The following is a 461373-nucleotide window of genomic DNA, read 5'->3' on the forward strand; positions in this document are numbered from 1 at the left end:
CGTATTTAGGCGCTTGACTCGATTTTTCAGGATAGATATAATAGCTACATATGTAAATGATGGCAAACCGGAACTTACGAATAGCGAGCACCCCGCTTGGGGTGCTTTGTTGCTTGAATAAACGATCATACGGATGGACGGAAAGGGGACCATGAGGATGAATTATAAAAATATATTGGCGTCACAATTGATAGCTCAGCTCGAGGGAATAACGGAGGAAGCGATTGCGGAATTGATCGAATATCCTCCCAATCCGCAGATGGGCGACTTGTCGATGCCTTGCTTCAAATTAAGCAAGCAGTTTCGGAAAGCGCCGCAGGCCATCGCCGAGGAATTGAAGCAAAATTGGCAGGGACATCCGGCTTTTCAACGGGTCGAAGCTGTATCCGGGTATTTCAATGTGTTTTTGGAGCCGGCCTATTTTGCCAAGAACGTGCTTGGCGAAGTGCTGGAGCAAAGAGAGCGGTACGGCGCGCAAAATATCGGACAAGGCCGCAACATCGCAATCGATTATTCGTCGCCTAACATCGCCAAGGCGTTTCATATCGGACATTTGCGCACGACCATGATCGGGAATGCGATTTATAAGATCTTCGAATTCCTAGGCTACAACTGTATCGGAATCAATCATTTGGGCGACTGGGGCACCCAGTTCGGCAAGCTGATCGTCGCTTACAAGATGTGGGGAGACAAGAGCGTCGTCGAAGCCGACGGGATCGATGAGCTGCAGCGGCTGTACGTAAAGTTCCATGACGAAGCGGATGTGAAGCCTGAGCTGGAGGATGAAGCCCGCGCATGGTTCGTCAAGCTGGAGCAGGGTGACGAGGATGCGCTGCAGCTGTGGAAATGGTTCGTGGAAATCAGCTTGAAGGAATTTCAGAAAATTTACGATTTGCTGGGCGTGAAATTCGATTCCTATGCAGGCGAAAGCTTCTATAACGATAAGATGGCGGCCGTAGTGGACGAGCTGAAGCAGAAAAACCTGCTTGAAGAGGACGAAGGAGCCCTGCTCGTACGCCTGGACGACTACAATATGCCACCGGCTCTGATGATCAAGAAGGACGGCGGCACGTTGTATCATACCCGTGACGTAACGGCAGCGATTTACCGTAAGAACACTTACGATTTCGACAAGTGTATTTATGTTACCGATGCGGGACAAAGCCTGCACTTCCAGCAATGGTTCAAGGTGATCGAGCTGATGGGCTATCCATGGGCTAACCAGCTGGTACACGTGCCGTTCGGCAAAGTAAGCCTGGAAGGCGCGAAGCTGTCTACACGCAAAGGGAATGTCATCCGCCTCGAAGAGCTGCTTACGCAGTCGATTGACAAAATCAGAGACATTATTAATGAGAAAAATCCGAATCTCGAAAATAAGGACGAGGTTGCCCGTCAAGTCGGCGTCGGCGCGATTATTTTCAACGATTTGAGCAATAACCGGATCAAGGACATCGTATTCTCTTGGGAAGTTGCGTTGAACTTCGAAGGAGAAACCGGTCCGTACGTCCAATATACGCATGCCCGTGCCTGCAGCGTACTGCGCAAAGCGAACGACGGGGCATCGATTGAGTTCGATGTACAGCCTGAGCAATTGGATGCTTCCTTGTTGAATAATGTGGAAGCTCAAGGACTGCTGAAGCAGCTGTACCTGTTCAAGGAGCGGGTAGAGCAGGCCGGCATGAAGCTGGAGCCTTCCATCGTCAGCCGTTATCTGGTTGACCTGGCGCAAAGCTTCAACCGCTTCTATCACGAATGTCCGATTCTCGTTGACGATGCGGCACTTCGCCAAGCACGCCTGGCGTTGGTTAAAAGCACCCACATTACGCTGCGCAATGGCTTAGCCCTGATCGGTATTGAAGCGCCGGAGAAAATGTAACGATAAACCGAAAAACCGAACACCCGATATCCTTTTTTAAGGATAGGCGGGTGTTTTTATTTGTGTCTCATATGCAGGAAAAATAGGCCGGGTTTCGGCAAAATGGCGGAATTGGAGGGTTGGACAGTTCTGAATCTGGACAAAATAGTAAATGCAGCTTAGATTGCAGGAGGTGCGGACGATAGCAAAAGCGGATGAATTGGTGAAATATGTAACAGAGCAATTTGTTATTTATATGGAAACACCGCGGGAGGTTCGCAAGCAAACGAAAGCAAGCATAAGGCAATCCCGCGAGCAGTGGCAGTACCGCTGGTTCGGCATGCTGCCTATAGCCGCGCGAATGTGGGTAGACGGGATGCGCTGGAATAAAAAAAAATGAAAAGCTTCTCTTCCTCAAGCCGGCACGATCTCCGGACTCCAGGGCGGGGAAGCTTTTCTATATAGGGAGAGGAGGAGAAAAACCTAAGGGAATACGCTGCCCAGCTTCATGACGGTGTCGTAAGGAATGGCTCTAGTCCCTTCCTGATCCAATAGCAGGAACACGCTATCGTCGCTCCATCGCTGAAGGCCGGTAACTGCAAGCGGGACGGTAACTTTACGGTCATAAAGCTCCGTTACGAAGGTCAGCTTCCGCTCCTTAGTGAGAGCGGTTTCAAGCTCTTCAAGCGAGCTAAAGACGATCGGCTTGCCTGAAACCCAGGGCAGTCGGTCGTACGGATCAAACGGCTCGATCTGTACGGTGGATAAGATGGAATGCTCCGGCTGTACGGAGGGCGCAGACGAGACGGATAGGCTGTCTGCTTCCGGCAGCTTATCGGAGAGGACCGGCAGCAGCTCGCCGGTTTTGGCATCAATGATATATTGGCTGGTCCCGGACGTAACCTTCCATACGGCATAGAACGGACCGGAATACCATCGCTCTGCTTGATAAGAAGTATCGATAAGTTCTAGCTGCACCAACGATCGGTACAGCGTATTCAAGCTGAAGAGCGGCGTATTCCCGCGGCCGTATTCCGCAAGGCGGTATTTGTTCGGATTGCCCGGGTCATCGGCATACAACACCATATAGCCGACTTCAGCCCCGCCGGATTTGAGCAATATGATCCATCCGTGGGTGCCGGGACCGAGGGGATAGCTGGTCCAAGTGGCTTGCTTCCATGCTTCGTAGCCTTGTTCATTGGAAATTCGCTTCATCCATTGGTTAACCGCATCCATAAAAGAAGGGGTGATCACCGCGGAATCGGTGGAAGCAGGCAGTAGCGCTTGAGCGGGAATCGGCGGATTGTCCGTAACCGCTGCACTGGAGAGCGGGTGGGCAACCAGCAGGCTTGTCCAAAGAAGCAGGGCGGACAGCCATAAAATCGAAGTTCTCATCCATTCACCTTCTCACTTCTGTTAGTCGGGCACGGATGCTGTCACACAATGCAACTGCTATGCCCTTATTGTATAAAATATGCCTTGAAAAGTTTGTTAGAACCTGTAGCCGGGCAAAAAAAAGTTTGCTTCTATTTTTGCTGTCATTTAGCGGAATTCGTCAGTTCATAGCCGGATTCCCCGCTTGAAGATGGAACAATCCGCAATTGATGACGGTTACTTCGATTCGCGGTCGGAACTGCCAGTCGATTTCCTGCCGGCGGTTCGCATATTGCGCTTCGAAATCCGGCTTTTTGTCAAGATCGGCACTCTGAATTAACGATTCATAATAGGAACGGATCCGGTTCAGCTCGTCCTGGAGCCGAAATTGTGCATCCTCCGCCCACGAATGATCGTAATCCCTTAGCTTCCTCTCCAGATACTCTTCCAAATAAATAACGGCACGCGGCAAGGTAAGCCTATCCGGGATCATATAGACCTGCGGCGGAATTCGGGGGGACAGCCTCCGCGTCCTCAAAACATCCTGAAAGTGCTCCCGTATTTCTCCTGTAACCATATGGATGCCGAGCGAATGGATTTCGCTGCGTTTCATATCGCATGCCATCTCCACCTTGTAATTCACCTGCATCCACGTTTCGTAGGCAAGCGTAGACATAGGGGCCGATTTTTGCTGCTGCTCGGGCTTGAATTGCTCATATAAATGGACGAACCGTCCTTTATTGCGCACGGCCTCGAATATTTGCCCCAGTCTGCGGCTTCCGAAGGTCACCTCGTCTTTGGGGACGCGCGCCGTCATTTGGGTCGGCACAAAGCCGAAATAACGGCCCAAAATGCTGTCGGCCGGAGCACCGGGAGGCATAGGCGCGCCTGCGACGTTATTCCCTGCCGGGGATGGCGCAGCTTGACCTGCCGGTCCTCCGACAGGTGGTGCACTAACTGTTTGCGATGCCTTATATTCCTCGGGATCGAAAATAAAGGTGCATGTCATCGTTTCCGGCGTAACGCCGGTCCGCTCCACAAAGCTCCAATAATAGGGGCGATAGTTCAGCTCCTTATCGGCGGAAGGGGACAGCTTCACCGTGACATAAGCCGGATGCTTCTCCAGGATGTCGCACTGCTCCGCTTCGAGATAGCGCATGACGAACGTTTGAATTTGATCGGTTTTCATGAAGATACCTCCGCATCGTTCCTCGGTATCGTCTGGCCTACGGCATCGAGCATCGCGTTAACGCGCTGCATTTCGCCCGTGTCCGTATCGCGCGTAAGCCCCGTGCGAATCTCGCTGAACGAACGGCCCAGATCGTCCATTTGCCGGCGAATTTCATCCTCATTTTTGGAGCTTAGAATCATTTGCGCCAGCTGCTTTTCAAGCGAATGAGTCTGTTCGAACCGTTCGAGTATTGTATCGAGCTCACCGATGACCAGCTCGAACATATTGATTTTTTCGTGAAGAAGCGAAAGAATGTACTCTTCAATCGTTCCACGGGTTGATAAATTGTATATTTTTACATCGTCCTGCTGCCCGAGCCTATGCACACGCCCGATTCGCTGCTCAACCCGCATCGGATTCCAGGGCAAGTCGAAGTTGATCATGTTGTGGCAAAACTGCAGGTTGATCCCTTCGCCGCCAGCCTCTGTCGCTACAAGCACCTGTGCGCGGTTGCGGAACAAATCCATCATCCAGTCTTTTTTGCCGCGGTTCATACCGCCTCGGTACGGGACGGCTGTAATTTTGTGATCCTTCAAAAACTGGAGCAAATACTCCTGTGATGCACGGTACTCGGTGAATATAATTACCTTGTCGTTAATCTCCTGAACGAGCTCCATTACCTTCTCCGCCTTAGTATTGGACTTGATGCTGCGGATCAGCTCGACCAGCTCCCATATACGCGGCCGAAGCGGGGAGTCCTCCGGCGTCTTCTTGAACATATTCACCAGCGTAATGAATACGGCGTCGCGGCTGCTGCATACTTCGCGCTGCAGGGTGACAAGCGACAGAATGCTGCTCAGATCGCCTCCCGCCTCCTCGTAGCGCCCCTTGACGAAATCGGTCACCCCATTGTAAAGCGCTTGCTCTTCAGGAGACAGCGCTAAAGGAATGTTGCGCACGATACGCTTGGTGAAATTGACATTTCCGTCGCTGCGGCGGTTGCGGATCATCACCTTGGAGAGCTCTTGCTGCAGCTGCTCCTCGTTTTTGGGAATTCGCTTGTCGACGACGTAATTCGCCTGGAAGCTGTTCTGCCCGCCCAATTGACCCGGCTTCAGCAGCGTGATCAGATTGTACAGCTCTTTCAAATCGTTCTGCACAGGCGTCGCGGTCAGCAGCAAGCAATATTTTTTACGAAGCTCGTTGATGAATTGATAGTTTGTCGTCTTCTTGTTTTTGAGCTTATGGGCCTCATCGACGATCAGCATATCGTATTCCATACCGAGAACAATGTCGCGGTGCGGGTCGCGCTTGGCCGTATCCATGGACGCAACGACAATATCGTTCTGCACCCACATATATTCTTTCTTCTGCGCAACGGCAGGTATGCCGAATTTCTGGTTCAGCTCGCGGACCCACTGCAGCACGAGAGAGGCGGGGACAAGAATAAGCACTTTTTTGACAAGGCCGCGAATGATATACTCTTTTAATATAAGCCCTGCTTCTATCGTTTTACCCAGTCCAACCTCGTCGGCCAGAATAGCTCTGCCCCGCATTTCGGTCAGCACTTTTTTGGCGGTTTCGATCTGATGGGGCATTGGCGTCAGCTGCGGAATGTGAACGAGCGACTGGAGCTGATCAAAGCTTGATATCAAGCTCGCTTGCTCCGCCTCGAAGGCCAGCTGGTACAAAGTCCAATCGTCCCAAGTGCCGTTACGCAGCGCCTTGTCGTGCAGCATTTCGAACCATTCCCGGTCGTAAAGAATTTGTACATGTTCGTTGAACGGACGGACGTGGTGTTTTTTATCGTTAGATTGCATGGCATGCCGCTCCTTTGGAGCCTTCCTTCGGTAAGGAAAGCTGGCATAATTAGTTTGGTGCGTACGACGGTAGTTCAGATAGAACTAGAGTTAGCTTTTAGTATGGACGAAAAAGGGGTCTTTCATAACCCGAACAGGGCTTTACAGGGGTTATTCATGTATGAAGGGGGAACGATGCTTTTTGAAAAAGTGGCTCCTAGCGCTGGCTGCTTTGATTCTATTCAGCTTAGCACTGTTCGAGTATGTTTCCCGGGGCACCCATCCGCAGGAAAGCGGGACCGGGGTTGGAGCAGCACATCCAACTCGGCTGACGACAGGGGGCGGCGGGGATTTGCTTGTAGCGGATGATTATCACGTATTCAGCGTCGACAGTAAAAGCGGGGGCAGCGAGCGGATTCTGGATACCGACGGTCCTATCAGCAGCATTAGCTATTCGGCCGACCATACCGTGGTTACCGTATACAATCCGAATGACCAGACTTCGTTCCGGGGCTTGTATATTCAGGATAAGCAGTCCAAGAGCTTCACGCCCTATCCGACACCGCAATGGGCTCCTGGAAGAAGCTATGCCTTCGGGGATTTGCTGTTCGTTGCTTCTGCAGACCGTACCGTTCAGCAAGGCAATGAAATGACCAAGGTAGGCATTTTTCAGCTGAAAGAGCATCGGTGGGTGAAGGAATGGCTTGTGCCTGGAGGTGTGGAGGATGTGGAAGGCGCAGGCAAGGACGTGTACTTCGTCACTTCCAACAATGCAAGCACGAGCTCCAATATATATAAAGCTGATCTGGTCACCGGAGAATGGGGGAAGCTGATCCAGGAAGCGAGAAGATATCCGCTGGATCAAGTCAGCGTCGATACGAACGGCGATATTTATATGATGATCTCCCAGCGCCATAAGAGCGAATGGTCCAATAAAATTTATAAATTCAACTCACAGCAGGTTCCATATGAGCTTGCCAACAATTTCGTCTCCAATACGAAGCCGTATTCCTATTCCATGGAGGCTCTGCAAGGAAAAATGCTGATCAACCGCTACGATGTGTCTCACAAAACCGTGGATCTGGAAAAACCGCTGGCGCTGCTCGATTTGAAAAGCCGCAAGCAGGTGCAGCTGGCGTGGGATCACCGGCCTGTCGACGTGGCGGCGATGGGAGACCGTTTTGCGGTGCTTGGAGAGGATGGGGCTGTAGCTATTGTAGCTACAGATGCATCGGAGCAGCCGAGCAGGCAGTTTCAGATTGAAGAACTGACGGAAGCAAGAACGATTTGTGCCAAAAAATAATGGAACCGAGATCTCGGATGATACACGGGATGGAAGGAAAGGCAGGAACAGCATGAATACAAAATGGCGTTTTCTATCTACTGGGTCGCACGATCCTGCATACAATATGGCGGTAGACGAAGCGATTCTGATCGCTCACAGCGAGGGGGCGGTTCCGCCTACCGTGCGATTTTACGGCTGGCAGCCGCCGACGTTGTCCATCGGCTACTTCCAAAAGTCTGAGGAAGTCGATTTCGAACGGCTGGAGCAGGAAGGACTGGGCTTTGTCCGCAGACCGACAGGCGGCAGGGCCGTGCTGCACGATAAGGAGCTGACCTACAGCATTATCGTAGCGGAGAGCTATCCAGGCATTCCGAGCGGAGTGACCGAGGCTTATCGCGTGCTGAGCGAAGGGCTGCTGCTCGGGTTCCGCAAGCTTGGGCTGGATGCGCAGATGGTGCAGCTTGCAAGCGAGGAGGACAAGAGCAAGTACGCCTCCATGGGCTCGGCTGCCTGCTTCGATTCGCCGTCCTGGTACGAGCTGGTGGTAGAAGGCCGCAAAATAGCGGGCAGCGCGCAAACCCGCCAAAAGCAGGTCGTGCTGCAGCACGGATCGATTCTGCTCGATATGGATACGGAGCAGCTGTTCCGCGTCCTGCGCTTTAAAAACGAACGGATTCAGGAGCGGCTGAAGCAGCAGTTTTCGCAAAAAGCGGTAGCGATCAACGACATTTGCCGTGAGCTGGGAAGGCCGACGGTTCAACTGGCGGAAGTGGAAGTCGCATTCCGTGAAGGCGTCGCCGAAGGGCTCGGTGTTGAGCTGGAGGAAGGAGCCTTGACGGATTACGAGCAAACGCTGGTTCAGCAGCTTATTGCGGATAAGTACGGCAATGAGGCTTGGAACTTGCGGAGATAATGTTCTCTTGCGTGGCAGGTTCTAGCCAATGAGCTAGGCCTTAGACACGCGTTATCTTTCTTACTTCAGCTTTGACACTTATACGCAGTATATAGTAAAACCTTCGGAGATGATCTCCGAAGGTTTTTGGGTTATTCAGCTTAAGGCTGCACCAAACGTGTGAACGCTTGTTGAAGCTTGCGCGTCACCGGGCCTGGAGCTCCTTGTCCTACCGGTTTATGATCTACGGAGATGACAGGAGTGATTTCCGTAGTCGTCCCCGAGATGAACGCTTCCTCGGCCGAACGCAGCTCGTCCAATGTAAAGGCTTCTTCCCGAACCGGAATGCCGGCTTCATGAGCAAGCCGCAGAACGACGGCTCTCGTAATGCCATGCAGGATGAGGTTGTTGGCCGGATGCGTACGCAGCTCTCCTTGGGACACCATGAACAGATTGGAGGCGCTGCATTCCGTTACAACCCCGCTGCGGTGCAAAATGACCTCATGGACTCCTTGGTCCAGTGCGTGCTGCTTGGCAAGGACGTTGGGCAGCAGGTTCAATGTCTTCAAATCGCAGCGAAGCCAGCGGATATCGTCCATCGTAACGGCTGTGATCCCTGTTTCCATTGTAGGCAGCGGTCGAGCCATTTCCGTGCAGTAGGCCATCAGAATGGGATCCGTTTCTTTGGGAAAAGGATGCGTTCTTGGCGCCGCTCCCCTGGTAATCTGCATATAAACGGTGCCTTCGTTCAGATGATTGAGCTCGATCAATTGTTTTAACAGCTCGTCGAGCCGCTCTATGGAGTAAGGGAGAGGAATCCGTACGTCTCGTGCGCTGGATTCCAGTCTGCGGTAATGTCCCTCCGCCTCGAAAAGGGCTCCGTTGTATACCCGAAAAACCTCATATACGCCGTCCCCGAAGTAGTAGCCTCGATCATCGGGAGAAATAAGCACCTGGTCTTTCGGATAAAACTCGTTTTGGTACAAGTAGTACATAGCAATAACCTCCTAAAACCGCTGGTATAGCGAAATGCGAACATATGTTTGATTTGTTCTTTTATTTATGATATGCTCCTATCATATGGAAAGCGATACCCTCTAACCCGAGCCTTCTATATTTAGGTTACCAATGTTCGGGACGGATTGTCAAAGGTGTGCATTGAGCTGTGTGCTGAGACACAAATAACTAGTACAGCCAATAGGTCTCGAGTCGCTATATGTCGGATTTTCAATGCTCAAAAGTACTGATTTTTGTCGAATAATATGAAGATTCAATGAGCGAAAAAGCTTGAATACCGGAGCAAATCAAAGCAAATGGCAATACGTCTTGTCCTGGCTTCCAATTTCCGCTATCCGCTCATTAGAAACACAATATGTAGTAAGTTATAATGGATTATGCATACCATATATTGTGATTTTGTTGTAGTCTATTTTTCGGGAGGTTGTTGTAATTGAACACTGTAAACGGCTCTAAACTCGAAGGATTAAGCGAGAAAATATTCCTGGACCGCTATGCGATGAAGAATGCGGATACGAGCCATACGAAGGTCGGAGATACCGTCCTCGTACTGACAAAGGATGACCCGAAATTTCCTGCGAAGGAAGTAGGCGAAGTGATTTCGCGGCAAGGCAAGCAAGTCCAGATTAAGCTTCGCAGTGGAGACATCGTAGAATCTTCGGTCGAGAAATTGACCTTAACATTAGAGAAAACACCGGAGCAGCTGTGGGATCGGTTGGCAGGCGCGATGGCATCGGTAGAAGCAACCCCGGAGAAAGTACAAGAATGGACGGATAAATTCAGATATATACTTGATGACTGGAAGCTGGTTCCCGGCGGGCGTATTGCCGCAGGAGCCGATGCAAGCGACGAGCTGACGCTGTTCAACTGCTACGTTATCCCGTCTCCTCACGACAGCCGCGGCGGAATTATGAGCACCCTGTCCGAAATGACGGAGATTATGGCGAGAGGCGGAGGAGTTGGCATCAACTTGTCTTCCTTGCGTCCTAGACGCGCAGTCGTCAAAGGAGTCAACGGATCTTCAAGCGGCGCCGTATCGTGGGGCGGACTGTTCAGCTATACGACCGGCTTGATCGAGCAGGGAGGAAGCCGGCGCGGTGCTTTGATGCTGATGATGAACGACTGGCATCCCGATGTTGTCGATTTCATCACCGTTAAGCAGACGATGGGACAAATTACGAATGCCAACTTGTCCGTATGTGTCAGCAACGGTTTTATGAAAGCCGTGAAGGAAGATTTGGACTGGGATCTCGTGTATCCCGATACGACGGATGCGGAATATGACGAGCTCTGGGACGGAGATTTGGACAAGTGGAAGAAGCTTGGCAAGAACGTGAATGTATACCGTACCGTAAAAGCTCGCGAGGTGTGGCATACCATCATTGAATCGGCATGGAAGTCAGCCGAGCCGGGCGTCGTCTTTATGGAGTATTACAACCAGATGTCCAACAGCTGGTACTTCAATCCGATCATTTGCACGAATCCGTGCGGCGAGCAGGGATTGCCGGCTTGGGGCGTATGTAATTTGTCCGCGATTAACTTGTCCAAGTTCTATGATGCCGAGAAGCATGACGTGGATTGGGATGAGCTGGGCAAAGTGGTTCGTTATTCGACTCGTTTTCTGGACAACGTTATCGATAAGACGCCTTACCATTTCGAAGAAAACCGGATCAACCAGCAGGGTGAGCGCCGCGTAGGCCTCGGAACGATGGGACTTGCCGAGCTTATGATCAAGCTGGAAATTCGTTACGGCAGCCCCGAATCCCTTGTATTCCTTGATCAGATCTACGGCTTCATGGCCAAAGAAGCTTATCTTGCTTCTGCCGAGATCGCATCGGAGAAAGGAAGCTTCCAGAAGTTCGAAGCGGACAAATTTTTGCAGAGCGGCTTCATGAAGAACATGACCAGCGTATATCCGGAAGTGGGCTCAGCGATCCAAAAGAAAGGAATGCGCAACGTCACGGTTATTACCCAAGCGCCTACGGGCAGCACGGGTACGATGGTTGGCACGTCTACCGGTATCGAGCCTTACTTTGCTTTTGAATATTACCGTCAAAGCCGTCTTGGCTTCGATAAGCAGTATGTTCCAATAGCTCAGCAATGGAAGGATGCTCACCCGGGCGAGGAGCTGCCGGAATATTTCATAACGGCGATGGATTTGTCGGCCGAGGATCATATTCGCGCCCAAGCCGCTATTCAGAAGTGGGTGGACAGCTCCATCTCCAAGACAGCGAACTGCCCTGCTGATTTCACCGTAGAGGAAACGAAAAATTTGTATGAGCTTGCGTTCGACCTGGGCTGTAAAGGTGTTACGATCTATCGCGACGGCAGCCGCGACGTACAAGTGCTGTCCACGGACAAGAAAGAAGATAAGGCCGATGCACAGACTAAAGGTGAAGCTGTGAAGGCGGAATCGAGTAAAGAGGATAGCACGAAGCAGGAGAGTCTTGCGGTAGCTACTACAGCAGCAACGGTTGCAGCTTCTTCCGAAATCAAACCGGGAGCGGTATTGGATAAGGAATACAAACGCCGTCCGCAAATATTGCGCGGTGCTACTTATAAATTCAACACACCGTTTGGCATGGCTTATATCACGATCAATGATATGAACGGCACGCCTAGCGAAATCTTTTTGAATGTCGGCAAAGCCGGCTCCGACGTATTCGCCATGTCGGAAGCGCTCGGACGCGTCATCTCGCTGTTCCTTCGCTACGGAGATCATGGCAACAAGGTACAGCTGCTGACCAAGCATCTGAAGGGCATCGGCGGTTCCGGCGCGATCGGCTTCGGCGCTAATCGCGTAGAATCTATCGCCGATGCAGTAGCGAAGGCACTGGAGATGCACGGCGACTTCTCCGACGAAGCGGACGCTTACGTGACGGCGACGCAGGAAGTCGTCATGGAGTCAACGGCGAAGTACGCTGTGACTCGCCAATCGGCTACGTCGCTCGACTTGTGCCCGTCTTGCGGCAGCGCCTCGCTGATTAACAGCGAGGGATGCAAGAACTGCACCAACTGCGGCTACAGCCGTTGCAGTTAAGATAAAAGAGAGGGGGGAGCCCCTCTCTTTGTTGTTGTTTTGTAATATTCCACAATTAATTAGACTTATTTCATAATTTGTTAGACGGTTGTTCCAAAATCTGTTAGAAAAAAGTTGTTTATGCAACGTGGTGAAAAAAAATCGCAAAGTGCTGACCCCAAAAGGGTCATCTTCCTCGAATATGATCGTTACTTCTTGCGGATTTAGGTCAAAGGGGATTTTTTTCAGTAAATTATGGGCAAAGGAAAGCCGCCCGACCTCTAAGCTTGCTCTTGGTAAGCCGTGAAACGGGGAGTACCTAAAACCCCAAGGTGGTTGTCGAATCACAATCATAAATAAAAGCTCTGAATCTGTAGTCTTGAAACTTAAAAACCCGCAGGAAGGACACTTTTCATTAAAAATGCCTTCTTGCGGGTCACCGTTTAGATTCGGGGTTATAATACACCTAGTCCCCGACTACCTACGATGTTTGTGATCTAGACCCTTGATTTGTTATTTCTTCGACGAAGTTTCCGTTTTGTGTTCAATAATTTGCAATACTTTTGGTTCAACAGCTTTTAACAGTTGTTCATTGGAAAGATTGCTTTTTGGAACATCGCCACTATTTTCGCCTTGAATTTGTAAATCTACCTGTGTTTTTGCAATGACATCAACCACTTGTTGTCTAGATACATTTTTAGATGCAGCAATTTCCACAACCGATTTACCTTTTGCTAATTCTTGCTTTAATTCCGTTGGGCTAATTTTTAGTAAAGAAAACAGTTTTTCATCATTTAAATACGCATCAGCAAAATAATCAGGCTTACCATTTGTAGAGAAGAAACCTTCTACTTTAATGTTTAATGGTGTGGTCTCCCCTCCGATCAGAGAAACACTGATTGTATTGCCCTGAACAAATACCTGGTAGAACGGTGTTTTTGATCCCTTTTTGGTGTAATTCAACATAAATGTTTTATGAACCGGGTTCTCCATTTGCTCCATAGCAAACTCGTATTCTCCGATGTCGCCATACATTTTATCAATGAGATTATCTACCCTCGACTTGATTTCCTGATCGGTTAAAGCAGTGAGCGGCTTCTCCTTAGGCTCCCAATTCTCTTGATTCACGTGTTCAATTGCACCCGTAATACTGTTTGTATGAAGGGTAATCTTTTTGCCGATTCCTCCTTTTTCGTGCAATGTGATGCTTGTTTGGACGCCTTGAACGCTGCTTGCATCGATAATCTCAAACGATTTTGTTTCGGGAAATGCGCTATACAGCTTCTCAAGTATTGCTTTGCCAACCTCATCCACCTTGACTTGCTCAGCCGTCATTGGTGCTCTAGTAAGCATTTCAATCAGGGGAGGGGCCGCAAATGCTGCGGTTGGAATCAAAATCGCGGCAGCAACTATTCCGCCAATTAAACGTTTTTTCATGGTTATTTTGCTCCTTTTTCGTTGCAAATAATGAGAATAGGATTGTTCTATTCGTTTGGAAATGGTTGGAGGACACGCCATAGTTTCTCCCTCTTTGTGCAGATGTTCACGAATTTTGCGTTCGATAGTCATTGATATTTTCCATCCTTTCCGGGGGGAGATTCCATAAGTTTTTTCGAAGCGACTGAAGGCCAGCATGATATCTGGACTTGACTGTACCCAGTGGAATATCGAGCAAAGTCGCAATTTCCTCAAGAGTATAGTCGTGAAAAAAGCGAAAGATAATCACTGTCCGCTGTTTATCGGTCAGATTTTGGATTGCCTGCGATATCATTTGGTTCGTCCCATCCATCAACACAGTAGGCTGATCCCAATGAGGCTCTTCCCGAGAGAAGGCACGAATGCGTTCAAAAATTCGGAATCTCCGCCAGTTCTTGACCCGAAATCTCTGTACTTGACGAATTACCAAGCCGTGTAGCCAGAAGCGGAAAGGTCGGTTCGTATCGTAGTTGACAAGCGAGGTCCACATTTGCATATAGATCTCATTCATGATATCTTCCCGATCCTGCTGATGATTCACCAGAAAGGAGACTGTCCGGTAGATGTCCTGATAGGTGGCATCATACATCATATGAAACGCCCGTTGATCACCATCTTTCATTTTTATAAGTAATTGGTACATGTATTCACTTTGCATTCAGAAGGCCCTCCTGAGTAAGCTGCTTACACACTATATTGTCTTTCTATCGGAATAAGGTTCGGTTCTCTTCTTATTTTTTTGAAAACGGTAGAGTGTGCAAAAGGCTATCGATCCAACCAGGAGTACCGCGACCCACATGGATTTAGGATTTGTATTCAAGACAATCCCTCTACTTAGGGGAAATCGAAATCAAATGCACTCAAAGGAAAAGGAGTCTCTGCAGAAAATAGCGCTTAAAGAAACCTAGTCATTATCATACAATACACATTGTATCAAGTCCTCGCGGATCGGGGCTGGATGTAATAAGCTTTTTCATGATCAAAAGTCTGTGAATATATGTATATACTGTAAGAGGCTAAGATTTTTTTTCTAACAAATTCTGAAACAAACCGCTATTTTCGTCGCAGCGTACTTCAAATTCTAACAAATTCTGCAACAACAAAAAACGAAGCCGCGCGGGTTTGTGGGCTCCGTTTTCTAATTAATTCGTAAATATCACACTTTTTTTAGCAGCAGGTAGACCCCATCTATCCGCCTTAATCTCGCATTTTCTTTGTAATTTCGTTTGTTTTTTGCTAGAATAGGTTGCCAAGGAATGGCATGGCGGATACCATTTCCATAATAGAATCGAGAGAGGGACGCTTCACACAGAAGCATCCTCTTTCGTTTTTTTGCATGTATAAAAATGGATGTCATTGCGAGACTAATTATATTTGGATTGAAGGAGCGGAACATGGAGGTAAAGGGCAGAATCCTCGTGGTTGACGATGAAATGCTGGTGCGTCAAGGAATTATCCATCTGTTGAACTGGGAAAGCGAAGGGTTTCAAATCGTCGGCGAAGCCGCCAACGGCAAGGAGGCGCTGGAGCTGGTTCATTTGCACCGGCCGCATATTATTTTGACCGACATTGTGATGCCGTTGATGGACGGTACAGAGCTGACGAAAGTCGTGAAGGCGATGTATCCGGACATTGAAATTGTAGTGTTGAGCAGCTTCGGCGAATTTGAATATGTTCGCTCGACCTTTCAGAGCGGCGTTGCCGATTATATGCTGAAGCCGAAGCTTGATGCCGCTTCTCTGTTGGCAGTGCTGCATAAAACGGCTCAGCGCATCCCCGAACTGCGGGGTATGGAGCTGACCGGAGAAAGTAAGCATTCCCTGGACTATATTCTCGATAAGCTGATTTCCGGCTATTCCATCCCGTACGACCGTCAGGAGCTGGAAAGCGCTCTTCCTTACACTGACTTTGCTCTATTGATCGCGGATGCGCAGCTGGGTTCGGCAACATTGCAACGCAGCGAAGAATGGGCCGAGGCCGTCATCGGAGCCACTGTGCAACATATGCAAAGTCCAATGACTGTGCGGCTGCTGTCTCTTCAAGACGGGCAAATCCGCTTCTTGCTGAACCTGGATCCGGAGGCCAAAGCGGCCGCCGCTCGTTTGGTCAGACAGCTTGCGGAAACTGGGGCCAGCTCGGGCATGGGCTTGTTTTTCGCGCTTAGCCGATTTTTTACAGACATTGAAGCCATGCACGAGGTTTATACCAATGAAATTATGCAAATCGTCAACCACCGCTTCTTTTTGTCGAACCGGCAGTACTTGATTTTGGATGAGCTGAATGAGCAAGGGGAAAGCGTCAGTTTTGATATGGAAGCTTTTAATGCCGGGCTGAATCGCCAAGAGTATCCTCAGGCATTTGGGCGGCTGCGCAGCTATGTGCAGTCGATGCCCGGGCGGATGGACATGGACATGTTCGCGTTGAAATCGTCTTTAGGCCACTGCCTTTTCAATATTATCGTTTCCCTGCTGCATTTTCATTATGAGGCGGCTTCCTTGGATGAAAGCAAGTATGAGTATTTTCGTTCGATTCATGAGGCGGATCATATTACAGACGTGATTGCGCTGGTAGAAAAATTTTTGAACGAGGCAATGGAATGCGTCACTGGCAAAAAAGCCGGCTCGCCGGCCTTTCAAAAAATTTTACAGTATATCGACGAGCATCTTTCGGAACCGCTGACATTAACGGAAGTGGCGAAGCTGTTTCATTTTAACGCCTCGTATTTGTCCAATTATTTTACCGTTCATAATAAAGAAGGCTTTAACGAGTACTTGAACCGCATTCGCATCGATAAGGCGTGCGAGCTGCTGCGTGATAACTCGGCGCTTTCGATCGCAGAAATAGGCAGCCTGGTCGGCTATTCCGACCACAGCTATTTTACTAAAGTGTTTCGCAAGCTGAAGGGGATTTCGCCCAGTCTATATCGTAAAAATTAAATGAGGGGACAATCGGCTGCCAATGGGAATCCGTCTACGGAAAATCGCAGAACAAAGCTTATTTAGCAAAATTTTTATCGTCATGGTAATCAGTATTATTTCCATCACGATCTTAACCTCATGGGTGACTTTGCAAATGTCTAAAAAGCTGTTTGTACAAACGTTCAGTATCACAAATTCGAAGATTATCGACCAGATCAAAAGCGGTTTGGAATCGTTCCACTACTCCAACGTAAACATAGCGATTAATACAGCGCAAAGCGCTGCAATTAAAAATTATTTGACCTGGCCGGATATGGACTCTCTGACGAACAACAGGACTGTTTACAGCATGGAGGATCAGATGAACCGGATCCAATCGCGAATCGGCACCAAAAGCATTGGGATCTTGCTGCTCGGCGTAAACGGCAAAAGCTATATCAGCAACCGTGCTTATTGGACCGGCTCTCCGCAAGACCTTCAGCAAAATCCGATTACACAAAGCACGCTCAGTCAGCCTGGAAAGCTGCTATACAGCTTTATGAAAGATAAGGCTGCGAGTTCCGGCGAGCCTTATTTGGTCGCTTCGAAAGCGCTGTACATACCGGGAAGCGAGCAAATTTACGGCACGCTGTACATGATGATCAGGGAAAGCGAATTTAGCGGCAGTTACAACAGTTTTACGAGTACCGGCAATGATGTGATGATCCTCAATCAATCCGGAGTCATCGTCTCCAGCAATCGGAGGGAGCTTGTCGGGACGGTGTCAGACCAGCTGTTGGATAGCGCCAAGACGCTACAGCAAACGGGAGGGGCCAATCTGGAGATGGAAATAATCGGCAAAGACGTTATCGTGCTTGCCGATTATTTGCCGTTGTTTGATTTTTACATTGTGAATGTGATCGATAAAAATATGGTGCTCGGCCATATGCTCAACACGCAGGCGATCGTGCTTATTTGTACAGGCATCGTGGCGGCTGCAGTACTGCTCGTTTACTTCATAACGCGCAGGCTGACCAAATCACTGCGAACGCTCGTCAAGAAGATGTCGAACGTAACCAAAAACAATTTTAACAACTACATGACGGTCTCCGGTACCTACGAAACGAGGGAGCTAAGCAATTCCTTCAATTATATGCTCGACGAGCTCAATGATTATATCAGCAAACTTGTTGAAACCCAGAAGGAGCAGCGAAGGGCGGAGCTGGCTGCGCTGCAGCAGCAAATCAACCCTCATTTTCTGTATAATACGCTCGCTTCCGTGAACATATTGGTCCAGCGGGGCAGCAATGAGCAGGCTACAGAGACGATTCATGCGCTCATCTCGCTGCTTCAAAATACGATCAGCAATGTCAAAGAAACGATTACGGTTGAGCAGGAGCTGCAGAGCCTGAAGCATTACGTGTTTATTAACCAGGTGCGCTATGGCCACGGCATTAAAGTCGATTACTTCGTCTCGCCGGATTGCCTGATGGCGCAGGTGCCCAAGCTGATGCTCCAGCCTTTTATCGAAAATGCCTTTTTTCATGCTTTTCATAAAAAACATACAGGTTATATTTACGTCATCATCACCAGAGACCGGGAAACACTGGTCTGCGAGGTCGTCGATAATGGCGACGGAATGGAGCAGGCACCTTATGAGGAGACAACCACGAATCCGACCCATGCGAAGCAGCCGTTCACAGGCATCGGGATCCGCAACGTTCACGACCGCTTATTGCTGCTGTACGGCAAGGAGTACGGCGTTTCGATGGAGAGCGGATTGGGCCAGGGCACAAAAATTACCATTAAGATTCCGTGGATGACCGATCAGCCGGTATAAACACCTGCAATGCTAAAAAAAGTACAAATTCTAAAAATAGTACAAGTTCTAAAAAAATATGAGAATAAAAACGGATGCAACTCCAAAGAATAACACTAATTGATGAAAAGTAATTCCTAACAGGCCGTTTTTGAGGGATGTTATGATTACTTTGTAAGCATTTTCATAATCAATCAAACAGGGGGAGCAATATGAAAAAGAAACTTTCTGCAGTCCTGCTGTCGAGTCTTTTGCTGTTATCGGCATGCTCGAGCAATTCTGGCAACACGACGAAGCCTTCGGATCAAGCGTCGCCCGGCACCAAGGAGATTACAGTCTGGGCATGGGACAAAAATTTCAATATCGCAGCGATGAAGCTGGCGGAAGAAGCGTACGTAAAGGATCATCCTGATGTGAAAATCAACATCGTGGAATACGCCCAGGATGACATTATCCAAAAGCTGAATACCGGACTTAATTCCGGCACGACCTCGGGTTTGCCTAACGTAGTATTGATCGAGGACTATCGCGCCCAGAGCTTTTTGAAAGCGTATCCCGATTCTTTCCAAGACCTGTCGTCTTCCATTAAAGCGTCTGATTTTGCCGATTACAAAATCGGATCGACCAGTCTAAACGGTAAACAGTACGGTCTTCCGTTCGATTCCGGCGTAACTGGATTGTATGTCCGCACCGACTACCTGCAGCAAGCCGGCTATAAAGTCGACGATATGAAGAACATCGATTGGGACAAGTTTATTGAGATCGGCAAAGCGGTAAAAGCAAAAACAGGCAAAGATATGCTGACGCAGGATCCGAACGACCTTGGTTTAATCCGCATGATGATTCAGTCGGCAGGCTCCTGGTATCTGAAAAGCGACGGCTCTACGCCGGATTTGAAAGACAATGCAGCGCTGAAGGACGCTTTCCAAACTTACAAAACTTTAATGTCCGCCAATATCGTGAAGATTACTTCCGACTGGAACTCTTTCCTGGCTGGCTTTAACAGCGGCGCTGTCGCAACGGTGCCGACAGGCAACTGGATCACGCCGTCAGTCAAGGCGCAAGCTGATCAATCCGGCAAATGGGCCGTCGTTCCGTTCCCTAAACTGAAAAACACAGCCAACTCGGTCAACGCTTCGAACCTTGGCGGAAGCTCCTGGTATGTGCTGAATAGCCCTGGTAAAGAGCTTGCGGCGGATTTCCTCGGAAAAACGCTTGGCTCCAATATAGATTTGTATCAAAAAATGCTGACCAATATCGGAGTTATCGGCACCTATAAGCCTGCGGCTTCGGGCGACGCTTATACGAAAGCGGACGAGTTCTTCGGCGGCCAGAAGATCAGCTCTGATTTTGCAACATGGACGACTCAAATTCCAAAGGTCAACTATGGCATGCATACGTATGAGATCGAAGATATTCTCAAAGTCGAAGCGCAGAGCTATTTGAAGGGTACGGATTTGAATAAAGTGTTGAGTGACGCGCAATCTCAAGCGGAGTCGCAAATTAAGTAACCCGTTACATTTCCGATCAACGCTGACCTTCGTTTTGCCGAATTGCACATGGCGAGGTCAGCGTTTCCATTTTTCTGAAGGAAAGGTTTGGTAGCCTTGAACTATACAATGAAAAACCGAGCAAAGTTGACGGGATGGCTGTTTATTGCGCTTGCCGTAATCTTGATCTGTATCTTTTACTTTTATCCGATGATTCAAGCCTTGCTGCTCTCCTTTAAGACCGGAGCCGGAGCAAACCTGCACTTCAATGGAGTCGACAATTACAAACGGCTGTTTAGCGATAAGACGTTCTTCACTGCGGTCAAAAATACGTTTATCTATTTGATCATTCAAGTGCCTATCATGATTTTGCTGGCCATGATCATCTCCGTGTTGCTTAACGACAGCAATCTGCGGTTCAAGGGATTTTTCCGCACGGCGATTTTTTTGCCATGTATCACTTCGCTTGTCGCTTATTCAGTCGTGTTTAAATATTTGTTTGGCAATGACGGTTTGATCAATCTGGCGCTGCTGAAGCTGCATATTCTCGCGCAACCGATTCAATGGATTTCCGATCCGTTCTGGGCGAAGGTAACCATTATTATTGCGATTACTTGGCGCTGGACCGGCTATAATATGATTTTTTATTTGTCGTCGCTGCAAAACATCGACAGCTCGATCTATGAAGCCGCTCGCCTCGACGGCGCTTCCTCGGTCCGGCAGTTTTTCAGCATTACGGTGCCATTATTGAAGCCGATCATTTTGTTTACCTCGATTACTTCGACGATCGGAACGCTTCAGCTGTTCGACGAAATTGTTAATATTACAAAAGGCGGACCAGGTAATGCAACCCTTTCGATTTCACAATACATCTACAATCTTTCGTTCAAATACTCTCCCGACTTTGGTTATGCCGCTACCGTCTCCTATTCGATTGTGGTCATGATCATCGTGCTGTCCGTCCTTCAAATAAAACTGGCAGGTGAGAATAAATAATGAACAAGTTGAAAAAGACCTTCATCTATGTGTTTTTGACCGCTGTAGCGATCATCTCGATATTCCCGTTTATTTGGATGGTTATCAGCTCGACGAATCTTTCCGTGGATGTCACCCAGGGGAGAATGCTGCCGGGAAGCCATTTTGTGCAAAATTTCACCAAGCTGGTGAACTCGGTCAACCTGTTCCAAGCTTTCGGCAATTCACTCAAAATCTCTTTATCGACGACAGTGCTGGCACTGGTGATTGCCTCGCTGGCCGGTTACGGCTTTGAAGTTTACCGCAGCAAAGCGAAAGATGTCGTGTTCAACATTTTGCTGCTGTCGATGATGATTCCGTTCGCGGCGCTGATGGTGCCGCTTTATCAAATGTTTTCCAAACTGTCGCGAACGGCTCCCGCGTTGGGCGTCAATACGATCGTGGCGGTCGTGCTTCCGACCTTTACGACTGCGTTCCTCATTTTCTTTTTCCGTCAAAGCACGAAAATGTTCCCGAAGGAGCTGCTGGAGGCCGGACGCATGGACGGCTTAACCGAGCTCGGCCTGTTTTTCCGCATCTACGTGCCGACGATGAAGACAACTTTCGCCGCCGGGGCGATAATTACATTTATGTCCAGCTGGAACAACTACTTATGGCCGCTGATTGTGCTGCAGACCCCGGATAAAAGAACGATTCCGCTCTTAGTCTCGAACTTGGGCTCCAGTTATTCGCCGGATTTCGGTGTGATTATGACGGCTATCGTTATTTCCACATTGCCGACTGCACTGGTTTTCTTCCTTATGCAAAAACAATTTGTTGCCGGAATGGTCGGATCTGTAAAATAGAGTAAAGTACAAAAAAAGAAATTTTTAGGAGACGAAACGAATGGGTCATACGAAACCAAGCCTGGATTGGCTTCAGGATGTCAGCATTTTTAGAGTGAACAGGCTGGATGCTCACTCAGACCATCGCTACTATAGCTCGATGGCGTCCGCCACCGCCGGATTGCCGATGGACATGCACCACAGCTTGAACGGCAGCTGGCATTTCAGCTATGCGGTTAATCCGGCAAGCCGGATTTCCGAGTTTTACGAAATGGATTACAATTGCTCCGCTTGGGAGCATATTCAGGTGCCGGGCCATATTCAGCTTCAGGGCTGGGGCCAGGCGCAGTACGTAAACACGATGTATCCGTGGGACGGGCTGGCCGATCTTCGTCCGCCGCACATTTCCCAGGATCATAATCCGGTGGGCAGTTATGTGAAGCATTTTGATCTGCCTGCCCATATGCAGGACAAGCCAGTTTATATTTCTTTTCAAGGCGTCGAATCGGCTTTTTACCTTTGGCTGAACGGCGAATTTGTCGGTTACAGCGAGGACAGCTTCACGCCTTCCGAATTCGATTTGACCCCGTATATCCGCGACGGGTCGAACAAGCTGGCTGTCGAGGTATATCAGCGCAGCACCGGGAGCTGGCTGGAAGATCAAGATTTTTGGCGCTTCTCCGGCATTTTCCGCGACGTGTATTTATTTACGGTTCCGAAGCACCATGTTTGGGATTTGCGCGTCAAAGCCGAACTGGATGACCGCTATGAAAACGGCACCTTGAAGGTGGATTTGGCGCTGCGCGCAGATCCCTCCGCTCCCGTTCATGCGCTGCTCGAATTGAAAGACGCCGCGGGCAGGACGTGTCTTACTGAAACGAACGAGTTCCAAAGCGGCAGGCTGGAAGTGGTTGCTGAAGCAGGCCGCGTGCATCTGTGGAGCGCAGAGAGCCCGTATTTGTATTCACTGCTAATTTCGATTTTGGATGAGCACGGGGAACTGGTCGAAGCGATCGTGCAAAAGGTCGGCTTCCGCCGTTTTGAGATGAAGGACAAGCTGATGTGCCTTAACGGCAAACGGATTTTGTTTAAGGGCGTAAACCGCCACGAGTTCAACTGCCGCAGCGGGCGGGCGATCACGAAGCAGGACATGCTGTGGGATATCCAGACGCTGAAGCGCAGCAACATCAACGCCGTCCGGACCTCTCACTATCCGAACCAAACGTTGTGGTACGAGCTGTGCGACGATTATGGTGTCTACGTTATCGATGAGATGAATTTGGAAACGCATGGATCCTGGCAAAAAATGGGCGCCGTCGAGCCTTCTTGGAACATCCCTGGCAACGATCTGCAGTGGCAGGACATCGTGCTCGACCGTGCGCGCTCGATGTTGGAACGGGATAAGAACCATCCTTCCATCTTGATCTGGTCGTGCGGCAACGAGTCTTATGCGGGAGAGGTCATTTTGAACGTGTCGAATTATTTCCGCGAAACCGACCCGAGTCGGCTTGTCCATTACGAGGGCGTATTCCATAACCGCAAATATGATGCGACCAGCGACATGGAGAGCAGAATGTACGCGAAGCCGGCGGATATTGAAGCCTATCTTCAAAGCCAGCCAGCTAAACCGTACATCAGTTGTGAATATATGCATGCCATGGGCAACTCTGTCGGTGGCCTGCATAAATATACGGAACTGGAAAACAAGTACCCGATGTATCAAGGCGGCTTTATTTGGGACTATATTGACCAAGCGTTGGTGAAAAAAGACCGTTTCGGCCGCGAATATTTAGCTTACGGCGGCGATTTCCAGGATCGTCCGTCCGATTATAGCTTCTGCGGCAATGGCCTTGTATATGCGGATCGGCAAATCACGCCGAAAATGCAGGAGGTTAAATTCCTCTATCAAAATTATAAGCTGGAGCCGACCCGTACGCATATCAAAATCGTTAATGAAAGCTTGTTCACAGGAACGGACCATCTTCTATTAGAGTATAGCCTGTATCGTGATGGCAAGCAGATACGGATATGGCAAACCAATGTCGACGTACAGGCGCAAAACCAAATTAGCATCCCGATAGAACTGCCCCATATGGAAGAGGTACCCGGTGAGTATTGTCTGCAAGCTTCGCTGAAGCTTAAAGAGGCGCTCCTGTGGGCCGAGGCCGGATTTGAGGTCGCTTTTGGCCAAAAGATTGTGGCAATCCAGACTCCATCCGATCGCAGTCTGCCATCCGGAGCTCTTAAAGTGGTCGAAGGCGATGTAAATATCGGTGTCATGGGCAAGGACTTTTCCGTTCTATTTTCCAAGCAGGTCGGATCGCTGGTATCAATCAGATACAGTGGTCGCGAAATGATCGCCGTACCACCGACGCCGTTATTTTGGAGGGCCACCACCGATAATGATAAAGGGACGTCGCTCAGCTTCACGGCAGGCGCTTGGTACGCAGCGAGTTCAGCGAGAAAATGGGCAAAGGTTGAACTACAGCAAACGTCGGAAACGGCAACCGTCTCGTTTGAGTACACGTTCAGCATCCATTCCGAAATACGTGTTAGAACGGCCTACACGGTGTACGCGGATGGAGTCATCCGTGTGCATACCTGCTACAAAGGAGCCGAGGGGCTTCCGAATCTGCCTATCGTTGCTCTATCTTTCAAGATGACGTCTGAGTATAACCAATCCGAATGGTACGCAATGGGTCCTGAAGAAAACTATATCGACCGCGCTTGCGGGGCGCGCTTAGCTGTTTTCAGCAGCCCGGTCGATCAATTGCCTTCGCGTTATCTCGTTCCGCAGGAATCGGGCAACCGCACTGGCGTCCGAAGCGTGAAAATAACCGATGCGAATGGACTAGGGCTTATGATCAAAGCCGATCCGCTTGCTCCAGTAGAGTGCAATGTATCTCCGTATTCCGCTTTTGAGCTGGAGCAGGCTAATCATCATTGGGAGCTGCCGGAGGTGCATTATACGGTCGTAACCGTGGCGGGCAGACAAATGGGAGTAGGCGGAGACGACAGCTGGGGCGCACCTGTACACGATGAATATTTGATACCGTCAAACCAGGATTTGGAATTCGAATTTTATATTTGCGGCATTACTGTGAAGGAATGACAGGCATCGAAAAAATTTGCTTCAGTAAATGAATCATTGGGGCTGCCGAGAACTGCGAAAAATCATTTTGAGTTAAAAAGAGCGAGACTATGGGGTTAGATTCCCCGCCCATCTCGCTCTTTTCCTTTCACCATGGTCCATTTGAGGAGAATCTATATCGTAATTGGAGTGAGGGAGAAGCACTATGAATATCTATTATAACGAAAATCAGCAGATGTTCCATCTGCAGTCTACGGATATGAGTTACATCATACAACTGGTGAACGGATATCCGTCTCATGCATACTGGGGAAAGAGACTGGATCAGGATGGGAACTTAGACGATATTCTGATGTTGCAGGAGCGATGCTCGTTCAGCCCTAATCCGGTGCCGGACGACAGGAGTATCTCGCTCGATACATTGCCGCAGGAATATCCACAGTATGGAACTAGCGATTTCCGCCATCCGGCTTATCAGGTACAGCTGCAGGATGGGAGCCGGATTACAGAGCTGTTATATAGAACGCACCGAATCGTAAGGGGCAAGCCTGCGCTGGATGGGCTGCCGGCTGTCTATGCCGAGTCGGAACAGGAAGCGATGACACTGGAGCTGGAGCTGATCGACACCTATTCCGGATTGCTGGTTATTATCAGCTACACGGTTTTTAAAGCGTTCAGTGCCATAACACGATCCGTACGATTTGTCAATAATGGGCACCAAGCTCTGAATCTGCGCAGCGCGTTGAGCGCAAGTGTCGACTTTGCCGATGCCGAGTACGACTGTTTGGTTTTAACAGGCGCCTGGGTAAGGGAAAGGCACATGCAAAGAAGTCATCTCACTATGGGTGTCACTACAAAAATTGAGAGCCGTCGCGGCTCCAGCAGCCATCAGGCGAACCCGTTCATCGCCTTGCTCCGGCCGGACGCAGGCGAAGATCAGGGGGACGTGTTCGGGTTCAGCCTCGTATATAGCGGGAATTTCGCTGCTCAAGCCGAAGTGGATCAGTTCGCTACGGTGCGGGTGTCGATCGGCATCAATCCGTTTGATTTCGTTTGGCTGCTGGAGCCGGGAGAATCGTTTCAAACGCCGGAAGCAGTGCTTGTCTATTCGTCCGAAGGCTTGGGAGGCATGTCGAGAACGTACCATAAGCTGTACCGTACAAGGCTGTGCCGAGGGGTTCATCGCGATAAGGAACGGCCGATTCTGGTGAATAACTGGGAAGCGACATACTTTGATTTCAACGCTGACAAAATTGAAGCGATCGCAGGCGTTGCCGCTGAGCTTGGGATTGAATTGTTCGTGCTCGATGACGGCTGGTTCGGCAAACGCGATGACGATACTACTTCTCTCGGAGATTGGACGGTCGACCGCAAAAAGCTGCCGAACGGTCTGGAAGATTTGGCTGCGCGTGTAAATAAGCTTGGACTTCAGTTCGGTCTATGGTTTGAGCCGGAGATGATATCGCCAGAGAGCGAGCTGTATCGCCTTCACCCGGACTGGTGCCTGCATGTGCCGGACCGGCGCAGAACGGAAGGACGGTGCCAATTCATTCTCGACTATTCTAGACAAGATGTCAGGGAGTATATTTTTGACGCGCTCAGCGACATCTTCCGAACGGTCCCCGTCGCCTATGTCAAATGGGATATGAACCGTAATATGACGGAGATTGGTTCCGCTGCACTGCCGGCGGAACGCCAATCCGAAGTAGCGCACCGGTATATGTTGGGACTTTATGGGCTGTTGGAGAAGCTGAGCGGAACATTTCCGAACATCCTTTTCGAGAGCTGCTCCGGCGGAGGAGGCCGGTTCGATCCGGGAATGCTCTACTATATGCCGCAGACGTGGACAAGCGACGATACGGACGCAGTCGAGAGGCTCAAAATCCAATACGGAACCAGCATCGTCTACCCGGTCAGCGCGATGGGTTCGCACGTTTCTGCGGTACCGAATCATCAGGTGGGCCGCATCACGCCGCTCAGGACCAGGGGCGACGTGGCAATGTCCGGCAACTTCGGATATGAGCTGGACCTGACCAAGCTATCTGAAGAAGAGAAAGCGGTCATAAAGCGGCAAGTGAGCGATTATAAAGAGCTTCGCGGGCTTGTTCAGAGCGGCGACTTGTATCGGTTAAAAAGTCCGTTTACCGGAAACGAAACGGCTTGGATGTTCGTTTCGGAAGATAAGAAGAAAGCAGTCGTGTTCTATTTCCGGGTGCTGGCGGAGCCCAATGCTCCGCTGCGGAGGCTGCAGCTTCGCGGTCTGAATGCGAACTTCGATTATCGCGTCAGCCAGCTCGGCACCAGCTACCGCGGAGACAGGCTATTGCACTTCGGGCTGAATCTGCAGCAGATCGACGGCGATTATGCCAGTGTTTGGTTTAAGCTGGACGCCGAGTAACGATACGTTTAGTCTCAGCAAATGTGATTGGTTGTGATTGATATTTATGTGGTAGTAATTTCCCCCCGAACAGAGCTAACAACTGTCTCGGGGGTTCTTTTTTTCTGTCATCAAGAATGCCCCGCCCCGTCAAACCGCAGAAAACCGCTTTATAGAAGCCGTACCGTGTCCAATGGTCCGCCGAAGCCCGCTGTAACGCGGAAATACCTCGTTATGTCCTGGTGCTCGATATTCTCAAATTCGAAACTCCGGCGCGGGCATGAGTATCCTGCACGATCACCCAGCAGTCGGACAGTCCGTTAAAAAAGCGGATTTAGGTAAATAACAAAAATCATACAGAAAGACCTAAAGATTCTTAAGGCCTGGAATGGAGGGATCACAGTACAGTGTAAGCATCCATGGAACGAAGCTCTTAATGGGAATGAAAGCGGTTTATTGTGAGCGATCATCTCCTGTCTGCCAAAAAGCTCCACATAAAATTCCCTAATGGGGCCGCATCTATTACCGTGAAGGTGAACAACGTTGCCAAGTTTGCGGTTTGCGGTATTCGGCGTCGATCAGGCGGCAAGCCCGCTAGCTCCGAAACCGACGGTCAACTTGAGTGACCTGGCGGCACACTGGGCGGAGTCCGATGTCAAACAAGCGATTGACCTGGGAATTGTCAGCGGTTATCCGAACGGTACGTTCAATCCGGATCGATAATCGCCAACGCCCTGGGCCAGTCAGGCGAAAAGGCTGCAACCACAGAGTTTGCTTCGAAAGGTAGTATGAGGAAACGAGAAAATGAGAGCAGTTTATGCAACTCATCAGGACTGAAGGGGGGTGCTTCTACAATACATACCGCGAGTAATCTATTGGCTTCTCCAGGTGAGTACGAACGCCATAGATAACAGGATGATATGATTCCAAGGAGGATTGTACATGGTCAAAAAAAAATTCAGACATCTGCTGCTTTGTCTCGTAGTGCTGCTGATGCTGCCGCAATGGAGCGGAGTGGCTGCGGCGGCAGAGCCGACGCCAGCTAAGCAGGATTCGGCGTCTGCGCAGGAGGGAAAGAGTGTGTCGGATTTCTACAATGTAATCATGCAGACAGGAGCCGATCCCTGGGTTTACAAGCACACGGACGGCTACTATTACAACGTATTTGTCAACTCCAGCGGCATCATGATCCGCAGAGCGAAGACTATCACCGGCATTGAGGGGGGCGAGAGGAGCCTGGCCTGGACGCCGGTTAAGGGCACCATGTACAGCTCCAATGTTTGGGCGCCGGAAATGCACTATCTTAAGGATACCGACGGCAAATCCAAATGGTACATTTACTTTGCAGCCGACAACGGAACCAATGCAAACCACCGCATGTACGTGCTGGAGAACGCCAGTGAAAATCCGTTGACCGGCACCTGGGAGTTCAAAGGGAAGATTACCGATTCTACCGACCGTTGGGCGATCGACGGCACTGTGCTGACTGTAAATGAGAAACACTATTTCATCTGGTCCGGTTGGGAAGAAACCGACGGGAGCTTCCAGAATTTATATATTGCGCAGATGAGTGATCCACGGACCATCAGCTCGGAACGGGTATTGCTCTCGACGTCTGAATATGACTGGGAATCGTCCCCGGCCAGAATCAATGAAGGCCCCGAAGTCACGATAAAGGGCGACACCATCAATCTGGTCTATTCCGCAAACGGAAGCTGGACAGACAGTTATTGCCTCGGGCTAATCACGGCCAAGATCGGCGACGATTTGATGAATCCCGGCTCCTGGGTGAAAAAAGACATGCCCATCTTCTCCAGTGCCAATGGCGTTTACGGCCCGGGCCACCACAGCATCGTCACGTCTCCTGACGGCACAGAGGACTGGGTCATCTATCATGCCGCCCGCTGGCCGGGATCGGGATGGACTCGCAAAGTCCACACGCAGAAATTCACCTGGAACGCAGACAACACGCCGAACCTGGGAGAGCCCGCCGATCCGAACACACCGATTGCCACGCCTTCGGGCGAGCCGGTGCGGAAGCGCTATGAAGCGGAAAACGCGCTGCTGGTTAAGGATCCGGGCGGTGAAACTTCTCCCGCCGTCCGGCTGGAAAGCACTGCTTCCGGCGGGATGAAAATCGCCAACATCAAGAACGCCAAAGATTATGCCCAGTTTACAGTAAACGTGCCGGAGGCGGGATTTTATATGCTGTCCGTGCGCAATGCCAACGGCTCGCCCAATGCGGCCGATGCCTCCCATATCTTGTCGGTCAACGGGAGCTCCGGAGCCAATTTGAATATCGTCTATTCCGGCCTGAATCGTTGGGGGCTCTCCACGGCGAAAGTCTATCTTAGGGGAGGCAGCAATATCCTCCGCTTCTCGAAGGGGAACAACCTTGCCGAAATCGACAGCATAGATATATTTAAGCTGGATGCATCGGAAATGTTATTCGATGCCCCGGGCTACACGTTAGGGTTGGGTGAAACCCGCAGCTTGCCCCTGTATACCGTAACAGGCACTACCTATACCGCTGTTGACACAGGAGCAATCTTCAGTTCTTCCAATACGAAGGTCGCCGTTATTGACGGTGGGGTTAGGGTTAAGGCTGTAAGTGCGGGCAGTACCACAATCACCGCCACATATAACGGGAAAACGGCCACAGCCACGGTTACCGTTGCTGCGGAGCCTAAAGCTGTGCAGTCCGTTGCCTTCGGCGGATTGGACCGCATCCTGACCAGCGGGCAGACAAGCGGACCATTGCAGGTAACGGCACACTATAACAACTATGAGGTTCAGAATGTGACAGCGGCTGCCCGGTATACCAGCAGCGATCCTGGGGTGGTCGGGATTGATTCGGATTCTGTGACCCAATCGGTATATGCGGTTAAACCGGGCACAGCTCTTATTACAGCCGAATACAACGGCAAGAAAGCAGAGCTCAACTTGACCGTTATTGCAGCATCTGATGCGGTTCAGGTTACTTCCGTAGTGAAGATTCCTTCCGGAGTGGCCCCTAAGCTGCCTAGCGTTGTTGATGTTGTCTACAACAGCCAGTCGAAGAAGGCAGAGGTTGTCAGCTGGGAGCCGGAGGGACTTGACTTCAACTCCCTTGGCACAGTTCAGGTGCCTGTCACCCTGAAGCTGGATGGCCGTGATTTTCCTTCCACCGTTGCCGTAAACGTTATTCCGGGATGGGGCCTTGATGAGATTGTGAATCAACTCCGCAACAAGCTGGCCAACATCTCCTACCCATTGGGCGATGGGCTGGGCAACTATAGCCAATCCAAGTATGATGCCTTCGTGGCCGAAGTGAACAAGGCGGAAGAGATGGCCGTAATCGCCGATCTGAGCAAAGAGCAGTTTAACGAGGAACTGGATAAGCTTGCTCAAGCGGAAGCAGCTTTGTTAGGTTCGCTGAACAGCATTCAGGACGGCGTAATCTATAACGCTTACCGGGATTTCTCCGGCGATACGGTTGGCAAGTACCCTTATGGCATTACCACCGAAGGTCTGACCAATGGCGCTACCGCCACTGTACAGGAAGAGGCCGGAAATAAATTCCTCCGGCTGACCACAACCGCTACTTCGGGCAAGGCAAACCTGCTCCTGCCGTATGCAGGCGAGGTAAAGGCTGAGGCGGATCAGCGCGTCGTCATCGAATACCGCGCCAGACTAAACACCAGCTTCCAGTACGCCAATGGCGCCATGATGCGAAATGACAGCGGCACAGGCAATTATTCCATGGTCACGGCTTTTGATATGGGTAAAATTATAGTCCAGAATGGACCGTCCAATAAGGTCAAAGTCAAAGACTTTGAGTACAATACATGGTACAAAATCAAAATGGTGGCAAACTGGGACGCCAAGACTTATACCGTCTACATAGACGATGTTGAGGCGGCCACTGACTACAATTTCCGCCATACAGGCGGCGATAAGCTGGTCGGCCAGCTGTTCGGCATCGATGGCTATGCCAACGCCTCCATCGACTTTGACGATTTCAAAGCGATGGTTACCGGAGGACCGAGGGCTGCGCCCGAGGGGCTCAAGCACACCAATGAAACAGCGGTTGGGGCCAATGATGGACGCATCACCGGGGTCAACCCTTCCATGGAATGGTCCTCCGACTATGGGAGCACCTGGTTGAGTGTCGAAGGGGATACCATCGCAAATCTTTCTCCCGGGACTTATTGGGTTCGTTACCCTGAGACGGATACCCATAAAGCCAGTCCCCATGTGGGGTTAACCATTGCAGTCTATACTCAGCCGGTGCATGTCACCGGGGTGAGCCTGAATCAGACCGCCGCCCAATTGTATACCAACCATGGGAATTCGAATGTCCAGCTCACCGCAAATGTGGAACCCGTTGACGCAGCTGACAAAACCTTGACCTGGACCACTTCTAATCCGGCTGTAGCTACTGTGGATGAACGCGGTCTTGTGAAGGCTCATGCCGCAGGTACAGCCGTTATTACGGTAACCACTGAAGACGGCGGTTACACCGATACATGTATAGTGACCGTAAGCTTGTACACGGACTCTGAAAATCCGGGGACTCCACCAGTCCATGTGACGGGTGTAAGCCTGAATCAGACCACTGCCCAACTGTATACCAACCATGGGGATTCGACTGTCCAGCTTACCGCAAATGTGGAACCCGCTGACGCAGCCAACAAAGCGGTGACCTGGAGCAGTTCCAATCCGGCTGTTGCTACCGTGGTGGGACATGGGCTCGTGACGGTTCATGCCGCAGGTACAGCCGTTATTACGGTAACCACTGAAGACGGCGGCTCCACAGCTTCTTGTGTTGTAACTGTGGGTGTATATGATAATGACAGCGAACATGATAACGATAGCGGTGAAAGCGACGGAGATCCCCAAATTGGCGGCAGCAATCCCGTCGTCCCGACTACGCCGTCTACTGGGGTCAAAAACGGGGATGGCAGCACGACCACCAGCATCACCGATCAGACAACCGGTACGGTGACGGAGACTACTGTCTGGCCGAATGGCGACCGTGAAGTTATAACGAAAGAACGCAATGGTACAATTACCGAGGTTGTCACCAAGCAGAATGGAAGCAAGCGTGAGACCGTGAGCAAGCCCGATGGAAGCAGCCGCTCCGTCACCACAGATACACAGGGAGTCAAGGTGGAGATCACCACGACTTCTCTGGGGGGAGTAACAGCCGCTGTCCATCTGCCCGAAGGCGTTGCGCAAGCGCGGGTCACAATTCCATTCAAGAATGCTTCTGCTTCCACGGTAGCCTTTGCGGTTCGGGAAGACGGAACCAAGGAAGTGATCGGAACGGTTATCACCGAAGCCGGATTGAGTTTTACAGCTAAGGGCAATATGACGGTGAGGCTGATCGACAATAAGGTTGTTTTCCAGGATGTTCCCAACAGTCATTGGGCTGCGGAGTCGATTGCCTTCACAGCAAGCCGCGAATGGCTGCTCGGAACGGAGCAGGGAATCTTCGCTCCCGATGTATCCTTGAGCCGCGCCATGCTATTTACCGTTCTGGCCCGTTTGCATGGCCTTGAGACCGAAGGCGGGGAATATTGGTACAGCAAGGCGAAAGACTGGGCTACCGCTTCCGGAATCAGCGATGGCAGTAGCCCTGAAGCTTCCATTACCCGGGAACAACTGATTACTGTCCTGTACCGTTACGCCGGACAGCCTGCTGCAAGCAGCAATGGCAAGAGCTTTGCGGACAGCGGCGAAGTGTCAGCTTGGGCAAATGATGCCATCGATTGGGCTGTATCGGCAGGTATTCTTAACGGCAAACCGGGGAACCTTCTGGAGCCTGCCAGTGTTGTCTCCCGGGCGGAAGTATCCGCCATGCTCGCGCGCTTTATAGCGTGGCGCAGCAACTGAAGCGATTGAGTGGATCACAGGTAAAAAACCAAGGAGCAAAGCGGGAACATCCGCCCGGCTCCTTGGTTTTTTGCATCCCGCATGAGCGGGCCACTCCCTATGCGGGGGGGATTTGTCAGGGCGCAGGCTTTGCGGAGGGGAGATGTTGGTGGAACGGTATTCCAAGCGGGCGCTCCTGCAGGTTTGAAGGAGAAACAAAAATCGCACAGAAAGACCTAAAGATTCTTAAGGCCCGGAATGGACGAACCGCGGTACATTATAAGCATCACATCCAACAAATACTTTCAGCAGGAAAGAAGGGGAAGCCATGAAAACAACGCCTGCCGCCGTAGGAACGGATAGAGCACCGGCAGCCAAAGAGGCTTTTTACCAGACAAAGCGGTTTCGGCAAAATATTCCGCTATTTGTCATGCTTATACCGGGAGTGCTTTATTATCTGATATTCCGCTACTTGCCTATGGGCGGTCTTGTGATTGCTTTCAAGAACTACAATTTTCACGATGGCATATGGGCAAGTCCGTGGGTGGGCTTGAAATATTTCGAGATTTTATTCCAGTCCAACGTCACGCTGCAAATTATCTGGAATACCCTTACCCTGAGCGTACTGAGCCTGATCTTCGGGTTCCCTGCGCCGATTATTATCGCCATTGCCTTGAATGAGGTCCGGAAGAGCTGGCTGAAGCGCTGGATTCAAACCATTATTTATCTGCCTCATTTTTTGTCCTGGGTTATCGTTGCAGGCATTATCCTGACCCTGTTCTCCATTGACGGAGGGACCATTAACAAGCTGCTGGGCCAATTGGGGATGGAGCCGGTGCCTTTCCTGTACCGCGCGAACTCATGGACCGCCATCTTTATCGGCTCCGGCATGTGGAAGGAGATGGGCTTCAGCGCTATTATCTATCTCGCCGCTATCTCCGGCATTGACCCCAGCCTGTACGAATCCGCGGGGATGGACGGTGCAGGCAAGCTTAGGCAGATTTGGCATATTACACTGCCGGGCATCCGTCCTACGATTATCCTGCTGCTGATTCTTGGAATGGGCCGTCTGATGGAGGTAGGATTTGACCAGGTTTACAATTTGCAGAATCCCACTGTCCTGCAGAAAGCGGAGGTCATCAGCACCTACGTGTACAAAGTGGGGCTGCAGCAGGCCCAATTTGGCCTGACTACAGCCATGGGCTTGTTTGAATCCTTTGTCGGTCTGGTGCTTGTGCTGTCGGCCAATGCATTGGCCCGTAAATTCGATCAGGGTTTATTCTGAAGAAAGGAGGGAAATCCTCTTGAGGGAATCCACAGGCGGAAATATTTTTGTAATCTTTATTCACGTGGTATTGATCATCATTTCGCTCACCTGCATCCTGCCTTTCCTGCATCTGATTGCGCTGTCCGTAAGCTCGGGGCATGCGGTTGACCTGGGTCAGGTCTGGTTCTGGCCGGTGGGGATTGATTTCACCGTTTACAGATACTTTTTTGAGAATACGCCGGCCTTGCGCGCCTTTACCAACAGCGTGATCATTACCTTATGCGGTACGGCCTTGAGCATGCTGGCCACGGTGCTGACGGCCTATCCCTTATCCCGCCGTTACCTTTACGCCCGCAAGCCGATCACAACGGCCGCATTGTTCACCATGCTCTTCAGCGGAGGCATGATCCCTACCTATCTGGTCATGAATAGCCTTCATTTGACCAATACTTACTGGTCCCTATGGTTTGGCGGGCTGATCAGTACCTATAATATGCTGATTATGAAAAGCTATTTTGAGAGCATCCCGGGAGAAGTGGCGGAATCCGCCCAGATTGATGGCTGCGGCGAGGTCCAGCTGCTCATGCGTATCATACTGCCCTTGTCTCTTCCCATGCTGGCTACGCTGACGTTATTCTACGGAGTGGGCTACTGGAACATGTTCATGAGCGTTATTCTTTACATCAATAAGACGAATTTGCAGAATCTTACTGTTATCGTTCAGGGGATGCTGCAAATTCAGGGGAACTTCAATATGTCGGCCATGGATATGATGCAGCAGCAGGAGATGGTATCCGAAAAGCTGAAAGCGGTTGGGGTTATGGTTATGGTTGTGCCCATGCTGGTGGTATATCCGTTCCTGCAGAAATATTTTGTCAAAGGCATTATGCTTGGCTCTATCAAGGGTTAGCTGCAACAATAAAATCAATCATAGATTGAGGGGGATTCCATATGTTTGGACAAACATCCGCACCAAAAATGAAGATCACGTTGGCGCTGGGACTGTCGGCGGTTATGGCAGCAGGGGCAGCTGGTTGCAGTCAAAAGGAAGAGGGGACAAAGGGGCAAGCCGAAGGAAAAGCCATAATTACCGTTTCCAACTATGACAGGGGTAATATTCCCGCAGCGGAGGGAACGGTTGAGGACAACCGTTGGACCAAGTGGATCAATGAGCATTCTCCCGTTACGGCCAAGTATGTGCCGGTGGCCCGGGCAGAGGCAGTCAAAAAGCTGAATGTCTTGTTCGCATCGGGCAGTGCGCCGGATATTGTCAATGATTATGATACGGGGTTCCGGAATTCCCTGTACCAGCAGAAGCAATTAATGCCTCTGGACGATTACTTGCAATATGCGCCTGAATACCAGAAGCTGCTGGAGAAGTACCCCCAGCTTCGCAAAATAGGCACCAAGCCGGACGGCAAGCTTTACGAAATCGGCAAAATTAATGAGCCCCATCTGCAGAGTGTAGCCTTTATCCGGATGGATTGGCTGAAAAAGCTGAAGCTGGAGGTTCCGAAGACCACCGACGAATTGCTTGTCGTTCTAAAAGCATTCGCTGAGCAGGACCCTGACAGCAACGGGAAGAAGGATACTTATGGAACCAATATGAGCTACACCTCGGACGGCATGGTGGATTCCATGTTCGGCTCGTACGGCTGGAAAATCTCCAATGATGACAAAATTATCAGGACTTGGGATAATTCGCTGGAGTCTCTTAAATTCAAGAAAAGGTTATTTGAGGAAGGGCTTATCGATAAGGATTATCTGGCGGACAAGAATGGAGCCAAAGCCAAGCAGGATTACCTGAACGGAAAAATAGGCGTTTATCTTCCTCCTGTTGTCAGCAACTGGTTTGAGAGTACGGTAACGGACGTCAAAACGCTCCGCAAGGTTGTTCCAGAGGCGGAGATTGCGCCGATGGCGCAGCCCAAGTCTTCCATGGGGCAATTCGTTCATCATGTGGTCAACCCGGTTCAAATGACCACGGTGATCAATGCTGCGGCCAAAAATCCCAAGGCTGCTATGGAATATATTAACTTCATTATCAAGCCGGAGAACAGTCTGATTCTGAAAAAAGGAATGGAAGGAGAGCATTGGAAAAAAGGTGCGGACGGTTTTCCCAAGGTCATTGATCCTGCGAAGAATGCCAAGGAACTGGATTGGGCCATGGACTACTCCATGTTCTACTCGATCCCGGAGAATCCGCTTCTGATTTCCACCACTGCGTTCGACGTGAGTGATCCTGATCAGAAGGCCGGTCTGGACATGCTGAAGAAAGCCGACGAGTTTCTGCTTAATCCCGAGGCCCAGTATCCCGCGCTGAGTCACTACGAGCATATGCCTACCCTGTCGAGCGAGTTGGTAGTGATCAATACCAACATCGACAAGGAAATGAAGGACATCTATACCAAAGGCATTATCGGCGGGGCCCAATATACCCCTGAGCAGGCCATTGCAGATGCCAAAGCTGCCTGGGAGAGAGGCGGCGGCAAACAGATCGAGGAATTCATGAATACCTGGTATAAAGAAAATAAGGACAGAGCCTTCCTAGGTAAGGATATCCTGGAGTTGGTCCGCTCCCAACACAAGTAGGGGCTGAAGGGCCTGGAATAGGATAAATGCGGACTTGGTTCGGCAAAGGCCGGGCCAAGTTTGCTTTCGGAACATTAGATATGAGAAGGAGTATATGAATCATGACAAATGAAATGCTGCTTCAAAAAATCGGACTGGTAGTGGACAAGCTTATGAATCTGGGCGGCAGCGACTATGAAAAGGACAAAACCGTGGTCCAGGCCGACACAAGAAAAGGAATTGTCCAACGGGATTTCGGAATTGAAGAATGGGACTGGCCCCAGGGCGTCGGTCTTTATGGTCTGTACAAACTGCAGAAGTATTACAGCGATCACCGCTATATGGAGTTTTTTCAGAACTGGTATTCCCGCAATTTGGAGGTCGGTCTGCCGTCAAAAAACATTAATACGACCGCCCCTTATCTGGCTCTGGTTCTGCTCCTGGATCAGCTTGAGCCTTCCAACCAGCTGGAACAGCTGTGCCGGGATCACGCGGACTGGCTCGTTCATGAGCTGCCCAAAACCAAAGAAGGCGGCTTCCAGCATACAGTCACTGCCATTGGTAACCGGGATGGAATCCACTTGCACAATGGGCAGTTATGGATTGATACGCTCTTTATGGCGGTTCTGTTTCTGAACCAGGCCGGCCGCAAGTTCAACCGGCCGGAGTGGGAGCAAGAAGCAGTACACCAGATTCTCCTCCATATCAAGTACTTGTACGACAAACATACCGGACTGTTCTTCCACGGCTGGAGCTTCGAGCGCAATGATAATTTCGGCAGCATCTTCTGGTGCCGCGGCAATTCCTGGTTCACCTACGGCCTCGTCGATTACCTGGAAACTTGTCAGGATACGATGAACCCGGGTATCCGTCAATTTCTAGTTGATACGTATAAGGCTCAGGTCAACGCTCTGGTTCCGCTCCAGGCCGCTTCCGGTCTATGGCACACCGTCCTGCAAGACCCAACCAGCTATGAAGAGGTATCTGGATCGGCCGCAATTGCCGCGGGTATCCTAAAAGGCATAAAAGCAGGTATTTTGGATTCCTCCTATCAGGCTGTTGCCGACAAGGCCATCCAGGCGGTTTGTCAAAATATCAGCGGGGATGGAACCGTGCTGAATGTGTCGGCCGGAACCGGTATGGGAATGGATAAAGACCATTATAAAAATATTACCATTATGCCAATGGCATACGGACAGTCCCTTGCTCTTATTGCCTTGTATGAAGCTTTAAAATAATACGGGCAAACCGGACCGGAACGTGACGCGCTTCCTTCCTATGTAGACAGGTAAAATGTAAACCTTGTTTGCTTGGAAGGAAGCGTTTTATAATACAATATGAAATTCAAAGGGGGAGGGGAGCCGACTGCATCCGACAAGCTGGCCGGGGTATATAGCCGGAAAAATAAAGGGCAGCTTCAAGATCAAACTGATCGTGCTGCTCTCGTGTATGGTAACACTTGCCTTTGCCTTGGCAGGCTGGATGGTTTACCGGTCAAATATCCAATTAATGGAGGATGAAATCAGCAAGCAGTTCTCCATCGCCAACGAACAGGCTTTGGCCAGACTGGAGATGTCCTTCCAGGAAATCAACCGCGTATCCCAATCCATTATCCTGAACCCGTCCATCGAACTGTTCCTCAGGGAGAACATCGTTCCTGTAAGCGATTCCTATACCCAATTCAAGAACCGCAAGTATGTGGAAGAGCAGTTGAATATGCTGCTGGTGGATGCGCCGTCCATCCGCTCCGTTTTCCTGTACAATGAGAACGGGGAAATGACGGTTCTCTCCAAAAGCGGTGCGTCGGGAGAGCCGGGAACGGATGACTTGACCAGGATGATGGAAAAGCTTAAGCCCCATCGGGGGAATATGGTCTGGGGCCGGGCCGAGGCGGCCAGCACCATTGATCCGGACGGCCGCAGAACGGTTCTGGTTGCTGCCAGACGGATGCTCAATGAGAAGCTGATCCCGTACGGTACCATGGTGATGGTGATGGAGGAAAGCCTGGTATCCAAGGTGCTGCGGGATCTTACGGAGAACGGCGGCAAGGTGCTGCTGCTGGAGCCTACAGGAGGTATGCTCTACTCCAATACCGACCAGAGCGAGATGGAGCAGCTCTTGAAACTGACAGAGGCAAATTATCCCCGTTATGTCAAAATGAATGGCATCACCTATCTGTTTGTCCGCCACGAGCTGATTCCGGCAGGCTTTACCCTATACGGAGGGGCTTCCTTGCAGGAGATACAGAGGAAAAATAAAGACATCATCCAGGTATTGGCATTTGCCGGAATCGGCGTGATCCTGCTCAGTGCACTGCTTATTACGATTTCCACCCGGACGCTCCTGACTCCTCTGGCCCATTTGATGCAGGGACTGCGTACGCTGCGTTCCGGCGATTTCACGGTCCGTGTCAGAGTGGATTCCGGCGATGAGCTGGGCTACATTGGAGACAGCTTCAACAGCATGGCGGAGCAAGTGAGCGAGCTGATCAATAAGGTATATTTGGCCCAGATCAGCCAGAGGGAATCGGAGCTGAAGGCCATCCAGGCACAGCTGAACCCCCATTATCTGCACAACCTGTTCAATGAGCTGTATTGGAAGCTGTACAGCAACGACCAGGAAGAGGTGGCGCTTCTGATCAACGCCATCTCGGAGATGTTGAAGTATTCCCTTAAGCCTGTCCAGACTGATACGACTCTTGGCGAAGAGCTGCATCAGATCCGCAATTACATCAAGATCCAGACAGAGCTGTTCACCGGCGAGATTGAAACCATTATTCAAGCTGAAGAGTCCCTGCTGAATCTGCGGATGATGCGCTCCCTCTTGCTGCCGGTGGTGGAAAATGTTTTTGTTCACGCATTCCGTGATATGGAGAAAGACCGGGTGCTGCGGATTAAAGCGTTCCTGTTAAATGATGCGCTGCATATCGAGGTGGCTGACAACGGATGCGGCATGGATAAAGAAACCATTAGAACCTTGACAGAGGCGGAGGCTGTGCTGCCGGACGGCAATAAGACGGGAATCGGCTACAAAAGTGTGCTGCGGCGCATTCAGCTGGTATACGGACCCGCATATGGAGTGGAAATTACGAGCAGTAAAGGGAAAGGAACGGTTGTTCACATGACGCTTCCTACTATTAAATCTGGGACACTGGGGAGTCATGAGGAGGGGAACGGATGAGAGGCAAGCTGTTTATTGCAGAGGATCAGCCCAACTTCCGCAAGGGGCTGCTGAAGCTGGCGGGAAAGCGGTCCGCCGAGTGGGTGGTGACGGGGGAAGCGGCCAATGGCCGGGACGCCTTGATAATGATGGAGCAATGTGTCCCGGATCTCTTGCTGACCGATATCCGGATGCCCCATATTGATGGTCTGCAGCTGGCAGAAGAAATCAGAAGCCGCGGCTGGCTGACGAAGATTGTGATTGTAACCGGATTCAAGGATTTTTCGTATGCCCAGTCCGCCGTCAAGTTCGGGGTGCTGGATTTTATCACGAAGCCTTGTGTGGAAACGGATATATTAAGCGTACTCGACCGGATTTATGTGCAGCTGATTGAAGAAAGCCAGTCCCAGCTTTTGGTGGAGGGCTGGAAGCGCCAGCATGAAGACAGCGAGCTGCGCTCGGCTATTATGGGTATGCCCTGCAGCGGCGAAGAGGTGGAGGCTTTGCTGAAGCGAATGAAGCAATGCGAGCTGCATTTTTTCCGTTTTCCTACGTATTTCCCCCCGGAGAAGCATTATTCCGCCCAAGATGTGCCGCTTTTGCAGTTTGCTTTCGCCAATATTGCCGGGGAGCACTTGAATAAATGGTTTCACGGCGGCTTTCGCCTGTTTCCCTTGAACGCATCAGAGTGGGCTTTATTGGTGGACCGGAGTGCTTCCCGGCCGGATACACCCCCCTCATGGCCGCAGATACTCACCGATTCGGTCCATCATTATCTGAAGCTGGCTCTTGAATGCAGCGGACAAGGGCTATGCGCCAGCACGGAGGAATTGCGCCAAGGCTACAGACAGTATTGCCGGGAAGGGGACAGGGACCACGGTTCTGCCAATGAATCACTGCTCAACCAGACGGCGCTTTACGAGAAGGAAAAGGAAATTATAACGTGGCTTATGTCGGAGGATAACAGCCGACTGAGCCGGGAGCTGCAGGAGCAAGCCGTCCGGATCAGCCATTTGCCCCCGCAAACCGCCAAGATCGAAGCGCTGCTGCTGGCTGCAGCCATTCTCCGGCTGGTGCAGGTCCAGTTTCCCGAATGGCAAATGGCCGTGCGCCCCATAGAGTGGGATTCTGTCTACAAATGTGCGACGCCGGATGATATTGCGGTATGGCTGCAGGGATACATCCATGAATTCCTGAAGTCCCACAATAACTGGCTTGCCAGTAAGAATGATAACCCGGTCAAGCAGGCCATCCGGTTTATTGAAGAATCATACATGGGGGTATGCGGCTTGGCCGAGGTGGCGGCCCATGTCCATCTCAACCCCAGCTATTTCAGTAATCTGTTTAAAAAGGAAACCGGGGAAAGTGTAACCGGCTATATCCAGAACCTGCGCGTACAGAAAGCGAAGCTTCTGCTGAAAAGCACAGATATGAAAATATTCGAAATTTCCGAGGCCACCGGCTTCAACGACTCCAATTATTTCACGCATATGTTCAACAAAATAGCAGGAGTCTCCCCCAAAGAATACCGCAAGCAGATGGCCGGACAGTGACTCTTTCAGGAAAAATGTCCATTTGCACCGTGCCCAAACCGGTTAAATAGGAATCTCTGAGGGAACTTCATCCACTGGCAGACAAGCATCGCCAGCCGAATCATGGGGAGTGGAATTATGGGAATCCGTTTTGTCAAAACGGCGGCCGCCGTGTATCTATCTTTCCTGGCCGCCAATCTGTTTTCCTTAAAGCAGGTGTTTTATGCGTACTAGCGGCTTTGACCTTCTGAAGGACCAAGAATTGATAGAATTATATTACCTTGTTTTGAAACTTGATATTGATAAGGAGTTTCAAATGCTAATCTACGGAGAGTTAAAGGCAAGAGGATTCATCCGCTCTAAATATAAAAACACTCAACTGCCAAGCAGTCGTCGGATGCAATTCAACAGTAATACTCTTAAAGTACTTAGAGGAGCTAAAGATTGATTAAACTAACGGATACGATCGATCGCTTAATAAAAAACGAAAGATGCAGCTGCCAGCTCTGCACCGGCAGCTGCTTTATATTATTGCGCAAATTTGCAAGGTAATTATATCTAAAAAAGGAAATTGGTATGTTCTGGCACCTGATAATCCGTTCTAATGATTATGCCCTGATTATGGACTTCCATTAAGCCCGTCTCTATAATAGGAGAAACATTAGATGAAACGGCTTACGAGGGAGATGCCATGAAAATTCGTTCCAGCAAATATTTCACCCGTCTCTTGATGTACAGTCTGCTGATCGGTTCTATTCCAGTTATCATCATTGGAGTGATCTCATATTACAAAGCCTATTCTATAGTTCAGGATAAGGTCAACTATAGCAGCATGGCGACACTTCAGCAGACCCAACTTCGTGTGGAGCAAATCCTCAAGACGATCGATCATTCGGTTACACAGTATATTGGCTCGCCTCTTGTAGTGAATGCTATGTCGCTCCCTTATTCAGCAGCCCATTATCAGGTGTATAATGAAATGTACCAGAGTATGGTACGCAGCCAAACCTTCGAGCTGACAATAAACAATATGACGGTACTGAATTTAAAAGGTCAATGGGGCGTCGACAACAACAATATTTTTACATTCGACGATGTTAAGAATCTGGATCAGCTTCTCCAGTATGAGAAGCTGCCTTCATTTTCCCTTTGGGTAACGGATGAGGACAAGAGTTCGCCAAGTATACATCTTGTGAAGAAAATCCCTCTGAATTCACTGAAAGCCGACGGACTGGCCATCGTGAGCATCGCCGAATCACAGCTGGCGAGACTTCTTGCAGCCGACAGCCGGATTGGCAGCATCATGGTCATGGATAAGGATTACCGCCTGTTGTCTCGAAGCGATCAGAAAGTGCAGCAATCCGGCTTGGAGCAGCTGGTTGCCGAGATGCAAAGGCGAAGTGAAACGGAAGGACAATTCAATGTAGAGCTTGAAGGGGACAATACAAGCGTCATCATGCGCAAGTCAAGTTATAATGGCTGGATTTATGTGTCCGCCATATCCATAAAGGATATTACCCGAGATTCCCGCTCTATAGGCTGGGTTACTCTGATTGTATGCCTGCTCATGGTTCTGATAACCGGCGGACTGGCACTGTTCGGTTCCCGGACGTTCTACCAACCGGTTCGCAAATTGGTCGCGAAAATGGGAGACAGATTCGGAGAACCGCCAGAAGAAGCCCGTGCCGATGAATTTGCCTTGATCGGTTATCGGCTGCAATCCATGCTGCAGACGGAATCCCGCCTCTTGGATCAGCTTACGGGACAAGTACGGGAGCTGAAGCAGTTTTTTGTCATGAAGCTGATTCGTGGCGAGGAAAAAGAGTCTCAGCTGCCGGTCAGATGGAAAGAGTATGGCTATCAAGCCAATTGGGAGTGGCATGCCATACTCGCTATTCAGATCGATTCTCTGGAGAAGTCCCAGTATAATGAAAATGACCGCGATCTGCTGCTCTTCGCCATCGCAAATATCGTTGGAGAGCTGATCCCCGCCGAGGAACGGTTAGATCCGGTGATGCTGGAACAATCCCAGATTACGGTTATCGGAGGGGCGGGAGCTACGGATGAAGAGTACAAGAACCGGTTGTTTGCCATGGCGGAGCTTATCCAGAGAACCGTGCTGCATTACCTGAAGCTGCAAATTAGCATCGGCATCAGCCGTCCTGAGAAGCGGCTCATCGATATTGCTGTCTCTGCCGAGCAAGCGCTAGAGGCGCTTCGCTACCGGATTCGTTACGGCCCGGGATCCGTTCTGTTTATCGATGATGTTCAGCCTGAAGACGTAGTATCCAGAGTGTTCCCGCACCGTGCGGCCAAAGAACTCTACGATGCAGTTAAGCTGGCGGAGCGGACAAGGGCTGACGAACTGTTGGAACGCTGCATTGAACTGATCTTTCAAGAGCAAGCCGACTGGCGCCAATACCGAATGGCATTGGTGAGGCTGTACACGATGCTTACCGAGCTTGGACAGTACGAGATAACACCGGATACAAGGAAAGATACAGAGATAGAATTACCACCTGATCAGGAAAAGCTGCTTTTTGACAGACTGCTCGATCTCAGATCCCAGGAGGAAATACGTTATTGGTTTAGCGATACCGTCATTGCCCCGGTCATGCGCAGGATGGAACAGCAGAGCAAGTCTCATACCAAGAAAATATCGGACCAGCTGACGGATTTGATCCACCGGAGCTTCGACACCGAGCTTACCCTTGAGGCTTGCGCGAGGCAATTGAACTACCACCCCAACTATTTGGGTCCGCTGTTCAGTAAGGAAAAAGGGATCAGCTTCAGTGAGTACCTGCAAAACTACCGTTTGCAGATGGCGAAGCGATGGCTGGTCGAGACAGATATGAAGATCGCGGATATCGCGGAAAGACTGACCTATACTAACCCTCAGAATTTCATCCGCTTTTTCCGCAAGATGGAGAATATGACGCCCGGACAATACCGGGAATTGCACGGCCATCATAAAATATGAACATAACAAATCGAGACTCCTTGCGATAGGCTCCCAACCTGTCATTGGGGGTCTTCTTTGATGTAGACATGATTATTCCACACGTGATGATGATTATAGCCCCTACAGCGACAAACTCCCTTCCTAATGATTATACCTCGATTATAGACTTCCGCTTGTCGGCCGCTTATCTTGAAGATACGCACAAGACAAGAAACACGAAGGTGGAGTCGAAGATGAATCAAATCAAAGGAAATCTTGCGCTTGAAATGTCTGTAGCTGGGCCGAAGAAGCAAAGCTTCTGGGGCCAGATAGGGAGGAACAAATGGCTGTATGGGATGCTGGCCCCTGGAGTCCTTTACTTCCTGTTGTTCAAATACGCCCCCATGTGGGGACTTCTTATGGCTTTCAAGGATTATCAGCCTTATCTGGGCTTTTTCGGCAGCAAGTGGGTTGGCATGAAGCACTTCGAGCGGCTGTTCCATGATCCGGTGTTCTGGATGCTTCTGAGGAATACCTTGGTGATGGCCGGGTACAATATTATCTTCTTTTTTCCCGCACCGATCCTGCTCTCTCTTATGATTAATGAAGTACGCCGTGAGAAATTCAAACGGGTTATACAGACTGTCATCTACGTACCCCATTTTGTCTCCTGGGTCGTGGTGGTCGGCATCGCCTATACCTTTTTTACCATGGATGGAGGACTGGTGAATGAAGCCATCAAGGCAATGGGCGGGAACAAGATCAACTTTCTTGCCAGCGCAGACTGGTTTAGAACGATGATCACACTGGAAGTCATTTGGAAGGAAACGGGCTGGGGAACCATTATATTCCTTGCAGCCTTGGCAGGAGTCGATCCCCAGCTCTACGAAGCTGCAAAAATGGACGGTGCGGGTAGGCTGCGACAACTATGGCACGTGACGCTCCCGGCCATCCGCTCTACAATTATCATTCTTTTCATCCTCCGGCTAGGTACCTTTTTGGACACGGGCTTTGAGCAAATCTTCCTGATGCTGAATCCGATTAACCGAGAGGTCGGGGAAGTGTTTGATACTTATGTGTATACGGCGGGGATTACGCAAGGGCAGTTCAGTTTCAGTACCGCAGTCGGACTTTTCAAGTCGGTTGTCGGATTTGTACTGGTCATTGGTTCCAACTGGATGGCCAAAAAATTCGGTGAGGAAGGGGTGTACTAGTCTATGAATCAACAAAACCGAAGCTGGGGAACCCAGCTCTTCGAGTGGACTAACATTGCCATCCTGATTTTGGTGGCGGCTGTGATGCTCATCCCGTTTCTATATATCCTATTGATTTCCTTCGCGACGGAGCAGGAGGTGTTGGCCAAAAGCTTCCTCGTATTTCCAACCCAATTCTCGTTGACGGGCTACCGTTACATCTTCTCTACTCCCATACTGCTTCGCAGCCTGGCAGTCACCATTGGGGTAACGGTGATAGGGACATTTGTGAACCTGCTGCTGACGGTGCTGATGGCGTATCCGCTTGCCCGCAGAGATTTGTACGGACGCCGTCCCATCATGCTCATGGTTATCTTCACGATGGTGTTCAACGCAGGCATAGTGCCTACCTTTTTGATTGTCAAAGCGCTGCACCTCACCAATACCTACTGGGCGCTTATGATTCCTGGCGCGATCAGTGCTTTTAATATGATCATCATCAAAAATTTCTTTCAGCAGCTGCCTGACGGTTTGGAGGAATCCGCCAAGATCGACGGCTGCAATGACCTTGGGATTTTATTCCGTATTGTCATCCCGCTATCTCTGCCTGCTATTGCGACATTTGCGCTATTCTATGCAGTAACTCATTGGAATACCTTTCTGAGCGCTATTTTGTACATCAACGATTCAAAGAAATGGCCTATTCAGGTCCTGTTAAGACAGATCGTGATCTTGTCGGAGAAAGGGTTGTCCGATATGAACGAGGCGCCCCCTCCGCCGTCCAAGATTATCAACATGGCGGTTATCGTGTTCTCCACCGTCCCGATTCTGTCGGTTTATCCCTTTTTGCAAAAGCACTTCGCCAAGGGAGTGCTGCTAGGTTCAGTTAAAGGATGACCTGTTCATCTTTTGATACAATATCTTCAATATGATGAGGGGGAGTAAGACATGAAGCAGTTAAACCACAAAATGTCCCTAACGGGTCTTGCAGTCATTTTGACGGCCGCCAGTTTATCGGCGTGTGGCGGTAATCAGGAAGCGAAAAACACAAACACAACATCAAACGGACAGTTTACATTCACGATGATGAACCAGTATTCGTCGACAGAGCCTCCCAAGGCCGACAATCCGATAATTAAGCGGATCGAGGAATACACGAATACCAAGATCAATGCCACTTGGGTTCCGGCGTCCGCTTACAATGACAAAGTTAACGTCTCCATCGCCTCCAATGATCTGCCTCAGGTACTGATGATTGCGGATACCAAGTCCTCATCCATCATCAATGCAGAGCGGTCGGGCATGTTCTGGGAGATCGGCCCCTATATCAAGGAGTTTCCCAACCTGAGCAAGTACAACGCTAGTGAGCAGGTACTGAACAATATCTCCGTGGATGGCAAGATTTACGGTTTGTACCGCGCCAGAGCGCTGGCCCGCCAGGGTGTCGCCTTCCGGCAGGATTGGTTGGACAATCTGGGCTTGCGGCAACCCAAGACCATCGATGATCTCTACAAGGTTATCCAAGCATTCGCTTTAAACGATCCGGACAAAAACGGCAAAAACGATACCTTCGGGCTAGTGGAAGCCGAGGATTCCGGAGGCGCCGGCGCCATGGGACTCACCGGCTTTCAGACCATCGCCTCTTTCTTCGGAGCGCCGAACCAATGGGCTATTCAGGATGGCAAAGCAGTTCCCCTATTTATGACTAAAGAAAATATGGAAGCGATGAAGTTCTACAAGAAGCTGTATGACGAAAAGCTGATTAACCAGGATTTCGCGGCAACCAAAGTCAACAAACAGCAAGAGCAATTTTATCAAGGCAAGGCTGGCATGCTGTTCACTACCCTCGACTTCGTGATCACCGGGGGAAACGAGCTGAAGAAAGCCAACCCTGCTGCCAAGATCGATATTGTCAGCAAAATTCAGGGACCTAAGGGTGAGCGGGTGTTTGCAACGACCGGATATAACGGAATGTTCGTGTTCCCGAAGGCCACCGTCAAGTCGGAGGCGGAGCTGATGCAGCTTCTTGGCTTCTTCGACAAAATCGTCGATGACCAAATGATGTATACCTGGACGTGGGGGATCGAGGGTGTCCATTACACCAAAGGAGCGGACGGAGAGCCGGTCATCTCTGACCAGACGGCGTATGCCAACGAGGTATCTCCTCTCAAGCAGCTGCCCACCTATGACGGTGCGCTGATGATCTGGAAGGGGAAGGGGGAGGCGGACAATAAATTCCGCACCATGATGAAAACCAACGAAGCCATTGCCATATCCAATCCGGTAGAGCCCTTGATCTCACAGACGGCTGTGGAGAAGGGAACGGAGCTGAACAAGATCATTGCCGACGCCCGTGTCAAATTCATTATGGGAACCCTTGATGAAGCTGGTTTCAATAAAGAAGTGGAGAAGTGGCGCTCCCAGGGCGGTGACCAGATGATCAAGGATTATACGGAGCTGTATGCGAAGCAGGCTAAGAAATAATGCGGCTAGGTAAAGAAAATGAGGTGCGTTACGAGTTAGTTGCCGGAGGACAATGCATTTGTTCTGTGGGCTTGTCTTGTGAAGCCACGCATTTGGGAGGTCTAAGATATGAATAGTGAGTCATTTGATTTTGATATCATTATAGCCGGCGCGGGTGTCGGAGGAATAAGCGCTGCGTTAGCTGCTGCAAGATTGCAGATGAGAGTGCTGCTGATTGAGCAAGCCAAGGAGGTGGGGGGGACAGGTGTATTTTCCAGCGTATCCTTGATATGCACCTTCCGGGATTCCCGGGGAAGACCGATTACCAGCGGCATTCACCGAGAGCTATTTCCTGCTTCATATACGCATTACAATGAGAAGCTTGTTCCTACTTATGATGAGCAGGAGTTGAAAGCTGCATACGAGAGGCTGCTCACTTCCGAACCGACCCTTACGCTATGGACCGACTGCAAGGTGATCCAAGCGGATAAGCAGAACGGACGAATTGTCCGTCTGCATATCCAGGGCAGCCGAACGGTAGCGGTTACCGCCAAAATATACCTCGATGCCACTGCCGACGGCAATCTTTCCGCGTTGGCGGGATTGGAGTACAGACTGGGTAGAGAAGGCGACGGCAGGCTGCAATCCGCTACGGCGACCTTTAAGGTCAGCGGCATAGACTGCTCCCTGCTGAAGGAGCCGGATATTCGGCAATGGTCGGCTATCCATTCGCTGCGCAGGGAGCTATTACCTTATTATCTCGACATGAAAGCGGCAGGCCGCACCGGCAACCCCCGACAGGGCATCACTTGTTTCCCCTACCCAGACGGCAAAGCCCTGCTCTTCAATTCTACTTCGGTGCTGGATGTAGACCCTACCCGCCCAGAAACGGTTATAAGAGGCAGGGAAGAGGGAATTCGGCAGGTGCAGGAGTTGTTTGAGGCCATTCGGCAGCATCCTGCTTTCCATCATGCGAAGCTGGATTACATTGCCCCCAAGCTGGGTGTCCGAGAGGGGCGGCGAATTGTCGGAGAATATGAACTGACCGCAGAGGACTGCCTGCAGAGCAGGCGCTTTGATGATATGGTGGCGGCATGCGCCTACTCCTTGGATATTCATAGTCCGGATGGAGGCGCCACTAGGCTGGAAAGCATTCCTGAACCAGGCTATTACCATATCCCATACCGTTCGCTTATTCCCAAGGGCTGCGCCAATCTATTACTCAGCTCCCGATGCATCAGCGGCACCCACGAAGCCCACAGCTCCTACCGGATTATGGCTTCGGTCAGCGCCATTGGGGAAGCGGCGGGAACGGCAGCTGCGCTCTGTGTGTTCCGGGGGCTTGAGGATGTCCGTGAGGTCAAGCCCTCCCACATCCGGTTCATTCTCCAGCTGCGGGGTCAATTTATAGAAGGAGAGGTGGAGCGGATTCCGATGCCTGCAAGCGCTGCTTGGGCAGCGGAAATGAATTAATCTGGGAGGTACGGCATACTGAGCCATTCATTGTTCCGCCATCCAGGCGGTTGAGTAAGCCGCATGGATGCAGGGACAAGAGCGACAGAAAGTCGGTTTATGCATTCGCAGTGATCTGTCTTTTAGAAAACGTGGTGAAAAAGTGACCGGAGAGTCAGCAGGGAGTTAGAGAAGCAATTGAAACCCCCTCAACCGCTGGCCGGGCATGAATTCATCACACACTCTTTAGAATTCCATTGATAGGCGACTAAACCCCAAAAAGGTAACCGCTTACAAAATGAAATTGGATTTTAGCCCAATATAAGGGAGTGAACGTGATGTTCGTGAAAAAGTGGATGATCCGTTTGATGCTTGTTTTGCTTGTATCCGTCAGCGTACTTGGGGGGATGGCGCCTATGGCCATAGCTGCCCATCCGCAGGCCGTGGCAATCTTGAGTTCGCCTCCGGTTTACAGCGGTATCAACAAGGCTTGGCCCGGTGACGCGGACAAAGATCCGGCGCATGCCGCGACGACCAAGAACGGCATGGCGTGCTGGACGACATCACAAAATCCGCTGAACCCCTACGTCTACGTTGATGTCGCAAGCTCCGTAAAACCTGCAGGCGCGACGTACGCGGTTGTGTCTGTTGATTACTTTGATGCAGCGGCGACGACCATAGCCATAGAGTACGATGGTCAGAGCAACGCTTTTCAGGCCACCCCGTGGATGCCTACGAGCGGCAGTCAGACTTGGAAGAACCAGATCTTTGAACTGAGCGGAATCAAGTTCGCCAACGGTACGAACGGCGCAGATTTCCGTCTTCGCGTTCACAGCCTCAACGGCGTCATCCCAGAAATCTGCTTCGCACGAGTCCAAGTGACCTTTGCAACGACTCCAGCGCTGTCACTGATGAACCCGAGCCTACTCTTCACAACCAATTCCGCAACCCTGGATTTCGGTACGGTGGGTGATTCAGTTTCATATGCCATTTCAGATGATCAGGGCGTAAGTCTTCGCACGGGATCTACCCCCGTAGGCACTGACGGACATGCTCTGCTATCCGTACAGGACCTCGGGCCGGGATTCTACAACCTGACTTTCTCAAGTGTGATTGATGGCCAAACACTAACTCGCACCACAACGTTTGGCATTGTGACCCCCACGCCAGCAGGCGCCTTGAGTCCTGACTCCTTCTTCGGGATCAGCACCCATTTCGGTCACTACAAATCCCTCGAAGATGGGCTCATGAACTCTTTGGCGACCATCGGCTACGGCCACGTTCGAAGCGATGTGAACTGGTCCCTAATTGAAAAGCAGCCCGGCGTATACAACTGGGCCGGGTATGGCTTTGAAGCGAAGTCCCAACAGTCTCTTGACCTCGGCATGACTCCCCAGGGTGTCCTGGCCTACAACAACGCCAATTATGATAACGGGAAAACGCCGAGCTCCGCGGCTGGTCTAGCTGCATTTGGTCAGTTCGGGAAAGCTGCTGCCGAGCACTATAAGGGCAAGGTCCGCGATTTCAACATCTACAATGAGTTCAATGGCACCGGCTTCAACAACGGCGCTTGCGGGACAACAGCAGCCTGCTACGTGCAGATGCTTCAGGCCATGTACGGCCCCATTCACGAAGGAAACCCGGACGCGAACGTTATAGGCCCGATTCCGTCCACCATTGACGATAACTGGAACAATGCCTTTTTCGCAGCAGGCGGCATCAACTATATTGATACTTTCGCGACAAATGTCTATGGTTACGCCCTGGAGGGTGCCAACACCCCGCCCGAGCATACATTGCTGGTGTCGAAGCTTCCTGCTTTGGTGCAGCAGGTGAAGCAGGCAGCAGGAACTCGGGATGTCCCGGTATGGATTACGGAAAACGGCTGGCCGACGTATGCCGCCGCCTCCACAGAGCCCCAGCAAGCGGACAATCTGGTGCGTGCTCAGGTGCTGGCAATGGCAGCAGGTGTGGACGTCTTCAGCTGGTACTCGGCTATGGATGACGGTAAGGACCCCAATAATAGGGAGCATCACTTTGGGCTATTCAGACAGCCCGTTGATGGTGTAGCCGGCGTAGCTCCGAAGCCGGGAGCTGTCACAAACGCTGTGCTTATTCGCGCGGTGACCGGAAAGACCCTTGGTGCTCGCGATGACCTCGGCTCCGCTACAGCTTACTCGTATCCTTATACGGGAGGAGGCTCGACGACTCGGGTAATGTGGTCCACCGGCTCCGAGACCATTGCTTTGCACACTACCGAGCCTCTTATTATCACTAATGAGTTTGGCTCAACGCAGACGGTGAATCCGACAGACGGTATGGTCGTTCTGACACTTACCGGCAGCCCGATCTACGTCACCGGCAACGTTGACAGCTTGGGTGTGACGCAGTCAGCGGTCACGATGAAAGTCGCCGATCGGTCGATCCAAGGAGATACGGTTCTTGTTACGGTGACTGCAGACCGATCGAACCGCAAGACGGACCTTCCCAATGAGTTGACACTCACTGCAAGCGGGACACAGCCGGTTAAGCTTCGCACTTCTCCAGGCAAGGTAACAAGTGCAGCCATTAGCATTCCCGCAAGCACGCTCCTCGGCCAGCGGACTGTGTCCGTCGATGTAACGAAAGTGAAGCCGGGGAAAGGAGACAATGACAAGCACAGGCCGAGTCTTGTAGCCGGCTTGAGGACGACGACAAAGGTCGTCAAGCCGTTCGAGATCAGCATCCAACCGACGATCACGTCGGACGCTGCGTCCAGAAATTACTTTCTCGACCTCGCGCTGAAGAATAATCGGGGCAGTATCCTCACGGCGACCCAAGTTACCTACCAAGTAGGGCCGGCATCAGGGACAGTGTCAGATAGGGTGTATGTCCCTGCAAGTGGAACCGCTTCGATGCGGGTTCCGCTCTCTGACATTCCGTTGTTTGACTCCTTGAGCTATAGCGTGGCGGTCGACAGCGCCAGCGGTTCGGACGTTTCATCCGGCTCGATTTCGTACGCCCCCATCGAGCCCGTGGACCACCAAAGCTTGCCGGCAATCGACCTGGCGACGCAAGCGACCTGGGTATCGATATTAGGGACGCGCAGCGGGAACAGCGACCTAAGCGGGCAGTTGCGTATCAACTACAACAATGAGGGGCTCGTGATCGACGCCACGATCACCGACGACAAACATTTCGGTGCACGCACACCGAACACCATGTGGCAGACCGATTCTATCCAGTTCAGCACCTACGACCGGGTGCCTGGGCAGGCCGGAGGCCAGCGTGTTGAATTCGGTGCAGCGCTTCTCGACAGCGGACCGTCGGTTTACACCTTCGCAGCACCTGCTGGCCAGCAGGCGGGACCAACCCCTGGAGCCCAAGCAAGTATCATTCAAAGCAGCAGCATCATGCACTACGTCATCTCTGTGCCGTGGGCCTCGCTTGGGTTTAGCGGGCCGCCGGCGCATACCATCGGAATGTCATTCCTCGTAAATGACGATGACCGGGGCTCCACGGGCGATTCACGCGACGGTTTCTTGCAGTGGGGATCGGGAGTCGGGACGACGCCGAAGGATCCCACATTGTTTCGCGATGCACAGTTAGTGCAGTAAAGGATGGATCTGACCTCAGTATCAGGCTGCTAACATAAAGGGAGCATGGCTGCTGGAGCGAAAATCCAGCAAGTAAGCCTTCGTAACCTTGCTCCTACAAATGCGCCCGTTTGACTATTCCCGTATCGCAGCCTGCCTGTACTTGGTGGGCGACATACCGGTGTGCGCTTTGAACTTTTTGCAAAAGTAACTGCTCGACGAGTAATCGGCCGAGTGAGCCACTTCGTCTATGGTGAGATTCGTTTCGATCAGCAGCTTCTTAGCAGTCTCCAACTTTTCTTGCGATAGCTTTTGCTTGAATGTCATTTGGAATTGTTTTTTCATAAGACGGTGCAGATGGCGTTTGCTGACCATTAGTTCGACCGCCATTTGATCCAGCGACATATCGGGTGTATCCGAGTTCATGAGAGCATCGAGCAGATGCTCTCTTTTTTCGTTTAACGTTTTGCGGGGCAGTGCATAATCAGCTTTATTCTCGCCACGGTAGCTGCGAACGGCGTTAACAATGATTTGCGATATATAGCTCCGGATATTGTGGTAATAGCCGACCATTCGGTTGTCCAATTCATCCATAATTTTCTGGAACAGCTCGATGCTTCGGTACTCGTCCTCCCCGAACCAAAACCTTGTGGAAGATAGCGCTTCGATCATTTCGTCGGTTTCAATGCGGATGAACTCGTTGTACTGCTTTCTTTTCTTCGTTACAGTGATATCGAAGTTAATGCAGCATTCCGCAAGCGGATTATCGGGATCGGTCATTTGCTCATGATAGATCATGGGGCCGGTTAAATAAAACGTATTGGGCGTAATCTCGTAATGGTTTCCATCGGCAATGAGCTGTCCGAACCCATACGGGATGAAATGCAGTTCGTAGCCACCGTGCGCATGCTTCTTATTCGTTCGAAGGGAGGCAGGAACGAAACGAATATACCATACGTTGATTTGTAAATGTCCCATCTGAATCCGCAAGTCCAGATCGTCATAATCCCGTCGAAATTGAATGTTCATACTATGTTCCCCCCCATTTTGTATGATCAGGCCATTTTTATTGAAATATTGTCCATTATGTCTATTTTAAACCAAATACACATTTGGTACTATAACGAATTGTAAGGGTTTACATTAAAAGGTAATTGATGTTAGGCAAGTCTTTAAAAAAAGAAAGGGAGGTTAATGCCTTGGTTCATCAACTTGTGAGAAAAACAGCGGTAGCATTGATGCTCGCCGCAATAACTGCTTCTTGCAGCAACACAGGTAACGCACCTATGGCCTCAAAAACCGAGGCGCCGCCGGTCACTCTGAAAATTTATATGTGGGACGCGATTTTCCAGGATGATGTGTTTCAGAAACTGATTGCCGAGCCCGTCAAGAAAAAATACCCGAACATTACGCTGCAGCAGGTAGTGCGCGGACCGAACATGCAGCCGGATAGCATCGTAACAAGCGGTGACAATGAAGTCGATATCATTATGGCCTGGAACGACGTGCTGGTACAATTTCAGGATTTGAAGCTCCTTAGCGATATTACGGCGGATGTCAAGAAAGCGGGGCTGGACCTCGGCCGATTCGATGATCAGGTGCTGGACGGGATGCGCGACAGGGATAAGAAAGAGACTTTGTATGGACTGCCGTTCGCGCAAGATTTCTATGCTTTGTTTTACAACAAAGACTTGTTCGATAAGTTCGGCGTAGCTTATCCGAAGGACGGAATGACCTGGGAAGATGCGATCGAGCTGGCAAAGAAGCTGACGCGCGAAGATGGAGGAATCCAATACAAGGGACTCGATCCGGAAGGGCCGGAGAAGCTTGGCAATTCGCTGTCATTACCATTTGTTGATCCGATAACACAGAAGGCGACGCTTGATACCGAAGGCTGGAAAAGAGTATTCGAAACGCTGAAGCAAATATACAGCATCCCCGGCAACCAGAATACGATATCGAATCACGCGGGAACGGTAAACCGCTTCGCCAAAGATAAAAATGTGGCAATGTACGCATCCCATGGTGTTGTAAGCAGCCTTATGCAGTCCGATGTAAATTGGGATATAGCCCAATACCCGAGCTTCAAAGATAAGCCGAATTTATACGGTATGGTGAAGGCTTATGCGCTCTGCATTACGACGACAAGCAAACATCGCGAGCAGGCGATGCAGACTCTTCAGGTGATGACTTCTGATGAAGTGCAGCTTGCTTATACGAAATCGACTGCGATGCTGTCCGGGCTGAAAAATCCAGAGATGAACGAGCATTTCGGCCAAGACCTGCCGCTGCTGAAAGGCAAGCATATCGAGGGGATTTTCAAGAGCAAGCCAGCTCCCTTCGTTGCGCAATCAACGTATTCGGGTAAAGCGCGTCCGCCGTTGGAAGCAAAATTTAAAGATGTGATGGCCGGCAAAGATATCAATACAGCGTTACGGGAAGCACAGGAAGAAGCCTCCAAGCAAATCGATGCGTTGAAAAAGTAAGCGGAAACCAAATCGAATCGGAAAGGCGGATGGTCTTGTGAACAAAATAACACAGGCAATTTCCTTGACAGTGGCGGGGCTGCTGTTGTTCGGTCATCATGTGCTGGCATTAACGCCGGGACAGCAGATCGGTTCCGTTATGGGAGGCGGCAATTTCACGAACGGAAGCGTTACGCAAATCAATCAGTTTCTCGCGCTTCAGACCATAGGGGCCAGTATGGCTCGTATGAACGTATACCCTCAATATTATTATGCGAACGGACAGCCGACACCGGAACGATTGGACAGCGTGATGCTGCAAGCGTACCAGAGCGGAGTGACCCCGATATTGTTGTTCGAATATTACGGTTCTTATGCGAATAACGGGCAGCCGCTCGGCGATTACAACTATTGGTATAGCATCGGCCACGATTTCGCAGAACGGTTCCGGCCTGGCGGCGTCTGGGCGCAGGCGAATGGCATACAAGACTGGGGAATAACGGTATATACGGCAATGAATGAGCCTGACGTAGAAAATTTAATAGACAAAACCGCGTACCGCAACGCGCTCGAAGGGCTAGCTGACGGCGTTCATGCTGTCGATACCATTTTGAAAGTGAATCCTGGCGGCTTTGCTCGAGCTAATTCGAACAGTGATTATTCGCTCCGAGGCTACGGCCCCGCCATAGCCGAGCTTTACAACACCGGCAAGCTTGACGGAATCGATCTTCACACCTATTTCGATGTTCAGTATAGTCCCATGGACGGCATGTACAAATTTTCCGCGCAAAGTAATTTCGATTCGGTCAAGCGTGTGTCCGGCATTACAGCGGACGTTAATTTTTACTCGACTGAATTCAATTTCAAGAAGCGGCTCGTTACCGAAGAGGAAGCTGCCAAAGGCTTTCTTACGGCAATTTGGGATCATCTTGGCGTCGTGAAAAACGACGGGGTAACGTCCGCCACCCAATTCGCGTTTCCTTGGAGCCTCTTTAACTCGACGGCAGTCGATACGAATTACGGGATGAATTCGAGTTTGGCCCCTTGGACGCCCACCGCACGCGGCATCACGCTGCAAACCGTTCTGGACAAGACAAGAGGCATGTCGTTTGTGTCCATGGATCCAAAGCAGACCGGAGAATACAAACTGAGCGGCAGCGGCAAGACCATGTGGGTATGGCAAAACCGGCCTTTTTGGACTAATCATGCAGGAACTTCTTATACCGTTACTGGCATTCCCCCGGGTGCTTACAAATTGGAAGTAATCGGTTGGGACGGCGTTCGACAAACCATTCCGCTTATGGGGGAAACTTCGGTGACGATCAACCAACTGGCAGAAAAGGAGACCTACATGTTCGTTGCCTATACGGACACGATCCGTGCAGAGGTTAGTAACGGCGAGGCTGGCGAAGCGGGAAATGAGCTGACGCCATAGTTAGTGCAGTATGTACCTTTACTAGGGAAAGCACTACTTCGATGAACCGATTTCGGAAAAAACAGTGCTATTTCTCTGCACGCCTTACTTAGGTTGCATGTTCTTTAAATAAAGGGATGAGAAAATAATAATTCTCTGCGAAATCAAGTGGATCACTACTATTACTGGAAACGTGAAGCTTTGGTTTACCGTTCAGGGATACTGAATCAATTGCCCTCTGGTATTAGGGCGCCAAAATGCTATGCAGTGGAAGAGGATGCTCATGGCAATATGTGGATTTGGCTCGAGGATATAGCTATTGAGTCTAACCAATGTGACTGGTCCTACATGCACATGAGTAAAATATCCTACTTGCTCGGAAAATATAATGGTGATTATTTATTAGGAAATCCTCTCCCGACCGATTCTTTCTTTTGCCGCACTTGGATGCGTTCTTGGGTAGAGATTTGTACTGCATATGCCAAACCCATAGAAGAACAAAAAGTAATATGGGATAAACATTTGAATGAATTTCATGGTATGAGTGAAACATGGGAGAGCTATTTTCACAATAGATCAAGAGTAAATAGCTTACTGGAAACTTTAGAATTTCTGCCCCGTGTATTTGCACATCAAGACGTACACTGGGATAACATTTTTCTGGAGCAAATAGATGAACACGATTCACTAATGGCGATTGATTGGCAGTTTGCAAGTATCTCAGGCGTAGGAGAAGAGCTCGGTCGGATGTTTGGATATGCATTATTAAAAAGGAAAATTCCAGTTAACATGGTAGAAGAATATAAGGAAGAGTTATTTCTTAGTTATATGCAAGGGCTTAGAGCTGCAGGGTGGGACGGAAATTCAACATTTGCTCGATTCGGTTTTACTGTGTCTGCGGCGCTTAGGTTTATCATGGTTATTGATAAGTTGCTTATCAACTTAGAAGCAGGGAATGGAATAAGTCAGAAAGAAAAATCGAGTCATCTGTTGTTGGTCTCTCAGGCACTTCTAAGTATGGCAGATGAGTCTTGGAGCATTAGGAGTGAGATAAAGCAGTACTTTCATAATATTTACGAGTGTTGCATTAGTCGCCATTCCTCAGCTGCCCTCCTTACTCATTACTAGAGCAAGAAGGATAGCGCCATTTGATCTGAAAATCAATAATGTTCCCATAACGATCCGACTCAATATGGCAGCAGCCGGTCAGTAACTCCTTTAACATCTCACGTCCACGCTGTACTCTTGATTTTGCACCAGAATAGGAGATGCCAAGCCGTTCACTCAATTCTTTCTGAGACATTCCTTTCAACATGGAGAGCTCCACCGCTTCCTTATATTTTTCCGGCAGTTGTTGGATTACCGATTCGAAACAGGCAATGACCTCTTGGGCTAGATCCGGCTCTTCGTATTCGTCAGTTATCTGTAATTGTGCTGGCAGCTCGTCATCCCATTTCTTCTTACGAAAATAATCTACCATACTGTTTCGAGCGATTTGATAGATCCACGATGACAACTTTTGCTCATCTTTCAGATCGTCTATATGATCGTTTATCTTTATGAAAACATCTTGTACAATGTCTTCTACATCCGCTTGGTTCTGGATTCGATTCGCGACAAACCTTTTGAGCCGTAGATAATAGTCACTCCATAACAGGGAAATTTCTACTGTCATTTATTTGATCCTTTCAAATAATTTTTGTCCAATTCTGCGTCCATTATCAGATTTCTCCGTCTACCTATCGTAACACATTTTTATTCCAAGGAGATGACTGAAATGGCTAAGAAACGAATTTTGATAATAGGTGATGATCATCTTGGGGCTTGGCACCCTCTCGAGCTTGTACAGAATGAATTGGAAAAGATATTAGGCGGAGAATTCCGTCTGACTGTAACCCGGAACTATGATTACTTATCGACACTCAATACAAGCGAGTATGCGGCAGTTATCTCGTATGCTGATATTTGGACAAGAAAACTTACATCCGGGCAAATTGCCGGTTTGCTGAGGTTCGTTGCAGGGGGAGGCGGATTGCTTGCCATTCATAACGGTATTTCATTGGCGGGCAGCTACGAGCTGCTGCAGGTAATCGGTGCCAAATTTGTTACCCACCCGCCCTATCAAAAGCTTCATTTTTATAGAATTATGAACGAACATCCACTCTTAGAAGGAGTGGCGGACTTTACGATCGAAGAGGAGCCATATCAGTTTGAATTTGATCCCTTCACCCCCCGTACAGTTCTAATTGAGTACGAATACCATGGGAAAAGATGGCCTTCTATGTGGGAACACAATTATGGATTAGGTAAGGTAGTATATTTACATCCGGGTCATAGGGCAGATTCTTTCAAGCCGGAGGCTATCCAACGGCTCATTCTAAATAGCGTTCGCTGGATAGCTGACTCCAGCGTTTAATGGATAGTAAATGAAGGTACTCGTCACTGACTTTTCGAATTTTTGCAGCCACGTTACGCTAACGGGTACGATAGTATAATTATCAGAACTGGAGCAGGCGCCGCGACGACCTGCTCCAGTTCTGATGATTGAAGTAACGGCAGCTTGTTTCAAAAAGGTTGGATAAGTATCATGGCATTTTGAAAGGAAGCATACTCTTATTGTACAGGCGGTTTTTGTAGGAGGGTTTCCTTTGAGATTGTTTATTTTACTTTTAGGTGCATTAATACTGACTTTGGTATGGACTAATCCGAGTACCGCTGATTTTGAAAGACATATTCGTAAAGAGTATTACAAACACAAAACAACCCAAATCTTGAACACGTTATTGTAAGAAGTAGAAGTTACCTCGTATTTTCGTATCACGAATTCTATGCATCTTATAAAAGAGAAGGACAAATAGTGGGGAATGTAGGCTATGCAGGATTTGGATTGTTTAAAAACTTTATCTTAGCTTCTTCACCTATGGTAGAGGGGAAAAAGTCACCTGCCACGTGGTGGGAAGGTTAAGCTAACGGGTACGATAGCTGAATAAACCCACGACGGCAGCCGGTTAGCGAACGGCTGCCGTTTCCTCAATTAACGGGCAGGATAGCGTAATCACTTCACGAATAACATAGGTGTGACGGATTTTTACTAAGTTCGCAAAAAGACGTTATCAGAAATCTATGCCAAAGGACGAATGATAGAGAGTGGAAATGATCATTTTTGTAGTAATAATAGCTACAAACATTTCATTACATCAAATAAAATATTTTAATCAATACAAGAACCTCATTAATCGACTTACCGCTTTTGCTTTCGTAACTTGGTTTGTAGTTCTAATTGTATATGGAATCATTACAGGAAAAGCAAAAACAAGTTTTATTGATTTGAAAGAAGATTGTCCCATATATTTAATTGTCTTTATCGGTGCAATAACTATCCAACTGCTGTTTGCTCGAAAGTCTAAAGATAATAAAGATACAAGGTAAAACAGAAATACCATTTTCACGCATTGGGCATTCGCCCTTCATTAAGCTAACGGGTACGTTAGTTCAAATAAACCTTGGAGCAGTTCGCCAACGCAACTACCCTGAGATCCATATCACATAAAGATACGACTAGGCTTGGGTGTTGAAATTTTTCGCCTACGCTATTTTCGTTATAATTCGGGAAAAGATGGAATAATGAATTCAAGAAAGGGTGAGTCAGAATGCAGCAACCTTTACTTGAAAAGCTGGAGCAACTTATTTCCGATCTAAAGCAGAAAGAACAGGCAGCTGTCTACACTGTCCCAGACGAGGTTATAGTCAGCATTAATAAGGCCAAAAACTTGGAAAGATTATTGCTTGAAATACTAAATACAGTTCAAGGGAGCGGTGGGGTCGACATTGTCAATATTTTGCGCAGGGAGTTTGGCATAAGCAAAAATTTAACCGACCGATTCGCCAAGTGGGCTGCGCACAGCAAGGAGCAATTTGCGGACGCGCTTCACGACGCCATCGACCGGGCTGAAATTCGCGCCGGCAAGCAGGGGTTGTTCTTCGCGGGTTCCCCCGGTAAGCAGGAAGCTACAGAAGCTCTTGGCCTGCTGAAAGAAATCGCTCATGCTGCGGTGAGGCGGCAGTTTAATCCGCGTTACGCTGGGCCGGACGTCTATGTTGACATGCAAGACAAGCTGCTTCGTTTTCATGAGCTTCCGAACACGTTTCCGGGTAGCGGTACCGTGAAGTACAGAAGTCTGCTATCAGAGAACCGGTTCTATGCTATGTCCGGGGAGGATCAAGAGATTACAGAGGCTTTGAAGGCGAGTACTCGGGCGTGGTACCAGCGTTCATCTTTTGATTTTCTGGAAAGCAGGGAGTGGTACCCGGATTACGGTTATGTACAAGCTTATTTATATTTGTTAACGGTGGAACAGCTAGACCGGCTCCGTGATGATTTTATCCGCTATATCGGTGAGGAGTTCACGAAACTAAAGGTAAAGCCGGAGCTGTATAGGGCCGAATCTTTGAAATCAATGCTGGAGACGGCGCTCAGCTGGAAGGTATGACGTCGAGAAGGCTATTAATGAAGCTTTAAAACACTTAAAATCTATTCCTCCAGAAGATTATTCGGATTGCACTAAAGGGTACGTTAGATCAATTTCATCCAGGAGCAGTTTGCCGCCGCGGCAGCTGCTCTTTCTGTCATTAATGTAAAGGGCAGGATTGCAGAGTAATATGTGGAATATATTGTGATATAAGGGTTGAGGAGGAATTTTTATTAATTTTCAAAGGGACAAAATACATAAAATCAATTGCCGAATGGGATCCATGTGTCATCTGCTTCTTAATCCGATCATCTTGGGTGGGGGTAAGCGAGCATTGCCCGACAACCTCCGCATGCGGCTCGAACTGCTCGGTGAGCGCCGCTTCCGAAGCGGTGTTGTTCATCTTCACTACCGCGTGACCGTCTGACCGGCGCTGTGATGCAGCCACAACAAGCTATCGCTTGGCAGATTTATAGGTAGGCATGGGAAGCCCCACCCACCCGTCAAGGATATAAACGATGCGCGCCCTTGACGGGTTTACAGCAGTGCGCATCAGATCTTGAACAGTGAGCATAGTCAGTTTTTGGACTTTTTGAAGCCGCTAATACAGGTTATACCATTCGGTGCGCAGTTGGTCAAAGACGGGAGATTCGCTTTCAGGCTTACTATATCAATTGAAATTACGGAAGCCGGAAGTTATGACCGGCTTCCATTTTTAACTTAACGGGAGACATTTGTTGAATTTGAATGCCAACAGCGGCAGTCTAAGACTTTATTTTTCAAGTCTTGGTCCGCCGCTGCTTTTTTTAATGGATCAGTCTAAAACTTATTTTTCAAAAGTTGACGATTCTTCAAGATAGTCTGTAAACAAGAATCGAGAAATAGCTATGATTATGTTCTAAATCAATGTTAGGGTCTAGGATCTGAGTCTGTTATTGTTCTCATTCTTCCTAAAGATCCTCTGGATCAATAGAGGAACTAATTAAGATTATAAAATTACTACTTTGGTTCAAACGTGGTATTTGACGGGAGACTTTAGCATAATAAAGAAAACTCGGCAGCCGGCTAACTGATCGGTTGCCGCTTTTCATTGAAAGCGCAGTATTGTTCAAAAACGCTGCCGATTACAATCTTGCAGCTTTTGATGTATATGCTATGAATTCGTATCGTTAACGATTATCGTTAAACGTAAATCGGCCTGCTCCTTCTGTCAGCACGGCTATGACGCGGTGGGTCATTTCTTCCACACTTATATCCTCATAAGCTTTGCTCCATTGTACCGCGGCGCCGAATATCGACCAGCTTGTCATGAGAGCCATCGTATCGACACGGATGGTCCAATCGGCCTGGTCTGCCCGAAGCCGTTGTAGCCAGTGTTGCAGTAATTCGGCGAGCTCGTCACGGACCGAGCTCTCGAATAGCGGGTTGACCGTATCGATCGGGTTGCACCGACCGTATAGCGAGCGAACGTGTTCCAGTACTATTCGGACCAGCACGCGCAAATGCTCGGGATTCCAACCTGCATCCGGTGGAAGTTCACGCCCTAGTATATGGCGAAATTTATCACGAATGGACTGCTCCAGCAGCCCGAATTTGTCCGGAAAATGAGCGTAGAACGTCCCCCTGTGTACATCTGCGCGGTCGGTGATATCCTGGATTGTCATCGCGGTAAATCCCTTTTCCCGCATCAGTTCCGCGAACGATTGCTTCAGCAGTAACTGCGACCGCCTCCGTCGTCTATCGGCTTCATTCCTCTCAGTTTTCATCGCTTATAACGCTCCTCGCTTGACGTCAACGGAGCTCAAGAGCCGACATCCCGACAAAATCGTCGATTTGTCAGGTAAACGACTTGCGGGCTGCATTGTCCGTTGTTACCAGTCTTCGATTTTATTACTATTGTAATGAACGTGGCCCGTTTATTCAATGAAGCGAAAGAGGGATAAATGATCATGGCGATGGAAATACCTCAGAAAATCAAAGCGATCCGTTATTTTACTTACGGAGGGCCGGACGTGTTGCGTTGCGAGGAAGTGCCCGTTCCGGCGGTAGGTGAAGACGAGGTTCTCGTCCGCGTTCATGCAGTCGGCGTCAATCCAGGCGATTGGCAGATCCGTTCGGGTTTGGCTGGTGATCGGTTCAGACTTCCTTATATTCCTGGCTGGGATGTATCGGGAGTGGTTGCCAGTGTGGGGGCTGAAGTAACGAGCTTTCATCCGGGCGATGCCGTTTACGGGATGACCGTCAACAGTGGGGGTTGCGCGGAATATGTCGTTGTACCGGCGGGGCATTTGGCATTCAAACCTGAATCGGTTGATTTCGTCGAGGCGGCGGCTTTGCCTCAGTCTGGTTTTACCGCTTGGCATGCGCTGTTCGTACAAGGAAAACTAGAGACGGGAAAAACGGTACTGATCAACGGTGCCGCCGGGGGAGTCGGCCACCTTGCGGTCCAACTCGCCCGATGGAAAGGGGCGCGCGTCATCGGAGCCGCTTCTGCCCGTAACGAGCCATACTTGCTCGATCTGGGCGTCAATGCGTTTGTCGACTATACAACCAGTCTACCGGCAGAGATCGAACATAGCGTGGACATTGTCCTCGATACAGCGGGAGGAGAAAACGTAGACTGGCTTCTGAATACCCTGAAGCCGGGAGGTCGCCTCGTACCGATTACGTGGGGGCGCTATTCGTCCGATATCGCGGCAAAGGCGTCTGTAACAGTCCAGGAGGTACAGTACCCGCCGATCGCTACTGCTTATCTAGACGAATTGACCCGCCTAGTTAACGGAGGACAATTGAACATAACGATTGACTCTGTGTTCCCCTTAGAGGAAACTGCCAAGGCACATGAAAAAAGTGAGAGCCGCCGAGCGCGTGGTAAAATTGTCATCCGCGTGCTGTAGCGGTGAAGCCAAGAGTTTCTACATTTCAAAATAGGGTCAATGTTTTATGGACAATTCACCTGCCTTCTTGCAGCATTTTGTCCAAAACAATTTGAGACGCCTTCAGACGGATTACATCGACCTGTTCTACATTCATTATCCCGATGAGCATACACCAAAGGCCGAAGCAGTCGGTCCAGGAGCAGTTTGCCGTCGTGGCAGCTGCTCCTTCTGTCGTTAAGCTAAAGGGCAGTTTAGCGTGGAAAAACTAAAGAGGCTCCAGCGGAATTCTCATCCCTTGGGCTTTGCCCGGGAGGTGGAGATGGCGGCCATTACGAAAGCCGCTCTGAGGGAGACCGGCGATGAGAAATCGAAGGAACCGTCACGATCGGTGACCTCTTGGATTTAACAAGCCTTGTCATTGATGTGTGGTTGCTCCTAGTATCTTTGCCAAAAAAAGGCGCCCTGGCTATGGGCGCCTTTTTTTATATTTTTCCTTGCCGGAAATAACAAAGATATCGTCAACCTGTACTTTTTCAAAACGGATATGATGGAAGCCTGGACAATTCAATCAATAAATGTAGGAGGCTGCCAGTCTGGCAGCCTCTTCAATTCTGATTTGTTAGTAGTTAGTGGGGAGACGGACAATGATTGTATTATCCAAACGGAACGTTACGGTTCTTTTTTGTGCCTCAACTTGATTACGCATAACTCAATGAAATAAAAGCCGGCTAGACATTTTGCCGGCTTTTATTTTATATTTCTCCAACGGATTTGAAATTAGTACTGATCTTAAGGTTACTTTTTTTAACAGATGTTTATATTTTTATATCACAGCTCCGTGGCGAGCGCCGGCGAGAACTCTATAGACGATTTTTCTAGTGCTTATTAGCGGCGGATCTCTTTTTTATACGACGACCTCATTGCTTACCCGTATCTTTTTATGGATTTTTATCGTTAATAGATTGAAAATGAAGTTAAAGGAGAGTGTTTGATCAACTATGGAAAAAATCGTCTCGTTTGTAGCTAGTATTTTTATTCCGGTAACCGACATTGCACATTCGGAGGAGTGGTATGTTCGAATGTTCGATCTGGAAACGATTGAGAAGACCGATTATCGAGTCGCGCTCGCGTTCCCTAACGCTCAAACATTGGTTTTATTATGGAAAGTGGAGAAACCGCAGCCTCTCCAATTCGACACTGGCAAACATTCGATGCCATATTTCAATTTCACCTCGTACGATATTAACCATTCGTATAGAGAACTTAAGGCAAAGGGAGCGAAATTAAGCGAAATCTATGTAGAGGAAGGACACACGTTTTTCAAAGTATTCGATCTGGACGAAAATCCCGTTGATATTGTGGAAGAGACGGGGCAAACGCCGTATTTTGCTCACAAAAATATTTTTAGGAAGCAGCAATAGTGCCGCAAGGGGACCGTTCGGACGCAGGATATGAGACGTTTGCGGAGATGACGCTTCCGCTGCAAAGTGATCTAAGACGTTATTGTTTAGCTAAGGCAGGCTCAGCGTGGGATGCGGACGATTTGCTGCAAGAGTCTCTGATTAAAGCTTATCGTTGGCATATCCGGTTTCCGAACAGGGAAATTACGAAGCCTTTCTTGTTTCGAATTGCCGCCAATGCGTGGGTGGATATTTGCCGCAGCCGCAAATTGCAGCCGCAGGTCGGACAGCTCGAGGAGCAAATTGGTTCCTATGACGAATGGAGCAAATGGGATGTACGGGAGGCGCTCGAGCTGTTGTCCGATCGGCTCGAATCCAAGCAGGTCGTGCTTATTTTGCTGATCGATGTATTTCACTTTACCGCGAAGGAAACGGGAATGCTGTTCGGACAATCCGAGGGTTCGGTTAAGGCGGCTCTGAAGCGGGCGAGGACGAGGCTGAAGACAGCCGTTGAACGCCATCCCGATTATTGGGATGATTCCGTGCTTACTGCTACGCGCGGCGGACTTAGCATCGAGGTATTCGAAGCGTTAGTCGACGGTTTTCGCCGTGCAGACCCTTTTGCGATATTCCAATCGTACCAGACAATGATTGACGAAGGCGCTCTGGTGGATCGGATTGAATTGCGCGGAAACACGCTTTATTTTACGATCAGAGATCCCGACGGAAATATATTGACGATAACCGAGAAGTTGCCATTGTAAGATGGATAGTATCATTCGAAATTCGAGGAGTGATTGCAGTTGTTGAACTTGTTGCAGCAACAGTTCGATTGGGTCAGATCCATTAGACAAAATATGTTTGCATTCTTGGAAGAGCTACCTCCTCAAACCTTGCACCAACCGGTTCCCAAATTTGGGCGAGGAACGATCATTCGAACTCATCTTCATGTCGTTGACTGTTATAGGTGGTGGCTGGGATCTTTCGCGTTTAAGAAATTAAATAATCATAGGGATGTTTTCGTACATGTGACTGCTGATGTGAAGTTCGTCCGTGAGAGATTTGCGGAAGTGGATGAACTGGTGCAACGGTTCTTACACGAATACGACGATCGTTGGTCTGAACCGATCGAGCAAGACGAGAGCTGGCAGGGTTACCCGAAAGCACCCACTCCATTGCTGTTGTTAACTCATACTGAGACACACGAATTCCATCACAAAGGTCAAATCGTGTCGATGGCAAGACACCTGGGTTACCCGGCTCCTTCCGATGATCGTTTAGGCGGACTCTTTACCTAAATCTCCAGAAACCAAGAAGAGGTGAAGCAATGATAGCTCTAGGATCCATGAGTATTAACGTCATTACATTGTTCGTCGAAGATCTACACGCCGCGAAGTCCTTCTATCAAGAGATTTTCGATCTTTCTACCGCTTATGAGGATGAGAACTCCGCCGTATTTGACTTTGCCAACATGAGCATTAATTTGCTTGATGTTGCTGCAGCGCGGGACCTCATCGCTCCTGAAGCGGTCGCAAACCAAGAGGCAGGGTCACGGTTCCAATTCACCATTCGAATAGACGATGTGGATGCTGTCTGCGCTGGACTAAATGCACGTGGCGTCACCTTAATCAATGGTCCAATGAACCGGCCATGGGGAGTGCGCACTGCAAGCTTCGCCGATCCGGGCGGGCATATTTGGGAGATAGCGCAACAACTAACCTAAGATAATACGCGAAGAGGGAAGTTTAACAAAATCGCAACTTGTTTTCTGGCTGCAAGAGCTTAATGGATAGGAAATATAAAGAAGGTATTGGCAGCCGGCCATGTGATTATCCAGGATAAAGTTGATGGCACGAATCCCGGGAAAAACACAACAAACAAGGAGCAAGATATCTGTGGATCTTGCTCCTTGTTTGTACATGAGAGAAAAAAGAGTTCTATATGGGGGAAATAAAAAAATCCTCTAATAAGGCAGCCGAAGGCAGCCCTTTGTTGTGTAGGGTTGCCTCTTTATATTTTAATTACGTAAAACGTTAATTTGGCGAATTGTCAGTATGAGTAAGGACAAACTTTCTCCGAAAAACAAATAGAACGCCCAGCATAGCATTTAGAAAATAAGTAAACACAAATAAATAATGTCTGGTGACAAGAACATTATCTCATTAAGAGCCGCGTAAATCGCGGCTTTTGTGTTTTATGGGATAAAGTTCTTGTCAAAATTCAATGACAAGAACTTTATCCCATTCCCGAAATTGCCAAGAACCTTATCTCATTCCCGACGGATGGCGGGGAGGGATTTGTGGATTGGAAATCGGTCAAGGGAATTTGAGGAACGCAGCCCTAGCGAAGGCATGGAAGTGTCCTTTTTATTGAACTGATGGGCAGAATTGTTTAATTTACCATCCTTCGTTAAATTAAATTTGTATTCGGTCAGGCCAGGACTGTGCACGGAAGCTGAAAAACTCTCTAATCCCTCGTGCTTTCGATTCGTCTTAGGTTCTCAGTGTCCCGAGCTGGAGATGAACCGAAGAAGCGGGAGTACTCTCGATTAAACTGTGAAGGACTTTGATAGCCAACATGAAATGCGGCACTGGTTACTGAATAGCCCTCAAATGCAATGAGGTTTCTAGCCTCCAAAAGCCTTAATTGCTTTTGAAATTGAATAGGACTTAAACCGGTTGCCCTTTTAAACTGACGGTGAAAGGTATTTACAGCCATACCAGATTTTGATGCCAGATCACCAATGTCTATTGGCCTCATAAAATTTGCGCGAAACCATTTTACAATCTGGGAAATCATAGATAAATTACTTTCCTGCAGACCAAATTGCCTCAGATTCCATCCTTGTGGTCCCATCAGAACGCGATAAAGGATTTCGCGCTCATAAGCTGGTGCAAGAGCTGGAATATCTTTTGGTGTCTTCGATAATCGCAATAAGCGCAGCCATGCCGCCATAAATTCAATGTCTATTTCACAAGCTGCGAAATGCTCGGAAGCAGTTGGGATTAGATTCTCAGGCAGATCTCTTAATAAACTCTGAAGAACATCCTGATTTAACCTAAGACCAAGGGACATGTAAGGACGGCCTTCATGATCTGGGTGTACACTCGCCGTTGCAGGAACATGTACCGGTAACACGTAATAGGATGGCCCTTTGAGGTCAGTGCAACGCTCCCCGATGGAAAGAATCTTTGTTCCTTGAACCGTAAAACCAATCATCGGCTCGTAGAGCGCTGCAAGCTGATGTGCGGGAATGTCTCCCTTAATCATACTTAGCCCGGGTACTCCGCTTTCAATTGGTCGAGTGCCTGCACTTTTCATTAGATCAATAATTTCATCAAGGATTTTATTCATACACTTATTTTATTACACGACTTCTTATTCCTCAACACAGCTCCATAATACTTCAGCCATTTTTAGGCTCTTCACATAACAAATATAAAGGATAATCCGTGTTACTCCAAAAGTAACGTGGTGTTTTTAGGCAATAAGAAGGCATGATTAGATCTATATTATCTCAGCAGATACGACTAAAATTAAATCCAGATCGAACACAAAAAGGAGAGAACTTATGAAAATTGCAATTGTAACAGGCGGAAGTAATGGCATTGGAAAAGCGACGGCTCTTGGGCTTGGCCAGCGCGGAATTAGCGTCATTCTCACATACAATTCCTATAAGGACCGGGCGGAAGCTGTCGTTAAGGAAATTGAGAAGAATAGTGGCGTTCGGGCAGTAGCACTGAAGTTGGATCTGACTCAACTATCATCATTCGAGGGTTTCGTTCTAGAAGTGAAAAAGAGCCTCCAAGACATTTGGAACAGAACGACTTTTGATTACTTAGTTAATAATGGCGGTGTCGGTGGGCCGATGATGTTCACTGAGATGAGCGAAGAATACTTCGACAAGATTCTTAATACGAACTTCAAAGGACCGATTTTTTTGACACAACAACTTGTCGGATTCATGGAGGATGCTGGAGCTATTGTAAATACCACGAGCTCATCCAAAAACCAATCATTTCCAGGCTACTCCGTCTACGGCTCGTTAAAAGCAGCATTCTCAACTTGGACTCGCTACATCGCCAAAGAACTTGCACCTCGCCAAATTCGGGTCAACGCAGTTTCGCCCGGTCCTACGCACAGCAATTTTGGCGATGGAGTATTCGATAAACATCCTGAATTCATTAAGCCGCTGGCTGAGCAATCAGTATTTGGCAGAATCGGCCAACCCAAAGATATGGCGAAGGTCATTGTGAACTTATTGTCCGATGATTTCGGCTGGGTTACAGCCCAGGATATTGAAGTGTCTGGCGGACATTTGCTTTAAGAAAGCTATGTTCCCCATGTGAAAAAAGTCAATAAATACACCTTCTTTACGATTCGAAAGATTATTTAATGCGCAGACTGCTGTTTAGCCTGGATAAAAAGGGGTGACCCATCGTCATTATCATGACTTATGGGACACCCCCTTTCTAAGTTGAAATTATAATGTAAAAAAGGCACGCGAAAACATCATCGAATAAACGATGGTGTTTTCTTTTTTTTTCTTTTTTTCGTTCCAATCGGGAATGGGATAAAGTTCTTGTCATTTATGACATCAAGTTCTGTCAATCGACACTTATAAGAAGAAGAAGCCATCATGAATATGAAGTAATAACGGAGATTAATAATTGTCGGGTGACAAGAACTTGATCCCATTCCCGAAATTGACAAGAACTTGACTCATTCCCGATGGGCATTCGGCGGATTAAGCTAACGGGTACGTTAGCTCAATAAATAAATATAACGCAGCTGCCGGCATAGAACGGCAGCCGCATTGCCTTTCATGACATCAAAATTTAGTCTATGACCCTGCATATATTAATAATTTTCCCCGCGATAATAGCGCTTAAGTTTTTCTTCCAAATGAACGAGCTGTGCTTCCTTCTCCTCAATATCTTTCAGCAGCTTTTGCTTTTGATCTTCAATCAGTTTGATTCTCTCTGGCAGGGTGGAGGCTCCTTCGTTCACCATATCATAATACTTTTTGATGTCCTCCACACTCATCCCGGTTTCACGAAGACATTTGATAAAAACCAGCCAGCTCAGATCATCATCCGTATAAAGACGGTTATTCTGCTCACTTCGGGCAGCGGGTTTCAAGAGTCCCTTTCTTTCGTAAAAGCGGATCGCTCCAATATTGATTCCGACTTCCTTCGCCACTTCTCCAATCGTTAACATACTAACCCTCTTTTATAAAAAATTAATTGTTGACCTACACTTAGTGTAGCATAGTAACTTATAAATCGTTAAAGAAAAATCAATTTAGGGAAAGAAGGATTCGCATGAAAATGACCGCCTTTGTAACCGGAGCAAATAAAGGAATCGGAATTGAAATCGTTAAGCAGTTAGGTGAAGCAGGCTGGAAAGTCCTCCTTGGCGCACGCAGTGTCGAACGGGGTGAAGCAGCCGTTTCCGAGTTAACTTCCAAGGGGTTAGACGTAGAATTAGTACAAATCGACATGGGTGACTTGAAAACCATCGAACAAGCAGCCGATATGATAAACAGGAATTATCCGGACTTGAAGCTTCTGATCAATAACGCTGGCATGCCGGGCGCTTTCTCCCGTTCTTTTACGGATACCAAAGAGGAGGATCTACGGACTGCCTTCGAAGTTAACTTTTTCGGGACCTTCCGTTTGAACCAGCACTTGTTCCCGTTAATCAAAGATAACGAAGGCACAATCGTCAATGTATCGACCGACATGGCTTCTCTGAACCATATGCAAAATGCTGAATTTACTTTAAACGCGTTCGATTATAACTCATCTAAAACGGCCAACAATGCCATGACACTTTCAATGGCTTATGAAGTCAAAAACAGTGGCGCTCAAGTATTCGCGGTAACGCCTGGATTCACCTCAACAGATCTTAACGGAAATGCCGCCGGCGGTAAATCGAAAGAAGCCGCCGCTGCGATTATAGTGGGTTATGCAACAGATGGCAAACGTCATAATGGCGAATTCTTGGATGAGAAGGGCGTTTACGCCTGGTAACTCGCAACTGCCGAAAGCAAAAACTCTTGCTGCCCATATCGTGGATAAGAGTTTTTTGCGTACAAGATTCTAGGCAAACTAAATTAAGCATATCGGGGTTGGGGTTAACCCACTATTAAACTAACGGGTACGATAGTAAGGAACTGTCCTTATGATAGGACGGGCAGGATAATTGAGTAAAGTAACGAAATACATACAGAAAATAATGGCGGTGGGATATCGTGGATAAAGTGATTCAAGCATTGAGAAACATTACCTTAGATAGTCCTTTTCCGTACAGGGACACTGATATAATTCAGAATGATTTTCATTCTGTTTTAATAAGTTAAGCGAAGATAAAAACTCATTAGTTGGTGATTTTAACACGTACTGCATGAATATTGCGGGAACTTTAAGTTTTATTTTGGCTGATAAGACAAAAGAAATCCCTCAACAACAAATCGAAAAACTAGAGTTATCATTCTTCTGTTGGTTCCCTCAGTATAAGTTTCTCGAGGAAAGTGTTTGCGAGTACAAGGAGTTTTACATGGAGTATAGGAACTTCGAGCTGGCTCGAATACTGCTGTTAAAATACTTAATGGACTGAATACTGATTAAGCTAACGGGTACGATAGTTCTATAATGATATGACACAGCCGGTCGGCATGATCGGCTGTTTTTTCATTAAAGTAACGTGGCAAATATGATAAAATGAGGGAAATTGGTGTGTGTGGCAACTATGAAAGTAGGTGTTACTTGGAAACGTTAATTTTTCTGACAATCTTTTTTGCTGCTGGATTTTCATATGGAATTATAGCGATTGCAAATCCGATTTGGGCATGGAAACATGGATTCCGTACAAACCCTAAAAAGGTTCGTGAACCAAACAGCGCGGATGTGCTTATGACAAAGGTTATGGGAATTTTTTTAATCGTTATAATGATTGTCATTTTATACTGTTCTTAGCTAACGGATACGATAGTTCAATGCCATCCAGGAGCAGTTTGCCGTCGCGGCAGCTGCTCTTTCTGTCATTAAGCTAAATGGCAGGATCCTGCAGCTTCAATGCGCGGTTGTATAACTTTGTATGTGTAGCATGCAGCATACAGGTAACAAACCACTACAGTAGGGGCATTAGTGGTAAAAGAAGGGTTTCAGCTCCTGTTGGCGAATTCCCTTGCTGGAGGTGTTATGGTTGAATTTTTCAATCGAATTAGATTATACTCCAATGTCTCCACGTACTGATCATCCATTTACCGAATCAAGCTTTGTGCGATCATCTTCGAATTATTCATTTCACACAAATGAGATAGGTATCGCACTTGTAGATTTATGGAATTTCGGATGGGAAGATGGCCCAGTAGCTGATCCATTAGATTGGGAGCTCAGTACGGAAAGAGGAGTTTCCCATGCCCTTAGGAAAAAAGAGATCATCATAAAACAAATTGCTCCTGCCATACACGAATTGCGTGAATTAGGTATTCAAATATTCCATTGTAATCATACTACTTTTTTAATGGATTACCCTCAGTGGATTAGTTCTACAACAGAGGAAGAACGGAAGAATGCAACTGGCCCCAAAATGATAGGAGAAACCGTGCAGGGTGGAGAAATTAGCTCGTTTCCCGATTTAGAATGGAGAAAAACCTGGATGGCAAGGCATGCGGACGATGTCTTTAACCTTTCCTGGTCAACACAGCAGGCAGAAGCATACACACAAATAAAGATTCCAAAAGAAGTAGAGCCTAAAGGAACAGATATGTTAATTTTTTCAAAAGGGCAGTTCCACCGGATTCTTCGTAATAAGGGGATTAAAGTGATCTTTTACATGGGATTTGAAACAGATGAGTGCGTAATACATAGTGAGTACGGAATAATTAATATGCAGTCTTATGGATATATGACCAATATCGTCCGTAATTGTACGACTACCTATGAATCGGCTGAAACTATGGAAAGGTTATGGAGAACAAGGGTATCAATTGAACAAATTGAAAAACGTTGGGGTTATTCTATAAGTTCAAATGATTTACTGAATTCGATCAAACGTGGGGCTCGTTGAGCTAACGGGTACGGTAGTTGAATAGTACATTGAAAAGCAGGCACGCAGCGGTCTGCTTGTTTTATTTAGCCAACGCTAAGCGATGTTTAAAACATAAAATTGTCTTCAGTTAATATACATAGAAATTGCATGCATTAATTAGGGGGAGCGATGTGTATTGTATATCAGCAAAAAACCGTTTGTAATTTTGTTTATCGTCATTGTTCTGATTTTCTCATGCATTACCGTGTATGCGGCTGCAAAGCCCGATTTTAGCGGTCAAACTATCTATGCGTGCGCTAAAGACAGCGGCCAGATCACATTGACAGATGGAAGCACATCATGCGGAAACAATGAACAGAAAATTTCATGGAACGTTGTGGGGCCGCAGGGACCGATTGGACTAATGGGTCCGCAAGGGCCAGCGGGCAAAGACGGTGTTAACGGCAAAGATGGAGCCGATGGCGCTGTCGGGCCTGCAGTTTACGGAACTGCTGTTAATAACTACGATGTATATATGAGAATAGGCGGCGTTAAAGGGGAGTCGAAAGATGCAAATTATGAAGATTGGATTGTACTCTCTGGTGTTCAGATTGATGCTTCTCAAACGGTAACGATAGAAAGCGGCGGCGGAAGCGGCGCTGGGAAAGCCGAATTCAATGAGTTTGTGGTCAAGAAACTATTCGACGCCTCTTCAATCCCTCTATTTATGGATATGCTAAAAGGAACACACTTGGCCGATGGCGAGATTGTGTTCGTATCTCGTGGTCCATCCCCCGCGCCCATTTTGAGAATTAAGTTAACCGATGTGTTGATCACCCGTTATAACTTTGACAATACGAACGAAGCCATTATTTTGAATTTTACAAAGATAGATTTGACTTACTCAGGTATAACGCCTCCGATTCAAGGCATTTTTGATATGAAATTGAATAAATAACTCTAATAAAAGAATAATCCCTTGCCTAGGTTCAGGAATTTTTTTTTTGACAATTCCAGTGAGTTCTCTGATGATCTCGAAATAAACAAAATTGAAATAAATGATAAGAATAATCAAGTTATTGAGGATAATATTATTCAGACTAATTGGAATAGAATATATTTCGGATTAATTGAAATGAATGAATTGAGAATTAATGTTTATGACAAGAACAATGCAATCCTGTTGGAAGTACCGAACAAGAGCAAGAATTAGATTGTTACTCAAGGCTATCAGGTTACTTCTGAGAAAACCGTATTCATGCTACAGAGCTAACGCCCACTGGTCCACTCAGGCATTCCGTGTTGAACTAAACGGGAGACGTTAGCTCGATAAAACAACAAAGACGCAGCTGCCGGAATGAACCGGCAGCTTTATTACGCTAACTGGCAGTTTAACGCAATTTTTTCATACAATAATGGTAAAATACGTAATAAAGGTGGTGTTAAGAATAAGGAATAATCGGTTTGCTTCTGATTATCACGGTTGTTGTACTTGGAGGTTGTACTGACGGGTCATACACATCTACAACTTCGTATTTGAAGGTTACAGATAAAAAATATTCTGATGATTATAAGGAAGCTTGGATTATGGCATATAATCCATACGACTCGGAAAAGAAGAATGTTATAAAGATTGTTGTTGAAGAACCTGTGGTTTGGAATTTAATTGAAAAGGACAGGGAGTATTTTTCATCATATAGTAAAAAAGGGGAAGAACCTTGGGTATTAGAACAGATTGCATTTCCAAGTGATGAAAAAGCATTAAGATAGAATGTAATCCGACTTTCAAATTAAGCTAACGGGTACGATAGTTTAATAAACATGATTTTAAAGTAGTTAGTTAAACAACAATATAAGAGGTTTATTATGGGATTATTTGAGGAACGTTTAGAAAGATTTATTAGTTGTTCGAAAGAGCTACTTACCAATGAGGGAATAGCAGCAATAATGCATTATTACTGTCATGATGAGTACGAAATGGCTTATGAGGGCTTGTTAATCGAGCTTACGATTGTGGGACATTATCCATCTCAATTTGTATTTATAGATTGGAAAGAACTTGGGGAACATTATGGACTTGATAAGGAGACTGTATTTGATGAATTGAAATGGGAAAAGTTCATGCAGTGGGGCAAGTCTTTTTCCGCACGAAACTTCTAAACTAACGGGTACGATAGTTCACCTAACCTGAAGGAGATGTAGAAAATTAAGAATAGATTCGAATTTACTGCGGTTGTTTTAATAGGAAATGGCGAATTAACAGACGATTTTACCATCGAAACCGCACAAATTGCTGACCGTTTAACCGAACAACTGGAGATCGCGAAGAAAGAGCTGCAGACCATTGTGGAGAGTACTGAACATGGTAATGAGGCAGCCAAGACAATAGCCGCAGGAGCTCTGGAAGCAATTATAAAGCCCTAAAATAACCTATGCACCATGCAAATCTTCTCGAGCATTCACAATTCTCGAATAATGTTGAGATCTGAGACGTTAGTTGAATAGCAAAACAGAACGAAGCTGCCGGCACAACCTTCAGTTAAGGAAATGATGGTAGAGCTGGCGAAATCCATAACGAACTCTCCAACAGGGCTGCCGCAGGAGCGGCGGACAGCTTTGTTACGAAGGGCGTAATAGTTGTCGAAACGTATATTTAAACTGTCAAACGGTTCAACGGTTCAGCTTAGGAGGGGCCGCATATATGAATCTTAAGCCAACGGATAGCTATCCAATGCCAATGCATCCCCAGGCTGGGCCGAAACAACAAAAATATACCGAATCACTTCGCAGGTTGTGGCTTCAAGGGTCCTTTTGCAACAAATCCAAGTTAAAAATATAAATAAGTACCGAAAACACCATCGGTTTATTCGATGGTGTTTTTCGTATTTGTTTTCTTTTTTTTGCGAGCTGTCGGACGACACAACATTGTCCTTTTCATGGTCACATATATTACGGCTTTTTTTAATAATGGGACAATGTTCTTGTCGTGAGCTAACGACACAAACATTGTCCCATTTTCGACATGTAATCAGGAAGTACTTGTACATGAATAAGGTAGTTGAAGTATCATAGATTATACCAAGCAATTTAACGGGGATGATGTGCAACCCCGATCCCAGAAAGAACTGAAAAAGTGATGAAGATATTGTTTCAATCGAAAGCAATAATTGATATGAAATCGTGTTATATACGAGATGTTAATGCTTATTCCATAATGGTAATGCCATCCCGCAAAAGATGGCCATCTCAACAAGCTACATCGTTGCGCTAACGGGCAGATTAGTGGAAGTAATTGTCTCAAAATCTCCACTATATTCCATTCAATTTTATGTGATAATTTACATGGAAAGCACTTACATAATACTGAGGATGGGGTGGGAAAATTGGCACATAATCTAGCGGCTGGAATCGTGGTTTTAAAAGGTGATGCAGTTCTATTAGTAAAAGATAAATATGGCTGGGGTTTGCCGAAAGGTTCGAGCGAAATCGGTGAAACTTTCTTACAAGCTGCTGAACGGGAAGCGCATGAGGAGACTGGGATTAAAATATCTGCTGAAGATGTTGCTTTCGTTACGGAGTATACTTCAGAGAAATATGGACAGTACCTCCAAGTTTATTACTCAGGAAGGTTGCTGCCAGAGCAAAACGAAATAAAAGATCCTGACCAAGATGTTATTGAGGTTCAGTTTGTGAATATCAGTGCATTACGTGATTTTATTACATTTCGCCCTTGGATAATACCATTGGAAAATTGGATTCAAAAAAGGGAGCTGAAATACCATTCATTCGATTTAGATGTTGAAGGATTTCATATTTCTTAGAATTATTTTCACAGCCTCATTAAAGTAACGGGTACGATAGCCCAATAAAACAACAGGAAGGCAGCCGATCAATCGAACGGTTGCCTTTTTCAATAAGGAGGATAGTCAAACCGCTTCCGAATATCTTAGATATTGGAATATTTACCAATTCCGTAAATTAGAATAATATCTAATAGCGAGAAATCAAAGGAGTGACTATGAAACACATCGCCTCCATACGCTTTAATCTATGCAGAAAAAACGATGAGTGATAAAGGTGTGATTACAGTAAGTAGCTTCCATCCGAATGAGTATGCCAGATTTAGAATTATGGCAAGTAATAATACATCTAAGGAAGAGGCAAAAAAATTAGTGGAGGACTTTATCCGAGCATTTGAAGGCCGAGTAATAAACAAAGAAAAATTCTATAAAACCCATGAAATAATGTTTGATATTAAATCAGATGAAGATGGAAGAATTCTATTTAGAGGTAAAAAAGAAAATCAAGAAATTTGGTGGCAATTCTAGAAAGTCGAGGCATAACGCATTCGGCACTTTGAGTGGTGGTTAAGCTAACGGGTACGTTAGCCTAATATAAACAACGAGGAAACCCTCGCCACATTTTATATAAGAATTTTTGATTTTAACGTTTTTTTACCACTTCGGTCATGAGCATAACTCTTATAATAAAAACTCTTACCCTGTGTTTAGATGGCGATATAGCATTATGACCAATAAAAGGAGGATGAAGGTATGGCTATAATTAGCATTGAAGGTGCGAGTGCTGTTGGTAAAACAACTACATCTTCAAAATTAGCATCGGCCAGTGGAACATTTCATATCCCAGAGATTAATACTTGGTGGAAACAACGCCCTGTACCAGAGTACCGAGAATGGTGGTTCGAACGTCAGGCTGACCGATGGGAGATTGCAAAGGAAAATGAAATAAAACATAGTTTTGTTATAATTGACATCGACTTATTCCAACCATTTTGGTACAATTGGGCTTTTGATTTCACATTATTTGGGAATCAATCATTTGAATTCGTAAGCGATTATTATCGAGAACTTATTTTACAAAAAAAGATTGGATTCCCTGATAAGTATTATCTTTTAACTACCAATGAAGCGGAGTTAAGAAAACGAAAAATGAATGACTCCACAATAAGACGTGGAGGGTTTGAAATGAACTTGCAATTTATTGAACCTCAGAAACATTATTTTAAAGCACTGAATTCATTTGTTCCTAGTCTTGTAACTTTTATTGAATCAGTTGATGTTGATATGAACATTAATACAATAACAAATACCATTCCAACAAAAACACAGGATCATACTTATTCAATAGAGCTATTTGACTATATGGTGGATTGGCTCAGTAGTCATAAGGCTTCAGAATTTCAATTAAGCTAACGGGTACTATAGTGCAATAACCACAGCCACAGGTCGAGGTTTCTAGTACTGTCGGTAGCAATTGGAGAGAGGTTATTATGGGCTTAGACGTCTTATTGTACGATATAGACAATAAACTCATTTCTATGTATGAGTTTGATAAGGAATTACATAAAGAAATATTTTCATCCAATAAACGATGGGCGAGTTACTCATTTCTTAGGAAAATACACGACCATTACCGTACCAATAAGGAATTTAGTGGGAAGGAACTTGAAGGCTTTATTAGTGACTTGAGAAACTATAAGCCCCTGATACCTGATAAAAGCCATACATCCTTTGAGTTATTGTTAGATGTTATATCAGATACAAAGGTTCAAAAAATTCGTATTAATGGTGATTAGCATTAAGCTAAAGGTACGATAGCTGAATAAATAACCACGACGCGGCTGCCGGCACAAACCAGCGGCCTTTGTTATACTAACGGGCAGGATAGTTTAAATAATACGATGCTTGTCCATATGTTATAGGAAAACTATGGTAAAATTAATTCATCAACTATAACACCGTGGGAGGCATAATAATGATTACTCGAGAGACAATTATAAAAGATATTGTTTCAGATCTGGGCAATGAAGAATATGTCTTAGCCCTCTGGCTAGAGGGCTCGGATGGCACAAGAAATTTGGACGAGTATTCCGACATTGATTTGGTATGCTATACCAAAGAAGGCTACACTGAAGATGCGTTCAGAAGATTGGATGAATGTCTGGGTGAACTAGGAAAAGTTGATATCGCTTACGAACAACCTGGTCGACGACCAAATAACCGCTATATAGTATACCACCTTGAAGGTACCCCGGATACTCTCTTTATTGACGTCACTATCCAAAGTGAAAGTTATCCTGTTTCATTTATTAAAGAAGACAGAACCGACGTCCCAATGGTATTGGTAGATAAGGCAGGTATTGTGAAGTATCAAAACGTTGATCGCGAATCTCATCATTCACAACTACATGCTCAATTGGTGAGAGCCCAGGACATTTATCGTCAAAGGAGTAGGGCAGTTAAATATACAAAACGAGGACTCTTTTTAGAGTCTTTAATTTACTATCAAAAGTATGTTTTGAATCCACTCGTGGATGTATTTCGGATAATCTATACTCCATTTCAAGCTAACTGCTTTCTGGTTCATGCGTCTCGAGACTTCCCCACCGAGGTAGTGGTAAATTTGGAGAATCTATATGCTGTAAAAAACGTAATGGACATAGCAGAAGGAATCAATTTGGCTGACGAATTGTTTCGTAAAGCCGTTAATGAGGCTTATTCCATGCTCTCACAGTCTTAACTAGGAGATTCTACACGAAGGGTGATATTTATTTTGTTGTGCTAACGGATACGATAGTGGAGGAGCTTAATTGCAGAGCTCCTCTTTTGTTATTCATTGAAGTAACGGGAGTAAATAGTATTACCATTTAAACCATAATAAGGTATATTTATTTTGAGATATTAACCTATTCAGCATAGAAGCATACTCGTCGCAAAAGCCATTAACTATCGTTATTTTCTAAACTTTTTTTGGAAGGAGCATCTCATGAAAAAGTTTTTATTTGGTCTTACCCTCGGAGTTATACTTTCTATTACAAGTGTAACCTTTGCTACTGAGTCCAACAAAATTGAAGCCCTCATCTTTAAGGCAAGGTATTTGTTTAATGGTAGTGAAAAAGACCTGACATTGGATTATAAAACCTTAAATATTGACGGTAATACTTATGTACCAACACGTTTTATAGTCGAAAATATGGGGTCCGCCATTGACTATGATGCCTCAAGTCAAACTATAAGCATTAACTATTCTCCTATGGGAGCTATAAAATCGGAAGTAAATTCAAGTGTAGAAGATGACAATTTCATGCTGTCATTATATTCTGGAAAGAAATTGTTCAAACAAACTGATTATTTCGATATATGGTCTACTCTAAGATATAAGGGGCAATCAGGCATTAATCTTACACACAATTACAATATTATTTCGTTTTACATCATAGATGAAAAAGGAAATAAAGCCGAACTTGGGAACCCCTATATGACGAAAAAATCAGATATTAACAAAGGAGATGAATTTAGGCGCATTTTTTCTTCATGGTTGATTCAAAATTATAACATTTTTTTTAGTAACCAAGGTAATTTAATGGAATCAGCCTCAAGAACTTTACCTCCAGGTAAATATAAAATTGGAATTACAGCCTCTTACTTGAAGAATTCTGACACATATGATAAAACGGGTGACTATGACAGTGAAGAAACTACTTTAAGTACTGAAATACCAATAGCAATTGAGTAGCCAATGTTATTTATAATGTATAAGAATCCCTAGTTATATAATTTCTACTTATACTTGGGATTCTTCAAAAGATCTAACACATATTAGCATTAAACAAATACGGGGTAACTGTGTTTGAGCTAACGGGTACGGTAGTTTAATAAAGTTAGTCTAAAACCTTCCGTAAGAAGCAAACTAGATTTAATAGCTCTTATGGGAGGTTTTATCTATGATTTTAAGTGAGTTATGGCGGCTGTATGAAACAGATAAACGAATCCAAGGTTTTAGTCAGAGTATATTGAAAGCCTACGCCCTACAGCTCAAGATGCTTATAAGAGAACTTGGAGACTTAGATATTTCTGAGGTTACGTTGAACTTGCTAAAGGAATACTTGGCAAAGCAGTCCGATCGGTTGAAGCCCCGCAGCTTGGGACATCGTATTCGTTTTGTTCGTTCCCTATTCCGCTTTGCATATGAAGAAACACACGTAATATCAAATCCTTCTTTGAAGTTACACGAACCCAAAATGGACAAGCGTATTCCTAAGTTTTTGATCGAGGAGGATGTCATTCACTTGAAAATCTCTTGCCTGTCTCTGAGAGAAAGGGCTCTATTAGAGTTTCTCTATAGCACCGGCTGCCGGGTTGGAGAAGTGGAGAAGTTAAATATCGAAGACCTGAATTGGGAGAACTGCTCAGCAATTGTAAATGGTAAGGGCTCAAAACAAAGAGAGGTCTACTTTACAACCGAGTGTAAAGTTTGGTTAAAGAAGTATCTCTCGAGTCGGAAGGACTCCTGTAAGGCACTATTTGTAACCGATACAAATCCTATAAGACGGATGGCTATTCCGACGGCATTAAAGCGGCTTGCTGATCGGGGAGAGCTCAAAGCAAATGTATATCCACATCGCTTTCGTCAAACCTATGCATGCCAGCTCCTTGATAACGGAGCGCCATTAGACTTTATTCAAGGCATGTTGGGGCATGAAAAAGCATCAACCACTCAAATTTACGCCCAGCTGCGAGGAGAACGCCGACGAGAACTCTACCGTCGTTACTTTTAGATTTGTAGCGGTAGTTGTTTGAAGCCACAGCTCAACTAAAGGGCAGCTTACGTTAACAAAAATATCTCGCAAAAGGAAATTTATGGATATCTATTGAATAAGGTTTACATGATTTCTACTTAAAAGGAGAGTGTAGACTTTGGAAATGAGAAATGAAAAGGGAGAAGTATTAGCAATTCTGAATGTCGATTCACTTCAAGAGGAAAACACCATTGATATCGTTATTCGCGAATTAAGGCCTGGTATGGGAAAAGGGATATACCTTGCGGATGATAAAAAAATCAGTCAGCAAACAAATTACGCACCAGTGAAGTGGTTGGATGGTCTCGACAAATTAAAGGCAAAAGCATCGTCATGGGAGCCCGTATTTCCTGCTAATGCAGAAGTGATGGATATTCAGGTTTACTATGGATTTGACAATTTGACACAGGAAGAAATCAATGAAATGGCTATTGAGAGTGCAAAAACCGGTAAGGACGTTGTAAGAGATCTTAAACCAAATGATACGTTCGTTGGTGTAAGTCTGTTATATCGTAAAGAAGAAACCACATTTGAATTCCGAATTTTTGGAACCACAAAAAGTCGAATTCATGTGCCTGATGTTGAGAAACACACTATTGAGCACTTAACAATTCGTACTAACGAAGCAGTTTACGTTGGAGACAATGAAATACAGCAATTGATCTGGGCGGAAGTGGGACCAACTATGGGTAAGGCATTACAGTATGAGGTATTGGCTGAGCGTAGCAACCGTGATTGGCTAATTTCTATTTCCGAGTCTTTAAGCTAACGGGTACGATATTTCAATAATGATACGCTGCAGCCGATCAGTACGATCGGCTGCTTTTCATTAAGAAACAGGCAGGATACCCCAAACTCTTGTGGAATTTTATCGGTCTTTTTTTTCCGAAATACTCCACTTTTTATTACATGTTCAATAAGACTAAAGATGGGTGGGAAGTTTCGAACAATGAGAATATAGACGAGTCTAGTTTGTTTTTCAGAAGAATTAAGGGTGGACTATTTATTTTAGTTGGACTATTTTTTTTATTCGGAGCTATCTCGAAATAATCCATGACGAAGTATACGAAAACCCAAAAATGAAGGACGTCTGAATAAAACACCCGATTTCGTGTGCATGTCTATAAGAAAAACCTGCTCAGAATCATAAGAAAGGCCCTACAATCCATTTCACAAAAAATAATAAATTACTTAGAGAACTACTAGCGCATTAAACCCAATTGATTGAACTAACGGGTACGATAGTTCAATCTGAGCAGGGAGCAGACCGCCGCGGTGCTGCTCCCTGTTTCGTTAAAGTAACGGACAGATTACGTTAATGCGAATGGGGAGAATTTTATTCTTGACTTTAAAGCAATGTGGCGGGTATTATTACCATAAATTGATGATTAAGGAGAATATACGATGTTTATTTTGACATTAAAACAATCTCACCATCATGAAAAGCGTTAATCCATTCCTCAAAAAATTTGGGATGGGTTAACGCAATTCGCGCTTCCCATCCTGCGATATGCAACGCGCAGGACTTTAGGGTCTAGCGCGTTTTTTATTTTTGTTACAAAAGAAACGGAGGATTAAAAATGGCAATCATGACAGACTCAAGAGGTAATATTTTTTTGGAGTTTATTAACATCGAGTATGATAAGCTCATTACAATTGAACTGGATGCTCCACTAACACATGTCTAATAGTGGTGAAGTGCCAAGGAAAGTACCTTTTCTTGCATAATAAGTGGAGAAAGAACTGGGAACTACCAGGAGGTTGAAGATTAATTCAGCTGAACCGTATCACAAATAACAGCGAAAATTTTAATGTAAGGATGAGAATTGGGCGACAGCATACAAGGACAAGCTGGGAGAATGGGGACTGAAAAACAATAATCCACGGCTGACCAAGCTGATTAAGAACATCTCCAAAATCTTGATCTCCAGGGGTATGAAGGGATGCTTCTTGTAATGTCGTGACCCCGAGATCCGGGATTATCTAAAGGCTCAATTAAGTCGGACTATGTTGCTGGATACCACATACTCTCCCTAATAGAGGGAGACTAGTGCTAGCCGCAAAATCAACCGTCCGACGGTGCGTACTTCCCCACGTCCGGCTCGAATGCCGCTCCACTCGCCAGGTCCAGCTCCACGTGGGTGGTTCCGCGGTCGTCGATCAGCACGATCATTCGTGACCCGACGACGGGAACGCGGTCGGCGCTGGTGCACATGTGCGCTGAGACGACACGAGGAGTACCGTCGACGATGTAATTTACCTCAACCGTGAACATCGGGAAATTAAAGAGCCAACTGTTAGTAAAGTTCACAGCGGTCAACGTCCCGGTGCAAGATGAACCCTCCATGCGGAGTCGCTCGATGTCCGCCTGACGCCGCCGGGCGTGGGCGATAGAGCCGGGCAACCGCAGGAGCGTGATGGCGGCCCAGAGGCCGAAGCTAGCTCCAACGACGGCGCCGAGCTCTGGCGGGATCGTCGGCGATGTGGCTATGGCCTTGAGGTCAAAGGGGCGCGACGGATCGCTTGTCAGTGACCAGAACAGGAGGACTCCCGCGACTGCTGCGAGTCCTCCTGCTATCGCTAGCGCCACGAACAGGCCGGCGACCCTGGTCTGTCCGAACTGCTCGACCGCTCGCGAGTACACTCCACCGGTCGTACCGATCGCGACGAACAGCAGCAAAACGGCGACGCCCACTGTGACCGGATGACCGAGGAGCATGCTGATCGTCGGTGTCGGCGCCATGCCGAGCAGTGCGCCGAACGGCACGGAGCCTGTCAGCGCCCACAGTGCAGCAGCTGTGAGCAGCCAGGGCATCAGCGGAGCCGCGCGTCCGACGCGACGTCCCGGCCGGAGCATAGTCATCCGTCCGTTCTTATCCGTGGTGGAGAACAGCGGCAGTGTCTCGACATGTTCTTGCTGCCCGTGCTTCTGCTGATCCTCCGCAGCATCCCTCATTGGTATCGCCCTCCCGAGGAAGATACTCGTACCTTGAGCGGCGGAGGGCGATTCCCCGCGGCGGGGTCGGGACGATCAACTATAATACGGAGGAGTCTCTTCCCTTTTTCCCCCTCATTATTGAACGTTTTTATGTAGGTGTTATGATAGTCTAGGTGCCGTAATAAAAAGTTCAACTTCCTATTATCTTTGTAATCAGCCATACATACCTTCACCTCCAATATTTCTTATTTATACTTTACCATTATAAGGTTGTACGCTGTAAATACCCCCGAACGAAACAAGCAGATCATCGCGCAGCAGCTGTTCCTTTCGCATTTTTCGCCGATAGCATCGTTAAGCTGAACCGTACCACAAGTAGCTTCGAGTTTTCGAATTGCGTGCAAGTTTGCTTTATTGATTATAGAGTTCGACCCTCATCCAGTTCCAGTTAAGTCATACAGTCAGGCGACGAAAGGTCAGGGTTTCCCAGTCCCCATTAGCTTAGAATTCCGATATGGGTTACATTACAAGGTGATGAAATCCTGCGAATGAGTGAGTATATGTGAGATAAACCCTTAAAACCGGACGGGTACGATAGCTGAATATAAACAACACAAAGGCAGCCGGCCAGTACGATCGGCTGCCTTTGCTCAATTACCGGACAGGATAGTGGGGCAAACAAGCTGGACTAAATACATATGAGGTTCTGCTGAAAAGTACTCTTCAATCATGGATTATAATTAATCAGTAACATGAAAATGAAATAATTTCTCTTAAATTAACTGTATATGGATTCCATCTTCCTCCGAAAAATCTATATCCTAAAATCGATGTCCTTCCGACAAAAGTCAGATAAAACCAAAAGCTATCCCCATTATTGAGCCATATGAAAGTGTATTGATCCAAACAACTAGAAATTGTCCCAAGGTCAACAGCATATGGAGACATTTGAGGTACATATGAGGGTGGAGGAGAAGTTGGACCTTCTTGCGGTATAAATCCCATTCGATTTATTCACTCCTTTAAACTGGGCATCTAACTAATTGTATGCCAAGATAAGTATTAAGGATTGGATTGATGCCCATATCTATCTCGCAAATAAGTATGGGATATTTTTGTGTTCCGACATCCCTAACGGGCAGTAATGCAAAGTAACATGTCAACTCTAGAGAAATTTAATGAAAAATATTGAATTCAATATTTAATCACTCATAGAAAGAAGGACTAAAGTGGGAAAGGTCGCGGGTTTGAGTTAAATAGTCAAGACACCGACAAAGAAACAGAATTTTATTCTAATGTATTTGGTTGGGAAGTTAGTGAACCCAGCAGGGGTTATTGCACTGTCAGCACAGGAGGAATCTCTGGAGGTATCACTAAAGGTCCACATGATTTGGCACTCGAATACAAATTGAAGTCAATTTTATTGATGAAACGATTTCAAATGCTAAGAATTTCGGTGCTTTGGTTGTACGAAAGAAAATGGAATTGGATGATTTTTTCCAAGCATACTTGGTTGACCCTACTGGACTTGGATTAGCCCTTATTCAAAAAATGAGTCGAACTAGCGATTACGGGCAGGATAATACAGCTCGCAGAATACCCATTTTTTCTGATACCATTCTGGCTAAATCAATCTAATATGATAAACTTAGGATAAATCTAGTAATTAAAGGAGAAGAAGCCCTTATATGTCGGAAAGCTTATTGTCGTTACTCGAACAGATGAAAACAGCCAGAACAGAACTAAATCAAGTAACTTCTTTGGCAATTAATGTTCGAAAATTAGCTATCCAGTTGGAAAATGAGGTAGCTTTAGCAACAGATGCAGCCGATGATGCAACGCAATATTTAACCCATGTTTCAGACAATCCTTCCTTGTTACAAGTGGCTGAAATAATACGGAATGAGGCTGTTCAAAAGCTTATTAAAACATCTCAGCTAGCCGAAGAATCATTAAATAGGGCTGATGAGGCTGATGCAGCTGTGGCTAAAGCTTTTATTATCGTGAAAGAAGCTGCTGAAAAACTTTCAATTGCACTTAAAAATGCCACAACCAAGGAAATGGATATGTAAGAAATGTTAATCACTTTACTGTTAAGCTAACGGGGTACGATAGTTTATTGAATTACTAAGACGCACCTGCCGGCATGGATCAGCAGCCGCTTTATGCTAACGGGCAGGACGGAATCGTACATACCTGAGAAAAGGAGTTGAAGAGGTTGTACGAATACAAATATGCTGAAACGACTTTAGGCGGATTTTTCTCATCGGCTACACATCGAGAGCTAATTGATGAACATGCTAAAGACGGATGGAGACTAGTACAGGTATTACCAACACATTATAATGGACATGGAAAACCTACGAAATACGAAATTATTTTTGAACGAGTAGTTCAAAGTTGAATTAAGAACTTGTTACGCTAACGCGTACGAGTTCAATAAAACAGCGGCAGACTAAGGATTGATATGCTCCCCATACGGTAGACAGGCGAAATAATAAAAGCCTAACTACTGTAAGGGGAGCTTTTCATGTCTAGAGGAAAATATAATGCTTTGGAGAAACTTGCCATTCTCGAAGAAGTATCGAATGGGGAAATTGGTTTTCTGGCTGCTGCGAAGAAATATGGGATTAACAAGACAACCTTAATGAAATGGTAGCGTCGGTACAAAACCCATGGATATGAAGGGCTAGAGCGCCGTACGCATAGATAGAGAATATTAATGCAAGGTCCAATAACTAAACAATAAGATACCCTTCGATATCGACTCCTTCCCGAAAATAGCCGTAATAGTCATGCTGCAAATTCAAGGAGAAATCGGCAGTAGCATTCAATAGGAAGGCAAACAGGGAAGTGATATAATACTCCGCATGGGTCAGGCGTTTGGGCATACCTAGGATGATCATGATCATTACCGCTATAGTGATTCCTAATGGTAGCATGGGATGAGCTGCTCCTAGCCTGAGTGGATTAGTACCAGCTTTATCCCACAATATGATTTCTATACTTAATAAACGCAGAATAGCTCGAAAGGAGCGAAAAAAATTACCGAAAAACAGAAAATGCTCAGCGGCGAGCTTTATTTTGCCGGAGACCCCGAATTAGTGAAAGAGAGACAGCATGCTCGAAGGCTTACCCGATTGTTCAATCAAACTGTTGAAACCGATGATAAGGAAAGGATCGAGCTCTTAAAGGAGCTGTTCGGCTCCACAGGAAAAAGCCTATATGTGGAACCGACTTTTCGATGCGATTACGGCTATAACATTCATGTAGGCGACAATTTCTTCACGAACTTCGATTGTGTTTTCTTGGATGTATGCGAAATCCGAATAGGGGATAACTGTTTCATTGCCCCTGGAGTTCATATTATACCGCAACCCATCCGATCCACGCCCCCGAACGAATCAACGGAGCGGAATACGGTATTCCTGTCACCATCGGCCATAACGTTTGGATTGGGGGCAGAGCTGTCATCAACCCAGGAGTGACGATTGGCAACAATGTGGTCATCGCCTCCGGTGCCATCGTAACGAAGGATGTTCCTGATAACGTAGTTGTAGGCGGAAACCCGGCAAAGATCATCAAGTCCTGCTAGGATAAGTCTTCATAGGACGTATTCGGTTGAACGGATGCGTCCAGCAAGTTGCCGTTTACGGCACCGCAGCGAAGGTCATTCTGCAGACGGGTTAGCAAGGTGACGGAGGAGGCGGCATTCAAGCCACAGCGAAGGCGCTTCCGTCCTTGCTCCGTTCTTACGGTATTTCCAACGACTCGCGTTTCTCTTGACGTACCCGTAAGAGCGATTCCGTCATACGTTCCTTCCCCGTTCTGACCGGCGTTCGTAACTGAATTATTGGTTACTGCAATGCCCTTGGAATTGTTGATTTGCACACCATGGAAGTTAACGTCGCGGATGAGGTTGTCGGCAACAACGATGTTCGTGCAATCCGTCATATAAATGCCGTTTTTCTTGACTCCCTCCAGGATATTGCCGGTAATCACGCAGTGGTTGCTGCGAAGGCTGATCCCTTGCCCGTCCATTTGCTTAATAATATTATTAGCAATAATAACCTTTTCCCCGCTTCCTTCAGCAAAGCCCTCGACATAAATCCCGTTATTCGTCCCGGTATCTATGATATTGTGCTCCACGATGATCGTGCTTGCAGGCTGCACCGGATGGACGACTCCTTGATCATCCTTTGAGGAAGCCGAAGTTGCGGACGGGGTGGAGATGAAGATGCCGCCGTTTACCCTCTTCATATGATTGCCGGCGATGACGGAATTGCGCCACTTAAAGGGACGGATCGCCCAATAAGTAGAGTTCTCCATAACATTGTCACGAACAATAATATGGTCGAAATACGCTCCGGGATAAGCCCCATGCGCCCCGACACCGCATGGCCAAGGGACCGTTCCCGGTGTACCGCTTGGACCGAAATAGCAATGCTGTACGGTCACATGATGGGTAGGCGTATGATCGGCGGCCTGCCCGACGAAGCCTGCCTTCAAGGCGGGCTCCAGCTGAATGGCTTCGGAATAGTTCTGAGTGGTAAACATAAACCCTACAAAGCGGCATTGATCGAAAAGCACATGCCTAACACCCGTCAGTTCTATGCCATGGCCGCTCTGGGTATCCTTGATGGTCACTTTGCGCAGCGTAATATGCTCGGCATGAGCGAGGGCCATCCCGTTGCAAACCCGGGTGAATTTCACCCCATTGCAATCAACCACACCACCCTCAATGGTAATGTTGCCGTTGCCCTCGTATTGGTAGAACACGTCCGTTGTCCTATAGTTCCGGAACACGTTGCCGTCGTGGCTGCGAAGAATCGTCGTTTGCTCGTTCATTACCAGGTGCGTGTTTTTAAACAAATACAGCTCCTTCGTCGTACGGTAGGTCCCTGCCGGTACGATGACCTTCACACTCGGCCATCGGAGCGCTTCGCTTAATGCGTTCTGGATGGCTGCGGTATCATCTGCGGAAGCATCCCCCTTCGCGCCGTACCACTTGGCGTTCACCGTATAATTGTCCACCACCCTCTTGAACCTTGCCCCGGAAGCGTTCACTAATATCGTTCCGGTATTATCCTCGGAGCTGACGTCAGATGGGTCATAGAGGAAAATGCCTTCCTGCTCGCGATCGTTAACGTAATATACCAGGTTATTCTGAATTTGGGCATTGCTTCGAAGCTCGGCAATCGTCGTCGATACCACATAACTTAAGTTCATCAGCTCGCGCGGCAGCAGCTCCGGCTTGCCGTAGGTGGCCTCCGTTACCGACTGCACAGCGGCGCTTGTACCATATGCGGTTACCAGAGCGGCGGCGCCGGCCATACCTAAGGAAGCCAGAAGCTTTCTTCGACTTATCATTCGCTCTCCCTTCATGGAATCCGGTTGTTCTGACGTAAAATCGGTTGTCACGGGCGTAATACCTCCTTTATGGATTGCGCAATTATGCTCGAATACATATGCCTGTAGATGCATGGGGTCTACCTTCACTGTAGTTCGTTGGCTGTGTTTCGTCGTTGGATAAACCAACGTTTTTATGTAAATATCTACGATAATAAATTGTCTATATGAAGATATCGTAAAGGCTTTGACAATGCGCTTTCCCTTGGCATAATCTTGAAGAGAATGGCTGCGCGAAAATGAACATAAATAAGCAAAAACGAATCAGTGAAGAATCATCAGACCACCGCCGCTGCGTTGCAGGAGAGGAGCGTACCATGATGAGATGGGGTCAGCCTTTATCTATCAAAAGGAAAATGCTTCTGTACTTTATTGTCCTGTTTTGTCTCCCGTTTTTGTTATTCAGCCTGCTCTGGTATGCGAAGTCTGCCGAAACTATCGAAGATAGCGGCATTTATTATAACGAGCAGCTGATCGGCAGGGTTCATGCCCAGCTGGACGAGTATTTCGCGGGAATCAAAGCCGATTCCATGGCGCTTCCCGGTCATCCACTGATTCAGGAATTTATTAAAGCGGATCCGTATAACACATACGAAATGTACCGCCTTAAAGGACGGATCTCGAACGAGCTTCTCCCCAACATGCGAAAGGACATGTACGGCTTCTCCCTCCTCTCCCAAAAAGGAGCAAGCTTCGGCGATTATTCGACGGCCGTTATGCCTCTATTTCAAGAATCCTTCAAAATCTTGGGGATCGAGGAGAAGGCCGGCGTATCTGTCATTACGGTTTACAGAAAAATTATTGATAATGAAACCTACGAGCCCCTTGGAGCCATCATCATGTCTCTATCCTTAAAGCAGCTGCTCAAAATCTCCGATCTGAAGCCCTATGGGAAGAATGGCTCCATGGTCGTAGCGAACGAATCGGGCCAAATCTTCTTCCATACGGATAGGGAAAGAGTCGGAGCTTTTCTTCCTTCCTCATGGTCCGATCGGATGAACGGGGACAAGGGGAGGTTCGAGCTGGAGGGAAGCGGCGGCAAGCGGTTGATGGTCTATCAAATCTCTGACCAAACCGGGTTTCGAATAATATCCGAAACCTCCCAAACGGAACTGCTTGGCGGCTTGCTGCGCCTGCAGGTGCTTACTCTCTTCATCGGTGCCCAAATTCTCATTCTAGGCTTCGCCGTCTTCTATCGAATGTTCAGGGAAATCAAGAAGCTGCTTGGGGAAATTCACAGAACCCAAATGAGCGAGAAGGAGCTCGAGCTGAAGCATAGAGAGTCGCTGGTCTCTGCGATGCAGTCCCGGATCAATCCCCATTTTCTATATAACACGTTAGAAATCATCAATGCCCATGCGGTGGTGTTCAATATCAAGCCGATCAGTCAAATGACGGTGCATCTCTCGAACCTGTTTCGTTACAGTGTCGGGAACCCGGAGCAGGTCGTAAGTCTGCGCAAAGAGCTCGATCATATCATGAGCTATATCTGCATTCAGGAGCAGCGGTTCGAGGGCTTCAGTTTTAACATGAATGTGGACGAAGAGATGCTGGATCAGGTTTATTTGTTCCGCCTTACCCTACAGCCGCTCATTGAGAATGCATTTCAGCATGCTTACGAGAAGCAGGGGATTTCGCCGGGAAACGTATCGATTATCGGCTGTGCTGAAGAAGACTGGTATTCGATGTATATACACGATGAGGGAAAAGGGATGCCCCCGGAGCTCTACCGTAAATATAATCAGGCCTTCGAATCGATGACCGAGGTGAAGCAGGTTCGTGCCAGTATGAGTCCTTTCCACGGAATCGGATTATGGAACGTACATAGTCGTTTGCGACTTGCCTTTGGAGAGCCCTATGGGCTTCGAATATGCGATTCGAATGAGAAGGGTACGCGGATCCAAGTAAAGCTTCCTTACCAGAAAGGAGTCCTTCAGGATGTTCAAAGTGCTGATTGCGGATGATGAAAGAATGGTTCGTTTGACGTTAAGAACGATCATCGAACGCGATGCTGAGAACTTCGTCGTCATTGAGGAGGCGAAGGATGGGGAGCAGGCGCTGCAAAGGTCGCTTGAGCTGAAGCCGGATTTGATCGTTACGGATGTCAGGATGCCGGGTTTGTCCGGGCTTGAGCTCATTCGCAGCTTGACCGACAGGCAGCTGAAGAGCGAATACGTGGTGGTTTCCGGCTATGGGGATTTTGCTTATGCCCAGAGTGCGCTGCGATTCGGGGTAGCGGACTATCTGTTGAAGCCGATCGACCCTTCGTATTTCTTGTCCGTGCTTACGAAGATCCATGGAAAGCTTCAGTCCCGAATTGGCAAGCAAGACTTACCCAAGGACTGGCTCTGGTCATGGAAGGTTCATGCCGAGCGTGCGGCCAAATCAATATGGCACATGAACGAAGGCGAGCTGGCCGAAGAGCTGGAGCGCATTCGCAATACATTGAACCCGGGCCCTGAGCTTGTGAAGCCGGAGCATCTGGAGCAGCTGACGTACTATTTGATTGTACTGAACGGGACCCTGCAGGAAGTAAGCCAGAACGGCTTGCCTCTTCCAAAGGCGCAGTTCCCTGAAAATGAAAGCTTAGCCACCGCCGAACAGCTGTACGACTACATACATGCTTGTTTGCAGGGATTGATCGAGCACATCCGGTTCAGCCGCAACTGGTGGAGCTACAATCGGATGGTCAAAAGCGCGAAGGAGTATATCGAGGAGCATTATAAGAAGGCGGATCTCAGCCTCAAGGATGCTGCTGTGCACTTTGCGTTGTCTCCGAATTACTTCGGCAATATGTTCAAGAAGGAAACGGGCGTGTCGTTCAACCAGTATGTAACCCAGGTCCGAATGGAAAAAGCCAAGGCGTTCCTTCAAAATCCGTTCGTCAAAGTGTATGAAGCGGGGGAAGCGGTCGGCTACGAGGATTACGCGTACTTCTCCAAAACCTTCAAGAAATATACCGGCTTCTCCCCCTCGGACTACCGAAAGTATGAAAGCATCGAGGTTCCTGATTCGATATAAGCTTTATACAAGTTTTCGTTGATAATTCCATAGTGACCTTCAGAAGCCCATCCTATAATGGATATTGGAAAGGCTAATGGATCAGGATGAACATTCGGAGGGGATCGCGAGATGGCATTCAAGTCGAAAAAAACATTCATCGCATCGACGGCCAGCATAGTGCTGGCAGGAACGATGCTGGCCGCCTGCGGAGGCGAATCGGGCGGATCGGCGCCGGGAAGCGGCGATTCGGGAACGAAAGCGGCCGCCGGCAAGAACATCAAGGTGCTGCTGTCCCACAACAACTCGGGCTTCGCCTCGAAGGGACCGGATGAGAAGAAGGACAAATACTTCAAGGAGCTTAGCAGGCTGTCCGGCTACAACGTGAATTATGAATTCCTTGGACACGACATCGATTTCCGGCAGCAGCTGGCGCTTCGCTTCGCGTCGGGAGAGCTTGCCGACTTGGTGCGGACCGGAGGCATCGATTGGGAGGTACACAAGGGAGCCGTGGATCGAGGTGTCTTCCATGAACTGGGTCCCTTGATCGATAAGTATGCTCCGAGCCTCAAGAAGAAAATTCCCGAGGTGGCATGGAATAGTCCGAAGGTAAGCCGAAACGGCAAAATCTACGGCATCCCGGTATTGACCGGAGCCGCCGCGGACCGGGTAATCTTCTATCGTCAGGACATTCTCGACCAGCTGAAGATGGAGGTTCCGAAAACACTGGACGATTTCCTGAAATTCGCCGAAGCGGTGAAGGTGCAGGATGTCAACGGCGATGGAGATCCGAATAATGAATGGGCGCTCTCGTTAACCGACGGCATGTCCTGGAATGATGTGTTCACCGGCTCCTTCGGCGTCAGACCGGGGACCTGGCATCTGCGGAGTGGAGTTATGGAACCGGATATCATTCAGCCGCAGATGAAGGAAGCGATCGCTTTCTACAAGAAGCTCTATGACAACGGTTACATTGAGAAAGATTTTATTACCAAGAAACAGGGCGACCGGGGAACGGACATTGCGAAGGGCCTGGTTGCGGCCTGGGGTGCGGCTACCTATCAATATGCCGCCGTCTCTACGCAGCAGTATCCGAATCAGCCGAAAGCGGCGATTACCATGGCCGTTCCACCGAAGGGACCGCGGGGTGAGAACTTCCTGCAGATCGGCACGGATCAGTTGTACTTCGTTTGGGTGATTCCGGCGAGTGTCAAGAATCCGGAGGAGATCGTCAAATTCCTGGAATGGGCTTGGAGCAGCCCGGATGCGGATAAATTTTTCGCCTACGGCATCAAGGACCATAACTACACGGAAGAGGGCGGACAGGTCAAATTCGACCCGAAAAGTCCGAACAATGCCGGCGAGCTCAACGAGAAGGAGTTTTTCCAGCTTTCCATCAACGTTCGGGAAAATGGCCTGAATAATCCTATGGCGCTTAAGGTGCTGCCGAACAGCGATGTCATCCTAAAGGGCTACGAGGATTCCAAAACAACGATCATGAAGAACAATGCCGTTTATATGCCGGCACTTAAGTCGCTGGACGGTCGTCCGGAGCTGAATGTAGGCTTTGTCGCCGGCAGCCTCTTCTATGATGCCTTCGTCAAGCTGGTTGTGGGCAAGGAGGATTTGGATAAAGGCTTTGACGCCTTCGTTGCGGAATGGAAGAAGCGCGGCGGGGACGCGGCTATTAAAGAAGCTACCGAATGGCATAACACCTTCAACAAGAAATAACGAACTTCATAGGGACCCTCTCTGGAGCACGGTTTGCTTGAGGGTCCCTTTGTCTTCGCTGGAAAGGAGGGAAAGTCCTTGTTCGGAAAATCCGTAAGAATTGATTCATGGGTTCTCTTGTTAATCGCATTGCCGGGTCTGGCCCACTTCCTCATCTTTAAATATATCCCGCTTGCGGGCAATATCATTGCCTTTCAGGAGTACAATTTATTCGCCGGCATTCTGCACAGCGAGTGGGTCGGCTTGAAGCATTTTCAATTTATGTTTGACTACGCCGAGTTCATGCTGGTGCTTAAGAACTCTTTGAAATTCGGTCTTTATTCCATTTTGTTCGGGTTCCCGGCCCCGTTGCTCCTGGCCCTTCTGCTGAATGAGATTCGGGTCAGCTTGTTCAAAAGGACGACCCAGACGCTGCTTTATTTACCGCATTTTCTCTCCTGGGTCATTGTCGGGGGAATCTTCACTGAGCTGCTATCCAAGGACGGACTGGTTAACCAGCTTATCCATTCCCTTGGCGGAGAAACCGTCTCCTTCCTGACCGAGCCCAAATACTTTCTTGGCATGGTCATCAGCTTGGGCATCTGGAAGGAGGTCGGCTGGTCCATGATCATTTACTTGGCCGCTATCACGGGGATTAATCCGAATCTGTATGAGGCGGCCATGGTCGACGGCGCTTCCCGGTTCCGCCAAGCCTGGCACATTACACTGCCCTCCCTGCTGCCGGCAATTATCGTTCTTCTTCTGCTTCGCATCGGCCACTTGCTGGATGCGAATGTCGAGCAGGTGCTGTTCTTCTTAAACCCGCTTGTCCGGGAGGTCGGCGAAGTGTTCGACACTTATGTATATCGGGTGGGACTCATGGGCGGTCAGTACAGCTATACGACGGCGATCGGTATTTTCAAGGCGCTGGTTGGGGTCATTCTCGTCGTCGGACTGAATAAACTGAGCCGCCGAACGACCGGTGAGAGCATTTATTAGGAGGATGTAAACCATGAACATCATGCCGCGATCGGAACGGGCGTTCCAGTGGGTGAACGGCGTTTTCTTCACCGTGCTGTGCTTCACCATGATTGCTCCTATGATCCACTTGGCGGCCGTCTCGCTCAGTAGTCCGGTCTATGCCAATAGCAAAATGGTTGTCTTGTGGCCGAAGGGCTTTCAGCTCAATGTGTATGAGGCGCTCTTCGGGATGAAGGATATGTGGAGAGCGATGGGAGTGAGCGTTTACATCACGTTAATGGGTACGCTGCTTTGCCTTATTTTTACATCGACCTTGGCCTATGCACTGACTCGTCCGATGATGCCGGGGAGAAAGCTCATTACCAGACTCATCCTGTTTACTTTTATTTTTCCCGTACCGCTCATTCCGAGCTATCTGGTCGTAAAGTCCCTTGGCATGATCAACACGTTGTGGGCGTTAATAATCCCGGGAGCACTAGGGGCTTACAATGTGTTCATTATGAAGACCTTCTTCCAAGGCATCTCCAACGAGCTGGTGGAGGCTATGAAAATCGACGGGAGCGGGGAGTTCGGAGTCTATGCGCGATTGGTGCTGCCCTTGTCGGCCCCGGTGCTTGCCACGATTGCGCTGTTTCATTCCGTTGGGACGTGGAACGCCTATTTTGGGGCACTTATCTATATCCGCTCCAAGGATTTGTTCCCGCTGCAGCTGAAGCTCAAGAACATGGTCGCGAGCAGTGCCACCGACTCGGGTCTGGATTCCATTGCCGTTGATTCAGGAATCTTCAGCAGTCCGGAAACCATCAAGGCTGCCGCCATTCTTTTCACTACGCTGCCGATTCTGATCGTATACCCTTTTCTGCAGAAATACTTCGTTAAGGGCGCCATGCTCGGCTCCTTGAAAGAGTAGTTCCAGCCATACAATAGATGAAAGAAGGTCTATCCTATGAACGTGAATGTGTTCATCAATCTGCTGCCGTATATGCACCGTGTCGACGATTGCAAGGAGCTTCTGGACCGCTGGTCCGGGGGCCTGGAGATTTCCATGGACGGGCCGAATTGGCATGAGCCGGTGAATTGGCTTGCGGAATTTCGGAGGTTTCAGAATCACCCCGGTCCGCTGAGCGTCCATTCCCCGATCTGGGAGCTGAATCTGGCCTCCGCCCGGTTCCCTATGGTGGCCGAATATTCGTATGAGGTGTACAAGGAATGCTTGGCTTGGTCGGCCCATATTGGAGCTGAGCAGATGGTGATTCATCCGAGCTTGTATTCTACGCCGCTGTTCCTGCGGAAGGCATCGCAGCTAAGAGCGATCGATAATCTCAAGCGTCTGGGGGACGAGGCGCAGAAGCTGGGCATTGATCTGGCTGTGGAGAATGTCGGGTTCCGCGAGACTGCCTTGTTTGACCAAGAGGAGTTCGTCCGGCTGTTCGAGGAAATACCCACGATATCCGCTCTCGTGGATGTAGGGCATTCGTTCATTAACGGCTGGGATACGGCGGAGCTGATCAGGACGCTCGGCACGCGGCTCAGCGCCGTCCACCTCCACGATAATGACGGTGTGGATGATTTGCATCAGCCGATTGGGGAAGGTGCTATAGAGTGGGAGCCCATCTGGAGTGCCTTGCGGGGGCTTCGACATCCGTATCGTTCCATCCTGGAGTACCAATGGGATACGTCGGTCGAGACGGTGCTGGAGCATGCCGCCATGGTAGAACGCGAGCTGTTGAAGTGAAGGTATTGCCGGAATAAGGAATCAAACCGACCTGGCCTCTGGCCGGGTTTTTTCTATGTGGTTGGTTTGGAATGTATTTTTGATCCAAAAGAGACGCTCATAACGTGACCAGTAAGCCAGTTCGGGAAATGATTCTCCAAAAACGAAACCAAACAGAGGAACCGGGGCTATTTATTTCAGAAAAACAGGGGAAACGATTAACAAGAAGAGCCGTGGAATTAATTATTGAAGAGATCGCAAAAGAAGCAGGTGTCAGGGCAAATAATTATAAAAAAGTGACGCTGTCGGGTGAGAAGAACTTAATCTCACTAAGAGCCGCGTAGGTCGCGGCTTTTTCGTTTTATCATATAAGGTTCTTGTCAAAACCAAATGACAAGAACTTTATATCATTGCCGATTTTGACAAGAATCTTATATCATTCCCGATTGACCGTCGGCGGATTAAGCTAAAGGGCAGGATAGTTAAAAAGCTTTCGCGAATACCCTACATATGGATTTACGAGTATACAAAATAAGTACCAATCTAGGTACACGGAGGGGAAATATGCTATACGGACAACGAGTAACATTAAGGCGTGTTGTTGAAGAAGATTGGGAAAAGCGATATGAATGGCTGTCCGATCCTGTAGTTAACCGAACGTTACCATCAGGAAGTGGTATGCCCCTAACACCGGAAGTGGTCAGAGAACGTACACGGAAGTATGCGCAAACAGATCTATCATCTGTCTATTTTACCATAATAAAAGAAGACGGCATCCCGATTGGAAATACCCAATTGTTTAATATCCATCCTTGGTCCAAGCATGCTGAATTTGGTATTTGGATTGGGGACAAAATGGTATGGGGGCAAGGTTATGCTACAGAAGTGACAGGTGTTGTCCTGGATTTTGCATTCGAGCGTTTAAACCTTCATAAAGTGTATTTGACGGTAGATGCTGATAATCCTGGTGCTATTCGGAGTTATGAAAAGGCTGGTTTCAATAAGGATGGCATACTAAGAGACGAAGTCTATAAAAATGGTCAATATGTCGATCGTATAATGATGAGTATTTTGAAGCATGAATACTTAAAACTATCTAGTTGTTCCAAAAAACAAAGCATATAGGAAAACCATTCTGGAAGAAACTACGAAAGATAGTGTGCTTTCTCGAAAAATTGAATGTTAAGCTAACGGGTACGATAGTGCTAATCACCATGACAAAGCTGCCGTATTATTGAACGGCAGCTTTGTTATGTTAACGAGCGGGATTTCTGGAAATTAACGGCGCTTCTATAAAACGAATCTAGGCTCCGAACTATTTATTTCAGCTCATAATGTGCAGTTGGTTGCCGGCCAAGTCCGACTTGCCTTCCCTATATTCCGATGGGGTCATTCCGATAAGCTTACGGAACACTTTCCCGAAATAGCTCAAATTATCGAAGCCGGTTTCGACAGCTATCTGTGACACAGGGATCCGGGTATGCTTCAGCAGGTGAGCAGCCTTCTCCAACCGGACGAGCCGCAAATATTCGACAGGCGACGCCCCGACATGCTTTTGAAACATTTTGCAAAAATGATTGGGGGAAACCTTCGCGACTTCCGCGATTTGAGATAAGGAGATGGACTCGTGAAAATGCTGTTCCATAAACTGCTTTCCGATTTGAACTGTTTCCGGCAAATGCCGGTCGGTGCGAACTTCTCCTTCCGAAAAGCGGAGCAGCGATAATATCCATTCATAAACGCGAAACGATATATCGTGTTTCTGGTGCTCAATCTTCTTGTTGGCAATACTGTTGTACAAGCTCCATAAAATCAAAATCGGCTCTGCAGAAGAGGGGACGAAGGCGACATGTCCGAACCGATCGATGAAATGGTTCCAATATAGCTTCGATACTTCGGTAGCATACAGCTTAATCCATATAAACTCCCAATTATCAGCGGATGAAGGGTCGAAATAATAGTAATGATCGCTTGGAATATGGACGAAAAACCCATGATTTTTCGGTACCGAGAACGTGTTCGGTCCGATGCTCAGCTTTCCTTCTCCGGACAGCGTGTATTGAAAAAGGAGCCCCTTGGTCCTTTCCTGCCCGTCAAACCGATAGCACGGATCTTGGGTCGATTCATGACCGATCGTCAAAATAAGATGTAGAGGATGTGACGAAATGTCTGGATAAGTTAGAGAACGGAATCCATGGATTGAAGGCATAATATTTTACCATCCTTGATGAAATATTACTGTTGAACTTTATACCGCCAATAAATAGAATAAAATTACAACTCGCCTTTATACCAAATTATACCACAAGGATAAGATTAGAAGGAGGGTGAAGAAGAGAAGTCTGCTTTTTTTCTGCATCGCGAATGACAGCAGGCCTATTGATATTTTGTTTTTTTGTATGCGCTTACAAACTGGGAGGGATTGCATTGAACAAAAAAACGCTTGGCGGATTGCTGCTTGGCACAGCCGTCATATTATCCGGCTGCGGTGCGGACCAAGGGGCACCGGCACCCGCAAACGAAACCGCTGTGAGCAAGAAAGACCCTGTCGAGCTGACTGTATTTTTTCCGTTTCCGGCGGATTGGCCCGAAGAGGAGTTTACGAAAACGTTCGCACAGCCGATTATGACCAAATTCCCCCATGTTAAGATCAACTATATCGCCGGGGGCAAGGTGCAGGAGCTGCTGACCGCAGGACAGAAGATCGACATCGTGTTCGCTTCCATAGGAGCAAGCCCCGCTCATCTGATGGAAAACAAGTTGGAATACGACATTACGCCGTTGATCAAAAAATATAACTTCAGCTTGGATCACCTTGAGCCAACGATGGTTGATACGGCCAAAAAGCTGGCGAACGGCGGCATGTACGGCTTGCCGGTGTACACGCCTCCTTCGGCGATTTACTACAACAAGGATATATTCGATAAGTTTGGTGTGCCTTATCCGAAGGACGGGTTAACTTGGGATGATCTGTATGAGATGAGCAAAATCTTGACCCGTATGGACGGAGGCGTACAATATTACGGACTTGGCTCCTCTTACGGCCACTTGAGCATGATGAATCATTATTCGATTCCACTCGTCGATACCGAGACGAGGAAGTCTACGTTCGATACCGATGAGAGGTGGAGGCTATTCGCCGATAACTTGATCCGATTCTATAAGCTGCCGGGCTACGAAACGGTCAAATCGAATCAAATATCGGAGCCGCACGAGAGAAACCGGTTTTTCAAGGACCGGAACGTAGCGATGTTTTTGGCGACAACGGCGCTGCACACTGCGCAGGAGATTGGAGATATGAACTGGGATTTGGCCTCCTTCCCGGTGTTTAAAGACAAGCCCGACACCGGTCCGCAGGCGTATCCGACCTACTTTTATGTGACGTCGATGAGCGAGCATAAGGATCAGGCGTTTGAGGTGATCTCGTACTTGACGACCGAGGAATACCAGTCACAGCAAATTAAGGACGGCAAATTTTTGACTTCCTTAAGAAATCCATCGCTTAGACAGATGTTCGGCCAGAACAACCCGATGTACAAAGGTAAAAACGTCAAAGCTTTCCAGCCGGATAAGTATGCCCCCGCCGGCTCGGTCAACAAATACAACGGGAATGTCAACGCGGAATTTAACACGATCGTAAGGGACGTCGTATATAACGGCAAGGATACCAATACAGCGCTTCGTGAAGCGGCCGAGCGGGCCAACAAAAAAATTCAGGAGATGGATGCCGGTACCAAGTAACGGCAAGAGGCTCCATTTATAAAAGGGAGGGGTTTTCCGTGAATGCAGCAACGAAGGCCATGAGGCAAGCTGTTCAGCCCAAGCGACTCATGGCTCTGATGATCATGATTACCTTGCTTTTCGGTTATGTTCCGGCAGCTTCCGTACAAGCGGAGCTGGTAACGAATGCCGTTCCAGCAGGGCCGAATCTGCTGGTTAACGGCAGCTTCGAGTCGGTGACAGGCGGATTACCGTCCAGCTGGAGCCGATGGGTTGCCAGCGGTACGCCGCAGTACGTTATCGATGAGGCGGTGTTCAAGGACGGCGGCAAATCGATTCGGATCCAAGCGGATGCTACCGCACGAAACAGCCTTACCCAGTCGGTTGGTGTGGAGCCGGGGGCAAGCTACCAGCTTAGTGCTTGGGTGAAAATGGATAACATCGTATCGACCGACAGAGGGGTTGTCATCCGCTACCAATTTTACAATTCGTCCAACCAGAAGATCGGCACGGACTCCTTTGCCGGAGCGCGTAAGGGGACTCAGAATTGGGAGCAAATAACGCAGAAGGTTACGGTGCCTGAAGGAGCCGTCCGCATGCTGTTCGAGCTGTTTCTTTGGAACGCTACAGGAACCGTATGGTTCGACGATGCCAAGCTGAGCAAGGAGGTGTCCATAACGGACATGATTACGACGCAGCACCCCCGGCTGCTGGCGACAGCCGCCGACTTTGCCGCCCTGCAGCAGCGTATACAAACGGACGTGCGGCTTTCAGACTGGTACGGCCGCCTTACTGTCAAGGCGAATCAAATTTTGACGGAGCCGGCTTCCCAATATGAAATACCCGACGGTGTTCGACTGCTCGCGGTCAGCCGTAAAGTGCTGGAGCGCATTCTGGCGTTGGGCATGCAGTATCGGATTAGCGGTGATTCACGCTACGCGGAGCGGGCGTGGACGGAGCTGGAGGCGGCGGGAAATTTCAAGGATTGGAATCCGAGCCACTTCCTGGACACGGCTGAAATGACGCATGCCTTCGCAATCGGTTACGATTGGCTGTACGATTATTGGACGGAAGAGCGGAGAGCGTTTCTGCGAAATTCCATTATAACGAAAGGTTTCATCCCGGCTTTGGCGGGATACAACAAACCCGAGTTTTGGGTCAACACGACGAACAACTGGAACTTTGTCGTCAACGGCGGCATCGGCATGGGCGCGCTTGCATTGGGGGATGAGCCCGAGGTAAAAGCCATGGCCGAAGACCTGCTGCAGCGCGGGTTTAACTCACTGCCGAAAGCATTGGGCCAATGGGCGCCTGACGGCGGCTGGTACGAGGGACCTGGCTATTGGCAATATTCGATCCAATATATCGGGGTTTACTTCAAGGCGCTTCAGACGGCGCTCGGAACCGATTTCAACTTGTCGCAAAGCCCGGGCTTGCCGCAAAACGGTGATTTCCCGATTTTTATGTCCAGTCCGGTCAACCAAATATTCAATTTTGCGGACGCCGGCTCGGGTGTGCCTAACTCTCCGTCGCTGCATTGGTTCGGAGAGCAGTTCAACAAGCCGGAATACGGCTGGTGGCAGACGCAGCGTGTCAACATGAACCCGTCTCCGCTCGATCTGCTCTGGTATATGCCGAATAACTATGCGGGGCCTCGTGCAGCCAATGTTCCGTTAGACAAATACTTCCGCAACGTGGAAGCGGTCACCTTTCGCAGCGCCTGGGAAGACCCGCAAGCTTTGTATGCCGGCTTCAAGGGCGCCAGTGAGCAGAAAAACCATCACAATCTCGACGCCGGAACGTTTGTATTCGATGCTCTTGGCGTAAGATGGGCGCAGGAGCTTGGCGCAGACAACTACAATTTGCCCGGCTATTTCGGCAATCAGCGATGGAACTACTACCGGATGCGGGGCGAGGGGCAGAACGTGCTTGTCATTAACCCCGGGCAAGGACCGGAGCAGGACGACTCGAAGAGCATTGTGATCAACCGGGTCGAATCGACGCCGCAGGAAGCGCTCGCAGTTGCCGATTTGACCGCAGCTTACGCAAGCGAGGTTCATAAAGCCGAGCGCGGCATCCGGCTGCTCGATAACCGTCGGCAGATGCTCGTACAGGATGAAGTGCATGCGAAAGCGCCTTCCGACTATTGGTGGTTTATGCACACTTCGACCGATATTAAGGAAATCGCGAAGGACGGCAGCTGGGCTATGCTGTCCAAGGACGGCAAAAGGCTGTGGGCGCGCATATTGTCGCCGTCGCAGGCTAAGTTTGTCATGATGGATCCCGAGCCTCTGCCGACATCGCCTAATCCGGATGGGCAAAATCCGAACAGCGGCATCCGCAAACTTGCTATCCACGTCGAGGATGTGCAGAATTTGCAATTATCGGTACTGATGGTGCCTTTACGCGAGGGAGAAGCCCCGCCTACACAGCTTCCGGCGGTACAGCCGCTGTCCCAGTGGCAGACAAACGCCGCAACGGCTCCACTGCTGAGCGGTATATCGCTGGATGGCGTTCCGCTGGCCGGCTTTGAAGGCAGGACCTTCACATACGATGCGGCACTGCCTCTAGGGACGACGAACGCTCCGATTGTGACGGCGACTGCGGCCGATGCTGGCGCGTCTGTAACGATCTCGCAGGCGGACAGCTTGCCTGGTGCCGCATGGATCGATGTATCGAAGCCCGGCGGAGGAAGCGCACGGTATGCGGTGTACTTCCCTGGAAAATCCAATGCAGGGCAGGCGGGCTTGCCAATTGTCGCCGTGACGGCGAGCGGAGATGACGGGAACGTTCCGTCGAATACGATTGATGACGATTTGGGAACCCGCTGGTCAGCTCTTGGGGACGGACAGTGGATAAGCTATGACCTGGGTTCCGCCCAAACGGTGCGCAGCGTGTCCATAGCCTGGTACAGAGGAATGGAACGCACCTCTTCGTTCGATATCGACGTATCGGCTGACGGCACGAGCTGGGCACGTGCATTTAGCGGCAGCAGCTCCGGGAATACCGACGAGCCGGAAAATTACAATACTGGCGAGCAGAACGTGCGCTATATTCGAATCGTCGGACACGGAAACTCGCAGAACGAATTTAACAGCATCTCGGAAGTCCGTATTTACGATCAGGTAGTTCCCGGTCAGACCAAGCCGCCGAGCTTGAAAACAGTAGCTCTCGCGTCCGACTTGACGGAACTGAAGGTGACGCAATCGGCGCAGCTCCACCTTACCGGAAGGATGACGACGGGCGAACCGCTCGATAGGAGCCGGGCGACGGTGGAATACGTGTCCACCGACAAGGACGTCGTATCGGTGAGCGGATCAGGGCTTGTGACAGCAAATGGGGTGGGGACGGCCAAAGTAGCGGCATTCGTTGAGCTTGACGGCTATCTCAAATTCGCGACGGTCGAATTTCAGGTCATCGATCCGCTCAGCCTTAAGCTTCTGCCGGTCAAGGACGCTTTCGTGAGGAGCGGTGACTACGCCGATACGAATTATGGAACCGCCACCAGCCTGACGGTCAAAAAGAGCACACCCAACTTCGGACGAGAGACTTTCTTCCAATTCGATTTGAACGGTATAGCCGGCGATTTGAACTCGGCTGTTCTGTACCTATATGGGGTGACGAACGATACAGCCGGAACGGAAGTAGACAATACGGTCCGGGCGGTAAGCAACGACAGCTGGATGGAAAAGGAAGTGACCTGGAACAACAAGCCTGAAACCCAAGAGCCGCTCTCGACGGTTACCGTCGACAATGTGGCGGGGTGGCGCGCGTTTGACATCACGTCTTATATCGCCGGGCAGCTATCCGGAGATAAGACGGCGAGCATGGCGATTGTTCAAGATGTATCGTCTGGATTGGCTACCAATTTCAATTCCAGGGAGAATGGCAGCTTCAAGCCCTATCTGGAGCTTAAGCTGACCGATAGCACCGCCCCTGTCATCGGCGTCTCAGGTGTAACAGAAGGCCTTAGCTACCCGGTAAGCGCGTCGCCCGTCGTCACGGCGAGCGATGTTGAGACCGGAGTGAAGAGCTTGATCGTCAAGCTGAACCAGCAGCCCTTCGTGTCAGGAACGGCCGTAACCGCGCTGGGGCTTCACACCTTGAGCGCATCGGCAACCGATTTTGCGGGCAATCAGGCGAGCGAGTCCGTCACGTTTGCCGTCTATGATCCGGCGCGTGGCCCCGTTACCGTAGCAGGGTGGTTCCCAGAATCGACTGCAGGCGATACGGTTACGGGAAACACATACGGCAAAATCCATCTTACCGGCAAGCTAGGCTATGGTGGCAGCTACTTACCCGAAGGAATGGGGATACATCTCCAGTCGAGCGGACTTAAGCTTGTGATGAGCAGCTTTCAATATCTTGTCATTGACGATAATCGCGTCATCGTAGAAGGATCAGCGAGAGGTGCGGACAATGAACGGTATGTCGTCAGGTTGACTTTGACAAAGAACGAGTCCGGAAGCCCGAGACCGACGACGACCGCTTCCTTTGTTTTGTGGAAAGGAGATGAGACCGTCCCAGTCATGACTGTAACTGATCAGCCTCTTACCGGTGCCGTGACGTTCCATAAAGCTCCTGAATAAATTTTATTTTCTTCAGACATCAACCCAATACCAAAACAATAGTAGGGACTCATAATTTGGAAAGGGGTCCCTCTTTTATTGAAGTAGTTTGTCATTGATAGCTTTATAAAAAAACTAAGACGCGGCTGTCGGCATGAATGATATGCTCCCCTTGCGGTAGACAGGTGAAAAAATAAAACCTGTTTATTGTAAAGAGGAGCTTTTTTCATGGCTAGAGGAAAATATAATGCGCTAGAGAAACTCAATATTCTCGAAGAAGTGTTAAGGGGAGAGATTGGTTTTCTAGCTGCTGCTAAGAAATATGAGATCAACAAAACAACTTTGATGAAATGGCAGCGGCGCTACAAGCTTTATGGGGCTGAGGGTCTGGTGAGCCGTACACATAATCAAAGTTATACCGCTGAATTTAAACTCCAAGCGGTGAAGGATTATCTTGAAGGGGGATTATCCCAATACCAGATCATTGAGAAATACAAGATAGCTAGTACGAGACAACTTTCCGACTGGATTAAGAAGTATAATGGTCATAGCAGCTTAAATGCCTATAAAGGGGAACCAAAAGCTATGACAAAGGGTCGTACTACTACGTGGCAGGAACGGATAGAGATTGTTCAGTATTGCTTGACCAATCAGCATGACTATCAAAAAACAGTGGGACAATTCCAGGTCTCCTACCAACAAGTGTATCAATGGGTGAAGAAGTTTGAAGATGGTGGTCAAGATGCGTTAAAAGATGGCCGGGGCAGAAAGAAAGCCCCGGAAGAGTTAACGGAGGCTGAGCAGCAGAAACTCAAGATGAAGCAGATGGAGTATGAAATTGAGCGCCTACGGGCCGAAAATGCATTTTTAAAAAAGTTAGAGGAACTCGAAAGAAGGCGACGCTAGGTCATATACGACAAGAAACGGTTTACCTTGCCATTCGAGCGCTTCACAAGGATGAATCAATGAGTATTCAGCATCTCTGTGAAATTGCTAGAATTGCACGCTCAAGCTATTACAAGTGGTTAAATCGCGAACCCAGCTCTCATGAGTTAGAGAATGAGCAGCTGATGCAAGTGATGATGGACATCTACGAGAAAGTAGAGCGTACTTTTGGGTATCGTCAATTAACCCTGCATATGTGCAAACAAACCGGAAAAGCGATCAACCATAAACGTGTATATCGGTTGATGAAGCTAAAGGCAATCCAGTCCGTAATCCGTAGGAAGAAACCAAAATATATGCGTTCTACTCCACAACAAGTGGCAGAGAACCTGTTAAACCGTGAGTTTCAAGCAACAGCGCCTAATGAGAAATGGGTAACAGATGTTACCGAATTTAAATATGGCCATGGTCAGAAGGCTTATTTAAGTGCCATTCTCGATCTTCATGATAAATCTGTCGTCTCCTATGTTATGGGACATTCCAATAACAACCCATTGGTATTTCAGACTTTGGAGCGAGCCTTACAAGCGGCCCCTGGAAGCAGGCCTATGCTGCACAGCGATCGTGGTTTTCAATACACATCGCTGGACTTCAAGAAGATTTTGGATGAGAACAAGATGTCTCAGAGCATGTCTCGGGTTGGGCGATGCATCGATAACGGCCCAATGGAATCGTTCTGGGGAACTTTAAAGTGCGAGAAGTATTACTTACACAGGTACGAAACTTTTGATGACCTCAAGAGAGATATTGAGGCTTATATCTGTTTCTACAATAATGAACGATTACAAGCAAAATTAAACGGCCTTAGTCCGATGGAATTCAGGAACAAGGCCGCTTAACTGTTTTATTATTTGTACTGTCTACTTGACGGGGTGCTGTTCAGAATCGGCAGCCGCGTTAAGCTGTTAACAGCAGGATACTTCCAATACGTGCTATTATTGAATTGTTTTTGGAGCAGGAGCAGGCACGGCATCTGCTCCAATTAATTGGGGAATCCTGTCAATCCAGAAGATTTCTCTTAAATTTTTTTTGCTTTTCTGTCACACTTCACATCCCTTGCCCGTCATACAGGTAAAATTTGAAAGGGATGATGAGCGATGCAAAAGGTTGACGTGGTCGTGGTTGGTGGAGGGATTGCGGGTTTAACCGCAGCAATTTACGCAGCTAAAGCCGGGAAACAAACCATGGTCGTTGAAAAACAAGATCGCTTAGGCGGCCGAGCCATTTCCAACAAGAAAAAAGGAGCTTACTTCAATTTGGGCGCGCATGCCTTGTATACGGGAGATGCGTACGCGACTTTCCGGGAATTGGGACTGACCCTGCAAGGAAAGCAACCTTCGAGTGATGCGTATGGCATTTGGAAAGGGAAATTGAACACCTTGCCTTCGGATATGAAATCCTTGTTTACGACCCCGCTGTTGTCTTGGAAAGGAAAGATGGAGTTTGCTTCCTGTCTTACGAAACTTTTAAAAATGGATACTCGTCGATTTGATCGGATCAGTGTCCGCGAATGGGTTGAAGGGAATTTGCGAGATCCCATGGTGCGCAATATCTTTTATTCGTTACTTCGTGCCGCCAGTTATGTGGCCGGGCCGGATTTGCCAGCCGCGGGTCCTGTATTGAAACAACTGCAGAATGCCCTTAAAGGCGTGTTGTACCTGGATCGTGGCTGGGGTGAATTGGTCGAGGAATTGCGGCAAAAGGCAACCGATCTGGGAGTGCGGTTTGAAACAAATACCAAAGTCTCGTCCATCGATACCCGAGGCGGGATTGTGCGGCAGGTTCTCTGTGAAGACGGAACGAAAATCGATACGCTCCATGTTGTCCTTACCACATCACCTTCTGTCGCAAATCAGCTGGTGCCCTTTGCAGAGGAAACCGCCCTTCATACCTGGAAAGAACAAGCGATTGAGATCACAGCGGCTTGCCTGGACGTGGCCTTGAAACGACTTCCCAAGCCTAAACAACAATTTGCATACGGGATCGATCAGACCGTGCTTCTTACCAATCAATCGCGTGCCGCTTATTTAAGCGACGATGGCGCGCAAGTCATATCGCTCATAAAGTACCAAGGGAAAGAAACGGACCCGGATAAAGATTTGCATGAACTGGAAGGCGTGCTGGATTTGATGCAGCCGGGATGGCGGGAAGAATTGATTGTCAAGCAATACCTTCCTAAACTGACGGTTTGTCACGACTTTATGCATATGAAACGTCTTGAGAATCCCGGACCCGCTGTCCCGGAAATACAAGGATTATATGTAGCAGGTGAATGGGCGTCGCACGGTGAAGTATTGGTTGATGCCGCGACGGCAAGCGCCAAAAGAGCCATACAACACATGCTCTCCCTTGAGAGCAAGGAGAGGAATGCCTCCTATGAGCATAGAGGAATTATATAAACGTTATAAAACGGAGCTGTTTTCGTTAGCCTATCGAATGCTCGGCAGCGTCATGGATGCGGAGGATATCGTACAAGATGCTTTTTTGAGCTATGACGGACTGTCCGACGTCGGGACAATCCGAAACGAAAGGGCATTCCTATACAAGATCGTAACGAATCGTTGTCTGGATCTGTTGCGCTCGTCAGCCAAAAAGCGGGAAATGTACGTCGGTCCATGGCTTCCGGAGCCCTTGATTGAAAAAGGGGCTACTGACGACGATCCATCCAATAGGTATTTGCGATCGGAGTCGATTTCCACGGCTTATCTTCTGCTTCTGCAGCAATTGAGTGCATCGGAAAGGGCGGTTTTTCTTCTTCGAGAGATTTTTCATTATTCGTTTGAAGAGATTGCCGATATAGTCGGGAAAAGCAGTGCGAATTGCCGGCAAATTTTCCACCGCGCCAAAAAAAGCATCCATTTCGACCCGGACCAACAACCGCCGGTTTCCATTGCGGAGGAGAAGATTAAAGAGTTTGTGAATTCGCTGTTGCAAGGAAATACGACGAAGCTTCTTGAACTCGTTAGTGAAAATGTTGTGCTCTACTCGGACGGCGGAGGCAAAGTAAGCGCGGCACAAGTGCCTGTTGTCGGGTTTGAGCAAGTGCTGAAGCTTCATCACAATGTGATCAACATGCATGCGGGTAAATTTACGTACTCGTTCCTCATGGTGAATGGGCTCCCCGGAATCTGCATTCGTTTGGATGAAGGGATTCAGTATGTTTATTCTTTTGCTTATCGAGATCATAAGATCGAAGCGATTTATACCGTCGCAAATCCGGAAAAGTTAAGACATCTATAGAATCACTACTTAAAAAGAGCTGTATAGTAAAATTCTACAGAGGAGCTGCCGAGGCAGCTCCTTTGCCAAAGTCCGAGGCGAGGCAGGTGTTGATTCGTCGCCCGTAGCGGATTAAGAAGCTCGCCTGCCTTCGCGGGAGACAGTGGTGCTGCGGCTGATGGCGCTAGGGCTGGCGAACAAGGAAATCGCGGCTCGGCCTGTCATTACGGGAGGTACCGTCAAGCTGCATCTGCACCGCATATATGGCAAGCTGCAGGCGAGTGGCCGCGTTCAGGCGTTCCGCGCGGTGGAGCGGTTGGGTCTGCTGGGTAAGCGGGAAGACGGTTAGCCAAACATATATCTCCCCCCTATATCGTTCGATAGACGCGCTTGCTCCCCGCTGCGGGTTACAATCGATGCAGTCGGATCATAGGGGAGGAGATTTTCAATATGAAAAATAGCTTTGACGTCGTCATCGTGGGTGCTCGCATCGCCGGGTCGGCACTCGCCTGGGAGCTTGGCTGCGTGGGCTACAACGTGCTGCTGCTGGATCGGGCACATTTTCCGAGCGATGTGTTGTCGACTCACAACTTTTTCAACAATTCGGTTGCGATGCTGCGGGAAATGGGCGTGCTCGACCGGCTGCTGGCTACGGGAACGCCGACGTATCGGAGGGCGTACATTCGGATGGAGGATACGGTGATCGACGGGGCGTTTCCGGAAATCTCGGGGGAAACTGAATGCCTCTGCATCCGGCGCACCCACCTTGACCGGATCTTATTCGAACACACCGCCGCGCATCCGAACGTTACAGCGCTGGAGGGTTTCCGTGCAATGGGACTACTGTGGGACGGCGATACGGTCATCGGCGTCGAAGGGGTCGGGAAGGACGGGGAAACGGCGGCTTTTTACGCCAAGCTCGTCGTCGGCGCCGACGGGAGGCGGTCGCAAGTGCGGCAGTGGGCCGGAAGCTTGCGAAAAAGGGCCGTACCGACGGATTTCGCTTCGTATGTCGGCTATTTCGAAGGCTTCCGGCAGGAAGGCGAACGGTGCACGGAATTTTACAAAATGGGCGAACAGTTGGCTATCGTTTTCCCGACTAGCGACGAGCTGCATGTCGTCGGCCTTATGTTTCCGCTCGCCTGGAAGGCGCGGCTCGATAAGTTCGCTAGGGAGGCGGAAGCGTGTTTCCGGGAAACGATCGAAGCCGGTCTTGCCGCCACGTCGTTTCCGCGGCGGTTGCGCGACGCCAAGCTGGTCGGGCCGATCAAAGGGCTGCACGGCTACGATAACGACTGGTACGAAGAAATGGGCCGCGGCTGGGCGTTGACGGGAGACGCGCTTGCCTTCAAGGACCCGGCGGTCGGACAAGGCCAGCACGATGCGTTGTACGGAGCCCGCGTGCTGACGAAGGTGCTCGCCTCACACGATTCCTGGGAGGCGCACTGGGGGACGATGGCGAACGAGTATGCGGGCGAGCTGGAGCACAAGATGCTGTCGCGGTTTTATATGGCGTGCCATTATACGAAAAACGTGCCGTTGTCACCGGAGCAGACGGCTGTCAACCGGTTGCTCGGCAGCGTCCCGGAGGCAACGAGAGCTTTTCTCGGCATATACAACCATGCATACGAGCCGCACGAATTGGAGAGCATTGTTTCGGATATTTTGCAGCGGTAACTTTTTTCGGATGCAATGGGGAGATTGGCATTGATGGAGCGTTTGATGAGGGGGGGCGCGATAAACATAGCCGCCGTTGTCGTTTCTTACCGCATTCGTTTGGAACAGGTGGTAGCTGATAGTGGAAGACAACCTAAGGGTAAACGCTAGAGCGTTTACCTTTTTTCATTACAAAGTGAAGCCGTTTTGATGTTACTTGCTCCAATTGGTTTGAAAGTGTAGCTCTCTTCGTCGATTCGGATGGACAACTCGCTACCATAGAGTTGCAAATCAAAAAGTTCATATGAAACTCAGTTTTTACTTGGAAAATAAAAAGCTGCCAATGGCAGCCCTTAATCTACTTAAAAATATCGAACCTATTGTCTTTTAATCCAGTGGTTAGACCAAATTTACTATTAAAATGCCAAGTCATTGGATAGTATGTTACATCATTATAAACTAAAAATGGATATTCTTCATTCGCATTATCCACCCATACATCATTGACAAAAATATTGAATGTTGGAAGGTGCGCATACATGTTTGTAGGCTGAGTAGAGGATGCCTTAATACGCTGGAAATGCACACCCTCCCCAATCTCTGTGTCAGTTTTTCTTAATGATAAGCCCACTTCATTTGACCAAGTGTTTTCAATGGTAAGAGTTGAACACATATCATAATTCAACGGTGCGTAGATGATATCATTGTACAAAAAAAATGGGTATTCTAAAGTAGAGTTTTGAGCGTCTGAAGCTCCAGTTTTATAGTTAATATAAACCTTAAATGTCGGAAGAGTAACTTTAACATACCCATAAGGAGTAGTTTCTTCAACATCAGATGTAGAGGGTGTAGGTTCATTCGTTGGGATATCTACGCCTATGAAAAAGCCACCACCCTTATGATAGTGATACTCACCATCCTTTAAACCCCATTTTGCGCAATTAGTCCGGCAAGTATGACCACCTTTAGAATCAGTCCTTCCCGGATGGGCACTTGAAATTGATGCAAAAGATAGACTAAGTAGTGCAACAGTAAGAATTGCCTTTTTGAGAATCATGGTACGACCTCCTAGTATGATTCAAAATACCTAGTAGATATTACCATGGGAATTAAATTACAGCAATTATATTTTCTATAACTGCTGATGGTAAACTTCAGTTTTCAGCAGACCATGATGAAGCTGTTTTACTTCCAAATGAAAACATTCTCGCCCTAGGGGTGCAAGAAGGGCTTTTTCGGGAATTTACCAAAACATCAGCAAGGGTGATGGCGTTAACAATTAGAAATGCCATTGACGGGTTGGCCATCTAAACAATCTACATCGTTGCGCTAACGGGTACGATAGCTCAATAAAATCGAGAAGACGACAGCTGATTAATATAGCTGCCGTCTTCTCAACTAGCTTGCAGTTTGATATGGTAGAATGGACTTGCATGACGGACATCGGGGGAACAGATAATGAACAAAACCGAACGGCAGCTCGCCATAATGCTTGAGCTACAACGGAGCAAGTTATTGAGAGCGGAAGACTTGGCGTCTCTGTTTGAGACAAGCGTGCGGACAATATATCGAGACATACAGGCTCTTAGTGAAATGGGTGTTCCGATCCTTGGGGCTCCCGGGCAGGGTTATTCCCTAATGGATGGATATTTTCTTCCACCGATCGGGTTTTCTGCTGAAGAGGCCGTAACCTTGCTTATGGGTGCTGACTTTATCGAGCAGCGGTTGGATGGTGATTACGTAAATGTATCTAAAGCGGCTCGACGCAAAATTGAAGCTATCCTGCCTGAACCAGTACGAGACGAGTCGACGCGCGTTCGGGAAACAATGCGGCTTCTTCAGGCTGGCGAGCCGGTAACCAGCTGGAAGGAAAAGGACTATCTCGGACAAGCGAGGCGGGCGATTATGGAACGCCGCAAATTACGTATCACGTATCTGAAAAAAATGCCGGAAACGGACGGCAATCGGAAAAGCACGCGTGATGTCGCTCCATACGGATTGGTGCTGGTTCAGGGAAATTGGATTTTGATTGCACGCTGCGACTTGCGGCAGGAAACTCGGCATTTCAGGCTGTCACGGATGATGGGGCTTACCGTGTTGGAAGATCGCTTTCTCATTCCACATGGATTTAACCTTAACAATTACCGTCAGCCGGACGACCGTAACGAACGGGTGCTGGTTCGGGCTAACCCCGAAATCGCGGACAAAATCGCTGAGACTTGTTATTTTTATATGGAATCGATTGAGGAGCGGAAGGACGGTCTTTTAGTCAACTTTCTTGTCCGTCAGCCGGAGGAACTGCTGCCTTATCTCCTCGGCTGGGGCGGGGATGTCGAGGTGCTGGAACCGGAGACTTTCCGACATCGGATTCGGGAAGAAGCCGAAAAAATTTTAAAACGCTACTGACACACTGTTGTCAGGAGCGTTATTTTATATTGGGATTATATTCAAGAATAAATAATAAGGAGTGGATTGATTCATGAGAAGTACAGCGGAAGCATCACAGGCATTTGAAACGATAGTAGAACGTTATTTGATCGAACTGGAAGGCCTCGATATGGAGCAACTGATAAAAAAACCGAACGAGGAGGAATGGTCGATTGGTCAAATGTATATGCATTTGATTCAATCGGCTCAATTCATGCATTTAAACAATGTAGATCAATGCTTGGCTGGAGGTAATGCAACGATAGATGCTATGGAGGAAAAAACGGAGAGGGGCAAGGAAGCCTTTGAACTGGGAAGCTTTCCGCCCGTTCGGATTCGGGTCCCCGCTTCACCGCAATACACCCCGAAACAGCCGGAGAGTAAAGAGCAGCTGGCAGAAGGTATTCGTGGTGTAGTAGTGCGTATGAAACGTACTGAATCCGCTCTGAGTAAAGTGCACGAAAGCAAAAAAATTCTTCATCCCGGATTCGGTGCACTGAGCGCCATTGAGTGGTATTTGCTTGTAGAAATGCATTACAGGCATCATCTATTGCAGCTGGAGACTTTGAAAACTTTTATAGGAAATAACGCATAAATGACTACGAAAGAAGGGGGCGAGGTGATGCAGAGTGCTATTGGCCAGCATGGCCGATGTAGGATTGGCGTTGTGCTTCTCATGTGGATGTCGAAACATTAATATTTCACTTTGTAGTACTTGAGTCCGTGCCGTCTGGCTTAATATAGTATTTATTTATATTTTCTTCTACCCAGGTAATCTGAGATCCGAGATCTGCAGAACAGCTTTCTAGAAATGATATTACACCCTGGCCGGACAGGGCGTCCCAGTCGATGATCCGGAAGCTGTCCCTGCCGCACGCCAGCACATTGTTGTCATTAAGGTCGTTATGAACAACATCGCTCACGGGGTGTAGAAATGCAGGTGTCTGCCACCTTGGGTGGACCGAAGGCGAATGTCCCGAAGCGTCTTTTGTGGCACAAACGATTATGCAACTTTGTTTGTGTCATCTTACATTGTCGTTATCTAACTCCATAAAGATTGAGATGATCTTCTATTGTATTTTTCATGATCCCATCAATTACAATCTTTCCGTCAATTTCACGATTATGTAGATAATTTACTATATCTTCTATGGTTACGATGGCATTGGTTTGAATGCCATAGTCATCATTTAGTTCCTGAATCGTCGTCTTATTACTCAGTCCCCTCTCTAAACGGTCAACTGAAACGATTAAATTTGTAATCTTTACATCTGCTGTGTTGTTCAGTAAATTTATACTTTCTCTTACTGCTGTACCCGCAGTAATCACATCTTCAATGATTGCAATACAATCGTTATTTTGAGGTATATACCCTATGATTTGTCCTCCTTCACCATGATCTTTCTTCTCTTTTCTATTAAATGTTATCGAGATGTCTCTATTATATTTATTGTATAAAGCAGCAGAAGCAGCTACCGCCAACGGGATGCCCTTGTAGGCAGGACCGAAGAGAACATTTACGGATTTATCCAAGTTTGAGTGTAAACAATCAGCGTAGTATTCGCCTAAAATAGTAATTTGCTTCGCAGTTTGAAAATTCCCTGTATTAATCATGTATGGTGTCTTTCTACCACTCTTAGCTACAAAGTCGCCGAATATAAGAGCATTCGATTTAACCATAAATTCAATAAAATCTCCTTTTTTACTCATTTCAATACCCCCTAAAATATTAAAACTTCTCTCGTATATTAACATATTTAGGAACTAAACTGCCCGTTAGTTTTTGTGTCGTGATATAAAGCGGTTCCTTTTATTTGCATGATATTGCATCACCTGCTATTGCCGTTATGACCTCAGATAGCTTGAATACCTAATTCGTGCGTTTGGATGGGAATGATCCTTCCCTTTATAAATGCGTAGCGAAGACAATTTTGAGTAATATTAGAGTAAAAAGTAGCATAGCTTTTCCTTCTTTTGGAATGTATACTATATTGTTGTAAGCGCTTATAACTGGGAAGCTCGGGTTGGAGACGATGAGAAAAACCCTTTCCTGCTGATCCATTTCTTTCAATGAAAGAAACAGAAGCAGAAAACTGGGGGTGATTCATGGTCTTTTTTTGCGTTCAAACAAAGTGACAGGATTCTTTAATTAGTACAAAAAACCGCAGGGAGGCAAGTTATGAAGAGGACGCAATCCGTTCGCCGCACGATAAGTTTCTTGTTAGCTATCACGCTGATCATTTCCTGGGTAACCCCGATCGGTCCCGTATATGCACAGGCAGCCGCTGCCGTAGGAAGCACCACCCCGCATCTGCTGATTACGGAGCTCGTTCCGGATACGTCCAACGTTAACGGCGCCGACGGCTATGAATTTATAGAGGTATATAACAATACGGACAAGCCGATTTCGTTTAAGGATTATAAAATCATATACCGCTATTTGGAAAGCGAATCGACGTGGGCCTTCGAGCCTGATAATGTCGTTGTGCAGCCACGGGATACGCTGTTGTTTTGGATTATTAACACGTACAACCCGCACCTGACCGTGGCGGACTTCAACGCCCACTTCAAGACAAATTTGGTGGAAAATCAGGACATAGTACTCATCCATTCGGGCGGGATGGCCAATACTCGGATGCGTGAGGTAGTCGTTGCTACGAATACCGGACATGAGATTGTGACCGCTTTTTATAACGAAGGCGAACAGATCACGGCACCGGACAAGGGGATTTTTTACAGATATCCGGAAGATGGCAGCAACAAAATGGCGCTGACCAGCGGAGGCCAACTTCCAGCTACACCGGGAGTCGTCGATCCTAGTCAAGTTCCGTCAGAGCCGCTGCATATTGTGGATACGACGGCTCCTGTCATCCGCAATGAGACAGGGGCATCGGCTGATCCCGCTCAAGGTGTGGAGATCATCGCCGAAGCGCAGGACGATACGTGGGTTAAGACGCTTACTTTGATGGTCAGGACTGAGAAGAGCGGAAGCTTTACACCGTTTAATATGAAGCTGAGCCGCCAGGATTCCAAATACCATCATACGATAGGGCTATTGGACCTTATCGGCAATGCTTACCTGGACTACTATTTCGTAGCTACGGACGGTGTTCATGAGACGACAAGCGATACGTATCGCATCGATCTCGACGGCAACGATGCAAGCCCGCGATTGAATGTTGCGGAGGGCAGTATCCTCAAAGGACCGACGCTGCTTAAAGCGTCTGCGAAGCATACGGACCCGCTTCAGCTGCAGCTGACTATTGATGGATCGGTCGTAAGCGGAACTTATCGCGCATTGGAAAAACCGGCTTACTTCGTTTTCGAAGCCCAGGGAATGAACGGCAAAAACGCCGTGACCTCCGGCAGTGAAATTTTGTACATGGCCGATCAGGCGGTCAATGATTTCGGCTCGGTCATCGCCCCTATTGATCCATCTAAGCTGCATGAGGGGGACAATGTCATCGCAATCCGTGCAGGCAGCAGTGTAAGGCCGTATTTCGAAGATAATCCGGAAACGAACCTGGACGACTACGATGTGAGAAATGTCAGATTGCTGCTGGCGGATGGAACGGAGATTCGGGCTAACGGCTATGAGGACCCGACAAAACTGCTGGATATCGGGGATAACGGGCGGTTCCTCCCGGTGGTGTATTTTACGTTCCCTATTCCGTCCGAGAAGCTGACTTCCCTTGCTTATCCGTGGAATACGGCTGCCGCAGCGGACGGCGACCATCAGATTAAGGTGAGCGCTCCGGATCAAAGCCAGGCAACGGTTCGGGTAAAGGTAGACAATACCGCACCGGAAATCCGTACGAGCGTAGAGGAAGGGAAGGCGTACAAAGGCGCCTTTACGATTGAGGCAGCGGCCGTCGACCCGGTAGCCGGCGTCAAGACGGTGGAGGTGCAGCTGGACGGGAAGAGAATTCAGACTCCTTACGGGGCTTCGTCAGCAACGCTCTCGCCCGGCAGCCATGAGCTGAGGATCGAAGCGGAGGACCGCGTCGGCAATCGTGCGGAGAAGAGCGTGCGGTTTACGACACCGGTGGAGACACCTGACGAGCCTGCAGTAGCAGCACCTTCGGACGGGGCGGTCGGCGTCGATTTGAACCCTGCACTCCAAGTGCGTGTCAATGACCCGACCGGCGACGATATGAAGGTTACTTTCTACAAGGGCTATAAGTACGGCGCAGCCAACCGCGACAGCGTTCGCTTCTTTACGAATGCGACAGACTGGGAGCCGCCTTCCGTATTTCAGCCGGCAGGTGAAACCGAGCTGACGGAGGAGGAAGCAAGCAAGCTGTTGGCAGTCGACGGCCAATATGCGAAGGTAGACTCTACTACACAGTTCCCATATTTGCGTATGCAGGTGAAGCTAGATGAGGGTGTAAGTAATGACGATCAGATCGAGATTGTATGGAAAGGCCATTCGTTGGCCGGACGCAAGGTGACGATGTATGCATGGAACCATGCGCAGGGCCAATGGACGGACGCCGCTTCCTTCGTCCCGTCGACGGAGGACGATTTTACCTTGCGGGGCAAAGTGACCGCCGGTGACTATGTCAGGGATCGGAAGGTTGATGTCATTGTACAGGACCAGATTCCGGCGCGCGGGGATTATGACTATACGTTTGTCTGGATGTCGGATACCCAGTTTTATTCCGAGCTGTACCCGCACATCTATGAATCGCAGGTGAACTGGATCAAAGACAAGGCTAGCGAGATGAACATTCGCTATGTCGTTCACACCGGGGATCTGGTGAATGAGCCGACGGCGGCATACCAGTGGGATAGAGCCAGCGCCAACATGAAGGTTTTGGAGGATGCCAACATCCCTTACGGCGTACTCGCAGGCAATCATGATGTCGGGACGACCGACAGCGATTATACGACCTATTACAAATATTTTGGAGCGGACCGCTTTGAGCGGCAGCCTTATTACGGAGATTCTTACAAGAACAACCGCGGTCACTACGACTTGATCTCCGCGAACGGCAACGATTATTTGTTCTTGTATATGGGCTGGAGCATTGGCAGCGAGGAAATCGCCTGGATGAACAGCATATTGACGCAGTATCCGGAGCGCACAGCCGTCATTTGCCTGCATGATTATTTGCAGCCTAACGGGACCCGGTCCGAGACGGGCAATACGATTTATCAAGAGGTAGTTCTCCCGAATAGCAATGTCGTTGCCGTGTTCAGCGGCCATTATACAGGCAGCGCGCTCCTAACGGATCAGGTGGACGACAATGGCGACGGTCAGCCCGATCGTAAAGTATATCAAATGCTTAACGATTATCAAGGCTTTGAGGAAGGCGGCCTCGGGTACATGAAGCTGCTGCATTTTGATACGGAAAGCGGCAACCTGTATGTCAATACGTACTCTCCTTACAAGAACGATTATAATTACTATGAACCGGATCAATATCCGGGCAAGGACGAAGTGACGTTAACGTTGAACTTGACGCCGAAAGAGAAACGGGTAGCGACTGACTATATCGAAGCAAAACTCCTGACGAACGAAGCAATCGGCTCCGTTGCTAAAGTAGCCAGCGGGCAAATCGCACAGGTGCATTGGAACGGTCTCGGAGAGCTTAAGACTTACTCCTGGTACACGGTAGCGGAGGATGCGTATGGCGGCCGGATCAGCTCGGACGTATGGCAATTTACAACGAAGGATGCCATTACGGCCCCTGGCGGTCTGCGCGCCGTTACCGTTACCGATACGTCGGTGGAGCTTGCGTGGCCGAGGGTGACGGATGCCGGCTCGGGACCAATGAATTACGATGTCTGGATGAACGGCAAGCTACATGCAACGGTTACGGATACGGTATACGGGTCGGTTACGGAAGCTGTGTATAACGTGACCGGACTTGCGCCGGACACCTCGTATTCGTTCCACATTGTAGCCAAAGACGGCAAGGGCAATACATCGGACCCTAGTCCGGTGCTGACGGTCAAGACGCAGACCAATCTATCCGTTGTCCGGCAGGCCGTTCAGGATCTTGTGGCTTCCGGGCAGCTACGGGCTCCGTTAGCATCGCAATTGCAGAATAATTTGATGCAGGCCGAGCATCAATACGATAAGGGATCGCTCCGACAAGCATCCAAGCATATTGAAGACTTCCTGAAGCATTTGAACAACAAAGCGATGGAGAAGCATATATCGGCAGAAGGGAAAAGCTTGCTTCAGCAAAAGGCAGACGCTTTACTTGTGGTATGGAAAGCTATTTAAAGCAAGGGATTGTATAAAGCGTGTGCTTGTTGAATGCACTGTAAGAGCCGATGGAGCCGGTGAGGCCGCTTCCATCGGCTCTTTTTTGACTATAGGACGGGGTCAGCAAAGTATGTAATAACGGTGGTTTTAAGAATAAGGAATATCGGTTAGCTTCTGATTATCACGGTTGTTGTACTTGGAGGATGTACTATTAACGGGTCATATACATCTACAACTTCGTATTTGAAACGGGTACGTTAGGTCAATTCCATCAAGGAGCAGTTTGCCGCCGCGGCAGCTGCTCTTTCTGTCATTAAGCTAATGGGCAGGATAGTTCAATTATTTCTCGAATATTTTCTGAGTTGGATAATTTTATAAACCTTGTGAATAAACGTTATGTGAAATCATAGTGTGATATTTAATGAAAGCATCTAAAGGAGCCCTGTATGAAGACAATTATCTATATGGTTAGGCATGGAGAATCACCATACAATGAAGGAAATGAAAGAACAAGAGGGCTTACCCCAAAAGGAAAGATCGATATTGAAAAAGTAACGAAGTTACTTATAGGTGAAGGAATAGACATGATTATATCAAGTCCTTATAATCGAGCAATTCTTAGTGTTGAGGGATTGGCCGAGCACTTAAAGTTAGATATTAAAGTATTTGAAGATCTTAGAGAACGTCATTTTGCATCTAATACTATTGAAAATGTAGAGTTAATGTCTAGTATCAGAGAGAGTTTTAATGACCCTAATTATACCTTGCCGGGTGGAGAGTCTAATGCTGATTGTCAGAAAAGAGCAATCTCAGTTCTAAAGCCCATACTAAAAGAGCACAGAGGGAAGAAAATAGCAATCGGGACTCATGGTCTTGTAATGACTTTGATGATGAACCATTTTGATCCAGCTTTTGGCTTGGAGTTTTTGAATCAATTAAAGAAACCAGATATCTATAAAATGCAATTCGAGGACTTAGAATTAGAAGAAGTAACAAGAATGTGGAATGATTAAGCTAACGGGTACGATAGTCTAATGTGTCTTCATGCCAATTTTCTGTGAAGGATGCTAACGCTAAATTTCGACGGATGACTTACTATTGAGTTGAGCTATTTATTGTATATCTATTTTAGATACATATGTACATTTGAGATGTAACTCAGGGGGGAATAAGATGAATCTAACTGACTTCAATGCATTCATTAAAAGCTCCTTTGGCAACTTAGTTGATCAATTTAAAGAGAATGATGAGTATGGTTTTAATAACCCACTATCACAGGAAATCATTCGAGTTGGGTTCACAACGAATCTTACTCCAGACGTGATTCGCAGAGCAGCGGACAATAAAGTTCAGTTCATTATTACTCACCATGACGCTTGGGGGTTTCTCTATGGCGTAAAGGAACAATGTATGAGAGACCTGAGAGAAAATGAAATTTCACATTTTTATATACACCTCCCTTTGGATTTTGTTGAATTTGGTACTTGCAATTCGTTATTACAAGAAATCGGGATAATAAAAAAAATTCAGCAGACACACTATAAAAACAACAAAGAAATCATTGGAATTGGTGAGTATTACGAATCCATAACTTTTGAAGAGCTAGTGGAAAGAATCACCAATTCATTGGGTGAGGATGTAAAGACGTGGAAAAACTCCAACTTGCCTATTAAGAGGGTCGGTGTACTTACAGGTGCTGGAAATTCTACGGACTTAATAAGACAAGCAAAAGAAGCGAAATGCGATGTGTATATAACGGGTGAAAAATCTTTGTACTCTGTTCAATACGCAAAATTCATTGGTATGAATCTGATTGTTGGAAGTCATACATTCACAGAGGTCTTTGGCGTTAAAGCTCTTGTGGAGAGGCTGAAAACTCAGTTTAACGAGATTGAGACCATATATCTTGAAGAGGAACATGTAGAGTAACCCCACTTTAGCTAAGCACTTGCCATTCAGACGGCTGAACTGGGATGCAATCCGGCCAAGCCGAGAGTTGGAAGTTAACGGAATTGGAAACACCACGCACAGGATTGGTGCGTGGTGTTTTTTATTGAAATTAATAAGTTTATTTAAAACCGCGGCAGATTGGAAAGGTTATTATCCGGGTTCCCGTCGGGATAAGATCTTAGTGTTTTTTGTCCCTCGCGGTTTTTACCTGTATTAACATCTTCAATGAGACCCATTTCCGCTAATGCGATAGCCGATGCAATATCCGCAACGGAACCGTCCTGAAACTGAACTGCACTTATGCCTCCATTTTCATAATGAACTGCTTGGATGATCGCTTTGTTAGGATCAATGGTATGCGGACCTTTGCCGTACTGTGTCCCGTCCCGCATAAAAGTACCGTACTGCACCGGTTGACCAAGCTTGTTATAACCGGAATATCCGCCTTGGTAGCCTACATTACGGGCATCGGCATTATTAATTCCCGTATTTCGCTGCCCATAAACGGCATTAGGATCGCCAGTTGATCCCGGGACAGGCATTCCGCCTTGGAACGTCTGTGGGTTACCTTGTGCTTGTGCTATAAACCTCGTGCTTTCCTGTGAGCTAATTTGAGGAATCGGCATTCCATTCCAAGCAAAGTTTTCATTATGAGTTGGCGCAACCGAATCCGACGGGCTAAGTTGATTCTGATTCATTTGTGCTTGCCATCTTCTACGTCTGGGCATTAGTAAGTCAGCTCCTTTTCGATGATAAAAATAATATAATTATCTTTTACAAAACGGTTAAACCTATACAGCATAGAGAAACATTCCTTTTCTCGAAACAAAATATCAATGAAGTGCAAGGGAGAACCGATATGACAAATGAAATCAGTGAAGCTATCCGCAGGCTAGCCCTGAGCTTGTCCGATAAAGAATCATATAGTAGGCTAATCGATCGTATGGGGGAAGCGGACTTTGTGCTTCTTGGAGAGGCATCCCACGGCACTTCGGAATTTTATAAGATTCGTACGGAGCTGTCTAAACGGTTAATAACCGAAAAAGGCTTCCGATTCATTGCTGTAGAAGGCGATTGGCCTTCCTGCTTTACCTTGAATCGATACGTGAAGGGATATCCGGATGCCGGTTCGAACGCTAGAGAGGCACTACAGGATTTCAACCGTTGGCCCAGCTGGATGTGGGCGAATGAAGAAGTGCTCCATCTGGCGGAATGGCTCCGCGAATTCAATCTGGATAGGCCGGAGGAAGAAAAAATCGGTTTTTATGGAATCGATGTATACAGTTTGTGGGAATCCATGAACGAGCTGGTGAACTATTTTCATTCGAAAGATCCGAATAATCTCCAGGCAGTCAAGAACGCACTGAAGTGTTTCGAGCCATACGGTCAGAGTGAGCAGTCGTACGGAATTTCCGCGTCGCTGTACGGGGAAGGCTGTGAAGACGAGGTAATCGAGCTGCTTAAACGGCTGCAGGATCGATGGAAGCAGATTGAACCGAACCAGCGGGAAGAAAAAGAGCTGACCCTAAGCGCTGAGCTTAATGCATTGGCGGTACAAGGTGCGGAAGCCTATTACCGTACTATGATTAGGCATGATAATGAATCATGGAACTTAAGGGACCGGCATATGGTCAACGTGTTAGAGAAGTTGATAGAGTTTCACGGAGACGGGGCAAAATGTATCGTATGGGCTCACAACACACATGTTGGCGATGCTCGCGCAACGGATATGGTGGAAGAAGGCATGGTCAATATCGGTCAGCTGCTGCGGGAAAAGTACGACGGGCACGTCTACGCTGTTGGCTTAGGGACGTACCAGGGCTCGGTCATAGCCGGTAAGGAATGGGGAGCTCCGCTGGAAGTCATGACAGTACCGCCTGCGATTCCCGGCAGCTGGGAGGAGCTGCTTCATCGCATGGGCGGGGATGATCTGCTTCTTATGTTCGACACTCATTCGTCTTGGTCTTGGCCAAACCAGAAGCCCATCGGTCATCGGGCGATTGGCGTCGTATATCATCCACGTTGGGAAAGAGGGAATTACGTTCCTACACTTATTGATATGCGATATGATGCTTTTATTTATGTCGATCGTTCGAGAGCGCTAACGCCGCTTGAGGTAGAGCAGCTGTTTGTTTAATCTCTTGTGAATTTTGTTATCTCGATAGAATCCCTCCGGACTAACGGAGGGACTTTTTATTACTTGCAAATGACTCTCAGGAGAGACATCGACGACACGTACTAGGCTCGTTGCATGGACAAAATGCTATAAAAATATTATGTTCTTGCCTGTGAAATAGTACATGGAGCGTGTATCCAGCCCTCCCATATTTTTCTATGATAAATTTTATAAATAGATTCATCCGAGTAGAAAAGGTGAGAATGCGATGCTGCCACCCAATAAGAAAATATGGTATGGAAAACCGACCGACCCGTTTCATATCGAATTCTCGAATCGAACCGGACATTTCACCATGAATCGGTAATCATATCCATCATCATTATGAAATTTTGTACTTAATCTCCGGGGCTCGCGGTTTTTTCATTAAAGACCGGTAATACACGATTCACCAAGGCGACCTTGTGATTATCGATTCCAATGAAATTCACAAATCGTTCGACATCGGCGTTCCCGATTCTGAAAGAGTCGTCGTGAGCACTACACCGGCCAACAAAAACAGCTGCGATCGGGGCAAAGGAAGCACGTTCGAAGTGGTCTAGGTGGGTTTAAACGAAGCTGGTGAGGGAATCTTGGCTAGTAAACAGCCTGCCGCGTAAAAGTAAACTATTGCTTTAGGGAAGAGCAGGACTAAAATAATGGCTTTGTTTTCTTTTAGTGTTGATATTTGAATACTTAAAAGACCGCTGAATGAAAAAGCGGTCTTTTAATGGCTGATAATCTAGCTTTGCTATTAGCTTCATTCCTAATGGCATAAACATTATAAGATAAGTACTTCGTGTTAGTGCTAACTTCCTTGACGGATTTGTATAATCCTGCACTAGATTTAATTGCCGCTTTAATAAACTCTTTAGTCAAGTCAATAACTTCGGGATTTTCCAATATTTCAGAAGCTGATTCAAACTTAATGCCTGAAATTTCATGGATATCCAAAGCATTTGTCTCACCGACAAATAATCCATTTCGAATACGACATATATTCCTGTTTCAATAGAGTTACCTACTTGGCGTACACCGCTTCGAACCCCAATTATTCTTGTTGGTACAGCAGATATACCAGTTTCTTCCTTAAGCTCCCTTATTACAGCTTCTTCTAGTGATTCACCTGCTTCAACAATTCCACCAGGAATCATCCATAACCTTTCTGTTTTCTGTAACAAGGTCTCATTAGAGAAGATTAGTGTTTGAGACATTAACTGAAAATAGGCAAGACGTAACCAACATATTTTTCTTGTTTGATGTTGTGTTTTCGTGCTCTTTGCTATCTAAGTAACGGAACCAAGCCAAATAATGTTGTAGATACTTGGTCGCAACGCCATTAAATCGGTCAATCCAGCGTTTCAAGCGACTATGATAGCTGTTTACATTCTGAATGTGATAAACGCCTTTGACACGCTGTTTACCATCGGATTTGAATCGGTAGTGGGTTAATCCCTTTGTGTTAGCATAGGAACTGAACGCCCTCCAAGAATCGGTACAAAGCACATTCGACTCGGTTAGGTTACAGCCGATAGCTTCATTTAAACGATACGACCACGCCCAAAAACGCCAGAAAAAGTCATCTTCTGACGGTCACGAGCAACCAATACACATACTTGGTCGTTACTAATGCCACGGTATTTGGCTTTACCACCACGTTTACGGGACTTCCGTTCAGTGATATTCCTTTTGCCCTTTTCAGAGAACAAGAAGTAGGTCTCATCCATTTCGACGATTCCCTGGAAGTTTCTGATTGGGATTTGTTTTAGAGCAGAAAGAATTTTATGTCTCCAATAAAACAGAGTTACGTGAGTAACCTCATTACGCAATAACTCCGCACATTTCAGCGTAGTAGACTATAAAGAACTATCATCAGCCAAGCGCTTCTCCGTTGTCGTCCTGCTTTGCGTTCATGCTACAAGCGGTTGTAACACTAAACTAGCTGAAAATCCGTTGTATAGCGCATATTTCCACATCCTTTTGCAGAAAAATGACAAATGCAAAAATGTGCAAATTACCTTTATTGCGAAAATCACAAAAATATGGGCTTGTTGGAAAGGGCTCTCTCCGTTAAAGTTCAGGACATCGAAGCGATATTTTCACACCATCCATTCAAGCTTCTGCACAATGCCAATACGAAATGAAACGGGAGGATCTGTATGCAAAGAAATTGGGGGAAGAAAAAAAGGTTGACGATCTCGACGATCGCTATGGCTTTAATGAGCATGGCCGCATTGTCCGGCTGTGGACAAAATCCGGCGCCGGCTGCATCCGGGAGTGACAGCAGCAGCGGCAGCAAGCCGACGGAAATCAGCATTATAAGCGCATTTACAAGCGCGAATCCGCCGGATCCTAACGGCGAAACTCAAAAAGCGATTGAGAAGGCAACGAATACAAAGCTAAATATTCAATGGGTTTCGGCGAATAACTATAAAGAGCGTTTGAACGTCAGCATGTCCTCCGGGGACATTCCTGATGTAGTGATGATCGACGACCCGTTCTCCACAATGTTCCGCTCTATGGCTCAGCAGGGGGCATTCTGGGACATCACTTCGCTGTACAGCAAATATCCGAATATCAGTAAGCAGATCCCGGCCGAGGCTTGGAAAGCGACAAAGATGCAGGACGGCAAAAACTATGGCGTTCCGCGGCCTCGCGGAGCCGAGGGCGCCCGCTTCTTCACACTGCGAAAGGATTGGCTGGATAAGCTGGGTATGCAGGTGCCGACGACGACCGACGAATTGTATAACGTAATGAAAGCCTTTAAGGAAAAAGATCCGGATGGCAACGGCAAGAACGACACCATCGGATTTGCCGGCAACGTAAATGCTGCGGATATGGGTACGCTCGGTATTGTCATCAACAGCTTCACCGGTGCGACGGGAAACTGGAAGGATCAAAACGGAAGCCTGGTTTATACCGATATGATGCCGGAGACGAGAAGCGCGTTGGAGTTTTTAAACAAAGCCTATAAGGAAGGCTTGATCCCTGCCGACTTTGCTTCGCTGAAACCGAGCCAGGTGGATGATTTGTACGCCTCCGGTAAAGCAGGCATGATCGCCGATAAAACTGGGAACATGCAGGAGATGATCAGTAAGCTCGGTAAGGTAGATCCTTCCGTTCACGATCACCAGGCGTTCTATCCGGTAACGTCCATCAATCAGTTTAATCCGAAGGGCCCAGGCTTCCTTGGTATGCTGGCTATTTCCAAGCAGGTGCCGGAGGAGAAGCTTAACAAAATTATGGAGATGATCGATAAATGGATGACTCCGGAAGTATTTGACCTGCAAACCTGGGGCATTGAAGGTACCCACTATACGGTCAAAAGCGGCAATAAAGAGCTGATTAAAGATAAGTACACCGCTTCGGGTATCGACAACTACAACCAGATTGTATATGTTGCTGACCCTTATGCGAACACGCTCCACCGTAACTTCCCGAAAGAAAGTATCGATCTGTACACCAAGCTTCAGGATGAGCGTGCCAAAACAAGCAAGGCTGATCCAAGTATCGGTCTTTATTCGGAGACGTTCCAATCCTATGGTCCCGAGCTTGCGAAACAGGCGCAGGATGTGAAAACGAAGGTCATTCTTGGCGTCAGCCCGATCACCGCGTGGGACGATTTCGTGAATCAATTGAAATCGAATCCGCAAATGACCAAAATTACGGCGGAAATCAATACATCTTACAAACAGCGTACAGGGAAATAACATCAGAAGAGGGGCCGGCTCCTTGAAGAAATTCGAAGGGGCTGGCTTCCCCGTCATTTACAGCATCTGAAGAAGGAGGTATAACAGCATGTCCAATTATGCCGCGTATTCCGGAAAGATGACCAAGGCGCACAAAAAAAGCAGCTTAACACATATCCGAAAAAGGCTGCTGCGCGACAAATATTTATACTGCCTGGCGATCCCCGGCTTTTTGTTTTTCTTGATCTTTAAATATATCCCGATCTGGGGCGTTGTCATCGCCTTCCAAAATTATTCTCCTATTGCCGGTATCCTTCACAGCCCATGGGTAGGCTTCGATCATTTTCAACGCTTTTTCTCGGACCCCCAATTCGGGCTGCTGTTTAGAAACACGATGATGATTAACCTGCTCAGCCTTGTGTTCTTCTTCCCGCTGCCGATCGTACTGGCACTGCTGATGAACGAGCTGCGCAGCGAGATTTACAAACGGATCGTCCAATCGATCGTTTACCTGCCCCATTTTCTGTCATGGGTTATTATAGCGGGCCTGACCTTTATGCTGCTGTCCGTTTCCAGGGGCTTCGTGAATGAATCGCTGGCGGTGTTTGGCATGGAGAAAATCCAGTTTCTGAACGATCCCAAGCTGTTCTGGATCATCCTGACCGTGCAATCGATCTGGAAAGAATCTGGCTGGGGCACGATCTTGTTCCTGGCGGCGATTGCGGGAACCGATCCCCAGCTTTATGAAGCAGCCCGGATGGACGGAGCGGGCCGTTTTCGCCAAATGTGGCATATTACCCTGCCTGCGATCCGCAACGTCATCTTTATTCTGCTGATCCTCCGGTTGGGTCATATGATGGACGTCGGCTTCGAGCAGGTGTTCCTGATGTATAACGGAGCGGTTTCGAATGTAGCGGAAGTGTTCGATACTTATGTATACCGGCTTGGTGTACAACAGGGGCAGTTCAGCTTCAGCACGGCGGTCGGACTGTTCAAGTCGGTTATTGGTCTGATGCTGGTCATAGGTGCGAATCGTCTTGCCAAGCGGTTTGGCGAGGAAGGAATATATTAAGAGAGAAGGAGAGGGAGAAAGCTATGGAGCACAGCCGCAGGAACCGAATATTCCATGGAGTTAATGTACTTGTTCTGGGTATTGTCGCTTTGGTGACTGTTTTTCCAATTTATTATGTGTTTGTCATTTCATTTACAGAAACAAGTGAGTATTTATCGAAGACGATCGTACTTTTTCCAGAGCATTGGTCTTTGGAGTCTTACCGGTATTTGTTAAGCAATCCGTCCATGATTCGCTCGGTAGGCGTCAGCGCCTTCTTGGCAGTCGTCGGCACCTTATGCAGTCTGGTTGTGACTGCGTCCTTGGCTTATGCTTTGTCCAGAAAGCGGCTGCTCGGAAGACGGGTAGCGCTCATGCTTATTTTATTTACGATTTTATTCAGTCCGGGCATCATCCCGAATTATATGCTGGTACGCAGTCTGGGGCTGATTGATAATATTTGGTCTTTGATATTGCCGGTGCTGTCGAGCGGTTGGTATGTGGTACTGATGAAAGGTTTTTTTGAAAATATTCCGGAAAGCCTTGACGAAGCGGCCGCAATTGACGGCTGCAACGAAGTGACGGCCTGGTTCCGTATCGTGCTGCCTCTGTCGATGCCGGCGATCGCCGCTTTTGGGCTTTTTTACGCGGTAGAGTATTGGAATTCGTACTTCTCGGCTTTGCTGTACATGAACGACTATCAGAAGTGGCCGATCCAGGTGCTTCTGCAAAATATGCTCGCCGAAAATCCTTTGGCGGAAGCGGACCCGCTGCTTCAGCCGCCGCCGGCCGAAATGCTGAAGATGGCTGCGGTTGTCATAGCAACAATCCCGATTCTGTGCGTCTATCCCTTTTTGCAAAAGCACTTTGCCAAAGGGGTTATGGTCGGCTCCGTCAAAGGGTGATTCGTTTCGGTGGAAGGACACACTGTACCTGATCCCGAATGTTATAAAGAGAAATTGGGAGGAGGGTGCTTGTGCTTTCAGATAACCGCAGCGTAACGAACGCACCTAACGAAACCCCTATGCAGAAAAAAGGACGTTTTTTCCGGCGGAGCTTGATTATGGTCATTATCATTGCCAGCCTGCCGGGGCTTTTTATCGGTACGGGCATCTACTTTGTCGGCAGCGAGCAGATTGCCAACGAAACGAACAGACTTCATCAGCAGCAGGTCGAGCAGACACAGAAAAGCATCGACGACCAATTGTTCGGACTGGAATCGTCGCTGTCCCATTGGGCCTTCGATCCGCAGTTCGACGATAAGCTGAAAAAGCTTGATTTTGTTTACGGTTACAGTCAGGTGCATGATATTTTCAAAACCTTGCTGGTCATGAAGCAGTTGAACCCGCTGATCGACAAGGTTACCTTATATTTGAAAGATCCGTACCCTCTGCTTTTTACGGAGGAAGGGTATTATCCGCTGAATCCGACGCAACAGCCGAAATTCGATGCTCTAATTAAGCAGCCTTACCAGGCCATGTGGAGCAATTTCACAGGGGACGAGGAGGAACAAGAGCAGGCGGACCAATCGTCGAACCTGTCGTTGATTCATAAAATACCCGGTGGGAGTCCTCGCCCATTCGGTGTGTTTCTGGTCACGGTCAATGCGGCCAAGCTGAAAGAAGCCGTCACGATTTTGACCCCGCATAATGAGGGAACTTCCTTCCTGATCCAAGGCAGCGGCCAGTGGATTGCGCCATTCGGACAGGGGGGAGCGGGGCATGAGCTGGATGAGGCACTGCGCAAGCACGTGCTGCAGGACGGGGGAAATCAGGAGCACTTCATGTTCTCTTGGGGGAAGGAAAAATATTCGGTGTCCTCCGTGACCCTAAATCGGCTCGGCACCGACTGGATTTATGTATCGGCTACGCCGCTTACCGCACTGACGGGCCCGCTCGTCTTCATTTCCAGGGTTATCATCGGCTTCAGCTGCTTCGGCATTCTTCTCGCCGTCGTGCTGTCCTGGTTTGCCTCCCGCCGTCTGTATCAGCCGGTTGAACGGCTTGTTCAGCTGCTGGGCGGCAGGAACGATTCCGCCCATCTGGAAGCGGGGGATGAATTTGAAATGATCGAAACGGTATGGAACCGGGTCACGCGGGAAAGCCAGACGCTGCAGACCCGCCTGGAAAGTCAGCTGCCCCAAGTCCGCCAAGGCTTTCTGATGCAGCTGTCGCAAGGATATCTGTACTATTTGTCCGAAGCGGATTTGCAAGAGCAGATGGCCAATCTGGGCTGGGAGGTCAGGGATCATCAGTTCACAATGATCTTTATGCAGCTGCTTGGTTTTTCCAGCCTGGAGGGGCGATTCTCCGAAGGAGACGAGGTGCTGGTGACGTTCGCCGCGGCGAACATTGTTCAGGAGCTCGCTTCCGGCGCATTCGAACAGGCGGATTCGATTAATTTCCAGAACCTTACGATCGGTCTTTTGATCGGCACGCCTGCCTCAGAGCCGCCCGAGCGGACCCGGGAACGTATTCATGCGCTGCTCCAGGATATGACGTACCGGCTGAATCTGCTTCTACACCTGCGGGTGGCGATAGGGCTGGGCCAGCCAGTAGCTCAGATCAAGGAAATTCCGGCTATGATGGAGGAAACGAGACAAGTGCTGCGGTTCCGCGACCTGCAGGAGCATAACCAGATTCTCGATCTGGACGAATGGGTTTCGGAAAGCGAGAAAAGCTCCGAATATCCGTTTCACCTTGAGAAGGAAGTGCTTCACGGAATCCGAATGGGGCAAGAGGAGGAAACGACGGCAGCTCTCTCCCGCTTTCTACATGAGCTGCGGATGAATGCCGGCAAGGAGTTATGGGTGCAACAGGGCATGCTGCATCTGCTCGCTTCCGTGCTCAGGGCCATTATGCAGATGGGCACGAGCCTGTACAGCCTGTATGAGGGCGTGAATCTATACGATCAATTGTGTCAGATCAAGGAGCCGGAGGAGATTGAAAAATGGTTTCTGGCCCGTGTTATTCACCCTTTCCTGCGTGAAACGAGGCGCAAGCAGGACATTTACTTACAGCAAGCCGTGGATCGGATTGTCACGGTCATTCACGAGAAATACATGGAAGAGCTTTCTCTTGAATCGATCGCCGAGGCGGAGCATATGAGCTCGTATGTTTTAAGCAGAATGTTTAAGCAGCTTGTCGGTATTAATTTTATCGATTACTTAACGGAAATCAGGCTGGCGAAAGCGAAGGAGCTGCTGCGCAGCACGGATATGAAGCTAAACGAGGTTGCTGAGCGGGTTGGGTATCAGCACAGCTACTTTAGCCGGATTTTCAAGAAAAATGTAGGCATGACGCCGAGCAAGTACAGGGATAACGCGAAGGAATAAGTCTTTTTCATTGTGCGGAAAGAGCTGTCGTACCGGCGGCAAGACCGGGAGTTCGGGTTCGGCGGTCAAAACCCGCAGCGCCGGGAAAAGCAACAATAATGGATAGAAGGTGAAGCAGGGTGATCAGCAACGATCGTTTTCAGTTCCCACCAGCCGAATTCCGAGTTCATCCCTTCTGGTTCTGGAACGGTGAGATGGAAGAAGAGGAGATTGCAAGGCAGATCGGCGAAATGAAGGACAAGGGCGTCGGCGGGATTTTTATTTGCGCGAGACAGGGGATGGATTTGCCCTATCTATCGCGGCTGTGGTTCGATCGGGTGAAATTTGCCGTGAAAACCGCTCAGCAGGCCGGCTTGAACGCATGGCTGTACGACGAGTATCCGTATCCTAGCGGCATGGCAGGCGGCGAGGTTACGCTGGAGCATCCCGAGGCGAAGCAGCGGATGCTGTCCAGAACGGTCCAGGCTTTTCAAGGCGGGGAGGATGCGGACATGGATCTGCCTTGGGGCCGCGTACTGTGGGCCAAGGCGGTTCCGTACACGTCTGACGGCGTGAAGGACTGGGAGCAGGCGGTAGATGTAACGCCTTGGATCGGCAGCTTCCAGGATGAGACTGTGTTTCAGCAAACGGGATCGACTAATTACAGCCGGAAGCGCTATTTTACTTACCACACCGTCAAAAGATTGAGGTACGAGCTGCCCGCAAGCGCCGTGCAATGGGAAGTTATCGTCATAACGGAGCAGGAAGTGGACGATTTTAAATATTTCGGCACCTTTGTCGATCCGCTGCATCCGGAGGCCGTGGATACGTTTATGCAGATGACCCATGAGCGGTACGCCGAGGAAATGGGGGAATACTTCGGGGGAACGATTAAAGGGATGTTTACCGATGAAGTAGGCCTCCGGGCCGGCAAGCTTCCATGGTCCCCGCAGATCGTCCCCTTCTTCCAGGAACGCTGCGGCTATAATCTGCTGGATAAGCTTCATATGCTTTACGAGAATGCTGGCGAAGAGACGGCCCGGGTACGTTACGACTTATTTCAGTGCATTCATTTGATGCTAAGAGAGCGTTTTCACAAAAAAGTGGCGGACTGGTGCGACAAGTACTGCATGGAATATGTCGCTGAGGTGCCAAGCGTGCGCATGACGACGCAGCTGCACAGCCATATTCCCGGAGGAGATAGCGCTCATGAGAAATTGGGGCGCACCCTGCCGGAGATTATGAAGCGCTATGCGCACAGCTTGCGTCATAACCCCAAAATGGGCAGTTCGCTGTCGAGACAGCTGGGGAAGCAGCGCGCGCTGATCGAATGCTTTCACAGCATCGGCTGGTCGATGACGCTGCAGGATGCTCGCTGGATGATCGACTGGATGGCGGTTCTCGGCACCAACATGTTTAACTTTCATGCGTTCTTCTACTCTATTGACGGACTTCGCAAGCATGACGCGGCGCCTTCCCAGTTCGAGCAGAACCCGTATTGGGAGCATTTCGCCCTGTTGGGCGACTATATCGGCCGATTGAGCTGGCTGATGAGCGAAGGCGCGGCCAAGATCGATATTGCCGTCTTGGACCCGACGACTTCTCTCTGGACGCATATGGGCAACCCGTTCCATCAATTCGGCTTTGCCGGAGTCGGCGAGCGGGAGAAGAAGACGCTGGAGCAGCTGAAGTCCAGCTGGATCGAGATTCAGACCGCGCTGCTGACGAACCAGCGGGATTACGACACGCTGGACCCGGAAATGCTGATGGAAGCCTCGGTGGAGGAAGGCATGCTGAAGCTTGGCGCCGCTCAATACCGGGTGCTGATTATCCCGCCGGTATCGAACCTGGAGGCGGCCGCTTGGGCGAAACTTCGCTCGTTTATGCAGGCGGGAGGTACCGTTATTTCCGTCGGTTCGCTTCCGTACGAGACAATCGAACAGGAAGCTGATACGGTCACGGATATGGCGGACTGGTTTCTCGGCGGCAGTGGAAACGGAGCCTCTGACGGTGCCGGCGTGCATCAGGCTGGAGAAACATCCGCTTGGCGGCAGGGCAAGCATGGGGCGTATTTCGTTCCATATGCTGACGGTGCCGAAGGAGCTCCGGCCATTGGGACGCTGCTTGCACTGTTAGACCGGACGCTCGCTCGCACAGTCGAGCTCTATTCAGAGGATGGCCTGACGGATACACTGCTAATGCAGCACAGACGGATCGACGATCAAAGCGATGTCGTATTTATCGCCAACCACGGGAGGGCGGAGAAGCAGGTGCAGGTCTATTTGGATGCAGCCTATTTCGGCTCCGACATCCAGCTGGTTTACCGGGACCTAGAGACCGGCGGCCAAGCTCCGCTTCAGGCGGAAAGGGTGGAGGAAGGAAAAGCGGTCTTCAAGCTGACATTTGCACCGTACCAATCCCATCTGGTGGAGATTGCAAGTAAGGATGCCCTGCCTGTGGTATTGCCCGTGTCATCCACCGCTAGAGAACAGACGGCGCCTCTCTCGATCGAGGTCCATACCGACACTGCGTGGGATCTGGAATTAACAGAGCCGAACCTGCTGAGGATCGGCAGGTTTCAGCTTGCAGTAGATGAGCAGGATGTGGGGCTGGAACAGGGATGGCCGCAGAATCAGGTAGTGACCACCGATCAGAAATGGTATGAGGTCGACGCGAAAACATGGATCAGCCAAACAGCCGACCATGCCAGGGAGTGGAAACATCCGCTTACGTACCGAACCCACTGGTTCGGTACGCCGTTCAAGCTGAACATCGAATACCCGGTCGTATGCTGGTATAAGGCAGTATTCGAAGTCGAACAGCTTCCTGAGGCAGCCGAACTGACGATGGATCAAGAAGCGATACTGGGAGAACACAGCCTGTTCGTTAACGGCACGTTATGGGACGGAGGCTTCGTGCCACTTGTGCAAGGCTTGAATACGCTGATGGTTCGCGTCGTCATCCGGCATGCTTACGAAGGCGTAGTTGACCCGATTTATTTGCGCGGTACATTCGGCGTCCGCTTCAAGGCTGGCGGTCGGCCGGTCATTACCGACGCACCGGTGCAGGGGAATCCGAACCATGCTGTCATCGAAGGCTGCCCGTTTTATTCGGGCACGGCCCTCTTCAGGCAGCAGTCTGTTGCTCTGACTGCTGATCCTGCTGCGGCGGAAGCTTTTGAGCTGACGCTGTCCGGCTTAAGCCCGCACTTCCACGATTGTGCGGAGGTTCGAGTGAACGGTCATTCGCTCGGTGTTCGCGCCTGGACCCCGTATCGCTGGTCGGGCCGTACGGAATGGCTCCGTCCCGACGGCAATACCATCGAATTAAGGGTGAATAATGCGTTGAGTCTGCGGCTCGACGGCACTTATTTTGATTATGAGGCCCATCAGATCAAGGAAACCTCGTCATATGTTTACGACTTAAATTCATAGGGGGAACTGAAATGAGAGTAACGGATATCATCTGCTATTTTGCCCAGGGGCTATTTTATATCAAAGTGGAGACGGACGAAGGGGTCAACGGCTTCGGTGAATGCAGTCCGATGCAGGTGGACGCGATCGTACCGATTATCCGGACGGTCATTAAGCCGCAGGTGATCGGACAAAGCGTGTTCGATATCGAGAAAATCGAGGAGCAGGTGATGCGGAAAAATTACAAAATTTCCGGTCAGCTGCTGGCGATGGCCTTCAGTGGAGTGGAAATTGCACTCTGGGACGCCAAAGCGAAATTTCTGAAGCAGCCCTTGTACAATCTACTGGGCGGGCTATATAGGGATCAGATTCCGCTCTACGGCTCCAGCATGAGCCGGGATCTGGAGCCGGAAGAGGAGGCTGCCAAGCTACTGGAGGGCATCAGCCAGTTCCAATTCAAGGCAGTCAAAATCAAAGTAGGGCCGCGTTACGGTTCCGGGCTGCCTGTCAATCTGGACAAGGATACGCTCAAGGTCCGTACCGTACGTGAAGCGATCGGACCCGATTGCAAGCTGATGGTCGACGGCAACAGCTCCTATACGTACATCCAAGCGGTTCAGTTGTATGAGAAAATTAGCCAATATAACCTGCATCATTACGAGGAGCCGTGCCCGTATTATGACATTGATGCTTATATCAAGCTAGCCCAAACTCTGCCGGTGCCAATCCATGTGGGTGAACAGGACTGGAACCTGTTTACGTTCCGCGATTTTATCGCCAAGGGAGCCTGCCATCTGTACGCCGCCGATCCGATCAAATGCGGCGGAATTTCGCAGGCCAAACGGGCAGCGGTCCTTTGCCGCGCCTTCGGCATTCATTACGTGCCTCATAATACGACCCGCGGCGTTGGGTTTGCGGCGGCGCTGCATCTGGCAGCGAGCACGCCGGAATGCAACAGCTATTATGAGTACTCCATCGAGAAGAACCCGTTAAGGGAACAGCTTGCGCCTAAGGAATTCATAGTAGAAAACGGCTTTATCCGTGTGCCGGAAGGGCATGGGCTTGGTATTCAGCCGGATGAAGAGAAGATGAACCGCTTATTGACCAGGGTATAATCCCATCGTGGGACGGGTCCAAATCACTAACGACGAATGATACGTTACAGCCCTCCCGCTTCTAGACAAGAAGTTTGGAGGGCTTGGCTTCGTTAAAATACGGCGGAACACACTCGTGAGATTATGGTGCTTAAATCTAGCCCAGAGACGGCTTCCAGTATAAACCGGCAGCATTATCAGGCTAACGGAGAGAACAAGGAGTTTTTGATGAAATCTAGAATACCATCATGGATGTTATACATAAGGGGTGCTACATTGAAAGAGGATTTAATTCAATCGCAGTTTCAACTCACCCAAAGAATTCAGCAAAATCATATAAACCAATACGCCTGTATTTTGGATTCGCGTTATAAACTAGGTAAGCAGCATCTATGTACACCATTAACACCTATACCCGAAGATACGGTGTGTCTCCATCGTGGAGGACGTCATGTTTTCCTCCTGATTTCGACGGCATCACCATCCATTAAATTATATTTTATTACCTTGATCTGTTCGATTTTGCCCAAAATAACAGTGTTTGCAGTACCATCCCATTCAAGTGGTTAGTTTAAATATCTGATCTTAACCAAATAGACCCAAGTAAACTGGACATTTGAGTTTCAAGAAGGCATACCGAAAACGACGGACTTAATACAACTGCATCAGAATGATTTGACCTAATGGGGAGAATTCAAATGATGACAAGAGTACATAGGCCATTCTGGAGCTGTGATGTGTAGCCTCAGAAGGACACTTTTTGCACTTTGCTAGCTAACGGAAGGCGATGTGAGGCCTTATTACACCTGAGCCGAGGTCCGAGCAAAGGACATTTTTTAACTGCCGAACGGCAAGTCAATAAATGTCTGTTTCTATCGAGGGGAATCCCTTTTATCATCAAATGTAAGCGGTTTAATTGTGCTTGCCGCCAAATTCAAACTTGATCATTTGAAGGGAGAAGAAGATGCAGGTGACGTGGAAAAAGCGAATGACCGCTCTGATGTCTCTGGGTTTGACCGTCTCTATGCTGGCAGCATGCTCCGATGGCGGAAGTGCGCCGGCGGCGACTAGCGGCAATCCGTCATCCGGCAAAGACGAGCCGCTCAAGCTTACGATGGCTTGGGGGCTGTATAACGAGCTGCCGGATATGAACAACGCTTTCTGGATGGAGCTCAAGAAAAGACTGAATGTGGAATTGGACATTCAATGGATTCCGAGTGCGAATTACCAGCAGAAGCTGGAGCTGATGCTGGCAACGGGCGATATCCCGGAGATTGTGATGGGCGTGGGCTACAATGTCCCTACCTTTTACAAAGCGATTGAGAACGGCATGTTCTGGGATCTGACCCCGTTCCTGGGCGACTTCAGCAAATACCCGAATTTGAAAAAAAATAAGGAAACCGGAGTATTCGACTACAATTGGGTCAACGGGAAAATTTACACGCTGCCGCGGATGCGGTCGCAGGTGCATTCGAGCCTTTTGATGCGCAAGGATTGGCTCGATAAGCTCGGAATCCCTATGCCGACGACGCTAGATGAGTACAAATCGGCCCTGCAGGCGATCGTCAAAGCCAATCCGACCGGACAAAACCCGATCGGACTAACCACGCATAGCGTGCTGAATGGCGCCAAAGACGTCTTTATGCCCGCCTTCGGCGTCTATGACCTGACACACGATAAAGACGGAGGACTGATCCGCGATGTGCTAACACCACAGTATGCCGATATGATCGAATGGTTCCGCGGCTTGTACGCGGATGGGCTGATGCCCAAGGAGTTCTCGACGATGAAGGAGCCGCAGTCTCTCGATTTAATCAGCTCGGGCAAAGCGGCTTCAATCGGGTATGTGGTCCGGGCGGATTGGCAATATACCGAATCGAACCGCAAGCTGGACCCGAACGCTTACGTCAGATCCGCCGTATTGAAGGGGCCGAAGGGATACGCGATCAATCTGCGCTCCAACTTTGCTCCGGGCATGTTTATTTCCAGCAAGGTTCCGGAGGAGAAGGTGAGACGGATTCTCGATTTATATGAGTCCACCGCGACAGCCGATTTCTTGAAGTTCGGGGAATACGGGATTGAAGGAGTCCATTACAATATGGTGGACGGATATCCGAAGATGACCGATCTGGGAAGCAAGGAAATGGTCATTTCCAGCTATGACCCATGGGTACTGACCTATGACAGCGGTTTCAAAATTAGGAATGTCAATGCGCCGCCTGAATTTAACAAAGAAACGGAAGCGATGGTGAAGGATTGGACGGAGAAGGGCAAGCTGAATCCGTTCAGCTATCTCCTGTCGGATAGTTTCAGCGATATATGGCCGAAATACCAGGACGAATACGATACGAAAACGGTGCAGGCCATCATCGGTAAAATTTCCATGAACGAGTTCCGGGCTTATCAGGAGCAGCTGCGAAATTTACCCGAAATGAAAAAGGCGTTCCAGGAATTCGCTAAATCGGAGAAGGAATTTGCTGCAAATAAAGGCAAGTAAACGGGGAGGATGAATCATATGGCTAAAATAACAAGCATTGAAACCTTTGCGACACCATCCGTCGGCATCGTTCGGGTGCGTACGGAGGATGGGCTGGAGGGATACGGGCAGGTCGCGTCCTACCATTCCGATCTGTCGGCCCAAGTGCTGCACCGGCAGATTGCGCCTTACGCGCTGGGTGCCGATTCGGACGATATTGCAGGTTTGGCCGAGCGGATCGTAACCGGCGAGCACAAGTTCCCGGGCTCGTACATATGCCGCGCCGTAGGAGGAATAGATACGGCGCTGTGGGATCTCCGCGGCAAGCGGGAGGGCAAGAGCGTATGCGAGCTTCTAGGCGGCAAGCCGCGCAAGCTGGCGGTCTACGGCTCGAGCATGAGTAGGAATATTAAGCCGGAGGAGGAAGGCGAGCGGCTCAAGCGGCTGCAGGATACGCAAGGCTTCGGCGCGTTCAAAATCCGGATTGCCGACAACTTCGGCAACGATGTCGATCGCTGGCCGGGGCGTACGGAAGCGATCGTGCCGGCCGTTCGGCGCGCGATTGGCGATGACGCCGTGCTGCTGGTGGACGCCAACAGCGGCTATACGCCGAAGCGTGCCATCGAAGTTGGCCGCATGCTGGAGCAGTACCATGTAGGGCACTTTGAAGAGCCGTGCCCGTATCCCGAATTGGAATGGACGGCGGAGGTGGCTGCTGCGCTGACAATGCCGGTATCCGGCGGCGAGCAGGATTGCGACTTGGCCCAGTTCCGTCGGATGATCCGGATGCAGGCAGTGGATATCGTCCAGCCGGATATATGCTATATCGGCGGCATCAGCAGGGCATTGGCTGTTGCCAAGATGGCCGAGGAGGCGGGCCTGCCTTGTACGCCGCATGCGGCGAACCATTCGCTCGTTACACTGTTCACGATGCATCTGCTGGGCGCCATCCCTAACGGAGGCCCTTTCATGGAATACAGCATTGAGGAAACCAAATGGCTGGACGGGTTGTATATGAACAATCCGTTTCAAGTGACGGACGGGCATGTGACGATCCCAGAAGAGCCTGGATGGGGAGTTACGATACGCCCTGAATGGCTGGAGAAAGCTGAATATAGGATTAGCTCCCTCTAGGGGGCTAGCGCGTCAGGAAGGATTATAAAAGCCAAACCTCACCAAGTCTGGAGGGTTCCTAGTGGCAATATGGTTGCGAGAGCGATGGTCGGGCATGATCTCGGGTTGGTCCGATCTGCGGGGTCGTTTTTTTTACCGTCTCATCTGGCTGGGGTTAATTTCGGCTTGCATTCCTATCATATTGGCGGGGACGCTATATTATCAGATTGCGGTCAAGGAAGCCTACCAGAAGGCCGAAGAAGAAAGCCGCGTTTCGCTGAAATTTGTCCAGGACCGGATGGAGTCCTTATTGGCCGGCATCGAATTGGAATCCTATCATCTGGCATTGGATCCCTCCATCGTCCAATATCTGAGCGAGCCGGCGGACGACCATGAATTTCTGAGCAACAAACAGATGCTCGCCGCCCTAGAGCGGAAAAAAAACGCCAACGATTTCATCGGGGAGATCGTATTATACCGGCACGGCGATACCATGCTGAACTCGGTATATTACGGACAGATCCCGCTCGCCAACTATCCTTTCATGAAGGACATCGACTTCGCCTTGAACACGGAGGCGCAGTGGCAGTATTTGCCGCAGGCTGAGCACAGCGGCTACCTGAGCCTGGTACGCAGGCTGCCGCTCATGAGCAACAGCAAAAACATGGATCGGCTGATCTTTCACATCCGTGTCGATCTGCTGAAGAGTCAAATGAATGACAGCTACTTCTATTTTCCCGGGAAATCACTGCTGGTGATGGATGCGACCGGCCGGGCCTTGTTCCATTCTCAAGGGCCTAATAAGCCCGATACCGGAGGCATGGGCACGGCGAACCTGCAGCGGATTGTGGAAGAGCACAAGCCGGCGAATGTGTTTCTGTCGCAGGACGAAGACGGGCGAGAGAAGCTCTATTCCTATCAGAAAACGCCGTCGGGTCGGATCTACATCTCCTTGATTCCCAAGGAGGAGCTGTACAAGCAGCTCGGCTGGATTCGCTGGATGACGGTCTGCACCGTTCTGCTCTTTCTCCTCGTTGCCGTACTGTTAACGGTCTTCAACTCCATGCGGGTATACAGTCCGATTCAGCAATTACTGAATCATGGCAGAGATTTAAGTCTCGGTTCCGTTCAGCATCCCCGCAATGAAATCAGCTATATCAAGGAATGCCTGAACTATTTGAACCGAGAGACGAAGTCACTATCCACCTATTTACGGAAAATGGAGCCTGATTTGCGGGAGCGCTTTTTCCACAAGCTGTTGGAAAAAGGGTATGTGGATCAGGACCACCTGTTGAAGGAATGCTCTGCGCTGGCCATTTCGGTGACCGGTCCTTATGTTGTACTGGCCGTAGAGCAGGAAAACATCCATAAGGAGAAACGGTTTCTTCCCGAGGACAATGCCATCATCGGATTTGCCATGACGAATGTGATGACAGAGCTGCTCGAGGAGTATCCATCCTTAAGCGGTTACACGCTGAATACCAATAGACGCAGCGGGGTTGCCATCGTCAGCTCCAGGGATATGTCGTCTCTCGCCGGTGAGGCCAAGGAATATGCGGCAGCCGTGTGTCATGCCTTGAACCGCTTTCTGAAATTCAAGGTTTCCATTGGCATGGGGAGTGTGTGCGCTCATATTTCCGATGTCGAGTTATCTTACCGGGAGGCGAGAGCGGCGCTCGAATACCGGCTGCTCGACGATACCCGTCCGGTGCTATATATCGAGGAGTTAGAAAACGCGGAGCGGAAAATTCCGTCCTTTTACCCCCACCAGGAGGTGGAGGCGATTGTCGCAGCGCTGGTCAACCATGACGCGGGAGCGGCCAAGTCGGCCTTGAGGTCCTTTTCCCAGGCTGCACGCCTGTCCCAGTCCCACCTGATCACATATCAATCCTATTACCTTCTTCTGGCTTCCGTCATTCATGTGGTGGAGAGCCGGGGAGGCAGCATCTTTCACGTACTGGAAAACAACCTATTCGATCAGCTAAGAGAAAGAAAGACCGCGACGGAAATATGCGACTGGTTCACGGAGGTCTGTTTCCCGCTACTGGATCGCATCATCGCCGAGAACGATCCGAGCCAGCTGGTCAAAGGAAAGTCCGACATCATGCACGTGTGCCAGTACATCCGGGAAAATGTCCAGTCCGACATTTCGCTCACGCAATGCTCCGAGATGCTGTCCATGACCCCGGCTTACGTCAGCCGGTTATTTAAAAAAATCATGGGGTTTACGTTTGTGGAATACGTCGTTACCTGCAAAATCGAGGAAGCCAAACGAATGCTTCTGGAAACGGATCTTACGCTTCATGAAATTGCGGCGTATATCGGCTATACGGAGCGCAACCTGAGCCGTATTTTTCAACGCTACATTCAATTGACACCCGGCCAGTTCCGTGCCAAATACCGCTAAAGCATTCGCCTGCATACTGTATTCACTCCCGGCTTCCGGAAAGGAGATCTCTTCTACATGAAATACCCGACTGAAGTTTCTTCTGCTTCGGCTTTGTCCGGTCGCGTTAGCCGCAATGCCTCTAACCGGCTGTGGAAGCGAATCGTGAAAGGAAAATATATTTATTTGCTGGCTATGCCAGGATTTCTATTCCTGTTGCTCTTTAAATTCGTGCCCATGTGGGGCCTGCTGCTCGCATTTCAGGATTACAGCCCGTTTAAGGGGATTATGGGCAGCCAGTGGGTCGGCTTGAAGCATTTTGCCGATTTAATGGGCGATGCGAATTTTTACCGCATGCTTCGCAACACGTTGCTGATTAACTTGTTTGGGCTCGTGTTTTATTTTCCGCTACCCATTGTCCTTGCCTTGATGGTGAATGAGGTGCGGCATGAGCTGTTTAAAAAGATCAATCAATCGCTGGTGTATATGCCGCATTTTTTATCGTGGGTCATCATTGCCAGTATGACCTTTTTCATCCTGTCCACCGATATCGGGATTGTCAACAAGCTGCTGAATACATTCGGTTTGGCACCGATTCCGTTCTTGACGCAGTCCAGCTTTTTCTGGGGGCTGATCACGGGGCAGACGATCTGGAAGGAAGCGGGCTGGGGCACGATTATTTTTCTTGCCGCGATAGCCGGCGTGGACCCGCAGCGTTATGAGGCTGCCGTGGTGGACGGCTCTTCGCGGTTCCGCCAGATATGGCATATTACGCTGCCCGCGATTCGTCCGACGATTGTCGTGCTGCTGATTCTGCGGCTCGGGCATATGGCCGATGTCGGCTTTGAACAGATTCTGTTGATGATGAATCCGCTGGTCCGGGAAGTGGGCGAGGTGTTCGATACGTACGCCTATACGCAGGGGATTTTGCGGGGACAGTTTAGCATCGGGGTCACCGTCGGTTTATTTAAGGGAGTGGTGGGCCTGGTTTTTGTCGTAACGGCCAATTATATCGTCAAGAAATTGGGCTATGAAGGCATTTACTAAGCAAAGAGGGGAATAAGCATGAGCTTCGTGCATAAGAAAGGTTTGACCCTGTTTGATTATGTCAACTATTCGCTTCTCGGCATCATATCCATTCTGAGTATTTTCCCGTTTATTTACGTCTTCAGCGTATCGCTGACAGACCCGGATACTTACATTCCATTTAAATTTTATTTGTTTCCGCAGGATTTCTCGCTGGCGTCCTATAAGTACATTTTATCGACCAACAGCTTTTTAAATTCGCTGAAAAGCACGGTCTTCGTCACTGCTGTCGGCACGGCGCTCAATCTAGTGTTTACGTTCACGCTGGCGTACGCTTTGACCAAAAAGCATGTGGTCGGCCGAAATTTCATGCTTGGATGCGTTATTTTTACGTTATTGTTTAACGCCGGGATTGTCCCCAACTATTTGCTGGTGAAGGAAATGGGGCTGCTCAACTCCTATTGGGCGCTGATCTTGACCAGCCTGACGAACGCCTGGACGCTGATCGTGGTCAAAAGCTTCATGGACGCGCTGCCCGATGAGCTGGAGGATGCGGCCAGAATCGACGGCTGCAACGACCTGTCGGTATTTCTGCGTGTCGTGCTGCCCTTATCGATGCCCGCGATTGCCACATTCACGTTGTTTTTTGCCGTATCCCATTGGAATACGTATTTCAATGCGCTGATTTACTTGACCGACGCGAAGAAGTGGACGCTCCAGGTGCTGGTCAAAACGCTCGTCATCGACTCGGAATCGTCCGGCATTGCGGTGGCCGGCTCGGCGGAGGATAAGATGATTCCGCAGGAAACGATCCGGATGGCAGCCGTCGTCGTCGCGATGCTGCCGATTCTCATCGTGTACCCGTTTTTGCAAAAATATTTCGCCAAGGGCGTCATGCTCGGTTCCATTAAGGGCTAGGCGAAGCGGCCTTGCCATTCATTTTTGTTCAGGAGGCGCAATTGTATGAAAATTACTAATGTGACTTGTTTTCGAGCCAATGGCGTATTTGTCAAAATCGAAACGGATGAAGGCATTACCGGCTACGGCGAAGGGTCCAGCTTTACTCCGCTGGCTGTGATCGGCATGGTGGAGGAACTGAAACCGTATATTCTCGGCGAGGACCCGCAACGGATCGAATATTTGTGGCAGGCCTGCTTCCGCCGTCTGTTCGCGCGGGGCGGCCCGGTGACCGGCTCGGCAATTGCAGCGATCGACATGGCCTTGTGGGATATTAAGGGCAAAGCGCTTAACGTGCCGGTCTATCAGCTGCTTGGTGGGCTGGCCCGTGAGAAAGTGAGGCTCTACGGGCATGTGACCGGTCATTCTGCGGAGGAGATTGCCGCAAATGCCAAGAAGTTGGCGTCAAAGGGTGTCACCGCGATCCGCTACCGCGGTTTTCACGACACAGACGATATCGACCTGCACGACCATAAGCGTGCGGTCCGGCAACAGATCGAATATACGGAAGCGATCCGCGCTGCGGTCGGCGACGATGTCGATCTCATTCTGGAATGTCACGGCCGCTACGATCCCGACTTTGCGGTCATGCTGGCGGAAGGTGTCGCCAAATTCAAGCCGCTGTATATTGAAGACCCCATCCGCCACGAGAACCCGCAGGCGTTGAACCGGTACCGGCAGCATACGAACATACCGTTGGCCACCGGCGAACGCGGACATAACAAATACGATTTCCGCGAGCTGGTGGTAGACGGCCATGTCGATTATTTGCGCCCTGACGTCTGCTGGTGCGGCGGCATCACGGAGATCAAGAAGATCGCCGCATTCGCTGAGGTGTACAATATCAATGTCGTGCCGCACAACAACTGGGGGCCGCTCGGCACCTCGGCCAGCGTCCATATTTCACTGGCCATTCCGAATATTACGTTGATGGAGGGCTTTTGGGCCGATCCCGCCAAACCGTCGGATATCGTCTCCCCTTGGCCGCAAATCGTGGACGGCTACGCTTACCCGCCGGTCGGACCCGGACTCGGCATCGAATTTAATGAAGAAATCGCCGCATCCTATCCGCAGAAGCCGACAAGGGTGCTACCGAAGTTAAACGGGATCGATGGTTCAGTGCGGGATTGGTAGGGAGCAACTTAACGCAAATGTTGGTCAGATGCTAGCAGTATATGTAATCCATAAGAAAGAACAACAAACCATACCATATAAGAAGGAAGCTAGCTAGCTAGCTTCCTTCTTTGGCATCTCTACTTGTCTAAGTTCAACAGCCGTGTCTGCTGGGTCAATTCTTAGAGGTTGTGGAGAAGAATAAGAAATTAAATAATGCTATTCAACTTATGTCTGAACGTTATAAAGCTGCTGATATACCAGAGCTAGCATCATCATAACCATAACTGGCTGCCAAGCATTTAATTACGTAAAACGTTAATTTGACGAATTGAAATATGCGTTTTTAGTGTTGACGTACTGCATGTGATTACCAAAAAACCAACTCCAAAGGTTAGGGCATGGGAGTTATCCCTTAACTTCGCTAATCGGTCTGGCTGCAAATTGCCGAGAGCCAGACCGACTAGGTAGAAGGGTAGGCTAAGCTGCACATATTCCGTCGTCTGAAATTCGCTCGCTACAACAAACAGCGTAAGTAAAATCGATGGTAAGCGGCCCCATCATCGCTAGCGATGCCATGGTCAGAGGCTCTCCCAGCAGACTGTCGGATGAACAAGAACTAATCCAAGAATAGTCGAAATCAGCTTCCGCCGGTAGGTGGGGGCTATTTGACGTTCACGTCAGGATAAACAACGCCAGCTCGCTTCCTGCCTCTCCACCTCTACTCCACGTTGAACACAGCCATCGCTTCTGGGCTTTCCTTGTAACCGATACGGATCGCCTTGGTTCGGAGAGCTGTTCTGCCCGGCTCCAGCCTCATGGGACCGGTGTACAACCTCCACCGCGGGTTGTCTCCTGCTTCCATCGTATAAGCAATGGACGCTCCTTGGGTGGCACAGTACAGCTGCACGGACAGCAGCGCATGACAAGAACCTTATATCATTCCTGACAAAAGGGTACAAGATAGTTCAATAATGATTCAATGCAGCCTGGTTGTATGTTCTGCTGCTTTTCAAAGCTCGATAAGCTACCGAGAAGGATACTTCGATGATGTATCGAATTACGATAAGTTTGCCGTATATGAGGTGTAATTATGGTCAAATATACTTGCCCATGTTGTGGGTACAAAGCTTTTACGAGGAAGAATATCGCGGTAAGCGCACGTATTTCATTAAAGAAGAGGATTTAGAGCAATACATCAAGGAGAACCCGGATGCCGGTAAGACCGAGACGATATACGACAAGCAGAGTGGGCTGTTCTTATTTTAGCCTTTCGGTAAAGACAGTTTACTGGCCCGCATCGTCGAGTTCAAGAGAGTGAATATCCGTAAAATTGGTGCCAGGCTTAAAACAAACGATGATCAGGTTTGACGTATGAGGAAGCCCTGAAGAACGGTGGACCCCACTCCAATCTATAACGGAACGGAAGCCGGTGGATGGTTATGGTTATGCCCGTTTTGAATTCCCGACGCCATAGTCACTGGATTCCGTAATCTTCAATGTCATAGAAGAATTGTTTAAGCATGCAGGACCGGCGAATATGAGAATCACTCGTGAAGGAAGCATGCTTGCAGTCGAGGTAAGGAAGTCAGTCCTGTTAGGTGTCATGCCGGAAACTCATCCTGATCTCATAGATAAGACTGAAACTCTTTCTGAAATCGGGAGAGATTATCTCCAAATACGATGGAACGCTCATTGATACTGGTTTATCGGCAGTAACAATTTTTATACAAGAAAAAGCAAGCCATCATCCGACAGGCGGAAGCAGAAGACATGTCGCTCCAGGAATGGATCGAGGAACGACTTCTGTTTTCGGAAGGCATGGCTCCTTTCTTAGATTACTCTTTGCCGAACGCCTGAAAACAATTCGAGAATAAGAAAATCGCTTTTGTTTTCAGCTAGTCCAAAATGTAGAAGTGATTAGGAGAGTTTGATGAAAATAGCAGAAAGGGGAACTGTCAAATGGTACATCAGAATCAACGGTTAGAGAATATTTCGCCTGAACAGGCTGGTATTTCGTCGGAGGGGTATTATTGACTAACGGGGTGTCTACGTAGGCGGTCAAGAGAGCGCCATCGGCTGGCGTGATGCTCGAAAGACCTATATAGACGCGGTGCTCAGGAAGTGCTGTTGTGTGTATTTGGGCCTTCCGGGATTCGATGACGCTTTCCAATAGGTCGCGTTCAAGGTAAGACGGGGTTTATTGATGATCCGAAGACAATCTACAACGCGCTCGATCACGATCTTGCTAAGGCTGCTTTCGATACGATGGGTCAAGAAATACCGAAGGAAATTCAGTCTTGGGAGGAGTACTTGCCCACACTTTTGACCTTTTACAAGTATCCTGCACTCATAATCGATCCGGCCATCAGCGTAATCTACGCAGGAGACTGATATTGTATACATTGCTAACTCGAGCTTTAAATTCCATTTCGCTAAACACCGAGTTGTCGTTACTTGGGGAAATAAGAAGTCCAATCCTGCATCTTAACCCTCCAATCTTTTCCTGGATAATCGCCGGGGAGAAGGTTTATGGCATCAGCGTAGGCTTGTTATAGCATGCGTTTTACGGTAGTCACCCGGTGTCATGCCTTTCAACTCACGGAAAATCCGCGAAAATGACTTATACGAACCGAACCCGGTTTCAATCGCTATATCAACCCCCGCCATTCCGGTCGATGAAAGCAAGCTGCAAGCATGTCTAATGCGCACCTCGTGCAAAAAACGGACAAAACCAAGGCCGGTACTCCGCTTAATCTCTTCACTTAAATAGGAGCTGCTTAAGCCGAACTTCTCCGCTGTTGCCGACAGTGTAACCGGCTCCCTGTAACGGGCATGAATGTAATGAATAATGGGCCATACCGGTTTTTTATCGATTGTTCCGTTCGTTTGTACTGAGCTTGGAACACCTTGCCGGCGGAACCGGTCATACCGCGCAAGCGTTTCCAACAGCTTTAGCTTGAGCAGCATGTTTCTCCATAACCCGTTGCCCGCAAATTCGGCAAGCATATCCTCAAAAGCCGCCGATACAGCCGTGTACAGCTCGGGGCTTAAAAAAGCTTGAGGGGGCATCTCCTCCCCGACCAGCAGCTCCGTCAAACCCGGTCCGACCTCTGCTGATTGGTACAGCAAATCCATATCAAACATGCAGTTATACAACCGGAGCGGATTCGCCGATTCCACATAAATTTCATGTACCTGATAAGGCAGCAAAAAAGTAGCGGTCCCCGTAAGCAGAGGATGTTTAACACCGTTAATAACCTCGTAGCCCTCTCCGTCTATTACGAGAGAAAATTCCAAAAAGTCATGGCGGTGAGCAGGAAAATGCCTTACCACTTTGTTAACGGATACATGAAATGGAAAACCCGGGTGAATGTCCGGATAATCGGTTAAATGTTTGTTGGTTGGATATACGGTCATCTTGACGGATCGCTCCTTAACGAAAATATGAGATAGTCTAGCGAAAAACTGTCATACCTCCTCTTCGATTTTATTCTATGATAAGAGCATGCTGCAACCCAAATTGAAGAGGGGAGGAATAGCGAGTGTCTATTCCAATTATTGGACCGCTAAAGTCAAGCCCGGTTATTGCCCGTCATCCTGCAAATCCGGTATTAACCGCCCGTAATGTGCCTTATTCTCCGGCACTTGTATTTAATGCAGGCGTTACCAAATTCCAAGGTCGTTATGTTATGGTATTCCGCAACGATTACGGCGATCCGCAGAAGCAGACGCTGCTGCCTAGCTCCACGACCAATCTTGGTCTAGCCTACAGCAGCGACGGTATTCATTGGGAGGTACAGCCCGAACCTTGTTTTAGCCTGAATGATGATGAGATCATCCGCACCTATGATCCGCGCTTGACCGTTATGGATGGACGCTGCTATATGTGTTTTGCCGTCGATACGAATCACGGCGTTCGCGGAGGCATTGCCGTAACCGATGATTTCGAAAAGATTGAAGTACTCCATATGACAGCGCCTGACAACCGCAACATGGTGTTGTTTCCGGAAAAAATCGGCGGCAAGTACGTACGCTTGGAGCGGCCGTTCCCTGTGTACAGCCGGGGAGGCAAAGACCGTTTTGATATGTGGATATCAGACTCGCCAGATTTGAAATATTGGGGCAATACGGATTTGCTGCTTGCGGTTGAGCATGTGGCTTACGCTAACGACAAAATCGGCCCTGCCGCCCCGCCTGTCAAAACTGCTAAAGGTTGGCTGACTACGTTCCACACCGTTGATCTTGACCCAAGACGAGGAAAAAACGGCTGGGAGGATTCCTGGAAGAAACGGTATTGCGCCGGCATTATGCTTTTGGATTTGGAGAACCCCAAGAAGATCGTCGGCATGTACAAGGATCCGCTTATCGCACCCGAAGCCGTCTATGAAACCGAAGGCTTCCGGAATGATGTCATTTTCCCGGGCGGTATGATTCTAGAGGATGACGGCGAAGTCAAAATTTATTACGGCGCCGCCGATACTGTCGAGTGTCTGGTAACTGCCCAAGTCGACGACCTTGTCCGGTTGTGTTTGGAAGGCAAATAAAGGTCCCCCAAAACGCATCTATACCGCTAATGCAGTAACCAAGAATGGTTGAGAAGGGAATAACGGCTCATGAATCTGGCGTTGCCACTACCCGTCAGGAGACTCTCGGCCTTTAAGGACAACCGGTACAAGCAAGAGTTCGGGGCAGGATTCGAAATCAAAAGGAAGGGGTGAAGGAATTTGACCCTGCAGACGAAAAGAATTGAATTTGAAGCGACAAAAAAGATTTATGAAAGTGCGACCTTGGTATTTCATGGCGTGGAAGGTTTTGATGTCTACAACATTTCGATTCCGTTCATACGGGACGGGAAGCGCTATTTGTTCGGGCGGGTAGAACGTCGCGAAGAATGGGCCCGCTCTTGGGTCCGCCTGTTCGAGGAGACGGGACAGGATGAATGGACCGTGGTGGCAGACAGCATGATTTACACTCTGGAGGATCCTTATATCAGTGAGATCGGTGATGAGCTTGTCATGGGCGGGACTCATGTTCAATATCAGAGTGGAAGATACAGCACGTTTTTCGGCTATTTCTTCCGTGGCACCGACCTCCACAATTTGTACTACTTCACTACCGGACCTAACAAAATGAAGGATATTCGCCTTGTTCCCTTGTCGGATGGCAAGATCGGCGTTTTCTCACGCCCCCGCGGCGCGGAGACGCGAAGCAAATACGGGAGTGAATCCATGATCGGTTTCACGGTCTTTGACAGACTGGAAGAGTTGACTGCGGACGTCATCGAGAACGCACCGTACATTCACGGCATCTTCGGGGAAGGCGAATGGGGAGGCGTTAATCAGGCTTATCTGCTCGATAGTGGCAAAGTCGGCGTAATTGGCCACATTTGCTACCGGGATAAGGATGAGAACGGTGGGGAAGTGAAGGTGTACTTGAACATGGCCTTCGTCTTCGATCCAACCACCCGCGAGTCCGTGGACCTTCATTTGATTGGAAGTCGTCCCTGCTACCCGCCGGGACCCGCTAAGGCACCGCATTTGGTCGACTGCGTCTTTGCTTCGGGCATTGTGATGCGTACGGACGGAAAGGCCGATCTTTACAGCGGCATTGGCGATTGCCAGGCGGGGCGTATTACGATCGACTATCCGTTCGAAGGACATGGGCGTATTGTCTAGAGGAGGAAGATGGGTGGGAATGCTAATCCAGCAAAATGGCACATTGATAACCTGGGGATCGCCCTAGAGATCGGGATCACCGGGTTGGTTGGCGGTATAGTCTGCCTGGAGCGGGAGCGCGGCTACCATCATGCAGGATTCAGTATACGGCTTTTGTACTGCAACGGGAGGAACCATGGTTTCTTCCTGCCAGCAAGAAGACATCCTACATCGTCACGGTCGACCGTGACGGTGACTCCGGGATATCTGAACTATTTTCGGGATGAGGGAATTCGGGTGAAGTCGTTCAGGATGGTCATGCATGAGGAAGGAGCGGTGCACACTCACTTCGCATTGTCCGGTAAGGCGACTTGGCTTTGTTTTTAAGTGGACCGAATATTGTAACCTTTTGCAGAGGCATGGGAAACTTCGCTTCAACAATAATGAATGGGGGAAAAAGAGATGGGAATGAAACGAATGGCCGCACTTTCACTATTATTGTTTGCAACAGCCTGCAGCAGCGGAAATGACGGCAAAGCGTCCGGTGAGAACAACGCCGGTGAAGAGAACGCTCCGCCTCAGGTTTCGACCGAGCCTGTCACGATCAAATTCGGATTGAGCATGGGATGGCTTGGACCTGGCGAGTTCCAGAAATACGTTGAAGAGCCAGTGAAAAAGCGCTATCCGTATATTACGATCGAGCCTATCGATTTGTCCAAGCCGGAAAACGGTTTCGATAAACTGATGGCCGCCGGCAACATACCGGATTTGGTGATGACCGCTTCACCGATCATTTACCGGTTTGTTGGAACCGGAATGGAAGATAATATCGAACCGCTGATCAAAAAATTCAATTTTGATCTTTCCCGGTTGGACCCGATCGCCGTTGAATCGGTGAAGTCGGCAAGCCGGCAAAATAACTTAATCGGTCTTCCATGGACGATGCACTTCAGCGGTCTCTATTATAATAAAGATATCTTCGACAAATTCGGTGTTCCATATCCGAAGGACGGCATGACTTGGGAGGATGCCCGAGAGCTGGCCAAGCAAGTGACGCGCATGGAGAGCGGTGTGCAGTATCGGGGCTTGGAGCCGGATAAATCGACCCGAGTGGCTTCCGTACTGTCATACGGCTTTATCGATCCGGTAACGGAGAAGCCGACCGTGAATAATGATAACTGGAAAAAAATATTTGAATTACTGAAAAGCATTTACGACATTCCGGGAAACAATACCCCCCGTTTGGCCGGTGCTGGTATTGATCAGTTTAAGAAACAACAGACGCTCGCTATGCTCGCTTCAAATAATAACCTGCCGAATTTAAAGGATGCGCAGGATTTAAATTGGGATTTGGCCCAGTATCCGTCATTCAAAGAAAGCCCCAACACCGGCATGCAGGTGGATGAGTGGATTCTTCACGTCACGGCGCAGAGCAAATACAAAGATCAAGCGTTTCAAGTCATTTCCACGATTCTATCCGAGGAGGTGCAAACGGAAGCAGCCCGCAACGCAAGGCTGCCGGTATTGAAGATAAGTAACATAGAGCAGGAGTTCGGTAAAAACCTGCCATACTTGCAAGGCAAGAATTTGAAAGCAGCCTTCAAAACCAATCCAGCGAAAGCGCTTCCTGTGAGTAAATACGATTCGTTCGCGGAAGAATATATAACTCGCGCCATCGAACCGGTCGTCAGAGGGGAGAAGGATATTAACACGACACTAAGGGAAGCGGAAGAACAAATATCGAAAAATATTGAAACAAACCGGCAAAAATAATTGTCAATTTTGTGTGAAAGCGGTTACAAAAATGCGGCTTCATTAACGCGTTAACGGAGAGTACGATCATGTTCAAAAAGAAAGGGCCATCCGGCAAAGGATGGCTTTTAACTATTAATCTATGCAACTGGCTTTGATTTGAATTGATGGAATCCTGTAGATCTGGACTAAAATCTCAGTGCCTGAACATTCACTTTTCAAACATTCCAAAATCCTTTATGCGAACCTTCACATGGCATTTGACTTCGACATCTTGGTATACCTCATGCCAGTTTAAGCTCTTCCATTGTTTGTATCGAAGGGTGCTTCTTACATACTTCCCAATCCCCAAGCTATCAATCATTTCCTCTGCTTAACCCCTCGACTATATTTAGAATACGTACTTCATTGTCCTAACGGGTACGTTAACTCAATATAACAACTAAGACGCGGCTGCCGATCTATATTGGCAGCCGCGTTATGCTATATGGAAGGATTAATCAACATTTCCATCGAATAGGAAGGAGAATAGAAAAGTGGGAGGCGAAAGGAACTGAAAAGGGAAAGATTTGAAGGGATTGACGTCGAGAACCTCAATATTGTTGACAAAGATGGAAACATAAAAATGACACTTTTTAATAAAGAAAACATCCCTCCAGCAATGATGGACGGTGAGGATATTTTGCCCGGACATAGAAAAGATTGGCCGATTTCTGGAATTTTGTTTTATAACGGCGAAGGTGACGAATGCGGTGGATTGATATTCGGGAGTGAGAAAGATGAAAATGGTCATTACAAGTCTTCTGCTTCACTAACTTTTGACCAATATAAGCAAGATGAAGTTGTCACAATGTCTTACTATAATGAGAACGGAGTAATGACTTATGGATTCAAAATAAAGGATAGACCACAAGTTCCACTATCTGAGCAATTAAAAAAACTACAAGAAATCAATGAATCAAATAAAGATAATGAAACAAAAAAGAAAGAGATTGATGCACTATGGGAAGGAAGTACACAACGAGCATTTATGGGAAAAAATGAAAATGGGGAAGTTACGGTTTGTTTGATGGACAGTAAAGGAAAACAACGGATAAGAATGCTAGTGGATAAAAATGATAATCCTATAATGGAATTTCTGGACGGAAAAGGAAATGTTACATATAAGCTACCTCCTGAATTGTAAGGTCGTAGCGGATTGAACTTACGGGTACAATAACGTAATAAATCGCGGCTGCCGGAAGGCAGCTGCGTTGCGCTAACAGGCATAATGACAATAGTACGAAATTCCATATTATTAAAGTGAGGGGGGGTATTCATGGGAGATACGATTAATGAAAAACTGACGTTGCTAAAAAGTTTTAACCAAGAAGAAGGTGGAATCATCGACTTCAATTGGTGTGGTGATTTGTTATATCCATAATTATAAGCATTTCAATGATCCCAACCCTAACTACAAATCGGGTTCATTAATCGCATTCTGGGGACTGTTAATTGAATGGGATGATGGCAGCGGATTCCCATTTTATAGAGGTATGGAGAAATACGATTGCCACCATTTTGATAAGTACTTGGAAGAATATCTGAAGTATACTTCAAACATACATCATCAGTACCCTAGCATTTTTTTGGTAATTAATGAACTATTGATGAACTTGGACAACAGGTATGGATTTGAAGGTATTTTCCCAAACATAGCTGAACGTTTGTTTCAATCTATGAGAAAAATGCTATCTCAGAAATCCGGCGAAACAGAGAGGGATGTTTATCATAATGCTTTAAAGGAAGCAGGTATCTTGTTGAACTAACGGGTACGATAGCGCCATGACAAACAGGCTGGTTAGTTTGGTGGCTGTCTTGAATATATGGTAACAATTCCCGGGAACTTTTTTAGGAGGCAAACCAAATGGGGGTTAATTCAAAGGGGAAACGTAAGTTGAAGCATAACGAAAGATCGTATTATTGGTATGTTCAACAAGACGCCGAAGATTTTGGACGCATCAACCTAAAAATTGTTTCAGAGGATAAGAAGTTTATAATTTCGTATCAAGTAGGACAATCAAATAACGTTCAGACACCACATATAGTAATAGAGGGACTCGAATTTGAAGGATTAGAAGAAGATCTTAAAAGGCTGGGTTGGATAAGGGTACAAACACCTATTTGGAATGATAGCATCATTACACCAAGTCTTGTTAAGACAATATTCGAATGGTGTTTGAAGAAAAAAGATCAACTAATTTTTGTTGATTGGAAAGGGGATATAATGGAGATTGTGGTAACGAAGACTGTTTGAACTAACGGGTACGATAGCTCAATAAAAAACTAAGACGTGACTGCCGGTATAAATCGGCAGTCGCATTACGCTAACGGGCAGGCTATGACTCCGTGGAGGTACAATTGAAGCTCATGAATCTTTAACAGCGGCTGTACAAAGAGAATTCCTTGAGGAAGCTGGAATCAACGTACAGATTAAAGAGAATGCTGGTGTTAGTGATTATTTAATTCCTTATGAACTACCCAAAAGAGGTACTTCCATATTCATCATATTGCCGTCTTTTATTTGGTTCAAATTATCGGTGGTATGCTTGCAAGGACTACTGAAAAGTTCGAAGGACAAGATTCACTAGGTGCATTATGGGTACCGATTAAAGAAATTAGCGCTGATAATTCTTCCCCTCTTGTTCTTCAGGCGATTGAATGGGTAATAACGTGAAAATTATCCGTTGGAGTCCAACGTTTGGATAATTGGGTCGTGTTAAAGTAACAACTCATTAAGCTAAAGGGTACGATAGCTCAATACAAGCATCATGGGGCCGCCGCGGAATTAACCCGGCGGCCTCATTAAGCTATTCGGCAGATTAGGAATAAAAATTTAGATGGATTTTGCTTGAAGCTCTGTTTTAACGAAGGAGATTGACCAGAATTCACACTTTGATATATTATTGTAACGAGGTTGTTTTAGCACTCGATACGCACGAGTGCTAAAACAAGTGCAATTTGGAGGTGTACTATTGAAAAATACCAAATTGATTATGATCGAAGGTATTCCTGGTTCGGGGAAATCTACGACCGCACAGCTTATATCGCATATGCTACACCGTAAGGGTATCGGTCATAAATGGTGGTACGAAGAAGAGAAAGGACACCCTATTTATATTTACGATGACTATAATACAATGCAGACAATCGTTGCTGATTTATCTAATGGAGATTACGAAAAAATTATAGACATAGCTCTAAAGAGATGGTGTGAATTTGTTGCGTCTGTCCAGTCTTCTTCTGATGTTATTATTGTTGATAGTTGCCTTTTTGGGTATTTAACCTGGAGTCTATTTCCATTCGAAGTCTCGAAACAGAAGATTATGGATTACGTCAAAGCTGTAGAACGAATTATTATGCCATTGAACCCATACATAGTTTATTTTTATCAAACTGATATTGGAGCAGCTCTCGAAAAAATATGTACCCGTAGAGGTGAGGACACCGAGAATAATTTCATTCGTGCAGCTACTCAATCTCCTTACGGAAAAACCCGAAGGTTGAACGGTTTCGGGGGCATGGTAACGTATTGGAGAGATTACCGCAATATAACGGATGGAGCTTTTCAAGGCTTGACTTGTCATAAAATCGCCATCGACAACTCTGAAGGAAATTGGTCCGAGTATGGTCGTAAGATATTGGAGTTCTTAGGAATCGATGAATCCGATGAAGTTCCGTTGGTTCAACAAAGTCTACAGCGATTAGTTGGAACTTATGGAGCGGAGTTGGAGGGGAGTCCAGATTGTTTGATTCAAATCGAATCAGGAAACCTAATCGCAGATGGACTTCCACAAGTATGGACAAGATCAATTCTAATTCCTAAATCATCATATGTGTTTGATATTCAGTCATTACCATTTCAAGTAAGATTCGTAGAAGATGATATTTTACGAATGTACCTAACCGGACCAACGTTATTGGGTGGTCCAGTTGATTATAAATTCGCCAAGAAAACTTAACTAAAGGGATACGTTCAGCGATCCAGGAGCAGTTTGCCGTCGTGGCAGCTGCTCCTTCTGTCGTTAAGCTAAAGGGCAGGTTAGTTGTATAAAGGGGGTTAAAAACCATTTAGACCATATTGGTCAAGACCCCAAATAGCGGACATTGAAAAAAGCCCTAGGCTGCATGCTGACGTCGGTACTCTATCGGCGTCAGCTTGTTTAGCTTTCTTTGCGCTCTTTCTTCGTTATAAAAATGAATGAATTCTTCTATTCGCCTTTGTGCTTCCTCGATGTTTCGGATATCATAAGGATAGAGGGCTTCCACTTTCAAATGTGAAAAGAAGCTCTCCATTGAGGCATTATCATAACAATTGCCTCGCCTGGACATGCTGATTTGGGCGCCAACCTTTGGCAGCATGTCGTGGTATGCATGAGACGTGTACTGGCTTCCCTGATCGCTGTGAACGATCAGTCCAGTCACGTCTTTATGCGTTTCAAATGCCTTCGTAAACGTCTCTAATACAAGAGGATTGTCATTACGGTTGCTCATATGGTAGGCTACAATTTCCCCATTCCAAAGGTCCTTGATTGCGGATAAGTAAATGCGATCATCAAATACTCGATATTGCGTCACATCCGTTACCCATTTTTGATTCGGTTCTGTCGCATTAAAATCTCTCTGCAGTAGATTCTCCGCGATCCTTCCATCAGATTTAGCTGCTTCACGCGTCGAACGATGAACATATTTGCGACGAATGATTGCCTGAATCTCTAAATCTCGCATAAGCCGTAGTACCTTCTTATGGTTCACACACAGGCTGTACTGTCGGTACAATTCGTCCTGTATCCGCCGATATCCAACCGTCTTCTTACGTTGATCATAAATAGCAAGAATCTTCTCCTTTAAATCAGCGTCAGGAGCTGCGTATTTGCGTTTCAAGTAGGCGTAGTAGCTGCTCCTAGCGACATTAAGCATGCTGCACAGCTCCACGACTGGATAATGCCCAGCGGCAGCTTCAATGATTCTATACTTTCCGTTCACACCCCCTGTTTCCAAATTTGCAAACACTTTTTTAGAACGTCATTCTCCCGTTTGAGCTTCGCTACATACCGATCTTGATCTAAGTACTCCTCACGACGTCCTCGTTGATCCAGGAGTCCAAACTCACCTAATTGCTTATACCTCCGCATCCACTTCTTGACCCGATCTTTGTCATGAATCTCTAAATGCTCCGTAATCTGCCGATACGACCACTTCTCCTCCATATGAAGGCGAATAGCTTCTTTCTTCAATTCCTCTGAATACGTTTTAAACTTCTGACCTCTTACTGCCATAAAAAATACACCCCCTAGAATTCATCGGATTAACCTAGGGGTTTTTCCAATGTCTATTCTAAGGGGTGCACTTTATATTCACCTAAATGGTTTTTTTTTTGATTTTTTGTACGACTGTACTAAAATAAAAACATGAGTAAAAAAAATGATCCATCTAACCAAAAAAAAATGTCATTCATCGAAAAAGCCCGTAGAGCTCAAATTGTGGAATGTGCGATTGAGACAATCGCAGAAGTAGGTTTCACTCAAGCCTCTTTAGGAGAGATTGCAAAACGTGCGAAAATCAGTAAGGGGGTTATTTCTTACCACTTTGAAAATAAAGAGGAATTATTGGAGCAAATAACTATCGAATACTATATAGCTTGGCAATCATACATTGCTCCGCGAATAGAAGCCCAAAAATCTCCTAAAGAAATGCTTCGAGTATACATTGAATCCAATCTTGCATTTGTAGCTGAAAATCGGAAGCATGTTTTCGCTGTTATAGAATTGGTTTCTAAAACGATAACTGCTAATGGTAAACTTCAGTTTGCGGCAGAACACGATGAAGCCGTATTAGTTCCAATTGAAAATATTCTCACCCAAGGAATGCAAGAAGGGATATTTCGGGAATTTACCAAATCATCGGCAAGGGTAATGGCGTTAACAATAAGAAACGCCATTGACGGGTTCACCATGGAATTAATGAGAAAGCCCCATTTAGATGTTCAGGAATATACGAGAGAACTGGTTACAATCTTCGATATATCAACTAGAAAGCAGGGGGTCACTTAGGAGGGCGGATAACAATGTTTTACTATGAGGTACTTTGTTTTAGTTGTAAAAAAACATTCAAAGCAAACGAAGGTTCGCTAAAATATAAGCAAGCAAAGGAAAGAAAGGTTAAGTATTTTTGTTGCGAAGAATGCGCTGATAAAATACGCATTGAAGCTATATTGAGTTTTATGAACAGGATAAATCGTTTTTAATTTTTGATTTTCTCAACGATTATCGTCAAATATTGCACTAAAACGCCGCGGCAACAATTAAACCGAGCAACTCCGTCTTTACGAATTTTTCTTATGAGAATTAAGCTAACGGGTACAATAGCGTAATACAGACACGGGGGGCAGCCGGCCAAGAAGATCGGCTGCCTTTTTCACTTAGCTGGGTGGCTATCTGAGTTTCCGCAAAAAAGCTCAAAAAGGCCCGGCCGTCTCAAAAGCTGACGTCGGACCTTTAAGTTTATGCTTGGCAAGATATCTAGCAGTTAAGAATCCGACAGATTGTTGTTAAGATTCGTCTCATCTTTGTGCAAATGTACTTAAAGCAGATCCGCCACAGATGTGTGTGTCGGTGTCGGTTGACAAGACTTATTGGAAGAAAAGCCCCCCTCTCCGGCTTCTTTAACTGTTCTAGTAATTGGAGTTGCCCAAAATCTGCTCAAGAAAGGAGACTGCATCAAATGGGTCAGAGATAGCTTGGGGCTTTTTTCCATGTTTGAGGAAATGGACAAGCTACTCCAGCGTGTGAGTTAAAACGAAGGGGTGTATCTGGTTCCGGCATTTGTCGGGCTTGGAGCTCCCTATTGGGATCCGGACGCTAGAGCGGCTATTTAAGGTATGAATCGCGGAACGACCAAAGCGCATATTGTCCGTGCTGCATTGGAGAGCATTGCATATCAGGTGGTAGGAGCAGTGGAGTTGATGCAATCCGTTTCCGGTATCGCGCTTCACCAACTCCGGACGGATGGAGGAGCTTCAGAAAATCCTTTATTAATGCAGTTTCAAGCAGATCTTTTAAACCAACGTGTAGTAAAATCCAATGTGGCGGAGCTCTCGGCAATAGGCTCTGCTTATATGGGTGGTTTGGGAGTGGGGCTGTGGGACTTCGCTGGATGAGATCGCCTCTCTGGATAGCACTTATAATACTTATCTGCCACTATGAATTCCGCAAAGAGAGAACAGTATATGGGGGGATGGAAACAAGCGGTAGCTTCTGTGCTGGCAGGATCCATGCGGGCGGGGGCACAGCAACGGTTCGTATCCGTATGAGGAGCATATATGTTCATAGTGAATGTGATCGCTCTATAAATTGATATTGAGTAAAAATAAAAAAAAGCGGCCGCCCAAAGTGTGGAAAGTCGCCAGTTGGCACGATGGAACAATTCGAGTAAATAGAGCGGAGGAAAACAACAGGATCAGCCTGCAGCCGGGAGAAACAAGACAGGGAACGATTTCATTTGACCACTCTCAAATATTACGGAATCCAGATACCCTCTTTAGAATGCTCGGCCTCGGGGGCAAAAATGAAGACTACCTGCTGGAGATTAAAACCCTATACGCCTATCAAGTGGCGGTCAATTTGGCGTTGTTCATTCCGGGGCTGCAGGATTTGCTAGATAAGAACAACCTCAAAGCCGATGATATCAGCTTTAAGATCACCTTAACCGACAAGACCGGAACGCGATCATGCAATCGGCTCTGACAAGCAGTTTGCCAAATGGTAGAGCCATAAGATGGCGGTTATGATCGATAGATCGTTTGCTCTTGTTTCTGGTAAACGAAATTTGTCGAGCCACTCGCTTGCGGCGTTCGCCGATCGCAAATCGATCTCTTCCTGGACGCAGTATGCAGTCGCCGGAGCGGCGGAGACGGGAATTATCGCCGGTATGGACGGCGGACGTTTTGAGCCACAGCAGTCTGCAACCCGGGCCCAAGCTAGCGGCACGGCAGGAGGAACGGGCAGGATAGTTAAATCGATTCGTGAATACATCTTAATCAAATGTTTTCAAAGTATTGGAACCTTAGGAGAACACCAAATGAAGAAGTCAGTAACGATTCTCTTTTTAGCCATGATTCCGAGTGTTGTAACCATGTTTTTATTAGTCGAATTCTTCCCTTATACAGGTCTTGGAAGAATTGTGAGCATTCCTGCAACAGTATTTCTTAATATTACTTTTTTTATATTGCTTCTAATATTCACACGTAATTTCAAATCGAGGTCATTCAAATGTTTATTGTGGATTGCAGCCATATTATTAAGCATATTATTGGCGGTTGTCTTACATCCCCAGGAATATTTGCCGAGCGTTATAACGCAACTTTGGGAACTGATGGTTTCATAACACATCCATCGTATTAATCTATTAAACTAACGGGTACTATAGTTGAAGGGATTGCTACACGGCAACTCCTCTTTTGTTTATTAAAGTAACTGGAGTTATCTTCAATAACATAATGTTATGTTGTATAATTATGGAAATGCATATTGAGGTGAGGTATTATGGGTAATAGAAGCTGTGCAGCAATTATAAGCAACGATTCAGTTCTTATGGTTCGCCAAACATATAAAGGTGAGACCTTTTGGACATTACCTGGTGGGAGAATCGAGCAATCGGAAACGCCAGAAGAATGTGCAATTAGGGAGACTTTTGAAGAGACGGGATTAGAAATCGAGCTTACCAAAAAAGTCTGCGAATTGTTCAATGAGAGGATAAATGGTAATTATCATTGATACTTAGGTGAAATCATTGGTGGGAACGCTCGATTAGGTTCGGACCCTGAGTTATCAGATGACGCCCAGGAACTACAGGAATTAAAATGGATGCCCATCAAAGAGATGCAAGGGCATCCTGAGGTTAAAAGGTTACTACCTTATTTGTAGCTTTATAGAAGCTGAGTTCATTGAACTAACGAGTACGATATTATAATAAGCAACTAAGACACGGCTGCCGGCATAGATCGGCAGCCGTGTTACGCTAACGGGTACGATTATTTAATAAACTAATGGCAGCCTAGGAATTTTTTTTATTCCACGACTGCCACTGTTTAATAATTGTATATACTAAAAACATATTTTTATGTACGGAGGACGGAAATTAAGAAGGTGCTGTCGTTCAAAACCTTAAGAATTTTGATAATAGGGGCATCCGTTTCTTTTCTTTTATCCCCCAAGTTAGACTCAATATGACTGGTGGATAGTATAATGGTGTAATCCAATCATACTCCCCGTCGATTTTTAAAGTGCCTAATAAAATTTCGCCTTGTTTATCTGCTTTAATAGACCACTTTCCGGAGTACACCAGTTTACCAACATTTTTTGTTACGTAATCTTGAGCAGTGTTGAAATCAAATGTCTGTGATAGAGACAAATCGATCTGCTGACACATCCGTTCATATTTCTCCTCTGCCTGTCTCCACGAAACTTCGGAGTCCCAGATATCAATGAACTGAAATCCTTGAATAGATCCTCTTAATACCTGCATTAATTGGTCGGATACATAAACATAGGACAATAATGTATTTCGATTAGGTAATTTCATTCTAAACATTGGTTGATTCAAAAGATTTTCTTCAACCAATGATAAGGAGTATTCATCATACTCGGCTATATCATCTTTGATATACCTTATGATTTTGGAATTGATTGGATCAATGCAATCCAAGATGTTCAGTACATGAAGAAGATAGTATTTCTCTTCCGAGAAATCTGTTCTAAGCGGCAAGAACTCAATATTGTCAATATTATGTCGAAGCAATATTTCTTTGGTTGCACTACTAACAGCCAAAGCACCATTAAACCTACCTAATATGTCGGATGGTCTGCCTTTATCAACAATTTTTACGTTCACGGCTGACCATTCTTTAGCAAGAGGCTGCTTTTGGGAAAGCAAGTCATTTACTTTTCTATAGTCTTCATAATCATTAAAGTCCAAAGAATTAAATGAAGGATGATAGTCTAGTAACCAAATTTTCAGGTAGATCACTCCTAAGCTTAAAATTATAATTATTGATAGGACTAGTAATAAAGCCTACAATGTACGTTAAACCAACAACTAACAAAGGCTTAAAGAAATAGTTATAATTCCTTGTATGTGCATGTGGTACGCATCTATATTCCAATAATATACATATTCTTAGGAGTTTACAACAACGGGCTGCCCTGCCTAAATTTCTATGGGGAGGTAAACAGATATCTATTCAATAGGGTTCAAGAGTAATGGGTTATGCAGAAATAATCAAGATTCTCAATCATATATATTAAAAGATGACTGAACTAACGGGTACGATAACTCAATAATTATCATCATGACAAAGCTGCTGTGTTGAACGGCAGCTTTATTGCTAGTGACGGGCAGTATTTATTTAATAATTGGAATGCAACATTTAATATCTATTTTTAGTCAAATATTTATAACGAACGATATAAAGAGGTTCCGCAAATGGATAAACTAAAAAAAATTATTATTCCTGTTGTATTTATTGGAGTGTTAATCTTAAGTGGGTGTTCGAAGGATAACGTAGAGAAAAACACTCAGGCACCGGCAGACCCAGCACAAGTTAAAAACAACAATAAACCATCGTATCTTTCTCCGACAAATACTCAAAGTCCAAGTCAATCTGTGAAACTAGAGGCCATAAAATATACGAATGAACAGTTAACACAAATATCAGAACTTGTGGAAAAAGAAGGCCTAGAGAATGTTTACCTGCCTAAATTAGCCGTTGAAGATAATCCACTTACCAATTTGGAAGTTCGGGATAATAAACTTATTCTTCAATACAAATACATGACGTTAGAACAACGCAAGAAGATTTGGGATGAGGTTAAGGATGAACAAATTAAGAAAGTCACGTTAGCTAATGGGGTAACTGGAGAATGGATTAATGGTAAGGACTATTTACCAAAAAACAGATTCTTTAGATTCCAAATGAACGGAATGTATTTCATCCTGGATGATTACAGAAATTTGTCGGAAGAACAAGTACAAATAATTGCTGAATCGTTTGTTTCTCTTGATAAACTGAAAAACAATTTTTTATTAAACTAAAAGGTTCGATAGTGTGGAGCTGCCGCGAGGTCAGCTCTTCTTTGATGTTATTGAAGTAACTGGCAGTTTAATGTGAAAGTTGCCATCTGTGATTTTAATTAGACCGAACATCAGGGCAAAGTTAGGCTGAAGTTGAACTTCCGTTTACCTCCTGTTTACCTGCATTTCGTAAAATAAGGAAACGATAGAACTGGAGGTGATTGGCCATGACCAAGAAGAGAACATGGTGGTTGTCAAAGAAATGGGGATTTGCAGCATCTGTTGCCTTACTTCCATACGCGGTAATAAAGACGCTTTGGGCGAATGGAGTCGTCATTCTCGTTTCGGAGGAAGGAATCGCGGAACTGCACGCCTCTATGAAAAGCGCAGATCCGGTTAGCGCATTTCTATACGCCAAGGGCATCGACATAACCGCTGTGTTGGCTCTCATCGCTTCTACTCTTGCGGTTGCTCTGGTCCAAGATTGGGGACACAGGATCCCGCGCTGGATGCTTCTCGTACCGGCGGGCTTGGGCGGAACATTCTTTATAAGTATCTGCCTCGCAACCTTCTACAAACTGACTGTCGGCACCATTCGCTTGACTGATATGCCGGAGTTTGACCCCTGGGTGCTGCTCCCTGTTTACGGAGGATTTATCGCTTGGGGAATTACGATCAGCATGTCAGCCTTGTCTTATCGGATTAGAACGGGCCGTTACACCCGTTCGGACTTGTAACGGCTTTTTAAAAATGGATTGAAAGAGGTGGCCTGGAATATGAGCAAAATCAACATAAAGGTTTGGCCCAGCTACGTTGGGTGCTTCTGGGCGGTTATCTATGCGGTTTTCGTTCGATTCTATCAAGCTGCGGGCGGATCGATCGGGCTGCCGGGCAGACTCGCCGAACCCGAAGGTTTTCAAATGGCAAGTTATATCGCCGGTGTCGTAGTCATGATCGCCGGCTTCTACTTGTTAGGACTCGTTAAGCCATGGGGGAGAACCGTTCCGTCATGGATGCCGTTGATTAGTGGAAAAGACGTCCATCCTCTTCTCTTATTGGTCCCCATGCTCATTGGCTGCGCCTTCGCGATTGCTCACGGAGTCAGTGGGATCGTCACCAAAATCCTCCATCTGGCAGGGATCATTACCATCCAAATCTCCGGCTGGATCGAGCTTGATGTCCGTAGATTAGTTCTATGGGATCTTCTAGTTTACGAGCCGTGGTTTATCGTCATGGGCATACTGGCGGGTATGGCGGCATGGAACTATGCGAAAGAAACCACATTTTTGCACCCTTTCCTGCGGCGATCTGCTATCCTTTATGTATGCCTGATTATATTGCTCACGGCGTTATTTGTTAGTGCGATTATATTCGATTTCCAAATTTTGAACTGAAATAAGGAGATGTCGGAGTGCGGAATGAATCGATATTAGTGGTCGACGACGAGGCAGGCATTCTAATTATGCTTGAGAATCTTTTTCGTAAAGAAGGATACACCCGGATTACGAAAGCCGGTTCTGCCGCAGAGGCACTTATGGCCGTGAGAACGACACGTTTTGACATGATCGTTCTGGATGTCATGCTGCCGGATATGGATGGATTTTCCCTGTGCACGGAAATACGCAAAACCATTACAACCCCTATTTTGTTTCTAACTGCCCGATCCAGCGATATGGATAAGCTGCAGGGGCTATTCTTAGGCGGAGACGATTATGTAACCAAACCGTTTAACCCGCTAGAAGTTGTTGCGCGGATCCAAGCTCATTTGAGACGAAGCGCTTTGTATGCATCTGATGTCGTAAGCGTGGAGAATGTGTACCGGTATGATGCGTTTACCCTAAATCGGACGACCGGACAGCTTATCGTGGGCAATGTGGATACGCCTTGTCCGGCCAAGGAACTTGAACTGCTGCTTTATTTTTGCAAACATCCGAACCGGGTGTTCACTGCTCAGCAACTATATGAGCAAGTTTGGGGCACCATGGTGCAAGGAGATGAAAAAACGGTTGTGATCCATATTTCCAGACTCCGAAAGAAGCTTGAAGTAGATCCAACCTGTCCCAAACTGATCGTCACATTGCGAGGAATCGGATACAAGTTCGTTCCGCCCACAGGAGGTTAATTCCGTGAACTTGATGCTTCGCATAGCGCTGCAGCTCCTGACGGCTTTTTTTGTTTTGATCGTTTGTATTCAAACGATAGCGATCGTTACGGCCTGGTTGTTTTGGCCACAGTTATTGTCCGGGAATCGTTCGGCTCATTACGAAATCTTTGTGGTGACCTTGTGCGCCCTGCTTTTTCTTCTGACCTTGCTCCTTATAGGTTGGTATCTCGGGAAGCCGGTGTATTTCATGATGGTTTGGATCAGACTTCTGGCAAGCGGACAATATGACGCTCCCCATCGCTGGAATGAGATCCACTCTCGCAAAAGAGGAATGTTGAAATTACCGTATGCGGTCTACAAGGAATTGTTTGAGCATTTACGGATGCTTTCGAGTACGCTTCGACGAAACGAGGAGGCGCTTCAAGAGTCGGAACAAGTGAAACGAGAATGGATTCGGGGGATATCACACGATTTAAAAACGCCGCTAACCTACATATCCGGATATTCCGCCATGTTGATGAATTCGGAGTATCGGTGGAGTGTAGAGGAACAAAAGGAATTTCTTTCTATCATTCATCAGAAAGCGGTTCATCTGCAAGAACTGGTACAAGATCTTAATGAAACGCCTCATGGACAAATTCCTCTAAAAGTCGAGAAAACGGATATCGTGGAACTCGTGCGCAGAACGGTAGCGGATGTTAGCAGCGCACCTTGGGCGACCGGTTATCTATTCACGATGAATCCAGAGCCAGATCGCATTTGGGTAACTTGCGATCCGAAGCTGATGACGCGAGCTATCCGCAATCTGCTCGTCAATGCCGTCGTCCATAATCCTGAGGGTACCAAGATTGCGGTTCGAATCTCGCAGCGTCATGATCGGACGACGGAGATTCAGATCGAAGATAATGGGGTCGGATTTGGCGAGATGCGTGGTCTAAACGATGAAACATCCTCCGCACGTTCAGGCTTGGGATTATCCATTGCCAATAAATTGATAGAAGCCCATGACGGACATTTAGTCGTCCACAGCAAGCCGAGCGAAGGGACAACACTTTCGATCAGACTGCTAGCGGCGCAAAGTTAGGGTGAAGTTGAGCTTCCGTTTACTTCATGTTTACTTACGCTCCTTATACTAAAGCTAACGTTGTATAAGGAGTTGTGATCTATATGAAACCAATAAATTGGAGTGACGTATCCCATGCAACAACGACTCGCTCGAAACCCTCGGCGTTGCGCTGGTGGAGGCGCTGGCCGGAATGGGCACGTTACGCAGCGATTGTTTGGAGTCTCTTCTATGGTGCACTGGGGTTCTATTGGACGTTAGGCGGCTCAGGTTTTCCATTAGGTTTGTTAAACGATCCTATTGCGCAATATTCGGCTTTTAGACATGTAACAGCCTCAACGGCAGGACCGGTCATTGCTATTCTAAGTTTCCTTGGTGCAACAACCCTGTTCATGTTCAAATTCAATACGCGAGGTATAACCCGAACAATTCTGCTGCTTTATGCTTGGAGTGCTGCGACGATTCTATGCTTCGCAATCCCGGATACCCGCGCTCTCATTGGAGTGGCTTATGCCCCCATTTCATTGATCGCGGTTCTTTTCGGTCAGTCGCTCCACTATATCGATTTCTTCACATGGCCGGTGATAAACCAATATATTTGCCTGATCGGCGGGTTGCTTTGGGCGGCGACAGCGTTGTCCTTCCAACGTCAAACCTGTAACTCTTGCGCCTATTGCGGGCGTAAAGGCGATGCGAGCCGTTGGATGGTTTCGAGATCCACGGAGCGCTGGGGAAGGTGGGTGACCTATGTTGCGATCTTTTCACCTGCTTATTATGATGTCACCCGCATTGCCTGGTTGCTGGGAATTCCTCTTGGGATAACAAAGGAATTATATCAAAGCCTTCAGGATTCAGGTGCAGTTTGGGCTGGAGCGGGCCTTTCCCTGGTATCGATTGGCGGAGCCATTCTAACGCATGGACTTATAAAGCCATGGGGGGAGACTTTTCCTCGGGGGTTTCCGTTTTGGGCCGGGAAGCGCGTCCCTGCCGCAGCAGCTGTCGTTCCTGCCGGATTTGTCTCCATCCTGTTAACCGTTTCCGGTATTCAAGTCTTCTTCCAATTTTTATGGAGCTCCGATTTTGATAATTGGGGAGCAACAACCCCGCTGCTGCTTATGCCTATTTGGGGGATTGCGTTAGGGATCGCTACGATTTTCTTTTATTACCGGAGACAGGAGTACTGCAATCATTGCTCGCGATAACCCTGATAATGGCAAATTATCGAGGTAAACAACATTATATATTCTAATGATCGTTTACTGAAAAAGTATATAAAACGAGGTCATTATGCTAACGTGTACGATAGTTTAATAAATAACTAAGACGCGGCTGCCGGCATATCGGCAGCCGCGTTACGCTAACGGGCAGGATAGTTGAATGATTTCGTGAATAACTTAAGTCATGACGAATTTACGAAGTTCGAAAAAAAGACGTTAGCCGAAAGAAGTTCTTAGTTTAGGAGGAGTCTATATGATATTAGAAAAAGTTATAAATAGAATTGTAATACAAAGTGAATATAAGGATTTTGTTGATAAGTATATCGATAATATACTTACCGAATTTAAAGGTAAGATTCATAGCATTTATATGTGTGGCTCGATTCCAAAAGGAACTGCTAAACCTTTTAAGTCAGATGCAGACTTTACTATTGTATGTGTAAATCCCAAAGATATTGATTACGAAAGATTGTCAAATATTAAAGACAGGCTTTTGGAAGAATATCCAGTAGTAACTAAGATTGATACGATAATTTGCTCGATTGACGATGTATTAAGTAAACCAAATGAGTGGGGGTTTTGGGTAAAGATAATTTGTGTTTGCATATATGGTCATGACGTTGGTGAAAAAGTACCACCGATAATTATTTCTCCAGAGTTCATTTTAGACTTAAATACAGAGACCAAGGAGGAAGTAGATCGTATACATAGTTTACTTTCTAATGCTAGTGATAACACAATGAAAACTAGATATATTAAAGGTTACTCTAAGAGATTAATTCGTGCATTATACTCTTTGGTTTTAGAAGATACAGGTGTATGGCAAGATGACATTATTAAGATGAAGAATGCCATATTAAATTATTGTGAGATTGACTCCGCTTTAGTTGATTATCTGTATGCTTGTTACTTGGATAGTAATGTACTTGTTGAAGAGTTTCTGGGAATTGCAGATGAAGTATATAGCTATTTTGAGAACGCCTTAAATGCAATGGCTGCTTCCAGAACTTCCTTCGGCTAACACCATATTGACGCTCCGGGTCACTCTGAGAAGCGAGTGACCACATCCAGCCCCTAAGCCGTCGGGACGTCACTGCATTAGGTGTTCGGCAAGCCTCACAACTATAAGCAGCGACTCTAAATTAAAACATAAGACTATTGAACTAACGGGTACGGTAGTTTAATAAAGTTAGTCTAAAACCTTCCGTAAGAAGCAAACTAGATTTAATAGCTCTTATGGGAGGTTTTATCTATGATTTTAAGTGAGTTATGGCGGCTGTATGAAACAGATAAACGAATCCAAGGTTTTAGTCAGAGTACATTGAAAGCCTACGCCCTACAGCTCAAGATGCTTATAAGAGAACTTGGAGACTTAGATATTTCTGAGGTTACGTTGAACTTGCTAAAGGAATACTTGGCAAAGCAGTCCGATCGGTTGAAGTCCAGCAGCTTGGGATATCGTATTCGTTTTGTTCGTTCCCTATTCCGCTTTGCATATGAAGAAACACACGTAATATCAAATCCTTCTTTTAAGTTACGCGAACCCAAAATGGACAAGCGTATTCCTAAGTTTTTGATCGAGGAGGATGTCATTCACTTGAAAATCTCTTGCCTGTCTCTGAGAGAAAGGGCTCTATTAGAGTTTCTCTATAGCACCGGCTGCCGGGTTGGAGAAGTGGAGAAGTTAAATATCGAAGACATGAATTGGGAGAACTGCTCAGCAATTGTAAATGGTAAGGGCTCAAAACAAAGAGAGGTCTACTTTACAACCGAGTGTAAAGTTTGGTTAAAGAAGTATCTCTCGAGCCGCGAGGACTCCTGTAAGGCACTATTTGTAACCGATACAAACCCTATAAGACGGATGGCTATTCCGACGATGAGGTTGGCATTAAAACGGCTTGCTGATCGGGGAGTGCTCAAAGCAAATGTATATCCACATCGCTTTCGTCATACCTATGCATGCCAGCTCCTTGATAACGGAGCGCCATTAGACTTTATTCAAGGCATGTTGGGTCATGAAAAAGCATCAACCACTCAAATTTACGCCCAGCTGCGAGGAAAACGCCGACGAGAACTCTACCGTCGTTACTTTTAGATATGTAGCGGTATTTTTTGAAGCCACAGCTCAACAAAAGGGCAGTTTAACGCAATGCTGTTTGCTCGAAAGTCTAAAGATAATAAAGATACAAGGTAAAACAGAAATACCATTTTCACGCATTGGGCATTCGCCCTTCATTAAGCTAACGGGTACGTTAGTGAAACGAACCAGGGAGCAGTTTTCCAGCGGGAAGCTGCTCCATTTTCATTAAGCTAACGGGCAGTAGTGTGGTAACTATGGTATAATTTACAACATTACTGTGGAGAAACAAGAGCACCACGAGGAATAGATTTGGGAAAATTAAATTTATGAAGAAGACAAATTATAAGGATGGGAACGGAGTATGACTTCAATCGTCGCGGATAAGCGGGTGTTGGAAGTTTTACCGTATTTGCGGGCTGTTTGCCCCGAGGATTGGGCGGATGCACAGCCGGAAGTGCGTAGATTCAAAGCCAAGTCACGTCTCTTTCAGAGGGAGGAAGCCACGTCCTACGGCATGTTTTTGCTAAGCGGCAGCGCCCGCATCAGCCAAATCGGGGAGGATGGGAGCGAGCGGGTCGTCAATAAACTTATCCCCGGCGAAATTTGCGCTCTCCTCGTGCTAAGTGGACTGAGTGGGCGTGACTATCCCGCCGCCATTGAGGCCGAGACGGAGGTCGAGGCTTTGTTCGTATCCAAACTAAGCTTCCTCCGCTGGGTGCAGGAATACGAGCCGATCCGTAGAACCGTGTTTGGCAGCCTCCTTGACGGCATTATGCGTATGGGCGAACAACTCCAAACGAGGCAGAATAAACCGCTGGACATGCGGCTGGCAGAAGCACTGCTGATTTCCACTTCGGATAGGCAGCCTCTGCTGCGATTGACGCATAATGAGCTTGCCGCTGAGATCGGGACCGCCCGTGAAGTCGTGAGCCGTACGCTGCGACGTTATCAGCGGAATGGGTGGGTAGAGACGGGACGAGGTTGGGTACGGATCACCCACCGCAATGAATTGGAAACGCTAATTGGTGACTAGGTCACAGAAGCGGTGCCGCTCTTCCTGATATAGTGGAAAAGTAAATCATTTTCCCTTGTACAGGAGGAATCTACCGATGATTCGCCATCTTCAGCAGGGCATGATTGCCCCAGCGTTCCGTACCGTCGATCTCTTTGGCAATCCCATTTCGCTTGAAAGTTATCGCGGTCGCAAAGTACTGCTCGCCTTTTTACGTTTCTCTGCCTGTGCCGTTTGTAATTTGCGTGTGCATCATTTTATCGGTCGATATCCGGATTGGCAACGCCAAGGCATCGACGTTGTCGCAGTCTTCGAATCACCGGAAGCGAATATGCGGACATATGTGGGCAATCAAAAGGCTCCGTTCCCGCTCATCGCCGACCCGAAAGCGCACTTATACGATTTGTACGGTGTCGAGACATCCGAAGAGAAAGTACACGCGACAATGACCGATGTGAACACGAAGTCGTTCGTCACTGAGGCGGCCGCTGCCGGCTTTGCTCTTACTCCGGAGGAAGGTTCGAACTTCAACCGGATACCTGCCGAATTTTTGATTGATGAGCGAGGTATCGTACGGCTGGCGTATTACAGCCGCATCATTACTGACCATCTCCCGCTTTCAGCGATCGACAGCTTCGCTGCTGGCGAATAATTACGCATAGCAAAAGGAATGAAACTTGCCACGCGGTTCTCTTGCCTTTTATACGGGGAACCTTAGTCGATCGGTTCGTTCAGCTAACGGGTACAATAGCGTAATAAAGACACGGGGGCAGCCGGCCAAGAAGATCGGCTGCTTTTTTTCACTTAGCTGGCAGGATACTATGGTAAAATGGGAAAATGTAATGTTCACGGGCGCTGAGGTGAAATTGTGAGCGTGTGGGGATGAAAGCTACCGAATTGTTTAATATTCGCTTGGACCTACTCAACAAGAAACAATAGCTTAATGAAACAACCAGGTCAAACAAACAATAAGGAAAGCGTCTATATAGTACATATCAGTTGGAGGTAATGCAATGCGCGTATGGAGGCTTGGATACAAAGAAGAAATATATACTTTTACAGATATGAATGACTATAGAAAGCATTTGAAAAACGGATTTGTTGGCAAATCCATGAAAGAGAATTGGATTCCATTCCCTGTTGAATTGATAAATGATAGAGTTCAATTATATGATTTCACAACATTAGGTAGCCCTTAAGCCCTTATCCAATTTTCAATAAAAAAATTATCGATGTATTAGCCCCCTTTATCCAAAACAAAGTAGAATATTTACCGCTTGAGTATAGTAGTGAAGACTTATACCTGATAAATGTTATCAATATGTTCGAATTTCTCGATTTTTCTCGAGCTATTGTCGAAATTCATCCAGAATATAAGGTTGTAACAGAAATTAAAAAATATGCATTTCAAGAGGAACTTGTAAAAGAAGAAACCTTGTTTAAAATTCCACAATTTAATGGACGGATTTTTGTAACAGACAAGTTTCGAGATTTAGTAATTGAGCAAGGTTTAACCGGGTTTGAGTTTGAAGAAGTTTGGGATTCGTGTGAATCTGAAACTAGAAAAACAGATTCAGCAATAATAATGAAACCGAATTTGGTTGGAAAACCATATAAGTTTGTTGAAGCGTTAGACCTCATAGAAAACGGAATGCAGGCAGTAGCAAGTGATAGGTATGTTCTACAAAATGATAATACGAACAAAACGTTACTAGGTATATTAATGGACACGGGGAACTATGAATGGATAGTCCCTGCTGCTTTTCCGCCAAAATTTGTAGAGATGCAGTGGTATGTAACTGAAAAAATAGAAATTAAATAAAAAGAAAAAGACGGAAACAACTCACCAAGAATAGCTTTCGAAAAAAGATTCGTTTGGTTGGTGAAGGTATAGCGTTACAGGATGGAATAAACTGAATTTTATAACTTGGCTTCGATTACTATTAATGGGTTCGTCACATTAAGCTAACGGGTACTCTAGCTTAATGCAACAAGGAGTGGTTTGCCTGGTGGCAGCCGCTCCTTGTTTTATTGAAGTAACGGGCAGAATAATTTTAACCTATCTTTTAACACTGACACGAGGTTGTCAGTGTTATACGTTTATTATAAAGCTTGTAAAGAAAATAAAGTGAAGTAAAGGAGCTTATACAGGATGACAAAGACGAATGAATCAATAAATCCGATTCCCAAGGGATATACAACCGTCACACCATGGATGATCTCAAGAAACTCTGCTCAACTGCTTGATTTTATAAAAAGAGCGTTCGATGGGGAGGAGATCGCTCGGATCTATACTGAAGATGGTTCAGTGGGACATGCAGAGATTCGGATCGGCAATGCGGTCATTATGATGTTTGATGCGAAAGAAGAGTGGCCGGATACACCAGGCTTCCTTCGACTATACGTGGAAGATGGCGATGCTGTATTCGAGAAAGCTTTACAGGCAGGGGCGACTGCGGTCACTCAAATGACGAATCTTGCCTTCGGCGAACGAGTTGGACGTGTTCGCGATCCTCTCAATAATATATGGTGGATACATCAACGGCTAGAAGAACTAGATTACGAAGAAATGTCCAAACGTGCTGGGAAAAAAGAGTATATCGAAGCCATGAAATATGTTCAAGAATCCCTGAAATTGCGTTAACGGGGGACGAGTGCTCAATAAAGACATGAAGGCAGCCGTACGGCTGCCTTCGTTACACTAACGGGCAGAAATGTTCAATAAAAGCTGGAACAAATCTTGTAAAAAACTTCACCTCTAGCTAAGTGTCCGATAAAAAGAAAACAGAAGAGCCGTTAGCTTGTCTGCTCCCTGATAGGTTGCCTGAGAGGGTATGGAACTTGGTATTGCCGGAAAGAAAACAGTCTGCGTATGATGTCTATGAAGGAAAAACGGGAAACGTATTAAAGCGTAAATACGTGATTTCCAATGGTAATTTTTTGAGGCCGGACCAAACTCCACGAAGCTGTAGCGATCGCCGGGTTGTAGTAAAAAAGAGCGCCGTTAGTTGGGTCCGATCCGTTCAAGGCCGCACGGGCGGCATCATATGCGGATTGATTTGGCTGCAGCCAATACTGTCCGTCGCGGATGGAGGAAAATTGACCGTGCTGAAAAATGACTTCCGGAATGGAATCTGGGAATAGATTGGACTGCACGCGGTTGAGAATAATTGCACCAACCGCAACCTGGCCTTGAAATGATTCACCGCGGGCCTCCGAATAAATGATGCGTGCCATTTGTTCTAATGAATCTTGCTTTGGAGATGCAACCTGCTTAAGCTTGTCAAGCGTTTTAGAATCAGCCTTTCCATTAACCGGAAGACCGTACGAGCGTTGGAATTTCGAAACCGAATCCGTCGTAACAGATCCGTAATAGCCGGTTAATCCGGCATTAAAATATCCGAGACTGCTCAGACGCTCCTGCAAATCAAGAACGTGTTCGCTTTGTATACCATACCCAAGAGTCGATGCAGAAACGGACGGGGCAGCGACGGTAACCCCTATAGCACAAGCAGTTATAGACAACAAGACAGATAATTTCTTCAACTTTATGAAAAACCTCCTTTTTCTTATAACTAAGGTGTCATGCTGACACCATATGCGGCAAACTCTCAAGGCAAACAGGGAAGTGATAAAGATATAGAACCCGTCTATTTTTATATTGTTCGGTTGCAAAGGCCAAAATCTCTCCGTCGATCATAAAAAAATTGAAAGAAATGTATGATGGTTTAATAGAAGATATCCAACTCTATTGGCGCTAAGCTAACGGGTACGTTAGCACAATAAAAGCAGCGGCAGTCTAGGTCTTTCGAGTTCCTAGTCCGTCACTGCTTTATTTACAAGTCTGTCTAATTCAGTTTGTCGGGTGATCATGTCATTTGAGCCTAGAGTAAGGAAAAACGACAAGTTGGACGCAATTGAAGGGCTTAGTGTATATTTTCGTAAAAATGTTGGCGGTACCCCTTACGGTAGGTTAAGGGCACGTAACCAGCTCACTTCGTACATTCTTTTTTATGCAAAATAATGCCCTTCTTCGAGATCGGCGATCAATCCGCGCTGCATCGGTTTCCAGCCCAGAAGCTCCCGTGTAGTCAGACTCGCTTGCTTAGTGTTGTACAAGCTGGTGATGTCGAATGCCGCAATGGTGCCAAGAAAGCCGAAATGGGCGGCAGCTTCTTCAGGTGTTATGCTGACCGCCGGCACGTTCAATTGCCGCCCGATGACCGCGGCGATCTCGCGAAGCGGAATGCCTTCATCGCCGGCGCCAAGCAGCCGTGAGCCCGCCGGGGCGGATTCCAGCGCCAGACGGTACAGAGCCGCCGCATCCAGGCGGTGAACCGCCGGCCAACGGTTCGTTCCGTCGCCAATGTAGGCGGCGAAGCCCTTCGCCCGGGCGATATCGATCATCATGGGTACAAAGCCCTTATCGCCTTCGCCGTGCACGGACGGTGCAAGCAAGACGATCGATGTCCGAATATCCCGCTCCGCCATTGCGAGCACTGCATGATCCACGGCTTGTCCATTTGCGTGAGCCGTGGTAATAAGCGGCTTCCCGGAGCCTTCGAGCGCCGCCCCCATGACTTCAACGGCCCGCAAATCCAGAGCCAGCGCACCTTCAAAGTCGGAAAAATCGTTGGTGAACGCCAGATGAATCACGCCGTCCGCGGCCGCGGCTGCGCTGCGCAGCGTATCTAGATCGTTCAACGCGCCGTACAGCGCTTCGGCTCCCGCCGCCTTTAATCCCGCGGCTTTCTCTTCAGAACGGCAAAGACCCGTCACTGTATGTCCCGCGCCGATCAGTTCCCGGACGACCGCGGAACCGACATACCCTGTTGCTCCTGTAACAAAAACATGCATAATGATATCCTCCTTCATGGGTTGACTGCTTGAACATGTTAAGCATAAACTATGAAGTAAACTCTAGGGCAAGCGATCCAAAGGAGAAATGATTATGAAAATTCAGGAACTGGCGGACAAGATGGGATTAACGATCCATACGATCCGCTTTTATGAAAAGGAAGGCTTGCTGAATGAACGACATGTCCGGCGTGAAAGCAACAATTACCGCAACTATTCGGAAGAGGCTGTCGAGCGGTTGAAGCTCATCAAGAAGTTCCAGTCCATTGGCTGTTCGCTGGCTGAACTGAAGGAATTTCTGCAGGACCACGACGCCAATGCGCACACTAACCTGCAGATTATAGATTGGATTCGCCGCAAGAAAAAGGAGATCGAAAGCAAGAAGGAAGAATATAACCAAATGCTGGACACCCTTAACAAGATGCAGGAGTATCGGACTCTGCTCATGGACGATCCGCATAAAGCTCAAGAGATGCTAAAGGCTTGGCATGCCGGCTCATCCGATTGAGCTGCTTTGAAGCTTCCGCATTAGTCCATGCGGAACAACTGAAACCGCCGATGATGAAAAAACAAAGGTCTCATTGTGACACAGGATGGTGAAGTGTGATGAAAAAGATATTGATAACTGACGATGAAGAAGACCTTCGAAAACTGCTGGCGGATTATTTTGAAGTTAATGGGTATCTCGTATTGACAGCTAAGAACGGCAATGAAGCGTTGCGGCTAGTAGAAATGCAACCGGACATTATTCTGCTGGATATCAATATGCCCGAGGTTAACGGTCTTGAATTATGCAAGAAGATACGGAGTTTCGTGTCTTGTCCAATCCTATTTCTTACCGCTCGTATAGAAGATGCAGATATCATATCCGGTTTTCAAGCTGGCGGAGATGATTATATTCAAAAGCCGTTCAGCATTCATGAGCTAGGCGCCAGAGTGGATGCACATTTACGAAGAGAAATGCGAAATCAAAAGAAATCTACCGTTAGATTCAATGATGATCTGGCCATAGATTATACGGAGCGAGCGCTTTATTGTAACAATATACAAATTAATTTGGCAAAAAAAGAGTTTGATATCATAGAGCTTCTATCTTCACATCCTGGTATGGTTTTTGATAAAGAACGTATTTATGAGCGAATATGGGGGACGGAGGGAGAGGGTGACAGCTCCGTAATAGCTGAGCATATAAGACGCATTCGATCCAAAATGAAAGAGCATGGTTACGAAAACAAGGTAGAAACCGTCTGGGGTGTAGGATATAAATGGCGAAAATAATAAGCCGTCTTCGACTGAAGAATATGACCATTCTGCAATCCTTCATCGCATTGAATTGCGTATATTTGGTCGTTGTTTTAACCGCAATTGTGTTCGAATTCGAATGGTCCGATCAGATTCGACAACGCTTTGCCAACCATCCTTCCGGAAACGATTGGGTTCTATACGCTCAGATTATCGCGATGCTGTTGACGATCGGAATCGGATTAGTTCTTATGGGCAGCCTCTTTTATAAGCTAAAATTGAAAAAGCCTTTGGAAATCTTAATGAGTGCATCGGAGAAAATCTCGGCAAATGATTTGGGATTTCATGTTACCTATGATAGCAGTGATGAAATGAGCGAGCTGTGCCGTGCATTTGAAAAGATGCGCAGTCAACTGGAAGGCAACTTCAAAGCCCTTTGGCGCTCGGTAGAGGAACGCAATCAGCTCAATGCCATTTTTGCTCATGACTTGAGAACGCCGCTTTCAATCATGAAAGGATATTGCGATTTTGTAACTACCTATCTGCCGGAGAACAGAATCTCCGAGGAAAAGCTTCTGGACACGATCAAAACGATGCAAACCCATATTTTGCGTATGGAGCGTTATGTAGAAGCCATGAACTCGATCCAGAAGCTGGATGATATGCCGATAAACAAACAGATGATTGAATCAGACCCATTTATCGCCTTACTGGATAACACCGCTAGCAAGATCGTAGACCAAAGCGGCAAAACATTTGACTCAAACAGAACTGCCGATTCCACATTGCTGTCAGTCGACACGGATCTCGTCATGCAGGTTTTTGAAAATATAGTGGCAAACGGGGCTCGCTATGCTACCAATGAGCTGAAAGCCGAATACCATGTTGCCAGCGGCGTATTTACTATAACGGTCACGGATGACGGCCCCGGGTTTTCCTATGATGACTTGCAGAAGGCGATTCTCCCTTTTTATCGTGGAGAGATGCCGGAAGCGAACGAGCACCAGGGGTTAGGGCTTTACATTTGCAAGGTTCTCTGCGAAAAGCATCAAGGCGAACTACAAGTAGCAAACGGATTCCATAACGGTGGAAAAGTAACCGCAAGCTTTTTATGCAGTGTTGATAAATAGTTGAAAGTTATGGGTTAGCATCTCCATATTACATGATAAGGAGTGCTAATATGACTATTGCTCGCAAAATATTGCCCATTTTCTTAATCTGCTCGCTTCTGACTCTGTTTATTTCCGCATTACCCTCTGCCGCTGCTGATATCAAAAGCAAAACAGAGATTGTGACAGAAATTGATGAGTTTGTTAAGAAAAACATGGCAGTCAACCATATTTCCGGTGCATCTTTATCAATCGCGTATGGGGAAGATGCATTTTATACGCAAGGCTACGGTGCATATTCCAATGGAGAAAAAATAACCGCCACGACTCCCTTACCAATTGCATCATTGAGCAAATCCATGACGGCGCTTGCGGTATTGCAGCTCGTGGATAAGGGATTGATCGACCTTGACGCTCCGTTCATTTCCTACTTTCCCGACATCACCGCCGCGGACGATCGCATCGATCGGATCACGGTTCGGTACATGCTCAATCAGACAAGCGGCCTTAACGATAAAGTGAATCCGGACATGACGAAATCCGATCAATTTCAATCATTACAAGAGATAAAAAAATCTTTGGAGCTTGTTGTACTTGCTAATGATCCAGGTGAAACATACAGATATCACAATCCAAACTACCAATTTTTAGCATTACTTGTTGAACAGGTCAGCGGGCAGCGGTTTTCTGAATATCTCCATGACCGTATCTTCGAACCACTAGGAATGAATGACACCTATAGTGTCAGCACCACGCAGCAAATCAATGAGAATTCAATGATACCGCAGGGACATTATTTGCTGTTAGGCAAGCCTATAAGTACAGCAGAACCGTCATGGTTTATAGATGGTCCGGCCGGCGTGATATCCACTGCCGAGGATATGGCAAAATGGATGCGTGCGCAGTATATATCCCGGCTTCTCTCCCCGAGTCTCATGGAACAGTACCATGCTCCCGGGCAACATAGCTCATACGGCATGGGGTGGCTTGCATCCTCTGATAACGTTTGGGGCCGGACAATCTCCCACTCAGGAATATTATGGAGTTACAAGGCTGAAGAAACCGTATATTTGGAGAAGAAGCTTGGGATTACCATGATGTTCGATACAGGTTTGAATGCCTTCGTTGATTATTCCACGTTTACGCGCGGAATTGCACAAATCATGGATGAAGGAAAAACCGAAATTTCCATCATGAACAATCGGAACATGGAAGCTATTATGATTCTGCTGTTAATGAGCACGATCTTCTGGAAAGGGTTTTCGATCTATCGGTTGAAAAAGAGCAAGAAACGGCTTATTGCATTTCGCCGGAAGCTGATCTTTACTTCAGTACTTACTTTAATCCCTGTACTGGTTCTTTTGTTTCTACCGCCAATTTTGTCTTTCATCGGGGGCGGGAGGGTTCTGCCTTGGATCGGAATATGGATGATGATGCCATCTTTTCTATTATTATTAGTCATACTTTCTTTGGCGAATATCGTAAGTTTCATTTGCCATTGCCGCATCTATAACGCAAAAAAAGTGAGAGCCTTGCCCGACGAAAGCGGATCATTTCGCTAACGGGTATGATAACATAATAATCAAGGAGCAGTTCACAACAGCGGATTATTGAAAAAACCGTATACCGCATCGCTTTCAACATACTTATGCACTCCAACTCCTTGATAACGGTGCCCTTCTGAATTTCACCCAAGTATGCTAGGTCAATCCAATCATTCTACGCTCAGCTCCGCAACGAGCGCCGTAGAGAACTTTATCGACGGTTTTTTTCCACTTATTAGAGGCGAAATCCCCTTTAAAATTCCGCCTCTATTCAACTATTCCAGGGTATCCGGAAGGTTTGAGCCTATTTCAGTCTGACTTTCTATCGTATAGCGAATTTAAGCCCCTCCAACTAGCCGGTAGTCGACCCCCTCAAGGATTGGGAACCGGATCGCGCCGGTGATCGGCATGAAAGCGAAGTCGGTCCTCAAGCCGGAACCAGCCTCAATAACTTCCAGCGTCTCCGGATTCCAGCCCTCATTGTCATTCGTAATCAGGGAGGTTCGTTGGCCGTCGGGGTAGCGGAAGAGGTAGACGGACCCGTTCCCGGCTACCGGATATACCTCCGCAAAGAGCCGTTCGTCCGATAAATCTCGGACGACGAGCACACCCTTGCCGCCGATCCACACCGGAAGCTTATCCAGCGGCAGAGCGTAATCGGGCAGCACGGCAGGACCTTCGTACATTTGCCCGGTCTCATAATCGATCCAGGTGCCTTCGGGCAAATACACATCCCGCGTCGTAACCTCGGCATAATCGCTCCCATAAGCCGGCGTCGCCAATAGGGAAGGGCCGAGCATCCATTCGTACTGCTTCGTCCTTTTGTTAGCCAAGGCGTACGTATTACTATCCTCCGGGTAAGCAATCGGCAGAGGCGTCATCGTGTGCGGGTAGCCCGTAGCATAGCTCTCCTGTGCCGCGCTGTACAAATAAGGCACCAAAGAGGAATGGAAGTCGCACGCCTTCTTCACCACCGCTTCATAGGCCTGATCGTTCAGCTTCCAAGGACCAAGCCCTACGGACATCGCCGGGAACACGGCTGCGAACATCGCATTCCGGACAAAATACAGCTTCTGATCCTCCGTCAGCGGAGCATTCATGTATTTGCCCGCCACAATATCCGGATAGACGTTCGGGGCGCCGCTCGCTGCGTAATTCAAGCCGTTCAGAGCCGGACGGTCCTGATCGAAGCCGTACATCGTGTCCTCCAGACGCAGAATGTCGCCGGGTACGGAATAAGCGCTGTTGCGTACCATTGTGAGATAGCCGGCCTCCATCTTCTTCACATTCGTTCCGTTGCACTTGGCATCGTTGCGGAGGACGAGCCCATCCTTCAGCATCGTATCCTCCTTGAAGCCGTCCGCCTCCCACAATCCGGCCAGTGCCAGGTACCATGTGACCGCCTCAGGCTTGCGGGCGTCGAGCAGATAGACCGCGCCTTTAGGGAATACAACCCGGAAGGTCAGAGGCTTCCCCTCGGCATCGGAGACGAAATAACCTCGTTCCAAGCCTTCCAGCACATAAGGGCCGTCATGCTCGGGCTCATAATGTCCCCCATGCTCGCGCAGCGCCTTGAAGCTAATGCGCAGACCGAGGATGAGCTTCAGTCCGCGCGAGCGGAACCACGCCTTTAGCGCCTTCTGGTCAGGGTACCTGGGATTTGGGAGACCGTCGGTCCGGCCCTCTTGCCGCTGCTCATCCCAGATCCCGAAGCTCGTTGTCGCTCCCTGTTCATTCACCTTCCGGTCGCCCTTCCAGAAACCCGAGCCGATAACGCTCCAGCGCAGCCGGTAGCCCCGGTCGAGAAAAGCTTGAAGATCGTCCAACACCGATTGCTGGTACGTATTCCATCCCAAAGAGCCGAACGCCTCATACCCAAGCTCGAAAAAGTCGATCTTTGGCTTCGCGTCCGCGTATCCCTCACGAAGGCGGGCATGCTTGTAATCCCGGTAAATCTCCTGCATCGTGCCGATAAAATAATATAAACCACCCACCTCGCGCACTCCGGCCGCACCCAAGGCATTCTCCGTTTCGTGGATCCGGACACGTTTCACACCGTCCTCGAACAGCACCTGTGCGAAGCCGGCGGCCGGGAAGACGGCAAAATTCGAGACGAAGCGCTTGCCGTCGCTTGCATTACAGAAGGCATCGTCAGAAAAGCCGAACAGATTCGCATTGTCCCCGTAGCCTCCATGGTCGCCAAGGCCGAAGACAGGCTGGAGGGGAGCAGTCCTCGCATCGATGGCATACCGGCCTTCGGCCAGCGGAAAGACCTGCAGCTTAACGCAGCAAGGGGAGGGCTCGATCTGTACCTCCGCCTGATCGCCGTGACGGTTGCAGACAAGGAGGCGAACCTGGGTATCGTCGCTTGATATGTGCGAAGCGGTCACCGCGTCATGAAGCTCTTCTCCGTCTGGAGAAGAGAACCGCAGGCCGGAGTCTGGATGTGCAGCTGCGATTACAGATCGTTCAGGTGAGTGGAAAGAGAACCGGAAGCCCGTTTTAACGATGTGCATGACATAGCTGCCCGCCGTAATGACGAGCTCGTCGGGTGTTTCTTTCAGGGTGAAGCATGTCACATTAAGCATGATGCTGGGATCCACATCCTTATTGAAATTTATCCTTAGTTTCAATATAGAGGAATTTCTTTTCTTTTAAAATGGACTGTATTAATATATGTTTAATACATTATTTCATTTATCGAGTCGCCTGAGGGAGGGCCGGTCACCCGTGCAATGTTTATGGAATCTGAATCCCCGCATGAGCCAGTGTACATATTGGTTTCAGAAGCAGCAGTTTTCTTATAAAGAAGATATATATGACGAATGGGTCATATTTGCTGTGGAGGACGGCTCCTTTCACTATGAGATCGGTGATCAGGAAGGCATCGCATCGTTCGGCGACATCGTTATATGCCCGCCTGGCACCACGTTCTATCGGGATATCATTACACCGCTGTCGTTCTATTATATTCGGTTCCAATGGGTCGACGGCGGGGGCGGTCTTGTGCATACTCATGAATCGATACCGGTAGGGAAGGTGAAGTTCAAGGATACACGGAGGCTCGCTTCGAATTACTTCCGGATGAAGAGCTTGGCCGGTTCTCCGGATCCCTTCTATTTGAGCTGGATTGCGGTGCACCTGCAAGACATTCTTTATTTGCATTATGCCGAGTCCATTCATTCGGAGCCCAAGGAAGATGTCCGCCGAGATCCTCTCATGGAGCGGGCATGCCGTCTGATCGAGCAGAAGGCGTACGAGGCGTTCAGCATGAAGGCGCTGTCCGATGAGCTGGGACTAACTCCTGTGCAGTTCACACGCCGGTTCCAATCTGCACAAGGCATGACCCCAAGCGATTACCTGACCGGTCTACGGCTGAAAAAGGCATGCACTCTTCTCATTACCGGCGGAGCGACTATCGAAGAGGTGGCGCATCAATGCGGCTACGAGAACGGCTATTACTTAAGCCGGCTGTTCTCGAAGAAATTGCAAATGAGCCCTTCAGCGTACCGAAGGACTCATCAGGTATAAGCTCAAGATCATTGAGTGCTGCCCTGGATCATCTTGTTAATCTCTTCATCGAGGCGGGAGAGCGCGGTATTGACATCGATCTTGCCCGTCATGTATTCGGTGAATTTGTCGCGAACCATGCTCTCGGCCTTTGAGCGGTACTTGGACGCCACCGGATATTTCACCGGTTTGCTCTTAAAGATGCCCTGCACATTTTTTCCTTTCAGCACATCGCGTGATTTACCGAATTCGGTCTTGAACATTGGTTCCTTCAGCGGCGTGACGCGGCCCTTCCGGGCGCTCTCCAGCTGCACCGCATCCGAGACCGCCGTCTGGATAACCTGAAGCGCCTGCTCCTTGTGCTGGCTCGTCTTTGTAATCATCAGCATATTGACACTGGCGTTGCCATAAATGTTCGGCTTCTCCGGATAGCTCGGATACTGTACCATATCCCAGTTCAAGCCGTTCGCAGCAGCGAGCTCCAGGTCGTTAATGATGCTGAGATCGGTGTACATGGCAAGTAGCTTATCCTTAAGGAATGAATCCTTCGGCGTCCCCTTTGGTTCGTTCCCCGGAATGGAGTAGAACGACTTCACCATCTCAAATACTTTTTTCCATTGATCATTATTCATGGTAGCCTTTTCGGTCTTCGGATCGACTACGGCGATGCCAAGCGGCTGGGATACCCAGATGACGCTGTTGCCCGGATCGAAGCCACGGATCTGCATACCGCTTGAATCCACACCGGTGACCTTCTTGGCTAGCTGCAGCACTTGATCCCAAGTCATGCCGTCGGTCGGGTAGGGCACCCCGAATTTATCGAAGATGTCCTTGTTGTAGTAGAGCGCGTGGTAATTCAGACTAAGCGGCAGCCCGTAGATTTCGTTATTCGCAGCTCCAATCTTGGAGTCTTCCAGAATGCTGGGGTCGAAGCGCCCCAGGTCGACGTTCATCTGCTTCAATAAGGGTGTCATGTCGTATAAAATGTCGAGGTCCTGATAGGAAGCAATTTTACCGTTGTAAGTGAGTACAATATCCGGAGGCTGGCCGGCTATGATAAGCTCCTGCAGCGTAGTCCCCTTTACCGCCTTGATGAACTCTACCGTGATGTTCGGATGATCTTTTTTCAATTGCTCTTGAATCTGTGTCATTAAATCTTCGTCAAGCGTTGTATCCATGCTGATCTTGATCGTGACCGGCTCCAAGCTGGGAGCCGTGGTGCTGGCTGTATTCCCCGGTGTTGGCTTCTCATTGGAACAGCCTGCAATCATGATAGCGCTTACGGTAGCGGCGATAAAAAATGTTTTACACGGTTTCATCATAAGACCCCTCCGTTACATTTCATTAAGCATACTCTCTATTTCAATGTACACCATCCCAAATTACTTTAAAATGCACAATTTTAGCACTTGTCTTGCACACTGTTTCACGAGGCATAACAGGTTCAATAATATGGATCTAATCTATCCCTTGAGGTAATTTGGGTTGATGAATCATATGTCTTTCGCCGACTTCGTGCGGCAGATTAATGGAGAAGGGCGCTGTTTGGTCAGCGCCGAGGATTCTTTTAATGTAACGGAGGCGTGCCTGCGGACGCTTATGTCGGCGGATGAGAAACGGGACGTTCGTTTTGAATAAATAGCCATAAACATAACCTCTGGGAAGTACCCGGGGGGGCAGTGGATTAACAAAAAATGGGTGTTAATCGCAGGGAGGGTGTTTCAGGGGCTTGGCGCATCCAACTACTGGAGCCATTGCATTGCAGTTTTTTTTCAGTTATCCATTTTGGATAAAAAAGGATGACAATGTGAATAGTAACAGTAACATTTTACTCCATTGAAGAAACTGAAGAGGTACAACTCCATGCTACTACTAATTCATTCCATAGCAGGAGCGGCAGCGCTGCTGTCGTTGGTTTACTCTGCACGCCGTCTTCATCCGCTGGAAGCCGTTCTAACCTTTATGTTCGCTTCTTCTGCGGTACAAAATATCGAAATTATTTTGAGTTCTAATATGAAGCTATTGAAAATACCCACCGAAGTTAATGTCTATTTAACTTTTCACCTCGACAGGATAGTCGTTTACCCTATGGGTCTATTCTGGCTATCCTTTTTCTTGAGGCACAGCCGGTATTCGTTAGTCATGAAAATTTCTATTGCCGTTCTAGGGCTCTTCACGTTGACAGCAGGACAGTATTGGGAAAATCACCTAACCGTCATTACTATGCAAAAATGGGGAATTGCCTATTCATTATTGGAGTGGGGAGCCCTCCTGGCAGTCACTGTAGGGTTCAGCCTCCTCATCCGTAAAATGTTAATGAAAGTGAAGGTGAATTCAAGCATATGATATTGCCTTTACCGCAAAAGTTTGACGCAAACGAATGGTTTATTCTTCTTGCGGCCCTCTTTGTTATCTTGCCTTCCCTTCTGTTAGCGAAGAGGTTCCTTGCCATCGAGACAGTAACGATTTTCCTGTTTAATTTTTTTGTGGCGTACACCGTTGATTCGATCATTTCAGTAAAGCCGCTTGATTTATACGACATTAACGATGTCAAAGAGTATGAATTGATGGATCTGCTCATCTATCTGATTTGCTATTGCCCCGCATTGTACCTTTTTCTATACTTCTACGACAAGTGGAAGCTGAGGGGGTGGAAGACGATCATATATATTGTCGGTTGGTCCTTGCTCACAGGAGGGTTGGAATATTTGGCGCATCTGGCGCAAGTATATAAATACAATAAATGGAATACTGCCTTTTCCGTCGGGGTCTATATCATAGCGTATAGTACTAATATCGGGTTCTTCCATTGGATGAGACAATGGTTGAACCGGCCGTGGGACGGGTTATCGAAGCAACCGAGATCGTAATATCGGCTGGCATCATGTGGCCCCTCCATCTAATGGCACTTTAAGCCATACCATTAATATGACGATAATAATGATTGAAATAATATATGCTCTTATTGGTTTAAGATGGTGAAGCCTCAGCATGGGAAACATCATAATGTCAAATAGAACAGAATGCCAGAAGCTCCATCCATGTTGATAGGAAATTCTTCCACATAATTCCAGAATCCCCTCGGTGGATACAAAAATACTGATCCAGAGGAGCAGGAAGACGACTTGCTTCGTCCATGTTTGGGGATAGCATGATAAAAAGATAAGGACGCAAAGCGGCATCGTTATAACGGCATAAATAAGAACAACCAGGGATTGGTTGTATAAGAAATCAGGATGAAATACCCAGAGGGAGTGATTTTTAGTAAGAAACTCGTAAAGCAACCCTCCTGAAGTAATAAAGAGCATGGTTGGATGGTAATTCCTCCAATTTTTCCTATCCGCCCATCGCCATGCGGAAAAGATTGTAAATAAGGCTATCGCTATGTGCATATTCTCACCGTAATTATTTTTTCTTACTATTTCCTCAGAGCCCAATCCATAATCATCAAACTCCAGAGAGATATTGCTAAAGAATTGGAAATGAAAACGAGTTAAAACAGATCGTGTCCAAAAATGAAGCATAAATGAAGCCGTCATTGGAGAAAACTAGAAGAAGATAAATAATCACTTTGAAGAGGACTCCATGGGCATTTTCTCGAAAACGCAAAATAATACCGATATTTCGTTAAATCCGAGTACTGAGTTTCTCAATGTAAGCCTCGTAATCAACCTTCAAAAGATTAGGGACGCATTCGGGGAAAGCACGGATATTGTTATCAAGGAATTTATCTTGGGGAAAGAAGGCCGAGGGGGATTACAGGCAGGGTTTATTTATACCGAAGGCTTGGCCGATGCAGATGACATTCTAAGTTCGTTGATGATGGGTTTAAGAACGGCGGATTTGGATCTGGATGTGGCATCCAGCCATCAGCCTAATCGCATATTGAAGGACTTTGCCCTTGCTGTTGGCGATGTAAAGGAAATTTCGGATTTTAATTCGTTATATACCGCTGTATTATCCGGGGATACCGTCATTTTGCTCGATGGACAAGCCTGTGGTATTGTTGCCAGCAAGAGAGGGTGGAAGGACCGCGGCGTAACTGAACCGTCTGCTCAAACAGTGATTCGAGGGCCAAGGGAAGGCTTCAGTGAAACGCTTCGTATTAACACGGCATTAATTCGTCGGCGAATCAAAGATCCGAATCTATGGCTGGAGACCAATCCTATTGGCCACATCACCAGAACCGACGTATCGATTATGTATATTCGAGGAATTGTCAACGAACAAGTGTTGAATGAGGTCCGGAATCGTTTGGACCGAATCGATATCGACGGGATTCTGGAAAGCGGTTATATCGAGGAGCTTATTCAGGATGAAACGTTTACCCCGTTTCCAACCATTTTTAATACAGAGCGCCCCGATGCAGTTGCTGCGGGACTCTTGGAAGGCCGGGTAGCAATTTTAGTAGACGGAACTCCTTTTGTTCTCATGGTTCCTGCATTATTCTCGCAATTTTTTCAAGCAAGTGAGGATTATTACCAACGGTGGGATTTTGCCACACTCCTTCGCATTCTTCGTTTTTTCTCTTTTTTTATCGCGCTGCTCGCCCCATCTTTATTCATTGCTATCACGACTTTTCATCAAGAACTGCTCCCAACGCCGCTTTTGATCGGTTTGGCAGCTCAACGTGAAGGCGTACCTTTTCCTGCTTTTATTGAAGCGGTAATGATGGAAATCACCTTTGAGATATTGCGTGAAGCCGGCGTAAGAATGCCAAGAGCGATCGGACAATCCGTTTCCATAGTTGGTACGCTGGTTATAGGTCAAGCGGCGGTTGAAGCCGGTTTGGTTTCACCGGCGATGGTTATCATCGTGTCTATCACAGCGATCTCCAACTTCGTGTTTCCTGCTTTTAATATGGGAATTTCCATTCGGATGTTACGTTTCGGGTTAATGGGACTTGCTGCATCCTTCGGTTTATTTGGAATTACCGTCGGGCTGGTTGCCATGGTTCTTCATTTGTGTAGTCTACGGTCCTTTGGCATCCCGTATCTAACGCCTTTTGCACCTTTCATTGTAAATGATCAGAAGGATTCGATATTAAGACTGCCCCGATGGATGCTGCTCTCACGTCCCAGACTGATCTCAAAAACCAATAAAATTAGAGGGAAGCAGAGCAAACCTGAAAAATCAAGGGTTCCGTAAACGAACGAATGAATCGAGAGTACGCTTGCAAAGGAGGGTCTATTCTTTGAAAAGAATTGTATTCTTGATTGTCATCCTTGTAATAGTAATTGGGATAACCGGATGCTGGAACCGCCAGGAATTAAATGAAATCGCTATTACGGTAGCGATGGGGCTCGATAAGAGAGGAAACCAGTACCAAGTCTCCGTTCAAATCGTGAATCCAAGCGAAGTATCCGCCAAAAAAGGAAGCGCTAGCAAAGGTACTCCGGTAGCTACCTATTCAGAAACAGGAAAAACGGTATCGGAAGCTCTCCGTAAAATGGTAAACAAAGCCCCAAGAGTCCTATATTTTTCACATTTGAGGTTGCTTGTGATCGGTGAAGGGCTTGCCAAAGAAGGAATCGGAGAAGTATTGGACTACTTGTCCAGAGAATACTCGTTTCGGACCGATTTTTATCTAGTTATTTCCAAAGGTGTTCCGGCGGAGAGAATATTGGAAGTGTACACCTTGCCGCAAGAGGTCATCCCAGCAAATAAAATATTCCGATCACTTCAAAATTCAAGCAAACTATGGGGAGCTGCGACAGAAATTACCTTGGATGGAGTGATTTCAGATGCCACTAAAGATGGAAAACAGCCTGTATTATCTGGTATTTCCATTACAGGGGCCAAGGAAAGCGAATCCATTGAAACCAAGAGCAATGTTGAGCATGTAAAACCGATCGGCAGTTTAACTTTTTCCGGTATGGCCGCTTTTAAGAAAGATAAAATGCTGGGGTGGTTAAATCAACAAGAAAGTAGAGCGTATTACTACATAGAAGATAAGGTGGACAATACCGTTGAGACGGTTTCATGTCCTGACGGAGGAAACATAACTATAGAAATACTCCGATCCAGATCGGATATCAAAGGAATCCTTACAGGCGGTAAACCGGAAATCGATGTACAGCTTCAAGTAGAAGGGAATTTGGATGAAGTCCAGTGTGATCTGAATTTAACAACCGAGGAAAACCTTCAAAGATTGGAGAAAATAACGGAATCACACATACAAGCGAATCTAGAAAAGACGATAAATTCGGTTAAGCGTCAATATAAATCCGATATCTTTGGGTTCGGAGAGGCCATTCACCGCACATTACCAAGATATTGGGTTGATCTGAAAAACAACTGGAACGATCACTTCGTTGAGTTGCCTGTACATGTTTCCGTCGATGTAAAGATACGGCGCATTGGTACGTTGACCGATTCGTTTGTAAGAAGATTAAAGGAGTAGATCCACTTGTGGGCGATACTTAGTATATCTGTAATTACCGCTGTGTTCATAGTCATCGAAATTCCTTCACTGGTAAGGAAACAATGGAGGAGGGAGCTGGTTACTTTCTTCGTTCTCTTGTTCTTAGGAGCAGGATTAAGTATTGCTCTGAGCTTACGGGTACAGATTCCGAACCCGCTGGATTGGATAAGGGTGGTGTTCGGTCCAATAAGCAAAGCCATATTTACATAAGTAGAGGGGGGGATGGAAATCAGCAGGAATGTAAAATTGTCTGTTCGTCAATTTTCCTTGTTGGTGATGTTTTTTACTATTGGAACAACGATCTTGATCATACCGGGCGGACTCGCTTTAGTCGCGAAGCAGGATGCATGGATTGCTGCTGTTGTGGGAGTCATACTAGGAGTGCTTCCAGTGCTGCTATATAATTCGATTGGTAAATTATTACCAGATCTAACGCTTATTGAATGTAATGAAAAGCTATTTGGCAAATGGATCGGTACTTTGTTCTCGATTCTATTTATATTCTTCGCGTTTATAGGTTCTGCTACTCTCTTGTTTTACGTAGGCAATTTTATGACTACCCAAGTCATGCCCAGAACGCCGATTCAATATATCAATATCCTTTTTATTAGCATTGTAGTGATGGGAGTAAGGCTTGGCCTTGAAACGATTGCTCGCGCGGCGGAAGTCTTTTTCCCTTGGTTTCTTGTTTTGTTCCTTGTACTCGTCATCTTCCTAGTCCCTGAGATCGAAATAAAGAACATTCAACCGGTCTTTGATACAGGTGTGAAACCGATCATGCAAGCGGCCTTATCGCTTGTCGGAACAGCATCATTAACTTTAATCGTCTTTTTGATGATAGTACCTGCATGCGTCAACAACCCGAACGAAGCGCGTAAAGATTTTATCGCAGCCGTCTTATTGGGAGGCTTATTTATCATTATCATAACGTTGCTGTCTATATTGATCCTGGGGTCTGATACAACAGCACGCCAATTGTATCCTAGCTATGTGTTAGCTAAGAAAATTAATGTAGGCAACTTCGTAGAAAGGATCGAGTCAATCATGGCGGGATTATGGTTCTTCACCATATATTTCAAGATGACCTTATATTTCTATGCTGCCGTAGTAGGACTTGCGCAAGTATTGAAGCTGAGGGATTATCGACCTCTTTGCTTCCCCATGGGGATGCTGGTCGCTGTGTATTCACTGGTTGTTTATCCTAATGTCGTCTATATGCTGGAATGGGATTCGACCGTATTCATTCCTTATGTCATATCGATTGGATTTATTTTCCCTCTGATCATCCTTGTAACTGCATGGGTAAGAAAAAAAAGGGGAAGTTTGAGTTAATGAACCATCCGGCCAAAATAATAACCATAAAAGAAGATTAATTTTTTCCCAATCAACAGACAGTGCCTTCCCGAGAGTTAATGCGGTCTAAGTCTTTTAACACCTGGACAGAGATGCTGACTGATGTTGCACTAAAAATCACGCCTATCATGCACGACAAGAACTTTATCTCCTGACCAAGGATTTATTGACAGGTAGGAGCCTTAATTATGACAAAGTCGCCTTGATTATGGATAAAACAACATCTCCATAGCAATAATAGTGGGAAAACATGGATTTTCGTAAATCTTCAACTCACAACTCGAAGAATGAAGGGGCCTTGGTCACAACTTGAATGAATCCATAGAGATAATAATAAGAACGATCCTTGCCTATTTATGGCTTTGGTTGTATACGAAGTTGATCGGCATGCGCCTGATTGCGCAGAGCTCGTACCATTTGTTCGTGCTTACGATGATGATCGGGACGATCGGCGGTAATATGGCATTCAATCTCAAGATCAGTTTGATTAATTTCATCTTGAGCTTGTTAGTCGTCAGTGTAATCGGGTATGCGCTGATGAGAATATCGTTGAACAGCAAGAAGGCCGACGCCGCTATTTCAGGAGAGCCGGTAGTGATTATTAAGGACGGCGTACTGTTGCAGGAGGAGATGAAGAAGTACAAATACTCGATGGAAGCATTAAAGCAAGGCCTGAGAGGGAAGGATATTTTCGAACTTGAGCAGGTCGAGTTAGCAGTACTGGAGCTAAACGGAACGCTGTCGGTACTCAAGAAAAGGAAATACCGAAACGTCACTTGGCAGGATCTTGAAAGAATAACGAGGCAGTAGTGTTTTCTTAAATAGCCGCCGAGTGCATTCGTTCCATAAAATGGGAATCCTCCAACTGGGACACAGATACATTAGCTATCCAGGAGCAGTTTGCCGTCGCGCAACTGCTCCTTCTGTCGTTAAATGGCACAATAACTATAAAAATAAAGGAATATTTTAACGCTACTATGTACTTGTAGGAGGGAACTGAATGTTACAAGAATTCAATCATTTAATGGAATACATCGAAACACATTTAACGGAGGAAATATCCGGAAAAGATATATCAAAAATTGCAGGACTATCGGATTATCATTTTAAAAGAATGTTTTCAAACTTGGCTGGAATGTCATTGAATGAGTATAGCAAAAATAGGAGATTATCCGTAGCGAATGTTGAATTAATAAATGGAGCAAAAGTTACAGATATTGCCTATAAATATGGTTATCAATCAATAGAAGGATTTTCAAGAGCCTTTCGTGAATGGAGTGGTTTTCTACCTTCAGAAGTAACTAAAAACAAAATTCAAAAATCATTTCCTAGATTTATATCCTCATCAAGTCTTGAATGTATCCTATGATTTTGATGATGGTTTTTTAGAAGAGAAAGGAAACTTGACTCATATGATTGGATTTGCAACTACAAAAGAAAATACATTCGATGATTTAGAGCAAATTTCTATTGAAGAAAGTTTATGGGCAATTTTCCCTAATCAAGGACCATTTCCTGCTACGCTACAAGAAACTAAAAAATTTATTCTGAATGGTTGCCTTCTTCAGATTATGAAGTAGCAGATATACCTGGAATTTCTTTTACAAAGTACAATGGTACATCGGAAAATGTATATAGCGAAATTTGGATGCCAGTGAAAAAAGTTAGCGATAAACTTGGATGATTATCTTCACAGAAGTGTTTTTCAGTAAATTCTTCATTTACCATAGTAGACCAGTCGGTAGATATTGACTGGTCTTTTTTCAAGTGATATTAACTTTACAGATTTCAAAGGACCTGAAAGAATATCTTCAACAAATAAATACTTCAATGTGGTAGAATATGTAATTATAAACTAGTGGATAAGGTGAAAAGAATGCATACGGATATAAGGGTAAGACTGGCATCAGTAACTGATGCAGAGGAACTCTCTAGGCTAAATCAAGTATTTAACGGAGGTGACAAACGGCCTCCAAATCAAATAATGGAGAGCCTGAAGGTAAACAACGAATTAATTGCCGTGGCGGAAATTATGGGCAAAGTCGTTGGTTTTGGTTGTGCTCAAAGTTTTTATTCATTTTGTTACGAAGAGCCACAGGGAGAAATTACAGAACTGTATGTTGAAGAAGCCGCTCGAAGAAGAGGAATTGCAGGTGCAATCATTTATTGTCTGGAAGAACATCTTAGGGAACGTGGAGTAAAAAGTGTAAAAGTGTTGACAGGCAATAGGAACGACGCTGCAATTAAAACGTATGAACATTGCAATTATGTTATAGACGATGAACTGATGTTGATGAAAAGGATAGGAGACTGAACTTACAGGTACGTTAGCTTAATAAACAATAAGGATGCGGTTGCCGGCATAAATGGCAGCCGCGTTGCGCTAATTGGGAGGATAACGCAAGCACTTCCATGGTTTGCGGTAAAATAAACCATATAGAAAATACATACTGGGGATACCACTATAGTGACAAAGCAAGTTATTGGGCTATGATGTACTTGAATAAAGATAGATAAGAGAAGAGCGAAAATATATATTCTGTTTGTTAGGCTATCGGGACAGATAGCCTAATTGCAAGCAAGAGTAGAAGACGGGAGGGAACTGGGATGAAAATCTATCAAGTTGGGGTTGCTCGCATGATTGATGCGCCGCTTGAGGCCGTATATAGAGTCGTTACTGACATGAATGTGCACATCGGCATCCTGCCCAGACAATTCGAAACGCTTGAGGTGCTACAAGGCGGTAGCGGCTCCGGTACCGTGTTTCGCCTAACTATGAACGTAATGGGTATAAGGTCGTCTTTACAAATGAGGATCACGGAACCAATACCTGGGCGTGTGATTCGGGAGCAGGACGATAAAGCAGGCGTCACGACCACTTGGACGTTAAAGCCTTCCGATGACAGCAAGCATTGCTATGTCGATTTAATGACCGAGTTTCCCAGCAAGCCCGGACTTGCAGGAGTAGTGGAGCGGCTTCTTGTTTCACCTATCATTCGCTCAATCTACCACCGAGAATTGGACAACATTAACGTCTATTTGACGACAGGTATTGCTGCTCGTAAGGACTCTGTTCACTTCAGCTAGCAGGTGCATGAGTTCAAAGTGGCAGGAGAGAAATTGTTTTTGGTAGTTAAGGAGCAATCTGATACCATAGGTTGCTCGGTTCTAATCTAATTTCTGCAGCAAATGATTCAGCTAACGGGTACGATAGTTTAAAAAAGAACTCCCAAAGGAACTATTACTGAAGCCATTTCCCCAGTTAAAGCTACTTGAAATTCTCATTAATATGCACCCAGATATATTAAACCATTGAACTAACAGGTACGAGTTAGTTCAGCTACTTGCGGCTGGACCCGTGCTTGCGAAATTACAAGGAAGTTGATTCTTATTTACCTAAATGGGATGGATTTATTCAGGAGTTTACGTTGGTGATACCTTATGCCCCGGGTAAAACTGATCATTATTACAAAAATGACAGCCAGATCATAATGGCTGTCATGCATAGTATTAATCCCAAATTCGAATTCTTGGTATGCCTGCTGTCCGTAGATAGTCCAATAATTGACCTGTATGTACGGATTCGTGGTATGCAGTACGAAGTAGCATATCCCCTAAGCTTCTTATGTACCCTGAATCAGAACGGTCAATCATAATATTTATCAAGTCTTCCTCAGAAAATATCTTGATTGTGTTAATAAAATCATTCCTGTAGGAATTGGCAAATTCTATTTCTGCATGCACAGATGTGAAAGGCCGATTCTCGAACGGAGAATGGAATACTGATAAACTGCCCCTATTCAAGATGGCTAGGTGGTAATAATGTTCACTTTCTAAAATGTGTCTAATCATCTCTAGACAATTCATTGCATCGTTATCGGGTTTCCAGAAGAGCGTTTCCTCTGGAATGGAAGTCCAAAGCTTTATGCTTCTTCTTCTGACTTCATTAAGGTATACCCATCATAGAATTACCCTCCTAAGTAAGAAAAGACCGTATAAAAAAATTCTACACGGCCATTCAATAAACCTATTAAAACGCTACGTTTGTCAACAGTCCCGCTTCCGGGAGCTTTTAACCTCTCTTAATTAAACTCTACTCTTTTCTCGCATTAACATAATGGCCCCGATCAAAATCAGAGCTATGGCAAAAACCGGACCGCCCAAAACAAGATGGTTAAAAATGGTTCCAAGTGTAAATACGGCAAAGAATAGCAGGGACAGCACCGTTAAAATAGTAATCGGGATCATCAGATACCGGTTGCGGTTGCCAAACCAATAAAATTCAAAAAGACCGGCCGCAACAGCAAGTAGGAAACCGGGCCACATCAATTCCCAGCTGTCAAACAACATGGAGATCTGGCACACAACCCCTGATGTGAAAATAATTCCTCCAGGAATCAACAGCCCTGCGGCTCTAGGGGCTGTCATGGAGAAGTAAAGCCAATGGAAAAACAATCCTAGCGGAATGACGAACAATGCGGGCCAATAATATTCGAAAATCGTTCCAATGTCAATCGGGTTTCCCTGGTTCAAAAATATACCCGCCCCCAGTAGGATAAGGACAGCACCTCCAATATACCTGTTCATATTAAACTCCCTTTCATTAATGATTTCACTATAAATTAAGTTAACATATTTCGGTAAAAACTGTCCCCCAACTTCCGGGTAGTCATTGACTGGACTTAAGTCCAGTCAATGGCAGGATGACTTGAGTTGACCGAGACAGGGAGTAGTTTGCCGGTGCAGCTGCTCCCTGTTTGTCATTGAGTAACGGGCAGATTTCTTTAAAGAAACCAACGCATGTGTGGTAATATTTAGTTATCTTTTAAGGGGAGGTTATTTCAATGAAGTTGCAAGATTTACTTAATGAAAAGCCAACAAAACAGTGGAGAGAACGTATGTTGGAATATGGGGATGATCTATTCACACCTGAACGGCTGGCTTTATGTGATAAGGTTATCGATAAATATATAAATGAATTAATTCTAATACAAGGAGATCTCGACCAAGAAAAGATCATGAAATTCGTTGAAGAATTAGTCATATCTTTTAACGATTTAAATGAAGAAAATGAATACTTCATAGAGACAATGGAAAGAGAAGAATTGGCTGAATTCATTGATAAGGCGGCAAAGTTAGCAGGATTAGAAGTTAAAGCAGGTCAAGACATAACTGAAGAATGGCGAGAATGGTAACTTTAGTTTTTAACACTAATGAGGCGCTATAGCTTAAAGCTTTGGACCTACTTAACACGAAACAATTTATGATGTATTTCGGACTCTTCTAGGGTTGGTGAAGGATAATCGTGGTGATGAGGACCAGCAAAAGACATATATGAGTACGCACGCTGATTTACTTTCATTACCATAATAAACTGAGCAATTTATGAATTTAACACTCCCCTTTATGGACGTTGTATTAGGGGAGTTTTTGAGATAGCTAAAGGTATTGCAGTAGGGGACACTTTCTTGAAAGTTAAAAATCGGCTATCTAATGGCTGTCAAGTTAATGAGGATCGGAAACTTAAAGATGGAGACTTCATCTTTCAGAATGTGAATATTTCATGGAAGAACTTTAGATTTTTTTTCTTTGAACGATCAAATAATGCAAAACTAACGGGGTTTCAGCTCACATTTTAAAGAAAAGGTTAACATTGTTGATTAAGCTAACGGGTACGTTAGCTCAGAAAACATTACGGGGGCCGCAGCGGACTATATGGCGGTCTTTTTCCATGCAAACTGGAGTTAACGTAACACTTACCCAATAAGTTTCGTCTACATATTAAAATGGAGGGAGGACAGGATGAATCAACTACTAGTGAAAACGGTAGGTTATTTGGGGTTGCTGTTGTGCGTAATGTTTTTGTTATACAAAGTGACCTTGTTTTGGAACCCAATAGGCATACAAAAGCAAACCGTCTCGTTCCTGAGAGCAGTTCAGGAGCAAAACTACGACAAGGCTGCGAAACTATTTGGCTGGGAAGGGCAGAAAACCGCGGGCAGTCAGGCAAGCGAATGGAAGCGGCTGGCTGAAGAAGGTGGGGTTCGTCTACTATCCTTCAGTGACGTTCGCGCCGAATATGATGATGGTTGGCATGGGCCATGCGGACCTGGTCTTCGAGGTGAATAAAAACCCTATGCAGGTGAAGTCACTTTGTAATCTTGGGGTGTGAGCTAACGGGTATGATATTTCAATCTAACAGGGGCATACACCGCGGTGCCACTACCTGTTTCTTCTATTGGTAGTCATGATGAGAGGAGTGAAAGTGAATGAGCTTGTATCACTACATTGCATCAAATCACCCTCTGCCTATAGGCGAGAGGGGAGGAAGAAAATCACCACTAGATAAAGCGGGCTAGTACCCCCTAAAGCATTTCATTTCCTATCAAATGATAATTCTTATGTTCTTTTCCCGGGTGATTTCTCATCCTCAATTAGTGAAGATGAAATTGAAGTTTATGAAACAATGGAAGATGCAGCAGGAATTATTATTTATGAATTGGTTCAAGGCGATGAGATGATACGAAAACACTTTAAGCTGCCGTATGTCTATGGAATAGTGCCCAATTTGGGGTAAGTTTTACTTTAACCAAGAAATGAAAAAATTTTTCCCAGAAGAATATTGGGCTTGTGTAAAATGTGTCTCTGTTCTCTTCGATTTGATGCGGGACATTAATGATGATCAGAGTGTCTTTGAATTATACTCATGCTGGATCGGAGAGGAAACACAGGAAAGTAACTCTGACCTTGCAACGTGTATTAGACTCTCAACATTTAAGTTAGGTGATCATTTTGAATTGAAGGAACGGCAATATATTTCAATTGTAAAATGAAGATGGAGCAGGAACTAACTAGCTTAACGGATCGATTGCAGAAAAAATAAAATTTCTCATCTAACGAGTACGTTGTCTTAAAAACAACTAAGACACGGCTGCCGACGTGAATCGGCAGCCGCGTCACGCTAAAGGGCAGGATAGTGTAAAGGTTATTAAGCAAAATGTTGCACTAGGCACATGCAAAAGAGATAAGACAACTATCATTTCAATAGTTGTCTTATCTCTTTTATATTAATTTTCACCAAGAATTTTAGTTAGATCAAGCCCTTGAGGGAATATTTCTTCAAAGTGGTCCTTTTTCTCATATAAATTATACCAAGCTTCAGCAATAACATCTGGGTCCCCTTCTGTACCAGGTTGTATCATGGCTCCGATTGAAAGATGTCCGACAAACACACCTTTTTCTTTCAACTCATTGTGCAGGTTTGCGGCATAATTACGAATACCAGCCCCAACGATTCCGGCATTCCCGGCATAAGGTAAAGGGAACATAGTAGATACGCCTGTTGTAAATAAAATTGCACCAGAACCGTTATTTATCATATCCGGTAGAACCTCATTAACGGAAAGAACGCCAGCCAGCAAATAGCTTTTCATTATATCTAATATACTTTGAGGCGTAGTTTCTAGCACGTTTGTGAACTTATCCTCCCTGGCATAGGGGCTAAATTCTAGTACATCAATCGAACCAAACTCGTTTTTAGCTGCTTGAATGGCTTGTTTTAAAGCAGCTAAGTCCGTGACATCCGCTACAAAAGATTGCGTTTCAATATTTAATTCTCTAAGTTCACGTTCGATAATAGCTAATTTCTCAGGGTTACGCGCAATCGCCGCTACCCTAAATCCATTCTTTCCGAATTTTTTGGCTAGAGACAACCCCAATCCAGGACCTACACCAACTATGGCAATAGTTTTCATATTTCGTTAACTCCTTATCTATGATAGATTAAAAGAAACATACGTTGCTTTAATGGAAACTATACGGCAAATGATGCAATGCAACAATCAACAACCTACGTGTGAATGTTGCTATAGCGACAAGATTGACAAATTGTCGGGCGAGGGTGAGATAAATGGCATCAAAAGTAAGGAATCTACGTATTACACAAACGAAACAGTCATTGATTAATGCTTTTTTCAATTTGGCTTCTAAAAAGGATTTTGAAAAAATTACAATAGCGGATATAACAAAGGGAGCGAAGGTTAATCGTGCTACATTCTATGCACACTTTAATGATAAATACGATTTAATCGATTTTATTATGGGGGATTTCGCCTCAGCATCTATCGAAAACCATACTTCAGGTGTTGTGAAATTCGATCAGGATAGCATAAATCAACTCATTTTAGCGGTATGTGATTTTTATCAACAACCGAACATTGAATGTCGCAGCAGCTATGGTGGCTTGGTCTTACCTCAAATGCAAGAAAAAATACTAAATGAATTGAGGGTTTTTTTGTCAAAAAGCTTGGAACATATTTATACAGATAACGAAAAGAATATGTTCGTGCCGATTTTTGCGCAAATCATCCATGAAGGTGCATTGCAATTGGCCCTTGGTAACCACACCATGAAGAAGGAAGAAGTATCTAAGAAGATTGCATTATTTGTAATTATTGGATCTCAGTCTTTGGAAGGGGCGCTACGCTAACGGGTACGATAGCTTGCCTGCTAGTGTCCGCGGCAATTTTCTCGTGAAATTGGGTCGCCTCGACGAAGCCTATTCGGAATTCAAACGCGCAGCGGCGCTTGTGGGCAACGCCAGGGAGCAAGAGTTTCTATTGAAACGTGCCGTGGTGCACCGAAGGAAGAGATTTTAGATCTTATCTCCATCATATCAAAAAAATTTTAAAGGGATGTCGATTTAGTCGCAAACCGTTCGTCGCTTGTATAGAGGCAAAACTAAATGCTTCAAAATTACATTAAAGGAGTAATTAAATATGAAATTTCTTTGTTTGGGTTACTTGGATTCAGCGAAAATGGATTCTCGCCCCAAGGATGAGATTGATGCTATAATGTACGAATGTCCACCTCATCTGGAGAATTTCTACAAGAGCGGCCAAGTGATCATCGATGCTGGTCTCTCCTCCGAAACGAAATGCTTGCGGCGGGCGAACGGAAAGGTGAAGGTAACGGACGGCCCTTTTATCGAAACTAAGGAAATGATTGGCAGTGCTTTTCTGATAGAAGCACGGGACATGGAGGAAGCGATCCGGATAGCTTCCTTGCATCCGACCGTTCAGGTAGGCGCGGGGGAGCAGTTTGGCTGGGGGATTGAGATTCGTCCAATCAACTACTTTGAATCAAGAGACTAACCTAATGGTTATTTCGATACTTCAATGGAAGGTCCATCCCACGAAGGCTGGACCTAAAACTTGCTGTCATAAATGAGTTCGGTAACTCATGTTTTGTACAAAGAAAGGGCCATCCCAACCAGGATGGCCTTAAAACTTTCCGGTTATTTCTCATGAACAAACACGACTACTTTGATACGGAGAACTATACAGGGAATCATTTACACGTTGACAACTGGAAATTGCCTGAAGGCAAATAAACAGTAAATGTCGTACCTTCATCAGGCTCACTCATGACGCGGATGAACCCGCCGTGGGCTCTGACAAAATGATGAGCGATCGATAATCCGAGGCCCGTTCCGCCAGTATGCCGCGAACGGGCCTTTTCCACGCGATAAAAACGATCGAATAGGTGAGCCAGCTCTTCGTCTGGAATACCGATACCGGTGTCTATCACTGAGACACATGAATAGACTGCATTTCGATCCAGGACCTTGTCTTCAATTACAACTGAAATCATTCCGCCTTCCGGCGTGTAGCGGATTGCATTAGTCAACAAATTGATGAACACCTGCGTGATCCGTCTCGCGTCGGCCATCACCGTCACCGGCCTCGTGTTCGAATAAAAGCGCATTTCCAATCCGTTCTCCTCAGCCTCCATTTTCACATCATCAACGACTTGTTCAAGTCTTGCCGACAGATCGAGCGGTTTGCAATCCAATGCCAACCGGCCCGCCTCAACCAATGACAAGACATGAAGATCTTCCACAAGCAGGCCTAAGCGGATCACTTCGTCATGGAGTCTGAGCAGCATTTCCGGAGGGACGTATCGACCGGTCTGTTGAGCATTTTCTAATTTTAGCTGCATGATAGACAGCGGGGTTCGAAGCTCATGAGCGACATCAGCTACCAACCGCCTACGGGCGTCCTCTGCTTCCCGGAGGCGAAGCGTCATATCATTGAAAGTTTGAGCGACTTTCCCATACTCATCTTTCGAGTTTACAGGTACTTTGACGTTCAGATCGCCTTGCGACACGCGCTCTATTGCGGATATAAGCTTTTTGAGCGGGAGGGTCAGCACCCCCGATATCCAAAAACTGAAGATCAACCCGATTGCAACAAAAAACGACAAGCGCACGCCGTTCGTGACTTGAAGCAGTTCATCCAGCCGCGTTTTGTCAAGGAAATAAGATTTAAAGATTTCTATTTGTTCTTCGGGCGTAGCGCTCAAATAGTTGGCATCGATTTGTTCCCTTTGAAATTGATCGATCAAGCCGGCTGTGTACATTTGCGTTGTAAGGGAGAAAGTGATGCTGACAATGAACACGAGCAGTCCCATACAGGCAAATATTTTCATGCGGACCGTAATCTTCATGAGCGTTCACCGAATCGGTAACCGAAACCGTATACTGTTTGAATATATCGAGGATTGGCCGGATCGTCTCCCAGCTTGCGGCGAAGATTCCGGATATGGGAATCCATCGTCCTTTCGTATCCCATGTACTCATCCTCCAAAGCAGCCTTTAACAATTGCAAACGGCTGAAGACGATGCCGGGACGAGCCGCCAGCGTGAACAGAATTTTGAATTCGGTCGGTGTCAATGGGATTTCCTGACCGTCTTTGAAAACCTGACATTTGGACTCTGAAATGATTAAGTTATCTCTTTCCAAGAACGTCGAACTGTCTTCGGGTCCGCGCAAGCGGCGAAGCAACGCTCGGATACGTGAAGCGAGTTCGCGCAAGCTGAACGGTTTCGTCAAATAATCATCCGCGCCAATTTCCATTTTATCCGATTCATCCGATCGGGCCGTGACCATAATAATGCCACAATGCGAGGTTTGCCTTAGCTCGTGGCATACGTCAATACCGCTTTTTTCGGGGAGCATCCAATCAAGCACGACGAGATCAGGCCTCTCAGACCGGGCAATCATGAGCGCTTCCTTGCCAGTACAGGCGGTCAATACCCGGAACCCTTCACGCTGCAAATAGGTCTGCATCTCCTCCAGCATACCCAGTTCGTCCTCCACAAGCAACAATTTCGGTTCCATTCCCATCACATCTTTCCATTTTATTCATTTTATTCCGGCGACGGTGAAGTCATTGAAGGATTGGCATCTGTAGATGAATCGGTCATTACGGGCGAATCGGCGCCCGTTATTAAAGTCTGCTCCCATTGTGAGAATATATCGCTTATCGAAAATTATACTGTGATTTAACAGGTTCTTGAAGAAACCCACACAAAAAGAGGAAGAACTGCATAAGTTCTCGACATTTGTTGTGTAAACTGGCAGTGAAAGGAGAGAAATCATCGTGAAAATAAAACTCATTTCATTCATAATCCTTTGTACATTTCTACTTGTGCCGACGATCGCCTTTGCTGAAGGGACTGGTGTTGGTTATGGTAGTATCACCCCTGGGTGGCTCTTGATTTTCACGGCTGGGTTGATTGGGCTATGTGCTGCGGTTGTTGCTGGGATTGCTCTTGCCCGTCCAACCGATCGTTTTGCCACTGGTCAATGGCCTGTTCTGTCCATCGTGTTGGGTCTGTTTTGTGTGCTTCTCTCCATGTTTCATCTAGCCGTTACGCTTGCTGGTTTTGGTGCTGGCAACCGGCGTGCTGGAGCGATCATAGCGATCGTGATTGGGCTGATCGGCTTGGTGCTCGCTGGAATGGCTTGGTTCCGCTCTCTTCGTGACAAATAATTCGACTATTTTTCTGTTTCTCTTAAGAAAGTGCAGTTAGTTTGTAAACTGATCGTGAAAGGAAGGGTAGGCATGAAAAAAAAACTCGTTTCATTTGTAATCCTTTGTACATTTTTACTTGTGCCGACGATTGCCTCAGCTGACTCAGCTGAACAAGTCTACGGTTTTACTCCCGCACGAATCAAGATCCTCGTGACCGTGGTGATGGGGTTGGGCAGTGTGGGCATCGCTTGGTTGTCTTTGGCCCGTGCCTCTGATCGTTCTGGCAAAGGTAATTGGCGAATTGCGACCCTCGTGGCCATCGCGTTGGCATTGATTGCCTTTTTTATCGCTGGGCCGCATTTTGTTTACACTACCGGCGATATTGGTTCCGGTAACGGGCGAGGTGGTGCCGCCTTTGCCGTCATACTATCGATCATCACGATCGTCCTCTCTGGAATGGCTTGGTTCGCCTCCCGATATCGCACTAGCTGAACCGAAATACAAGCCATTTCATAAACCAAATATTGCGAATGAACAGAGTGACGAGGCAATGTTCGGTGGTAAGCGTGGTGAAACTTGTTTCTGAGCGAAACGAGTTTTTCACACAAAGTGTACGAGTTTCGCTATGTGCTAAAGCGCCAAGTCTCATGCACCGTCCACCGAACAGCGACCCAAAACGGACGATGCAAGTATAACTTAACATTTTTGAAATAGCTCTTCTAGTGAATTGAGAGTCAAATTCTAAAGGGGATTTCACCGTAGCATCTAACAAATGTCTATGAATTCGTGCAAATTCAGTTAAAGATTGCTCACGAAATTTTGTTTATCAAGCAAAAAAAATAGAAAGCTGATATAGATTCAGTTGTAAAAACAATAAAGAGGAGGAATGAGCATATGAAAATGAAACTAGTTTCATTCGGAATACTCTGTGCGCTTCTACTTGTACCAACGATTGCCTTTGCTGAAAATAAAGTTGGGTATGTAATCACGACCGGGCGAATCTGGTCCACGGTAGACGCGTTTGTGGGGCTGATGAACGCAATCTTTGCTGGGCTGTCTCTATCCCGTTCCATCCGTCGTATTGGCAATGGTGGTCGAAACGTGGCCATCATATCCGTAGTAGTGGCGCTGATCGTCATTGTCTATGCTTTAATTCATATGACCATGTTCCCTGGTAATTTCGGCACTGGCGACGGAAGAGCTGCGGCTGTCATCGCCATCGTGACGGGGATCATTAGCATAGTTCTTGCCGGAATCACTCTGATCCGCTCCCGCCGTGCTAGCTGAACTAAATGGGTTTGAATATCTTGATCTGAATTTATCCTTAGGTAAAAGGTTATCTGGTTAATCCAAACCCAGATAACCTTTTTTGATAAAAAATAAAAAACGCTTAACATACCACTCATATTTCGCGCGATCAACGAAGTGCCACTGAGCATATTTAACCAGCCGTTTTAAATTTATTTCTTAGAAGGCCCACACAACGTATTGAATGAATAACAGATTTCAACATCGATTTTTCACTACTCTCCCATCACTTTAAAGAAATCCACGTAAACAGAGGAAAATCTGCATAAATTCTCGACATTTGTTGTATAAAGTTAAAGCTGATATAGATTCAGTTTGTAAAAACAATAAAGAGGAGGAATGAGCATATGAAAATGAAACTAGTTTCATTCGGAATACTTTGTACAATTATACTGATACCAATGATTGCTTCTGCTGAAATGGTGGCGGTGGTGATGAAATGACCATCGAACAACTCAAGGCCATCGTAGTCGTGGTAATAGGGCTGATCAGCGTGGGCATCAGTGGGCTGGTTCTGACCCGTTCCATCGGTCTTTTTGGCAACGGCAACGGACGAAACTGGTCAATCGTAGCCATCGTGATAGCTGTGTTCAGCATCTATGTCGGCGGGCGGCATCTTTTCGACGCCACTGGTTTTTTCGGCACTGGCTACGGGCAAGCTGGGTCCATTGTATCCATAGTGTTGGGGCTAATTGGCGTGGTTCTCGCTTGTCTGACTCTAGTCCGCTCTCGCCGCGCCTGCTGACCCGACCATCGTGCCCTGTGTTCTTGTACCTGCTCTTCCTGGTGACCGCCAATGACAATGGCTTGATCGCTTCGTTGACTGAGCTGTTAAAGTACTTAAAGGAGCAATAATTGATTAAGCTAACGGGTACGATAGCTTCATCTCAAAATGCAACATTCGGTTATAGAGGAGTTTATTTTTTAGAGATTGACTCAATGTGAGGAGGGCAAGAATGGATTGGGTGTTTATCGGAAGTACTGCAGATGACTCATTTTTGCTAAATGGGATAGATATCTTTAAGAAAAAATGGGAGGATACGGGTAGGAAGGCTACCGTGATAGACCCGATATACAAAGTAAAAAAATACTTTACCGTTTGGTCAGTTCAAAGCGAAACCGACGAAGTAATTACCTTTGCAGCGGGAGAGTTTTCAAACTGCGTTTGGGGGATTTACACTAAAGACTAGCTTAAATTAACGAGTACGATCGGGTGGGGCTGTCGCTAGGACAGCTCCTTATTAAGGACCATTGAAATAACGGGGAGGATGGTTCAGTATTTGATCTATATGTGATAGCCGAAGAACTCCGTAATATGAATAAGTAAGTTAAAGCTTGTGAACATTACGTAACGGGTACGATATCGCCGCCGTGTAGGATTGAAACAGATCTAGCAAAGTTAATTTACGCGGTGTTTGCCAATAACTGCCGATTTGCTCGGCATCGATATCACCGAAATTATGAGAGGTTGCACGAAAAAGTGCAACCTCTTTTCCGCGTGCACCGCCTACAATACGATTATAATCAATCAGGAGAGGATGAACCCGAGATGACATTATCCCATGCGGATCTGCTAAAGCTGAAGCGCTGGAATACGCCAACGATTTACAACGGCTGGGAGGCGATTACGAAACACGACATTACCCAGGGCTTCAATATGGAGGAAACCCGCGACTATATGCCGCACATGGGGCCGATGGTCGGTTACGCAGTTACGGTGCAATTCGAACCTAGCAATCCGGCTCACCTCAACAATAATCCGAATGCATGGAGTGAATACCGCAAGTATGTGGCAAGCGTCCCTGGGCCCAAGATCATCGTGGTGCAAGACCTGGACAAACCGCGTGTGATCGGCGCATTTTGGGGTGAAGTGAACAGCAACATCCACCGCTCCTTAGGCTGTGTAGGTACCATAACGGACGGGGCCATCCGCGACACCGATGAAATGAACAATGCAGGCTTCAAAGCCATTGCCCGGAGAACGTGCGTCGGTCATGCTTACAGCACGCCGGTTCGCTGGGGGATCGAGGTCGAAGTATTTGGCTGCAAAGTACAGCCTGGCCAATTGATTCATGCGGACAAACATGGTTTCATGGTTATTCCGAAGGAAGATGAAGTCCGATTATTGGAAGCGTCCATTTATATGGACGGCAATGAATGCAGCACGATTATTCCGGCGGCACGCAGCACGGCGGGCAAGACAGTGGAGGAGCTGCTGGCAGGGATCGATGAAGCAGGCAAACAATTCGGCACGAATGTGAAGAGCCGATTCGGCACATCAGGGGAATGGTAGGAGGAGTGAATCATCATGATTCTGGGCGACTTGAGCAAATGGGAACAAGAGCAATGGGCCTACGCGCCCATCTTGCGCAAAGCAATAGATTACTTGTGCGATAACGATTTGGACAATACGGACATCGGAACTTACAGCCTTCTTGGGGATGACATGTACGCTATGGTTCAACAAGCCGATACCGTAGTCCCGCAGGAACGAAAATCGGAGCATCATGCTCAATATATTGACGTTCAATCGGTCGTGACAGGGGAAGAAATTCATGTCATTGCCAGACATTCCGAGCGTAACGTTCCGGTTGAGGATCAATTGGCCGATAAGGACTATGCCTTGTTTGATACGGTTGATAACGAATTCGAATTATTGCTAAAACCGGGCATGTTCGTTATTTATTTCCCAGACGATCTGCACCGGCCGGCTTGCAGCCGCACAGGCGGTACTGTAACCAAACGTGTTGTCATTAAAATCAATAAAGATCTTTTGCATACCACTGATTAATCCAAACTAAGATGACAGCAATTTTCAACCATCCGATGCTTTTACTGCATAGGTGTTCTCGTACAATGGGATATCCGGTACTCTTTGGGGGATATTCCCTTGGTTTTATGGAAAATCCGAGCAAAGCTGGAGTACGAGCCGAACCCGGATTCCTCGGCAATGTCCGTGATCTGCATCTCCGTAGCATGCAGCAATGAACAGGCATGGCGGACACGAAGCTCGTGAAGCAGGTCTATGAAATGAATGCCATATTGGCGCGTAACCATTTCGCTAAGCGATGACGGATGAATACCGAATCGATCGGATAAATCGGTAAGTGTAAGCGACTCCAGGTAATGCTCATGAATATAGCCGATGATAGGCCAAATGGAACGAATCTTAGATGCTGGAATCCGGGATTGTGCAGGGGGCGCCATATTTTGAACGGCCTGAAGGCTGTATCTAGCAAATTGGGTCAGCACCCGCTGCAAATTCATTTTTAACATGACGGTTGAAAATGGCATCGGCTTCTCGTATTCATTCCACATCGAGTTGAAGCTTTGCCGCATTTCATCAAACAGGCAGTCCTGCATATGAATGAACGTATTTCTAGTTTCAGCAGCGTTGCCTAACAGGATATCATGCAAGTGGGAATCCATTTTTCCCAGCTCAAAGATGACATCCAGAGGAAAGTTGCAAATATATAATTCGAGCGGATTATTCGGATCGGAGACGATATCATGTACCTGAAATGGGAGCAGCAGTACCATGATGCCGGGCAGCATGTTATGTGTTACGCCATTAATGGTTTCTGTGCCCCGACCGTTAAGCACCAAGGTCAGCTCTACGAAATCGTGACGATGAGAAGGTGTTTTCCATTGCAGCTTTCGTTTCATAAAAAAAGGGAAGCTGGAGTCCATATTAGGGTATTCGAATAAATAGTCCGGATACATGCCGCAGTGCCTCCTATTTCAGATATTGCTATTATACCAACCGATTGTGGGAGTTGACCATGAAAATCGTCGTTTTGGACGGCTATACGTTAAACCCCGGTGATTTGACCTGGGATGAATTGATTAAGCTCGGTGATGTGACCGTATTTGATCGTTCCCCTCACGATAAAATATTGGAACGCTCTCAAGGAGCGCAGGTGCTGTTGACCAACAAAACGCCATTGAGTGCAACTACACTGCAGCAATTGCCGGACTTACAATACATCGGTGTTCTTGCTACTGGCTATGATGTGATTGATGTGAATGCTGCCGCATCCCAACATATAGTGGTTGCTAATATCCCGTACTATGGAACCGATTCTGTCGCACAATTTGTTTTTGCCTTACTATTCGAGCTCTGCCATCAGGTCGGATTGCATGCCAAATCTGTACAACAGGGGGCATGGACGGCAAGTCCGGATTGGTGTTATTGGAAAACCCAGCTAGTTGAATTGTCTGGTAAAACGATGGGGATTATAGGTTCGGGACGGATAGGAATGCAGGCGGCACGAATCGCTAATACGCTAGGGATGAAGGTGATTGCTTTAAATAGAAGAGGGGAAACGGACCGAGAGGTTCCTTTCAACGGTTTCCAATGGGTTTCCAAGGATGCCCTGTTCCGGAATTCAGATGTCATTAGTCTGCACTGTCCGCTGACGAAGGAGACAGAAGGTATCATAAACAAATCTCATCTGGAACTGATGAAATCTAATGCTTTTCTCATTAATACTGCACGAGGAAAACTGGTGATCGAAAGTGATCTTGCTCACTCACTGAATGAGCGGACTATTGCAGGAGCCGCGCTTGATGTGCTGTCCTCGGAGCCTCCTGCTCCAAATAATCCATTGCTTCATGCGCCCAATTGCATCATTACGCCGCATATCGCTTGGGCAACAAGGGAAGCCCGTGGCAGACTGCTTCAAACTGCTGTAGATAACGTACGATCGTTTCTGGAGGGAAACCCTCAGAATATTGTGCGAATCCGGAACAACCATTAATCTTACAATTGAAAGGATACAGGTGAGCTTATTATGTTGACTTTGGACAAATTCAAAGGAGTTATCCCGGCGTTGATTACGCCCTATGATGGAGAGGGGAAGATCAGCGAATCAGCCACCCGCAAGCTTGTTCGTCATTTGATTGATAAGCAGGTGGATGGATTTTATTTAAGCGGAAGCACGGGGGAAGGGTTTTTGCAATCCGTTGGCGAACGTCAATCGTTTCTCGAAATCGTTGTAGACGAGGTTCGAGGAGTCGTGCCTGTTATCGCGCATGTCGGAGCGATGGACACGGCCACCTGCGTAGATCTTACGAAGCATGCTGCACTTGCCGGCGCTGATGCGGTATCGTCGGTTGCGCCGTTTTATTATAAGCATGGTCAGGAGCAAGTGCGAGGGCATTATCTCGATATTGCGACGGCTGCCGACATTCCGCTCATTATTTACCATTTTCCTGAGATGACGGGGGTTCAATCTACCGTCCGGTTTTATGAGGAGCTCTCCAAGGTAGACAATATTATTGGAGTCAAGTTTACGTCCAAGGACACGTTCGAGCTTCAGCAGTTGATCGAAGCGTGCGGTCCGGACTTCCGCGTATTCAACGGACCGGATGAGTGCTTGCTTGCGGGGTTGGCGTTTGGCTGCTGCGGAGCCATCGGGAGTACTTACAACATCATGCCGGAGTTATTCGTCGAGCTGTACCGTGCGTTCCAGACCGGGGATTTGGCAGCTGCCCGTAAGCTGCAAGCCAAAGCGAACCGCGTGATCGCTGAGCTGCTGAAATACGATTTCATCGCATTCGAAAGGGAAATTTTACATTTGCAAGGAATTGAAGTGGGATCGCCGAGAAAACCGATTCAACAATTGTCGAGTGAAGAGCGGCTGCAAATTCGCCATTTTGCTCAACAAGTAGATTTTCTGAGTACCAATACCGTCGTCTGAAAGAGATTGTCCTTATCAAGCACACCCTAGGTGTGCTATTTTACTATATAGGAAAAAGTGAAGAACATTTCTGGGATCAATATTTTTGTCTTATAATTCGGACAAGAAACTCATATAGGCCATGAAAGACACTGAGCGTTACTATTGACTTCATTAGGAAAGGGGCCTCGTTCGGATGCGCAAACAATGGTATTATCGGTTGCTTTTATCTTATCTTCCTATCTTCGTCGTAGCTTCGTCTGTCGTTGTTCTCATTTCCATTATCACCGTACGATTAACGATCGGGAATGAAGCGAACCGGGTCAACGAAGTTGCAACGAAGCAGATGCTCCAGAGCGTCGATGATGCTCTGCGTTCCATCGATCAATTAATCGTAAAAGAAATTTTGAACAGCGTGACCTTCGACAAGTTTTTCGATCCTGCCAAAGAAACGAATAAATATTTGGATTCCCTTGAAATGAGCGAACGGATTCGAAATATTATTCACGCTACTCCGCTGATCGACTCGCTGTATTTGTACCGTTTCCGGGATCAAATCGTTTTGACCAGGGATGAAAGAATTTCTATAGACCAATTCCCGGATCGGGATTTTCTGATGGGAGTCATCCGTAATCAACCGAAGTCGAAATGGTCGGATTTGCGAAAAATTTCGGAAGTGAACACCTATTCGAACGAGATCATAACCCGCAACGTGTTGACGCTTACGAGCAAAGTTCCGACCATTTCCGGAGGGCAAGGGCTCATTGTAGTCAATGTCCGTCCTTATGCTATTCAATCGATGATTGAGCAAATGGCAAATTCGCAGTACAGTCATCTCGATTTTGTGGATAAAGAGGGCGGTTTTATTGCGTCCATCGAGGGAAACGAAGCGGTGTCTGGAGTCGATGCCCCCAAATTGCATTCATTCTCGATTTCATCGGATTATACGGGGTGGAGCATGCGCAGCTCGGTTGACAACTCCAAGGTGTACGGGTTTAGTTCGACCATTTTTTATGTTTGCTATGGGTTATGGCTGTTGGTCATCGCATTCGGCGCCTACTGGATTTATGTTATTACCCGCAAAAACTACAAACCAATTGAAGCGTTGACAGATCGCCTGGATCGCTTCAAATCCCAAAAAAGCATACAGCTGCTGGGAAGCGAAAAAAGGAATGATTTCGACTTTATTGAAGAGGCCATCGATCAACTGATCGATCAATTCGACAACCAGCAACTGCTGCGTAGCGAAAATGTGAAATACCGGCATACGAAGCTGCTATTGGATTTGCTTGAAGGCAATACCGTCAGTCGAGACGATGAGTTAATCTTAACGATGCTTGAAGAACGATATCAAGCTCGTGTTGCAATGGCTGAGATTGACCACTATTCCGGTTTTGCGGCACGATATAGCAAGCGCGATCAATATTTATTGAAATATGCGATTTTACGCGTATTCCAGGAGGTAGCGGAAAAGCACGGTATTCACGTATGGACAGAATGGATACAGGCAAACCATATGACTATTTTGTTTCAATCCGGCAATTTGGGTACCAAGGCGGAGTCGATTACGGAAGAAGTTTGCGTGTGGATTCAAGACAATCTGGATTTTACGATAACGGTCGGTATCGGATCGTTAGCACAGGAGATCGATGAAATAGCTGAATCCCACAAAGCGGCTATGCATGCCGTCAAAATGAAATTCAAGTTCGGCAGCAATCGAGTCATCGCTTCGGACAATATCCAGCATTTGAAGGAAGAGGAACTGATTGTACAGCCCCAATTACTGCGGACTATCGCACAGTCGTTTCGGCAAGGTAATTCCGGATGGATAGATAGCATGCAGGAGTTCGTTCGGCAGACGTCGGAAGCCGGTATGTCCAAAGATAGCGTTCTGAACCTGGTGAAGCTCGTGTTGTTTTCCATCGACCGCGAAATGAGCGAAACGTCATCGGACCTTAAATCGATTTGGAATAAAGGACAGAACTCTTTAAATGAAGGATTGGAGCCGCTGGAAACGGAGGCCGAGCTGTATCCTTATGTTTACGCGCAATTAAACGATATCTTCGATGAAATAAACAAGCGTAAGAACGAAGACTCTCAAACGGCACTGCTCTACAAAATTAAAGCTTATATAGATGAGCATTATGAAGATCCGGACCTTTCCTTGACGGGTATCGGTGAGCTGTTTCACATTAACTCCAGCTTTATGAGCCGAATTTTCAAAGAAGAAATCGGAATGAACATGATGGATTACCTTTTGCAGGCGAGAGTCGAGAGGGCAAAGCAACTGCTCAAGGAAACCCGAGATACGGTTCAAATCATCGCCGGTCAAGTCGGTTACCTTCATACGATTTCGTTCATACGCGCTTTCAAAAAGTCGACGGGGCTAACGCCAGGCGAATACAGAAAAATTTCGACGGAAGCCGAGTAAGGGCGGTCTGCCTAGATGTTTTTCGATAAAATCTGCATAGTAAAAAAATGTACATCAGGCTTCGCTCTGCTTCTGAAGATCGCTTCGGAAGGCTGGAGAGGAGCCTTTTTCTTGCCCCATCTATCGAGAAAAAAGGTGTATATTGTGCACAAACGCAGCTCTCCGGTATATTGGGGACATTCCACAAACGATCATACAAAAAGGAGCAGGCAAATAATGAAAACAGCAGCCGTGGCGGTGAAAAAGCACAACCCTACAAACACGGAGCGAAGGAAATTATGGAGGTCGAACATTCCTCTCTGGATTTTGTTTCTTCCGGTATTGATCTACTTCATCGTATTCAAATATATACCGATTGGAGGGATCATTATTGCTTTCAAAGATTACAATCTCCGTGAAGGCATATGGAACAGTCCATGGGCCGGGTTCAAATATTTCGAAATGCTTTGGACCAGCCCGGATTTCTTGAGAGTGTTTAGCAATACATTGTTAATCAGCATGCTAGGCTTTGTTATCGGTTTTCCTTTTCCGATCCTGCTAGCGATCCTGTTAAATGAGATTCGGAAACAGTGGTATAAGAAGGCGGTACAAACGCTGGTGTATTTGCCTCATTTTTTATCGATGGTCATCGTTACGGGCGTCGTAGTGACTATATTTTCCTCCAGCGGAGCGATGAACGGATTGCTGCAAGCGATTACGGGCTCGGAGGAACCGATTCCATTCTTATACAAGATCCCGAGCTGGCTGGCGATTTATTTCGGCTCAAGCATTTGGCAGGAAGCGGGCTTCTCCGCCATTATATACTTGGCCGCTTTGTCCTCGCTCGACCCGTCCTTGTATGAAGCGGCCGCTATAGACGGAGCTCCCAAGTGGAGGCAAATGTGGCACATTACGCTGCCGGGTATTCGCTCCACGATCATCGTTCTGCTCATTTTGCAAATGGGGAAGCTGATCGACGTAGGGTTTGACAAGGTGTATATGCTGTCCAACCCGGCCGTTTCCGAGGTTGCCGATGTCATTTCGACATTTGTATACCGGGTAGGGCTTCAGGGAGGCCAGTTCAGTTTTACGGCGGCAGTCGGGCTATTCGAGTCGGTTATCGGGCTAGTGCTCGTATTGACGGCCAATGGGATAGCCCGCAAATTCGATCAAGGATTGTTCTGATTTTACGAGGGGGCACGCACGAATGAAACCTACATCAGGCGAAAAACTATTTTACGGAATTAATGCTTTGTTTTTAGGGCTATGGGCGTTAACAGCATTAGTACCGCTGCTTCATATCGTATCGCTGTCGTTTAGCAGCAATCACGCGATATTGGCCGGGAAAGTATTTATATGGCCTGTGGAGTTCAGCTGGGACTCTTATGAAGCTTTGTTGAAAGGAACACGTGTGCCGGATGCTTTTTTGAACAGCGTAATCATTACCGGAGTCGGCGTGGCCTTCAATATGCTGTTTACGATTTTTGCGGCGTATCCGTTATCGAAGAAGCATTTTATAGGGCGGAGGTTCATGACGCTTCTGATCATTTTCACGATGCTTTTCTCCGGTGGGCTTATACCGAGCTATTTGCTGGTCAAGTCGCTTGGATTGATCGATTCTTATTGGGCCCTATGGCTTCCGGGACTAGTCAGCGCTTACAACATGTTGATTATGAAAACGTTCTTTGAGAACATTCCTGAGGAGTTGCTCGATTCAGCCAAGATGGATGGATGCGGCGAATGGAGATTGGCGGCCCAAATTGTGCTGCCGTTATCCGCTCCCGTTATGGCGACGCTGGCTTTATTTTATGGTGTAAGTCACTGGAACTCGTTCATGAACGTGCTCATTTATATTAATGATTCAAGCAAATATAACTTGTCCGTTCTCATCCAGCAGATGGTGGCGCAATCGAATCTGATGAACGAGCTGCAAAATATTCAAGAAGAGGACAGGCAAATGCTGACTCCCGAATCGATTCGCTCTGCAGGCATGACAGTAATGCTAATTCCGATGATTGTCGTATACCCTCTGCTTCAAAAGCATTTCGTTAAGGGGGTGTTAATTGGCGCGGTAAAAGGATAAGGTTATCTTTATGAAACGATGGAAAAACAAACAGAGGAGGTCGCACAATGAAAGCGAACAGGAAGAACTTACGCAAGGTGGCCATTGCCGGTTTTTGCATGCTAGCGGTAGGCTTGGCCGGGTGCTCCAAACAAAACGGAAGCGATCCCAAACCGAGTGCGGATAAAGCGAAGCCGCAGATTACGATTTCGGCATACGATGCCGGTAATACGCCTCCGGAAGAAGGCACAATCGAGAAAAACAGATGGGTGACGTGGATGTCCGAGAACGGCCCGGCCCAATTAAAAGTAATGGCTATCCCGAGAACGGAATCCGTACAAAAATTCAATACGTTGTTCGCCTCGGGCTCCGCTCCCGATCTCATTCAGGAGTTCAGCGCACCGTTTCGCAACCAGCTGTATGATCAAAAATTGATCCTGCCCGTCGATGATTTAATTGAGAAGCACAGCACGACGTATAAAGAGCTGCTCAAACAATATCCTGCATTGAAAAAAGCGGCTACGATGCCTGACGGCAAAATGTACGGGTTCGGGCGGATTAACGGTCTGCGGCCGCACAATGTATTGATGGTCAGAGCGGATTGGCTCAAAAAGCTGAACCTTCCCGTACCGCAAACGCAAGAAGAGTTCATTCGCGTATTGAAAGCATTTCGGGATAATGACCCGGATGGCAATGGCAAGAAAGATACGATTACGATGGATATGGGCGCCCGTTCGATCCAGGTAATCGACAGCATGTTCGGCAACGTAGGTTGGACGATTTCCGGTGACAAGATGGTATGGGATTGGGAAAGGGCGAAAGCGGCTGCCGCCTTCAAGAAGCAATTATATGATGAAGGGCTGATCGACAAAGATTATTTGACGAAAAAAGGGTCCGGTTACATGGGGCTGTATGCGCAGGAAATCATTGCCGGAAAAATCGGGATGTGGGGCACTAGCGTACATCAATCCGATATCGACACGTTCAAAGCGCTGAAAAAAGCCGATCCGAATGCGGAATTACAGGTCATCCCGCTCCCCGCGACCGTATTTGGCCAGTTCAGCCCGATCTTATCCAATCCGGTACAAGTGACCGGAATGATCAATGCGGATTCCAAACATCCGGAGGCGGTTATGAAGTATGTTGATTTTATGGCGGCCAAGGATACAGGCCAAACTCTAAAATACGGCATCAAGGGTGAAGATTGGAAGGAAGGCGCGAATGGTTGCCAGCAGTTCATTGATAAAATAAAAACCGATCCGAAGATCAAGTATACAGCAGCGTATACGATGCTCTTCTCGCCGATTGCGGAAGGTTCGTGCGGACAGTTTCAGGCATCGCTCAATCCGAACGACCCGGTAGAAAAGCAATATCTTGATCTTATGAAGCAGGCGTACGACATTTATTTGGACGAGAAGCGTCCTATGCCCGACTTTACGCACCCGGAACATGTTCCGGCGATGCCCGGAGAATTGCAAACATCGTTCAACAACGCGACCAAAACCATCTCGGACATTTGGACGAAAGCCGTTATATCCGGAGCTTCCTATACCGTCGATCAGGCATTTCAGGACGCCAAGAGCACCTGGGACAAAAACAACGGCAAAAATATAGAGGAATGGTACGCGAAATGGTATCAGGACAACAAAACGAAAGCGTTTTTGACCAAGGACTTTTACGAGTTCAAGCTGAAATTTTAACTTGGAGCTTGAAGCAGGATGGAGTATGGATTAGCTTCCGTCCTGCTATCAATCTACAACGGTTGCATCGTTTCAACGATGCTAGTAGTCAGCAAGTTTGAACAAAAGGAGGACATACAATCGATGGGGAACGGATCGATCCAATACATCACCGTGGCGGAAGCCGGACCGGGCAACCCGCGCAATGATACGGCCAGCGTCGCTCAGTTGAAGGACGGAAGCCTGCTTTTGGCATGGCATAAATATGAGGACAGTGCCGAGGGAGGAAGCGATTTTGGTCTCTGCCGCATTTATACCAAGTTATCGAGAGATGACGGGATCACATGGAGCGAGGAAACCTTGCTCGTGGACGTAGAACCTGGCGACCATAACGTGCAAGCACCCGGTTTAACCCGGCTACCTTCCGGTGATTTGATGCTTCATTGCCTTCGCGGTCATCACGGAGGGAGCAGCTCGACGATGTGCTTGCTCCGTTCCCGCGATGAGGGGAAAACCTGGCGCGATGCGGGCAACGTATGGAGTCGAAGCGACGGACAATGGCTTCAGGGCGGCGCCAATCAGATGAACGTCTTGTCGAGCGGGCGATTGCTGCTGCCGTTTCATTTCGGCACGGGGCATCAGGGGAGCCAGCATAATACTGTCGCATGCTTTATTAGTGACGACGAGGGTAATAGCTGGCGAAGATCAAGCGGGACGGTCGACTTGCCAATGCGCGGCGCAATGGAGGCATCGGCAGCGGAGTTGGCTTCTGGGCGGATAATCATGTCGCTTCGAACGCAGTTAGGGTCGGTGTTCTTATCTTATTCCGACGATGGGGGGGAGAACTGGTCGTTACCGCAAACATCAGGACTGCAAGCTCCGGAGTCATGCACTTGCCTTAGGCGTATTCCCGAAACCGACGATTTGGTGCTGTTTTATAACGGCAGCAAATACGATCCGACACGCCACCATTACGGACTGCGTACTCCACTATCGGCCGCTTTGTCACGCGATGACGGCATAACATGGAAGAAGGTCGGGGACATTGAGACCGGTCCCTTCGAATTTATGGATTTGAACTGTTCGTTCACCGATTCGGGAAAGGCACTGCTTACTTACACGAAAGTGGAAGATCCGCAAATAACGCAGCAGGATAAATCGATGCCTTTCAAACGGACTGAAATGGATTTGATTCTAGCTATTATAGATCGGGAATGGTTGTATTTATAACCATTCTACAAAATTTGAGTAGGTAGGGTATCTCTCGGAAGAGCGTGGAGAGAGATACCTCACCGACAGGAGAAACCGCATGAAAATACGATACGACCGCTTTCCCGGCGGCAAAACGAAAGCGATTACAATGAGCTACGATGATGGTAGAGAAGATGATCGACAGCTTGTCGCTATAATGAATGAATATGGATTAAAGGGGGCATTCCATCTAAACTCGGGCTTTTTGGGGAAGCCTGGTTATATTGGCGTGAATGAGGTTCAGACTCTGTACGCCGGGCAAGAAGTATCTGCCCATACGGCAGAGCATCCTTTTCTGGATGTAACTCCTCCGGACCGTATTGTTATGGAGATCATGAAAGACCGCGATGCATTGGAAGCGCTTACCGATTATCCTGTTCGTGGCATGAGTTATCCGCACGGGGCATGGAATGAACAGGTTGTGTCGGTATTGCCCGGCCTTGGCATTGAATATGCTCGAACGACGACCAGCACCCACACGTTCGATATCCCTTCCGATTTCCTGCTTTGGCATCCGACTTGCCATCATAAACAAATGCTGGAGTACGGGAAAAGGCTCCTTTCTGAGAAGCCGAGACACTTGCGAATGGCTCTACTCTATGTGTGGGGGCACAGTTATGAGTTTGAACGAGATCGGAACTGGAGCTTACTCGAACAGTTCGGCGAGCTGGCAGGGCGGCGCAACGACATCTGGTACGCCACGAATTCCGAAATCGTCGGTTATATGAGAGCCATCCGGCAGCTACGTTTCTCCGTATCCGGTCACATCATACATAATCCTTCAGCCATATCGGTGTGGATCGGAGTTGATGATACGTCGGTAGAAATAAAAGGAGGTGAGACTAAACATTTAAAACCATGCTGATCGGATAGCAAATGGGAAGAAAAGGAACTACTTTGTTCAACCACTTTTACAAAGAGGAGTGATTGTTATGCGGAAAAAGTCCGTCATTCGTTCTCGAGCTTTACTGATGTTTGTTATTGTCTGCTTTCTAGTTGCCGGCGTAGGTTTCCCAGTTTACGCTCTCGAGTCAAACGACGATGAAATTCAGATTCCGGCGCTAGCCGATACGTATGTGAATCCGGGATCGTCCGCAAATTTGAATTTCGGTTCGTCGCCAACGCTTCAAGTAAGAACGTGGAGCGATCCGAACTATACCCGCGAATCATACATGAAATTCGATCTAAGTTCCTATCCCGGTCAATTGGGAACAGCAACGCTGAACGTTTATGCTGCTGTGAACAATGCTAATGGCAGCCCGCTCGCCTTCCAATTGTACGGGGTGGAAGAAGATTCGTGGACGGAGAATATGATGATCTGGAATGACAAGCCGGCAATGAACCATTATTTAGCCAATGTGGACGTAGGCTTGACATGGCAATGGATTCAGGTAGACGTCACCTCCTTCGTGAAGGCACAGCTAGCATCGGATCAGATGGCCAGCTTTGGATTAACCCAAGCCGCCAAGAATGGTGCGCTAATCCATATCAACAGTAAAGAGAGCCCAGCAAATCAGCCGTATTTGTCACTATCACACGAACGTGTTAATCCATCGGCTCCGAAGTGGCCTTCCGGTGCCAGCGTTGAAATTATGCAATTGAACGAGAACGGGCTGGATTTGAAATGGACGGAACCGAAAGGTTCAGCGAATGTAAGCAATTATCGCATCATTCAGAACGACAAAACTATCGCGACCGTAACGGGCACTACGTACCATATTCCGATTCCGAGCTCCGATATCGGCAAAACGTATACATTGAAGATTGAAGCCGGAAGCAATCAAAACCGGTGGAGCCATGACGGCCCCTACATAACCGTGACCATCCCGAAAACCGAGCTCAAACAAGTGAACATCGGGAATGTGTTCATCGAAAATGAGCCGATCCAGCTCAAGGTTGCGACGCTGCAGCCTAGCGTTACGTGGTCAGTTTACGATATGCAGGGCACCCAGATGTCCGGAGGAACAGAATATAACGACAAGGGCCAAATGCTCATTCATGTTCCTTATACTAAACGCGGCTACTTTAAGCTCAAGGCAACCGTCGAATCGTCAAATGTACAACCACCGGTTCCATTGGAAACGTCGTTCGCCGTTCTGTCGCCTTATGATTTTACTGCTGTAGCGGATTCCCCGTTCGGGATGGGGGCCCATCTGCACAGGGGACAAACCACAACGATTCCGTTAATTCAGCAGGCAGGCGCGAAATCGGTCCGGACTGGCATCGAGTGGCACGCGATTGAGAAAACGAAGGGAGAGTACACGTTCAGTCCCGTTCCGGATAACTACATGGCGAAACTCAAAGAGCAGGGCATCGGAAAGTTGTTTGTCGCTGCATACAACAACCCTTTTTACGACAACAACGGCACTCCGTACACGGACCAAGGCCGTGAAGGTTTCGCTAACTATGCCGAAGCCTACGTTGATAATTACAAAGATCAGTTGATCGCGATGGAAGCCTACAATGAGTTTCATGGTTCTTTCGGAAAAAGAGGCAATAGTCCTGCCAACTCCCGTCCTGATTATTATTTTAAATTATTGAAAAAAACGTATGAGACGGTTAAAGCCGAACATCCTGAATTCCCAGTCTATGGCATTGTCGCTTCCGAAGATGCAGTGAGTTGGATCGAGGAAGTGTTCAAGCTGGGCGGGCTGCAGTATATGGACGCAGTTACCCTGCATCCTTACCTTTATCCGAATGAGCCAGAAGGCTTGTCCGACTCTCTGGAACGAATTAAGGCATTAATTCGCCAATATAATAATGGCCAAGACAAACCGATTTGGCTCACGGAATTCGGTTATCCAACCCATAAGGCCGGGAATGGCGTCGATGAAATAACTCAAGCGAATTATTTGGTCCGTTATCATGTGTTGGCGCTTTCAATCGGAGTCGAAAAATTATTTTGGTACAATATGGTGAATGACGGGCTTCGTAACGACTATAACGAAGATAATTTCGGCATTCTTCGTAATGCGGCTGACCCGCTCGGTGCATTCACTCCAAAGCCCGCTTATGCCGCCTATGCCGCAATGACAAGGGAGCTCACCGGTTGGCAATTTTCAGCTGAAGAGCCGCTCCAGTCCGGCTTGAAAAGCTACATGTTTGCTAATGGCGGACAAAACAAACGGGTGGTATGGTCGCTCGCACCCGCGTCGGCTGTCATCAGAACGAATCAGCCTGTTGAAATTACGGATATGATGGGGAATACGCGAACGTTTGCGCCGACGAACGGGAATATTTACGTGACTTTGACTGGAGAGCCTATTTACATCAAAGGAAATATACAATCGATCAATAAGGATGCGACGTTTACCGTTTCAGGAGGAAGCGCTCGGTCCGGTGAGCCGGTGATGCTGCAAGTTGAAATGAACAATATGACAGCGGAAGCGCTGGATTTTACATTGGAGATCGAAGAACAACAATTCGTGATGAATGCCGCCCCTGGGCAAAACAAGCTTCAGACAGTTGTTGTGAACGGGTTGGATGAGCCTGGGACACGGATCGTCAAAGGAGTTGTGAAATTAGGTGGGCAAGCCGTCGGGCTGCTGCAGCATGTTACTGCCGTACTCCCGTCTGAAACAATTCACATTCGCCCGGTCATTAATGGTACCGATCCGCTAAGTCAATCGATCAAGGTACAAATCCGAAATCACTCGATGATCAACGCCTTGCCTGTTCATAGTGTGGATTGGAAGCTTGGAACATTGACGGGCCGTCAGGAGCTGAATCAAGTGCTGCAGCCCGATTCGGCTAGGGAGTTCAATATCCCGCTGCAAAGTATGGAGCTCAGCAAAAGCTATCCGGCTAACGTCGATGTAGCTTTCGGAAACAACAAAACGTATACCTATTCAGGCTCTATCGAATTCAATCCGGTCTATTACGGAACGGTGAATGTAGACGGAAATGCCGACCCGCTTATCGTTGCGAAGCCGGCGACCATCGATTTGTCCAAGGGCAATGTGAAGGTGAGCGGCTATAATGGAGCCAATGATTTGAGTGGTTCCGTATGGCTGAACTATGACAACGATCATGTTTATTTTACCGCAAAAATCAAGGATAACATTCATGCGTTTCCGGCTACGGATGTGAACATATGGAACAACGATAGTATCCAGTTTGCGATTTCGAGCGGATTACCGGGCGAAGATCCTAAATATTACGAATACGGAATTTCGCAAACATCGGCAGGTCCGCAAATTTATCGTTGGATCGCGCCGGCTGGCGTTTCCAAAGGATTAGTCACAGGCGGAACGGTTCGTGTAGCAAGAGATGAGGCCCAGAAGCTGACGACCTATGAGTTGGCATTGCCTTGGTCGGAACTAACGCCGATCGGGACCGAAACCGGAGTATTCAGCCTTTCACTGCTCGTTAACGAAAACGACGGCAATTTGAGAAGAGGCTATATCGAATGGGGTGGCGGAATCGGCGACGGCAAGGCGCCAAGCAAATTCCGGACGATGCAATGGGTTCGATAATATCGTAAACTAATAAAAGATAGATGAAATTGCTCCCTTCCTGTTTATAAAATTGTTTCTGTGAAGAGATGATTTATGGATGAGAGGGGAGTTTTTTGCTTGCATTTGAGAGGTCGAACAACATTGTTTCAATCGATAGGCAAAAATTCATATGAAATCGTGATAAATACGAGATGCTAATGCGTATTCCATTATGTTAATGCCATCCCGCTAAAGATGGCATTCACAACAATCTACATCATTACGCTAACGGGTACGTTAGCTCCATAAAGCAACAAAGACGCAGCTGCCGGAATAAACCGGCAGCTTTATTACGCTAACGGACTGGCGTATTATTATGTAGATATAGTAGGTTGAAAATATACGAAAAGTATAGGAGTAATCATGAAATTTCAGATAATCTGGAATGCATTTTTTAAAGTTAAAAATGAGGAAAAGGCAGATCGACTTATTAATCAAATTGAAGTAAGAACAGGTCACCCAATTGTGTCAAAACAATTTGAAAGATCGAAAAAGGAGCCTTCACTCTTAGGAGTAACGTTTGTACTTCTGCTGCTTTTCGTAAATGGGAAAAATGAGGATCTGCTAAAGCCTTTTAACCGGAAATGACAATTGGCTGCTGTACACTCAACTAAAGGGTACGATAGTGGAGTTGCCGTCGGGACAGTTCCTTTTTTAATTATCATTAAGTACCGTGGTTGTAGTGGTAAATAACATTTCTTCAAAATAAATTTCGTACTTGATTAGTAAGATTTGTACTAGACTTGATGGAAAATCTATCATACGATTTGATTGCTTTAAGGTTGAACTCCTATCTTTGTATCAATTTCATGAGGAAGTGCTTCCATGTGGGACCGGATAAAGCCGAAGAAGATGTATTTGAGTATATTTTTGTATTCCTGCATTGCCGTAAGTCTGCTCACATTGGTGTTCACCTTGTTCTTGAGTCAGCAGTTCGCCCGAAGCGCACAGGAGGAAATGAACAAGTCGAATCAGGAGAAAATGAAGAAAGTCGTGAAAACCTCGGAGTATACATTGCAGAAATTACGCCAGTTTGCGCTTAGAGTTTATTCGGATGAGAGCATTGCGCTTTGGATGAACATGGAGAAAAACAGCTACTCTCCTTTGATACTGAATAAAGCGGCTACAAGCGTAAGGGAGTTTATGAGCAGTGAACCTTTCATTTCCGGTATTTATTTAATCAATTTCAATCTTGACCAAATCTATACTTCAGAAACAAGCATCTATACTACAAGCGATTTTTATGACCAAAAAATATTGGATTATATTAAGAATCAGAAAACACCCTACCTGCAATATTTCAACCATGAGGTAAAAGGTGGATCGTATCTTGCATTAGTCGTACCTGCAGCCGGACCTAATCAAAAATATCAGGGGTTTGTAGCGATTCTGTTCAGTAAACCATTACTGAATGAGAACATGCTTCAAGTTTCGGAGGAAGATCAGAACAAGCTGTATATTGAGGGCAAAAATAAGGAATTCATCTTGGGAAATACAGATCCAAAATTAGCAAAAGAACTGTTGAAAATGGATAAACCGGTCACAGAACAACAGGGATGGGAATGGAATTCCGGCAATGTCACCTGGTCCATTCAATCCGAACGGCTGCCTATAGAAGGATGGAATGTTTATCACCTGGCGCCAATTTCTGTATGGCAAGAGAAGGTAGACAAAATCCGTTTTGAAATTATCGGCTCTTCGATTATTCTGCTGGTTGCCTTGCTGCTGTTTTTGTTTTGGCAATCCTACCGCAGTTTGAAGCCTATCAGCGATTTGGCCAATCAAATGAGAAGCAAGCTCGGTAAAGAGCATCCCATGATCCAGACAACGAATGACAAGAGTGAAATGGCTTGGATTCATTCCAGCTTCCATTCGCTCATAGAAAAGATTGAACAATTGGATTTATCCATTAAGAGCAGCAAAGCTTTGGTCAAAGAAGATTTTTTGCGTCAATGGATTCTAAATCCGAAGTCTTCTAAACCGATTGAAGAGCTTATTAAGAACCAGACTTACATTCTCCGAACGGGATTGTTCCGTATAGTGGTTATTCGTTTGGAATCGTACGGACGATTCGAAGAGCAATATGATTTTGCATCGCGAAAATTACTGCGCTTCGCCATGGGAAACATTATGGCCGAAGTCCTAATGAACCGCGGGTACGCCGCGGAAACGGTCGATTTCGGCTCCGACCACATCGTTGCACTGATTTCTGCGCCTACTTCAGAGGATGACTTACCGCAAGTAAAGGTGGCTTTGGAAAAAGTAAGGGTTCAGATCAAACAGTGGATTAAGTTGGAAGTGAGTGCAGCCGTCAGTTCCGTGCTGGATGTCGAGGAGAATTTGCAAATCATTTATTCCCAGTTGTATGAATTAACGTTAGTGAGGTTCATTAATAATGAGGACAAAGTGTTTACTTATGATGATTTAGAACGATACGAAGGCAGCAAGGATAGTGATCTCGACGAAGGACTATTGAAACAGGTTATCCATTCCGTTCAACTCAAGAATGAAAAGGCGCTCGAAGGGTATTTGGATCAGCTCACCTTGCATATGCAAGAGCTGAGCTATGAGGAATGCAAGCTGCAGCTGACACACATCATTTATTCGATCATGAAGAGCTTTAAGAACTTTAGCACGTTCCAAGGGTTAAAGAGCGTCCATGCCTTCCTGGAGCAATTTGTCACCCTACGGGAAGTGAAAACGTGGCTGTACCGAGAGATGCTGCAAATTATGGATCAGCAGCGTAAGAAGAATACTTCAGGCAGGAAGGAAGAGGTTGCTGCGGAGATGATCGAATACGTGAGGAACCATCTTCACAATCCAATCCTTTCCGTGGATGACGTTGCCGCTCATGTTTCCATGTCAGTGAACTATGCCAGACAAATATTTAAGGATCATTTTTACTGCTCATTGTCCGATTATATCGCGAACCAACGGATCGAGCTCGCCGCCAAGCTGCTTAGAACAACCGACTGGACCGTAGCGGATATTACGGAGCGGTCCGGATTTCAAACCAAGAGCACCTTCTTTTCTGCATTCAAACGTGCCACCGGGATGACGCCCAACCAATACCGCATGGACAAAAGTAAAGACAAAGCTTAAAATTCATACATTTTCGTTATAAAATATGGACTCTTCCTATTTGTAACAATTCGTACTGTTTGATAGATACCGGACTGTACGGAGGCGGCTGAACCGACTAAGATCGAACATGAAACCGAACGATGCGGTATGCACGCAATACTAATCAATGCGTCGATATGTCGCGCAAGGTTGATCATGAATAGGGAGGGTTACGCAATGAAGATATTAAGAAAAGGGTTATTACTGACGTCGGCCTCGCTGATATTGGCGGGAGCCTTGACCGGCTGCAGCTCGGAGAAGGCGGCGCCGTCCGGAACCGATAAACCAGCGGCATCAGACGCCAAATTGAATCCGGTTACACTGAAAATCATGTTTCCGGGAGATCCGCCGGGCAATTGGAATGAAGTTAAGACAGAGATGGAGAACCGGTTGTCGGGCTCGCTCAATGTGAAGCTGAATGTTGTGTTCATCCCATGGTCTGATGTTCTCACGAAGCGCCAAGTCGCATTGTCCTCCGCGGAAGACTACGACCTGATCTGGGACAATAATCCGACGCAAAACATTGCCGCCGGCCTCTACGAACCGTTGGACGCACTTATTGACAAGTATGGACCTGACATTATAGGTGCTCGCTCTCCGCAGCTGATGGAAGCCAACAAAGTGAACGGCAAATTGTATGCGGTTCCGCTTGAAGTAAATTTCATTCGTCCATGGACGTTCGTTATTCGAAAAGACATCAGGGAGAAACTGGGAGTCGCTCCGATCAAGAGCTATGACGAGTTAATAAAGTTTATGTACACCGTGAAGGAAAAGGCGCCAGAGGTCACGCCGTTTATACCGAATGGATCGGAACATATCGGCTTAAGGCAGGCAAATATGTTAGATCCGAAAGCCAATATTGCCGCGGTACTCAACTATCCTGGATTGTACACCAAAGGCAACGACGGGAAGGTCTATAATATCTTCGATAACATGGATCCTCAAATCATGAAAAATTTTGAAACAAATCATAAGTTATATAAAGACGGGATTATTGCCAAAGACGCCCTTACCCTCAGAAACGCCGAATTTGCCAAAGGAAAGGCAGCGGTCTCGACATTTAATGATTTCGGTGTAAATCTCAGCACCGCTACGGCTCTGGAGAAGGCCGTTCCAGGATCGTCTGCGGAAGCATACAGTCTATACGATCCTAGTATGAAGCTCAGCTCGACATACAAGGCAGGCAATTACATTGCTGTTCCTGTTATAAGTAAAAACAAAGAACGCGCCATTCAGTTCATCAATTGGCTGAACAGGCAGGAGAATTACGACTTACTGGCTTACGGAATCAAGGGGAAAAACTGGGAGGACGCCGGTCCAGGCCTGTATAAACCAATGAAAGAAAACTCTTATGCAGGAATTCCTTTCGCATGGGGCTGGAACCCCAAGCTCGACCGTATTGATGCAAGCTTATCGGAAGATGTCATCAAGCTGAATAAGTGGCAGCGGGATCCCAATAATTTTACAACAGATATTCTCGCCGGGTTCACCTTCGATCCAAGCCCGGTTTCCAATGAAGTGGCACAATTGAGCAACATGGGCAAGGAGCTCTACGATCCGATCGTTATGGGACTCATAGAACCGAAAGAAGGCTTGGAGAAATTTAAAGAAAAAGCGTATACCAACGTCAAGAAAATCCAAGCCGAGTATCAAAAGCAGCTGGATGCTTTTTTGACAAACAAAAAGAAGTAATAGATCCAATAAGCCGGATGCCTTGTCAAGGTTTCCGGTTTTTTCAATCATAAAGAAAGTGGGCTCTATATTGCTTTGCAGGATCGTCGGTAAACGCGCCGTCCTGAAGGACTCCGATGGTGTTAAACCTGATCTTGATAAAATCTGTACTCTCCGATTGGTAATATTCACACCTTCTTAGACTGTTACGGTTCAAACTCATTGATAAAAGCAAGACTATACGATCCGTTCCCCGAATGAGTAAGATACATGTACACACGAAAGGAGAGAGATCTTATCATGAGTATCATGCGGGAACTCAGGAAGAACAAATGGCTTTATGCCATGGCGCTTCCCGTGATTGTGTACGTCTTTATTTTTTCTTATTTGCCGATGACCGCCCATATATTGGCGTTCAAGCAGTTTATTCCCGTTAAGGGGCTATGGGGAAGCCGGTGGGTGGGACTCGATAATCTCGTGTTTTTTTTCACCGGACCGGATTGGTTGAGGGTTACATTAAATACGGTATACTTGAACCTTCTGTTCATTGTGATGGGCACGGTTTGCTCGCTGCTTATTGCCCTGCTGCTAAATGAAATCAGGCAAGTCTTCTTCAAGAAGCTGACGCAATCTCTCGTTATTTTACCGCATTTCATTTCCATCATCGTCGTGAACCTGATGGTCATGAATTTCTTTAATGGGCAGGACGGTATGATAAACAGATTGCTTAGGGAGTTCGGTTTTCAGGCTGTCGATTGGTTTCAGACGCCATCGGTTTGGCCTATGCTGCTAATGATCATATTCGTGTGGAAGGGAGCCGGGTGGGGTTCGATTATATATCTGGCCACCTTAACCGGCTTCTCCGAGGAATATTATGAAAGTGCAAGAATAGATGGGGCAAAGCGATGGCAGCAGATCTGGCATATTACCCTCCCGTTGCTGCGTCCGACTATTATCGTATTGATTCTGTTAGACCTTGGACGAATCTTCTACGGTGATTTCGGATTGATTTACGGAATCATTGGTGACAATTCTCTCCTGTTTAATGCTACGGATGTCATCGATACATATACCTATCGTTCCTTGCGGGATGTCTCTAATATGAACAGCTACAGCAACGCCGCGGCAGTCGCATTATTCCAATCGATTATGGGTTTGATGACCATTCTCTTTTTCAATTGGATTGTCCGCAGGGTTGATAATGATTCGAAGTTATTCTAGTGAGGTGCTTGAGAATGTTAATGAAACAACGTGATGGTTCCCAGTTGGCCATATCCGTCGTGGCGTATGGTTTCATAGGTTTCTTTGCCCTGATATGCTTCATTCCCTTCTGGCTTGTGTATATCGGATCGTTCACAGCGGAGCATCAGATTGTCAAAGGCTTTCAAATGTTCCCTACCGAATTTTCAATCGATTCTTACCGTTTCTTATTTAATGGCAGTCAGGTGTACCGCAGTGCCTTTGTTTCCATTTTTGTTACTGCCGTCGGAACTGTAGGAGCCGTGCTTTTGACCTCCATGTTCTCCTATGTGACCGCTCATCAGAAGGTGAAGTTCAGGAATGCTCTTTCATTTTACATTTATTTCACGATGCTGTTTGCCCCCGGGCTCGTAGGCTATTATTTGCTCATCTCCAACTGGCTGAGCCTGCGCGATTCGTTATTGGCATTAATCTTGCCGCACATGTTTTCCGCATTCAACGCATTCCTGATGACCTCATATTTTCGTACGCTTCCCTTCGAATTAAACGAAGCAGCGACTATGGATGGAGCGCATGAGCTGTATATTTTCTACCGGATCATCTGGCCGATCTCCATGCCGGTCATCGCAACGATAACGCTGTTCTATGCGCTATCCTATTGGAACGATTGGTTTAATGCGCTGATGTTTATTGATAATCCACAGAATCACCCTCTACAGATGATGTTAAGAAGAATTATCTCCAATTGGCAGAATCTGGATTATTTAAATGCGAATATTAACATACCTGTATCAGCTACGGGCATTCAGCTTTCGACAGTTGTCATCACGATTGGGCCGATCATCTTCTTATACCCGTTTCTACAGCGCTTTTTCATTAAGGGAATGACGATTGGCGCAGTCAAAGGGTAAATGCCGAAGAGGCTGGTTTATTTAGGAGAGGAGGTGGTTGTTAAGAATAAAATAGGGGTCCGAACAAGTTTTTCACGTTTACTTGCGTGCTGATTAAAAACATTCTTAAAGGAGGTTTAAGCATGGGAAAATCTCATTATCAACATCGTGCTTTGTCATTGTTTCTGGTATTTATGATGCTTGCGGCGTTTATCCCTGTCGGAGAAGTTCAAGGAGAAGAGACTTTGTTGAAGACCGGAAATTATTACTTCAGTCATGCCCCGAACGGCGGCAATTCTCCTGATAAAGGCGCAACCGGTCTGGTATCCTCAGCGGGCGGCGTTCTGTTTGACGGAAAAACCACAACGTATGCCGGATGGATGGGAAACGGCACCGGTACCCCGGGAACTGTACAGATCGTATTCGATCTGTTGAAGGATTACCCGTTGGACAGGATCAATGTCGTGCTGAATTCGCCGAATTCGGCTTGGGGTTTTAAAGAGTTTACGGTAAAATACCGTCCTGAGGCCGTAACGGATTATTACTATATTGCTGCCAAACACATCAGAACACCAGGAATCGTCTCAACAAGCCCAAGCTCAACTTGGAACTATTCGGTCAACATACCGATGTCGAACAAGACAGCCAGGTATATTGTTATCGATATTAAGCGCCCCCATGCCTATCAGCATATCCCTCTCACCGAAGTTCAAATTTATAAAGGGACCGGACAGGAAGGCGTGAATCCCGGACCTGCACTTACAGCAGAGCAGATGGCTCTCGAACTGAAAAAAGACGGCTTAATGGCAGATAAGTACGGGCAATGGGTTTATGAAACCTGGCCTGGAAAGGTAACCTCCGATGAGCAGCTGCAGCAGGAATATGCAAGTGAGGCGACTGCGTTGTCGAATGTATCCCTAGATCCTGCCAAGTACGATCAGTACGGCGGGATAAAAAGCGGAGGACAATTCACAGGCACCGGTTATTTCAGACTTCAAATGATTGATAACAAATGGTGGTTTATTACCCCTGACGGAAACAAATTTATTCTGAAAGGCGTAGACGCTACAAGTATATGGGAGTGGGGGTACGGAACGCCGCTTAAAAAAGCCGACGGTACACCGAGAAATGTCTTCGAGGAACTTCCCGACCGGACTGCCTATGCGCCTGCTTATGTAAGCGATTCCAATGGCGAACGGGTAAGCTTCGTCGTCGCTAATGCGATGAGAAAATACGGCAGCGATTTTGAGTCCAAATGGGAGGATATCACAAAGAAGCGTCTGATCGATTGGGGCTTTAACGCCTTCAGCAAATGGACCAAACCTGGTAATATTTCGTTTCCTTACATTCAAGTCTTGCAAGACCCAATGAATTTAAGAAGGATTCAATGGACATACGATGTTTTTGACCCGTTGAATGAATCCATCATCGAAAACGCACTGGCCAGCCAGCTTCAAAAAGCGCAAAACGACCCTTGGTTGATCGGTTATACCTACGATAATGAGGCTGGATGGACTGCCGATATCGTAAAGGAAGTACTGACGTATAACGCGACATCTCCGGCAAAAAGCGCATTCGTTGATTTCCTTGCGCCAAGGTACAACAATGACATTGCCGCCGTCAATCAGCTATTGGGTACAAACGCCACATCGTTTGCCGCGCTAAAGGATACTTCAATCAATATTGCCAAGGTGCCTGCCGCGGATGTATCGGAATATATCAAGCTGGCATCCAGAACGTATTTCTCAACCATCAAGAATGTAATCAGAAAATATGATACGAACCATCTGTTCCTGGGAGTGTCTGTAGTTCCCACTTGGCGGACCGGTCTGGATTGGGATTCGGCAGCTATGGAGTTTGTAGATGCTTTTTCCGTTGACAATTACGTGAATGATACAAGTTGGATATCCAGATATGAGGCATTCGGCAAACCGCTGTTGAATCTGGAATATACGTTTAGTACGACCGAACGCGGTTTGTCGCCCGTCAATGGTGCAACTACTGTAGCAAATATAGCCGATAGAGGTTATGCCTTCAAATCGTTCGTGGAGGGTCAGATCTCCCATCCGTTGTTTGTCGGTTCGGGCTGGTTTTCGTACTACGATCAAGCGGTTACATGGCGCAAAGACGGCGAGAACTTCAATATTGGCTTGGTAAACCAACAAGATCAGCCCTATTCGGATATGGTTAACATCATGAAGACCGTCAATGCAGGTTTGGAAAATGTGCATGACGCATCAGACGACTCATCAGGGCCTGAGACAACGGCCGATTTGACGCCGGCACAGCCGAACGGGCAAAACGGCTGGTACACAGGTCCGGTTACGCTGGCTTTCAGCGCTTCGAATACTTCTTCAAGCGGTTTAAAGACGGAATACAGCCTGGATGGAGGCGCCACATGGAAGCAGTACACGTCGCCGGTGACGTTTGATGAAGACGGTAAGTATACCGTAAATTACCACTCGAAAGATGAAAATGGAAACGAAGAAGCTATAAAAACGATCAGCTTTAAGGTAGATAAGACGGCACCGACAAGTGTCGCAACCGTTAGTCCAGCAGCTCCAAACGGCAATAACGGATGGTATAAATCGGGCGTTACGGTAAGCTTGTCCGTTTATGATCATTCATCCGGCATGGAGAAAGCGGAATACCGGGTAAATAACGGGGCTTGGATCACTTATACCGGTTCGATTCCTGCTTTCAGCGAAGGGGATTATAAGCTCGATTATCGCAGTTTGGATCAGGCCGGCAACGTAGAACCGATTCGAACCGTCCAGTTCAAGATTGATAAAACGGCGCCGACAGTAACTGTTCAACTGGATAAAACGTCCATCTGGCCGGCTGATCACAAAATGGTCGATATCCATGCAACGTTACAATCGAGCGATGCCGCATCAGGCGTTGAATCTGTGGTGTTAACCTCGATTACCAGCAATGAAGCGGACAGCGGCCAAGGCGACATTGAGGCCCATGTCGGCACACCGGATACATTGATTCGTTTGAGAGCTGAGAGATTGGGCCAAGAATCGGGACGCATCTATACCATAACCTATACGGTTACCGACAAAGCCGGTCATCAAACGGATGCATCGGCGACAGTCACTGTACCGCATGATCAATCCAAATAACGAATAGCAGAACTGAATTGGAATTTTGGGGGAGAAGCTGTGCTGTCTCCCCCGAATCTTTGTTACAACAAATAAAATAATGTGGAGCTGTCACAGGGTAGCTCCACTTCAAAATTCAGCTCAAAACTCAAAAGTAGGATTAGCATACTGCTACACTAACGGGTACGATAAGACCATGCACATGCTGCCGGTATACTTACCGGCAGCCTTTATCACAATGCTAACGTTTAACTGACGCCATATTTAGCCAGATACTGTGTATACGAGTAGAGATGAACGGCTTTAGCCTTACGTTGGGTCTCCTCCCGGTGCTCCGGCATGCTCCGCCTCAACGTAATCGGCCAGTATGTCAATGACGTCGTCGAAGCTTATCATATATTAGTTAAATGTAAAGACACACAAGAAGGTGAACAATGAAAAATCTGTACGATATTGAGATTATGGAGATTCTCGCTAACGATGCAGATGAAAGGGTCAGGTTTAATGTTGCAACAAAAAATCGACTGCCTGAGCACCTGCAATTAAAACTGGCTAAAGATTCAGATTGCTCGGTTAGAAAACGGATTGTCTACAATAAAAAAGCGTCAATTCAAGTTCTAACTTTGTTACTAAATGATGAGGACGAGGACATACGAACTTTAGCAAAGAATAGAATTGATGAAGGACGATACAAGTAAGCGTTACGCTAACGGATACGATAGTTCAATATAAAAAGGAGGGCAGCCGGCCATGTCGATCGGCTGCTTTTTCATTGAAGTAACGGGCAGGTTCATGGAGGAGTGGGCTATTCTGACAAGCCCACCTTTCTTATAACCAGTAACGGCGAGGTTTCCTTCATACGCGATGTAAAAGGGGATATTATAATTGTCTTGGGATTTTTTGTTGCACAATACGAGGGATTGACTCAACCTGCTTTGCCAGTGAATGAGGAGAAGAGAACCGTATCACAAGTAGGACGAAAAATTTTGTTGTGGGTATGGTGGGGGAATGCTGTGAGATAAGAGTTTTGAGACCAATAACACCATCGCGGACATATACATCTAGCGAGTCGTGAATCACTTCACATCTCTTTACCAAAAAAACAAAGAGGAGACTTGGCCTTGATGGCGAATGATAGTTATTGGTAATTAATAAATCAAATAGATTAATTAATTACTCGAATGGAGCTATTTTTGTACTTAGAAATCATTGTTTGTAAATTGAAAACAAGGAGATGATTAACAAGTGAAAAAGAAACTGTTAACCCGCTGCTTCACCTGCCTGATGGCCGCGCATCTTGCCGCCAGCTCTCTGCTGCCGCTTAGCATCCCTGCAGCTGCAGAAAGCGTAGCCGCCATCGAAGCGGCAGCTGGAATCCCACGCATGCTCATTACTGAAATGGTCCCCGATTCAGGTGGAGACGATGCGTTGGGAGAGGATCCCTACGAGTACCTAGAGGTTTATAACAACAGCGACCAGCCGGTCGATTTCAAGGACTATTCTATTTTATACAGGTACCCGGGAGAGCCCGGCCATGATTTGTTCTGGCGACCTTACACCGATGTACAGATAATCATCCAGCCTAAGCAGGCCATGGTTTTCTGGGCGGTTACGACGTCAGGGGAGTCCAAGACGGTGGCTGACTTTAATCAGCATTTTCAAACCTCGCTCATTGAAAATAAAGACATTGTCCGGATTCCTGGCGGTCTTAACAACCTTAGGGAAAGAACCATTGTGGTGGCGACCAATACGGGAACGGACATTGTGCGCGCCAGCTATAATCCGGGCGTGATCGATACGGCGGCAGATCTGAGTGTCGAGTACGGCGTTCCGGACGACGGCAGTCTCGATATGAAGAAGCTCAGTTCCAAGACGGTGCCGGCCTCACCGGGAACCTTCAACCCGGCTAACGTACCAGCGGATCCTGTCCGCATTGTAAACGATCCTACCCCGCCGACGGTAAAAGATCTTACGGATCCCTCAGGCATTGACCTGATCAAACCGATTGAGCTGATGGCCGAAGCAGCGGATGACCGTCTGCTTGCGTCTGTTAATCTGTACTTTAAATCCAACAAGACGCCGGATTATAAAATGGTAACCCTGCCACGAGGCGCCGACGGACGCTTCCGCTACTCGCTGGAGATGATGGAATGGTTCGGCAGCCCGGCCCTTGAATACTATTTTGAAGCATCCGATACCTTCAACGTAACGGCTACGGCTCCGAGAACACTCAGCCTAGCGGGTAATGAGAAAAGCCCTACGCTGAACGTTCTCGAGGGCGATATTCTGACCAGCGAGCGGGTTCTTATCGGTTCGTCTGCTACAGAAGGGTCCATGTCGCTGTCGATCGACGGCCAGCCGGTCAGTCCAACGGAACGGGCCCTCGAGAAAACGGCATATTTCGTGTTTGAAGCGGACGATATAGATAAAGGGCAGAACGTGACCACCATGGGCACCGAGACGCTGTACTTGATTCCGTTCGGCACCCAGGATTATAAAACCATGGTAGTGCCGGTACGTCCCGAATTGTTCAAGTACGGTCAGGCGAATCCGATTGCGCTGCGCGCGGGTTCAGTAACCCGGCCTTATTATGAGAACCAACCGGAGCCCGGCCTGGATGATTTCAATATCCGCAATGTCCGGCTTGTTCTAGCAGATGGTACCGTCCTACGCGACCCGAAATACGCGAATCCGTCAACCATACTGGACATGGGAGATAACGGACGCTTCCTTCCGGTAGTGTACTTCAACTTCACGATTCCCGAGCGCTATTGGGACGGGATCTCTTACCGATGGAATACTGCAGCAGCCTTTGACGGACCTCATCGGGTCGAGGTGTCTCTGCCTGACGGCAGGAAGGACACAGCAAGCGTGATCGTAGACAATCAAGGTCCGGTTGTAACTGCGAATATTACGGAAGGCAGTACTTACAAAGGGGCTTTTGAGATACAAGCTTCCGCATCGGATGCGGCTTCCTCCGTCAAATCCTTCGAGGTGAAGCTGGACGGCAAGCTCATTGAGGTTCCGTATTCCACATCCTCTGCGGCCCTCACTCCGGGGGAGCATAATCTTGTGCTTAAAGCAGTAGATGCCGGTAGTAAATCGACGGAGAAAACGATTAAGTTCACCACTCCTGCAGAGCAGCCGGGCAAACCGCTCCTGGCGGCGCCGACGGATGGAGCACAGGATACGGACACGAACGTGAGTCTACAGGTATCGGTTTCCGATCCGACCGGAGACCCGCTGAATGTGAAGTTCTTTAAAGGGCAAAAGATCAACGCCGCGGACGCGGAAGTGACCGCTTACAAGCATGCGGCTGATGTAGAGCCTCCTCTGACCTTGACGAGCTCGGGGGAAACGCAGCTGACCGCCGAAGAACAAGCAGCCGCCGGAGCCTCCGATGACCGTTATGTCACTACGGACTCGACTGAACAGTTCCCTTATCAGCGCTTTGAAGTAGAAGCGGGGGCGGAAACCGGCGCCGGCGACCGTCTCGAGCTAAGCTGGGAAGGGCATTCGCTGAAGGGGCGTAAAGTTGGTTTGTACGCATGGAATTATACTGCGGCGAAGTGGGATTCACTGGCGTCCACGGTGGCTGTTTCCGAGGAAGACTTCACCCTCACTGCGGCGGTTGACGGCGGCAATTATGCAAGAAATGGTAAGGTTCAAGTCTTGATTCAGGACGAGATTCCGCGTCGTGAGCAGTACGATTTTACCTTTGCCTCTATACCGGACACACAGATCTACGCGGAAATTCAGCCGGAGTATTTTGAGTCACAGGTCAATTTCCTGCGCGACGCCAAAGAATCAATGAACATTCAATATGTGATGCACGTGGGGGACGTTGTAAACTCCGCAGGCATCAAAGGGCAGTGGGAACGTGCGGATAAGTTCATGAAGGTGGTGGAAGACGCGCAAATTCCTTGGGGCGTTGTCGCGGGCAACCATGACGTGTTCGACGGAGGCGCAACGTCTGTGCCGGATTACTCGGAATTCTCAAAGTTTTTCGGAGAGAAGCGCTTTAAGGATAAACCTTACTACGGAGAGTCGTACAAAGATAACAAGGGTCACTATGACCTGATCTCGGCGGGTGGCAACGATTTTATTTTCGTGTACATGGGTTGGGGCTTGAATGATGAAGATATGGGCTGGATGAACACCGTTCTGAAGCAGTATCCGGACCGTAAAGCGGTTATTGTGGTTCATGAATATTTGCAAAATAACGCAGCAAGATCCGCAACCGGCAACCAGATCTATCAGAAGGTAGTAGTGCCGAATCCTAACGTATGGATGGTCATGAGCGGTCATTTTACTGGAAGTTCGCTGCGTACCGACCAGATTGACGATAACAAGGACGGACAGCCGGATCGCAAAGTGTACCAGATTCTTAACGATTACCAGGGTATTCCGAACGGCGGAAACGGATATTTAAAGCTTCTGCATTTTGATACGAAGACGGATACCGTCTATGTTAATACGTATTCGCCGTATTTGGACGATTACAATCATTACGATCCGAGCAAGGACGAGTTCAAGCTTTCGGTGGATCTGAAGCCGATGGTGAAAAGAGTGGCTACCGACGCGATGACGGTAAAAGTGTACTCTGGAGACGCGATCGGATCGGCGCAGGCGGCCAGCGGTTCCACAGCCATGGTCAGTTGGAATGGCCTGAAAGGCAGCACCAATTATGAATGGTACGCATTGGCGGAGGACAGCTTCGGTGGACGATCGTACTCGGATATTTGGTCCTTCCGCACCCGCCTTACCGTTGATGCGCCGCAAGGCGTGAAGGCGGAAAACGTGACCGCGGGTTCGGCGCAGCTGAGCTGGTCCCCGGCAACGGCTTCCGACGGAAACAGTGTGACCTACCAGGTGTACGGCAGTAATGGGGCCGTCTCCACGGTGACCGGCACGGTATACAATTTGACGGGACTGGAGCCGGATACTTCGTATACGTTTAAGGTCAAGGCCGTGCACTCGTCGGGGGCGATATCTGTGTTAAGCGAACCGGTAAGTTTTAAGACATCGGTCGACCTGCCTGCTCTGCAGAAAGGCCTGCAGCGCTTTATTGCCTCCGGCAAGGTTACCCATCCGCTGGCCATACAGCTAGAGAACGCGCTGAGTCAGGCGGAGAGCCATTTGCAGAAGGGACAGCAGGATCAGGCAGCCAAGAAGATCGAGGACTTTATTAAGCATCTCGATAATAGAGCACATCAAGAATTGGCATCAGCGGACGCCCGGCAGTGGCTGAATGATAAAGCTGAGGTCCTGCTTCGCGTCTGGGGCAGATAATCTGCCCGCAAGGTGCAATGAACGAAAATCTCCTGGAAGATTTCTTATATCTTCCAGGAGATTTTTTTTGATTCCTTCAGTTGGTGCGCAATCGAACTTATCCGGACGCTCGTAATCATGAATTTCCCGCTTACTGCAGTACAAGCGAGTGGTAAACGCTCAGCCCGCCCGAGCCCATTTTGGCTAAGTGGCCGCTGGTTCACAGGGACAAGCTGTCGAGCGGGATCTTGAACACGCTCTTCAATACAAGCCCGACGGCCAGCGCAGTCTCGTCTTCCATGTCGGTGAGGTGTAGAAACTCAACGTTCCGACATGTCTCCGGCACTTGGGCCATCACTCGCGCTTTGAGCTCGTCGACGAACGAGTCCCCCCACACCGGCAGCATAAACCCAGTGAGCAGAACCCGGTCCGGGTTGAGTAGGGTGACGATATTGGCAGTAGCGTATACGATCGCCGTCTTCACCACCTCGTTCAGTTGAACGGTTTCTGGGTCTCCGGTGCGGACCGCTTCGCTGAAGTGCTCCCAACTCCTACTGAGTGTCCGCAGCAAGCCCCTGGAGGAAGCCAGAGTGGTTAGGCATCCTCTGCCGCCGCAGTAGCACTCATAATCGTAAGGCGGCATAAACGCCTTATAGTGGCCTACTTCGCCGGCTACGAAGGAGGAGCCGGTGACCAGCAGCTTCTCCACGACGATGGCTCCCCCGATGCCGTTACCAAATTTTAGCGTCACATTGCTTTTGGAGGAGATAAGAATTCCGCCCATATTCTCGTTGAGCGCAAGCAGATTGGTGTCATTCTCCAGAAAGACGGGCAACCCGTATTCGTCCTCTAGCAGCTTTGCCAGCGGTATCCGCTTCCATCCAAGCCCCGGCGAGCGAAGCAGAATGCCCTCGGAGGAGTTAACGAGTCCATGAACGCTAAAGCCGATTCCCTTAAGGCAGGTAGGGTCTGGGGTCCGGCTAATGAGCTTGTCGATCACGCTGCGGATCACCCGGAGCAAGTCCTCTTTAGACTCGTAGCGCTCTGCCCTCGCTTCGGCTTCCGCCAAGCGGGATTGCTGAAAATTATATACCGCTCCTCGTGCCGAAGTGCCCGACAATTCAATGCCGATCGCATAGAAGCGGGAGCCGTTTAGCAGCAGGGGAACACGCTTACGGCCGCTGCCGCTCTCAAGGGATTGCGGTTCGCCTTCGACAATCAGTTGATCCTCTAGAAGCCGGTTGACGATATTGGTGACGGTTTGCTGACTAAGTCCCGTTTTTCTGGCTAGCTCTACACGGGAGATCGGACATTCCGAATAGATCAGATGCAGCACCTTCTGCTGATTAATGGATTTAAGCAGCGTGTGGGATGAATGTTTCAATGTGGACATGAGTCGACCTCTTCCTTGAACTGTACACGTTTATTCTCTTAGTACAAATTAGTTTACCACGCGGTCATTCCCGAGAAAAGGAAGTGGATTTTGTCGAAAGATTTCTATTGTATCCTAAAGAAAAAAAAGGTAGGATATTAATAAATAAATTTGATTTATTAACTAAGTGTAAATGTGTAAGCGTGATCATACCACGTTATTCAACGATTTTTTACATATCCATTACAAAATGATAATCATTGCCAAACAATTACCCTGTATTATCAAAGTTAATAAATCAATTTTTTTTATTAATTCGAGAGGGGTCTCAGTATGAGAAACAAATTTGGAAAGCTTACGGCTTTAAGCCTTGCGGTTGCTATGTCGGGTTCGCTGCTTGCAGGGTGTGCAGAAAAAACGGAACAACCTTCCGCGAGTCAGCCTCAGAATCAGACTAAAGGTGATGTTTACGAAAACGGGCTGTCGAAGACGGAGAAAGTGACGTTGAAGGTCGGCTTCTTCATGGGAGGCTACGGAAGGGAATGGTTCGATTATGCCGTAAAGTCCTTCCAGGCCAAATACCCGAATGTTTCATTTGATGTCACCGCTTCGGCGGATATGAAGAACATGATACAAACGAAGATTTCTGCCAATAACGATAACGATATGTTTGACATTTTCAACACGACGCCACCTTCCGGAGGACAGGGTATCATTTCCCTTGCTGAAGCTGGAAAACTCGAGCCTTTCGATGATATGTTCGACAAAAAGCTTCCTGACGTACCGGGCAAAGCAATGAAGGAGCTCATGATGCCGGGCCTCGCGGAATCATTTACTAAGGTGAACGGAAAGGTATACGAGTTTGCGACCTCGAGCTCTTATGGCGGATTGTTCTTCAATAAGACGCTGTTTGAGCAGAAAGGCTGGAACCAGAATCCGAAGACATGGGCCGAGTTTAACAACCTGCTTGCCAAAATTAAGGCGGACGGCATAGCTCCGATTACTTTTCCGGGAATTTACCCTAATTATTATGACTGGGCGTTTGGACCGGCAAAGCTGTTTGAGCTGGCCGATATTAAAGGAAACGCTGATAAGGTGATCGAAAACTATAAAACGTACAACGGTCCTCAATTTACGAGCGAGGAAAGCTTGGAGCACTGGAATCGCCTGTATGAGCTTGGCAAGAAGGGGTACTTTCCGGATGGACTGCCGGCGTTAACGCATACCCAGTCCCAGATGCAGGTGATTCAAGGCCAGGCCGCGATGGTTTCCACAGGAAGTCACGTGGAGAACGAAATGAAGAAGACCACACCGGAAGACTTCAAGTGGGGTTATATGGCGGTGCCATTCAGGGATAAGGCGGAGCAGAAGCTTTGGATCCGAAGCGGAATCACCAACTTCCAATACATGTGGGCCGGCAAGCCGGATCTGAACAAGAAGTGGTCCAAGGAGTTTATTCTTTGGCTGATGACGTTGGATAACCAACAGTTTGCCGCAGAAAAAGCGGGTGCCCTCCCGATGAGAAAAGATTTGATTGACGATGCGAGTAAAGTCGTTAAGTTGTCCACCTCTGCGCAAGCGATTCTAAAGTACATTAAGGATAACGATGCCCGGTCGTATAAGCCGCACAGAACCGTCAGCATCTCCGATCCGAACCTGGCCAAAGCCAATAAGATGGTGGAAGAAGCCATTACGAAGATCGTATTAGGCAAGCAGGATCCGAAACCGATTCTCGAAGAAGCGGACGCCTTGCTCAAGAAAGCAGTAGAAGCTCAGAAGAAATAAGTTAATAGGCGGGGAGGGAATCTTCCCCGCTTTTCCATTTCCCTTGATAGGAGTTGACTTCCCTTGTCCGAACCTAGTGTATTGAAAGTTAAACCCGCTCCTTCTGGCAGAATGAGACTGGTTAAAGCGAGCACGCAGAAGTGGATTTTTCTCATCCTTGCCGTCGTGCCGCCGTTCGGGGGCTATCTGCTGTTCACGCTGTTTCCGAATGTTTTATCCGTTTACTACGCATTATTGGATTGGGACGGGTTGACGGATCCCAAATTTGTAGGGCTCAGCAACTTTGTTACCGCAATTCAGGACGAGTATGTATGGCGGGCGCTTAAGCACAACCTTATTTTTATGGTGACGGTACCGGTGCTGGTCGTGCTCATTTCCTTACTGCTTGCCTATCTGGTCACATACAAGAGTTATGTGGAAAATGAGTTCCTCAAAATCCTTTTCTTTTTCCCAAACGTTTTATCGATTGTCGTCGTAGCTTTACTATGGGCGTTCATCTATGACGGTACGTACGGCATGCTCAACAGCGGTATGAAGCTGCTCGGGATCGACATGAAAAATTTTTATTGGCTGGGCAATGAAAGTACGGCGCTGTGGGCGCTGGTCCCTCCGTGGGTTTGGGGTGGCGTCGGGCTCTATGTCATCATTTTCGTAAATGCTATGGCGGCCATTCCCAAGTCGTTGTATGAATCGGCTATTATCGAAGGCGCTGGACATATGACGCGGTTATTCAAGATTACGCTGCCGCTCATTCTGCCCGTCGTCCGGGTCAGCGCGTTGTTTCTTGTGATCAGCACACTCAAGACGTTCGAGCTTATTTTGATTATGACTAACGGTGGCCCGTCCGGCTCCACGGATGTAATCGGTCTCTATATGTTTAATCTTGCTTTCGGTAAAGAGTACATCAACTACGGTTACGCGTCCGCTGTCGGTATGATTCTGTTCGTCATCTTGATCACGGCCAAACTGCTGATGGATAAGTTTCTACCGAACCGGGGCGTAGAGTATTAGAGCATATTTTAAAGCAGGGAGAAGATGAGATTGAAGGAAAAAATGACGTTTATGGACGTGCTGTGGCGTCTGGTGCTGTATGTTTGGGGATTGTCGATTCTGTTTCCGCTTGTGTGGGTGTTCTATGAGTCTCTGAAGTCCAATCCGGAGTTCTTCAAAGACATCTGGAGCCTTCCAAAAAAAATGCAGTGGTCCAATTACACTGCCGCCTGGACGGAATACGGCTTCGGTCGTTCGCTGCTTAATACGCTTTATTATGTAGGCGGAAGCCTTGTTGTCAGCTTGTTCTTTACCACGCTTAACGCTTATGCCTTGACCCGGATGGAGTTTAAAGGACGGCAACTGATCTGGGGCCTCATTATGCTTTCGTTGTTTCTTCCAGGGATTAATGCCCTGGTGCCGCAGTACGTTATCATGAGGGAGCTGCATTTGACGAATAGCTTAACGGGGTTAATCTTATTATCCTCACTGGGGGAGAGCGTGTTCTATCTAATGTTGCTCGGTGGCTTTATGAAGTCACTGCCCAAGGATTTGGAGGAAAGTGCGCATATGGACGGCGCTTCGATCTTCCAGTTGTTCTGGCGGGTGATCGTTCCCCTGTCCACTCCGGGGATTGTTACGGTTGCGATTTTTAAATTCCTGGGCTTCTATAACAACTTCATGGGACCGTTCATCTATTTGAGTGATCCCGATAAATATACGATAGCTGTGCAGATGTACCAAGCCAACAAAATGATGGAGTTTACGTCGGACTGGGTTACGTTGTTTGCAGGGGTGACGATTGCGATGGTTCCTTCGGTCATTGTGTTCATGCTATTCCAGCGGATGATAATGCAGGGCGCAACTTTAGGTGCTGTTAAGGGCTAAGTAGTGAGGAAAAGGTAGCGATAGGAAGAAGTACTCCCCACCGTACAAATATGGTTAAATATACTATATGATTTAGTTTTTGCATAGTGAGTGAAGGAATGCTGAAGTATACATCATTGTTTAGGGAAGGATTTGTAATGTGGAAAAAAAAGAGCAGAATCCGATAGAGCTGTACGATCCCGGAATGCGTCCCAATGATACGTTCAATGGCTCGATTCGTTGGTATTCTCCTATAGAGCAGCCTTTTCAAATTTCCGGGTTGGCTTGGTTTGCGCAAGAAAAAATCTATCGCAGATTGCCGAATTTACCGTCCGGATCCATTCCGGAAGCCGTCGATCGCTTGGCCAATCATACTGCAGGAGGACAAATCCGGTTTCAGTCGAACTCTTCTTCTCTATCGGTAAGGGTGAAGCTGAAAGGCAAAGCCAATATGGTCCATATGCCGGCAACCGGACAATGCGGCGTCGATTGCTACGTGGGTTCTCCCGACACCCTCCTTCCCCTGCGGTACAGCAACACAACGAAATATGACCTCACTCTCACCGAGTACGAATGTGCGTTATTTACCAATTGGCATGCCTCGATGCGTAATATCGTCCTAAACTTGCCGCTCTATCAAGGGGTGGAGGAGATATGGATCGGTTTGGATGATGGCGCAGCCGTAACCGCTCCCCCAAGCTACGCTTCCTGGAAGAAAGTAGTCATCTACGGAACATCGATTACGCAAGGCGGCTGTGCTTCGCGGCCTGGCATGGCTTATACGAACATTTTGAGCCGAAGAATTCCGCTGGAATTTATTAATCTTGGTTTCTCTGGAAGCGGCAAGGGAGAGCCGGAGGTTGCCGAAATCATTTCGCAGATTAACGACCCTGCGTGTATGGTCATTGATTATGAAGGCAATTGCGTGAACACCGAACTTTTCCGTAAGACACTTCCGGAATTTATTAGAATTTATAGGGAAGCTCATCCGTTAACACCGATCTTGGTTGTGTCACGAATTCGTTACGCGCGAGAGGAGCTGACCCCACACCTGTACGTGGCCAGAATGGAACGTAAACGTTTCGAACAGTCTCTCGTTAACGAATTGCGGGAGCAAGGTGACTTGAATATTTATTTCTTCGACGGATCCGGGTCGCTCGGTGAGGATTTCTTTGAATGCACAGTAGACGGCTCACATCCAACGGATCTTGGTTTTCTGCGGATGGCAGACGCACTTGAACCAGTCCTAAAAACAATACTTCTTTAAATATCTACATAGCTCACAATCAAGCCGGCAGCGATTTAAGCTTTCTGGGGTCACAGAAAATGCGGTACCTTCGCCGTTTTGGTGGGAAGGGCCTTGTCTGCCAGTTGTCTCTCTGCCTCGGTCTTGCGTTGTGCAAGCTGTTCGTGCTGGATTTTCAGTTTGGCAGGATGGGCGTTTTCTTTATGTTCTGGCACGTCGCAGTGCCAGACATGCTTCATATTCACTTTCGTTATATTATTTGACTCGATGCAGAAGAAACGGACTAGCGTAATGTCGAACGCTAGTCCGTTTCTGTTTGTTCATTATTCTCATTTTTGAGCTGCTTTCGCTCGACATGGGCCGCTCCCCATTGATGTAAGGCTTCCAGAATCGGAGACAGGCTCTTGCCATATTCCGTGATGGAGTATTCCACTTTCGGCGGGATCTGCGGATAAATGACTCGTTTAACGAGCTCTTCCTCCTCCAATTCGCGCAGATGGAGCGTAAGCATCCTTTGCGTGATATTGGGCAGCAATCTTCTTAGCTCATTGAACCGCAAAGGTTTACCTTGAAGCAAATGATAAAGAATACTCGGCTTCCACTTGCCGACGATCGAATCCAGCGCCGCAACGAATTGACATTGGACAGGTTTTTTTTGCATACGTTGGCCTCCGTTACAGTACCTTTTTTCATACTATACCACATTATTGTGCCTACTTTAAATAAGTAAGTACATATTATATGATCAGTCTTGAAAGTGTAACTAATTTAATTACAGAAAGGAAGTTTTGATTCATGGCAACTGTACTGTACATCACCGCACATCCCCTTGATCCTCAGGAATCTTTCAGCCTCGCGGTAGGCAAAGAATTTATTGAAGCGTACCGTGAAGCTAATCCAACAGATGAAGTTGTTCATTTGGATCTGTACAAAGAGAATATTCCGCAATTCGATGCAGATGTTTTGCGTGGTTGGGAAAAGCTTCGCTCGGGTTCGTCTTTCTATCAGCTGTCCGAAGCCGAGCAAGATAAAATTGCTCGGCTTGACGCGATTGTCGATCAATACGTGGCTGCCGATAAGTACGTGTATGTTTCCCCCATGTGGAATTTCTCGATCCCGCCGGTTTTGAAAGCTTACACGGATGCGACTTCAATTCCGGGCAAGACGTTCAAATATACCAAGAATGGTCCTGTAGGTCTGTTGTCCGGCAAGAAAGCCTTGCACATTCAAGCTAGCGGTTCCGTTTATTCGGAAGGTCCTCTTGCTGAAGTTGAAATGGGATACAGCTATCTGAAAAAGATTTTGCAGTTCTATGGGATTCAATCTATGGAGGCTATTTTTGCTGAAGGAACGGCATCATCAGAGCGAGCTCCAGCTATTAAAGAAGAAGCAATTGCGCATGCTAAGGAAGTTGCCAAACGTTTCTAATAAGGGGTTTGGCATCATTCTCGAACTCCCAAAAGTGAAGTAATGCTTCGAAGCTGATTCCGGGTTCTCAGCTCTCGGTCGTGTCGGCGAACCCGAAGACGTCGGAGATGCTATCGTCTCGCTGCTTTCCGACGAGAATCGCTGGGTCAATGCCCAACGAGTCGAGGTCTCAGGCGGAACATACATCTAATTTCTAATTCAAGAGGCGTTCATGACAGTGCGGGCTAGCCTTATTACAGCCTCCACTGATGGGTTCAAGCATTCTGACGAATGGTCACCCAATTCTATTTGCTTCAAATAACTGTCTAGACACTTTACTTTAAAATTTAATGGGTGACTTTGACTAGACACATTAAATTAATCAAGGAGGCAGCTCTGATGAAACTTACAGGGAACACGATACTGATCACTGGTGGAGGTTCTGGAATTGGCCTAGCTTTTGCAGAGCGGTTTATCAAAGCTGGCAATACGGTCATTATCTGTGGACGACGCGAAAGTATTCTGCAGGATGCTAAGGAGAAGTTCCCAAGTCTCATTACTCGAGTTAGTGATCTTGGGCTTGAATCTGAGCGTACAGCGTTGTTTGACTGGGTGACCACGAATTATCCAGACGTCAACGTATTGGTGAATAATGCGGGGATTGGGGACCAGTTTCATGTGCTGAAAGAACAAGAGAATTGGAGCTATTACAACAGTGAAATTGCGATCAACTTTGAAGCCCCTGTTCATCTTTCTCTGCTGTTCGCACCATTTTTTTCAACAAAACAAGATACGGCTATTGTGAATGTTACGTCTGGGCTGGCTTTCACCCCCCTAGCAGTTAGCCCAATTTATTCAGCAACAAAGGCGGCACTACATTCCTTTACGATGAGTCTAAGACACCAACTTTCCGATGCATCTGTAGAAGTCATTGAAGTGGTTCCGCCGGCAGTTCAAACTGCCTTCACACGTAATAATGGAGAGCCTTTAGATGCATTTGCGGATGGAATTTTCCAGGGACTTGAAGAAGGTAAACAGGAGATTGGCTACGGCTCGTCCATAAATCGCCTGCGCATGTCACGTGACGAAATCGACATATACGTAGAAAAAATGTATCAAGCGATGAAAGGTGTCGTTGGATAATATGGGACGTTTTTGGCTAACGTATTGGGTAATAACTCTGCCAAGGTCGTAGATGCCTTCGATCAAATATTAAAGGGATACTATTTAACTGACTCATTGCGCTAACGGGTACGATAGTTTAATTGGAGCTGTCGCCGAGGCGACATGTCCCATGATTAGGCTCCCGCAAAAACGCGAGACAATACTGTAAACAAGTATTGTCTCGCGTTTTATATTTAAGCAAAGTTGCGTCGTTTATTAAAGAAGTTTTGTGTCGGTGTACAAGAAGAAACATGAATGTCCGACGACACAAACATAGGTACTTTGAGATCCCCGTTAAGTGGTTTTTTTTTATTTGAAGGCATTTATGTTTGTGTCGCAGTGTCACGACACAAACATATGAGCAAGATCGCTGTAGGCTTTTCGTGCATCGAAAGCGGAGGCTTTTAAAAAAACGAGTACGTTCGGGTTAATGTTATAGAAGCGTGTTTAAATGATACTGGATAGTTCGTGTTGTCGAATGATAAAAACATAGCTTATTCAAACCTACGTAAACAGTGGGGCCTTGTGATCTTAGGGTCAAGTTCTTGTCTTTAGTCCGCGACAAGAACTTATCCTTATTGTAGACTATAGGGGAAGGAATGGATGTTTTTAGAACCGGAAAATTTTTCACTCTGCAGGAGTTGACCTGGAGTCACCTCCAGCAATTAGAATGATGAATGAAAGGAGGCGTGCTCGTTGTACACGATCGGTCAAGTCGTAGAGATGACGGGTTTCGGTCACGATACGCTCAGGTATTACGAGAAAATCGGGCTGCTCAAGCCGCAGCGCAAACCGTCGGGCGGCGCTCGAGTGTTTAGTGACGACGATCTCCGGTTGCTGTCAGGACTAAGATGTTTGAAACGGTTGGGATTGTCTCTAGAAGAAATCAAGTCGTTCACGAGTACGAACCGCTGCGTGACCGAACTCTCATCGATGCACGACGGAGACGAAGCCGTTCTCCGGGATCGAGTCATCTTGCTGACAGACCACTTGGCCCGGATGGAGACGCAGCGCCGCGAACTCGACGAGATGATCGATCGGACGAAAAACAACATTCGACTGTATAACGAGCTGTTGGACGCGACGCCGTAAACGTTTCAAAAGTTCCGGCGTTCGTGCCTCCAAATACAGTTGCAGAGGAGATGCGAGCGTGAACATTGCTATGATCGGGTCAGGACACATCGGAGGTACGTTGGGGAAAGCATGGGCGACGAAAAGTCACCGGGTGACGTTCGGCACGCGAGATCCACAAAGCGAACGGATACGTGCGCTGCTTGAGTCGATCGGTCCGAACGCCGCGGCGACTTCCGTCAAGGAAGCAGCCGCGTTCGGCGAAATCGTCGTATTGGCCGTTCCCGGCACGGAAATCGAGAGAGTGCTAGAGGAGGCGGGAGACCTGCGGCGGAAAATCGTCATCAATGCGACGATGTTGTTCGACGGCCGGTCTGCGGACTCGGAAGTGCGGAGGCTCGCGAATGGCGCACGCGTCGTGCGGGCGTTCCATACGTCGACGTGGGAGGCGCTCGCGAACCCGCGGTTCGGCGGGGCGAACGCCACGCTCTTCATGAGCGGCGAGGACGAAGAAGCCAAGCAAACCGTCTTTCGGCTTGGCGCAGAAGTGGGATTCGACATGGTGGACGTGGGAGGTACGGAGGCGATGGCTGCAATCGAAAAGGCACTCTTTTCGTTCTGGACCGCGCTCTCGCCGCGGTTCGGCCGTGACTACGCTATCCGGGTTCTACGAAGGGAAGAAACGCAGCCGTCTTAAACTGTAGCCGCACGACAAAACAGACCGCCGTGCGAAACCCTACAAATCTAAATCCTTTTGATATGAGACATGTCTAAAGGCAAAGGAGTATTACGGGGATTAGCGTTCAACTAGCGGGTACAATAGTTCAATAAACAATAGTGTGTGACAGAACCCTGGCACGCTAATGAGGCGATCAGACATTTGTCCAATAACACAAAACTCCCCCCAGAAACGGATGTTTTCTTGCCGCTGATCGGCGATCAGCTAACACGCAAGAAGGGGGGAACCCATCCAGTGTATACCCACTTCATCAAGCGCAGCACTCGATATGGTCATAATTATTGGGTGATCAACGGTGCTTGATGTCACGCATGGTTGCCGCAGCTGACAAAGGAGAACGAAACAATGAAAAAGTACATACTCTTCGATCATGATGGTGTTCTGGTTGATACTGAATTCTGGTATTACAAAGCGGGAGAACGCGCTCTGGCTGACATTGGATTTACCTTGGATAAAGATCAATACCTCCGCGACATGACCCAGTCATTGGGCACTTGGTCCCAAGCTAGGGCAGCAGGTATTGATGAACAGACCATCAGCAAGCAGCGTGATGTCCGCAACGTCTATTATCAGGAATATCTAAGAACAGAAGCCATAGAGATTGAAGGCGTAGTTGAAACTCTAGCCGAACTGTCAAAGTACGTCCGCATGGCCATCGTGACGACTGCAAAACGTGCGGATTTTCAACTTATTCATGAAAAGCGCCAGATTATACAATTCATGGAATTCGTCCTTGTTCGTGAAGACTACGAGCGCACCAAGCCGCACCCGGAACCATATTTGACCGGACTAAAGCGCTTCGGAGCTACCAAAGAAGAGACCCTGGTTGTAGAGGATTCAAACAGAGGGTTGAACTCAGCCGTGGCGGCTGGTATCGACTGTGCTATTGTCCATAACGACTTCACAAAAACACATGACTTCTCACAGGCCAGCTATCGAATCAAGACTCTGATTGAAATAAAGGACATTATCCTGAATGCAACCTGAGAGAGCATTCACCAGCGTGTCCCGTACTCACATTAATAGTGAAGAGCAGTGCGGGCGACGCGGACTCACGTGATGCCCGTAGAACGTGGCAGCTAAAGGGTATAGCTGAATAAAGACTCGTAGTGACCGGTCTAAACGAGGATAGGTGGTGACGAATGGAGAGCTCCGAATTAATTCCAAGAACAAAAATGGATTATGAGCGTGTAGAATTATTGAAAAATGCATCAAAAGAAAAAATAGTCCCGATTCTTCCTGAACTCCTTGAATGGTTGCAGGACATGAACTGGCCTATAGCTCAGGATATTGAAGACATCATTGCTAATTATGAGGAGTATTTAATTCCACACATTCGGGCTGTTTTAAAGACAAAGGATGGCAGTTGGAAGTACTTCTTGTTGCACGGGTTAATAAATCGGTTATCTAATGAGAAGCTCTTGGAACTAAAGCCAGATCTATTACGGATTAAATTTAGCCCAACAAATGATGAGCAACTAGAAGAACTTACTAGACAAATTGACGAACTGTTATCTAGAGTTGATTAAGCTAGCGGGTATGATAGTGTGGAACTGACCCTACGATAGGACGGGCAGAATAATTGAGTAAAGTTTTATTAAGTTAAGCGAAGATAAAAACTCACTAATTGGTGATTTTAACGCGCACTGCATGAATATTGCGGGAACTTTAAGTTTTGTTTTGACTGCTAAAAGAAATCCCCCAACGACAAATTGAAAAATTAGAGTTATCATTCTTCCGTTGGTTCCCTCAGTATAAGTTTATCGAGGAAAGTGTTTGTGAGTACAAGGAGTTTTACATGGAGTATAAGAACTTCGAGCTGGCTTGAATACTGCTGTTAAAATAGTTAAGGACTGAAAAATGATTAAGCTAACGGGTACGATAGTTTAAAAAACAACTAAAACGCGACTGCCGGTATGGATTGGCAGCCGTGTTGTGCTCTAGCGGGTATTTAACTTCAGTGAATTAATGTTGTAACATATGGATGGAGGATTGATTCTGAATGGTGACTGACCTAATGAGATTAAAGGATTCCAAGGTGGAATTTAATTTCAAAAAGACTCTTATAATTTACCCGTTGGTGTATCTAATTTTTTTAATAATTGTTCATTTCATGATTGGAATCAACAAACCCTATTAATCCTTTTCGTGGTGTTCTTTATTATTAACATGCTTTACATGAAGGGGTATTACTGGAAACTACATGATTGACGGTTAACGAAATATATTTTTTTCTGTAAGGGCATAGAATTCAATGTTGATGAAATTCAACAAATCACATCGGTCACGACACGTGAGATCGGGACGGTTACTTTCCGTTTAGGGAAAGAACCGGCCGAGGATGAGTATATTTTTTTGTTACGGAATGGAAATGAAATTAAATCATTTGCATATTGCTTAAACAGAGATGGGAAACCAATAGGAAGATATCTAAATGAAAAATACAAGATAAGGCTAGTAGAGAAAACAAAGTATAAATTGAATAATATATAAGATCATAAAAATTGTTATTGTATTTAAATTTCAGTAATCCATTGAACTATCGGGTACGTTGGATAACAACCAGGGAGCAGATCGCCCTGCGGCAGAGACAGGTTAACGCAACGATTGGAGTAAAATATAATACGAAGAAAGAATTAAAATTAAACGGATAGCTACTTTCGAAAGTGGGTGGGCACCTTTTTTAAAATATTTAAAAGAGGAAAGAAGAAAAGGAAGTATGTTGAATTACGAAGAGAACTTCTTTTTTACAAACCCATTTACGAATTTGTCATGGCTGATGTTTATTGGGTGAATTTGAATTGGAGGTTGTTGAGATTTCTGGTAGGACAGTTTGAAAAAGAATATGAGGCGAAAGGACTTTCAAAAGATGAAATTGTCCAATTAGATAGCTCAACTATTGCATATATTTCTTCATTACTCACATTCTTCGAAAGAAAAATTCAAAAATTACAGATATACTTTGACCGTTTCAACAACTCCACGCTTGTTATTAAACCTACAGCTAACTTCTTTTACGGGAATTTTGATTTGATACTGAGGGTACAAAAAGATATAAAAAGCGAGGTCGATAAAGAGCATATTTCTTTATCAAAACTAAGATACCTACACAATTATATATTTTTTATATATGTAGACACGGTTGAAGGAATAAAAAGATTCGAAGTGGTATCTAAGGAGTTAGAACACTTATCGTAAAGATTTACATCAGTCCCAGACTAATTACGCTATTGAACTAAAGGGTACGTTAGCTGAATAAACCCACGACGGCAGCCGGTTAGCGAACGGCTGCCGTTTACTCAATTAACGGGCAGGATAGCGTAATCACTTCACGAATAACATAGATGTGACGGATTTTTACTAAGTTCGCAAAAAGACGTAATCAGAAATCTATGCCAAAGGACGAATGATAGAGAGTGGAAATGATCATTTTTGTAGTAATAATAGCTACAAACATTTCATTACATCAAATAAAATATTTTAATCAATACAAGAACCTCATTAATCGACTTACCGCTTTTGCTTTCGTAACTTGGTTTGTAGTTCTAATTGTATATGGAATCATTACAGGAAAAGCAAAAACAAGTTTTATTGATTTGAAAGAAGATTGTCCCATATATTTAATTGTCTTTATCGGTGCAATAACTATCCAACTGCTGTTTGCTCGAAAGTCTAAAGATAATAAAGATACAAGGTAAAACAGAAATACCATTTTCACGCATTGGGCATTCGCCCTTCGTTAAGCTAACGGGTACGATAGTGTAGGAGCTGCTTCAACGCGGCTCCTTTTTTTATATTGAAGTAACGGGCAGATTACTCTAATAGCTAGCATGCTATTCTTTAGAAAGTGCTGATCGAAAAGCAGAGGTCCACTAATTTCACTTAAAAGTCTGCAATCCATCTTATCCCAGCCTGAGCTAACTTTCATATTTGCAGAAAATACTGGACTTATCGTTCCAGAAAAGTATATACTGTACCTACGGAAACGGAGGGAGAACCATGGGACGCTACAAAGAGTTTGATAAAGAAGCGGTGCTTCATAAAGCGATGCTCGTTTTTTGGAAGAAGGGCTACGAAGCGGCAAGCATTCCCGATTTGCTGGAAGCTATGGATCTTAGCAGATCAAGTCTGTACGAAACGTTCGGGGACAAACAAACGCTTTATATCGAGGCAATCAACTGGTACAAGAAGTGGAAGCAAGCCAAACGGGACATCCTCGTCAATGCGACATCTGCAAAATCGGGAATCCGGCAGTACTTCGAGATACACATCGATTCCGCCTTGGATGGCGAGTCGCCGAAGGGCTGTCTCATTACTAATGCAGCAGTCGGCATGGATTCGCCAGACGAGCAACTGAATGCGTTGATCAGGGAGCGGTTTGACGAGTTGGAGAAATCCTTCTATGAGCTGCTGCGCAAAGGTCAGGAGACGGGAGAAATCATGCCTGAGAAAGATATCAAGACTTTATCTTATCTGCTCTTAAACCTGAATCATAGTATAAATATCGTTGCGAAGGTGCAGGGTGACCGCAGCAAGATGCAGCAGATGATAGATATGGTGATGGAAATGCTATAAAATATTTTTTTGCACATTCCGGAACGAATGTTCCAGAAAATTTATGGTGAGTAAAGGGGACTTTCTATGCATTCAGCTTCCATTCCAACGGAAAAATCGGTTTCGCCATCGCTGATTTTTATCCTGGCAGCCGCTTGCGGTATCATAGCGGCAAATCTTTATTATGCTCAACCATTGATAGGCTCGATCGGTTCGACCATCGGGCTCTCCTCCGGCGCTGCCGCGCTCATCGTTACGTTGACTCAAGTCGGCTACGGGATCGGCTTGTTATTTATCGTACCGTTGGGAGACATCCTGGAAAATCGTAAGTTGATCCTTTCATCATTGCTCCTTACAGCCGCCGTTTTGACAATTGCCGCTGTAATCAAAAGCGCCATCCTGTTCCTCACCGCTTCACTCGTGATCGGAGTAGGTTCCGTAGCAGCACAAATCCTTGTGCCGTATGCGGCTCATCTTTCGCCTGAAGCCGTGCGCGGTCGCAATGTGGGCAACGTCATGAGCGGGCTACTTCTGGGGATTATGCTCGCGCGTCCCATTTCAAGCTTGGTGGCCGAGTATATGGGCTGGCGCGCCATATATTTCATCTCCGCAGCATTGATTTTCGCGCTGGCTCTTGTATTGGCAAAGGCACTACCCTCAAGGAAGCCTTCGATCGCTACAGCTTACCCGGCGCTGCTGCACTCCATGCTGCATCTGCTGAAGGCGACACCGGCATTGCGCCGGAGGGCATTTTATCATGCTTGTGTATTCGGAACGTTCAGTTTATTTTGGACTACAGTTCCGTTGGTATTGACAAGTCCGCCATTCCATTTCACTCAGAAGCAGGTCGCTCTGTTCGCATTAGTCGGGGTAATGGGGGCAATTGTGGCGCCAGCGGCGGGCCGTATGGCAGACCGTGGATGGGTTCGCCCGGCTACGGGATGGGCATTAGCCATCGTCATCTTTTCCGAGCTGCTTCCCTTGCTGGTTCCATCAAGTTCTGCACTCGCAGTCCCCATCCTCGTAGTTGCGGCGATTTTACTTGACATGGGGGTTTCGGCCAACATGGTTCTCGGGCAGCGGGTGATTTTCTCTTTAGGAGCGGAATTTCGCAGTAGGCTTAACGGTTTGTATATGGCCATTTTCTTTTTAGGGGGCGCAATCGGCTCAGCGGCAGGGGGATGGGCTTACGCAACGGGGGGCTGGGAGGCGGCACTGCTGATCGGAATCGCCTTACCGGCCATCGCCTTGGCGTATTATGCGACGGAATTTTCGAGATTAAGGAAGGAAAATCTCATTGATTGAGAGTAATCCACACGTCAAAGCTAACGGGTTACGCTAGAGACGCAGCTGCCACATGGAGCGGCTATACAGCATTCATCTGCATATTGAACGGCAGGGTTACTTTGAAGTGACACAGCACCGGTTTTACTTGCTGGCATAATCAAATGGATTTCTAGGAGCTTGTCGTGATGCGACAGCTCCTTTTGCATTTTTCGCCGATAGCACGTTAAGCTAAACCGTATCATATAGCAAATTTGCTTATTCCGCTAACGGTTCCGATTTAATGTAGATTTCCCGTATAAACATTACCCGCCGCAACCGCCATATTCTTAGTATGGAAGATGATGGGGTGAGCAATTTTTTAAAGGCGAATAAAGAATTACTGGAGAAATTCCTATTGCGATGCCTCGCATTATCCTTCAAAATGGAAACCTTTCGCCGAATGAATCGGCACACAGAGTCTCCATCTTTTAAAGGGAATTGTCCATTAAAAGGAATACTCCCGTTCAACTTTACAAATTTTGATTTGATAATTTTGGTACCAGATTTGCTTACCTTTTTCCTGAGCCACTTTGTGCAGCTGATTCTGCTTCCAATTGCGTATCGCCTCTAGGCTATCCCAATAAGAAATGGTAATGCCGACTCCTGCTGCATCCCTCACACTTTCCACCCCTAAGAATCCAGGTTGCTCCGCAGCAAGCTGCTCCATTTTTTCAGCCATGATGTTATAGCCATTATCCCCACCAGTTCGTTGACTCGAAAAAATGACTGCATAATACGATCCGTTTGCTTCAATTGTCATCTCCACCATGCTCCTTTTTTTGAAATGCTTTTGTATAAATTAGACTATACAATTAATCTTTAAATAAATAAAATGAATGTTTATAATAATATACATGAAGAATACTCATGTATGCTAGGAGTAATTATGAATTTAGATAAATATCGGATTTTCAGCAAAGTAGTCGAAGTGGGAAGTCTAACAAGAGCGGGAGAGTTGTTAAATCTAACACAATCAGCGATCAGTCATGCGATTTCCAGCTTGGAACGTGAGCTCGGTCTGAGTCTCCTTATAAGGAACAGAGCAGGGATCCGACTCACCAACAACGGAGAACGCTTGATCCCGCACATTAGAGAAATTCTTCAGGTGAATGAAAAACTTAATCAAGAGATTGCCGCGATAAAAGGGATTGAGATCGGAACCGTGAAGATAGGTACTTTCACAAGTGTATCTATACAATGGTTGCCTCAAATTTTGAAAATGTTTCAGAATCAATTCCCTCAAATTGAAATCAAACTTCTTGATGGTAACTACCATGAAATAGAGGAATGGATAGCAAGTGGAACTGCTGACTTTGGATTTGTGAATCTGCCTACGCTCGAGGCATTTGATGTAGAGCCGCTTTATCAGGATAGGATGATGTGTATTGTAGGTTCTCAGCATCCCCTTTGCCTTCAATCAACCATCCGCTTAGAACAAGTCATCACTGAGCCTTTTATCATGCCCGTTGCGGGTTGTGACACTGATGTAATGCGAATTTTCACACAAAATAAAGTCAAACCAACCATCAAATATGAGCTAGAAGATGACCATGCCATAATCGCCATGGTGCAAAGCAATTTAGGAATAAGCATTCTCCCAGAAATGATTTTGTCACAACTACCCGAGAATGTAGTGTGCCGTCCATTGGAAGGGATGTATTATCGCTCCATAGGTATTGCTGCCTTATCTATTAGAAATGTCTCTCCAGCAGCCCAAAAACTGATTGAATTTATTAAAAAATGGATCACAGATACTCTTACAGATAACCGAAATAGGAGCAGAGAAACTAACAGGTGATTGAACTACAGGGTACGATAGCTTATTATGATATGGATCACCGCCTGCCTGTTACGGTAAGAGTAAAGGCCATTCCGTAAGGAACGGCCATTTTTTATGGACGAATATCGGACTTCTTGAAGATTTCAATGAGACTGGTGAAGCTATCACCAGCGTGACCGTTCTCCATGCCGCGTCTGAATACTTTCAGAACATCGTTTATCGATGCCGGCATTCTGGCTCGTATGAACGACGTGCTCAACGCTCGCCAAACCCATGGCAAGTCTGTCCACGTCTCCGGGATATTCACCCACGTTAATCCGTGGTGTGTAGAACTCGATGAACTTTGGCAGTGACGACATTGTTTCGGTAGCGTATGGCAGAAACTGCTCAGCCGAAATACCGTTCGCTCGGGCCACCGCTGCGGCATGAAGATAGCTGAGCATGGCTGGGTTTGAAGTCGGCACCGTTCGCGTCGGGGCGTTCCCGATTGTGTCCGCGAACTTCTTGCCAAAAATATTGAGGGTGATCGGGGAGAAGTACCCGGGGCTGACATTCGAACTGTACGAAGGAACCATTGATGAGATTAAACAATGGCTAGATTCCAGAAGGATCGATGTCGGATGGATTATTCCGCCGAGCAACGAACTGGAAACGATTCCGTTCTTCCGAGATGAATTATGTCTGGTCCTTCGGGATGATCATCCGTTGCAAAGCCGTCCGACAATCCATATCACGGATCCGGATAATGAACCTATGAGGTGGGTTTGTAACGCCGATTTACGAGCTGTTCCAGCAATTCGGAGCCACTTTGCACACCAAATATGACGGCCACAACATAAACACGGCATTGAGCATGATTCAAGAAGGGCTAGGCGCCTCGATCGTATCGAAAACTTCGTTGTCGTTGTCGGCGCTGCCGCCTAATGTCCGCATTCGAACAATTGATCCGCAGCTGTTTAGAGAGATTCATCTGGCGGTTCCTTCTTTGAAGGAGGCTCCACACGGGGTGAAACTGTTCCTGCAGACCGCAAGAGAGCTTTATTTGTCCGGAGACCGGAACCAATAAACCAACGGGTACGATAGCTTAATAAACAACAACGACGCGGTTGCCGGCATTGGTCGGCAGCCGTTTTTGTTATAACGGGCATGTTAGATGGCCCATATCCCCCAAAAAAAAGGTAATTGGTAATTGATGGCGAATTCTTCACCTGAACGTAAGTATTAATGAGGTGATATCAGTGGCATGGAATATTGGGTTACTTTGTATAAAAGCGGAACCAACAGTCGTCGAAAAAGAAACTTATCGGGGATTTATTATAAATCGAAAGATGGACTTCATTTTGAGGATATTACATCCGTTACTATGGCGTCTGCCCTTGGAGTTGGTTATGTTGAGCCGTGGACATTAATTTTTGATATAAACGCCCGGTTTATACTGGATGAGAAGCTTCCGATTGATGTATCAAAGAAATTTAAAGTTAAGACGTTTTGGATTTCAGAATCACTAATATACAGAGATTATCATTTCGGTATTTTCAAAAAAGGTGGAATAAAAACAGAAGTTAAAGGGATTGAATCAGGACTAAAATATTTGTCTTCAAAGGGGATAAAAACAAAGGATAAGTGGGGGGAGACAATTATTTTTCAAATCATTGAAAAAGAAATATTGAATAAAACTGACGGGGATTTTGTTGGTTCTATTTGGAGTTTGCCATTTGCAAAGTATGATCTAGACTAGCTTTTATTCGTTCGTGTTTTAAAAATACCTCTAGAGGGGGACTAGTCTTGAATGATAATATCTGTAGAGCAGCTGCGAATGGTAATATAGAGACCGTAAAACCCCTTATTTCGAGCGGTATTAGCGCAAATTATGAGTGTATAAATTGTGGTCATTCTTTACTAAATATTGCAGTGGAAAATGATCAATTAGAGGTAATGAAGTTCTTGCTTCAGAACGGGGCGGATATAAACTTTAGACACCTTTCGGACGACACAAACATTACCCTTGTCAATTGCATGCTCCCCTTACGATAGACAGGCGAATTATAAAAAACCTTTAGTATAAGGGAAGCATACATTTGACGATTAAGCCATCGAACCTACAAGAGCGTATTCAAGCAGACCGCTCCGATTTCGCGTACGCGGATCTTGAACAGTTCCGTGCCAGTCGTACGCCCGATTAGTTCCCGGTATTCCGCTACCGACGCGTGTGGCAGAACGGCGAGAATGACGCCGGCGAAACCGCCGCCGTGTACTCTGCATGCACCCTCGCCCAACCGGTCGATGAAACGTTCGGTAATGGCGAGTGTAAGCGCAATCCCTTGTTCACGTGACAACGATTCTTGGTAGATGTTCTGCAGCCATTTCCAAGAGGAATTACCCGAAGCGGTAATATACTTCAGCACGTTCTGCCACTCGCCCGCCTTAATTGCCTCTACCTGCCGCCCGACGCGGTCATTTTCATCCAGGAAATGGAGCGCCCGCAGCACCGCTCGATCTCCGGTAGTTTCGCGGAGTTCCACTAGCCGACCGTAGATCATCTCTGCCGTCAAATCGCGACATACCTCTACACCGAAGGCTTGTGCCACCGCCCGCATCTCGTTCGGAATCGATGCATAATCCTTCGTCAGGTCAGCATGGTTACCGCCGGTGCTGACGATGACAAGGCTGTAACCTGCTGCTTCAAAGGTACCTGGAATACGCTCGATCTGAGGCTCTGCCGGCTCCTTAAAGTCGATTGTGATCATACCGCCGTACGAGCAGGCCATCTGGTCTAACATTCCTGATGGCTTGTTCCAATAAAGATTTTCGGCATACTTGCCGATGCGCGACATCATAACCGCATCCATCTCTCCGTTGTTATAAAAAGTACTTAGAATCTGGCAGATCAAAACTTCAAAAGATGCAGAGGAGCTGAGTCCTGACGCCGGAAGAACGTTACTGCTGACGTTAGCATTGAATCCGCCGATTCGGTACCCGTGCTGCTGGAAACCGTGTGCAATACCGCGGATCAAAGCAGCTGTCCCGCCCTCGCCTGACTGAGCTTCTAGATCATCTAGATGGATGACTGACATGCCTGGATACCCTTCAGAAATTACGGAAATAACTCCGGTGTCTACGGCTGCTGCAGCCGCAATCGTATCTAACTGAATACTAGCCGCCAGCACCTTTCCATTGTTATGGTCCGTATGATTACCGCCTATCTCTGTGCGACCCGGAGCACTGAAGTATTTCAACGACTCTGTACTTCCATATTGCGCACCGTATCCTTCCATACACCTCCGGTACCTCTCAATCTGTCGCTCTCGTTCTTCGCTGCCGTACATCTGGTCCAGTAGTTGTTGTGCCTGAGCCGAATCAAAAAGCTGCTCGAATTGATCTTTCATTTTGAGTGTTCCTCCTGGTTCTAACTGTTTGAGTAGTAGTTATCATGTCCATTGTACCGAAAGGCAGCGCTCACAGATAGGATATTTATGAAAAAAATCGGTACTCCGGGGTTATTCTTAAGGGGTACGACCAGTAGTATCGCAGCATAGAGGGCGTGCCGCGCCACGCCGGGCAACCAGAAATCATCGATTTAAGTTCACCAGTAGGCGCGAAAGTATCCTTTAAGTGCGTCGCCATTAGGGAGGAAGATTGATCAAGCCCCGCTCTATGCCCTCGAGATTGGTTTTGTAATTGGAATAAATCAACAAGAAAAGTATTGGACTAAAAAAAGTTTTAGACTGGACCGGTAACGTGACGTTAAGCTAACAGGCAGGATAGTTTAAGATCATTCGCGGTGAACCGTATCACATATATGTGGTAAAATACTTCTCTTGTCGTCCCATTTAAATCGCTCCTTATTAGTTGCATTTATAAATGTTATATCGTAATATTACGATATATTGACTTTGTAGATCGAAGGGATTCCCGATGTATAACAATTTCGAACAATTTCATGAGACCTCGGACATTTTGAAAGCGTTAGCTCACCCGGTACGATTGTGCATCGTAAAAGGACTTCACAAGAATGGTTATTGTAACGTTGGATTCATTCAGGAATGCTTACGTCTTCCACAATCTACAGTGTCTCAACATTTGCAAAAACTTCGTAACTTCGGCATTGTCAAAACAGAACGGAACGGACTCGAAGTCAACTACACCATTGCTGACGATAGGGTGAGACAACTAATTCAAGTTTTCTTCGGCGAGGATGAATCAGAGTTTGGAGAGAAAGGATAGTTTTTTATGGAAAACACCCTCAACGACAGGGTGGACTACTAGAGTGTACTGAAACTTTCAGATTTTCAATTTCTTATATTGTCATTTAAATCATTCCCGATCGAGGTATACAGGGCGGGAATTCCCAGGTGAGTTCTGATAGAGAACGCCGACAAAATCAAGCAATTCACACGGGTGTTTACCGTAGCGGCACTGCTGCTCGGCCTGTTGATCAGATTATTGCTGTCGTACCGAAACAGCACTCCGATCAATAGGCTGATTGGTGATGAGACGGAGCATTTTGGCAAAAATGAGGCTATCGTCGGACGAAACGAATATGACTTTTTATACAGCAATATATCCGATTATCATCATGAAAAATAAACGGTTGGAAGCCGAGTTAACTGACAACGGTCGCTCGTAAGGGATGCCTTTCTCAAACGGTGGATTGCAGGAGAGTTCCAGACACGGGAAGAAATCGCTGACGCCGCCATACAAGCTGACGTTGAGTTGAACTTGAGTACGGTTATCGGCATTTTGCAAATCAACGGTTATGCAGCATGGACAGTGCAGAATTTCTTAATGAGCTTTACGCTGCCCGGCTTATTCTGAAGCAGCACACTGTAAGCCTGCTTGCGTATGACAAGATGCCAATCTCCAATAATAGGACATTAAGTTCGCCAACCTACACAGACGAAGGAGTATTACTGAATGGATAAAATACGCAAATCAGCAATGCTGTTGCTAGCTCTAATGACATGTCTGACGTTAGCGGCTTGCTATGGGAACACCGGCACATCGAGCAAAAGCACTGCTGAGGATCATACGAACTCCAACGCCAAACATATGGGGGCTGATGTTTCCCAAACGAAGCCTTCTCCGGATGAGCCTACCTGGAAGCTGGATACAACACCGATTACGTTTAACTGGTATATCAATTTCGATTGGTTTAAAAGCAAGTGGGGAGGCAACGCCGTTTCCGATTATATAACGAAGAAGACGGGCGTCAGCTTGAACTTTATCGTGCCTGCCGGCGACGCCAGCGAGAAGCTCAACACGATGATGGCAGCAAGGTCGCTCCCTGACTTCATCACGCTTGGCTGGTACGAGGATGCCGTGCTTAAGATGATCAAGGGAGATATGGTGCTCCCATTGAATGAGCTAGCGGAACAGTATGATCCTTTTTTCTTTAAAGTTGCGGACCCCGTGAAGCTTAGCTGGTATACTCAGGCTGACGGCAATGTGTATGGCTACCCGAATGCATCTTCATCCCCTGCGGATTATCAAAAATATGGCCAGCTTTTTACGTCTAATCAGACCTTTGTTGTTCGGAAAGACATGTATGAAGCACTTGGGAAGCCGGATATGAGCACGCCGGAAGGGTTCCTCAACGCGCTGAAGGCTGCAAAAGAGAAGTTTCCGGAAGTGGACGGCCAGCCGCTCATTCCGATCGGCCTGCACGAATTTACGGAAACCGGCAACTATTCGCTGGAAGCGTATCTTCAGAACTTCCTAGCCATTCCGCAGCAGAAAAACGGCAAGCTGTACGACCGCCGGAGCGATCCAACCTATCTGAAATGGCTGAAGGTGTTCCGCCAAGCGAATGAGGACGGGCTGATGCCGACAGATGTCTATATTGATGAAAAACGACTGGAAAAGGATGAGAAAATTTTGCAAGGGCGCTATTTTGCCATGCTGTATCAGTGGTCTGATTTTTCAGAGATTAACCAAGTGTTGTATCGGAAGGACCCGAATAAGGTGTATATCGCGATTGATGGTCCGGCGAATGATGTGCATGATGCGCCAACACTTGCAGGAAACGGCGTCTCCGGTTGGACGGTGACGCTCATCTCGAAGAACGTCAAGGATAAGAAGCGGGCAATTGCCTTCCTCAGCTATTTGCTCAGCGAAGAGGGAAACAAGGATCTGTACTTAGGAGAGAAAGGCGTTACCTACGATACGATAGACGGCAAAGATCAGTTCCTGCCGGAGGTCATACATATGCTCAACACTGACCGCAAAGCGTTCGATAGCAAATACGGCGGTTCTTATATGTACTGGATGCTAATGGATACGAACATGAATCTAGCATGGATGAAGGGGATGGATGCCGAGCCTGCCAAACAAATTGCCGATTGGACGAGGGGCAAGACGATCAGCATGACCGAGTTCGACAATCTGGATCCGGACCCGACGACGAAGGAAGGTATTGCGGAAGGTCAAAACGTGCGGCTCTGGGCCGAGACGCTGCCGAAGCTGCTGATGTCCAAGTCGGATGCTGAGTTCGATCAACTGTTCGCCGAATTCATGAACAGCATTACTAAGGATCCCGAGTATGAAGCCATCGTAGCTAGCCGGCAAGCAGCCTATGAACGAAATGTACAGAAGCTGAAGTCGTCGCTCAATCATTAGAGGAAGTAGGAGATGGGATTCGCGGCAATCCGTTGGTTATTGGAGATACGTGCATTTACGTTTAAGCTTTCGCTTCAAGTCAAACTGATTCTGTCATTTGTCTTCGTTATCCTCATACCGGTCGTTCTATTCTCCTGGTATATGCTCAATGAAGAGTCCGCCAAGGCAATGAAAGAATTGACGAAGAACAGCGAGAATGCGCTTGCGGTCGAGAAGACGAACATTGAGAATAACATGGAGCTGATGGGATGGACAGGTCAGCTTGCGTTATCCAATCGGGAAATGAACAAATTTCTGCAAATTGAACAAACTCAGAGTACAGCGCATGTTATTCATATTAAGAATGATGTGGTCAACAGCTTTCAATATTTTCTGTTCAACAATCCACGAATTGCGAATGTCCGGTTATTCACGGACAACCCTTATGTGAATGAGATTTGGCCAGTCATCCTAAAGGAATCACGTATTCAGGACAGGACTTGGCATGATAAGGTGATGAAGCAGAGCGGTTTGCCCTGGTGGGAGATACAGGAAAATGTTTCACTTACCGGTGCGCCATCCGAACCATCGCCGAATGAGCCCTTCATGACGTACTTGCAGGAATTCAAATATGCGGATAACGCAACACATAACGGGATTCTAGAAATATCGATGAAGCTGTCGGATTTCTTCTCTCGAACATTCAGTAGTGTGCAGGACACGAACTCCCAGCTGATCGTAGTAGCAAGGAGCGGGCAGGTATTCAGCTTGAAGGCTTCACCTGTGTTCGAGCAGCACAGTGCAGAGCAATTGATGAACAGCGTAAATCTGACGAATAATACAGATTACGAGACGGTACAGTTCAAGGTTAATGGGCGGTCCTACTTGGCATTTCAGATCTACATTCCATCGATCGACGTACATCTGGTCAATATGGTTAGTCTTGCGGACACGATGGAAAGCATTAACCATTCAAGAGTTCGTTATATTGTACTCATTTCGTTACTAGCTGCATTTCTCGTACTGCTGTCTTACTCGCTGCAGGCGATGATTTTGCGCAGGCTTAAGGTATTAAAAGAATCGATGGAACAGGTAAGAAGCGGTAACTTCGACGTCGAGCTGCCGCCTATTACCGGTACCGATGAGGTAGGAGAGCTGGGCTTTCATTACCGCAAGCTCATTCTAAAGATTAACGAGCTCATTCAAGAGCAGGCAGCTAGGCAGGCGGCAGGCAAAGAAGCCGAGCTTAGGGCGCTGAAGAACCAGATCGATTCCCACTTCCTCTTCAATACGTTGGAGAACGTCAAGATGCTGGCGGAGATCGAAGAGCAATTCCTTATATCGGACATAATGACCGCGCTTGGCGGTATGATGAGGTATTCGATGGAATGGAAGAGGGACCACGTGATGCTCAGCGATGAGATTCAGCAGGTACGCCATTATGTATCCGTCATGAGCATCCGTTATGATGGAAGACTTGATCTCCAACTGGCGATTACACCGGAATGCCTCAAGCAGGAATCGCTCAAAATGTCACTGCAGCCCGTAGTCGAGAATGCAATCAAGCATGGAATGAGCCGCATGCATTCCAGTGACGGAAATCTTGTCATTACGATCTCTGCCGTCAGGCGTGATCAAGCTTGTGTCATAGAGATCACTGACAACGGCTGCGGCATACCGGAAGAGAAGCTGGGCTTATTGAATCGAATGCTCCGGATGGAAGAGTCCGCTTACCAGGATGTCCGGCAATTATTTGTTCGCAAAGATAACCACCACAGCAATGGAATCGGTCTGCGAAATGTGGACCAACGCCTAGTGATGAGCTATGGGACGGAATATGGGATTCAGATCGAGAGTCAGGAAGGAAGCTATACACGCATAATCATGACTTTGCCGTATCGTGTCATGGGAGGGGGATTAGACATCTATGATTAGCTTACTGATCGTCGACGACGAGAAGATCATTCGGAGGGGCTTGCAATCGGTGATTGAAAGGCAGTTTCCTAACTTGTTCAACTACCGATTTGCCGAGAATGGACAAGAGGCGCTGGAGCTGCTTCGGCAGGAGCCTGCGGATATTATGTTCACAGATATCCGAATGCCAATTATGGATGGGATCGAACTGCTCGAGCAGTTACAAGACCATCCGGTTAAACCCGAGGTTGTTTTGCTGTCTGGCTATAATGAGTTCGAATATGCGCAGAAAGCGATTCGTTTGGCCGTGAAGGAATATCTCGTGAAGCCTGTGATACGGGAGGAGCTGTTTGCCGTCCTGGAGCGATTAATGCGGGACATAAGGATGAGAGAAGAGCGGGCAGACAAGGCGGGCGAAGATGCCAGCCTTGCTGCTGCCGAGCTAGTCACCCAGCATTTGACCCAGAAGGATGTAGGGGATGCGATAACACAGAACCAGCTGAAGCAGGCCGGATTTAGCTGGTTGGATGCAGGATATAAACTGGGTTTGCTTACGCGACACGGTGGAGGATCAGAGCCTGGCAGTACGGATGCTGCTTCTTTTAGGAATCAAATCGCTGAGCTGTTACAAGGGCATATAGATTGGATGCTCACGCGTGATGGAGAAGGCGGCACGATTATGATCGCACGCGATCCGGTTATATTCTTCCAGTTGGCGGAACGGTGGAGGTTGAGTGTATATGAGTCTCAGCTGCGAATTGCGATTAGCGAGTCTGTTCAAGGGATAGAGCAGATAAAGTGGGCATACAGCCAAGCGAAGCAAACCTTGAAATACAGCATTGTGCTTCCAGAACTCGATGTGCTGGACTATACCAGCATAAGTGAGCGCTATGAGCGGCATGTCGTTCCTGTTGAGTTGATTGGGCGATTATCGAATCTGATGGGAATGGGACGCGGGAAGGAAATGAAGCAGCTTCTCGATCAAATTCTAGATGTTCGTATCATTAGCTGCTGTGAAATCGGCTACCTGGAACGGATCAGCCAGCTGTTCAATGAAGAGCTGTTTGACAAGGTGTTCCACATCTACGGAAATAGAGTGCTTGACCTATTAAGGCCGTACGCCTACGTTGGCCATATCGGGAATTTCGATCGATTTGAACATTATTATACAGCTGTTGAGCAGCTTCTCGAGAGTCTGGATCGGTTTATCCAAGATCGGAGAGAGCAAGCACCTGCGGATCAAAATACGATGCAAAAAGTTCTCGCCTACTTGCAGACGCATTATGCCGACAATTTGAACATGGCGGTCGTGTCCAACCATTTCTCACTTAATTACTCTTATTTCAGCCAAGCCTTCCAAGAATATAGCGGTGAGAGTTTCTCGAACTATGTTCGCCGGTTAAGGCTGGACAAGGCGAAGGAGCTGCTGGTGCACTCCGATTTGAAGGTGTACGAAATCAGTGATCAGGTTGGATTCGAAAATGTGAAGCATTTTACGAGATTATTCAAGGATACCGAAGGCATCACAGCGCTGGAATACCGACGCCAGCGAAGGCTATTTGAGAATCCAATTAGGGGCTGAAATTGCACTGAACATTTGCAGAACCCTCCCCGCGAAGCAATTTCTTTGTCGAACATTAGTGTGCAACGCGACGAGACTTACCAGCAACGCCTTTTTGTAATCGAGCTCCAAGCTCTGAAATGGGTCAGATCTGTTAAGTTTTCGTAAGATCAAGAAGATAATGAATAAAGGCTTGAACAGAAGGGTTACGGAACTGATGCTTGAGATAAATCAGCTTGATCTCTCGAGTAGGTGTGGGCTCCACAAGACGAATCATCCTCATACCTTGACAAGGAAAGCTATCGATCAAAGAAACAGGTAAAATAGCAGCACCCATTTTATGTAAGACCATGGATAGAAGTATGCTCGTTGAGGTAGACTCGAATTTGTATGGCAGGGTATTGGTGAGCTTATCGCTTAATGTATGAATCTGTCTGAAGATTTGTAAGTCTTTAGCCAATAAAACACCATCAAAATCTTCTAATTCACGAAAAGAAATAACCTTTCTGTCTGCCCATGGGTGATCCGTATAAACGACCAAAGCTTGTTCTTCATGATATAAATGCATCATATGAATATCTTCGTTTGGTTCGGGCTCATCCGTAATACCAATATGAAAGCTCCCTTCCAATAGTTGTTTAGATGTAACCTCTGCCCCCACAAACTTTAAGCTGATATCCGGATACTTTTCATGGAATTTCAAAAAGCCGGGCACTAAATGGATGAAGTTGTTAGGCGCGATGCCTATCAAAAGTTTATTGGTCCGAGCGTGACGCAGCTCCTGCGTTTCTTTTTTTGATTCTTCAATTAATCCCATTACGGAAAGGGCTTTTTCATATAGAATCTCCCCCGCAGGTGTAGCTTTTACTCCTCTGCCAAACCGCTCGAACAATGGGGTGCCGACCTCAGTTTCCAAGTACCGGATCTGCTGACTTAATGTTGGCTGAGAGACCAATAATACTTCCGCAGCTTTCGTAAAGCTGCCTTCTTTGCAAATTTGAATGAAGCACTCTAAGTGCCTGAACACTTTTGTTCACACCTCTCCCCGCTTATAGTTTTCCATGTACTCATCCATCTATTTATCCAGTTTCAGCAACTCTTACAAACTGTTTCATCTCTTGAATGAACTCGTGTGCCGTTGATCTCATCATCGCAGAGTTAAGATACACAAGGGATATATCCCAAGTAGGAACCTGGCCTTCGATCCTTACAATGCGCAAGGAATCATTGTTTATACTTCTGAGTAAAGAGATCGGAAGAAGAGCTGCTCCATGTCCTTGCCGAACCCAATGGATCAATAATGAGGTTGAAGTCGTCTCGATCATCGACTCCAAGGTAAAGCCGCAAGAGAAACCATACATTTCAATTAACGATTTGTATTGTCCTCGAAACACAATTGAATTCATCTGCTTCAAAGCTCGAAAAGGAATGGATACTTTATCTGCCATAGGATGGCTGGTGTGAAGCAAGAGTGCCATTTCTTGCCTGTAAAGATGTGTTGCAACCACCGAATGATCTGATATAGGATTCGAGGTAATACCAATGTCAACCCCATGCTCTTGAAGTTTAAGTTCTACATCCTCCGCCTCGATAATTTTCAACTGCGCATTTGGGAACTTTTGGTGAAATCTAAGGAAAGTAGGAGCTAAATATTCCATTTCGGAAGGGCAACAACCAATTGTAAGTGTTTCTCTCGCTACATGCTTCTGACCGTATATCTTATTTCGGGCTTCCTCAAGAAGATTCATAATGGCATTCCCCTTATTCAAGAGAATTCTTCCTGCTTCCGTCAGCTTCACTCCCCTGCTAACCCGATTGAACAAAAGAGTATCATACTCGTCTTCCAATACTCGAATTTGCTGACTTAACGTAGGCTGGGTAACCCCTAATTGTTCTTTAGCTTTCGTGAAGCTTCCCGATTTGCATATTTGAATAAAATATTCAAGCTGGCGCAATTCCATAGTGTATCTCCTCCCGACCCAAATGATTATTCGTAATAGCTGCAAAGATATTTCAAACAAAAAGGCGGTGCCCATTGAAAGTGATAGTTACCCTTGGAATAATGGGCCGTGATGAATCGCCTGTTGCCCAAATACCTATATTCGCCTGACCGGACGATCCCAGGTCTTTATAAACATTATAAGTGGGAACCTGTCTTGTAATATATCCGCCAGATTTCAGGTGAAGGTTGCTAGATTTTAGGGTTGGTACGTTGGAGACACTATGCGTGTAGCCTGATAATATAAAGAGCTACATTCTCAATTAACGGAGCTGGACCCGCGGTTGAGAAGCCGCGCTGAATCATTTCGTGCTTTAGAAGTTCCCGGATGAGCGGCTAGGATGATGGCAAATTCCCGGCGTGGCTGCTGGGTGATGTCCCGCAACATAAATAACGCCCTTAACCGCTCCTATTGGAGCGACCAAGGGCTACTCAGCCTAATTTCACGTTATTTGGAACTTCGTTAACCTTTAAGAACCGCCGTATGCGGACCCGCATATGGAGGTCAGGGGCTAGCCGCCCCTATCGAATATAGAGTTTATCCTCCATGGCCGCCAAACATCGCTTGCGCATAAACAATGCCCGCACCGTAAGCGCCACTATGCTGCATAGCAACTGCCAACACTGGTTCATAGGTTTCTTGACGAGCCCAGTCGCGTTGGTACTCAAGCAAAACGGATAGCCAGGTAACCGGGATGGCTCCTGCCTGTATCATGCGTTGAATGGACATGTTATGTGCATCTGTTGTTGTCCCGCCGGAAGCATCCGTTACGATGTAGACTTCATAACCTTCTTTAAGGGCTGAAATGACAGGGAAAGCAAGACAAACCTCTGTCCAAAGCGCTGCCATAATGAGCTTCTTACGGCCTGTTTGTTTCACAGCAGCCACGAAGTTCTCGTCTTCCCAAGAGTTCATGGATGTACGGTCAATCGGCGTTATCTCAGGAAATACCTCCTGAATATGCGGATGAATTGGACCTGAGAATGACTCAGCGGCAACCGTTGTAAGAATAATAGGCGCATTGAATACTTTGGCCGCTTTTGCAAGTCCAACCGTGTTGTTAATGATGGTTTGGCGATCAGCGCTTTGGACACCAAACAGCATTTGAGGCTGATGATCAATAAGAATAATTGCCGAGTTTTCCGCCGTAAGTAAATCTGTCTTGCTGTTGAACATATAAAATCCCCGCTTTCCATGGATATGATTACAGCAAATCCAAATAGTTTGAAACCTGCTGCTTGCAATCAGTTTATTGAAATGCAAGTGTCCAAACAATCTTCAGTTTTCTATATAACACATAGGGAAAATCTATACAGGTCAAAATGTACTATATATGAATAAGAAATTTTGTGGCTGTCAAATGAATTCAACGCGGCTCACTTCCGATCACCAAAAATAATATATAATCGATCCCTATGGGTGTTATAGAGAATGTCATATTGATAGAAAGAATAGAGAGCTTATAGACTTATGAAGGTGAATACTTTGCAATAAACCATATTGACCCGCAGAAAGGAGGGAAATTAGATGTGGGGTTCAATATTTCTCGCTTTGGCTACAGGTATTGTCATTGGGGTCGTTTTTCAATCACTTAAGATCCCATCTCCGGCGCCGCCTTTTTTGGGATTGCTTGGTCTCTTTGGTATGTTTTTAGGACAACGGTTGATACCATGGATACAGCTTTGGTTAAGCCGCAAATAACTCAATAAATTTCAAAGGAGAGATTCATTCATGTCTGAGAAAACGACGGTAATTGAAGCGAGCCTAGTCATTCATAATGCTCAAATCGTGACGATGGACGACGCTAATCCGACAGCCACATCCGTAGCAGTAAAGAACGGCCAATTCCTGGCCGTGGGGGACGATGCCGAAATCATGAAATATGTTGGGCATACCACGCAGGTTGTGGATGCAAATAAGCGAATGTTGATTCCGGGTTTGAACGATTCTCATATTCATCTCATTCGAGGCGGGCTCAATTATAATCTCGAGCTTCGTTGGGATGGAGTACCCTCAGTAGCGGATGCCTTGCGGATGTTGAAGAAGCAGGTGGATCGCACGCCAGCACCTCACTGGGTCCGTGTTGTTGGCGGCTGGACAGAGTTTCAGTTCACCGAACGCCGTATGCCAACATTAGAAGAAATCAATCGGATTGCTCCTGAAACTCCCGTATTTATCCTCAATCTTTACCGTCAAGCCTTTTTGAACAAAGCTGCATTGCGAGTAATCGGGTATACGAAAAATACGCCGAACCCGCCAGGCGGAGAAATCCAAAGGGATAGCCAAGGTAATCCTACAGGGATGCTCATCGCTCGACCCAATGCTACGATTTTGTACGCCACCTTAGCTAAAGGACCTAAGCTTTCTTACGAGGATCAAATGAATTCCACTCGGTTGTTTATGAGGGAATTGAATCGATTCGGAGTCACAAGCGTTATTGACGCAGGCGGGGGCTTTCAGAACTATCCCGATGATTACCAGGTGTTTGATGAGCTTGACCGGCGCGGAGAAATTACGGTTCGTACGGCGTATAATTTATTCACCCAGCATCCCAAAAATGAGGTAAGTGATTTTAAAGCATGGACCGCAACAACGCAGCCGTACACGGGCAGCTCCTACTATCGTCATAATGGAGCAGGTGAAATGCTTGTTTATAGCGCAGCAGACTTTGAAGATTTTGTAGAACCTCGTCCGGAACTTCCTGCTGTACTGGAAGATGAGCTCTTCGAAGTTACCCAGCATCTTGTAGGGCAACGTTGGCCATTTCGTCTTCACGCCACTTATGGAGAATCTATAACACGTTTTCTCGATGTATTTGAACGCGTGAACAAAGAGGTTCCGTTCAAAGATTTGCGCTGGATTTTAGATCATGCGGAAACAATCCAGGAGAAGGATTTGGAACGAGTTGTGGCATTAGGAGGTTCGATTGCCGTTCAAAGCCGAATGGCCTTTCAAGGTGAATATTTCGTCGATAGATATGGGGCCAAAGCAGCGGAAAATGCTCCTCCGATTACCAAGATGATTAAGTCTGGATTGCGTGTTGGTGTAGGGACGGATGCAACAAGAGTAGCCAGTTATAATCCCTGGGTTGCCTTATATTGGTTAGTGACGGGCAAGACACTTGGCGGACTAAGCTTGTACCCAGCTTCCAATCGTGTAGAGAGGCATGAAGCGCTTCGCATGTATACATCAGGAAATGCATGGTTTTCCAAAGAAGAAGATGTAAAAGGGCAAATCAAAGCAGGTCATTATGCTGATTTTTCGATACTATCCGATAACTTCTTTCATGTCTCCGAAGAAGCTATTAAAAGAATTGAATCTGTCTTCACTGTAGTAGGAGGCAATATTGTCTACGGTGCCAACGAATTTGAGTCTTTGTCGCCGCCAGCTCCCAAAGCCAGTCCGGACTGGTCTCCGCATAATTTCTTTGGAGGCTATTACAATGGAACCAATTACGGAGGCGGCGGAGCAGGAATTCAGGCACCTCAAAAGGCGCACCATCATCATGGATGCAATCATCATCATGGCAGTGGCTTTTGTGATCTGGATTGCTTCGTTTTCTAAGTGTATTTCACCAAATTAGTCGAATAGGGGCGAGATCAACATGTCTGAAGTTACGATTAAAGTAAACGATAATGGACCATTGCGTATTACGGGTAATGTAGAAATGGTGGATGCGGTGGGGAACCGTTTTGAGACCAAGGAAAGTTTTATTCTTTGCCGGTGCGGGTTATCCAGTCAAAAACCGTTCTGCGACTTGACTCATAAAGGTAAGTTTGAAAGCTCGCCTAGAGCTTAACCAATTTTGAAAGGAGTTTTTTTATGTCAGAGAAACTAACGGAAGTGCTTAACACCCAGATCGCTAACTGGAGTCTGTTGTTCACCAAACTCCATAACTATCACTGGTATGTAAAAGGGCCTCAGTTCTTCACATTGCATTTGAAGTTCGAAGAACTTTATATGGAAGCTGCACTTCATGTGGACAATCTCGCCGAACGGCTGCTTGCATTAGGCGGTAGTCCGGTGGCGACACTTCGTGAAATTATCGAAAAAGCAACAGTAAAAGATGCAGCAGGCAATGAGAATGCAAATGAGATGGTCCGCATGCTTGCGGCTGATTTTGGGACTATTGTGGGTGAGCTTAAAGAGGGCATGAGTATTGCAGACCGTGAAGGCGATGAGACGACTGGGGATCTGCTTTTGGCCATTCATAGCTCCCTGGAAAAGCATGTATGGATGTTGAAATCTTTCTTGGGTTAATTGAGATGTAAGCGTCAAACCGATCCGCTATCCCAAAACCAATTTCGAAAGGAAGTATGAAACATGGCTAAATTAACAGTAGGAACAGAAAACGGACAACCCATTGAATTGTATTTTGAAGATCTCGGCGCAGGTAAACCTGTCATTCTGATCCATGGCTGGCCGCTCAGCGGACGCTCGTGGGAGAGTCAGGTTCCAGCTCTCATTGAAGCGGGCTATCGTGTAATTACATATGACCGGCGCGGGTTCGGACAATCCTCCCAACCGTGGAACGGTTACGACTACGATACGTTTGCGGCGGATCTTCATAAGCTGATCGAACATCTTGACCTTAACGATGTAACACTGGTCGGATTTTCGATGGGCGGCGGAGAGGTAGCCCGGTACGTTGGAAATTATGGAACAAGTCGTGTTAAAAAAGCCGTATTGGCAGCTGCGGTTCCTCCGTTCTTCTACAAGTCCGCCGAGCACCCGGAAGGAGGTCTGGATGAAGCGACCATTCAAGGCTTCCAAGATGGGCTAAAAAAAGACAGGGTTGCTTTCCTTGACAGCTTCACTCATAACTTCTTTAAAGCAGGGGATAGAACCGATCTGGTCAGCGAATCCTTCCGTGTGTACAACCTTGAGATCGCCTCCTTCGCTTCCGCAAAAGGGACGTTGGATTGCGTTGCTGCCTTCGGCCGGACCGACTTCCGAGGTGATTTGGCTAAGTTCGATATCCCGTTACTCGTTATCCATGGTGATTCCGATGCGATCGTTACGCTTGAAGTAAGCGGCCAGCTCTCCCACGAAGCGGTTAAAGGCAGTGAGCTTGTTGTCATCGAAGGCGGACCACATGGCTTAAATGCGACTCACCCTGATCAATTCAATAAAGCTTTGATTAACTTTCTGAATAACTAAGCGCAGTGCGTATTAAAGAGATCTGAAAGAGAGCGGCCTTACAAAGCCGCCTTTCTTACAGATCTTTTCTTTATAATATGCATTTTTTGAGGCAGATAGGAATTACTATTAGGAATTACTATTAGCAAAAAGAGAGCAGCTCCCCAGCTTTGCTGTAAGGAACTGCTCTCTTTTACAGGTCGTATTAAGCCAACTGTGGAACTCTCAAGCCAAGCCCCTCGGCGATCGCTTGGCCCCATTCGGGATCTGCTTTATAGAAGTGAGAGATTTGACGAAGCTTGATTTCATCCTTCTCCACAGGCTTCATAGCATTCACAATGTTGGTAACCAAACGCTCGCGTTCTTCTGCCTGAAGCAATCGGTACAGGTCGCCGGCTTGAGTGTAATGATCATCATGATCATACGGGACACTATCGGCTGAACCGGTTACTTCAAACGCGGCTGACTTATGGGCTGCCGAATCGGCAGCTCCGCCATAACTGTTTGGTTCATAGTATATCGAATTCCCCCCATTGCGATCGGAACGCATTTGGCCATCACGCTGGTTGTTATTTACTTCGACAACAGGTTTATTGATAGGCAATGTGTGATGGTTTGTCCCCACCCGATAGCGATGAGCATCCGCATAGGCGAATAAACGGCCCTGCAGCATTTTATCCGGCGAAGCCTCAATACCGGGTACGAACGCTCCAGGGGAAAAGGCTGCTTGCTCAACTTCGGCAAAATAATTGTCCGGGTTTCGGTTTAGAACCATGCGTCCAACCTCGATAAGAGGGTAATCTTTCTGCGACCACACTTTTGTTACATCGAAAGGATCGAAACGATAGGTCTTGGCATCTTCCAGCGGCATCATTTGTACATATAGCTTCCATGCGGGGAAATCACCTTTGTCTATGGCATGAAATAAATCCTCGATATGATAATCCGGGTTTTCACCGGCCAGCTTGGCGGCCAGCTCGACATCCAGGTTTTTCACACCTTGTTCCGTTTTAAAATGATATTTAACCCAAATGCCTTGTCCGTCCGCATTGACCCACTTAAACGTATGGCTTCCGAAACCATGCATATGACGAAGAGTCGCAGGAATACCGCGGTCGGACATCAAGATAGTGACTTGATGCAAGGATTCGGGGGACAAAGACCAGAAGTCCCAAACAGCATTGGGGTTTTTCAGATGAGTTTGAGGATGGCGTTTCTGGGTATGAATGAAATCAGGAAATTTAATGGCATCCCGAATGAAAAAGACAGGCGTGTTATTGCCCACCAAATCATAATTTCCTTCCTCCGTATAAAACTTTACGGCAAAGCCGCGCGGGTCACGTACGGTATCTGCAGATCCCAGCTCTCCTGCAACTGTGGAAAATCGTATAAAAACCGGTGTACGTTTGCCAACCTTAGTCAAGAAGCCGGCTTTTGTATAGGCGGAAACATCGTTGGTTACTTCAAAATATCCGTGTGCTCCGGCTCCTTTGGCATGAACAACGCGTTCGGGGATGCGTTCCCGGTTGAAATGGGCAAGCTTCTCCAGAAGGTGGACGTCTTGAATGAGGGTTGGACCGTGTGGGCCGGCTGTCATGGAGTTCTGGTTATCTCCAACGGGTGCACCCCAATTTGTAGTTAAATGGCCATTTTTGCTTTCCATGTGCAAACCTCCAAAGTAATGAATAATACAACGATGAGCCAAGGGGAACCGCTATTAACCGGTTACGTTGGTCTCGTTTTGGGATGATGCTGGGTAACTGCGTGGTTCTTCTAAACGAATAAAAAAAGGGACAAGCAAGCTCAAGCCTAACAATCCGGCCAATACTTCAAAAGAGAGTAAATAGCCTCCGTGATTGATCAGATAAATCGAGAGAATCGGCCCAAATGATGCACCAATGAACACCATAAACATGTGGAACGAAACGGCGATTGCCCGGAATTCCCCGGCAATGTGACCAATTAGCGAGATCAATGCGGGAAGAGCCATAGCAATTCCCGTAATAAACACAACGCTCATGGCTACTAGAAAAATGATGTTGGGCATGGAGCCTAACAATCCCAAGCCGATTCCAGCTAAGATCAGTCCACACCATAAAACGTTTTTGACTCCAATTTTCGCAACCAATCTTCCATCAAACGGTGCTACCAGCATGCCGATAATACCAACCGCACGGACCCAAAGAATATCTTGATGACTTAACCCGAAGATCGGACTGCTTAAATAACTTCCAAGGGTCGTAAAAAAGCCGACAAGCGAAATAAAGAGCGTAGCAGAAATGATGTAGCAAAGAGGCAGGCCTTTTCGTTTAAAAATATCGCCTATTCGTAAAAAGGGAGAAAAGAAGCTGCCCTCCGGTTGCTGTGTTTTGTCTTTTGGAATAAAAAAGGTTATCAAGATAGTGGATATTAAATACACCGCAAAAAGAAGATAGAAAACATAAGACCAGCTCAAGCTCAAAACAATAAAGCTGCTATATAATTGTCCAGCTATAGTAGCCATTAAAAACGCCGTACTGATGAACCCGATAATGGTTACTCTTCTTTTAACCGGAAACATTTCCATTGCGTAGGCCAAAACAGACGGAGGGAACATGGACGCTGCTAAGCCTTGGATAGCTCGAAGGGCAACAAGCCAAGATAAACTGCTGACACTCCCGATTAGGGGAGTTATTATAGTGAGCAACAGCAACCCTGATAACATCAGTTTTTTTCGTCCATAACGGTCCGATAATACTCCAAAGAACAACCCCCCGCCTGCAAAGGCAAACGAAAAAGCACTGCCGGCCCAGGCGGCTTGAGAAGACGACACCTTGAATGCGTCTGCAAAAATCGTTATTAATGGAATCGTTAAATACACACAAGATACTACTACTAATGTACACCAGAAAAGAATGCCGGTAATGAAAGAGAAATTTGACGAGTTAGACTGCGGTTCGTTAACCATAATACTCTCCCCTTATTATTCAGATTGTCTCCCCGAGTATTACATGGAAACATCATGCTGACTTCTACTATGAATGTCCCTTGCTTTCACGTTAATAAAAACATTAATAGCAAAAACCAAGATGCCGATTCCAGCTACAGCTTCACCAATGCGTTTTAGCGTCGTAACCCAATTCGGCGCATAGCCATGGGCCATTAAGGTGAGGGTAATAAGCATGATGGGCAGGCCAATACCTTGCAACCAGAAATGCCACTTAGCTAAAGGAGATTCTGCTGCTTTGGGAAAGCGAAGATACGTAAATCCGCAAAGAGCTAATGTTGCCCACCCGAAAAGATTTGCATGAGCGTGAACGCTCGTTAATGCAAAGTTAAGCGATGTTCCCATGTAAATACCGATGCAAATGCCAAGCAAAATATAAACGACTGCCATTTTCAAAAAACGTACTCCCATCGAATTTCCCCCTTGTTAATAGTAGCTAGAATAATTCAACCTCATCTTATAAGCTGTGATAAGCATCTATCAATATGAATCTGTCTATATATCGTATAGTAATTGCTTATATGAGTTTCACTCTTGAAGATATAGTTAATGGCTATACGTAATATAGAAATAATGGAATTGTTGATGAACAATCATTTCAATATGATAGGACATAAGCAGGTTAAAGATCATACAAGGAGTGTTTGCAAAATGGCAAAGCAAACGGAAGGGATCCATCATATAACGGCTTTTGTAAAGAATGCACAAAAAAACGTGGACTTTTATGCAGGGGTATTAGGTCTGAGACTTGTAAAAAAAACGATCAACTTCGACGCTCCGGAGGTTTACCATTTATATTTCGGTAATGAGGCAGGTAGTCCAGGTACGATCATCACATTTTTTCCATATGAATTTGGCCGTAAAGGGCGGATTGGCGGAGGACAGGTCGGTATAACAACCTATGTCGTGCCTATAGGTTCACTCGATTTTTGGAAAGAGCGCCTAGAAAGCTTTCATGTTCCTTATTCGATGAATACGAGGTTTGGTGAGAATTACTTAACGTTTTCAGATCAGGATGACTTGCAGCTAGAGATTGTAGAGCGCGAGGAAGGGGAGTGGAGTCAGTGGTCGTTCGGCGGCGTTCCAGTAGATAAAGCTATCAAAGGTTTCGGCGGTGCCGTCCTGTATACTACTGCTCCCAACAAAACGATGAAAGTACTAGAGCAGGTCTTGGGTCTTCAAAGGGTGGAACAAGAGGGAGACTTTATGCGTTATAAATCGACGGGGACTCTTGGTAATATTATTGATGTAAACGTTGCGGCGATGGAGTGGGGCATAAGTGGAGCCGGTACAGTTCATCATATTGCATGGCGCGCAAAGGATGATGAAGATCATGCTTCGTGGAGGACTCATGTAGAGCAGCATGGCCTTCAACCCACATCCATTATCGACCGGCAATATTTCCATGCCATTTACTTTCGTGAAGAAGGCGGCATCCTGTTTGAAATCGCCACGGATCCGCCAGGATTTGCAGTTGATGAGCAATCAGATGCATTAGGTGAAAAACTGATGCTTCCGGAATGGTTTGAGGTTAACCGTGCCGAAATCGAAAAAGGTTTATCATCTCTTCAAGTACGTGTGTTGGAGCCGGATGGAACCAAAAGCGGTTAAGATTTTCGTTATGATGTTGCAAGCTCGTTCCTTGTTGGAACGGGCTTTTCTTATACTAGCACCAGTAATTGAGCGGTATTTTCATGGAAGTGCAGATTCGAATATGCAACAATGGAGTCCAATACGTGTTACGTATTACTACTATGAGCAACGGGGTAAGCAAAAAAATAGGTTCAACAATGTCATCTGATGATGTATGCTGTAAACAAAATGTTTTCTGGAGGCGAAGCCGGTGAAAACAGTGACATTCAGAAGATGGCTGGATAATTTATATCTTTTTAGCCATAAAGAGACGTACACAGCATCCGTTGAACATTTTCATGCTCATGACGGTTTAGAAATATTGTACATACACGAAGGCGACGGAAAGTATATAATCAATGACCGAATACACCAGGTTCGTCCGCATACGCTAATCGTAATCAAGCCTTTTCAGATGCATTATATTCACATGAATGTGCCGCCGGATTATACCCGTACGGTGTTTAAAGTGAAAGCTTCGCTTATTGAGCAGTATGCTTCGATATTTCCCGTGCTTTCTTCATTCTTGTCGCAAATTGTAGAAAATAAAATGAGCCGGCAGTTATTTTATTTGAACGACGAGCAGGCTGCGCATCTAGAGTATGGATTCAAGGATTTGCATGAGAGTTTATCTAGCGGTCTGGAGATAATGAATCGGGAATCCGTTATCCTGTTTTTCTATCATTTTTTTTCGTACTTTCAAAGAATGATATACACGGAGGAAGTATTGACTAGTGATCCGATTTCGCTAGGCTCGACTCAAGCTCAGCATATTAACAACATATTGAAATGGATTAACCATCATTACAAAAGCCCGTTTAAAATTGAAGATATAGCTCAAGAATTGCACTTCTCGCCAAATTATTTGTCCGCGCTATTTAAAGAGCAGCTTGGCAAGACGATCACCGAGTATACCATGGATAAACGTTTGGAAGAAGCCAAATCGATGCTTTATAAACAAGACGTTTCGATCAGACAGATCAGTGCGGAGACAGGGTTTCGTTCGCCTTCGTACTTTATTAGTATGTTCAAAAAAAAATATGGCGTGACCCCTCATCAATACGCTGCAAGCATAAAAAAGCTTATTAGTCAGTTAACGAATGAATGAATGTTTAGGATAGCACAAACTGTAAGCGCTAACACTCTTGCAATAGAATTTTGATACTTTTCAATAGGATTATCGTACGGGGCTTAGTATATGATCGGATTGAGCACCACATAGATAATCAAGGGGAGGGTTTCAAATGAAAAGAAGTCATTTATTATTAGCGGTTCCACTTGTCACTCTTATCTTTTTCTCTGCCTGCAGCCAGGGTGGAACTACGGCAACAAGTGATTCCGGGAAAAATGAAGCTGAAGCAGTAGTCAAAAGTAATGCCCCGATTAAACTTTTATTTTACACCGCTCAAAATTCGAACTATGCCCAAGAAGAAAATTTTCAAAGAGAAATAGGAAAATATATTACGGAAAAATTCCCGAATATCACAGTGGAGCACATTCATAAGGCTAAAGGGGCCGACTATCCGGAATTGATTGTGGCAGGAACGGTTCCCGATATCGTTCTTGAGAGCAGTACGAACGTGAACTCGCGAATTATGGCCAATGGTTTGCATTACGATATAGGCGAGCTTATTAAAAAGCACAACTTCGATTTGAACCGGATCGATCCTGTGCTGCTCCAAGTGATACGAAATTGGGGAGACGGGAAGCTGTACGGACTTCCTTTTATGGGAAGCAATCTTATTTTGTTTTACAACAAAGATATTTTTGATAAATTCGGCGTAGCTTATCCGAAGGACGGTATTACGTGGGATGAAATATACGATATTGCCCAAAAAATATCCCGTACAGACAATGGCGCCAACTATGTAGGGCTTCGCTATAACAGCCCGCTCGTATTTAAGTATAATCAACGGTCGTTAGGCTTCATGGACGCCAAAACCGATAAGGCGGCAGTCAATACGGAAGCATGGCAGCAGCTGTTTGCGAATTTCAAAAGAATATACGACATTCCGGCGAACGCTCCTTCTATAGCCGGTTCTTTTGGAGGCGGCACATCAGCTATGAATATGGATGTTACTGAAAAATTAATTACGATGTATCAATCCAATCCTAACTTAAACTGGGATGTTGTTGCTGCTCCGGCTTTCAAAGACGCTCCAAAGGTCGGATTTCAACCGAATTTTTATTCGATGTATATTACGGAACAATCGAAAAATAAAGATGCGGCGTTCGAGGTTATCGCTCACTTGCTGTCGGATGAGGTGCAAACGAAATTATCCAAGCAAGCTTTAGTTACTCCACTTGTTAACAAAAACATTCAATCCGTGTTCGGACAAGACATCGAGTGGCTGAAGGGGAGAAATACACAGGCGGTTTTCTATAATAAGTATGCGCCTCCGGCACCGATTCGGGAAAAAGGAACGACTTTTGTCGATGTATCCGGCATACCGGGGAACACCTTTGATGCGATGCTGAAAAATGGCACGGATATCAACTCGGCGCTGAGACAGGCCGAGGAGTCGATTGAAAAGTCGATTGCAGATGTGAAAGCACAAGAAGCAGCGAAGAAATAAGATTCGCAGTTCGCCATGTTGGACGGGAGTCAAGAGTCAAGGGATCTTCTCGCGCGAGACTTCCCCGTTCAACTAGAATGAGGCCGGGATACCGGTAACGAGTTGATATGCCAGCCTAAATGAAAAAGAGAGGTGAAGCACGAGTGAAGAGCATAGGAGACGACGTTCAAATCCCGCTCAGAGAAATGGCCAAACGTATTCAAATTAACAGATGCATACATCCCAGCTGCCCGCATCCGCAGGTGGCTTGGTCGCAAAACCCGCTGCATGCTTTAACTAGTCCGTCAATCAAGGCTAGTCTATGGGGACCTCCGGAGCAGATCACTCTCAGCATGATCAAATCCGATATTTTTGACCGCCGAATGGCTAACCCGACTCCACTCACGATCCAGGAAATCCGCGAGGGCGCCTATTCTAAAGCAAATGAAGGTTTTTCAGATATCGAGCCCACCGGAAGCACACGGCCAAAATACGGAACTCTTGATCCGAGAGGCGGACGAAGAGAACCGTATGCGGCATTCCGTGCCTATCCTTTTCCATGTCAAAAGCCCGTCGGACAGATTATTGTAAAATGCGCGGACTTATCGGGCCTTCCCCAGCCTACAATGACGCAGCATTGTGACACGGGGATGGTGAGCAGCGCAATAGGGGGAGAAGGAACGTCGCTTCGTCTTGATTATCTTCTTTGTATGAAACGCAATATCATAGCGGTACGGACGGACTTTAAGGGATTATCCGTGCCGCTTTCGTTCCGGTTGTACCGCCATAAGGATCAAGGCCATCGCGTCTACATGAATGCGGAAGGAACCGAATTCAAGCCGCGACACGAACGTCAGGTCGTTTACCAGCCTAGAAACAGCGATCAACCCGCCGAGTATTACAACTACGAAGCGGAAGCGGAATGGAATGGGCCTATTGCTCCGCCCGAGAACGGGGGAGAAGGGAGATTTTTCTGGATCAAGCAGTGTCTGCCCGCCGAAAAAACATTTCCGGATGGGTTTGAATATGTGATGATGGGTCTGGTTAGCGGTAAAGGGACGGCATCGATTCACGAAGAGTTCGGTCATAGCTTGGGGACTCAACCTTATGCGGCAGCCGGAGCGGAGCGCCATGAGAAGGATTACATGTATATCCGTGAGGCCCAGGGGGCAGCGGTTACCGCAACGCTTACGGCTCAGGCTGCCGGGAATGCAACACTCTATGTCGCCGTAGTTACCTCCAATGATGCCGCTGATATTTTGGCGGAAGCAAAGCGGCAGTTGTTAGCTGCGGAAGAAGACGGATTTGAAGCATTGTGTGCAGAGAATGCCGACTGGTACGGCGGATTATACGACAAAAGGGAAAACGGAAGAGTTTTTTATCCCGGAGAAGCTCATTACGAGGAAGAAATAACGAATCTGTTTTACAGCTGGTTTTGCAAGCATTCCGGAGGAGTACGTACCGACTCGAGACGCTTTGAAGCAAGCGCTTCCTACGCAACGGTTGAGACCGACGCCCAGCTGTGGCACGGGTTACCCTGTTATAACGAGCCTTTCTATACATCAATGGTAGTTCGGGGACGCGAAGATGCACTGGATATGTGGGGACATCTCGTAGAGAACTGGCTGCCGGCTGCCCGGATGAATGCAAACGAAGTGTATGGGCTGCCGGGAATGCTCCTGGTACATGGATATTTGCCGCCGGTGAAGCCGGACCGGTACGTACACTCCAACTCGTCGATGGAATTGTGCTTGGAAACTGGGGCGCAGGTACTGAAGGTGTTATGGGACATTTGGGATTACGGGGTGGACGAAGCATTGTTAAGACGGACGCTTTATCCGGCTTTACGGGATTTGGCTGTCTTCTACGCTGCGTATATTGAACGACAGGAAGACGGATTATTTCATATCGTTCCGGCAGTGGAAGCGGAATGCTGGGGCGTTCAGCCGAATTTCGAATATAACAAGGATACGATCAGTGCTATATGCATGTTCCGCTGGACATTCCGGCGCGCTGCCGAATTAGCGGATTACCTTGGCATGGACCAGGACTTAAAACCCGGATGGCTGGAAGCAGCAGATAATCTCCCGCCTTATCCGATGGTTGAAACGGAAGAGGGGCCAATCTTTGCAGGAGTTAGCGGCATCAGGCCAAGATGGCAAAAGGGCTGCCATCCTTGGTACGTTGGCATCTATCCGACGACATTGGCGGACGAAATTCACCTGGACAGCTCCCGGCAAATGAAGGATATCATGCTGCGTACCGCGCGTCTTGTACCTGCATCCAGTAACAAGCCTGTGTTTGTCCTGCTGGGTGAATGCAAGGATACGTTCCCTTCCACGAACGGCCATACAAAGCCAATCGAGAGCTATAAGCAGCTGTGCCTGGCGATCAACGACGACCCGGAAAGGGTGATCAACAGCCGCAGCGGGCGCATTCACTTGTTCTCGGCGGTACCGGACTGGGCAGAAATCTCCTTTAGCCGATTCCAGGCAAGGGGCGGTTTTCTGGTATCGGCGTCGAAAAATGCGGATGGTGTAGGGCTGGTAACCATAGAAGCACGCCGTACACTGCCGTGTTATGTGATGAACCCATGGCCGGGTCACCCGGTGCACATTGTAGAGAACACTTCCGGTCACTTGATAGATCATACCATTGACCGTTCGAATAACGAATGTGTAGTTTTTGATGCAGAGGCTGGAAAAGCTTATCAATTGTCCATGGCTCTACGGTAAAGTACACCTATGTATTGCCGCGAGGTTTTCTGTGTCCAATGTAGTGGTATTGTGAAAGGAGCGTTATAAAGATAAACTAGACTATGTCGGTCAGACAATGCGTGATTTCGAATACGTCAGTAATCGACCGGTTCGCTTAGCGTCCGAGACCCGGAAGGAGATGAGTAAACGAATGAAACGATTACAAGAACGGTTAACTCCGCTGCTGAAGGAATGGGTGGTAAAAGGACCGCCCGGTTGTGCTTGTACAATTGTCAAAAATGGCGAATTAGTGTATCAGGAATACTTTGGTTATGCAGATTTAGAACAACAGATAAAGATTCAATCGGATACCCTATACCGTATTTATTCCATGACCAAAGTAGTTACTTGCGTAGCAGCGCTAATGCTGTATGAGAAGGGAATGTATCTTCTAAACGATCCGGTAGAGGAGTATTTGCCGGAATTTAAAAACCCTCAGGTCTTCCGATATAACGAATTTGGTGTAAGATCTGCATCTCCGGCATCAAGTCCTATTCGGATCAAGGATTTGTTCACCATGACTTCGGGGCTTACATACGGCGGTGACAGTACAGAAACCGAACGGTTAACTCGTATTCTTATGGAGGGTGCCGATAATACGAAGGACATTCGTACATTATCTAAAGCTCTAGCTGACATTCCTCTTGCGTTCGATCCCGGTACACACTGGAAGTATGGGACGAGTCATGATATTCTCGGTGCTTTGATAGAGGTGCTGTCCGGTGAAACCTTCGGAGAATTTTTGAAGAAGGAAATCTTCGAGCCTCTGGGGATGACCGACACTTCATTCCGCATTACAGAAGATAAACGTGACAGACTGTGCAAAATGTATGACCGTACAGCTGACGGCGAGTTGACTCCTAATAGCAAAAGGGACGATTCTTATCAGCCTGAAAGCAGATTTGAGAGCGGCGGCGGCGGTCTTCTGTCAACAATAGGTGATTACAGCAGATTTGCGCAGGCGCTTACAAGAGGCGGCGAGCTGGATGGAGTGAGGCTTCTTAGCCGGAAGACCGTTCAATTAATGGCAACCAATCATTTAGGGCCACAGCAACTGAAGGATTACAATTGGCCACAGCAGAAGAGCTATGGCTACGGTCTTGGGGTACGTGTCATGATGGATCCGGCGGATGGCGGTAACAATGGTTCGATTGGCGAGTTTGGCTGGGCAGGCTTAGCCGGATCCTGGGTGTTAATCGATCCGCAGGAACAGCTGTCTGTCGTGTATATGCAGCAGCTGCTGCCAAGTCTAGAGCCATACATTCATCCGCGTTTGCGGTCTGTCATCTATGGAGCAATAGATTAACTGTGGTCACAAGCAGGGCTATGAGTTCGTTGCATTAAAATCCAATCAAAGAAGCTTCTGAACCACGATTCATGTGGTACAAGAAGCTTCTTTTTTATTTCATCATGCGCAAAATCTATTGTAATCATAGAAATGATAATATTGATCAATAATTATTGAAGGCATACAATGAAGTTCATAAACAACCCCATTTCATCTAACTTAAAAAAAGGAGTGTCCATTCATGTCAAACTTAGTTGCAGGAATCCGAATACCGGACAGTACGCTGGCTAAATCAGCCGCAGAGCTGCTTCGGGAGCATGGAACCGATCTACTGTGGAATCATTCCCACCGTGTCTATTTATTCGGTGCGCTGATGGGAACAAGAAACAATGTTAAGTATGATTTAGAGCTTCTATATATCAGCGCTTTGTTCCACGACCTCGGGCTTACCAAGCACTACAGCAGTCCAGATAAACGGTTTGAGGTGGATGGAGCTAACGCGGCCCGTGATTTTTTACGAAGCCATGGAGTACCGGAAGAATCTGCCCGGCTCGTCTGGGATGCTATCGCCCTGCATACAACCATTGGCGTGGCTCAATATAAAGAGCCGGAAGTCGCTTTGATATACTCTGGCGTTGGCTATGACGTTATGGGTGAAAACTTTGATGTACTTACCGAAGAGGTGCGAAACCAGGTAACGTTGGCTTATCCGAGAGATGGATTTAAGAACAAAATCTTACCTGCTTTTCTTGAGGGGTTTGCTCACAAACCGGAAACGACCTTTGGCAATATAAAGGCAGATGTGTGCGCTCGGTTGCTCCCGGGCTTCAAACGCACCGATTTTTGCGATTGTGTACTTCATTCGCCGTGGCACGAATAAGTTATTTTGGCTATGTGCTTCTAAATTAATTGATTCTCTTAACAATCCCCCTGACACCGTGGCTGGGGATTGTTTTGTTTATTTAAAATTATTTATAATGATAGCTAATATGGCACAGATACGTAATTCGGGGGTGCGGGATGGAAATCAGACAATTGGAATATTTCATGGCAGTCTGCCAAGAGCTGCATTTTACGAGAGCATCCGAGAAGTTGGGAGTCACGCAGCCTACACTTAGCCACCAAATAAAAGCACTTGAGGACGAATTGGGTCTGCCTTTATTCGATCGGATCGGCAAGAAGACAGCCATTACTGAAGCGGGACTGATTTTGCTAAAACATTGTCATACCGTATTTCACAGCCTTGAAAGCGTACGGGAGGAGATTCAGGAACTGCAAGAGATGAAGCGGGGGCGACTTTCCGTCGGGGTTTTGCCCGGCGAATTAAATTCGCTTGTTTGCCGGCTGCTGCCGGATTTTCATGAGGCCTATCCGGAAATTCAGGTTAGAATCTTCAGTGCGGACAATGTTGCGGAACGTTTGCTTAATAACGAGATAGACATGGCGCTAACTATAACTCCTGTTCATGATGAACGTATCGTCTCCCAGCCGCTTTATAACGATAAGCTTTACTTCGCAGTCAATACCGGCCACCCCTTTGCAAAAGGACCCGAAGTAAGCTTAGAGGCTCTCAAGGATATCTCTCTTGTATTGTTTCCCAAAAACTATCAGTGCCGGCAGCAGATTGATGCTGTCTGCAGCCTAAGGGATATTCATTTACGGCCTGCTATCGAAACGGATTCCATTGAATCCATTATCAGCCTTCTAGAAGCAGGGACCGGGGGCTCTATCCTTTCTGAGACCCTAATTAAGCAGTGGAATAAACCTGGAATAAAAACGCTGAATATAGCGGAAACGCCCTTCACTCGACAAATCGGACTCATTTATCACAAAGAGAAATACAGGGGGCAAGCGGTTCTAACATTCACCGAGCTTCTCCAGAAACTAGTAAGTCAGCTTGGACTCCGAATTATCAAATGACGAGAGTGGGTGAATGTCATAAGCGAATTTGAACAAATATTCTGGTGACCGTACTGGTGACAGACTTCCCCTTACAGTATAGGAAATTTAAACTATACATATTTTTTACTGCTCACTAACTAGGGGAATCGAGTTAGTTCAATTAGAGTGGAGAGTATATTATGAAATTTACTGAAATGGCCAGATAGAAGAATTCGTGAAAATACTTTTATTGTCGAGTTCAATCAGACTATCGTAGCGTATTTTTCGGTATGCTTCGTTGAACAAAGTGCTCACACTAGTGTTGATTGTGAACAGTGGATAAAGATTGGCGTTGGCGCGGGGTCGGTACTATAATATTCAAATTCATATTTAGGCACCTGGAAGAGCTAGCCCGACAAAACTCAAAGCCAGGGCCATGTATTATGAGAAAATACTGGCAAGCATTTTGCAGGCTTTAATATCTGACCGCTTGAGTGTGCAAATGCAAAAAGGGTGTACCGTCATCGATACACCCCTTTTTGACTCTATCGGAACTGAGATGAAGCAGGGTTAATCCCAATACTTCACGGAAGCGGATCCGCTGAAGCTTTCGTACACATAAAATTCAGCCTTCTTGTTATCGCCGTCAACATAGCTGCTGATTCCCCGATAAATCAATGTGTCCCCAGGGTACAATAAGTACTCATAACCGGTAACGACTTCGTCCGCATTGCTGCCCGGATCGTATTCCCGCAGCTGGTACCAGGCGCCGCCGCTCGGACCGCTTACAACTTGGAACTTAAAGTCGCCACCGCCGGAGTGAACGTAGTTGGTCGGGTTTTGCGAGGAAACAGTCGAGCGCTGACCGAGGTAATCCCACTCCCCCGCTCCCATCGGGGTGACGGCATCACCGTTGGCGCGAATAATCGTGACGTTGGCGGCGGCTCCAGCCGTTTTACCCACTGCTCTGGATTCACCAGCGGATCCGTCTGCGAACGCCGTGGATATGGGAACCGCTACCGCAAGCGTCAGGACGGCCAGCACCATGCGCAACGATTTGGCCCTCGATTTGTTCCGATTGTTCACATTCATCATCCTCCCAATCGTTTCTTTTTACATGAAGCCAGACACGTGGTAGTTACAATTTATTACACAGTTTCAGTTACTTCGAATCATCTGAGACCATCATAGATATAGCATAGTAAGGGATGAAGCCCAGAGAAACAGTAATTGCAAATGACATAAGTGCTTCGATAAGCTTTGTGATTATCTGGAAGTAACTTTATTGCACAGGATAAATGGAAGGGTTTTCACAATTACATATCGAATTTACACTCTGATGGGCGATATTTTTTTAACCCTGAAATGTAGAAGGAGGATCGTGCGAATGAAAATCGGTTTGAGCACGTATAGCTTGCTTCCCGCCATTAAAGCGGGAGAAATGTCCATACTTGACGTGATCCAGTGGATTGCAGATAACGGCGGGGAGCATATGGAAATCGTTCCTTACGGGTTTACACTGGTGGACAATCCTGAGCTGGCGGACTCCGTCCGTGAGAAAGCGAAATCGGTGGGAATCGAACTGTCCAACTATTCAATGCCGGCTAATTTTGTTCAAGCCACGGATGAAGCTTTTGAGGCGGAAGTGGCGCGAGTCAAGCAGCATGTCGATCTGGTAGCCCGTTTAGGTATGAAGCACATGCGTCATGATGTGACGGCCTTTACGATTAGTCCGGAACAGATGACGATCGGCTGGTTCGAGAATAGCCTTCCGCAAATCGTGCAGGGAAGCAGGCTTATCGCCGATTATGCGGCTCGATACGGGATTACAACTACCATTGAAAATCACGGCTTCAGCGTCCAAGCGAGCGATCGTGTACAGCGTGTGCTGCTGGCTGTAGGCCGGCCCAACTTCAAGACGACGCTAGATGTCGGCAATTTCATGTGTGTGGATGAATCGTCCATTATTGGGGTTAAGAAAAACTTGCCTTATGCCTCCTTAGTTCATTTTAAAGATTTCTATTTTCGCCCATACGACCAGCCTCCGGGAGGCGGTAATTGGTTCAGAACGGCTCATGGCAATTATTTGAGGGGAGCCATTATCGGGCACGGGGATATCGACATTCGCAGAATCGTTAAATTAATCAAAGAGTCTGGCTACAACGGGTATGTCACCATAGAGTTTGAAGGCATGGAAGAGTGCAGGCTCGGCTCAAAAATTGGCATGGACAATTTGCGCCGACTGTGGGAAGAAGCAAAGTAAGAGTGACGGACCTTTGAGCTGCATAACAAAATCGACAGATAAAGCGGTTGCCAGCATGTATCGGCAGCTGCGTTACGCTAACAGGCGGCTTTCCACGTTCCATTTGCTACAGTTGATGGAGCAGGAAATTGCGGAGATAATAACTGAATAAAGGCACAATAGCAGCCGGCCATAATGAACTGCCCCCTAATTGTTAGACGCCACCTAACAATTGGGGGGCCGTTTTTTTGACCAAAAATTCGCAGAAGCCGTCTCTGCCTATTTATAAGGAATGGCATCTAATAACGATCGCAAAAGAAGGAGAGACTCGCTCCCATTACTCGGTAAGGTAAGTCATACACTGCGGACCGGAAGTGGATACAGCTTACGTTGTTTTGTGAAAAAAAAGCAGGAATGATGCGAAATTTCCCTATGAAAAAAAGTCCAATTGCGGCAAGAATGCTATTTTCATAGACTGTGAGTACTAACTCGAGCAAACAAGATCGAGCACAAGAGAAGAGAGGAGGTGTACAATTAAGCAATGAACAGCGAAATTGGGCATCATTTACCGTCGGATATTAGGACTCCTGCGGCCAAACAGCGATCTCGGATTTGGGCTATCATGAAGCGCGATAAATTTCTGTATCTTCTAGCGATGCCGGGCATCCTGTTCATCATCTTGTTCAAGTATGTGCCGATGTGGGGGATTATTATTGCTTTTCAGAATTACTCTCCGTACAGGGGATGGTGACGACAGTCTGGTCGGCCCGGCTTGTACGGTCTGGCAGCAGCTCGCGATCGGGTTATCGGCCGATTGGGTCGAGTCGCTGGAGAAGCCGGGCGAGTCCGATGCATTCGAAGCCTGCGTTACGGCTCAGGCTACGTCGAGGACATCTGACGGCCGTGTTAACTTGGGCGGCTGGTCGCCGGGCTTCGGCCTTATGCTGGACGAGAAGCAATTAAGGAATTGCAGCAGCGATTATGGTAAACTGGAGTCTACTTAACTTCTAATCTAAATTCCGGCCTGATACAACTAATTTTCAAACGGCTGAAGATTCAGATGGAGTCATGGAATTCTCGAATGTGCTGAGAGAGTTGGATGAGGAAATGAATCAAGCTGTGCATGTTGAAAGAGGTAAATACTCTTTTGGCGGAGATTAAGATAATAATGCGAGAAGAAAAGTAGAGGCTGCTGTTGTTAGCGGCCTCTTTACTTATGTAAATGCAGTTATCGTGGTGTACTTCCGGCATCCGATAAGAATTTTACAGGCCTATAGGGCCGGTTTCGCAAGGAAGTATTAACCAGGCAAGATAGTTAAAGACGAAATCACACTGCGTCAAAATAATCCGATTGTTATGTAAGATGCGCTCTTATATAGTTTTTAATAGATTGAGTGCTTATTCATATAACAAGGAGATGAAGTTAAATGGCCCAATTCAACATGCAGTCTTTTGCACAGCCGGAAGCTGCTTACCGGATTCATCCGTTTTGGTTTTGGAATGGGGAAATGGAAGACGACCAAATTCGTTATCAGATTGATGAAATGGCGGACAAAGGCTTGGGGGGATTCTTCATCTGCGCGAGACAGGGGCTGGAGATCCCTTATTTATCCGATGCTTGGTTTCAAAAAGTCCGTGTAGCGGTCGAAGCCGCCGAGCGCCGGAATTTGCACGTATGGCTCTACGACGAGTACCCGTATCCAAGCGGTATCGCTGGCGGAGAGGTAACGCTTGAGCATCCGGAGGCAAAGCACTACACGTTGGAGCATCGAGCCGAGCGGGTACAGGGAGGTGAGCGCCTGTCCATCGAGCTGCCTTGGGCGCGTATTGTGTATGCGAAGGCCATTCCTGTCAATTCGGAGGGTGATAAGCTGTGGAGTGAGGCGGTAGATGTCCGTTCGTCTATCGGTAACTACCAGGCGGAGCCGATTTTTCAGAAAGCGGGCTTGACTGCCTATAACCAGAAGCGGTTCTTTACTTACCGCACTGTTCAGAAGATCGAATGGACGGCGCCGGCTGGCGAATGGGAAGTGTTGATCATGCAGGAAAAGGAAATTGAAGACTTTAAATATTACGGGACGTTCGTCGACCCGTGCAACTATGAAGCGATGGCAACCTTTATACGGTTGACCCATGATAAATATGCACAGCATTTGGGCGACTATTTCGGCGGTACGATCAAAGGGATGTTCACCGATGAGATCGGGCTGTTAGGCCGTATGCCATGGTCGCCGAAGCTGCCGCAGTTTTTCCTGGACAAAAATGGATATGACCTGCGTGATCATCTGCATGCGCTGCTGTATGAGGAAACCGAACAGTCTGCCCGTATTCGTTATGACTACTACCAGGCGATTCATGAGCTCTTGCTCGGCGCTTATCATAAGCAGGTACATGATTGGTGCGAGCAGTACGGGCTGCAATACGTGACTGAGGTGCCGTCGGTCCGGCATACGACGCAGCGGTACAGCCATGTGCCGGGTGGAGATACCGCTCATGAGAAGCTGGGCCGTTCGCTGGAATGGATCTTGAATAACCATGCAGAAAGCTTCCGCAGCGGCGCCAAAATGGTCAGCTCCATCGCCCGCCAGTTCGGCCGGGAGCGGAATTTGATTGAATGCTTCCATAGTGTCGGCTGGTCGATGACGCTGCAGGATGCGAAATGGATGATCGACCGGATGGCAGCGCAAGGGACGAACTTTTTTAACTTCCATGCCTTTTTCTATACGCTCGATGCGTTGATGAAGCATGATGCGCCTCCGTCGCAATTTTTGCAAAATCCGTATTGGAAACACTTCAGACAGCTCGGCGACTATGTCGGCCGGATCAGCTACGTGATGAGCTGCGGACAAGCCGATATCCGGGTAGCGGTGCTTCAACCGACGACTTCGTTATGGGCGCATTTGGGCAATCCATTCCACCATTTCGATTACGGCGGTATTCAAGCCGATGAGAAGCATAGGCTCGGCGATTTAAAAGCATGGTGGACACGCATCTGCAACGAGCTGACGTACAGCGGCAGAGACTACGACCATCTGGATGCGGAGCTTCTGGCGGAAGCCACTGTGGAGAACGGCCTTATTACGCTTGGCCATGCAAGCTATTCGGTCCTTATCGCGCCTCCGATGACCAATCTGGAGAGCGGCGCCTGGGCGAAACTGGAAGCTTTCCTTGCGCAGGGCGGGACAGTGATCAGCATGGGACAACTGCCGTACCAGGCCATTGAATCGAACGGATGGGACACAGCGGCAGTGACGAGCGCTTTCGGCTTACCGGAGCCCGGTGCTGAGAGGTTCTGGAACGGCGGCAGCGAACAACCGCTGGCGTGGTCCAAAGGCGCAGCGAGCGCATATCATTTGCCGTTCGAGGCCTCGGCAGACGAAGCGGCTGTGCTGGGCAGCATGTCGGCGCTTCTGGAGGAGCTGCAGCCGCTGACGGTGAAGCTGGAGCCGACTCATGGCAGTCATGGCAGACGAAGCATCTTGATGCAGACGCGCCGGATCGACGCAGACAGCGTGCTAGTCTTCATAAGCAACCAAGAGGAAGAGACTCGCAGCTGGTCCTTACAGGTTTCGGCTGCACTGTGGGGTGCAGAAGGAGCGGCTTCGGCCATGTTCACAGAGCTGTCGTTGGACCGCGGCGATGAGACGCGGATAGAAGCGGAACATCATGGTGACCGCTGGAGCCTGCCCGTACTATTGGGCTCCTACGAATCCAAACTGTTTAGTATCACACGCGATGGAAAACCAACAGTGATTGTTGAGAGTAAGCCTTGGAATTTAACAGTCGATGCTTCGGAGACGACATTGTGGAAGATGCACACCGACGAGGATAATGCAGTCCGGCTGGATGCTTTCCGGATTGCCATTCAAGGTGTTAGCGATTCGGGTTCGGAAGCTGGCGGTATAGGTGAGCCGGTCCAGGTTAAGACGTTCATTGATCAATGTGCGGATCTAGCTGCTTCGACGAAGCTGCCGGTGCAAATGAGCCAGTTATTCGGAACGCCCATGCGCATTCGTTTAGCTTATCCAATCCAAGCCCGCTACACAACGACTATCGTTGTAGAACAGTCCTTAGATAAAGTGCATCTGGTGATGGATCAAGGAGCATTGTCCGGTGATGGCGCCATTGTCATTAACGGCCATCGTCTGCTGAAATCAGAGCTCGTACGGAGCCGTTTGTACGATTACATGAACGTGGGCTGCGATATTACCCCTTACATTCAAACAGGCGTGAATGAAATCGCGGTAGAGGTAACCATCGAGCACGACTGGAACGGCCTTATCGATGCCCTGTACATCACAGGGGACTTCCAAACCGGCTTTGACGCGGAACAGCGTCCGGTCTTAAAGCGCCAAGTAGTTCAAGAGCAGCCGTTGTCCGCAAGTCCGTTCCCAGGCTACCCGTACTTTGCCGGAACGATGTCATTCAGCCGCGAGCTTCAGCTTGACGCACTGCCTGCGGAGGACAGCTTCGAGCTTACGTTCGAAGGCTTGGATAGCGAATTCCATGACGTTGCCGAGGTGCTGGTGAACGGCATTTCTCTTGGTGCACGTACTTGGATGCCTTACCGCTTCCGCGGTCAAACATCGATGCTTGCCGGAGGTACGAACCGTATCGAAGTTCGTGTGACCAATACGTTGATCGGTTTGCTGGAGGGCAAATATTTCGATTATGCGAAACATGAGTTGAAGCCGGTCCATACCGCACAACGTTCACTTAAGTCATAGAATAGGCAAATAAGGAGGTAAGCTGTCGATGCAAAATCATCCGGACAACGTACGAAGCAAACCGAATATCATTTTTTTTATGACGGATCAGCAGCGCTGGGATTGTATAGGCAAATACAATCAGCATATTCATACGCCTAACATTGATAAGCTGACGACCCAGGGCATCACATACAGCCAGGCGGTATGTCAAGCGCCGATGTGCGTTCCAAGCCGTACCTCGATGATGTTCGGCTATTATCCTTCGCAGCTCGGCGTACGAACCAATCATGGCGGATTATACGATGAGGACAAGCTGCCAAGCGATCCGCTTCCTGAATTGATGCGCAAAGCGGGGTATCAGACCGCAGGCTTCGGAAAGACGCATTGGAATCACGGTGTGAAAAATCCGGTGCCGCCGACCCGCGGTTTCGAGGTTCGTGCCGTCGGTCTTTCCCGTGACAGCGGGCATTATGAGGATGGAGCCGTTATGATGGGAGATGTCGAGCCGGAGGGGCTCGCAGCTTACTACGAAGAGACGAAGCATTACGGTGGCGGTGAAGAGAATTCCAACGGCTATATCGGCTGTACGAGCCAAGTGCCGATGCATTGGCACCGAGACGGGTGGGTCGCGGAGCAATGCCTGAAGTTCCTGGATGAAGGGTTAGACGACGCGCGCCCGCTGTTCCTGTATCTGTCCTTCTTAAAGCCGCACGCCGGCTTCAATGTACTGAAGCAATTTGAGGATTTGTACGATATCAACGATATCCCGGATATCCCTCAACCGCCATGGGAGCTTGAGCATGGCACGCATCTGGAGGCGACGGACGCTGTAAACGAAAGCAGCCGGAACAATTATTGGCAGAAGCGGCATGTCTGGGAAGCGATGACACCGGAAGAACGCAAGCGGACTACGCTTCGTTACTGGGCGAATTGCTCTTGGCTCGACGATTACATAGGCCAGGCGCTGGAGAGGCTGGAGCGGCAAGGGCGGCTGGACAATGCTCTGATCGTCTTCGTCTCCGACCACGGCGAGATGCTGGGCGAACGACAGTACCGGTTCAGCAAGTACTGTTTGTACGAGAGCAGTGTGAGGGTGCCGATGATCTTGGCCGGCAGCTATTTGCCGCAAGCGGCGCACGGGTCGGTGGACGACCGTCCGGCTGAGCTGGTGGATCTCGTGCCGACTCTGACGAGGGTAGCAGGACTCCCGCGCAATCCGCAGCTGCCCGGTCTCGATTTGCTGGGTGAGAAGCAGCGACTCGGGACGTTCTGCGAATTTCACGGAAAAGGTTCAGGGCCGCATCATTCGGCTCCCGCTTTAATGTGGAGGAAGCAGGACTGGAAGCTGATATTGTATATGCCGGGAACATTAGGAGAGGCGATTGAACGAATCGGCGAGTTCCAAGGGGAGCTGTATAATCTGGCAGCGGACCCTAACGAATGGCACAATGTGTATCCCGATGAGAGCTACTCGGCGATCCGCGAACGAATGACCGGCGAGCTTCTAATGCATCTGGCCTGCGTCTGGTCTCGCGGCCCAGTTTTTTATGACAGACACGGTCTAGCAGCGATGGAATAAGCAGGATGGCGTGCTGACAAGATAAGTGATGAAGGGTCCAAGCTGTATAAGCTTGGGCTCTTCTTTTTTTCGAAATCGGCGCTGTGACGCTGTTTCACGCCTTTGTACAAGATTGTCTCAATCGGCAAGATAGTCTCAGCTCCCTTTTCTGTCTGCGACAAATTTGCCTTGGTCCCGGGCAATATTGTTCGATTGTCAATGGCGCGATTTTAATTTAAGTTGTTATTCATCCGGTTCCGGTTGTTTAAGAAAAATTTCTAGAAAGGGGAATGGAGAGGATGGCATTAGTACAACCAAAACAGGTGGCTCCCGGCGAATCCGTGAAAATCCGAACTAAACCTAAAAGAGGTATTGGAAGGGATCTAGTACGCGACAAATATTTATACCTGCTGGCTTTGCCGGGAATATTGTTTTTTCTCATTTTCAAATTTGTCCCTATGTGGGGCGTCGTCATTTCATTTCAAAATTTTTCCCCGTTTGCCGGCATTACCGGCAGTGAGTGGGTGGGCTTCGAGCACTTTGAACGGTTCTTCTCCAATCCGGACTTTATGCTGCTGTTCCGTAATACGATGGCGATCAATATGCTGAGCCTCGTACTCTTTTTTCCGCTGCCTATTGTTCTGTCATTGCTTCTGAATGAGCTGCGCAGCGTCGTGTACCAGAGGGTCATTCAATCCATCGTTTATATGCCCCACTTTTTGTCCTGGGTTATCATTTCCGGCTTGACCTTTCTACTGTTCGCTAAGGGCGAAGGCTTGGTCAATAAAATGCTGGAATTCTTGGGCTTTGCCCGAATTGACTTTTTAACGAATCCGGATACGTTCTGGATCATGCTTACGGTCCAATCCATCTGGAAGGAATGCGGTTGGGGAACGATTCTGTTCCTGGCTGCAATGGCCAGCATCGATCCGGGTGTATATGAAGCTGCCAAGATCGACGGAGCAGGGCGGCTTCGCCAAATGTGGAGCATTACCCTCCCGGCCATTCGCAACGTGATCGTGACACTGCTTATTTTGCGTCTTGGCCATATGCTCGATGTCGGTTTTGAACAAGTATTCCTGATGTACAATGGCGCCGTATCCCAAGTAGCCGAAGTATTCGATACTTACGTGTACCGGGTCGGCATTCAACAAGGGGAGTTCAGCTATAGCACCGCTGCCGGCTTGTTCAAATCGGTCGTAGGCTTGGCGCTGGTCGTGCTGGCGAATTGGATATCCAAAAAAATGGGCGAAGAAGGCGTGTATTAAAGCTTACGAAGATGGCATTGCTGCGTAATGCCCAAAGCAGATGTTACGAAGACGGCATTGCTGCGCAATGCCCAAAGCAGATGCTTACGAAGATGGCATTGCTGCGCAATGCCCAAAGCAGACGCTTACGAAGATGGCATTGCTGCGCAATGCCCTGAGGAGGGAATCATATGAAGCTGGGACTGGGAAACCAGATGTTTAACGTATTTAACATCACATTGCTAGGGTTGGTCGGCGTAGTAACCTTTTTCCCTTTGTACTACGTGTTTGTCGTTTCGTTTACGGATCCTACGGAATATTTAAAGGAAAGCTTCGTACTGTTTCCGAAAATGTGGTCGCTCGAATCGTACAAATTTCTGATGGCGACGGGGGCTTTTCCGAGATCCATCGGTGTGAGCGCTTACGTGACGCTTGTGGGTACGGCGCTTAGCTTGATCGTTACCGCCTCATTGGCGTATGCCTTATCCCGCAAAAGACTCCGCGGCAGACAAATTGCCCTGCTTGCGATTCTGATCACGATTTTGTTCAATCCGGGCATGATTCCAAACTACATGCTTATACGCGAGCTGAAGCTGATCGACAGCTTATGGTCGCTGATCTTACCGGCGCTTGCCAGCGGCTGGAACGTTATCTTGATGAAGGGCTTTTTTGACAGCATTCCTGCCGAGCTGGAGGAATCCGCTTCGATGGACGGGTGCAATGATTTGTCTACGTTTTTCCGGATTATATTGCCGCTGTCGCTTCCTTCGCTGGCCGCTTTCGGATTGTTTTACGCGGTTGCGTACTGGAACCAATTTTTTAACGCCCTGATTTACATTAACGATGCAAGCAAATGGCCGCTTCAGGTTATGCTGCAGAACATTTTGCTGAATGCGAATAACGCGGATCTTCGGATGGATATATCTTCTGTTCCGCCTCCTTCTGAAACGTTAAAAATGGCTGCGGTTATAGTAGCAACAGTTCCCATTTTGCTGGTTTATCCTTTCTTGCAAAAGCATTTTGCCAAAGGTGCCATGGTAGGCTCGGTCAAGGGATGATTCTTCGTTGAGAGAGGATTTCAGATCACGATGTCGAATCGTGTAAAAAATTGTTTTAGGAAGGTGAGCATCTTGACTGGAATCCTCAAAGCTTCGCTCGACTATATTCAGAATTATAAATATAACAAGCGCTTTTTTCGAAAGAGTCTTGCATTGATTTTGATTATGGCAAGCATTCCCGGGTTTATTATCGGTCTCAGCATTTACTGGGTCGCGACGAACAATGTGGAGGCGGAGCTGCAGAGGCTTCACCAGAATCAGATCAAAAACCGCTCCGCCAATATCGACGACCAGCTGGCTTTTTTGGAGATGACGGTATCTCATTGGGCGTTTGATTCCAAATTCGACGATAAGCTGAAGACGATCAATTTTTCCTATAACTACGATACGGTGCAGGATATGTACCGGACCCTTCTGTCATTGGAAAGCGCGCATCCTTTTTTGCAAAAGGTGGAGCTTTTCCTGGACAAACCGCGTCCGCTCGTCTTTTCGACGGAGCGTTATCGATTTCTAAGCGATTTGACCGATATTGGAAGCTATGAAGCGATTCTCAAGCATGATAAGTCCATGTTTTGGTCCCATCCCAATCCCGAAGAGACGGGCAGTCAAGGACTTTCGATTATCAATAAAATTCCTGGCGACAGTAGTGAGCCCTTCGGTGCTCTCATCGCCACGCTCAATCAGGAGAGCCTGCTGAAGGTGCTGAAGACCCTGACTCCTTATGATGAGGGTGTAACCATGCTGTTCAATGATAAGGATGGGTGGAATCTCTCAAGCAGCGGCGCGACGGGCTCCGAATTGGACGAGATGCTCAAGCAAGCTTACGCGAAGCACCAAGAAGAGCTAGGAGAGGCATCGGTGAACGATGCGAAGCCGGAATCGTTTTTATTTGATTATAAGAAGGTAACGTATTCGGTTTCGTACGGGCATTTTAACCGATTGGGCCAGACGTGGGTATATATTTCGGCAGCGCCTTTGTCATCCATTACCGCTCCGGTTGTATCCATATCTAAGTGGATCTTGATCATTAGTTTCACGGGGCTGCTCTTCGCTCTGCTGCTGTCGTGGTTCGTGTCCCGCCGGATCTATCACCCGGTACAGCGTCTTCTGACGCTGCTGTCCGGAGAGAAGAACGAAGAGGTGAGGGACGAATTTGCCTTGATCGAGAAGCATTGGCAGAATATGTCCCAGCAAACCGAGACGATGCGGCACAAGCTGGAGGAGCAGATGCCGCTCCTGCGTGAAGGATTTTTCCTGCAGCTGGCACAGGGGTACCTGATTTCACTGCAAGAGAACGATATGAAAGAGCGGATGAAGCGTTATGGCTGGGAAACGGAGAATCGTCAGTTTGTGGCGCTCATGGTTCAATTAACCGGTTTTGCGAACCTCAATGGAAGGTTCTCTCAAGGAGATGAAAGCCTCGTTACTTTTGCCGCATCCAACATTGTTGATGAGTTGATCAAGAACCATTACGAGCAAGCGGAAATCATGAATTTCCACAACTTTACGATCGGAGTGCTGCTGTCCTTTCCGTCATCGCATCCGCTTACATGGCTGGAAGAGGATTTGGAGCAGGTTTGCGAAGAGGTTATTCTAGCCGTCAACCGGATTTTGAAAATGCAGGTTACGATATCGGTAAGCAAATGGATTCACCATGTGAAGCAGATTCCACATTTGTTCGAGGACGTGAGGCAAGCATTGGCGTATCGAGACCTGTTGGATGAGAATCAGATCCTTAAGACAGAGCAGCTGTCCAAATTGAATGCGCTTAAGGAAAGCAGCTATCCGTTCACGTTGGATAAAGAAATCATTAATGCCATCCGCAACGGTCAGGAATCGGAGGCGGTCGAGTTGATCGGCCAGTTCATGGAGGAATTAGCCGCGAACGGCTCCACTGAATTCATGCTTCAGCAAGGGATGCTTCAGCTCTTAGGCAGTATCCGGTATGCTTCACTGCAGTCAGGAATGAATCCGGTGCAGCTGTTCGGCAGTGTGAACTTATTCGAGCAGCTTGCGCAGATTAAAGAGCCGGAGCAAATGCTTAAGTGGTTCCAGCACAAAGTGGTCGCCGTCTTCGTCCAAGAAATGATCAGCCGTCAGGATTACCACTTCAAGCAGATTATTGAGCAGGTCATTATCTATTTGCGCGAGCAGTATATGACTGCGTTATCGCTAGAGTCGTGCGCCGATTTATTCGGCACCAGTCCTTACACATTAAGCAGGGCGTTCAAGCAGATTACAGGGATTAACTTCATCGATTATTTGACGAACATCCGGATTAATAACGCGAAGACGCTTCTCATCGATACGGATATGAAAATCAACGAAGTGGCCGATGCGGTAGGCTACCAGCACAGTTATTTTAACCGGCTCTTCAAAAAGTACGAGGGTATTACACCGAGTCAATTCCGTGAGCTAAACCGCGCGGAATAAGGGTTTCAGCCATGCGCATCGATGTCTTAGGCTGCAATATAGTCCAAAAACAGCCAAAACGGGTTACAAAAAAATACGATTGTCGATCAAGGCGGAGTGTACTAATGTCTACCTTGTGCTCAGTCAGAGCGTTCGATACCAGGTTCGATACAAAGAATGTTCATAACCTAACAAGGGGAGGATCACGAATGAAAGTAAGAAAAAGCAAAAAAGCGGTCATGGGCTCTATGGTACTTATGCTGGCGCTCTCTAGCGTCGTTGCTGCATGCAGCAGCAAAATCAATGGAGGCAGCAGTGCGGCAGGCGGAAACGAAGGACCTCTTGAAGTAAGTATCATGACGATTTTGCTCACGCCTTCTCCGGCTGCAGATGATAACAAGATCAAGCAGGCCATTGAGAAAGCAACGAATTCCAAAATGAAAATTCAATGGGTGTCCGGTAACAACTATACGGATAAGCTGAACGTGACACTGGCATCCGGAGATATTCCGGATTTGATCACAATCAACGATCCGTTTACCTCCGTTTTTCGTAATGCGGTAACCCAAGGCGCTTTCTGGGAATTGACTCCTTACATTAAAGATTATCCGAACCTGAACTCCAAGATTTCCAAGACGGCTTGGGATCTGACCAAAATGCAGGACGGCAAGAACTATGGCATTCCGCGTCCGCGCCCGGCTGAAGCCGATTCCTTCTTCATTATTCGCAAGGACTGGCTGGACAACGTGGGTATGAAGGTTCCAACTACAACCGACGAACTGTATGAAGTCATGAAAGCCTTTGCGGAGAAAGATCCGGATAAAAACGGCAAGAACGACACCATTCCGTTAGCCGCCTATATGTCGCCGCCAGCCGATATGGGTACTCTAGCCATGATTGAGAACAGCTTTACCGGTGCAAATGTGAAGAACGATAAATGGAAGCTGGTCGACGGGAAGATCGTCAACACGGCGCTGCTGCCGGAAACGCGCAAGTCCATTGAATATTTGGCAAAAATGTACAAAGATAAGCTGCTTCCGGAGGACTTCGCATCCTTGAAGCTGTCGCAGGCGTCCGATCTGTTCAACGGTGGTAAAGCCGGTATCCTTATGGACAAAGCGGGTACGATGAACGACCATTACGAGCAGATGAAAAAGATCGATCCGAACATGAAGCCGACGGACTTCTACCCACTGACCAATATGAATGGATATAACCCTAAGGGGCCTGGCTTCTCGGGAATGATCTCCATTCCAAAATCCGTACCAGAAGCCAAAATGAAACGGATCCTGAAAATGGTAGATACTTGGATGAACGATGATGTATTCGCTATCCAGCAATACGGGATCGAAGGTGTGGATCACACCGTCAAGGACGGGCAAAAAATTATCAACACGGAGCAGCTGGCCAAAGATAACGGCCCTGATTTTAACCAAATTGTTTATGTAGCGGATCCTTATGCGAGCTCCACTAAGGTATACTTCCCGAAAGAAGCGAACGACCTATACATGAAAATTCAAGACGAGCGTGCTAAAACAAGTGTAGCCGATATCAGTATCGGACTGTACTCGCCGACTGTACAAAAGCTGCTGCCTGAGTTTGAGAAAAAAGTACAAGATTTGAAAACCAAAATCATCCTGGGCCGCGAGCCGATCACCGCATGGGACGATTTTGTTGCCAAAGCGAAGACAGACGCAGATTTGGCGAAAATGAGCCAGGAAATGACGGATGCGTATCAAAAACGCAGCGGAGGCACAGCCAAATAATCGGTAGGTGCCGCTCATCGCTTTCCGGCACAAATACGTTAGTGAATGGACGCTTCCGATCCATTCTCTCAAGTCATATAGAGCATAAAAGCCGCGTAAATGAACGTGGCTTTTTTGTTTTTATAGGGGGCATTTCGGTTCTATCCGAAGACACGGCAATACGTTAGACCGTCGACTCAAAATGGACTGTTTAAAATAAAAGATATTGGAGGGTGGCAATGAAGCTTTACAGATTTATAATTTTATTGATCGAAGGTTCAGTAAGAAAATTCGTTCTATTTTCTAATACTAATAAAATCTCAAAAAGGGGAAATAAGAATGGAAAATCGAAATGGAAACCGTTATGAGCAAAGCTTAGATGGTCTTGTTCCATTAATTATATTGTTATTTTTATCCATCGTATCGCCTTTTATTTACTTCCTAATTAACTTTATTCTTGGAAATACAGTGACTTCTTATTTTTAATTAACGTTGGGTATGAACGTGCCTATGATTTGTGTAAAAGAGAACCGAACCAATGTGTATCTGGAGCGGAAGCAGAGGGAACTCTGCTTTTTTTTTATGGAATTTTTGTTACTATTTTTGGAGTATCATAGGGATTTTATCGCATGACTCTACACGCTTCGCAAGAGAGCAAGTCGTTGTTCTTGCTGCTGGTTGAACGCTCCAGTACCTCAAACGACAAAATATGCCTTATAATAGACAGGCATACGTAAGCGCTCGCAATTGCTGCACGCGAGGGAGAGGGGAAGAAAGCGGCATGTTTTATTCCTTAAAAAACAGGCTTATCGCCTTTTTTGTCATCCTGTTGGTCATATCCTTCGGAACCATGTTCTATTTGTTGTTTCAGGAATCCCGTTCCATTATCCGTTCTTATATCGAGTCTTCCGCATTGGAAAAAATGGACGAATACGGCTCCTTCGTGCAGATGGCACTATCGCAAATGTACGATCTATCGTCGGTCGTGTTCAACAGCGATACGACGAAGAAATGGGATAATGCTTTGTCCGATCCCCTTCTGCCGGAAGGGGAGAAAATGCTGGCGAATCTGAATATGAGCCAGTTTTTGACGCAGACAACGAACAATTACTCGATCGCTTCGTCGGTAACGATCTATCGCAAGGATGGCTCCCGAATCGGGGACGGCAACGAAGTGTCGGTAGACCACGCCTTCCAAGACGAGGAATGGTACCAAAGCTTCGCGGAACGCGGCAACCATTGGGATTCGGCGCACGCCGACCCCATCGAGACCAGACGTGCTAGACCCTATCAGGTCGTCAGTCTGATGCTGCCTATTGGTACGTTCGAGCCCAGCTTATCCAAAAGTGTCATGAAGGTCAATGTAAGCTCGGATTTTTTTCTTGAGCCGCTGAACCGGATCCATCTGGGAGAGAACGGCACCATCTTTTTGCTGGATCAGGATGACCGGCCGATACTGGCCCAAACGGAGGAATTCGATAGATACCCTGATTTGGCCCGGAATATGACATTAGCTCGATCCGCGGCTGAGCCGAAAGGCGTCATGTATTTGGAGAACGAGCGCGGGACAACCGATATTTTGGTCTATAAGAAGCTGCAGCTCAATAACTGGATTCTCGTCGGACTCGTGCCGGAGCAGGATTTATTCGTCAAGCTGATCAAGCTTCGCGACTTCAGTATGCTGGTCGCCACGCTGCTCTTGATCTTGGCTATTGTGGGGGCAACATGGATCTCCTACGGGATCACGAAACCGCTGTCACGCTTGGCCTCGGCCATGCGTCACGTGCAGAAGGGGGATTTCGCCGCTGCAGAAAGCCGCATACCGAAGGAGCGCAACGTTATAGGCAGCGAGGTCGAGTTCGTTACCTCCACGTTTCGAACGATGGTTCGCCAGCTCCGGCAGCATATTAAAGTGGAATTTGAGCTCAAGCTGCTGCGTCAGCAGGCGGAGTACAAGGCTCTTCTAATGCAGATTAACCCACATTTTTTATTCAATACGCTGGAGCTGATGAGCAGTCTGGCGATACAGAGGCGCACCGAGGATACGGTGACGGTCATAACGGCTCTCGGCAGGATGCTGCGTTTCTCGCTCCGAATCAGCGACGATCTGGTTCCGCTCGCGGAGGAGCTTAAATATTTACGCCATTACGAGGCGATTCTTCGCATCCGATTCGGCGAACGGCTGCATTTGACCATAGAGGAGCAAGGGGATACCGGGCAGAGAGAGATCGTTAAGTTTATTTTGCAGCCATTGGTGGAAAATGCTGTGAAGTACAGCCTGCAGGGCTCACAAGCGGCACAGGTGAAGATCCAGGTGGCTAACGAAACAGGCAGAGTCCGGCTGAGCGTGGCCGATAATGGTCCAGGTATGGCCGAGGAGCAGCTGGAGCGGCTTCAGGCCGAGACGGCGGCAATTCCGATCGATCAGATTTTGCAAAGCAAATCGCAGCAGATCGGGCTGCGCAACGTTTTGGCGAGATGTCAGCTGTACTATGGGTCCAGCTTTACGTTTGCGATTCGGTCGGCAGCAGGCGAGGGTACGGTAATCGAGCTTTATTTGCCTACGACAGAGGGAGGGAAACTGGAATGAAGCGTGTATTGATTGTTGATGATGAACCGGAAATCCGCATCGGTCTTCGGCTGAAGGTCGATTGGGAGAGCTTGGACTTGATCGTGATCGGTGAAGCGTCCAATGGGGAGGAGGCTTTGGATCGGCTGGCTGCGGAGCCGGTCGATATTGTCATAACCGACATGAATATGCCGGGGATGAACGGCGTATCGCTGCTCGATGCTTGTCATGCGGAATACCCGAGTCTCCGGCTGCTCGTTATTACCGGGTATGAGGATTTTCAATACGCAAAGGCGGCCATACGCAATCAGGTCAATGATTATTTGCTGAAGCCGGTCGCCCAGGACGAGCTGACGGAAGCGCTTCGCAAGCTATCGCAGCAAATTGACGATGAACGCCGGATGCACGACCAGCAGGCCAAAGACCAGTGGAGGCTCTCGCAATATTACAAAGAAATGAAGGAGCATTTCCTGATGCATATGGTCAAAGGGGAGCTGGAGCTCGGTATGCATGAACGGGCCAAAGTGTTCGAGATGGAGTCATGGAACGGCCTTAATGTGCGCTTCATCACGGCAGGCTTGAGAGAGCGCAGCTTTACAGGACCGGCGCAGCGTACCCCCGATAAGTTGAGGCTGCCGTTCGAGCTCATCTGCAAGGAGTTCGCAGCGCAGCATCCTTCTACGCCTCAAGTATTCCGGGATCTGATGTATCCCGGTTTGATTCACTTTGTCGTACCTGTCACAGGCCAGGATACGGATATATCGTCGTTCGTATCCGAGCTGGGCGAGTGTGTGGAACGGATGCTTTTCATCGAGCCTGCCTTGGGCGTGGGGCAGCCGGTGTTCGGCTTTCGGCAGTGGAAGGAAGGCTACTTGTCCGCCTTGCTTGCCTGGAATTTATCCGAGCCCGGAGAAAGCAGGTCTCATACGGCGGTTCCAGAGAGTTCTGCCGCCAAGTCCGTGCTCACGGAGGATAAAGCCATGCGCATGCAGCGGTACTTGCAGCGCGGCGAAATGGAGCAGTTCGAGCAGACCGTCCATCAGGAGCTGAACGATGCGTTTTATATCTCGCAGGCGCGATTTGTGAAAATGATATTCCAGCTTTATTTGCTGCTGGAGTCCGAGGCGCATACGGCCGGCGTCGCCCAGGAGAGCGGCGGACAGCTGTGGCTTCGCCCCGATTTGGTGCTTGAGCTGAACAATGTAGAGAAGGCTCACCGGTTTTTGTGCGGGCTTGCCCAGACGATTCGCAAGACCGCCAAGGATGGGGCGGAGCAGACCGAGTCGTCCGTGATTCATGCGGCGCAGCAGTACATCCGGCAAAACTACATGTGCGATCTGAACTTGACCATGCTCGCAGAGAAGTTCAACTATAATGCGTCGTATTTTTCCGAGCTGTTTAAGGCCAAGGTCGGTAAAACGTTTATTCAATATTTGACGGAGGTCCGGATGACCGAGGCGGTGACGCTTCTGGAGCAAACGACACTGGGCCTCTGGGATATCGCGGAGCTGACCGGATTTTCCAACGCGAGCTATTTCAGCTCCAAGTTCAAGCGGATGTATGGGATCGCTCCGTCGGACTTCCGGCAGCGTCCACCCGAAAAATTTATAAGCAAACACCCAAAGAAATAAAATTCATAGCGGAGCTCCTCTTTTGTATGCTTAAGCTACAGGTTGCGCATACAAAGTAAACAACCCAGTCACCTATCATTCTTGAAAGGAGGGGCTCCCATGCAACACTCGCACCAATCGCGAAAATCCTCCCTATGGCGGCAGGACCGCACGGCCTATTTATTTTTGCTGCCATGGCTCATCGGCTTCTTCTGTCTCACGCTCGGCCCGATGCTGGGCTCCTTGTATTTATCCATGACCAAGTTCAACCTGCTGACTCCGCCACGGTGGATCGGAACTGACAATTATGTGGAAATTTTCAAGGGAGACGCCTCGTTCGTTCACTCTTTGGCACTAACGTTCCAATATGTGTTCCTATCCGTGCCGATTCGTCTTGCGTTCGCCCTGCTGGTGGCGCTGGTGCTGAATAAAGGCATCCGGGCACTGGGAATTTACCGCACGGTATATTACATACCTTCCCTTCTTGGAGGAAGCGTAGCCATTGCGATCGTGTGGAGAAAGATATTCGACGGGGACGGGCTGCTGAACCACTTCTTAAGCTTGCTCGACATTCAAGGCCCGGCATGGATTGCCAATCCGAATTACGTGCTGCACACGATTGTGACGCTATCCGTTTGGCAGTTCGGCTCAGCGATGGTCATCTTCCTGGCCGGGTTGAAGCAGGTGCCCGCCGATTTGTATGAAGCGGCTCAAGTCGACGGAGCGGGGAAGGTCAAGCAATTCTTCAAAATTACGCTGCCTCTGCTGTCGCCGGTACTGTTCTTCAATCTCGTCATGAGCATCATCAACTCGTTCCAGGTGTTCACCCCGGGCTTCATGATCGGGGACGGACGCGGGGGACCGCTCGATTCTACCTTATTTTATACGCTGTACTTGTACTTGAAGGGCTTTTCATTCTTCGATATGGGCTACGCTTCGGCACTTGCCTGGATCATGCTGGTCATCATAGCGGCGTTTACCGCGATTGTCTTCGTCACCTCGAAATATTGGGTGTTTTATGGCGACGGCAAGGAAGGGAGGGGCTAACTTATGACGCAGACCACGATGGTTAGCAAAATCGGCAAGCATACCGTGATCATCCTGCTCGGAATTGTCATGCTGTATCCGGTGCTCTGGCTGCTTGGCAGCTCGTTCAAGCCGAATGAGCTCATTTTTACCGATACGAGCCTTTGGCCGTCCGTTTTTACGCTGGATAATTACGTGAACGGCTGGAAGGGACTGCAGGGAACGACGTTCGCGACCTTTTTCGCCAACTCGCTGCAAATTTCCGTCCTCTCCGTGCTGGGGAACGTCATTACTTGCTCCTTAACCGCCTTCGCCTTCGCCAGACTCGAATTCCGCGGGAAAAAGCTGTGGTTCAGCCTGATGCTCGTTACGATCATGCTGCCCTACCATGTGACGCTCGTACCGCAGTATGTGCTGTATAACAAGTTCGAGTGGATCAATACGTTCTATCCGTTGACCGTGCCCAAGTGGCTCGCTCACGATTCGTTCTTCATCCTGCTGATGGTCCAGTTTATCCGCGGCATTCCGAAGGAGCTGGATGAAAGCGCGACGATCGACGGCTGCGGGCCAAGCCAGATCTACTGGCAAATTGTGCTGCCGCTACTGGTACCTGCACTCATTACGACGTCCATTTTCACGTTCATCTGGACGTGGGATGACTTTTTCAGCCAGATGATTTATTTGAACAACATCAAGCTGTTTACCGTGCAGCTCGGCATCCGGTCGCTATTCGACCCTTCCGGTCAATCGGATTGGGGCGCGCTGCTCGCCATGTCCGTTCTGTCGCTTGTCCCGATCATGGCGATCTTTCTCGCTTTCCAGAAGCATTTTGTCGATGGAATCGCTACGACGGGCTTAAAGTAAACCGACTTTTCCAAAAGCATTTTATTAGGGGGATGGCAACGATGAAAAAGAGCCTTTTTGTACTGATGAGCGCATTGATGACTTTAACTACGGCCTGCTCCGGCGGAACGGGAACCGGAAGCGCAGGGAATGCGGCGACGGACACCAAGCCGGCTGCCGGCGGGGACAAAGCAGCTCCGGTTGAGCTCAGAATCATGTGGTGGGGCGATCAGAAGCGCGCCGACCTGACCAATGCGGCACTGCGCAAATTCGAAGAGAAGTATCCGAACATTAAGGTCGTGGGCGAGTTTGCGCCCAGCTCCGGCTACTTCGATAAGCTGAACACGCAGCTGGCCTCCGGCACGGCGCCGGATGTCTTTTTCCTCGGCGGCAACATGGTCGATTATGCGAACAAAGGCGTGCTGCTGGATCTCGCTCCGTACGTCGGCAAAGAGCTGAACCTGAACGACATGGACAAGGGCATGATCGAGTACGGTACGGTAAAAGGCAAGCTGCTGCATATTTCTGCAGGGGCGAACGCAAGGGGAATCGTGGTCAATACGGATTTGTTCAACAAGGCGGGCATCCCGGTGCCGAAGGACGGCTGGACTTGGGACGATTATGCCAAGGTGAGCAAGGAGCTGGCCGACAAGCTCGGCAAAGGCTACTACGGTACCTATGATTTTACGGTGGACGGCATGGACATATCGCTCAAGCAGCGAGGGAAAATGCTCTATGATATGGACAATGCGAAGCTAGGCTTCGAGCAGAAGGATGCGGAAGAATGGTTCGCGTATTGGGAAAAAATGCGCAAGGACGGCGGTGTCGTCACGCCGGAGCAGCAGGTATCGAATCCGCCGAACGATACGAGCAAATCGCTGATCGTGACCGGCAAGGTCGCCATGAACCTGATCGCCTCCAACCAATTGGTGGCGCATCAGAACCTGACCAAGGATAAGCTGACGCTCGTACAAGTGCCTCGCGGACCGAAGGGTACCGGTGTCGTATTCGAGTCAAGCCAAGGCCTGTCCGGCTATGCCAAAACGAAGCATCCGAAGGAAGTCGCGACGCTAATGAATTACTGGATCAACGATCCGGATGCCGCCAAGATCTTAGGCAACGACCGCGGCGTGCCGGTAACGGCGCCGATGCGCGAGCTGTTGAAGAAGGACGCGAATCCGATCGACCAGCTCATCTATGATTATACGAGCCGCGTCTCCGAGGCAACGACCAAGGAGCCGGTGAAAGTAAGCTACAATCCTCCGGGCTTTACCGAATATTCGAAGCTGGCGGATACGACCGTGCAGGAGGTTTGGTTCGGCAAAAAGACGGTGCAGAAGGCGGTTGAAGATTTCTACAACGGCACGCTGAAAATTTTCAACAACAATAAATAAAGCATTGCCTGCTGCGTTTTCAAGCTCAGCCTGTCGGACGGCAGACTGGGCTTTTCTGCAGCCAGGCAGGATATGAGGGGAGTTATCGGGAATGAGCCGCGAGCTGTTGGAGCGATTAAGAGGAATCGATACGGAATCGAAGTTGGGGGCATTGGGCAAACCCTCCGATCGGCAGGCTATGGAGGAATGGGAGCGATCCGGTGTGAAATTCGCCGCTTCGTCGGAGTCGTTTGAGGCTGTTTATTACAACGCCCTGCGCAAGCTGATTGATTGTATCGTACCGCCGGATCAGGAGGGGCGAGGCAAGCCGATCCTTCACGAGGGCGGCGTGTACCTGGGCTGCTGGCTGGAGAGCACGGGCACGATCAACGCTGAGCTGCTGTCGAGATTTATTCCTTCGGTATCGGAAGCAAGCTACGAGCTGTTCGCCGATTACCAGCGGGCAGACGGGCTGATGCCTTACAAAATAACGGAGCATGGTCCGGCCTACCGGCAAATTCAGCTCGTGACTCCGCTCGCGAGAAGCGTCTGGAACCATTACCGGTTGAACGGGCGGAACAAAGCCTTTTTACGCAAAATGTACGAAGCGATGGTCCGCTACGATGCATGGCTGATGGCGAACCGCAACACGAGAGGCACGGGGTGCATCGAGGCGTTCAGCACGTTCGACACGGGGCATGACGGCTCGCCGCGCTTCTGGCATGTGGCGGATACGCCGCATCTGAGCGACGCTTCGCAGTGCAATCCCGATTCGCAGATCCTGCCGTTCTTGGCGCCGGATTTGACGGCGAACGTCTACTGCCAGCGAGTCTACTTAGCGCGCATCGCCGCGGAGCTCGGAGAAGAAGGCTCCATGTGGGAGGACAAGGCGGCAGCCAGCCTGCAGAGCCTGATGGAGCACTGCTATGATGCGGAGGACGTGTTCTTCTACGATCAAGACCGAAATGGACAGATGGTGAAGGTCCAGTCCGATGTGCTGCTCAGGGTAATGGCCTGTGAGGTGGGAGACCATGGGCTGTTCGCCGCCGTGCTGCGTAAATATCTGCTCAATACAAGGAAATTTTTCGCCAAGTATCCTTTGACCTCGATTGCGATGGACGATCCGCGGTTCGATCCGTCCTCCAACTATAACAGCTGGGCGGGACCGACGAACTTCCTGACGCTCATCCGGACGCCGCATGCCTTCGAGCATCACGGACGCTATGTGGAGCTTACCTGGATTATGCAGCCTATTTTATCGGCTTTGTCCCGGATGAGCCGGTTCGGTCAAGTGATAAGTCCTTGGACGGGGGAAGAGGGATATACCGAAACCTATTCGCCGGCGATGCTGTGCCTGCTCGACTATGTCGAGCGGCTCTGCGGCATTTTGCCGACGCGCGACGGAGAGCTGTGGTTTACAGGCTTGGTGCCGTACGCCATGGATCATGGCCATGAGGTGGCGGAAGAAACAGCCTACAGCCGGAGGATCGACGGGATGCTGTACGAGCTCGTGAATACGCGGGCCGGCTCCGAAGTATACCGTGACGGAGAACAGAAGCCGAATCTCCGGTTTCCGAACGGAGTCCGTGCGGTGACCGATCGCAAGGGGGAGCTAAGGGCGATTGTCGGGATGACCGTGCGCCAAGTCCAGGGGCATGTCCATTATAACGGACAGGAGCTTCCGTTCACGATAAACGGCAACGAGATCTTGGAGCTGCGCAAGGAGGAACTCGTCCGCATCAGCGATATCGGCGTCATTCCTCCTAGTTATTCGTGAATGCAGCAGGCGCAGGATCCACATACATGGAGCTTTTAGAACCATCTACAGCTGAAGGAGTGTGACGAGCATGCTTAAACAATCATGCGAGATACAAATCCGGGACCCTTATGTGGTTCCGGTGGAGGCCGAGCAAAAATATTATTTATTCGGCAGCACGGATGCGAATATATGGGGCAAAGGAACCGGATTTGACGTGTATGTCGGCTCCGATTTGGAGCAATGGGACGGGCCGTTTCCTGTGTTTCGTCCGGAGGAAAGCTTCTATGCCGAGGACAATTTCTGGGCGCCGGAAGTATACGCGTATCAAGGACGCTATTATATGTTTGCTACGTTCAGACGCAAAGCGAACGGCAAGCTCGGGACGGCCGTGCTGACGTCGGACAGCCTGTTGGGGCCTTTCCAGCCGCACAGTGAAGGTCCGGTGACGCCTTATGAGTGGAATTGTCTGGATGGGACGCTGCACATTGACGAGTCGGGAAAGCCTTGGATGGTGTTCTGCCACGAGTGGAAGGATATCTCCGACGGCGAAATTTGCGCAGCGCGGCTGCAGGAAGACCTGAGCGCGCTTCAAGGCGAACCGATTACACTATTCCGTGCCTCGGAAGCGTCTTGGGCAACGCCTCTGCCGCTGTCTGAGAAAATAAAGTCGCTGACCAACTATGTGACGGACGGTCCGTTTCTCCATCGTACGGCCGAAGGCGGCCTGATCATGCTGTGGGCGAGCTTTGTGCACGGAAGCTATGCCTTGGGTGTGGCGAAATCGGTAAGCGGCCATGTCGAGGGGCCGTGGATTCAAGAGGTAGAGCCGCTGTTTCAAAGTGACGGCGGGCATGGAATGATCTTCCGCACCTTCGACGGAAGGCTCATGCTGACGATTCATACGCCGAACCGAACGCCGGACGAGAGGCCGATTTTTCTCGAGCTTGCGTTCGTTGACGGAAGGCTTACATTGAAGAAGTCATAAGCTTAAAAGCAGGCGCCATCCTCTGAAGCCGAGGTATGGCGCTTTTTGTATGAGCTCGTTACCGGTTTATTGAAGGAAGGATGCGAGATCGTTGGCGCCCAACGAAGTGATTGAATCGACTTCGAGCTTAACGTTGGTGTAGTACTTCAACCCTCCGGAGAAGACACATTCGAATGCGGTAGGCATCCCTTTACCATTAGCTGCATCGGTAGTCAGTTCAAGCGGTACCGTTCCCATTACTTGACCTTTCTGATCCGTGAAGGTGATTCGTCCTTTCACTCGATTCGCTCCCTTCGCATCAAGCTCGTACTGCCCTTTGATAACGCTGTATTCTCCGTCCTGTTTCACACTTACATTTCCAAGCCGGAATTTCGGCTGTGCTGGATCGACGATATCCATGGCTGCAGAAGCATCAAGTTCAGGGTTCTTTTTATCGTTCATCCTAACGATCTGCACTGTTGCGTAAGTATACCCTTGATCCAAGCTGCCGTCCACCAACAGATCAACCGATTTCTCCTCAGTACTGTTTAGCTCAGCATGACCTGTTCTAGAGGCAGCGACTCGCTCGCCCTTTTCATTATACCAATTGAGCTTGAAATCGACAGGCATAGCTTCCTTGACTTCACGCCACTTCGGTCCAAGCTTTACATCTACAGTCATAAGCGTCAGCTTAGGATCTTTCTCATCTTTGCGCCTATAACCAAAATCAACTTCCAGAATGTGATGCGCATCCACCGCATTCGCCTCGTACAGCTTAAACCAGACAGGCCCTAACCAGGAATCGGTTCGATGCCAATTGTGCCATACTTCATTGACCTTTACAGTTTGCGCAGATAGACTGGAGCCTGTTTGCAACCCGTAAGGAAATCGCATCAATGGCGTGAGATCCGACAATTCCACTTCCTCTTGAACCTCTCTAACTCCTTCTAAAAAATACATAGGACGAATCCATTTGTCCCCGGACCTCGTTTCGATCAAATAATTATCATCCCATTTTGCTTTGGTGATCACAATTTGAGGCGCCAATTGCCCGCCGGTTGGCTCTGACAGCAGTGGATCGTTATAGAGCGGTTCGACCCGACTAAGATCGAATTTGGTCACGAACGGCTGCGGATTACCGAGCAAAGCCAGGTTAGGAGCTATCCATCGATCACCAAGCCATGTGGAGACTAAGTAAATGGGTCTTATGTAGCCTTCGCCATGTCCCCATCGGACCTCGCGTGTCTTCAAAATTTTCAACGTCTGTGGCCCCAGTAGTCCTATCTCTCTCCGCTGATCATCATAAATGGAAGTGTCTGCTAGTAAAGTGATCGTATCCGCACCTGGATGAGGAAGCTCTAAGACATTGGATTCCGCATAAGCGCTATTCACCCACCCTATGTCACTCATACACAGAAACCAACTGATTACTAAAGCTAACGCCTCTCTTTTTCGCATCATTGCTGCTTGCCGCCTCTCTCAATAATGATTTATTCAGTGCTTGATTTCCTTTTTTTAACAAACTTTATTTTACCGCAAACTCAGCCGTTAAAGTAGATTTTAATTCCGTGGAACAATTGTAAAAAAGGCTCTCTTTCGCAAATACATTGGGTATCCGGCATATTGCATTTGCTGTTGAAGATATTGAATCCATTTCGCCAAATTGAAAATGAAAGGCCGGAGTAAAATTACCGGAGCTCCCCATTTTAAGGCTAAACTACATGACGATTGTATAAAAAGAGTACGGTTATCTAAATACAAATGATTAGTATAATCGCTAGAATAAAGGTGTGATTAACATATTGAAAGGGAGCGAAGTAGATGCTTGATGCCAAATATTTGTTGACGGATGAACAAATGGTCCATTTCATTACGAAAGGATATCTTGTGCTGCAGAACGATCTGCCTGAAGAGCTTCATCAGAATGTCATGAGCAAAATTTATCGGGTGCTTCACGAAGAGGGGAACCCTGGAAACAATATTCTTCCGCGAGTACCGGAGATACAAGAATTTTTCGATACACCTACGGTCAAGGGGGCATTAACGAGTGTATTAGGTCCTGACTATTACATGCATCCGCACAGACATTGTCACTACAATAAGCCCAAGAGTACGACGCCAGGCGGCGGGCAATGGCATAAAGACGGCTTCTGGTCATCTATGCGCTCTCATCGGCCTTGGTGGGCGATAATTTTTTATTACACGCAGGATATTACCGAAGAGCTTGGGCCAACAGCCATCATGCCGGGTACTCAGTATTACGAAAAGTTTATTGGAGATAAAGGCGAAACGCTGCTTCCCACAGGCAAGGCTGGAACGATGGTTCTGGTGCATTTCGATTTATGGCATAAAGCTTCGCTCAATGTTTCTGACCTTGACCGTTATATGTTGAAGTTCCAGTTTGTCCGGTTAAAAGCGCCGGAGTATCCGAGTTGGAACCACCTGAACAAAGAAATGGCCATACCCGATGGTCTGCCTGCTCAGCATCTGAACTTATGGCAGGATGTTTGGAATTGGTTACGCGGTGTACACGAAACTAGACAAGACAGCGGGCCAGCAGATGAAGCACGATTATTGCTTCTGCAAAACGAGCTCAGCTCAGAGGATGCGGAAGCTCGCGGCAAGGCGGCTGATGAGCTGGGAATTCTGGGTGAGGCTGCAGGCGCATACGCCTCTGCGCTCGGAAGCTTATTGAATGATCCTGTTGAAACTGCTGCATTGAACGCTGCATATGCACTTGGAAGGATGGGTGACAACGGCATCGAAGAATTGGTGAGTCAATTATCCAATGGAACGAATCTGACGGCGGAGAGGGCGGCTTACGGCCTGCAGGGAGCGAGCGCTGAAGCAATTCCCGGGCTGCTAACGACTCTGAAGCATCCGGATGAGAAACGAAGAGGACTTGCAGCGTTCGTCCTCGGCATGATTGGACCTTCTGCGCAAGAAGCGGTACCGGCTCTTATTGCGAGCCTGGAGGACGACAGCGAATGGGTTCGGCGGAATGCAGTCGAAGCTCTGGGGATGATCGGGAATCCTTCCGATCAAGTCGTTCCGGCATTAACGAACGCATTGGTGGATTCATTGCTAACCGAAGCAAGAGAGGGGCAGAGTTCAAGCGATGTGTACGTACAGCAGCAAAAATATATCGGCAATAAAATCGGTTACACAGCGGCATTGTCTTTGCTCCGCACAGGCAGAGAGGGAGACGCACAACAAGTTGTCAGTGCATTGGAGCAAGCTCTGAAAAGCAAAGACCGATACGTTCGTGCCTATGCTTCGGAGGCATTGACCCATCTGCGCACGAATGAAGCGATCGACGTCCTTATCAGATATTACCGTTCATCCCGCTGGTGCCCCGATACAAGCAAAGCAAGCACTTTCTAAAATCAAACTAAGCCTCCGAATATGAATTCAGTGAGATTCGGAGGCTTTAGCTGCATTGTCGTTCAAATATAACCAAGGAGAAGGTGAGCGCAAATGAAGATTACACAAGTGGAAAGCTTTGTATTGCATGTACCTATTACACCACCGATTACAGACGCAATTAACGTTGCTACACACTGGGGATTAGCCGGTGTACGTATTTTTACTGACGAGGGGTTTGTCGGTTATGGTTACACTGGAACCTGTGCGAACGGAGACGAGATGATCGTTGATACGATTGATAAGTACTATTCGCCTCTTTTAATAGGGAAAGATCCGTTTATGGTGAAAGAGCTCTGGGACGAAATGCGTTTTGGCAAAATGCACTGGATCGGCAGATCGGGCGTGACGCACATGGCGCTGGCAGCGGTAGATATCGCTTTGTGGGATATTATGGCCAAGGCGTCGAACAAACCGCTATGGCAATATCTAGGGGGAGCGAAGTCGAAACCGGTTAAAGCCTACAATACGAACGGCGGGTGGCTCAATTGGACGAAGGAGCGCTTGTTGAAGGACGTGACGGATATCGTTGAGCAAGGCTTCACCGGTGTCAAAATCAAGGTTGGCCATCCTGATCCTCACGAAGATTACGATCGCTGCAAAGCGGTAAGAAAAGCAATTGGAGACAAGGTGATCTTCATGATCGACGTGAATCAGCAGTGGAATATCAATACGGCAATGACGTGGGGCAAAAAGCTGGAAGAATTCGACTTATTCTGGCTGGAGGAACCATTGAATCCGGACGACATACTTGGACATAAAAAGCTGGCGGAAGCGTTGAATGTTCCCATTGCTCTAGGTGAGCATGTATACAATAAATATGCGTTCAGGGATTACATACACCAAGGCGCAATCGAATATTGCCAGGTTGACGTCACACGTGTAGCGGGGATTACGGAATGGCTGCAGGTGGCAGGCTTAGCCGCTTCCTACGATATACCGATTTGTCCGCATGTCGGCGATATGGGACAAATTCACCAGCATCTTGTAGCGTCAACGCAAAATGCCATCCTGCTGGAATACATTCCGTGGATCCGCCACATTTTTGAAGAACCGGTAACCGTAATTGATGGACATTATGTACTGCCTGAAATGCCAGGAGCTTCGACGACAATATTGCCCAAGTTTTTTGAAGAGTACCGCGTAAGATAGCCCTGTAAGTCTTTAGTGCCATAATTCCCTAAACTCCTTGGGAGTTCTGCCCGTAAGCTGCCGGAACAATTTAGAGAAATAATGAATGGAGGAGAAATGGTGTTTTTCCGCTATCTCGGTAATACTTAGGCTGGTATACTGGAGATCTTCCTTCGTTCGGTTGATTCGGAAATGGTTGATATATTGAACGGGAGACATGCCTGTAGCTTGCTTGAATAATTCAAAAAAGTAGCCGCGACTGATTTTCAGCTTCCGGTAATACGATTCGAGCGGCAGCAGGCGTCCCCGTACCAAATCTTGCTCCAGCTGCTCCATCAGCTTATGTATGCGCGGATCAGGGATATATTCCTCTTTTAACGCATAGGTGAGGAAATGCTCGATAAATTGCTGAAAATGACTCTGAGCCTTCAAGCTTCGAATATACGTCTTTTCATTCGTGTATTCATTGGAGATATAGAACTTTTCAAACAGTTCTACCCATATCCAAAGCTTCTCTACTTTTATATGTTCCGGTATGGGGAAGGGAAAAGCGGGTCCCACAAGAGATGACTGGAGCTGCTTGTCGTCATAACAGATAGTGTGGGGATATTTGAAGTTCAGCCGCCGATCCATATACATCCAGTCAAAATAACAGCAAATGTGGACCATCGGTTCATTCGCGTCCGCGACCCACTCGTGCAGCTGTCCGGCAGGTATGTACACCAAAGAGCCTGGAAGCGTTTCGTATGCGTTACCTCTCGTTTTCATGACGCCTTTGCCTTCGCCAATCAAATAGAGAGAGGACGAGTAGCACGTTCTCGGTTTGCTTGTCTGATTTTTGGAGAATTCATATCGGGTAGCGTAATACACATATGGATGAAATTCGGGAAAGTTCATTGTAATCCTCCGGTTACACCGATTTAAGAAAACTTCATGAGGATTATACAAAGTTATTACAGTATAGTAAATACATGTGATTAAATCGAGAGTTCTTTCGGCTGCTCGAACGGACGGTAAGTTCGTTCGTTTTTGAGTCAGGAACAGGTTGATAGCCATTATAATGTCACTCGCCCGTGCCTTGACGGTACGGGCTTTTCTTCATTCACTTTTTGGTATACTCACCGGCCTTCATATGCAGTGTATCTTTACGATTAGTAGCCAATCCGGCAAGTTTTCAGGTAAAGAATGAAAGGATACACCACTTTTATCTAACATTAGTTAACTGGCTTTTTCCAGACAGCACGAAGCCAGGCACAGCGTCACGAAGCGGTGCCGCCTCTACTCAGGATGATCTTCCGTTCGATGCTGAGGGAAAAAAAGACGGCCCAATAGCTGCTTACAAGCTGTCATCTTTAAATTCATAAGTAGCAGGAGGACATAGCCCAAGCGCGTGCGGGAGTGTCCTTTTTTATTGATCTCCTACGCGTGGGGATGAATGGGAACTGTGGCGTTTATGGTATAGTAAAGAAAGATTAGGAGGGATACGATGGAAGCTTTTTCTGAGTATTTGACGCGTATTGATAACCCCGGTCACCGCGACCGGACCGAGGAGATTTTGGCGTGGATTACGAATAAATTCCCCACTCTGGAACCGCTAATCAAGTGGAATACGCCCATGTTTTCCGATCACGGCACGTTTATTATCGGTTTATCTACATCGAAGCAGCATATAAGCGTTTCACCCGAAGAAGCAGTTATGGAGCGCTTCGCCGATGACATTGTACGAGCTGGCTACAGCGCTACCAAAGGCTTGTTCAGAATTCCGTGGAATGAACCGGTACATTACGAATTACTTGAGAAAATGATCGAGTTTAATATGTTGGATAAAGCAGACTGTTCCACTTTTTGGCGGAAATAATCATAGTAAAGCGAGAAGAACCAACCGGTCTATCGGTTGGTTCTCTTTACATATGCAAACCCAGACATAACTATTGGTAGTTCGACCAAATGCAATATACAATAGAAAATATCTAAGGCTTACTATCCAACGAAAAGAAAGACGGTTTGCTGAAAGAATAATGGAAGAGGAGCGATCCCTTGATGACAAATCTTAGAACGAATCCCAAGGTTGACGGATTTTTAAGGAAAGCCAAGAAGTGGAAGGAAGAATTTGAGAAACTGAGAACTATCGTTCTTGATTGTGAGCTGAACGAAGATTTTAAGTGGATGCATCCTTGCTATACCCATGAGAATAAAAACATCGTATTAATCCACGGATTTAAAGATTATTGTGCGCTTCTGTTTCACAAGGGGGCTTTATTGAAGGATGCTCACGGCATTCTAATCCAACAAACGGAGAATGTGCAGGCGGCTCGTCAAATTCGGTTCACCAATGCTGAACAAATCGAAGAAATGGAACCCATCATCAAAGCTTATATTCATGAAGCCATTGAAGTTGAAAAAGCCGGTTTGGAAGCAGAGTTTAAAAAGAATACGGATTACACCTTTCCTGAAGAATTTCAACAAAAGCTCGATGAAAGCCCTGCCTTGAAAGAGGCTTTTGAAGCTTTGACGCCGGGACGTCAAAGAGCTTATCTTCTGCATTTCTCTGAACCCAAACAATCCAAAACCCGAGTCTCCAGAGTCGAAAAATACATGCCGCAAATTCTCAACGGCAAAGGATTAAATGATTAGATAACCTTGCGGATCATTCCCATAGCTAATAAGGCGGCTCTACGACGGCTGCCAAAGCAATAAGCTTCACGGCTTTCGCGATTGTTTAGCATAGGACGAAGGCGTCATTCCGTTTATCCGTTTGAATATCCGGCTAAAATAAAATTCGTCCTCGTAACCGACGAGCTTGGAAATATCGCTTAAAGGCAGACCGGAGCTTTCTAACAGATCCCTTGCTTTAGTCATACGAAGACGAATAATGTAATCCTTCGGCGCAAATCCGGTGAGCCGCTTGAACTGTCGGGAGTAATACCCGGTACTGACTCCGACCTTCTTCGCCAGCTGCTCAACGGTGAGCGGGGACTGGAAATGATCCGCAATATGCCGGCATGTGAACCGAATCGCTGAATCGACGTCACTGCTGTACTGCTGCTCATATATATTGTCGATGATAGAAAGCCATAGCTCCCGAAACGCCAAATTGCAGCGATATTGAGACAAGGGATCGTAGGCCTTATACAGTTGAAACACCTTATCGAAGTATCTGCGGACTTCAGCCGGGCGGACCGTCTTAAGCATGCCTCGCAAAGGTGCAAGCCAGCTGTCCGATGGCCGGGAAATCCATTCCTGCTTCTCTTTATAACACACCCGGTAATCGAATCGGATATGGTATATCTCAACGTCCTCACTATCCGAGATCGACCACTCGAAGGTTGTCTCGGGAACGAACACCATGACGGCTCCCGGTTCCAGAGCGTACTTGACGTTGTTCATCACGTAGACACCCCCGCCTCTTACGATGTAGTGAATGGAAAAGATGTTGTGAATGTATGGCGCTTGATACGTACCGGCGGGAAGTATCGTATTTCCGGCAAAAGTGATCGAGAATACGGATTTGTGTAGATGATCGGCCAGTTGAGCTCCGTTTAACAATGCATGTTCTCTCCTTGCAGAAAGGTAATATACCTAGATGGCAGGACGCAGAACGATATGCTGCTTCCCCCGTCCGATCGGCACCGTTGCCTCCTGATACGAAACGATAAACGCCCGTCTCACTTGGTCCGTTTCATTGCCTTTCGATGAATGCCAGGTCAGCGCATTAAAGAGCAAAATGGAGCCCGCTTTCATCGGCACCGGTTCCGCTTTTGACAAATCGATTTCTGCTTCATCCAGCGCCTTCCGGCAAGTGCCGTTATTTTGTACGACATAAGGCAGCAATCCTTGCTTATGACTTCCGGGAACAATCCATAAGCATCCGTTCCGCTCGTCGGTATCCTGAAGCGGTACCCAAATCGACATCCGGGTATTACTGTCCACCACTTCCGTATAATAAGCATCATCTTGATGCCAGTGGCACACTGAATCGCTGTGCGGCAGCTTGGTCAACAGCTTGGAGGAAAAGATGGCAATGCCCGGCATGACAATGTCCTCAAGCAAGTTCAGAATCCGCTCGTCATGGGCAAATTGTTTCGTCTTGTCGGTCAGCATGGCCAGTTGATACGTAAATCCTTCATGTTCCCCCGCTGTCTGGAGCGGCGATTCGCAATGATCGAGTTCTTCGTTAATTTCAGTTAATTCATCAGTCGAAAAAAAATCCGCTACCACCACATAACCAAGATCATCATAACTTCTTCTCTCATCAAGCGTCAATTTTGTCATCTGAATCACTCCATTCGTTATCGCTTACACGTATTGTAGCACCCGCTTTTACGAACCCGCCATGGAGAAATATGATAAGCAATCTGGACAAATCGGATCTTCTCGTGCGGATATATATTAAAATGAATTTAAAATAAGAAGTCCAATTTTGCTTGGGAGAGGACAATCATGTCTGAGAATCATATCCGGCAGGCGCTCCGATTACATTTTCTTTATGCGGAAACGTACAGCTTTCCGAAAGAGTGGAGTTTTCAGGAGTCGATGACTCCCTATTCCATGATTCGGTATATCGTTAAGGGCGCCGCCCAATTTGTGATTGATGAAACAATATACCATTTAGAGGAAAATGACATCATCTACATTCCTCAAGGAAGCACATTATGTTGTGATGCTTTGACGGATGAATTTTCATTCATGAGTATTCGATTCACAGCTTCCTTGTCGATTCCGGGTAGCGAGGGGCGGCCGGAGATGCTGGGGATGGATTCGAAAGTGAAGTGTACGGACCCTCAGATCAAACAATATTTCCAAAGCATCATCAACGAAAAAAATGCCAATAACCGGGGAAAGCAATATACGCTCAGGGGTTATCTGGAATTAATTGTGGGTTATATCATAAGCGCATCGGATGCTTCCTTAGCAAAGCCCGATAAGCCGAAGAACATGAAGTTGGATAATAAAAATGACAACCGGGTCGAAATCGTATTGGCGCATATGCTAAACCATTACAAAGAGAATATAACCATTGAAGAAATGAGCAGGATGGTGAATCTGAGCTCGGCTTCCCTGCGCAGATTATTTAAGCGGCATACCGGCAAGTCGCCAAGCGATTTTCTAATTGAGCTAAAGATGGTAGTAGCAGCCAAACGAATCCTGGAAACGGATGAGAGAATCTCGGATATTGCCTATGAGGTCGGGATCAAGGACCCGAATTATTTTTCAAGAATATTCAAAAAGTACTATAGAGTCACACCGGTTTCTTACAGGCAGCTGGCAAGAGAGTAGCAGGAATTCTTCAGTGTGTGATCGATTTGTGCTACTAATTAGCGAATTGCATGATTCCAACGATTGGAATGTTACGATATGATTACTCGTGTAGAGTGAATCGAATAAGGACAAATCCGTTTGTACTCTGGGAAGAGCCGCTTCGTTCTGCGGTTCTTTTTTTCTTTTACAGCACAACTCATAACTCATCCTAGGGAGGATCCAATGTATAGTGTGTTGGTAGTCGACGACGAGAAGAATATCAGGGAACGATTGGTCCGATCCTTTCCGTGGAGTGAAACCGGATTTCAAGTCATCGGCTCCGCCAGAGACGGCCGGGAGGCGCTCGACATGATGGAGCGGCACGTTCCCGATGTGGTATTGACCGATATTCTCATGCCGGAGATGAATGGGATAGAGCTGGCAAAAGCGATTCAGGCTGCTCATCCACAGATTAAAGTTCTCATTTTGTCCGCTTACGACGATTTCAAATACGCGCAGGATGCGATCCGCTACGGTGTGAAAGGATATTTATTGAAGCCGCTCATGAAGAGCGAGTTTGTCGACATGCTGCAAGGAATCGCGCTCGAGCTGAGGAAGGACGAGGAGCTGGAGAAGGGGACGATAACAGGAGCCGATTCTCATGAGGAAGCCATGCTTATCGAGCTTGTTAAAGGAAATAATGTACATCCGCATGCTGCGCCGTGGCTCCATGACTACTTAAGAATTGCCGTCTGTTCATTCGAGCGGCGGTTCGTGCAAGAATTGGGCTTGTCCATGCGGCAATTTATTACGCAAGCCGCGAGGGACTTCTGGAAGGCGAGCGATACTCCCGTATTATTTTATGGGAACCACCTGGTTCTGTTCATCCATGACAAGCGGCCGATCAGCAAATATGAGCTGAAAGGGAAGTTCGAGCGATACTCCGAGTTCGTCAAGGAATCGATCTTCTCAAGCTACGGCAAGCAATGTATTCTATCCATCGGTATTGGAAATATGATGGGGGGAGCAGAGTCCGCAGGTACTTCGTTCAATCAGGCGATTTTTTCCCTCAGCTATTCATCGTTCTACGAGCAGGGCTCGATCATTTTTTATCAGGATTTATCCGCCCCTCAATCAGAAGGCGGCTTCAAGGAACGAACGAATGAGCAAATCAGCGTCGCGATGGATACGTTGATTCAATCCGTATTTACCAAAAACAAGAATGAAACCGCTTCCCATCTCCGCGGCTTCTTCGATGCTTTGGAGCAGGGCAAAAGACTGAGCCTGGTTGAAATCCAAATTGTATTCTCCGAGTGCATTCTTACGCTGCTTTTAAAGGCCAAAGATCGGCGGATAATTCTGCCTTCCTTGGATAAAAAGCAGGCATTGGAACAAATCTATGCAGCCGAATCGCTAGCCGATTTGAAAAAATGGTTCAAGGCGACGCTTGAGTCGATTATGGATCATCCTGGGCAGGAGCGCGATCACGACGAAAACCGGTATGTGCTGCTGGCCAAACAACATGTGCACAGCCGCTTGTCCGAGAAGATTACTCTAGAAGAGATGGCTCAACAATTGTTTATTCATCCGGCGTACTTCAGCTCCATCTTCAAGAAGGAAACGGGCCAAAACTTTATCGATTATGTAAATGAAGTCAGGGTGCGAAAAGCCGTGGAGCTGCTTAAAAGCAACGATTGCAAAATCAAGGAGATTTCCATCACGGTCGGATTTCACAATCATTCCTACTTCAATAAGGTATTTAAGAAAGTGATAGGGGTCAATCCTCTTGAGTTCCGATCCCATTACACGAGTTAAAATCGAGGGGGTCTGATCAAGTTGTTCAACCGATTGCGGAACATTTCATTTCGAAATTTTTTGATGCTGTTTTCGATAGGAGCCATGCTCATTTTGCTGCTGCCTTTAAGCAGCATCTTATTTTTTAAGGTGAAGCATTTTATCGAGGAGAAAAAGCAGTTTATCGTAAGCACGAGAATGAATCAGATTGCTTTCGAAATCCATTCCAGTCTTAGCAGCCTACATGATATGCTGAACGATCTAAAGTCAAATGAGAGGCTCGTCGGCTATGTGCACAGTCTGGGGAATAGCGATACGAATGCATTGGATAAATATCGGCTGTCGCTCGATTTCGAGAAATACCTTCATAACCTGCGCCAGGAAAATGCGTTCATCGATAACATTCTGGTCGTTACGCCCCAAAGTCAATTCAGCTCCGATCATGCATACTTGGATTTCGAGCTCAATGGGATCCAAGCAGGAGGTGAGCTGGAGCAGGAGTCTCATTTCGTACTTCCGGGGAAAGCGTCCGGCAGCATCGTTCCACCTAAGGGGGCAGAGCCTTCCAAAGTCTACTCTGATGCAATGAAAGCGTTGGATAAGCGGATGTTCTTCGCTGCAAATATCGAAAGCGGTGACGGGAGCGATGCCGGAGTTATTGTGATCATGCTGGACCCCGGTTATTTCAAGGAGAAGGTTCCCTACAACGAGAGCATCATGCTGCTGGATGCAAACCGCCATTTGATCTATAGCGGAGGACCGTCGCAGGCTAAAGGTACGGAAGAGCATGAAACAACCATCCCGTTTAACGATTTCCGGCTGGTCTATGTCGACCAAATGGATTTATACCACGAGCAGCTCGTTCTGATCATCCGGCTGACTGCCGTTACTTGTTTGTTGGCGATTGCGGTCGCCTTCGTCTCATCTCGAATCATTTCAAGCAAGGTTCTTTATCCCGTTTATAAACTGATCAAATTGTTTCGAACCTACGATATAGCGAAAGAAAAATTGAATTATTACCGGGAGCTGCAGGCTCACAACAGCCGCTTTAATCTAAGAGACCGGTTCCTGTTTTATTTCATAACGACCATCCTGCTGCCGCTCCTCGTGTATATGGCGGTATTTTATTGGAAATCCTCGCAGATTGTCGCGGATGATTTAAATAAAAGCCATTATTCTTTGTTCGAAAAAACACACAGCCTTATGGAACACGATATCAACCAAATCGAAGTATTGATGGCGCGCATCTCGCTGGATAAGGCGGTGCAGGAGGACATCCTGGCAAATCATGCGATCAAGCTGGAACAAGAACTGCTGAACGAGAACCATTTCTTAGGGCTCGACCGGAATAGGATCAGCATATACGATCCCTCCAACACATTGATATTTTCGAACCGGTATAAACAAGCGAAGGAAATGGAGCCTGCCTTTTTCAAGCAACTGCAATCGTCTGGCCGAGTCATCGCTTATCACCTGAGAAAGGATGATCTTGGCAGCGTCTCTATCGTTCTGGGAATGCCGATGATCCGATTGGACAAGTATCCGGAGGTTGCGGGCTACATCACGGTCGAGCTGGATAACAGATATTTTGCCGGCTTGTATTCCGAGTTCAAGCAGAACGGCAGCGAAGCGTTTATCGTCGATCGCGACCATCGTATCGTATCCCATCCTGTGGCAGGTCAAGTAGGGCAAGTTGTGGAATTCACCGCCTCAAACGGAATCTTACAGCAGGAGGCATTGAACGGAGAACATTATATGGTGTCCGTCAAGAGCATCTCCGGCATACCATGGAAGCTCGTATCCAGATACAACTATTCGGATGTGCAGAAGCAGGTCGTTACCTTGTTTCTTAACGATTCGTATCTACTGTTTCTCCTTTTCCTGCTAATGCTACTTTTTGCTTATCACATGTCTCAGCGTATGCTGAAGCCGCTCGGCGGGCTGAATCGAATGCTAAGCGAGTATGAGCTCGGGGAAAGCAGCCGTATGCTGTTTGATCAGCTGTCCGGAATCGACGAAGTGGATTTGTTGGGCCGGAATTTCAATCAAATGATCCGCAGAATCGATGACCTTGTTCATGAAACGCTAGTCGCGGGTCAGGAACGAGTCAAGCTGGAGTACGAGAAGAAGGAAATTCAAATGATCGCGCTGCAATCGCAGATCAATCCGCACTTTCTTTACAATACACTGGACAACCTCATTCATCTTGTTGAGACGAAGGAAACAGACAAAGCCGTCGACATGATCAGCTCATTAAGCCGGCTATTTCGTTATATTACGAACCGGGAGCCGATGACCCGTGTGCGCGATGAGATCCTGTATGCAAAAACCTATGCAGGCATCATGTCCCACAGATACGATAATTTCCGCTGCAGCTGGCACATCGATGATGAGGCTTTGGCGTACGGGATAATGAAGCTAATTCTGCAGCCGGTAATCGAGAACGCCATCCATCATGGGGCAAGGAGAACGAGAAAGCAGGTAAGCATTGGCATTTGGTGCGTGAGGGAAGGGGGCGCCATTCGTCTTGTCGTGAAGGACGATGCGGCTGGCATGGAGGAGGAGCAGCTGGCCGTGGTTCGCGCTCAGCTCGCGGATCCTGAGATCAAGAAAGCGGGAATCTACAATGTGAATGCGCGCATTAAGCTGAACTTTGGAGATAATTACGGCTTGTCCATCGACAGCAAGTACGGGGAAGGGACGACGGTGACCATCCTGCTTCCGGCGTACTTGTAGACATTAAGATAGTGCTACAAAACCTAAAGATCGTTTCACTAATCGAACGCTGCATTTTTTATAATCGTTTTGTAAGCGTTTCCCAAACGCTGCATGCTAACGAAAGGAGTGACGACTATCCCATGGACACCGGTCTACAGCAAGTGAGCCTGCAGCGTGTCAAACCAAAGAGCGAGAACCGGATTCGTGCCAAAAGAATGAAGGCGCTGTATCTCATGATGCTTCTGCCGATGCTGCTGCTGTTCCTATTTCACTACGTGCCGATGTACGGCATCCTGATTGCCTTCAAGAAATTTTCACCGGGCCTCGGGATATGGAACAGCGAATGGAACCAATTTGAACATTTTAGAAGCCTGTTTCAAGATTTCCTGTTCATCCGGGCGCTCAAGAATACGCTGATTATTAGTCTGCTAAAGCTGATCGTTGCTTTTCCGGCCCCCATAGTGCTGGCTTTGCTTCTCAATGAAGTCAAGCACGTCCTGTTTAAAAAAGTAGCGCAGTCCATCTCGTATTTGCCCCATTTCATGTCTTGGGTCATTCTGGCCTCGATGGTAGGTGAGGTACTGTCTCCGCAAAGGGGCATCATCAATCATGTGATCCATATGCTGGGGATGCAGCCGATCAACTTTTTGTCGGACAAAGCCTTCTTCATTCCGACCTTGGTCGCGACGGATATTTGGAAAGAAGTCGGCTGGGGCGCCATTATTTATTTGGCTGCGATATCGTCGGTCAATCCGGATCTTTACGAAGCGGCGGATGTGGACGGGGCCGGGCGGTTCAAGAAAATGATCCATATTACCGTTCCTTCGCTCGTGCCGATGATCGTCATTTTATTCATTCTGAGCTTGGGCAACATTTTAAACGCAGGCTTCGATCAAATTTTGAACCTGTATAACCCCATGGTGTACGATGTCGCGGATATTATTGATACATACGTGTACCGTAAAGGGCTTGAGCAGTTCCAGATGGATTACGCTACGGCGGTCGGTTTATTCAAAAATGTGGTGGGCGTAACTCTCATCCTAGGTGCTAACGCGATTATCCGCAGACGAAGCGAGCACGGCATTTGGTAGAAAGGAGGGGGGAAGTTATTGAACAAAACGAGATTTACTTTATTTGACACGTTGAACATTGCTTGGATCAGTATGTTTTCGCTGGCGGTCTTGTATCCGTTTTGGCAAACTTTCGTTCTGTCCTTCTCGGATGCGAACGGGGCCTCAACGCTCGGATTTCATTTGTGGCCGGATCAATGGGTAACGGATGCATATCAATTCGTGTTTACGTTTCAAAACATTACGACCGCTTATCTGAATACCATTGTCCGGACCGTCGTCGGCACTTTGCTCAATGTCAGCCTGACGCTGTTGGTCGCTTACCCTCTATCCAAAAGGGATTTGCCGTACCGCAATTATTTCACGGCGTTTTTCCTGATCGCCATGTTCTTCTCCGGAGGACTCATTCCGAATTATTTGCTCATCAAAAACCTGGGGCTGCTCGATAATCGGCTTGCGCTTATTTTGCCAGGTGCGGTCAATGTGTTCTCGATCATTATTATGCGAAATTATTTGATGACGATAGACAAAGGGCTGGAGGAGTCGGCGTTCATGGACGGGGCCGGGTACTTCAAAATCTTGACCAGCATTATCATTCCGCTGTCCAAGCCGGTCATTGCGACTGTCGCCCTCTGGTCGGCAGTCGGACATTGGAATGCCTGGTTCGACGCGATGATATATATCCGCGATCCTTCCAAGACCGTGCTGCAAATGATCGTCAGGCAAATGATGGTCGCCCTGGATTTGTCACAGACCCAATTTGGCGGAGGCGGCATGTCGAATACGAATTTGCTGCTCAGCAACGTACGCGCGGCGACAGTGATGATTTCCATCGGACCTATCATACTGGTGTATCCGTTTGTACAAAAATATTTCATTAAAGGCATTATGATCGGTTCATTAAAAGGATAAATTCGGAGGGGGAATTTCAGTGCAGAAGCGCTTCAACGTCATTTTGTCGGCCGTGTTGTCCGGATCGTTAGCCATGAGTCTTGCCGGCTGCAGCGGCGGAACTAGTGAATCCGGGGCCAAAGGGAGCGAGGCGTCAGGCTTGCCTGCGCCCGGGGATTTCTCCAAGAAGCTGGAGCTGAAGCTTTCCGGCTCCTTTACGAGAGGGAAGATCGAAGACGGCAACTGGGTGCAGAAGAAACTGGAAGAAAAATACAATATCAAGATCGCCAACATCAAGGTAGATACCTGGAACAAAGATCAGGTTCAGCTGATGGTCGCTTCCGGCGACATGCCGGATACGTTTTCTTTCACGGCAGGGACACTGTCGGCACAGGAATATTACGATAACGGCCTGACCCGAACGATCCCGAAGGACATGCTGAAGAAATACGCGCCCCGTTATTCCAAAATGCTCGATGACAATCCTCCCGGCTGGGAGATGAATTTGGCTCCGGGCAAGAAGGAGGAATACTTGACGCTGTCCGGATACCAAGGACATGCGAAATCGCTTATTTGGGCGCCGACCCTGCGACTCGACTGGTTAGAGAAGCTCGGTATTAAACCGCCTGGCGACATCAAGCCGATCGGAACCAGCGGCGGACTGGAGCGGATCTATTTTACGGACAAAGCCTATACCGTGGAAGAAACGGAGAATATTCTGAAAGCCTTCACATTCAATGATCCGGACGGCAACGGCAAAAACGATACGTACGGCATGCTGCCGTTCAACAACGCCTTTACCTCATGGGGGAGCACCTTGCTCGGAGCGTACGGTGCGGCCAGCGGCTATAACCTGGAGGAGAAAGGGGAGCTGACGGCTGCCGAAATATCCGACAAGTATAAGCGGTTTCTGAAAATGATGGCGAAATGGAATAAAGAAGGACTGATCGATCCGGAGTGGACGACGATCGATGTGAACAAGAGCTGGGAGAAATACAAGCTTGGTAAGATCGGCTATTATCCGGCTCAGCCCGCATATGTAGGCTTGGACGATTGGACGAAGGGGCGTGCGCCTGCCAACATTCTGGAGAAGGATTCGGGAGCTAAGCTGCTTGTAACCGCACCGGAGATCGGTCCGAACGGACAGCAGGGGGAAGGGGCCTTCACGCCGGTCAACCAGCTGGGAGACGCCTTCTATATTTCCAAGAAAGTAACCGACGAGCAGTTGGTGCGGATTTTGCAAATTTTCGACTACATCAACTTTGACGACGAATCCCGCTGGACCCTGTATGGCGACGTGGGCACCCACTCCACCTGGCAAGGAACCCCGGAGAAGTCCGCGCTCAAGGTCAAGCCGGAGTATCCGGAGAACGAAGGAAGCATGGGCTTCTATGCTTATAACTTCAGAACGTATGATGAGAAGAGAGCCTCTTATTTAACTTCGGAAGCTACGATGAAGCTGAAGAGAGACTTTTTCGGCAGAGAGGATGTACTGAAGAAGCTGGAGATCAAGCCATATAAGTACGACTTGTTGAACCAGACGAAAGCAGCCGATCTCAATAAAAAATACAGCGGTCAATTGAATACGATCATCAACGAGTTTCGTCTGAAGGCCATCGCCGGGCAGATCGATATCGATAAAGAATGGGACAAATATGTACAAAATTACTTGAATAATGGCGGCAAGGAAATGTTGGCCGAGCTGGAGAAAGCGCCGAAGGTCGCCGATCTGCTAAATAAAAAATAAAGATGGGGTGTCGGGAGATGGACAAAAGCGAAGCGATCGAACTGTATTACCCTGGGTATGCCAGATCGGCGACCTACCGGATTCCTTCCATGATTACTACAACCAAAGGGACCGTTATAGCCGGTATCGATGCGCGCATTAGCGATATGCGTGACAATCCGAACAAAATCAATACGGCGATTCGAAGAAGCGCCGACCACGGACAAACGTGGAGCGAGGTGCAGCACCTTGTTTCGTATCCGGGAGAGGGACTGGACGGGGCGGCGGCCATCGATACCGCCTTGCTCCAGGATGAGGAGACGAACACCATCTGGATGCTGTTCTCGCATACGCCCGGCGGCATCGGTTTATGGTCTTCCGAGGAGGGGGTTGGATTTGACGCCCAAGGTAACAAGCTGCTGTACGGCGGTTCCTCGAACGAGTACAGCTTGCTGCCGGACGGGCAAGTCACCGATCGGGAAGGCCGCAGCACTCCGTACACTGTCGATGAAGCAGGCAACGTCGCTTATCTGGGAACCAGCAAGGGCAACATCTACTTGAAGAAGGGCGTGCATCCCGAGGAAAGCTTGCTGGAGGCCCGTACGTCCTTCCTGCAAATCATCAGGAGCGACGACGACGGCTTGACATGGTCGCAACCGTTTGATTTGAATCCTTCTGTGAAGGAGCACTGGATGAGGTTTATCGGTGCCGGTCCTGGCAGAGGAATTCAATTGAAGCATGGCGTTCACCGGGGAAGGCTCGTCTTCCCGATCTACTTCTCGAACCGAAGCGGCAAAATGTCCTGCGCCGTTATCTACAGCGACGACCATGGAGCTACGTGGCGCAGAGGCGCATCTCCAAACGACGGCAGGCAGTTCAATGGAGAAACGCTGGATGCGAAGTCGCTGCAAACGGACGGCACGGACTTGACCGAATCGCAGCTGATCGAGCTTCCGAGCGGAGAGCTTCGCGTTTATATGCGCAACCATGCAGGGCGTCAGCGCACGGCGGTGGCCTTGAGCACGGACGGCGGACAGAACTGGTGCGAGACGGATTACGATAATGAGTTGATCGATCCGGTATGCCAGTCCAGCGTCATTGCCTATCCGGACCTCGGTGACGGGAAAACAAGAATCCTGTTTGCCAATCCGGCCGATCCCAAGCAGCGCTTGAACGGTACGGTCAGGCTAAGCGAGGATGGCGGCCGTACGTGGAGCTATTCCAAGCAGATTGAGGCGGGTTCTTTCTTGTATTGCTGTTTAACGGTATTGTCGAACGGGGAAATAGCCTTGCTGTATGAATGTGATTATAACGCTTCGGAGAATAAGCCGCTTACCATTAAGTTTACCAAGTTCACGTTGGATTGGTTGATGTCGGACTGAGTTTCTAAGAACAAACGATTATCATGAATATGAGACTTAATGAGCACTCACGTTGCCAACGTGGGTGCTTTTTTCGTCCGCCTCAGGTCATCAGACGAGCTCCACCTAGCCGATGGTCTAGGATTATTTTAGACTTTCGGCTGAACCAAGTTACATCTTAAGTGCGGTTTGTCAAATGCGATTTTCTCTTATGATGGATGTACTGAGATTGCCGAGCGGCTTGAATGAAATAAAGTGACCGTTCATAAATCATATCTGTCATCAAAGGAGGAAATCATGTGAAAGCAAACTCCCTTACATCGCATTTGCTTGCCTTAAGCTCCCTATTATCCATTCCATTGTTAGGACTCATCTATATATATCTCAATCATGGAAACGGAATGGTTCATAGTCTGGTCACGGATTTCGACCGTCAGCTTCCTTTCCTTAAAGTGTTCGTTCTCCCGTATTTATTCTGGTACCCTTTCCTGTTCATCGCTTTCGTGTACTTGGCTTTCAAAAACCGGGAGGTGTTCTACCAAACGCTGGTGCAGTTTAATATCGGGCTATTGATTTGTTACGGCTTTTATGCCGTTTATCAAACCTATGTCCCGCGGCCAGAACTGGTTGGCGACGACTGGCTGCTGCAAATGGTCCGGGGTGTTTATTCCTCCGATCAGCCGTATAACTGCTTTCCGAGCACGCATGTGCTTACAACGTATCTGATGATGAAGGCGTATCTTCGCACCGCGGGCATTCCGCGAATGTACACGGCCGCCGTTACGATCGTGTCGATACTGATCATTGCCTCGACTCAATTTGTTAAGCAGCATGTGCTTCTTGATATTGCGGGAGCGATTCTCGTTGCGGAAGGCGTGATTTATGCCGTGACGCGCATTCATAAAGGCTGGTTCAGCAAGCCTATCATTGCAAAGCCTCAGCAAAGTACATGGGAAGGGAGCTTGAGAAGATGAGCGGAAGCGAGAAATTATTGATTCTTACCGGCGCCTTGGGTGACGGTCATAATAAAGCGGCGCAGGCTATCGTCGAAGCGGCCCGATTTTATCGCCCGGAGGTAGAGGTGGTTGTGGTCGACTTCCTGGAATGGACCCATCCGTATTTGCACTCGGTCGGCAAGTTCTGCTACATGCAGTGGGTAAAAAGCCTTCCGTCGGTATACGGTTTCTTATATCGCAAGACACGCCAGGATAATCCGTTATCAAATTGGTTCAAACGAATGAAAGCGTTTAGCACTGACAGAATGCTGGAGCTGCTTGATGAAGTGAGACCGACTGAGGTGGTCAGCACGTTCCCCGGGGCGGCGGCAGCCATGTCCTACTTGAAATGCAACGGCTTGACGGATGTCGCCACGATAACGGTGATGACCGATTACACGGATCACAGCTATTGGATTCATCCTTGTACCGACCGGTATTTGGTTGGTTCCGAGCAGGTCAAGCAAAGCCTGCTGCGGTACCGCATCCCCGAGCAGCGAATCGTTGTTACCGGCATTCCGATCAGAATGACGTTTACGCAATCGTATGACCGTCTCACCCTTCGCGATAAGCATCGGCTGAGCCGCACCTTGCCGACGGTGCTTGTCATGGGGGGCGGACACGGCTTGATCGGGAAGCAGCTGATGTCCGTATTGCAGTCGGAGGAGCTTACCGCTCCTGTCCAATTTATATTTGTGTGCGGTAGAAACGAGAAGCTGAAGAAGACGCTGGAGGAAGAGCTCGGAGGAAACAAGACCCGGCATCGCGTCGTCATCACCGGATTTGTAGACCATGTCCACGAGCTGATGGCCTTATCCGACCTGATTATTACGAAGCCCGGAGGCCTTACCGTAAGCGAAGCATTGGCGCTGGAGCTGCCGATGATGCTGTATAAGCCGATTCCCGGACAAGAACAGGACAATGCGGCTTATCTTGTTAGTCTTGGAGCCGCTATGGAAGCAAAGAATGAAGCGGATTTGAAGCGGCAGCTTCTTCAAGTCATTCAGAATAAGTCCCTGCTGTCGAATTTAAAAAGAAATGTGCGGTCCAGTCAAATGAAGCATGATGCGCTTCATACGCTGAATGCTATTTTAGATACGGACATAGCTTCCGCGGCGGCGCGAAACAACCGTGAACGGACGTATGCCAATGCTTGATTGGGGTCGGAAGCTGGAACGGAATATGGAGCATGGTATTTTGTCTGTGCTTTACACTGGCTCCTGTATCATCCAAAGCGGCTGAACCGGATGAGTTTGATCAGCTAAGACGAGGTTTTTGCAAGTGAACAAAATTGATATGTTATCGGCGGGCTATTGCAAGTTTTTCTCCTGCGTTCCTTTTATAATGGCATTATAAAAGAAACAGGAGGGACGTACATGACCCGCATATCCGGTTTTACGCTGACAGACGAAATGGTGGAGGAATTTTACAGGGAAGGCTATTTCTATGCGCCAGGCTTTATTTCCAGGGAGACGGTGGATGCGATCAATGAGGAGCATCGGGAGTTCGCCTATGCCAACAGCGACGGGAAATGGAGGAGCAAGCCGGTGATCAAGCTGGAGCAGTCCAGAGTGGAGTATCCGAAGACGGTCCAGTTTTTAACCTCACCCTCACTTATTCAAGTATTCGAGCGGATTGTTGGTGCGCCGGTTAAGCTCTGGATGGGGATGTATGCCGTCGTCGCTCCGCAGGGCAGCGGATTGGAGTGGCACCAGGACAACCAGTACACTCACATCCTCGGCCACATGTTAAATGGATTTATTGCGTTAGATACTATCACGCAGGACAATGCGGGGTTATGGATCGCTCCCCGTTCTCATCGGCTCGGCAGGTTGGCTAATTTGAACACGGAGCCAGGGCATAAGCGTGCCGCTGAGCCGGAGAACGGGATACCTTGTAGGCCGATGGCACCCGGCGACGCGGTGATCTTCCACAGGGAAACGCTTCACCACAGCAAGAGCAATAACAGCGACCACCCCAGGAGGGCTTATGCATTTCAAGTGGCTTCGGCCAACTGCCGTTATGCGGAAACGGGAAAGCTGCTGGAGGATCGCGATCTGTTAGCCGCTTCGGAATAACAAGAGAGGGCAGGGTGCCTATACCGTCTACAAAAGAGGGCGTGGAGGCATCCTTTTTGTATCATTGTGCATGATTTCTGAACGTTCGCGGCGTCAGCAGCCATGTATCTTTGAACAGCTTGTTGAAGTAGCTTACGGAATGAAACCCGCACTCAAACGCGATATCCGTGACGGTTTTATCGGAATGCTTTAACAGATGGATTGCATATTGCAACCGCAGCTTGTTGACGAATTCGTTCGGCGTCAATCCGGTCAGCATATGAAACTGCTTATAGAACCAAGTTTTCTTCATGCCCGACAGCTCGATGACCTGGGTCATATCGATCCATTCAGCAAAATGGCCCAACAGGTACTCGATGGAACGGACGATACCTTCGATAGACTCCGCCTGTCTTTCATGACTTTGCTGAAGCATGAAATAGCGGAAAATCTGTACGAGAATGTCGGCCATGTACAAAAACTGCTTCATCTCCCACCCGGGAAGCATCTTCTGCTGCTCCTGAAGTGCGCTGCAGGCGGCTTGCCGAATCAACCGGGCTTCCTCCGATACGGAAGGTATCAACGGATTCCATTCCATGGTATAGAAGGGAGCCAGTAACGAGCAGCCTTGGGGCAGCGCCCTGACGACGGATGGGGAGAAGAGCAGCATGATCCATACGGCGGGAGAGTCCTCCGAATCCGCCAGATTCCAATGGGCTTCGAACGGCCGGAAAATAAAGATATCGCCGGGCTCCCCCGCAGCATCGCGATCGGACAAACGGTAGCGCACTTTGTTTTCGAGCAGTATGCTCACCTCTAGCAGATCGTGCATATGAAGCTCATGCTCGGTCAAAGCGGCGATTTTTCTTTCAAAGATGAAATCCTTCTTTAGAACAATTTGACTGTATAGCCCATTACGCATCTCTAACTCCTTCTGCCTCAACAAGTGTCGCGGTATTTGCCCGGCGTGATGCCCTCCATCTTTTTAAATACCCGTATGAGCACCAGATCGTTTGTATAGCCGACTTTTTGCGCAATCTGCGCGATCGTCATCTCCTGCTTGGAAATCAGCTGTTTGGCCTGATCAATGCGTCGTTTGGCTATGTAATCGGTCATGTTTTGTCCGCTTGTTTTCTTGAAAAAGGTCGAGATGTACTGCGGCGTGCGGCTGAACTTCTCCGAGATCATGTTAAGACCCAAGTTCGGATCGGTATAATGGGAGTCTATAAAAGCGGTTATCTCTTGCAATAGCTGCTCATTGTGATCGCTGCGTCCGGTTTGCATCATTTGCGTTTGCGAGACAAACAACTCTTTCATAAGGGTGTGCAGTTCTTCCGCCGTTGCGCAGTCCAGGATCGCAGCGACTGCGTCGAACCGGCCGTCCGCCGATTCTCCATGCTTGGAGCCGGTGGCGTTAACGAGCTTCAAGTGCGTGCTTGCCAAATTAAAGAACAGGCACTGGGCAAGTCCCGGTGTAATCGGATTGGATGTAAAATTGATCTCGTATAAGCTGTCGAGCAGCTTTCGCGTATTGTCCACATCTCCGCTGCGGACGAAATTCATCAGCTGCATTTCCGTCTCCAACGGGTAATAGTAGTGCTGGTCTTTCCTGTTGATTTCACGGAAGAAGATTACCGAGCTCCGGCCCTTGATGATTTTGTACTCCATGGCGGCTAAGGTCTCCAGGTACGCGTTCCCGATTCGTTCAAGACCCTCATGCACATTGCTGAGAGCCAGCGTTATGGCGATTTGAAACCGCTCCTCCATCACTTGCTTGAGCGTATTTGCCACGTGAGTCATATGGGCGACCGCTTCTTGTTGACGCTGCTTGTTGATATTAAGAAGCACAACCAGGCGGTCGCGATCGAGATCGACGCAGTATCCGATATGATGCTCGTGTATTAGTTCGGCGCCAATATTCGAAATGATAAAGCGGATCAATGCCCATTGCCGCTCGGACTGATCCTGAGCAAAAGCTTCGGCATCGTCGACCTGGATCAAGATGACGGCGAACGAGTCGGACACGAACCGGATGTTCATAAAATCCAGTGAGTGACGGATATCCTCCGAGTGATCGACAAGCCCACGGATGAGCCTCGTCAAAAAGTTGGCGCGCATGATGGGAGCCTGATGCTGAAGCTGTCCCTGAAGATGCTTTTGTTCGTCGAGAACGCTTTCAAGCGATTCCTGAATGAACTCGTATTCATTGGTTCGAGCGGATGCCGGAACCGGTTGGTCTTTGACTATGAATTTCAGCATTTGCTTGACAGGCCGGTAATTGCGGTAGGCCATACCGTACGAAGCTATGAGCCCTACAACCAGATATAGCGCAAATAGCCACATCGCAGTCAGCTTAACCGCGTTGACCTTCTGCATGTAGATATCCCTTGGCGTCACGGATATGTACTTCCAGCCAATCATGCTGGAGGACGTATAAGAAACCATGAGATCGGCTCCGTACTCTTGATGAGGGAAGAAGCCTGATGCTCCATTCATTCGCTGAAACACTTCACGGCCGAACGGAACCTGATCCGTAGTCCCCGTCAATACCTTCTGATCGGCGGATATAATGTAGATATGGCTGCGGTTGGCGGATTCGATCTGCCGAATCATATCTTTGACCTGTTTTTCGTCGATCAGCACGACCAGACTTCCCATGATATCGGACATGCCTCTTATGGGGATGAGAGACTGCACATAGGTCAGTACCTTGATTGGCTCCCGTTCCAGGCTTGCGGTAATAGGAAGCCCTCCGTCCCGAAGCAGCGTCTTAGCCGGCAAATAGTCCCGGTTATGATTCGCTTCCAGCAGATTGCTGCGCCATGTGTCGTAGCTCATATCCTTGTAGCTGTAATAGCTCGTATAGAACGTCCGGGAATCGGTGCGGACTCCCGGCTTGAGAATGGTGTCGGTCCCTTTAAAATAAACGTAATAATCTTCAATAAACCGCCCGCTGAATCCACGGTAACGGTTCAGGTAGTCTGCAATAAATTCAATATAGCGGTAAGAGGATTCATTAGACATGTCACTGTTCAACAATGAATCCATTTTGGGATTCAAAGTAATTTGCTGAGATAGCTGGTCGACTTCCTTGATGCTTGCGTCCATAGAAAGCCTGAGCTGCTCCAGCATGGCCAGACTGGATCGGTTGGCTTGATCCTCCATCGCTTCTTCCACATGGGAATACAAGAACAGTCCTATCGCGACAGGGAACAAGAGAATCGCAATATAAGAGATCAGCATCGTAATGAACACGCTTCCCCGGTTGCAGCGGTCGCACCGAAGCATTCGTTTGACCAATGGAATCATAAGCGTTCCTCCACGGTTGAATACCCTTACATTGTTAACATATTCGCAGATATGCCCCTCTTTTCCTGCTGCCGGCAAAAAAGGATTATTCTTTTATGGCGCCGATCATAACTCCCTTGACGAAATATTTTTGCAAGAAAGGATACAGGCACAAGATCGGCAAAGTGGATACGATAATCGTAGCGTATTTGATCGTTTCTCCAATCGGTATTTTGTCGCCTGCGGAAGCTCCCGTCATCATATTGTCCGTGCTGTTCGTAATGAGAATCTCACGCAATATCAGCTGCAGCGGATATAGCTCGCGGTCCCGCAAGTAGATCAAAGCAGAGAAGTAGGAGTTCCAATGCCCGACGGCGTACCACAAGATCATGACAGCAATGACGGGCATGGAAAGCGGGACGACGACACGGAACAAAATCGTCAGATCGTTGGCCCCGTCCATCTTGGCTGACTCTTCCAGACTTACGGGCACTCCCTGGAAAGCGGTCCGCATAATGATCAGGTTAAACGTGCTGATCGCCCCTGGAATGAGCAGGGCCCATGGTGTATTCAGCATGCCCAGATTGCCGATTAGAAGGTAGGAGGGGATGAGTCCACCGCTGAATACCATCGTTATGACGATCAGGAACATGATGTGATTTTTAAAATATAAATTACGGCGGGACAGAGCATAGGCGCCAAGTGATGTCATAAAAAGGTTAATGGCCGTGCCCGCTACGACGTAGAACAAGGTATTCTGATAACCTTTTGCAATCATCGGATTATCGAAGACCGCTTTGTAAGCACCCGAATTAAAGCCTATCGGTGAGTACAGCAGTCCGCGGTGTTGGGCTACGTCGGCCGGATTGCTGAATGAGGCGAACAGGACATAGAGAAACGGGTACAGCGTAACAAAACAAAGCAGCAGCATCAGCAGTGTGTTAAAGAGATCGAAGCTCTTCTCGCCGAAACTCCTTTTGACCATGATATATTACCTCCCGGTTACCAGAGCTTATTTTCGCTCACACGCTTGCTTATGGTGTTGGACAACACGATTAAGGTGAAGCTGATGACGGAGTTGAAAAGGCCGACCGCTGCGGTGTAGCCGTAATTAGCTTCGAGTATCCCTTTTCGGAAGACGAACGTAGAGATAACGTCGCCGGTTTCATAAGTTTGCGGGTTGTACATGAGGAGTACCTTCTCGGATCCTACGGTCATCATCGAGCCCATGTTCAGAATGAGCAGGATGACAATCGTTGGCATGATGCCGGGAATCGTAATATGAAGCACCTGCTTCAAGCGGCCGGCTCCATCAATTTTAGCAGCCTCGTATAAGGTCGGATCGATATTGGCGATAGCCGCTAAGTAGATGATGGACCCCCAGCCTACGCCTTGCCAAATGCCTGACGATACGTACAAGAATCGAAACCATGCAGGTTCTCTGAAGAAGGCAATGGAGTCTAGTCCCAGCAGCCCGATCAGTTGGTTGATCAGACCGTCGCGCGCCAGAAAATCGACCATCATCCCGACAACGACGACGATGGAAATAAAGTGAGGCAGATAGGAGATAGTCTGGACCGAACGTTTGAATATGGTGCTTCGAATCTCATTGAGCAGAAGAGCGAGCAGGATGGCAGCCGGAAATCCGAATAACAGCTCGTAAATGTTGATCAGGACCGTATTACGGATAAGGCGCCAGAAGTAATAGCTTTCGAAAAATTCCTGAAAATGCCGAAATCCGATCCATGGACTTCCTGTTATGCCTTGTCCAGGGCTGAAATCCTTAAAGGCGATTTGCAAGCCGTACATAGGGCCATAGTGAAAGATGAGATAATAGGCGACGACGGGAAGCACCATGAGATAGACTAGTCTATTGACCTTTAGATCTCTGCGGATGGTCTGCCAGTTACTATGCTTTTTGGCGGCGGCGCTTCTTACCGCCAGCTCCGATTGGGGAATGGACATTGGCGTTCACTTCCTTTTTCGTGGATTCAGGGATTAGGTGCTATAACGGAAGAGCCGGAAGAAGGAGCCTAAAGCTCCTCTTCCGACGGATCATCCGACACGACCGGTTACTTCCGGCTGTTGTACCGTTCCAAAGCGGCCTGTTGAATTTTCAAGGCTTCTTCAAGTCCCATTCCCTGAATCGTCTGAACATATTTATCGAAGCTGCTGAGCGGTTCGGCTCCCATGACGAATTTGTTGAACATTTCATCCTTGTACGTATTGATATCCGCCATAATCGAGGCAAAACGGCTGCTTTCATCTTTGGTCGGCGTCACAAGCGGCATTTTCTTCTCATTGGACGGTTCCGACCACAATTTGACGGCCGATTGCTGCTGAGGCAGCGAGGCATATTGCTCGAAATAGCGCAAGTCCTGAACGAACGGGCCGTCCCAAGAAGCTCGGTTATGGCGGGCCATTGCCTGCTGGACAGGGAGTCCGTTCGCGTTGTTCGCTATGTCGTCGGTCCATTTCGGATAGCCGCTCACCATGTTATAGCTTACGCCTTCCTTGCCGAAATTGAACAGCATATGGCCATCTTCGGAGTAGGCGTAGTCAAGCCATTTGACCGTCTCGATAGGGTTCTTGTTGCTTGTCGTGACGGCGGCTCCTCTGCCGTTGAAGGCAAAATCGAGCTGGCCGAGCTGCGGCTTCTCGCCTGCTCTCAACACCGGATAAGTGACGCCGAACAGCTTGAAATTCGGGTCCTTGTCTTTCATCAGGTTCGCGTATTTGCCGATGCCGCCGCCTACGAGAAGAACGGCGGAGCCGGCTTGGCTGCCGGTAATTTTAGCATCGAACAGCTTGTCGTCAGTTGCGGCGTAGTCCCGGTCGAGCAGCCCTTCCTTATACCATCTGTTCATTAAGGTCAGGAACTCTTTAAATTCCGGCTGAACCGGACCGAACTTGACCTTGCCCTTATCCTGGAAATATCCGTTCGTTATGCCGAATGCGCCGATAAACGCGCTGGTACCGTTTATTTCCCCGACCCGCAGCAAGAGGGGGATTTCGTCCTGAGTGCCGTTGCCGTTCGGATCGCGTTCCTTAAACGCTTTCAAAACTGTGTACCATTCATCCAACGTCGTTGGAGGCTTCAATCCGAGTTTGTCCAGCCAATCTTGCCGGATGGCAGGTCCCTGATACACTTGAAGCTTCTTATCGCCTCTAATGAAAGGGAACGAGATGATGCTGCCGTCGTCCGTCGTGATTTGCTTACGCCATTCCGGATTCGAGTTCAGCACTTTCTTTAAATTAGGGGCGTACTTGTCTATATAGTCGTTCAATTTGATGATGCGTCCGTCCTTGATTGCTTTCTCCGGACCGCCCGGAAAGTTGGTCCAATGATATTCAATGACGTCAGGCAGCTGCCCGGATGTGATCATCAGGTTGAACTGCTCCGCATCCTGTCCTTGGGGAGGGTGTTGAAACTCCACTTTCACCCCTGTTTTTTGCTCCAATAATTTGTAGGCTTCCATTTCATTGTAGCTTTTCATCGTTGCGGAGGCTTGCCCGGCCATACCTGTCCAATAGGTAAGGTTGCTCAGCTTCGGCACCTTGGTCGGGTCGGTATCGGCTTTTTGTACGGGGGTAGAGGAGTTACAGCCGGCCAACACGGACGTACCCAAGCATGTGGTTAAAGCAATCGTTCCGATTGTCTTCTTTGTATTCATTCCATTGTCGCCCTCCCTTTGTAGGTCGTTCCATTGATAACCCGTTGATATGCTCAAGGAACTAATCCTTGCCATTTACTATAGTCGGAGCGGCGACAAGGGGGATATATTCTTTTTTTAATATGAGCTTCAATTATTAACGACCTTGGGCATACCTTTTTTCACGGGTACCTCTAAAATTAAAGATCGCAAAAAGGGACGGGAATATGGCATTAAACACCAAGACAGAAAAAAGACTGCCGAGTGTGCCAGGCAGCCGAGTATTTTGTGTACGAGCCGATGATTTCGTAACGAAGAACTCCATTATAACCTCTGAACTATAAACTTCTCCCCAACAAAGCTCCGACTTGTTTAGCCATTACTTGAGGCGGATAGGGCATCCCGTTTCTGATCCACCATTCTATTACACCTACATAAGCGGTACCGGCATATTGTAGCATGACATCTTCCTGTAAATCTGCATTTCTTCCGCTATCTCGGTCAATCTCACCTTTGAATCCTTCAATAAAAGAAGCAAGAAGCCGCGTTCTAAAAGCTGACGGCACCCCTTTGCTTGCTAACATGGTCGAAAAAAATAAATAATTTTTCTCAAAATATTCAAAATAAGGTACAAGAGCCTCGTTCCAATCCATCTCACATGCCCATTCATCCATCTCTCCTAATTCATTAAGGTGTGTTTCTATGAGTTTATCCAATAAATCAAATTTGTCCTGATAATGAAGGTAAATGGTCCCGCGGTTTAGGTTGGCCCGGTCTGCGATATCCTGAATGGTTATATCGTCGAAATTTTTTTCAGTCATTAGTTCAATAACAGCTTTCTTCAAAGCTTCCTGTGTTTTCACAATTCTACGATCCACTTTGGCCATCGTATTCCCACCAAACTTTCTAAGTTACTTAACAATTTCGGTTGTTTCGTTGATATATCAACAAATCACAGTTTTTTAACCATTGAATTTGCGTTCTAAATTATATAATAATAGACACAAGTTGATTAATCAAATGATATTGATTAGTCATCTCAGATTGATTTATGGAAAAGGAGTCAACGCTCATGTGCAAAACTCACGTTCTAAGTGTTCCGGCTGCCAAAGCGCCATTCGAAAAGACTACGATTGAAAGAAGAGAACTGCGACCGGATGACGTCTCAATCGATATAAAATTTAGCGGCATTTGCCATTCCGATATTCATAGTGCGTACGGGGATTGGGCCGGCGGCATTTTCCCTATGGTGCCTGGTCATGAAATAACCGGAATTGTAACGGCAGTGGGGGAGAAGGTTACGAAATTTGCTGTAGGTGATCGAGTTGGCGTAGGCTGTTATGTGGACTCTTGCGGAGAGTGCGAATACTGTCTTCGCGGAGAAGAACAGCATTGTGCAAAAGGCTTTGTAGCCACCTATAACTCCTTGGACTATGATGGCAATCCAACCTACGGCGGCTACAGTCAACATATCGTTGTTACCGAAAGATTCGTCGTGCATATCCCGGAAGATATGGGATTAGATGCAGCCAGTCCGCTTTTGTGCGCCGGTATTACCACTTACTCCCCTTTGAAACGATGGAATGCCGGTCCAGGAAAAAAGGTAGCGATTCTGGGAATGGGTGGTCTTGGCCACGTTGCGATTCAGTTTGCGAATGCGATGGGTGCTGAGGTTACGGTCTTAAGCCGGGCGAAAGATAAGGAAAACGAAGCGTTGGGCTTTGGCGCGGATCATTATTTTTCAACTCTTGATCCTGAAGTTTTCAACACTTTAGCCGGCCGCTTCGACCTGATTCTAAACACCGTATCCGCCAATATTGACGTCGATTCGTATTTATCGCTGCTTCGAGTGGACGGAACGCTTGTTAATGTCGGGGCGCCGGCAGAACCAAGTCAATACAACGTGTTCTCGCTAATCATGAGTCGACGCAGTATTGCAGGGTCCTTGGTTGGCGGACTTCCGGAAACGCAAGAGATGCTTCATTTTGCCGCCGAGCATGGCATTACTCCTCAAATCGAAGTCATCGGTGCCGAGCAAGTAGACGAAGCCTATGAGCGGATTCTGCGGAGTGACGTACGCTACCGATTCGTTATCGACATCTCCACGTTATAGACTCGTATGGACGATAAACTTAAAAAGCTTTCTCTCCGATTGGCTTTGATACTGGCCGCATTTTCCGCGCTGGGACCGTTTACGGTCGATATGTATCTAGCATCGCTGCCGCAGATCATGGATTATTTCGGAACTAACGCATCCATGATTCAAGCGAGTTTAACTGCCAGCCTATTAGGATTAGGCTTAGGGCAGATGGTCATGGGGCCTTTGAGCGATAGTTATGGAAGACGCACCCCATTGCTCATCTCCATGATTCTGTATATCGTTACGTCGATCGGCTGTGCTTTCGTACCCAATATAGAATCCTTTATTGTTTTACGTTTTATCCAGGGAGCTGCCGCATCGGCCGGACTCGTGATTTCCAGAGCGATTGCTCGCGACAGGTATAGCGGAGTCGAAATGACGAAATTTATCTCTCAGCTTACTATGATCAGCAGTGTCGCACCCTTAGTTTCCCCGAATGTCGGAAGTGCAGTCACATCGTTCAGTTCATGGGATGCCGTGTTTGTTTTCTTGGGGATTTTAGGAATACTATTAACGGGGATCACAATATGGGGGTTAGAGGAGAGCTTACCTGTACAGCATCGTGTCCCAAGCAACTTCAGGGCATTAATGAGGAACTACCATCGTCTGTTTCGTGATAGAACGTTTATCGGATATGCCCTTGTTAATGGTATTTTGTTCGCCGGTGTATTTGCTTTTGTTGCCGGCACTCCGTTTATCTATCAGAACATGTTTGGTGTGTCGCCGCAGCTATTTTCGATCCTGTTTGCCATGAACGGTCTTGCTATTATGATTGGCTCGCAGGTTGTCAAACGAGTGGCCGGTCGGCTGACGGAACGCAATATAGTTCGTATTGGATTATCACTATCCTTTCTTTCTGCTTCCGCTATCCTGATCGCAGTTCTCTCTAAAGGATCTTTATCGGCGATATTTGTTTCAACCTTCTTATTTGCTGTATCCATTGGGATCATTGGGCCGGTTTCTGTAACTTTAGCGATGGAATCACATGGACGAATTGCGGGAAGTGCATCTGCCGTGATCGGCACCTTTCATTATGCGTTAGGCGCAGTTAGTGCGCCGCTTGTGGGAATCGCGGGTGAGAATTCAGCTGTCCCTTTTGGAATCGTTATTCTTACAACCAGTTTGCTAGCCATCGTTTCCTATATCGTTCTCATCAGGAAGGTGGAGACTGTGAGTAATGGCAACAGCAACACGGAAATAAATATGTAACTCTAACGGAGGGTTTAGAATATGGAAATCAGAAGAGCGGGGTCCCAACCTTCGGGCAAAGGACCGTCTGAATATTTTACCGGCACGGTTCGCATCGATCCGCTGTTTGAAGCAGCCGATCCTGCACGCGCAGCTGGAGCCAGCGTCACGTTCGAGCCAGGAGCACGGACAGCATGGCATACTCATCCGCTGGGTCAAACGCTTATCGTAACGGCAGGCAAAGGACGGGTTCAACGCTGGGGAGGTCAGATCGAGGAAATTAGTCCCGGTGACGTGGTGTGGTTTCCTCCAGGCGAGAAACATTGGCATGGAGCTTCGCCCACCACAGCTATGACTCATATAGCCATTCAAGAACGTCTGGACGGTCAGGCGGTAGAATGGTTGGAAAAAGTCAGTGATGATCAATACCTGTCCTAAGAGACAGGACAGTTTCAAGCCTCCATCTTTTTAGATGAGAGGCTTGTTGAGCAGCAGCGGCTGGATTTTCACTCGTCATTTCGGCTGTAGTAATTAGTGGTGTCAAAAACAAAAGGAGCGCCTCGGTATGATGGTTATGTCTAAGGGTATGAAGCCCAACACCATCAAGGAGGCGCTCTTACTATGAAGTTTAAAACGGACGGACAATCTAGATGTTGGATCAAGCAGGACGGCATGAATTCCGACTGTGGGGCGAGGATATGTGATAATATAGTATGAACAAAGGAGGTTGCCCAATTGGAACCGACACAGCATTCCATTAAAAACCCTTCAGGAATAAAGCTCATTATGTCCATGATCGTTTTAAGTGCGATCTCGCTATTCAATGCCATTCGCTTATTTAAAGATCAAGAGCACGTCATCCTTTTTTGTGCAATGGCTGCCGTGTTTCTTTTTTGTCTAATGGTCTTGCTACTGTCATTTTACAGAGCCTTGAAGAAGCCGGCTCCGTTATATCTGTATGACGGAAAAATGATACTAAATGGAGCTGCAATTCAAGCAGAGGACATTAAAGTCATTATGAGAATGGGGTATTTCAAACCCACAATTGGGATTAAGCCGCATGGAGTGAGCATTGTCCCGATTCGTATGTGTTTTAGGTTTGCAAACGATGAAAAAGCCGGCATCACGGAGTTGGTTAATTGGGCAGAAAAGAACAATGTGGCGATGGTTCATAGATCATTTGTAAGATGGATATAAGGCCGGCTGTCGCATTCATTAACTCCTTTTCAAATATTTCATATAAACAAGGTAATTAAAGCCGCTCCGCTTACTATGCTTATGCTCTGTTCGCAGAAATTCCGAAAATCCAAGCTTCTCATACAGCTTAACCGCATTCGTATTTGTGTCTGCGACCTCCAGAACATATACTTCATAAGGTGTGGAATCCATTATATCCTTGATGATCGCCGTTGCCACGCCTTGCCCTCTATAGTTTGCTGAAGTAGCCACAAATTCGACCGTACCCATTCCTTTTGTAATTTCAAACGGATAGGCTTTATTCACAAATTCATGCTTTAATACGAAATAAGCAATGGTTCCCTTGAAGAACCCCAAATGTTTTTGCAATTCTTTCCTGTCGAGATGGACTGAGGATACCTTCCCATCCGTACATGCGGTAATTCCGGCAATCTCGTCATCCTTTACAGCAACATAAAACACTTGATGATTAAACATGTGGCAAAAGGCTCTTGTAAGCTTACCTTTATCCTTTGAAAAAAAGTGCAGCCATTGATAGAAGCCATCAACGAAGATTTCGCTGATTTTCATTTTTTCCTCGTAACCCAGTTCGCTCGCGCGAATAATTTCCATAGATACATCCTCCGTCTAAGTTTAGTTACCCCCAAACGAATCCGCTATTTATGCTCCACCTTTACAATATACGATGCAGCCATTTTGTATAGACATACTTTCCCCCTTATGCAATTAGCGCTTCCATAACTGGAAATTCACTGTATCCATTTTACCAAAATTAAGATAAACTAGGCTTGCAGCAGCCGTATTTACCATTTCCTTGCAAGCTGCGTTCTGTACCATTCCACAGAGAGGTATGAGTACCATCATTCGCACAATAAAAAAAGAATTCATCATCGGGTTCATGCTTCTGCTTATCCCTTTTACCGCCTCATTGATTTTTGTAATGCCCGTTTATCACCATTTTACTACGGTCGGAAATGTCGTATCGGTACGGCAGCTCGGGGTTAAAGGAAATGTATTTTTTACCTATGTAAGTTCCGGATACACCAAGAATCTGTATGAAAAGCTCGCATTATCATGGACGCAGCGAGATAATATCGAGTTCTATCCGGCCGACAAGCTGGAAGTGGAGGAAGAACAAGAGGAATTAGAATACGAAGCGGAACGAAGAGAGCAGGTCATTCAAAATGCAGTAAACGCGCTGCCTGCTAAAGATTCGGATCCGGAGAGCAGCAAAGTTGAAAGAATCCATGAAATGATCGATAAATCGGCAAATTATTACGGCGATTCTTTTGGATTGATGGTAGCTATTGGACTAGTAGAGGAATCGGAGCGTCTGGACTTATCCCGAAACGGACGTATTAAAATAGCCGGGACCGGGGCAATCAGCCGTACGATGAAGGTGGGACCTGTAGGCGGAGTACGTTACAAGGTCTTAACCGCTGAACGAGAGGGAATGCAATATTTTTTGGTTCCGGATCATGATTTGAAGTCGCCGGGCACGGGACTCAGCAACAAGGAAGAAGCATATCAAGTGGTACAAGAACGACATTTGAAGATAAAAATCGTTCCTGTAAACACAGTAGACGATGCCGTTACGTATCTAAAATCTTTGAAATAACCCGGGGGTTACGCATGCCGCAGCTGAAATCGCAATCTATTGTTCAAATATTATTAATGTTTTTATGGGTTGGCTTGAGTTTATCTGTAATTTCAGGAATGTTTACGATGCTTTATGTTTCCAATTTCGAAGTGTATGAAGAGTACATCGTTTCCATCGATTCGTTCGTGTCTATTTCCAGTTTGTTAGTTTATTATATGGAAATCATTATTTTCTTGGTCTGGCTGTTTCAATTGCATAAGGATATGAAGGCTTGCTTTTCCTTTTATCCGATTTCCCCATGGGGGGCTATGCTGCGGATGGTGCCAGTACTCAACATATGGGGGCTGGGCGATACCTTCACTACACTGGGGAGGTTGATCGAAAGATATGATACGCGGCACGGCAAATCGATAAAATATTCGATCCCGTTCCTGTACATCACCTTTTTCGGACTAAATTATATCAATAAGTGGATAGGCAGACAGGGGGAGGATGTAAGCGACGGCTCTCTTATCTGGGGGATGGCGTTTGAAATTGCCTTTGCTGTTGTGATTATTTTCATGGCGCATCATATCCGGATTGGTATGATCTCTGTGGCTGATGCCAATTCAGATAAGCTTCATCGCAAGCTTGACCTGGCACTGGTTCAGGCGGTTACCGATTTTATGAAAAGCTTTAACGATGTTAGACGTGCAAGAGCTTGGATGACCGATTCGTTTGCTCGAGATCTATATTACTCTTCACGGCCCAATCCACAGAACGAGCCTACGATAGACGAGATCATACAGACGATTGGTCAATCGAAGAATCCGAGCTTGATTCATTATAAAATCGAGGATTACCAAATGATCGATGAAGAGACCTTCGAAGTTCTTATCTATCAGGAGTTCATCGGCAAACCGAGCGAACATATCATTTATATAGCCAAGAAGCACGAAACCAAATGGATGCTGGATCGAATGGTCCGGCTTCATAGCGGAATCATTACGAATGTAGAAGAAACCGAGCATGGCAGCTATCTCATTGAACTGCAAAGCGAGAATAGTCATGTGAAAATAATAGCCGGGGAACGTCCGGATAGATGTAAACAGGGTGATGAGGTAAAGATTTGGGCGTATTTGGACGTGGAGCAAATGCCAATGGAAGTACAAGCATACATCCTGTATGAGGCTCATACGAGGTTTCTTGGTTAAAGAATCACCTGCACCTCCATATGAAAAAAAGGGACTGGAATATCGGAGCTTCCGATGGAATTCCAGTCCTTTTTTTCAATCGCCATCATTGTTACAGGAAGCTCCGGCAGCCTCGAGCCATCTCAAGATTGCTTCACCTGAGCTTTCACGCTGTATTGAAGGCGGTACTCCATCGGCGAGATTCCCTCTACGTTTTTGAACGACCGGATAAAGGAATTGCGGTTGTTGAAGCCCACCTGCGCCCAAATATCCTGAATATACAGGTCGGTTCCGGCGAGCAGCTCCTTTGCCTTCTGGATACGAACCTCCTGCAAATATTGGTGAAACGGCCTGCCCAGCTCTTTCTTGAGCAGCCTCGACATATAGTTCGGCGTCGTATGGAACTTCTCGGCCAGCCCCTCCAGACACATATCCTCATGATAATGCGTATCGATGTACGGCTTGAAAACTAGCGATTCCAGCTGGTCTTTGGGCTGCAGCGTATCCATGATTTTGTCGTAATAGCCGGTAATGAATTCCGAAAGCCCGTCTATGGAAACGGTATGCTCCGACACGATCATCCGGATATACTCCCGATAGGTCGCTTCGGGCAGCGTGGCATCTTTATGCTTGAGCACCTGGGAGCCGATGACGAACAAGTGCATGTACAGCTCTTTAATCGTTACGTCATGGAATCCGACGGAAATATGATTTTGAATAATCGTTCGCAGCTCCTCGAACAATTCCTCTCTTTTACAGGAGGCGAGCAGGTGAAACAGCCTTTTTTCCTCCTTCGTGCCGATCAGAATCGTAACGGAGGCCTCGTCTTCCTTGTCATAATAATGAATCCGCTTATTATCCAGCGGAGATAACCGCCATAAGGACTTCATCGCTTCGAGATAAGACTGCTGCAAGCCGTCGAAACCGCGATGGACATTGCCCACACCGACGAAGATATCGTGTAAATTTTCGTCATGCCGGAGCAGACTGAACATATTCTCAAAGCAAGGGGACAACTCCTGCCGCTCCGCATCGTGAGGAAGATTCACCAGTATACAGAACACACCGGCCTCCATCTCGAGCAAGTAGCTTTGGTACGCTGCAGGGAGATGGGATTTGAGTTGATTGACCCAATGGACGTGGAGCGTATTTTGCTCGGCGGAGCTGTAATTCATGTAAAACGACTTGGCGTATTTCATTCGAATCAATGCGGCTGCGAAGCTCTCGTGCTGGAGGTTCAAACGGCATTTTTGCAAAAAAGTCTGGATGTCCGCCTCGTCTGGCACCCTATTGAACCGGAGCATCCGGACAAACCACTGCTCGATGGCAAGGGGATACATGGAAGTAAGATTGCTGTGCAGCGTGTCCATGCTGTCCCGCATCCGGTGAAATTCATGGTCGAGCAGCTTATATTCGTTGGTGGTCGGAGGAGCTGCAGGCGATATTTTGGCAAGCAAGGAACGGATGGGCGCATAGAGCCTTTTGCTGAACAGAAAGGATAGAAGTATCGAGAGCGAAAGCGCGATAACCGACATCAGCGTGGTCCAATATCTCATGTCCTTCATGCTGGCGAGAATATCTGCTTCCGGCACAAGCGCGATCATGTTCAAATTTTTGAAAATAAAGCGGGTGTTCGTCTGAATGGCCAAAATGTCTTCGTTCTGAAACCGGGTGCGCAAATTCGGCGAGCCCGTATCTTGAAGCTGCTTAACGATACCTTCAATATCCGATGGGGTGGCTCCATACATCTCGGTTGATGCGATGAGCTGCCTGTTATCGTCTACAACATACAGCTTGCTGTTAGGCGTCAGCTTGGAGTCAATAAGTGCTTGGATGATCGGATCAATCTTCAGGTTAATGACATACAAGTCGTTAGACCGGTATTCGGCAATGGCCGTTTGAACAATAGGCAGCAGGTAGGTTCCGTTTTGGGAGACCGATCGGGACGGGGGAAGGATCTGAAAAGGCTTGCTATGCGGGCTGTACTGCCGCCAATAGGCTTCGGAATATTGCTCCAGCGCATTGGTTTTGCCAAAAAATTCCGTGCCGGTAAATGTGCCTTGGTTACTGATCACGAGGTTGTTTTTCTTTTTATACATAAAGACGCTGTCCACATAATCGCTCATCAGCCTGATTCGGTTCAAGGAACGGATGGTTTGCGACACATGAGCATACTTCTCAGGCGCATCGACCTGGAAATCGTCGGAGAACAGCTCCATCGCACTCGAATCGAGGGACAGCAGGAAGTTGGAATTGTACATGCCGGTGAACACGCTGTTGAGACTCGCCGCAACGTTCGATAATGATTTTTTATAGCTTTGCTCCAGCTCCGACTCGAAATAATGGAGACTGATCCGATAAGTAATCAGATTGATGCATTGAATGAGCAAAGAAACGGCGAGGAAAAAGTAAAAAAATCGATAGAGCAAGCTGCGGAAGCCGCCATTCATAAAATGATGAACATGTTTCAGCATCGTGCCACCCCACCTCCGACAGATATTCGGTTATAACTATTATGATTCCGGTATCGAATCATGTCAATGTTATGGTAGATTTTCTATTAAATAAGGCTAAAATTGATACAATACTCATTTTTGTCCTATGAAGAAGATACAATTAAGTCAAGTTTTATGACACAAACACGAAATTGTCCGTTTCGAGAGGGTGCCTTTTCATGGTTCAATCAGATTACGGGCAATCCGCTGCGAAAGGAGGCAGGCCTATGCAGGAACAAACGTCGGCAATACATCAGAACGAGATGCTCGAGAACAAGAAGAAAGGGAGGATGGCACACAAAGCTGGGACATACTTTATAAAAAATATTCATTATTACATTCTTTTAATACTTCCGTTGGCTTACTTTCTTATCTTCCGGTACGGTCCGATTGCAGGTAACATTCTTGCGTTTCGCAAATTTGTTCCCGGCGGCTCTATCTATGGAAGCAAGTGGATCGGGTTTACCTACTTCAGACTGTTTCTTCAAGATCCGAACTTTTGGACGGCGTTTCGTAATACGTGGGTGCTCAGCTTGATGCATTTGGCCGTTACATTCACGGTTACACTCGCCTTTGCGCTGCTCGTCAATGAAATCAGGTCAAGCAAGCTCCGAAACGTAGTGCAGACCGTGACATATTTCCCCAACTTCGTATCGATCGTAGTAGTGGTCGGGCTTATGAAAGAGCTGCTCAGCCCCACGAATGGCATGATTAACGGTCTGTTGGCCTGGGCGGGCATCCAGCCGATCTTCTTCATGAATGAGCCGGGGTGGTTCCGCACGCTGTACATATCCTCCGATGTTTGGCAGTACACCGGCTGGAATTCCATCATATTCATCGCTGCCATGGCTTCCATTGACACGCAATTATATGAAGCGGCGGAGATGGATGGAGCAGGGAGGTGGAAGCAGATCGTTCACGTGACGCTGCCGCAAATTATGCCCACCCTATCGGTCGTCTTCATCTTATCGGCGGGGCAGCTATTGAACGTAGGCTTCGAGAAAATACTGCTGATGTACACGCCAAGCAATTCGCAGGTGAGCGATGTTATCGAAACGTTCGTCTTTCGGATGGGGCTGGAGAATAACAACTACAGCTATGCAACGGCAGTAGGCTTGTTCAGCGGCTTAATCGGGCTCGGGATGGTGCTGTTGTCCAACGTGCTTGCCAAAAAAGTAACCGGCCATTCGTTGTATTAGTTGGCGGAGAAAGGAGGCTTTCTATTGTACTATCGAAAAACCGTCGGCTACCGCTGGTTTGCCTGCGTTAACGGGATCTTAATGACCTGCATCATGGCAACGGTTCTCGTGCCTTTCCTGCATCTGCTGTCCGTATCCTTCAGCGAATCGTCAGCCATCGTCGGCGGCAAGGTCGGGCTGCTGCCGGTCGGCTGGAGCTTAAGCTCCTATACCCGATTGTTTCACCATCCGAGCCTGCTCGGCGGATTCCGCAATGCCGCGGTGCAGACGGCCGTCGGCACGTTCCTGAGCCTGTTCATGCTGACGATATGCGCTTACCCGCTATCCAAGCCGATTAAGGGACGCAAAGTGTTCATTTGGCTCATTATGATCACGATGTTTTTCAGTGGAGGCCTTATACCTACGTATATGCTGGTCAAAAGCCTGCATTTGATCGATACGCTGTGGGCGATCGTTCTGCCCTTCTGTATCATGCCTTACTATTTGATGATCATGATCAGTTTTTTCCAGAGCTTTCCCGATAGCTTGGAGGAATCGGCACGAATGGACGGGCTGAATCCGATCCAAATCTTATTCCGGATTGTCCTTCCTTTGTCCAAAGCGGTGTTGGCCGCCATGAGCCTGTTCCTTGCCGTCTATTATTGGAACAATTGGTTCAATTCAATGATTTACTTGAACAGCACGGATAAGTATCCGATCATGCTGCTCGTTCGCAATATTGTCGCCGGAGCCGATGTGGCCGGCGGTCCGATGGGGACGGGCACGGACAGCATGTCTGCGGCGTCGCTCAAAGCCTCGGTCATCATGATCACAACGCTGCCGATTGCTTGTATGATCCCGTTCGTGCAGAAGCATTTTGCCAAAGGAGTTATGCTCGGAGCCATCAAAGGCTAATCCCATCTTAAGGAGGCTGATTCTCATGAAACGCAGCACACCTCTTATGCAACATCCGAAGCCAAAACCATGGAAGCACTCACTGCTCGCAGTGACCGCCTTGCTGATCGGCATCGTTCCGGTATTGTCGGCGTGTACCGGCTCCGCTGACGAGAAGGGTACTCCCTCGGGAGGCACCTCCGGCGAAGCCAAGCCTCAGACCTTCACGATGCTGTATAGCGACAATCCGGCTTATCCGTTCAATAAGGATTGGCGCGTGTTGAAGGAAATGACGGCACGTTCCGGCGTCAATCTCGATATTCAGGCGGTCCCGGAATCCGACTACCAGAGTAAAGTCCGCATCGTGCTGAGCTCGGATAAAATTCCCGACATGGTCACAACGGTAAGACAGGCGACCATTATGGAGTTCGCGCCCAATGGAACCTTACTGCCGATCAGCGATTATATGGATAAGCTGCCGAACCTGAAAAAGAAGATCGAGGAGTACAAAATTCAGGAGGAATTGGACAATTGGAAGCCTAAGGACGGCAAACTGTATGTGCTTCCTTTTATGAACGAGGCTGCTTTATACAACCGTGCACCGCTTATCCGGTCCGATCTGCTGAAGAAATACGGCCTGGAGGCGCCGAAAACCGCAGATGAGCTGTATAACGTGCTGAAGAAGCTCAAGGAAATGAATCCAGGCAGCTACCCACTGGCGAATACGAATGCGGAATCGCTGCTTTCGATCTTCGGGGCGGCTTGGGGGATCGACTCCAGCAATAAAGGCTTTTCGTACAATGCGGGCACCCGGAAGTTCGAATACGACTATACGAGCGATAATTACAAAAAGTACGTTACCTTCTTGAACCGGCTGGTCAAAGAAGGGCTGGCCGATCCTGAAATTTTCACCTCGAGCCTGGATCAATGGAAGCAGAAGCTGGCCAGCGGCAAGAGCCTGTTCTCCTTTTATTGGATCAGCGAGCTGCCGCAAATTAATGCGGACGGGAAGAAGAATGTATCCCCGGACTTCGAACTGACCGCTCTGCCTCCGATTGCCGGGCCGGGCGGGACGAAGGCTTACTCCTCGAACCGGATTTATCACGGAACCGTCATTCCGGCGAGCGCAGCCAAAAAGCCGTATTTCGACGCGCTGCTGAAATATGCGGACTGGTTGTACAGCGATGAAGCCAATACTCTGATGACGTGGGGCTTCAAGGGAGACATGTACGAGGAAGCCGACGGCAAGAAGGATTTCACGGATAAAGTGAAAAATGCCCCGAGCATCAACAAAGCGCTGTGGGAGCTGGGTGCGGCCAACAACAACTATACGCTGCTTTATCCGTATCAATGGTTTCTGAAGGTACTGAATACGAAAGAAGTGGGAGTGTTCACGGACGAAGCGATCAAGAACGGCTGGTTCCCGCCGGTCACCAAAATTCCTAAGCTGACGCCGGAGAAGAAGGAAGAGGAGAATTTGGCGATTACCGGGGTGAACGATTATTTTGCCAAAATGCAGGAGCAGTTCGTGTACGGTAAAGTGTCTATCGATGCGGAGTGGGACAATTACGTGAAGGAAATGAACAGCAAGGGCGTGACGAAGCTGCTGGGCATTTATAATGATTCGTTAAAATAATGCGTCGCAATGAGAGGTGAGACGATTGAAAATAGGAATCGACATGCACCACGGCTTCCTGACGGAGGAGCTTCCCGTAGAGCAGGCGCTTGAGAAGGCAAAGCAGGAGGGCTACGAGGGAGTCTATTACAAATCGGCGCTGTATGTATCCGGGACGTTGGACCAGGCGGAGCTGCAGGCGGCGTACCAGTGCGCGAGCGACCTGGGGTTATATATTGACCTGGGCATCGGCAGGGTGAATCCGTTCAATACGAACGAGACGCCCGAGGTATGGATGCTGGGCGGAGGAAATTATTTGCTTGCGATGGAGAAGCTGATCCGGGCGTCGGCTTCCATAGGAGCCACGGAGCTGATAGGCGTCACCGCCGGCTGGAAAGGCATGTTTGACGGTTATCATGTATACGACCGCTACCGCACCGATGTTACCTGGGAGGAGCAGCTGGAAGCCACCTCGCGATTTTTAAGGCGGCTTGCCCCGTCGCTGCGGGAATACGGCGTCCGTATCAATCTGGAGACGCATGAGGAGATTACGACCTTCGAAATTTTGCGGCTGATTGAAGAAGTAGGAGAGGATGTGCTTGGGGTTGCTCTGGATACGGCGAACGTCGTCGCCCGGGGAGAAGACCCGGTGAATGCGGCGAAGCGGGTTTCGCCCTATGTCCATCAAATGCACGCGAAGGACTGCATCGTTACGTTCTCCGACACCGGATTAGTAAGGCAGATTCGGCCTGCGGGAGAGGGCATTGTAGATTTCGCCGCCGTCTGTAAGGAAATTGCTGTGCACTCGCCGGAGCTGCATATGCAAATTGAAGATCACAAAGGGCTGATGCATTGCGACTTCTTCGTAGATGCGTGGAGGCAGAGCCATCCCGATCTGCAGATGGCCGATGTAACCGAGCTGTTCCGTCATGCGAAGCGTTGCGAGCAGCGGATCGCAAGCGGAGAGCTGATGGATCCGGCACTCTATGAACGGTTCAGCTATCAGGAGCAAAGAAATCAGCGTTTGGCCGCGTCGAAGAGCCATTTGTTCTCGGTCGTTCGGCAGCTGGTTCCGTAGAAAACAAAGTAGAAATCCAAATATGGGATAAAGGCAGGGGATAAGCATGACGAAGCAGCCAACAGGGGATAAAGCATTACGTATCATTGTAATCGGAGCCCATCCGGATGAGCCGGATATTTATGCAGGAGGCACAGCAGCGCTATTCGCGGAGTTAGGACACAAGGTCAAGTTTCTGTCCTTAACCGACGGCTGCGGGGGACATCATGAGATGGCTGCGGATGAGCTTGTGCGCAGGCGGACGCTGGAGGCGAAGGAAGCGGCGAAGCGTCTTGGCATCGAAGAATACGAGGTGCTGACCGAGGTTCACGATGGAGATTTGCTCCCGGATCTGCCTATGCGGCAGGAGGTAATCCGGCAAATTCGCCGCTGGCAGGCCGACATCGTGATTACGTTCCACCCGGACGGGGGCAGCCATGCCGATAACCGGTATGCCGGCAAGGTGGTCAGCGACGCTGCATCATTTGTCGCGCATGTTCGCAACGTCGTGCCGGAGGTGCCTGCGCTGAGCCGATCTCCATTGTACCTGCTAATGCCGGATTATTCGATGCGCAGCCGGTATACTGCCGATATCGTCATCGACATTGCCGATGCGCTGGAAAAGAAGCTGCTCGCTTGCGATGCCCACGCCTCGCAGTTTTACGAGTTTTCGGCGTGGGGGCGGGATATGCTTCATGAGGTGCCTGAGAGCTGGGAGGATAAAAAAGACTATTTGCTGCGAGGCTGGGCACAATTCTTTGATACTTCAGAGGAAATGCTGCCCGCATTGATCAAAGGCTATGGAGCGGAACGCGCGGGACAGATCCGTTACGCGGAGCCGTTCGAGATTGCGAGCTATAGCCGCAGGCCGGATGATGAGGAGCTGAAGCAACTTTTTCCGATGCTTTGTCCTTCGTCTGGCGGCATAAACCATCAATAAGAAGAGAGGAGCGTGCTTCGACGTGACGAACCATTTGGATCAGCTGCGCGTGCTGATGATTTGCGCGCATCCGGATGAGCCCGATATGTATGCCGGAGGATTGGCCGCACTGTATGCAGAACGGGGGCATCGGGTGAAATTTCTTTCCCTCACGAATGGAGATGCAGGACATTTCAGCTTGCCTAAGCAGGAGGTTGCTGCGAGACGCAAGCAGGAAGCAAGGCTTGCGGCACAGCGCCTCGGAATCGACGCCTATGAGGTGCTGGATCATTCGGACGGCATGCTGGAGCCGAGCCTTGCCCTGCGCCACGAAGTGCTGCGGCACATTCGCGCTTACGAGCCGGATGTGCTGGTTACCTTCCACCCGGAGGGCGGAAACAGCCCGGATAACCGGTATACCGGCAAAATCGTCAGCGATGCGGTTCCTTACGCAGGGCTGCCCCAGTATATGCCGGACCCGGATGCCCCTTACTTGAAGAAGAAGCTGTTGGTGCTGCTGATGCCCGATATGTCGCTGCACAATGACTATAGACCCGACGTTGCTATCGATGTGAGCAGCGTCATTGAGAAAAAGCTGCTCGCCTGTGATGCCCATGCGACGACCTTCTACGAGCTGATCCCCTGGTTTAAGGGGACGCTCGATCAGGTACCGGTCGCGTGGGAGGACCGCAAGCGGTACTTGCTCGACAACTGGCCTACCACATTCTACGCTTCCCCTCGAATGCGGACTGCGTTGGAGCAAGCCTACGGAAGCGTGCGTGCGGGGGAGGTCCGCTACGCGGAAGGCTTCGAAATCGCCCGGTACAGCTTCAAGCCGGATGCTGAGCAATTGAAGCGGTATATTCCCATGCTCGGGGAGGGGTAAACGACTCGAATGAAACGTTTAGCCATTCTCGGCTGTTGGAATCCTTATCATGCTCTCGATTTCGTCAAAGAGCTGCGAAGCCTACCGGGTGCAGAACTATCGGCGGTATGGGACGACGATCCGATCCGCTGCGAATCGTTTTGTGCACAGCACGGAATCGCATTCGAAGCGGATTTGGATAGGCTGCTCGCTAATGACATGCTCGATGGAGTGATCATCTGCGCTTCCGTGAATAAATCCGCACCGCTTGCAGGTACAGCGGCGGCGGCAGGCAAGCCGGTGTTCTGCGATCATCTCTTGTCGGCATCGCTTCATGCCGCCGTGGAAGCTTCGAAGAGAATCGAGGCATCGGGGATTCTCTTCGGTATGGATTTGCCCTTGACCTATTGGCCGGTCAACCTGGCGGCCATACAAGCGGTGCAATCGGGCAGGCTAGGGCCTCTGACCGCATTGCGCATACGCAATGCGCACGATGGAGCTATCGGCGGCCTGCCGGCAGCTTTACCCGACGCCGACTACGGCGTCGGTGCGGATTTGGGCGCGCACGGCCTATACTTGATGACGTGGCTTATGGGCACGAGAGCGGCATCCGTCTATGCCGCGCAGGGACGCTATTCCGGCAGTCCGTTTCCGGATAACGCCGCGTATGTATTCGAGTTCGCGAACGGAGCTGTAGCTGTGCTGGAATCGAGCTGGGTAGCGCGCCGTTCTCCATTCTCGATAGAGGTCTACGGCACGAAAGGCGCCTACCTCGGCAGGGGCGCTACAGGCAAGCATCACCGGCTGCTGCTTGCATCCGATGCCATCGTCCAATGCCACACCGACGAGCCTTGGGAGCCAGCCGTTCCCGCTGCAGCCTGCGAATCGAACCTGTCACTCTGGCTGAAGAAGCTCGCCGGCGAGGCGTCGGATAAGCCGCTCGCAGGGCTCGCGGAGGGGCTGGAGCTCGCCCGGCTGCTGGAAGCGATCCGCCTTTCTGCGGCTTCAGGACGCAAGGTGTTCTTGGATGAGCTGGACGGAGCGGGTTAATCGCGCCGAGACATAAGAAATTTCGGCTTGCGAGCCGGTGTTCAAGCGATCTTGCGCACGTTCGACTCTATAGGTGTGAGCACTTGAAAATCGCAACGCAAAGCAGCCTGTCATTAAAATTCGACAGGCTGTGAACTGTTTAGTCCGGTTGGCGTCCGCACTCCAGCCAGGCTTACGAAGATCGGACAGGAGATCCGTTATTTCCTGAAATGATGCCGCTTTGGCAGTACGATCGGACCGTGAGTCCGCTATTTGCTCCTTTGACCGGATAAAGCAGTCGATTTTGGCCAACTAAAGGATCTGTAGTCCGATCACCCTGCAAATGGAACCATTTTTGGTAAAATAACGGATCTGTTGTCCGTCACAGCTTGGGCCACATTTTTCAACGGACGGGCAGCTAACGAATTTGCGGCAGCCTTAGTCTCAAGTTCAACCTGCTCACTCACACCTTCTGATTCAGCTTATACTGCTGCCTGAATTCATTGGGCGTGAAGCCTGTGAATCTTTTGAACATACGGGACAAATACGGTGTCTGCATGCCCAGCCGCTCTGCGATTTCAGCTATGGTCATGTCCGTATGGATGAGCAGCGCGTTTGCTTTTTGCATCCGCTTCTTGTTGATATAGACGATAGGCGAGACGCCGAGCATGGACTTGAAATAATGCAGAAAATATTTCGGATGAAAATGGACAAGCTGAGACAACGTCTCGACCGTTATTTGCTCGGATAAATGCTTGTCGATATATTGAAGCACGATGTACAGCTTGTGGACCGAAGGGATCGACGCCGTCTGCAGCGGATCGACGGTGGACAGCTCGATAAATCGCGATATCATATGAAACAGCAGCGATTTGACGATAAAAGGCGCGGCCAGCGCATCGCTCTCATGCTGGTCGATCAGCTCTTGAAACTGGCTTTTTACCGTCTCGTCTTTGCCAAGGGCAATACGATGCGGGGCGATCAGCAGATCGAACAGATGATTTTCTCCAACGGTTGCGGTAAAATGGCACCAATATTGCAGGAAAGGGGCCGACTCGCTCGTCGAATAAGAAATGCGAGCGCCGGCTGGCACAAGAAACAGCTCGCCCGGGCGAGGATAGTATTCGATATTGTTGATCTTCAGCCAGCCTTCGCCGTCGAGGAAATAACAGAGCATGTTTTCCTTTTGAATCTGGTTGGTGCCGCTCCAGTCCGGCCTTACTCTCGTAAGTGCCCCTGTCGTCATGTGGATCTGCGTATTGGAAATGTAAGTGCGGGCCAAGTCCATCGGCTGGGTCACCTCTCCATAAAAATAGCTTACTATCGTGCAAAAAACACCTATTATTATACCTTCATTTCCCGCTATTCGCATCTTACAATGAAGTTACATTGTAATGGAAGGGGCATGTTTCAATGAATGAAGCCGTACTTGCAAAACCTACCGTGCAGCAGCTCCGGTGGCAGGATATGGAGTTGGGGATGTTTTGCCATTTTGGAATCAATACGTTCTGCGATCAGGAGTGGGGGGACGGCACCGATTCTCCGGAGCTGTTCAACCCGACGCAGCTCGATGCCCGCCAGTGGGTTCGCACAGCGAAGCAAGCGGGATTTGCTTACCTGATATTAACGGCCAAGCACCACGACGGCTTCTGTCTATGGCCGACGGCCACGACTGATTATTCCGTCAAATCGAGCCCGTGGAAACATGGACAAGGCGATGTAGTTCGAGAGGTGGCGGATGCCTGCCGGGAGGAAGGAATCCGTTTCGGACTGTACTTGTCCCCATGGGACCGTCATGAGCCTTGCTATCCGGACAAGGAAGCCTACGACGATTTTTACGCCGCTCAGCTTACGGAGCTGCTTACGCAGTATGGACCGCTGGTCGAGGTGTGGTTCGACGGGGCGGGCTCCCAGGGCAGAGAATACGACTGGCAGCGTATTATGGGATTGGTGAAGCAGCACCAGCCGGATGCGATGGTGTTCAATATGGGCACGCCTACGATTCGGTGGGTGGGCAATGAGGATGGCGTGGCGCCATACCCTTGCTGGAATACGACGGATTCGGCCAAGCTCAACATGTACACGGACGAAACGACATCCTGGCTGCCGGAAACCCCGGCATGGGTGCCTGCCGAGTGCGATGTGCCGATCCGCAAGGACCGCTGGTTCTGGCACCCGAACGACGAGCATACGCTTCGCTCGCTGGACAACTTGATCGATATTTATTATCGTTCTGTCGGCCACGGCTGTACGTTATTGCTGAATGTGGCTCCCGATGACCGCGGGCTTATGCCGGAGGCGGATATTAAGCGTTTGATCGAATTCATGGACGAAATCAAGCGAAGATTTTCCAATCCGATAACCCGTACGGACGGAGCAGAAGGAGAATCCGTACTGCTCTCGTTGAACGAGGAGACCGATATCAATCATGTGATCACCATGGAGGATATTGCCCACGGCGAACGTATACGTTCTTACGTGCTTGAAGCCGAGGTGCAGGGACAATGGGTGGAATTGGTTACAGGCAGCGCTATCGGCCATAAAAAAATCGACCGCTTCGAGACGGTCCGCGCAAGACAGCTTCGGTTGCGAGTGACGAACAGCGTGGACACCGCCCTGATTCGCAGCTTGGCATGTTATTGCTGCTAAATATGGCCTGTTAGGCTATCATTCATACTGCAGCTGCAGCCCTTTAAGCAATTTATTGCTTGAAGGGCTTTTCCCTGTATTGCCCTTCAATACAACATCTGCTAAGATGATCTTAACTTATTAAATCAGTTTAAAAAGTATCATCACTTTTGGATGAAAGGCTTTGATCTACATGACGAATGTATTTAAGGCACCGAAGGAAATAAGGGAGCCGTTAATTTATCGCATCCGCGCGGGGCTCATCATGATGGGGAGCGCCACGAAAGCGGAGCTAAGCCAGCGCCTGGGGATTAGCTTTCCGACGATCAGCAAGTTTATGGCTCAGATGGAGAAGGATGGAGAGATCCGCTATACAGGCGATGACGATTCCAGCGGAGGCAGAAGGGCCAAGAGGTATACCTACGATCCGGAATACATGCTGGGATTAGCGATTTTTCTCGAGAAGGACGAAACCAATTATTCGATATTTAACTGTATCGGTGAAGTCAAAGAGCAGGGGACCAAGCCAAGCGTATTGCATCAAGAGGTGCAAATGCTGGCGGACCTTATCGAAGCGCTGATCGAGAAGTATCCAAGACTTCGTTCCATCGCTATCGGTGTGCCCGGTGCCGTCAACAATGGGAAAATCATCTTTATCCCGCCCTATCAGCAATTCCTAGACTATGATCTCAAAGAAGAGATTGAATCCCGATTCCAAATACCGGTCGTAGTCGAAAATGATATGAATGCATCGGTGCTCGGATATGCATCGAACCTCGAGATTGAGAATGAATCGCTGGTTTATTTGTATTTTGGCCAGAACGGGCCGGGCTCCGGCATTATGATCCATGGCGAAGTGCTGCGGGGCAGCACGTTTTTCTCGGGGGAAATTTCTTTCGTGCCCCAGTACGATAATCAGTCGTTCCTGCAAGCTCTGCAGACAAACGACCGCAATCGCCGGAACTTATTGGCTGGAGACAGCCAGATGGATGCCGTCGCTCGTTTAATCGCCACGTTCACCGCGATTCTCAACCCTAAAGCAGTCGTTTTTTGCGATGATGAGGCGGATGAAGCGCTTCTCGCCAGGGTCGCGGAGAGAAGCTCGGCTTATATCCCGCAGGAGCATTTGCCGATGCTCGTGATGAGCAGCTGGAGGCAGGATTACTTGACCGGCTTGCAGCAGTTAGCGCTGAATTTGATGATTACGGATTGCTGTTAGAAGGAGTTGTACTATGGCTACCCTGTTTTTGGTTATTATCTATATGGCGTTTATCAGCCTGGGAATTCCGGATTCTCTGCTTGGTTCGGCATGGCCCGTGATTCGGCTCGACATGGGAGCTTCCTTCGGCTTCGCGGGAATCTTATCCATGATTGTGGCCGGAGGAACTATTGTTTCCAGTCTGGCAAGCGGTACCTTGGTTCAGCGATTGGGGACGGGAAAAATGACTCTGATCAGCTGCTGCCTTACGGCAGGGGCGCTGCTCGGGTTCTCGATGGCGCCATCAATGATCTGGCTTGTGTTGTTGGCCATTCCTCTTGGTCTGGGCGGAGGCGCGATTGACGCGGCTCTGAATCATTATGTGGCTGAGAATTATAAAGCCCATCACATGAACTGGCTGCACTGTTTTTGGGGTGTAGGGGCTACGATGGGCCCTATCATTATGTCGTATTTTATCGCGGAGCATAACTCATGGAGAGATGGCTATTTAGCGGTATCGTTGATACAATTCGCTCTCGCGATGATTTTGCTAGTTACGCTCCCCCTATGGAAACGGATCGCCGAGATGAGAGCGGCTGAGCGGGAGAACCTTCATTTGTCACAAGATCAAGACGCATCTGAGCTCATCCAGCCTGTAAATAGTTCCACGGCAAACGTCCTCCGGATAAGAGGTGTGAGACCTACGCTGATCGCTTTTTTGTTCTATTGCGGGGTTGAATCGATGGTGGGATTGTGGGGAGCCAGTTATCTTGTAACTGCAAGAAATATGACCGCCGAGACCGCTGCCGGGTGGATCTCTTTGTATTATGGCGGAATAACAGCGGGAAGGCTCATTACAGGCTTTATTACATTGAAGGTCCACAATCGTGTGTTAATCCGGTGCGGTCAGAGCATAGCTCTTGCGGGCGGGTTGCTGCTGCTGCTCCCTTATCCTTCGTTGATCCTTGTTGGACTCATTCTCATTGGTCTTGGGCTTGCTCCTATCTACCCCGGGCTTCTTCACGAAACACCTTCGCGCTTCGGACGGGAGCATGCTGCCAAGCTAATGGGTTACCAGATGGCTGTCGCATACACAGGCACCACCTTTCTGCCTCCGCTCTTTGGGTTGCTCGCTACACAAACGAGTATCTCCTTATTGCCTTTTATTGCGCTTGCGTTCATTTTATTGATGCTTCTGAGTTCGGAGAAAGTCAACCATATTTTGAGCAAACAAACGGAATCTAAGGTATCTTTAGAAAAATAAATATCGCAGCTTGGATCAACATGGTCCATTATTCTGTAAGCTGACCGCCATATCTGCATTCCCAGTTCTTCCATGAATTTGTATGTTATAATGTCATTGAATTATTTGGAGATCCGGCGAAGAAAGTGACTGGTGATATATTAATTATGGATCAGGCTAACAAGCTGTCCGACCGCGAGCTTCGTTTCATTGTCGGCCGCGAGCAGGAACTTACAGTATTTGAGAAAATACTTGAGAAAATAAAAAAGAATCGTGATATGGGATTGTTTCATGTTTACGGAACGGGAGGAGTAGGCAAAAGCTCTTTTCTTCGTTTATGCCGACAAAAAGCACAGCAACTTGGTGCCGTTTATCTTCAGCTGCACAGCCGTGACTTTGTCCATACGGAGCAGGGGATCGGTGCAGCACTACTTTCGCAGATCGGTTTATCGGCAGAGAATGAAAAAGATCCCCTTCGCTACTTTGGCGAGCAAATTGCGCAACAAGCAGGCGAGCGTGTGGTTGTGCTTGCAATCGATACCTTCGAAGAAATGCAAGATATGGAGAACTGGCTCCGCGACCGCCTCATTCCGATGCTTCCTGAACGGCTTCTTCTCTTGACAGCGAGCCGCTTTCCACTTAGGGGAGGCTGGCTGTGGTCGCCGGTCTGGCGAGAGAGGATCTGCCAGCTCCCGTTAAAGCAGCTCGATCGGGATGAGTGTATTAAGTATCTTGATTTCTGCGGCATCACCGATGATTTTCAAATCGAGCAGATTTGGCGCAGAACAAACGGTCATCCGCTTGCCATATCATTAGCCGCCGCATTCAATTTTTCAGAAAGTACAGTTCCTATTAAAGGCGGAGACTTGTTTAAACAGTTAGCCGCTTTGTGGCTTCAAGAGATACCCGATAGAGAGCTTAACCGTTTCGTTGAAGCGGCATCCGTCTTACGGGTTTTTGATCAAGAGAGGCTATCTTCAGTCTTGGAAGAGGAGGTGCCGACAGACCTCTTCGATCGGTTGATCGAGCTGTCATTTGTCAGACGGACTGAACGCGGATGGCAGCTGCACGATTTGATGCGTAAATCGATGAATAATCGTTTGAAGGAACGGCGACCTAAACGGCATCTGGAGTTGACGAAAAGGTGTATCGAATATTATGCGAAAGCTATTATTGAAAGCAAAGACCGAAGCGCTATTGAGTGGGAGGTCGGTGAATTACTTCATTATGCGGATATCGACGTCCTGCGCGCGTTAACCTTTGGGGACGATCTTAGTCATTACTGGGAAGCCGTGACTGAAACGACACTGCGGGATGCACTGGCATATGCAAAATGGCGAGAAACAAATACGCAGCCCGTTTCGGGCTATGAAATTGACCCAGTAACGGGAAACAGCTTTCAATTCAATTATTCGAAAGAACAGGTTCGTTATAATGCTGCACCGCTAGATCTGGAATTGTTGTTTAAAATGGAGCCGTCGTCAATCAAGCTGCTCCGGGACCCGAATGATCAAGCTTGCGGGCTGGCGATATGGATACCGATTCATGCCGGGACTTTGCCTTGGCTGCAGAAGGACCCGTTATTCATTCCTTACCTCCATACGCTGACAGAGAAGGAAAGCAGCCTGCTGGTTACCCCTCGCGAGCATCCTGCAGGCTGGTTCCTTCGCTCCTTTGATTTCGTCGATGTTCTCAGTCCGAAGGTACGAGCCGCAGCTATCCGACTCATCTATTCCTACTTATGCAGAGGCGGCCTAACCATCTGTACGCCGTATGATAGTGAGATCGGCCGTAAATCGTATACCGGTTTCGGTTTTCGTCACGTGAAAGGAGCAGATCATTACAATTATGATGGCCTGACGCTGACACCGACCTATGCGCTTGATACACGAAGCGAAAAGCTGGCCGCATTCTTGATGGAGTTATTCCAACGGTCAGGCATCGATCTCGTCAATATCGTTAATTTCCCGATAGAACAGCAGCTAAGCGAGCCAGCCTTAGTCGGATTACTAAGTGACAGAGAGCATGACGTTGCCAAGGAGGTTGCCGCAGGCTATTCCAATGCAGAGATTGCGGCAAGGCTTTTTGTAAGCGAATCTACAGTTAAGAAACATATGAAGTCTATCTATTCGAAGCTCGGCATTCACAATCGAGCGCAGTTAACGGCGAAGCTGATAGGTAAATCTTGATTACAGCGATTGACAATGGGATTTATACGGATTCCTAATAACTGGAGCTGTTCCGATCACATGCTTTCGTGTGACTCAGGACAGCTCCTCTTTATTCCCTTTTACCCGGCACATCGCAATCGCCTGCTCTATCAATCTAGCATTTACAAATTTTTCTTGCACTCTTACTGGAGTGAAAGGTATATTTTAGAAGATATGTAGACTGCTGATAGGGAGACAGACAATGAAAAGAATGAAAAGCTTGAGCAAGGGAGTCATGAAAGGCTCGCTATCCTTACTGGTGGCGGCTACGATGTTCGGAGCTCCGGTATACGCGGATGCGCTGCCGAATGGGGCGACGATTCCCGCATTGGTACAGAAAACAACCTCCTCCGTTGTGGCTATTATCGGCCGTCCGAGCAACGATAAAACCTTATCGCGGGCGGATAGGTACCAATTCGCTCACGGGACAGGGGTTATCGTCAGAAATGACGGATATATATTGACGAATGCCCATGTCGTGAAAAATATGCGCAACCTGACGATCGTGACCTCCGACGGGAAATCGTACTCAGGCAAAACGACGCACTATGATGAAGAGAGCGATCTCGCGCTTGTCAAGATTGAAGCATCGGGACTGACACCTGCTACGTTCGCGTCCTCTTCGGACATTCGCGTCGGCGAATCCGTAATGGCTATCGGAACTCCGTTATCTTTCGCGCTGCGAAATTCGGTAACGTCCGGCATCATTAGCGGGATGGAACGGTCCGTTCAATCCAAATATCGGCTGATTCAAACCGACGCGGCCATCAACCCGGGCAACAGCGGCGGAGCGCTTGTGAATATGAAGGGTGAGGTTATCGGCATCAACACGATGAAATATGTGGAGTATGGCGTTGACAGCCTGGGCTTCGCGATTCCTGTTGATACGGTGCAGTATGTGCTGGACCAGTTTTTTAAATACGGCAAGGTGAAACGCCCGACATTAGGATTGGAGCTTGCGGAAAGCTGGGAAGCGGTGGTCGGTCTCCCGTCAAGCAGCGGCCTCGAGGTAACGTTCGTAGAGCCGGATTCCCCGGCCGCCAAGGCGGGCATTAAGCAGGGGGACAAGCTTCTATCCATCAATTCCGACTCCGTACATAGTATGGTGGAATACAACGAAGTGCTTAAAAAATACTTGCCCGAAGATAAGGTAAATCTAACGCTGCAATCCGGGCTCGACACGCGAAAGGTCGATCTGGTACTTAGTGAAGACAAGTCGGGAAGCGTTGCGGTTATCCAGGATTCGGACGGTTCTTACATCGATGCCGACCAGGGGAAGACGATGATCGGGGACAGCCACTTCGGCTGGTCGATGAAATATCCTACGGGGCTGGTCAAGACGAATCAGTCGGCTAACGGCAGCATGGTTACGTTTGCCGATGCCAAGGGCGGTTATGCTATCACGATACGCATTCAGGAGAAACAGAGTCCCGACATGACGCCTTATGGATTGATGAAAAAGCTGGACAGGGAAGATATGGTCGATACGATTTTGGAGAAGCGATATGTCGAGGGCGGTCCGGATTCTCCGTCGTATGCCAAATTGGTAGGAGAGATGGGAAATGAATTGTATTTCCAGTCTCGCGCCTTTTTAAAGGAAGACAAGGTGTATTATGTTACTCTTATGGTCAATACGAGCGACAGCAAGAACAGCGCGGCTCAGCGTAACAGCATTGCCGATGTGCTCGATTCATTTAAACTGGAGTATGATGCGAAGAACAGCTCGTTAAAGGACATTACGGCTTATCAAGATAAGAATTCGGTGACGACGGAATACGGGGTGGCCTTTGATTTGCCGCAGGATTGGAAAGCGGTCGGCGGCGATCTCGATTATGTGAACAAGGACGGAGACCAAGCGGTCACGATTCGCGTAACCTCCGCAGTCTCAGGCGATACGTTGGCGAGCTGGGCGGCAAGAGAGGAAAAGGAATTTACTGATTCTTACGCGGAAGGCTATCGTGAGACCCAAGGTGCGAAGGAAGTAACCGTCGGCGGCGTCACAGCGATGCAGAACTTGTACAGCTGGACAATGGGGGATAAATGGAAGCAAACCTATGCTTACTATATTATTAAGGATAAATATAAGTACGAGCTGACGTGGACTTATGAGAAAGCATCCGGCGGCGAGACGCTGGAGCAGCATATTGCCGATTGGACCGGCACGATACATTTCCCTAAAGACGCGCTGAACCGCTCGTTAAGCGTCATTCAGGATGAAGCGGATCTGATCGATCCGAGTCGGACCATCACTTATACCAATAATAAATACGGTTATTCGCTGCAGCTTCCGGAGCGCTGGTACGATGGAGGGAACGAGAGCGCCATCGACGCAGCGACGAAGACTTTTTCATCCATGGGGGCTAACCTGTCGATCCTGGCGGATGACCGTTCCAGTCTGGAAGAGGTGCTGAATCGAACCGAGCAAGAGTATAAGAAGAATCTAGACAATGATGCGAATTACAAATATACCGAGACGGATGAATCGATGTTCGACACGGATGTCAAGAAATTTGCGGTTCAATACAAAAGCAGGAATATCCCGTACACGCTTCACGAATACGTCTTTGCGAAGGATGGAATTGTATATACGGTTCGTGTGCGGGCCAACGAAGCCGTAAAGACGGACAAGCTGTGGAAGCAGCTGAACGATGCTGTGCAGTCTATGGATTTCACGGTGAAATAATCTCATCTGTGCCGGCTCCCGGAAGGGAGCCTTTTCTTTGACATGATGATTAGGTACAATGAGATTCAATAGCAGCTCTAGAACATAAAGAAGAGGTGGTTGTCCTGAATTATTCATTTGATCGTATCATAGACCGTCGCAACACTCGTTCTTACAAATGGGACCAGAATGAAAAGCTGTTCGGAGAACCCGACGTCCTCCCGTTATGGGTTGCAGATATGGATTTCCCCAGCCCTCCGGCCGTTAAGGAAGTGCTGAAACAACGGGCCGACTTGGGGATGTATGGCTATGCGATCCGCACGGATTCGTATTTTGAAGCCATCGTCAACTGGTTCCGCGATCGGCATCAATGGGAGATTCAACCGGATTGGATAACGGATTCTCCCAGCATCGTGACCTCGTTAAGCTTGGCCGTGGAGCTGTTCAGCGAACCGGGAGCACCTGTCGTTATACAGACGCCGGTCTATTATCCGTTCTATGACGTCATTGAAAGCAACGGGCGAAAAGTAGCCAAAAACTCGCTCCTGCTGCGCAACGGACGCTTCGAGATGGATTACGAGCATTTGGAGTCCCTGTTCCAAGAGGGAGCCAAGCTCCTGCTGCTCTGCAGTCCTCATAATCCCGGCGGACGCGTATGGGAGCGTGAGGAGCTGCAGCAGCTGGGCGAGCTCTGCTTGAAATATCAGGTGACCGTCGTTTCCGACGAGATCCATTGCGACTTGACCTTCCCGGGACATAAGCATACCCCGTTCGCTACGTTGTCTCCGGAAATTGCCGACATTACCGTGTCCTGCCTGGCGGCAACCAAGACGTTTAATCTGCCGGGGCTGCATACCTCCTTCATCGTTGCTACCAATGCCAATCTGAGGCGGAAAATGGCGCGCAGACTGCAGACGCTCAGCTTGCATATGGCGTCGCATTTTGCCCAGGATGCCGTGGAGGCGGCTTACCGTAATGGAGCGGATTGGCTCGATGAGATGATGGCCTATGTCCAAGGCAATCTGGAATACGCGATCGACTATTTGGGATCGAATCTGCCGCAAGTCAAGCCGCTTCGCCCGGACGGCACCTACTTGCTCTGGCTGGATTGCCGCGAGCTCGGTCTGGATGCCAAAGGGTTAAAGCACTTGATGTACAACAAGGCCAAGGTAGCCTTTAATGAAGGCTCGGTCTTCGGAACCGAGGGTGCCGGCTGGCTGAGAATCAATCTCGCGTGTCCGAGATCCATATTGGAGCAGGCGCTGAAGCAGTTTTGCGATGCAGCGAATGCAAACGAATAAACACGTAAAAAACAAACCGCAAAGACCCTTTAACGGGTTTGCGGTTTGTTTTATTGTTGGGGTGAAGCCGCTTCTTTAAGCAGCATCTCGCTGCTTTGTTCAAGAACCATGGGGTACAGCTCCACTTTGCCGGGCGCCATAGCCTTTAATTCGTCCAAGACGGCAGCGGAAGCGTACACCTTGTCGGCATGAACAAGGTTATCCTGCAGCTGCTCGGGATGATCCAAACCAACGCTCATGGCTTCGATTTGCGTAATCCCTGCAGCATCGACTCGCTTGGCCATCCATTGTCCGCCGGCGTTGCCCAAGCAGACGAAGCTTACTTTGCTTCCCGGCTCCAGCCTGGCAACGTCCAGCAAAAAGGACATTTCGATCGTAGCGCCAATGACCAGAAGTTTGGCATCCAAGCCGGCAAGCATAGCTTTCACCTCATCGGCATGATTCAAGGTGGTGACGATCGTATGGGAATGCTCCAATGCGGCAGCCAAAGCGCCGGGATTCCCCGCAAGATCCTCGAGAAAGACGGACACGACGTCCGCACCCGTGACCCGCTCGATTTCCTTACGGTAAAAAATATGATCATGCTCCTTGCATTCGATAAAAACAAACCGCAAAGGATGCGAGGCTTTCGTATGGTGCAGCAAAATGTAGGCAAGGGCAGCTGTGAAAAACTCATCCAGCGGAATTCCCAGCCGCCCGGCTTCCTGGATCGTTGTAGTCACCAGATCGTGCATAGGCTGACGAAGTCTTTGCAGCTCGTCGGTCTTCATATTCGTCATAACGGTCGTGCCGCGGCCTTTTTGCAAAGCCACAATCCCTTCATCCTGCAGCTGGTTATAGACGAGATTGACTGTATTCCTGTTCAACCCCAGAATATCCGCCAATTGATTAGCAGGAGGCAGCATGTCGCCGGGCTTGATTTGGCCGATCCCAATGAGCCATTTCAGCTGCTCTCGGATTTGGGTATTTACCGAAAACGTCAGCTTGGGATTTACCTTTAACATGAGCTGGCTTTCCATATCTATATCCCCATTTCACTAATTACTATATGTTTGGTACTTTAAATGTACTTTAACTAGAAAGGGAATGCAAGGCGTGATTATTAAGAGCATTTTCATGTTGACATTCCGAAAATAACTAGTATGATATGGATATAAATACCTATTCATTTAGTTATATTAGTGGGAGGGGAATGACAAGATGAGCAAAGATATTCGACCGCCATTCACCATGGAGACCGCATTGGCGAAAGTTCAATTCGCTGAAGATGCATGGAATTCAAGGGATCCGGAACGGGTAGCTTTAGGCTATTCAGAAGATTCCAACTGGCGCAACCGTACGGAGTTTTTCACGGGACGCGAAGCCATTAAGGCGTTTCTGACCCGCAAATGGCAGAAGGAGCTGGACTATAAGCTGAAGAAAGAGCTGTGGAGCTTTACGGACAACCGTATCGCCGTGCGCTTTGAATACGAGTACCGGGATGCCGGGACGGGCCAATGGATGCGAACCCATGGCAATGAGCTGTGGGAGTTTGGCGAGGATGGTCTGATGAGGCGGCGGGATATGAGCGCGAACGATTATCCGATTCAGGAAACCGACCGGCGTTATAAATAAGAATACATTATACATTAAAGTGAGTGAGAGACATTCGTCATAGGACGGATGTCTTTTTGTGTTAGCCTCTAATTTCCAACCTATAAAGTTATGGACAAACAGTGTCCTTTTTGTTGCATTATTTTGAAAATGGACGGTCCAATAGGCTGACCAGCGGCTGGTGACACATGCAGCCTTCTCTTTTAGAGTTAGGGTGTACCAAGCAAGCATGCAGTCGATAGGAGCTGAGAGACATGAATTTACCCAAGGTACCCAGATGGTTCGCGTTATTATACGTGACGGCGTTGATGCTGTTAATTACCACCGGGTGCGCAGAAAACGTCATTGTGCTGAATCCCAAAGGCCCGATTGCCGAGCAGCAGCGGGATTTAATGATTGTTTCCACTCTGCTGTGCAGTGTTGTCATCCTGCCTGTGCTGATTATGACGGCTGTGATCGGCTGGCGTTACCGCGACAAAAAGGGGAGAAAGGCGAAATACACGCCGAACTGGGAGCACAGCACGAAGCTCGAGGTCATTTGGTGGGGGATTCCGATCCTCATCATTTTTACGCTGGCTGTGATTACGGTGAAGTCGACCTATGCGTTGGAGCCGTCCAAGCCCTTGGTATCCGATAAAAAGCCGCTGACCGTTCAAGTGACCTCCCTGGACTGGAAATGGCTGTTCCAATATCCGGAGCAGGGAATCGCCACGGTGAACGAGCTGATCATTCCGCAAGGCGTTCCCGTCCGCTTCGAGATCACGGCGGATTCCCCAATGAATTCCTTCTGGATCCCGCAGCTTGGCGGGCAGATCTATGCGATGTCGGGCATGGCCATGACGCTGTATTTGCAAGCCGACGAAGTGGGGACGTATTGGGGGTCCGGCGCCAATTTTACCGGGGAGCATTTCGCGAAGATGTTCTTCAATGTACAGAGCATGAAGGAAGAGAGCTTTGAACAATGGGTGAACAAGGTCAAAGCCGATTCTCCCGCGCTTACCATGGATGGCTATAAGCAGCTGGCCCTGCCATCCGTTTCGGATCGCAGAACCTTCTCCGCGTTCCCCGAAGGCTTGTTCGAGATGACGGTGACGAAATATGCGTCGTCGCACCAGCATGGCATGCCGCAGAAGCATACGCATGAGATGAAGCCGGAGAAGTAACGGTCCAATAGTAGAAAAGGGAAGGAGAGATGGGGTCATGGGGGAGAAGCTGAAGACGTTCGCTTCGCAATTTTTCGTAACGGGCGATCCGTTGATCTATGGAGCGGATGTCACGATTGTCCTGACGATCGCGGCCATCGTGTTCGGTTTCACTTATTTGAAAAAATGGGGGTGGCTGTGGCGCGAATGGCTCACGACCGTCGATCACAAAAAAATCGGCATCATGTACATTCTGGCCGCATTCCTGATGCTGTTCCGCGGCGGCGTGGATGCACTATTGATGCGGGCGCAGCTGGCGATGCCGGAGTTTCACTTCTTGGAGCCGGATCATTATAACCAAATATTCACAACTCACGGCGTGATCATGATTTTGTTTATGGCAATGCCGTTTATGTTCGGCCTGTTCAATGTCATCATCCCGCTGCAGCTTGGGGCGAGAGACGTAGCATTTCCGTTTTTGAATGCTCTCAGCTTCTGGCTGTTTTTCTCGGGAGCGATGCTGTTCAATCTGTCCTTCGTTATCGGAGGATCGCCGGATGCCGGATGGCTCGCGTATCCTCCCTACTCGGAAAAGATGTTCAATCCAGGCGTCGGGCAGGATTTTTACATTTGGGGCATCCAAATTTCCGGGATCGGCAGCTTGATGACGGGGATTAACTTCCTGGTCACTATATTGAAAATGCGCGCGCCCGGCATGAAGCTGATGAAGATGCCTATGTTCGCCTGGTCGGTTTTGTCGAGCTGCATCGCCATCATCTTTTCGTTTCCGATCTTAACGGCGACGCTGGCGCTGCTGTTCTTGGACCGTTACGCGGGAGCGCATTTCTTCACCTTAGACGGCGGCGGCAACCCAATGATGTATATTAACCTGATTTGGATGTGGGGACATCCGGAGGTGTACATTATCGTACTCCCGGCATTCGGTATTTTTTCCGAAATTGTCGCTACGTTTTCCAGGAAAAAGCTGTTCGGCTACAAATCGATGGTGTACGCCATGATGATTATCAGCGTACTGTCGTTTCTCGTATGGGCGCACCACTTTTTCACGATGGGCTCGGGTGCGGATGTCAATGCCTTCTTCGCTCTGTCCACGATGCTGATTGCCATTCCGACCGGTGTGAAGGTGTTCAACTGGCTGTTCACCATGTTCCGCGGGAAAATTACGTTCGAGACGCCGATGCTTTGGACGATGGGGTTCATCCCCTGCTTTATTATAGGCGGTATGACAGGAGTGCTGCTGTCGGTCGCTCCGGCTGATTTTCAGTTCCATAACAGCTACTTTTTGATCGCGCACTTTCATCAAGTCATTATCGGCGGCGTTGTATTCGGCTACTTCGCGGGACTCTACTACTGGTGGCCGAAGCTGTTCGGCTTCAAGCTGAATGAGCGCATCGGGAAATGGGCGTTCTGGCTGTGGAATATCGGCTTCTACATCTGCTTTATGCCGCAGTACGTGCTTGGCCTGATGGGCATGACGCGGCGGATCGTAACATACGGGTGGGACAAGGGTTGGTGGGAGCTGAATCTGGTTTCCACAATCGGTGCCGGCTTGATGGGTGTCGCCTTCTTGTTCCAGGTATGGCAGATTGCGCGTGGCATCCAGCACCGCCGCAGCAACCAGGATACGACCGGAGATCCGTGGAACGGACGTACGCTGGAATGGTCGATGCCGTCTCCTGCGCCGCACTATAACTTTGCCGTTCTGCCGCACGTAACGAAGCAGGACGATTGGTGGGAAACGAAGCTGCGCCGCGAGCAAGGACAGACGGATCCTGTAGTGTCAGGCAAGCTGGAGCCGATCCATATGCCCAAAAACTCGGGGATTCCTGTTATCATGTCGGGCTTCTGGTTTCTAGCCGGCTTCGGCTTCGTGTTCAACTGGCTCTGGCTCATCCTCCCGGGGCTCGCTGGCGTAGCGATATGTATGCTTGTCCATTCGTTCAACTACGATACGGATTATTATATCCCGGTGGAGGAAATTACACGTACGGAAGCGGCGGCAAGGAGGGAGACGGTCTGATGGTTCAAGCTACCAATGTTCACTCGGCCGGGGCAGAAGAACACCACGGGCATCCGGATATCGAAGGCATGCGCACATTCGGCTTCTGGATTTACTTGATGACGGATGTGATGATTTTCGGCACTTTTTTCGCAACATACATCGTTCTTAAAGGAAGTACCGCAGGCGGTCCCGGTCCTGCCGACCTGTTCGAGCTTGGCGGGGTCATTGCAAGCACGTTGATATTGCTATTCAGCAGCTACACCTGTGGACTGGCCTTGTTATCCATGAATAAAGGGAGCCTTAGAGCCTTGATCGGCTGGCTGGCTGTAACGGCGCTGCTAGGGACGATCTTCATCGGGCTGGAGATCAAGGAATTCGCTCACTTCGTTCATGAAGGAGCAACCATCGGTACCAGTGCTTTCTTATCGGCCTTCTACACGTTAGTAGGTACGCACGGCCTCCATGTACTGATCGGTATCGTATGGATGATAGCGTTGATGGTTCAATTGTCGCGTCAGGGAATCACGCCGGTTACGAAGCGTAAAGTCAATATCATCAGTCTGTTTTGGCACTTTTTGGACGTCGTCTGGATCTTTGTCTTCACGGTGGTCTATTTGATGGGGGTGAGCTAGATGGCACAGCATGAATTTGTTCATGGGAACGATGACGGTGAAGCACACGGCTCGTTCCGGTCATATACGGCAGGCTTCCTGTTATCCCTTGTATTGACCGCTATTCCTGTAGCTATCGTACTGAACGGATGGCTGGAAGGGATAAGCAACGCTATCGTCTTGATGGCTGCCGCTGTGCTGCAACTGTTCGTCCAGCTGTTGTTCTTCATGCATCTGCGTGAGGAAAAGAAACCGCGCTACAACCTGATTTCCCTTCTTCTCGGCTTGGTTATTTTACTCGTTATCGTGGCCGGGTCGATGTGGATCATGACATACAATATGGTAGCTCAGTAAGCATTCCGATCTCTTGAAAACCGTGTTCAGTCATCAGTCATACTATTAAAACAACGGAGGTACTATGAGATGAAAAAAATGTTCACAGCTTTGGTTGGTGTTGTCAGTGTTGTCGGTCTGTTGTCTGTCGCAGCTTGCTCCAATCCAGCTTCTATCGGCTTGGAACAGGCCGAACCGGTTCAAGTCGAGGTAAGCACGGTGCAAGAAACGCTTCTGCCGGGACGCGCCATTTTGCTGGAAGCGAAGGTAACTCAAGGAAACGACAAGGTCGAGGACGCTCAGGAAGTGAAATTTGAAATTTGGAAAAAAGATCAGCCTAACCATCAAACCGTTACGGCTTCTCATTGGAAGGATGGCGTGTATCGCATCAAAACGATGTTCCCTGAAGACGGAACCTACAATGTCATTGCTCATGTTACAGCAAGAGACATGAGTGTGATGCCGCAGAAGGAATTGGTGGTGGAAAAGGTCCTTGGCACAAAATGATCCGGCATGAGACCTTCATCGCCGGCTTCATAAAAAAAGTTCAACCGAAACCGGACTTGTTATAACTCAAACGAAAGGTGCATGAAAGCTTGCGTTCCGGGAACGAAGCTCTCATGCACCTTTATTGTTGCCTTATGATTGAAGCACGGCGCGAAGCGCTGCGGCAAATTTGGTGATGCCGGCCACAATCTCTTCCTTTTTGGCTCTTGCGAAGGTGAACCGCACATAACCGGAATCCGAACCATAGACGCTTCCAGGCACGAACACTACGCCTTGACGGATCGCCTCTTCGAACAGCTTGTTGTCGTTGACCTCGCCGTTGATTTTGCACCACAGATGGAGTCCACCGTTGGGAACCGTAAAGCTGATTTCATTCGGCAGCTCTTTCTGCAGCGTTTCCACTACCAAATCCCGCTTGTACATGAGATTCATGCGCAATCGTTCCAGATGAGGCTGGAAGTAGGAGGACTGCAAGAACAGAGCGGCGACGTTCTGAGGTACGACGCTTAGCCCGAAATCCATCTGCTGCCGGGCATCGGCCAGCCGCTCGACTACGGAGTTCGGAGCTACCATCCAGCCGACTCGAAGTCCGGATGCCGCGATCTTGGAGAAGGAGCCGATGTAGAGGACGGAGCCGAAGGAATCCATCGCTTTGAGCGGCTGCGGCGGATTGCCGTCATAGGCCGTCAGGCTGAAAGGATCGTCCTCCACAATCGGCAGACCCAGCTCGCTCGCCACATCCAGCAGCTCCTTGCGGCGGTCCGTATCGAGCAATACGCCTGTCGGATTTTGAAAGTTCGGGTTCATGAACAGCATCTTGATGCGATGCTTTTTGTACAGAGTGCGGACATCCTCCGGGCGAATCCCTTTCTTATCGACGGGAAGACGGAATAAACGGAGTCCGGCCGACTGAAACATGGGCAAGGAGTAGCAGTACGATGGATCCTCGATCGCTACGGCGTCACCGGGAGCCAACAGGCATTGCGTGATCAAATATAGCGATTGCTGGGACCCGGAAGTGACGAGAATCGACGAGTTCGTCGTTTGAATGCTTCTGTGGCGGCTCAAATAGTGAACGAGCGCATCCCGCAGCGGGACGAACCCTTGCGGATTATCGTAGCCCAAATAATCGGAATAATGGTTTTCCTTCATAATATGATTGATTTCTTGTACCGGAGATATATCGGGTCCAAGCTCCCCGCTCGCAAAATCAATCAATGCCGGGTCCAGCTGAAGCGCTTCGCGGATGCGGCGCAAAAAGGGCAAATTCGGCAGGAAGCCCCCGCCTTCCACGTACCGGTGCCAATTGGGTGTGTGCTTCGGCGTAGCTCCCCATTTGAATTTGCTGACCCGCGTTCCGCTTCCCGACCGGCTCTCGATAATTCCGTGCGATCGAAGCTCGGCATAGGCCAAGATCACCGTGCTTCGGTTAACGCCTAATTGATCCGCTAATTTTCGTTCGGAGGGAAGCAAGCTTCCGGGCGGAAATTCGCCATAAGAAATTCTCTTCTCGAGATCGTCGGCAATTTGTTGATATAAGGGCTGGTTGTTTAGACGATCGGGTTTCCACATAACGCTACTCCCCCCGGTATATGTTCTGTTTGGAAGTATCTTATAACGAATGGTGATTGTGATGTTCATCATACCACTGGATTGAATAAGCTGCCGCTTCCCTTTGTAGCACTATGATGACAAATGTTTATCAATCTATTGAACATGGATGGGAAACGGGAGCGGGAATTGGATGGTCTGACGGCAAAAGCCTGCTGCTCCCAGTATCGTCTTATCTTATACGAACCAAACGTCGGGAATGGATGGTATCCGTCGCTTGATTTTGGATGGTTACTTTTTCATTTGAACATTTATCATAGTGGATAAGTCGGGAATTCTTGATCATGAGGGAGGAATTAGTCTATGAATCAAAATCATGTCTGCGTTGCCGTTGTCCAATCTGCACCCGTATTGTTCGACAAGCTATCGTCTATTGACCTGATCGTGTCGAAGACGAAGGAAGCTGCTGAACGGGGAGCGCAGCTTGTTGTTTTTCCTGAAGTTTTTATACCTGGCTATCCGAGAGGATTGACGTTCGGGACCCGGGTGGGCAGCCGGAATGATGCAGGAAGAAGCGACTGGGCGCGTTACTGGGACAGCGCGATCGACATACCTGGAGCGGAAACCAAGCTGCTTGGCGATCTGGCCCAAGAGACCGGCGTCTATCTTGTTGTAGGCGTTGTGGAGCGGGACCGGGATTACAGCCAAGGGACGCTGTACAATACCATTTTATATATCGGACCGGATGGACAAGTTTTGGGCAAGCATAGGAAGCTCGTCCCCACGGGGTCGGAGCGGCTTCTATGGGGTCAAGGCGATGGGAGCACGCTTACGGTTATCGATACGCCCTTCGGAACCGTCGGCGGACTTATTTGCTGGGAAAACTATATGCCGCTTGCCCGTATGGCAATGTATGCGCAAGGAGTCGATATTTTCGTCACCCCTACGGCGGACTCTCGCGACACCTGGCAGGCTACGCTGCAGCATATTGCCTGTGAAGGAAGGTGCTACGTCTTATCGAGCAACCAATATGTGACCAAGGCGTCCTATCCCGCCGATTTGGCCTGCTATGATGATATTGAGCATGACGACGTTATTTTGTGCAGAGGAGGCAGCGCAATAGTCGGCCCGCTTGGGGAGTATATTGCCGAGCCTCTATATAATGAAGAAGGCATCTTGCTGGCAACACTGGATTTGTCCAGGATCGCGAAGAGCCGCTTTGATTTCGATGTGGCAGGCCATTACAGCAGACCCGACGTGTTTCGATTAACCGTCAACACAGAGCGAAAGGATATTGTCGTCTTCGGCAAGTGAGCAGCATTTCCAATAGAATATCTAACGGTAATCTGCCCATCATGTAGTTATTGACTACGGAAGGGCAGTTTTTGTCATTTGACACGGCAATGATGGTGAAAATCGTCGAAAAAAGTCTGAATTGATCAATGGAAATGGAGAAATTGCGCATCGAAAAGGGAGAAAAACGCCATCCGTTTTCACTCATTGTCTATGGGCTTCTATCGTACGGCCCCTTACACTAACGAAGAGATGCATCTCATACAAGACATATCGGGGACTTGAGGAGGTCTGTACATGAAAAAGGTTATTCTAGCTTCAACCCTTGTTACTACATTAGTCAGTATGGTCGGCTGTTCGACTGCGCCGTCCGCCTCTACTAATGAGAAAGCGAAGGAATCCAGCTCCAGTGCGTCGGGTCCGACTACATATCCTATCCAAACGGACAAAACGCTGACGTATTGGGGAGAATTAACGCCGAATATTGTCGGGGTCAAGCCGTCCCATAACGAGGTGCCGTTCTTCCAGGAGTGGCAGAAGAAAACCGGCGTCAAGCTGAAGTTTACGGCGCCGCCGGCCAACCAGGCGAAAGAAGCGCTCAACGTGATGCTCGCATCCGGTGATTTGCCGGACATGATTGAGTACAACTTCCTGAACAGCTTCCCGGGCGGACCGGAGAAAGCAATTAAGGACGGTTACATTCTCAGGCTGAACGATCTGATCGACAAGCATGCTCCGAACCTGAAGAAATATTTGAAGGAGCATCCGGAGATCGACAAGATGGTCAAGACGGACAACGGCAGCTACTATACGTTCCCGTTCATTCGCGGAGACGAGTATCTTCAAGTATTCCAAGGCCCGATTATCCGCAAAGACTGGCTGGATGAGCTCGGTTTGCCGGTTCCGGAGACGATTGACGATTGGACGAAGACGCTGCGTGCCTTCAAAGAGAAGAAAGGCGCAGACGCCGCATTGTCCTTTACGAGTAAGCCGCGCTTCTTCAACGATTCGTACAATGGAGCTTTCTTGGGAGCGTTCGGGGTCAACCGCGGATTTTACATGGAAAATGGACAAATCAAGTTCGGACCTGCCGAAAAAGGCTTTAAAGAATATTTGACCCTGTTCAGCCAATGGTACAAAGAAGGTCTGTTGGATAAAAACATTGCTACAACAGACACCAAGGCGCTCGACGGAAGCATCGCAGCAGCCGAGACCGGAGCGACGATCGGCAATGCCGGAGGCGGTATCGGCAAATGGCAGCCGCTTGTGCAAAACAAAGATCCTAAAGCCTTGCTGGTAGCTGCTCCATACCCTGTACTGAAAAAAGGCGACACTCCGAAGTTCGGCCAAAAAGACAAGCCATTCTCCGCCGGAGGGATTGTTGCGGTAACTACTAAAGCGAAGGACCCAGAGCTAGCGGTCAAAATGCTCGATTACGGCTACAGCGACGAAGGCCGCATGTTCTTCAACTTCGGAACCGAAGGCGTAAGCTACAACATGGAGAACGGCTATCCGAAGTATACCGATCTGCTGATGAAAAACCCGGATAAACTGGCGCCGGCTCAAGCCATGTCCCTGTACATTCGCGGCAGCTACAACGGACCGTTCATTCAGGATAAGCGGTATGCAGAGCAATTCTTTACACTGCCGACGCAGCGTGAAGCCATCGACGTGTGGAAAAAAACGGATACGGACAAATACAGCCTGCCGCCTCTTACACCGACACCGGAGGAAAGCTCCGAATATGCCAAAATCATGAACGACATCGATACGCTGGTCGACGAAATGACGTTGAAAATCATCCTTGGCGCCGAGTCCCCGGATCAATTCGAAAGCTATGTCAGCAAAATGAAATCGTTGAATCTGGACAAAGCAATTGAGATTCAAAAAGCGGCGCTGGATCGTTACAACAAGAGATAAATTGACGGACGCGGGGAGGGCTCGGCCCTCTCCGTCCATTCGAGAGAGGTGAAATGATGGATAACGCACAAAGCCTGGAGAGAGCCCGGAGCAGCGGAAAAAAGGCGTCAAAGCATATTTTTCTTCGAGATTTTGCAATGAACAAATATTTGTATCTCATGATGATTCCTGTACTGGCTTTTTATGTCATTTTCCATTATGCCCCTATGTACGGGGCGCTGATAGCTTTCAAGGATTATACGCCGATGAAGGGCATTATGGGCAGCGATTGGGTGGGCTTGAAGCATTTTAAAGATTTTTTCGGAAGCTACTATTTTTGGCGAATCTTAAAAAACACGCTTATTATCAGTTTGTATTCGCTGCTGTTTGAGTTTCCCGCGCCTATTATTCTTGCTCTAATGATTAACGAAGTGCGCAGCAAAACATTCAAGCGGGTAGCACAGACGATTACTTATATGCCTTATTTTATTTCGCTCGTCGTCATTTGCGGTATTATTACGGATTTCACGAATGCGGACGGAGTGGTTCACTCCTTGTTCAGAGCACTCGGATATGAAGGACAGGCCATGCTGCAGCAGCCGAATTTGTTTCGGCCGATCTATATTATCTCCGAGATTTGGCAGCGGATAGGCTGGGAATCAATCATCTATATCGCTGCGTTAATGAGCATCGACCAGGAGCAGTATGAAGCGGCTCGTATGGACGGGGCCAGCCGTTGGAAGCAAATGCTGTATATTACGCTGCCCGGTATCATGCCTACCATTGCCATTATGTTTATATTGCGTATGGGCAACCTGCTCAACGTAGGCTTTGAGAAGATCATCTTGCTCTACAATCCGGTCACGTACGAAACGGCCGACGTCATATCGTCGTTCGTGTACCGCAAAGGCTTGCTGGAGTTCGGGTGGAGCTACAGCTCGGCTGTAGGGCTATTTAACTCCGTGATCAACCTGATTCTCCTCATCACCGCCAACTATGTCAGCCGCAAAGTCAATGAAAGTAGCTTATGGTGAGGTGTAATTATGAAAAAACAAACCGACCTGCTTGAAATCGCCTTCGATTTCGTCATTCACGCGATCCTTGTTCTGCTCGTGATCATCACGCTGTATCCGCTGCTGTATGTCGTCTTCGCTTCCTTCAGTGACGCCAATCAGCTCATTACCCATAAGGGTCTGCTGTACAAATCGCTCGGCTTCAATCTGGACGCCTATAAGGACGTAATGAAAAATCCTAGCATCCTGATAGGCTATCGCAACACGATCTTTATCGTTGTTGCCGGAGTTCTGGTCAATCTGATTATGACCGCCTTGGGCGCTTACGTCCTATCGAGGAAAAATGTGCTGTGGAACAAAGCGTTCATGATCATTATCGTCTTCACCATGTTTTTCCACGGGGGACTTATTCCGCTGTACCTCGTTGTCAAAAATGTAGGCTTACTCGACACGCTCTGGGCTACAATCATTCCGTTCTCGATCAGCACGTTCAATCTGATCATTATGCGTACAGCGTTCATGGGCATACCCGACAGTCTCGAGGAATCCGCCAAGATCGACGGGGCGAATCACTTTACGATCTTATTCCGGATCATTCTTCCGCTGTCGATGCCGGTTATCGCTGTTATGATTCTTTACTACGCAGTCGACAAATGGAACGGCTGGTTCTATGCCTCCGTCTTTATTAAGGACCGGGAGCTGTTCCCGCTGCAATTGGTTCTTCGTGAGATCTTAATCTCGAACTCGACGGAGACGATGTCGATGGGCGCAGATGCCGGAGACCGCCATCAGATTGGGGAAACCATCAAATATGCAACGATTATGGTAGCTACGGTGCCTGTGCTGTGTATTTATCCGTTCGTACAGCGCTTCTTCGTCAAAGGCGTTATGGTCGGATCGTTAAAAGGATAACCTCCTAGGCGGCCATTCCATCACTAATAATTACTCGGTTAATAAACCATTTGAAGACGATTCAGATGGTTTTTTTTCTATAAATAGGGTTCATTTTACAAATTGTTTATTGAAATGGACATTTTGTGCATATTCAAGCTTGCATGTAATGAGCAATAATAGCCAAGAACATCCAGCAAAAAGTTGTTTGAGGACAGGGGGAGATCGAACGAATCCGTTTTTTGAAACCGCTAACATCGCAAGTGAAATGATCGGTGTTGAGGGGCATCAAGGTAATTTGTAACTGAAGTTCATTCAAAGGGAGGAAAGAAATGAAAACAACGGCTTCATACCCATGGAAGCATGCGAGACAAGCGCTGCAGCTTCTGCTGATTGTATGCCTGATCGCAAGCCCATTATGGGCATCACCCGGCACGATCCACGCGGCATTCTCTTACGGTACGCCTATGGCTCCAATTAGCGATGTGTCCGTTTATTCGAGCGGTTATTATATGAACTCATCGTTAATCGCCAATGAAGCGACCAACTACCACAAGGCGGCTGCCGACGGCGCAGCTCAGGATATCATGCGGGTAGGGCGGGACGAGGATGGATCGCAGGCCTATACTTATGTCAAATATGACCTGTCCGGGCTGCCGGCTCCGGGTGATTATGCAGAAGCCGCCTTGCAGTTTCAGGCTTCTTCCGCGGTAGCGGGTCCAATCAGCGTCTACGGGCTGCAGCCTATGCAGACTGCAGCGGACTGGTCGGAGACAGCTGCCACTTGGAAAAACAAATTCACCCCCATGGCGGACTCCCTGGATACGATTCAAATAACCAACGAAGCGAAGCTGTACCGGTTCAACATTACCGACTACATTAAGTCCAAGCAAGCCGCAGGAGCAGCTTCCGTCTCCTTGCTCATCAAGGCGGAGACGGCGTCGGCGGTCGAGCTGCGGGGACGCGAAACGACCGACGCTGACGGCGCCGTGCGAATTCCGTCCTTGGTCATCCATCAGCAAGCGAGCGGTCTGCCTGCTCCGCAGCCTTACACGCCGCCAGTCGCTTTTGCCTATGGCAAAAACATGCCTCCGTTGCATGACTCGCTTGTGTACAACCCTGCAACGACGAATAACAAGGATGCCGATAAAAATTACCACGGTACGAATAATACGGCTGCTATCGCCGACGGGATGACCGTGGAATTCAATAAAGCGTACGCTTATTTCAAGTTCGATATTTCACAGCTTCCGGAACCCGATAAAATAGGGAAAACCGTATTCTCCGTATGGGGCAGAGATACGTCCAAGAGCACAACGGCTCCAGCTACCTCCTATGTGCAAATATTCGGAACCTCCGGCAGCTCCGACTGGAAGGAAACCGACATTAGCTGGAATAACCGGCCGCAAGCGGATGCCGTTCCTCTTGCCGAGGTGTTATACAAAACAGCGAACAACTACCAAGATGCGGACATAACCCAATATGTGAAGCAGCAAAAACAAAACGGCGCCAAGACCATTACGGTCATGATGGCGGCCAAGGATCAAACCGGTATCTTCTATCACCGTGGCAAGGATACGAATGCGGGCGGACAATCGCCGCCGAGGCTCATGGTGTCTGATCCTGCGGAGACACCGGAGGATTTGACTCTGGGCAGCGACGGAAGAAGCCGTCTGTACCCTGCCGACTGGTATCCGGGATTCAAGGATGACAAGGGCCGATATTTGCACGACTTCTCGTACGCAGGCTACCATAGGGGCGAAACGGCTATACCGGCAGCGGATATGTCGCGACCTATCGACGTCACCAAAGCGCCATACCATGCCGACGCCACAGGCGGCAGCGATGCTACGTCAGCGATTCAGAAGGCGATTGACGACGCCGGAGCTCAAGGCGGAGGTGTTGTGTATCTTCCGGAAGGAACGTACCAGGTCAATCCTCCGGCAGGCAAGGATTATGCTCTCCGGATTGCATCGAGCAACGTTGTTCTGAAGGGCGCCGGCATGAACAAAACGTTCCTGTACAACGCCACCGAGAACATGAAAGGCAAGGATATCATTGAAGTAGGCGGCACCGATTGGAAAAAAACACCTGTGTCGACGAAGCTTAGCCGAAGCGTTACCGAGCCTACCGTGCTGCTGCCGGTTCAGGATGCCGGCTCGTTCAAGGTGAACGATTACGTGACGATCACGTTCGAAACGACGCAAGGCTTTCTGGAGGAGCTCGGCATGCAAAATAAATGGGCTTCCAGGCTGGGCAAGGTCGAGCCGTTGTTTTACAGGCAGATCGTCGGCGTCGACGCCGTGAACCGGACGATCACGCTGGACATTCCAACACGCTTCCCGATGAAGCTGCGGGATAACATTACGATCACGAAGACAGAGAATCCATTGTCGGAGATCGGGCTGGAGGATTTCTCCATCGCCAACGTCCAGAACTCCAAGAGCGGACTGGGAGAAGACGACTATAAGGTCGTCGGAACGGCTGGATATGAAAGCGATAATGCTAAGGCGATCAATTTGGTAGCGGTTGCCAACAGCTGGGTGCGCAATATTAGCACTTACAAGCCGGAAGGCAATGCAACCTACCATATTTTGTCCAAAGGCGTCATTCTGGACCGCACGAAAAATGTGACCGTCGATAACGTGACGATGCAGTATCCGCAGTATAGGGGAGCTAACGGCAATGGTTACTTGTATCAATTCATCGGCAACGACGATCTCATTACCAACAGCAACGCGGTTGCAGCGAGACACAGCTTCACGTACGCGAATTTTTCCGCCAATGGAAACGTGCTGTACAAGGCAAGCTCCGAAAAGCCGTCTTTGTTAACCGATTTCCATATGTATATGAGTATGGCGAACCTGATCGACTCGATGACGCTGAACGGTGACGCAATCTCTGCTATAACAAGAGACTACGGCTCCTCGGAGACGAACCGGCACGGTGTCGTAACTACTGAAAGCGTATTCTGGAACACGACCGGACTGGCTGCCCACAGCAGCAAAAATGGCATTATTATCGAATCGGAGCAGTTCGGCAACGGCTACATTGTCGGGACCAAGGGTGCGGTCTCGGGGGTTAATGTCAATATTACCGGTTCCATTGCCGACGCAAATACGAAGCCTTTCGATATGGCTGAAGGGGTCGGAGAAGGGGATAAGCTGACCCCGCAAAGCTTGTATTCCGATCAATTTGGCAGAAGGACTGACGGGACGAAGCTCGCCTTGCAATCTTTGCTCGTCAACGGTTTGCCTATCGCCGGAATGCAGTTTACACGGACAAGCTATACATACACTCTTCCATACGGCACCACGACGGTTCCGAATGTACAGGCAGCGGCGTTATCGCCGGATGCATCTGTAACCGTTACCCAGCCTGCATCGACGAGCGGGAACGGTGTGATTCGAGTGTCCAATGGCGGTGAAGTAAAAGAGTATACCGTCCAGTTCAAGGTAGCGGCATCGCCCGTACTGCCGGTATCGATTACATTGGCGCCGGACAAATCGGTTCCGGGCTGGAGAGCCGCAGGCAACGCAATCAGCGTAGGGAACAGCGGGAAGCTGAAGGCGATCCTGACGCTGGACAACGGGGAAACCGTCGATCTTGGATCGGGAGATTATCCGGTTGCCTACACATTGAACAATGAAACGGTCGCATCGATTCAAGGGTCCGTATTTAAGGCGCTGCTGCCGGGGATTACGAAGGTTACGGCCGAAATAACATGGAACGGCAAGACGGTGAAGTCTACCCAAACATTTGAAGTAAAAGAGCCGATGAGCGAGCCGGATGGCAAATTTGCAACGGCGGTCAAGGTGACGGCAAGCGCAGATGACGGGAACGTGCCTGCCAACGTGAACGACAGAGACCCTGATTCCCGATGGTCGGCCGAGGGTACAGGCGGGCAATATTTGGTGCTCGAGCTGGACAAGGAAGTGTTGATCGACAAAGCGAGTATTATGTTCTATAGCGGGAATCTCCGGTCGTCGACTTTTGATCTGGAGGTTTCCAGGGACGGCGAAATGTATCATAAGGTTCTGACCCGGGCGGTCAGCGGCAAGCCGAACCCTAATCAGCCCGAAACGTTTGGCTTTAACCCGGTTAAGGCCAAATACGTGAAATTTACCGGCTATGGCAACGAATTGAACGCCTGGAACAGCATTATTGAGTTTTGGGTGCATCTGGCGCCTGTCCAGTCGCCGCAGTCCATCACGTTGAATAAAACGTCGGGCACGTTGAAGGTAGGCGACACCGACAGCTTAACCGCCACTGTTCTGCCGGAGAACGCAACGGATAAAACGGTAACGTTCGAGTCGAGCAGTTCGGCTGTTACGGTTGGCGAAGCGGTATATCAGCCGCTCGACGGAACGACTAGCGTCAGCTTGAAAGCAATCGCCGCAGGAAATGCCTTTATTACGGCTCGTACGGTCGACGGCGGACTTACCGCGAAGTACGAGGTGAACGTTACCGGCAGCGGCACAGGAGGCGAAGGCAATCCAGGCGGAGGAGGCAACAATGGGGGCGGTGAGAATCCAGGCGGCGGTAATCCGGGGGAAGGACCGGGTAATCCTGCAACCCCTCCGAGCACGATAATCCATATGCCGGGCTCGGTTCAAGCCGGGCAGACGTTCCAATCCGTTATCGGCTTGGGAAGCGTAACGGGAAGCGTCTACTCGGCGGTGTATACCGCGGATATAACTTTAACCTATAGCGCCAATGCGATCGAATGGCTGTCGGCGGAATCGTTGAAGCAGGACTTCATCATTACCCGCAAAGAAGTAACAGCACCGGGTCAGCTGCGCATTACGGCGGCAAGCCGCAGCTCGGAAGGAGTCGTAACGAAGGACGGCGACCTGCTGCGGATCCAATGGAAAGCGTCTGCTTGGGTACCGCAGGCGACGCGGGCTCAGGTTGCCGTTACCAAGGCAACTGTTACCAACGGGCTGCAGCAATCGCAGGATGCCCAACTCACCTCGGCGGACATCCAGGTAGTTCCTGCTCCTAGAAGAGGAGGGTCGTCCTCCGGCTCATCCGGTTCGGCAGCCCCTGCACCCGCAACTGTTCCTCCGTCGGCAGTCAAGCCGGCAGTACCGGGGCAGCCGGCAAGTGTGAGCATCCCGCTCGGAGAGCCTGTCAAAGAAACGGCGAAGGACGGAAGGACGGTCTCCAAGGCGGTACTGGATGCCAATGCAGTCATCCAGGCTTTGCAAGGCTTGACAGCGGCACAAGCCAAAGATGAGATCATACTCCAGGCTGACGTCGCCGGAAAAGAAGATATCGGCATGATCGTTATTCCTGCGGGCAAGATCGCCGCATTCCTGGCGCTGGCTCCTAAAGCGACTCTTAGCTTTACGTATGACGGAGCACGATATGATTTACCGCTTCAAAGCATAGATATCGCTGCATTAGCCAAATCGCTGAACAAGAAAGCGGAGGACATCACGCTGGTGATCCGAATCGAGAAGCTTGCTGCGGGAGATGCCGCCTTGTTGAGCGACAAGGCGAAGAGTCAAGGAGTGAAGCTGCTGAACGCCGGTTTGAACTTCCATGTCACAGCGGAGGCGGGCGACCAGCAAATGGTCGTCAGCGACTATGGACAGACGTATGTGACAAGAAGCTTGACATTGCCTGGCGGCGTCGATTCGCAGCTTGCGGCAGCCGTACGCTTCGATTCGGCAACCGGCGAGCTGACTTTCGTACCGGCTCAATTCCACAAAGCAGCCGGCAGCACAACCGTCACGATATACAGTACAAGCAACAGCATTTATACCGTGGTGCAAGCAAGCAAGAGCTTCGCGGATCTTCGCGGTCACTGGGCGCAAGCATCCGTCGAATCCATGGCATCCCGATTCCTCGTCAAAGGAACGTCGGAGAATGAATTTGCTCCCGATAAACAAATTACGAGAGCGGAGTTCGCCGTTCTTCTGACCAGAGCCATGGGACTGGCTCCGCGTACAGGAAGCAGCTATTCGGACGTAGCTTCCGCAGATTGGTATGCGGGAGCGGTTGGAGCCGCATCCGCTGCCGGTATTGTCGACGGCTTCGAGAACGGATCGTTCCAGCCGAACGGCTATATTGCGAGAGAGCAGATGGCGGTCATGATTGCCAGGGCATTGAAGCTGGCGCCTGCCGAAGGAGAGCTCCAGGCGGATCCGGCCTTATTGGAATCCTTCTCCGATAATGCTGCGATTAGCGGCTACGCCAAAGAAGGAGTCGCACTAGCGTTGAAAGCGAACATCGTTAACGGCCAGACTGCAACAGCGTTCGTTCCTGCCGCCAACGCAACACGGGCGGAAGCAGCCGTGATGATAGAACGGATGCTCAAGCATATTGCTTTTCAATAATTGAAAAGCACGATTAGCCCCCTGAACAGCGGAGTTCAGGGGGCTTTTTCACACCATTTCGCATAAATCGTCCATCCGATTGTAGTATTTGGGCATTCCTCTACAGCCGTTTTATGATTATAATTAGAATTCATGGAGAGGACCCTGCCCATTTTGACCTCGATTAGGAAGCTTTATATTTTCGGGAGGAATACCTTTTGAAATTGCGATATTTGTGGAGAAAACGAAAAAGCGTCATCGTGACCTGGCTGTTCTCGTACAGCGCTGTTTTGTTTGTGCCGATGCTCATGAGCATCATCATTTATTACCAATCCAGCGAAGCGCTGAAAAGCGAAATTCATCGCGCGAACGGCTCGCTACTGGAACAAGTCAAATATTCGATAGATACCCAAGTGGATTTGATGAAGCGGCTGAATACGGAAATATTGTGGAACAACAAGCTGCAAAGCCTCATGTATTCCACCAAAACTCCAAGCGACGCCCAGTTTCTGGCTTATCAGGTCGTACAGGATTTCCAGACCTACCAGACATCCTACGCATCGATCGACGAGTTTTATGTAACCTGGGAGCAGACCTCCTCTATTTTGCGGCCCGGCAATGTGAGAGACAGTAAAGTCGCCTTCGACACGATACATAATACCGGATCGCTGTCCTATAAAGACTGGCTCGACACGCTGACGCGGACTTCCAGCAGCCAGTTTCTGCTGCTGCCGCATGCGGATGCGGCTGCCCCCCAGTCCTCTATCGCTTATGTGACTCACATGCCCAAGAACCTGCAGGGCCGTTCTACCGGAACGATAGTAATCATGGCGGACACCGACCGGTTTCAGAAGGCTATTGAGAGCGTCGAGGGCTTCAGCGGCGGGCAGGTGCTCGTCGTAAATAAAGACAAACAGGTGCTCTTGTCCAATATGCCGATAGAGCACAATATGCAGCCGCTTCTCGACACCATTACTGTCGGGGAAGACCGTTCGATGTCTACGCAAAGCATCAACGGCGATTCGGAGCTGCTCTCCATCCCGTCCGGCGTGTCGGATTTAATGTACGTCCTGGTTATTCCGAGAAACGTGTACTGGCAAAAGGCCGAATATGTGCGTCAATTTACGTATATCAGTATTTTTATCAGCTTTTTGGGTGCAGCGGTGCTGACCTGGTTCTTCCTGCGCCGCAACTATTCGCCGATCCGCAACCTGGTGCAATCTCTGTCGGATAAGAATGCCCATGAGGAGAGGACGGATTGGAATGAGCTCAGCTTCATCCAGAAGGCCGTTATCAACACCCGAAGCGAGAAGGAGCAGATCGCGCTGCAGCTGCAGCATCATCATAATCTGCTTCGCTCCAATATGCTGTCTAGGCTGTTAAAAGGAAAGCTGGACGGGCCGATTCCGATCCAAGAAGCGTTCAAAACGTTTCAGATCAAGTTCGAATCCGATCAATTCGCCGTGATCATGCTTGCCATTGAGAATATGGAGAATGTGTATACGAGCTTGTCCGGCATGGAAATTCAAGATAAACGGAAGTTTATCCAGTTCATCATTACGAATGTTATGGAAGAGCTTGTCGGCATTCGCTGCCATGAGGGCTATGTGGCCGAGGTTGACGATATGATGGTATGTCTGATCAATTTCGCCGAAAATGAAGAGGCTGACTATCGCGAGGATCTTCAAGAAATTGCGGCCGAAGCCCAGAAGTTTCTGACGCGGTTCCAGATGAATCTGACCGTATCGATCAGCGGCATTCACCCGATGCTGTCCGGCGTATCCCAAGCATATCAAGAAGCTATGGATGCCATGGAATACAAGATGGTGCTGGGCAAACGCGAGATTATCGCCTATGACGATATCCGTTTCGAATCGGCGGCGCTGCAAAAAGGGTATTATTATCCGCTCCATGTGGAGCAGCAGATCATTAATTTCATTAAAGCAGGCGATTTCGACCACGCCTCCCAACTGGTAGAAGAAGTAACCAAGCGAAATTTCGATAAGCCGGCCGTTTCCTTGACGCTGGCCCGCTGTCTCATTTTCAACTTTGTAGGTACCATGGTGAAAGCCATCAATGAGCTGGGAGATGCGGATCAAAGCTTCCTTGCAGACAACCCTCTCTGGATGGATACCATCATTGCCTGCGAGACGATCCAGGAAATGCAGGAGGAGCTTCAGCGCCTGCTGCAGACGGTGTGTACCGCTGCAGCAGCCAAGGTCGAATCCAATTTATCGAAAGACCGGGCTGAATCGCTGCGCAAATTGATCTCCGAAGTGACGCAGTACATTCAAGAGTGCTACCATGACTCGAATCTTAACGTTAATACGATAGGGGAACGGTTTCAGCTGAAGGCAAGCTATTTGTCCAAAATGTTCAAAAATATGACAGGGGAAGGGCTGCCCGATTTTATTAACAGCCTGAGAATCCACGAAGCCAAAACCCTTATAAAGCATAAGCAGATATCGATTACGGAAGCGGCCAAAATGGTAGGCTTCAATGAGGTTGCAACCTTCATCCGCGTATTCAAAAAGTACGAAGGAATCACACCAGGCAAATACAAAGAGATGAATTAATTCCTTGCAGGGAGGTTGAAGCTGGACATGCATACAAAAGCAAGGACATTATTGCTGCTCGTTTCCATACTCTCTATCGTCTCGGCCGGCTGCACCGGCCGTTCCCAAGACGCCAGATCGCCTCAAGCCGGCAGTACAAGCAATGCGAGCACCGCTGCGGAGGTCAAGCAGCAGCCGGGTGCGTATCCCATCCAAACAAGCAAGACGCTAACGTATTGGGCTGAGCTGAACCAGAACGCCGCCAGCGTAAAATCGACCTTTGAGCAAGTACCCTTCTTTCAGGAATGGCAGAAGCGAACCGGAGTCAAGCTTAAGTTCATTCAGGCGCAAGCCAATCAGGATAAAACCGCGCTGAATGTATTGCTGGCGTCGGGAGATTTGCCCGATATGATGGAATACGCTTGGAACAGCTTTCCAGGCGGCCCGGAGAAAGCGATCAACGACGGCTATATTCTGAAGCTGAACGATGTCATCGACAAGTATGCTCCCAACTTGAAACAATTTCTTAAGGAACACCCTGAGATCGATAAGCAAATCAAAACGGATGAAGGACATTATTACGTGTTTCCGTTTATCCGCAACGATCCTATGCTGCAAACCTTCCAAGGGCCGATTATCCGTAAGGATTGGCTGGATGAGCTCGGGCTGCCGATCCCGGAGACGATCGACGATTGGTATGTGGTGCTCAAAGCGTTTAAGGAGAAGAAGGGGATCGAGGCTCCGCTAACCTTTTTAAGCGTGCCGAACGTCTTGTTTGGAATGGACAACGGGGCTTTTATCGGCGCATATGGCGTGAAAAAAGGCTTCTATTTGGACGAGGGCAAAGTCAAATTCGGCCCGATCGAAGGCGGGTATAAGGAGTTTTTGCGCACGTTCCGCCGCTGGTATGAAGAAGGTCTGATCGACCGGAATATGGCGACGGTAGATATCAAGACGATGGATTCCAATATGATGCTGGGCCGAAGCGGCGCCAGTATATGGAATGCAGGGTCGGGTATCGGCAAATGGCAGCCGGCGCTCCAGGCCAAGGATCCGAAAGCCGTCGTGACCGCTGCTCCTTACCCGGTGTTGAAGAGAGGGGATAAGCCGAAATTCGGTCAAAAAAGCGAAGAGTACGTGGGCAGCGGGAGCGTAGCTATTGCCGGCAACTCCAAGAATGTGGAGGAAGCCGCCAGAATGCTGGACTACGGATACAGTGAAGCGGGGCACATGTTCTTCAATTTCGGCATCGAGGGGACGAGCTACAATATGGAAGGCGATTACCCGAAATATACGGAGCTGATCATGAGCAACAAGGAACAGCTGGTTCCCGCCCAAGCTTTGGCCATGTATAACCGCGCGAGCTATTTTGGACCGTTCATCCAGGACCGGCGCTACATTGAGCAGGCCTACACGCTGTCCCAGCAAAAGGAAGCGATACCGGTATGGGCGCAAAACGACGCCGAACGGCATACGCTGCCGCTGATTCACAAGACGGAGAAAGAGAGCTCGGAATCCGCGGCCATCATGATGGATGTCATGAATCTGGTGGATGAAATGTCCATCAAAATTATCCTCGGCGTTGAGCCGGTAGATGCCTATGACAACTATGTCGAGAAAATCAAAGCCTTGAACGTAAAGCGCGCTATAGACATCGAGCAGCAGGCGCTTGACCGTTATAATTTTAAGTCGTGAATCTCTAATGGTTCCCGCTCAGACATTCCGATGCTAATTGTAAGGCAAAGCAATGTCCAGTATAATTTTTCCATAGAAGGACTTCATGACCGCACATCATCCAATATGAAGCTGCAGGAGGAGAGACGATGTCTTATTTATCCGTAAGTACATGGAGTCTGCACAGACTGCTGGGTCCGCTCAGATGGACGCATTGGGATCAGGAGGCGGGTAGTCATTTTACCCGCGAGCAGGAGCAGCCGCAAGTTTTGTCCTTGCTGGAGCTGCCTGCCGAGGCTAGCTCCAGAGGCTACCGGGCCGTGGAGGTATGTCATTTTCATTTTCCGTCCACGGAACAGGACTATTTGCAGGAGCTGAGGCATCGGTTCGAAGCTGCCGGCATTTCCTTTGATACGCTGCTTCTGGATTACGGCGATATCTCATCGGCCGATGAGAAGCGCAGCACGGCGGATTACGCTCTGGTGCAGCATTGGATTGAAGTAGCGGCACAGGCCGGTGCGAAGCGAATACGAGTCATTGCGGGGGATTCTCCCGCAGACGATGAAGACGCTCTGCAGCGCGCAGCGCAGAGGTTATCCGAGCTGCAACAATTTGCTTCCGGCCGTGGAGTTCAGATTGTCACGGAAAATTTCCGGCCATTGACCTCGACCGGAGATAACTGTGTGCAGCTGCTGGAGCGCGGACATCATTCGTTTAAGATGATTACGGATTTCGGCAACTTCAAAGGCTCCGCCAAATATGACGAGATCGCGTTGACGCTGCCGTACAGTGTGTCCGTTCACGCCAAAGCCCATTACGATGATGCCGGCATGCCTGACGAACCGGAATTCCGCAATTGCCTGGAGCAGCTGAAGACATCCGGCTATAACGGAGCGGTAGTACTGATCTATGACGGCCCAGGTGATATGTGGGAAGGGCTGGAGAGGATACGGCGAATTGTAGAGCCTTATTTGTAACCTTCCGTGAAGCAGTGCTTGTGGAATGTGTAAACGTGTTAGAACATACAAAAACCGTGAGGGACGAACGCCCTCACGGTTTTTAGTTTATCGATGGCTTTTGCTTACTTTGACGATCCAACTGAATAAGCAATTACTGGGATTGCAGCTTAGCCAGCATGCGCTGCAGCACTACGGCTGCTTGAGCTCGCGTGCTTTGATCGGAAGGGGCGAACGCTCCTCCGTCCGTTCCGTTCATGAGACCGAGCCCGGAAGCTGCTCGTACTTGCGTCCGCGCCCAATCGCTGATGGTTCCCTCATCCGAATATTTGACTTCCTGCGTAATCACGATATCACTTAGCTTATTGCCGGTCTTGTACAAGTAAGCATTGACCATCATAGCTGCCATTTGCTCTCTCGTAACACTAGCTTCCGGAGCGAATTCCTTATCGCTGACACCGTTGACGATGTTCGCTTCATACGCAGCATATACGGCATCCTTGTACCAGGAATTGTTGGTAACGTCATGAAATGTAGTGGCGCTGCCTTGATTTTTCAGTTGCAATGCTTTCGTAAGTAAAGTTACAAATTGGGCTCTCGTCATGCTGGCATCCGGCAGGAACGAGTCAGCGTCCACACCGTCGACAATGCTTTGAGCGATAAGCTGCTCAATTTCTTTTTGTGCCCAATGATTTTGAATATCCGCAAAGGTGGCGACGCTTTCGGACGATCCCGGTTTGGAGTCGGACGAAGGTCTTTTCTCCAGTACCGCATATTTGGAGAAGTGCGTGAGCGGTGCCGTGATCGTGTTCGTACCGGCTAATGTGCCTCCTACGCGGGTCCAACTCCCCGATGGCTCGTCAAGTACATATAAACCAAGCGATTGAGGATCCTTCACCTTGCTGCTGTCATACAAGAACGAAGCTTGGATCGGCGTAGCAAACGATGCAACCAGATTTCCCTCTTCCGTCAATGACAGGTCATAAATAGGAGAAACGGCAGCGTAGTCGGTCATGGGAGGCGCCGAATCGATAGACTTTTTGAACACAACCGTACTGCCTTCATCCTTTATTTGAAAAGCTTTCGGCGGAATGGACAAGGTTACGTCACTGGATCTAATGACAAGCGATTTGTCCTTGCTCCACAGCTTCGCAATCAGGTCGGCATCCACCTTCACCGTAAGGATATCGACTGCTTCTTCCGTTGCAGCGTCTATCGTTACATCTTTGGAGTCCGAATGTAACGATAAAAGCACGTCTACGCGCGGAGCCGTCACCTCGTAGGTTAGTTTGCCGTTGGCATCCATGGAAGGAGCGTATTGGGTACTGCCTCCGGCACCGCCGCCACCGCCACCTCCTCCTCCGCCACCACCGCCGGTTTTCGGAGGAGTTGTCTTAGGAGTAATGCGATAGGAATAGACCGCGTCTTCACTAAACACATTGTTCTGGAGGAATGCGACCGTTAATACGGTATCCTTGGCAATTTTCAACGAACCGCCTTGAATATTGAAGCTGCCGCTTAAGGTTTGATCCGCATTTTGAACTCGATAAAGAATGATGCCCTCTGGAGAAGCGGTCGTGATCGTAACCGTCTGCTCGCCTTCATATGTTCCGGATTGCAGGTTGACGAACGGATTGGCAGGACGCTTCAGGAGCACATATGGATTGGAACGATGTGTGGCAGCTCCGCTGCTCGGGTCAGCCGACCAGAATCCATAGACGTATACATGATGAATAAGCGGACTGCTGTCCAAAATAGCGGTAAGTCTTGCGCGGCCTTCTACCAATGGCGAAACGGAAGGCACGGAAAATGTCGCATCTTGTTCCCGGTCCAACAAAGTTTCGTCATAGTACCTTGCTTCCAGATTCACGGAATAGGTTGCTTTCACCACCGTATTATGAACGTCCAGCAGAGTCGCATCAAAAGCTACGGTTCGATCGGCAGGGTAATTGATGGATACCGGCTCGATTTTCAATCTCGGTGTTTCAAAAGCCCGAATCCCTTGAAGCATACCTTCACCGTACACCATTGTCCTGGAAACATGGTCGTTGGGAGCTTGCGTAAGGTTGGCATATTCTTTTTCTTTCAGGGCACTAAGACGGTTCTCTTGAGCAGAAGTTTGCAGAATGGTGCGGATGTCTTCCGCATCCAAAGCTTTGTTAGCTGCCTTCAACAGAGCGGACAGCCCGGCGACAAACGGCGTTGCTTGAGACGTCCCTGACTTATAAATGTAGCCTCCGCCCAAGGCCGTGCTGTAAATATTGACCCCGGGTGCGACTACGTCAACCTTCCCGACATTGGAGAAATCCGCAATAGCGTAAGATTGGCCGGTAATCTGCGCAACGGCGCCGACACTTATCACCTCGTCATAGGCGGCGGGGTAACTCGTTAACGTAATGTAGCGTCTCATATCATTCAGAGGATCCATCTGTCCGGCTTCGTCCCGAACCCAATGGTTGCTTTCGTTGCCCGCAGCGGCAACAAGAACGATATGCTGGCCATATGCTTGCTTGATCAGCTCCCGAACCGCCCGGCTGTCTCCGGCAGTACCAAGGCTCATATTAATAACGTCCGCTTTATTCGCTATGGCATACTGCAGCGCTCGAACGATTTGCTCCGTATCCCCCTCGCCATTGCTGTCCAGGACCTTGAGCGGCATGATTTTGACGCCGGGAGCGATCCCGTAATCGGTGCCTGCCGCCGAATTCGCTGCAATAATTCCCGATACATGGGTGCCGTGGCCATGATCGTCTTGGGCGATGTCGTCATTATTGACGAAGTCGTATCCTTTGACTATCGAGCTCTTAAGATCCGGATGCGTCAGATCGATCCCGGAGTCCATAACGGCTACGGTAACCTGCTGATTTTGCGCTTCAGTAGAATAGGCGCTCATATCGTCCAATTCCGCTGCCTGCTTGCCCCATTGCTTCATATATTCCTCAGGTCCGGAGTACACGGATTGGGACACCGTATCGCCGGAGGATGCTGCAGCGATCAATTGTGTTTTGTAGACGGGCTCGGCATACTCCACATCTGGATTGCTTTGAAGCTCCAACAGTTTGGCTGTAACGGAGATAGGCTCATCATAGGATAAAACGGAAAAGGACGATGGAGAGAAGGAGCTGGATTGCACCTTCTTCAGCGCATTCTGCTTGTACTTAACGATGACTTTCCCCGGAACAATGTCGGCTTCTTTGAAGGTAGGCATCTCTGCTGACTGCAGAGAAACTGGCTCGGCAAGAACCGGTCCTTGAGCAGGAATTGCCAGTTGAACGGCAGTGACTGCAGCGATGACATAACTTATCCATTTTCTTTTCGATTGTTGAAACATGGCGTTCCTCCTCGTAATTTAGCGACAATCTATGTACTATCAGGTATCCTACCGTATTTTAAAAGATTTGCAAGCTTCTTTTTGTCGAAATCTGTAAATGGTTTATATTTATTTTGATAGGCACAGCCTGAATCCTATGAATCTAGCATTATGAATTATCCAAGTACATAAACAATTAATTGCACAACAAGAAAGAGCTGGCACACAGGCCCGCTCTTTCTGTTAACACAATATAATATATAAAATCTCGAGGTCAAGGCCTCGATACGGTTTTCTCATTACTGCGACGGCTCCGCACCAGTCAGTTTCGTACGCAGCTTGCTTCTGATCTGCACCCACACGAACAGAACCGGAATGTAGACGTATATAAAATAATATCCGACGTTGGAGTACCATTCGATCAATTGCTTCGATCTTCCGCCCTCGTTAATAACGATTTGCAGTGCAATAAATCCAATCATGAAAGCCAATAGACTGACGGACATCTTCATATTCCACGCCTGCTTGGCGCCGCGGCATGCGGCCCAGATCGTCAAAGCGACGTTAGCGGCTATTTTTATAAACAGCACCGAAATGACAAAGTACTCCAGACGCTGAAATAACGGCAGCTCGAGAATCATAATCAGGTGAAGCGTCGGCCAAGCAATCTCGGACAGCTGACCTTGGGTATAAAACATGAAGGTGACCAGCACGATCATCAAATAAAATATCGTCGCGGTAAGCAGGGCGGCTTGCGCCCACTTTTGCGCTTTCGCCTGCGAGGGCACCAAAGGATAATATAACATGAGGGTCTCGATCCCGAGGTATTGAAAAATCATGCATTTGAAGCCGTTATAAATCTCAGCCGGAGTACGTTCGTACAAAGGAAGCAAATTTTGCGGATGTAAATACGGAATGGCCAGGAAGTTCAGCGGAATGACGAAAAGGAAGGAGCAGACCACTCCCCAGAAGCATAATCCGGCGACTGAACGCAGCCCGCCCGATACCGTATAACAAATGAGCACAGCGATCAGGATGGTCACAGGAAGCATGTTCATATCGGGAAACAGCCATACTTTGACAATGGCCATATAGCCTCTGAAGGTGACAAAAGCCCCCAGAAAAAAATAAACGATGATCCCGAAATTTATCACGCTGCCGAGCATTTTACCGAAGCATGAACAGTTGATAGACATAAGATCTGCAGGTTGATCGTGTAAAATTTTACACATCATCCACAAGACGACATGTATGCTGATACCCGACAATAACATGGAAATCCATGCATTATATCCGGCAGCTTCGCTTAAATCCCGCTGAAAATCCAGAACTCCGACCCCTACCATACTGACGTACATTAGAAAAAAAACGAGATAAGGGGAAAGGGTATAGCTCTCCTTGCTCTTGGATGCAGGCTCCACAAATAATTCCCCCTCTTATTAACATCAGAGACTGACGCCAGTCTCGACAATTTTCAATTTCACTGTGACCTGCGTCTGCATTTGCGGGTAGCTGGCTTGAAACTCTTGTTCGTTCCATCGTATGGATCGGCTCCGAACGAAATCTCCTAGGCCGGCCGGATCCACGTTGTGTTTCTTGCACAAGGACAACAGCGCTTGAAGCACTTGCTCGAAATACGAGCCCAGCTCATTTTCCAGCATGGAACGGTGAGCGGAGGAGGTCGGATCGATCCAGTCCGGAACGTACTTGATCTGAGCATCCATATGTACGAGGACCGACAGGGAAGGCTGGGGGTGCAGCCTATTGAGGCTATATTTGACCTTGGAGCTGATGCTGTGCAATAAAACAGGACTGGCACTCTGCTGCTCCGTTGCACGGATGGAAGCCAGATAAGTGCCGTTATCGGAGTTCTCAATAAGCATTTTTAACAAAAAGGCTTCCTGCATATTGATTTTGGTTACATATTTGTCGTCTTTGAACAACGCCAGCCCATCTACAACGATCTTTCCTTCAGTCAGCTTCAAATACGGCAGAAATAGATCCCTGCCTTTCCCGTAATAGTTAAATAGTGCAATTTGCAGGTTATTATGGGGCAATGTTCCGTTTTTTATATGATGTTCAATCATGTCGGACAGGAAATAGGATTCCTCGGATTGTGCAACGGCAGCCAATATATCCGAAGCTTCCTTATCCGTAACACCAAGCTGCATCCGGGTGGATAGTTTGGAATCATGGCACAAATTTTGCATCATATCGGCTATTCCTTTCCGGGAGTACTCCTTTCCGTATAGAAGCATCCTCAGCTGGCCGTACTCAATAGGGTTTCTCGTTTGCGCATTGATCCTCGACATCATATCCAGATTGGTATCGGATTTCGTCCCGAGCAGTTGTACGCCTGACTCTCCTTTCTTCTTGTAATTGCCTGCCAGCATAGTGCTCTTCACGCTTTTTCCGGATAGATCGACCCCTATGGTTTGAATGAGCTCAATCTTGTTTACAATTTTCGTTTTGCTGCATGAAGCGATCAGCAGACAACAAGCGACTAGCAGAACGATCTTTGCCAAGCTTATACCCACGCTTTCTGTGCAATTACTGTTCTTCATGATCCTCATTGCGTCGAGCCGTCGGTTTTGGAATATACCGGAATAAAGCTTTCGGTCTCAAATAACGGGGGCGCATATTCGACGACTGATAGGAGGAGCGGATGAAGCTGTCTTTTAAATCCTTGAATCTCAACGGGTACACCGGGACAGTGTAAGGGCTGCCCAGCGATTCCAGACGGGTAATATGGACGATCAAGAAGCAAATCCCGATAAACATGCCCAAACCGCCCCATAGGGCTGACAGCACAATGAACGGAAACCGCAAAAAACGTATCGTATTGGACATTTTATAGATCGGCGTAGCGAACGAGGCAAGAGCGGACAACGAAACGATAATTATGAGAATGTTGCTGGTTAGAGCCGCTTCGACGGCGGCTTGGCCGACGATAATGCCGCCGACAATGCCCAGCGTTTGGCCGATCTTGGTAGGCAGTCTTGCACCGGCTTCACGCAGAAATTCGATGGTTAGCTCGAGGAACAACACTTCGAGCACGGGCGGGAACGGAACGTTGAGCCTGGAAAAGATAAGGGGGCCAAGCAAGCCCTTTGGAATCACCTCATAATGATAAGTCATTATCGCAACATACATGGACGTGGCAAACAGCGAGAAAATGACGCCGAAAATACGGATCAAACGAAAAAAGGAGCCCAGGATCCAGGGCAAATAATAATCCTCCGGGGAAATGAAAAAATCGAACAAGGTTGAAGGACCGGTAATAAAATACGGCGATCCGTTGCTAATGACGGCAACCTGCCCGCTAATAAGCGCATACACGACCCGGTCTCTGCGTTCCGTGCTTACAAATAGAGGGAAGGGCGACAAGCTGTTGTCGGATATAATTTGGTCCAGCTGGGAAGAATCAAATACAACCTCGAAGTCGATATCGTCAAGTCTCTGTTCTATCGTCCGAACCGTTCTTTCATTCGTGATGCCGTGTATATAGACGATCGCTACTTTGGTCTGGGAAATGCTGCCAATTGTGATCTCCTTGACGATCAGGTTCGGGATATTGATTTGTGAGCGCAGCAAATGAATATTCGTATCCAGATCCTCGACAAACCCTACTTTGGGTCCGACAACGCTAAATTCATTCTCGGTATCGTTATTTTTCCGCAGTCCTTGCTTGCTTGCGAATGGAATTAACGCAACCCGGGATTCGTCTGCACCGAACCGGACCATAATGTGTCCTTGCATCAGCTTCGATTGGATGGCGGCCGGATCGTCCGTAATTTCCATATCCTCGATAGGGAGCCATTTCCGAATAGCCTCAAGATCGTCGAAAGGCAGCATCAGCCGTTCTATGCTGCATGGTGTGCAGAAGCGTATCCTGGAGCAGCTTTTCATTAATTAACGATTTGTAATAGGAGACCGTCTGCTTCTGATTGGCTAGCGAAATCGAGACCGTCTTGAAATCGGCGGACAGCTCAGTCAATTCCTTCAGTTGATCCATGCTATCCACCGTGCTTTGCAATAAGGAGCCGGCCTGCACTTGCTTGGGCTGATGTTTGGGCTTCATGATTCTGTCTCCGAAAACGTTTGGCTAATATTGGGCGGTTCTGTGGTATTTTTTGTAGAATGCCGTTTTTTTATGCACAAAAATACCCCCACAAAGTGGAGCTTAGGCTTCGAAGTCCATCAGATACTTTGCGGGGAGCACCGATTACAAATTCTATATATGCAAAAGGCTCCACGCTATGAAAGCGAAGAGCCCTTTACATTTTTTATGGCATGGTTTGAGCGGTGAAGCGCGGTCAGGTGAAGCTTTTGGCGAAATAGCTGCGTGTTTCCGTCCGGGATTGGTTCGGCAGCACGCGATCCAGCTCGTCGTTTAACCAGGACAAGGTTTTGCCGCGCAAATAGTCCCGCATGGTTTCTTCGGCTTGAAGCATGACTAAGTTAATGGTGCAGGATGACGAACGGGAAGAACAATCCGTCTCTTCTTTATCCCGGTAAAGCAGACTGTTGTCTTTAATATTTTTGCAATGAAAAATGGGCTGAGGGCCTTCGACAGCCTCTACGACATCCCAGAAGCTGATTTCATCCGGGGATTTGGCCAGCCGGTATCCGCCCTTTACTCCGGGAACGGATCGGACGATACCGGCTTTACTCAATTTTCCGAAAATTTTGGATAAATACGTTTCGGAAACACCCTGAAAGTAGGAAAGCTCTTTAATCCCAATCGTAGAATCCGGAGGAATATCTATTAAATAAACAAGGCAATGCAGTCCATATTCGACCCCGATACTATACTGCATAAGCGTACCTGCTCCTTTGCTACAAGCTATCGTCTATTAATCTTAGGAGGATTCGGGCTTCTTGTCAAACGGCGGATTGGTGTGAACGGCTGCCACGAATTAGGGTTTGACAGGTGTCATGGTAACGGTTATATTGTAGATATAGTTAATCGTCGATTAATATTATCGACAATAAAAACAAAACAAGGAGAGACCCATAATGGACAAACTACTTATTATCAACGCTCATCCGAAAGTGAAATCCTCAACCTCCTTCAGCTTGCAGGTGTTAACCCGTTTCAAAGAAGCTTATGCCTCGTCGAATCCGAATGGAGCGGTTGAACAAATCGATCTGTACGAGGATCATGTTCCGATGATTGATCGTACGGTGTTAAGCGCATGGGAGAAAGCGGCCAAGGGAGAGACGCTCTCGGAGGAGGAGCAGCTGGTTACGAATCGGATGACTGAAATACTCCGCCAGTTCAAGAGCGCCCATAAATATGTTATCGCCATGCCGCTGCACAACTTTAACATTCCGTCGAAGCTGAAGGATTATATGGACAATGTTCTCATCGCCCGGGAAACGTTTAAATATACGGAAAACGGATCCGTCGGATTGCTCAAGGACGGCAGGAGCCTCGTGGTCATCCAAGGCAGCGGCGGCGTATACACGAATAACGACTGGTATACCGAGGTAGAGTACTCGCACAAATACCTAAAGTCCATGTTCAATTTCTTGGGAGTGGAGGATTACCGGATTATTAGAGCCCAGGGGACGTCGATTATGAAGCCCGAAGAAGTGTTGGAGCAAGCTTATCAAGAAGCGGAGGAGGCAGCGCGGCACTTGTCGCTTGTTTCTGCGAATGGTTAATGACGATCCAGAGAACCGATGAATTCGGTTCTCTTTTTTTACATTTACTAACAGGGTACAAACACCTATAATTCGATCGGATTTGGGTACATGGTACGATGCTCGTTTGCAATGATTTCGTGAAGGATGCATATTTAGGCCTTGGCTATCTTGTAAACCATTCCACAATATGACAAAATCTGCTGTGAGCTTATTGTACAGTAAACTTCATAGACAGCACAGCATGGAAGGATGGTGGTGTATGGCACAAGGCTGAACGTTCGTATGAATTCTATAACTCATGAATATAATGCTTCTTTCTCCATCAGGAACGACTCAATGGAACCACAATTTTAATGAAAAATGGTGAGACGGACAATGAAAATGAAATGGGTTGGACTGCTGCTTCTGCTGACCGCGCTGCCGATTCAGGCTGCCGCGGCCGATGTTGCTCCCAGCAATCAAGCCGTGACAGCCGAATCCGCACAAGCGGCCCCTAACGCCAGCAAAGTATACCAGCTGGTGCCGAAGGATTGGGGCATCTATAACGATGGAACCCATCCGGTGGAAACGACCAAAGGATTCAACGACGCTCTGCAATGGGCGCATGCCAATGGCATGACGACGTTTAAAGTCCCGGCGGGCACGTACACGATCAAAAAGCAGGATCCGAAGCTGTGGCTGGATACTACGGCACGCATCAATATGGTTCCCAATATAACCTTCGAGCTGGACCCCAATGCGGTTATTCAAAAAGAGGCGAACGGATTTGCCGGGTATCAGACGCTGCACATCGGCTATGGTGCCAACAATGTCACGATCAAAGGCGGGACATACAAGGGCGACAAGGACTCGCACGATTTCTCCAGCAAGGGTACTCATGAAGGCGGATATGGGATCATTACCGAAGGAGCCGTCAACGTTACGATTGATGGTATAAAGGCGATTAACTTTACAGGTGACGGTCTGGCTGTCGGCGGGAAAGGCACGATGGTAAAAGATTTGTACGCCGCGAGCTTCGTATCGGGCTCGATTGACGATAAAGGGAAGCTCATCCCCGATTCGAGCAAAATCCGAGTGAAAGAGCCGCTGAACTTCACGAGCCCGATCTTTAAGACGGAGCGGGAATTCGAGTTTTCGAACGGCCAAAAGCTCCTGCCCCAATTTGACTTATTCTTCTACAAGCAGGACGGGACCTTCATCACAAGCATGAAAAACACAAAGCTGCGCCAAGTGACGCAAATTCCTGACGGCGCAAGCTATTTCTACGTTGTGTTCAATCAACCTAGCAGCACCGGAGCGTACATTGAGTTTTGGCAAAGGGCCGTTTCCAAGAATGTAGTCGTTAAAAATTCGGAATTTGCGTTCAACCGCAGACAGGGCATTACGATCGGCGGAGGCGATAACATAACGGTTATCAACAACGTGATCCATGATATTAAAGGCACGGCCCCTCAGTCCGGCATCGACGTAGAAGGCGGATACGGCGAGAATGGGCAGATGAACAGCAACATCTTCATTAGAAACAACAAGTTTTATAATAATGCGGCATATGACGTTATTCTGTATGATGGCCACGATGCGACGGTGGAAGGCAACCATTTGGCATCCAAAGGCAAAATTGGTCTTGCCGTTTCCCCCCCGTTCACAGGTGCGCTAATAAAAAATAATCATTTTGACGGCACAAGCATTTATGCTTATCACGATGTGAAATTTGAGGGCAATCAAATGAACGACTCCTTTACCCATTTGGAAGGCCCTAATTTAAGCATCGACGGCATGACGTTTACCGATTCTAAATTTGTGATCAGCAGCAAGGATCCGTTCGGCATCACCGCCTCGAACATAACGATGAACAACCAGAAGGGAGGCTCCGAATTCTCGCTGTGGGTGAATCCGATTCGCGTCACGAATTTGACCATGAACGGCGGCAGCATCTCCGGCGGCGTTCCGGAAGGCAGCATCATCGACAACTTGAAGGTTAGTGAGCCTGCCAATCTGAATATGCCTCCAGCTACGTATTCCAACTGTCAGATTAGCTCGACGACAAAGGGATTGACCTTGGACGATACGGGCAAATATGTGTTCAACCAGTGTACGCTGAACATGTTCGAGGGCGCCACAGTCACTAATCCCGGCGCTGACTTTACGATGACCAATTCCACTTTGAACATTTTGGACAAACGATTTGCTTTGAAAGCGGTCAAGGCCAAAAAAATCGTATTTGAAAAAAATATCATCACGGCGAACAAAATGGCGAACCCGACCGACTACTCGATCATGATTGGAGACTATTGGACCCGCAACAATCCGTACGCGGTTAATGAGGCTTCAATCAAAGGCAATACCATCACCTCCAATGTCGCAGCCGAAGGCATTTCTACGATTTATGCGGGTGTAGGGGCGCCTAAGTACACGATTCAGAACAATACGTTAATCAATGCGAAGCTGAAGCTGCGTCCCAGCGATGTCCAAAGCAACAATATCGAGAAGTAAGGCTAGCTGAATAAAAGCCCCTCCGGCAGGTACACACTAACAAAGTTGCAATAGCTTAACTTACCATACCTAACGGAGGGATCATCGGCATGGCTGGAACAGTAGGCACCGGGAGCAATTTTATGGCAGCGGTTCGCGAGCGGCGCACCATCTATGGAATCAGCAAGGAATCGTCCGTAGCGGACGAACGGATTGTGGAGCTCATTGAAGAGGCGGTGAAGCATACGCCGTCCGCATTCAACTCACAAAGCGCACGGGTCGTCGTGTTATTCGGGGAGCACCATAACAAACTGTGGGATCTTACCAAGGAAGTATTGAAAGGTATGGTCTCCGCAGATCAATTCGCATCGACCGAGCAAAAGCTGAACGGCTTCCGTAATGGACACGGAACCGTGCTGTTTTTCGAAGACATGACGGTTATCGAAGGACTTCAGTCGAGCTTTCCGACGTACAAGGAGCATTTCCCGGATTGGTCGATGCAATCGAACGGCATGCTGCAGTTCGTTATCTGGACGGCGCTGGAAAGCGAGGGGCTGGGAGCGAACCTCCAGCATTACAATCCGTTGATCAATGATAAAGTGAAGGACGAGTGGAGCATTCCGGGCTCGTGGAAGCTGCTGGCTCAGATGCCTTACGGCAACCCGACGGCTCAGGCCGGGGACAAGGAATTCAAGCCATTGTCCGAACGAATGAAAGTGTTCAAGTAATTCATGCAAAAGCTCTCTGTCGACTGGAGGATCGTCGCTGACAGAGAGCTTTTTTCATTCAAAGGAAGGCTTCCTCGGATAAGTCCGTGTTGATTCCGATGGCGGCGCGGCTGCCTTCGGCTGCGGCGATGATAAGCTGGGAAGGCGCGACGACCGACGTATCCCCGGCTGCATAAACGCCTCTCACATTGGTTCTCCCGAAGGAATCGGTGACGAAGCCGTTCAAGGAGTTGGTCAGACAGCCTAGCTGCGCACCGAAGGGCGCTGCCTGATACCATTGGGGAGAAACGAAGCCTCCCGATCTGGCGATACTGGAGCCGCCTTCGAATACAACGCGTTCCATCAAGCCATTGTTTCCTTCCAATCGGGCGATTCTTTGTTCCATAACCCCGATTCCTTTACTGTTCAGCAGGTGGAGCTGCTGCGGATTCAACACTCGATTGCCGTTGCTGCAAAGAATAAGGTCACGGCTCCAATTCCATATAATCCTCGCCGAAAGAAACAGGTTCGGCCCTTCGGCTATGACGACCAGCGGCTTGTCTCTAAGCTCCCAGCCGTCGCAGTACGGGCAACTGAACAGGCTCTTGCCGTAATAATCATGAATTCCCCTAACCTCGGGAAGCACTTCCCTCAGGCCGGCGGCGAGCAGAATCGTCCTGGCATCGAATCGTTCGCCCGTTCGGGTTGCGAGCCGGAAGGTATGTCCCATCCTTTCCACGGATACGACTTCCGTGTCATTGTGAATTTGAACGGAAGGGTACCGGCGGATATCCTGCTGAGCGTAGCTGCGAAACTCGCCCGGCTTTACCCCGTCCCGTGTTATAAACCCGTGAGAGTGCCGGGTTACTGCGTTCCGCGGTTGATTGCTATCGAATAATATCACGTGTCTTCGGGCTCTGCCCAGCACCAGTGCCGCGTTCAAGCCGGCGGGGCCGCCTCCGACAATAGCGCAATCCAGCAGCATCGGGAATCACTCCTTGAATGGCTCATTATCATTTTATAGATACTTATTGCCCGTAACCGTGGAATATGAACTGCTGAGCTTTTTACCCATAGGATTTTTCTGTCCAATGGTTATACAACGGGAACAATGCTTATAGAAATAGAAGTGATTGTTCAAAAACTTGGGTTTTCCTTATGGGAATGCCTAATGAAGGAGTGTCATCGATGAAAAAAGGAATGACCGCATTGCTGGCGGCCGCATGCCTAACCCTGGCGTCTATTCCTGTCGGGCTGACGGCGGGTCCCGAGAAGGCGTTTGCTTGCTCGAAGGGGGAGACTACGACCCCGGAATATGATTATTCCGTATCGAGCCACGTGCTGTACGGAATGGTTTCGAAGCTGGAGAACGTGTATTACAAGGGCCAATTGTACAAGATGGCTACGCTCATTAACGATAGCCAGCTGAAAGGAAGCTTCACCCGGACCGTGCTGACCGCTGCGGATAGCGATCAATGCGGGGCATCGCTGGAGGTTGGTCGTGACTACTTGCTCTATGCCAACAACCGGTTAGGGCGGCCTGCCGTATCGGTATTCGATGTATTCGAGGGAGAAGAGGCTGCAAGAAGGATACCCGCTCTGAAAAACATGGACATGGTACCGGAACCCGAGCCTGGTGTGCATACGGTTACTCTATATCCGGGATCGAATGTGAAGCTGACACTGGACGGATCGGCGGTTCCCGTAACGGCCACTCCCTTGTTCTTTAAAGACTCGCTTTATGTTCCGATGACGTTTTTCCGGGATATTCTCGGCTACGTAACCGTCTGGAACAGCGATCCGAACCGGTTCGAAATATTGCTCCGTTCGGAATGGGCCGGCATAGCCGCTCAGGGCAATCCGTCTCAATCGGAATTCAAGGATTCGGTGTCCGGCATACCGGTCGGCAGCGAGCCTTTCGAAGCGGCCGTTTCCTACTCCAATGTGCAGGTGAAAGTGGACGGCAAGCTCTATGCTCCTGAAGGGCAGCCCTTCTCGTATCGCGACGTCGTCTATGTACCGCTGCGGGATACGTCCGAGAAGCTCGGGATTAAGGTGAATTGGGATCCCGCCACCTATACCGCACAGCTTAAAGACGGACGTCCAATCGACCCCTTGGAGCATCCGGCACTCATAATGAAGCTTTCTTCAGGCAGGGAAGGGGAGCGCGATATCATCATTGATCGCTTCGAGAACGACAAGGCTATCTACCACTATGACGAGGAAGTTCCTTACGGGCAAACGGTGACGCAATGGACCGCTGAATTGTCGGATGTCCTCAAGCAGACGGGCGGAACCGAGGAGCGCAGCATACGGCTGTTTTTAAGCAAGGGAGAGAGGGAATACGAGCTGATTATTACGGAGGGGCTTAGAAACGCTTTGTTGACAGACTCCGCCGTGCGCAAGTCCATAAGCTATACGTTAGGGAAGGATCTGTACAACTGGCCGGAAGACGGCGTTATCGGGATGCTGCACATCCGCTCCTAATGTCGGAAAAGAAAACAGGCCTGGTTTAATCAGGCCTGTTCTTTGTTACGCTCTTAGGACAAGGAGAGCTTCTCACCGGGCTTCAGCGCCTTCCCTTGGATGCCGCGGGTGCTCAGAAGATCGACGAAGGCAGGTCCGTCCTGCCTGATCAGCTCGAAGGTGTCGTAATGTACCGGAACGACCTGCTTGGCCTGCAGCCATTCCGCTGCGGTCGCTGCATCCTCCGGTCCCATTGTAAATAAATCGCCTATCGGCAGGAAAGCGACGTCAATGTCGTTTCTTTCACCGATCAGCTTCATATCGAGGAACAGATTCGTATCCCCTGCATGCAGAATCGTTTTGCCATTCCAGCGGATAATGAATCCGGCAGGCATTCCGGCATAGACGATTTGCTGTTTGTCGTGATCAATGATCCCTGAGCTGTGGAAAGCTTGTACCATCTGGAGCTCGGCAAATCCGAGAGAGAGGCGGCCGCCGATATTCATATCTTTGGTCTTGACGCCTTGCCAGCTCATATAGGTAGCCAGCTCGTGAATGGCAATAATGGTCGCATCGTTGGCGCGGGCGATCTGGGCTGCGTTGGCAATGTGGTCTGCGTGAGCATGCGTCAGCAGCACGTGTTGAACGCGAATGGATTCCGGATCTACGGAAGCCAGCGGATTGCCTGTCAGGAAAGGGTCAATAACAAGCGAGTGCTCCCCGTCCGACAGCTGAATGCAGGAATGTCCGTGATATTCGATCGTTAACATAACAGTCACCTCTTATCCGAATAGGTAGTATTTTCCCATCCTTATTATACCGGAGCAGGGAGAGAGCATACAAATGCTGCCGCAGTTTTAGCCGGCTGACAATGAAGCCCTTCTCCCGAGCCACTCCCTAATCGTTACAGATAGAAGGGGATATGGTATAATGTTCCTGTTTTATCGCAATGGTAAGGGGATGATGGAATGCACACAGGCTTTGGACCGCCGCCCATATTCAGCTTCATGTTCGGACTCATAAGCTTCTTAATCATTGGAACGATCGTCTTTGTCGCTGTCCGTGGACTAACTACGTGGACCCGCAACAACGCAGCGGATGTAGTAAGCGTACCGGCGCGCATTGTCTCCAAACGAACCAATGTATCCGGGGGATCCGGAGACACCAGCGCAACTACAACGTATTATATTACTTTTGAATTTGCCGACAAGGAACGTATCGAGCTTCAGGTACGAGGGAATATGTACGGTTTGCTGGTCGAAGGGGACGAAGGAACCCTTGTTTATCAAGGCACCCGGTTTCATGAGTTTCAAAGGCAATGATCGCATACTAAGCCAAAAGAAAGAGAGCCCCGGAGAGATCCGGGGCTCTCTGAGCTTATTTTGAAGCCTGGTTCACTCAAACATGCTAATGTTGGTTAGGTGGTATGTCCAGGAGTATCTCCAGGAGAAGCGACAAGGTTCCGTTTGTTTTCTGGAAATTGACGTTGGAAAGCGATGAAAACAATGCTCTACGGAAGGAAGTAGCTCGTCGGGATACCGTTGTACCTTTATGTTCAGCTACTTAGGTCTTTCAATAAGCCAATTCGCGAGGTGCCTGTAACGCTGGAGAGCATAGTTGGGCCGGATCGGACCGTAGATCCGTTATTTCATCAAAAACGGACCTTTTTGCAGAGTGATCGGACAACAGATCCTTTATTTCGAGAAAATACACCGTTTTTTTCGGTAAAATCAGCAAATAACGGATTATCTGTCCGATCACTCTCCAAAAGTAGTCTCATTTCAGAAAATAACGGATTTCCTGTCCGATTCTCATTAGCTTGGCTGGAGGGAGGTACACCACCAAAGACGTCTGGTGGTCATTTTCTTAAAAACAAAGGCGGTCGCTTAAGAGTTTTCCGTAGGACAACTGGCATCGTAAGTGGAGAGACCCACCCACCTTTAGCATTTTCGATGGAATCGGTGTTCTCAACAAGCTTAGAGCCCCGGGGAGATCCGGGGCTCTGCTCATGAATCCAAACGAATCTGGAATAGCGGCTCCTGGGAGCCGCTTCCCATGATCTGCAGCTCGTCTCCATTCAAGCGGACGGATGGGCACGACTTCAGCCAATGCTCCGCATCGGCCTGGCCGGGCTGCCCGTAAACGGCGGTTACAAGCCAGCTTACCCCCGGTTTCATGCTCATCCGAAGCGTCGGAATGACGGTGCGCGGATACATCACATTCGTATTCGCATTGGGATAGATCAGCTCCGCTTTCCCGGCTCCGTGCAGTAAAACAATACCGCTCGCACCGGCGGAATTGGCGGCACACGCTGTTACCTCCCCTTCATCGGTCCGCAGCGGACTTGTACCGCATCGGCCTTCCTCGATACCGAGAGCGAAGCCTCCATCCGCCAGATCAAGCGTTCGTTCCGAGGATATGCGGTGTACCCTTACATGCCACGGCGTCCCCGGAATGATCCACGTTTGGACCTTGACATCATTCCAAGGCTTCCACCGTGCATGGATTCTGCCGTTGTCGTCGATGGAGGTTTCCTCGCACTTGCGTTTGACCCGGTACAGATTGTCGCCTTCGCTGATCGCCAGCATCGAATCGAATGCTCCTTGACTCAATCCCCATTCGGCGCGCGGCACACTGAAGCCGAACCGGGTCGAATAAGCGAACTTCTCATATTTGGCTGACGTGTGAGTGTGCTCGTTCGTCGACAGATGACCCGCATTGAACGCAACGATATGTGAAGCTGCTGCGTCTCGGCAAATGACGAGATGCGGCTTCTGCTGAACGCTTTGAGGCGCCAGCCTCGGCAGAGGGAGCTCCTCCGCTGTCCAGAACGGATGATCCTCCGGAAGAGCCAGAGGCAAAAAGGATTTCAGCGCCCAGTACGGCGAGCCCGGCGAATTGTAGTTTTCCGCCATAACCAGATTCGGGTAGGCGTAGCCGATCGACAAGGTTCCGTCCGGATGAAAGATCGGCTGACGGAACCACCATCGCAAGTGTCTCAGCACAATACCCTTCATGACCCCCATGGGGTAAGGCTCCACGCCGGCATAGACCAGCGCGCCCCAAAAGGCGGCTTGTGAAAAACGGTACGTCAGACTCCGGCCATAAGGCAAAGCCGCGCCATCCTCATCGAACCAATGAATGAAGGAGTGAGCGAATTGCTCCGCTCTTTGTTTGTACAAACGGGATCGTTCCGGATCCTCCTCTTCCATCAGCTTGGCATAAAGCAGCCCGTAAAAGTGAATGGCAAAAGGCACATAATAGTCGCTGTGCCCGTTAACGCCGTCGGCATACCAGCCTTCTCCCAAATAAAAGCGCTCCATCGCGTCCAACGTTTGCTCCAGCAGCTCTTGACGGTAAGGAAGGCCGGCCTTTTTGAAGCCCATTTGGACCAGAACCAGAAAGAACAGCCAATTGCAATCCCACAGTTTACTATGACTAATGGGCTCCAGCCAGTCGTAGAGACGCTGAAGCTCCTGAGCGGTAAAGCTTGCTTTGATTTTATCCGGGATCAATGCAAGCGCGAAGCCGAAGGCAGCCATTTCTACCAGACGCTGGTCGTAATCGGTGACAGTGCCCCAATATTCTTCATGGGAAGGATCCGTGCCGTTTTTTATCCCCTGAACGTAGGTCTCCCACAGCTCGCTGTCGCTCCCGTCCGCCATGTACGGAACGAGTCCCCACAGTACTCTTGAGAAGCCCTCGATCCCAGCAATATGATCTGGATAGCTAGCTCCGGTGTTGCCGATATGAAGACGTGAGGAGCCTGTGCTGTAGTACGGCTTCAAAGGATCCGTAAGCTGCAAAAAGGCACGGCGAAGATCGTCTCGTGTTATTAGCGGATTAAGCGTGATCGGTAAATCCCAGGGTTTCATGAAAATGCCTCCGTGTCGTAGATGAAATGAAATTGCTTCGATTATACCGCGATTTTTAGACCGGGGAGCGTTTTGCAGCCAACAAGTCAAGATTGTAGAGAAACAAATCAAAATACCGTTATGACCCATTGCCTTACCAATTAGTGGGTAGACCCTATCGTGGCCTTTCTATGGAGGATGAGAAAAGCATTCAGCGTCAGCTTCCGATGAAACTGTCGCGATAGGTAAGCGGCAGTTGCGGCTAGTCAGAAGCAGGAACTAATACAAGGGAAATGGAATATATCAGGTGACTTTTATTGGCAGGTGATTAGCATGCGTGAACAAGTGATCTCGGAGCTTGAACGTACAGGAGTTCCATTTACCGTAAATGCGCCGATGCACACTTATACTACTTGGAAAATCGGTGGGCGATGCGACCTCATCGTCTTTCCGCGTACGATAGAGGAAATATCAGCAGCCGTTCGCATTCTTAATGCGGAGGCAGTACCCTGGATGGTCATTGGCAAAGGCTCCAATATGCTGGTTTCCGATGAGGGATTTCGTGGTGCGGTGTTACGTCTAGCAGGGGAATGGGACACGGCTTCGTTCAACGAGGACGGCGTTCTTGCCGGCGGCGGGTTTTCATTGATAACGCTATCGCTTCAAGCCGCTAAGCATGGTTTTGCGGGATTGGAATTTGCAGGCGGGATTCCAGGTACGGTAGGCGGAGCTGTCTGTATGAACGCCGGCGCCCATGGTTCGGACGTATCGCAGATTCTATCGAGAGCATTCGTTATGGATGAAAAAGGGGATGCTTTCTGGCTGGAAGCCCGAGATCTTGCTTTTAGTTATCGTGAATCCGTACTGCAACGCAAACCTTGGATTGTTTTGAAGGCGTTGTTTTCCCTTTCCCGGGGCGACCGCTTGACCATTGCGGAAAATACAAAACGATATAAAGAAAAACGGATGAGGACACAGCCTCTTAAGCAGCCCTCATGCGGAAGTGTATTTCGAAATCCGTTACCACTATTCGCAGCGGAGATACTAGAGTCCTGCGGTTTAAAAGGGTACTCCATTGGGGGAGCCCAAATTTCCGGCCTCCATGCCAATTTTATTGTCAATACAGGAGGAGCTACGGCTGATGACGTAAGAGCGCTAATCCGATTAGCTCAAGCTCGCGCGAAGCAAGAACGCGGCGTCGACCTCGTTACGGAGGTGAAATTCGTCGGTTTTTCTTCCGAATAAGCTCCTACCTATATCTGCGATCATTGCAATCAGAGTGTTGTCTAGTGAATATATCACCATAAAAGCTTGTTGTTGTTATTCATTTTCAGTATGCTAAGATTAGGAATACCGAGTGGAAATTGAGTCAGATGTGAGGTAACTTCATGCAGAAAAGAAACAGCCGTAAATATTTTCGCATTCGATTGGACGAGATGATTGTTACCTTGCGCGAGGAGATTGTTTCGGGCAAATATGCCGTCGGCGGCTTTTTGCCATCGGAGAGCGATCTGGAGGTCCGGTTCCAGCTCAGCAACAACTCGGTCCGCAAAGGATTGGATACGTTAGTTGCCGAAGGACTGATCGAGAAAATCGCCCGTGTCGGCAACAGGGTCAAAAGCCCCCGTCCCGAGCACGGCACGATTCTGAAATTCGGCTACGTCCGTGCGACGGCCGAGCTGGCCGGAATGGACAAGCTGCTGAAGGCGTTTCACGAATTGTACCCGCACATCCAGGTGCAGCCTGTAGAGCTTCCCCAGTCCAGCTACAGCCGGGCCCTCAAGGAATATATGGAAGCGGACATGGTCGATGTGGCGATGCTCAACAACAATAATTTTCAAGACTTCGAGGAAGGGGAGCGGACCGTACTGCTCGAGCCGCTGGAGAAAAACGACGAGCTCTACCCTTTCGCCACCGCCCCATTCTTGCAAGGAGATAGTACGCTAGTACAGCCGTTCATTCTATCTCCCGTCGTGCTTTGCTATAACAAGGAGCATTTCCGGGAATCGGGAGTGCCGGAGCCGGACAGCAGCTGGACGTGGCGGGACCTGTTCCGGTACGGCAAGCAGCTTGCCGTCCTTGGCGAACGGTTCGGGTTCTACTTCTACCTGCCGTCCCGCAACCGTTGGCCGATCTTCATGCTGCAAAGCGGGGAAACGATCGAAGCGGACGATAAAGGGGAATACCATCTGGCTGCAAGCAAAGCGGTGGATGGCCTGGAGATTTGCCGGGAGCTGCTGGAGATGAAGGATGTGTTCCCGGTTCTGCTGTCGGAGAGCGATGCCGACGCGGAGGCGCTGTTCCTGGAAGGCAAGGTGTCGGTTATTATGACGACGTATTTTTTCCTGAATCAGTTGAAGGATGCGGGAATATCGTTCGATGTATCGCCGCTGCCCGGACTGAACAACAACCGGACGCTATTGATTGTCAACGGGCTTGCGGTCAACAGCCGTACCCGCCATAAGGAAGCGGCCAAGCTGCTCGTCCGCTTTCTGACCTCTTACGAGTCGCAGCTGCTCGTCCGCCAGCATACGCTGAACATTACGGCGCATCGCCGCGCCATGGAGTGGCAGGGCGAGGAGTTCGTCTACCGGCCGTTCCGGTTCTTCATGTACCGCGAGATCATACCGACGTTCCGGCTCATTAAGGAAATGGGGCTGAGTAACAACCAGCTCAAGGAAATGCAGAGGGACACGATGCTGTTTTTGTCCGGCTTGCAGGATCGTGAGACCTTGTGCAGGAAGCTGGAGCTGCTGCTGCCGGAAGCAAGCAAAGGGAAGCTGGTCGATTTGCTGTAATTGGACGGTTTGCAAGGCAGCTATCTGTATGACTTGGATTTCATATGACGAAGAGTACCGCGCTCAGTACGAGCCGGTGCTTTTTTGTTGCCTAGAACCTCACGGCAAAACGTAATGATTCATGAAAATGTGATCATGCATCTCAGCAGGAAGAGCTCTATAGCTTGGCTTCGCTGTCCGGGAACCGGTCATGTCAATCCTCTTACCAATGATAGTTTGTACCTCATATATAACCTACAAAATATTCGTTTTGCATATTGACCACGCTTTCAGGATGGGTTATAGTGAATTTGTGAGTCAGATAAGAGTTAAATGGGACCGGGTATGGGGTAGAAACGAAATAGGAGGGTTCAATCGATATGCGGACAAAACGATTGGGAGTCACGGGGCTTGCCGTTTGCTTGCTGGCGGCTTCGCTAACAGCGTGCCAAGGAACGGGGACGGTGCCTGAAACCAAAGGAGAGCCGGCAGCGGAAGGCGGCAATCCGGCCAAGAAGGTCTCGGAAACGCCTGCGGAGCTGGTGTTCTACGTATGCGTCAACGGCTGGACAGAGCAGCAATTCATGGATACGTACGGGAATCAGATCAAGAAGAAATTCCCGAACTATACGCTCAAGTTCGTTCCTCAGAAGGATGCGCAAACGCTCCCCGCCGTCATCACATCCGGTCAGACGATCGATGTATTGATTAGTTCCATCGGACTGACTTCAAATTTTTTGCTGGCTTACTCCATGCAGGACGACATCAGCGATTTGATCAAGAAATACAATTACGATCTGTCCCGGCTGGAGCCGTCGACCATCGACATTCAGAAGCAGCTTGCCGGAGGCGGCATTTACGGGCTGCCGGCCAGCACCACGTCGGGGGCGCTTTTTTATAACAAAAGCCTGTTCGACAAGTTCGGAGTCCCTTACCCAAAGGACGGCATGACATGGGATGAAGTGTACGAGGTGGCCAAAACGATGACCCGCAGCGAGAACGGCCAGCAATATAAGGGAATGACGATGTCCGTACAGCATTTGATGCAGCTGAATCAGCTCTCCGCACCGCATATCGATCCCAAGACGTCCAAAGCTGCTTTCACTTCGGACTCGTTCCGGCAGGCGTTTACGAACTTATCCCGTTTTTACAAAATTCCCGGCAACGGCCTCATCGACAACAAGTACAATCTGGTGAGCCAGCAGGAGCCTTTTTACAAGGATCAAAATGTCGCCATGTACGCTGCGCTTAGCACGACCGCAAGAACGTTCAAAGACGCGGTGAACTGGGATGTCGTTCAGCTGCCGACCTTCAAGGAGAAGCCTGGCGTCGGGCCGCAATCTTATCCTACGTATTTTTATTTGGCCAAAGGAAGCAAACACAGAGATGCGGCGTTCCAGGTGCTGTCCTATGTAACGTCGGACGAATTCCAGGATTTTCTTGTCCGGGACGGCTATTCGTCGATATTGAAAAATCAGGGCGGAATTATGAAAAACTTCGCCACGAACGACAAGAATATGGCCGGCAAAAATGTAAAATCGCTGCTGCCGGTCAGGTTCGCCGATCCGACGGAAAAAACGGAGTTTCAGGCCATCGCCGACAAAGAAATGCTCGCTGCGCTGGTCGATGTGGATAAAGGCAAGGACGAGAACACCGCGCTTCGCGAAGCCGAGGAAAGAGCGAACAAAGCGATTGAAACCGAGAAGAAAAAATAACCCATGGACGGACTGGAGACTAACCGTATGAAGTTTCAAGGAATACAGTTTCATAACGTAGTCGAATTGGAGCAAAAGGAGCGGATGCCCGGCTTGCGGCTTCACCGGTTTCCGAAGCAGGTGCGCCATGCGCTGACTGAAAACGGCAGGACCAAAGCGGTGCAGTCGAACGGCTGCGAGCTGCGGTTCGTCACTGATTCGAAGCATGTGCGGGTAACGATGTCCTCGATAGAAACGACGGGGAAGGCGCTTGTCTTCCGCGGCGATTTCTTTCACTCCGCGCATACGCTGCCTGCTGGAGTAATGACAACGCTGCAGCTGGAAACGCCGGAACGCTTCGCGGATGTGATTCCGGAAAGCCTCGATAACCGGGCGTTTTCGTCAAAAGTATGGCGCGTTTATTGCGAAAGGTTCAATGCGGTATTCTACGATGTCGACGCGTTCGGACATGAGGTGCGACCCCCTTCCCCGGATGAAGTGCCGCAGCTGAAGCTGCTCGCTTACGGCTCATCCATTACGCAGGGCGCAGGTGCTCAGAGCCATTACAACGGCTATATCCAGCAAGCGGCCCGCCGTCTGCAGGTGGATGCTTTGAATTTGGGCTTAAGCGGTTCGTGCTTTTGCGAGCAGGAGGTTGCCGATCACATAGCGCAGCGGGACGATTGGGATCTCGTTTTCCTGGAGCTTGGAGTCAATATGCGCGGAAGCGTTCCTGTAGAGGAGTTCCAACGCAGAGTGCACTACATGCTGGATCAAATCATTGATCAGCATCCGCTCAAGCCGGTCTTTTTGACGACGATTTACCCGAACCGTGCGGGCTTTTTCAAAGATTCCGGCAGCATTCTGAGCGAAAACGAACGACGCTATAACGAAGTGCTCCGCAGCTATGCGGCGTCGAAGGGGCACCCCAGCCTCCGGCTGGTGGAGGGCAGCGAGATCATGACCGAATTCACCTCGTTAACGAGCGATTTGATCCATCCCTCCGATTTCGGACATATCATGATGGGCGAACGGCTCGCAGCTCAACTGCAGGAAACAGTAGAACAACTAAGGAATGACTAACAAAAAGGATCTAGAGGAGGCCATCATAGCTATGATTACGACAAACTTGACAGGACGGATCGCATTGGTGACAGGGGGGAACGCAGGAATCGGATACGCAATTTCCCGCAAGCTGGCGCAAGCCGGTGCCAAAGTCGCGATCAACTACTTGAGCAAACGGGAAGCCGCAGAGCAAGCGGTGCAGTCGATTCGGGGCGAAGGCGGAGAAGCGGAATGCTTCCAGGCGGACTTGACGAGCGTCGAGCAAATTCAGTCATTAATCGGCCGTGTGGAGGGTGCGTTTGGCGGAACTGTTGATATTTTGATCAACAATGCCGGCCATATGATCAAGCGGATCCCGAATGCGGAAATGACGGAGGAAGGCTACGAGCAAATTATGAATGTCAATTTGAAAAGCACGGTGTTCATGTGCAAAGCGGTGCTTCCGGGGATGATCGCTAAGCAGCGCGGCAAAATCGTCAATATGGCGTCCTTGGCCGCCCATAACGGCGGAGGCCCGGGCGCATCGGTATATGCCGCCAGCAAAGCGGCTGTGATCGCCTATTCGAAAGGATTTGCGAAGGAAGCGGCATCTCATGGCATCAACGTTAACGTGCTGTCGCCTGGCTTTATCGGTCAAACGGCGTTCCACTCGACCTTCACCTCGGAGGATGCGCGTAAGGCGACCGTGGCAGGCATTCCTCTCGGCCGTGAGGGCGTACCAGAAGATATCGCGAATACGGCGCTGTTCCTTGCTTCTTCGCTATCCGATTACTTGACGGGAGAAACCATCGAGATTAACGGTGGGATGTTCATGCGATGAGAATATCGGAGAAGACGGGACGTTATCGTTGGGCGAAAGACGTGCTGCGGCAGCTTAAGGACGAGCTGGAGCCGATGATGGCTTCGCCGCTGGCTATTCCCGTAGAGCCGGGCGGCTGGTGGCATCAGTACGTATGTCCGGAGCATCATACGGAGCTGCTATTCGACCCGCAGGAGCGGGATGCGGACGAGTTTGTCTGTCCTTACGGCTGCCGGCTGCATGGCGAGCCGTATCGAGGGGCATGGCTGGTGATGAAGCACCAGTCTTATGCACGGTATGCGCTCCAAGCAGCCGCCGTGTTCGCCGGGACGGGCGATAACCGGTTCGCGGAGTGGAGCGCGAGCATCCTGCTGCGGTATGCGGAGCAGTTCCCGCAGTATCCGATTCATCCCGAGGCGGAAGGCTGGATGCTCAAGGGCCGCGCGTTCCATCAGGCGCTCACCGAAGCGATCTGGGCAACAACGCTGATCCGCACCTGCCAGCTGCTCCTGGATGAGGGGTATGCGTTTCATGATGGCCAGCCGAAGCTGGACACGTTCTTTTCCATGCTGGAGGAGAGCATGACGCAGGCACGGCATATTTTGGTGAAGGAGCAGAATAAGCCGGAAAGCAACTACACCGCTTGGCTGAATGCGGCTCTCGCAGGAATCTATGCCTTGAAGCGCGATAAGGACAAGCTTGCGGAGCTGGTTCATGGGGAAGCGGGCCTTGAGCACCATTTGACGATCGGCGTAAAAGCCGACCATATGGAATACGAGGGTGCCACCTATTATCATGTTTTCGTTCTCCGGGCGTATTTCATCGTCGTCGAGATGGCTGCCAGACTTGGCATAGAGCTTTACGGCATTCGCGGTGAGCAAGGGCAGTCGCTGGAAGGGATGCTCGATGTCATGGCATTGCTAGCCAACGAACAGGGCGAGCTCATTGCGCTCCATGACGGCCCGTACCAGCGGATTCCGTATGCGAGAGAAATCGCCGAGACGGTAGAAATCGGATTGAGCCGATTCGGCAAAGCGGATTATGTGCCGATGCTGAAGGAAGCTTACCGGCAAATGTACGGCAAGCCGGAGCGCGCGGGACTGGAGGCCATTTTGTATGGCCGGGAGGAGCTGGACGGCTACCTCGATTCGGACCCGGAGGCTGCACCTGCGGCTGCGGCTTTGAGAGGCTCGTCCGTCCTCTTGGAGCCTTCGGGCTTCGTTATCGGAAGACGGCCGGGCGGGGTGCTGTCGTTCTTCGCCGACTTCGGCCCGCACGGCGGCTCGCACGGCCATTATGACAAGCTGCATTTGACGTTGGCTGGGCGGGACGGCTGGTTGGCGCCGGAGCTGGGCATGGTTCCGTATGGCTCCGTAACCCGCAAGGACTGGTATGCCTGCACGGCGAGCCACAACACGATCGTTGTGAACCAAGCATCGCAGGCGGCTCATACGGGCGAGCTGGTCCGATTCGATGAAACGGGCGACGGGACGTATGCGTGGCTTCGTTCTCGCGGAGCCTACGACGGATGTACGCTTGACAGGCACTTGTTGTTGACGGACGAGTGGCTGCTCGACTGGTATGAAGTGGAGCTGGAATCGGAAGCGGTGATTGATTGGTGGATGCACAGTCCTAAGCTGTCGGCCGTGTACAGAGGCGGTCAGTGGCGGTCCCATGTAGGATCGCTCTCTGATAAGGGAGCGTACAGCTATGTGCGGACAGTTTCCGAGTGGCAGCCTCTGGAGGAAGACGGAAGCGGCAAAGTATGCCGTGTGGAAATGTCCGGGCCGGCTGGACAGGGCGTTGCCTTATCCGCACTGTCGGCGGATTCGTCGCAGCTTTTTCTTGCAACTACGCCAGGCACGGCGGATAACCCGGCGCGAACAATCGACGGATTGCTCCATCGCCAGCGGGGCACGAAGGCAGCCTTCGTGACGGTGTACAGCGACAGCAGCATGCCGGCGGATATCCGTTGGCTGTCCGGGGAAGGGGAGCATCCGGCCCCAGGGTCGTCTGGGGGCCAGGCGAAGTCCGCTGCCATATCGTTCCGGAACGGAATATGGCACGCGGTGCTGGATTCCGTTCAGGGCCTTCGGCTGGAACGGCAGTAATCGGAGCGCGATGGAGGCGTTGGTGAGCCCCATCGCCCGCGAATTGCCGACATGCGCAGCTTGGCTGCATGGCGGCAGGTTGAGCCCGGCGCGCGGACGGCGGGATGGGTTTGCCGCTGCGCGCTCGGGGAGTGGCTCTACGCGGTGCGACGCCTCCGTAAGTCGGAAAAACCGACTTACAGCCCGCTCGCGTGCGTGAAACCCTGCTGTAAGACGGAAAAACCGTCTTACAGCACGCCAAAGCCCGGCTCCACGCGGTGTAACGCTTCTGTAAGTCGGAAAAACCGACTTACAGGCCGCTCGCGTGCGTGAAACCCAGCTGTAAGACGGAAAAACCGTCTTACCGCATGCCAAAGCCCATCTCCACGCGGTGCGACGCCTCCGTAAGTCGGAAAAACCGACTTACAGGCCGCTCGCGTGCGTGAAACCCAGCTGTAAGACGGAAAAACCGTCTTACCGCATGCCAAGCCCGTCTCCACGCGGTGCGACGCCTCCGTAAGTCGGAAAAAAAGACTTACAGACCGCTCGCGTGCGTGAAACCCTGCTGTAAGACGGAAATACCTTCTTACAGCACGCAAAAGCCCATCTACACGCGGTGTGACGCCTCCGTAAGTCGGAAAAACCGACTTACAGCCCGCTCCCGCGCGTGAAACCCTGCTGTAAGACGGAAAAACCGTCTTACCGCTCGCCAAAGTCCGGCTCTACGCGGTGCCTCGCCTCCGTAAGTCGGAAAAACCGACTTACAGGCCGCTCGCGTGCGTGAAACCCTGCAGTAAGACGGAAAAACCGTCTTACCGCATGCCAAAGCCCGTCTCCACGCGATGTGACGCCTCCCTAAGTCGGATAAACCGACTTACAGCCCGCTCGCGTGCGTGAAACCCAGCTGTAAGACGGAAAAACCGTCTTACAGCTCGCCAAACCCCGTCTCCGCGCCTCCGTAAGTCTGAAACCGACTTACACCCCGCTCCCCCGCGCCCGCCCGCTTGACACGCACAAACTTTTCCAGTATAACTTATTTTAAACAATGGGTTATACAAGGAATATTGATGATTGGGAGAGTAATCCTGACGTGCAGTCGCAGCGAGCCGGGGATAGTGGAAGCCGGTACGGATGTCACGGATGAAACGGACCCAGGAAATGATTTGCCGAAAATTGCAGCAATTAGGCAAATCCGGTTGAGCACCGTTATAACGGCAAAGTGGTAAAACCGTACGGTTTTGCACATGGAGTGGTACCGCGGGAACTAACAGCTCTCGTCTCTAATTGGAGACGGGAGCTTTTTGCATTTCACAGACTAAGGAGGGAATTGTCATGATGTTGAATGAACTGATCGCCCAACAGCTGGAACACGGCATGCAGGAGCTGCTCAATGCCTCCGAAACGGCACGGCCCGAGGGGCTCCGAATCGTCATCGAGCATCCGGCGAACAAGGAGCACGGCGATTACAGCACGAATATGGCCATGCTGCTGGCCAAGCCGCTTAAGAGGGCGCCTGCCGCCATTGCTCAAGAGCTGATATCGAAGCTGCAGCAGCCGGCCATCCGTTCTCTGATCAGTCGCATGGAAGTGGCGGGACCGGGATTTATCAATCTGTATGTCGATTGGAGCCGGTGGGCCACGCAAGCTGACGAGCTGGAGCTGCATGTCGGCTCATCGTCCGATAAGGTGGTTATTGAACATACGTCTATCAATCCCAATAAATCGGCGCACATCGGACATTTAAGAAATTCTTGTATCGGAGATACGTTGGCGCGGCTGATGCGAAGGACCGGCTACCAGGTCGAAGTGCATAATTACATCGACGATTTGGGCAATCAGCTTGCGGATACGGTAGTGGGTATACATCGTACAACGATAGAAGGAGATTATCCTCGTTTCGGTGACTTTTGCTGGGATGTGTATGCCGAAGTCAACAAAGCGTACAAGGAACAGCCGGATTTACAATTGGAGCGTACCCGCGTGCTGCATGAGCTGGAAAAAGGCGGCTCGAGCATAGCCTGGACAGGACTGCTCGTGGCGGAGCGAATCGTTAAAGAGCATGTGGAGGAAATGAAGCAGTTCGGCATTGGGTACGACGTGCTCGTGTGGGAAAGTAATATAGTCAGAGAGGGCTTCTGGTCGAGCGCCTTTGCGCTGCTTAAAGAGACGCCGGTTTTCGTTCAGGAGACCGAAGGGAAGCTGGAAGGCTGCTGGGTACTTAAGCAGGAGGAGCAACAAGGTGAGGCTGCGGAGTTTCATGCCGAGAAAGTGCTTGTGAGATCCAACGGCATTCTGACCTACACCGCCAAAGATATCGCATACCATCTATGGAAATTCGGGCTGCTCGACAAAGATTTCCGCTACCAAAAGTTCGCCGAAGGCCTTTATACAACGGATCCCAAGGGCCGCAAAAAGAACCTCGGCCGAGCCGACACGGTCATTAACGTGATTGACCATAGGCAGGAATATCCGCAAGCGATGGTCAAGCAAGCTTTGCTGGCACTGGGTTATGACAAGCAGGCGGAGCGGCTGAAGCATGTCAGCTACGGGGTTGTTTCCTTAAGCCGCGACACGGCGGAAAGTCTTGGCGTCGATGTCAGCGATGGAAAACATTCTTACCCGATGTCGGGAAGGCAAGGAATCGGTGTTAAGATTGCAGATTTTCTCGCTCATATGGAGCAGGTCATCGATTCAAAGCGGTCTCGGAAGAAGGCGGGATTATCGAGCCGCGCGATAGCTGCGGCCGCAGTGCGATACTATTTGCTCCGGTTTCACCTGCAGACCGAGGTGGTCTTCGATCTGGCCCAGGCAACCGAAATTTCCGGGAATACAGGAGTGTATTTGTTATATTCGTACGCAAGAGCGTGCAGCATATTAGCCAAAATGAAAGAAGATACCGGAAGCCGGAATAATGATGAACGGGAAGGCTTCGCCGGCTTGAACGAGCAAGAATCCGCCCTGCTAAGGCAGCTTGCTTATTGGCCGGAAACGCTGGACATAGCGGCAAAGGAGCTCGCGCCGAATATGATATGCTCTTATGCGCATGAGCTGGCTACGCTGTTCAATCATTTTTATGCGACATGCCCGATTTGGAAGGCGGATAGCGCAAAGAGGGATTCCAGGCTCTGGATCACGAGCCGCTTCAAGGATACGCTGCAAGATGCTTTGCAAATATTGGGCTTGCCTGCGCCGCGGACCATGTAATAGACTTTGATTTCGGATGCAGGCCGGATTCGGTTAAAGATATAAGTTTGTCCGCTTGCTTCTAGCACAATGGACAACTTTTGGCTGAAACATTGGCTAACTGTCCATCGTAGAGTATAGTGATACTTATATAACAGACAAGGAGGTGAATCCATTGATCGAAATCCAGGATGTCGTCGTGCACGAGCTGCTCCCCTATTTATTTTCTATCGGTATCATCTGCTCGCTCGGCTATGTTTATGCGGCCTTTGTACACAGAGGATTAACGGAAAGCCGGTTCCGGCATAACGCGGTATGGATCGTGCACGTTCCGTTACCCAAGCAGGCGCTTGGCAGAAGAACGATGCATCATTGGCTGGCAAGGAAAGTGAAGCGCAAAGAAGCGCCGGAGGGTGATTCGGACGACTACGCTTCCTCGTTTGGACATATTCAGCTAACCAAACGAGGAGGATTACAATGGAAAAGAACAATGGATTCACCCGATTTACCAAATACGGCTTTTTTGCAGCGATTGCCGCGTTAATTATTTTAACCGGATGCGGTGCAACAGGCCCGAGCGCCACTATCGACGCCAATACGCCAGGCTTCTTTAATCACTATATCGTCTATCCCTTTTCGTATTTGATACAGCACATCGCTTCTTTCTTCGATGGAAGCTATGGGCTTGCCTTGATCATATTGACGCTGATTGTGAGAATTGCCTTATTCCCTCTTATGATGAGACAATACCGCAGCCAGCATATGATGAAGCAAAAGATGAATGCCCTTCAGCCGGAATTGAAGGAGCTTCAGGAGAAATACAAGGGTCAGGATTCGGCCGAAGCCAAAGCCAAAATGCAGCAGGAAACGCTCCAGCTGTATCAAAAGCATCAGGTCAATCCGCTAGCGGTCGGATGTCTGCCAGCACTCATTCAGCTGCCGATCCTGTCGGGAGTATACTATGCGATCAAAATGACGCCGGAGCTCGCGGACCATTCATTTCTGTGGTTTCAGCTCGGCTCGCCGGACTTCATTCTGCCATTCGTTGCGGCTGCAGTCTATTATGTGCAGTTTCGCGTCTCACTTATCGGTACGGATCCGGCACAGCAAGGTCAGATGAAGATCTTCGGCTATCTTTCCCCGATTATGATGGGGATCTTCTCCTTCAGCGCCCCGGCCGCTTTGCCGTTGTACTGGGCTGTCGGCGGAATCTTCGTTCTGCTGCAAACGCTGCTTGCCAAACGGCTTTATTCCGTACAGGAACAGCCTCTGACGCCGGAAAATCAGAACGGCTGATCCTAAAACGTATTGAAATGAAACAAAGGACGGTCCCTATTATAGAGGCCGTCCTTTTTACCGTATCGCAAGTCGTCAGTCAGGAGGTGATGAAAGCCCCTCCGTTGACATGAATCGTTTCGCCCGTTACAAAACGGGAATCGTCGCTAGCCAAGTACACATAAGCCGGCGCGAGCTCGAACGGCTGGCCTGCCCGTTTCATGGCCGTGTCGGAGCCGAACCGGGAAACCTCCTCTGCCGAATAGCTGGAGACGATAAGAGGCGTCCAGATCGGGCCGGGTGCCACTGCGTTGACACGGATCTGTTGATCAACCAGAGACATCGACAGAGAGCGGGTGAACGTTACGATGGCACCTTTTGTCGAGGAATAGTCGATAAGCTCTTTACTTCCCTGATAAGCCGTGATGGAAGCCGTATTGATGATGGAGCTGCCTGCTTTGAGGTGGGGAAGGGCGGCCTGCGTCATGAAGAAGAAGGAAAAAATATTCGTTTGGAACGTATGAAGAAGCTGCTCCTCGGAAATATTCAAAATGCTTTGCTGGGGATACTGTACCCCTATATTGTTGACCAGCACATCCAGTTTGCCGAAAGCTTGCAGCGTCTGTGAAACGACCTGGGCGCTTTGCGACTTGTGGCGCAAATCGGTCTTGATGGCGAGGCACCGCCGGCCCAGCTGTTCGATTCGCTGCTTCGTTTCGTCCGCATCGGGAACCTCATATAAATAGACGATTACGACGTCGGCGCCTTCTTTTGCAAAAGCAATGGATGTCGCGCGCCCGATCCCGCTGTCTCCTCCGGTAACGATAGCGACTTTGTTCGCCAGCTTACCGCTTCCTTTATACTCAGGATTTTCAAACAAAGGGCGCGGATTCATCAGATATTCCAAGCCGGGCTGCTGATTTTGGTGCTGCGGCGGAAACGTTATCGGCTGTTCTTCGCACACCATTTCTTTACTGTAATAGGGATATCCAGGATACGGATTCATAGCGTCCTCCCGTAAAATAGGTCATTATCACGGGATAGTGTATGCGCGATTACAGCATGGGGTGCACAAGATGCCTTCTGTTACAGCTCGATCCAAAACCGTTTGACGACATTTCCGTCCTCTTCTACAAAGTCGGTATCGGGTATGCCGCCGTTTCTTAAAATGGTCCGCGCGGACGAAATATTGTCTTCATCGCACACGACCAACGCTTTTGCAACGCCAAAACGCCTTAGTTGATCAAGAGCAAGGGCCAGCAGCTCGGTTGCATAGCCTTTCCGCCGTTCGGACGGCCGGATGCCGTACCCGATATGGCCGCCGCTTTGCAGCAGCTTCTCCGTCAGCTTGTGCCGTATATTCACGACCCCAATGACAGTACGATCTTCGTCAACAAGCCAGTAGGTTGAATCGGGTACCCGTCCCTCGGGTAAGCGTTCGCCCCTCTCACTATCCAGAAGATTCTGCACCATCGCTGCAAAATCACTTGGATCCGCCCGGATTACATACGGAATCATCGTCTCGCCGCTGTCCTGCCACTCCCGGTAAAACGACTTGTACTCCTTTTCCAGCTCCACTGCAGGTCGTACTAACGATACTTTCTTGTTCATACAAATCCCTCCGGAATGTTGGATATACTGCAATCCGGTTCCCAGTATTATACAGCAATCAGGCCAACGCACAAGAGGTTATTTTCGCCGCTTATCTTATGATTGTGCAAATAAGCATCAACTTTGGACATTCCTATGAGCAGCTTGCTGGCTTATAATTACGTTGAAAACGTTTTAATAGGAGGGGCAGCGATGATTCCAAAGTTTAACGATGCAAGAGACGTTTTTTTCGAACGGCGGTTCGGCATGTTCGTTCATTGGGGATTGTATGCGATTCCAGGCTGGCATGAGCAGCTTTTGTGGCGGGGATCGGTGAAACGGAAAGAGTACGAGCAGCTGATACATCAGTTTAACCCGATCGACTTCGACCCCGACGCGTGGCTTGATCTGGCCGAAGAAGCAGGCATGCAATATATTTGCTTCACGACCAAGCATCATGACGGCTTTTGCATGTGGGATACGTCGCACACGGACTACAATGTTATGAATACGCCGTACGGCAAAGATATTTTGGGGATGCTGGCGGAAGCTTGTCATCGGAGAAATTTCCCTCTCAGCTTGTATTACTCCTGCCCGGATTGGCATCACCCGAATTATCCTAATCAGGGCCGTCATCATGAAATGTTCGGGCCAAGACCCGGCGACGATCCGGATATCGACAAATATTACATGTTCGTTAGGAATCAGCTGGAAGAGCTGCTCACGAAATACGGCAAAATATATCAGCTGTTCTGGGACGTGAATGTGGCGGAGCATTACGATCCAAGCATCAACGAGTGGATTCGTTCCGTCCAGCCCGGTATCTTGATCAACGACCGCGGACCAGGCAAAGGGGATTACAATACGCCGGAGCGCCATGTGCCCGAAGGGGGAGCCTTCAGCAAGCCGACGGAGGCGTGCCAGTCTTTGGGACGTGAAAGCTGGGGTTACCGGGAAGATGAGGATTACTACAGCAACAAATTTATTATGCAGAGCATCGATAAAATTTTGGCAATGGGCGGCAATTACTTGCTGAACGTCGGCCCGAAGCCGGACGGTACGATTGCGGAGGAAAATGTGACGGCCCTGCGCACAATCGGAGCATGGTACAAGTCGGTGAAGGAAGCCTTCGAAGACACGGTGCCTGCATCCGATATGGCCGGCAAAGATGAAATTGTCATGGCGGGCTCTCAGCATAGAGTCGAACGGGATCATGTTCTTCTTACGCGTAAAGGTAACGACCTGTACGTGCATTTGTACCGCGATACGCAGAGTAATGCAGTAGTGTTAAAGCCGCTAAATGTCGCTCCCCGCAGAGCCGTGCTGCTGAATAACGGTCAGGAGCTCCCGTTCAGCGTCGATTTGCTCCCGTGGTATTGGAGAGAGCGGCCGTATCTCCGCATCCGGAATTTGCCTGTGAACGAGCTGACAGATACGGTTATGGTAATCAAGCTGGAATTTGACGACAACGTTGCTGAATAGGCATCTGTCGGAACTAGAAACCGTTAATGAAGGAGTTATATTAGATGAGCCAATTGACATTGTCCGGTCCGGTACTGAACGCAAAGCTGGATCATCCGCTGCTGTGTACGGAAATAGGAGAGCCTGCTGCGCTGCCGATAGGGGAACGATACCCTGCGCTGCATATTGAACCTCTTTATGATGGAACGATTTCGGCAGTACTCATAGCGGGGAAGGAACGCCAGGTTGTGGCTGCCGGGGCAGCTGCGGCGGCAGGAACTCCGGTCGTTTTGCAGCCTGAAGGCAAGCTGGAAACGATGGGTACATACCGTTATGACATCACGTTTACGGCCGAATCTCTTTCCACGGTTTTTTTAACGGTATATTTTACAGCTGCCCCGCAGGAAATGATGTCACAATTGCAGCCGGTATTTCTCGGGAAGGAAGGCAAGCTTGTATACGTTCCCGACTGTTTCGGGAATACAATCCCCGATTTCTCGGGTACCGGCTATAGGGGCGGTGGAGTACGCCTTCCGGAAGTTCCGGTACAAGTCGAATTGGAAGCGCCGGAAGGGGATGCTGGCGCTTTGATTCAAGCGGCTATCGACAAAGTGGCTGCAATGCCTGCGGATGGGCAAGGATTTCGCGGTACCGTGCTGCTGAAGAAAGGAGTTTACCGGATTGAAGGGAGTATCTCCATCCGTACCGGTGGCATTGTGCTTCGCGGCGAAGGAACGGATGAGTCGGGAACCGTACTGTTAGGTACGGGCGATACGAGACGGACGCTCGTCATCATTGAAGGCGAATCCGGAGCCGTACCGGTCGACAATACCGAAACGGACATCGCCGATCTGTATGTGCCGGTTGGTGCGAGAAGCTTCCGGGTGAATTCGGCGTACCGTTTTCAGGTCGGGGATTCCGTGTTAATCAAAAGACGCGGGAACGAAGCATTCATACAAGAGATCAGTATGGACCGGATCCTCCAGCGGCCGACCGATCCGAACAGCACGAAGCAATGGCAGCCCTTCGATCTGCTGTTCGATAGGGTGATAACAGAAATCGATGGCAACCGGATTACGGTTGACGCTCCGATTACTTGTCCGATCGAGAGCCGATGGGGCGGCGGTACGATAGCGCTTTATACGGATGACGGCCGGATCCAGAACGTCGGCGTCGAAAATCTACGCGGCCGTTCGGAATTCGATCCGACGGTTACGGTGGAGGAAGAAGGCACGATTCATTATGTAGATGAGAATCATGCCGGTAATTTCATCACCTTCCACAATGTGAAGAACGGCTGGGTTCGCGATTTTACAGCGGCGAATTTCGGATTCGATGTCGCCACGGTGAAGTCGGGCTCCAAATGGATCACGATCCAGGACGGTGCCAACGAGAGCATGGTCAGCGTAGTCACCGGCGGCCGGCGCTCCCCGTTCAGCGCGAACGGCCAGTGCTGCTTGTTCCAGCGGCTGACATCGCGGGAGGATCGCCATGCTTTTGTACTAGGCGCCAGAGTTTGCGGCCCGAATGTGTTTCTGCATTGCTCCACAAGCGAATGGTATAACACGATTGAGCCGCATCAGCGCTGGTCGGTCGGCGGGCTATTCGATAATGTCGGAGGCTCCATCGCCATTCAGGATAGGCAATATTACGGAAGCGGCCACGGCTGGTCCGGCGCGTTCTATACTGCCTGGAACACCAGCGGGGAGCTGGTGGTGCAGAAGCCGCCTACCGCGCAAAATTGGTCATTCGGCCATGTAGGCGCCAAAGGCAAAGAAGCATTTCCTCCGCGCGAGCAAGGTGCCTGGATTTCGCTTGGACAGCATGTCGAGCCGCAGAGCTTATATTTGCAGCAGCTGAAAGAAAGACTCGGCGAAGCTGCCGTGGAGCATATCCGCTAGTCCGGTATTACTTGCATAATCCGTTTGCTGTAGGATGCCATGACCCCTGTTATTAGCCGTGCAATGCGGCTTGACGCTTGAAGTGATCTTCCACTACGAGGCACGCCATCGCTTCGATGACCGGAACGATACGAGGGCAAATGCAGGGGTCGTGCCGTCCTTCGGTGCGGATTGTTTGCTCTTCTCCGGTTACGCGAATCGTTTGCTGCGGTATGGAGATAGAGGAGGTCGGCTTCACCGCAACCCGGAATACAATTTCGTTCCCTGTACTGATCCCCCCTAATATTCCTCCCGAGTGGTTGGTCAGAAACCCCGAAGCATCCATCTGATCATTATGCTCGCTGCCCAGCATGCCCGCTGCGGCGAATCCTGTCCCGAATTCAATCCCTTTTACGGCGCCGATGGACAGCATTCCCTTCGCAAGATCAGCGTCAAGCTTATCGAATACAGGCTCGCCCAAGCCGGGAACGACCCCTCGGATTCTGCATTCGACAATCCCTCCACAGCTATCGCCTATAGCCGCCAGCGATTCAATTTTTTCAATCATCAAGGCAGCGGCTTCCGGATCGCAGGCGCGTACCGCATTGCGCTCGATCTCGTCTTCCACGTATTGTTTGCACTTAATTCCGCCTATTTCTTTGGTATAGGCCACAACACTGACGCCTCTTCGCTCCAACAGCTTGCGGGCTACCGCTCCGGCAGCTACTCTCGATGCAGTCTCTCTTCCGGAAGCTCTTCCGCTGCCCCGATGGTCGCGGATGCCGTATTTTTGCAAATAGGTATAATCGGCATGGCCTGGACGAAAGGAATGCTGGATGTCGTTGTAGGCTTCCGGCCGCATGTCTTGATTGTACAAGATGATAAAAAGCGGCGTTCCCGTCGTCTTCCCTTCGAACATGCCGGATAAAATATGCACCTTGTCATATTCCTTGCGCGGTGTCGTAACGGAGGATTGACCTGGTTTTCTCCGATCCATCTGGATTTGAATGTATGCCTCGTCCAGCTCGACCCCAGGCGTTACGCCGTCGATGACGACCCCGACCGCTTCTCCGTGGGATTCTCCGAATGTCGTTATTTTGAATCGTTCTCCGAAGCTGCTTCCTGCCATAATAAAGTTCCTCCTAAATCGAGATGTTGTACGGTTATTATAGTGCCTGTAATGATATAGATGAAATATCATTTTCATTACATAGACATAGATTGAATCTATGCCAAAACATTCTCCAAAGCTTACATCGGAGAAACCGGTGGAACCAATAACAAGTTCACCTCATAACTAATGTTAGGATAATTAACATTTTTAAAGGATTCGATTTAGATCAATTCATACTATTAACCTTCGAATTGATTGGAAACCGCTTTATTGACGAACATTCGTATTAATTTACACCAGTAATGTCCGTGTTAATAAAAATAAAATTAAAAAAACACCGCAAATTTATAAAAAACCTATTGAAATATTCGTTGTTTACATGTAAATTGAAAAAACAAACACAAATGTCATATAACTTAACATTAATAACTAAATTCATTTGTGATTGATCTCCGTTTCAAGTGCTCTACGAATTTTGTGTCACATAACATGACGTTAGGATGGAGTGGATGAGAATGAGAAAGAAACTGGTGTTAATCGGGAACGGGATGGCCGGCGTGAATGCAATCGAGCAGCTGATTAAGCTGGCACCGAATGAATATGAAATCACGGTGTTCGGCAGCGAGCCGCATCCGAACTATAATCGGATTTTGTTATCCTCCGTGCTCGCAGGGGATGCGGACATTCAAGATATTGTGATCAATAACTGGGACTGGTACAAGGATAACGGGATCACGCTTCATGCCGGACATACGGTAAGCAGCATCGACACCAAGAAGAAAATCGTCAAGACCGACAGTGGAATTTCCGCTTCCTACGACGATCTGATCATTGCTACCGGATCGCTGCCATTTATGCTTCCGTTGCCGGGTGCAGATAAAGAAGGGGTTATCGCCTTCCGGGATATTAAAGACTGCGAAACGATGCTGGAAGCTTCCAAGAAATATAAGAAGGCCGTTGTTATCGGCGGAGGCTTGCTCGGGCTTGAAGCGGCCCGCGGACTTAGAAACTTGAACATGGATGTATCGGTGGTACACATATTCAAATATTTGATGGAGCGCCAATTGGACGAAACGGCTTCGCACATGCTGCAATCCGAGCTGGAGAAGCAAGGAATGAGGTTTTTACTCGAGAAGAACACCGACTCCATTTTGGGTAAAAAACGGGTTACCGGCGTTCGCTTCAAAGACGGAACCGAAGTGGAAGCGGATTTGGTCGTCATGGCGGTAGGCATCCGGCCCAATGTCGCTCTGGCCAAAGATAACGGCATCGAAGTGAACCGCGGTATCGTAGTCAACGATTATATGGAGACCAATATCCCGCATGTGTATTCGGTCGGGGAGTGCGCGGAGCATCGGGGCATCGCATATGGTCTCGTAGCTCCGTTGTATGAGCAAGGCAGCGAATTGGCCAAACGGCTGGCAGGCGTTCCGTCAGCAGGCTATCAAGGCTCCGTCGTATCAACGAAGCTGAAGGTTTCGGGAGTCAACGTGTTCTCCGCAGGGCGATTTACGGACGGCCCGGACACGCGCTCGGTCCGAGTTCAGGACGATTTCGAAGGCATTTATAAAAAAGTCGTCATCAAGGACGGCAAAGTCATCGGCTCCGTTCTGTTTGGAGATACAAGTGACGGCTCCAAGCTGTTCGCCATGATACGAAACGGCGAAGACGTAAGCGGGAAAGAAAAGCAGGTGTTGCTGGGAGACAGCGCCGGAGGCAAAGCGTTATCCGGTATCGACTATGTCGCCTCCTTACCTGACAGCGAGATTATTTGCGGATGTAACGGCGTATCGAAAGGAACGATTGTCGGCGCCATTCAAGAAAAGGGCTGTGCCAGCGTCAACGATATTAAAGCGTGTACCAAAGCTTCCGGATCGTGCGGCGGCTGCAAGCCGTTAGTGGCCGATCTGCTTACGCTGACTTTGGGAGCGGATGGAGTGAAGACGGTTAAAGAAGGAATTTGCGGCTGCACCGAGCACAGCAGGGACGAAGTGGTCGAAGCCATCCGCAGTATGCATTTGACGACGACCAAAGAAGTGATGAACGTGATGAACTGGCACAACGAAGAAGGCTGCTCCAAATGCCGTCCTGCGCTGAACTATTACTTGGGCATGATCTGGCCGGAGGAGCACGCGGACGAAAGAGAATCCCGATTCGTGAACGAACGGAACCATGCGAACATTCAGAAGGACGGAACATATTCGGTCGTACCGCGAATTTACGGCGGTGTCACCTCTCCACAAGCGCTGAAGCGGATTGCCGAAGTCGCCGAGAAATACGACGTGCCGATGGTGAAGTTTACCGGCGGCCAAAGGCTCGATCTGCTGGGTGTGAAAAAAGAAGATTTGCCGGGGATGTGGGCCGATCTCGATATGCCGTCGGGCTACGCTTATGGGAAGGCATTAAGGACCGTTAAAACATGCGTAGGCTCCACCTTCTGCCGATTCGGTACGCAGGATTCCATTGCCATGGGCATTGAGCTCGAAAAACGTTTTGAACGGCTAAACACTCCTGCCAAAGTAAAGCTGGCCGTATCCGGTTGTCCGCGTAACTGCGCCGAGTCTACGATCAAGGATTTCGGGGTCGTTGCGATTGATGGCGGCTGGGAGCTGCATGTCGGCGGTAACGGCGGCGTCAAGGTTCGGGCGACGGATTTGCTGTGCAAGGTCAAGACGGAGGAAGAAGTCATCGAATGGGCGGGCGCCTTCCTGCAGTACTACCGCGAGCAAGCAAAATGGAATGAACGGACCAGCGAATGGGTACAGCGTGTAGGAGTCGATTCCATCTTGGCTGCGCTAGAGAAGAAGGAAGACCGCGAAGCTCTTGTAGCCCGAATCGAGAAAACGCTCAGCCTCACGACAGACCCTTGGAAGGAAATTATCGAGAAGGATGAGCTTCGTAAAACGTTTGAGATGCTGAATACACAACAGCTGACACCTATACAGAACTAATCGACGTCAAGGCTGCAATTACGGTCTACCAAGCTTTCGGATACGATACAGGAGGGAAACCTATATGAAACGGATCATTGTTGCTCATCAATCGGAAATTACGGAAAGAAGGTCGCGAATCATTCACGTGAATGGTGTGGAAATTGCCATCTTCAAGCTGTCCGGCGGGGAGCTAAGAGCGATAGAGAATCTTTGCCCGCACAAAAACGGCAAGCTGTCTGAAGGGATCGTCTGCGATCATCATGTGTTTTGTCCGCTGCACGATTGGAAAATCAATCTCGACAACGGGCTTGTGCAAGCGCCGGATGAAGGCTGCGTCAGAGCGTTCCAGCTTGAAATCGACGAGCAGACAGGAAATGTCATCCTGCTCTTTGATAACGCTGAGCATTTGGCTTCCTAACTTCCGTTGGGTCCGTGGAAAGGAGCTGAGTACCATGGATTATGTAAAACCGGAGCAAGTGCTGGAACAAATGATCCAATCCGGTGTAAACAAAGCGCAATTATCTATAAAAGATTTATTGATCCGGGGATTTCTGGGAGGCGCGATATTGGCCTTTGCCACGACATTGGCGTTTACCGCTACGGCACAAACCAAACTGGGGCTCGTAGGAGCCCTCGTGTTCCCGGTAGGCTTCGTCATGATTGTCCTGCTCGGGCTCGAGCTTGTAACCGGCAGCTTCGCACTCATCCCTTTAGCCGTACTTAACAAGCGCGTATCGGTAGGGAAGATGCTGAACAATTTTTTGTGGGTGATTGTCGGTCATCTTCTCGGCTGTATCGCCTACGCTCTGCTCTTTTATGCGGCGGTTACCAATTATGGGCATATCGGCGACAATGCGGTCATTCAAACGATTATAAAAACAGCCGAAACCAAAACGAACGGTTACTCCAGCATCGGTATGGACGGCATGATCGCCGTATTTGCCAAAGCGGTGCTCTGCAACTGGATGGTGACGCTCGGTGCCGTCATGGCCATGACCTCCCAGTCGACCATGGGCAAGATTGCCGCCATGTGGCTGCCCATTCTCACGTTTTTCGCCCAGGGCTTCGAGCATGCTGTAGTCAATATGTTCGTCATTCCGGCAGGAATGATGTACGGCGCCAATGTCACCTTCGGAGGCTGGTGGCTGTGGAATCAGCTGCCGGTACTGCTCGGCAATTTTGTCGGAGGCGTCTTGTTTACGGGATTGTTCCTGTATTTTACCCATAGGAAAAAGGACGCCGCAGCCTTATCCAATCAATCGAAAGCGGCTTAATGCATATTACAAGTTGAGGTGAAACCGTATGGAGACGAGTAGAGGCAAGGTGTTTTTTATAGGAGCCGGACCGGGTGACCCCGATCTGATAACGGTCAAAGGATTACGGTGCATTCAGACATCCGAGGTTATCGTGTACGACCGTTTGGCCAATCCCGAGCTGCTGAAGCATGCTCGTCCCGATGCGGAATTCATATATTGCGGCAAGACCCCCAATCATCATGTGATCCCACAGGAACAAATCAATGAGCTGCTCGTGGCGAAGGCGCTGGAAGGGAAAACCGTGGCACGGCTGAAGGGCGGGGATCCCTGTGTATTCGGCCGAGTAGGGGAAGAGGCGGAAACGCTGGTCGACCACGGGATTCCGTTCGAGATCGTACCGGGCATTACGTCGGGTATTGCAGCGCCTGCCTATGCCGGCATTCCGGTTACGCAGCGCAAGGTCGCTACGACGTTCACGATGGTGACCGGCCATTTATGCCAGGACGATACGATTCCTCCGGAGAAGTGGCATGCACTGGCTACGGGTACGGACACGATTGCTTTTTATATGGGCATGAGCAATATCGCCTACTTGTGCGAACAGCTTATCAGCTATGGAAAAAGTGCCGCTACTCCGGTTGCCGTCGTATCTTGGGGGACCAGCGGCAAGCAGAGAACGGTCACCGGGGCACTCGATACGATTGCCCGGATCGTGCAAGAGCACAGCATTCCGAACCCTGCGATCATTTTAATAGGAGAGGTGGTTCGCTTAAGGGATAAGCTGGCTTGGTTTGCGGAGGAAGGCTTGGAGCGGGTTGAAACCGTTGTTTGATCTTGTATGTACAGAGACACGAAGACCTTGCGGTACATTCTTTTTGATAGAATGTATTGCTAGGTCTTTTTTCTCAATTTCTTTAGAAAAATATAGAAGATATTTGGATGAATTTACAGTACAATGGGAAAAGTGTGGAATTTATTCCTATTAATTGTGGAGGTAGAAACGAGTGGGAGAGCTTCGAAGAGAGATTTCCAAATTGCTGGTAGGTACGATGCTATTGTCTCAGCTGCTGCTGGCTTTTTGGGGTGTGACGGATTCCGGGGGGAACCGCGCATTCGCGGCGGAAATGCCGGGCAGCTCTGCGGAAGGGCAAGTGACCGGTACGCCGAAAGAAAGTGCCGCCGATACGGGACTAACTGACATTAGCGGGTCTTATGCGGCAAAAGAAATTGTAGCGCTGTACGAAGCCGGTATTGTATCCGGTTACGGGGAAGGACGGTTCGCGCCGGAACAGTCGATGACTCGGGCCGAGCTTGCCAAAATCATCGTACTCTCCTTAGGACTCAAGGAGGAGCCGCAGGGGGCTGATCGCTTCCAAGATATCGCCCAGGACAGCTGGTATCGGGGATTTGTCGGAGCACTTGTTACATCTGGAATAACGGACGGCACGTCGGAGAATGCATTTTCTCCGGCTGAGAAGGTGACGCGGGAGCAATTGGTCGTCTTTTTCCTGCGGGCTATGGGATTGCAGTCTGTGTTGGATAAGGCCTCGAGTTCGAGTAAAGCAGCTTTCACCGACTGGGAGCAGATCGCTGACTGGGCAAAACCAAGCGTCTGGTTAGCCAATCAAATCGGCTTTGTTCAAGGGATAGATAACGGTAACGGGAGTTTGCGGTTTGAGCCTTCTGCCGCAGCGCAAAGACAAGCGTTGGCAAGACTCGCTTATGAGTTCCATACGAAACGCCAGCAGTACGTCGATGCTGCACAAAAGCTCGTTGCAGAACCGGTTAAAGAAGAGCCCAAGAAAGAAGAAACGCCAATCATCTGCTGTGCAGGTGGAGGCGGTGGCGGTGGTGGAGGAGGCTCCAGCTCTGGAGGAGGAAATTCCGCTGGTTCCCCGCTTAATAAGCCAGGTACGATCAATGGAGATGCTGCTATAACCTCCTCCGGTACCTATGGGCCTTCCGATGGACAAGAAGGTGTGAAGGTTTCCGGTACCCTGGTCGTTAACCCTGGGGCTAACGGAGAAGTAACGCTGCAAAACGTAACCGCGGCCAAAATCGAGGTTCGCTCGGGCTCTGCCAATACGATAAGAGTAAGGAATGTTCGATCCGATGTGCTTTTGGTAAAAGCGAATCAACAAACGAGTGGAGTTCGGATCTTATCTTTGGACGGCACCTCCATCACAAACACGGAGATAGACTCCCAAGCGGTCGTTGAACAGGAAGCGGGAAGTTTGGGAGCGATCCGAATTACACAGGGAGCGGCTGATCAGACCGTTACGTTAAGAGGGACATTCAGCGGAGAAGTAAGCGTTGATGCTACGGGCGTACGATTATCGGTTGGTTCAACCTCCAGCGGCAAATCATCCAGTATCCAAAGGGTAAGCTTGAAGTCAAACGCAAGCCTTAATGTGGCCGAGAACAATTCCATTCAATCTGTATCCGTATCTCAGAATGGAATACACGTAGCGTTAGCAGGAAGAGGTAGCTACGGAATCGTAAATAGCGCTAACGTGCAAGGTGTGACGGCTAACATTCAGACCGATACGATATCCTTATTGAGCCTGGACAATGCAATTATCAAGCTGGAAGGAAAGCCGGAATCGTTCACCAAGACTGCAGCGGAGTATACCGGTTCCAGTCACATCGAAGCGGATGCCGCTGTCAGGGAAGCGTTGAAAAAATCAACGGTCGCCAAAATTATTGCGACAATAGATTCCATTGGCGATAGTAAAGAATATTCCTCCGAGCTGGAGCAGCTTATCCAAAGAATTTACCGGATGATTGCGGCTGCATACGATCTGGGGGCGACAGAGAGCGATATCTCTAATTATCCAAAGCTCAAGGAAAAGGAGCTTGATTCAGCAAAGGCGGCACTTGAGGAGGCAAAGCAGCTTTTGCAAATCATGTATAAGCCGGGAGATACGGCGGATCATGTGACGCAAAATATTACGCTTCCGACCTCAGGGGTAGGAAATAGCTCGATTAGCTGGGAATTAAGCGATTCCCAATACTTGACCCTGGCAGGTATCGTAACACGTCCGGCAGCCGGCGAAGCCGATCATGTTGTGAAGCTTACGGCAACCCTATCCAGCAAAGGAATGTCCGTTTATAAGCTCTTTAGCATTACGATAAAAGCTTTGCCATCCTTGGGAACCGAGCCTACGAATACGCCAACCGTGCTCAGTAGCGTCTACTCGGATGCAGCCTGGATAACGGTAATGACGGAAGCCAACGCCAAAGTGGTTGTAACGGATCAGCAAGGCGGACTGGCGGGCAAAGGGACTTCCCGTAACGACGGCAGCCTCGTTGTGCCGCTGCGCAAGCAGCTGACAAGTAACGAGCAGCTGTTTATCGTGGCCGAAGGAAGCGGCAAGCTTCCGAGCGCCGCAGCAACCGTTATGGTCCAGCGAGCGGATACACCGACCGTCATTACGGCCATGCCGGAATTGATTGAAGAGATATACGAGGGTACATCTACTCTGCAAGTATTTACCTTTGAGCCGTCCGTTGTTTGGCTGCAGCTTGCTGACGGCACGGTACTGGATGCCAAGTTTTATGAGAGGAATCACTATTATTCGGGCAGCTATCCCACCTTCACTAGTAGTCAGAGTAGCGGCAGCGGCGGCGGTGGTGGTGGTTTCGGAGGATACTATGGTGGGGGTGGTCTACTTGGACCAAACTCTGATTTAATTTCTTTGGATATTCCGTTAACTGTAGGCCAGCAGGTTGAGGTAATCGGCAGAAGCAATGGCAAGAAGCCTAGCGGCACTGTCTCAAAAACGGTGAAAGCAAGTGAAGGGAAGACATTTGTGCCCAAGGTTCTTGGAAAGATCTATGAAGGAGATTCCTACTTGCAAGTGGAAGCGGAACGCCGAGCAGATGTGAGTGTAGTTGCCGATAATGTGGAGCAGCTCGATAAAGAAGTCATTTACACAAACGAATCGACAGTTGTCTACCGCATCCGCATAGTTGGGCAGAAAGCCGGAGACCAGGTTAGGATTATCGCCAAGTCCCCGGGGAAATCAGCAACAGAGATAACAGAGACGGTTGTAGAAGGCAGTGAGCCGTCCCCCAAGCCATTTGTTTACAAAGAAATTGTAAAAGATTGGACAACGAGATGGGAGATTACCGGGCTGGCATCCCGTCATGCGATCGTGCATATAAAGGATAGCCAAAATAAGCTCATATACACAGAGGAAGCCAAAGACAATGTCTTACAACACGGTTATTGGACATTCGCGTATGAATACAGTTACGATTCAAAAGCTCCATTAGAAACACTTTATGTAACAACTATTGAGCATGGTAAAAAAGAAAGTGAGCCTATTCCAATAAACGTAAGAAGAAAAAAAGCAGCATTCTCCAATGAGGACCAAACCGCCTTCCAAACTCAGAAGCCAATGGTACGATCGGGCCGACTTTACCCGTTTGGCGGGACTTTAATCTTCGATTCTTGGCCAGCCAATAGAAAGCTTACATTTACTACGTCAGCAGGTATAACCATTGCAGAAATCATTTTAAAATCTAATGAGACAAAAGTTGAACTTGACATCCCTTCGTGGATTGCTTTGCAGGAAAAAGATCTGATTTATATTACAGCAAAACTAGAGGAACAGTCTGTTAGTGTACCTGTAATTATTCCGGTAGAATCATTATCAAATCAAACAATTATACATAGTGTAATTGCTCAGTTTGACGGTTATGAGATGACGATCGGCGGAAACTTACTGCCAGGAACGACTGTATTAATAAAAAAAGCCGACGACGGAAAGGTCATTTTGGGACCAATCGAGCCTGCTTATGATGGTTTCCGCTTTACAATTTCAGAGGAGGTCATCGGACTTAGTGCAGATGAACGCTTGGAAGTAACAGCTGTACATTATAATCGTACAGCTACGGTGTATACACGTATTCCGAAAAATGTAGTGAAAACTGCAGTTGTATCACCTCAAGTTCTTTTCTATGACAACGGGGCTATCGTTAATTTCAATCCTGGCATAATCCGAGCGGTCATTAAAAATGAACAGGGGCAAATTATTTCAAGGGCCTGGGATGACGCTTATTTCATTAACAGTAACCAATTTACTCAGCAAATGACAATGTATGTCCAAGAGTATGGCAAACTGTTTAGTGATCCAATTCCCGTTTCCGTCCAGCATGTTCAAGGAACAAGCATGGCCCCTGATAATGTGCTCCCACCTAATGAAGAGCACAGTCCATTGATCGGTCAACAAAAAGGATACTATCGGGCAGTCGTTCGAAATCAGGAAAAGGAAATTGTCGGTTCAACCCATTCAAAGAATGAAAATGTATTCTACATCGATTCCTATTTCCTCCCTCTACGTGGGGATGAAATCTTGGATGTCAGCATCAGCGAGGTAGGTAAGAGTGAGAATGAACCAGTCAAGATTAAGGTAGGAAAGAGTTTGATTAGTGAAGCTCCAACAGTTGAAGGCAGCGTGTATAGCGAGGGTGAATACGTCTATGTTAAAGCTCGCTACGGTACGGTTATCATAACAGACGATGATGGATATTTAGTTGCTCATGCTCAAAGTCCAGGAATTCCAGATGAAATGGCCATCCGAATTAATGGCTCATTAAAGGAAGGGACGAAACTTCACTTCCAGCTCAAGACTGGCGGCATGCTATTAAGTCCTAAAACATCAGAAACCATCCTTTCCTCGCCTTATACTGATAAACCGTCTGTAACTGGTGCCGTTTACGATATTCCGAGTGGCGAAGTGACTGTATCGGCGGAAAAAGCAGCCACTATATACTTAAAAAAACAAGATGGCACAATTATTGGGAAGGGATCCATTGACTTTGGAGAACCTAAGTCCATTTCGTATAATGGCGAACAACTGGTGGCAGGAGAAGAGATCCTTGTAACAGCAAAAGCAAGTGGGAAGAAAGAAAGCTTGCCAACCCCAATGACCGTTCAGGAAGCACTACTTACCAAAACTCCTAGTGTAACAGGTACTGTAAATTCGGAATCGTACTCTATTAGCGGTATTACTGAGGCAGGCGCGTTGGTTAAGATCGTAAACTCTATGGGACAGGAAATGTATGATCCGAGATATGCAGATTCTCTTGGGCAATTTACTCTGTATGTACGGGGTACTCTACCTACGAATGACAAGATCTATCTTATTGCCAAAGTTCCGGGTAAAAAAGATAGCATTCCGTACCTTATTCCGGTATTGGAAGCTCCGCTAACGAATATACCTACAATAAATGGAGTAATTTATTCCGAGTCGCGCACTATCACCGGCTATGCGGAATCGAATGCGCGGGTCAGATTATTAAACGCTTCCGGACAGGAAATAACCTACAGCCAGGCGCAAAATGACGGACAGTTTACATTGTATATTTCTGAAGGCTGGATACCCTTAGATGGGACGTTGAAACTATTAGCAAAGGTTCCAGATAAAAAAGAAAGCTTGCCGTATCCTATTCAAGTTGTGAAATCTCCAAAAGCAGCTATACCAACCGTGAATGGGGCAGTGTATGAAGATGGTATTAACATCACCTGGACACTGAACCCCTATAATAACCTTAAGTTTAAAACAATGACAGAAGGTACAATGATTTACCCGGAGTATTATGATGGCTTAAATGGTTATTATTTTGTAATTCACTATGGAGATTTTGCACTGGGAACTCAAGTAGCGGTAACTTCCAAACCATTAGGATGGTCTGAAAGCGATCCGGCCATTCTTACCGTAAAGCCTGTTTCCGGAAAGACATCGCTACCGACGGTTACGGGAAGCGTGTACCAAAGTTTTAGCAGTTTAAATGTTAAAACCGAACCATTTACTATGATTACCATATACACCCCAGCCGGAAAATATTATCAGCTAATTTCAGATTATTGGGGGAACGCATACGTGAATCTTTCATACTACCCCAATTTCCCTCTTAACCAAGAAATAAGCATTACTGCAGACGCTATCGGCAAAGCGGAGAGCGACCCTGTTCGAATTTATGTAAAGCCCAATCCATAATGGATTACAACATGGTCTCCCGGTCACATCCGAAAACATCCGGTCTAAGCCCTTTAAGCTTAACCGGATGTTTTTGCTATTTCACGGATCACAATGAACAAAATCAATAGAACAGCTCCTGCACCGACGGCAAGCCAATCGTTGCGGGTGAAAGCAAGCGATGGACGAGCAGAGGGACCGCTCCGTTTGAATTTATACCCTCTGGCTTCCAGGACTAGTGCCATATCCTCAGCCTGCTTCATCATAGATAATAGAAGCGGGATCATAAATCCGGGAGTATCTCTCAATCTTATAGAACCGGGCTTCACATTCGACTTGCCCCTCGATTTTACGATAAGCGACATTCGATCCATATCCTTGCCGATCAGGGGAATGAATCTCAGCAGTAGCGATGCCGAGAACGTAAAGATCGATATGGGAATGCGCAGGAACCGTTCCAGAGGTGATAAGGCTTGCTCCAGCCCCCGCTGCATCGCCGAAGCATTGGTCGTGACCAGGAAGGCCACACCTGCCACCAGCACGATCAGAAATACAACCAGCTGTTGAAACGTACGAGATGCCGATGGGAAAGAGAAGGATACTTCCTTCCAGGACCACCACGAATCGCCGACGGTAATTTGTAACCCGGATATAAGGCTCGAAATAACAATGAAGAGAAAGAATGCTTTGCTTGCCCGGCTGACGGTACGATAGGAAGCGCTGGAAATCCTTATCATTGCGAAGGCCAGTACGGCCGAAAGAGCAATGCCGATCCATCCATTCTGCAGCAGCATGCCCGCCGATACAGCCATATAGAACAACCATTTGGCGATAGGGTGCAGCTGAAGAAGGCCTGCTTTGACCGGCGTTAGGCCAGGTTCGGCTGTACATGCAGGATCTTCAGGATTAGTCTCTTTAGCAGCAATGTTTTCGGCCATGCATCGGCTCTCTGTCACGCCATCATTGGATTTTACATCCAATTCCGATTCATTCGCCCGAACGGGGTTTGGCGAATTCTTCTGCCGCAAGGCCTGAACAATGGCACTTGCCGTTGCCTCTGGTGTCAGGGGAGATCCTGCAACGACGATCCCGCGCTGCTGCAGCTCCCGGGCAATCACGGCTGATGCCGGCAGCCCGACATGAGCTTCCAGCAGCACGTCCGAATAATCGTGCAGCTCCTCCGGAGCAAAGACGGCGCGGATGCAGCCGTCCCGCATCACGACTACACGATCAGCTGCCGGAAGAAAGGCGTCGAGATCGTGGCTGGCAATGACGACGCCTCCTCCTGACTGCTCCCGATGCTCTCTGACGGCACGGAGCAGCGGAGGAATCCCTTGAGGATCGATGCCTGCCGTAGGCTCGTCCAACAGCAGCCAGGCAGGCCGGGTTGCGAGAGTCGTAGCCAGAGCCGCTTTTCGTTTCCACCCGTCGGAAAGGGTGAACACCGACTCTTGAACGATCGACTCCGGCAGCTCCAACTGCCGGACGGTTTCGCGCACTCTGTCTTCGGCCGCTTGCCGCTTCAGCCGGAATGGCCGCAAGGAATAGGCGAATTCCTTGCGGACGCTATCCGCGAACAGCTGCCGCTCCGGATATTGGAATACGTTGCCGGACTGCAGCAGCAGAGCCTCATTGACCCGATTCCCGTCCCACAGCAGCTTGTCTCCGTATCGGATAGCACCCGCATTTATGGGCAGAAGCCCGGAGAGTATGTGCAGCAGCGTGCTCTTGCCGGAGCCGGTCCGACCAACAACCAGCGTAACGCTCCCTTGCTCGAATTCGTGACTGATGTCGCGCAGAATGGGTGTACTTCCGTTTTTGCCCGCCATAACGCTGACATGCTCCATGACGATTCTCACAGCTCGCTCACCGCCTTGCTCAGCTGCTCGGGAGTAAGCGGAGGAGGGTTCAGTATGTATCCCTGCTCGAACAGCTGCTGTACAACCCGGACGGTATAAGGCGGCGTAAAGCCAAGCTGCTCGCAGCTGCTCCGTTCACCGGATTGCGGACGCTGGAAGAAAAATTCGCGCGGTGTTCCGTCGAAGACAAGGCGGCCGTCCTCCATGCCGACGACCCGATCGGTGTCCGCTAATTCATCGAGAAGCTGTGTAATCCAGATGATCGTTTTGCCTTCCCTGTGCAGCTTTCCTGCAATAGACAGGATCGTTTGCCGCGACATCGGATCCAGCATGGAAGTCGCTTCGTCGAAAATATATATGGTCGGCTCCACAACCAGACAGCCTGCGATGGCGAGCAGCTGCTTTTGCCCGCCTGATAAGGTTGAGGCAGGGGCATGGATGCGGTTGGCAAGCCCTACTTTATCCAGAGCTTCCGCAGCTCTGGCCGGCATTTGCTCCTCGCTTACACCGTAGTTCTCCATGACGAAGCACAAGTCCTCATACACCGTTTCCCCAATGATAGAGGTGTCGGGATTTTGAAATACAAGCTGAACCGGGGGCTGACCTTCAGCCGTTAATGAAACGGTTCCGGATGTAGGGGATTGCAATCCGGCCATGACTTTAGCAAGGGTGCTTTTGCCGCAGCCGTTGGATCCGACCAACGCGATCCACTCGCCTTCATGTATTTGAAGGTCAACCGGATGCAGTACGGTTCGGGGCCCATCCGCCGTATCCAATGTCAGGGCCGCCTGATTCAGCTTCAGAATGCCATTTGTACTCATACAAATTTCTCTTTTCTAACCGAATGGTTTGTGCTAGAATGCAATTGTCAACTTCGAACAACGATATTAGGTTAACAAATAAAAGGAGCTATGGCAATGAAAAAAATTTCAGTAAGAGGCATGGCGTTCAGTGCGCTATTCGGAGCGCTGTTTGTCGCATCCAGCTATTTGAACATTCATTTAGGTTTTACTCCGGTTCCGATCTCATTGCAAAATTTGGCTGTTATGCTAGCCGGAGCTATTTTAGGACCATTGTACGGGTTTTGCAGCATTGCGCTTGTCGTTGTGTTAACCGCACTCGGTATTCCTCTGCTTCACGGCAGCGGCGGATTAACACTGCTGTTAGGCCCGACCGGAGGTTTTATTTGGATGTATCCATTCGCGGCATTGCTGATCGGTTGGTTCGTGCAGCGCGTCAAAGGCAGAAGCCTCGTATCCTTAGTACTCGTTTTCATTATCATGGAGGTTTTCGGCTCCTTGCTGCTGTACATAACGGGTGTTCCTTGGCTGGCACATAAAGCGGGAGTATCTTTGCAGAAAGCGATGGTACTAGGCTGCTATCCATACTTGCCCGGAGATGCGGTGAAAGCGGCGCTTGCCGCCATTATTCTTATCCCTGTGAGGCAGGTATTCCCGATTTCGAGGATAACAGGGGGCAAGACGGCTAGTCAAACGTTGAACTCTTAATAAGCATGCAAAAAGGAGCTGTACATTCCAATATGTGCAGCTCCCTTTTTCGTCCAATGGATACTTCGAAGTAAACAGACAAAAAAGAGCTCTTCTGAGAGGCTCCGTATGAGCAAAGGTCGATTCATTCGTTATTTGCAGTTTCTAAGCTTTAATTTTGCGGTTACGCCCGCATGATCGGACGGCCATAGTCTTGTTCGGGTTCGGTCGCGTTGGGCCTCTCCTACTACCGCAGCTTTAACAGCCTTCCAGTTGCTCCTTTTCTTGAACAAAATCAAATCGATTCTCCTGTTCAAATGAGACACGGCGTTTAACAAATCGGCATCTTGGCAGCAAGTAAATCCGTTGCCCTTGCCGACATGCGTCCATGCATCCTGAAAGCCTGCGGAAGTGAGATTACCGTAGGTTGCTGTTCCGCTGCCATCGGCGTTCGAATTAAAGTCTCCCAGCAATATAACCGGACGTTTGGCTGCAGCCGGACCTGTAAGCAGCTCGTTTGCTTGAGCGACCTGTACCTCTGGAGAATCGGGTTCGAGATGAGTATTGATGAGTCGGAATATGCCGCGCCGAACCTTTACATCAATGGCCGACCAGCCTCTTAGGATGGGAATCGTCTGCCCCCCGACATCTATCTCCACATTGGTCTTGAAGTTGGCTTCCTGCTTTCGGACTACCTTGAATCTCCTTGTCTTGCGAACTAAAATGACATCTCGGTCCGTTAAACGAATCAGGTTCCCGGAGCTGCTTGGCAGAGCCGCCGATAAGTTCCGGTTTTGCGCCGCTACGGTATACCGCATTCCTTTGCGTCTTAATTCACGAAGTAAAATGGTCAAAAAGTTGTACACGACCTTGCTCGAATTAGGCGGAATCAACTCCCATTTCGCGACCTCCTGCAATCCGATAATATCGGGGGCTTTAAGGGCAATTTGGCGGGCGAGAGCCTTCGCGCGTAACGGGAAATTAGTAGCGAGAAACTGCTGGAAAACTTCTGTGACACGCTCCGGAATTTGGTCGGGAGCCGTTGCCGTTAGCAGGGGTGTCAGCTCCGCGCCGATATAAATATTCCACGTCATGAATGAAAGAGGCTTCAAAATAAATCACTACTTTCTGGATAATGATGATTTACTATATGTTCAACTAGTCATTAGTGGATGGGCTGATGGTATGGGGGGCGCAGCGAAATTAGACATTTATCACGTGAGGAGCTATAGCGCAATGAGAAAAACGTCTATCGACGTCCTTTCACAGAGGAGCGACCGCGTTAAGAGGTTGTTTTTATCGCCAAATAGTATTTTTACATCCGATGACCTCGGAATCTTATAAATTCTATTGTGGTGAGAAAACCTGTATCGAGGCCTCTCATAGATGAGCGACCGATTGTAAAAAAAACGGCAATCCGGGACTTATTTCGTCCAAGACTGCCGCTGTTTTTCGCATCGAAACTGATAAGAGGGAAATCTAAACTTATTCAAACCGTAACGAGCTGAACCCCTGCATCCCGAAACAGCTTGATCTGCGAGTCGGATGCCTCGGAGCCGGTTATGAACGTGTGAATGCTGGTAATAGGGGTGACGGTATGCAAAGAGACTTTGCCGATCTTCGTGTCGTCCGCCACCACGATAATTTCCTGAGCGGCGCGGATCATGCCTTGCTTGGTAGGGACGAGCTGCGCTTCCGGGTGCGTGAGACCATGCACGGGGTGAATAGCCGGCGTGCCGATAAAAGCTTTTTGCACATGAATCTTCTGCAGCACGTCGTCGGTGTACATCCCGTTCAGCATGAAGCTGGAGTGGTACAGCGTGCCGCCGGTAACAATGACTGTTACGCCGGTAAAGTCCCTGAGCTCTGCCGCTACGTTCATATCGTTCGTTACGACGGTAATATTCGTGCGGTTTGCCAAAGCCTGAGCAATATGGATCGTTGTCGTACCCGAGTCGATGATCACGTGGTCGCCGTCTTCGATCATGGATGCGGCCTTTTTTCCGATTCGGATTTTCTGCTCCAGCTGATCGCTGACCCTCTCGGAGAAGGATGGCTCGATATTCGCTCCTTTATCTACGATGACCCCGCCGTGAGTTCGTTTCAACAAGCCTTCCTGCTCAATTTCGGCCAAATCGCGCCGTATCGTCGCCTCGTGAACTTGAAATTCCTTGGCCAAGGCGGCAACGGTAGCAACCTGTTTTTCCTTGACAAACTCGACTATCCGCAATTTGCGTTCGGCTGCTAACATGGAGTCCCTCCGTAAAATGGTGATGTATATGCATGAAAAAGTTCATCTGTGCGCATTATCTTTTTTTTAGAAAATTGGCCTAAATTTAGATTATGAGCAAAAGAGGCTTGTGTCAAGAAAATCTTAACATTTGACTGTATTGACAGTATATAACAGGCTGGGTAAGATGAAAGTAACCGCGCATAAACAAACAATTTTAACACAATAACGCGCATGATATAGGGGGTGCATTGCGCAACAATCGAGCAGTGAACACGCAGGAAGCAGGCTTAAATGGAGATAAGAATAAACGACCAGCTGCCATGATACAGCAGCAGCCACACAATAACAATCGCAGTGCTGCGGGGTTAAGACGGAAAAGGCAGTGAAGCATTCCGAAATGGTTACGCTTACATTTGTACCAACGTAATGCCGATTCATGGAAAACGTCACTCGAGGAGCCAATCAGCTTAATAAGTCAGCATAGGCATATTCGATCAAGAGGCAAGTTTGATTTCATTAGGCTGTTTCACATCAAAATATGTTTAATGGGAGTGCTGTTATGAGAACAAAGAAAGCGGCTTTACTGGCGGTTGCTACGACGATGTTGGGAGGTACGCTTCTTGCCGGCTGCAGCTCGGGTGGAGGAGCAGGGACCACCGCGAACAATACGGAGACACCCAAACCGGTCAAGGAGGAGCTCTACAATAATGAACCGGTCACATTGCGGTTTTACTCACACAACGCAGGTATTTTGAACGATGCCGATTTGGAAACCTTGATCGGAAACCCGGTGAAAGCCAAATATCCTAATATTACGATCGAGCTGATTAAAGGCACGAATCTGGACAAAATGATCGCCGCCGGCGAGGTGCCCGACATTATTGCAACGAGTAACTATTATTTGCACGATGTACTGCAGATGGGACTTGGAAGCGACTTGAACCAATGGATCAAAAGTCAAAATGTCGACTTGAACCGCTTTGAACCCGAAACGATCAATGTAATGAAAAAATTCGGGAAAAACGGTGAAATGTTCGGTATCCCCTACGCGATGAATTATGGTGTGGTGGCATATAATAAGGACATATTCGATAAATTCGGTGTTCCGTATCCGAAGGACGGCATGACGTGGAACCAAATTCTTGATTTGGCCCGCCAAGTGACCCGGGCCGATCAAGGGACCCAATATATAGGTATCGATTTGCAGGACCCTCCGCTGCTGACGCGGGCTTATTCGCTCCCGGTAGTTGACGAGAAGCAGGAGAAGGCAGTTCTGACCAGCGACGGATACAAAAAAGTATTCGGCATCTACAAGCAATTGTACGATATCCGGGGAGTCGTAGACTCGAATAAGAAATATACATACGGTATCGACGCTTTCCTGAAGGATCAGAAGGTAGCCATGTTCCCGTATTGGATTTCTGCCCTAACCGCACGCTTGCCTCAACTGAAGGAGCCGGGCAAAGACTTCAACTGGGATGTCGTGTCGTTCCCGTCGTTCGATGACCGTCCGGGTCTCGGCAGAGAGATCGACTTCCATCTGGCGATGATTCCGCCTACCAGCAATAACAAGAAGGCTGCATTTGCCGCCATTCAAGCTTTGATTACGAACGAAGCCCAGCTCGCCATGAACAAAACGGGGAGCCGGCTGTCCGCTCTAAGCGACCCGGCGATCCGGAAGCAGTTCGCAGCCGACGCCAAGCTGTATGACGGGAAAAACTTGCAGGGTATTTTCGCTGTAAAACCGGCTCCGCTGCCGGAAGCGACTGCATATGATGTGAAATCGTACGGATTTCTAAAAGAAGGCATCAAATCGATGGTGAATGAAGGAAAAGATATTAATACGGCGCTTCGGGAATCGAACGAGAAGGCCGATAAATATATTCAAGAGATGAAAAACAGCAAGTGAAACTGACGGGAGCAATTCTCCTCAGGCTTTAAGGTAAGGCTGTCCTGAATAAAGGGCAGCCTTCTTTGTGTTAAGTCAGGCGTAGACAATACATACACCAAGGAGTATTATCGATCAGCAGGCTCTGAATAGATAGAAAAAGAAGGAAAAAAACCATTGACAAACCGACGGTCTGTAATTTAAACTGAGTTCATAAAACAAACCGACGGTCTGTGAATCAAATAATAATAGTTGAGCCTAACCATTTCCCGGGCAATTTTTTACAACTCATAATTGATACAATGAATTTGAGGAGGAACTCCCTATGTCCAAAGTGCTTCGCAGTATTTTGATCACATTGATAATTAACGGTGCAGTGCCCTACCTGTTATATGTATGGCTGTCGGGAAACATGTCGAGCTTTGCCGCGCTGTCCATCGCCACCATCGTCCCGATGGCAGACAATCTTCTGCATTTGGCCCGTCACAAGAAGCTGGATGTGTTTGGAGGGATGATGCTGTTCACGTTCCTTCTCGGACTCGGCATGGTACTGCTTGGAGGCGACGAGAAGCTGCTTCTCATACGAGAATCGTTTGTAACTGCAGCCGTCGGAGCGCTATTCCTGGTATCCTTGCTGTTCCCCCGGCCGCTGATCTACCATTTGGCCATGCGTTTTTCGTCAAAAGACGGTTCCGAGAAATCGAATTTTGCCGACAATTGGCAAATCCCTTACTTCCGCTATGTGATTCGATTGATGACCATCGTATGGGGCATGATGCTGCTTGTTGAGGCAGCCGTTAGGATTACTCTTGTCTATGAATTGACGACCGAGCAATTCCTTGCCATTTCCAATATCGTATTTTATTGTTTCATCGGTGCTGCCATAGGCTGGACCGTGCTGTTCCGGAGATGTTCCAAAGTCCGGCTGATGGAAATCAAAAGCAGGATGCTCTGCAAATAGCGGGGGGGCGGACATGAGCACAATCAACAAGAAGCTGTCCGATGAAGAGGTAGTGAAGCTGGAGGAAACGGAGCTTGAAGCCGTTACGACGCTGTATGAAGAGGTCACTCGGCATATGCAGCAAAACGGCAGCGATCAGTGGGATCGCTACTATCCGACACAGCCTTTATTCGCAGCGGATCTGCACAACGGCCATCTTTACGGCATCCGTGCGGAAGGCAAATGGATCGGGGTCGTTGCCCTGAACGATGAGCAAGGCCCGGAGTTTGCCGGGCTGCCGTGGCGGGACGGATGGGGCCGTGCGATGGTGATTCACCGGCTGGCGGTGCATCCGGCATACCAGGGCCACGGTATCGGAAAGAAGCTGCTCCGATTCGCCGAAGCCTTCGCGGTGGAGTCGGAGTATACCAGCATCCGCTTCGATGCTTACACGGCGAATGAAGCTGCCATTGCAATGTACGAAAAAGCAGGCTACGCCGCGGTCGGCGAAATCCGCTATCCGTTCCGCAAATACCCGTTTCGCTGTTATGAGAAGTTAGTTTCAGAGCTTTGCCCGTGAACAGGGCAAGGCTCTTTTTTAGTCGGACGAGAGCTGACTTCTTTTACTGCGGCAAGATCATAAATTTCTCCATGTGAAAATGGTTTTTGTCCATATTCGCCTGCCTGCTTCCAAGGATATAATAAGGCCTGAATACTATTTTTTGGAGGCTGCTATGAGCATTATTTTCGATTCGGAAACACAAACGTTTCATCTGCAAACGAAACATACCAGCTACATTATGCAAATCGTAAAATCGAAATATTTGGTTCAAGTCCACTGGGGCCGGAAAGTGCGCGGCACCAATCCGGGAAGCTTACTCGCCTATCGAAAGCGCTGCTCGTTCTCTCCGTCTACGGATCCGGAGGATTTGGCAATCTCTCTTGATACGCTCCCACTAGAGCTGCCGGCCTTCGGCGCGAGCGATTTTCGGGTGCCCGCGTATCAGGTGCAGCTGGACAACGGAACGACCGTCAGCGAGCTGATCTACGAATCGCACCGGATTTATCCGGGCAAGCCCCGTCTGGAAGGGCTTCCGGCGACGTATGTTGAAGAGGACGGAGAAGCGGTCAGTCTCGACATCGTGCTGACGGACAAGCTGATCGGCTTGAAAGCGGTTCTTACCTATACGGTATTCCGCGATGCCGACGCTATCACCCGTTCGGTTCGCTATGTTAACGAAAGCGGGGGAAATATCCGCCTGCTGAGAGCGCTCAGCGTAAGCGTCGATTTCCCGCATCCTGATTTTGACATGCTGCACCTGCACGGTTCTTGGGCACGCGAGAGACATATCGAGCGCCGTCCTTTGACGACCGGCGGGGCTACCATCGAGAGCCGCCGCGGCTCCAGCAGCCACTCGGTCAATCCGTTCGTCGCCCTGCTGTCCAAGGACGCCGATGAGGATCACGGGGACGTATACGGCTTCAGCCTCGTATACAGCGGCAGCTTCCTCGCTCAGGCGGAGATTGATCCTTACAGTACGACTCGCGTCGTTATGGGGATCAATCCATTCGACTTCGCGTGGCTTCTTGAGCCCGGCGAGGCGTTCCAGGCGCCGGAGGCCGTGCTTGTCTACTCCGCGGAAGGACTCGGAGGGATGTCGCGAACCTACCACAAGCTGTATCGCACGCGCTTGTGCCGCGGCGAATACCGTGACAAATCGAGACCGGTACTGGTAAATAACTGGGAAGCGACGTATTTCAATTTCAATGCGGACAAGATTGAAGAAATAGCCAAAGTTGGCCAGCAGCTCGGATTGGAGCTGTTCGTACTGGACGACGGCTGGTTCGGTAAGCGGGATAACGACAAGAGCTCGCTCGGCGACTGGTTCGTCGATGGCAACAAGCTGCCCAAAGGTCTCGAAGATCTGGTGGAAAGGGTGAATAAGCTGGATCTCCAATTCGGCCTCTGGTTCGAGCCGGAGATGATTTCCCCGGACAGCGAGCTGTACCGTGCTCATCCGGACTGGTGCCTGCACGTGCCTGGCCGCCGCCGTACGGAAGCGCGCCAGCAGCTCATTCTCGACTACTCCCGGCAAGATGTAAGAGAGTATATCGTCAAGGTCGTGTCGGACATCTTGGCAAGCTGCCCGATCAGCTATGTCAAATGGGATATGAACCGCAATATGACCGAGATCGGCTCCGCGCTGCTTCCGCCGGAGAGACAAAGAGAGACGGCGCACCGCTACATGCTCGGCCTGTATGAGGTGCTGGAGCGGATTACGTCCGCTTTCCCGCATATCTTGTTCGAAAGCTGCTCCGGCGGCGGAGGCCGCTTCGATCCGGGCATGCTCTATTACATGCCTCAGACATGGACCAGCGACAATACGGATGCCGTAGAGCGGTTGAAGATCCAATACGGTACGAGCATCGTCTATCCGATCAGCAGCATCGGCGCTCATGTGTCCGCCGTACCGAATCATCAGGTGCACCGGACTACGCCTATCGAGATGCGCGGCCATGTGGCGATGTCCGGCAACTTCGGCTACGAGCTCGACTTGACCAAATTTACCGAGGAAGAAAAAGCGATCGTCGCACAGCAGGTAGCCACCTACAAAGAGCTGCGCCCGCTCATCCAGTTCGGCGACTTCTACCGGCTGCTCAGTCCGTTCGAAGGCAATGAAACGGCATGGATGTTCGTCTCCGAGGACCGGTCCGAAGCGCTCGTGGCCTTCTTCCAGGTGCTGTCCAAGCCCAATGCGCCTCTTGCGAAGCTGCGCGTGAAAGGGCTGGATCCGGACAAAGATTACCGTGTTGTTGAAGTAGAGGTCGCAGATGCTGAAGAGCGGCTGTTCGGCGGCGATGAACTGATGAACGTAGGCCTTCATCTGCCTCAGTGGAAAGGCGATTTCCGCAGCCGGTTGTATCGTTTCATAGCACAATAATGACTTGTCAGGGGGACAATCCATGAAAAAGTATCGTTTGAGCGATTTACAGGATACGAGAGAAGGGCATTTTTTGCAGGGCATCCTGCCGGGAGAATACTTGTCGACGGGCGGCCTGGCTTTCGAAAAGCCGGGCTACCGCACGCATACTAACGACGGCCCGGACGGAAGGGATTACCACGTTCATAAAGACTGCGAGGTGTTCATCATCGCGCAAGGGAAGGGACAAATGGAGGTTGACAAAACGTTCCATCCTGTAACGACCGGGGATATTTTCGTCATTGAGCCCGGTGAAGATCATCACCTTATCTCGAGTGAAGAGGATCCTATCGTAACGCTGTGGGTCCATGCGGGACCGACGCGTCACAAAAATCAAATTACGGAATAAATGCTGTTAAGAAAAGCCTTCATTTCACACGAATATCGGTGAAATGAAGGCTTTTCTTGCTTCCGGCTCCTTTTATCCAAACCCGCGAAACCGCTGTCGGTATTTCGACGCCGGCTCCTGGACATACTTGCTGAACTGTCTTGCAAAATAATGCAGTGAAGAAAAACCAAGCTTGTAGGCGATTTCCGTAACCGGCATATTGGTTTCCCGCAAGTAAGCCTTGGCTTTGTCGAGCTTGCACTGCAATAAATAGTTTTGCGGGCTTGTCCCTGTCTGCTTACGGAACAGCTCGTACAAGTAAGCCGTGCTGATCCCGAACCTTTGCGCCCATTCGGTCACGCCGGCGTTAGCGGAATCCGCAAGCTCCAGACTTTCGATCATTTTTTCAATTCTTGGATCGTGGACGCTATTTTGCGGCTTCAAGGAATATTGTATGTAGCGGATGAGAAACGATTCGAAATGCGCCCGCAGCAGCAGGTCGTTGCCTAGCGACTGCTCCGGATAAGTCTCAATCACGGTGAGGAACGATTCCATCCAGCTTACGTTGTGAGGAACGCGGATTTGCACGGGAATCGTTATCCCTTCGGAAAATTCTACTTTTGCCGCGCACAGCTGCAGCTCGTATTCCGATGTGTAATAGCAATTGAGCTTCCCGTCCCCCTTTAACTTCGGCGTAGAGGGTGAGAGCAGATCAACATAAACCGAGGCATGAACCATAGGATCATGCGGATCGGCCGCAAACGTATGGGTAACGCCGGGAGCAATGTAAAACAGATCGCCTTGCTCGGCAGCCCACGACTGTTCGCCGATGGCAACCCTGCCCTTACCGGCCGGAATATAGACAAAAAGGTGGACGTATGGCAGCCGGGGTCCTACAAGCTGTCCAGGCTTGAACGGATAAAAATTGGCGCTTAATATTCGCGATCGAAGCTCTGATAAATCGACGGTGCTTGTTTTCATTCAGGCGTTCCCCTCTCGGGCAGATAGGTCTGTCTACACGTAAGGCTATCACGATTCGAGTCCTATGACAATATATTTTATCCTACAAATGTGCAAATGCTCTACGATTGGGTAAATGCAATTGAAAACGCTCTTGCTATAATAGGGATGTCCAATACTTGCTATCCCTATGACCGGATTTGCAAGTATTTAGTAGAGAATAAGACAATTTAATGCTATGGGAGTGTACTTGAGATGCAGCTTACAGGAATTCAATTTATTCAAGATGCCGTGTCAATGGTTCGGGATGCCGAAGGTAAGACAGCGGAGCACGTCCGAATTTTAACGGAGTGGAAAGGCGAGACAGCATCTTTTCGCATTGTGAACGAAGGCAATCACGCGGTCAGCATAAAGGAAATCGTTCTTTTCAAAGGCGCTTGGCCGTATACGGGCAGCACCAAATTTTACGGTGAAGGCTACAGCATGCTGTCGCAGTACGGCGGCACCATCGGCGAGCCGAAGATGATCGGCAAATTCGATGACCGCAAGCATTACAAGCTGCCGGCGACGGAGGGCTTTTTCACAGCCTATAACTTCGTGCTGCTGTCACCTGAACCGGCCCGCCATTTATTGATGGGCTTTACCTCCTGCCACTGCTATACGGGAGAAATCCGTTTGGCTGACGGTCATTTCGAGGTTGTGCTTGATGGAGAGCAGCTGGTTCTGGAAGCGGGACAAAGCTGGGATCTGGAAACTTTCGCTATTATCGAGGGAAGCGATAGGGAAGCGCTGCTGGAGCAGTATGCGGCACAGCTCGAAACGAATCACCCAAGACTCGAGACGAGCGGGATTCCGAACGGCTGGTGCTCCTGGTATTGCTTCGGTCCCGAGGTGACTGAGCAGGACATCTTCAATAATTTGCGCGCGATTGGCGAGCAAGTGCCGCAATTAAAATATATTCAAATCGACGACGGCTATCAGGCATACATGGGAGATTGGTTAACGCCGGGCAAGTCGTTCAGCGATATGGAGAAGCTGTGCAAGCAAATCAAGGCCGAAGGCTTCGAGCCCGCGATCTGGGTCGCTCCGTTCATCGCACAAGAAGAGTCCGCCGTCTTCAAGGAGCATCCGGACTGGTTCATTCAAGACGACGAAGGGAAGCCGCTTGCATCGAATCGCATTTCGTTCGGAGGCTGGAGACAAGGCCCATGGTATATGCTGGACGGTACACACCCGGAAGCGCGCGACTATTTGCGTCACGTGTTCCGGACGATGCGTCAGGAGTGGGGCTGCCATTACTTCAAGCTCGATGCGAACATGTGGGGAGCGCTTCCCGGCGGCCGCCGCTATATTGCCGAAGCCACGAAGGTGGAGGCCTACCGGATGGGAATGGAAGCCGTACTGGAAGGGGCAGGTCAAGACAGTTTCCTGTTAGGCTGCAACGCGCCGATGTGGCCGTCGCTTGGAACGGTGCACGGCATGAGGGTTACAGGCGACATTGCGCGCAAATGGCCTGTGTTCGCATTGCTTGCGGCTGAGGGCTTCTCCCGCAACTGGCAGCATAACCGGCTGTGGATCAACGACCCGGATTGCATCGTGCTGGAGAACCGCAACATCAAGCTGATCGATCCGGACGGTACTGTTCGCCGCGGCTTGTCCTCCATAACGCCGGATGAGTTTATGTTCCACGCCGCCTACATCGTTGCTTCCGGAGGCATGGTGTTGTCCGGGGACGATATGGCGAATATGACCGAACGCAATCTGGACATGGTGAAAAAGGCGCTTACCACGCGCAATATAGCCGCCCGTTTCGACGACGACAGCTTCCGTGTCGGCCGCGTCTATGAGCCGGACCGCCAGCTGCTGTGCCTGTTTAACTGGGAGGAAACTCCGGCCACGCTGTCCATTACTCTGGATAAATCAGGCGATGTCGAGGATTTCTGGACCGGGGAGCCGCTCGGCCGATTTGAGGGGCAATTGACCTTGACCGATATGCCGGGACATTCGGCGAGAGTTCTTGTCCTGAATCCTTCCTCCGCTGCTAACTAATGGTAGATGGGGACGGATATATATGGTAAAGTGTACTTGAATGCATGGCACTCATCTTATCCTATATATGAATGGAGAGGTTTTCATTGAGAATTGCCGCACAGCTCTATACTTTGAGAGAGTATTTGAAAACGCCGGAAGACATTGCACAAACTTTGAAAAAAGTAAGAGAAATCGGTTACCGCGCCGTTCAAGTATCGGGGATCGGCCCGATTGACAACCAAGCGCTGAAGGACTTGTGCGATCGTGAAGAACTGACCATTTGTGCTACGCACATCGGTTATCCCGATTTGAAAAACAATCTGGATGCGGTGATCGAGAAGCATAAAACATGGGGATGTCAATATGTCGGTCTTGGCGGTTTGCCGCAAGAATACCGGACAAGCGGAGAAGGCTACGCCGCATTCGCGAAAGAAGCTTCCGAAATCGGCAGAAGGCTGAAGGAAGCGGGACTGACCTTCATTTATCATAATCATAGCTTTGAGTTCGCCAACTTTGGCGGCAAGACGGGAATGGATATCTTGTTCGAGGAATCGGATCCATCCGCCTTCGATTTTGAATTGGACGTGTATTGGGTTCAAGCCGGCGGAGCGGATCCGGCAGAATGGATTCGCAAAGTAAACGGCCGGATGAAGGTCGTTCACCTGAAGGACATGGCTGTAACCGGAGATCGTCAGCAATTGTTTGCCGAAGTTGGAGAAGGCAACATGAACTTCTCCCGCATTTTGGACGCGTGTAACGAAATCGGAGTCGAGTGGGGTGCGGTTGAGCAGGACCAAACTTACGGACGCGATCCGTTCGAAAGTCTCGCCATCAGCTTTGCCAACCTGCAGAAGACAGGTAAAATCAACGTATAATACGAATCACATCCCGTACGTTTGCTTTTGCAGCCGTGCGGGATTTTTTTTGAATAAGGTATGGCGACAAATGCCTGCATCCGGTAACCGGGGCAGGTTTTTTTGCTGCCGCATTGCCAAATTTAGTTGCATACGATATTATTGTCATAACAACAAATGAAGAGGGAGGGATAAGTTATGGAACATTACGATCTCGACGGATCGTACGGATTTTTGCTCGGCAAAGCGTACCGCCGAATGGTGCAGCTGCTGCTGCAGCGATTTAAGCCTTTCAACATCACTCCGGAGCAATGGAGCGTGCTGTGCCGGCTGCAGGGCAATGACGGAATCAGCCAGAAGGAGCTTGCCGCGCGTGCGGATAAGGACCCTCCGACGACGACCCGCATTCTGGACGTTATGGAACGCAAAGGCTGGGTCCGCAGGGAATTGAATGCGGAGGACCGCCGGTCGTTCGGCGTCTATTCGACGCCCGAGGGAGTGAAACTGGCACAGCAGCTGACAGCCATTGAGCTGCAGACGCTGCTCGACGCTGCCCGGGATATTCCTAAGGAGCAATTGGAGCTTTTCAAACAGCTCCTGCGGCAAATCAGCCAAGCCGCCGAACAGCTTAACGAAAGCCAGCAAACCGGCGGATCGGAGCAATAAAGCTTGCCGAATATGAATTGAATTAAAATGAGCATCCAGAAGGGACAACCAAGTATGACTGCCTCACAAGCATCACGAGTATCGGAAGCTTCACAAGCACCACTAGCTTCATCAGCGTCACCGGTATCAACTGCTGCACAAGCCGCGCAGGCGGCACAAGCAGCTCCGCTCAAGGCTTCGCAGCCGTCATCGTCCAAGCTCTGGACGATGAATTTTATTTTTTTAACGCTGTGTAATTTATGCGTCTATTTGAATTTGCAAATGATTACGCCGTCGCTGCCCGCTTATGTGTCCGCGACCTTCGGAAGCACCGGGACTACCATCAGCTTTGTAATCAGCTTGTTTGCCGTCTCCGCCATTGCGACCCGATTATTCGCGGGAAAATGGTTCGAGCTGCTCGGTCAACGAAGACTCATGCTGATCGGACTTATCGTCTATGCGGTGTCGACTGCAGGATATGCCTATGTTCAATGGATGGGCTCCCTGCTGGCGCTCAGGGTGCTATACGGAATCGGATTCGCTATCGCAGGCACCGCCTTCGGAACGCTCGCTTCCGAGATCATCCCGAAAAACCGGATGGGTGAAGGGATGGGCTACTTCGGTCTATCGACCAGCCTGTCTATGTCCATTGCGCCGGTTATCGGTCTATGGCTGCTGAACGATTACGGATTCAATACCTTAATAGGAGCCTCATCCGTACTGGCCGTTGCCGTATTCCCGTTGGCGCTGATGATCCGGTTCTCATCCCAACCGCGTGTTGCCTCCGCTGCGCCAACCGTACTACCCAAGAAAAGGAGCTCCATGTGGGAAAGAGGGGCATTGTTTCCATGCGTCCTGAATTTGCTGCTCTCCGTGACCTATGGCGGACTTATCACTTTCATTGCTTTATTCGGCAAAGAGACGTCGCTCGGCAACGTCGGATGGTTTTTCTTATTTAATGCATTAATGGTGGTCGTCATTCGCCCCTTTTCCGGCAAGCTGTTTGATCGCAAAGGCCATGCGGCCGTACTGCCGACCGGGGCTCTGTTCACGGCGTTCGGGCTGGTGCTGCTGTCGTTTTCTTCCGGCATGGGCCTGTTGATTGTATCCGCGCTTTGCTACGGCATCGGATACGGGATGCTGCAGCCTTCGCTGCAGGCGTGGACGATTCAGCGGAGCGCACCGGACCGCCGCGCAGTGGCGACCGGGATGTTCTATAACTCGATCGACCTTGGAATCGCCATGGGATCGGTTTGCTTCGGTTTTGTCGCATCGGCAGCCGGATACGCCGGGATGTATCGCATATCCGCTCTCAGTATGCTCATTTTCCTTATCTTGTATGTTTGGCATGTCATCGGCGCAAGTCGCACACAACCAACCGGCAAAGGCAATGCCTAAATTCAGCAATTACCGTGAGCACCCCAAAGTGCTAGCAGAACATAAACGTTCATGCTAACACTACGGGGTGCTTTTCGTCTATAATGTGACGCACTTAATCTGATAAAAGTTTTTATTATGTGCAATAAATAATTATATATTGCGTCATAATAATAATTATGATATACCATATATAGAAGTGCTACACGCTATTGAGGGAGGAAGACAACATGACAAGAGGCATTGGAATCAGCGGCATGGGCAGAATCGGGAGACTATTGGTAAGAAGGTTGTGTTCCGACCCGACATCGTCCAAGACATTGAAAGCGATT

General features: G+C 48.4%; 369 protein-coding genes, 10 pseudogenes and 1 other annotated feature (1 of these 380 cut by a window edge). Of the genes and pseudogenes, 298 read left to right on the forward strand and 81 right to left on the reverse strand.

Annotation, left to right across the window (positions count from 1 at the left end):
* Positions 1–157: 157 nt before the first annotated feature.
* Both argS and DVH26_RS09790 read left to right on the forward strand, forming a co-directional pair.
* Positions 158–1876 (forward strand): arginine--tRNA ligase, encoded by a 1719-nt coding sequence (argS, locus tag DVH26_RS09785; RefSeq protein ID WP_239633505.1) that lies wholly within the window; start codon positions 158–160, stop codon positions 1874–1876.
* 151 nt (positions 1877–2027) lie between these two features.
* Positions 2028–2255 carry a YqzE family protein gene (locus tag DVH26_RS09790; RefSeq protein ID WP_379454076.1) on the forward strand — a complete coding sequence of 76 codons (228 nt, stop codon included), beginning with the start codon at positions 2028–2030 and terminating at the stop codon, positions 2253–2255.
* Positions 2256–2338: 83 nt separating this feature from the next.
* Here the strand turns inward: DVH26_RS09790 and DVH26_RS09795 are convergent, their stop codons facing one another.
* From DVH26_RS09795 to DVH26_RS09805, 3 genes are all read right to left on the reverse strand, one after another.
* Positions 2339–3250 carry a hypothetical protein gene (locus tag DVH26_RS09795; protein ID WP_239633506.1) on the reverse strand — a complete coding sequence of 304 codons (912 nt, stop codon included), beginning with the start codon at positions 3248–3250 and terminating at the stop codon, positions 2339–2341.
* 160 nt (positions 3251–3410) lie between these two features.
* Complete coding sequence (locus DVH26_RS09800; RefSeq protein WP_239633507.1) at positions 3411–4418, reverse strand: YqhG family protein; 1008 nt, start codon at positions 4416–4418, stop codon at positions 3411–3413.
* Positions 4415–6220 (reverse strand): DEAD/DEAH box helicase, encoded by a 1806-nt coding sequence (locus tag DVH26_RS09805; protein WP_239633508.1) that lies wholly within the window; start codon positions 6218–6220, stop codon positions 4415–4417. Before DVH26_RS09805 ends, DVH26_RS09800 begins: the two co-directional genes overlap by 4 nt.
* Positions 6221–6401: 181 nt before the next feature.
* Here DVH26_RS09805 and DVH26_RS09810 point away from each other — a divergent pair, with 181 nt between their 5' ends.
* Positions 6402–7502: a hypothetical protein gene (locus DVH26_RS09810; protein ID WP_239633509.1), complete on the forward strand. Its 1101-nt coding sequence runs from the start codon at positions 6402–6404 to the stop codon at positions 7500–7502.
* Between the two features lie 52 nt (positions 7503–7554).
* A complete protein-coding gene (locus DVH26_RS09815; RefSeq protein ID WP_239633510.1) occupies positions 7555–8397 on the forward strand; it encodes a lipoate--protein ligase family protein in 843 nt (280 codons plus the stop codon).
* A 140-nt stretch (positions 8398–8537) separates the two neighbouring features.
* Here DVH26_RS09815 and dat read toward each other — a convergent pair whose 3' ends face one another.
* Positions 8538–9371 (reverse strand): D-amino-acid transaminase, encoded by an 834-nt coding sequence (gene dat, locus DVH26_RS09820; RefSeq protein ID WP_239633511.1) that lies wholly within the window; start codon positions 9369–9371, stop codon positions 8538–8540.
* A gap of 521 nt (positions 9372–9892) precedes the next feature.
* On the opposite strand from dat, the gene DVH26_RS09825 reads away from it, so the two are divergent.
* Positions 9893–12433: an adenosylcobalamin-dependent ribonucleoside-diphosphate reductase gene (locus DVH26_RS09825; RefSeq protein ID WP_379454365.1), complete on the forward strand. Its 2541-nt coding sequence runs from the start codon at positions 9893–9895 to the stop codon at positions 12431–12433.
* 492 nt (positions 12434–12925) lie between these two features.
* Here DVH26_RS09825 and DVH26_RS09830 read toward each other — a convergent pair whose 3' ends face one another.
* Positions 12926–13981: a hypothetical protein gene (locus DVH26_RS09830; RefSeq protein WP_239633513.1), complete on the reverse strand. Its 1056-nt coding sequence runs from the start codon at positions 13979–13981 to the stop codon at positions 12926–12928.
* On the reverse strand, positions 13956–14546 hold the full coding sequence (locus DVH26_RS09835; protein WP_239633514.1) for a sigma-70 family RNA polymerase sigma factor: 591 nt from the start codon (positions 14544–14546) through the stop codon (positions 13956–13958). The genes DVH26_RS09830 and DVH26_RS09835 overlap by 26 nt, the downstream gene beginning before the upstream one ends.
* A 736-nt stretch (positions 14547–15282) precedes the next feature.
* On the opposite strand from DVH26_RS09835, the gene DVH26_RS09840 reads away from it, so the two are divergent.
* The 21 genes from DVH26_RS09840 to DVH26_RS09940 all read left to right on the forward strand — a co-directional run bounded on the left by DVH26_RS09840 (position 15283) and on the right by DVH26_RS09940 (position 53391).
* Positions 15283–16824, forward strand: a complete 1542-nt coding sequence (locus tag DVH26_RS09840) for a response regulator transcription factor (RefSeq protein ID WP_239633515.1) — start codon at positions 15283–15285, stop codon at positions 16822–16824.
* 22 nt (positions 16825–16846) lie between these two features.
* Positions 16847–18625, forward strand: a complete 1779-nt coding sequence (locus DVH26_RS09845; protein WP_239633516.1) for a sensor histidine kinase — start codon at positions 16847–16849, stop codon at positions 18623–18625.
* A gap of 191 nt (positions 18626–18816) precedes the next feature.
* A complete protein-coding gene (locus tag DVH26_RS09850) occupies positions 18817–20115 on the forward strand; it encodes an ABC transporter substrate-binding protein (RefSeq protein WP_239633517.1) in 1299 nt (432 codons plus the stop codon).
* A 108-nt stretch (positions 20116–20223) separates the two neighbouring features.
* Positions 20224–21090, forward strand: coding sequence for a carbohydrate ABC transporter permease (locus DVH26_RS09855; protein ID WP_239633518.1), 867 nt, complete (start codon positions 20224–20226; stop codon positions 21088–21090).
* Positions 21090–21914, forward strand: a complete 825-nt coding sequence (locus DVH26_RS09860; RefSeq protein WP_239633519.1) for a carbohydrate ABC transporter permease — start codon at positions 21090–21092, stop codon at positions 21912–21914. Before DVH26_RS09855 ends, DVH26_RS09860 begins: the two co-directional genes overlap by 1 nt.
* A 40-nt stretch (positions 21915–21954) precedes the next feature.
* On the forward strand, positions 21955–25005 hold the full coding sequence (lacZ, locus tag DVH26_RS09865) for a beta-galactosidase, LacZ type (RefSeq protein WP_239633520.1): 3051 nt from the start codon (positions 21955–21957) through the stop codon (positions 25003–25005).
* 184 nt (positions 25006–25189) lie between these two features.
* Positions 25190–27382: an alpha-galactosidase gene (locus DVH26_RS09870; protein WP_239633521.1), complete on the forward strand. Its 2193-nt coding sequence runs from the start codon at positions 25190–25192 to the stop codon at positions 27380–27382.
* A 522-nt stretch (positions 27383–27904) separates the two neighbouring features.
* Positions 27905–28084: an S-layer homology domain-containing protein gene (locus DVH26_RS09875; RefSeq protein WP_239633522.1), complete on the forward strand. Its 180-nt coding sequence runs from the start codon at positions 27905–27907 to the stop codon at positions 28082–28084.
* A gap of 219 nt (positions 28085–28303) precedes the next feature.
* Entirely contained in the window at positions 28304–33238 is a 4935-nt protein-coding gene (locus DVH26_RS09880; RefSeq protein ID WP_239633523.1) for a family 43 glycosylhydrolase, read from the forward strand.
* Positions 33239–33545: 307 nt separating this feature from the next.
* Positions 33546–34502, forward strand: coding sequence for an ABC transporter permease (locus DVH26_RS09885; RefSeq protein WP_239633524.1), 957 nt, complete (start codon positions 33546–33548; stop codon positions 34500–34502).
* A gap of 19 nt (positions 34503–34521) precedes the next feature.
* A complete protein-coding gene (locus DVH26_RS09890; RefSeq protein ID WP_239633525.1) occupies positions 34522–35394 on the forward strand; it encodes a carbohydrate ABC transporter permease in 873 nt (290 codons plus the stop codon).
* A 41-nt stretch (positions 35395–35435) separates the two neighbouring features.
* On the forward strand, positions 35436–37076 hold the full coding sequence (locus tag DVH26_RS09895; RefSeq protein WP_239633526.1) for an extracellular solute-binding protein: 1641 nt from the start codon (positions 35436–35438) through the stop codon (positions 37074–37076).
* 101 nt (positions 37077–37177) lie between these two features.
* Complete coding sequence (locus tag DVH26_RS09900) at positions 37178–38293, forward strand: glycoside hydrolase family 88/105 protein (protein WP_239633527.1); 1116 nt, start codon at positions 37178–37180, stop codon at positions 38291–38293.
* A 211-nt stretch (positions 38294–38504) separates the two neighbouring features.
* A complete protein-coding gene (locus tag DVH26_RS09905; protein ID WP_239633528.1) occupies positions 38505–40235 on the forward strand; it encodes a cache domain-containing sensor histidine kinase in 1731 nt (576 codons plus the stop codon).
* Complete coding sequence (locus DVH26_RS09910) at positions 40232–41767, forward strand: response regulator transcription factor (protein WP_239633529.1); 1536 nt, start codon at positions 40232–40234, stop codon at positions 41765–41767. Before DVH26_RS09905 ends, DVH26_RS09910 begins: the two co-directional genes overlap by 4 nt.
* A gap of 670 nt (positions 41768–42437) precedes the next feature.
* Positions 42438–44726 carry a helix-turn-helix domain-containing protein gene (locus DVH26_RS09915; protein ID WP_239633530.1) on the forward strand — a complete coding sequence of 763 codons (2289 nt, stop codon included), beginning with the start codon at positions 42438–42440 and terminating at the stop codon, positions 44724–44726.
* Positions 44727–44974: 248 nt separating this feature from the next.
* Complete coding sequence (locus tag DVH26_RS09920; RefSeq protein WP_239635332.1) at positions 44975–45901, forward strand: ABC transporter permease; 927 nt, start codon at positions 44975–44977, stop codon at positions 45899–45901.
* Positions 45902–45904: 3 nt separating this feature from the next.
* A complete protein-coding gene (locus tag DVH26_RS09925) occupies positions 45905–46777 on the forward strand; it encodes a carbohydrate ABC transporter permease (protein WP_239633531.1) in 873 nt (290 codons plus the stop codon).
* A gap of 51 nt (positions 46778–46828) precedes the next feature.
* Entirely contained in the window at positions 46829–48364 is a 1536-nt protein-coding gene (locus DVH26_RS09930; protein WP_239633532.1) for an extracellular solute-binding protein, read from the forward strand.
* A 108-nt stretch (positions 48365–48472) separates the two neighbouring features.
* Positions 48473–49816 carry an FAD-dependent oxidoreductase gene (locus DVH26_RS09935; protein ID WP_239633533.1) on the forward strand — a complete coding sequence of 448 codons (1344 nt, stop codon included), beginning with the start codon at positions 48473–48475 and terminating at the stop codon, positions 49814–49816.
* Between the two features lie 1226 nt (positions 49817–51042).
* Positions 51043–53391: a DOMON domain-containing protein gene (locus DVH26_RS09940; RefSeq protein ID WP_239633534.1), complete on the forward strand. Its 2349-nt coding sequence runs from the start codon at positions 51043–51045 to the stop codon at positions 53389–53391.
* 114 nt (positions 53392–53505) lie between these two features.
* On the opposite strand, the gene DVH26_RS09945 is transcribed toward DVH26_RS09940, so the two are convergent.
* On the reverse strand, positions 53506–54399 hold the full coding sequence (locus tag DVH26_RS09945; protein WP_239633535.1) for an AraC family transcriptional regulator: 894 nt from the start codon (positions 54397–54399) through the stop codon (positions 53506–53508).
* Positions 54400–54569: 170 nt separating this feature from the next.
* Here DVH26_RS09945 and DVH26_RS09950 point away from each other — a divergent pair, with 170 nt between their 5' ends.
* The 3 genes from DVH26_RS09950 (at position 54570) to DVH26_RS09960 (ending at position 58377) form a co-directional block, all read left to right on the forward strand.
* On the forward strand, positions 54570–55856 hold the full coding sequence (locus tag DVH26_RS09950) for an ABC transporter substrate-binding protein (RefSeq protein ID WP_239633536.1): 1287 nt from the start codon (positions 54570–54572) through the stop codon (positions 55854–55856).
* Between the two features lie 37 nt (positions 55857–55893).
* Positions 55894–57270 carry a hypothetical protein gene (locus DVH26_RS09955; protein WP_239633537.1) on the forward strand — a complete coding sequence of 459 codons (1377 nt, stop codon included), beginning with the start codon at positions 55894–55896 and terminating at the stop codon, positions 57268–57270.
* 270 nt (positions 57271–57540) lie between these two features.
* Positions 57541–58377 (forward strand): hypothetical protein, encoded by an 837-nt coding sequence (locus tag DVH26_RS09960; RefSeq protein ID WP_239633538.1) that lies wholly within the window; start codon positions 57541–57543, stop codon positions 58375–58377.
* Here the strand turns inward: DVH26_RS09960 and sigZ are convergent.
* Entirely contained in the window at positions 58364–58924 is a 561-nt protein-coding gene (gene sigZ, locus DVH26_RS09965) for an RNA polymerase sigma factor SigZ (protein ID WP_239633539.1), read from the reverse strand. The two genes, DVH26_RS09960 and sigZ, sit on opposite strands and share 14 nt — an antisense overlap.
* A 102-nt stretch (positions 58925–59026) precedes the next feature.
* On the opposite strand from sigZ, the gene DVH26_RS09970 reads away from it, so the two are divergent.
* The 3 genes from DVH26_RS09970 (at position 59027) to DVH26_RS09980 (ending at position 61739) form a co-directional block, all read left to right on the forward strand.
* On the forward strand, positions 59027–59665 hold the full coding sequence (locus DVH26_RS09970) for a ThuA domain-containing protein (RefSeq protein ID WP_239633540.1): 639 nt from the start codon (positions 59027–59029) through the stop codon (positions 59663–59665).
* 731 nt (positions 59666–60396) lie between these two features.
* Complete coding sequence (locus DVH26_RS09975) at positions 60397–60678, forward strand: hypothetical protein (RefSeq protein WP_239633541.1); 282 nt, start codon at positions 60397–60399, stop codon at positions 60676–60678.
* A gap of 221 nt (positions 60679–60899) precedes the next feature.
* The gene (locus tag DVH26_RS09980; RefSeq protein ID WP_239633542.1) at positions 60900–61739 is read left to right on the forward strand and encodes a hypothetical protein; all 840 of its coding nucleotides are present in this window, start codon (positions 60900–60902) and stop codon (positions 61737–61739) included.
* A gap of 1148 nt (positions 61740–62887) precedes the next feature.
* Here DVH26_RS09980 and DVH26_RS09985 read toward each other — a convergent pair.
* Entirely contained in the window at positions 62888–63484 is a 597-nt protein-coding gene (locus tag DVH26_RS09985; RefSeq protein WP_239633543.1) for a TetR/AcrR family transcriptional regulator, read from the reverse strand.
* 246 nt (positions 63485–63730) lie between these two features.
* Between DVH26_RS09985 and DVH26_RS09990 the strand changes: the two genes are divergently transcribed.
* The 7 genes and pseudogenes from DVH26_RS09990 (at position 63731) to DVH26_RS10020 (ending at position 67720) form a co-directional block, all read left to right on the forward strand.
* Positions 63731–64615, forward strand: a complete 885-nt coding sequence (locus DVH26_RS09990) for an NADP-dependent oxidoreductase (protein WP_239633544.1) — start codon at positions 63731–63733, stop codon at positions 64613–64615.
* A gap of 49 nt (positions 64616–64664) precedes the next feature.
* Positions 64665–64787, forward strand: a pseudogene (locus DVH26_RS09995) (aldo/keto reductase); the annotation flags it as partial.
* 66 nt (positions 64788–64853) lie between these two features.
* Positions 64854–65003, forward strand: coding sequence for a hypothetical protein (locus tag DVH26_RS10000; protein ID WP_239633545.1), 150 nt, complete (start codon positions 64854–64856; stop codon positions 65001–65003).
* A gap of 592 nt (positions 65004–65595) precedes the next feature.
* Positions 65596–66018 (forward strand): VOC family protein, encoded by a 423-nt coding sequence (locus tag DVH26_RS10005; protein WP_239633546.1) that lies wholly within the window; start codon positions 65596–65598, stop codon positions 66016–66018.
* Positions 66018–66761: an RNA polymerase sigma factor gene (locus tag DVH26_RS10010; protein WP_239633547.1), complete on the forward strand. Its 744-nt coding sequence runs from the start codon at positions 66018–66020 to the stop codon at positions 66759–66761. The genes DVH26_RS10005 and DVH26_RS10010 overlap by 1 nt, the downstream gene beginning before the upstream one ends.
* A 39-nt stretch (positions 66762–66800) precedes the next feature.
* Entirely contained in the window at positions 66801–67295 is a 495-nt protein-coding gene (locus tag DVH26_RS10015) for a DinB family protein (RefSeq protein ID WP_239633548.1), read from the forward strand.
* A gap of 29 nt (positions 67296–67324) precedes the next feature.
* A complete protein-coding gene (locus DVH26_RS10020; protein ID WP_239633549.1) occupies positions 67325–67720 on the forward strand; it encodes a VOC family protein in 396 nt (131 codons plus the stop codon).
* 743 nt (positions 67721–68463) lie between these two features.
* Here DVH26_RS10020 and DVH26_RS10025 read toward each other — a convergent pair.
* Entirely contained in the window at positions 68464–69351 is an 888-nt protein-coding gene (locus tag DVH26_RS10025) for an AraC family transcriptional regulator (RefSeq protein ID WP_239633550.1), read from the reverse strand.
* Positions 69352–69568: 217 nt separating this feature from the next.
* Between DVH26_RS10025 and DVH26_RS10030 the strand changes: the two genes are divergently transcribed.
* Complete coding sequence (locus DVH26_RS10030) at positions 69569–70324, forward strand: SDR family NAD(P)-dependent oxidoreductase (protein ID WP_239633551.1); 756 nt, start codon at positions 69569–69571, stop codon at positions 70322–70324.
* A 533-nt stretch (positions 70325–70857) separates the two neighbouring features.
* Here the strand turns inward: DVH26_RS10030 and DVH26_RS10035 are convergent.
* The gene (locus tag DVH26_RS10035; protein ID WP_239633552.1) at positions 70858–71217 is read right to left on the reverse strand and encodes a MerR family transcriptional regulator; all 360 of its coding nucleotides are present in this window, start codon (positions 71215–71217) and stop codon (positions 70858–70860) included.
* A gap of 104 nt (positions 71218–71321) precedes the next feature.
* On the opposite strand from DVH26_RS10035, the gene DVH26_RS10040 reads away from it, so the two are divergent.
* From DVH26_RS10040 to DVH26_RS10095, 14 genes are all read left to right on the forward strand, one after another.
* Positions 71322–72032, forward strand: coding sequence for an SDR family NAD(P)-dependent oxidoreductase (locus tag DVH26_RS10040; RefSeq protein ID WP_239633553.1), 711 nt, complete (start codon positions 71322–71324; stop codon positions 72030–72032).
* Positions 72033–72405: 373 nt separating this feature from the next.
* Entirely contained in the window at positions 72406–72618 is a 213-nt protein-coding gene (locus DVH26_RS37240; RefSeq protein WP_481857583.1) for a YxiJ family protein, read from the forward strand.
* A 104-nt stretch (positions 72619–72722) separates the two neighbouring features.
* Positions 72723–72977 (forward strand): DUF6199 family natural product biosynthesis protein, encoded by a 255-nt coding sequence (locus DVH26_RS37245; RefSeq protein WP_481857584.1) that lies wholly within the window; start codon positions 72723–72725, stop codon positions 72975–72977.
* Positions 72978–73206: 229 nt separating this feature from the next.
* Positions 73207–74073: an isochorismatase family protein gene (locus tag DVH26_RS10045; protein WP_239633554.1), complete on the forward strand. Its 867-nt coding sequence runs from the start codon at positions 73207–73209 to the stop codon at positions 74071–74073.
* Between the two features lie 157 nt (positions 74074–74230).
* Positions 74231–74992: an Hcp family type VI secretion system effector gene (locus tag DVH26_RS10050; RefSeq protein WP_239633555.1), complete on the forward strand. Its 762-nt coding sequence runs from the start codon at positions 74231–74233 to the stop codon at positions 74990–74992.
* Between the two features lie 506 nt (positions 74993–75498).
* Positions 75499–75804 (forward strand): hypothetical protein, encoded by a 306-nt coding sequence (locus DVH26_RS10055; RefSeq protein WP_239633556.1) that lies wholly within the window; start codon positions 75499–75501, stop codon positions 75802–75804.
* Positions 75805–75900: 96 nt separating this feature from the next.
* Complete coding sequence (locus DVH26_RS10060; RefSeq protein WP_239633557.1) at positions 75901–76194, forward strand: hypothetical protein; 294 nt, start codon at positions 75901–75903, stop codon at positions 76192–76194.
* Positions 76195–77417: 1223 nt separating this feature from the next.
* The gene (locus tag DVH26_RS10065; protein ID WP_239633558.1) at positions 77418–77855 is read left to right on the forward strand and encodes an NUDIX hydrolase; all 438 of its coding nucleotides are present in this window, start codon (positions 77418–77420) and stop codon (positions 77853–77855) included.
* A gap of 243 nt (positions 77856–78098) precedes the next feature.
* Positions 78099–78362 carry a hypothetical protein gene (locus DVH26_RS10070; RefSeq protein WP_239633559.1) on the forward strand — a complete coding sequence of 88 codons (264 nt, stop codon included), beginning with the start codon at positions 78099–78101 and terminating at the stop codon, positions 78360–78362.
* A 225-nt stretch (positions 78363–78587) separates the two neighbouring features.
* Positions 78588–79247 (forward strand): ATP-binding protein, encoded by a 660-nt coding sequence (locus tag DVH26_RS10075; protein ID WP_239633560.1) that lies wholly within the window; start codon positions 78588–78590, stop codon positions 79245–79247.
* A gap of 562 nt (positions 79248–79809) precedes the next feature.
* Entirely contained in the window at positions 79810–80574 is a 765-nt protein-coding gene (locus DVH26_RS10080) for a nucleotidyltransferase domain-containing protein (protein ID WP_239633561.1), read from the forward strand.
* Positions 80575–80820: 246 nt separating this feature from the next.
* Positions 80821–81570: a stalk domain-containing protein gene (locus tag DVH26_RS10085; protein ID WP_239633562.1), complete on the forward strand. Its 750-nt coding sequence runs from the start codon at positions 80821–80823 to the stop codon at positions 81568–81570.
* Positions 81571–81778: 208 nt separating this feature from the next.
* Complete coding sequence (locus DVH26_RS10090; protein WP_239633563.1) at positions 81779–82612, forward strand: tyrosine-type recombinase/integrase; 834 nt, start codon at positions 81779–81781, stop codon at positions 82610–82612.
* Positions 82613–82751: 139 nt separating this feature from the next.
* Positions 82752–83402, forward strand: coding sequence for an SAM-dependent methyltransferase (locus DVH26_RS10095; protein WP_239633564.1), 651 nt, complete (start codon positions 82752–82754; stop codon positions 83400–83402).
* 1296 nt (positions 83403–84698) lie between these two features.
* On the opposite strand, the gene DVH26_RS10100 is transcribed toward DVH26_RS10095, so the two are convergent.
* Positions 84699–85589 carry a hypothetical protein gene (locus DVH26_RS10100; protein WP_239633565.1) on the reverse strand — a complete coding sequence of 297 codons (891 nt, stop codon included), beginning with the start codon at positions 85587–85589 and terminating at the stop codon, positions 84699–84701.
* 1279 nt (positions 85590–86868) lie between these two features.
* Here DVH26_RS10100 and DVH26_RS37250 point away from each other — a divergent pair.
* From DVH26_RS37250 to DVH26_RS10120, 4 genes and pseudogenes are all read left to right on the forward strand, one after another.
* Positions 86869–87108, forward strand: a pseudogene (locus tag DVH26_RS37250) (hypothetical protein); the annotation flags it as partial.
* Positions 87109–87259: 151 nt separating this feature from the next.
* A complete protein-coding gene (locus DVH26_RS10110; RefSeq protein WP_239633566.1) occupies positions 87260–87643 on the forward strand; it encodes a hypothetical protein in 384 nt (127 codons plus the stop codon).
* A 146-nt stretch (positions 87644–87789) separates the two neighbouring features.
* Entirely contained in the window at positions 87790–87975 is a 186-nt protein-coding gene (locus tag DVH26_RS10115) for a DUF4177 domain-containing protein (RefSeq protein WP_239633567.1), read from the forward strand.
* 126 nt (positions 87976–88101) lie between these two features.
* On the forward strand, positions 88102–88230 hold the full coding sequence (locus DVH26_RS10120; protein ID WP_239633568.1) for a helix-turn-helix domain-containing protein: 129 nt from the start codon (positions 88102–88104) through the stop codon (positions 88228–88230).
* Positions 88231–88309: 79 nt separating this feature from the next.
* On the opposite strand, the gene DVH26_RS10125 is transcribed toward DVH26_RS10120, so the two are convergent.
* A complete protein-coding gene (locus DVH26_RS10125; protein ID WP_239633569.1) occupies positions 88310–88513 on the reverse strand; it encodes a hypothetical protein in 204 nt (67 codons plus the stop codon).
* A gap of 120 nt (positions 88514–88633) precedes the next feature.
* Between DVH26_RS10125 and DVH26_RS10130 the strand changes: the two are divergent.
* Positions 88634–89166 (forward strand): annotated as a pseudogene (locus DVH26_RS10130) (sugar O-acetyltransferase).
* Here the strand turns inward: DVH26_RS10130 and DVH26_RS10135 are convergent.
* Positions 89163–90992, reverse strand: a complete 1830-nt coding sequence (locus tag DVH26_RS10135; RefSeq protein WP_239633570.1) for a right-handed parallel beta-helix repeat-containing protein — start codon at positions 90990–90992, stop codon at positions 89163–89165. The pseudogene DVH26_RS10130 and the gene DVH26_RS10135 sit on opposite strands and share 4 nt — an antisense overlap.
* Before the next feature lie 305 nt (positions 90993–91297).
* Here DVH26_RS10135 and DVH26_RS10140 point away from each other — a divergent pair, with 305 nt between their 5' ends.
* The 8 genes from DVH26_RS10140 to DVH26_RS10175 all read left to right on the forward strand — a co-directional run bounded on the left by DVH26_RS10140 (position 91298) and on the right by DVH26_RS10175 (position 99510).
* Complete coding sequence (locus DVH26_RS10140) at positions 91298–92944, forward strand: sensor histidine kinase (protein ID WP_239633571.1); 1647 nt, start codon at positions 91298–91300, stop codon at positions 92942–92944.
* On the forward strand, positions 92919–94001 hold the full coding sequence (locus tag DVH26_RS10145; protein WP_239633572.1) for a response regulator: 1083 nt from the start codon (positions 92919–92921) through the stop codon (positions 93999–94001). Before DVH26_RS10140 ends, DVH26_RS10145 begins: the two co-directional genes overlap by 26 nt.
* A 111-nt stretch (positions 94002–94112) precedes the next feature.
* Positions 94113–95711, forward strand: coding sequence for an extracellular solute-binding protein (locus tag DVH26_RS10150; protein ID WP_239633573.1), 1599 nt, complete (start codon positions 94113–94115; stop codon positions 95709–95711).
* A 78-nt stretch (positions 95712–95789) separates the two neighbouring features.
* Positions 95790–96689, forward strand: a complete 900-nt coding sequence (locus tag DVH26_RS10155) for an ABC transporter permease (protein ID WP_239633574.1) — start codon at positions 95790–95792, stop codon at positions 96687–96689.
* A 13-nt stretch (positions 96690–96702) separates the two neighbouring features.
* Positions 96703–97581: a carbohydrate ABC transporter permease gene (locus tag DVH26_RS10160; RefSeq protein ID WP_239633575.1), complete on the forward strand. Its 879-nt coding sequence runs from the start codon at positions 96703–96705 to the stop codon at positions 97579–97581.
* Between the two features lie 36 nt (positions 97582–97617).
* Positions 97618–98406 carry a sugar phosphate isomerase/epimerase family protein gene (locus DVH26_RS10165; protein ID WP_239633576.1) on the forward strand — a complete coding sequence of 263 codons (789 nt, stop codon included), beginning with the start codon at positions 97618–97620 and terminating at the stop codon, positions 98404–98406.
* A gap of 104 nt (positions 98407–98510) precedes the next feature.
* On the forward strand, positions 98511–98729 hold the full coding sequence (locus DVH26_RS10170; protein ID WP_239633577.1) for a hypothetical protein: 219 nt from the start codon (positions 98511–98513) through the stop codon (positions 98727–98729).
* Between the two features lie 220 nt (positions 98730–98949).
* Positions 98950–99510 carry a GNAT family N-acetyltransferase gene (locus DVH26_RS10175; RefSeq protein WP_239633578.1) on the forward strand — a complete coding sequence of 187 codons (561 nt, stop codon included), beginning with the start codon at positions 98950–98952 and terminating at the stop codon, positions 99508–99510.
* Positions 99511–99709: 199 nt separating this feature from the next.
* Here the strand turns inward: DVH26_RS10175 and DVH26_RS10180 are convergent, their stop codons facing one another.
* Entirely contained in the window at positions 99710–100594 is an 885-nt protein-coding gene (locus DVH26_RS10180; protein ID WP_239633579.1) for an AraC family transcriptional regulator, read from the reverse strand.
* Between the two features lie 218 nt (positions 100595–100812).
* Between DVH26_RS10180 and DVH26_RS10185 the strand changes: the two genes are divergently transcribed.
* The 8 genes from DVH26_RS10185 to DVH26_RS10220 all read left to right on the forward strand — a co-directional run bounded on the left by DVH26_RS10185 (position 100813) and on the right by DVH26_RS10220 (position 112514).
* Positions 100813–102126, forward strand: a complete 1314-nt coding sequence (locus DVH26_RS10185) for an ABC transporter substrate-binding protein (RefSeq protein WP_239633580.1) — start codon at positions 100813–100815, stop codon at positions 102124–102126.
* Positions 102127–102164: 38 nt separating this feature from the next.
* Positions 102165–106694, forward strand: a complete 4530-nt coding sequence (locus DVH26_RS10190) for a CBM96 family carbohydrate-binding protein (RefSeq protein ID WP_239633581.1) — start codon at positions 102165–102167, stop codon at positions 106692–106694.
* 207 nt (positions 106695–106901) lie between these two features.
* Positions 106902–107579: a helix-turn-helix domain-containing protein gene (locus DVH26_RS10195; RefSeq protein WP_239628707.1), complete on the forward strand. Its 678-nt coding sequence runs from the start codon at positions 106902–106904 to the stop codon at positions 107577–107579.
* Positions 107580–107584: 5 nt separating this feature from the next.
* Complete coding sequence (locus DVH26_RS10200; RefSeq protein WP_239635333.1) at positions 107585–108457, forward strand: IS3 family transposase; 873 nt, start codon at positions 107585–107587, stop codon at positions 108455–108457.
* Between the two features lie 258 nt (positions 108458–108715).
* Positions 108716–110017: a phytoene desaturase family protein gene (locus tag DVH26_RS10205; RefSeq protein WP_239633582.1), complete on the forward strand. Its 1302-nt coding sequence runs from the start codon at positions 108716–108718 to the stop codon at positions 110015–110017.
* The gene (locus DVH26_RS10210; protein WP_239633583.1) at positions 109995–110858 is read left to right on the forward strand and encodes an RNA polymerase sigma-70 factor; all 864 of its coding nucleotides are present in this window, start codon (positions 109995–109997) and stop codon (positions 110856–110858) included. The genes DVH26_RS10205 and DVH26_RS10210 overlap by 23 nt, the downstream gene beginning before the upstream one ends.
* A gap of 145 nt (positions 110859–111003) precedes the next feature.
* Positions 111004–111186, forward strand: coding sequence for a LuxR C-terminal-related transcriptional regulator (locus tag DVH26_RS10215; protein WP_239633584.1), 183 nt, complete (start codon positions 111004–111006; stop codon positions 111184–111186).
* 101 nt (positions 111187–111287) lie between these two features.
* Positions 111288–112514: an FAD-dependent oxidoreductase gene (locus tag DVH26_RS10220; protein WP_239633585.1), complete on the forward strand. Its 1227-nt coding sequence runs from the start codon at positions 111288–111290 to the stop codon at positions 112512–112514.
* 337 nt (positions 112515–112851) lie between these two features.
* Here the strand turns inward: DVH26_RS10220 and DVH26_RS10225 are convergent, their stop codons facing one another.
* Positions 112852–113550 (reverse strand): YHYH domain-containing protein, encoded by a 699-nt coding sequence (locus DVH26_RS10225; RefSeq protein ID WP_239633586.1) that lies wholly within the window; start codon positions 113548–113550, stop codon positions 112852–112854.
* Positions 113551–113951: 401 nt separating this feature from the next.
* Here DVH26_RS10225 and DVH26_RS10230 point away from each other — a divergent pair, with 401 nt between their 5' ends.
* Positions 113952–114899, forward strand: a complete 948-nt coding sequence (locus DVH26_RS10230) for a helix-turn-helix transcriptional regulator (protein WP_239633587.1) — start codon at positions 113952–113954, stop codon at positions 114897–114899.
* A gap of 73 nt (positions 114900–114972) precedes the next feature.
* On the forward strand, positions 114973–115515 hold the full coding sequence (locus tag DVH26_RS10235) for a DinB family protein (RefSeq protein WP_239633588.1): 543 nt from the start codon (positions 114973–114975) through the stop codon (positions 115513–115515).
* A gap of 443 nt (positions 115516–115958) precedes the next feature.
* Here the strand turns inward: DVH26_RS10235 and pyrE are convergent, their stop codons facing one another.
* Entirely contained in the window at positions 115959–116630 is a 672-nt protein-coding gene (gene pyrE, locus DVH26_RS10240) for an orotate phosphoribosyltransferase (protein WP_239633589.1), read from the reverse strand.
* A gap of 469 nt (positions 116631–117099) precedes the next feature.
* On the opposite strand from pyrE, the gene DVH26_RS10245 reads away from it, so the two are divergent.
* From DVH26_RS10245 to DVH26_RS10255, 3 genes are all read left to right on the forward strand, one after another.
* Entirely contained in the window at positions 117100–121155 is a 4056-nt protein-coding gene (locus DVH26_RS10245) for an FIMAH domain-containing protein (RefSeq protein WP_239633590.1), read from the forward strand.
* Between the two features lie 428 nt (positions 121156–121583).
* Positions 121584–122150 carry a histidine phosphatase family protein gene (locus DVH26_RS10250; RefSeq protein WP_239633591.1) on the forward strand — a complete coding sequence of 189 codons (567 nt, stop codon included), beginning with the start codon at positions 121584–121586 and terminating at the stop codon, positions 122148–122150.
* Between the two features lie 160 nt (positions 122151–122310).
* Positions 122311–123066 carry a Nif3-like dinuclear metal center hexameric protein gene (locus DVH26_RS10255; RefSeq protein ID WP_239633592.1) on the forward strand — a complete coding sequence of 252 codons (756 nt, stop codon included), beginning with the start codon at positions 122311–122313 and terminating at the stop codon, positions 123064–123066.
* Positions 123067–123209: 143 nt separating this feature from the next.
* Here DVH26_RS10255 and DVH26_RS10260 read toward each other — a convergent pair whose 3' ends face one another.
* Complete coding sequence (locus DVH26_RS10260; RefSeq protein WP_239633593.1) at positions 123210–123785, reverse strand: DUF3892 domain-containing protein; 576 nt, start codon at positions 123783–123785, stop codon at positions 123210–123212.
* Between the two features lie 161 nt (positions 123786–123946).
* Between DVH26_RS10260 and DVH26_RS10265 the strand changes: the two genes are divergently transcribed.
* The gene (locus DVH26_RS10265; protein WP_239633594.1) at positions 123947–125224 is read left to right on the forward strand and encodes an erythromycin esterase family protein; all 1278 of its coding nucleotides are present in this window, start codon (positions 123947–123949) and stop codon (positions 125222–125224) included.
* Between the two features lie 443 nt (positions 125225–125667).
* A complete protein-coding gene (locus tag DVH26_RS10270; protein ID WP_239633595.1) occupies positions 125668–125805 on the forward strand; it encodes a hypothetical protein in 138 nt (45 codons plus the stop codon).
* 312 nt (positions 125806–126117) lie between these two features.
* On the opposite strand, the gene DVH26_RS10275 is transcribed toward DVH26_RS10270, so the two are convergent.
* The gene (locus tag DVH26_RS10275) at positions 126118–126396 is read right to left on the reverse strand and encodes an NUDIX domain-containing protein (protein ID WP_239633596.1); all 279 of its coding nucleotides are present in this window, start codon (positions 126394–126396) and stop codon (positions 126118–126120) included.
* 34 nt (positions 126397–126430) lie between these two features.
* A pseudogene (locus tag DVH26_RS10280) lies at positions 126431–127086 on the reverse strand (IS1595 family transposase); the annotation flags it as partial.
* Positions 127087–127401: 315 nt separating this feature from the next.
* Between DVH26_RS10280 and DVH26_RS10285 the strand changes: the two are divergent.
* The 12 genes from DVH26_RS10285 (at position 127402) to dgoD (ending at position 146894) form a co-directional block, all read left to right on the forward strand.
* A complete protein-coding gene (locus DVH26_RS10285; protein WP_239633597.1) occupies positions 127402–128952 on the forward strand; it encodes an extracellular solute-binding protein in 1551 nt (516 codons plus the stop codon).
* Positions 128953–129070: 118 nt separating this feature from the next.
* The gene (locus tag DVH26_RS10290) at positions 129071–130003 is read left to right on the forward strand and encodes an ABC transporter permease (RefSeq protein ID WP_379454368.1); all 933 of its coding nucleotides are present in this window, start codon (positions 129071–129073) and stop codon (positions 130001–130003) included.
* Positions 130004–130026: 23 nt separating this feature from the next.
* Complete coding sequence (locus DVH26_RS10295) at positions 130027–130887, forward strand: carbohydrate ABC transporter permease (RefSeq protein ID WP_239633599.1); 861 nt, start codon at positions 130027–130029, stop codon at positions 130885–130887.
* A gap of 71 nt (positions 130888–130958) precedes the next feature.
* Positions 130959–133316, forward strand: coding sequence for a helix-turn-helix domain-containing protein (locus DVH26_RS10300; RefSeq protein ID WP_239633600.1), 2358 nt, complete (start codon positions 130959–130961; stop codon positions 133314–133316).
* 119 nt (positions 133317–133435) lie between these two features.
* A complete protein-coding gene (locus DVH26_RS10305) occupies positions 133436–136729 on the forward strand; it encodes a glycosyl hydrolase (protein WP_239633601.1) in 3294 nt (1097 codons plus the stop codon).
* An 11-nt stretch (positions 136730–136740) separates the two neighbouring features.
* Complete coding sequence (locus DVH26_RS10310) at positions 136741–137823, forward strand: mandelate racemase/muconate lactonizing enzyme family protein (RefSeq protein WP_239633602.1); 1083 nt, start codon at positions 136741–136743, stop codon at positions 137821–137823.
* A gap of 943 nt (positions 137824–138766) precedes the next feature.
* Positions 138767–140299 carry an extracellular solute-binding protein gene (locus DVH26_RS10315; protein ID WP_239633603.1) on the forward strand — a complete coding sequence of 511 codons (1533 nt, stop codon included), beginning with the start codon at positions 138767–138769 and terminating at the stop codon, positions 140297–140299.
* A gap of 18 nt (positions 140300–140317) precedes the next feature.
* Positions 140318–141412: a mandelate racemase/muconate lactonizing enzyme family protein gene (locus tag DVH26_RS10320; RefSeq protein WP_239633604.1), complete on the forward strand. Its 1095-nt coding sequence runs from the start codon at positions 140318–140320 to the stop codon at positions 141410–141412.
* A gap of 61 nt (positions 141413–141473) precedes the next feature.
* Positions 141474–143798, forward strand: a complete 2325-nt coding sequence (locus DVH26_RS10325; RefSeq protein WP_239633605.1) for a helix-turn-helix domain-containing protein — start codon at positions 141474–141476, stop codon at positions 143796–143798.
* Positions 143799–143855: 57 nt separating this feature from the next.
* Complete coding sequence (locus DVH26_RS10330; protein ID WP_239633606.1) at positions 143856–144824, forward strand: ABC transporter permease; 969 nt, start codon at positions 143856–143858, stop codon at positions 144822–144824.
* Between the two features lie 18 nt (positions 144825–144842).
* Positions 144843–145721 carry a carbohydrate ABC transporter permease gene (locus DVH26_RS10335; protein ID WP_239633607.1) on the forward strand — a complete coding sequence of 293 codons (879 nt, stop codon included), beginning with the start codon at positions 144843–144845 and terminating at the stop codon, positions 145719–145721.
* A 45-nt stretch (positions 145722–145766) separates the two neighbouring features.
* Positions 145767–146894, forward strand: coding sequence for a galactonate dehydratase (gene dgoD / locus DVH26_RS10340; protein WP_239633608.1), 1128 nt, complete (start codon positions 145767–145769; stop codon positions 146892–146894).
* 700 nt (positions 146895–147594) lie between these two features.
* Here dgoD and DVH26_RS10345 read toward each other — a convergent pair.
* A complete protein-coding gene (locus DVH26_RS10345; RefSeq protein ID WP_239633609.1) occupies positions 147595–147783 on the reverse strand; it encodes a chitobiase/beta-hexosaminidase C-terminal domain-containing protein in 189 nt (62 codons plus the stop codon).
* Positions 147784–147920: 137 nt separating this feature from the next.
* Here DVH26_RS10345 and DVH26_RS10350 point away from each other — a divergent pair, with 137 nt between their 5' ends.
* A complete protein-coding gene (locus DVH26_RS10350) occupies positions 147921–148142 on the forward strand; it encodes a hypothetical protein (RefSeq protein ID WP_239633610.1) in 222 nt (73 codons plus the stop codon).
* A gap of 775 nt (positions 148143–148917) precedes the next feature.
* Positions 148918–149228: pseudogene (locus DVH26_RS37255) on the forward strand (IS256 family transposase); the annotation flags it as partial.
* 183 nt (positions 149229–149411) lie between these two features.
* Here the strand turns inward: DVH26_RS37255 and DVH26_RS10355 are convergent.
* Entirely contained in the window at positions 149412–150293 is an 882-nt protein-coding gene (locus DVH26_RS10355; RefSeq protein WP_239633611.1) for an AraC family transcriptional regulator, read from the reverse strand.
* Positions 150294–150418: 125 nt separating this feature from the next.
* On the opposite strand from DVH26_RS10355, the gene DVH26_RS10360 reads away from it, so the two are divergent.
* The 4 genes from DVH26_RS10360 (at position 150419) to DVH26_RS10375 (ending at position 154303) form a co-directional block, all read left to right on the forward strand.
* On the forward strand, positions 150419–151420 hold the full coding sequence (locus DVH26_RS10360; protein ID WP_239633612.1) for a glycoside hydrolase family 130 protein: 1002 nt from the start codon (positions 150419–150421) through the stop codon (positions 151418–151420).
* 180 nt (positions 151421–151600) lie between these two features.
* Positions 151601–152551, forward strand: a complete 951-nt coding sequence (locus DVH26_RS10365) for a DUF1861 family protein (protein WP_239633613.1) — start codon at positions 151601–151603, stop codon at positions 152549–152551.
* 9 nt (positions 152552–152560) lie between these two features.
* Positions 152561–152917, forward strand: a complete 357-nt coding sequence (locus DVH26_RS10370; RefSeq protein ID WP_239633614.1) for a hypothetical protein — start codon at positions 152561–152563, stop codon at positions 152915–152917.
* Between the two features lie 75 nt (positions 152918–152992).
* Positions 152993–154303 (forward strand): ABC transporter substrate-binding protein, encoded by a 1311-nt coding sequence (locus DVH26_RS10375; protein WP_239633615.1) that lies wholly within the window; start codon positions 152993–152995, stop codon positions 154301–154303.
* A 190-nt stretch (positions 154304–154493) separates the two neighbouring features.
* Here the strand turns inward: DVH26_RS10375 and DVH26_RS37260 are convergent, their stop codons facing one another.
* Complete coding sequence (locus DVH26_RS37260) at positions 154494–154646, reverse strand: Ger(x)C family spore germination C-terminal domain-containing protein (RefSeq protein ID WP_481857586.1); 153 nt, start codon at positions 154644–154646, stop codon at positions 154494–154496.
* A 261-nt stretch (positions 154647–154907) separates the two neighbouring features.
* On the opposite strand from DVH26_RS37260, the gene DVH26_RS10380 reads away from it, so the two are divergent.
* The 4 genes from DVH26_RS10380 to DVH26_RS10390 all read left to right on the forward strand — a co-directional run bounded on the left by DVH26_RS10380 (position 154908) and on the right by DVH26_RS10390 (position 158283).
* Entirely contained in the window at positions 154908–155468 is a 561-nt protein-coding gene (locus DVH26_RS10380; protein ID WP_239633616.1) for a hypothetical protein, read from the forward strand.
* Positions 155469–156188: 720 nt separating this feature from the next.
* Positions 156189–156578: a hypothetical protein gene (locus DVH26_RS10385; protein ID WP_239633617.1), complete on the forward strand. Its 390-nt coding sequence runs from the start codon at positions 156189–156191 to the stop codon at positions 156576–156578.
* Between the two features lie 103 nt (positions 156579–156681).
* The gene (locus DVH26_RS37265; protein ID WP_481857601.1) at positions 156682–156912 is read left to right on the forward strand and encodes an NUDIX domain-containing protein; all 231 of its coding nucleotides are present in this window, start codon (positions 156682–156684) and stop codon (positions 156910–156912) included.
* 384 nt (positions 156913–157296) lie between these two features.
* On the forward strand, positions 157297–158283 hold the full coding sequence (locus tag DVH26_RS10390) for a P-loop NTPase family protein (RefSeq protein ID WP_239633618.1): 987 nt from the start codon (positions 157297–157299) through the stop codon (positions 158281–158283).
* A gap of 157 nt (positions 158284–158440) precedes the next feature.
* On the opposite strand, the gene DVH26_RS10395 is transcribed toward DVH26_RS10390, so the two are convergent.
* Positions 158441–159307: an IS3 family transposase gene (locus DVH26_RS10395; protein ID WP_239625072.1), complete on the reverse strand. Its 867-nt coding sequence runs from the start codon at positions 159305–159307 to the stop codon at positions 158441–158443.
* On the reverse strand, positions 159304–159600 hold the full coding sequence (locus tag DVH26_RS10400; RefSeq protein ID WP_239624353.1) for a helix-turn-helix domain-containing protein: 297 nt from the start codon (positions 159598–159600) through the stop codon (positions 159304–159306). The genes DVH26_RS10395 and DVH26_RS10400 overlap by 4 nt, the downstream gene beginning before the upstream one ends.
* A gap of 132 nt (positions 159601–159732) precedes the next feature.
* Between DVH26_RS10400 and DVH26_RS10405 the strand changes: the two genes are divergently transcribed.
* The 5 genes and pseudogenes from DVH26_RS10405 to DVH26_RS37270 all read left to right on the forward strand — a co-directional run bounded on the left by DVH26_RS10405 (position 159733) and on the right by DVH26_RS37270 (position 163095).
* Entirely contained in the window at positions 159733–160374 is a 642-nt protein-coding gene (locus tag DVH26_RS10405) for a TetR/AcrR family transcriptional regulator (protein ID WP_239633619.1), read from the forward strand.
* 656 nt (positions 160375–161030) lie between these two features.
* Positions 161031–161633, forward strand: a pseudogene (locus tag DVH26_RS10410) (FGGY-family carbohydrate kinase); the annotation flags it as partial.
* A gap of 79 nt (positions 161634–161712) precedes the next feature.
* Positions 161713–162066: a hypothetical protein gene (locus DVH26_RS10415; RefSeq protein WP_239633620.1), complete on the forward strand. Its 354-nt coding sequence runs from the start codon at positions 161713–161715 to the stop codon at positions 162064–162066.
* 40 nt (positions 162067–162106) lie between these two features.
* Positions 162107–162706, forward strand: a complete 600-nt coding sequence (locus DVH26_RS10420) for an S-layer homology domain-containing protein (protein WP_239633621.1) — start codon at positions 162107–162109, stop codon at positions 162704–162706.
* A 206-nt stretch (positions 162707–162912) separates the two neighbouring features.
* Positions 162913–163095 (forward strand): NUDIX hydrolase, encoded by a 183-nt coding sequence (locus DVH26_RS37270; protein ID WP_481857602.1) that lies wholly within the window; start codon positions 162913–162915, stop codon positions 163093–163095.
* Positions 163096–163477: 382 nt separating this feature from the next.
* On the opposite strand, the gene DVH26_RS10425 is transcribed toward DVH26_RS37270, so the two are convergent.
* On the reverse strand, positions 163478–164347 hold the full coding sequence (locus tag DVH26_RS10425) for an imm11 family protein (protein WP_239633622.1): 870 nt from the start codon (positions 164345–164347) through the stop codon (positions 163478–163480).
* 456 nt (positions 164348–164803) lie between these two features.
* Here DVH26_RS10425 and DVH26_RS10430 point away from each other — a divergent pair, with 456 nt between their 5' ends.
* The 13 genes from DVH26_RS10430 to DVH26_RS10490 all read left to right on the forward strand — a co-directional run bounded on the left by DVH26_RS10430 (position 164804) and on the right by DVH26_RS10490 (position 175511).
* Complete coding sequence (locus tag DVH26_RS10430) at positions 164804–165412, forward strand: hypothetical protein (RefSeq protein ID WP_239633623.1); 609 nt, start codon at positions 164804–164806, stop codon at positions 165410–165412.
* Between the two features lie 206 nt (positions 165413–165618).
* On the forward strand, positions 165619–166128 hold the full coding sequence (locus DVH26_RS10435) for a hypothetical protein (protein WP_239633624.1): 510 nt from the start codon (positions 165619–165621) through the stop codon (positions 166126–166128).
* A 39-nt stretch (positions 166129–166167) separates the two neighbouring features.
* The gene (locus DVH26_RS10440) at positions 166168–166785 is read left to right on the forward strand and encodes a DUF3995 domain-containing protein (RefSeq protein WP_239633625.1); all 618 of its coding nucleotides are present in this window, start codon (positions 166168–166170) and stop codon (positions 166783–166785) included.
* A 17-nt stretch (positions 166786–166802) separates the two neighbouring features.
* Positions 166803–167513: a response regulator transcription factor gene (locus DVH26_RS10445; protein WP_239633626.1), complete on the forward strand. Its 711-nt coding sequence runs from the start codon at positions 166803–166805 to the stop codon at positions 167511–167513.
* A 13-nt stretch (positions 167514–167526) separates the two neighbouring features.
* Positions 167527–168579 carry a sensor histidine kinase gene (locus DVH26_RS10450; protein WP_239635334.1) on the forward strand — a complete coding sequence of 351 codons (1053 nt, stop codon included), beginning with the start codon at positions 167527–167529 and terminating at the stop codon, positions 168577–168579.
* An 83-nt stretch (positions 168580–168662) separates the two neighbouring features.
* A complete protein-coding gene (locus tag DVH26_RS10455; RefSeq protein ID WP_239633627.1) occupies positions 168663–169760 on the forward strand; it encodes a hypothetical protein in 1098 nt (365 codons plus the stop codon).
* Positions 169761–170028: 268 nt separating this feature from the next.
* Positions 170029–170796: a nucleotidyltransferase domain-containing protein gene (locus tag DVH26_RS10460; protein ID WP_054024997.1), complete on the forward strand. Its 768-nt coding sequence runs from the start codon at positions 170029–170031 to the stop codon at positions 170794–170796.
* A gap of 231 nt (positions 170797–171027) precedes the next feature.
* Positions 171028–171870 (forward strand): tyrosine-type recombinase/integrase, encoded by an 843-nt coding sequence (locus DVH26_RS10465; protein ID WP_239633628.1) that lies wholly within the window; start codon positions 171028–171030, stop codon positions 171868–171870.
* A 346-nt stretch (positions 171871–172216) separates the two neighbouring features.
* Positions 172217–172888, forward strand: a complete 672-nt coding sequence (locus DVH26_RS10470; RefSeq protein WP_239633629.1) for a Crp/Fnr family transcriptional regulator — start codon at positions 172217–172219, stop codon at positions 172886–172888.
* A 76-nt stretch (positions 172889–172964) separates the two neighbouring features.
* Complete coding sequence (locus DVH26_RS10475; RefSeq protein WP_239633630.1) at positions 172965–173519, forward strand: peroxiredoxin family protein; 555 nt, start codon at positions 172965–172967, stop codon at positions 173517–173519.
* A 361-nt stretch (positions 173520–173880) separates the two neighbouring features.
* Positions 173881–174066, forward strand: a complete 186-nt coding sequence (locus DVH26_RS10480; RefSeq protein ID WP_239633631.1) for a hypothetical protein — start codon at positions 173881–173883, stop codon at positions 174064–174066.
* A gap of 122 nt (positions 174067–174188) precedes the next feature.
* A complete protein-coding gene (locus tag DVH26_RS10485) occupies positions 174189–174689 on the forward strand; it encodes an imm11 family protein (protein ID WP_239633632.1) in 501 nt (166 codons plus the stop codon).
* A 330-nt stretch (positions 174690–175019) separates the two neighbouring features.
* Positions 175020–175511 carry a VOC family protein gene (locus tag DVH26_RS10490; RefSeq protein WP_239633633.1) on the forward strand — a complete coding sequence of 164 codons (492 nt, stop codon included), beginning with the start codon at positions 175020–175022 and terminating at the stop codon, positions 175509–175511.
* A gap of 260 nt (positions 175512–175771) precedes the next feature.
* Here the strand turns inward: DVH26_RS10490 and DVH26_RS10495 are convergent, their stop codons facing one another.
* The gene (locus DVH26_RS10495; RefSeq protein WP_239633634.1) at positions 175772–176413 is read right to left on the reverse strand and encodes a cell wall hydrolase; all 642 of its coding nucleotides are present in this window, start codon (positions 176411–176413) and stop codon (positions 175772–175774) included.
* 465 nt (positions 176414–176878) lie between these two features.
* On the reverse strand, positions 176879–177724 hold the full coding sequence (locus DVH26_RS10500; protein WP_239633635.1) for an SDR family oxidoreductase: 846 nt from the start codon (positions 177722–177724) through the stop codon (positions 176879–176881).
* Between the two features lie 94 nt (positions 177725–177818).
* Here DVH26_RS10500 and DVH26_RS10505 point away from each other — a divergent pair, with 94 nt between their 5' ends.
* The 4 genes from DVH26_RS10505 to DVH26_RS10520 all read left to right on the forward strand — a co-directional run bounded on the left by DVH26_RS10505 (position 177819) and on the right by DVH26_RS10520 (position 181637).
* Complete coding sequence (locus DVH26_RS10505; RefSeq protein ID WP_239633636.1) at positions 177819–178232, forward strand: MerR family transcriptional regulator; 414 nt, start codon at positions 177819–177821, stop codon at positions 178230–178232.
* Between the two features lie 98 nt (positions 178233–178330).
* Positions 178331–179002, forward strand: a complete 672-nt coding sequence (locus DVH26_RS10510) for a response regulator transcription factor (RefSeq protein ID WP_239633637.1) — start codon at positions 178331–178333, stop codon at positions 179000–179002.
* On the forward strand, positions 178990–180096 hold the full coding sequence (locus DVH26_RS10515; RefSeq protein ID WP_239633638.1) for a HAMP domain-containing sensor histidine kinase: 1107 nt from the start codon (positions 178990–178992) through the stop codon (positions 180094–180096). The genes DVH26_RS10510 and DVH26_RS10515 overlap by 13 nt, the downstream gene beginning before the upstream one ends.
* Positions 180097–180146: 50 nt before the next feature.
* The gene (locus DVH26_RS10520) at positions 180147–181637 is read left to right on the forward strand and encodes a serine hydrolase domain-containing protein (protein ID WP_239633639.1); all 1491 of its coding nucleotides are present in this window, start codon (positions 180147–180149) and stop codon (positions 181635–181637) included.
* Between the two features lie 320 nt (positions 181638–181957).
* Here the strand turns inward: DVH26_RS10520 and DVH26_RS10525 are convergent, their stop codons facing one another.
* Entirely contained in the window at positions 181958–184207 is a 2250-nt protein-coding gene (locus DVH26_RS10525) for a TIM-barrel domain-containing protein (RefSeq protein ID WP_239633640.1), read from the reverse strand.
* A gap of 142 nt (positions 184208–184349) precedes the next feature.
* On the opposite strand from DVH26_RS10525, the gene DVH26_RS10530 reads away from it, so the two are divergent.
* Positions 184350–185150 (forward strand): AraC family transcriptional regulator, encoded by an 801-nt coding sequence (locus DVH26_RS10530; protein WP_239633641.1) that lies wholly within the window; start codon positions 184350–184352, stop codon positions 185148–185150.
* Between the two features lie 8 nt (positions 185151–185158).
* On the opposite strand, the gene DVH26_RS10535 is transcribed toward DVH26_RS10530, so the two are convergent.
* Positions 185159–186451, reverse strand: coding sequence for an ABC transporter substrate-binding protein (locus DVH26_RS10535; RefSeq protein WP_239633642.1), 1293 nt, complete (start codon positions 186449–186451; stop codon positions 185159–185161).
* A gap of 166 nt (positions 186452–186617) precedes the next feature.
* Between DVH26_RS10535 and DVH26_RS10540 the strand changes: the two genes are divergently transcribed.
* The 3 genes from DVH26_RS10540 (at position 186618) to DVH26_RS10550 (ending at position 187999) form a co-directional block, all read left to right on the forward strand.
* Positions 186618–186767 (forward strand): hypothetical protein, encoded by a 150-nt coding sequence (locus DVH26_RS10540; protein WP_239633643.1) that lies wholly within the window; start codon positions 186618–186620, stop codon positions 186765–186767.
* Between the two features lie 225 nt (positions 186768–186992).
* Positions 186993–187475 (forward strand): hypothetical protein, encoded by a 483-nt coding sequence (locus tag DVH26_RS10545; RefSeq protein ID WP_239633644.1) that lies wholly within the window; start codon positions 186993–186995, stop codon positions 187473–187475.
* Positions 187472–187999, forward strand: a complete 528-nt coding sequence (locus tag DVH26_RS10550) for a hypothetical protein (protein ID WP_239633645.1) — start codon at positions 187472–187474, stop codon at positions 187997–187999. Before DVH26_RS10545 ends, DVH26_RS10550 begins: the two co-directional genes overlap by 4 nt.
* A 12-nt stretch (positions 188000–188011) precedes the next feature.
* On the opposite strand, the gene DVH26_RS37150 is transcribed toward DVH26_RS10550, so the two are convergent.
* Complete coding sequence (locus DVH26_RS37150) at positions 188012–188668, reverse strand: CBO0543 family protein (protein WP_345774047.1); 657 nt, start codon at positions 188666–188668, stop codon at positions 188012–188014.
* A 46-nt stretch (positions 188669–188714) separates the two neighbouring features.
* Here DVH26_RS37150 and DVH26_RS10555 point away from each other — a divergent pair, with 46 nt between their 5' ends.
* From DVH26_RS10555 to DVH26_RS10585, 7 genes and pseudogenes are all read left to right on the forward strand, one after another.
* Positions 188715–190277, forward strand: a complete 1563-nt coding sequence (locus DVH26_RS10555) for a spore germination protein (RefSeq protein ID WP_239633646.1) — start codon at positions 188715–188717, stop codon at positions 190275–190277.
* Between the two features lie 46 nt (positions 190278–190323).
* Positions 190324–191532 (forward strand): Ger(x)C family spore germination protein, encoded by a 1209-nt coding sequence (locus DVH26_RS10560; protein WP_239633647.1) that lies wholly within the window; start codon positions 190324–190326, stop codon positions 191530–191532.
* Between the two features lie 243 nt (positions 191533–191775).
* The gene (locus DVH26_RS10565) at positions 191776–192885 is read left to right on the forward strand and encodes a GerAB/ArcD/ProY family transporter (protein ID WP_239633648.1); all 1110 of its coding nucleotides are present in this window, start codon (positions 191776–191778) and stop codon (positions 192883–192885) included.
* Between the two features lie 330 nt (positions 192886–193215).
* Positions 193216–193716 (forward strand): DUF421 domain-containing protein, encoded by a 501-nt coding sequence (locus DVH26_RS10570; RefSeq protein ID WP_239633649.1) that lies wholly within the window; start codon positions 193216–193218, stop codon positions 193714–193716.
* 190 nt (positions 193717–193906) lie between these two features.
* Positions 193907–194590 (forward strand): annotated as a pseudogene (locus DVH26_RS10575) (AraC family transcriptional regulator).
* A 192-nt stretch (positions 194591–194782) separates the two neighbouring features.
* Complete coding sequence (locus DVH26_RS10580; RefSeq protein ID WP_239633650.1) at positions 194783–195220, forward strand: GNAT family N-acetyltransferase; 438 nt, start codon at positions 194783–194785, stop codon at positions 195218–195220.
* A gap of 293 nt (positions 195221–195513) precedes the next feature.
* Positions 195514–195993, forward strand: a complete 480-nt coding sequence (locus tag DVH26_RS10585; RefSeq protein WP_239633651.1) for an SRPBCC family protein — start codon at positions 195514–195516, stop codon at positions 195991–195993.
* Positions 195994–196416: 423 nt separating this feature from the next.
* Here DVH26_RS10585 and DVH26_RS10590 read toward each other — a convergent pair whose 3' ends face one another.
* Entirely contained in the window at positions 196417–196833 is a 417-nt protein-coding gene (locus tag DVH26_RS10590; RefSeq protein ID WP_239635335.1) for a DinB family protein, read from the reverse strand.
* A 159-nt stretch (positions 196834–196992) separates the two neighbouring features.
* Complete coding sequence (locus DVH26_RS10595; protein ID WP_239633652.1) at positions 196993–197493, reverse strand: hypothetical protein; 501 nt, start codon at positions 197491–197493, stop codon at positions 196993–196995.
* A gap of 257 nt (positions 197494–197750) precedes the next feature.
* Here DVH26_RS10595 and DVH26_RS10600 point away from each other — a divergent pair, with 257 nt between their 5' ends.
* A complete protein-coding gene (locus tag DVH26_RS10600; protein ID WP_239633653.1) occupies positions 197751–198101 on the forward strand; it encodes a hypothetical protein in 351 nt (116 codons plus the stop codon).
* A gap of 607 nt (positions 198102–198708) precedes the next feature.
* On the forward strand, positions 198709–199035 hold the full coding sequence (locus DVH26_RS10605) for a hypothetical protein (RefSeq protein WP_239633654.1): 327 nt from the start codon (positions 198709–198711) through the stop codon (positions 199033–199035).
* A gap of 938 nt (positions 199036–199973) precedes the next feature.
* On the opposite strand, the gene DVH26_RS10610 is transcribed toward DVH26_RS10605, so the two are convergent.
* Complete coding sequence (locus DVH26_RS10610) at positions 199974–200660, reverse strand: SDR family NAD(P)-dependent oxidoreductase (RefSeq protein WP_239633655.1); 687 nt, start codon at positions 200658–200660, stop codon at positions 199974–199976.
* A 155-nt stretch (positions 200661–200815) separates the two neighbouring features.
* Between DVH26_RS10610 and DVH26_RS10615 the strand changes: the two genes are divergently transcribed.
* Together DVH26_RS10615 and DVH26_RS10620 are read left to right on the forward strand one after the other, a co-directional pair.
* Complete coding sequence (locus DVH26_RS10615; RefSeq protein WP_239633656.1) at positions 200816–201394, forward strand: TetR/AcrR family transcriptional regulator; 579 nt, start codon at positions 200816–200818, stop codon at positions 201392–201394.
* Between the two features lie 289 nt (positions 201395–201683).
* On the forward strand, positions 201684–202058 hold the full coding sequence (locus DVH26_RS10620) for a YciI family protein (protein ID WP_239633657.1): 375 nt from the start codon (positions 201684–201686) through the stop codon (positions 202056–202058).
* Positions 202059–202254: 196 nt separating this feature from the next.
* Here DVH26_RS10620 and DVH26_RS10625 read toward each other — a convergent pair whose 3' ends face one another.
* Together DVH26_RS10625 and DVH26_RS10630 are read right to left on the reverse strand one after the other, a co-directional pair.
* Positions 202255–203412 carry a sensor histidine kinase gene (locus DVH26_RS10625; protein WP_239633658.1) on the reverse strand — a complete coding sequence of 386 codons (1158 nt, stop codon included), beginning with the start codon at positions 203410–203412 and terminating at the stop codon, positions 202255–202257.
* Positions 203409–204086, reverse strand: coding sequence for a response regulator transcription factor (locus DVH26_RS10630; RefSeq protein WP_239633659.1), 678 nt, complete (start codon positions 204084–204086; stop codon positions 203409–203411). Before DVH26_RS10630 ends, DVH26_RS10625 begins: the two co-directional genes overlap by 4 nt.
* Before the next feature lie 36 nt (positions 204087–204122).
* Between DVH26_RS10630 and DVH26_RS37275 the strand changes: the two are divergent.
* The 8 genes and pseudogenes from DVH26_RS37275 to DVH26_RS10665 form a co-directional block, all read left to right on the forward strand.
* Positions 204123–204200 (forward strand): annotated as a pseudogene (locus DVH26_RS37275) (P-type ATPase actuator domain-containing protein); the annotation flags it as partial.
* Between the two features lie 148 nt (positions 204201–204348).
* Positions 204349–204741: a DUF6223 family protein gene (locus DVH26_RS10635; RefSeq protein WP_239633660.1), complete on the forward strand. Its 393-nt coding sequence runs from the start codon at positions 204349–204351 to the stop codon at positions 204739–204741.
* A 72-nt stretch (positions 204742–204813) separates the two neighbouring features.
* The gene (locus DVH26_RS10640; protein ID WP_239633661.1) at positions 204814–205215 is read left to right on the forward strand and encodes a DUF6223 family protein; all 402 of its coding nucleotides are present in this window, start codon (positions 204814–204816) and stop codon (positions 205213–205215) included.
* A gap of 402 nt (positions 205216–205617) precedes the next feature.
* Positions 205618–206010, forward strand: a complete 393-nt coding sequence (locus tag DVH26_RS10645; RefSeq protein WP_239633662.1) for a DUF6223 family protein — start codon at positions 205618–205620, stop codon at positions 206008–206010.
* Positions 206011–206470: 460 nt separating this feature from the next.
* Positions 206471–206776, forward strand: coding sequence for a DUF6223 family protein (locus DVH26_RS10650; protein ID WP_239633663.1), 306 nt, complete (start codon positions 206471–206473; stop codon positions 206774–206776).
* A 211-nt stretch (positions 206777–206987) separates the two neighbouring features.
* A complete protein-coding gene (locus tag DVH26_RS10655) occupies positions 206988–207221 on the forward strand; it encodes a hypothetical protein (RefSeq protein ID WP_239633664.1) in 234 nt (77 codons plus the stop codon).
* Positions 207222–207580: 359 nt separating this feature from the next.
* Positions 207581–208324, forward strand: coding sequence for an RraA family protein (locus DVH26_RS10660; RefSeq protein WP_239633665.1), 744 nt, complete (start codon positions 207581–207583; stop codon positions 208322–208324).
* Between the two features lie 15 nt (positions 208325–208339).
* Positions 208340–208822, forward strand: a complete 483-nt coding sequence (locus DVH26_RS10665; protein ID WP_239633666.1) for a NanQ anomerase/TabA/YiaL family protein — start codon at positions 208340–208342, stop codon at positions 208820–208822.
* A 41-nt stretch (positions 208823–208863) separates the two neighbouring features.
* Here DVH26_RS10665 and DVH26_RS10670 read toward each other — a convergent pair whose 3' ends face one another.
* Complete coding sequence (locus DVH26_RS10670) at positions 208864–209754, reverse strand: helix-turn-helix domain-containing protein (RefSeq protein WP_239633667.1); 891 nt, start codon at positions 209752–209754, stop codon at positions 208864–208866.
* A gap of 59 nt (positions 209755–209813) precedes the next feature.
* Between DVH26_RS10670 and DVH26_RS10675 the strand changes: the two genes are divergently transcribed.
* The 17 genes from DVH26_RS10675 (at position 209814) to DVH26_RS10755 (ending at position 238893) form a co-directional block, all read left to right on the forward strand.
* Positions 209814–210791 (forward strand): D-2-hydroxyacid dehydrogenase, encoded by a 978-nt coding sequence (locus DVH26_RS10675; RefSeq protein ID WP_239633668.1) that lies wholly within the window; start codon positions 209814–209816, stop codon positions 210789–210791.
* Positions 210792–210824: 33 nt separating this feature from the next.
* On the forward strand, positions 210825–211733 hold the full coding sequence (locus DVH26_RS10680; protein WP_239633669.1) for an N-acetylneuraminate lyase: 909 nt from the start codon (positions 210825–210827) through the stop codon (positions 211731–211733).
* 175 nt (positions 211734–211908) lie between these two features.
* Positions 211909–214143 (forward strand): helix-turn-helix domain-containing protein, encoded by a 2235-nt coding sequence (locus DVH26_RS10685; protein WP_239633670.1) that lies wholly within the window; start codon positions 211909–211911, stop codon positions 214141–214143.
* A 216-nt stretch (positions 214144–214359) separates the two neighbouring features.
* On the forward strand, positions 214360–215307 hold the full coding sequence (locus tag DVH26_RS10690; protein WP_239633671.1) for an ABC transporter permease: 948 nt from the start codon (positions 214360–214362) through the stop codon (positions 215305–215307).
* Positions 215308–215329: 22 nt separating this feature from the next.
* Positions 215330–216205, forward strand: a complete 876-nt coding sequence (locus DVH26_RS10695; RefSeq protein WP_239633672.1) for a carbohydrate ABC transporter permease — start codon at positions 215330–215332, stop codon at positions 216203–216205.
* Between the two features lie 47 nt (positions 216206–216252).
* Positions 216253–217884 carry an extracellular solute-binding protein gene (locus DVH26_RS10700; RefSeq protein WP_239633673.1) on the forward strand — a complete coding sequence of 544 codons (1632 nt, stop codon included), beginning with the start codon at positions 216253–216255 and terminating at the stop codon, positions 217882–217884.
* A gap of 123 nt (positions 217885–218007) precedes the next feature.
* Positions 218008–219093 carry a sialidase family protein gene (locus tag DVH26_RS10705; RefSeq protein ID WP_239633674.1) on the forward strand — a complete coding sequence of 362 codons (1086 nt, stop codon included), beginning with the start codon at positions 218008–218010 and terminating at the stop codon, positions 219091–219093.
* Between the two features lie 79 nt (positions 219094–219172).
* A complete protein-coding gene (locus DVH26_RS10710; RefSeq protein WP_239633675.1) occupies positions 219173–219979 on the forward strand; it encodes a polysaccharide deacetylase family protein in 807 nt (268 codons plus the stop codon).
* A 67-nt stretch (positions 219980–220046) separates the two neighbouring features.
* Entirely contained in the window at positions 220047–223589 is a 3543-nt protein-coding gene (locus tag DVH26_RS10715) for a CBM96 family carbohydrate-binding protein (RefSeq protein WP_239633676.1), read from the forward strand.
* A gap of 384 nt (positions 223590–223973) precedes the next feature.
* Positions 223974–224198 (forward strand): hypothetical protein, encoded by a 225-nt coding sequence (locus DVH26_RS10720; RefSeq protein ID WP_239633677.1) that lies wholly within the window; start codon positions 223974–223976, stop codon positions 224196–224198.
* Positions 224199–224435: 237 nt separating this feature from the next.
* On the forward strand, positions 224436–226712 hold the full coding sequence (locus tag DVH26_RS10725; protein ID WP_239633678.1) for an AraC family transcriptional regulator: 2277 nt from the start codon (positions 224436–224438) through the stop codon (positions 226710–226712).
* Positions 226713–226910: 198 nt separating this feature from the next.
* Positions 226911–228425 carry an extracellular solute-binding protein gene (locus DVH26_RS10730; protein WP_239633679.1) on the forward strand — a complete coding sequence of 505 codons (1515 nt, stop codon included), beginning with the start codon at positions 226911–226913 and terminating at the stop codon, positions 228423–228425.
* A 279-nt stretch (positions 228426–228704) separates the two neighbouring features.
* A complete protein-coding gene (locus DVH26_RS10735; RefSeq protein ID WP_239633680.1) occupies positions 228705–229625 on the forward strand; it encodes an ABC transporter permease in 921 nt (306 codons plus the stop codon).
* Positions 229626–229645: 20 nt separating this feature from the next.
* The gene (locus DVH26_RS10740) at positions 229646–230515 is read left to right on the forward strand and encodes a carbohydrate ABC transporter permease (RefSeq protein WP_239633681.1); all 870 of its coding nucleotides are present in this window, start codon (positions 229646–229648) and stop codon (positions 230513–230515) included.
* A 122-nt stretch (positions 230516–230637) separates the two neighbouring features.
* Positions 230638–233622, forward strand: coding sequence for an OmpL47-type beta-barrel domain-containing protein (locus tag DVH26_RS10745; RefSeq protein ID WP_239633682.1), 2985 nt, complete (start codon positions 230638–230640; stop codon positions 233620–233622).
* Positions 233623–234035: 413 nt separating this feature from the next.
* The gene (locus DVH26_RS10750; protein ID WP_239633683.1) at positions 234036–234299 is read left to right on the forward strand and encodes a hypothetical protein; all 264 of its coding nucleotides are present in this window, start codon (positions 234036–234038) and stop codon (positions 234297–234299) included.
* A 547-nt stretch (positions 234300–234846) separates the two neighbouring features.
* Complete coding sequence (locus DVH26_RS10755) at positions 234847–238893, forward strand: FIMAH domain-containing protein (protein ID WP_239633684.1); 4047 nt, start codon at positions 234847–234849, stop codon at positions 238891–238893.
* Positions 238894–239092: 199 nt separating this feature from the next.
* Here DVH26_RS10755 and DVH26_RS10760 read toward each other — a convergent pair whose 3' ends face one another.
* Positions 239093–240265: an ROK family transcriptional regulator gene (locus DVH26_RS10760; protein WP_239633685.1), complete on the reverse strand. Its 1173-nt coding sequence runs from the start codon at positions 240263–240265 to the stop codon at positions 239093–239095.
* Between the two features lie 312 nt (positions 240266–240577).
* Here DVH26_RS10760 and DVH26_RS10765 point away from each other — a divergent pair, with 312 nt between their 5' ends.
* From DVH26_RS10765 to DVH26_RS10780, 4 genes are all read left to right on the forward strand, one after another.
* Entirely contained in the window at positions 240578–242029 is a 1452-nt protein-coding gene (locus DVH26_RS10765) for an ABC transporter substrate-binding protein (protein WP_239633686.1), read from the forward strand.
* Between the two features lie 63 nt (positions 242030–242092).
* On the forward strand, positions 242093–243040 hold the full coding sequence (locus DVH26_RS10770) for a carbohydrate ABC transporter permease (protein ID WP_239633687.1): 948 nt from the start codon (positions 242093–242095) through the stop codon (positions 243038–243040).
* A 24-nt stretch (positions 243041–243064) separates the two neighbouring features.
* Positions 243065–243907: a carbohydrate ABC transporter permease gene (locus tag DVH26_RS10775; RefSeq protein ID WP_239633688.1), complete on the forward strand. Its 843-nt coding sequence runs from the start codon at positions 243065–243067 to the stop codon at positions 243905–243907.
* A gap of 139 nt (positions 243908–244046) precedes the next feature.
* Positions 244047–245153 (forward strand): SGNH/GDSL hydrolase family protein, encoded by a 1107-nt coding sequence (locus DVH26_RS10780; protein WP_239633689.1) that lies wholly within the window; start codon positions 244047–244049, stop codon positions 245151–245153.
* A 280-nt stretch (positions 245154–245433) separates the two neighbouring features.
* Here DVH26_RS10780 and DVH26_RS10785 read toward each other — a convergent pair whose 3' ends face one another.
* Complete coding sequence (locus DVH26_RS10785; protein WP_239633690.1) at positions 245434–245793, reverse strand: winged helix-turn-helix transcriptional regulator; 360 nt, start codon at positions 245791–245793, stop codon at positions 245434–245436.
* A gap of 134 nt (positions 245794–245927) precedes the next feature.
* On the opposite strand from DVH26_RS10785, the gene DVH26_RS10790 reads away from it, so the two are divergent.
* The 12 genes from DVH26_RS10790 to DVH26_RS10845 all read left to right on the forward strand — a co-directional run bounded on the left by DVH26_RS10790 (position 245928) and on the right by DVH26_RS10845 (position 255372).
* Entirely contained in the window at positions 245928–246560 is a 633-nt protein-coding gene (locus DVH26_RS10790) for an FMN-dependent NADH-azoreductase (protein WP_239633691.1), read from the forward strand.
* Between the two features lie 112 nt (positions 246561–246672).
* Entirely contained in the window at positions 246673–246750 is a 78-nt protein-coding gene (locus DVH26_RS10795; protein WP_239635336.1) for a hypothetical protein, read from the forward strand.
* Positions 246751–246938: 188 nt separating this feature from the next.
* Positions 246939–247682, forward strand: coding sequence for an SDR family oxidoreductase (locus DVH26_RS10800; protein ID WP_239633692.1), 744 nt, complete (start codon positions 246939–246941; stop codon positions 247680–247682).
* Positions 247683–248399: 717 nt separating this feature from the next.
* On the forward strand, positions 248400–248795 hold the full coding sequence (locus tag DVH26_RS10805) for a MerR family transcriptional regulator (RefSeq protein ID WP_239633693.1): 396 nt from the start codon (positions 248400–248402) through the stop codon (positions 248793–248795).
* A 58-nt stretch (positions 248796–248853) separates the two neighbouring features.
* Entirely contained in the window at positions 248854–249471 is a 618-nt protein-coding gene (locus tag DVH26_RS10810; protein WP_239633694.1) for an NADPH-dependent F420 reductase, read from the forward strand.
* Positions 249472–249858: 387 nt separating this feature from the next.
* Positions 249859–250500: an HAD family hydrolase gene (locus DVH26_RS10815; RefSeq protein WP_239633695.1), complete on the forward strand. Its 642-nt coding sequence runs from the start codon at positions 249859–249861 to the stop codon at positions 250498–250500.
* Positions 250501–250655: 155 nt separating this feature from the next.
* On the forward strand, positions 250656–251042 hold the full coding sequence (locus tag DVH26_RS10820; protein WP_239633696.1) for a DUF5071 domain-containing protein: 387 nt from the start codon (positions 250656–250658) through the stop codon (positions 251040–251042).
* Between the two features lie 182 nt (positions 251043–251224).
* The gene (locus tag DVH26_RS10825; protein ID WP_239635337.1) at positions 251225–251341 is read left to right on the forward strand and encodes a YxiJ family protein; all 117 of its coding nucleotides are present in this window, start codon (positions 251225–251227) and stop codon (positions 251339–251341) included.
* A gap of 944 nt (positions 251342–252285) precedes the next feature.
* The gene (locus tag DVH26_RS10830) at positions 252286–252711 is read left to right on the forward strand and encodes a hypothetical protein (protein ID WP_239633697.1); all 426 of its coding nucleotides are present in this window, start codon (positions 252286–252288) and stop codon (positions 252709–252711) included.
* A gap of 218 nt (positions 252712–252929) precedes the next feature.
* On the forward strand, positions 252930–253211 hold the full coding sequence (locus tag DVH26_RS10835; protein ID WP_239633541.1) for a hypothetical protein: 282 nt from the start codon (positions 252930–252932) through the stop codon (positions 253209–253211).
* A gap of 301 nt (positions 253212–253512) precedes the next feature.
* A complete protein-coding gene (locus tag DVH26_RS10840; RefSeq protein WP_239633698.1) occupies positions 253513–254088 on the forward strand; it encodes a TetR/AcrR family transcriptional regulator in 576 nt (191 codons plus the stop codon).
* A gap of 66 nt (positions 254089–254154) precedes the next feature.
* On the forward strand, positions 254155–255372 hold the full coding sequence (locus DVH26_RS10845) for an MFS transporter (protein WP_239633699.1): 1218 nt from the start codon (positions 254155–254157) through the stop codon (positions 255370–255372).
* Between the two features lie 466 nt (positions 255373–255838).
* Here the strand turns inward: DVH26_RS10845 and DVH26_RS10850 are convergent, their stop codons facing one another.
* Entirely contained in the window at positions 255839–256153 is a 315-nt protein-coding gene (locus tag DVH26_RS10850; RefSeq protein ID WP_239633700.1) for an antibiotic biosynthesis monooxygenase family protein, read from the reverse strand.
* A 126-nt stretch (positions 256154–256279) separates the two neighbouring features.
* Between DVH26_RS10850 and DVH26_RS10855 the strand changes: the two genes are divergently transcribed.
* A complete protein-coding gene (locus DVH26_RS10855; RefSeq protein WP_239633701.1) occupies positions 256280–257191 on the forward strand; it encodes a LysR family transcriptional regulator in 912 nt (303 codons plus the stop codon).
* A 94-nt stretch (positions 257192–257285) separates the two neighbouring features.
* Here the strand turns inward: DVH26_RS10855 and DVH26_RS10860 are convergent.
* Positions 257286–257619 (reverse strand): annotated as a pseudogene (locus DVH26_RS10860) (imine reductase family protein); the annotation flags it as partial.
* On the opposite strand from DVH26_RS10860, the gene DVH26_RS37080 reads away from it, so the two are divergent.
* The 4 genes from DVH26_RS37080 (at position 257615) to DVH26_RS37280 (ending at position 259207) form a co-directional block, all read left to right on the forward strand.
* Positions 257615–257998, forward strand: a complete 384-nt coding sequence (locus DVH26_RS37080) for a LysR family transcriptional regulator substrate-binding protein (RefSeq protein WP_275590464.1) — start codon at positions 257615–257617, stop codon at positions 257996–257998. The pseudogene DVH26_RS10860 and the gene DVH26_RS37080 sit on opposite strands and share 5 nt — an antisense overlap.
* Positions 257982–258239 carry a LysR substrate-binding domain-containing protein gene (locus tag DVH26_RS37085; protein WP_275590465.1) on the forward strand — a complete coding sequence of 86 codons (258 nt, stop codon included), beginning with the start codon at positions 257982–257984 and terminating at the stop codon, positions 258237–258239. The genes DVH26_RS37080 and DVH26_RS37085 overlap by 17 nt, the downstream gene beginning before the upstream one ends.
* A 177-nt stretch (positions 258240–258416) precedes the next feature.
* Positions 258417–258911 (forward strand): hypothetical protein, encoded by a 495-nt coding sequence (locus DVH26_RS10870; protein WP_239633702.1) that lies wholly within the window; start codon positions 258417–258419, stop codon positions 258909–258911.
* Between the two features lie 47 nt (positions 258912–258958).
* A complete protein-coding gene (locus DVH26_RS37280; protein WP_481857588.1) occupies positions 258959–259207 on the forward strand; it encodes an ankyrin repeat domain-containing protein in 249 nt (82 codons plus the stop codon).
* Positions 259208–259272: 65 nt separating this feature from the next.
* Here the strand turns inward: DVH26_RS37280 and DVH26_RS10875 are convergent, their stop codons facing one another.
* Positions 259273–260559 (reverse strand): galactokinase, encoded by a 1287-nt coding sequence (locus DVH26_RS10875; protein ID WP_239633703.1) that lies wholly within the window; start codon positions 260557–260559, stop codon positions 259273–259275.
* A gap of 529 nt (positions 260560–261088) precedes the next feature.
* On the opposite strand from DVH26_RS10875, the gene DVH26_RS10880 reads away from it, so the two are divergent.
* The 4 genes from DVH26_RS10880 to DVH26_RS10895 all read left to right on the forward strand — a co-directional run bounded on the left by DVH26_RS10880 (position 261089) and on the right by DVH26_RS10895 (position 267263).
* The gene (locus DVH26_RS10880) at positions 261089–261397 is read left to right on the forward strand and encodes an ArsR/SmtB family transcription factor (protein WP_239633704.1); all 309 of its coding nucleotides are present in this window, start codon (positions 261089–261091) and stop codon (positions 261395–261397) included.
* Between the two features lie 690 nt (positions 261398–262087).
* Positions 262088–263788: an extracellular solute-binding protein gene (locus DVH26_RS10885; protein ID WP_239633705.1), complete on the forward strand. Its 1701-nt coding sequence runs from the start codon at positions 262088–262090 to the stop codon at positions 263786–263788.
* A gap of 12 nt (positions 263789–263800) precedes the next feature.
* Complete coding sequence (locus DVH26_RS10890) at positions 263801–265702, forward strand: sensor histidine kinase (RefSeq protein WP_239633706.1); 1902 nt, start codon at positions 263801–263803, stop codon at positions 265700–265702.
* Positions 265695–267263 (forward strand): response regulator, encoded by a 1569-nt coding sequence (locus DVH26_RS10895; protein ID WP_239633707.1) that lies wholly within the window; start codon positions 265695–265697, stop codon positions 267261–267263. The genes DVH26_RS10890 and DVH26_RS10895 overlap by 8 nt, the downstream gene beginning before the upstream one ends.
* 133 nt (positions 267264–267396) lie before the next feature.
* Here the strand turns inward: DVH26_RS10895 and DVH26_RS10900 are convergent, their stop codons facing one another.
* The 3 genes from DVH26_RS10900 to DVH26_RS10910 all read right to left on the reverse strand — a co-directional run bounded on the left by DVH26_RS10900 (position 267397) and on the right by DVH26_RS10910 (position 270418).
* Positions 267397–268269: a LysR family transcriptional regulator gene (locus DVH26_RS10900; RefSeq protein ID WP_239633708.1), complete on the reverse strand. Its 873-nt coding sequence runs from the start codon at positions 268267–268269 to the stop codon at positions 267397–267399.
* A 52-nt stretch (positions 268270–268321) separates the two neighbouring features.
* Positions 268322–269203 (reverse strand): LysR family transcriptional regulator, encoded by an 882-nt coding sequence (locus tag DVH26_RS10905; protein ID WP_239633709.1) that lies wholly within the window; start codon positions 269201–269203, stop codon positions 268322–268324.
* A 576-nt stretch (positions 269204–269779) separates the two neighbouring features.
* Positions 269780–270418: a hydrolase gene (locus DVH26_RS10910; protein WP_239633710.1), complete on the reverse strand. Its 639-nt coding sequence runs from the start codon at positions 270416–270418 to the stop codon at positions 269780–269782.
* 351 nt (positions 270419–270769) lie between these two features.
* Here DVH26_RS10910 and DVH26_RS10915 point away from each other — a divergent pair, with 351 nt between their 5' ends.
* The 5 genes from DVH26_RS10915 (at position 270770) to DVH26_RS10935 (ending at position 274402) form a co-directional block, all read left to right on the forward strand.
* Positions 270770–270943, forward strand: coding sequence for a XapX domain-containing protein (locus DVH26_RS10915; protein ID WP_239633711.1), 174 nt, complete (start codon positions 270770–270772; stop codon positions 270941–270943).
* A 30-nt stretch (positions 270944–270973) separates the two neighbouring features.
* Positions 270974–272806, forward strand: a complete 1833-nt coding sequence (locus tag DVH26_RS10920; RefSeq protein ID WP_239633712.1) for an amidohydrolase — start codon at positions 270974–270976, stop codon at positions 272804–272806.
* 40 nt (positions 272807–272846) lie between these two features.
* Positions 272847–273041: a CDGSH iron-sulfur domain-containing protein gene (locus DVH26_RS10925; protein ID WP_239633713.1), complete on the forward strand. Its 195-nt coding sequence runs from the start codon at positions 272847–272849 to the stop codon at positions 273039–273041.
* Positions 273042–273064: 23 nt separating this feature from the next.
* Positions 273065–273502: a Dps family protein gene (locus DVH26_RS10930; RefSeq protein WP_239633714.1), complete on the forward strand. Its 438-nt coding sequence runs from the start codon at positions 273065–273067 to the stop codon at positions 273500–273502.
* 63 nt (positions 273503–273565) lie between these two features.
* Complete coding sequence (locus tag DVH26_RS10935; protein ID WP_239633715.1) at positions 273566–274402, forward strand: alpha/beta fold hydrolase; 837 nt, start codon at positions 273566–273568, stop codon at positions 274400–274402.
* Positions 274403–274586: 184 nt separating this feature from the next.
* On the opposite strand, the gene katA is transcribed toward DVH26_RS10935, so the two are convergent.
* The 3 genes from katA to DVH26_RS10950 are packed head-to-tail and all read right to left on the reverse strand — an operon-like array spanning position 274587 to position 277778.
* A complete protein-coding gene (gene katA, locus DVH26_RS10940) occupies positions 274587–276044 on the reverse strand; it encodes a catalase KatA (protein ID WP_239633716.1) in 1458 nt (485 codons plus the stop codon).
* A 54-nt stretch (positions 276045–276098) separates the two neighbouring features.
* Positions 276099–277328, reverse strand: coding sequence for an MFS transporter (locus tag DVH26_RS10945; protein WP_239633717.1), 1230 nt, complete (start codon positions 277326–277328; stop codon positions 276099–276101).
* Between the two features lie 39 nt (positions 277329–277367).
* Complete coding sequence (locus tag DVH26_RS10950; RefSeq protein WP_239633718.1) at positions 277368–277778, reverse strand: heme-copper oxidase family protein; 411 nt, start codon at positions 277776–277778, stop codon at positions 277368–277370.
* Positions 277779–278018: 240 nt separating this feature from the next.
* Here DVH26_RS10950 and DVH26_RS10955 point away from each other — a divergent pair, with 240 nt between their 5' ends.
* From DVH26_RS10955 to DVH26_RS10985, 7 genes are all read left to right on the forward strand, one after another.
* Entirely contained in the window at positions 278019–278978 is a 960-nt protein-coding gene (locus DVH26_RS10955) for a ring-cleaving dioxygenase (RefSeq protein ID WP_239633719.1), read from the forward strand.
* A 232-nt stretch (positions 278979–279210) separates the two neighbouring features.
* Positions 279211–280107 (forward strand): helix-turn-helix domain-containing protein, encoded by an 897-nt coding sequence (locus DVH26_RS10960; RefSeq protein ID WP_239633720.1) that lies wholly within the window; start codon positions 279211–279213, stop codon positions 280105–280107.
* A gap of 136 nt (positions 280108–280243) precedes the next feature.
* Entirely contained in the window at positions 280244–281575 is a 1332-nt protein-coding gene (locus DVH26_RS10965; protein WP_239633721.1) for an ABC transporter substrate-binding protein, read from the forward strand.
* Between the two features lie 143 nt (positions 281576–281718).
* Positions 281719–284289 carry a glycosyl hydrolase family 95 catalytic domain-containing protein gene (locus tag DVH26_RS10970; protein ID WP_239633722.1) on the forward strand — a complete coding sequence of 857 codons (2571 nt, stop codon included), beginning with the start codon at positions 281719–281721 and terminating at the stop codon, positions 284287–284289.
* A gap of 172 nt (positions 284290–284461) precedes the next feature.
* Complete coding sequence (locus DVH26_RS10975; protein WP_239633723.1) at positions 284462–285616, forward strand: serine hydrolase domain-containing protein; 1155 nt, start codon at positions 284462–284464, stop codon at positions 285614–285616.
* Positions 285617–285839: 223 nt separating this feature from the next.
* Positions 285840–286478 carry an HD domain-containing protein gene (locus DVH26_RS10980; RefSeq protein WP_239633724.1) on the forward strand — a complete coding sequence of 213 codons (639 nt, stop codon included), beginning with the start codon at positions 285840–285842 and terminating at the stop codon, positions 286476–286478.
* 140 nt (positions 286479–286618) lie between these two features.
* A complete protein-coding gene (locus tag DVH26_RS10985; protein WP_239633725.1) occupies positions 286619–287518 on the forward strand; it encodes a LysR family transcriptional regulator in 900 nt (299 codons plus the stop codon).
* A gap of 531 nt (positions 287519–288049) precedes the next feature.
* Here the strand turns inward: DVH26_RS10985 and DVH26_RS10990 are convergent.
* A complete protein-coding gene (locus DVH26_RS10990) occupies positions 288050–288565 on the reverse strand; it encodes a hypothetical protein (protein WP_239633726.1) in 516 nt (171 codons plus the stop codon).
* Between the two features lie 301 nt (positions 288566–288866).
* Here DVH26_RS10990 and DVH26_RS10995 point away from each other — a divergent pair, with 301 nt between their 5' ends.
* The 16 genes and pseudogenes from DVH26_RS10995 (at position 288867) to DVH26_RS11070 (ending at position 312615) form a co-directional block, all read left to right on the forward strand.
* Positions 288867–289742, forward strand: a complete 876-nt coding sequence (locus DVH26_RS10995) for a sugar phosphate isomerase/epimerase family protein (RefSeq protein WP_239633727.1) — start codon at positions 288867–288869, stop codon at positions 289740–289742.
* A 520-nt stretch (positions 289743–290262) separates the two neighbouring features.
* Positions 290263–290466, forward strand: a pseudogene (locus DVH26_RS11000) (sugar ABC transporter permease); the annotation flags it as partial.
* Entirely contained in the window at positions 290435–290725 is a 291-nt protein-coding gene (locus DVH26_RS11005; protein ID WP_239633729.1) for a hypothetical protein, read from the forward strand. The pseudogene DVH26_RS11000 and the gene DVH26_RS11005, both read left to right, overlap by 32 nt.
* A gap of 423 nt (positions 290726–291148) precedes the next feature.
* Positions 291149–294448, forward strand: a complete 3300-nt coding sequence (locus DVH26_RS11010) for a glycosyl hydrolase (RefSeq protein ID WP_239633730.1) — start codon at positions 291149–291151, stop codon at positions 294446–294448.
* A gap of 28 nt (positions 294449–294476) precedes the next feature.
* Positions 294477–296009 (forward strand): sulfatase family protein, encoded by a 1533-nt coding sequence (locus tag DVH26_RS11015; RefSeq protein ID WP_239633731.1) that lies wholly within the window; start codon positions 294477–294479, stop codon positions 296007–296009.
* Positions 296010–296287: 278 nt separating this feature from the next.
* Positions 296288–297256, forward strand: a complete 969-nt coding sequence (locus tag DVH26_RS11020) for an ABC transporter permease (RefSeq protein ID WP_239633732.1) — start codon at positions 296288–296290, stop codon at positions 297254–297256.
* Positions 297257–297426: 170 nt separating this feature from the next.
* Entirely contained in the window at positions 297427–298293 is an 867-nt protein-coding gene (locus tag DVH26_RS11025) for a carbohydrate ABC transporter permease (RefSeq protein WP_239633733.1), read from the forward strand.
* Positions 298294–298365: 72 nt separating this feature from the next.
* Positions 298366–300726 (forward strand): AraC family transcriptional regulator, encoded by a 2361-nt coding sequence (locus tag DVH26_RS11030; RefSeq protein ID WP_239633734.1) that lies wholly within the window; start codon positions 298366–298368, stop codon positions 300724–300726.
* Positions 300727–300914: 188 nt separating this feature from the next.
* Complete coding sequence (locus tag DVH26_RS11035; RefSeq protein ID WP_239633735.1) at positions 300915–302471, forward strand: extracellular solute-binding protein; 1557 nt, start codon at positions 300915–300917, stop codon at positions 302469–302471.
* Positions 302472–303231: 760 nt separating this feature from the next.
* On the forward strand, positions 303232–305040 hold the full coding sequence (locus tag DVH26_RS11040) for a sensor histidine kinase (protein WP_239633736.1): 1809 nt from the start codon (positions 303232–303234) through the stop codon (positions 305038–305040).
* Complete coding sequence (locus DVH26_RS11045) at positions 305037–306650, forward strand: response regulator transcription factor (protein WP_239633737.1); 1614 nt, start codon at positions 305037–305039, stop codon at positions 306648–306650. Before DVH26_RS11040 ends, DVH26_RS11045 begins: the two co-directional genes overlap by 4 nt.
* Before the next feature lie 99 nt (positions 306651–306749).
* Positions 306750–307676 carry a carbohydrate ABC transporter permease gene (locus DVH26_RS11050; RefSeq protein ID WP_239633738.1) on the forward strand — a complete coding sequence of 309 codons (927 nt, stop codon included), beginning with the start codon at positions 306750–306752 and terminating at the stop codon, positions 307674–307676.
* A 3-nt stretch (positions 307677–307679) separates the two neighbouring features.
* Positions 307680–308519: a carbohydrate ABC transporter permease gene (locus DVH26_RS11055; RefSeq protein WP_239633739.1), complete on the forward strand. Its 840-nt coding sequence runs from the start codon at positions 307680–307682 to the stop codon at positions 308517–308519.
* Positions 308520–308560: 41 nt separating this feature from the next.
* Complete coding sequence (locus DVH26_RS11060) at positions 308561–309892, forward strand: ABC transporter substrate-binding protein (protein ID WP_239633740.1); 1332 nt, start codon at positions 308561–308563, stop codon at positions 309890–309892.
* A 91-nt stretch (positions 309893–309983) separates the two neighbouring features.
* Complete coding sequence (locus DVH26_RS11065; RefSeq protein ID WP_239633741.1) at positions 309984–311648, forward strand: MGH1-like glycoside hydrolase domain-containing protein; 1665 nt, start codon at positions 309984–309986, stop codon at positions 311646–311648.
* Positions 311649–311718: 70 nt separating this feature from the next.
* Positions 311719–312615 carry a glycoside hydrolase family 43 protein gene (locus tag DVH26_RS11070; protein ID WP_239633742.1) on the forward strand — a complete coding sequence of 299 codons (897 nt, stop codon included), beginning with the start codon at positions 311719–311721 and terminating at the stop codon, positions 312613–312615.
* A 66-nt stretch (positions 312616–312681) separates the two neighbouring features.
* Here DVH26_RS11070 and DVH26_RS11075 read toward each other — a convergent pair whose 3' ends face one another.
* The gene (locus tag DVH26_RS11075) at positions 312682–314055 is read right to left on the reverse strand and encodes a hypothetical protein (protein WP_239633743.1); all 1374 of its coding nucleotides are present in this window, start codon (positions 314053–314055) and stop codon (positions 312682–312684) included.
* A gap of 360 nt (positions 314056–314415) precedes the next feature.
* Here DVH26_RS11075 and DVH26_RS11080 point away from each other — a divergent pair, with 360 nt between their 5' ends.
* The gene (locus tag DVH26_RS11080; protein ID WP_239633744.1) at positions 314416–315978 is read left to right on the forward strand and encodes a HEAT repeat domain-containing protein; all 1563 of its coding nucleotides are present in this window, start codon (positions 314416–314418) and stop codon (positions 315976–315978) included.
* Positions 315979–316071: 93 nt separating this feature from the next.
* Positions 316072–317169, forward strand: a complete 1098-nt coding sequence (locus DVH26_RS11085; RefSeq protein ID WP_239633745.1) for a mandelate racemase/muconate lactonizing enzyme family protein — start codon at positions 316072–316074, stop codon at positions 317167–317169.
* 12 nt (positions 317170–317181) lie between these two features.
* On the opposite strand, the gene DVH26_RS11090 is transcribed toward DVH26_RS11085, so the two are convergent.
* Entirely contained in the window at positions 317182–318045 is an 864-nt protein-coding gene (locus DVH26_RS11090; protein WP_239633746.1) for an AraC family transcriptional regulator, read from the reverse strand.
* A 589-nt stretch (positions 318046–318634) separates the two neighbouring features.
* Here DVH26_RS11090 and DVH26_RS11095 point away from each other — a divergent pair.
* Both DVH26_RS11095 and DVH26_RS11100 read left to right on the forward strand, forming a co-directional pair.
* Positions 318635–319006, forward strand: coding sequence for an iron chaperone (locus DVH26_RS11095; RefSeq protein ID WP_239633747.1), 372 nt, complete (start codon positions 318635–318637; stop codon positions 319004–319006).
* Positions 319007–319188: 182 nt separating this feature from the next.
* Positions 319189–319782 (forward strand): YdeI/OmpD-associated family protein, encoded by a 594-nt coding sequence (locus DVH26_RS11100; protein WP_239633748.1) that lies wholly within the window; start codon positions 319189–319191, stop codon positions 319780–319782.
* A 66-nt stretch (positions 319783–319848) separates the two neighbouring features.
* Here DVH26_RS11100 and DVH26_RS11105 read toward each other — a convergent pair whose 3' ends face one another.
* Together DVH26_RS11105 and DVH26_RS11110 are read right to left on the reverse strand one after the other, a co-directional pair.
* Complete coding sequence (locus DVH26_RS11105; protein ID WP_239633749.1) at positions 319849–320694, reverse strand: AraC family transcriptional regulator; 846 nt, start codon at positions 320692–320694, stop codon at positions 319849–319851.
* 33 nt (positions 320695–320727) lie between these two features.
* The gene (locus tag DVH26_RS11110; RefSeq protein ID WP_239633750.1) at positions 320728–321420 is read right to left on the reverse strand and encodes a phytanoyl-CoA dioxygenase family protein; all 693 of its coding nucleotides are present in this window, start codon (positions 321418–321420) and stop codon (positions 320728–320730) included.
* 168 nt (positions 321421–321588) lie between these two features.
* Between DVH26_RS11110 and DVH26_RS11115 the strand changes: the two genes are divergently transcribed.
* The 10 genes from DVH26_RS11115 (at position 321589) to DVH26_RS11160 (ending at position 335019) form a co-directional block, all read left to right on the forward strand.
* On the forward strand, positions 321589–322425 hold the full coding sequence (locus DVH26_RS11115; RefSeq protein WP_239633751.1) for an AraC family transcriptional regulator: 837 nt from the start codon (positions 321589–321591) through the stop codon (positions 322423–322425).
* 204 nt (positions 322426–322629) lie between these two features.
* A complete protein-coding gene (locus tag DVH26_RS11120) occupies positions 322630–324201 on the forward strand; it encodes a response regulator transcription factor (protein WP_239633752.1) in 1572 nt (523 codons plus the stop codon).
* Between the two features lie 21 nt (positions 324202–324222).
* Positions 324223–326916 (forward strand): cache domain-containing sensor histidine kinase, encoded by a 2694-nt coding sequence (locus tag DVH26_RS11125; RefSeq protein ID WP_239633753.1) that lies wholly within the window; start codon positions 324223–324225, stop codon positions 326914–326916.
* Positions 326917–327038: 122 nt separating this feature from the next.
* Positions 327039–327989, forward strand: coding sequence for an ABC transporter permease (locus DVH26_RS11130; RefSeq protein WP_239633754.1), 951 nt, complete (start codon positions 327039–327041; stop codon positions 327987–327989).
* An 18-nt stretch (positions 327990–328007) separates the two neighbouring features.
* Positions 328008–328880, forward strand: coding sequence for a carbohydrate ABC transporter permease (locus DVH26_RS11135; RefSeq protein WP_239633755.1), 873 nt, complete (start codon positions 328008–328010; stop codon positions 328878–328880).
* Between the two features lie 19 nt (positions 328881–328899).
* On the forward strand, positions 328900–330606 hold the full coding sequence (locus DVH26_RS11140) for a type 2 periplasmic-binding domain-containing protein (protein ID WP_239633756.1): 1707 nt from the start codon (positions 328900–328902) through the stop codon (positions 330604–330606).
* A 17-nt stretch (positions 330607–330623) separates the two neighbouring features.
* Positions 330624–331967, forward strand: a complete 1344-nt coding sequence (locus tag DVH26_RS11145; protein ID WP_239633757.1) for a sialidase family protein — start codon at positions 330624–330626, stop codon at positions 331965–331967.
* Positions 331968–332245: 278 nt separating this feature from the next.
* Positions 332246–332920 carry a phosphatase PAP2 family protein gene (locus tag DVH26_RS11150; RefSeq protein ID WP_239633758.1) on the forward strand — a complete coding sequence of 225 codons (675 nt, stop codon included), beginning with the start codon at positions 332246–332248 and terminating at the stop codon, positions 332918–332920.
* A complete protein-coding gene (locus tag DVH26_RS11155; RefSeq protein ID WP_239633759.1) occupies positions 332917–334098 on the forward strand; it encodes an MGDG synthase family glycosyltransferase in 1182 nt (393 codons plus the stop codon). The genes DVH26_RS11150 and DVH26_RS11155 overlap by 4 nt, the downstream gene beginning before the upstream one ends.
* Positions 334099–334317: 219 nt before the next feature.
* Positions 334318–335019 (forward strand): phytanoyl-CoA dioxygenase family protein, encoded by a 702-nt coding sequence (locus DVH26_RS11160; RefSeq protein ID WP_239633760.1) that lies wholly within the window; start codon positions 334318–334320, stop codon positions 335017–335019.
* Between the two features lie 61 nt (positions 335020–335080).
* Here DVH26_RS11160 and DVH26_RS11165 read toward each other — a convergent pair whose 3' ends face one another.
* The 6 genes from DVH26_RS11165 to DVH26_RS11190 form a co-directional block, all read right to left on the reverse strand.
* Entirely contained in the window at positions 335081–335920 is an 840-nt protein-coding gene (locus tag DVH26_RS11165; RefSeq protein WP_239633761.1) for a helix-turn-helix transcriptional regulator, read from the reverse strand.
* A gap of 17 nt (positions 335921–335937) precedes the next feature.
* Entirely contained in the window at positions 335938–338307 is a 2370-nt protein-coding gene (locus DVH26_RS11170) for a helix-turn-helix domain-containing protein (protein ID WP_239633762.1), read from the reverse strand.
* 85 nt (positions 338308–338392) lie between these two features.
* The gene (locus tag DVH26_RS11175; RefSeq protein WP_239633763.1) at positions 338393–339271 is read right to left on the reverse strand and encodes a carbohydrate ABC transporter permease; all 879 of its coding nucleotides are present in this window, start codon (positions 339269–339271) and stop codon (positions 338393–338395) included.
* 17 nt (positions 339272–339288) lie between these two features.
* Positions 339289–340251 (reverse strand): ABC transporter permease, encoded by a 963-nt coding sequence (locus DVH26_RS11180; RefSeq protein ID WP_239633764.1) that lies wholly within the window; start codon positions 340249–340251, stop codon positions 339289–339291.
* 107 nt (positions 340252–340358) lie between these two features.
* The gene (locus tag DVH26_RS11185; RefSeq protein ID WP_239633765.1) at positions 340359–341960 is read right to left on the reverse strand and encodes an extracellular solute-binding protein; all 1602 of its coding nucleotides are present in this window, start codon (positions 341958–341960) and stop codon (positions 340359–340361) included.
* A gap of 317 nt (positions 341961–342277) precedes the next feature.
* Entirely contained in the window at positions 342278–342826 is a 549-nt protein-coding gene (locus DVH26_RS11190) for a TetR/AcrR family transcriptional regulator (protein WP_239624521.1), read from the reverse strand.
* 185 nt (positions 342827–343011) lie between these two features.
* On the opposite strand from DVH26_RS11190, the gene DVH26_RS11195 reads away from it, so the two are divergent.
* The 4 genes from DVH26_RS11195 (at position 343012) to DVH26_RS11210 (ending at position 346464) form a co-directional block, all read left to right on the forward strand.
* Positions 343012–344052, forward strand: a complete 1041-nt coding sequence (locus DVH26_RS11195; protein ID WP_239633766.1) for an NAD(P)-dependent alcohol dehydrogenase — start codon at positions 343012–343014, stop codon at positions 344050–344052.
* A gap of 6 nt (positions 344053–344058) precedes the next feature.
* On the forward strand, positions 344059–345288 hold the full coding sequence (locus DVH26_RS11200) for a multidrug effflux MFS transporter (RefSeq protein ID WP_239633767.1): 1230 nt from the start codon (positions 344059–344061) through the stop codon (positions 345286–345288).
* A gap of 21 nt (positions 345289–345309) precedes the next feature.
* A complete protein-coding gene (locus tag DVH26_RS11205; protein ID WP_239633768.1) occupies positions 345310–345705 on the forward strand; it encodes a (R)-mandelonitrile lyase in 396 nt (131 codons plus the stop codon).
* Between the two features lie 297 nt (positions 345706–346002).
* Positions 346003–346464: a hypothetical protein gene (locus tag DVH26_RS11210; RefSeq protein ID WP_239633769.1), complete on the forward strand. Its 462-nt coding sequence runs from the start codon at positions 346003–346005 to the stop codon at positions 346462–346464.
* Positions 346465–346482: 18 nt separating this feature from the next.
* Here the strand turns inward: DVH26_RS11210 and DVH26_RS11215 are convergent, their stop codons facing one another.
* Positions 346483–347076 (reverse strand): GNAT family N-acetyltransferase, encoded by a 594-nt coding sequence (locus tag DVH26_RS11215; protein WP_239633770.1) that lies wholly within the window; start codon positions 347074–347076, stop codon positions 346483–346485.
* A gap of 238 nt (positions 347077–347314) precedes the next feature.
* Here DVH26_RS11215 and DVH26_RS11220 point away from each other — a divergent pair, with 238 nt between their 5' ends.
* Together DVH26_RS11220 and DVH26_RS11225 are read left to right on the forward strand one after the other, a co-directional pair.
* Positions 347315–348082: a S16 family serine protease gene (locus DVH26_RS11220; protein ID WP_239633771.1), complete on the forward strand. Its 768-nt coding sequence runs from the start codon at positions 347315–347317 to the stop codon at positions 348080–348082.
* Positions 348083–348189: 107 nt separating this feature from the next.
* Positions 348190–349257 carry a hypothetical protein gene (locus tag DVH26_RS11225; RefSeq protein ID WP_239633772.1) on the forward strand — a complete coding sequence of 356 codons (1068 nt, stop codon included), beginning with the start codon at positions 348190–348192 and terminating at the stop codon, positions 349255–349257.
* Positions 349258–349379: 122 nt separating this feature from the next.
* Here the strand turns inward: DVH26_RS11225 and DVH26_RS11230 are convergent, their stop codons facing one another.
* A complete protein-coding gene (locus tag DVH26_RS11230; protein WP_239633773.1) occupies positions 349380–351710 on the reverse strand; it encodes a helix-turn-helix domain-containing protein in 2331 nt (776 codons plus the stop codon).
* 248 nt (positions 351711–351958) lie between these two features.
* Here DVH26_RS11230 and DVH26_RS11235 point away from each other — a divergent pair, with 248 nt between their 5' ends.
* Genes DVH26_RS11235 through DVH26_RS11265 form a run of 7 tightly spaced genes read left to right on the forward strand, consistent with a single transcriptional unit; the run spans position 351959 to position 359309 of the window.
* Positions 351959–352930, forward strand: a complete 972-nt coding sequence (locus tag DVH26_RS11235; protein WP_239633774.1) for an ABC transporter permease — start codon at positions 351959–351961, stop codon at positions 352928–352930.
* A gap of 24 nt (positions 352931–352954) precedes the next feature.
* Positions 352955–353824 (forward strand): carbohydrate ABC transporter permease, encoded by an 870-nt coding sequence (locus DVH26_RS11240; protein ID WP_239633775.1) that lies wholly within the window; start codon positions 352955–352957, stop codon positions 353822–353824.
* A 25-nt stretch (positions 353825–353849) separates the two neighbouring features.
* Positions 353850–355439 (forward strand): extracellular solute-binding protein, encoded by a 1590-nt coding sequence (locus DVH26_RS11245; RefSeq protein ID WP_239633776.1) that lies wholly within the window; start codon positions 353850–353852, stop codon positions 355437–355439.
* A gap of 25 nt (positions 355440–355464) precedes the next feature.
* A complete protein-coding gene (locus DVH26_RS11250) occupies positions 355465–356496 on the forward strand; it encodes a sugar phosphate isomerase/epimerase family protein (RefSeq protein WP_239633777.1) in 1032 nt (343 codons plus the stop codon).
* A 46-nt stretch (positions 356497–356542) separates the two neighbouring features.
* On the forward strand, positions 356543–357415 hold the full coding sequence (locus tag DVH26_RS11255; protein ID WP_239633778.1) for a PIG-L deacetylase family protein: 873 nt from the start codon (positions 356543–356545) through the stop codon (positions 357413–357415).
* Between the two features lie 22 nt (positions 357416–357437).
* Positions 357438–358280, forward strand: a complete 843-nt coding sequence (locus tag DVH26_RS11260) for a PIG-L deacetylase family protein (RefSeq protein ID WP_239633779.1) — start codon at positions 357438–357440, stop codon at positions 358278–358280.
* Positions 358281–358289: 9 nt separating this feature from the next.
* The gene (locus DVH26_RS11265; protein WP_239633780.1) at positions 358290–359309 is read left to right on the forward strand and encodes a Gfo/Idh/MocA family protein; all 1020 of its coding nucleotides are present in this window, start codon (positions 358290–358292) and stop codon (positions 359307–359309) included.
* Positions 359310–359751: 442 nt separating this feature from the next.
* Here the strand turns inward: DVH26_RS11265 and DVH26_RS11270 are convergent, their stop codons facing one another.
* The gene (locus DVH26_RS11270) at positions 359752–360576 is read right to left on the reverse strand and encodes a helix-turn-helix domain-containing protein (RefSeq protein WP_239633781.1); all 825 of its coding nucleotides are present in this window, start codon (positions 360574–360576) and stop codon (positions 359752–359754) included.
* A gap of 125 nt (positions 360577–360701) precedes the next feature.
* Between DVH26_RS11270 and DVH26_RS11275 the strand changes: the two genes are divergently transcribed.
* From DVH26_RS11275 to DVH26_RS11300, 6 genes are all read left to right on the forward strand, one after another.
* Complete coding sequence (locus DVH26_RS11275) at positions 360702–361937, forward strand: alpha-L-fucosidase (protein ID WP_239633782.1); 1236 nt, start codon at positions 360702–360704, stop codon at positions 361935–361937.
* Positions 361938–362109: 172 nt separating this feature from the next.
* Positions 362110–363135 carry an ROK family transcriptional regulator gene (locus DVH26_RS11280; RefSeq protein ID WP_239633783.1) on the forward strand — a complete coding sequence of 342 codons (1026 nt, stop codon included), beginning with the start codon at positions 362110–362112 and terminating at the stop codon, positions 363133–363135.
* 13 nt (positions 363136–363148) lie between these two features.
* Entirely contained in the window at positions 363149–364378 is a 1230-nt protein-coding gene (locus tag DVH26_RS11285; RefSeq protein WP_239633784.1) for an MFS transporter, read from the forward strand.
* A gap of 146 nt (positions 364379–364524) precedes the next feature.
* Positions 364525–366546, forward strand: coding sequence for a LuxR family transcriptional regulator (locus tag DVH26_RS11290; protein WP_239633785.1), 2022 nt, complete (start codon positions 364525–364527; stop codon positions 366544–366546).
* A gap of 223 nt (positions 366547–366769) precedes the next feature.
* Positions 366770–369250, forward strand: a complete 2481-nt coding sequence (locus DVH26_RS11295; RefSeq protein WP_239633786.1) for a trypsin-like peptidase domain-containing protein — start codon at positions 366770–366772, stop codon at positions 369248–369250.
* 104 nt (positions 369251–369354) lie between these two features.
* Positions 369355–370530, forward strand: coding sequence for a MalY/PatB family protein (locus tag DVH26_RS11300; protein ID WP_239635338.1), 1176 nt, complete (start codon positions 369355–369357; stop codon positions 370528–370530).
* A 50-nt stretch (positions 370531–370580) separates the two neighbouring features.
* On the opposite strand, the gene DVH26_RS11305 is transcribed toward DVH26_RS11300, so the two are convergent.
* The gene (locus tag DVH26_RS11305) at positions 370581–371549 is read right to left on the reverse strand and encodes a GntR family transcriptional regulator (RefSeq protein WP_239633787.1); all 969 of its coding nucleotides are present in this window, start codon (positions 371547–371549) and stop codon (positions 370581–370583) included.
* A 181-nt stretch (positions 371550–371730) separates the two neighbouring features.
* Between DVH26_RS11305 and DVH26_RS11310 the strand changes: the two genes are divergently transcribed.
* The 6 genes from DVH26_RS11310 (at position 371731) to DVH26_RS11335 (ending at position 376739) form a co-directional block, all read left to right on the forward strand.
* Positions 371731–372144, forward strand: a complete 414-nt coding sequence (locus DVH26_RS11310) for a nuclear transport factor 2 family protein (RefSeq protein ID WP_239633788.1) — start codon at positions 371731–371733, stop codon at positions 372142–372144.
* A 233-nt stretch (positions 372145–372377) separates the two neighbouring features.
* On the forward strand, positions 372378–373286 hold the full coding sequence (gene cyoA / locus DVH26_RS11315) for a ubiquinol oxidase subunit II (RefSeq protein ID WP_239633789.1): 909 nt from the start codon (positions 372378–372380) through the stop codon (positions 373284–373286).
* Positions 373287–373323: 37 nt separating this feature from the next.
* Positions 373324–375306 (forward strand): cbb3-type cytochrome c oxidase subunit I, encoded by a 1983-nt coding sequence (locus tag DVH26_RS11320; RefSeq protein ID WP_239633790.1) that lies wholly within the window; start codon positions 373324–373326, stop codon positions 375304–375306.
* Positions 375306–375920: a cytochrome o ubiquinol oxidase subunit III gene (gene cyoC, locus DVH26_RS11325; RefSeq protein ID WP_239633791.1), complete on the forward strand. Its 615-nt coding sequence runs from the start codon at positions 375306–375308 to the stop codon at positions 375918–375920. Before DVH26_RS11320 ends, cyoC begins: the two co-directional genes overlap by 1 nt.
* The gene (cyoD, locus tag DVH26_RS11330; protein ID WP_239633792.1) at positions 375921–376253 is read left to right on the forward strand and encodes a cytochrome o ubiquinol oxidase subunit IV; all 333 of its coding nucleotides are present in this window, start codon (positions 375921–375923) and stop codon (positions 376251–376253) included.
* Positions 376254–376322: 69 nt separating this feature from the next.
* The gene (locus tag DVH26_RS11335; protein ID WP_239633793.1) at positions 376323–376739 is read left to right on the forward strand and encodes a FixH family protein; all 417 of its coding nucleotides are present in this window, start codon (positions 376323–376325) and stop codon (positions 376737–376739) included.
* 132 nt (positions 376740–376871) lie between these two features.
* Here DVH26_RS11335 and pdxR read toward each other — a convergent pair whose 3' ends face one another.
* Entirely contained in the window at positions 376872–378311 is a 1440-nt protein-coding gene (pdxR, locus tag DVH26_RS11340) for a MocR-like pyridoxine biosynthesis transcription factor PdxR (protein ID WP_239633794.1), read from the reverse strand.
* Between the two features lie 342 nt (positions 378312–378653).
* Here pdxR and DVH26_RS11345 point away from each other — a divergent pair, with 342 nt between their 5' ends.
* The 8 genes from DVH26_RS11345 to DVH26_RS11380 all read left to right on the forward strand — a co-directional run bounded on the left by DVH26_RS11345 (position 378654) and on the right by DVH26_RS11380 (position 394915).
* Positions 378654–379604: a carbon-nitrogen hydrolase family protein gene (locus DVH26_RS11345; protein WP_239633795.1), complete on the forward strand. Its 951-nt coding sequence runs from the start codon at positions 378654–378656 to the stop codon at positions 379602–379604.
* A gap of 276 nt (positions 379605–379880) precedes the next feature.
* On the forward strand, positions 379881–381503 hold the full coding sequence (locus DVH26_RS11350; RefSeq protein ID WP_239633796.1) for an extracellular solute-binding protein: 1623 nt from the start codon (positions 379881–379883) through the stop codon (positions 381501–381503).
* A 56-nt stretch (positions 381504–381559) separates the two neighbouring features.
* Complete coding sequence (locus DVH26_RS11355) at positions 381560–382516, forward strand: ABC transporter permease (protein WP_379454305.1); 957 nt, start codon at positions 381560–381562, stop codon at positions 382514–382516.
* Positions 382517–382525: 9 nt separating this feature from the next.
* Positions 382526–383407: a carbohydrate ABC transporter permease gene (locus DVH26_RS11360; protein ID WP_239633798.1), complete on the forward strand. Its 882-nt coding sequence runs from the start codon at positions 382526–382528 to the stop codon at positions 383405–383407.
* A gap of 311 nt (positions 383408–383718) precedes the next feature.
* Positions 383719–389730 (forward strand): CBM96 family carbohydrate-binding protein, encoded by a 6012-nt coding sequence (locus tag DVH26_RS11365; protein ID WP_239633799.1) that lies wholly within the window; start codon positions 383719–383721, stop codon positions 389728–389730.
* 197 nt (positions 389731–389927) lie between these two features.
* Positions 389928–392285, forward strand: a complete 2358-nt coding sequence (locus DVH26_RS11370) for a helix-turn-helix domain-containing protein (protein ID WP_239633800.1) — start codon at positions 389928–389930, stop codon at positions 392283–392285.
* A 27-nt stretch (positions 392286–392312) separates the two neighbouring features.
* Positions 392313–393959, forward strand: coding sequence for an extracellular solute-binding protein (locus tag DVH26_RS11375; protein ID WP_239633801.1), 1647 nt, complete (start codon positions 392313–392315; stop codon positions 393957–393959).
* Positions 393960–394087: 128 nt separating this feature from the next.
* A complete protein-coding gene (locus DVH26_RS11380; RefSeq protein WP_239633802.1) occupies positions 394088–394915 on the forward strand; it encodes a sugar phosphate isomerase/epimerase family protein in 828 nt (275 codons plus the stop codon).
* Positions 394916–395048: 133 nt separating this feature from the next.
* Here DVH26_RS11380 and DVH26_RS11385 read toward each other — a convergent pair whose 3' ends face one another.
* From DVH26_RS11385 to DVH26_RS11410, 6 genes are all read right to left on the reverse strand, one after another.
* Positions 395049–398225, reverse strand: coding sequence for a S8 family serine peptidase (locus tag DVH26_RS11385; protein ID WP_239633803.1), 3177 nt, complete (start codon positions 398223–398225; stop codon positions 395049–395051).
* Positions 398226–398503: 278 nt separating this feature from the next.
* Positions 398504–399625 (reverse strand): GerAB/ArcD/ProY family transporter, encoded by a 1122-nt coding sequence (locus DVH26_RS11390; protein WP_239633804.1) that lies wholly within the window; start codon positions 399623–399625, stop codon positions 398504–398506.
* Positions 399626–399649: 24 nt separating this feature from the next.
* Positions 399650–400729 carry a Ger(x)C family spore germination protein gene (locus tag DVH26_RS11395; protein ID WP_239633805.1) on the reverse strand — a complete coding sequence of 360 codons (1080 nt, stop codon included), beginning with the start codon at positions 400727–400729 and terminating at the stop codon, positions 399650–399652.
* 25 nt (positions 400730–400754) lie between these two features.
* Positions 400755–402059 carry a spore germination protein gene (locus DVH26_RS11400; protein ID WP_275590466.1) on the reverse strand — a complete coding sequence of 435 codons (1305 nt, stop codon included), beginning with the start codon at positions 402057–402059 and terminating at the stop codon, positions 400755–400757.
* Complete coding sequence (locus DVH26_RS11405; protein WP_239633806.1) at positions 402037–402285, reverse strand: hypothetical protein; 249 nt, start codon at positions 402283–402285, stop codon at positions 402037–402039. Before DVH26_RS11405 ends, DVH26_RS11400 begins: the two co-directional genes overlap by 23 nt.
* 235 nt (positions 402286–402520) lie before the next feature.
* The gene (locus tag DVH26_RS11410) at positions 402521–403024 is read right to left on the reverse strand and encodes an Rrf2 family transcriptional regulator (protein ID WP_239633807.1); all 504 of its coding nucleotides are present in this window, start codon (positions 403022–403024) and stop codon (positions 402521–402523) included.
* Between the two features lie 199 nt (positions 403025–403223).
* On the opposite strand from DVH26_RS11410, the gene DVH26_RS11415 reads away from it, so the two are divergent.
* The 3 genes from DVH26_RS11415 to DVH26_RS11425 all read left to right on the forward strand — a co-directional run bounded on the left by DVH26_RS11415 (position 403224) and on the right by DVH26_RS11425 (position 407056).
* Entirely contained in the window at positions 403224–403874 is a 651-nt protein-coding gene (locus DVH26_RS11415; RefSeq protein WP_239633808.1) for an FMN-dependent NADH-azoreductase, read from the forward strand.
* 357 nt (positions 403875–404231) lie between these two features.
* Positions 404232–406349 (forward strand): right-handed parallel beta-helix repeat-containing protein, encoded by a 2118-nt coding sequence (locus DVH26_RS11420; protein ID WP_239633809.1) that lies wholly within the window; start codon positions 404232–404234, stop codon positions 406347–406349.
* Between the two features lie 89 nt (positions 406350–406438).
* Positions 406439–407056: a nitroreductase family protein gene (locus tag DVH26_RS11425; protein WP_239633810.1), complete on the forward strand. Its 618-nt coding sequence runs from the start codon at positions 406439–406441 to the stop codon at positions 407054–407056.
* 58 nt (positions 407057–407114) lie between these two features.
* On the opposite strand, the gene DVH26_RS11430 is transcribed toward DVH26_RS11425, so the two are convergent.
* Positions 407115–408020, reverse strand: coding sequence for an NAD(P)/FAD-dependent oxidoreductase (locus DVH26_RS11430; RefSeq protein ID WP_239633811.1), 906 nt, complete (start codon positions 408018–408020; stop codon positions 407115–407117).
* A gap of 203 nt (positions 408021–408223) precedes the next feature.
* Between DVH26_RS11430 and DVH26_RS11435 the strand changes: the two genes are divergently transcribed.
* Entirely contained in the window at positions 408224–409522 is a 1299-nt protein-coding gene (locus tag DVH26_RS11435; protein WP_239633812.1) for a stalk domain-containing protein, read from the forward strand.
* A 53-nt stretch (positions 409523–409575) separates the two neighbouring features.
* Here the strand turns inward: DVH26_RS11435 and DVH26_RS11440 are convergent, their stop codons facing one another.
* Positions 409576–410271, reverse strand: a complete 696-nt coding sequence (locus DVH26_RS11440) for a metal-dependent hydrolase (RefSeq protein WP_239633813.1) — start codon at positions 410269–410271, stop codon at positions 409576–409578.
* Between the two features lie 198 nt (positions 410272–410469).
* Between DVH26_RS11440 and DVH26_RS11445 the strand changes: the two genes are divergently transcribed.
* Positions 410470–410823, forward strand: a complete 354-nt coding sequence (locus tag DVH26_RS11445; protein ID WP_239633814.1) for a DUF2500 domain-containing protein — start codon at positions 410470–410472, stop codon at positions 410821–410823.
* 684 nt (positions 410824–411507) lie between these two features.
* Here DVH26_RS11445 and DVH26_RS11450 read toward each other — a convergent pair.
* A complete protein-coding gene (locus DVH26_RS11450) occupies positions 411508–413376 on the reverse strand; it encodes a DUF2264 domain-containing protein (RefSeq protein ID WP_239633815.1) in 1869 nt (622 codons plus the stop codon).
* A gap of 312 nt (positions 413377–413688) precedes the next feature.
* On the opposite strand from DVH26_RS11450, the gene murB reads away from it, so the two are divergent.
* The 9 genes from murB (at position 413689) to yidC (ending at position 426259) form a co-directional block, all read left to right on the forward strand.
* Positions 413689–414600, forward strand: coding sequence for a UDP-N-acetylmuramate dehydrogenase (gene murB, locus DVH26_RS11455; protein ID WP_239633816.1), 912 nt, complete (start codon positions 413689–413691; stop codon positions 414598–414600).
* A 143-nt stretch (positions 414601–414743) separates the two neighbouring features.
* Positions 414744–416153, forward strand: coding sequence for an extracellular solute-binding protein (locus DVH26_RS11460; RefSeq protein WP_239633817.1), 1410 nt, complete (start codon positions 414744–414746; stop codon positions 416151–416153).
* Positions 416154–416512: 359 nt separating this feature from the next.
* Positions 416513–417847, forward strand: coding sequence for an ABC transporter substrate-binding protein (locus tag DVH26_RS11465; RefSeq protein WP_239633818.1), 1335 nt, complete (start codon positions 416513–416515; stop codon positions 417845–417847).
* 27 nt (positions 417848–417874) lie between these two features.
* Positions 417875–418909: an SGNH/GDSL hydrolase family protein gene (locus DVH26_RS11470; RefSeq protein ID WP_239633819.1), complete on the forward strand. Its 1035-nt coding sequence runs from the start codon at positions 417875–417877 to the stop codon at positions 418907–418909.
* 34 nt (positions 418910–418943) lie between these two features.
* Positions 418944–419711 (forward strand): SDR family NAD(P)-dependent oxidoreductase, encoded by a 768-nt coding sequence (locus tag DVH26_RS11475; RefSeq protein ID WP_239635339.1) that lies wholly within the window; start codon positions 418944–418946, stop codon positions 419709–419711.
* A complete protein-coding gene (locus DVH26_RS11480; protein ID WP_239633820.1) occupies positions 419708–421801 on the forward strand; it encodes a heparinase II/III domain-containing protein in 2094 nt (697 codons plus the stop codon). Before DVH26_RS11475 ends, DVH26_RS11480 begins: the two co-directional genes overlap by 4 nt.
* A gap of 1037 nt (positions 421802–422838) precedes the next feature.
* Positions 422839–423065, forward strand: a binding site (T-box leader).
* 50 nt (positions 423066–423115) lie between these two features.
* On the forward strand, positions 423116–424984 hold the full coding sequence (locus DVH26_RS11485) for an arginine--tRNA ligase (protein ID WP_239635340.1): 1869 nt from the start codon (positions 423116–423118) through the stop codon (positions 424982–424984).
* Between the two features lie 154 nt (positions 424985–425138).
* Positions 425139–425507, forward strand: a complete 369-nt coding sequence (locus DVH26_RS11490; protein ID WP_239633821.1) for a hypothetical protein — start codon at positions 425139–425141, stop codon at positions 425505–425507.
* Positions 425441–426259 carry a membrane protein insertase YidC gene (yidC, locus tag DVH26_RS11495; protein ID WP_239633822.1) on the forward strand — a complete coding sequence of 273 codons (819 nt, stop codon included), beginning with the start codon at positions 425441–425443 and terminating at the stop codon, positions 426257–426259. Before DVH26_RS11490 ends, yidC begins: the two co-directional genes overlap by 67 nt.
* 79 nt (positions 426260–426338) lie before the next feature.
* Here yidC and DVH26_RS11500 read toward each other — a convergent pair whose 3' ends face one another.
* Positions 426339–427244: an SDR family oxidoreductase gene (locus tag DVH26_RS11500; protein ID WP_239633823.1), complete on the reverse strand. Its 906-nt coding sequence runs from the start codon at positions 427242–427244 to the stop codon at positions 426339–426341.
* Between the two features lie 80 nt (positions 427245–427324).
* A complete protein-coding gene (locus DVH26_RS11505; protein WP_239633824.1) occupies positions 427325–427849 on the reverse strand; it encodes a GNAT family N-acetyltransferase in 525 nt (174 codons plus the stop codon).
* Positions 427850–428041: 192 nt separating this feature from the next.
* On the opposite strand from DVH26_RS11505, the gene DVH26_RS11510 reads away from it, so the two are divergent.
* Together DVH26_RS11510 and DVH26_RS11515 are read left to right on the forward strand one after the other, a co-directional pair.
* The gene (locus DVH26_RS11510; protein ID WP_239633825.1) at positions 428042–429310 is read left to right on the forward strand and encodes an alpha-L-fucosidase; all 1269 of its coding nucleotides are present in this window, start codon (positions 428042–428044) and stop codon (positions 429308–429310) included.
* A gap of 44 nt (positions 429311–429354) precedes the next feature.
* The gene (locus DVH26_RS11515; RefSeq protein WP_239633826.1) at positions 429355–431190 is read left to right on the forward strand and encodes a hypothetical protein; all 1836 of its coding nucleotides are present in this window, start codon (positions 429355–429357) and stop codon (positions 431188–431190) included.
* Between the two features lie 52 nt (positions 431191–431242).
* Here DVH26_RS11515 and aroC read toward each other — a convergent pair whose 3' ends face one another.
* Positions 431243–432298 (reverse strand): chorismate synthase, encoded by a 1056-nt coding sequence (aroC, locus tag DVH26_RS11520; protein WP_239633827.1) that lies wholly within the window; start codon positions 432296–432298, stop codon positions 431243–431245.
* Positions 432299–432798: 500 nt separating this feature from the next.
* Between aroC and nirB the strand changes: the two genes are divergently transcribed.
* The 5 genes from nirB (at position 432799) to DVH26_RS11545 (ending at position 443479) form a co-directional block, all read left to right on the forward strand.
* Positions 432799–435234 carry a nitrite reductase large subunit NirB gene (gene nirB / locus DVH26_RS11525; protein WP_239633828.1) on the forward strand — a complete coding sequence of 812 codons (2436 nt, stop codon included), beginning with the start codon at positions 432799–432801 and terminating at the stop codon, positions 435232–435234.
* Between the two features lie 64 nt (positions 435235–435298).
* Entirely contained in the window at positions 435299–435634 is a 336-nt protein-coding gene (gene nirD / locus DVH26_RS11530) for a nitrite reductase small subunit NirD (protein ID WP_239633829.1), read from the forward strand.
* Positions 435635–435668: 34 nt separating this feature from the next.
* Positions 435669–436490 carry a formate/nitrite transporter family protein gene (locus DVH26_RS11535; protein WP_239633830.1) on the forward strand — a complete coding sequence of 274 codons (822 nt, stop codon included), beginning with the start codon at positions 435669–435671 and terminating at the stop codon, positions 436488–436490.
* Positions 436491–436518: 28 nt separating this feature from the next.
* Complete coding sequence (gene cobA, locus DVH26_RS11540) at positions 436519–437304, forward strand: uroporphyrinogen-III C-methyltransferase (RefSeq protein ID WP_239633831.1); 786 nt, start codon at positions 436519–436521, stop codon at positions 437302–437304.
* Positions 437305–437476: 172 nt separating this feature from the next.
* Positions 437477–443479 (forward strand): S-layer homology domain-containing protein, encoded by a 6003-nt coding sequence (locus tag DVH26_RS11545; protein WP_239633832.1) that lies wholly within the window; start codon positions 437477–437479, stop codon positions 443477–443479.
* A gap of 59 nt (positions 443480–443538) precedes the next feature.
* On the opposite strand, the gene DVH26_RS11550 is transcribed toward DVH26_RS11545, so the two are convergent.
* Entirely contained in the window at positions 443539–445317 is a 1779-nt protein-coding gene (locus DVH26_RS11550) for an ATP-binding cassette domain-containing protein (protein WP_239633833.1), read from the reverse strand.
* Positions 445314–446138 carry an energy-coupling factor ABC transporter ATP-binding protein gene (locus DVH26_RS11555; protein ID WP_239633834.1) on the reverse strand — a complete coding sequence of 275 codons (825 nt, stop codon included), beginning with the start codon at positions 446136–446138 and terminating at the stop codon, positions 445314–445316. The genes DVH26_RS11550 and DVH26_RS11555 overlap by 4 nt, the downstream gene beginning before the upstream one ends.
* Before the next feature lie 90 nt (positions 446139–446228).
* Here DVH26_RS11555 and DVH26_RS11560 point away from each other — a divergent pair, with 90 nt between their 5' ends.
* Complete coding sequence (locus DVH26_RS11560; protein ID WP_379454332.1) at positions 446229–446825, forward strand: biotin transporter BioY; 597 nt, start codon at positions 446229–446231, stop codon at positions 446823–446825.
* A gap of 131 nt (positions 446826–446956) precedes the next feature.
* Here DVH26_RS11560 and DVH26_RS11565 read toward each other — a convergent pair whose 3' ends face one another.
* Positions 446957–447898, reverse strand: a complete 942-nt coding sequence (locus tag DVH26_RS11565; protein WP_239633836.1) for an endonuclease/exonuclease/phosphatase family protein — start codon at positions 447896–447898, stop codon at positions 446957–446959.
* 395 nt (positions 447899–448293) lie between these two features.
* On the reverse strand, positions 448294–449055 hold the full coding sequence (locus DVH26_RS11570) for a DeoR/GlpR family DNA-binding transcription regulator (protein ID WP_239633837.1): 762 nt from the start codon (positions 449053–449055) through the stop codon (positions 448294–448296).
* 541 nt (positions 449056–449596) lie between these two features.
* Here DVH26_RS11570 and DVH26_RS11575 point away from each other — a divergent pair.
* From DVH26_RS11575 to DVH26_RS11595, 5 genes are all read left to right on the forward strand, one after another.
* The gene (locus DVH26_RS11575) at positions 449597–450946 is read left to right on the forward strand and encodes an ABC transporter substrate-binding protein (RefSeq protein ID WP_239633838.1); all 1350 of its coding nucleotides are present in this window, start codon (positions 449597–449599) and stop codon (positions 450944–450946) included.
* Positions 450947–451250: 304 nt separating this feature from the next.
* On the forward strand, positions 451251–451886 hold the full coding sequence (locus DVH26_RS11580; RefSeq protein ID WP_239633839.1) for a VC0807 family protein: 636 nt from the start codon (positions 451251–451253) through the stop codon (positions 451884–451886).
* A 13-nt stretch (positions 451887–451899) separates the two neighbouring features.
* Positions 451900–452445 carry a GNAT family N-acetyltransferase gene (locus tag DVH26_RS11585; RefSeq protein ID WP_239633840.1) on the forward strand — a complete coding sequence of 182 codons (546 nt, stop codon included), beginning with the start codon at positions 451900–451902 and terminating at the stop codon, positions 452443–452445.
* Positions 452446–452599: 154 nt separating this feature from the next.
* A complete protein-coding gene (locus DVH26_RS11590; RefSeq protein WP_239633841.1) occupies positions 452600–454807 on the forward strand; it encodes an alpha-galactosidase in 2208 nt (735 codons plus the stop codon).
* A 22-nt stretch (positions 454808–454829) separates the two neighbouring features.
* Positions 454830–455195 carry a cupin domain-containing protein gene (locus tag DVH26_RS11595; protein ID WP_239633842.1) on the forward strand — a complete coding sequence of 122 codons (366 nt, stop codon included), beginning with the start codon at positions 454830–454832 and terminating at the stop codon, positions 455193–455195.
* Between the two features lie 72 nt (positions 455196–455267).
* Here the strand turns inward: DVH26_RS11595 and DVH26_RS11600 are convergent, their stop codons facing one another.
* Positions 455268–456155, reverse strand: coding sequence for a helix-turn-helix domain-containing protein (locus DVH26_RS11600; RefSeq protein ID WP_239633843.1), 888 nt, complete (start codon positions 456153–456155; stop codon positions 455268–455270).
* Between the two features lie 234 nt (positions 456156–456389).
* Here DVH26_RS11600 and DVH26_RS11605 point away from each other — a divergent pair, with 234 nt between their 5' ends.
* The 5 genes from DVH26_RS11605 to gap form a co-directional block, all read left to right on the forward strand.
* The gene (locus tag DVH26_RS11605; RefSeq protein ID WP_239633844.1) at positions 456390–458183 is read left to right on the forward strand and encodes a glycoside hydrolase family 36 protein; all 1794 of its coding nucleotides are present in this window, start codon (positions 456390–456392) and stop codon (positions 458181–458183) included.
* Positions 458184–458269: 86 nt separating this feature from the next.
* Complete coding sequence (locus tag DVH26_RS11610) at positions 458270–459040, forward strand: sugar phosphate isomerase/epimerase family protein (RefSeq protein WP_239633845.1); 771 nt, start codon at positions 458270–458272, stop codon at positions 459038–459040.
* A gap of 177 nt (positions 459041–459217) precedes the next feature.
* A complete protein-coding gene (locus tag DVH26_RS11615) occupies positions 459218–459685 on the forward strand; it encodes a MarR family winged helix-turn-helix transcriptional regulator (protein ID WP_239633846.1) in 468 nt (155 codons plus the stop codon).
* Positions 459686–459739: 54 nt separating this feature from the next.
* Positions 459740–461062 (forward strand): MFS transporter, encoded by a 1323-nt coding sequence (locus DVH26_RS11620; protein ID WP_239633847.1) that lies wholly within the window; start codon positions 459740–459742, stop codon positions 461060–461062.
* A gap of 209 nt (positions 461063–461271) precedes the next feature.
* On the forward strand, positions 461272–461373 hold the start of the coding sequence (gap, locus tag DVH26_RS11625) for a type I glyceraldehyde-3-phosphate dehydrogenase (RefSeq protein ID WP_239633848.1). The gene runs 939 nt beyond the window's last position; only the first 102 of its 1041 coding nucleotides appear in the window; the start codon lies at positions 461272–461274; its stop codon lies off the right edge, out of view.

This window comes from Paenibacillus sp. H1-7 (assembly GCF_022354825.1).
Classification (GTDB): Bacteria; Bacillota; Bacilli; order Paenibacillales; family NBRC-103111; genus Paenibacillus_S.

Coding starts and splice junctions, on each gene's coding strand:
- DVH26_RS10070 (WP_239633559.1), top strand. CDS start 78,099: ATGAGTGATAAAGGTGTGATTACAGTAAGTAGCTTCCATCCGAATGAG.
- DVH26_RS10250 (WP_239633591.1), top strand. CDS start 121,584: ATGAAGACAATTATCTATATGGTTAGGCATGGAGAATCACCATACAAT.
- DVH26_RS11020 (WP_239633732.1), top strand. CDS start 296,288: ATGGCATTAGTACAACCAAAACAGGTGGCTCCCGGCGAATCCGTGAAA.
- DVH26_RS09935 (WP_239633533.1), top strand. CDS start 48,473: ATGAATAGTGAGTCATTTGATTTTGATATCATTATAGCCGGCGCGGGT.
- DVH26_RS11460 (WP_239633817.1), top strand. CDS start 414,744: ATGCAGAAAAGAAACAGCCGTAAATATTTTCGCATTCGATTGGACGAG.
- DVH26_RS11130 (WP_239633754.1), top strand. CDS start 327,039: ATGGACACCGGTCTACAGCAAGTGAGCCTGCAGCGTGTCAAACCAAAG.
- DVH26_RS11010 (WP_239633730.1), top strand. CDS start 291,149: ATGGCCCAATTCAACATGCAGTCTTTTGCACAGCCGGAAGCTGCTTAC.
- DVH26_RS10180 (WP_239633579.1), bottom strand. CDS start 100,594: ATGCCTTCAATCCATGGATTCCGTTCTCTAACTTATCCAGACATTTCG.
- DVH26_RS11305 (WP_239633787.1), bottom strand. CDS start 371,549: ATGGAAAGCCAGCTCATGTTAAAGGTAAATCCCAAGCTGACGTTTTCG.
- DVH26_RS10840 (WP_239633698.1), top strand. CDS start 253,513: ATGGGACGCTACAAAGAGTTTGATAAAGAAGCGGTGCTTCATAAAGCG.
- DVH26_RS09830 (WP_239633513.1), bottom strand. CDS start 13,981: ATGACTATCGAACGCAAAATTCGTGAACATCTGCACAAAGAGGGAGAA.
- DVH26_RS11280 (WP_239633783.1), top strand. CDS start 362,110: ATGACGAATGTATTTAAGGCACCGAAGGAAATAAGGGAGCCGTTAATT.
- DVH26_RS11290 (WP_239633785.1), top strand. CDS start 364,525: ATGGATCAGGCTAACAAGCTGTCCGACCGCGAGCTTCGTTTCATTGTC.
- DVH26_RS10275 (WP_239633596.1), bottom strand. CDS start 126,396: ATGATTCCTGGTGGAATTGTTGAAGCAGGTGAATCACTAGAAGAAGCT.
- DVH26_RS10140 (WP_239633571.1), top strand. CDS start 91,298: ATGATGAGATGGGGTCAGCCTTTATCTATCAAAAGGAAAATGCTTCTG.
- DVH26_RS10710 (WP_239633675.1), top strand. CDS start 219,173: ATGAAAATACGATACGACCGCTTTCCCGGCGGCAAAACGAAAGCGATT.
- DVH26_RS10450 (WP_239635334.1), top strand. CDS start 167,527: ATGCTTCGCATAGCGCTGCAGCTCCTGACGGCTTTTTTTGTTTTGATC.
- DVH26_RS10760 (WP_239633685.1), bottom strand. CDS start 240,265: ATGTCCACATTGAAACATTCATCCCACACGCTGCTTAAATCCATTAAT.
- DVH26_RS11445 (WP_239633814.1), top strand. CDS start 410,470: ATGCACACAGGCTTTGGACCGCCGCCCATATTCAGCTTCATGTTCGGA.
- DVH26_RS10645 (WP_239633662.1), top strand. CDS start 205,618: ATGAAAATGAAACTAGTTTCATTCGGAATACTCTGTGCGCTTCTACTT.
- DVH26_RS11430 (WP_239633811.1), bottom strand. CDS start 408,020: ATGCTGCTGGATTGCGCTATTGTCGGAGGCGGCCCCGCCGGCTTGAAC.
- DVH26_RS11410 (WP_239633807.1), bottom strand. CDS start 403,024: ATGCAGTATAGTATCGGGGTCGAATATGGACTGCATTGCCTTGTTTAT.
- DVH26_RS09800 (WP_239633507.1), bottom strand. CDS start 4,418: ATGAAAACCGATCAAATTCAAACGTTCGTCATGCGCTATCTCGAAGCG.
- DVH26_RS10870 (WP_239633702.1), top strand. CDS start 258,417: ATGGAATATTGGGTTACTTTGTATAAAAGCGGAACCAACAGTCGTCGA.
- DVH26_RS10005 (WP_239633546.1), top strand. CDS start 65,596: ATGGAAAAAATCGTCTCGTTTGTAGCTAGTATTTTTATTCCGGTAACC.
- DVH26_RS11615 (WP_239633846.1), top strand. CDS start 459,218: ATGGAACATTACGATCTCGACGGATCGTACGGATTTTTGCTCGGCAAA.
- DVH26_RS11050 (WP_239633738.1), top strand. CDS start 306,750: ATGCAACACTCGCACCAATCGCGAAAATCCTCCCTATGGCGGCAGGAC.
- DVH26_RS09920 (WP_239635332.1), top strand. CDS start 44,975: ATGTCTGTAGCTGGGCCGAAGAAGCAAAGCTTCTGGGGCCAGATAGGG.
- DVH26_RS10310 (WP_239633602.1), top strand. CDS start 136,741: ATGAGAGTAACGGATATCATCTGCTATTTTGCCCAGGGGCTATTTTAT.
- DVH26_RS11405 (WP_239633806.1), bottom strand. CDS start 402,285: ATGAAGCCCAAACATCAGCCCAAGCAAGTGCAGGCCGGCTCCTTATTG.
- DVH26_RS09930 (WP_239633532.1), top strand. CDS start 46,829: ATGAAGCAGTTAAACCACAAAATGTCCCTAACGGGTCTTGCAGTCATT.
- DVH26_RS10735 (WP_239633680.1), top strand. CDS start 228,705: ATGAGTATCATGCGGGAACTCAGGAAGAACAAATGGCTTTATGCCATG.
- DVH26_RS10615 (WP_239633656.1), top strand. CDS start 200,816: ATGGCATCAAAAGTAAGGAATCTACGTATTACACAAACGAAACAGTCA.
- nirD (WP_239633829.1), top strand. CDS start 435,299: ATGAAACGGATCATTGTTGCTCATCAATCGGAAATTACGGAAAGAAGG.
- DVH26_RS10470 (WP_239633629.1), top strand. CDS start 172,217: ATGACTTCAATCGTCGCGGATAAGCGGGTGTTGGAAGTTTTACCGTAT.
- DVH26_RS11080 (WP_239633744.1), top strand. CDS start 314,416: ATGCTTGATGCCAAATATTTGTTGACGGATGAACAAATGGTCCATTTC.
- DVH26_RS10700 (WP_239633673.1), top strand. CDS start 216,253: ATGAAAGCGAACAGGAAGAACTTACGCAAGGTGGCCATTGCCGGTTTT.
- DVH26_RS10730 (WP_239633679.1), top strand. CDS start 226,911: ATGAAGATATTAAGAAAAGGGTTATTACTGACGTCGGCCTCGCTGATA.
- DVH26_RS10120 (WP_239633568.1), top strand. CDS start 88,102: ATGTCTAGAGGAAAATATAATGCTTTGGAGAAACTTGCCATTCTCGAA.
- DVH26_RS10315 (WP_239633603.1), top strand. CDS start 138,767: ATGCAGGTGACGTGGAAAAAGCGAATGACCGCTCTGATGTCTCTGGGT.
- DVH26_RS10850 (WP_239633700.1), bottom strand. CDS start 256,153: ATGACAATTGAAGCAAACGGATCGTATTATGCAGTCATTTTTTCGAGT.
- DVH26_RS10785 (WP_239633690.1), bottom strand. CDS start 245,793: ATGCAAAAAAAACCTGTCCAATGTCAATTCGTTGCGGCGCTGGATTCG.
- DVH26_RS11450 (WP_239633815.1), bottom strand. CDS start 413,376: ATGAAACCCTGGGATTTACCGATCACGCTTAATCCGCTAATAACACGA.
- DVH26_RS11595 (WP_239633842.1), top strand. CDS start 454,830: ATGAAAAAGTATCGTTTGAGCGATTTACAGGATACGAGAGAAGGGCAT.
- DVH26_RS11480 (WP_239633820.1), top strand. CDS start 419,708: ATGAGAATATCGGAGAAGACGGGACGTTATCGTTGGGCGAAAGACGTG.
- DVH26_RS10375 (WP_239633615.1), top strand. CDS start 152,993: ATGGGAATGAAACGAATGGCCGCACTTTCACTATTATTGTTTGCAACA.
- DVH26_RS11200 (WP_239633767.1), top strand. CDS start 344,059: ATGGACGATAAACTTAAAAAGCTTTCTCTCCGATTGGCTTTGATACTG.
- DVH26_RS10175 (WP_239633578.1), top strand. CDS start 98,950: ATGCTATACGGACAACGAGTAACATTAAGGCGTGTTGTTGAAGAAGAT.
- DVH26_RS10540 (WP_239633643.1), top strand. CDS start 186,618: ATGAATCATATGTCTTTCGCCGACTTCGTGCGGCAGATTAATGGAGAA.
- DVH26_RS10565 (WP_239633648.1), top strand. CDS start 191,776: ATGGAAATCAGCAGGAATGTAAAATTGTCTGTTCGTCAATTTTCCTTG.
- DVH26_RS10435 (WP_239633624.1), top strand. CDS start 165,619: ATGACCAAGAAGAGAACATGGTGGTTGTCAAAGAAATGGGGATTTGCA.
- DVH26_RS11605 (WP_239633844.1), top strand. CDS start 456,390: ATGCAGCTTACAGGAATTCAATTTATTCAAGATGCCGTGTCAATGGTT.
- DVH26_RS11040 (WP_239633736.1), top strand. CDS start 303,232: ATGTTTTATTCCTTAAAAAACAGGCTTATCGCCTTTTTTGTCATCCTG.
- DVH26_RS11580 (WP_239633839.1), top strand. CDS start 451,251: ATGTCCAAAGTGCTTCGCAGTATTTTGATCACATTGATAATTAACGGT.
- DVH26_RS11115 (WP_239633751.1), top strand. CDS start 321,589: ATGTCTGAGAATCATATCCGGCAGGCGCTCCGATTACATTTTCTTTAT.
- DVH26_RS10165 (WP_239633576.1), top strand. CDS start 97,618: ATGAACGTGAATGTGTTCATCAATCTGCTGCCGTATATGCACCGTGTC.
- DVH26_RS11355 (WP_379454305.1), top strand. CDS start 381,560: ATGGATAACGCACAAAGCCTGGAGAGAGCCCGGAGCAGCGGAAAAAAG.
- DVH26_RS10260 (WP_239633593.1), bottom strand. CDS start 123,785: ATGAATCAGAATCAACTTAGCCCGTCGGATTCGGTTGCGCCAACTCAT.
- DVH26_RS11295 (WP_239633786.1), top strand. CDS start 366,770: ATGAAAAGAATGAAAAGCTTGAGCAAGGGAGTCATGAAAGGCTCGCTA.
- DVH26_RS10720 (WP_239633677.1), top strand. CDS start 223,974: ATGAAATTTCAGATAATCTGGAATGCATTTTTTAAAGTTAAAAATGAG.
- DVH26_RS10895 (WP_239633707.1), top strand. CDS start 265,695: ATGATTAGCTTACTGATCGTCGACGACGAGAAGATCATTCGGAGGGGC.
- DVH26_RS10330 (WP_239633606.1), top strand. CDS start 143,856: ATGAAATACCCGACTGAAGTTTCTTCTGCTTCGGCTTTGTCCGGTCGC.
- DVH26_RS10680 (WP_239633669.1), top strand. CDS start 210,825: ATGTTGACTTTGGACAAATTCAAAGGAGTTATCCCGGCGTTGATTACG.
- DVH26_RS10455 (WP_239633627.1), top strand. CDS start 168,663: ATGAAACCAATAAATTGGAGTGACGTATCCCATGCAACAACGACTCGC.
- DVH26_RS10875 (WP_239633703.1), bottom strand. CDS start 260,559: ATGAAAGATCAATTCGAGCAGCTTTTTGATTCGGCTCAGGCACAACAA.
- DVH26_RS11555 (WP_239633834.1), bottom strand. CDS start 446,138: ATGAGTACAAATGGCATTCTGAAGCTGAATCAGGCGGCCCTGACATTG.
- DVH26_RS10725 (WP_239633678.1), top strand. CDS start 224,436: ATGTGGGACCGGATAAAGCCGAAGAAGATGTATTTGAGTATATTTTTG.
- murB (WP_239633816.1), top strand. CDS start 413,689: ATGCGTGAACAAGTGATCTCGGAGCTTGAACGTACAGGAGTTCCATTT.
- DVH26_RS11345 (WP_239633795.1), top strand. CDS start 378,654: ATGAATCAAAATCATGTCTGCGTTGCCGTTGTCCAATCTGCACCCGTA.
- DVH26_RS10845 (WP_239633699.1), top strand. CDS start 254,155: ATGCATTCAGCTTCCATTCCAACGGAAAAATCGGTTTCGCCATCGCTG.
- DVH26_RS09855 (WP_239633518.1), top strand. CDS start 20,224: ATGAAAAACCGAGCAAAGTTGACGGGATGGCTGTTTATTGCGCTTGCC.
- DVH26_RS11075 (WP_239633743.1), bottom strand. CDS start 314,055: ATGATGCGAAAAAGAGAGGCGTTAGCTTTAGTAATCAGTTGGTTTCTG.
- DVH26_RS10505 (WP_239633636.1), top strand. CDS start 177,819: ATGAAAATTCAGGAACTGGCGGACAAGATGGGATTAACGATCCATACG.
- DVH26_RS10815 (WP_239633695.1), top strand. CDS start 249,859: ATGAAAAAGTACATACTCTTCGATCATGATGGTGTTCTGGTTGATACT.
- DVH26_RS11015 (WP_239633731.1), top strand. CDS start 294,477: ATGCAAAATCATCCGGACAACGTACGAAGCAAACCGAATATCATTTTT.
- pdxR (WP_239633794.1), bottom strand. CDS start 378,311: ATGTGGAAACCCGATCGTCTAAACAACCAGCCCTTATATCAACAAATT.
- DVH26_RS10585 (WP_239633651.1), top strand. CDS start 195,514: ATGAAAATCTATCAAGTTGGGGTTGCTCGCATGATTGATGCGCCGCTT.
- DVH26_RS09795 (WP_239633506.1), bottom strand. CDS start 3,250: ATGAGAACTTCGATTTTATGGCTGTCCGCCCTGCTTCTTTGGACAAGC.
- DVH26_RS10935 (WP_239633715.1), top strand. CDS start 273,566: ATGGCTAAATTAACAGTAGGAACAGAAAACGGACAACCCATTGAATTG.
- DVH26_RS10265 (WP_239633594.1), top strand. CDS start 123,947: ATGACAAATGAAATCAGTGAAGCTATCCGCAGGCTAGCCCTGAGCTTG.
- DVH26_RS10660 (WP_239633665.1), top strand. CDS start 207,581: ATGACATTATCCCATGCGGATCTGCTAAAGCTGAAGCGCTGGAATACG.
- DVH26_RS11190 (WP_239624521.1), bottom strand. CDS start 342,826: ATGGCCAAAGTGGATCGTAGAATTGTGAAAACACAGGAAGCTTTGAAG.
- DVH26_RS11120 (WP_239633752.1), top strand. CDS start 322,630: ATGTATAGTGTGTTGGTAGTCGACGACGAGAAGAATATCAGGGAACGA.
- DVH26_RS10830 (WP_239633697.1), top strand. CDS start 252,286: ATGGCTGATGTTTATTGGGTGAATTTGAATTGGAGGTTGTTGAGATTT.
- DVH26_RS11065 (WP_239633741.1), top strand. CDS start 309,984: ATGAGCCGCGAGCTGTTGGAGCGATTAAGAGGAATCGATACGGAATCG.
- DVH26_RS10880 (WP_239633704.1), top strand. CDS start 261,089: ATGTATAACAATTTCGAACAATTTCATGAGACCTCGGACATTTTGAAA.
- DVH26_RS11575 (WP_239633838.1), top strand. CDS start 449,597: ATGAGAACAAAGAAAGCGGCTTTACTGGCGGTTGCTACGACGATGTTG.
- DVH26_RS09895 (WP_239633526.1), top strand. CDS start 35,436: ATGTTTGGACAAACATCCGCACCAAAAATGAAGATCACGTTGGCGCTG.
- DVH26_RS11155 (WP_239633759.1), top strand. CDS start 332,917: ATGAGCGGAAGCGAGAAATTATTGATTCTTACCGGCGCCTTGGGTGAC.
- DVH26_RS09845 (WP_239633516.1), top strand. CDS start 16,847: ATGGGAATCCGTCTACGGAAAATCGCAGAACAAAGCTTATTTAGCAAA.
- DVH26_RS10160 (WP_239633575.1), top strand. CDS start 96,703: ATGAACATCATGCCGCGATCGGAACGGGCGTTCCAGTGGGTGAACGGC.
- DVH26_RS09805 (WP_239633508.1), bottom strand. CDS start 6,220: ATGCAATCTAACGATAAAAAACACCACGTCCGTCCGTTCAACGAACAT.
- DVH26_RS11415 (WP_239633808.1), top strand. CDS start 403,224: ATGGACAAACTACTTATTATCAACGCTCATCCGAAAGTGAAATCCTCA.
- DVH26_RS11255 (WP_239633778.1), top strand. CDS start 356,543: ATGACGAAGCAGCCAACAGGGGATAAAGCATTACGTATCATTGTAATC.
- DVH26_RS10385 (WP_239633617.1), top strand. CDS start 156,189: ATGGGGGTTAATTCAAAGGGGAAACGTAAGTTGAAGCATAACGAAAGA.
- DVH26_RS11055 (WP_239633739.1), top strand. CDS start 307,680: ATGACGCAGACCACGATGGTTAGCAAAATCGGCAAGCATACCGTGATC.
- DVH26_RS10210 (WP_239633583.1), top strand. CDS start 109,995: ATGAGCATAGAGGAATTATATAAACGTTATAAAACGGAGCTGTTTTCG.
- DVH26_RS11485 (WP_239635340.1), top strand. CDS start 423,116: ATGTTGAATGAACTGATCGCCCAACAGCTGGAACACGGCATGCAGGAG.
- yidC (WP_239633822.1), top strand. CDS start 425,441: ATGGAAAAGAACAATGGATTCACCCGATTTACCAAATACGGCTTTTTT.
- DVH26_RS10595 (WP_239633652.1), bottom strand. CDS start 197,493: ATGAACAGGTATATTGGAGGTGCTGTCCTTATCCTACTGGGGGCGGGT.
- DVH26_RS37245 (WP_481857584.1), top strand. CDS start 72,723: ATGAGGGAAATTGGTGTGTGTGGCAACTATGAAAGTAGGTGTTACTTG.
- DVH26_RS10920 (WP_239633712.1), top strand. CDS start 270,974: ATGTCTGAGAAAACGACGGTAATTGAAGCGAGCCTAGTCATTCATAAT.
- DVH26_RS10460 (WP_054024997.1), top strand. CDS start 170,029: ATGATATTAGAAAAAGTTATAAATAGAATTGTAATACAAAGTGAATAT.
- DVH26_RS10440 (WP_239633625.1), top strand. CDS start 166,168: ATGAGCAAAATCAACATAAAGGTTTGGCCCAGCTACGTTGGGTGCTTC.
- DVH26_RS10550 (WP_239633645.1), top strand. CDS start 187,472: ATGATATTGCCTTTACCGCAAAAGTTTGACGCAAACGAATGGTTTATT.
- DVH26_RS10235 (WP_239633588.1), top strand. CDS start 114,973: ATGAGAAGTACAGCGGAAGCATCACAGGCATTTGAAACGATAGTAGAA.
- DVH26_RS11365 (WP_239633799.1), top strand. CDS start 383,719: ATGAAAACAACGGCTTCATACCCATGGAAGCATGCGAGACAAGCGCTG.
- DVH26_RS10370 (WP_239633614.1), top strand. CDS start 152,561: ATGGGTGGGAATGCTAATCCAGCAAAATGGCACATTGATAACCTGGGG.
- DVH26_RS11095 (WP_239633747.1), top strand. CDS start 318,635: ATGGAAGCTTTTTCTGAGTATTTGACGCGTATTGATAACCCCGGTCAC.
- DVH26_RS10975 (WP_239633723.1), top strand. CDS start 284,462: ATGAAACGATTACAAGAACGGTTAACTCCGCTGCTGAAGGAATGGGTG.
- DVH26_RS10195 (WP_239628707.1), top strand. CDS start 106,902: ATGGCTAGAGGAAAATATAATGCGCTAGAGAAACTCAATATTCTCGAA.
- DVH26_RS10775 (WP_239633688.1), top strand. CDS start 243,065: ATGAGATTGAAGGAAAAAATGACGTTTATGGACGTGCTGTGGCGTCTG.
- DVH26_RS10075 (WP_239633560.1), top strand. CDS start 78,588: ATGGCTATAATTAGCATTGAAGGTGCGAGTGCTGTTGGTAAAACAACT.
- DVH26_RS11170 (WP_239633762.1), bottom strand. CDS start 338,307: ATGATTCCATTGGTCAAACGAATGCTTCGGTGCGACCGCTGCAACCGG.
- DVH26_RS10255 (WP_239633592.1), top strand. CDS start 122,311: ATGAATCTAACTGACTTCAATGCATTCATTAAAAGCTCCTTTGGCAAC.
- DVH26_RS11195 (WP_239633766.1), top strand. CDS start 343,012: ATGTGCAAAACTCACGTTCTAAGTGTTCCGGCTGCCAAAGCGCCATTC.
- DVH26_RS11620 (WP_239633847.1), top strand. CDS start 459,740: ATGACTGCCTCACAAGCATCACGAGTATCGGAAGCTTCACAAGCACCA.
- DVH26_RS10500 (WP_239633635.1), bottom strand. CDS start 177,724: ATGCATGTTTTTGTTACAGGAGCAACAGGGTATGTCGGTTCCGCGGTC.
- DVH26_RS10905 (WP_239633709.1), bottom strand. CDS start 269,203: ATGGAATTGCGCCAGCTTGAATATTTTATTCAAATATGCAAATCGGGA.
- DVH26_RS11465 (WP_239633818.1), top strand. CDS start 416,513: ATGCGGACAAAACGATTGGGAGTCACGGGGCTTGCCGTTTGCTTGCTG.
- DVH26_RS10100 (WP_239633565.1), bottom strand. CDS start 85,589: ATGAGGGATGCTGCGGAGGATCAGCAGAAGCACGGGCAGCAAGAACAT.
- DVH26_RS11225 (WP_239633772.1), top strand. CDS start 348,190: ATGCTTTATGTTTCCAATTTCGAAGTGTATGAAGAGTACATCGTTTCC.
- DVH26_RS11185 (WP_239633765.1), bottom strand. CDS start 341,960: ATGAATACAAAGAAGACAATCGGAACGATTGCTTTAACCACATGCTTG.
- DVH26_RS10485 (WP_239633632.1), top strand. CDS start 174,189: ATGTTCGAATTTCTCGATTTTTCTCGAGCTATTGTCGAAATTCATCCA.
- DVH26_RS11560 (WP_379454332.1), top strand. CDS start 446,229: ATGGCAATGAAAAAAATTTCAGTAAGAGGCATGGCGTTCAGTGCGCTA.
- cyoA (WP_239633789.1), top strand. CDS start 372,378: ATGAATTTACCCAAGGTACCCAGATGGTTCGCGTTATTATACGTGACG.
- DVH26_RS11310 (WP_239633788.1), top strand. CDS start 371,731: ATGAGCAAAGATATTCGACCGCCATTCACCATGGAGACCGCATTGGCG.
- DVH26_RS09880 (WP_239633523.1), top strand. CDS start 28,304: ATGGTCAAAAAAAAATTCAGACATCTGCTGCTTTGTCTCGTAGTGCTG.
- DVH26_RS10355 (WP_239633611.1), bottom strand. CDS start 150,293: ATGACCGTATATCCAACCAACAAACATTTAACCGATTATCCGGACATT.
- DVH26_RS10020 (WP_239633549.1), top strand. CDS start 67,325: ATGATAGCTCTAGGATCCATGAGTATTAACGTCATTACATTGTTCGTC.
- DVH26_RS10335 (WP_239633607.1), top strand. CDS start 144,843: ATGAGCTTCGTGCATAAGAAAGGTTTGACCCTGTTTGATTATGTCAAC.
- DVH26_RS37270 (WP_481857602.1), top strand. CDS start 162,913: ATGGTTCGCCAAACATATAAAGGTGAGACCTTTTGGACATTACCTGGT.
- cyoC (WP_239633791.1), top strand. CDS start 375,306: ATGGTTCAAGCTACCAATGTTCACTCGGCCGGGGCAGAAGAACACCAC.
- DVH26_RS11320 (WP_239633790.1), top strand. CDS start 373,324: ATGGGGGAGAAGCTGAAGACGTTCGCTTCGCAATTTTTCGTAACGGGC.
- DVH26_RS10350 (WP_239633610.1), top strand. CDS start 147,921: ATGATGTATCGAATTACGATAAGTTTGCCGTATATGAGGTGTAATTAT.
- DVH26_RS10515 (WP_239633638.1), top strand. CDS start 178,990: ATGGCGAAAATAATAAGCCGTCTTCGACTGAAGAATATGACCATTCTG.
- katA (WP_239633716.1), bottom strand. CDS start 276,044: ATGGAAAGCAAAAATGGCCATTTAACTACAAATTGGGGTGCACCCGTT.
- DVH26_RS10620 (WP_239633657.1), top strand. CDS start 201,684: ATGAAATTTCTTTGTTTGGGTTACTTGGATTCAGCGAAAATGGATTCT.
- cyoD (WP_239633792.1), top strand. CDS start 375,921: ATGGCACAGCATGAATTTGTTCATGGGAACGATGACGGTGAAGCACAC.
- DVH26_RS10475 (WP_239633630.1), top strand. CDS start 172,965: ATGATTCGCCATCTTCAGCAGGGCATGATTGCCCCAGCGTTCCGTACC.
- DVH26_RS11205 (WP_239633768.1), top strand. CDS start 345,310: ATGGAAATCAGAAGAGCGGGGTCCCAACCTTCGGGCAAAGGACCGTCT.
- DVH26_RS37260 (WP_481857586.1), bottom strand. CDS start 154,646: ATGATTGATAGCTTGGGGATTGGGAAGTATGTAAGAAGCACCCTTCGA.
- DVH26_RS11505 (WP_239633824.1), bottom strand. CDS start 427,849: ATGAACAAGAAAGTATCGTTAGTACGACCTGCAGTGGAGCTGGAAAAG.
- DVH26_RS10640 (WP_239633661.1), top strand. CDS start 204,814: ATGAAAAAAAAACTCGTTTCATTTGTAATCCTTTGTACATTTTTACTT.
- DVH26_RS09925 (WP_239633531.1), top strand. CDS start 45,905: ATGAATCAACAAAACCGAAGCTGGGGAACCCAGCTCTTCGAGTGGACT.
- DVH26_RS10040 (WP_239633553.1), top strand. CDS start 71,322: ATGAAAATGACCGCCTTTGTAACCGGAGCAAATAAAGGAATCGGAATT.
- DVH26_RS11385 (WP_239633803.1), bottom strand. CDS start 398,225: ATGTTTCAACAATCGAAAAGAAAATGGATAAGTTATGTCATCGCTGCA.
- DVH26_RS37150 (WP_345774047.1), bottom strand. CDS start 188,668: ATGACGGCTTCATTTATGCTTCATTTTTGGACACGATCTGTTTTAACT.
- DVH26_RS10685 (WP_239633670.1), top strand. CDS start 211,909: ATGCGCAAACAATGGTATTATCGGTTGCTTTTATCTTATCTTCCTATC.
- DVH26_RS10380 (WP_239633616.1), top strand. CDS start 154,908: ATGACACTTTTTAATAAAGAAAACATCCCTCCAGCAATGATGGACGGT.
- DVH26_RS11360 (WP_239633798.1), top strand. CDS start 382,526: ATGAAAAAACAAACCGACCTGCTTGAAATCGCCTTCGATTTCGTCATT.
- DVH26_RS10675 (WP_239633668.1), top strand. CDS start 209,814: ATGAAAATCGTCGTTTTGGACGGCTATACGTTAAACCCCGGTGATTTG.
- DVH26_RS11215 (WP_239633770.1), bottom strand. CDS start 347,076: ATGGAAATTATTCGCGCGAGCGAACTGGGTTACGAGGAAAAAATGAAA.
- DVH26_RS11285 (WP_239633784.1), top strand. CDS start 363,149: ATGGCTACCCTGTTTTTGGTTATTATCTATATGGCGTTTATCAGCCTG.
- DVH26_RS11420 (WP_239633809.1), top strand. CDS start 404,232: ATGAAAATGAAATGGGTTGGACTGCTGCTTCTGCTGACCGCGCTGCCG.
- DVH26_RS11180 (WP_239633764.1), bottom strand. CDS start 340,251: ATGTCCATTCCCCAATCGGAGCTGGCGGTAAGAAGCGCCGCCGCCAAA.
- DVH26_RS11220 (WP_239633771.1), top strand. CDS start 347,315: ATGAGTACCATCATTCGCACAATAAAAAAAGAATTCATCATCGGGTTC.
- DVH26_RS37080 (WP_275590464.1), top strand. CDS start 257,615: ATGGCTGGGTTTGAAGTCGGCACCGTTCGCGTCGGGGCGTTCCCGATT.
- DVH26_RS09945 (WP_239633535.1), bottom strand. CDS start 54,399: ATGAACATTCAATTTCGACGGGATTATGACGATCTGGACTTGCGGATT.
- DVH26_RS11380 (WP_239633802.1), top strand. CDS start 394,088: ATGTCTTATTTATCCGTAAGTACATGGAGTCTGCACAGACTGCTGGGT.
- DVH26_RS10420 (WP_239633621.1), top strand. CDS start 162,107: ATGATCGATAGATCGTTTGCTCTTGTTTCTGGTAAACGAAATTTGTCG.
- DVH26_RS11585 (WP_239633840.1), top strand. CDS start 451,900: ATGAGCACAATCAACAAGAAGCTGTCCGATGAAGAGGTAGTGAAGCTG.
- DVH26_RS11060 (WP_239633740.1), top strand. CDS start 308,561: ATGAAAAAGAGCCTTTTTGTACTGATGAGCGCATTGATGACTTTAACT.
- pyrE (WP_239633589.1), bottom strand. CDS start 116,630: ATGAGTAAAAAAGGAGATTTTATTGAATTTATGGTTAAATCGAATGCT.
- argS (WP_239633505.1), top strand. CDS start 158: ATGAATTATAAAAATATATTGGCGTCACAATTGATAGCTCAGCTCGAG.
- DVH26_RS10110 (WP_239633566.1), top strand. CDS start 87,260: ATGTCGGAAAGCTTATTGTCGTTACTCGAACAGATGAAAACAGCCAGA.
- DVH26_RS09970 (WP_239633540.1), top strand. CDS start 59,027: ATGGCTAAGAAACGAATTTTGATAATAGGTGATGATCATCTTGGGGCT.
- DVH26_RS10985 (WP_239633725.1), top strand. CDS start 286,619: ATGGAAATCAGACAATTGGAATATTTCATGGCAGTCTGCCAAGAGCTG.
- DVH26_RS09910 (WP_239633529.1), top strand. CDS start 40,232: ATGAGAGGCAAGCTGTTTATTGCAGAGGATCAGCCCAACTTCCGCAAG.
- dgoD (WP_239633608.1), top strand. CDS start 145,767: ATGAAAATTACTAATGTGACTTGTTTTCGAGCCAATGGCGTATTTGTC.
- DVH26_RS10630 (WP_239633659.1), bottom strand. CDS start 204,086: ATGGAACCGAAATTGTTGCTTGTGGAGGACGAACTGGGTATGCTGGAG.
- DVH26_RS11070 (WP_239633742.1), top strand. CDS start 311,719: ATGCTTAAACAATCATGCGAGATACAAATCCGGGACCCTTATGTGGTT.
- DVH26_RS10480 (WP_239633631.1), top strand. CDS start 173,881: ATGCGCGTATGGAGGCTTGGATACAAAGAAGAAATATATACTTTTACA.
- DVH26_RS10765 (WP_239633686.1), top strand. CDS start 240,578: ATGAGAAACAAATTTGGAAAGCTTACGGCTTTAAGCCTTGCGGTTGCT.
- DVH26_RS10580 (WP_239633650.1), top strand. CDS start 194,783: ATGCATACGGATATAAGGGTAAGACTGGCATCAGTAACTGATGCAGAG.
- DVH26_RS10750 (WP_239633683.1), top strand. CDS start 234,036: ATGAAAAATCTGTACGATATTGAGATTATGGAGATTCTCGCTAACGAT.
- DVH26_RS10290 (WP_379454368.1), top strand. CDS start 129,071: ATGACCAAGGCGCACAAAAAAAGCAGCTTAACACATATCCGAAAAAGG.
- sigZ (WP_239633539.1), bottom strand. CDS start 58,924: ATGACAGTAGAAATTTCCCTGTTATGGAGTGACTATTATCTACGGCTC.
- DVH26_RS09980 (WP_239633542.1), top strand. CDS start 60,900: ATGCAGCAACCTTTACTTGAAAAGCTGGAGCAACTTATTTCCGATCTA.
- DVH26_RS11165 (WP_239633761.1), bottom strand. CDS start 335,920: ATGCGTAATGGGCTATACAGTCAAATTGTTCTAAAGAAGGATTTCATC.
- DVH26_RS11500 (WP_239633823.1), bottom strand. CDS start 427,244: ATGAATCCGTATCCTGGATATCCCTATTACAGTAAAGAAATGGTGTGC.
- DVH26_RS10285 (WP_239633597.1), top strand. CDS start 127,402: ATGCAAAGAAATTGGGGGAAGAAAAAAAGGTTGACGATCTCGACGATC.
- cobA (WP_239633831.1), top strand. CDS start 436,519: ATGGAGACGAGTAGAGGCAAGGTGTTTTTTATAGGAGCCGGACCGGGT.
- DVH26_RS09835 (WP_239633514.1), bottom strand. CDS start 14,546: ATGCAAAGTGAATACATGTACCAATTACTTATAAAAATGAAAGATGGT.
- DVH26_RS10400 (WP_239624353.1), bottom strand. CDS start 159,600: ATGGCAGTAAGAGGTCAGAAGTTTAAAACGTATTCAGAGGAATTGAAG.
- DVH26_RS11270 (WP_239633781.1), bottom strand. CDS start 360,576: ATGGACTTGGCCCGCACTTACATTTCCAATACGCAGATCCACATGACG.
- DVH26_RS10545 (WP_239633644.1), top strand. CDS start 186,993: ATGCTACTACTAATTCATTCCATAGCAGGAGCGGCAGCGCTGCTGTCG.
- DVH26_RS10295 (WP_239633599.1), top strand. CDS start 130,027: ATGGAGCACAGCCGCAGGAACCGAATATTCCATGGAGTTAATGTACTT.
- DVH26_RS09860 (WP_239633519.1), top strand. CDS start 21,090: ATGAACAAGTTGAAAAAGACCTTCATCTATGTGTTTTTGACCGCTGTA.
- DVH26_RS10610 (WP_239633655.1), bottom strand. CDS start 200,660: ATGAAAACTATTGCCATAGTTGGTGTAGGTCCTGGATTGGGGTTGTCT.
- DVH26_RS11375 (WP_239633801.1), top strand. CDS start 392,313: ATGCATACAAAAGCAAGGACATTATTGCTGCTCGTTTCCATACTCTCT.
- DVH26_RS10605 (WP_239633654.1), top strand. CDS start 198,709: ATGAATCAACTACTAGTGAAAACGGTAGGTTATTTGGGGTTGCTGTTG.
- DVH26_RS09870 (WP_239633521.1), top strand. CDS start 25,190: ATGAATATCTATTATAACGAAAATCAGCAGATGTTCCATCTGCAGTCT.
- DVH26_RS10090 (WP_239633563.1), top strand. CDS start 81,779: ATGATTTTAAGTGAGTTATGGCGGCTGTATGAAACAGATAAACGAATC.
- DVH26_RS10910 (WP_239633710.1), bottom strand. CDS start 270,418: ATGTTCAACAGCAAGACAGATTTACTTACGGCGGAAAACTCGGCAATT.
- DVH26_RS10995 (WP_239633727.1), top strand. CDS start 288,867: ATGAAAATCGGTTTGAGCACGTATAGCTTGCTTCCCGCCATTAAAGCG.
- DVH26_RS10220 (WP_239633585.1), top strand. CDS start 111,288: ATGAAAAATAGCTTTGACGTCGTCATCGTGGGTGCTCGCATCGCCGGG.
- DVH26_RS10955 (WP_239633719.1), top strand. CDS start 278,019: ATGGCAAAGCAAACGGAAGGGATCCATCATATAACGGCTTTTGTAAAG.
- DVH26_RS09985 (WP_239633543.1), bottom strand. CDS start 63,484: ATGAAAACTGAGAGGAATGAAGCCGATAGACGACGGAGGCGGTCGCAG.
- DVH26_RS10025 (WP_239633550.1), bottom strand. CDS start 69,351: ATGAATAAAATCCTTGATGAAATTATTGATCTAATGAAAAGTGCAGGC.
- DVH26_RS10205 (WP_239633582.1), top strand. CDS start 108,716: ATGCAAAAGGTTGACGTGGTCGTGGTTGGTGGAGGGATTGCGGGTTTA.
- aroC (WP_239633827.1), bottom strand. CDS start 432,298: ATGGCAGGAAGCAGCTTCGGAGAACGATTCAAAATAACGACATTCGGA.
- DVH26_RS37240 (WP_481857583.1), top strand. CDS start 72,406: ATGAATATTGCGGGAACTTTAAGTTTTATTTTGGCTGATAAGACAAAA.
- DVH26_RS10950 (WP_239633718.1), bottom strand. CDS start 277,778: ATGGGAGTACGTTTTTTGAAAATGGCAGTCGTTTATATTTTGCTTGGC.
- DVH26_RS10600 (WP_239633653.1), top strand. CDS start 197,751: ATGAAGTTGCAAGATTTACTTAATGAAAAGCCAACAAAACAGTGGAGA.
- DVH26_RS11265 (WP_239633780.1), top strand. CDS start 358,290: ATGAAACGTTTAGCCATTCTCGGCTGTTGGAATCCTTATCATGCTCTC.
- DVH26_RS11435 (WP_239633812.1), top strand. CDS start 408,224: ATGAAAAAAGGAATGACCGCATTGCTGGCGGCCGCATGCCTAACCCTG.
- DVH26_RS11440 (WP_239633813.1), bottom strand. CDS start 410,271: ATGTTAACGATCGAATATCACGGACATTCCTGCATTCAGCTGTCGGAC.
- DVH26_RS10405 (WP_239633619.1), top strand. CDS start 159,733: ATGAGTAAAAAAAATGATCCATCTAACCAAAAAAAAATGTCATTCATC.
- DVH26_RS10625 (WP_239633658.1), bottom strand. CDS start 203,412: ATGAAGATTACGGTCCGCATGAAAATATTTGCCTGTATGGGACTGCTC.
- DVH26_RS11160 (WP_239633760.1), top strand. CDS start 334,318: ATGACCCGCATATCCGGTTTTACGCTGACAGACGAAATGGTGGAGGAA.
- DVH26_RS10820 (WP_239633696.1), top strand. CDS start 250,656: ATGGAGAGCTCCGAATTAATTCCAAGAACAAAAATGGATTATGAGCGT.
- DVH26_RS11230 (WP_239633773.1), bottom strand. CDS start 351,710: ATGCTGAAACATGTTCATCATTTTATGAATGGCGGCTTCCGCAGCTTG.
- DVH26_RS11245 (WP_239633776.1), top strand. CDS start 353,850: ATGAAACGCAGCACACCTCTTATGCAACATCCGAAGCCAAAACCATGG.
- DVH26_RS11275 (WP_239633782.1), top strand. CDS start 360,702: ATGAATGAAGCCGTACTTGCAAAACCTACCGTGCAGCAGCTCCGGTGG.
- DVH26_RS10525 (WP_239633640.1), bottom strand. CDS start 184,207: ATGCTTAATGTGACATGCTTCACCCTGAAAGAAACACCCGACGAGCTC.
- DVH26_RS11335 (WP_239633793.1), top strand. CDS start 376,323: ATGAAAAAAATGTTCACAGCTTTGGTTGGTGTTGTCAGTGTTGTCGGT.
- DVH26_RS09885 (WP_239633524.1), top strand. CDS start 33,546: ATGAAAACAACGCCTGCCGCCGTAGGAACGGATAGAGCACCGGCAGCC.
- DVH26_RS10655 (WP_239633664.1), top strand. CDS start 206,988: ATGGATTGGGTGTTTATCGGAAGTACTGCAGATGACTCATTTTTGCTA.
- DVH26_RS11235 (WP_239633774.1), top strand. CDS start 351,959: ATGCAGGAACAAACGTCGGCAATACATCAGAACGAGATGCTCGAGAAC.
- DVH26_RS10060 (WP_239633557.1), top strand. CDS start 75,901: ATGGGATTATTTGAGGAACGTTTAGAAAGATTTATTAGTTGTTCGAAA.
- DVH26_RS10715 (WP_239633676.1), top strand. CDS start 220,047: ATGCGGAAAAAGTCCGTCATTCGTTCTCGAGCTTTACTGATGTTTGTT.
- DVH26_RS10245 (WP_239633590.1), top strand. CDS start 117,100: ATGAAGAGGACGCAATCCGTTCGCCGCACGATAAGTTTCTTGTTAGCT.
- DVH26_RS10885 (WP_239633705.1), top strand. CDS start 262,088: ATGGATAAAATACGCAAATCAGCAATGCTGTTGCTAGCTCTAATGACA.
- DVH26_RS10080 (WP_239633561.1), top strand. CDS start 79,810: ATGATTACTCGAGAGACAATTATAAAAGATATTGTTTCAGATCTGGGC.
- DVH26_RS10145 (WP_239633572.1), top strand. CDS start 92,919: ATGTTCAAAGTGCTGATTGCGGATGATGAAAGAATGGTTCGTTTGACG.
- DVH26_RS11085 (WP_239633745.1), top strand. CDS start 316,072: ATGAAGATTACACAAGTGGAAAGCTTTGTATTGCATGTACCTATTACA.
- DVH26_RS10855 (WP_239633701.1), top strand. CDS start 256,280: ATGAATTTAGATAAATATCGGATTTTCAGCAAAGTAGTCGAAGTGGGA.
- DVH26_RS11470 (WP_239633819.1), top strand. CDS start 417,875: ATGAAGTTTCAAGGAATACAGTTTCATAACGTAGTCGAATTGGAGCAA.
- DVH26_RS10085 (WP_239633562.1), top strand. CDS start 80,821: ATGAAAAAGTTTTTATTTGGTCTTACCCTCGGAGTTATACTTTCTATT.
- lacZ (WP_239633520.1), top strand. CDS start 21,955: ATGGGTCATACGAAACCAAGCCTGGATTGGCTTCAGGATGTCAGCATT.
- DVH26_RS09915 (WP_239633530.1), top strand. CDS start 42,438: ATGAAAATTCGTTCCAGCAAATATTTCACCCGTCTCTTGATGTACAGT.
- DVH26_RS09900 (WP_239633527.1), top strand. CDS start 37,178: ATGACAAATGAAATGCTGCTTCAAAAAATCGGACTGGTAGTGGACAAG.
- DVH26_RS10930 (WP_239633714.1), top strand. CDS start 273,065: ATGTCAGAGAAACTAACGGAAGTGCTTAACACCCAGATCGCTAACTGG.
- DVH26_RS10745 (WP_239633682.1), top strand. CDS start 230,638: ATGGGAAAATCTCATTATCAACATCGTGCTTTGTCATTGTTTCTGGTA.
- DVH26_RS10690 (WP_239633671.1), top strand. CDS start 214,360: ATGAAAACAGCAGCCGTGGCGGTGAAAAAGCACAACCCTACAAACACG.
- DVH26_RS10230 (WP_239633587.1), top strand. CDS start 113,952: ATGAACAAAACCGAACGGCAGCTCGCCATAATGCTTGAGCTACAACGG.
- DVH26_RS09960 (WP_239633538.1), top strand. CDS start 57,541: ATGTGGATTTGGCTCGAGGATATAGCTATTGAGTCTAACCAATGTGAC.
- DVH26_RS11025 (WP_239633733.1), top strand. CDS start 297,427: ATGAAGCTGGGACTGGGAAACCAGATGTTTAACGTATTTAACATCACA.
- DVH26_RS11590 (WP_239633841.1), top strand. CDS start 452,600: ATGAGCATTATTTTCGATTCGGAAACACAAACGTTTCATCTGCAAACG.
- DVH26_RS10035 (WP_239633552.1), bottom strand. CDS start 71,217: ATGTTAACGATTGGAGAAGTGGCGAAGGAAGTCGGAATCAATATTGGA.
- DVH26_RS10650 (WP_239633663.1), top strand. CDS start 206,471: ATGACCATCGAACAACTCAAGGCCATCGTAGTCGTGGTAATAGGGCTG.
- DVH26_RS11035 (WP_239633735.1), top strand. CDS start 300,915: ATGAAAGTAAGAAAAAGCAAAAAAGCGGTCATGGGCTCTATGGTACTT.
- DVH26_RS10465 (WP_239633628.1), top strand. CDS start 171,028: ATGATTTTAAGTGAGTTATGGCGGCTGTATGAAACAGATAAACGAATC.
- DVH26_RS11110 (WP_239633750.1), bottom strand. CDS start 321,420: ATGACAAAATTGACGCTTGATGAGAGAAGAAGTTATGATGATCTTGGT.
- DVH26_RS11045 (WP_239633737.1), top strand. CDS start 305,037: ATGAAGCGTGTATTGATTGTTGATGATGAACCGGAAATCCGCATCGGT.
- DVH26_RS09940 (WP_239633534.1), top strand. CDS start 51,043: ATGAACTCTTTGGCGACCATCGGCTACGGCCACGTTCGAAGCGATGTG.
- DVH26_RS09825 (WP_379454365.1), top strand. CDS start 9,893: ATGAAGAATGCGGATACGAGCCATACGAAGGTCGGAGATACCGTCCTC.
- DVH26_RS11425 (WP_239633810.1), top strand. CDS start 406,439: ATGGCTGGAACAGTAGGCACCGGGAGCAATTTTATGGCAGCGGTTCGC.
- DVH26_RS10665 (WP_239633666.1), top strand. CDS start 208,340: ATGATTCTGGGCGACTTGAGCAAATGGGAACAAGAGCAATGGGCCTAC.
- DVH26_RS10800 (WP_239633692.1), top strand. CDS start 246,939: ATGAAACTTACAGGGAACACGATACTGATCACTGGTGGAGGTTCTGGA.
- DVH26_RS11350 (WP_239633796.1), top strand. CDS start 379,881: ATGAAAAAGGTTATTCTAGCTTCAACCCTTGTTACTACATTAGTCAGT.
- DVH26_RS10965 (WP_239633721.1), top strand. CDS start 280,244: ATGAAAAGAAGTCATTTATTATTAGCGGTTCCACTTGTCACTCTTATC.
- DVH26_RS10225 (WP_239633586.1), bottom strand. CDS start 113,550: ATGATTCTCAAAAAGGCAATTCTTACTGTTGCACTACTTAGTCTATCT.
- DVH26_RS10430 (WP_239633623.1), top strand. CDS start 164,804: ATGGATAAACTAAAAAAAATTATTATTCCTGTTGTATTTATTGGAGTG.
- DVH26_RS09790 (WP_379454076.1), top strand. CDS start 2,028: ATGCAGCTTAGATTGCAGGAGGTGCGGACGATAGCAAAAGCGGATGAA.
- DVH26_RS10030 (WP_239633551.1), top strand. CDS start 69,569: ATGAAAATTGCAATTGTAACAGGCGGAAGTAATGGCATTGGAAAAGCG.
- DVH26_RS10945 (WP_239633717.1), bottom strand. CDS start 277,328: ATGGTTAACGAACCGCAGTCTAACTCGTCAAATTTCTCTTTCATTACC.
- DVH26_RS09905 (WP_239633528.1), top strand. CDS start 38,505: ATGGTAACACTTGCCTTTGCCTTGGCAGGCTGGATGGTTTACCGGTCA.
- DVH26_RS11510 (WP_239633825.1), top strand. CDS start 428,042: ATGATTCCAAAGTTTAACGATGCAAGAGACGTTTTTTTCGAACGGCGG.
- DVH26_RS11090 (WP_239633746.1), bottom strand. CDS start 318,045: ATGAACTTTCCCGAATTTCATCCATATGTGTATTACGCTACCCGATAT.
- DVH26_RS10150 (WP_239633573.1), top strand. CDS start 94,113: ATGGCATTCAAGTCGAAAAAAACATTCATCGCATCGACGGCCAGCATA.
- DVH26_RS11565 (WP_239633836.1), bottom strand. CDS start 447,898: ATGACGTGGAATATTTATATCGGCGCGGAGCTGACACCCCTGCTAACG.
- DVH26_RS10925 (WP_239633713.1), top strand. CDS start 272,847: ATGTCTGAAGTTACGATTAAAGTAAACGATAATGGACCATTGCGTATT.
- DVH26_RS10510 (WP_239633637.1), top strand. CDS start 178,331: ATGAAAAAGATATTGATAACTGACGATGAAGAAGACCTTCGAAAACTG.
- DVH26_RS10695 (WP_239633672.1), top strand. CDS start 215,330: ATGAAACCTACATCAGGCGAAAAACTATTTTACGGAATTAATGCTTTG.
- DVH26_RS09840 (WP_239633515.1), top strand. CDS start 15,283: ATGGAGGTAAAGGGCAGAATCCTCGTGGTTGACGATGAAATGCTGGTG.
- DVH26_RS11175 (WP_239633763.1), bottom strand. CDS start 339,271: ATGGTCAAAAGGAGTTTCGGCGAGAAGAGCTTCGATCTCTTTAACACA.
- DVH26_RS09850 (WP_239633517.1), top strand. CDS start 18,817: ATGAAAAAGAAACTTTCTGCAGTCCTGCTGTCGAGTCTTTTGCTGTTA.
- DVH26_RS11145 (WP_239633757.1), top strand. CDS start 330,624: ATGGACAAAAGCGAAGCGATCGAACTGTATTACCCTGGGTATGCCAGA.
- dat (WP_239633511.1), bottom strand. CDS start 9,371: ATGTACTACTTGTACCAAAACGAGTTTTATCCGAAAGACCAGGTGCTT.
- DVH26_RS10520 (WP_239633639.1), top strand. CDS start 180,147: ATGACTATTGCTCGCAAAATATTGCCCATTTTCTTAATCTGCTCGCTT.
- DVH26_RS10790 (WP_239633691.1), top strand. CDS start 245,928: ATGGCAACTGTACTGTACATCACCGCACATCCCCTTGATCCTCAGGAA.
- DVH26_RS10740 (WP_239633681.1), top strand. CDS start 229,646: ATGAAACAACGTGATGGTTCCCAGTTGGCCATATCCGTCGTGGCGTAT.
- DVH26_RS10980 (WP_239633724.1), top strand. CDS start 285,840: ATGTCAAACTTAGTTGCAGGAATCCGAATACCGGACAGTACGCTGGCT.
- DVH26_RS10535 (WP_239633642.1), bottom strand. CDS start 186,451: ATGATGAAACCGTGTAAAACATTTTTTATCGCCGCTACCGTAAGCGCT.
- DVH26_RS11535 (WP_239633830.1), top strand. CDS start 435,669: ATGGATTATGTAAAACCGGAGCAAGTGCTGGAACAAATGATCCAATCC.
- DVH26_RS11515 (WP_239633826.1), top strand. CDS start 429,355: ATGAGCCAATTGACATTGTCCGGTCCGGTACTGAACGCAAAGCTGGAT.
- DVH26_RS11600 (WP_239633843.1), bottom strand. CDS start 456,155: ATGAAAACAAGCACCGTCGATTTATCAGAGCTTCGATCGCGAATATTA.
- DVH26_RS10490 (WP_239633633.1), top strand. CDS start 175,020: ATGACAAAGACGAATGAATCAATAAATCCGATTCCCAAGGGATATACA.
- DVH26_RS10320 (WP_239633604.1), top strand. CDS start 140,318: ATGGCTAAAATAACAAGCATTGAAACCTTTGCGACACCATCCGTCGGC.
- DVH26_RS10890 (WP_239633706.1), top strand. CDS start 263,801: ATGGGATTCGCGGCAATCCGTTGGTTATTGGAGATACGTGCATTTACG.
- DVH26_RS10555 (WP_239633646.1), top strand. CDS start 188,715: ATGGGCATTTTCTCGAAAACGCAAAATAATACCGATATTTCGTTAAAT.
- DVH26_RS11570 (WP_239633837.1), bottom strand. CDS start 449,055: ATGTTAGCAGCCGAACGCAAATTGCGGATAGTCGAGTTTGTCAAGGAA.
- DVH26_RS10915 (WP_239633711.1), top strand. CDS start 270,770: ATGTGGGGTTCAATATTTCTCGCTTTGGCTACAGGTATTGTCATTGGG.
- DVH26_RS11400 (WP_275590466.1), bottom strand. CDS start 402,059: ATGCTGCCTTTCGACGATCTTGAGGCTATTCGGAAATGGCTCCCTATC.
- DVH26_RS10125 (WP_239633569.1), bottom strand. CDS start 88,513: ATGCTACCATTAGGAATCACTATAGCGGTAATGATCATGATCATCCTA.
- DVH26_RS11100 (WP_239633748.1), top strand. CDS start 319,189: ATGACAAATCTTAGAACGAATCCCAAGGTTGACGGATTTTTAAGGAAA.
- nirB (WP_239633828.1), top strand. CDS start 432,799: ATGAGAAAGAAACTGGTGTTAATCGGGAACGGGATGGCCGGCGTGAAT.
- DVH26_RS10670 (WP_239633667.1), bottom strand. CDS start 209,754: ATGTATCCGGACTATTTATTCGAATACCCTAATATGGACTCCAGCTTC.
- DVH26_RS10705 (WP_239633674.1), top strand. CDS start 218,008: ATGGGGAACGGATCGATCCAATACATCACCGTGGCGGAAGCCGGACCG.
- DVH26_RS09815 (WP_239633510.1), top strand. CDS start 7,555: ATGAATACAAAATGGCGTTTTCTATCTACTGGGTCGCACGATCCTGCA.